The 461,373-nt window shown below is 58.3% G+C and carries 413 protein-coding genes, 1 tRNA gene, 17 pseudogenes and 2 riboswitches (2 of these 433 running past the window's edge); of the genes and pseudogenes, 197 read left to right on the top strand and 234 right to left on the bottom strand.

The annotated features are described in order from the left end of the window. Positions 1–260, top strand: partial view of a TetR/AcrR family transcriptional regulator gene (locus QOM08_RS16405; protein ID WP_316911816.1) — the final stretch only. The gene continues 382 nt to the left of window position 1, outside the view; the window shows 260 of its 642 coding nt (coding positions 383–642); the start codon falls outside the window, past its left edge; it ends in the stop codon at positions 258–260. Positions 261–504: 244 nt separating this feature from the next. On the opposite strand, the gene QOM08_RS16410 is transcribed toward QOM08_RS16405, so the two are convergent. The 8 genes from QOM08_RS16410 to QOM08_RS16445 form a co-directional block, all read right to left on the bottom strand. After that, positions 505–798 carry an antibiotic biosynthesis monooxygenase family protein gene (locus tag QOM08_RS16410; protein ID WP_047230142.1) on the bottom strand — a complete coding sequence of 98 codons (294 nt, stop codon included), beginning with the start codon at positions 796–798 and terminating at the stop codon, positions 505–507. Between the two features lie 40 nt (positions 799–838). Beyond that, on the bottom strand, positions 839–1,813 hold the full coding sequence (locus QOM08_RS16415; RefSeq protein WP_316911817.1) for a zinc-dependent alcohol dehydrogenase family protein: 975 nt from the start codon (positions 1,811–1,813) through the stop codon (positions 839–841). Between the two features lie 62 nt (positions 1,814–1,875). After that, entirely contained in the window at positions 1,876–2,178 is a 303-nt protein-coding gene (locus tag QOM08_RS16420; RefSeq protein ID WP_076384103.1) for an ArsR/SmtB family transcription factor, read from the bottom strand. 351 nt (positions 2,179–2,529) lie between these two features. After that, positions 2,530–4,929, bottom strand: coding sequence for a TonB-dependent receptor (locus QOM08_RS16425; protein ID WP_316911818.1), 2,400 nt, complete (start codon positions 4,927–4,929; stop codon positions 2,530–2,532). Positions 4,930–5,060: 131 nt separating this feature from the next. Beyond that, positions 5,061–5,987 (bottom strand): FecR family protein, encoded by a 927-nt coding sequence (locus QOM08_RS16430; protein WP_316911819.1) that lies wholly within the window; start codon positions 5,985–5,987, stop codon positions 5,061–5,063. Then, a complete protein-coding gene (locus tag QOM08_RS16435; RefSeq protein ID WP_076384100.1) occupies positions 5,984–6,490 on the bottom strand; it encodes an RNA polymerase sigma factor in 507 nt (168 codons plus the stop codon). The genes QOM08_RS16430 and QOM08_RS16435 overlap by 4 nt, the downstream gene beginning before the upstream one ends. Before the next feature lie 271 nt (positions 6,491–6,761). Beyond that, positions 6,762–7,061 (bottom strand): hypothetical protein, encoded by a 300-nt coding sequence (locus tag QOM08_RS16440; RefSeq protein WP_188251093.1) that lies wholly within the window; start codon positions 7,059–7,061, stop codon positions 6,762–6,764. A gap of 486 nt (positions 7,062–7,547) precedes the next feature. Next, positions 7,548–7,895 (bottom strand): hypothetical protein, encoded by a 348-nt coding sequence (locus QOM08_RS16445; protein ID WP_188251092.1) that lies wholly within the window; start codon positions 7,893–7,895, stop codon positions 7,548–7,550. Between the two features lie 71 nt (positions 7,896–7,966). Here QOM08_RS16445 and QOM08_RS16450 point away from each other — a divergent pair. Continuing rightward, positions 7,967–8,266: pseudogene (locus QOM08_RS16450) on the top strand (hypothetical protein); the annotation flags it as partial. On the opposite strand, the gene QOM08_RS29140 reads toward QOM08_RS16450, so the two are convergent. Together QOM08_RS29140 and QOM08_RS29145 are read right to left on the bottom strand one after the other, a co-directional pair. After that, positions 8,235–8,600, bottom strand: a complete 366-nt coding sequence (locus QOM08_RS29140; RefSeq protein ID WP_410479146.1) for a MarR family winged helix-turn-helix transcriptional regulator — start codon at positions 8,598–8,600, stop codon at positions 8,235–8,237. The pseudogene QOM08_RS16450 and the gene QOM08_RS29140 sit on opposite strands and share 32 nt — an antisense overlap. 588 nt (positions 8,601–9,188) lie before the next feature. After that, positions 9,189–9,398, bottom strand: a pseudogene (locus QOM08_RS29145) (TetR/AcrR family transcriptional regulator); the annotation flags it as partial. 114 nt (positions 9,399–9,512) lie between these two features. Here QOM08_RS29145 and QOM08_RS16460 point away from each other — a divergent pair. Together QOM08_RS16460 and QOM08_RS16465 are read left to right on the top strand one after the other, a co-directional pair. Further along, entirely contained in the window at positions 9,513–10,724 is a 1,212-nt protein-coding gene (locus QOM08_RS16460; protein ID WP_305466191.1) for a multidrug effflux MFS transporter, read from the top strand. Between the two features lie 63 nt (positions 10,725–10,787). After that, positions 10,788–11,486: an SDR family oxidoreductase gene (locus tag QOM08_RS16465; protein ID WP_047229677.1), complete on the top strand. Its 699-nt coding sequence runs from the start codon at positions 10,788–10,790 to the stop codon at positions 11,484–11,486. A gap of 177 nt (positions 11,487–11,663) precedes the next feature. Here QOM08_RS16465 and QOM08_RS16470 read toward each other — a convergent pair whose 3' ends face one another. Genes QOM08_RS16470 through QOM08_RS16485 form a run of 4 tightly spaced genes read right to left on the bottom strand, consistent with a single transcriptional unit; the run spans position 11,664 to position 15,975 of the window. Continuing rightward, positions 11,664–13,205: an amino acid ABC transporter permease/ATP-binding protein gene (locus QOM08_RS16470; RefSeq protein WP_316911821.1), complete on the bottom strand. Its 1,542-nt coding sequence runs from the start codon at positions 13,203–13,205 to the stop codon at positions 11,664–11,666. A gap of 49 nt (positions 13,206–13,254) precedes the next feature. Continuing rightward, positions 13,255–14,052, bottom strand: coding sequence for a transporter substrate-binding domain-containing protein (locus tag QOM08_RS16475; protein WP_139049724.1), 798 nt, complete (start codon positions 14,050–14,052; stop codon positions 13,255–13,257). Positions 14,053–14,075: 23 nt separating this feature from the next. Then, positions 14,076–15,125, bottom strand: a complete 1,050-nt coding sequence (locus QOM08_RS16480) for an isopenicillin N synthase family dioxygenase (RefSeq protein WP_316911822.1) — start codon at positions 15,123–15,125, stop codon at positions 14,076–14,078. Beyond that, positions 15,118–15,975 (bottom strand): sugar phosphate isomerase/epimerase family protein, encoded by an 858-nt coding sequence (locus QOM08_RS16485; protein WP_316911823.1) that lies wholly within the window; start codon positions 15,973–15,975, stop codon positions 15,118–15,120. Before QOM08_RS16485 ends, QOM08_RS16480 begins: the two co-directional genes overlap by 8 nt. Before the next feature lie 427 nt (positions 15,976–16,402). Between QOM08_RS16485 and QOM08_RS16490 the strand changes: the two genes are divergently transcribed. Next, positions 16,403–17,155: a hypothetical protein gene (locus tag QOM08_RS16490; protein WP_188251088.1), complete on the top strand. Its 753-nt coding sequence runs from the start codon at positions 16,403–16,405 to the stop codon at positions 17,153–17,155. Positions 17,156–17,184: 29 nt separating this feature from the next. Beyond that, complete coding sequence (locus tag QOM08_RS16495; RefSeq protein ID WP_139049721.1) at positions 17,185–18,876, top strand: thiamine pyrophosphate-binding protein; 1,692 nt, start codon at positions 17,185–17,187, stop codon at positions 18,874–18,876. Here the strand turns inward: QOM08_RS16495 and QOM08_RS16500 are convergent. From QOM08_RS16500 to QOM08_RS16515, 4 genes are read right to left on the bottom strand one after another with little or no spacing between them, the layout of a single operon-like run. Further along, positions 18,859–19,725 carry a sugar phosphate isomerase/epimerase gene (locus QOM08_RS16500; RefSeq protein ID WP_316911824.1) on the bottom strand — a complete coding sequence of 289 codons (867 nt, stop codon included), beginning with the start codon at positions 19,723–19,725 and terminating at the stop codon, positions 18,859–18,861. The two genes, QOM08_RS16495 and QOM08_RS16500, sit on opposite strands and share 18 nt — an antisense overlap. Position 19,726: 1 nt before the next feature. After that, positions 19,727–20,959: an NAD(P)/FAD-dependent oxidoreductase gene (locus QOM08_RS16505; protein ID WP_076384094.1), complete on the bottom strand. Its 1,233-nt coding sequence runs from the start codon at positions 20,957–20,959 to the stop codon at positions 19,727–19,729. 18 nt (positions 20,960–20,977) lie between these two features. Beyond that, a complete protein-coding gene (locus QOM08_RS16510; protein WP_047229685.1) occupies positions 20,978–21,298 on the bottom strand; it encodes a MocE family 2Fe-2S type ferredoxin in 321 nt (106 codons plus the stop codon). 36 nt (positions 21,299–21,334) lie between these two features. Further along, complete coding sequence (locus QOM08_RS16515; RefSeq protein WP_047229686.1) at positions 21,335–22,423, bottom strand: fatty acid desaturase family protein; 1,089 nt, start codon at positions 22,421–22,423, stop codon at positions 21,335–21,337. A 162-nt stretch (positions 22,424–22,585) separates the two neighbouring features. Here QOM08_RS16515 and QOM08_RS16520 point away from each other — a divergent pair, with 162 nt between their 5' ends. Next, positions 22,586–23,635, top strand: coding sequence for a LacI family DNA-binding transcriptional regulator (locus tag QOM08_RS16520; protein WP_188251085.1), 1,050 nt, complete (start codon positions 22,586–22,588; stop codon positions 23,633–23,635). Positions 23,636–23,710: 75 nt separating this feature from the next. Here the strand turns inward: QOM08_RS16520 and QOM08_RS16525 are convergent, their stop codons facing one another. After that, the gene (locus QOM08_RS16525; RefSeq protein WP_047229688.1) at positions 23,711–24,487 is read right to left on the bottom strand and encodes an SDR family oxidoreductase; all 777 of its coding nucleotides are present in this window, start codon (positions 24,485–24,487) and stop codon (positions 23,711–23,713) included. Beyond that, positions 24,481–24,813, bottom strand: a complete 333-nt coding sequence (locus QOM08_RS16530; RefSeq protein WP_173406811.1) for a nuclear transport factor 2 family protein — start codon at positions 24,811–24,813, stop codon at positions 24,481–24,483. Before QOM08_RS16530 ends, QOM08_RS16525 begins: the two co-directional genes overlap by 7 nt. A gap of 106 nt (positions 24,814–24,919) precedes the next feature. Here QOM08_RS16530 and QOM08_RS16535 point away from each other — a divergent pair, with 106 nt between their 5' ends. Continuing rightward, on the top strand, positions 24,920–25,837 hold the full coding sequence (locus tag QOM08_RS16535) for a LysR family transcriptional regulator (RefSeq protein ID WP_173406810.1): 918 nt from the start codon (positions 24,920–24,922) through the stop codon (positions 25,835–25,837). Positions 25,838–25,858: 21 nt separating this feature from the next. On the opposite strand, the gene QOM08_RS16540 is transcribed toward QOM08_RS16535, so the two are convergent. Continuing rightward, the gene (locus tag QOM08_RS16540; protein WP_173407536.1) at positions 25,859–27,298 is read right to left on the bottom strand and encodes an HD domain-containing phosphohydrolase; all 1,440 of its coding nucleotides are present in this window, start codon (positions 27,296–27,298) and stop codon (positions 25,859–25,861) included. An 88-nt stretch (positions 27,299–27,386) separates the two neighbouring features. On the opposite strand from QOM08_RS16540, the pseudogene QOM08_RS16545 reads away from it, so the two are divergent. Both QOM08_RS16545 and QOM08_RS16550 read left to right on the top strand, forming a co-directional pair. Further along, a pseudogene (locus QOM08_RS16545) lies at positions 27,387–27,807 on the top strand (esterase/lipase family protein); the annotation flags it as partial. Further along, positions 27,798–28,022, top strand: a pseudogene (locus QOM08_RS16550) (GMC oxidoreductase); the annotation flags it as partial. The pseudogenes QOM08_RS16545 and QOM08_RS16550, both read left to right, overlap by 10 nt. Here the strand turns inward: QOM08_RS16550 and QOM08_RS16555 are convergent. The 14 genes from QOM08_RS16555 to QOM08_RS16620 form a co-directional block, all read right to left on the bottom strand. Beyond that, entirely contained in the window at positions 27,938–30,892 is a 2,955-nt protein-coding gene (locus QOM08_RS16555; protein ID WP_173406809.1) for a type III effector HrpK domain-containing protein, read from the bottom strand. The pseudogene QOM08_RS16550 and the gene QOM08_RS16555 overlap by 85 nt on opposite strands. Before the next feature lie 215 nt (positions 30,893–31,107). Continuing rightward, positions 31,108–32,154, bottom strand: a complete 1,047-nt coding sequence (locus QOM08_RS16560) for an EscU/YscU/HrcU family type III secretion system export apparatus switch protein (protein WP_173406808.1) — start codon at positions 32,152–32,154, stop codon at positions 31,108–31,110. A 25-nt stretch (positions 32,155–32,179) separates the two neighbouring features. After that, the gene (gene sctT, locus QOM08_RS16565) at positions 32,180–32,992 is read right to left on the bottom strand and encodes a type III secretion system export apparatus subunit SctT (protein WP_047229722.1); all 813 of its coding nucleotides are present in this window, start codon (positions 32,990–32,992) and stop codon (positions 32,180–32,182) included. Between the two features lie 5 nt (positions 32,993–32,997). Next, entirely contained in the window at positions 32,998–33,267 is a 270-nt protein-coding gene (gene sctS / locus QOM08_RS16570; RefSeq protein ID WP_047229693.1) for a type III secretion system export apparatus subunit SctS, read from the bottom strand. Further along, positions 33,267–33,926 (bottom strand): type III secretion system export apparatus subunit SctR, encoded by a 660-nt coding sequence (gene sctR / locus QOM08_RS16575; protein WP_047229694.1) that lies wholly within the window; start codon positions 33,924–33,926, stop codon positions 33,267–33,269. The genes sctS and sctR overlap by 1 nt, the downstream gene beginning before the upstream one ends. Further along, the gene (gene sctQ, locus QOM08_RS16580) at positions 33,923–34,981 is read right to left on the bottom strand and encodes a type III secretion system cytoplasmic ring protein SctQ (protein ID WP_052915348.1); all 1,059 of its coding nucleotides are present in this window, start codon (positions 34,979–34,981) and stop codon (positions 33,923–33,925) included. The genes sctR and sctQ overlap by 4 nt, the downstream gene beginning before the upstream one ends. After that, positions 34,978–35,454, bottom strand: a complete 477-nt coding sequence (locus tag QOM08_RS16585; protein ID WP_107322709.1) for a hypothetical protein — start codon at positions 35,452–35,454, stop codon at positions 34,978–34,980. The genes sctQ and QOM08_RS16585 overlap by 4 nt, the downstream gene beginning before the upstream one ends. A 16-nt stretch (positions 35,455–35,470) precedes the next feature. Then, the gene (locus QOM08_RS16590; protein WP_047229696.1) at positions 35,471–36,793 is read right to left on the bottom strand and encodes a FliI/YscN family ATPase; all 1,323 of its coding nucleotides are present in this window, start codon (positions 36,791–36,793) and stop codon (positions 35,471–35,473) included. Beyond that, positions 36,790–37,383: a type III secretion system stator protein SctL gene (gene sctL, locus QOM08_RS16595; RefSeq protein ID WP_107322707.1), complete on the bottom strand. Its 594-nt coding sequence runs from the start codon at positions 37,381–37,383 to the stop codon at positions 36,790–36,792. The genes QOM08_RS16590 and sctL overlap by 4 nt, the downstream gene beginning before the upstream one ends. Next, positions 37,380–38,018: a hypothetical protein gene (locus tag QOM08_RS16600; protein ID WP_047229698.1), complete on the bottom strand. Its 639-nt coding sequence runs from the start codon at positions 38,016–38,018 to the stop codon at positions 37,380–37,382. The genes sctL and QOM08_RS16600 overlap by 4 nt, the downstream gene beginning before the upstream one ends. After that, positions 38,015–38,797: a type III secretion system inner membrane ring lipoprotein SctJ gene (sctJ, locus tag QOM08_RS16605; protein ID WP_047229699.1), complete on the bottom strand. Its 783-nt coding sequence runs from the start codon at positions 38,795–38,797 to the stop codon at positions 38,015–38,017. The genes QOM08_RS16600 and sctJ overlap by 4 nt, the downstream gene beginning before the upstream one ends. 4 nt (positions 38,798–38,801) lie before the next feature. Further along, positions 38,802–39,158, bottom strand: coding sequence for a hypothetical protein (locus QOM08_RS16610; protein ID WP_410479147.1), 357 nt, complete (start codon positions 39,156–39,158; stop codon positions 38,802–38,804). A 102-nt stretch (positions 39,159–39,260) separates the two neighbouring features. Next, positions 39,261–39,473 (bottom strand): hypothetical protein, encoded by a 213-nt coding sequence (locus QOM08_RS16615; RefSeq protein WP_047229701.1) that lies wholly within the window; start codon positions 39,471–39,473, stop codon positions 39,261–39,263. 65 nt (positions 39,474–39,538) lie between these two features. Next, positions 39,539–40,141, bottom strand: a complete 603-nt coding sequence (locus tag QOM08_RS16620; protein WP_410479078.1) for a type III secretion protein — start codon at positions 40,139–40,141, stop codon at positions 39,539–39,541. A gap of 166 nt (positions 40,142–40,307) precedes the next feature. Between QOM08_RS16620 and QOM08_RS16625 the strand changes: the two genes are divergently transcribed. Next, positions 40,308–41,087 (top strand): tetratricopeptide repeat protein, encoded by a 780-nt coding sequence (locus QOM08_RS16625; RefSeq protein WP_305466210.1) that lies wholly within the window; start codon positions 40,308–40,310, stop codon positions 41,085–41,087. A gap of 11 nt (positions 41,088–41,098) precedes the next feature. Here the strand turns inward: QOM08_RS16625 and QOM08_RS16630 are convergent, their stop codons facing one another. The 10 genes from QOM08_RS16630 to QOM08_RS16675 form a co-directional block, all read right to left on the bottom strand. Then, positions 41,099–41,524, bottom strand: a complete 426-nt coding sequence (locus QOM08_RS16630) for a hypothetical protein (protein ID WP_047229703.1) — start codon at positions 41,522–41,524, stop codon at positions 41,099–41,101. Positions 41,525–41,537: 13 nt separating this feature from the next. Next, positions 41,538–42,872 carry a type II and III secretion system protein family protein gene (locus tag QOM08_RS16635; protein WP_410479079.1) on the bottom strand — a complete coding sequence of 445 codons (1,335 nt, stop codon included), beginning with the start codon at positions 42,870–42,872 and terminating at the stop codon, positions 41,538–41,540. Then, positions 42,872–45,010 (bottom strand): type III secretion system export apparatus subunit SctV, encoded by a 2,139-nt coding sequence (gene sctV / locus QOM08_RS16640; RefSeq protein WP_410479148.1) that lies wholly within the window; start codon positions 45,008–45,010, stop codon positions 42,872–42,874. The genes QOM08_RS16635 and sctV overlap by 1 nt, the downstream gene beginning before the upstream one ends. Beyond that, a complete protein-coding gene (locus QOM08_RS16645; RefSeq protein WP_047229706.1) occupies positions 45,007–45,342 on the bottom strand; it encodes a tetratricopeptide repeat protein in 336 nt (111 codons plus the stop codon). The genes sctV and QOM08_RS16645 overlap by 4 nt, the downstream gene beginning before the upstream one ends. Continuing rightward, positions 45,339–45,701, bottom strand: coding sequence for a hypothetical protein (locus tag QOM08_RS16650; RefSeq protein WP_047229707.1), 363 nt, complete (start codon positions 45,699–45,701; stop codon positions 45,339–45,341). Before QOM08_RS16650 ends, QOM08_RS16645 begins: the two co-directional genes overlap by 4 nt. Continuing rightward, positions 45,698–46,642 carry an FHA domain-containing protein gene (locus QOM08_RS16655; RefSeq protein WP_316911827.1) on the bottom strand — a complete coding sequence of 315 codons (945 nt, stop codon included), beginning with the start codon at positions 46,640–46,642 and terminating at the stop codon, positions 45,698–45,700. Before QOM08_RS16655 ends, QOM08_RS16650 begins: the two co-directional genes overlap by 4 nt. Positions 46,643–46,768: 126 nt before the next feature. Further along, the gene (locus tag QOM08_RS16660) at positions 46,769–46,930 is read right to left on the bottom strand and encodes a hypothetical protein (RefSeq protein ID WP_163006721.1); all 162 of its coding nucleotides are present in this window, start codon (positions 46,928–46,930) and stop codon (positions 46,769–46,771) included. 593 nt (positions 46,931–47,523) lie between these two features. Further along, entirely contained in the window at positions 47,524–50,880 is a 3,357-nt protein-coding gene (locus QOM08_RS16665) for a type III effector HrpK domain-containing protein (protein WP_316911828.1), read from the bottom strand. Positions 50,881–51,686: 806 nt separating this feature from the next. After that, entirely contained in the window at positions 51,687–51,881 is a 195-nt protein-coding gene (locus QOM08_RS16670; RefSeq protein WP_047229710.1) for a hypothetical protein, read from the bottom strand. 47 nt (positions 51,882–51,928) lie between these two features. Next, on the bottom strand, positions 51,929–53,179 hold the full coding sequence (locus tag QOM08_RS16675; RefSeq protein WP_316911829.1) for an MFS transporter: 1,251 nt from the start codon (positions 53,177–53,179) through the stop codon (positions 51,929–51,931). 101 nt (positions 53,180–53,280) lie between these two features. Here QOM08_RS16675 and QOM08_RS16680 point away from each other — a divergent pair, with 101 nt between their 5' ends. From QOM08_RS16680 to QOM08_RS16705, 6 genes and pseudogenes are all read left to right on the top strand, one after another. Beyond that, positions 53,281–54,249: an AraC family transcriptional regulator gene (locus tag QOM08_RS16680; protein ID WP_316911830.1), complete on the top strand. Its 969-nt coding sequence runs from the start codon at positions 53,281–53,283 to the stop codon at positions 54,247–54,249. A 232-nt stretch (positions 54,250–54,481) separates the two neighbouring features. Next, positions 54,482–54,997, top strand: coding sequence for a sigma-70 family RNA polymerase sigma factor (locus QOM08_RS16685; protein WP_107323288.1), 516 nt, complete (start codon positions 54,482–54,484; stop codon positions 54,995–54,997). Next, positions 54,984–55,964: a FecR domain-containing protein gene (locus tag QOM08_RS16690; RefSeq protein WP_047229713.1), complete on the top strand. Its 981-nt coding sequence runs from the start codon at positions 54,984–54,986 to the stop codon at positions 55,962–55,964. The genes QOM08_RS16685 and QOM08_RS16690 overlap by 14 nt, the downstream gene beginning before the upstream one ends. Before the next feature lie 118 nt (positions 55,965–56,082). Continuing rightward, the gene (locus tag QOM08_RS16695; protein ID WP_160894218.1) at positions 56,083–58,473 is read left to right on the top strand and encodes a TonB-dependent siderophore receptor; all 2,391 of its coding nucleotides are present in this window, start codon (positions 56,083–56,085) and stop codon (positions 58,471–58,473) included. A 256-nt stretch (positions 58,474–58,729) separates the two neighbouring features. Next, a pseudogene (locus tag QOM08_RS16700) lies at positions 58,730–59,016 on the top strand (transposase); the annotation flags it as partial. 97 nt (positions 59,017–59,113) lie between these two features. Next, positions 59,114–59,929, top strand: a complete 816-nt coding sequence (locus tag QOM08_RS16705) for an alpha/beta hydrolase family protein (protein WP_316911831.1) — start codon at positions 59,114–59,116, stop codon at positions 59,927–59,929. Positions 59,930–60,228: 299 nt separating this feature from the next. Here the strand turns inward: QOM08_RS16705 and QOM08_RS16710 are convergent, their stop codons facing one another. Beyond that, positions 60,229–60,573, bottom strand: coding sequence for a CHAD domain-containing protein (locus QOM08_RS16710; RefSeq protein WP_316911832.1), 345 nt, complete (start codon positions 60,571–60,573; stop codon positions 60,229–60,231). A 418-nt stretch (positions 60,574–60,991) separates the two neighbouring features. Here QOM08_RS16710 and QOM08_RS16715 point away from each other — a divergent pair, with 418 nt between their 5' ends. Then, on the top strand, positions 60,992–61,681 hold the full coding sequence (locus QOM08_RS16715) for a hypothetical protein (RefSeq protein WP_316911833.1): 690 nt from the start codon (positions 60,992–60,994) through the stop codon (positions 61,679–61,681). Between the two features lie 111 nt (positions 61,682–61,792). Next, a complete protein-coding gene (locus QOM08_RS16720; protein ID WP_316911834.1) occupies positions 61,793–62,104 on the top strand; it encodes a hypothetical protein in 312 nt (103 codons plus the stop codon). A 42-nt stretch (positions 62,105–62,146) separates the two neighbouring features. On the opposite strand, the gene QOM08_RS16725 is transcribed toward QOM08_RS16720, so the two are convergent. Then, positions 62,147–62,959, bottom strand: coding sequence for a helix-turn-helix transcriptional regulator (locus QOM08_RS16725; RefSeq protein ID WP_316911835.1), 813 nt, complete (start codon positions 62,957–62,959; stop codon positions 62,147–62,149). Between the two features lie 397 nt (positions 62,960–63,356). Between QOM08_RS16725 and QOM08_RS16730 the strand changes: the two genes are divergently transcribed. The 36 genes from QOM08_RS16730 to QOM08_RS16905 all read left to right on the top strand — a co-directional run bounded on the left by QOM08_RS16730 (position 63,357) and on the right by QOM08_RS16905 (position 96,953). Then, the gene (locus tag QOM08_RS16730) at positions 63,357–64,259 is read left to right on the top strand and encodes a LysR family transcriptional regulator (protein ID WP_316911836.1); all 903 of its coding nucleotides are present in this window, start codon (positions 63,357–63,359) and stop codon (positions 64,257–64,259) included. 255 nt (positions 64,260–64,514) lie between these two features. Further along, on the top strand, positions 64,515–65,219 hold the full coding sequence (locus QOM08_RS16735; protein WP_316911837.1) for a hypothetical protein: 705 nt from the start codon (positions 64,515–64,517) through the stop codon (positions 65,217–65,219). Between the two features lie 109 nt (positions 65,220–65,328). Continuing rightward, the gene (locus QOM08_RS16740) at positions 65,329–65,550 is read left to right on the top strand and encodes an AlpA family transcriptional regulator (RefSeq protein ID WP_316911838.1); all 222 of its coding nucleotides are present in this window, start codon (positions 65,329–65,331) and stop codon (positions 65,548–65,550) included. A gap of 12 nt (positions 65,551–65,562) precedes the next feature. Then, positions 65,563–65,745 carry a hypothetical protein gene (locus QOM08_RS16745; protein ID WP_316911839.1) on the top strand — a complete coding sequence of 61 codons (183 nt, stop codon included), beginning with the start codon at positions 65,563–65,565 and terminating at the stop codon, positions 65,743–65,745. Continuing rightward, positions 65,742–67,286, top strand: coding sequence for a ParB family protein (locus tag QOM08_RS16750; protein ID WP_316911840.1), 1,545 nt, complete (start codon positions 65,742–65,744; stop codon positions 67,284–67,286). Before QOM08_RS16745 ends, QOM08_RS16750 begins: the two co-directional genes overlap by 4 nt. An 11-nt stretch (positions 67,287–67,297) precedes the next feature. After that, entirely contained in the window at positions 67,298–67,858 is a 561-nt protein-coding gene (locus tag QOM08_RS16755) for a DUF2857 domain-containing protein (RefSeq protein WP_316911841.1), read from the top strand. Between the two features lie 4 nt (positions 67,859–67,862). Beyond that, the gene (locus QOM08_RS16760) at positions 67,863–69,008 is read left to right on the top strand and encodes an STY4528 family pathogenicity island replication protein (protein WP_316911842.1); all 1,146 of its coding nucleotides are present in this window, start codon (positions 67,863–67,865) and stop codon (positions 69,006–69,008) included. Positions 69,009–69,168: 160 nt separating this feature from the next. Continuing rightward, the gene (locus QOM08_RS16765; RefSeq protein WP_316911843.1) at positions 69,169–69,960 is read left to right on the top strand and encodes a PFL_4669 family integrating conjugative element protein; all 792 of its coding nucleotides are present in this window, start codon (positions 69,169–69,171) and stop codon (positions 69,958–69,960) included. After that, positions 69,960–70,475: a DUF3158 family protein gene (locus tag QOM08_RS16770; RefSeq protein WP_316911844.1), complete on the top strand. Its 516-nt coding sequence runs from the start codon at positions 69,960–69,962 to the stop codon at positions 70,473–70,475. Before QOM08_RS16765 ends, QOM08_RS16770 begins: the two co-directional genes overlap by 1 nt. Next, positions 70,472–70,882, top strand: coding sequence for a single-stranded DNA-binding protein (locus QOM08_RS16775; RefSeq protein WP_316911845.1), 411 nt, complete (start codon positions 70,472–70,474; stop codon positions 70,880–70,882). Before QOM08_RS16770 ends, QOM08_RS16775 begins: the two co-directional genes overlap by 4 nt. Positions 70,883–71,155: 273 nt before the next feature. Next, positions 71,156–73,171 (top strand): DNA topoisomerase III, encoded by a 2,016-nt coding sequence (locus QOM08_RS16780; RefSeq protein WP_316911846.1) that lies wholly within the window; start codon positions 71,156–71,158, stop codon positions 73,169–73,171. A gap of 457 nt (positions 73,172–73,628) precedes the next feature. Next, complete coding sequence (locus QOM08_RS16785; protein WP_316911847.1) at positions 73,629–74,840, top strand: DNA cytosine methyltransferase; 1,212 nt, start codon at positions 73,629–73,631, stop codon at positions 74,838–74,840. A 271-nt stretch (positions 74,841–75,111) separates the two neighbouring features. Next, positions 75,112–75,519: a hypothetical protein gene (locus tag QOM08_RS16790; protein ID WP_316911848.1), complete on the top strand. Its 408-nt coding sequence runs from the start codon at positions 75,112–75,114 to the stop codon at positions 75,517–75,519. A gap of 133 nt (positions 75,520–75,652) precedes the next feature. Further along, positions 75,653–76,138: an STY4534 family ICE replication protein gene (locus tag QOM08_RS16795; RefSeq protein WP_316911849.1), complete on the top strand. Its 486-nt coding sequence runs from the start codon at positions 75,653–75,655 to the stop codon at positions 76,136–76,138. Positions 76,139–76,272: 134 nt separating this feature from the next. Next, positions 76,273–76,575 (top strand): hypothetical protein, encoded by a 303-nt coding sequence (locus QOM08_RS16800; protein ID WP_316911850.1) that lies wholly within the window; start codon positions 76,273–76,275, stop codon positions 76,573–76,575. A 169-nt stretch (positions 76,576–76,744) separates the two neighbouring features. Beyond that, entirely contained in the window at positions 76,745–77,272 is a 528-nt protein-coding gene (locus QOM08_RS16805) for a PilL N-terminal domain-containing protein (protein WP_316911851.1), read from the top strand. After that, entirely contained in the window at positions 77,269–77,913 is a 645-nt protein-coding gene (locus tag QOM08_RS16810) for a hypothetical protein (RefSeq protein ID WP_316911852.1), read from the top strand. The genes QOM08_RS16805 and QOM08_RS16810 overlap by 4 nt, the downstream gene beginning before the upstream one ends. A gap of 8 nt (positions 77,914–77,921) precedes the next feature. Further along, the gene (locus QOM08_RS16815; RefSeq protein ID WP_316911853.1) at positions 77,922–78,641 is read left to right on the top strand and encodes a TIGR03759 family integrating conjugative element protein; all 720 of its coding nucleotides are present in this window, start codon (positions 77,922–77,924) and stop codon (positions 78,639–78,641) included. A 91-nt stretch (positions 78,642–78,732) separates the two neighbouring features. Further along, positions 78,733–79,161, top strand: a complete 429-nt coding sequence (locus QOM08_RS16820; protein ID WP_316911854.1) for an integrating conjugative element protein — start codon at positions 78,733–78,735, stop codon at positions 79,159–79,161. A gap of 2 nt (positions 79,162–79,163) precedes the next feature. After that, entirely contained in the window at positions 79,164–81,293 is a 2,130-nt protein-coding gene (gene traD, locus QOM08_RS16825) for a type IV conjugative transfer system coupling protein TraD (RefSeq protein WP_316911855.1), read from the top strand. Further along, positions 81,290–82,039 carry a TIGR03747 family integrating conjugative element membrane protein gene (locus QOM08_RS16830; protein ID WP_316911856.1) on the top strand — a complete coding sequence of 250 codons (750 nt, stop codon included), beginning with the start codon at positions 81,290–81,292 and terminating at the stop codon, positions 82,037–82,039. The genes traD and QOM08_RS16830 overlap by 4 nt, the downstream gene beginning before the upstream one ends. Before the next feature lie 89 nt (positions 82,040–82,128). Continuing rightward, positions 82,129–82,614 carry a hypothetical protein gene (locus QOM08_RS16835; RefSeq protein ID WP_316911857.1) on the top strand — a complete coding sequence of 162 codons (486 nt, stop codon included), beginning with the start codon at positions 82,129–82,131 and terminating at the stop codon, positions 82,612–82,614. A 279-nt stretch (positions 82,615–82,893) separates the two neighbouring features. Continuing rightward, the gene (locus tag QOM08_RS16840) at positions 82,894–83,232 is read left to right on the top strand and encodes an RAQPRD family integrative conjugative element protein (RefSeq protein ID WP_316911858.1); all 339 of its coding nucleotides are present in this window, start codon (positions 82,894–82,896) and stop codon (positions 83,230–83,232) included. Then, a complete protein-coding gene (locus QOM08_RS16845; protein WP_316911859.1) occupies positions 83,229–83,462 on the top strand; it encodes a TIGR03758 family integrating conjugative element protein in 234 nt (77 codons plus the stop codon). Before QOM08_RS16840 ends, QOM08_RS16845 begins: the two co-directional genes overlap by 4 nt. A gap of 16 nt (positions 83,463–83,478) precedes the next feature. Next, positions 83,479–83,838 carry a TIGR03745 family integrating conjugative element membrane protein gene (locus QOM08_RS16850; protein WP_316911860.1) on the top strand — a complete coding sequence of 120 codons (360 nt, stop codon included), beginning with the start codon at positions 83,479–83,481 and terminating at the stop codon, positions 83,836–83,838. A 12-nt stretch (positions 83,839–83,850) separates the two neighbouring features. Next, entirely contained in the window at positions 83,851–84,249 is a 399-nt protein-coding gene (locus tag QOM08_RS16855; protein WP_316911861.1) for a TIGR03750 family conjugal transfer protein, read from the top strand. Next, the gene (locus QOM08_RS16860) at positions 84,246–84,929 is read left to right on the top strand and encodes a PFL_4703 family integrating conjugative element protein (protein ID WP_410479080.1); all 684 of its coding nucleotides are present in this window, start codon (positions 84,246–84,248) and stop codon (positions 84,927–84,929) included. Before QOM08_RS16855 ends, QOM08_RS16860 begins: the two co-directional genes overlap by 4 nt. Then, complete coding sequence (locus QOM08_RS16865) at positions 84,926–85,813, top strand: TIGR03749 family integrating conjugative element protein (protein WP_316911862.1); 888 nt, start codon at positions 84,926–84,928, stop codon at positions 85,811–85,813. The genes QOM08_RS16860 and QOM08_RS16865 overlap by 4 nt, the downstream gene beginning before the upstream one ends. After that, entirely contained in the window at positions 85,803–87,230 is a 1,428-nt protein-coding gene (locus QOM08_RS16870) for a TIGR03752 family integrating conjugative element protein (RefSeq protein WP_316911863.1), read from the top strand. Before QOM08_RS16865 ends, QOM08_RS16870 begins: the two co-directional genes overlap by 11 nt. Then, positions 87,208–87,633: a TIGR03751 family conjugal transfer lipoprotein gene (locus QOM08_RS16875; RefSeq protein ID WP_316911864.1), complete on the top strand. Its 426-nt coding sequence runs from the start codon at positions 87,208–87,210 to the stop codon at positions 87,631–87,633. The genes QOM08_RS16870 and QOM08_RS16875 overlap by 23 nt, the downstream gene beginning before the upstream one ends. Continuing rightward, complete coding sequence (locus QOM08_RS16880; protein WP_316911865.1) at positions 87,633–90,500, top strand: conjugative transfer ATPase; 2,868 nt, start codon at positions 87,633–87,635, stop codon at positions 90,498–90,500. The genes QOM08_RS16875 and QOM08_RS16880 overlap by 1 nt, the downstream gene beginning before the upstream one ends. A gap of 110 nt (positions 90,501–90,610) precedes the next feature. Continuing rightward, entirely contained in the window at positions 90,611–91,603 is a 993-nt protein-coding gene (locus tag QOM08_RS16885) for a hypothetical protein (protein ID WP_316911866.1), read from the top strand. A gap of 480 nt (positions 91,604–92,083) precedes the next feature. Then, positions 92,084–92,578 carry a RadC family protein gene (gene radC / locus QOM08_RS16890; protein WP_316911867.1) on the top strand — a complete coding sequence of 165 codons (495 nt, stop codon included), beginning with the start codon at positions 92,084–92,086 and terminating at the stop codon, positions 92,576–92,578. A gap of 166 nt (positions 92,579–92,744) precedes the next feature. Then, positions 92,745–93,695: a TIGR03756 family integrating conjugative element protein gene (locus QOM08_RS16895; protein ID WP_316911868.1), complete on the top strand. Its 951-nt coding sequence runs from the start codon at positions 92,745–92,747 to the stop codon at positions 93,693–93,695. Continuing rightward, positions 93,692–95,101, top strand: coding sequence for an integrating conjugative element protein (locus QOM08_RS16900; protein ID WP_316911869.1), 1,410 nt, complete (start codon positions 93,692–93,694; stop codon positions 95,099–95,101). The genes QOM08_RS16895 and QOM08_RS16900 overlap by 4 nt, the downstream gene beginning before the upstream one ends. 346 nt (positions 95,102–95,447) lie before the next feature. After that, positions 95,448–96,953, top strand: coding sequence for a conjugal transfer protein TraG N-terminal domain-containing protein (locus QOM08_RS16905; RefSeq protein WP_316911870.1), 1,506 nt, complete (start codon positions 95,448–95,450; stop codon positions 96,951–96,953). A gap of 2 nt (positions 96,954–96,955) precedes the next feature. Here QOM08_RS16905 and QOM08_RS29150 read toward each other — a convergent pair whose 3' ends face one another. Next, on the bottom strand, positions 96,956–97,327 hold the full coding sequence (locus tag QOM08_RS29150) for a DUF3742 family protein (protein WP_410479081.1): 372 nt from the start codon (positions 97,325–97,327) through the stop codon (positions 96,956–96,958). A 203-nt stretch (positions 97,328–97,530) separates the two neighbouring features. Between QOM08_RS29150 and mobH (QOM08_RS16910) the strand changes: the two genes are divergently transcribed. Both mobH (QOM08_RS16910) and QOM08_RS16915 read left to right on the top strand, forming a co-directional pair. Continuing rightward, the gene (mobH, locus tag QOM08_RS16910; protein WP_316911871.1) at positions 97,531–99,354 is read left to right on the top strand and encodes a MobH family relaxase; all 1,824 of its coding nucleotides are present in this window, start codon (positions 97,531–97,533) and stop codon (positions 99,352–99,354) included. 247 nt (positions 99,355–99,601) lie between these two features. Then, positions 99,602–99,862, top strand: a complete 261-nt coding sequence (locus tag QOM08_RS16915; RefSeq protein WP_316911872.1) for a hypothetical protein — start codon at positions 99,602–99,604, stop codon at positions 99,860–99,862. Between the two features lie 69 nt (positions 99,863–99,931). Here QOM08_RS16915 and QOM08_RS16920 read toward each other — a convergent pair whose 3' ends face one another. The 3 genes from QOM08_RS16920 to QOM08_RS16930 form a co-directional block, all read right to left on the bottom strand. Continuing rightward, on the bottom strand, positions 99,932–100,798 hold the full coding sequence (locus QOM08_RS16920; RefSeq protein ID WP_316911873.1) for a DNA/RNA non-specific endonuclease: 867 nt from the start codon (positions 100,796–100,798) through the stop codon (positions 99,932–99,934). A gap of 335 nt (positions 100,799–101,133) precedes the next feature. Next, complete coding sequence (locus QOM08_RS16925) at positions 101,134–101,517, bottom strand: hypothetical protein (protein ID WP_316911874.1); 384 nt, start codon at positions 101,515–101,517, stop codon at positions 101,134–101,136. Continuing rightward, positions 101,514–102,452: an NADP-dependent oxidoreductase gene (locus QOM08_RS16930; protein WP_316911875.1), complete on the bottom strand. Its 939-nt coding sequence runs from the start codon at positions 102,450–102,452 to the stop codon at positions 101,514–101,516. The genes QOM08_RS16925 and QOM08_RS16930 overlap by 4 nt, the downstream gene beginning before the upstream one ends. Before the next feature lie 103 nt (positions 102,453–102,555). Between QOM08_RS16930 and QOM08_RS16935 the strand changes: the two genes are divergently transcribed. Then, positions 102,556–102,969, top strand: coding sequence for a helix-turn-helix domain-containing protein (locus tag QOM08_RS16935; RefSeq protein WP_316911876.1), 414 nt, complete (start codon positions 102,556–102,558; stop codon positions 102,967–102,969). 57 nt (positions 102,970–103,026) lie between these two features. Here the strand turns inward: QOM08_RS16935 and QOM08_RS16940 are convergent. After that, positions 103,027–103,353: pseudogene (locus QOM08_RS16940) on the bottom strand (VOC family protein); the annotation flags it as partial. A gap of 37 nt (positions 103,354–103,390) precedes the next feature. Further along, the gene (locus QOM08_RS16945) at positions 103,391–104,134 is read right to left on the bottom strand and encodes an SDR family NAD(P)-dependent oxidoreductase (RefSeq protein WP_316911877.1); all 744 of its coding nucleotides are present in this window, start codon (positions 104,132–104,134) and stop codon (positions 103,391–103,393) included. Positions 104,135–104,271: 137 nt separating this feature from the next. On the opposite strand from QOM08_RS16945, the gene QOM08_RS16950 reads away from it, so the two are divergent. Next, entirely contained in the window at positions 104,272–105,156 is an 885-nt protein-coding gene (locus QOM08_RS16950; RefSeq protein WP_316911878.1) for an AraC family transcriptional regulator, read from the top strand. Positions 105,157–105,161: 5 nt separating this feature from the next. Here the strand turns inward: QOM08_RS16950 and QOM08_RS16955 are convergent, their stop codons facing one another. Then, positions 105,162–105,911 (bottom strand): SDR family oxidoreductase, encoded by a 750-nt coding sequence (locus QOM08_RS16955; protein WP_316911879.1) that lies wholly within the window; start codon positions 105,909–105,911, stop codon positions 105,162–105,164. A 156-nt stretch (positions 105,912–106,067) separates the two neighbouring features. Here QOM08_RS16955 and QOM08_RS16960 point away from each other — a divergent pair, with 156 nt between their 5' ends. Beyond that, entirely contained in the window at positions 106,068–106,979 is a 912-nt protein-coding gene (locus QOM08_RS16960) for a LysR family transcriptional regulator (RefSeq protein WP_316911880.1), read from the top strand. 3 nt (positions 106,980–106,982) lie between these two features. On the opposite strand, the gene QOM08_RS16965 is transcribed toward QOM08_RS16960, so the two are convergent. The 4 genes from QOM08_RS16965 to QOM08_RS16980 all read right to left on the bottom strand — a co-directional run bounded on the left by QOM08_RS16965 (position 106,983) and on the right by QOM08_RS16980 (position 108,994). Then, entirely contained in the window at positions 106,983–107,204 is a 222-nt protein-coding gene (locus QOM08_RS16965) for a hypothetical protein (RefSeq protein ID WP_316911881.1), read from the bottom strand. 39 nt (positions 107,205–107,243) lie between these two features. Next, positions 107,244–107,612, bottom strand: coding sequence for a hypothetical protein (locus QOM08_RS16970; RefSeq protein ID WP_316911882.1), 369 nt, complete (start codon positions 107,610–107,612; stop codon positions 107,244–107,246). A gap of 33 nt (positions 107,613–107,645) precedes the next feature. Next, a complete protein-coding gene (locus QOM08_RS16975) occupies positions 107,646–108,182 on the bottom strand; it encodes an MFS transporter (RefSeq protein WP_316911883.1) in 537 nt (178 codons plus the stop codon). A gap of 62 nt (positions 108,183–108,244) precedes the next feature. Then, positions 108,245–108,994, bottom strand: coding sequence for a glucose 1-dehydrogenase (locus tag QOM08_RS16980; RefSeq protein WP_316911884.1), 750 nt, complete (start codon positions 108,992–108,994; stop codon positions 108,245–108,247). Positions 108,995–109,185: 191 nt separating this feature from the next. On the opposite strand from QOM08_RS16980, the gene QOM08_RS16985 reads away from it, so the two are divergent. Next, positions 109,186–110,097 (top strand): AraC family transcriptional regulator, encoded by a 912-nt coding sequence (locus QOM08_RS16985; RefSeq protein ID WP_316911885.1) that lies wholly within the window; start codon positions 109,186–109,188, stop codon positions 110,095–110,097. Positions 110,098–110,225: 128 nt separating this feature from the next. On the opposite strand, the gene QOM08_RS16990 is transcribed toward QOM08_RS16985, so the two are convergent. After that, positions 110,226–111,215: a toll/interleukin-1 receptor domain-containing protein gene (locus QOM08_RS16990; protein ID WP_316911886.1), complete on the bottom strand. Its 990-nt coding sequence runs from the start codon at positions 111,213–111,215 to the stop codon at positions 110,226–110,228. A gap of 151 nt (positions 111,216–111,366) precedes the next feature. Continuing rightward, the gene (locus tag QOM08_RS16995; RefSeq protein ID WP_316911887.1) at positions 111,367–114,249 is read right to left on the bottom strand and encodes a UvrD-helicase domain-containing protein; all 2,883 of its coding nucleotides are present in this window, start codon (positions 114,247–114,249) and stop codon (positions 111,367–111,369) included. Positions 114,250–114,585: 336 nt separating this feature from the next. Here QOM08_RS16995 and QOM08_RS17000 point away from each other — a divergent pair, with 336 nt between their 5' ends. Further along, positions 114,586–114,801, top strand: coding sequence for a hypothetical protein (locus QOM08_RS17000; RefSeq protein ID WP_316911888.1), 216 nt, complete (start codon positions 114,586–114,588; stop codon positions 114,799–114,801). Between the two features lie 24 nt (positions 114,802–114,825). On the opposite strand, the gene umuC is transcribed toward QOM08_RS17000, so the two are convergent. From umuC to QOM08_RS17025, 5 genes are all read right to left on the bottom strand, one after another. Next, positions 114,826–116,103, bottom strand: coding sequence for a translesion error-prone DNA polymerase V subunit UmuC (gene umuC, locus QOM08_RS17005; RefSeq protein ID WP_316911889.1), 1,278 nt, complete (start codon positions 116,101–116,103; stop codon positions 114,826–114,828). Beyond that, positions 116,096–116,521, bottom strand: a complete 426-nt coding sequence (locus QOM08_RS17010; RefSeq protein WP_316911890.1) for a S24 family peptidase — start codon at positions 116,519–116,521, stop codon at positions 116,096–116,098. Before QOM08_RS17010 ends, umuC begins: the two co-directional genes overlap by 8 nt. A 535-nt stretch (positions 116,522–117,056) precedes the next feature. Beyond that, the gene (locus tag QOM08_RS17015; RefSeq protein WP_316911891.1) at positions 117,057–117,515 is read right to left on the bottom strand and encodes an RES family NAD+ phosphorylase; all 459 of its coding nucleotides are present in this window, start codon (positions 117,513–117,515) and stop codon (positions 117,057–117,059) included. Continuing rightward, positions 117,515–117,991, bottom strand: a complete 477-nt coding sequence (locus QOM08_RS17020) for an antitoxin Xre/MbcA/ParS toxin-binding domain-containing protein (protein WP_316911892.1) — start codon at positions 117,989–117,991, stop codon at positions 117,515–117,517. Before QOM08_RS17020 ends, QOM08_RS17015 begins: the two co-directional genes overlap by 1 nt. Positions 117,992–118,078: 87 nt before the next feature. After that, complete coding sequence (locus QOM08_RS17025; RefSeq protein WP_316911893.1) at positions 118,079–118,237, bottom strand: hypothetical protein; 159 nt, start codon at positions 118,235–118,237, stop codon at positions 118,079–118,081. A gap of 621 nt (positions 118,238–118,858) precedes the next feature. On the opposite strand from QOM08_RS17025, the pseudogene QOM08_RS17030 reads away from it, so the two are divergent. Continuing rightward, a pseudogene (locus tag QOM08_RS17030) lies at positions 118,859–119,033 on the top strand (DNA primase); the annotation flags it as partial. A gap of 133 nt (positions 119,034–119,166) precedes the next feature. Here the strand turns inward: QOM08_RS17030 and QOM08_RS17035 are convergent. Beyond that, the gene (locus QOM08_RS17035; protein ID WP_244698811.1) at positions 119,167–119,361 is read right to left on the bottom strand and encodes a hypothetical protein; all 195 of its coding nucleotides are present in this window, start codon (positions 119,359–119,361) and stop codon (positions 119,167–119,169) included. A 231-nt stretch (positions 119,362–119,592) separates the two neighbouring features. Here QOM08_RS17035 and mobH (QOM08_RS17040) point away from each other — a divergent pair. The 3 genes and pseudogenes from mobH (QOM08_RS17040) to QOM08_RS17050 all read left to right on the top strand — a co-directional run bounded on the left by mobH (QOM08_RS17040) (position 119,593) and on the right by QOM08_RS17050 (position 123,459). Further along, positions 119,593–121,319 (top strand): annotated as a pseudogene (mobH, locus tag QOM08_RS17040) (MobH family relaxase). Between the two features lie 242 nt (positions 121,320–121,561). After that, entirely contained in the window at positions 121,562–122,314 is a 753-nt protein-coding gene (locus QOM08_RS17045; protein ID WP_316911894.1) for a hypothetical protein, read from the top strand. After that, complete coding sequence (locus QOM08_RS17050) at positions 122,311–123,459, top strand: hypothetical protein (protein WP_316911895.1); 1,149 nt, start codon at positions 122,311–122,313, stop codon at positions 123,457–123,459. Before QOM08_RS17045 ends, QOM08_RS17050 begins: the two co-directional genes overlap by 4 nt. Positions 123,460–123,557: 98 nt before the next feature. Here the strand turns inward: QOM08_RS17050 and QOM08_RS17055 are convergent, their stop codons facing one another. The 8 genes from QOM08_RS17055 to QOM08_RS17090 all read right to left on the bottom strand — a co-directional run bounded on the left by QOM08_RS17055 (position 123,558) and on the right by QOM08_RS17090 (position 135,983). After that, positions 123,558–124,253, bottom strand: coding sequence for a flagellar motor protein MotB (locus QOM08_RS17055; protein WP_316911896.1), 696 nt, complete (start codon positions 124,251–124,253; stop codon positions 123,558–123,560). Between the two features lie 6 nt (positions 124,254–124,259). Beyond that, positions 124,260–126,407, bottom strand: coding sequence for a hypothetical protein (locus QOM08_RS17060; protein ID WP_316911897.1), 2,148 nt, complete (start codon positions 126,405–126,407; stop codon positions 124,260–124,262). Then, positions 126,404–127,648, bottom strand: coding sequence for a hypothetical protein (locus tag QOM08_RS17065; protein ID WP_316911898.1), 1,245 nt, complete (start codon positions 127,646–127,648; stop codon positions 126,404–126,406). Before QOM08_RS17065 ends, QOM08_RS17060 begins: the two co-directional genes overlap by 4 nt. Beyond that, positions 127,648–128,712 carry an ATP-binding protein gene (locus tag QOM08_RS17070; RefSeq protein WP_316911899.1) on the bottom strand — a complete coding sequence of 355 codons (1,065 nt, stop codon included), beginning with the start codon at positions 128,710–128,712 and terminating at the stop codon, positions 127,648–127,650. Before QOM08_RS17070 ends, QOM08_RS17065 begins: the two co-directional genes overlap by 1 nt. Before the next feature lie 82 nt (positions 128,713–128,794). Beyond that, entirely contained in the window at positions 128,795–128,926 is a 132-nt protein-coding gene (locus tag QOM08_RS17075; RefSeq protein ID WP_279382068.1) for a hypothetical protein, read from the bottom strand. A gap of 115 nt (positions 128,927–129,041) precedes the next feature. Next, complete coding sequence (locus QOM08_RS17080; protein WP_316911900.1) at positions 129,042–132,794, bottom strand: DEAD/DEAH box helicase; 3,753 nt, start codon at positions 132,792–132,794, stop codon at positions 129,042–129,044. Beyond that, complete coding sequence (locus QOM08_RS17085; RefSeq protein ID WP_316911901.1) at positions 132,778–134,772, bottom strand: hypothetical protein; 1,995 nt, start codon at positions 134,770–134,772, stop codon at positions 132,778–132,780. The genes QOM08_RS17080 and QOM08_RS17085 overlap by 17 nt, the downstream gene beginning before the upstream one ends. After that, positions 134,772–135,983, bottom strand: coding sequence for a hypothetical protein (locus tag QOM08_RS17090; RefSeq protein ID WP_316911902.1), 1,212 nt, complete (start codon positions 135,981–135,983; stop codon positions 134,772–134,774). Before QOM08_RS17090 ends, QOM08_RS17085 begins: the two co-directional genes overlap by 1 nt. Positions 135,984–136,206: 223 nt before the next feature. On the opposite strand from QOM08_RS17090, the gene QOM08_RS17095 reads away from it, so the two are divergent. From QOM08_RS17095 to QOM08_RS17105, 3 genes are all read left to right on the top strand, one after another. Then, positions 136,207–138,294 carry an AAA family ATPase gene (locus QOM08_RS17095; protein ID WP_316911903.1) on the top strand — a complete coding sequence of 696 codons (2,088 nt, stop codon included), beginning with the start codon at positions 136,207–136,209 and terminating at the stop codon, positions 138,292–138,294. A 93-nt stretch (positions 138,295–138,387) separates the two neighbouring features. After that, entirely contained in the window at positions 138,388–139,410 is a 1,023-nt protein-coding gene (locus QOM08_RS17100; RefSeq protein WP_316911904.1) for a WYL domain-containing protein, read from the top strand. A gap of 34 nt (positions 139,411–139,444) precedes the next feature. Next, the gene (locus QOM08_RS17105; RefSeq protein WP_316911905.1) at positions 139,445–139,981 is read left to right on the top strand and encodes a GIY-YIG nuclease family protein; all 537 of its coding nucleotides are present in this window, start codon (positions 139,445–139,447) and stop codon (positions 139,979–139,981) included. A gap of 28 nt (positions 139,982–140,009) precedes the next feature. On the opposite strand, the gene QOM08_RS17110 is transcribed toward QOM08_RS17105, so the two are convergent. From QOM08_RS17110 to QOM08_RS17120, 3 genes are all read right to left on the bottom strand, one after another. Then, the gene (locus tag QOM08_RS17110) at positions 140,010–140,762 is read right to left on the bottom strand and encodes an NAD-dependent deacylase (RefSeq protein WP_316911906.1); all 753 of its coding nucleotides are present in this window, start codon (positions 140,760–140,762) and stop codon (positions 140,010–140,012) included. A gap of 236 nt (positions 140,763–140,998) precedes the next feature. Beyond that, on the bottom strand, positions 140,999–141,355 hold the full coding sequence (locus QOM08_RS17115; RefSeq protein ID WP_316911907.1) for a hypothetical protein: 357 nt from the start codon (positions 141,353–141,355) through the stop codon (positions 140,999–141,001). Then, the gene (locus tag QOM08_RS17120; RefSeq protein WP_316911908.1) at positions 141,333–141,863 is read right to left on the bottom strand and encodes a hypothetical protein; all 531 of its coding nucleotides are present in this window, start codon (positions 141,861–141,863) and stop codon (positions 141,333–141,335) included. Before QOM08_RS17120 ends, QOM08_RS17115 begins: the two co-directional genes overlap by 23 nt. 144 nt (positions 141,864–142,007) lie before the next feature. Here QOM08_RS17120 and QOM08_RS17125 point away from each other — a divergent pair, with 144 nt between their 5' ends. The 5 genes from QOM08_RS17125 to QOM08_RS17145 all read left to right on the top strand — a co-directional run bounded on the left by QOM08_RS17125 (position 142,008) and on the right by QOM08_RS17145 (position 149,533). Continuing rightward, positions 142,008–142,172 carry a hypothetical protein gene (locus QOM08_RS17125; protein ID WP_165933340.1) on the top strand — a complete coding sequence of 55 codons (165 nt, stop codon included), beginning with the start codon at positions 142,008–142,010 and terminating at the stop codon, positions 142,170–142,172. A 466-nt stretch (positions 142,173–142,638) separates the two neighbouring features. Further along, the gene (locus QOM08_RS17130) at positions 142,639–145,254 is read left to right on the top strand and encodes a PD-(D/E)XK nuclease family protein (protein ID WP_316913239.1); all 2,616 of its coding nucleotides are present in this window, start codon (positions 142,639–142,641) and stop codon (positions 145,252–145,254) included. A gap of 2 nt (positions 145,255–145,256) precedes the next feature. After that, positions 145,257–148,442 carry a UvrD-helicase domain-containing protein gene (locus QOM08_RS17135; RefSeq protein WP_316911909.1) on the top strand — a complete coding sequence of 1,062 codons (3,186 nt, stop codon included), beginning with the start codon at positions 145,257–145,259 and terminating at the stop codon, positions 148,440–148,442. Between the two features lie 84 nt (positions 148,443–148,526). Continuing rightward, positions 148,527–148,826, top strand: a complete 300-nt coding sequence (locus tag QOM08_RS17140) for a hypothetical protein (protein ID WP_316911910.1) — start codon at positions 148,527–148,529, stop codon at positions 148,824–148,826. Positions 148,827–148,912: 86 nt separating this feature from the next. Then, the gene (locus tag QOM08_RS17145) at positions 148,913–149,533 is read left to right on the top strand and encodes a hypothetical protein (protein WP_316911911.1); all 621 of its coding nucleotides are present in this window, start codon (positions 148,913–148,915) and stop codon (positions 149,531–149,533) included. Between the two features lie 353 nt (positions 149,534–149,886). Here the strand turns inward: QOM08_RS17145 and QOM08_RS17150 are convergent, their stop codons facing one another. The 5 genes from QOM08_RS17150 to QOM08_RS17170 form a co-directional block, all read right to left on the bottom strand. Beyond that, positions 149,887–150,456 carry an NADPH-dependent FMN reductase gene (locus tag QOM08_RS17150; RefSeq protein ID WP_239548659.1) on the bottom strand — a complete coding sequence of 190 codons (570 nt, stop codon included), beginning with the start codon at positions 150,454–150,456 and terminating at the stop codon, positions 149,887–149,889. A 9-nt stretch (positions 150,457–150,465) separates the two neighbouring features. Continuing rightward, positions 150,466–152,868 (bottom strand): efflux RND transporter permease subunit, encoded by a 2,403-nt coding sequence (locus QOM08_RS17155; RefSeq protein WP_041020402.1) that lies wholly within the window; start codon positions 152,866–152,868, stop codon positions 150,466–150,468. After that, positions 152,865–153,959 carry a WD40/YVTN/BNR-like repeat-containing protein gene (locus QOM08_RS17160; protein ID WP_041020401.1) on the bottom strand — a complete coding sequence of 365 codons (1,095 nt, stop codon included), beginning with the start codon at positions 153,957–153,959 and terminating at the stop codon, positions 152,865–152,867. The genes QOM08_RS17155 and QOM08_RS17160 overlap by 4 nt, the downstream gene beginning before the upstream one ends. 87 nt (positions 153,960–154,046) lie before the next feature. Beyond that, positions 154,047–155,399, bottom strand: a complete 1,353-nt coding sequence (locus QOM08_RS17165) for a DUF1329 domain-containing protein (RefSeq protein WP_041020400.1) — start codon at positions 155,397–155,399, stop codon at positions 154,047–154,049. A gap of 24 nt (positions 155,400–155,423) precedes the next feature. After that, entirely contained in the window at positions 155,424–157,076 is a 1,653-nt protein-coding gene (locus tag QOM08_RS17170; protein WP_163854295.1) for a DUF1302 domain-containing protein, read from the bottom strand. Positions 157,077–157,406: 330 nt separating this feature from the next. Here QOM08_RS17170 and QOM08_RS17175 point away from each other — a divergent pair, with 330 nt between their 5' ends. Then, positions 157,407–158,093 (top strand): GntR family transcriptional regulator, encoded by a 687-nt coding sequence (locus tag QOM08_RS17175; protein ID WP_041020398.1) that lies wholly within the window; start codon positions 157,407–157,409, stop codon positions 158,091–158,093. 78 nt (positions 158,094–158,171) lie between these two features. Here the strand turns inward: QOM08_RS17175 and QOM08_RS17180 are convergent, their stop codons facing one another. From QOM08_RS17180 to QOM08_RS17190, 3 genes are all read right to left on the bottom strand, one after another. After that, complete coding sequence (locus QOM08_RS17180) at positions 158,172–159,809, bottom strand: bifunctional 3-(3-hydroxy-phenyl)propionate/3-hydroxycinnamic acid hydroxylase (protein WP_163854298.1); 1,638 nt, start codon at positions 159,807–159,809, stop codon at positions 158,172–158,174. Between the two features lie 99 nt (positions 159,810–159,908). Next, complete coding sequence (locus QOM08_RS17185) at positions 159,909–160,469, bottom strand: VOC family protein (RefSeq protein ID WP_041020396.1); 561 nt, start codon at positions 160,467–160,469, stop codon at positions 159,909–159,911. A 40-nt stretch (positions 160,470–160,509) separates the two neighbouring features. Further along, entirely contained in the window at positions 160,510–161,361 is an 852-nt protein-coding gene (locus tag QOM08_RS17190; RefSeq protein ID WP_041020395.1) for a fumarylacetoacetate hydrolase family protein, read from the bottom strand. Between the two features lie 123 nt (positions 161,362–161,484). On the opposite strand from QOM08_RS17190, the gene QOM08_RS17195 reads away from it, so the two are divergent. The 5 genes from QOM08_RS17195 to QOM08_RS17215 all read left to right on the top strand — a co-directional run bounded on the left by QOM08_RS17195 (position 161,485) and on the right by QOM08_RS17215 (position 165,420). Next, entirely contained in the window at positions 161,485–162,066 is a 582-nt protein-coding gene (locus QOM08_RS17195; RefSeq protein ID WP_041020394.1) for an amino acid synthesis family protein, read from the top strand. A gap of 72 nt (positions 162,067–162,138) precedes the next feature. Beyond that, the gene (locus QOM08_RS17200) at positions 162,139–163,254 is read left to right on the top strand and encodes an alcohol dehydrogenase catalytic domain-containing protein (RefSeq protein WP_041020393.1); all 1,116 of its coding nucleotides are present in this window, start codon (positions 162,139–162,141) and stop codon (positions 163,252–163,254) included. A 70-nt stretch (positions 163,255–163,324) separates the two neighbouring features. After that, positions 163,325–163,861: a cupin domain-containing protein gene (locus QOM08_RS17205; protein ID WP_052435068.1), complete on the top strand. Its 537-nt coding sequence runs from the start codon at positions 163,325–163,327 to the stop codon at positions 163,859–163,861. Positions 163,862–163,898: 37 nt separating this feature from the next. Then, a complete protein-coding gene (locus tag QOM08_RS17210; protein WP_041020392.1) occupies positions 163,899–164,747 on the top strand; it encodes a 3-hydroxyacyl-CoA dehydrogenase NAD-binding domain-containing protein in 849 nt (282 codons plus the stop codon). After that, positions 164,734–165,420, top strand: coding sequence for a TetR/AcrR family transcriptional regulator (locus tag QOM08_RS17215; RefSeq protein WP_082343550.1), 687 nt, complete (start codon positions 164,734–164,736; stop codon positions 165,418–165,420). The genes QOM08_RS17210 and QOM08_RS17215 overlap by 14 nt, the downstream gene beginning before the upstream one ends. Here the strand turns inward: QOM08_RS17215 and QOM08_RS17220 are convergent. Continuing rightward, positions 165,317–165,706 (bottom strand): annotated as a pseudogene (locus QOM08_RS17220) (sugar phosphate isomerase/epimerase); the annotation flags it as partial. The gene QOM08_RS17215 and the pseudogene QOM08_RS17220 overlap by 104 nt on opposite strands. Positions 165,707–166,321: 615 nt before the next feature. On the opposite strand from QOM08_RS17220, the gene QOM08_RS17225 reads away from it, so the two are divergent. Further along, positions 166,322–166,537, top strand: a complete 216-nt coding sequence (locus QOM08_RS17225) for a hypothetical protein (RefSeq protein WP_041020391.1) — start codon at positions 166,322–166,324, stop codon at positions 166,535–166,537. Between the two features lie 338 nt (positions 166,538–166,875). Here QOM08_RS17225 and QOM08_RS17230 read toward each other — a convergent pair whose 3' ends face one another. The 5 genes from QOM08_RS17230 to QOM08_RS17250 all read right to left on the bottom strand — a co-directional run bounded on the left by QOM08_RS17230 (position 166,876) and on the right by QOM08_RS17250 (position 171,612). Next, positions 166,876–167,949, bottom strand: coding sequence for a polyamine ABC transporter substrate-binding protein (locus tag QOM08_RS17230; RefSeq protein ID WP_063680200.1), 1,074 nt, complete (start codon positions 167,947–167,949; stop codon positions 166,876–166,878). A gap of 44 nt (positions 167,950–167,993) precedes the next feature. Further along, positions 167,994–168,335 (bottom strand): cupin domain-containing protein, encoded by a 342-nt coding sequence (locus QOM08_RS17235; RefSeq protein WP_039011379.1) that lies wholly within the window; start codon positions 168,333–168,335, stop codon positions 167,994–167,996. Next, positions 168,332–169,756 carry an NAD(P)/FAD-dependent oxidoreductase gene (locus tag QOM08_RS17240; protein WP_163854300.1) on the bottom strand — a complete coding sequence of 475 codons (1,425 nt, stop codon included), beginning with the start codon at positions 169,754–169,756 and terminating at the stop codon, positions 168,332–168,334. The genes QOM08_RS17235 and QOM08_RS17240 overlap by 4 nt, the downstream gene beginning before the upstream one ends. A 57-nt stretch (positions 169,757–169,813) precedes the next feature. Continuing rightward, positions 169,814–170,614, bottom strand: coding sequence for a helix-turn-helix domain-containing protein (locus QOM08_RS17245; RefSeq protein WP_030141819.1), 801 nt, complete (start codon positions 170,612–170,614; stop codon positions 169,814–169,816). Positions 170,615–170,718: 104 nt separating this feature from the next. After that, entirely contained in the window at positions 170,719–171,612 is an 894-nt protein-coding gene (locus tag QOM08_RS17250) for a DMT family transporter (RefSeq protein ID WP_163854303.1), read from the bottom strand. A 192-nt stretch (positions 171,613–171,804) separates the two neighbouring features. On the opposite strand from QOM08_RS17250, the gene QOM08_RS17255 reads away from it, so the two are divergent. From QOM08_RS17255 to QOM08_RS17275, 5 genes are all read left to right on the top strand, one after another. Beyond that, positions 171,805–172,422 carry a TetR/AcrR family transcriptional regulator gene (locus tag QOM08_RS17255; RefSeq protein WP_163854305.1) on the top strand — a complete coding sequence of 206 codons (618 nt, stop codon included), beginning with the start codon at positions 171,805–171,807 and terminating at the stop codon, positions 172,420–172,422. Between the two features lie 185 nt (positions 172,423–172,607). Further along, entirely contained in the window at positions 172,608–173,915 is a 1,308-nt protein-coding gene (soxC, locus tag QOM08_RS17260; protein WP_239548662.1) for a sulfite dehydrogenase, read from the top strand. Next, a complete protein-coding gene (locus QOM08_RS17265) occupies positions 173,902–174,477 on the top strand; it encodes a c-type cytochrome (RefSeq protein WP_163854307.1) in 576 nt (191 codons plus the stop codon). The genes soxC and QOM08_RS17265 overlap by 14 nt, the downstream gene beginning before the upstream one ends. A 61-nt stretch (positions 174,478–174,538) precedes the next feature. Next, positions 174,539–174,928, top strand: coding sequence for a DUF2946 family protein (locus tag QOM08_RS17270; protein ID WP_081352505.1), 390 nt, complete (start codon positions 174,539–174,541; stop codon positions 174,926–174,928). Between the two features lie 71 nt (positions 174,929–174,999). Beyond that, positions 175,000–177,150: a TonB-dependent receptor gene (locus QOM08_RS17275; protein ID WP_163854309.1), complete on the top strand. Its 2,151-nt coding sequence runs from the start codon at positions 175,000–175,002 to the stop codon at positions 177,148–177,150. 210 nt (positions 177,151–177,360) lie between these two features. Here QOM08_RS17275 and QOM08_RS29155 read toward each other — a convergent pair whose 3' ends face one another. The 4 genes and pseudogenes from QOM08_RS29155 to QOM08_RS17290 all read right to left on the bottom strand — a co-directional run bounded on the left by QOM08_RS29155 (position 177,361) and on the right by QOM08_RS17290 (position 181,081). Then, a complete protein-coding gene (locus tag QOM08_RS29155; protein ID WP_405045663.1) occupies positions 177,361–178,215 on the bottom strand; it encodes a methyl-accepting chemotaxis protein in 855 nt (284 codons plus the stop codon). 9 nt (positions 178,216–178,224) lie between these two features. Next, a pseudogene (locus tag QOM08_RS29160) lies at positions 178,225–179,346 on the bottom strand (cache domain-containing protein); the annotation flags it as partial. A gap of 139 nt (positions 179,347–179,485) precedes the next feature. Continuing rightward, positions 179,486–180,721: an NAD(P)/FAD-dependent oxidoreductase gene (locus QOM08_RS17285; RefSeq protein WP_039011365.1), complete on the bottom strand. Its 1,236-nt coding sequence runs from the start codon at positions 180,719–180,721 to the stop codon at positions 179,486–179,488. 12 nt (positions 180,722–180,733) lie between these two features. Continuing rightward, positions 180,734–181,081 (bottom strand): RidA family protein, encoded by a 348-nt coding sequence (locus tag QOM08_RS17290; protein WP_041020384.1) that lies wholly within the window; start codon positions 181,079–181,081, stop codon positions 180,734–180,736. A 459-nt stretch (positions 181,082–181,540) separates the two neighbouring features. Between QOM08_RS17290 and QOM08_RS17295 the strand changes: the two genes are divergently transcribed. From QOM08_RS17295 to QOM08_RS17340, 10 genes are all read left to right on the top strand, one after another. Next, positions 181,541–181,747 (top strand): hypothetical protein, encoded by a 207-nt coding sequence (locus tag QOM08_RS17295; protein WP_039011362.1) that lies wholly within the window; start codon positions 181,541–181,543, stop codon positions 181,745–181,747. Continuing rightward, positions 181,744–182,880, top strand: coding sequence for an aminotransferase class I/II-fold pyridoxal phosphate-dependent enzyme (locus QOM08_RS17300; RefSeq protein WP_109756655.1), 1,137 nt, complete (start codon positions 181,744–181,746; stop codon positions 182,878–182,880). The genes QOM08_RS17295 and QOM08_RS17300 overlap by 4 nt, the downstream gene beginning before the upstream one ends. Continuing rightward, positions 182,880–183,617 carry a histidine utilization repressor gene (gene hutC / locus QOM08_RS17305; RefSeq protein WP_039011359.1) on the top strand — a complete coding sequence of 246 codons (738 nt, stop codon included), beginning with the start codon at positions 182,880–182,882 and terminating at the stop codon, positions 183,615–183,617. The genes QOM08_RS17300 and hutC overlap by 1 nt, the downstream gene beginning before the upstream one ends. Before the next feature lie 368 nt (positions 183,618–183,985). Further along, entirely contained in the window at positions 183,986–184,768 is a 783-nt protein-coding gene (locus tag QOM08_RS17310; protein ID WP_039011357.1) for a transporter substrate-binding domain-containing protein, read from the top strand. Between the two features lie 55 nt (positions 184,769–184,823). Then, positions 184,824–185,543 carry an ABC transporter permease gene (locus QOM08_RS17315; protein WP_025214430.1) on the top strand — a complete coding sequence of 240 codons (720 nt, stop codon included), beginning with the start codon at positions 184,824–184,826 and terminating at the stop codon, positions 185,541–185,543. After that, positions 185,540–186,250 (top strand): ABC transporter permease, encoded by a 711-nt coding sequence (locus tag QOM08_RS17320; protein WP_030141828.1) that lies wholly within the window; start codon positions 185,540–185,542, stop codon positions 186,248–186,250. The genes QOM08_RS17315 and QOM08_RS17320 overlap by 4 nt, the downstream gene beginning before the upstream one ends. Positions 186,251–186,266: 16 nt before the next feature. Continuing rightward, positions 186,267–187,031, top strand: coding sequence for an ABC transporter ATP-binding protein (locus QOM08_RS17325; RefSeq protein ID WP_025214432.1), 765 nt, complete (start codon positions 186,267–186,269; stop codon positions 187,029–187,031). Between the two features lie 371 nt (positions 187,032–187,402). Then, positions 187,403–189,094, top strand: a complete 1,692-nt coding sequence (gene hutU / locus QOM08_RS17330) for a urocanate hydratase (protein ID WP_265069141.1) — start codon at positions 187,403–187,405, stop codon at positions 189,092–189,094. Further along, the gene (gene hutH, locus QOM08_RS17335) at positions 189,091–190,623 is read left to right on the top strand and encodes a histidine ammonia-lyase (protein WP_041024387.1); all 1,533 of its coding nucleotides are present in this window, start codon (positions 189,091–189,093) and stop codon (positions 190,621–190,623) included. The genes hutU and hutH overlap by 4 nt, the downstream gene beginning before the upstream one ends. 473 nt (positions 190,624–191,096) lie before the next feature. Next, positions 191,097–191,429: a carboxymuconolactone decarboxylase family protein gene (locus QOM08_RS17340; protein WP_039011348.1), complete on the top strand. Its 333-nt coding sequence runs from the start codon at positions 191,097–191,099 to the stop codon at positions 191,427–191,429. 370 nt (positions 191,430–191,799) lie between these two features. On the opposite strand, the gene QOM08_RS17345 is transcribed toward QOM08_RS17340, so the two are convergent. From QOM08_RS17345 to QOM08_RS17365, 5 genes are all read right to left on the bottom strand, one after another. Continuing rightward, positions 191,800–192,129 (bottom strand): thioredoxin family protein, encoded by a 330-nt coding sequence (locus QOM08_RS17345; protein ID WP_039012784.1) that lies wholly within the window; start codon positions 192,127–192,129, stop codon positions 191,800–191,802. A gap of 71 nt (positions 192,130–192,200) precedes the next feature. After that, a complete protein-coding gene (locus QOM08_RS17350; protein ID WP_053121595.1) occupies positions 192,201–192,896 on the bottom strand; it encodes a DsbA family oxidoreductase in 696 nt (231 codons plus the stop codon). 173 nt (positions 192,897–193,069) lie between these two features. Next, positions 193,070–193,624: an OsmC family protein gene (locus QOM08_RS17355; protein WP_053121591.1), complete on the bottom strand. Its 555-nt coding sequence runs from the start codon at positions 193,622–193,624 to the stop codon at positions 193,070–193,072. A 389-nt stretch (positions 193,625–194,013) separates the two neighbouring features. Continuing rightward, positions 194,014–194,577 carry a TetR/AcrR family transcriptional regulator gene (locus QOM08_RS17360; protein WP_039011342.1) on the bottom strand — a complete coding sequence of 188 codons (564 nt, stop codon included), beginning with the start codon at positions 194,575–194,577 and terminating at the stop codon, positions 194,014–194,016. 107 nt (positions 194,578–194,684) lie between these two features. Continuing rightward, on the bottom strand, positions 194,685–196,169 hold the full coding sequence (locus tag QOM08_RS17365) for an amino acid permease (protein ID WP_053121574.1): 1,485 nt from the start codon (positions 196,167–196,169) through the stop codon (positions 194,685–194,687). Positions 196,170–196,547: 378 nt separating this feature from the next. On the opposite strand from QOM08_RS17365, the gene metC reads away from it, so the two are divergent. Continuing rightward, entirely contained in the window at positions 196,548–197,738 is a 1,191-nt protein-coding gene (gene metC / locus QOM08_RS17370) for a cystathionine beta-lyase (protein ID WP_053121572.1), read from the top strand. 298 nt (positions 197,739–198,036) lie between these two features. Here the strand turns inward: metC and QOM08_RS17375 are convergent, their stop codons facing one another. Next, entirely contained in the window at positions 198,037–198,963 is a 927-nt protein-coding gene (locus QOM08_RS17375; RefSeq protein WP_039011336.1) for an AEC family transporter, read from the bottom strand. 183 nt (positions 198,964–199,146) lie between these two features. Continuing rightward, complete coding sequence (locus tag QOM08_RS17380; protein WP_041020834.1) at positions 199,147–200,031, bottom strand: LysR family transcriptional regulator; 885 nt, start codon at positions 200,029–200,031, stop codon at positions 199,147–199,149. Positions 200,032–200,207: 176 nt separating this feature from the next. On the opposite strand from QOM08_RS17380, the gene QOM08_RS17385 reads away from it, so the two are divergent. Together QOM08_RS17385 and QOM08_RS17390 are read left to right on the top strand one after the other, a co-directional pair. Continuing rightward, positions 200,208–200,597: a DUF2946 domain-containing protein gene (locus tag QOM08_RS17385; protein WP_080766460.1), complete on the top strand. Its 390-nt coding sequence runs from the start codon at positions 200,208–200,210 to the stop codon at positions 200,595–200,597. Between the two features lie 187 nt (positions 200,598–200,784). Beyond that, positions 200,785–202,788 carry a TonB-dependent receptor gene (locus QOM08_RS17390; RefSeq protein WP_163858855.1) on the top strand — a complete coding sequence of 668 codons (2,004 nt, stop codon included), beginning with the start codon at positions 200,785–200,787 and terminating at the stop codon, positions 202,786–202,788. 35 nt (positions 202,789–202,823) lie between these two features. Here the strand turns inward: QOM08_RS17390 and QOM08_RS17395 are convergent, their stop codons facing one another. Beyond that, positions 202,824–203,834 carry a GlxA family transcriptional regulator gene (locus QOM08_RS17395; RefSeq protein ID WP_041020831.1) on the bottom strand — a complete coding sequence of 337 codons (1,011 nt, stop codon included), beginning with the start codon at positions 203,832–203,834 and terminating at the stop codon, positions 202,824–202,826. Between the two features lie 237 nt (positions 203,835–204,071). Here QOM08_RS17395 and QOM08_RS17400 point away from each other — a divergent pair, with 237 nt between their 5' ends. The 3 genes and pseudogenes from QOM08_RS17400 to QOM08_RS17410 form a co-directional block, all read left to right on the top strand. Further along, positions 204,072–204,962: an MBL fold metallo-hydrolase gene (locus QOM08_RS17400; protein ID WP_039012782.1), complete on the top strand. Its 891-nt coding sequence runs from the start codon at positions 204,072–204,074 to the stop codon at positions 204,960–204,962. 91 nt (positions 204,963–205,053) lie between these two features. Beyond that, entirely contained in the window at positions 205,054–205,596 is a 543-nt protein-coding gene (locus QOM08_RS17405; RefSeq protein WP_163854320.1) for a cysteine hydrolase family protein, read from the top strand. Between the two features lie 322 nt (positions 205,597–205,918). After that, positions 205,919–206,169: pseudogene (locus QOM08_RS17410) on the top strand (3-hydroxyacyl-CoA dehydrogenase family protein); the annotation flags it as partial. A gap of 165 nt (positions 206,170–206,334) precedes the next feature. Here the strand turns inward: QOM08_RS17410 and ccmI are convergent. The 11 genes and pseudogenes from ccmI to peaA all read right to left on the bottom strand — a co-directional run bounded on the left by ccmI (position 206,335) and on the right by peaA (position 217,931). After that, positions 206,335–207,326 (bottom strand): annotated as a pseudogene (gene ccmI / locus QOM08_RS17415) (c-type cytochrome biogenesis protein CcmI). 58 nt (positions 207,327–207,384) lie between these two features. Next, entirely contained in the window at positions 207,385–209,373 is a 1,989-nt protein-coding gene (locus QOM08_RS17420; protein WP_081352497.1) for a heme lyase CcmF/NrfE family subunit, read from the bottom strand. Positions 209,374–209,376: 3 nt separating this feature from the next. Then, complete coding sequence (gene ccmE / locus QOM08_RS17425; protein ID WP_081352496.1) at positions 209,377–209,832, bottom strand: cytochrome c maturation protein CcmE; 456 nt, start codon at positions 209,830–209,832, stop codon at positions 209,377–209,379. Continuing rightward, positions 209,829–210,005, bottom strand: coding sequence for a heme exporter protein CcmD (gene ccmD / locus QOM08_RS17430; protein ID WP_003199159.1), 177 nt, complete (start codon positions 210,003–210,005; stop codon positions 209,829–209,831). Before ccmD ends, ccmE begins: the two co-directional genes overlap by 4 nt. Further along, positions 210,002–210,757, bottom strand: coding sequence for a heme ABC transporter permease (locus QOM08_RS17435; protein ID WP_081352495.1), 756 nt, complete (start codon positions 210,755–210,757; stop codon positions 210,002–210,004). The genes ccmD and QOM08_RS17435 overlap by 4 nt, the downstream gene beginning before the upstream one ends. A gap of 165 nt (positions 210,758–210,922) precedes the next feature. Beyond that, the gene (locus tag QOM08_RS29165; protein ID WP_410479149.1) at positions 210,923–211,702 is read right to left on the bottom strand and encodes a methyl-accepting chemotaxis protein; all 780 of its coding nucleotides are present in this window, start codon (positions 211,700–211,702) and stop codon (positions 210,923–210,925) included. 150 nt (positions 211,703–211,852) lie between these two features. After that, a pseudogene (locus QOM08_RS29170) lies at positions 211,853–212,986 on the bottom strand (chemotaxis protein); the annotation flags it as partial. 384 nt (positions 212,987–213,370) lie between these two features. Continuing rightward, entirely contained in the window at positions 213,371–214,489 is a 1,119-nt protein-coding gene (gene peaD / locus QOM08_RS17445; protein ID WP_081352494.1) for a quinohemoprotein amine dehydrogenase subunit beta, read from the bottom strand. Between the two features lie 24 nt (positions 214,490–214,513). After that, entirely contained in the window at positions 214,514–214,837 is a 324-nt protein-coding gene (gene qhpC, locus QOM08_RS17450; RefSeq protein ID WP_081352493.1) for a quinohemoprotein amine dehydrogenase subunit gamma, read from the bottom strand. A 1-nt stretch (position 214,838) separates the two neighbouring features. Beyond that, a complete protein-coding gene (gene peaB / locus QOM08_RS17455; protein WP_081352492.1) occupies positions 214,839–216,269 on the bottom strand; it encodes a quinohemoprotein amine dehydrogenase maturation protein in 1,431 nt (476 codons plus the stop codon). 81 nt (positions 216,270–216,350) lie between these two features. Further along, the gene (peaA, locus tag QOM08_RS17460; protein WP_163854326.1) at positions 216,351–217,931 is read right to left on the bottom strand and encodes a quinohemoprotein amine dehydrogenase subunit alpha; all 1,581 of its coding nucleotides are present in this window, start codon (positions 217,929–217,931) and stop codon (positions 216,351–216,353) included. A 463-nt stretch (positions 217,932–218,394) separates the two neighbouring features. On the opposite strand from peaA, the gene QOM08_RS17465 reads away from it, so the two are divergent. Then, the gene (locus QOM08_RS17465; protein WP_081352490.1) at positions 218,395–219,885 is read left to right on the top strand and encodes an aldehyde dehydrogenase family protein; all 1,491 of its coding nucleotides are present in this window, start codon (positions 218,395–218,397) and stop codon (positions 219,883–219,885) included. 99 nt (positions 219,886–219,984) lie between these two features. Here the strand turns inward: QOM08_RS17465 and QOM08_RS17470 are convergent, their stop codons facing one another. From QOM08_RS17470 to QOM08_RS17525, 12 genes and pseudogenes are all read right to left on the bottom strand, one after another. Then, positions 219,985–221,274 carry an NAD(P)/FAD-dependent oxidoreductase gene (locus QOM08_RS17470; protein ID WP_163854328.1) on the bottom strand — a complete coding sequence of 430 codons (1,290 nt, stop codon included), beginning with the start codon at positions 221,272–221,274 and terminating at the stop codon, positions 219,985–219,987. Then, the gene (locus QOM08_RS17475) at positions 221,271–221,948 is read right to left on the bottom strand and encodes a S8 family serine peptidase (RefSeq protein WP_081352488.1); all 678 of its coding nucleotides are present in this window, start codon (positions 221,946–221,948) and stop codon (positions 221,271–221,273) included. Before QOM08_RS17475 ends, QOM08_RS17470 begins: the two co-directional genes overlap by 4 nt. Next, entirely contained in the window at positions 221,938–223,656 is a 1,719-nt protein-coding gene (locus QOM08_RS17480) for an ABC transporter ATP-binding protein (protein WP_081352487.1), read from the bottom strand. Before QOM08_RS17480 ends, QOM08_RS17475 begins: the two co-directional genes overlap by 11 nt. Beyond that, positions 223,656–225,563 (bottom strand): sigma-54-dependent Fis family transcriptional regulator, encoded by a 1,908-nt coding sequence (locus tag QOM08_RS17485; protein ID WP_316911912.1) that lies wholly within the window; start codon positions 225,561–225,563, stop codon positions 223,656–223,658. The genes QOM08_RS17480 and QOM08_RS17485 overlap by 1 nt, the downstream gene beginning before the upstream one ends. 360 nt (positions 225,564–225,923) lie before the next feature. Beyond that, positions 225,924–226,258 (bottom strand): annotated as a pseudogene (locus tag QOM08_RS17490) (quinohemoprotein amine dehydrogenase subunit beta); the annotation flags it as partial. A gap of 88 nt (positions 226,259–226,346) precedes the next feature. Then, positions 226,347–228,026, bottom strand: a complete 1,680-nt coding sequence (locus tag QOM08_RS17495) for a fatty acid--CoA ligase (protein ID WP_163854332.1) — start codon at positions 228,024–228,026, stop codon at positions 226,347–226,349. Positions 228,027–228,123: 97 nt separating this feature from the next. Then, positions 228,124–229,902 (bottom strand): acyl-CoA dehydrogenase C-terminal domain-containing protein, encoded by a 1,779-nt coding sequence (locus QOM08_RS17500; RefSeq protein WP_081352484.1) that lies wholly within the window; start codon positions 229,900–229,902, stop codon positions 228,124–228,126. Between the two features lie 83 nt (positions 229,903–229,985). Then, positions 229,986–230,615, bottom strand: a complete 630-nt coding sequence (locus QOM08_RS17505; RefSeq protein WP_081352483.1) for a TetR/AcrR family transcriptional regulator — start codon at positions 230,613–230,615, stop codon at positions 229,986–229,988. 14 nt (positions 230,616–230,629) lie between these two features. Continuing rightward, complete coding sequence (locus tag QOM08_RS17510) at positions 230,630–231,814, bottom strand: acetyl-CoA C-acyltransferase family protein (protein WP_081352482.1); 1,185 nt, start codon at positions 231,812–231,814, stop codon at positions 230,630–230,632. 358 nt (positions 231,815–232,172) lie between these two features. Continuing rightward, positions 232,173–232,952: an enoyl-CoA hydratase gene (locus QOM08_RS17515; protein WP_239548665.1), complete on the bottom strand. Its 780-nt coding sequence runs from the start codon at positions 232,950–232,952 to the stop codon at positions 232,173–232,175. A gap of 98 nt (positions 232,953–233,050) precedes the next feature. Beyond that, entirely contained in the window at positions 233,051–233,899 is an 849-nt protein-coding gene (locus QOM08_RS17520; protein ID WP_163854334.1) for a 3-hydroxybutyryl-CoA dehydrogenase, read from the bottom strand. 31 nt (positions 233,900–233,930) lie between these two features. Next, positions 233,931–234,509, bottom strand: coding sequence for an isochorismatase family protein (locus QOM08_RS17525; protein ID WP_163854336.1), 579 nt, complete (start codon positions 234,507–234,509; stop codon positions 233,931–233,933). Between the two features lie 413 nt (positions 234,510–234,922). On the opposite strand from QOM08_RS17525, the gene QOM08_RS17530 reads away from it, so the two are divergent. Then, positions 234,923–235,966 carry a helix-turn-helix domain-containing protein gene (locus tag QOM08_RS17530; RefSeq protein WP_316911913.1) on the top strand — a complete coding sequence of 348 codons (1,044 nt, stop codon included), beginning with the start codon at positions 234,923–234,925 and terminating at the stop codon, positions 235,964–235,966. Between the two features lie 360 nt (positions 235,967–236,326). Here the strand turns inward: QOM08_RS17530 and QOM08_RS17535 are convergent, their stop codons facing one another. The 4 genes from QOM08_RS17535 to QOM08_RS17550 all read right to left on the bottom strand — a co-directional run bounded on the left by QOM08_RS17535 (position 236,327) and on the right by QOM08_RS17550 (position 242,659). Then, a complete protein-coding gene (locus QOM08_RS17535; protein WP_163854337.1) occupies positions 236,327–237,739 on the bottom strand; it encodes an aspartate aminotransferase family protein in 1,413 nt (470 codons plus the stop codon). 62 nt (positions 237,740–237,801) lie between these two features. Continuing rightward, positions 237,802–239,202: an APC family permease gene (locus tag QOM08_RS17540; RefSeq protein ID WP_163854339.1), complete on the bottom strand. Its 1,401-nt coding sequence runs from the start codon at positions 239,200–239,202 to the stop codon at positions 237,802–237,804. Positions 239,203–240,103: 901 nt separating this feature from the next. Next, positions 240,104–241,546, bottom strand: a complete 1,443-nt coding sequence (locus QOM08_RS17545) for an aldehyde dehydrogenase family protein (protein WP_081352476.1) — start codon at positions 241,544–241,546, stop codon at positions 240,104–240,106. A gap of 90 nt (positions 241,547–241,636) precedes the next feature. Then, on the bottom strand, positions 241,637–242,659 hold the full coding sequence (locus QOM08_RS17550; protein ID WP_081352475.1) for an AraC family transcriptional regulator: 1,023 nt from the start codon (positions 242,657–242,659) through the stop codon (positions 241,637–241,639). 26 nt (positions 242,660–242,685) lie between these two features. Here QOM08_RS17550 and QOM08_RS17555 point away from each other — a divergent pair, with 26 nt between their 5' ends. Beyond that, positions 242,686–242,850 (top strand): hypothetical protein, encoded by a 165-nt coding sequence (locus QOM08_RS17555; protein ID WP_155767773.1) that lies wholly within the window; start codon positions 242,686–242,688, stop codon positions 242,848–242,850. Between the two features lie 225 nt (positions 242,851–243,075). Here QOM08_RS17555 and QOM08_RS17560 read toward each other — a convergent pair. From QOM08_RS17560 to QOM08_RS17580, 5 genes and pseudogenes are all read right to left on the bottom strand, one after another. Further along, positions 243,076–244,606: pseudogene (locus QOM08_RS17560) on the bottom strand (IS3 family transposase). A 238-nt stretch (positions 244,607–244,844) separates the two neighbouring features. After that, positions 244,845–245,606 (bottom strand): enoyl-CoA hydratase, encoded by a 762-nt coding sequence (locus tag QOM08_RS17565; RefSeq protein ID WP_163854341.1) that lies wholly within the window; start codon positions 245,604–245,606, stop codon positions 244,845–244,847. Positions 245,607–245,653: 47 nt separating this feature from the next. Continuing rightward, a complete protein-coding gene (locus QOM08_RS17570; RefSeq protein WP_081352473.1) occupies positions 245,654–246,109 on the bottom strand; it encodes an OsmC family protein in 456 nt (151 codons plus the stop codon). Between the two features lie 176 nt (positions 246,110–246,285). Next, complete coding sequence (locus QOM08_RS17575) at positions 246,286–248,592, bottom strand: molybdopterin-dependent oxidoreductase (protein ID WP_316911914.1); 2,307 nt, start codon at positions 248,590–248,592, stop codon at positions 246,286–246,288. Between the two features lie 556 nt (positions 248,593–249,148). Further along, a pseudogene (locus QOM08_RS17580) lies at positions 249,149–249,400 on the bottom strand (IS66 family transposase); the annotation flags it as partial. A 541-nt stretch (positions 249,401–249,941) separates the two neighbouring features. On the opposite strand from QOM08_RS17580, the gene QOM08_RS17585 reads away from it, so the two are divergent. The 4 genes from QOM08_RS17585 to QOM08_RS17600 all read left to right on the top strand — a co-directional run bounded on the left by QOM08_RS17585 (position 249,942) and on the right by QOM08_RS17600 (position 254,772). Continuing rightward, on the top strand, positions 249,942–250,055 hold the full coding sequence (locus tag QOM08_RS17585; RefSeq protein WP_145902449.1) for a LysR family transcriptional regulator: 114 nt from the start codon (positions 249,942–249,944) through the stop codon (positions 250,053–250,055). A 167-nt stretch (positions 250,056–250,222) separates the two neighbouring features. Further along, positions 250,223–251,185 (top strand): GlxA family transcriptional regulator, encoded by a 963-nt coding sequence (locus QOM08_RS17590; protein ID WP_163854345.1) that lies wholly within the window; start codon positions 250,223–250,225, stop codon positions 251,183–251,185. 1,085 nt (positions 251,186–252,270) lie between these two features. After that, positions 252,271–253,548 carry an O-acetylhomoserine aminocarboxypropyltransferase/cysteine synthase family protein gene (locus QOM08_RS17595; RefSeq protein ID WP_039011311.1) on the top strand — a complete coding sequence of 426 codons (1,278 nt, stop codon included), beginning with the start codon at positions 252,271–252,273 and terminating at the stop codon, positions 253,546–253,548. Positions 253,549–254,235: 687 nt separating this feature from the next. After that, a complete protein-coding gene (locus QOM08_RS17600; RefSeq protein WP_177345113.1) occupies positions 254,236–254,772 on the top strand; it encodes a hypothetical protein in 537 nt (178 codons plus the stop codon). Here QOM08_RS17600 and QOM08_RS17605 read toward each other — a convergent pair. The 6 genes and pseudogenes from QOM08_RS17605 to QOM08_RS17630 form a co-directional block, all read right to left on the bottom strand. Further along, positions 254,747–254,953 (bottom strand): annotated as a pseudogene (locus QOM08_RS17605) (Arm DNA-binding domain-containing protein); the annotation flags it as partial. The gene QOM08_RS17600 and the pseudogene QOM08_RS17605 sit on opposite strands and share 26 nt — an antisense overlap. A 222-nt stretch (positions 254,954–255,175) precedes the next feature. Continuing rightward, a tRNA-Gly gene (locus QOM08_RS17610) sits at positions 255,176–255,251 on the bottom strand. 63 nt (positions 255,252–255,314) lie between these two features. Then, positions 255,315–255,875, bottom strand: coding sequence for a CDP-diacylglycerol--glycerol-3-phosphate 3-phosphatidyltransferase (gene pgsA / locus QOM08_RS17615; RefSeq protein WP_047227859.1), 561 nt, complete (start codon positions 255,873–255,875; stop codon positions 255,315–255,317). A gap of 32 nt (positions 255,876–255,907) precedes the next feature. Further along, positions 255,908–257,731, bottom strand: a complete 1,824-nt coding sequence (uvrC, locus tag QOM08_RS17620; protein ID WP_188251064.1) for an excinuclease ABC subunit UvrC — start codon at positions 257,729–257,731, stop codon at positions 255,908–255,910. A 2-nt stretch (positions 257,732–257,733) separates the two neighbouring features. Continuing rightward, entirely contained in the window at positions 257,734–258,375 is a 642-nt protein-coding gene (gene uvrY / locus QOM08_RS17625; RefSeq protein WP_024781217.1) for a UvrY/SirA/GacA family response regulator transcription factor, read from the bottom strand. A 127-nt stretch (positions 258,376–258,502) separates the two neighbouring features. Further along, positions 258,503–258,937 carry a GNAT family N-acetyltransferase gene (locus QOM08_RS17630; RefSeq protein WP_047227856.1) on the bottom strand — a complete coding sequence of 145 codons (435 nt, stop codon included), beginning with the start codon at positions 258,935–258,937 and terminating at the stop codon, positions 258,503–258,505. A 692-nt stretch (positions 258,938–259,629) separates the two neighbouring features. On the opposite strand from QOM08_RS17630, the gene QOM08_RS17635 reads away from it, so the two are divergent. After that, positions 259,630–260,697: a 3-deoxy-7-phosphoheptulonate synthase gene (locus QOM08_RS17635; RefSeq protein ID WP_316911915.1), complete on the top strand. Its 1,068-nt coding sequence runs from the start codon at positions 259,630–259,632 to the stop codon at positions 260,695–260,697. A 31-nt stretch (positions 260,698–260,728) separates the two neighbouring features. On the opposite strand, the gene QOM08_RS17640 is transcribed toward QOM08_RS17635, so the two are convergent. After that, positions 260,729–261,790 carry a hypothetical protein gene (locus QOM08_RS17640; protein ID WP_316911916.1) on the bottom strand — a complete coding sequence of 354 codons (1,062 nt, stop codon included), beginning with the start codon at positions 261,788–261,790 and terminating at the stop codon, positions 260,729–260,731. A gap of 326 nt (positions 261,791–262,116) precedes the next feature. Between QOM08_RS17640 and QOM08_RS17645 the strand changes: the two genes are divergently transcribed. The 6 genes from QOM08_RS17645 (at position 262,117) to QOM08_RS17670 (ending at position 269,054) form a co-directional block, all read left to right on the top strand. Beyond that, positions 262,117–262,995 carry an esterase/lipase family protein gene (locus tag QOM08_RS17645; RefSeq protein WP_047227853.1) on the top strand — a complete coding sequence of 293 codons (879 nt, stop codon included), beginning with the start codon at positions 262,117–262,119 and terminating at the stop codon, positions 262,993–262,995. Positions 262,996–263,091: 96 nt separating this feature from the next. Further along, a complete protein-coding gene (locus QOM08_RS17650) occupies positions 263,092–263,373 on the top strand; it encodes a peptidylprolyl isomerase (protein ID WP_007898306.1) in 282 nt (93 codons plus the stop codon). A 130-nt stretch (positions 263,374–263,503) separates the two neighbouring features. Beyond that, positions 263,504–265,372: an extracellular solute-binding protein gene (locus QOM08_RS17655; protein WP_316911917.1), complete on the top strand. Its 1,869-nt coding sequence runs from the start codon at positions 263,504–263,506 to the stop codon at positions 265,370–265,372. Next, entirely contained in the window at positions 265,372–266,430 is a 1,059-nt protein-coding gene (locus tag QOM08_RS17660; RefSeq protein ID WP_047227851.1) for a microcin C ABC transporter permease YejB, read from the top strand. The genes QOM08_RS17655 and QOM08_RS17660 overlap by 1 nt, the downstream gene beginning before the upstream one ends. Further along, positions 266,430–267,452: an ABC transporter permease gene (locus QOM08_RS17665; RefSeq protein ID WP_047227850.1), complete on the top strand. Its 1,023-nt coding sequence runs from the start codon at positions 266,430–266,432 to the stop codon at positions 267,450–267,452. Before QOM08_RS17660 ends, QOM08_RS17665 begins: the two co-directional genes overlap by 1 nt. Before the next feature lie 27 nt (positions 267,453–267,479). Then, the gene (locus tag QOM08_RS17670; RefSeq protein ID WP_139049663.1) at positions 267,480–269,054 is read left to right on the top strand and encodes an ABC transporter ATP-binding protein; all 1,575 of its coding nucleotides are present in this window, start codon (positions 267,480–267,482) and stop codon (positions 269,052–269,054) included. Positions 269,055–269,066: 12 nt separating this feature from the next. On the opposite strand, the gene QOM08_RS17675 is transcribed toward QOM08_RS17670, so the two are convergent. Beyond that, positions 269,067–270,401, bottom strand: a complete 1,335-nt coding sequence (locus QOM08_RS17675; protein ID WP_139049662.1) for a methyl-accepting chemotaxis protein — start codon at positions 270,399–270,401, stop codon at positions 269,067–269,069. Positions 270,402–270,568: 167 nt separating this feature from the next. Beyond that, on the bottom strand, positions 270,569–270,784 hold the full coding sequence (locus tag QOM08_RS17680; RefSeq protein WP_139049661.1) for a TIGR02450 family Trp-rich protein: 216 nt from the start codon (positions 270,782–270,784) through the stop codon (positions 270,569–270,571). Between the two features lie 222 nt (positions 270,785–271,006). Here QOM08_RS17680 and QOM08_RS17685 point away from each other — a divergent pair, with 222 nt between their 5' ends. From QOM08_RS17685 to QOM08_RS17700, 4 genes are all read left to right on the top strand, one after another. After that, positions 271,007–272,422, top strand: coding sequence for a sigma-54 interaction domain-containing protein (locus tag QOM08_RS17685; RefSeq protein WP_139049660.1), 1,416 nt, complete (start codon positions 271,007–271,009; stop codon positions 272,420–272,422). 300 nt (positions 272,423–272,722) lie between these two features. Then, positions 272,723–274,114 (top strand): GntP family permease, encoded by a 1,392-nt coding sequence (locus QOM08_RS17690; protein ID WP_047227845.1) that lies wholly within the window; start codon positions 272,723–272,725, stop codon positions 274,112–274,114. 8 nt (positions 274,115–274,122) lie between these two features. Continuing rightward, positions 274,123–274,899 carry a 3-hydroxybutyrate dehydrogenase gene (gene hbdH / locus QOM08_RS17695; protein WP_076384048.1) on the top strand — a complete coding sequence of 259 codons (777 nt, stop codon included), beginning with the start codon at positions 274,123–274,125 and terminating at the stop codon, positions 274,897–274,899. 203 nt (positions 274,900–275,102) lie between these two features. After that, entirely contained in the window at positions 275,103–277,058 is a 1,956-nt protein-coding gene (locus QOM08_RS17700) for an acetoacetate--CoA ligase (protein ID WP_173406794.1), read from the top strand. 151 nt (positions 277,059–277,209) lie between these two features. On the opposite strand, the gene QOM08_RS17705 is transcribed toward QOM08_RS17700, so the two are convergent. Continuing rightward, a complete protein-coding gene (locus QOM08_RS17705) occupies positions 277,210–278,328 on the bottom strand; it encodes a PilT/PilU family type 4a pilus ATPase (protein WP_047227842.1) in 1,119 nt (372 codons plus the stop codon). Positions 278,329–278,462: 134 nt separating this feature from the next. Between QOM08_RS17705 and QOM08_RS17710 the strand changes: the two genes are divergently transcribed. Beyond that, the gene (locus QOM08_RS17710; RefSeq protein WP_316911918.1) at positions 278,463–281,000 is read left to right on the top strand and encodes a PAS domain-containing protein; all 2,538 of its coding nucleotides are present in this window, start codon (positions 278,463–278,465) and stop codon (positions 280,998–281,000) included. Between the two features lie 48 nt (positions 281,001–281,048). Beyond that, entirely contained in the window at positions 281,049–281,324 is a 276-nt protein-coding gene (locus tag QOM08_RS17715; RefSeq protein WP_019690952.1) for a peptidylprolyl isomerase, read from the top strand. Positions 281,325–281,361: 37 nt separating this feature from the next. On the opposite strand, the gene QOM08_RS17720 is transcribed toward QOM08_RS17715, so the two are convergent. The 8 genes from QOM08_RS17720 to QOM08_RS17755 form a co-directional block, all read right to left on the bottom strand. Then, positions 281,362–282,285, bottom strand: coding sequence for a sugar kinase (locus QOM08_RS17720; protein ID WP_316911919.1), 924 nt, complete (start codon positions 282,283–282,285; stop codon positions 281,362–281,364). Positions 282,286–282,438: 153 nt separating this feature from the next. Next, positions 282,439–283,656 (bottom strand): amino acid deaminase, encoded by a 1,218-nt coding sequence (locus QOM08_RS17725; RefSeq protein ID WP_139049657.1) that lies wholly within the window; start codon positions 283,654–283,656, stop codon positions 282,439–282,441. A gap of 29 nt (positions 283,657–283,685) precedes the next feature. Beyond that, a complete protein-coding gene (locus tag QOM08_RS17730) occupies positions 283,686–284,450 on the bottom strand; it encodes an IclR family transcriptional regulator (RefSeq protein ID WP_047227838.1) in 765 nt (254 codons plus the stop codon). A 145-nt stretch (positions 284,451–284,595) separates the two neighbouring features. Then, positions 284,596–284,985: a RidA family protein gene (locus QOM08_RS17735; protein WP_047227837.1), complete on the bottom strand. Its 390-nt coding sequence runs from the start codon at positions 284,983–284,985 to the stop codon at positions 284,596–284,598. Between the two features lie 42 nt (positions 284,986–285,027). Further along, the gene (locus QOM08_RS17740; protein ID WP_047227836.1) at positions 285,028–285,819 is read right to left on the bottom strand and encodes an amino acid ABC transporter ATP-binding protein; all 792 of its coding nucleotides are present in this window, start codon (positions 285,817–285,819) and stop codon (positions 285,028–285,030) included. Then, positions 285,816–286,478, bottom strand: a complete 663-nt coding sequence (locus QOM08_RS17745) for an amino acid ABC transporter permease (RefSeq protein ID WP_047227835.1) — start codon at positions 286,476–286,478, stop codon at positions 285,816–285,818. Before QOM08_RS17745 ends, QOM08_RS17740 begins: the two co-directional genes overlap by 4 nt. 9 nt (positions 286,479–286,487) lie before the next feature. After that, positions 286,488–287,150: an amino acid ABC transporter permease gene (locus tag QOM08_RS17750; RefSeq protein ID WP_047227888.1), complete on the bottom strand. Its 663-nt coding sequence runs from the start codon at positions 287,148–287,150 to the stop codon at positions 286,488–286,490. A gap of 54 nt (positions 287,151–287,204) precedes the next feature. Then, a complete protein-coding gene (locus QOM08_RS17755) occupies positions 287,205–288,053 on the bottom strand; it encodes a transporter substrate-binding domain-containing protein (RefSeq protein WP_047227834.1) in 849 nt (282 codons plus the stop codon). Between the two features lie 345 nt (positions 288,054–288,398). On the opposite strand from QOM08_RS17755, the gene QOM08_RS17760 reads away from it, so the two are divergent. Then, complete coding sequence (locus QOM08_RS17760; protein WP_139049656.1) at positions 288,399–288,872, top strand: thioredoxin family protein; 474 nt, start codon at positions 288,399–288,401, stop codon at positions 288,870–288,872. Here QOM08_RS17760 and QOM08_RS17765 read toward each other — a convergent pair. The 7 genes from QOM08_RS17765 to cobW all read right to left on the bottom strand — a co-directional run bounded on the left by QOM08_RS17765 (position 288,848) and on the right by cobW (position 297,836). Beyond that, on the bottom strand, positions 288,848–289,129 hold the full coding sequence (locus QOM08_RS17765) for a type II toxin-antitoxin system RelE family toxin (RefSeq protein ID WP_053121508.1): 282 nt from the start codon (positions 289,127–289,129) through the stop codon (positions 288,848–288,850). The two genes, QOM08_RS17760 and QOM08_RS17765, sit on opposite strands and share 25 nt — an antisense overlap. Next, entirely contained in the window at positions 289,119–289,367 is a 249-nt protein-coding gene (locus tag QOM08_RS17770) for a type II toxin-antitoxin system Phd/YefM family antitoxin (RefSeq protein WP_107322657.1), read from the bottom strand. The genes QOM08_RS17765 and QOM08_RS17770 overlap by 11 nt, the downstream gene beginning before the upstream one ends. A gap of 66 nt (positions 289,368–289,433) precedes the next feature. Continuing rightward, the gene (locus tag QOM08_RS17775) at positions 289,434–291,080 is read right to left on the bottom strand and encodes a phospholipase D-like domain-containing protein (protein WP_316911920.1); all 1,647 of its coding nucleotides are present in this window, start codon (positions 291,078–291,080) and stop codon (positions 289,434–289,436) included. 176 nt (positions 291,081–291,256) lie between these two features. Continuing rightward, a complete protein-coding gene (locus QOM08_RS17780; protein ID WP_410479150.1) occupies positions 291,257–291,880 on the bottom strand; it encodes a vWA domain-containing protein in 624 nt (207 codons plus the stop codon). A gap of 53 nt (positions 291,881–291,933) precedes the next feature. Beyond that, on the bottom strand, positions 291,934–292,935 hold the full coding sequence (locus QOM08_RS17785) for an ATP-binding protein (RefSeq protein ID WP_047227831.1): 1,002 nt from the start codon (positions 292,933–292,935) through the stop codon (positions 291,934–291,936). 71 nt (positions 292,936–293,006) lie between these two features. Continuing rightward, positions 293,007–296,768: a cobaltochelatase subunit CobN gene (gene cobN / locus QOM08_RS17790; RefSeq protein ID WP_316911922.1), complete on the bottom strand. Its 3,762-nt coding sequence runs from the start codon at positions 296,766–296,768 to the stop codon at positions 293,007–293,009. A 3-nt stretch (positions 296,769–296,771) separates the two neighbouring features. After that, entirely contained in the window at positions 296,772–297,836 is a 1,065-nt protein-coding gene (gene cobW / locus QOM08_RS17795; RefSeq protein ID WP_316911923.1) for a cobalamin biosynthesis protein CobW, read from the bottom strand. A gap of 98 nt (positions 297,837–297,934) precedes the next feature. Next, positions 297,935–298,149, bottom strand: a riboswitch (cobalamin riboswitch). A gap of 200 nt (positions 298,150–298,349) precedes the next feature. Then, a riboswitch (cobalamin riboswitch) is annotated at positions 298,350–298,573 on the top strand. A 101-nt stretch (positions 298,574–298,674) separates the two neighbouring features. On the opposite strand from cobW, the gene QOM08_RS17800 reads away from it, so the two are divergent. The 4 genes from QOM08_RS17800 (at position 298,675) to cobM (ending at position 300,793) form a co-directional block, all read left to right on the top strand. After that, positions 298,675–298,863, top strand: coding sequence for a CbtB domain-containing protein (locus QOM08_RS17800; protein ID WP_047227828.1), 189 nt, complete (start codon positions 298,675–298,677; stop codon positions 298,861–298,863). An 11-nt stretch (positions 298,864–298,874) separates the two neighbouring features. Further along, complete coding sequence (locus QOM08_RS17805) at positions 298,875–299,570, top strand: CbtA family protein (RefSeq protein ID WP_047227827.1); 696 nt, start codon at positions 298,875–298,877, stop codon at positions 299,568–299,570. Continuing rightward, positions 299,567–299,971, top strand: coding sequence for a cobalamin biosynthesis protein (locus tag QOM08_RS17810; RefSeq protein ID WP_047227826.1), 405 nt, complete (start codon positions 299,567–299,569; stop codon positions 299,969–299,971). The genes QOM08_RS17805 and QOM08_RS17810 overlap by 4 nt, the downstream gene beginning before the upstream one ends. Before the next feature lie 75 nt (positions 299,972–300,046). Then, positions 300,047–300,793 (top strand): precorrin-4 C(11)-methyltransferase, encoded by a 747-nt coding sequence (gene cobM / locus QOM08_RS17815; RefSeq protein ID WP_316911924.1) that lies wholly within the window; start codon positions 300,047–300,049, stop codon positions 300,791–300,793. A 191-nt stretch (positions 300,794–300,984) separates the two neighbouring features. Here cobM and nfuA read toward each other — a convergent pair whose 3' ends face one another. Both nfuA and QOM08_RS17825 read right to left on the bottom strand, forming a co-directional pair. Further along, complete coding sequence (gene nfuA / locus QOM08_RS17820) at positions 300,985–301,569, bottom strand: Fe-S biogenesis protein NfuA (protein WP_003182850.1); 585 nt, start codon at positions 301,567–301,569, stop codon at positions 300,985–300,987. 94 nt (positions 301,570–301,663) lie between these two features. After that, positions 301,664–303,955: a fatty acid cis/trans isomerase gene (locus QOM08_RS17825; protein WP_316911925.1), complete on the bottom strand. Its 2,292-nt coding sequence runs from the start codon at positions 303,953–303,955 to the stop codon at positions 301,664–301,666. Positions 303,956–304,109: 154 nt separating this feature from the next. On the opposite strand from QOM08_RS17825, the gene metH reads away from it, so the two are divergent. The 4 genes from metH to QOM08_RS17845 all read left to right on the top strand — a co-directional run bounded on the left by metH (position 304,110) and on the right by QOM08_RS17845 (position 310,827). Beyond that, positions 304,110–307,820, top strand: coding sequence for a methionine synthase (metH, locus tag QOM08_RS17830; RefSeq protein ID WP_316911926.1), 3,711 nt, complete (start codon positions 304,110–304,112; stop codon positions 307,818–307,820). 113 nt (positions 307,821–307,933) lie between these two features. Beyond that, positions 307,934–308,152 (top strand): DUF2970 domain-containing protein, encoded by a 219-nt coding sequence (locus tag QOM08_RS17835; protein WP_047227822.1) that lies wholly within the window; start codon positions 307,934–307,936, stop codon positions 308,150–308,152. A 538-nt stretch (positions 308,153–308,690) separates the two neighbouring features. After that, on the top strand, positions 308,691–310,349 hold the full coding sequence (locus QOM08_RS17840) for a nitrite/sulfite reductase (RefSeq protein WP_316911927.1): 1,659 nt from the start codon (positions 308,691–308,693) through the stop codon (positions 310,347–310,349). Continuing rightward, positions 310,333–310,827, top strand: coding sequence for a DUF934 domain-containing protein (locus tag QOM08_RS17845; RefSeq protein ID WP_092396049.1), 495 nt, complete (start codon positions 310,333–310,335; stop codon positions 310,825–310,827). Before QOM08_RS17840 ends, QOM08_RS17845 begins: the two co-directional genes overlap by 17 nt. Before the next feature lie 171 nt (positions 310,828–310,998). Here QOM08_RS17845 and sohB read toward each other — a convergent pair whose 3' ends face one another. Further along, the gene (sohB, locus tag QOM08_RS17850) at positions 310,999–312,030 is read right to left on the bottom strand and encodes a protease SohB (RefSeq protein WP_047227819.1); all 1,032 of its coding nucleotides are present in this window, start codon (positions 312,028–312,030) and stop codon (positions 310,999–311,001) included. A gap of 229 nt (positions 312,031–312,259) precedes the next feature. Between sohB and QOM08_RS17855 the strand changes: the two genes are divergently transcribed. The 3 genes from QOM08_RS17855 (at position 312,260) to QOM08_RS17865 (ending at position 314,477) form a co-directional block, all read left to right on the top strand. Next, complete coding sequence (locus tag QOM08_RS17855) at positions 312,260–312,970, top strand: histidine phosphatase family protein (protein ID WP_316911928.1); 711 nt, start codon at positions 312,260–312,262, stop codon at positions 312,968–312,970. 51 nt (positions 312,971–313,021) lie between these two features. Beyond that, the gene (locus QOM08_RS17860; RefSeq protein WP_076384034.1) at positions 313,022–313,339 is read left to right on the top strand and encodes an SCP2 sterol-binding domain-containing protein; all 318 of its coding nucleotides are present in this window, start codon (positions 313,022–313,024) and stop codon (positions 313,337–313,339) included. A 274-nt stretch (positions 313,340–313,613) separates the two neighbouring features. After that, complete coding sequence (locus QOM08_RS17865; RefSeq protein WP_047227886.1) at positions 313,614–314,477, top strand: LysR family transcriptional regulator; 864 nt, start codon at positions 313,614–313,616, stop codon at positions 314,475–314,477. A gap of 64 nt (positions 314,478–314,541) precedes the next feature. On the opposite strand, the gene QOM08_RS17870 is transcribed toward QOM08_RS17865, so the two are convergent. Beyond that, complete coding sequence (locus QOM08_RS17870; protein WP_047227816.1) at positions 314,542–314,778, bottom strand: YdcH family protein; 237 nt, start codon at positions 314,776–314,778, stop codon at positions 314,542–314,544. A gap of 217 nt (positions 314,779–314,995) precedes the next feature. On the opposite strand from QOM08_RS17870, the gene QOM08_RS17875 reads away from it, so the two are divergent. After that, positions 314,996–315,517, top strand: coding sequence for a DUF4142 domain-containing protein (locus tag QOM08_RS17875; RefSeq protein ID WP_047227815.1), 522 nt, complete (start codon positions 314,996–314,998; stop codon positions 315,515–315,517). Positions 315,518–315,762: 245 nt separating this feature from the next. On the opposite strand, the gene QOM08_RS17880 is transcribed toward QOM08_RS17875, so the two are convergent. Next, positions 315,763–316,083: a hypothetical protein gene (locus tag QOM08_RS17880; RefSeq protein WP_257220682.1), complete on the bottom strand. Its 321-nt coding sequence runs from the start codon at positions 316,081–316,083 to the stop codon at positions 315,763–315,765. A 1,053-nt stretch (positions 316,084–317,136) separates the two neighbouring features. On the opposite strand from QOM08_RS17880, the gene QOM08_RS17885 reads away from it, so the two are divergent. Then, entirely contained in the window at positions 317,137–318,297 is a 1,161-nt protein-coding gene (locus QOM08_RS17885) for a hypothetical protein (RefSeq protein ID WP_173406788.1), read from the top strand. A gap of 71 nt (positions 318,298–318,368) precedes the next feature. On the opposite strand, the gene QOM08_RS17890 is transcribed toward QOM08_RS17885, so the two are convergent. From QOM08_RS17890 to QOM08_RS17920, 7 genes are all read right to left on the bottom strand, one after another. Continuing rightward, positions 318,369–318,650: a hypothetical protein gene (locus QOM08_RS17890; protein WP_316911929.1), complete on the bottom strand. Its 282-nt coding sequence runs from the start codon at positions 318,648–318,650 to the stop codon at positions 318,369–318,371. A 95-nt stretch (positions 318,651–318,745) separates the two neighbouring features. Further along, a complete protein-coding gene (locus QOM08_RS17895; protein ID WP_107322648.1) occupies positions 318,746–320,857 on the bottom strand; it encodes a PAS domain-containing sensor histidine kinase in 2,112 nt (703 codons plus the stop codon). A 159-nt stretch (positions 320,858–321,016) separates the two neighbouring features. After that, positions 321,017–324,094 (bottom strand): error-prone DNA polymerase, encoded by a 3,078-nt coding sequence (locus QOM08_RS17900; RefSeq protein ID WP_188251050.1) that lies wholly within the window; start codon positions 324,092–324,094, stop codon positions 321,017–321,019. Then, positions 324,091–325,512, bottom strand: coding sequence for a Y-family DNA polymerase (locus QOM08_RS17905; protein ID WP_139049648.1), 1,422 nt, complete (start codon positions 325,510–325,512; stop codon positions 324,091–324,093). The genes QOM08_RS17900 and QOM08_RS17905 overlap by 4 nt, the downstream gene beginning before the upstream one ends. Before the next feature lie 7 nt (positions 325,513–325,519). Next, complete coding sequence (gene imuA / locus QOM08_RS17910) at positions 325,520–326,152, bottom strand: translesion DNA synthesis-associated protein ImuA (protein WP_047227809.1); 633 nt, start codon at positions 326,150–326,152, stop codon at positions 325,520–325,522. Further along, a complete protein-coding gene (gene lexA / locus QOM08_RS17915) occupies positions 326,152–326,769 on the bottom strand; it encodes a transcriptional repressor LexA (protein ID WP_047227808.1) in 618 nt (205 codons plus the stop codon). The genes imuA and lexA overlap by 1 nt, the downstream gene beginning before the upstream one ends. 76 nt (positions 326,770–326,845) lie before the next feature. Further along, the gene (locus QOM08_RS17920; protein WP_047227807.1) at positions 326,846–327,886 is read right to left on the bottom strand and encodes an AraC family transcriptional regulator; all 1,041 of its coding nucleotides are present in this window, start codon (positions 327,884–327,886) and stop codon (positions 326,846–326,848) included. A gap of 206 nt (positions 327,887–328,092) precedes the next feature. On the opposite strand from QOM08_RS17920, the gene QOM08_RS17925 reads away from it, so the two are divergent. Beyond that, positions 328,093–329,031 carry a transporter gene (locus QOM08_RS17925; protein WP_047227806.1) on the top strand — a complete coding sequence of 313 codons (939 nt, stop codon included), beginning with the start codon at positions 328,093–328,095 and terminating at the stop codon, positions 329,029–329,031. A gap of 139 nt (positions 329,032–329,170) precedes the next feature. On the opposite strand, the gene QOM08_RS17930 is transcribed toward QOM08_RS17925, so the two are convergent. The 4 genes from QOM08_RS17930 to QOM08_RS17945 all read right to left on the bottom strand — a co-directional run bounded on the left by QOM08_RS17930 (position 329,171) and on the right by QOM08_RS17945 (position 333,283). Then, a complete protein-coding gene (locus QOM08_RS17930; protein WP_188251113.1) occupies positions 329,171–330,379 on the bottom strand; it encodes a DSD1 family PLP-dependent enzyme in 1,209 nt (402 codons plus the stop codon). 74 nt (positions 330,380–330,453) lie between these two features. Next, positions 330,454–331,752, bottom strand: a complete 1,299-nt coding sequence (locus QOM08_RS17935; RefSeq protein ID WP_177513953.1) for a D-arabinono-1,4-lactone oxidase — start codon at positions 331,750–331,752, stop codon at positions 330,454–330,456. A 115-nt stretch (positions 331,753–331,867) separates the two neighbouring features. Continuing rightward, entirely contained in the window at positions 331,868–332,239 is a 372-nt protein-coding gene (locus tag QOM08_RS17940) for a c-type cytochrome (protein ID WP_047227803.1), read from the bottom strand. Positions 332,240–332,398: 159 nt separating this feature from the next. Beyond that, on the bottom strand, positions 332,399–333,283 hold the full coding sequence (locus QOM08_RS17945; protein ID WP_107322642.1) for a LysR family transcriptional regulator: 885 nt from the start codon (positions 333,281–333,283) through the stop codon (positions 332,399–332,401). 129 nt (positions 333,284–333,412) lie between these two features. On the opposite strand from QOM08_RS17945, the gene QOM08_RS17950 reads away from it, so the two are divergent. Both QOM08_RS17950 and QOM08_RS17955 read left to right on the top strand, forming a co-directional pair. Then, on the top strand, positions 333,413–335,056 hold the full coding sequence (locus QOM08_RS17950; protein ID WP_316911930.1) for a GMC family oxidoreductase: 1,644 nt from the start codon (positions 333,413–333,415) through the stop codon (positions 335,054–335,056). A 207-nt stretch (positions 335,057–335,263) separates the two neighbouring features. After that, entirely contained in the window at positions 335,264–336,886 is a 1,623-nt protein-coding gene (locus QOM08_RS17955; RefSeq protein ID WP_047227800.1) for an MFS transporter, read from the top strand. 42 nt (positions 336,887–336,928) lie between these two features. On the opposite strand, the gene QOM08_RS17960 is transcribed toward QOM08_RS17955, so the two are convergent. The 4 genes from QOM08_RS17960 to QOM08_RS17975 all read right to left on the bottom strand — a co-directional run bounded on the left by QOM08_RS17960 (position 336,929) and on the right by QOM08_RS17975 (position 341,503). After that, complete coding sequence (locus QOM08_RS17960; RefSeq protein WP_316911931.1) at positions 336,929–339,403, bottom strand: TonB-dependent siderophore receptor; 2,475 nt, start codon at positions 339,401–339,403, stop codon at positions 336,929–336,931. 101 nt (positions 339,404–339,504) lie between these two features. Next, positions 339,505–340,464, bottom strand: a complete 960-nt coding sequence (locus QOM08_RS17965) for a FecR domain-containing protein (RefSeq protein WP_316911932.1) — start codon at positions 340,462–340,464, stop codon at positions 339,505–339,507. Beyond that, entirely contained in the window at positions 340,461–340,982 is a 522-nt protein-coding gene (locus tag QOM08_RS17970; protein WP_047227797.1) for a sigma-70 family RNA polymerase sigma factor, read from the bottom strand. Before QOM08_RS17970 ends, QOM08_RS17965 begins: the two co-directional genes overlap by 4 nt. 113 nt (positions 340,983–341,095) lie before the next feature. Then, positions 341,096–341,503, bottom strand: coding sequence for a response regulator (locus QOM08_RS17975; RefSeq protein ID WP_047227796.1), 408 nt, complete (start codon positions 341,501–341,503; stop codon positions 341,096–341,098). A 241-nt stretch (positions 341,504–341,744) separates the two neighbouring features. On the opposite strand from QOM08_RS17975, the gene QOM08_RS17980 reads away from it, so the two are divergent. Beyond that, positions 341,745–343,691, top strand: a complete 1,947-nt coding sequence (locus QOM08_RS17980) for a DNA topoisomerase III (protein WP_316911933.1) — start codon at positions 341,745–341,747, stop codon at positions 343,689–343,691. A gap of 649 nt (positions 343,692–344,340) precedes the next feature. Further along, complete coding sequence (locus QOM08_RS17985) at positions 344,341–344,670, top strand: hypothetical protein (protein ID WP_047227794.1); 330 nt, start codon at positions 344,341–344,343, stop codon at positions 344,668–344,670. A 55-nt stretch (positions 344,671–344,725) separates the two neighbouring features. Here QOM08_RS17985 and glsB read toward each other — a convergent pair whose 3' ends face one another. Beyond that, the gene (gene glsB, locus QOM08_RS17990; RefSeq protein ID WP_047227793.1) at positions 344,726–345,634 is read right to left on the bottom strand and encodes a glutaminase B; all 909 of its coding nucleotides are present in this window, start codon (positions 345,632–345,634) and stop codon (positions 344,726–344,728) included. 279 nt (positions 345,635–345,913) lie between these two features. On the opposite strand from glsB, the gene QOM08_RS17995 reads away from it, so the two are divergent. Beyond that, positions 345,914–346,108, top strand: a complete 195-nt coding sequence (locus QOM08_RS17995) for a hypothetical protein (protein ID WP_047227792.1) — start codon at positions 345,914–345,916, stop codon at positions 346,106–346,108. An 8-nt stretch (positions 346,109–346,116) separates the two neighbouring features. Here the strand turns inward: QOM08_RS17995 and QOM08_RS18000 are convergent, their stop codons facing one another. The 5 genes from QOM08_RS18000 to QOM08_RS18020 form a co-directional block, all read right to left on the bottom strand. After that, positions 346,117–347,136: a hypothetical protein gene (locus tag QOM08_RS18000; protein WP_316911934.1), complete on the bottom strand. Its 1,020-nt coding sequence runs from the start codon at positions 347,134–347,136 to the stop codon at positions 346,117–346,119. A gap of 194 nt (positions 347,137–347,330) precedes the next feature. Beyond that, a complete protein-coding gene (locus QOM08_RS18005) occupies positions 347,331–347,978 on the bottom strand; it encodes an amino acid ABC transporter permease (RefSeq protein WP_316911935.1) in 648 nt (215 codons plus the stop codon). A 1-nt stretch (position 347,979) separates the two neighbouring features. Then, entirely contained in the window at positions 347,980–348,660 is a 681-nt protein-coding gene (locus tag QOM08_RS18010; protein WP_310662829.1) for an amino acid ABC transporter permease, read from the bottom strand. A 3-nt stretch (positions 348,661–348,663) separates the two neighbouring features. Beyond that, positions 348,664–349,440 carry an amino acid ABC transporter ATP-binding protein gene (locus tag QOM08_RS18015; RefSeq protein WP_223194371.1) on the bottom strand — a complete coding sequence of 259 codons (777 nt, stop codon included), beginning with the start codon at positions 349,438–349,440 and terminating at the stop codon, positions 348,664–348,666. A gap of 54 nt (positions 349,441–349,494) precedes the next feature. Next, a complete protein-coding gene (locus tag QOM08_RS18020; protein WP_188251041.1) occupies positions 349,495–350,460 on the bottom strand; it encodes a substrate-binding periplasmic protein in 966 nt (321 codons plus the stop codon). A gap of 294 nt (positions 350,461–350,754) precedes the next feature. Between QOM08_RS18020 and QOM08_RS18025 the strand changes: the two genes are divergently transcribed. Both QOM08_RS18025 and QOM08_RS18030 read left to right on the top strand, forming a co-directional pair. After that, positions 350,755–352,173, top strand: a complete 1,419-nt coding sequence (locus tag QOM08_RS18025) for a PLP-dependent aminotransferase family protein (protein ID WP_316911936.1) — start codon at positions 350,755–350,757, stop codon at positions 352,171–352,173. Positions 352,174–352,179: 6 nt separating this feature from the next. After that, positions 352,180–353,424: an NAD(P)/FAD-dependent oxidoreductase gene (locus QOM08_RS18030; protein ID WP_188251039.1), complete on the top strand. Its 1,245-nt coding sequence runs from the start codon at positions 352,180–352,182 to the stop codon at positions 353,422–353,424. Positions 353,425–353,498: 74 nt separating this feature from the next. On the opposite strand, the gene QOM08_RS18035 is transcribed toward QOM08_RS18030, so the two are convergent. From QOM08_RS18035 to QOM08_RS18080, 10 genes are all read right to left on the bottom strand, one after another. Beyond that, positions 353,499–354,905, bottom strand: a complete 1,407-nt coding sequence (locus QOM08_RS18035; protein WP_316911937.1) for a saccharopine dehydrogenase C-terminal domain-containing protein — start codon at positions 354,903–354,905, stop codon at positions 353,499–353,501. 126 nt (positions 354,906–355,031) lie between these two features. Next, on the bottom strand, positions 355,032–355,832 hold the full coding sequence (locus QOM08_RS18040; RefSeq protein WP_316911938.1) for a DUF3618 domain-containing protein: 801 nt from the start codon (positions 355,830–355,832) through the stop codon (positions 355,032–355,034). Beyond that, complete coding sequence (locus QOM08_RS18045) at positions 355,829–356,260, bottom strand: phage holin family protein (RefSeq protein WP_076384020.1); 432 nt, start codon at positions 356,258–356,260, stop codon at positions 355,829–355,831. The genes QOM08_RS18040 and QOM08_RS18045 overlap by 4 nt, the downstream gene beginning before the upstream one ends. Beyond that, positions 356,257–356,913, bottom strand: coding sequence for a hypothetical protein (locus tag QOM08_RS18050; RefSeq protein ID WP_316911939.1), 657 nt, complete (start codon positions 356,911–356,913; stop codon positions 356,257–356,259). The genes QOM08_RS18045 and QOM08_RS18050 overlap by 4 nt, the downstream gene beginning before the upstream one ends. Before the next feature lie 249 nt (positions 356,914–357,162). Then, positions 357,163–358,092 carry a ZIP family metal transporter gene (locus tag QOM08_RS18055; protein ID WP_047227786.1) on the bottom strand — a complete coding sequence of 310 codons (930 nt, stop codon included), beginning with the start codon at positions 358,090–358,092 and terminating at the stop codon, positions 357,163–357,165. Positions 358,093–358,201: 109 nt separating this feature from the next. Further along, complete coding sequence (locus tag QOM08_RS18060) at positions 358,202–359,083, bottom strand: manganese catalase family protein (RefSeq protein ID WP_047227785.1); 882 nt, start codon at positions 359,081–359,083, stop codon at positions 358,202–358,204. Positions 359,084–359,414: 331 nt separating this feature from the next. After that, positions 359,415–359,729, bottom strand: a complete 315-nt coding sequence (locus QOM08_RS18065) for a general stress protein (RefSeq protein ID WP_047227784.1) — start codon at positions 359,727–359,729, stop codon at positions 359,415–359,417. Between the two features lie 291 nt (positions 359,730–360,020). Continuing rightward, positions 360,021–360,215: a metallothionein gene (locus QOM08_RS18070; RefSeq protein WP_316911940.1), complete on the bottom strand. Its 195-nt coding sequence runs from the start codon at positions 360,213–360,215 to the stop codon at positions 360,021–360,023. Positions 360,216–360,256: 41 nt separating this feature from the next. Beyond that, complete coding sequence (locus QOM08_RS18075) at positions 360,257–360,520, bottom strand: hypothetical protein (RefSeq protein ID WP_047227782.1); 264 nt, start codon at positions 360,518–360,520, stop codon at positions 360,257–360,259. A gap of 61 nt (positions 360,521–360,581) precedes the next feature. Beyond that, positions 360,582–361,091 (bottom strand): ferritin-like domain-containing protein, encoded by a 510-nt coding sequence (locus tag QOM08_RS18080; protein WP_139049636.1) that lies wholly within the window; start codon positions 361,089–361,091, stop codon positions 360,582–360,584. Between the two features lie 192 nt (positions 361,092–361,283). Here QOM08_RS18080 and QOM08_RS18085 point away from each other — a divergent pair, with 192 nt between their 5' ends. After that, positions 361,284–362,123: an NAD-dependent protein deacetylase gene (locus QOM08_RS18085; RefSeq protein WP_288915198.1), complete on the top strand. Its 840-nt coding sequence runs from the start codon at positions 361,284–361,286 to the stop codon at positions 362,121–362,123. Positions 362,124–362,244: 121 nt separating this feature from the next. On the opposite strand, the gene QOM08_RS18090 is transcribed toward QOM08_RS18085, so the two are convergent. Beyond that, a complete protein-coding gene (locus tag QOM08_RS18090; RefSeq protein WP_076384016.1) occupies positions 362,245–363,147 on the bottom strand; it encodes a LysR family transcriptional regulator in 903 nt (300 codons plus the stop codon). Positions 363,148–363,314: 167 nt separating this feature from the next. Between QOM08_RS18090 and QOM08_RS18095 the strand changes: the two genes are divergently transcribed. The 3 genes from QOM08_RS18095 to QOM08_RS18105 are packed head-to-tail and all read left to right on the top strand — an operon-like array spanning position 363,315 to position 365,907. Continuing rightward, positions 363,315–364,013: a CoA transferase subunit A gene (locus QOM08_RS18095; RefSeq protein WP_047227779.1), complete on the top strand. Its 699-nt coding sequence runs from the start codon at positions 363,315–363,317 to the stop codon at positions 364,011–364,013. Positions 364,014–364,048: 35 nt separating this feature from the next. Continuing rightward, entirely contained in the window at positions 364,049–364,714 is a 666-nt protein-coding gene (locus tag QOM08_RS18100) for a CoA transferase subunit B (protein ID WP_003180355.1), read from the top strand. A gap of 11 nt (positions 364,715–364,725) precedes the next feature. Further along, positions 364,726–365,907, top strand: a complete 1,182-nt coding sequence (locus QOM08_RS18105; RefSeq protein ID WP_047227778.1) for an acetyl-CoA C-acetyltransferase — start codon at positions 364,726–364,728, stop codon at positions 365,905–365,907. A 298-nt stretch (positions 365,908–366,205) separates the two neighbouring features. Here the strand turns inward: QOM08_RS18105 and QOM08_RS18110 are convergent, their stop codons facing one another. Then, positions 366,206–366,919, bottom strand: a complete 714-nt coding sequence (locus QOM08_RS18110; protein ID WP_047227777.1) for a FadR/GntR family transcriptional regulator — start codon at positions 366,917–366,919, stop codon at positions 366,206–366,208. Between the two features lie 303 nt (positions 366,920–367,222). Here QOM08_RS18110 and gudD point away from each other — a divergent pair, with 303 nt between their 5' ends. Further along, positions 367,223–368,566, top strand: a complete 1,344-nt coding sequence (gene gudD / locus QOM08_RS18115; protein WP_139049631.1) for a glucarate dehydratase — start codon at positions 367,223–367,225, stop codon at positions 368,564–368,566. Positions 368,567–368,697: 131 nt separating this feature from the next. Here the strand turns inward: gudD and glgB are convergent, their stop codons facing one another. The 3 genes from glgB to QOM08_RS18130 form a co-directional block, all read right to left on the bottom strand. Beyond that, entirely contained in the window at positions 368,698–370,932 is a 2,235-nt protein-coding gene (glgB, locus tag QOM08_RS18120) for a 1,4-alpha-glucan branching protein GlgB (protein WP_316911941.1), read from the bottom strand. An 11-nt stretch (positions 370,933–370,943) separates the two neighbouring features. Then, entirely contained in the window at positions 370,944–374,288 is a 3,345-nt protein-coding gene (treS, locus tag QOM08_RS18125) for a maltose alpha-D-glucosyltransferase (protein ID WP_076384012.1), read from the bottom strand. A gap of 190 nt (positions 374,289–374,478) precedes the next feature. After that, positions 374,479–376,479 carry an alpha-1,4-glucan--maltose-1-phosphate maltosyltransferase gene (locus QOM08_RS18130; protein ID WP_316911942.1) on the bottom strand — a complete coding sequence of 667 codons (2,001 nt, stop codon included), beginning with the start codon at positions 376,477–376,479 and terminating at the stop codon, positions 374,479–374,481. Between the two features lie 221 nt (positions 376,480–376,700). Here QOM08_RS18130 and QOM08_RS18135 point away from each other — a divergent pair, with 221 nt between their 5' ends. Continuing rightward, on the top strand, positions 376,701–376,862 hold the full coding sequence (locus tag QOM08_RS18135) for a hypothetical protein (protein WP_172833790.1): 162 nt from the start codon (positions 376,701–376,703) through the stop codon (positions 376,860–376,862). An 83-nt stretch (positions 376,863–376,945) separates the two neighbouring features. On the opposite strand, the gene QOM08_RS18140 is transcribed toward QOM08_RS18135, so the two are convergent. Then, complete coding sequence (locus tag QOM08_RS18140) at positions 376,946–377,446, bottom strand: MgtC/SapB family protein (protein ID WP_076384010.1); 501 nt, start codon at positions 377,444–377,446, stop codon at positions 376,946–376,948. Positions 377,447–377,582: 136 nt separating this feature from the next. On the opposite strand from QOM08_RS18140, the gene QOM08_RS18145 reads away from it, so the two are divergent. From QOM08_RS18145 to mapR, 3 genes are all read left to right on the top strand, one after another. After that, positions 377,583–377,819 carry a DUF3203 family protein gene (locus QOM08_RS18145; protein WP_316911943.1) on the top strand — a complete coding sequence of 79 codons (237 nt, stop codon included), beginning with the start codon at positions 377,583–377,585 and terminating at the stop codon, positions 377,817–377,819. Positions 377,820–378,065: 246 nt separating this feature from the next. Continuing rightward, positions 378,066–379,478 carry a cytochrome c oxidase accessory protein CcoG gene (ccoG, locus tag QOM08_RS18150; RefSeq protein ID WP_047227770.1) on the top strand — a complete coding sequence of 471 codons (1,413 nt, stop codon included), beginning with the start codon at positions 378,066–378,068 and terminating at the stop codon, positions 379,476–379,478. A gap of 164 nt (positions 379,479–379,642) precedes the next feature. Continuing rightward, entirely contained in the window at positions 379,643–381,052 is a 1,410-nt protein-coding gene (mapR, locus tag QOM08_RS18155) for a GntR family transcriptional regulator MpaR (RefSeq protein ID WP_076384008.1), read from the top strand. Positions 381,053–381,202: 150 nt separating this feature from the next. Here mapR and QOM08_RS18160 read toward each other — a convergent pair whose 3' ends face one another. Next, positions 381,203–381,949 carry an SDR family oxidoreductase gene (locus tag QOM08_RS18160; RefSeq protein WP_076384007.1) on the bottom strand — a complete coding sequence of 249 codons (747 nt, stop codon included), beginning with the start codon at positions 381,947–381,949 and terminating at the stop codon, positions 381,203–381,205. A gap of 90 nt (positions 381,950–382,039) precedes the next feature. Continuing rightward, positions 382,040–382,918: a Dyp-type peroxidase gene (locus QOM08_RS18165; protein ID WP_139049627.1), complete on the bottom strand. Its 879-nt coding sequence runs from the start codon at positions 382,916–382,918 to the stop codon at positions 382,040–382,042. A 252-nt stretch (positions 382,919–383,170) separates the two neighbouring features. Between QOM08_RS18165 and ampC the strand changes: the two genes are divergently transcribed. Then, the gene (ampC, locus tag QOM08_RS18170) at positions 383,171–384,319 is read left to right on the top strand and encodes a class C beta-lactamase (protein ID WP_316911944.1); all 1,149 of its coding nucleotides are present in this window, start codon (positions 383,171–383,173) and stop codon (positions 384,317–384,319) included. Between the two features lie 67 nt (positions 384,320–384,386). Here the strand turns inward: ampC and QOM08_RS18175 are convergent, their stop codons facing one another. The 3 genes from QOM08_RS18175 to QOM08_RS18185 form a co-directional block, all read right to left on the bottom strand. Continuing rightward, positions 384,387–384,935: a DUF4174 domain-containing protein gene (locus QOM08_RS18175; protein WP_076384005.1), complete on the bottom strand. Its 549-nt coding sequence runs from the start codon at positions 384,933–384,935 to the stop codon at positions 384,387–384,389. A 280-nt stretch (positions 384,936–385,215) separates the two neighbouring features. Continuing rightward, positions 385,216–386,001, bottom strand: coding sequence for a sulfite exporter TauE/SafE family protein (locus QOM08_RS18180; protein WP_047227884.1), 786 nt, complete (start codon positions 385,999–386,001; stop codon positions 385,216–385,218). Between the two features lie 102 nt (positions 386,002–386,103). After that, positions 386,104–386,853 (bottom strand): hypothetical protein, encoded by a 750-nt coding sequence (locus QOM08_RS18185; RefSeq protein ID WP_047227764.1) that lies wholly within the window; start codon positions 386,851–386,853, stop codon positions 386,104–386,106. A gap of 295 nt (positions 386,854–387,148) precedes the next feature. Here QOM08_RS18185 and QOM08_RS18190 point away from each other — a divergent pair, with 295 nt between their 5' ends. Both QOM08_RS18190 and QOM08_RS18195 read left to right on the top strand, forming a co-directional pair. Further along, positions 387,149–388,300, top strand: a complete 1,152-nt coding sequence (locus tag QOM08_RS18190) for an aldose epimerase family protein (protein WP_316911945.1) — start codon at positions 387,149–387,151, stop codon at positions 388,298–388,300. A 108-nt stretch (positions 388,301–388,408) separates the two neighbouring features. Beyond that, entirely contained in the window at positions 388,409–389,230 is an 822-nt protein-coding gene (locus tag QOM08_RS18195; RefSeq protein WP_047227762.1) for an aldo/keto reductase, read from the top strand. 144 nt (positions 389,231–389,374) lie between these two features. On the opposite strand, the gene QOM08_RS18200 is transcribed toward QOM08_RS18195, so the two are convergent. Continuing rightward, entirely contained in the window at positions 389,375–391,738 is a 2,364-nt protein-coding gene (locus QOM08_RS18200; protein WP_076384003.1) for a DNA polymerase II, read from the bottom strand. A 247-nt stretch (positions 391,739–391,985) separates the two neighbouring features. Between QOM08_RS18200 and QOM08_RS18205 the strand changes: the two genes are divergently transcribed. From QOM08_RS18205 to QOM08_RS18225, 5 genes are all read left to right on the top strand, one after another. Then, positions 391,986–392,426 (top strand): CBS domain-containing protein, encoded by a 441-nt coding sequence (locus tag QOM08_RS18205; protein WP_047227760.1) that lies wholly within the window; start codon positions 391,986–391,988, stop codon positions 392,424–392,426. A gap of 69 nt (positions 392,427–392,495) precedes the next feature. Next, the gene (locus QOM08_RS18210) at positions 392,496–393,092 is read left to right on the top strand and encodes a paraquat-inducible protein A (protein WP_047227759.1); all 597 of its coding nucleotides are present in this window, start codon (positions 392,496–392,498) and stop codon (positions 393,090–393,092) included. After that, on the top strand, positions 393,089–393,748 hold the full coding sequence (locus QOM08_RS18215; RefSeq protein WP_047227758.1) for a paraquat-inducible protein A: 660 nt from the start codon (positions 393,089–393,091) through the stop codon (positions 393,746–393,748). Before QOM08_RS18210 ends, QOM08_RS18215 begins: the two co-directional genes overlap by 4 nt. Beyond that, positions 393,729–395,387: an intermembrane transport protein PqiB gene (locus QOM08_RS18220; RefSeq protein WP_107322626.1), complete on the top strand. Its 1,659-nt coding sequence runs from the start codon at positions 393,729–393,731 to the stop codon at positions 395,385–395,387. Before QOM08_RS18215 ends, QOM08_RS18220 begins: the two co-directional genes overlap by 20 nt. A 17-nt stretch (positions 395,388–395,404) precedes the next feature. Further along, positions 395,405–395,941 carry a PqiC family protein gene (locus QOM08_RS18225; RefSeq protein ID WP_316911946.1) on the top strand — a complete coding sequence of 179 codons (537 nt, stop codon included), beginning with the start codon at positions 395,405–395,407 and terminating at the stop codon, positions 395,939–395,941. A 104-nt stretch (positions 395,942–396,045) separates the two neighbouring features. Here QOM08_RS18225 and QOM08_RS18230 read toward each other — a convergent pair whose 3' ends face one another. After that, the gene (locus QOM08_RS18230; protein WP_316911947.1) at positions 396,046–396,675 is read right to left on the bottom strand and encodes a glutathione S-transferase family protein; all 630 of its coding nucleotides are present in this window, start codon (positions 396,673–396,675) and stop codon (positions 396,046–396,048) included. 263 nt (positions 396,676–396,938) lie between these two features. Here QOM08_RS18230 and QOM08_RS18235 point away from each other — a divergent pair, with 263 nt between their 5' ends. Continuing rightward, complete coding sequence (locus QOM08_RS18235) at positions 396,939–397,529, top strand: phage infection protein (RefSeq protein WP_281460019.1); 591 nt, start codon at positions 396,939–396,941, stop codon at positions 397,527–397,529. A gap of 149 nt (positions 397,530–397,678) precedes the next feature. Here the strand turns inward: QOM08_RS18235 and QOM08_RS18240 are convergent, their stop codons facing one another. From QOM08_RS18240 to QOM08_RS18265, 6 genes are all read right to left on the bottom strand, one after another. Next, the gene (locus QOM08_RS18240; protein WP_188251024.1) at positions 397,679–398,773 is read right to left on the bottom strand and encodes a DUF1615 domain-containing protein; all 1,095 of its coding nucleotides are present in this window, start codon (positions 398,771–398,773) and stop codon (positions 397,679–397,681) included. 398 nt (positions 398,774–399,171) lie between these two features. Continuing rightward, complete coding sequence (gene hemB / locus QOM08_RS18245) at positions 399,172–400,146, bottom strand: porphobilinogen synthase (protein ID WP_047230550.1); 975 nt, start codon at positions 400,144–400,146, stop codon at positions 399,172–399,174. Positions 400,147–400,259: 113 nt separating this feature from the next. Further along, positions 400,260–401,105, bottom strand: coding sequence for a PhzF family phenazine biosynthesis protein (locus QOM08_RS18250; RefSeq protein ID WP_316911948.1), 846 nt, complete (start codon positions 401,103–401,105; stop codon positions 400,260–400,262). Positions 401,106–401,113: 8 nt separating this feature from the next. Then, a complete protein-coding gene (locus tag QOM08_RS18255) occupies positions 401,114–401,812 on the bottom strand; it encodes a glutathione binding-like protein (protein WP_076383995.1) in 699 nt (232 codons plus the stop codon). Positions 401,813–401,960: 148 nt separating this feature from the next. Then, positions 401,961–402,356: a hypothetical protein gene (locus tag QOM08_RS18260; protein ID WP_316911949.1), complete on the bottom strand. Its 396-nt coding sequence runs from the start codon at positions 402,354–402,356 to the stop codon at positions 401,961–401,963. Then, entirely contained in the window at positions 402,346–407,211 is a 4,866-nt protein-coding gene (locus QOM08_RS18265) for an RHS repeat-associated core domain-containing protein (protein ID WP_316911950.1), read from the bottom strand. Before QOM08_RS18265 ends, QOM08_RS18260 begins: the two co-directional genes overlap by 11 nt. Positions 407,212–407,579: 368 nt before the next feature. Between QOM08_RS18265 and QOM08_RS18270 the strand changes: the two genes are divergently transcribed. After that, on the top strand, positions 407,580–408,254 hold the full coding sequence (locus QOM08_RS18270; RefSeq protein ID WP_047228439.1) for a hypothetical protein: 675 nt from the start codon (positions 407,580–407,582) through the stop codon (positions 408,252–408,254). A 104-nt stretch (positions 408,255–408,358) separates the two neighbouring features. Here the strand turns inward: QOM08_RS18270 and mnmH are convergent, their stop codons facing one another. Then, positions 408,359–409,462, bottom strand: coding sequence for a tRNA 2-selenouridine(34) synthase MnmH (gene mnmH / locus QOM08_RS18275; protein ID WP_316911951.1), 1,104 nt, complete (start codon positions 409,460–409,462; stop codon positions 408,359–408,361). Then, complete coding sequence (selD, locus tag QOM08_RS18280) at positions 409,462–410,496, bottom strand: selenide, water dikinase SelD (RefSeq protein WP_188251310.1); 1,035 nt, start codon at positions 410,494–410,496, stop codon at positions 409,462–409,464. Before selD ends, mnmH begins: the two co-directional genes overlap by 1 nt. Before the next feature lie 139 nt (positions 410,497–410,635). On the opposite strand from selD, the gene QOM08_RS18285 reads away from it, so the two are divergent. Then, entirely contained in the window at positions 410,636–410,920 is a 285-nt protein-coding gene (locus tag QOM08_RS18285) for a hypothetical protein (protein ID WP_107322294.1), read from the top strand. 5 nt (positions 410,921–410,925) lie between these two features. On the opposite strand, the gene QOM08_RS18290 is transcribed toward QOM08_RS18285, so the two are convergent. Both QOM08_RS18290 and QOM08_RS18295 read right to left on the bottom strand, forming a co-directional pair. Next, complete coding sequence (locus tag QOM08_RS18290) at positions 410,926–411,378, bottom strand: DMT family transporter (protein ID WP_139049622.1); 453 nt, start codon at positions 411,376–411,378, stop codon at positions 410,926–410,928. Between the two features lie 2 nt (positions 411,379–411,380). Then, on the bottom strand, positions 411,381–411,875 hold the full coding sequence (locus tag QOM08_RS18295) for a DMT family transporter (protein WP_139049621.1): 495 nt from the start codon (positions 411,873–411,875) through the stop codon (positions 411,381–411,383). 111 nt (positions 411,876–411,986) lie between these two features. Between QOM08_RS18295 and QOM08_RS18300 the strand changes: the two genes are divergently transcribed. The 3 genes from QOM08_RS18300 (at position 411,987) to QOM08_RS18310 (ending at position 414,416) form a co-directional block, all read left to right on the top strand. Beyond that, the gene (locus QOM08_RS18300; protein ID WP_047228445.1) at positions 411,987–412,919 is read left to right on the top strand and encodes a LysR family transcriptional regulator; all 933 of its coding nucleotides are present in this window, start codon (positions 411,987–411,989) and stop codon (positions 412,917–412,919) included. A gap of 53 nt (positions 412,920–412,972) precedes the next feature. Continuing rightward, positions 412,973–413,758: a hypothetical protein gene (locus QOM08_RS18305; protein WP_160891364.1), complete on the top strand. Its 786-nt coding sequence runs from the start codon at positions 412,973–412,975 to the stop codon at positions 413,756–413,758. Between the two features lie 70 nt (positions 413,759–413,828). Beyond that, on the top strand, positions 413,829–414,416 hold the full coding sequence (locus QOM08_RS18310; RefSeq protein ID WP_316911952.1) for a hypothetical protein: 588 nt from the start codon (positions 413,829–413,831) through the stop codon (positions 414,414–414,416). Between the two features lie 214 nt (positions 414,417–414,630). Here QOM08_RS18310 and QOM08_RS18315 read toward each other — a convergent pair whose 3' ends face one another. The 4 genes from QOM08_RS18315 to QOM08_RS18330 form a co-directional block, all read right to left on the bottom strand. Further along, positions 414,631–415,347: an alpha/beta hydrolase gene (locus QOM08_RS18315; protein ID WP_107322292.1), complete on the bottom strand. Its 717-nt coding sequence runs from the start codon at positions 415,345–415,347 to the stop codon at positions 414,631–414,633. 64 nt (positions 415,348–415,411) lie between these two features. Continuing rightward, positions 415,412–416,524: a M14 family metallopeptidase gene (locus QOM08_RS18320; protein WP_047228449.1), complete on the bottom strand. Its 1,113-nt coding sequence runs from the start codon at positions 416,522–416,524 to the stop codon at positions 415,412–415,414. 104 nt (positions 416,525–416,628) lie between these two features. Then, positions 416,629–417,408, bottom strand: coding sequence for an ABC transporter substrate-binding protein (locus QOM08_RS18325; RefSeq protein ID WP_107322290.1), 780 nt, complete (start codon positions 417,406–417,408; stop codon positions 416,629–416,631). A gap of 187 nt (positions 417,409–417,595) precedes the next feature. Next, entirely contained in the window at positions 417,596–418,030 is a 435-nt protein-coding gene (locus QOM08_RS18330) for a rhodanese-like domain-containing protein (protein ID WP_047228451.1), read from the bottom strand. A gap of 103 nt (positions 418,031–418,133) precedes the next feature. Between QOM08_RS18330 and ftrA the strand changes: the two genes are divergently transcribed. Continuing rightward, positions 418,134–419,108 carry a transcriptional regulator FtrA gene (ftrA, locus tag QOM08_RS18335; protein ID WP_076383987.1) on the top strand — a complete coding sequence of 325 codons (975 nt, stop codon included), beginning with the start codon at positions 418,134–418,136 and terminating at the stop codon, positions 419,106–419,108. Between the two features lie 48 nt (positions 419,109–419,156). Here the strand turns inward: ftrA and cobF are convergent, their stop codons facing one another. Continuing rightward, on the bottom strand, positions 419,157–419,912 hold the full coding sequence (gene cobF, locus QOM08_RS18340) for a precorrin-6A synthase (deacetylating) (protein WP_047228453.1): 756 nt from the start codon (positions 419,910–419,912) through the stop codon (positions 419,157–419,159). Continuing rightward, positions 419,909–420,487, bottom strand: a complete 579-nt coding sequence (locus tag QOM08_RS18345) for a histidine phosphatase family protein (RefSeq protein WP_047228454.1) — start codon at positions 420,485–420,487, stop codon at positions 419,909–419,911. Before QOM08_RS18345 ends, cobF begins: the two co-directional genes overlap by 4 nt. 299 nt (positions 420,488–420,786) lie before the next feature. Between QOM08_RS18345 and QOM08_RS18350 the strand changes: the two genes are divergently transcribed. The 8 genes from QOM08_RS18350 (at position 420,787) to QOM08_RS18385 (ending at position 429,125) form a co-directional block, all read left to right on the top strand. Continuing rightward, complete coding sequence (locus tag QOM08_RS18350) at positions 420,787–421,641, top strand: MurR/RpiR family transcriptional regulator (RefSeq protein WP_047228455.1); 855 nt, start codon at positions 420,787–420,789, stop codon at positions 421,639–421,641. Between the two features lie 2 nt (positions 421,642–421,643). Beyond that, positions 421,644–422,288 (top strand): isochorismatase family cysteine hydrolase, encoded by a 645-nt coding sequence (locus QOM08_RS18355; protein WP_076383986.1) that lies wholly within the window; start codon positions 421,644–421,646, stop codon positions 422,286–422,288. Further along, complete coding sequence (locus tag QOM08_RS18360) at positions 422,285–423,637, top strand: glutamine synthetase family protein (RefSeq protein WP_316911953.1); 1,353 nt, start codon at positions 422,285–422,287, stop codon at positions 423,635–423,637. Before QOM08_RS18355 ends, QOM08_RS18360 begins: the two co-directional genes overlap by 4 nt. After that, positions 423,621–424,373 (top strand): N-formylglutamate amidohydrolase, encoded by a 753-nt coding sequence (locus tag QOM08_RS18365; protein ID WP_047228458.1) that lies wholly within the window; start codon positions 423,621–423,623, stop codon positions 424,371–424,373. Before QOM08_RS18360 ends, QOM08_RS18365 begins: the two co-directional genes overlap by 17 nt. A 74-nt stretch (positions 424,374–424,447) precedes the next feature. Next, complete coding sequence (locus QOM08_RS18370) at positions 424,448–425,797, top strand: APC family permease (protein WP_316911954.1); 1,350 nt, start codon at positions 424,448–424,450, stop codon at positions 425,795–425,797. Between the two features lie 111 nt (positions 425,798–425,908). Beyond that, on the top strand, positions 425,909–426,925 hold the full coding sequence (locus QOM08_RS18375) for an arginine N-succinyltransferase (protein WP_047228460.1): 1,017 nt from the start codon (positions 425,909–425,911) through the stop codon (positions 426,923–426,925). Between the two features lie 61 nt (positions 426,926–426,986). After that, positions 426,987–428,021 carry an arginine N-succinyltransferase gene (astA, locus tag QOM08_RS18380; RefSeq protein ID WP_316911955.1) on the top strand — a complete coding sequence of 345 codons (1,035 nt, stop codon included), beginning with the start codon at positions 426,987–426,989 and terminating at the stop codon, positions 428,019–428,021. Between the two features lie 234 nt (positions 428,022–428,255). After that, on the top strand, positions 428,256–429,125 hold the full coding sequence (locus tag QOM08_RS18385; protein WP_316911956.1) for an oxaloacetate decarboxylase: 870 nt from the start codon (positions 428,256–428,258) through the stop codon (positions 429,123–429,125). A gap of 71 nt (positions 429,126–429,196) precedes the next feature. Here the strand turns inward: QOM08_RS18385 and QOM08_RS18390 are convergent, their stop codons facing one another. Further along, positions 429,197–430,426 (bottom strand): acyl-CoA dehydrogenase, encoded by a 1,230-nt coding sequence (locus QOM08_RS18390; RefSeq protein ID WP_047228463.1) that lies wholly within the window; start codon positions 430,424–430,426, stop codon positions 429,197–429,199. A gap of 178 nt (positions 430,427–430,604) precedes the next feature. On the opposite strand from QOM08_RS18390, the gene QOM08_RS18395 reads away from it, so the two are divergent. The 3 genes from QOM08_RS18395 to QOM08_RS18405 all read left to right on the top strand — a co-directional run bounded on the left by QOM08_RS18395 (position 430,605) and on the right by QOM08_RS18405 (position 433,075). Next, positions 430,605–431,534 (top strand): LysR family transcriptional regulator, encoded by a 930-nt coding sequence (locus QOM08_RS18395; protein WP_047228464.1) that lies wholly within the window; start codon positions 430,605–430,607, stop codon positions 431,532–431,534. A gap of 192 nt (positions 431,535–431,726) precedes the next feature. Then, positions 431,727–432,128 (top strand): MerR family transcriptional regulator, encoded by a 402-nt coding sequence (locus tag QOM08_RS18400; protein WP_047228465.1) that lies wholly within the window; start codon positions 431,727–431,729, stop codon positions 432,126–432,128. A gap of 47 nt (positions 432,129–432,175) precedes the next feature. Further along, positions 432,176–433,075, top strand: coding sequence for a hydroxymethylglutaryl-CoA lyase (locus tag QOM08_RS18405; protein WP_316911957.1), 900 nt, complete (start codon positions 432,176–432,178; stop codon positions 433,073–433,075). Positions 433,076–433,703: 628 nt separating this feature from the next. Here the strand turns inward: QOM08_RS18405 and QOM08_RS18410 are convergent. Continuing rightward, complete coding sequence (locus QOM08_RS18410) at positions 433,704–435,401, bottom strand: AMP-binding protein (protein ID WP_076383982.1); 1,698 nt, start codon at positions 435,399–435,401, stop codon at positions 433,704–433,706. A gap of 187 nt (positions 435,402–435,588) precedes the next feature. Here QOM08_RS18410 and QOM08_RS18415 point away from each other — a divergent pair, with 187 nt between their 5' ends. From QOM08_RS18415 to QOM08_RS18430, 4 genes are read left to right on the top strand one after another with little or no spacing between them, the layout of a single operon-like run. Next, complete coding sequence (locus QOM08_RS18415) at positions 435,589–436,752, top strand: isovaleryl-CoA dehydrogenase (RefSeq protein WP_316911958.1); 1,164 nt, start codon at positions 435,589–435,591, stop codon at positions 436,750–436,752. A gap of 12 nt (positions 436,753–436,764) precedes the next feature. Beyond that, positions 436,765–438,372 (top strand): carboxyl transferase domain-containing protein, encoded by a 1,608-nt coding sequence (locus tag QOM08_RS18420; protein ID WP_076383981.1) that lies wholly within the window; start codon positions 436,765–436,767, stop codon positions 438,370–438,372. Positions 438,373–438,385: 13 nt separating this feature from the next. Then, entirely contained in the window at positions 438,386–439,201 is an 816-nt protein-coding gene (locus QOM08_RS18425; RefSeq protein WP_316911959.1) for a gamma-carboxygeranoyl-CoA hydratase, read from the top strand. Further along, positions 439,201–441,150: an acetyl/propionyl/methylcrotonyl-CoA carboxylase subunit alpha gene (locus QOM08_RS18430; RefSeq protein ID WP_076383980.1), complete on the top strand. Its 1,950-nt coding sequence runs from the start codon at positions 439,201–439,203 to the stop codon at positions 441,148–441,150. The genes QOM08_RS18425 and QOM08_RS18430 overlap by 1 nt, the downstream gene beginning before the upstream one ends. Positions 441,151–441,180: 30 nt before the next feature. On the opposite strand, the gene QOM08_RS18435 is transcribed toward QOM08_RS18430, so the two are convergent. Next, the gene (locus tag QOM08_RS18435) at positions 441,181–441,828 is read right to left on the bottom strand and encodes a LexA family protein (protein ID WP_107322285.1); all 648 of its coding nucleotides are present in this window, start codon (positions 441,826–441,828) and stop codon (positions 441,181–441,183) included. A gap of 129 nt (positions 441,829–441,957) precedes the next feature. Between QOM08_RS18435 and QOM08_RS18440 the strand changes: the two genes are divergently transcribed. Continuing rightward, positions 441,958–442,299 (top strand): DUF6124 family protein, encoded by a 342-nt coding sequence (locus QOM08_RS18440; protein ID WP_316911960.1) that lies wholly within the window; start codon positions 441,958–441,960, stop codon positions 442,297–442,299. A 491-nt stretch (positions 442,300–442,790) separates the two neighbouring features. Next, the gene (locus QOM08_RS18445; protein ID WP_047228474.1) at positions 442,791–443,942 is read left to right on the top strand and encodes a M14-type cytosolic carboxypeptidase; all 1,152 of its coding nucleotides are present in this window, start codon (positions 442,791–442,793) and stop codon (positions 443,940–443,942) included. 98 nt (positions 443,943–444,040) lie between these two features. On the opposite strand, the gene QOM08_RS18450 is transcribed toward QOM08_RS18445, so the two are convergent. Both QOM08_RS18450 and QOM08_RS18455 read right to left on the bottom strand, forming a co-directional pair. Beyond that, entirely contained in the window at positions 444,041–444,577 is a 537-nt protein-coding gene (locus tag QOM08_RS18450) for a cytochrome b (protein WP_047228475.1), read from the bottom strand. Continuing rightward, complete coding sequence (locus QOM08_RS18455) at positions 444,574–445,656, bottom strand: catalase family peroxidase (protein ID WP_047228476.1); 1,083 nt, start codon at positions 445,654–445,656, stop codon at positions 444,574–444,576. The genes QOM08_RS18450 and QOM08_RS18455 overlap by 4 nt, the downstream gene beginning before the upstream one ends. A 164-nt stretch (positions 445,657–445,820) precedes the next feature. On the opposite strand from QOM08_RS18455, the gene QOM08_RS18460 reads away from it, so the two are divergent. After that, on the top strand, positions 445,821–446,327 hold the full coding sequence (locus QOM08_RS18460; protein WP_047228477.1) for a sigma-70 family RNA polymerase sigma factor: 507 nt from the start codon (positions 445,821–445,823) through the stop codon (positions 446,325–446,327). Continuing rightward, positions 446,324–447,076, top strand: a complete 753-nt coding sequence (locus tag QOM08_RS18465; protein WP_139049604.1) for an anti-sigma factor family protein — start codon at positions 446,324–446,326, stop codon at positions 447,074–447,076. Before QOM08_RS18460 ends, QOM08_RS18465 begins: the two co-directional genes overlap by 4 nt. Before the next feature lie 40 nt (positions 447,077–447,116). Here QOM08_RS18465 and QOM08_RS18470 read toward each other — a convergent pair whose 3' ends face one another. Further along, complete coding sequence (locus tag QOM08_RS18470; RefSeq protein ID WP_107322284.1) at positions 447,117–447,953, bottom strand: IclR family transcriptional regulator; 837 nt, start codon at positions 447,951–447,953, stop codon at positions 447,117–447,119. A gap of 246 nt (positions 447,954–448,199) precedes the next feature. Between QOM08_RS18470 and QOM08_RS18475 the strand changes: the two genes are divergently transcribed. The 8 genes from QOM08_RS18475 (at position 448,200) to QOM08_RS18510 (ending at position 456,399) form a co-directional block, all read left to right on the top strand. After that, positions 448,200–449,225 (top strand): ABC transporter ATP-binding protein, encoded by a 1,026-nt coding sequence (locus QOM08_RS18475; RefSeq protein WP_316911961.1) that lies wholly within the window; start codon positions 448,200–448,202, stop codon positions 449,223–449,225. Further along, positions 449,222–450,091 (top strand): ABC transporter permease, encoded by an 870-nt coding sequence (locus tag QOM08_RS18480; protein WP_047228481.1) that lies wholly within the window; start codon positions 449,222–449,224, stop codon positions 450,089–450,091. Before QOM08_RS18475 ends, QOM08_RS18480 begins: the two co-directional genes overlap by 4 nt. A 6-nt stretch (positions 450,092–450,097) precedes the next feature. Further along, on the top strand, positions 450,098–450,892 hold the full coding sequence (locus tag QOM08_RS18485) for an ABC transporter permease (RefSeq protein ID WP_047228482.1): 795 nt from the start codon (positions 450,098–450,100) through the stop codon (positions 450,890–450,892). 7 nt (positions 450,893–450,899) lie between these two features. Further along, positions 450,900–451,190: a (2Fe-2S)-binding protein gene (locus tag QOM08_RS18490; RefSeq protein ID WP_047228483.1), complete on the top strand. Its 291-nt coding sequence runs from the start codon at positions 450,900–450,902 to the stop codon at positions 451,188–451,190. A gap of 154 nt (positions 451,191–451,344) precedes the next feature. Then, positions 451,345–452,700 (top strand): FAD/NAD(P)-binding oxidoreductase, encoded by a 1,356-nt coding sequence (locus QOM08_RS18495; RefSeq protein ID WP_316911962.1) that lies wholly within the window; start codon positions 451,345–451,347, stop codon positions 452,698–452,700. Then, positions 452,697–453,812 (top strand): FAD-dependent oxidoreductase, encoded by a 1,116-nt coding sequence (locus QOM08_RS18500; RefSeq protein ID WP_316911963.1) that lies wholly within the window; start codon positions 452,697–452,699, stop codon positions 453,810–453,812. The genes QOM08_RS18495 and QOM08_RS18500 overlap by 4 nt, the downstream gene beginning before the upstream one ends. 18 nt (positions 453,813–453,830) lie before the next feature. Next, complete coding sequence (locus QOM08_RS18505) at positions 453,831–454,892, top strand: ABC transporter substrate-binding protein (RefSeq protein WP_047228486.1); 1,062 nt, start codon at positions 453,831–453,833, stop codon at positions 454,890–454,892. Between the two features lie 151 nt (positions 454,893–455,043). Beyond that, the gene (locus tag QOM08_RS18510) at positions 455,044–456,399 is read left to right on the top strand and encodes a leucine-rich repeat-containing protein kinase family protein (protein ID WP_316911964.1); all 1,356 of its coding nucleotides are present in this window, start codon (positions 455,044–455,046) and stop codon (positions 456,397–456,399) included. Here QOM08_RS18510 and QOM08_RS18515 read toward each other — a convergent pair. After that, positions 456,396–457,100, bottom strand: a complete 705-nt coding sequence (locus tag QOM08_RS18515) for a YebC/PmpR family DNA-binding transcriptional regulator (protein ID WP_316911965.1) — start codon at positions 457,098–457,100, stop codon at positions 456,396–456,398. The genes QOM08_RS18510 and QOM08_RS18515 overlap by 4 nt on opposite strands. Before the next feature lie 220 nt (positions 457,101–457,320). On the opposite strand from QOM08_RS18515, the gene QOM08_RS18520 reads away from it, so the two are divergent. Beyond that, the gene (locus tag QOM08_RS18520) at positions 457,321–458,727 is read left to right on the top strand and encodes a type VI secretion system Vgr family protein (protein ID WP_316911966.1); all 1,407 of its coding nucleotides are present in this window, start codon (positions 457,321–457,323) and stop codon (positions 458,725–458,727) included. A 189-nt stretch (positions 458,728–458,916) separates the two neighbouring features. Next, on the top strand, positions 458,917–459,465 hold the full coding sequence (locus QOM08_RS18525; RefSeq protein ID WP_139049596.1) for a cytochrome b: 549 nt from the start codon (positions 458,917–458,919) through the stop codon (positions 459,463–459,465). 6 nt (positions 459,466–459,471) lie between these two features. On the opposite strand, the gene QOM08_RS18530 is transcribed toward QOM08_RS18525, so the two are convergent. After that, positions 459,472–460,380: a 1-aminocyclopropane-1-carboxylate deaminase/D-cysteine desulfhydrase gene (locus tag QOM08_RS18530; protein WP_139049595.1), complete on the bottom strand. Its 909-nt coding sequence runs from the start codon at positions 460,378–460,380 to the stop codon at positions 459,472–459,474. Between the two features lie 198 nt (positions 460,381–460,578). Further along, on the bottom strand, positions 460,579–461,373 hold the 3' portion of the coding sequence (locus QOM08_RS18535; RefSeq protein ID WP_316911967.1) for an NADPH-dependent 2,4-dienoyl-CoA reductase. 1,245 nt of this gene lie beyond the right edge of the window; 795 of the gene's 2,040 nt are visible here — the last part of the coding sequence; the start codon falls outside the window, past its right edge; it ends in the stop codon at positions 460,579–460,581.

The following is a 461,373-nucleotide window of genomic DNA, read 5'->3' on the forward strand; positions in this document are numbered from 1 at the left end:
AGCCGCTGGCTGACGCCAGATCCTTGAACCGTGCCAGGATGGTGGAGTGTGTCGAACGCGCTATCGCATCCGGGGAGCTGCCAACCACGGTCGTGCCCGAGGCATTGGCTACGGTGTTTGACAGCTTTCTGTTGGGGATTTCGGTACTGGCTCGCGACGGTGTGCCCCTCAAACAGATAGATGACGCGGTGACGCAAATAATGACGTTATGGGATGCATCGTGTATCGGTCGTCCGGCTATTGGTTCAGGCAATCCCTAAACAGCAGTAAACAGCGAAACCTCGTTCCCAGCAAAGGCATCGGTATCGAGCCGATCAGACTGAAAGGCGCTCTGGGGCTGTTGATGAGCGTGTTGTGCCTGAAGAATGTCCGCTTTGGGTCGAGAGTTGCCGGTCATGAACGTCTGCTTCCAACAACGGCTATTTGCTTCAAGGCCACAAGCCCCTCAAGGCGCCGGCAGCATCCATGCCGACGGTATTGTTGGAAGCATCATGTTCGTCAGTCCTAAAAGCTCCCCCCCTCAATATGGTAGACCGTCGGCTCTTCCGAAAAATATTCCTCCAAGCCCATCATGAACAGCCGATGGTCTTCACTCGCTTCGAAGCCCGGCGTGTGATCCTCAAGTGAAGCCCAGCGCACGATCAGGTTGAATTGCTGGGGGGTTTCAATCCCTTGCGCTAGCAAGTGGCCGCCGTAACCCTTTGCGCGGGTGAGCAAAGGGGCGACCTCGGCAAATGCGTGTCTGAACGCTTCAATGCGTTCTTTGTGAACGGGGAGCAGAGCGATTTCATAAATCATGGCATTCCTCCAACAAGCTCAGTTGATTGAAAGTACGCACTCACGAGATGAGCGATGGCTCGACTGCAATCGCGATTTTTCCCTGAAGGCCGTTGTTGGGGCTCTCCAGTCGAGCGTGGGCAAGCCCAATGTCGGCCAGCGAATAGACCGCGCCAACGTGCGGGCGCAGTTGACCGCGCTCTACCAATGCGCTCAGCTCATCAAGTTTGCCGCGGTTTTGTCGGGTAAAAACGAAGTGATAACTCGCGTTCTTGCCCCACGCCTGAACAAGGTTTTGCGGCTGGGCAATGTCCACAATCGAGACTAGGCGGCCGAGTTGGGCGAGCACGTCGGGGCTACGCGTCAGTGTGTTGCCGCCGATGGTGTCGAACACCACATCCACGCCGTGACCACCGGTTTCGCGCATGATGGCGTCGACGTAATCCTCCTTTTCGTAGTCGATGAGCACATCGGCACCCAGGCTGCGTGCGAACTCAAAGTTTGCTTCGCGCACGGTCGTGAAGACCCGCGCTCCAATGGCTTTTGCCACCTGGATCGCGACATGCCCTACGCCTCCCGCGCCGCCGTGTATCAGAATGCTCTCCCCCACTCTGAGCGCCGCTCGCACGGTCAGTGCTTCCCACACCGTCCCGCCAACCAGGGTCAGACTTGCTGCCTCAAGGTGGCTCAGTGATTGCGGCTTACGCCCGATGATGCCTTCGGCCGCAACGTGGTACTCGGCATAACTGCCTGGGCCGTCGAAAATTTGCGGGGTGTACCAGACTTCGTCTCCTGGAGCGAAGCTCGTCACACCCGGCCCGACTTCTTCGACAACGCCCGATACGTCGTGTCCGGTAATGGCCGGCAGTGGCACCAGGTCGGCATAGTCGCCACGTCGAACCTGATAATCCAACGGGTTGATCGAGGTTGCGTGTACCCGGACCAGGACCTGTCCCGCGCCCGGCGCGGGCTTGGGCACGTCGCGGAGTTCGAACGACTCAGGACCGCCAAATGACTTCAGTATCATCGCTTTCATGGTAAATCCTCGCATCTATAAAATTGAATATCGAGATATCTCGATATGTTACGGTAAAAAAATTACAAATCTTTCCCTATGATCTCGGCAAGCGCGCTGATAGTTGCTTCATTGCGCTTGTAGTAGGTCCACTGACCGATACGCCTGACTTCGACCAGGCCCACTCGCTGCAACGTGGCAAGATAACCAGACACCGTTGACTGCGACAGCCCGATACCCTCTTGAATACTACTGACGCAGACGCCGACCGTGAGAACGTCACCCTCATCCTGCGGAGGGAAGTTCTTTACGGGATCCTTCAAACCTTTCAGGATTTGAAGACGCGTAGGGTTCGAGAGGGCTTTGAATATTTCGATGAGTTCCATGCGCTCAGGATATCGAGATTTACCGATATGTCAATACGAGAGATTAGAATAATTCTGGGGTTCGAATTGCCAGCGGTTTCACAGGCTGGAGCGAGTGCCTGCTTCTAGCCGAAAGCAGCCTGTGGCCATGAGTGAAGGCTTTTCTGAAAAAAACCACGATAACGGGCCAAGCAGGTCAAAAGCGTCAAGGGCGAATTCACCGCCCTCTTTGACGCTACCCATGACTGGTTCTGGTGCGATCGCAGCAACGACGACAGAGGCCGCGAATGCAGCCTCTCGGAGCGTCAGGTGAAATCGCCTTTAGCGTATTCACACAGCTTGCAAACGGCGCCCTCCTTATCGAGGGTAACTTCAGAAATCAACGGTGGCCGACACTTTGAGCGTGCGCGGCGCACCTTGAGTCAGGTAGCCACCGTTGGCAGAGGCCCAGTAGTTCTCGTCGGCGACGTTCTCCAGCATCGCATTGAAGGTCAGTGCGCGGCCTTCCAGTTGCGTCCGATAGCGCGCGCCGAGATCGACACGGGTCCAGGCAGGGATGCTGTATTCGTTGGCGCTGTCGACGAACTGACCGCCGGTGCGCAGCAGCAGGCCGTTCAGGCTCAACCCGGACAAGCCGGGCACATCCCAGTCGGCGCCCAGATTGAATTGGAACTGCGGCACACCCACCGCCTGGTTGCCATCGTCGCGGCCGCCGGCTGTGCCGCGCAGCTCGGCTTTGGTCCAGGTGGCGCCGCTCAGCAGGCGCAGGCCGTCCAGCGGCTCGCCGAACAGACTCAGCTCCACGCCGCGATTACGCTGCTCGGCATCCACCCGGTAATAGCCGTCGCCGCCGAGCACGCCCTGCGGCTGTTCGATGCGGAACAGGCTGAGACTGCCGCCGAAGGTGCCCCAGTCGAGCTTGGCGCCCATCTCGATCTGCTTGGAGCGATAGGGCGCGAACATCTCGCCGCTGTTGAGCGCGGCGCCCGGCGCGGTCGGCCCCTGCTGCAGGGACTCGACGCGGTTGGCATAGAGCGACAGGAACTCGGTGGGCTTGATCACAAGCCCATAGGCCGGCGTGGTGATACTTTCCTGATAGTTTGAGGTGCGGGCACCGCTGGCCGCGCTCCAGGCATCGGAGCTGATGGATTGGCGACGCACGCCCAGGGTCAGCAGCACGCGGTCGTCGAGCAAGCCCAGGGTGTCGGACACCGCCAGGCTGCGGTTCTGCACCTTGGCGGTGGTGTCCGGGTCGTGAATATCGCCGGAGACGCTGGTAGCCGGCGGCTCGGCGATGGGCTGGCCCTCATACAGATTGCCGAAGCCGCGACTGCCCGCCACGGTGGACTCGAACGCGTTGCGCTTCTCCTGCCAGATGCCGTTGCCGGCCAGGTTGATGCGGTGACTGACCGGCCCGGTGGTGAGTTCGCCGCGCAGCCCCGTGACGGCGCTCAGGGTCTCCTGGTCCAGCGGCGAATAGAGGCGACCGATACGTGCGTCGCCGTTCGCGCCGTAGACATAGTTGGAGGCGTAGATACCGTTCTCCCGCGTGTATTTGCCGCCTGCACTTAGGTATGCCGTCCAAGTGGGCGACAGGTCGTACTCGGCGCTGAACATGCCATAGGTGTCTTCGAGTTGCGACCAGCTCCAGGGTTGCGCGTAGTTGTGGTCGGAGTCGGGTGCCGACGGCGTCTTGCCGTTGAGAGTGCTGGTAGGCCCCGTCGTGGTCAGATAGACCACCGAGCGCCCCTCGTTGACCCGTTGCTTCTGGTAACCGAGATCCGCAGACAGTCGCAGACGGTCGCCGCGGTAGTCCAGGCCGAGGGTGGCGAGACTGAAGCGCGAGTGCTCCTCGTCCACCGCTGTCTCGCCCTCGCGCTGGGCCAGGTTCACCCGTACGCCGAAACGGTTTTCCTCGCCGAAGCGCTGGCCCAGGTCGAGGTGCCCACCCACTCGGTTGTCGCTGGCATAGTCCAAGGTGGCGCGGCGCGTGGGGCTGTCCTCGGCACGCTTGGAGACCACGTTGATCGCCCCGCCGACACCGCTGCCCGACGGCGACACGCCATTCACAAAGGCGTTAGCCCCCTTGAACACCTCAACCCGCTCGACCGACTCGGTGGAGATGATCTGTCGCGGCAGAACACCGTACAGCCCGTTGAAGGCAATATCGTCGCTGAACAGCTGGAACCCGCGCACGACGAACACCTGGGAGAAGTTGCCGAAGCCGAACGACTGACGCACGCCCGGATCGCTGGCCAGCACCTCGGCCAGGGTCTGCGCCTGGCGCGTCTCAATCAGCTCGGAGGTGTAACTGGAAAAGGCGAAGGGCACATCTTGCATGTCCTGGTTGCCCAGCACGCCGATGCGGGCACCCCGCGCCGTCTGCCCACCGGCGTACTCGGCCGGCAGATCGACACGGCCGTCGGCGATCCCGCTAATGGTGGTGGAGCCCAGCTCCAACACACCTTGCTCGGGCAGCGGCACCAGAGTGATGGTGCCGTCCTTGCCAGTCTGGAAGCTCAGGCCACTGCCCTCCAACAACCGCTGCAGGCCGTCGACCACCGAATAGTCGCCCTTGAGCGCCTGCGCCACACCACTGCCACGGGTCAGGCCGGCCTCATAGAGCAGACGCACGTCGGCCTGCTCGGCGAAGTCGATGAGCGCCGCGTCGAGTCGCTGGGCGGGCACGTCGAGCTGTACGGCTTGCGCCTGTGCGGCAGCCATGGCCAGGGGGAGTACGGCTAGCGCCGCGAGGAAGGGGGTCGACCGCATGCTGATGTCCTTGGCTATCAATGCGAAGAAGTCGCATTTGCAGGAACAGAAGACGAAGGGGCCGATGATTTCTGAACCATCGCCGCCTAAATATTTTCTGTTTTCTTGAAGGCCCGGGCGCGGCGCGAGTCTCAGCGGCGTGACGCGACCAGAATCAACCCCGGCAAGCGCACCAGACGCACAGGCAAGGTGGTTTCAACAGCACTTAACACCGCCTGTGGATCGTCAAGGGCGAACACGCCGGTCACCTGTACCCTGCGAGCGGCTTCGTCGACAAACAGCACGCGCGCAGACTGGCTGCGCTCAAGTTCGGCGAACACTTGCTCCAGTGGCCGGTCGCGGAATATCAGCTTGCCGCGCTGCCAGCCCAAGCGCTGGCGCGCATCCAATGCCTGCGGCACCTGCAACTCCCCGTCGCGCCACTGCACCTGCTGCCCGCCGACCACCGTCAGCGGCTCGCGCCCCTCGCTGGAGGCCAGCACTCGGCCCTCACTTATCGCGAGGTCGACACCGCCCTCCTCCAGACGCACATCAAAGCGCGTGCCGGTGACGCGTATACGCGCCTCGCCGGCAGTGACAGTGAACGGCCGAGCCGGGTCATGGGCTACCTGGAAATCCGCCTCGCCGCGGTACAGCCTGACCTCGCGGCGACCGTCGACAAACTGCCAGTCCAGCGCCGAATCACCGTTGAGGGTCAACAGCGAACCATCTGCCAGACGCAACTCGCGCACCTCCCCCGGCTGAGTGCTGATATCGGCATACAGGCCAATCCAGGTGCCACGCGGTAGCCACAGGGCGAGCAACAGCATCGCGGCGCAGGCCAGTGGAGTCGCCCAACGTCGATGGCGACGCATCACGCGCACCTGAGGCTGCTCGGCCGGACGTTCTATCTGGCCGAGCAACGACCACAGCCCTTCCACCTCACGAAATGCGTGCTCGTGCTCGGGCGCCGCCTGGCGCCAGGCCTGCGCGGCCTCGCGATCGGCAGCGGTGGCGCGACCAGAATGCAGCAACACCTGCCATTGCCGGGCCTGATCGAGAAGCGAAGGATGAATCACGGCTGCGGGTCCATCTGCTGCTGGCAGTGTTCGAGGGCCTTCAAAATATAACGTCCGGCCATGCTTTCCGAGACACCCAGGCGCTCGCCGATCTCACGCTGGGTCAGCCCGTCCAGGCGATTCCACAACAACGCCTGACGCAGATGCGGTGGCAAATCCTGGACCACGCGCTGCAATAGCTCCAGGCGCTGGGCGTCGCTTGCCGCTCGCTCCGGACCAGGCTGGGCACTGACCAATTCGACGGATATCTCCTCTTCGACAGGGCGCGATTTTTGCTGACGGCGGTAGTCAATGATCAGGTTGCGCGCGATGCGATAGAGGAAAGCACGAAGATTGCCGATCTCCTTCCCGGACTCGCGCCGACGAAAGCGCAACCAAGTCTCCTGGCGCAGGTCGGCCGCCAGTTCTGCGCACTTCACCTGCCGCGTGAGGAAGCGCAGCAGTTCGCTCGAATGGCTCTCGAACTCGCCGTCAGCGGAATGAGGATCAGGTGGCCAGGACACGCAAGCGACTCAAGCGAGGAAGAACCGCGAGAATATCTCAAATGATAATGACTTTCAATTAATGAGGCGTTTGCGATATTTCGTTGGTTATGACCAACAGTGGAACAATCAGGGGCAAACAATCGGGAGACAACGATAGGGATCGTTGTTGAGAGGCCACACTCTAGGCCAGAAGCGATGGTCGCTGGGGCAGTAGCCACTAAATCATGTGACGTACTGAGACCCTCATGACTAGCCGGTATTCCTTTTTTTTATCAGAACTGCAGAGCGACTATTGATGGGTGTCCGCCTCCTCAGCCGGATAAAACTCGCCTTCCTTCCCCATCTTTTTCAGCCGTTCGCGCGCAATCAGCTCAACGCTGGCCACTGCGGCCTGATCGTCAGGGTTGACCAACTGCAAGCACAGGCGTCGGACATTCTGATCGTGAGTGCCTTCGCTGAGCATTTCGTGAGTGAAGACTTGGGCGCCACGCCACAGGCATAGCTGGGTATGAGTCCCGCCGAGCCATATCTCATTGAATGATCCAAGGTCAGTGGTAGCCAGTTGATCCACGGTGATTGTCTTATCCATTGCGCTGTACCTTACCAATGAGTAGATACAGGTAGACTTACAAGCACAGGGGGTCGTTCCCCAGCAGAATCGAGACAAGGGGATGCGCTGGTTCGTCTGGACAATTGCGCCCCGCGCGCTCACCACGGTTCGATCTGCATCAGCTAGCGGCGAGCCGCCGATAGATCGCGCACGTGCCCCAAGACAGCATCACTGCTGGGATCGAAAGCAAAATGCAATACAAAATGCCAACTGCCAGTAGCGGCCCCGCTCCAGATGTCATCATCACACACGGAATCTGCCCGAACATTACGATAGGGCCTGCCAGCCATCCGCGTTTTTGAAACAGCAGACCAAGCGTCAATGTCAGCGCCAGGGACGCAGGATATAGAACAGCCCAATAACATTGCGCGTCCCAAGGCTCATTCACTCCGGCCAACCATGACGCCGCCAGCCAAAAGCTCACACTGATGACGCAAGCAACGATCGTCGCCAGCCACATACTTTTCAATGTAACCGTCCGGGCATCCCACCTTGCGCTGAGGGACTAACGATTTGCTGATCATTGCGATCCAACGATCCACCGCAATTACTTACCAAAAAATCAGCTAAGTCCTCAGCAGCTTCCTCCGCCAGTAAGCCGACAACGACTGTAATGCCTGCATCTCGTAGCATTCTTATGCCCGCTCCCGAGTTTCTTGGATCGGGATCAAGCAATCCAACAAAAACTTTATCGACCCCGCTGTTTACCAGCACGCAACCTACTGGCGGGTTTGGAAGGCAGTCAGGTAAGGCTAAGCGCCCTTGGGCAAGGGCAAGCTGCATGAAATCGGCATTGGAGGTCAGGCTAGGCATATTCGATGGGTACTCATCCTTGGTGGCCGAATCTTGACACATTGAATTAGGTATCGCGTTACCCGCGAAACGATGAGCTTACCGCAGCCGAAGCCCTGACTCGCAGCCAACGAGAAGCAAGCCTTCGGGTGCTGACTCAATCCATGGGGCTGCCCGAAGCCGTGATCGCTCGTTACGTGGATAATCGGCAGCCGTCACCGGTACTGCCCATGGATGAAAAAATCATCGAAGCGCAGCAGGCCACAGCAGATCTGTTTTATGCCAACAAGCTGTTGCCTAAACGGTTGGACGTGAAGGATGCACTTGCCGCATCGACGCCTATCTTCGGGAGGGCTGCCCTCATTCGCCAGCGGGACGCGCAAAAGCCTTAAGCGTGCCGCGAAGAGCTTCCAACCCATCCTCAGTCAGTTGACAGGCGGTCTTGATCTTGTCCGTGACGGCCCAAAGCTCTTCGCGCAGGCCTTCCCCAGCGTCGGTAAGCGCAATCAGCACGCGGCGTTCGTCGCTTTTGTCGCGGGCTCGAGTCACCATGCCCGACGCTTCAAGACGCTTGAGCAAGGGCGTGATCGTCCCGGTATCCATCCCAAGTGCAGCGCCCAGATCGCCCACGGTCCTGGGCGCGTCCGTGAACAGTTCCAGCATGACCAGGTACTGGGGGAACGTCAGCCCAAGGGGCTCCAGCAAGGGTTTGTGCAGGCGAATCATCCGATTGGCGGCACCGTACAGAGCAAAGGACAGTTGGGTTCCGACTTCCCGTTGCACTGCAGCCTTTTTGGCAGGAACTCGCTTTTGTAGCTCAACATTATCTAGCTCACTAGATATTTTCCGGGCTACGGGTCGGCTGATGTCGGGGATATTGTCCAAAGCCTGTGCTGCTGCTGCCCCAGCCTGCTCACCCGCAAGCAGTTCGTCACGTGTCGCTTGAAGAATGCGGTCGGACAGCGGTTGATCGTCGACCGCTCGGGCGAGCACCATGGCGCCGACTATCGCCGACATGAAACCGATCGCCTGGTCTTCCCTGGATCGGTCACGCCGCCAGGGAAGACTGGCGCTGAACGACTCGATCATTCCGGCGACCCGGCTCGTGAACGAACGCCGCATCCCCGGTTCGCGTGCGACATCAATGGCCAACGCAGGCATTGCGCAGCCTGCTTCCGGGTGGTCGCGGTGACCCTGACTTAGGTACCTGTCCAGAAAGGCTTGCTTGGGTGTATCGCTGCTGGAGACAGTGTCGCGCAACCGTAGCGCCAACTGGTCCATCGCATGCTCAAGGCTGGCACAAGCCAGCGCATCCTTCGAATCGAAGTGCGCATAAAACGCGCCATGAGTCAGGCCCGATGCCTTCATGACCTGCGCAATGCTCGCCCCTGCGATGCCCTTGCCGCGAAACAACCGGGAGGCCTCCTCAAGGATTTTCTCGCGCCGTTCTGCAGTCTGGCTTGCAGGATATCTCATCGGTGGACCTCGATATTTATGCTTGACGAATAACATGATGATCATCATGCTTGGCTGAAAATATGACAACCATCATACGCCGTAGCCAGAGTGCGGGCCGACTTCCGCCTGACGGCCAATTCCACGACTACCGCTTCCATAAGCGCCAAGGGATGTAAATCCATGACGACAACTTTTGTGAATGCCCCCGTCCAGGCCATCCAGCCATTGACCGGAAAAATCGTGGCACTGCTCGCTGGCCTGGCTGCTATCGGTATGCTCTCCACCAACATCATCCTCCCGGCATTCCCCGTCATCGGTGAAGACCTGGGAGTGGACGCCCGCGCGCTTGGCCTGACGCTATCCAGCTTCTTCATCACCTTCGCACTGGGCCAGTTGGTGGTCGGGCCACTGGCTGACCGCTATGGGCGCCAGAAGCTGGTGTTGGGCGGACTCGCGATCTTCGTGGTGGGCACCGTCATCGCAGGCCTTGCCAACACCCTCGATACGCTGATTGCAGGACGCGTCATCCAGGCATTGGGCGTGTGTGCCGCCTCAGTGCTGTCGCGCGCAATTGCACGGGATCTATTTGAGGGAGAGGCACTCGCTCGCGCGTTGTCGCTGACCATGATTGCCACCGCCGCTGCACCAGGTTTTTCACCACTGGCGGGTAGCCTGCTGTCGGTCACGCTTGGATGGCGGGCGATTTTTATCCTGGTAGGGCTGGCCGCCGTTGCGCTCGCCTTCTTCTACGTTCGCGGCCTTGGCGAGACCCATCCCGCCGACCGCCGCGCGCCGCATTCAGCCAAGAGCGTGGTGCTCGCGTATCGGCGGTTGACGCTGGACAAGCGCTTCATCCTGCCAGCCCTTTCGATGAGCCTGCTGATGAGCGGACTGTTCGCATCGTTCGCCGCCGCCCCCGCTATTCTGATGAAAGGGATCGGCCTGACGTCGCTGCAAACGGGCCTGTACTTCGCCTGCACGGTATTCGTTGTGTTCGCAGCCGGCATGGCGGCCCCGCGCCTGGCGCACCGTTACGGCCCGAGACTCATTACCACGCTGGGCATTGCCTGTGCCATGGCGGGCGGAGGGCTCCTGCTCGCAGGTCCGGCCGATCCGAGCCTTGGGTGGTATGCCCTTTCAATGGTCACGTTTCTCTGGGGCATGGGCCTGGCCAATCCGCTGGGCACGGCCATCACCATGGGACCTTTTGGTAAGGAAGCCGGGATGGCTTCCGCCCTGCTGGGCTTTGTTTCCATGGGGGCGGCTGCCCTGACAACCTGGCTGGTCTCGGTGCTGACGCTTGCACCGGTTACAGCACTGGGCGGTGTCCAGACGACAGCCTGTCTGATCGCGCTGGCGCTGTTCCTTCTAAGGGGCAGTCTCGCGAAATAAACACGCTAAAGCGCTGAGGCGTCGTTTCTTGTTTGCGTCATGACCAACAACTGGAGAATCAACATGCAGATCAAAGGTAGCGTGGCGCTGGTGACCGGCGCCAACCGTGGGTTGGGCAAGGCCTTCGTGCAAGCACTGCTCGCGGCGGGTGCCGCGAAGGTCTATGCCGCGGCACGTGACCCCGCCACTCTCGAAGCCCAGGCCAACGTGGTGCCAATCAAACTCGACGTGACCCGTCCCGAGGATATCGCGGCGGCGACTGAACAGGCGCACGACCTCACGCTGCTAATCAACAACGCCGGCATCAGCGGCGAAGCACATGACAGCATCAGCCTGGAAACCCTTCGCCACGAGTTCGAGACCAACGCGGTCGCCCCGCTCGCCATCAGCCTGGCTTTCGCACCGATCCTGGCCGCCAACGGCGGTGGTGCAATCGTCAACATGCACTCGGCCCTGAGCTGGATCAACCTGCCCACCACCGTTACCTATTCGGCAAGCAAAGCGGCGGCCTGGTCGCTTACCAATGGCCTGCGCCTGCGATTGGCAAGTCAGGGCACCCTGGTCGTGGGCGTGCATGTTGCATTCGTGGACACCGACATGACGCGCGGTATCGAAGGCGTGCCAAAGGCAAACCCTCACGATGTGGTCCAGCGCGCACTGGATGGCGTTGCCAACGACCAGCCGGAAGTGTTGGCGGACGAGACGAGCCAGCAGCTCAAGCAAAATCTGAGCAACGGTATCTACCTGCGACCGATATCGTAAAACCGAGTGACCCAAAAGAGCCGGCAGCTTTCATCGCCGGCTCATCTGGGCTTTGCAATCTCCTTATCGCATTGGCAGCCACGACCGCAATGAACTTGCACCGGCAGGCCAAACACCCCCATGGGACGGTCAAAAGCCCACGGCATAAAGCGGATCATGCGACCAAACGCGCTCAATTCAGCTCATCAACAGGCAACGCTCCTCCTCTGATTCTTCCAACCCGATAAACCGTCGCACCCGTTGGGCGCCATGCCCTTCGCGGATTGCCTGTGGCGAGGCATCCAGCTGCACGTTGCCGTTTTCCATGAAAATCACCCGGTCAGAGATCGACAGGGCAAACTCCATTTCGTGAGTGACAATCAGCAGGGTCATGCCTTCGCGAGCCAGGTCGGCGATCACCGTAAGTACCTCGCCGACCAGTTCCGGGTCCAGCGCCGAGGTCGGTTCGTCAAACAGCAGGATGTCCGGGTCCATGGCCATGGCCCGGGCGATCGCCACACGTTGTTGCTGGCCGCCAGACAGTTGATGCGGATATTTGTGAACGTGGGCCAGCAGGCCGACCTTGTCGAGCAGCTGGCAGGCCCGTTGCTCGCTCAGTGTGCGGCTGACGCCATGATAACGAGGGGCGAGGCTGATGTTGTCCAACAGTGTCCGGTGCGGAAACAGGTTGAAGTTCTGGAACACCATGCCGATGCGCTGCACGCCCTGACGAACCCGAGAGTCATCCGATTTGTCCTCGGCATTAATGAAGCCCTCCCCGAACAACAGGATTTCACCCTGATCGATGCGTTCCAGGCCATTAATGGTGCGGATCAACGAGGTCTTGCCGGAGCCGGACGGGCCGATGATGGAAATCACCTGGCCGCTTTGCACCTTCAGGTCGATACCTTTGAGTACATGATGATCGCCGTAGCGTTTGTGCACGTCCTGCAGGTGCAGGGCCGGGGCCGCACCTTTGGCTGGGAGGCTGACCTTGCTCGATACCCTAGGTGCCAGACTGTCACGCAGCACTTGTGTCGAGGCGCTCTCCAGGGTTTGCGGTGTACGCAGGTTCAGGTCCAGGTAACGTTCCAGACGCTGCAAGGCAAAGCCAAACACTGTAACGATCAGCACGTAGTACACGCCCACAGCCGCCAGGGTCTCCATAACCAGGAAGTTCTGGGCATACAGGCGCTGGCCGACAGTCAGCAGTTCGGTCAGTGAAATCACCGAGATCAACGAGGTCAGTTTGACCACCGTGATGTATTCGTTAATCAACGTCGGCAGTGAGATACGAAACGCTTGAGGAATAACGATCAGCCGCTGCACGCCAAGCAGCCCGAGTCCCAGGGCACGGCCCGCTTCCTTCTGGCCCTTGGCGATCGAAATCAGCCCGCCACGATGAATTTCTGCCATGTAGGCGGCCTCAGTGACCACCAGCGCCAACAGGCCGGAATAAAATGGCACCGACAGCACCGGCCCGGCACCGGGCAGCAACTGCGGCAGGTTGTAGACGAAGACCACCAGCACCAGCAGCGGAATGCTGCGAAAGAACCAGATGTAGAGTGATGCGGGTATGCGCAGCCAGCGCACGCTCGACAGTTTGGCCGATGCCAGGACGAAACCCAGCAGCATGCCCAGAAACCAGGCCAGGGTGCTCAGTTCGATGACGGTCAGGCTCGCCGCCCAGAAGTCAGCCATGGAGAACAGCGAAAAAAAGTAAGCCCAATCGAATTGCATAGACACCTCGCGCAAGCCGCGCCCCCGATCGAGGGCGCGGTTTCAGGCATTACTCAGAGACTGGTTCCAGGTCATACGCCTTGAGAATGGCGGCGTACTCGCCGTTGGCCTTGCTCTCAGCCAACGCCTTGACCAGCGCCTGATAGGTCGCGTCGGCGTCTTTCTTGACGTAGATGCCCAAAGTTTGCGGGTAAACCAACTTCTGCGAGCTGACGATCACACGGCCGTTGGTACGCTGAGCGATCATGTGCGCGGCGCCGGCAATTTCCACTTGAGCCTGGATGTTCTTTGACAGCAGCGCCTGCGTCACCTCGGGTGCCGAGGGAAACTCACTGACGGTGATGGCACCCTTGTTGTTCGGGACGCAGTAGTCGCTGGACAACTGACGGAACTTGCCGACCCAGGTGGTGCCCTGCTCCAGCCCGACTTTCAGGCCACACAGGTCTTCGGGAACCTGCGGGTTCAACTCACTGCCCTTGGGCACCATGATCGCCGCGCCGGTGTTGGCATAAGCAATGGTCCGGGCCTGGGCCTGGCGCTCCGGGGTGATGTACATGCCGGAGATGATTGCGTCGTAGTGCCCGGCGTTGAGGCCATTGAGCAGATTGGGAAACTTGGTATCGACGAAGTTGGCCTTGACGCCCATTGCCTTGGCCAGGGAATGGGCCAACTCCGGGTCGGAGCCGACCACATTCTTGTTCGCGTCATAGGACTCGAACGGTGGGTAGGTGATTTCCATACCGACCTTCAATACACCCGGGGTCGCGGTGCTGGCGAAGGCGGCACTGGCACAGAACAGACTAGCGGCGAGCAGACTCAGTCGGGTCAAGGCGTAGGGGGTTTTCATGTTGGGAAGCTCCGTTGGTTTTTTTAGGAATGAGTGGCAGTGTTTTTCAAGCGACCGAAGCTCGATGGCTTGCGGGCTCGGGACGGCAGTTCAAGCTCGCCGTTCTCGACGCGTTTGCGCAGGTATTGATAGGTCTGCAGGGCTTGACTCCACATGCGTTCACCAATCGTCAACGCCTCGTAGACCTGAGCGTCATTGATGAATGCCGGCAACGGCTTGATCAGCGTGTGGTAGTCGCAGGCGTAAAACAGCGGGAAGCTATAGCGCTCCTGAGCCACCTTGCGCACTCGGTGAGCGGTGGCCACAAAGGTCCCAGCGGTCATGACTTCCAGCATGTCGCCGATGTTCACCACAAACGCATCGGGCATTGGCGGTGCATCGATCCACTGATCCTGGTCGTTTAACACCTCCAACCCCGGCTGATCGGCGTGCAGGATGGTGAAGCACTCGTAGTCGGTATGCGCGCCGATGCCGGGAGCATCCACAGCAGTGGCGTCGAAGGGGTAATGGATCAGCCGCAGCTTGGAAGGCGGCCGGGTGACCAGTGCGTCGAAGTAGCCCTCTTCCAGGCCCAGGGCCAGGGCGAAGCCATCGAACAGTCGGCGGCCCAGGGCAAACACGGCCTGATAGTAATTTTGTACTGCAGCCTGAAAACCCGGCACGTCGGGCCAGTGGTTCGGGCCCAGCAGCGGCGTTCGACTCAGGAATAGCGGATCGTCCACCGGCACTTCGAAACCGATGTCGAAGGCCTCTTTGTGGTCCGGCTTGCCCTTGGAGTACACCTCCTCACCTTCGGGCACGAAGCCCTTGTGGCTTTCCGAGGCACCAATGTAATGGCGCATCTTGGTCTCCAGGGGCTGCGCGAAATAATCCTCGCTCGCCTGGCGCAGGCCCTCGATCAGTGCCGGATCAATACCGTGTCCGGTGATGTACAGAAACCCCACATCGCTGGCGGCACGACCCAGTTGCTCGGCCACGGCAAGGCGATGCTCCAGTTCGATACTGAAGAGGCCGGCGATGTTCACCACCGGAATGCGATTGAAGTTGGCCTGGGTCAGCGAAGTCTTATTCATGGTGGGCTCCTTCACAGGTAAAACGGTTGAAGTGTTCGCGCTCGGTTCGCGCCATCCACTGGTTCAAGGTCCAGAGATCGGCCACTGGCATGTTGGTGAAGGGCAAGTGATGCAGATACCCGTCGGCACCGAACTCCGGGGTCAGGGTGCTGACTGCATAGCCGCGCTGAAATTGAGAAGCCCAGACGGCCTCCCAGTGGCGCTGGTGAAACACCAGTTCACGGGCATATTCCGGGGCGGCGGGATGGGGAACTTGCGGGCCCTGGTCATAACCGACCCGAGCTTGAATGTGATGAACGCGCTCGACGAAGGACGACAGATCGTCGGCCGGGTCGTCCAGTAACCGCTCACAGCACACCACCCAATGGCTGATGTCACTGGTGAAACGCAGTTCCGGCAGTTGGCGAATCAGTTCCAGAGTCACCCAAGGGCTATACAGGGAGCGGGCGCGGTGAGTCTCGAAACTGCAGAACACCCCATGCCTGGCGGCCAGCTCCAGGGCCTGACCGAAGAACTCGACCTGCTGCGCCAGAAGCCAGCGATCATTGCCTGCAAGCAGATTGACGAAACGGGGTGTCAGCTCCGAGGCCCAGCCGAGCTTACGATCGATGTCGACCAAGTGCTGGGCAGGCGTGGCGCGCTGATCAGGCAAGACATCGTAAGCACTGAACAGGGTGCAAATGTAGGGGACGTGATTGCTACGCAGGAAAGCGCCGAACTCGCCACGCTCATTGGCCGGCAGTGGCAGGCGTGCTTCGATCCCATCAAAACCGGCGGCGAGCAGTTCATCCAGGGCGGATGAATGGCCGGCGGTATAGCCCCATAAAGTACGGAAAATCTCTAGCTTCATGCATTCCTCTCGACTGCGTCGGGCCACTGGCGGATTGGGCTGGTGGCGTTGCTGGGCAGTCGAAAAGGGGCTGCTGCGGGCCGCTGCTCTGATGGCGGCGGTCCCATGTGGAGGATCCTAAGGCCATCGTGACAAATGATTGAATAGGCTGTAGCAAATAGTTAGTTCAGAAATCCATGAACTAACATCGACCTGGTGCGTGAACCCGGGACGCCGGTGCACGTCTATCGTGCGTTTCCTAACGACGCCTGGACCAAAGCCGACCAGCCCAACGCCTGACATGTTCCTGTCAGCCTCCGGTCACTCTGACGTCAGATCCTTGCCCCTAAAGTACCCCCAATGACTGCCCTACGGTGCCAGCGTTACAGGCACCAAGGACACATCGCTTTAGCTGGACCTCTTGCCATCCGCCGGAAGGAGAAACGCAATGAGCCATCCTGATGCGCACGCTAGTGCTCTTGATCCATTTACTTGGCAATCGACGCTCGACAGCAATCTGGACAGAAAAGGCCAGTTGCTCCGCCTGTTCGCCGAACAGCGATTCATGGCCGCGCAGGTGCGAACCTGCAAGCTGGATCACAGGGACTATCTGCTTTCGCTGATTGATCCGGCATCGACGGTGAACGATGGCACTCGGCACTCATCAAGCGTCGACGGCCATCGAATGCGGAGCGTTATAACCGAAGCGGCAAAGAAAGCTCATTGGGGCAAGCCCCCAAGACAGGGTCGGGCGCAAGGCATCGCTGCCCACTATGACGCGCAGACCTGCATGGCGGTCGTTCTCGATATCGAAGTGAGCGACGAAGGCCGCTTGATCATTCATGACGCGGTCGTTGTCGCGGACTTGGGTTTTTTGAAAAATCCTGGTCGCGTGCGCTCGCAGCTCGAAGGCGCTTGCCTGATAGGGATAGCGTTCGTGACATCCTGCGATTTTGAGCCGACCCTCGGAGATACCCGGGCTAAACCTGCCTATCGCACCCGTTGGCCACTCGTCTCATGGCTGCCAGGACAGATCGCGGTGCACCTGATCAATCCCACCGGGGCTCCCGAAGCCGGCCAGCCCAGCCAGACCAGTTACGCACCTGTCGCCCGGGCCTTGTGCAATGCGATTTTGAAGGCCACGGGTAACGGTTCGGTCCGGAGCCAGCTAACCGTCGCCACAGCAAGCCAGCTAAATTAAAGCTTCCAGATCAGATGAGGTTCTGCGCCATGCCTTCAGGATCCAATGTTTTTTTCAACAGCCGCGGGCAACGCGGCGCGGACCTGTTCGTAGAAGTGCTTCGCAGCGAGGGGGTACGTTACGTCTTCGGCAATCCGGGAACAACCGAACTGCCTTTGCTCGACGCCCTCTCAGGCGCCTCAGACATCCAATACATCCTCGGCCTCCAAGAGGCCTCAGTCGTAGCGATGGCCGACGGTTATGCGCAGGCATCCGGTCGCCCCGGCTTCGTCAACCTCCATACGGCCGGTGGACTCGGCAATGCAATGGGCGCAATTCTCAACGCGAAGATGGCGAATACGCCGCTTGTCGTCACGGCGGGCCAACAAGATACGCGACATGGCGTGACCGACCCGCTGCTCCACGGAGACCTCGTCGCTCTCGCCCGACCGAGCGTCAAATGGGCGGAAGAAATTCATCATCCCGAACACATCCCGATGCTGCTGCGTCGTGCGTTTCAGGACTGTCGCACAGGGCCGGCCGGTCCGGTTTTCCTTTCCCTGCCGATAAACGTGATGGAGCAACACACGGATGTAACGGCCGGCCCGCCATCGCGAATCGAGCGCGGTGCCGTGACCGGGGCGATTGAGGAATTGGCCGCTGCCTTAGCGGCAATTACCCCCGGTTGTCTGGCGATTATCGTTGGAGAGGAAGTGTTCCAGTCGAGCGCGGAAGTTGAAGCCGTGAAGCTCGCCGAAGCACTCGGCGCGCCGGTCTACGGGCCATCCTGGCCCGGGCATATTCCGTTTCCGACGGCTCATCCGCAGTGGCGGGGAACGCTGCCTGCGAAGGCTTCCGATATCAGAGAGACGTTCTCTGACTTCGACGCAGTCTTCCTGCTCGGCGGCCATTCGTTGATCAGCTATCAATATTCCCAGGGCCCCGCTATTCCCTCTCACTGTCGCCTTATCCAATTGACCGGCGATGGACACCAATTAGGCAGAGTCCACGAGACAGCGCTAGGGCTGATCGGAGATTTAAGACTCTCCTTGCAAACGCTGTTGCCGATATTGGACAAGAAATTGGTCCCACACAGCGAGGCAATCGCAACGCTGCGAAACGTCGCAGGCCAAGAACGCGATACACGTCGTGCCGACGTCGTCGCTCGCGTCAGTCGCGAATTCAACACGCCGGTGACAACGCCTTTCGTGGCTGCCCACGAGGCTATCCGGGCAATCGGGCCGGACGTCTGGATCGTCGACGAAGCACCTGCCACGATTCCTCATGTCCGTGCCTGCCTGGACTCCCATTCGGCCCGCCAGTATCTTTTTACCCGCAGCGCCATCCTGGGCTGGGGCATGCCGGCGGCTGTCGGTACGTCGCTTGGCCTGGACCGCAGCCCGGTAGTCTGTCTGGTCGGTGATGGCTCGGCAATGTACTCACCGCAAGCACTCTGGACGGCGGCGCATGAACGGCTGCCGATCACGTTCGTTGTCATGAACAACGGCGAATACAATATTTTGAAGAGTTACGCTCGTAGCCAGGCGCACTATCTGAGTGCAAGCACTCACCAGTTCATCGGCATGGACCTCTGCGACCCGGCGATCGATTTCCTGGCCCTCGCCTCTTCCATGGGGATCCCTTCCCGCAGGATCGAGCGCGCCAGCGATATTGCAGGAGCTGTCGAAGAAGGTATTCGCTCAGGCTGCCCGAATCTCATTGAACTACCGATCATGCCCTGAAGGAATGGGCGCACCTTGTCCCTGCTGACACTCATCCCAAACACCCCGCACCAGTTCCTTCAGCAGCAGCGCCTCGCCCCAGCGATCCGTTATGTCGCGCCCATCACTCCCTGTGATCGCATAGGGTGGCGGGCCAAGTTCACAGGTGAAGGACAGGCTCGCGGGGGTGTTCGGTCGCGCGAGCCAATCCTTGATTCCGTAGCGCCACCAGCCCAGAAACCGGTCCAACCAGGGGCGATGCTGGGTAAAGGTCAAGGGCACCTGGACCTGCTCACTATTAGCGACCCGCCCGTGAAAACCCCAACTGTGTCGCAAGATGGTGTGAATCTGTTCGTCGTCTTCGGCCGCGGCCGACTCAGGCAATTCGCGGCCCACGACGTAATGGGACAAGTCAGCCAATAACTTGAGGTCGGGCATCTGCGCGAGCAAGTCGAGGGTGAACAACAGGTCACTGGTGAGACGATAGCGGTGGGTTTCCAGCAGGATCGGAAAGTCCACCTGCTCGGCCAGACGCTGCCAGCCTTCGATCAGAGTGATCGCCTGTGCCAGCGTGCGCGGCCGGACGTCGGCTTGCAGCGTGAGGTGGTGGCAGCCGTAACGGGAGGCCACCTCAAGTGCTTGCGCCAAGTCATTCACGGTGCGGGGGAACAGTTGACCTTCGATTTGCAGGCCTTGCGCCTTGGCAGCGGCATGCAGACGTTCGGCCTGTGGCGCGACCCAGAAATGGTCGGTGACCCCATCGAAGCCAGCAGCGGCAATCTTCTCCACCTGCGCCTCCAGGCAAAGATCGCATTGACCACGGTGATCTTGCATGGCCCACAGGGACTGAAATACCAGGAATTCACGCATGTCAGGGCCTTAGCAGATGTTTGAGCGAGACATCGGCGTCGGCCAATGCGTCCACAGAGAGTGGAGTCAGGTTGGCAATCAGCCGTTCACACAACTTGATGTCCTTGGCAACGCTGTTGCCCTGCCCCCAGCCGCAAGCGCCTTGCAGACGTTGCTCGGTGTCCAGGTAGAACAGCAGCAGACCACCGCCTGCCAAGGTGCGAACAGCCGAAGGTGGCGTCGGTGGGATCACGCCCACCGTCTGTAAGCCCCAGTCGTACTGATCAGACCAGAAGCCGGGAACACCCTCGAACGGCAGCTCGCCGCCCAACAGATTCAATGCCGCGTGACGGCCCTGGGTCTCGGCATTGCGCCAGGTTTCCTGGCGCTGGAATAACGCATCGGCGTGCAGGCGAAACTCACACACATCGCCGGCAGCAAAGATGTCTGGTGCACTGGTGCGCAACTGGGCATCGACTCGAATCCCCTGGCCCACTTCCAGCCCCGCCGCCGCGGCCAATTCGATGTTGGGTTGCATGCCGATACCGACTACCACCCAGTCACAGGGCAACACCTGGCCGTCCACCAGTTGCACCGCCTCAGCGCGTTCGATGCCTTGTACCCTTTCAAGCGCTACGTTCAGCCGCACGTCTACGCCCTGTTGCCGATGCAATTCCAACAAGGCCTGGGACACAGCTTCAGGCAAGACTCGCCCGGCCAGTCGTGGCCCGGCTTCCAGCAACGTCACCTGACAGCCTAAGGTTCGGGCCGTTGCCGCGACTTCGAGGCCGATAAAGCCACCGCCGATGATCACCAGGCGCGTGCCGGGGATCAATGCGCTGCGCAGGGCCAGGGCTTCGTCATGGGTGCGCAGGTAAAGCACGTTGGCCAGAGGTTCAGGCACCAGGGACAAGCGACGCGCTCTGCCCCCGGTCGCCAACAGTAATCGGCTGTAGGGCAACCAACGTCCGTCGGTCAATTGCAGGCGGTGGTGCTGCGGATCCAGGCTTTTTACCGGGTTGCCCGCCAGGTGTTCGATGTTCAGTTCAGTGAGCCGGCTATCCCTCCACAGGCGGCAATCGTCCAGGTCCATCGTGCCCTGCAGCAAGCCCTTGGACAGCGGAGGACGCTCGTACGGCAAATGGAGTTCATCGCCGATCAGGATCAGCCGACCGGTATAACCCTGCTCGCGCAAGGTCAGCGCCGCGCGGCCACCGGCATGGCCGGCGCCGACGATAATCAGTGGAGCATTCATGGCGTGCACTCCTGGCGGTCAAGCTGAAATGGCGAGCAGAACCCGCCCCGCGTCGACCCGTACCGGAAAGGTCTTGAGGTTGACGCACACTGGCGCCCCCAAGGCTTTGCCGGTGCGATAGTCAAAGCGCCCGTTGTGCTTGGGGCACTCGATGACGTGGTCCATCACCAGGCCGTCAGCCAGGTGGATCGACTCGTGAGTACACAGGCCAGCAGTGGCAAAAAACTCGTTATCAGCAGAGCGGTAGATGGCATAGGTATGCGGACCGTGGTCGAAGCGAATGACATCTTCTTCATTGATTTCGCCCACGGCGCATACATCGATCCATTGATCGTTCATGGCGTTTTCTCTTGTTCGGGGTACAGCCGGAAGGTGTCAGCCCAGGGTGGCTTCAGCCTGTGGATGAGCTTCGGTGGCAGGCCTTGAGCTACCGACGGGGCGTCGCACGAAATACGTCGGGTCCTTGCGCTGCTTCAAGAGGGTCGGAATGATTTCCTTGAAGGCCTCACCTATGTTGGCGTAAGGCGGCGGGCAGTCGTGGCGGATCTCTTCATGGAGTTGCGCCAGGGCGTGGTACGGCACCATCGGGTACATGTGGTGCTCAAGGTGATAATTCATGTTCATGTACAGAAAGCGCAGTACCCGGTTCATATAGATGGTGCGGCAGTTGCTGCGGTGGTCCAGCACGTCTTCCGCCAGGCCTACATGTTGGGTGAGGCCAAACAGGTAGGACAACCAGCCGCCATACAGGATGGGCAGGCCGATATACATCAGCGGCAACCAGCTGTGCAGGTAAAGCGCCGCGCCAAAGATAACGGCGTAAATCACGAGCCAGATACGGGCCGCCAGGAACACCTTGGGCCATTCGGACTCAGGGATGAACGTCTGTTCCTGGGCATCCATTTTGCCAACCGCGTGCCGGCACACGCCCCCCATCGTCTTCAGCAGCAACGGGATCTGGAACAGGCTCAGCAGCATCATGAACAAGCTCGGTGGACGCGGTTCGACGATTTCCGGATCGCGGCCGACGACGATGGTGTCGGTATGGTGCCGGGCATGGCTCCAGCGCCACACATGGGGCTCGAACATGCACATGAAGCTCGCCACCTGGTAGAGCGCATCATTCATCCAGCGAGTCTTGAAAGCTGTGCCGTGGCCGGTTTCATGCCAGCGCGGGTTGGAGGCGGTGGCGTACAGAACGCCATACGCAAGAAAAAACGGCACACAAGCCCAAGTGCCCCAGAACCAGTAGCCGCCGAAGCCGGTGATCAGCAGGGCCAGCAGCCAGATGGCGGTGTCGAGCAAGGCCGGACCGTCGCGGCGCTGCATCAGTTGCTTCATGCGTTGACGGGAGATGGGCGACTGGTACCAACTGGCCGATACAAGGCCTTTTTCAGCCGCGCGTGCGGCTTCAGGGCCGGTCAGGCGATAGTCCCGAGTAGAGGCGGTGTTGTCTTGAGACATTGTTATTGTTCTCCGCAAGCGTGAGATGTCAGGTGCTTTGCGTAAGAAAATATAGAGAGCGTGGAAGACCCCCTCAAGGGCTTGAATACATTCCCTATCAAGCTATCATCCAGCTCCTGCGGGGCTTGATAGTTTTCTATCAAGACGCTTTGAAGGTTCATCATGAATAACAATAAACGCCCCACCATCGCCACGGTCGCCGAACACGCAGGCTTAAGTGTCGCCACCGTCGACCGCGTGCTCAACGCTCGCGCCCCGGTTAATCCAGCCACTGCCGAACAGGTGCTTCAGGCCGCCGAAGCCGTGGGTTATTTTGCCGCGCGGCTGATCGGCCAACGCATTCTCGAACGTCGCCCCACGTACCGTTTCGGCATCCTGCTGCTGGGCACCGCCCAGGCGTTCTACGCCAACCTGGCCCAAGCCATCACTGAGGCCGCGCAGCGCCAGGCCGGAGCCAACCTGACCTGCCAATTCGAATACGTTTTTGATCGCACCCCCAGCGCCATCATTGCCCAGATCGAACAGTTGGCAGTGCAATGCGACGGCCTGGCGGTGGTCAGCTTCGCCCACCCGCTGATCAACGCCGCCCTTGCCCAGATTCGCGGGGCCGGAGTGCCCGTGGTGGCACTGCTGTCGGGCATTCATGAGGCGGCGGCCGAGCCCTATGTCGGCCAGGACAATCAAGTAGTCGGGCGCACGATGGGGTGGCTGCTGGCCCGCACCTGTGGCGCGCGCAAAGGCAGCATCGGCATTCTGCTCGGTGGCCATCGCTTTCTTGGCCACCAGGAGCGGGTCGAAGGCTTGCACAGTTACTTGGCCGAACACGCACCTGGGTTGCGTCCGCTGGAGCCGCTGATCAATCTGGATAACTGCGACATCACCGAAGAAGCAACCCTCGACCTGCTGGTTCGGCATAACGATTTGCGCGGGTTATGCGTGGTAGGCGGCGGTGGCGACGGGATCATCAACGCGTTGGCGCAACTGCCCAAGCGCCCGACGCTGTGCTGCATTTTGCAGGAGTCCACCGAGCTGTCACGCCAAGCCCTGGCTCAGGGTTTGGTCGACGTGGTGATCGACTCTCAGCCGCGCCAGAGCGCAACGGCGCTGGTGAATCTGTTGGTGGAATTGCAGACTGCGCAGCAGTTCGATCCTGTGCGTCACCGGGTGCATATTCCGCTGCAGATTGTGACATCGGAAAATACCCAAAGCTGATGGGCTGGCGGTACAACCTGCTCGGCCTTTGATGGCACGGCCTTCCTGCTTATGCCTGTCGGATCTACCTCCGGGCTAAACCGTTGGTACTGTTCCGCCGTCGATCACAAACTCACTTCCCGTGATAGATGCCGCTCGCGGCGAAGCCAGGAAACCGATCAGGTCAGCAACTTCGCAAGGCGTCGATGGGCGGCCGAGCGGGATACCCCCAAGTGCTTTCATGATGATCTCTTTGCCACCTTGGTAGTCAGTACCTGCCTCCTGCGCGAGTCGCTCGGCCAATGCGACCGACGCTTCGGTTTCAACCCAGCCCGGCGAAACCCGAACCACGCGGACGCCTCTGGGCGAAACCTCTTTCGATAAACTTTTGCTGTACGTCGAAAGCGCGGCCTTGGCCGCCGCGTAAGCTGTTGTAGCCTCCGGCAGTGGCAGCCGACTCTGGATGGAGGTGACGTGGATGACGACCCCTTCCCTGCGCTCCAGCATCCCCGGGAGCAAAGCGCGATCGAGGCGCACCGCCGGCAACAGGTTCAAGCTGAGCTCTCGTTGCCACTGTTCCTCGTCCAGCGCAGCAAAACCGCCGCCGGGTGCCGACGAACCACCCAGGACGTGGATCATGATGTCCACGCCACCCAGCCGCTGTTGGATCGCGGCGATCAGTACATCACAACCTTCCCGGGTCGAAAGATCAGCCGCAATCAGAAGAGCGCCCGGCATTTCCACGTCCACCTGCCTGGCCGAGGTAATGACCTTCGCACCCTCGGCCAGTAACAACTCGACGACAGCCTTGCCGATGCCTTTGGTGCCACCGGTGACGAGGACCCGCTTGCCAGTCAAACCTAGATTCAGCATGGCGTGATCTCCAGGGAACGGATTAGACCGCCTTCCAGTGTGAAGAGGTAACTCAGTTGAACCGGGCTACCGGGGAAATTCCCAACAAGGCGCGCAATGACCGTCAGCTCGCCCTGCCCTTGCAGGGCTTGCAGTGGTTGGACCTGATAGATGAAGGCTCTGCGGGCCTCCTGTTGCCAGGCTTCGATGGCAGCCTTTCCTTCGTACGTTTTTCTTTCATCGCAAACCGTGGCGTCAGAGCGGAAGCAGCTCGCAAGTTGCGCTGTATCGCCACCATTGCTGATTGCAAAGTACGTCTGCACGACGTCGGGAAGCTGAAGGGTCATTTGCCGATCTCCTGGATGAATGTCCTGGAGCGATCTTGCTGCCTGACGGATAGTTTGTTCAACTGGGACAAACCTTTATGACCAATCCCGAAATTCAGGACAATCCATGCCACAAGATCGTTTAGGCCTCAGTGAGCTGGACGCTGTTATAGCGGTCGCACGCAGGGGCTCGTTTCGGCAAGCCGCTATCGATCTCGACGTCTCCACCACCGCGCTGAGCAACACCATCGCGCAACTGGAAACCCGCCTCGAATCGCGGCTGTTCAATCGCACGACCCGTAGCGTGGCCATCACCGAAGCCGGCAGGATATTTCTGGAGCAGGTGGGGCCAGCCTTGCAGGATCTGCGTGCTGCACTCGATGCAGTGCGATCGCATAACGCCGGGCCCTCGGGTACGCTGCGTATCAATGCGTTCGCCAGCGCTGCCCGATCGGCGCTCCTGCCACTGGTGATGGAGTTCCTGCAGCAGCATCCAAAAGTACACATCGACCTCGTCACCGAAGGCCGTCTGGTGGATATCGTGGCTGACGGCTTCGATTTCGGCGTGCGCTCAGCAAGCCTCGTTCCGAACGACGTGATTGTCGTCCCGCTCGGCCCTCCGCAACGGTACGCGGTGGTCGGTTCGCCGGCGTACTTCGAAAAACACGGTAAACCGCGAGCGCCATCCGAGCTGCTCCAGCATCGCTGCATCCGCGTTCGACTACCGAATGGAGCGATTTTCCCGTGGCATTTCGAGCGGGACGGGGAAGTGACTCGCCTCGATGTGAACGGGCCGCTTACGCTGGATGAATCCAGCGTGGTCAAGGTGGCGGTGCAGGAAGGCATGGGGCTCGGTTTTTTCATGGAGCAGGACGTTCACAACGAAATCCGCACCGGACAGTTCGTGCGGACTCTCGAAGACTGGACACCGCCCAGAGACAAGCTGTGCCTGTACTACCCGAACCGCCGCAACCCCAGCGCGGCAGCCAAGGCATTCATCGACCTGGCACGCGCCAGTCAAGCCGGTCAGGACGGGCTCGCCTGATTCAAGCCAACCCGACCTGGCTCAGGCAATCAACCCCAGTGTCAGTCCCTTCAAGGTAGCGGCTGCCCGGGTCGAGCATTCCAGTTTGCGAAAGATGCTTTCCATGTGCGTGCGAACCGTGCTCGGACTGATGTCCAGCAGCCGCGCCACCTCCTTGTTGCTGGCGCCACGGCTGATCTCCAGCAGGATGCGGCACTCCCGAGTCGTGAGTAACGAAGCCTTCGGTTGCCGCATCCGCCGCTCGCCACCTGCGGCGGCAATGACTGCTTCGCAAACATCGTTGTCGAACAAGCCATTGCCAGCATCCTGTTTGAGCAGCCTGGCTGCATCCGCTTCGCCGTAAGCCGATCGCCATGGCCTGGCTTCCCTTAGCGCGACCCAGGCTACCGATGTGGCGAACAGGCGATGCTCGGCACTCAGCGCATCACCCGCCACGCCTCGAAAATAGCCACTGCCGTTGAGCCGTTCATAGGCATGGGCTGCAATCTCTGCGGGCACAGCCAGTTCAGTGATAGGTCTAAGCGCCTGTTGCGTCCAGTAAGGGACAAGGCGCACCCGCTCCGCAGCGCTGTATGGCAGCGTTCCTGCGGTATTCCACAGGTGGTTCGAAACGGCTGCCCGGCCGAGACCGTAGATGAGCGCGGACTTGCCAATGTCTGTCAAAGTCGGTTCACGCAGCCCCCACAGGCGTGCAGCTTCCACGGCGACATGCGCGACCTGCCGCGAATGCCCTGCCAACCACGGCAGCTTCAAGTCGATTATGTCTCCCACCAACGTCAGTGAGACGCAACGCTGCTCATGCCCGTGGTCAACGGTTTTCCACAGCGTTTCCAGATCCGCCAGCCAGTCCTTTGCGTTGTCCAGAAGCAACGATACCAGCGACGCTGGATAGCGCCGATCCGACTGTTCTCTGATCCAGCGTAGCGCCGCATCCAGACCGTGTGCACGACTGAGAATATCCAGATCACCTGCAAGTACTACCTGATAGGCGACCTCCGGAATGTGCTCATGGGTCAGACCCAGCGGCCGGCCAGTGCCGTCGTAGGTTTCGAACACGCGACACAGGCCCGCCTCGACGGTGGCACCGAGCTGGAGGGTTTTGGCAATGGCTCCAGACACCTCACAGTGCACAACGGCAAGCGGGGTTGCCTGATGCACCGCGTTCATTTGCTCATTGCCCAGCGTCAAATCGAGCATCGCGCGGCGGCCATCGACGTCGTCGCCCAGCAGATCCGCAAAGCCTTCGGCATTGGCGGTGCAACCGGACCAGCGCAGCAAGGCAACCTGTTCCGCTACCCTCAGGTGCTCACCGTCGCCGTGCTGGGCCTGCGCAAGCATCCGCGCCAGTGCGGCAACGCGCCGGGAATGACCGAGAGGTTGTCCCATGCTGAGGTCACCGACCTGGGCGATCGTCGCCAGTGCCCCACCCAGGGAGATGTCCAGTTGCAACTCACTATCCATGAAAAATGTCCCGGGGTCGGCTAATTGACCGATGCCCACATCGCAGGCCGGTCAGCGGAATTTGAACTCCCGAACAGGAGCTCATCCAATGAAAACAATCAAATCGAAAATCGCTACCGTCGCTTTTGCCCTGGCCGGTACCTTCACCGCAAGCGCCAGTCACGCGCAGGATACAACGCCCTCCGTGGTGATCGTACACGGCACGTTCGCCGACGGCTCCGATTGGGCCAAAGCGGTGCCACTGCTCCAAGCCCAAGGGGGTGGCCGTTACGGTTGTGCAAAACCCGCTCACCTCGCTTGCCGACGATATTGCCGCGACGCGCCGCGCCTTGAACAACCAGCAGGGCAAGGTGGTTCTAGTCGGGCACTCTTGGGATGGCACCGTGATTACCGAGGCCGGTAGCGATCCGAAGGTCAGCGCGCTGGTGTATGTCGCCGCCTTCGCGCCAGAGACCGGGCAAACCAGCGGCGAACAAGGTAAAGGCGCGCCCACGCCCCCTGGCACCAGTCCTGCTCCGCGAAAATGGGCCGAGACACGATATCGGTGGTCGACCATCAACTGCGCGTATATGGCATCGATAAACTGCGCATCGCTGATGCCTCGATCATGCCGCGAATTACCGCAAGCCAGCACAGCCCTCAATCGGTTTGCGGCCAGTCCTCGTCGGGAACGTCACTGAAATCACCGCCCTCCACGCCATCGATTTCGTACTGTGTCAGATAGTCGCCAAGCAGGTCGCCGAAGTGGTCTTGCTGAGTCTGCCGTTTGCCCTCCGCAATAAGGCCCGGAAGCAACAGGGCAACCGCGCCGACGCCTGCCGCCACGGTGCCTAGGACTCCAGCCAGCGGGGCCATCGCCGCCCTGACTGCCAGATGGCCAAAAAGGCCTGCGCCGCCCTCAATCGCTGATGCCAGGCCTGACAATGACGCCAGTGCGCCTGAAGTGATGCTGATACCACCACTGACGGGGTCGCCCTTGCGAATCGACTGAACGCCATCAAAGATTCCGTACGCACCCGCAACCATGCCGGCCAAACCGCCGATACCCTTGGCACCGCTTTCAAACTTGTCGGCAGTGCCAGTGAGAGATTTTATGGGGTCGTCGAAAAAGGCTCTGATTTTCGGATCAAGATCAATGTTTCCTTTGTTTTTCAGGTAGCTTTTCAGGTTCTTGGCACCACCCTCGGTGAGCAGGGTCGTCGTCATGACCGATCCGGTGGTGATGTCTATGATGTTTCGTTCGGTCAGGTTTGCGCCATTCTGAGCGCCTTTGGCGATCGTCACGCCAGCCATGAAGATGCCGCTAACGCCATGCAGTCCCCCTTTGTCAGACAAGTTCTTGAGGTCGGGGTTGAGCCAGGACGACTTCAATTCCGCAAGCGACTTTGTGCCTTGGCGCAGGATGTCCCAATTCGAACGGACACCCGCGACGATCTGATCAGCCGTTGCGACGGTGCCATCCGGATTGGTCACGAGTTCTGGATTGGACTGGATAAGCGTCTCGGCCATCGTCCTGACTTTTGCCTCGTCAAGCTCGTCACCGCCATTGATACCCAGGGCTTGCTTGACATCCTCGAAAGTGCCGTCTTTCATGGCGTTGTCGCGCCCGATCCGGCTGAAATTGTCGTTCAACTGCGGGTCTAAACCTGCGGTGACGCTGGGATCCAGCGCCGCGTTGTAGAGCGCGACCTCCGCGGAGAAGGTGCCGACCGCTTCTTCGAAGGTGCCCGTTTTCATCAGTTCTTCCAGTCGCGTCCCGGAAGCAAGCGACTGCTCGTAATAATCCTGGAACGCCTGGGCATGCTGAGAGGCAGCGAGCCCCTTCTGAATTTCTGCCCGATCATTGATGCCGAGCGCTTCCTGATAAAGCGTTGCCGTCGAGAAGTATTCGGCCAGCACCGCCTGTTGGTCGGTGCTGCCGTCTTTCGTATGCTTTTCCCATAGCGCATCAAGAGCTGCACCGGACTTGATGTCATCGTAGTTTTTTTGCACCGAGTCCTTTAACCCAGGAACTGCCTCAAATAGATTGGCCATCTGCGTCGAGGTGGTTTCATTAAGAAATTTGACCACCTCGGGATCACTTTGTAGCTGCTCAATGTGGCTGTTGACATCGGCAAGCAGCTTGTTGGGATCTGGATGGCTGCGCACAGCGTTGGCGATGGACACCTTACCGTAGTCATCACTCCACAGACCGGCAGCCGCACCGTCGATGATCAACTGTCGCGCCTTGAGCAGATCCTGTAACACCGCAGCCCGCTGTTCGGCGGAATAGTTGCCAGGGTTTTCAAAGACGTCCTTGCCCAGGTCACCGGTATCAATGCCGGAGACCCCACTGGCATTCGCTACCTGGTTGATGAACAGCAGAGCGTCTCCAGCGGTTTTGGGGCTGGAGGCCTTCAACCAATTCTGGATGTCGCGCTTGTCGAGCGCGCCATCGGGTTTGCTCTCCAATGGTTTCCCACTGGTTTCAAGCGTTTCGAACGCCCCCGTCTGCGACCAAAAAGTCAGGGCTTGCTTCAAGTCATCGCTGATGTTCGGGTTTTCATCCAGGTACTTCTGCAAGGACTCACGCGTCAGGTATTTACCGCTCTCCGTCCGATCGCTGATCTCGTCGAAGTTCTCCAGCAGCAGCGCCGAATGCTTCGCAAGTTCCAGGGAGGTCGCGTCAGCATTCGGGGAGGCTTTCAGAAAGTCGTTATAGGCGCCGATGTCTTCGGCTTTGACAGCAACAGGTCGTAGCCATGCATTCAGGTCGTTACTGCTGATTTTGCCGTCGGCCTTGTTGTTGTGTGCCTTGGTATCAAGCAGGTCAAAAAATCCTTTGTTATCGAGCAGGAACTGCGCCGCCTCGCGATCTTCTGCGCTTCGATTTTCATCGGCAGCGTACTTCCTCAAATCCTTGTCACTGACAATGCTGTCGGAGGCGTTCCAGTCGTCCCATCGATCACGGATCGTGTCGATGATCTCGCTGTTCTGCTCGTAAAACTTGCTCTGGTAGCCTTCCTGTTTCCAGACCACCTGGTTGTAGAGGTCGGGCGTCACGTCCTTCGAGACATGGATCTTTTCGCCATTGATCGTCAGGCGGATAAAGCCTGTGTGTTCATCCGGGGGCAAAATTTCTGCGCTCGCCAGTGTTTCTGCTGATAGAAGTGCGCCATCTGCGCGCAACAAAAAGCCTTCGTCGTTACCTTTTTGCAACGCATCAACCTTGGCGAAGTAATCAGGCGTCGCCTCTTTGCTGATGGTGAATTCATTGCCCCCTTCGTCTCGCGCGGAGTACGCCGTCACCTCGCCATCCACCCACCACCCCATGAAAATCTCGAGATCCTGGAGCGGTACGGTTTCGTCGTTGCGTAACGTACGTCCATCTGACTGCTTCAGCGTTTCTGCGATGGCGCCGCCCGCTTCTCGCAACGCCAAGAGCACGCTCTCAGGCAGGGACGGCAAAACTTCTTTGTCTGCCGCACCGCGTGGGTCAGGCTTTTTATCGCTGATTTGCATGCGGGCCGCGCCAAGCATTTTCTCAAAGCGCTGACCCGCTTCAAAATCAGGGGATTGGCTATCTGTGGGGCGGGCATTGCTGTCGATTCGCAAGGGGACGTCCTCCTGACAATGGCGCCGATAGCGCTAGAGGAATCAACTTTGACCATTGAACATTGCAGGGGAATGACTCGGCTCGAATCGCAACCTTAAACGCGCAAAAGACCCGATAGATCGGGAGAGCAGTTGGACGACCAAACGTCATGCCGGTTTACAGGGACTTTCAAACTCGCTCCGTCCATTTGTGAGGCACTCACCAGCAGGTACGCTCAAATCAACCGAGCGGCCACCAGGATATCCGCCACTGCCTGGAAGGTGTTATCCGGCACAGGGTCCCCCGGCACTGCCCGTCGGGCGATGTCCTTGGCCAGGACGGTATCGAGGCTATGGGCAATCCCCAGGCCCCGGGCCTGCGCAAGCAACTGCGCCGCGTCCTCGCGCTCGGCCTTGCACACCACCACCGGTACCGGAGTTTCGCCGCGTACATAACGTATACCCACCACCCAACCAGGGTCGGAGCCGACCATCAACGATGCACGCCCCACGCCCAGCTTGGTGGCCAGGGCTTGCATTTCCCGACGTTGGCGCTGGCGCTCCTGCTTGATCACCGGATCGCCGTCACTGTCCTTGCGCTCACGCTTCTGTTCGCTGCGGGTCATTTTCATGTCACGGCCAAACAGCCAGCGCTGCATCATCACGTCTGCCGCCCCGACCAGCAGAAAGGCAGCCAGCACGGTGAACACCAGAGGCTTGAGTACCAGGTAGAAAGTTGATTCGATGCAGCCGGCGCCGCAGCGCGACGACTCCATCAGCGCCTGCAACGCCCCACGCCCGATCACGTAGAACGCCAGCCCCAGCAGTACGACCTTGATCACGCCCTTGAGAAATTCAACGAAACTGCGCATCGAAAAAATGCGCTTGAAGCCATCGATCGGATTGATACGTTTGATGTCCGGTTTGAGGGGTTCGACCGAGAACACCACGCCGCGCATGCTGATGATGTTGGTCAGGATCACCGCCCCCACCGTCACGGCCACCACCGGCAGGGTGAGGTTGATGAGCAACTGCCCGGCGATGTCCAGCACCCGTGGCCAGGCGGTGTGAAAAGGTTCGATGTAGATCAGCGCGATCAGGTCCAGCAACGCGGTGATCTGTGCCTGGGCCTTGGGCACCATGATCGAGATACAGAGCGTGCAAAACAGGATGACCATGCCGGAGACCAGGTCCTGACTCTTGGACACCTGGCCTTTCTTGCGCGCCTCGCTGAGCTTCTTGCTGGTGGCCGGCTGTGATTTCTCTTCGCTGCTATCGCTCATGGACGCTTCGCCCGAAACAGGGAAGTCATACCGAATCGGCCAGCGTCTTCAGGAGCTCCACCGTACCGCGGAATTCGCCGAGTTGCTCGATCATCACCGGAATCAGGAAGCTGATGTAGACCACCATCAATACAGTGAAGAACATATTTTTCACCGGCAGCGACAGATCGAAAATGTGCAGGTTGGGCGCCATGCGCGACAGGTAAGCGAGCATCAGGTCAGTGACCAGCATGCAGATGATCAGCGGCCCGACCATGATCACGCCGATGCGGGTCACCTGGTCGAGAATCCGCAACACCGCCATCAACGCCGAACTGGCAAACAACGGTGTGAACTCGGTCACCGGCCATAACAGGTAGCTGTGGTAATAGCCGTCGACCATCATGATGAACCCGCTGGACATGAAGAACAGGGCGATCAACATCACCGTCAGCAAGGTGGCCATGACACTGGACTCGCCCGATGACAAGGGATCCACCAACTGGGCCATGGTCGAACCGCGTTGCAGATCGACCAACTCGCCGGCCACTTCCGCCGCCCAGAACGGGATGCCGAACAGCAGTCCGATGAGGATACCGATCAGGAATTCCTTGATCAGTAGGCCGGCCAGGAAGAACCCACCATGTTCTGGCAGTGCAGTGAAAGCGCCATACACCGGAACAAACATGGGGATGGCAATGGACACCGCGACGCAACTGCGGATCATGCCGGTCAGGCCCAGGCGGTTGAAGGCTGGGGTAATCACCACCACGCCCATGGCGCGGCTGGCGGACAGTGCCGCCGAGCTGATGACCGGATAGGCGACTTCGATGAACTGGTTGGCAAGCTCGATATTCATGCCATTCAGCGCGTCCACAACGGGAAGTTGTCCAGCACCTGATTACCCAGTTCCACCACCTGGCTCGCCAGCAACGGCCCCACGAACACGATCGTCAGCAGCACCGCCACCAGCTTGACCGCCTGCGGCAGGGTCTGGTCCTGGATCTGGGTGAGTGCCTGCAGCAACCCCACTCCCAGGCCGACGATGATCGCAACAGCCAGTGCCGGGGCGGACAACAGCAGCACCGTCATCAGCGCCTGATTCATCAACGAAAGAAATACATCCTGGCCCATCAGGTGCCCCCATAGCTAAGAATCAGGCCATGCATCAAGCGCGACCAGCCGCTCAAGGCGACGAACAGAAAGAGCTTCAGCGGTATGGAAATCAGCGTAGGTGAAACCATGGACATGCCCATGGCCATCAATACGTTCGCCACCAGCAAATCCACCACCAGAAAGGGAACGTACAGCAGAAAACCGATTTCGAACGCCCGGGTCAGTTCGGAGCTGACGAACGCCGGCACCAGCACCACCAAGTCATCGTCGCGCAGATCGGCCCGGGCTTCAGGAGACCAGATGGTCTCCGTGGCCTGGATGAAAAAACCACGCTCGCTTTCGTTGGCGAAACGCGAAAGGTGCGCCTGCAATGGCGGCCTCAGTGCGTCCCCGAAGGCAGTAAGTTGCTCGATGCTCTCGATGTTGAGATCACGGCCCTGCACCTGCCGGTACATGTCGCCCAGCAACGGCGTGGTGACGTAGACCGACAGGATCAGGGCGATGCCGTACAGCACCATGTTAGGCGGTGTCTGTTGCACGCCCAGGGCGTTGCGAATCAGGAACAGCACCACGGAGATTTTCATGAAACCGGTCAGGGTCACCACTGCCAGCGGAATAAGACCGATGGTGGCGACGACCACAATGATTTCAATCAGGTTGGGCTGGTAGCCATTCATGACGCGGCGATGCTCAACACGCGCACGCCCAGGCCTGGACCGATCCTGACCAATTGCCCCTGGCCGACGCGACGCCCGTTTATCATCAGGTCGACGCTGTCCTGGCGTTGCTCGGTGAACGACAGCAGGCTGCCCTCCCCCAGTTCGCGCAGCTGCGCCAGGGTCAACTCGACACTGCCGGCCTGGCAAACCATTTTCAGTGGCAGTTCGTCCAAGCGCGAATCCAGGTTTCGCCCGTCAGCGGTTTCACTCATGGTGGGTGCTTCGTTCACAGAAAATTCCTTGGAAAGATTGATGCTCATCGGTGTTTCAAGCAGTGTCAGCCTGGTGCCGTCCTGGCCGGCCCGGGCGTGCAGACGATGGTTCACCACCAGCCGCACCTGGCCCATGGGCCAAGGATCGAGCATCACCACATCGCCCGGATTGAGGCTGCGCAGCTCGCCGACACTCAGCTCGGCTTCGCCGGCCTCGACCGCCAGCCACAGGAGCAGGTCTGTTAGCGCATGGGGAGCCGGCGGTGCATACCGATCGAGCCACTGCGCGACCTGCTCGCCAGCGTTGGCACTCAAGTGCAGCACAACGAGCATGGACGAGCCGTCGAGCTGGACTTGGGTGACCAGGCGCAACGGGCAAGGTTGCGCGGCCAGGGCGGCGTGAACCGGGTCGGCGTGGTCAATGAAACGCATCGATTGCCCGGTCAGGCGCTCCAACGGTTCGATCAGACTCAGCAGGGCCAGCTCCAGCAGCATCGCGCCAGGCAAGGTTTGAAAGTCCAGGGCAACGGGCACACCCAGGGCGTGCAGCGCCTGCGCTGGCAGGTGCAGCCTGATGGCCGACGCGTCGCCCTCCTCGCCCAGCCCCAGCAACAGCTCAACTGCCGTGACGTCAGGTTCGGCAACGGAGCCCCAGCGCACGCCAATCACCTGGCCTGCGCATTCTCCCTTCCAGGTTTCGCGGCTACGATGCAGGCGATTGTGCAGGTCCACCCATTGGGGGTCGACAGGCGTCAATTGTTCGGCAAAGGGTGTCCAGAGTGGGTCCTGGTGACAGCTCACGCACGGCCTCCGATAGCAGCGCGAGGAATTTCGTCGGCCTCCAAACGGTGTTCGTCGACAAGGCGCTCGACGCGCTCGCGGCCTTCGAGCAAGGTGTCGCAGGCTTGCGCCTGGCGCTGTCGAGCCACATGGGCAACCCGAAACACTTCGCGCTCGTGCTCGTGGATTTCCAGGGTGCGCGCCACTTCACTGACGCTCACTTCCAGCTTTCGCTGTCCGCCCTCGTACAGCTCCTCCAGATGCTCCTGGGCCATACGCCAGTCGCTGATCGACATGCCTTCGCTGATCGAGCCGTAGATGCGCTCGGCTTCACGGGCCAGGGCCTCACGATGCAGGCGCAGGTTTTCCTTGGCGTCATCCAGCGCCACGTTGGTCTGCCGGCAGCGTCGCTGCTGAGCGACCAGTTGGCTGGACGCACGTTGCTCACGCAACTTGCGCAACGCTTGAAGGCTACGCATGTCACTGGTTTTCATAAGACCTCCATGGTTGTCATGCCATCACCCTGCGCATGTGTTGCAGGGTTTCGTTGGGGTTGCTTGGCTCGTTGGCCCCTTGGCGCAAGAACGCTTCAATGGCGTCATGCCGCTCAATCGCCTCGTCGGCCAGTGGGTCGCTCCCGGCGGCGTATTCGCCGACCCGGATGAGCATTTCGATCTCGTTGCGCCGCGCCATCAGCTCGCGCATGCGCATGGCCAGGTGGCGTTGCTCGTCGCCACACACCTGGTCCATCAACCGGCTACGGCTTTGCAGCACATCCACCGCCGGGAAAAAGTTGCGTTGCGCAAGTTCGGCGCTGAGCACGATGTGCCCGTCGAGGATTGAGCGGGTTTCTTCAGCCACCGGGTCCATCGAGGCATCGCCTTCTGTGAGCACGGTATACAACCCGGTGATGCTGCCGGTCTCGCCGGGGCCGGCGCGTTCAAGCAGGCGCGGCAAGGCGGAGAAAAAGGAGGGTGGGTAACCGCGACGGGTTGGCGGCTCGCCCACCGCCAGGCCGATTTCACGCTGGGCCCGGGCAAAGCGGGTCAGGCTATCCATCAACAGCAGCACGTTGCGGCCCTGGTCGCGGTGATATTCGGCCAGCGCAGTGGCAACAAAGGCGGCGCGTACCCGCTCGGCAGCCGGACGGTCGGAGGTGGCGACCACGGCCACGGTACGCGCCCGGGCCTCGGCGCCCAACTGCACATCGAGCAGCTCGCGCACTTCACGGCCGCGCTCACCGATCAGGGCGATCACGATGACATCGGCACTGGTATTGCGCACGATGCTCGCCAGCAGCGAAGACTTACCCACCCCCGGTTCACCGAAGATGCCCATGCGCTGGCCCTGGGCCAAGGTCAGCAGGCCGTCGATGCTGCGCACCCCCAAGGACATCGGGTGGGCAATCAGTTGGCGGCTGAACGGCGCTGGAGGCTCGGCATGCAAGGGGTAACGCTGCAACACGCCCAGCGGCGGGCTGCCATCGAGAAATTCGCCCATGGGGCTGATCACCCGGCCCAGCTGCGCATCGCCGACGCTTACCCCCAGGGTCTCGCCGGTGGCGATGATTTCGGTGCGGGTCGACAGGCCGTCCATCGAACCGATGGGCGAAAGGATCGCTTCGTCATCTTCAAAACCAATGACTTCGGCAGCCAGGCTGCGGCCGCTGCCGGGTTCGCGCAACTGGCACAGTTCACCGATGTGCACACCGGCGACGCTAGCGCGCAGCAGCACTCCGCGGATACTGCGGATGGTGCCCTTCATGGGGCGCGGTCGGGCATTGGCCAGACGTTCGGTCAGGCGCGGCAGCAGGTCGTGGGGGATCGTGATCATGGCTGTGCCTCGTCGGCAAACGGCAGCAGGTTGCGGCGCAGGTTGAGCAACTGGGCTTCAAGCCCCAGCTCCACTGAACCCACCGGACTGCTCAGCCGTGCCTGACCACCTTGCAACCGATCGTCCGGTTCCACGGCAATCGTCGGCAAGCCGTCCTCTTGCAGTTTGAATTGCTGACGCACCGCTTCGGCGTCCTGACGGGAGACGAACAGGGTCAGGGCCTGATCCTGGCGGAACGCCCCCAATGCCTTGCGGGCGCAACGCATCACGCGCTCGGCATCGTCCATGTCATCGAGTATTTCGCGCACAATGCCCAGCGCCAGATCGGCCAGGGACGTTTCCAGCCCGGCCAGCCAGGCATCGATCCTCAACGACGTTTCGCCCAGCAGTGCGCTGACCTGTTCGGCACCCTCCCGGCGCCCGCTTTCAAAGCCTTCGGCATGGGCTTGTTGCAGCCACTGCTCACTGTCTTGCCTGATGGCCTCAGCCTCGTCACGGGCAGCCTGCAGGAAGGCGTAGCCGTCTATCCACAGGTCTGCCTGTTCGGCACGCAGAATACGGGCGGCAGGACGGGTCGGGAGCTCGCTCATCGGGTCCCCTGCTCCTCAAGCTGTGGAAGGTTCGAGGCGGCGCTGCGCACGATGGCCAAAGCATTGGCCACAGGTGTGGCACTTACCGGTCCGCTCTCAACTGGCAGCTCGGCAAAACGCAGGCGCAGCCAGGGCCGAAGTGGCGCTGGCTGGGCGCTCAGCCAAGCGGTGATGCAGCGGGCGCCATCATGGTCGATGGCTTCAAGCAGTTCGACCGGCTGGCGCAGCAAGTCGGCACCGCTGCCCAGGGCACGGTTTGCCAGGGCCAGGGCAAACACATCACTGCCCAGCAAATAGCGCAACTGGTTGACCACATCGCCACGGATCTCGCGACTCAGGGTGGTGCTATGCAAAATCGCGCCACACAGACGCGGCAGGCGCTTGAAGGCCTCGGGAGGCAGCATCAGAACCGGTAGATCGTCGACATCGGGCAGTGGCAGGCTACCGGGAGCCTGCAGCTCATGACGGCTGAGCAACAAGCGTATCAATCGCGCCTGGAAGCGCGGCTGTTTGCGCAATGCGCTTAGCGCACTGCCGGAGGTCTCGGGGAAGCACGCCGCAAGAGGCTGCGTGCCGACGAAATCCAGCGGCTGCTCGAGCAGGTTTTGCCACTGCGGCAAAGCGGCGGCACTCATTTCACGTCCTCCAGCTCATACAAGGCGCGGGAGGCGCGTCGTTGCCAGTACTGCCAGCCCAACACACCGACCATCGACAGCGCGGCCAGCAGCAGGACGCCGAACAGCATCCGGGCACGGGGCAGGTTGTCTTCGAGCATCCATATGCCCAGGAAGCTGGCCAGGCGCGGCTGTGCGTTGGCCCGGCCGCTGCCGGTGGCGGCCTTGATTACCGTGACCGACACCCCTTCGTAGCTCAAGCCGGAGATGCCGTTGGCCACCAGGGTTTTGATCTGCGGGATCAGGGGGTTGATGTCGGTATTGGGGTCGTAGCGCACCAGCACTGAAGCCGACGACGGGGAAATCACCCGTTTGAGCAGGTCATTGTCGGGCAGCACCACATGTACCCGGGCAGAAACCACACCGTCGATCAGCGAGACGCTGTGCGAGAGTTCTTCACTGAGCGCGTAGACCATCTGGGCTCTTTCCTGCACGGGAGAAGACACCAGGCCACCACTCTTGAACACGGCGCCCATGTTGGAAAAGGTTTGGCCCGGCAAGCCAGCTTCGTCGAGCAGGCTCATGGCCTCGGCAAAGCGTTTTTCGTCCACCACCACGGTGAGTTGGCCGTTTTCCTGGACCTTGCGCGAGGCCGGCACACCCTCACGCAGCAGCACTGCAACCATGGCATTGGCCTCACGCTCGCTGAGGTTGGTGTACAGGTCGATATCGCAGCCCTGCAGCATGCAGGCAAAGGCGAGGACAATCATCAGGCGCACGGCATGGCAACGGCGGAACATGGCTTTATTGACCTTTCAAGAGCGTGTTGGCTGCGCCGGAAATCTGCGTCGCGCCACGAACGACCATCTGAGTTTCAATGGAGTAATCGAACATGCGGCCCAACGATTGGACGATCTGGTCGACCTGCTGATCGCCGAGCTTTTTCCCCGACTCGCCCGCCGCCCCCTCAGGAAGTGACGCGAGCGATTGCGTGCCGGGAGGAGCCACAACGTTGCCAGCCGTCGGCCCATTGGTCAGCGCATCGGCACGCTTGGCGAAGTTTTGCGAACGGTCGATGAAACCGTTCAGGCGCTCCATCAAGCCTTCGCCAATCTGGTGCGGACTGGCGCCGGCAGGCATGCCCTTGGCGCTGTTTGTCATGTGTTCGAACAAGTTCTGGGAGGCCTGCAAATCGACCTGCCCTCCTGACGGCGGCAGCGCCGCCGTGGCTGTTGTTCCGAGACTTACAGTCATGGCGTGGGCCTATTCGTCATCATCCGACTGGGCTTCATTCAGGATTTCCTGGGCACGAGGCATGATGATGAACTGGCCACCAATCGTGACGGCCTGAGTGATCAGGGCCTCAGTGAGTTCTTCATCGCTCAGCTCGCTCTTGGCGTTGTCCACCGCTGCATTGAACTGCGCTTCGGAGTGAGCAGTGACAGCGGTATTTTCGCTGATGGGGGTAACTGACATGGTGGTTCTCCTTGACGGGGTTGATGACAGATCGATCGGTTAATGGAGCCTACAGGCGAGTGCTTTCACTCTTGTGTCACTGCACCGCCCCTGAACACACGCACGCCGCGCTCGCGAGTCGTCGTCGCCATCGGCGTCGGCGTAAGCTGCTGGTCGAAGTGTTGCTCAATCATGGCCAGCCAGGCCGGCGGCCCGGAAACGAACAACTCATCGCCATCGGGTCCGGTGCGCACCGACATATGCGTGCCGTAGACATCCCGGCTGGTGACGTAATCCTGCAACTGCTCCAACTGCCGGCCCTGGGCTTTGAAGAGTCGCGTATCGGTTTCGGAGTCGGCGGAGAGGTAAAGCACATTGCCGTCGAAGTACCACGTCAAACCGTTGAAGTCGCACAGCGCCGTCAGGAAGTCGCCGGCGGTCTCGGCACGTATCCGGCTGCGCGATTTGCCGCGTACCTTGTCCGACATGACGACGCTCAGGCCCATGTTTTGGCCAAACTCTTGCAGCGCGGCGCGTACGTCCTGCTCGACCAGCACATAGGCATAGGGCCGAACGAACCAGTCCGGCTGCGGGTTGGCATCGTCGACTTGCGTTTGATTGGCGGCCAGCAGGTTAAGCGCGATCACCATCAGCGCCACGCCGATCGCCGCCCGCGACACCTTATGCATGAAATCGCCCTCCGCCGCCGGCCTGAAGACACGCCCCGAACAAAAAACGGGCACTCTTATGGATGATGTCAAGAAGATGACTTAAACGTCGGTCAACCTGTCCGGTCTGAGTGGTCAACACTCCTTGGTTTTGCCCACTGCAAAATTCGCCGAAAGAGCTCTGTTCATGCCAAATCGTTTTGCCTGCACATCGTTGTTGTTTGCCAGCATCACCCTTGCTTCCTGCGCCCACCAACCGGCCTCCGATGGCAGCTACCAGCGCTACATGCAACTGGCCGGCGACCTGCAAAAGCGTGGTGATGCGGGATCTGCCGCAACGTTGTACGAAAAAGCCACCCAGGAACCGGACGCCCGGATCGACGCTTGGTTGAAACTGGGCGAAGCGCGCCTGGCCAGCGGCGATGCGCGGGCCGCCGAGCGCGCCTACCAGCAAGCGCTGGAACGCCAGTCCGACAATGCCGCGGCATTGCTCGGTGTGGGCACTGCCCAACTGCACCAGGGCAAACTGGATCGAGCGGTGACTTCCCTGACCCAGGCCAGCGCGGGCAACCACCCCGAAGCGTTCAATCGCCAGGGTGTGGCGCAGATGCTGCGGGGTGAGCCAGCAGCGGCCCAGGTGGCATTCAGCCAAAGTCTGGTCCTGGCGCCCACCAACCTGGACACTCAATGCAACCTGGCACTGGCCTACGCTTTGGGCGGCCAGTCGCAACAGGCGCTGCAAACCATCAAGGAGGTTCGCGACTCGCCCCGCGCCCAAGCCAGTCACCAACGCAACGCCCTGCTGGTCATGGTGCTGGCCGGCCGCGAAGAGGACCTCAAGACTCAAAACCTGGAAGACATCACGCCCAAGCAATACGCCCGGTTGCTGACAGAGGCCCGACGCATCAAGGCCATTCGGGACCCTGCGATGCAGGCCCGGGAGCTGGGGTTGGTCGGCAGTCGCTGAGCCAAAAGGTTTCATTGGCCCTCCTGCTTGTCGGCCTTGGCCTGCTGTTCGGCCAGCCGGCGACGCAGCTCCTCACGGTCATAACCTTCGATGTAAACCTGGGCCGCCCGGCCCACCGGCGCGGCCATCGTTGGGCCGGTTGCCCGGCCCTCGATCACATCCGAGCGCTGCTCCACCATCTGCAGCAGCGTCCGGTTATTCGCACAACCGGGCGGCAGCCGGCGCACGTAACGCGCATCATCGGTATAGAAGTTGTCTTCGACCGGCGGCTCTAAGCAAGCCACCGGCACCCACTCAATCCGCCCATCGGCGTGGGTGAACGCCTGGTAGTTCGGTGAATAACTCACCGGTTCAAGCTGGGTGTTGCATGCGGTCAACAGCACGAGCGCGCCGAACGCCACAGCGACCAGGGACAGATGGGACGATTTAGGGTTCATGCTCGCTCCTGGCTCAATTGATGTAGAAACCGAACATGTCACTGCTGCGCGGCCCACCAGACGCATGGGTCGCGCCCTCGGGCTGAGCATCGAGCGGCGTGGCCACGCTGCGGGTGCGAACCGGTTCCACCAGGTACGGCGTGATCAGAATCACCAGTTCGGTTTCGTTGCGCTGGAAGCGCTTGGAGCGAAACAGATTGCCCAGGATGGGCATCTCGCCCAGCATCGGCACTTTCTCGATGTCCTGGGTGCTCTCGCGCTGAAACAACCCGGCAATGGCGAAGGTCTGGCCGCTGCCAACCTCGACGCGGGTATCGGCACGCCGCACGCGGAACGAGGGCACCTGGTAGCCGCTCACGTCCACAGTGCTGGAGCCCATCAGACTGCTGACTTCCGGGCGCACTTGCAGGGCGATGCGCCCGTTGGGTAGCAGGGTCGGGTTGAACAGCAGCGAAACACCATAGGGTTTGTATTCGATCCCGACAGTGTCGCGGTTGACCGGAACAGGCACCGCGACCTCGCCTCCGGCCAGGAAGCTGGCTGTCTGGCCGGTCATGGCGGTGATGTTGGGTTCGGCGAGGATTTCCAGAATGCCGTTACTTTGCAATGCTTCAAGCATCGCATCGATGTTGACATTGCCCGAGGTCAGCCCGGCGCTAACCACATTGGAGGCACCAGACGTCGCACTGGAGGCCAGGGCACCGCCCGTCAACAGGCCAAAGGAAAAGGTACCGTTGTTGAAAAGGGCATTCCAATTCACGCCGTAGCGCAGCAACTCCGAGCGCGAGACTTCGGCGAAGCGCACCCGCAGGTTCACCTGGGCCGAGCCCACGTAGGAGGCCGTGTTGAGGGCCGAGCCCAAGCCCTGGCCTTCGGTGTTGAGCAGACTGTTGAGGTCGGTGGCTTCACCGACACTCTGGACCATTCCCTTGGCCACCATGCGATTGCCGGCACCGCTCACCTGGACATTGCTTGCGGGGTGCAGGTCTTTCATGGACCGCGTCACGGCCTGGGTGCCGCTGTTGATCGCCAGGCTCAGGCTGGCCAGTTCCTCACCCTCGGCGCTCAAGGCAATCAGGTTGGTTTGTCCGGGCGCCTTGCCGAACACGTAGATCACGCCAGGCGAAACCACCCGAAGATCGGCGATGCCAGGGTCTGCGACCAGCACCGACTCGACCGGATCCTGGAAATGCAGGATCCGCCCTTCGCCCTGGGCCAGGTCCAGCGTGGCCCGGCTGCCCGGAGCGATGGACTGTGCGCTGGCCTGTTGCGCCAGCAGTACAAATGACGCGGCAGCGATCCAGAAGCCGACATAGACAGGGACGCGAAACAGCGCAAAACACATCATCAAGCAGTCGCCATTGAAGTAAGGGAAGCGCCGTCGGCTGTCCGGCGGCCGGTCGTTTCAGTCAGGCTGATGGAACCGATGGCCTGCAGGTTGTATTCGCCGGCCAGCTCACGGAATGACAGCACCGCCAGCTCCAGCTCGCCCCGCACCACCAGTCGACGCAGGCTGCGACGTAACTCGGGATGCACCAACAGGACGGTGCGATCCCCCTCGGCCAAGTCCTTGCAAACGGCACGCAACTGGATCAGCAATGAACGGCTGGCATGCTCATTGAGCAACTCGCGAGGGTTATCGGCACGGCGCAGGTAAGCACGCAATTGTTCTTCCACCGCGGGGGTCAGCACGAAGGCGGTGATGACCCGGTTGCGGTCGGCGTACTGATGGCTGATCTGCCGCGCCAGACTGGCGCGCAAGTGGTCGGCCAGGCGCGCCGCATCCGGCTCGCGGGCGCCCCACTCGACCATGGCTTCGAGCAAGGCGCGCTGGTTGCGAATCGATACACCCTCGGCGACCAACAAACGCAGGGTTTCAGCCAGACGCTGCAAGGGCACGCTGCGCGCGACTTCCTTGACCAACTCGTCATAGCTGGCTTCCATGCGCTCCAGCATCCTGCGGGTTTCCTGAATGCCCAGAAAGGTCGCGGCATTGCGGCGCAGGCTGCGCTCGAGGATGGCCCGCAGGACTTCAGCGGCGCTGAGAAAACCGATACCGGCCTCCTCCAGCAGCGGCTGGTGAGTGCGTTCAATCCATTGCGCCGGGCGACTGTGCAACGGCGACGGTGCCTCCAACGCATGAATCTCCAACAGTTGAACGTGCACCAGATCGTCCTTGAGCATCAGGCAATCAACCGGTATCTCGCCCTCGCTGATGGGCACGCCTTCGAGTTCGACCGAAAAGCCGTTGGCGGGCAGGCTGCGGTCGATGTAGATGTCCGGCACCGGCACGTCGATCCCCAGGTCGCCGCGAATCTCATGGCACAAGGCTTCGATGCGCTGGCGCAACGGCAGTTCTGGCGCAGCCTGGGCCAGCGCCAAGCCAATGCTCAGCAGCACGCGGCTGTCCAGTGGCTTAGCCAGGGTTTCGTATTGTTCGAGCGGTTCGTCTTCGAGCGCCGCGACTTCGCTGGCGCCTTCGACCACCTCTTCCCGGGGCGCTTTGTCGCGGCGGTAGATCATGAACGCGGCAACGCCCAGCAAGGCCGACAGCCCGATAAACACGATGACCGGAAAGCCCGGCAACAACGCCACGCCCAGCAGGATAAACGCGGTCAAACCCAACGCGTGGGGGCTGTATCCCAACTGATGGAAGATCTCGTTGCCTAGGTTGCCTTCGGTCGTGCCACTGTTGACCCGGGTCACCACCATACCGGCCGCGACCGAGATCAACAGCGCCGGGATCTGCGCGATCAGGCCGTCACCGACGGTCAGAAGCGAATAGGTGTGCGCCGCATCGGCAAACGACATATTGCGCTCGACCATGCCGATCATCATGCCACCCAGCAGGTTGACCGCCAGAATAACGAGGCTGGCAATCGCATCGCCCTTGACGAATTTCATAGCGCCATCCATTGCGCCGAACATCTGGCTTTCCCGCTCCAGACGCGAGCGTCGTCGGCGGGCTTCATGCTGATCGATATCACCGTTGCGCAAGTCGTTGTCGATGCTCATCTGCTTGCCTGGCATCGCATCCAGAGTGAAGCGCGCCGCGACCTCGGCCACGCGCTCGGCACCTTTGGTGATAACTACAAACTGGGCCACGGTGATGATCAGAAATACCACCAGACCGACCACGACCTGGCCGGCGATGACGAAATCGCCGAACGCCTTGACTATGTGACCGGCGTTGCCATCGAGCAGAATCAGGCGCGTGGTGGTGATCGACAGGGACAGGCGAAACAAGGTGCTTAGCAAAATCAACGGCGGCAACGCCGAGAATTCCACCGAGTGCTTGATGTAAAAGGCGACGATGAGGATCAGGATGCTCAGCGAGATGTTCAGGCCGATTAGCGTATCCACCAACCAGGTGGGCAGTGGAATGATCATCATCACGATGGCCATCAGCATGAAGGCGACAACGATCACGTCACTGCGCTGGGCGGCCATGCGGGCCAATGCATTGAGGCGGTCGAGGAACATTATTGCGCGGCTCTGCGGGCGGTCAGATAACGTTTGAAACACTGACGCGCCTCATCTTTGCGGCCACCGCTCCACAGCGCACGACTGCGCAACAGCAACAGGCCGCTGGACTCGCCTTCCAGTTCGAGCAGGCGATCCAGCGCCGACAGGGCACGCTCGGCCTGGCCGCTGTCGGTAAAGGCCATGACCAGATTGCGCAGCAGCGCAGTGTCGGCGGGCGTCATCTGGACGGCGATCAACAGCAGCACCAAGGCACGCTGCGACTGGCCACTACGGCGATAGAGCTCACCCATGCCCTTGAGCAGATCGACGCAGTCCTGCTCTTGGCGATTCATGACTCGATCACCTGGGCACGTTGTTCTTCGAGTAAACGACGCAGGTCGATTTCTTCGCTGATGAGCTCATGGGCCAACGCTTTGATCTCGGGCTCCGCATCGAGGGTGGGGATCACGTTGTCCAAGACGTATTCGAGAATCTCCATCGAGCGGCGACTGCCGAACAACTCTGCGGTCATGCCCTCAACGATGCCCGACTGTTCAATGTCGGCACGCAGCGAACGACGTGCCGACACCGCGCGCTTGCCCAGCACCGCATCGAAGCGTCCATCTTGGCGCGCCTTGGCCGGCTGAAGGCTTTCTACCGCAGGGGTTCTTTCGGCGGTTGCCGGTAAGGGAGCACCAGGATCAATTCTCATAAGGTTAACGTGAACCTTTCTTCACCGCGGGCGAGAACCACCTCATGGTTCTCGATGCGTTCGAGCATCCAGTTATCGGTCAGGGCGGCCCCCGGATACAGGCGTTCACCGTTGTCGTTGATCACGTAAGGGTTATCGCCGAACCACACCGCTTGAAAACGCACGCGAGGCTTGGCGATTTCTTTACGTGCCACCACCTCGGGGAGCAACATTACCTTCTGGCCAAAGCGGCTATCGAAGGCTTGCTGCAGACCCAGCCACTGGCTCTTCTGGGTCGGGCCATAAAAACCATGGGCACTGAGCTGACCATCGATTTCGCCGACCTTGATGTGGCGCAGGCCCAACGTGCCAAGCTGCTGCTCGAGCCAAGCCCTGGCCTGCGCGACGGTGTTCGTCGATTCAGGGTGCACGGTCGGTAGAGCGACCTTGTCGGCGGTGCTCAACGCCAACGGCGAAACCGACTCGTCCCGAAAAGCAAAAGCGCCCACGCACAGGAACATCAGCAGCAACGCGATGAACCACCGTGTCTTGTGCTGGGGGGGCGATGTGATCGCAGCCGCTATCGGCTCCAGGCTCGCGGTGCCGTGGCTGAGGGTCAGGCGGGCCTTGCCGATGCGGATATCCACGGGCAAGTGCGCTCGATGCCCCTTGCCTATGGGAATCAGAATTTCCCGGGCATAGGGACCACGCACGAACACATCGCCGCCCATTGCCTCAACGGCCACCTGGCCGTCGGTGAAACGTAGCGCCACATGACGCTCGACAATGCCTGCGTCGCTGAGCAGCAGATCAGCACTGGCGGCGCTGCCAAGCAGGTAGGCGGGCTTCTCCAGGGACAGGCAAACCCCCTGATGTAAACCGTGGGTGATACTCAGCACTGGCAGAGCCTTGTCCGTGGCCGCGACGACTGGAGTCGTGGCGAAAAAAGTCAGGGCTGTCATGGTGTATTACCGGAATAAGGCATGCGGAGAGGCACCCGTGAGGCACAGGTGAAGCTGTCGTTTTCCAGATTTAGCACCGCAACCAACAAGCATGCAGGCAGCCGTCGGGCTGCCTGCATGACGGCATCAGTTCTGAGGCCGTTGTTTGGTAGCGTCGAGCTCAGCTTTCTTGGCCGTGGACAGCTCGGTGATCTTGGCCGATTTCTCGATCGCCATGTTGAAGGTGGCTTCCATCTTAGCGATAGCCGAGTCAGCATTGCCGGAACTTACTGGGGGAGTTGTGCTCATGTTGTTTCTCCTAACGTAAGAAATATTTGAGCCGCCAAGCGGCCAACTAATGTTGCCAAGCGAAGAGTAAGGGCCAAACATTACAGTTCAACGTCTAACACGTGTTTTAATCTCAGCCCCCCCTCACTATATTGGCCGAATGAAAAACAAGAACTGCATCACACTTGGGGAATATTTTGCTTGGCAGAGGAAAGTTAAATCACGGCGTGCAGAGACTGTCGCAAGCCCTGCATTAATTAGGCTAAACCGCACCACCGCTCAAATCAGTACGCCACCTGACACCTCTGGCGAACAACTACTTACAGGCTTTGCGCAGACGGCATAAACAGCGCTTACACCGACATTCAAAGCTCGAGATAAAATAAAATAAATATCTACGGAACTTTTTCCGAGTAAACACCACGCAACTCAGCATTGATGGCCAGTTGCAATCAACTTCACACAAATTCAGTTACGTTTTACTGCCCGGACAGCACCGGTCTTTTACACGCGCACACTCGCCAGTGCCCTGATTGCCCCGAGCGATGCCTTGAGGCAATCGCCCGGGGGTTATTCCACACGCCATGCCGCATCAGCGGTCGACTGGCCCGGCGTCATGAAGCGATGGTGCTATCTTCGCCCGGCCACTCCTCGTAAGGGATATCCCAGATATCGCCTTGCGGCACACCGTCGATTTCGTACTGGGTCAGGTAATCGCTCAAGGCATCCGAGAATTTGCCCACCCGGGTCTCCTGCTTGCCTTCCTCGATCAAGCCCGGGACGAGCAGTGCCAGCGCGGCCACACCCGCCGCCGCGAAGCCCAGGCCACCGGCTATCATCGAGATACGCGAAGCGGCAATCGCCGAAACGCTCATCGCACTGGCGCCCACCTCAGCCACCGAAGCCAAGCCCGCCATGATCCCCAGCGAACCGGCCGTGATATTCATGCCACCGGATACCGTATCGCCTTTCCTGAGCGCCTTGACGCCATCGAAGATGCCGTAGGCACCGGCAGTGATAGCGGCAATGCCACCGATCCCCTTAGCCGCGTTTTCCATACCCTTGAGGTTGGCAGTCACGCTTTTGAGCGGATCGTCCAGCTTTTTGCCCAGATCGCCGAGCCGATCACCTGTCAGCTTGCCTTTCACATCCTTGAGGTAATCCTGATAGTTTTTCAGGCCCCCTTCAGCCAGAAGCGTGGCGGCCTGCACTGAGCCGGTGGCAATGTCGACGATCTGCCGCTCGGTCAGCTTACCGGCGTTGTTGGCGCCTTTGGCGATGGTAACGCCGGCCATGAACAGCCCACTCACACCGTGTAGGACGCCTTTGTTGGCAGCGTCCTTGATCGAGGAGTCTTTGCTGAATACATCCAACGCATCCAGGGTCTTGGTGCCTTGGCGAAGCAGGTCCCAGTCGCCCCTGAAGTTAGCAAGGATCTGGTCTGGCGTGGCGACGGTGCCGTCGGCATTGACCAGCATCTGCGGGTTTTCCTTGCTGATCTGCTCAATGATTTTCTTGACCTTCTCCTCGTCCAGCTCACTTCCGCCATTGACGCCGAAGGCCGCCTTCATGTCGTCGAAGGACGCATCCTTGAAGGCATTGTCCTTGGCGATCCTAGTGAAGTTATCGTTGAGCTGTGTGTCGAACTTGCCGGTGAACTCGGGGTCCAGCGCCGAGTTGTAAAGCGCGACTTCAAGGCTGAAGGCACTCATGGCTTCGTCAGGGGTATGCTCCTTGAGCAACTCATTCAGGCGATCGCCTGAAGCCAGCGACTTCTCGTAAAAGCTTTCCAACTCCGCATTCGCCTTGGAGCCTTTGACGGCGGCCTGGATCTCACCGGCATTATTGATGCCCAGCGCGCCCTGGAGGGTCTGCGCGGTACCGAAGAACTCGGCAAGAATTTCCGTGTGAGTCGTCTTGCCATCCTTGGACTTGGTCTCCCACAGGGTATCGAGTGACTTGCCGGACTTGATTTCGTCATCGTAGGTTTTTTGCAGGGACTCCTTGAGCCCCTTGTTATCGTCCACCAGCTTGGTCAGCTCACTGGAGCCGTGCTCGCTCATGTATTGACTGACCGCAGGGTCACTTTCCAAGATACTAATGTGCTTGTTGACATCGTCCAACAGCTTCTGGGCATCGGGATGGCTGCGCACCTTATTGGCAATCGTGACCTGCGACTTGTCATCCCTCCACATCCCGGCGGCGCTGCCCTGGATGATCAACTGCTGGGCGGCCTTGAGATCCTGAAGAACAGCGGCTTTTTCCTCTGCCGAGTATTTCTCCGGGTGATCGAACACGTCCTTGTTCAAGCCTGCGGTATCGACCCTGGCCAAGGCATTGTTGCCAGCGATACCAGAAAGCAGTGCGGTCACGGAGGTCGCATCCTTGGGCACGTTGGCACTCTTGAGCCAACCCTGGACATCACCCCTGCTCAGTTCACCATCAGGATTCTTGTCCAGTGGGTTCTTGGCGTTATCGATGACCTTGAACGCACCTGGCTGAGACCAGAAATCCAGTGCCTGCTTGGTCTCCTCGCTCAGCTGTGAATTCTGGTTCCTGTACTCCTTGATGTCGTCAGCAGTCAGGTACTTGCCCGCACCGGTCTTGCCCTTGATCGCCTCAAAGTTTTCATCGAGGATCGCTGCGTACTTGGCGATCTGCTGCGACGCCGGATCGGCATCTTTGTTGGTCTTGAGGTAATCCTTGTAGCTGGCGATATCATCGGTTTTCTTGAGTTCCGGCAGAGTCGAAAAGCCTCCCTTGCCGAAGTCCTGCAGCCGCCCCGCCTCGGTGCCGTGCTTGGCTTCGCCACTTTTGGTGAAACCGTCCACGCTGCTGTTGAACACATCACCACCGGACTGGGCATTGCCCTTGTCATCGAACATCGTGATGCGATCCAAGACCTGCGCAGCCCGGTAGGCGGCGTCGGCGTCGTTCTCGTAATCGCCGACCTGGTCCTTGAGCATGTCCTTGACGCCACTCTGGTTGCCTAGGTTCTTGAGCAGCGGGTTGTCTTCAATGATGTCTTGGGCCGAGCGCTTATCCTCTTCCGGACGCTTCCAGACGATGCCAACCTTTTCCGCCTGCTCGCGGGCTTCCTTGTTGTCGCCGGCCGACGACGAATCCTTGATTTCACCCTTGAGGGCAGAAAACCCCATCTTGCCGAAGTCCTGCAGGCGACCGGCTTCGGTGTCATGCTTCGCTTCACCGCTCTTGGTGAAACCATCGACACGACCGTTGCCTACGTCCTTGCCAGCAATCTTGCCTCCTTCGCCATTGAGGGTCTCGATGTGCTCGAGCACCTGGATCGCCCGATAAGCGGCGTCCGGATCATTTTCGAAATCGCCGACCTGCTCCTTGAGCATGTCCCTGACACTGCTCTGATTGCCGAGGTTCTTGAGCAAGGCATTGCCATCGATGATGTCCTGCGCGGAGCGATCATCGCCTTCAGGGCGCTCCCACTTGATGCCCAAGGCCTCGGCTTGTTCGCGTACCTTGGGATCATCGCCGGGCTTGGACAGATCCTTGAGCTCGCCTTTGAGGTGCGAGAACCCTTGCCGGCCAAAGTCCTGCAGGCGACCCGCCTCAGTGCCATGCTTGGCGTCGCCGCCCTTTGTGAAGCCGTCGACCCGGCCGTTATCGATGTCCTTGCTGGCGATCCGTTCACCACCTTCATCATATTTTTCCACGTGCTCCAGCACCTGCTTGGCACGGTAGGCCGCATCGGGGTCAGTCTCAAAATCGCCGACACGGTCCTTGAGGTTATCCTTCACATCGCTCTGGTTACCCAGGTTCTTGAGCACCGGCGTGTCGTTAATGATGTCCTGGGCCGAGCGGTCGTCGCCTTTTGGCCGCTCCCATTCAATGCCCGCGTCCTTGGCCTGCTTGATCGCCTGGTCCCAGGCTTCGGCAAGTTTAGGGTCTTGCGGCTTAGAAGTTATGCCTACAAAACTGACATCTTGAACGGACATGAAAGACTCCTTTTTCTAGGGTATGGACAAGCGCAGAGGCTGAACAACTGCAGCAGATCAGCCAGCAAAAATACGCCTGCTTAGAGGTGCCATTAGTTTGGTATTAACTGGATGATTAGCTCTGCATACGCCAGCATCATCAAAGGAGTATCACGGGAGAGTGTTACAGCATGAAAAAACGCTCACATTAAGTTTACATGACGCTTTCACTGCACTTTTAAATTGATATCAATATGCCGCCTCGGCACACCACTATCTTATAATTATTGGCTCCCCCCTACTTAAGATCAGTTATTCAGCGTTCGCATTGAACTTATAAGCCCCTGCCCTCGCACTCATCCAGATGCAATGCCGCCAATATCCTGCGTGTATCTTGCAATGTAATACTTGCCTGAAGACCAGACTTCGTTACGTATAACCTTGACTTAGCACTGACATAAACCGCCATTGATGGTGTTCCAATAGAGCGTGCGCCCCCATCCTTTGCAGGGCTGTTGGTCAGGGCAGGATGCGCTCGAAAGGGAGGCGGACGGTAGGCAGGGGATCAGCCAGCAGGGGCCAGGCTGACCGATAGCATTTAATCAGTTCTGCGGACGCTGCTTAGACGAATCCAACTCGGTCTTGGCAACGGTGGTCAGCTCAGTGATTTGAGCCGACTTCACTTCGCTGCTGGACGCGTTCACGCCGTACTACGCCGCCTAACCAAGTGCCAAGCATGCTTGGTGATGCACGGAGAAATCCTAGAGCATCGCAGCTTGACGTTATTCCAAAGCATCAACCGCCTATCATGGACATCGGCGAACCTTCTACGTATTGCGCAAGAAACGATCGAGCACGTTTTTTGTGATCATCACGGTGTAAATGTCTGCCTGCATAAGCCCATGTACCCATTCGCACGTGGCGGTTGCGTACAGCGTCCAGTCGAACCACTCGAGCGCATTGCCTATACCTGCCGCGCGCAAGGATTTCAGGCGTCCTTGGTGAGACGTCGTATTGTTCATGTCTATCTCCGGGTTACGGATGGAATCGGGGCGGCTGGGGAGCCGGATCAAAGGTGCAGCGCTTGCCCGGCCTGGGCACTGCCATGGGCAGAAGGGACCCGGACACGCAACGCAATCAGCAACGCGGCCAGCAGCATCAGCACGGCCGCCGCTACGAATACGCCTGCGCTGCCACCGAGGCTGAACATCGCACCGCCAGCGGCTGCGCCCGTTGCGATGGCCGACTGCACAGAAGCCACCACCATGCCCCCGGCGCTTTCCGCCTGATCAGGTATTGCGCTGGCGACCCAGTTCGACCACGCCACCGGCACACCGCCAAAAGCCAGGCCCCAGATCGCCAGCAGCACCGCCTGCCCCGGCACCGAGGCCGGCAACAGCACCAACGCCAGTGCTGCAACGCCCACCAGTGCGGGCATCAACACCAGAGTGGCCAGCGGGTGACGCTCAAGCAGCCACCCGGCCAACAGCGTGCCGCCGAAGTTTGCCACACCGAAACCCAGCAGCATCAGCGACAGCCCTTGCGGACCGATGCCGGTGGTACCCTCAAGGAATGGCCGAACATAGGTGAACATCGCGAAGTGACCGCTGTGCACCAGCACACAACCGAACATCCCCATGGCGATGCCCGGGCGCTGCAACACCTCAAGTACGGTGCGCAGGCGTGCCGGCGTGCGCGGCGCAAGGCGCGGCAGCGTGCACGACTGGAAAGCCAGGGTCACCAGACCTACCGCCGCCGCTGCAAAGAACGCGCTGCGCCAGCCATATAGGCCGCCTAAGTAGCTGCCCAGCGGGACCGCAACCACCGTCCCGACGGCAATGCCGCTGAAAATGATCGAGAGCGCTCGGGGCAACAAAGCCCCCGGTACCAAGCGCATCGCCACCGCTGCCGCCATGCTCCAGAACCCGCCAAGGGCAATGCCCAGCAAGATACGCATTACCAATAGCACCGCAAAACTGGAGGAAACGGCGACCAAAAGATTGGATGCGATCATCAGCGTGGAAAAACCCAGCAGCACCCAGCGGCGGTCGATACCGCGGGTCAGGCCTGGCACCAACAAGCCAGCGAACAGTGCCACCACCGCTGTCACCGTTACCGCCTGGCCAGCCAGCGCTTCGGACACCCCCAGATCGGTAGCCATCGGCGTCAGCAGGCTGGCCGGCAGGTACTCAGCGGTGAGCAATCCAAACACGCCCATTGCCAACGAGAAGACTGCCATCCACGCAGGGGCCGCAGGTTCCATATCCAGCGCGGCGCCGGGACGGTTGTTGGATATGGCATTACAAACACAGTCATTCATTGCACGGATCTCCCAATCTTCATTGCGACCCGCAGTCTAGGCGCGAGAAGCTGGATGATCTATGATCGAAAACCTCGTTTTTTTGACTAAAACACCGAACAATGCCTACCGATCAGTTTGCCCTCTCCTCGGATCTCATCAACGAACTGTTGCGCGGCATGCGCCTGCGTGGCGTCGAGTACCGGCGTATCCAAGCCGGTCCAGCCTTTGGCCTGAGCTTCGCCGACAAACCTGGGCATGCCTGGTTTCACTTCCTGGCGATCGGCAATGCGGTGCTGCGGATGGAGGGCGGGACAACCTACGCGCTGTCTGCCGGCAACGCCGTATTCATCTCCCATGGCGCAGCCCATCAACTGCTTTCCCATACGGACGTGCCTGTTCAGGACATCGACCGTTTAGACGGCGCCCCCCTCGGTGATACGGTCAGCGCGGTGGATACCGGAACCGATGCCAGCGCCACGCCGACCACCATTTTGTTCAGTGGCTGCATGGAGTTTGAACTGGGCAGTATTCATGGCCTTGGCAGGCTGATGCCGGGCCTGATGCTGATTGATGCCGGCGGCCAGCGTTACCCCGGTCTCGTGCCTATCCTGACCACCATGGAACGCGAGGTCAGCGCCGCCCGTGTCGGCTTCGCCGGTATCCTCGCGCGTTTGGCCGATGTGGTGGCCGCCATGGTCGTTCGCGGTTGGGTGGAGTGCGCCTGCGGTAATGCCTCTGGCCTGGTCGCTGCATTACGCGACCCACGCTTGGCAAGCGCGCTTCTCGCGCTCCATCAACAACCGGGACGCGACTGGACCGTTGCGCAGTTGGCGGAGCAATGCAATACCTCTCGCTCGGTCTTCGCAGACCGTTTCCAGGCGACTATTGGCATGGCCCCACTGCGCTACGTGACTGAGTTGCGGATGCGGCTTGCGAGCCAGTGGTTGACGCTCGAAAGGCTGCCGATTGAAGAGGTGGCGCAGCGCTTGGGTTATACCTCTCAGGCCGCGTTCAGTCGCGCATTCAAGCGCATTACGGGCAAGACGCCTGGGTTAAGTCGTCAGTCGAGGCGGTCTGCTGTTTCCTGAAGCCGAGCGGGAGTCGTGGAGGAGCCGGCGGAATAAAAGCACTTTGAAATTCAAAAGTGCTCGGTGGCTAGCGTTCAAATCTTCCAAACGCTGGATGCATTCTTTCACTCGCAGCCTCTACAGAGTGATGGCGTTCGCCCAGAAGCGGACAGTGAGCACCACGTATTTGCCTAGGGCCTATCGCGTGAGTAGAATGCGATTAATTATCAATCATGTATTTGCCGGGATTCCGATGCGTAGCGATGAAACACTAGGTACTGCAGATCTAGGGCTGCTCTATCGAACCCACCACTCGTGGTTACACGGCTGGCTAATCCGACGCATTGGATGTCGCGACAACGCTGCAGATTTGGTGCAGGACACCTTCGTACGTCTGCTCAAATCCCGTCAGTCCAGCCCCTTGCGCGAACCACGCGCCTATTTGAGCAGTATCGCCCGCGGACTGATGATTGATCAGTATCGTCGTCGCGAACTCGAACGTGCGTACTTGGAAAGCATCACGTTGCTGCCTCAACATGAGGTTCCCTCGGAAGAAAGCCGGCTGATGATTCTTGATGCGCTTGAGCGCATAGACCGCATGCTCGGTATGCTTAAACCAAGAGTTCGCCAGGCATTTTTATTTGCCCGACTCGACGGTCTAACCTGCGCGCAAATAGCCGAAAAGCTGGGTGTTTCCCGCGCGACGGTGGAACGCGACCTGGCCACGGCCCTGCAACACTGCTATCGCTTGCGTTATGTCGAGGCGTGAGCCGCAGGCGCTCAATCCGGCCATTGTTGAGCAGGCAATCCAATGGCTGGTGCGCCTTCGCTTCAATCAAGCCGATGAACAGACACAGCGCACTTTTGAGCACTGGCTGCAGCAGCACCCGGAGCATGTGGTGGCGTGGCAGCGTGTGGAAACGCTTGGGGATGAATTCGCAGGCGTGCCAACTCAATTGGCCCGACAAACCCTTAATGGCACCAATCATGGAATGCGGCGGCGGGAAAGCCTGAAGCTACTGGGCATATTGGCGACTGTTAGCGCTGCAGCCTGGCTCGGCCGGGACTATACACCCGTACCCGCCATGCTTGCGCAGCAGCGCAGCAGTACCGGCGAGCAACGACGCTTCCAACTCGATGATGGCAGCCTTATCCAGCTCAACAGCGATAGCGCCGTCGACAGCGATTTCGACGCCCAGCGACGCCTGATAATCCTGCGACGTGGGGAAATCATCGTGAATGTCGGCGCGGATCAACACTCGCCTCGAGCACGACCGTTCTGGGTGCAATCACGTGACGGGCTCATCCGCGCTCAGAGTTCCCGCTTTCTGGCACGCGAGCTGGACGATGGCACTCTGGTCGCGGCTCAGGAAGGATCAGTCACGGTTTTCCCCGGCTCCGATCAAACTCCTGCGAGCCGCAGCGTCCAGGCAGGAAATCACCTGCTGTTCACATCAAGTGGCGCCCGAATGTTCAGGGACAACGGCCTTGATCTATGGAGCTGGGGTGACGGGGTGATCAGTGCGCGCAATATGCGCCTCAATGATTTCATCGCGGAGTTGTCGCGTTATCGCCCCGGGGTACTGCGCTGCGCCGAAGAGGTCGCTGATCGTCGCGTTTCCGGCACCTTCCAGCTCGCCGACAACGATCAGGTCCTGGCATTGATCGCGCAGTCACTGCACTTGCACATTGATTATCGGACCCGTTATTGGGTGACCGTGACCGCTGCCACCTGAGCCCATCAGAACTTTGTGCTACCTGAAAAATAATGAGGTAGCTTCTCATTCTCGTTCGACCTTTAAGGAAGGCCGGAATACAGGCCAGTCTGCCGATGTCCTTTCTTGGAGCGAGAAAATGAGTTCGTCCCCTGTTTCACAGCGCCATCCATTAAATCGTGCCTTGCACGGTGCGATTTTGGGTTTGATCGTAAGCAGCTACGCATTGCCATCGCTGGCGCAAACGTCGAGCACTGACCACAGCAATCAAGTGAAACAGTGGAACATCGCTGCCGGCCCACTGGCGCCGGCGCTTGACCGCTTTGCGCGCGAGGCTGGCATCAGTCTTTCCTTCGACGCATCGAGTGTAGTGAACCGCACCACTGCTGGCGTGAATGGCACGCTCGATACGTCGGCAGCGCTGTCATCGTTGCTGCAGGGGAGCGAATTGCAAATCGAACAGCAAGGTCCGAATGCCTATCTACTGTTCCCTCAACCAAAGCCCGCCGGCCCGCTGGAGCTCGACGCAACAGACGTCGAGGACTACCGCCTTGCCCCCCTCATCATCAATGCCAAGGTCAGGGTCAGTGCCGACGACGACGCCAACTCGGTCGTCGCCAAGGAGCTCTGGGTTGGCGGCAAGGTGGCAACCAGCATTCTCAATACACCGGCCTCGGTGTCGGTTGTTACCAACAAGGAAATGGAGCAACGCAGCGTCAGTACCACGGAAGAGGCGCTGCAATACACGCCGGGCGTGGTCAGTGACTTCTATGGTACGGATGACCGCAACGACTATTTCCAGATCCGGGGCTTCCAGGCTACTACCTACCGTGACGGCTTGACCCTGAGTTCGATGCGCGGCGTACGCGAAGATCCATTCGCCTATGAACGCATAGAGATTCTGCGTGGCGCCAACTCCACGCTGTTTGGCCCAGCGGACCCGGGCGGTTCGGTGAATTTCGTGACCAAACAGCCGCGCTTCGAGCAGTTTGGCCAAGGCTATGTGACCTACGGTTCGTTTGACCATGTCGAGACAGGCATCGATGTGGGGGATGCGCTGAACGACGAGAAAACCTTGGCTGGCCGCTTTACTGCCAAAGGCCAAAACAGCGACCGCGAGTACGATCACTCACAGGACGACAACCGGTTGGTGATGGGTGGCCTCACCTGGGCGCCCACGGATTACACGTCTGCCACCGTGATTCTGGACTATCTGAAAACTGAAAGTTCGCCCAACAGTGGCGGCTATCCGCTGGACAAGGAATACGACCGCAGCAAGTTTTATGGTGAACCCAGCTACAACTTTCACGATGTCGAGCGCACCAGCCTCAGCGGTAACGTCACCCATGACTTCGACAACGGCTTCGTACTGCGCAGCAACCTGCGTTACAGCAAATTGACCGATGATTTTGGCTACGTTTACATCAGCGACAGCGCCGCACGTGTCGGTACTAGCGTTGACCGGTATCTGTTTGGAACGGACAGTGAGGCCGACCAGTTCAACGGCAATCTGATGCTGCAATACGATGCCCGCTTCGAGAACATCGACAGCAGTAGCCTGGTGGGCGTGGAGTACCTCGATTCGACCACCAAGGAAAGCTCGGTCTACGCCCTGACGACCCCGATTGACATTGCAAATCCCGTGTTTACTGGCGTTCCACGCTCAATCACGCCGTATGCCGTCAACAAGCGAGACGCGACCACCAAGGCCGTGTTCCTCCAGCAGAACCTATCGTTCTACGAGCGTTTCATCGTCACCGCGGGTATGCGCAACGACTCGATGGACCTTACCAGCAAAGGCTTGCAATCCACTGAGAAAGACAACTTCTCCGAAACCTCCTACCGAGGTGCGTTGACCTATATCGTCAACGATGAGGTGTCCACCTATGTGAGCATGGTGGAATCCGTCTCGCCGCCTCAGGTTGGCGTAACACCGCAGACGGGCAGGCAGTACGAAGTGGGCGTGAAGTATGCGCCGATGGGAATGGACGCACTGTTCTCCGCAGCCGTTTATGACTTGACCCAGGAAAACGTCACCATCGCCGTGGTGCTGCCGAGCGGCATCATTGAGCAACAGACGGTGGGCGAATCGCGGGCGCGTGGCCTCGACCTGGAGGCCAAGGCGCAGGTGACGCGGAACCTCAGCCTGATTGGTGGCTACTCCTATATGGAGTCCGAGGTACTGCGCGGTTCGTTGTACGACGGCAGCTCCCTGAAGGGTAATGAGTTCACCACGGCACCCAAGCATTCCGCTTCGCTCTGGAGTTATTACGACGTGCCTGGCACTGATGTCAGCGTTGGCTTGGGTGCGCGCTACGTCGGCTCTTATTACTTCGATGCAGCCAACTCCGGCAAAAGCGATGGCACCACGCTGTTCGACGCCGCCTTCAACTACGAGATCGCCAAGGGCACCGACCTTGCGGTGAACGTCAGCAACCTGCTGGATGAGCAGCACGTGGTCGGTTCCGGCACAGCGAACTTCTACAACCCAGGTCGCGAGATTACCGCCAAAGTGAGTTACAGCTGGTAAGCAGGCGTTTAAGCCTTTTCCCCATGTAGGAAGCGGTGCCCGCTATACCGCGGGCACCGTCAACTTGGCCATCATTCTGCGAAATGAAAAGCAAGGGCGTTCGACTTTCATCGTTACGCGCCAGCTGTTAACTACGCGCCAGTAGCGCGAGATAACATCAACCTGTTTCGAGCATCTGCTTTCGGCCCAGAGTGGGTAAAAACGCTTTCGCAAACCCTTGCTATGACTTCTGAGGATTTCATCGCAGGGACCGCTCATGAAGCGCTTTATCCAAGGTGAACATCGAGGCCAAGGTACCTTCCTTCCGGAGAGCCTCGACGATTACGTCAGCGATCCAATCCGGTGCGCGTAGTCGACGTCTTTGTCGACGAACTCGACCTGGTCAAACTGGGTTTCGAGGGCGCCATACCGGCTGATACTGGCCGGCCAGCTTACCATCCCGCAATCCTGCTGAAGCTCCACATCTACGGTTATCTAAACCGCACTCCATCGAGCCGGGGTCTTGAACCAGAAGCCCAACGCAACGTCGAGCTGATGTGGCTACCAATAGCGGCCCTTCGGACTTGCCCCAAAAGCCCGCCTGCTGACCGGTCAATACAGATAACGAAAACTATGCATGTTAGTCGGAGTATCGGCTTTAATGTCGGTGCAGACTCAACTGCTCACGGCGCAGGATTTCTACAATCAGAACTGGTTGGCGAGTGCATTGGCCCATAAAGGTTACATTGTCGCAGCGGTCAACCACCCCGGCACCACGACCCATTTTCGAAGCCCGCAAGCGGCCGCACAGTTATGGCAGCGGCCCATTGACCTGCATCGGGCCATTGAGGCGGTCACCACTCAACCTGAAAAATTTGGCGTGGTCACAAAGCATCAAATTGCTGTAGTAGGCCATTCACTAGGCGGCTGGACTACAATGGAGATCGCCGGCGCTCGTTTCGACCCAGCCCTATTTGCCCATGACTGCAAACTCCATCCGCAGTTGTCCAGTTGCACCATTTATCAAAAGATCAACCCTCAGGGTACTCCGGTATTAAAGGCTGGTCTGGCCGGCGATTTGCGCGATCAACGGGTCTACGCTGTGGTTTCTTTGGACCTGGGAATCTCGCGCGGGATGACTGATGAGAGCATCGCGGCACTGCCGGTGCCGGTGCTAGTTATCGCTGCCGGTGCACCATCGGTGGAACTGCCTGCTCAGTTGGAGTCCGCCAACCTGGCCACACGCCTGCCCCAAGCGTCCAGCCGCTATGTCGAGATCAGTGACGCCAGCCATTTCAGCTTCTTGCCGATTTGCAAACCAGGTGCAGTGGCATTGCTCGAAGAGGACATTCCTGGCGATGGGATCATTTGCGGGGATGGCGACAATGCTCGCCCGCCCGAGGTAATCCAACAGCAGGTTACGTCACTGATCACCGAGTTTTTGACGCAGTCCGCGAACAACAAAGTGGAGCTCTAGGATTACTGGCACTCGGCAACTCAGCAGACCTGAAATTTACGTAGGAGCCAATTTTTGTGTCGAATCCAGCCACCTATTACGAGCAAAACGTTTCTACACAGCCTCGGCCAAAAGCAGACTCTCAGCGTGCGTATCAAGAAAGCTATCAAACACGGTTCAAGCCAGGACGAGATACCTGAAGCAGGATAGGACTCGATTCTGGAATTGTTTTCAGCTGGTATCAAAAGCGAAATAAACGAACCCTTATGCGAGTTGAGTGTGGCCCGCCTCTACACGGCACTTCGTCGCAAATTACTTACTCATACGGTCGACTGTGATTGATCAGAGCAGCGCTTGGCGGGTAGCAATCGAATACAAGCAGCCTGCTTGGTGAGGGCTTTCTCGATCCGATTCTCCAATCCACCTGGCGTGTTTGCCAATAAAGATTCACGTAATGCGGACGGCCACTCGTCCAATTTGGCAAATAGCTCATTCATTTCGTTTGAGGTCAGGATGTCGTCATACCCCGGACGGAGCCTCCTTCGCCGCCGCTCTGCCTCAGCGTCCATACCCCTTTCGGTGAGTTCGTGAATCATGACATCAAGGTCTCGCGCGGGGGTCGTCAGGCGACCGACATCAGCGGCAGCGGCTCGCAATGGCGCCATGCTGGCAATATCCGAACCGGTGCCAGAAGGCTACGGATGCGTCGTACCGAAATCCTCAGGGCATGCAACGCATCTGCGTCAGTGTCTGCTTCCAATCGAGCTCGGGCTTGGTAGAGGGAAACGTGTAGCTTCAGAATTTCACCGACGTACCTGTTAACAAAAGCATGGGGCATCTTCCTGTCATCAATGCTCGCTAAAGACTAGCAACAAACGGCGCTAAGAATGCTTTCGTATTATTTCGGCTGGATACAAGAATTTAGCTGTTGAACAACAGTACCAAAATCCCCAGCCGTCAGAGCACTCAATGTCTGTGGTCCCAGGAGATAAGCCTCAGGCTCATTCATCTCAACGCCACCAATCGATGTAAAGCTGGTCTCAACCAAAATGCCAGGGCGCTGCGAACGCCCAAGGACTACTAATGAGACTTGCCACGTACAACGTCGAAAACCTCTTCAATCGCGCAGCAGTAATGAGCCTTGAGGTATGGGCAGAAGGTAAACCGACATTGGAGCGCTTCGCAAAACTTAATGGATTACTGGGACAAGAAACCTATTCAGCAGCGGATAAGCGACTCATGGTGCGTTTGCTAGGCGAGCTAGGACTTAGCCGCTCAGACCGGGGCCCCTTCACCCTGCTTCGGCAAAATCGCGGCAGCTTGGTCAAACGATCCCGCAACGCGGAAATAACAATTATCGCCAATGGGCGATCCGATTGGGTCGGCTCGCTGGAGTTGGTTCAGGCGACTGTTGACGAGGAAGCCATGCGCAACACTGCCAGGGTCATGATTGATCTGAAAGCCGATGTACTCGCGGTGGTGGAAGCTGAAAGCAGACCAGCGCTACGCGACTTCAACACCGAGATCATCGGTGGGTTGGGCGGTGATACGTTCAGCCACGTGATGCTGATTGACGGCAATGACGAGCGCGGTATTGATGTCGGCGTGGCCGCACGCGCAGGCTTTCCAATCGGAACCATGCGCAGCCATGTGGATGATCGTGTGGACGCCGGCCCCCTGATTTTCTCGAGGGATTGCCCAGAGTTTTATCTAACAATGCCATCCGGCCTCCGGTTGGTATTGTTAGTCAATCACTTCAAAAGCAAAGGCTAGGGCAGCCTTTCTGACTCGGCCAAAAGAAGATTTGCCCAAGCCAGTCGAGTAAAAGAGATCTATGACTCGCTGATTGGACAAGGCGAACAGTATGTCGCCATTGTGGGTGACTTGAATGACACGCCGGGCAGCGACGCATTGAAGCCGCTCCTTGGAGATACGACGCTGAAGGATGCATTCACTCACAAGCGTTTCGATGACGGCGGTTATCCTGGAACATACGGCTCCTGCACAGCCGCCAACAAAATTGATTATCTACTGCTGTCGCCGGAGCTCTTTCTGAAGGTTAAAGCTGGTGGGGTTTACCGCAAGGGCATGTGGCCAGGTACAAGACCGGTACGCTGGGAGACCTACCCGCAAATCATCAAGAAAGAAAATGCGGGATCCGACCATGCTGCTGTGTGGGTAGATCTAGATATCTGAGCCTTTCTAGCTATCGGTTCACCTTCGCTCCACATCTCGCCCTCACGCAAGTCGAAACAAACCATCGACTATCTGTGTCTGACTGAGCCTCCCCTTCAAATCATCATCAATATCTTCAGCTTCAGTCCGATAAAGACGAACTCGTCGATAGGCGCTATCACGTTCGATGTCGTTTCCTAAGAAATCCCATACGACACGCGAGCAAACAGGCGCACGGCAATCACACGTGGACACTCCCATTTTCAATCCATTTAGACGCGTAATCCGGCTCTTGTAACTGGGGATCAGTATAGTTTGGCTGATCTCGTTTGAAGTGAGTGTCTCGTAATCGATCAGAAATAGCCTATCCTGCAAATAATACGCAACCCCTTGGTATCGATAGCATTCAAAATCCTCTACTCCTGGAATATTGGATTGCAAACGTTCATTTCGCTCATAGATAAAGTAACCATCCCGTTCATGAATATGCACAAGCGAGCACAAAATGTGCCCTGGATTCGACTTCGCGTAGCAATACTCGTGGTAGTACCCCGTCAACAGTCGTGTTTGCGGTGAGGAGCATTGTTGTAGGTGTTCCATAGCTCGCTGGGGAGCGGCCATCAGTATCGACGACGCCGTTTGCCTTGCTCGTCCCCCGATGAGACTGATGAACTGGTCCGTCGGCAGGACGATCTCATACTCTTCCACCCCGAAGAAATCACAAATGCGTTTCAGATTGAATGCAGCCGGAAAGCTCTGCCCACTCAAATATTTGTTGAATTGACCACGATTGATACTCAGCTTACGACAGACCTCGGCAATAGAACGGTAGTAGCGGCAAAGCTGTTGCAAATTGGCAGGAAAAAACTCACGCATTTTAATCACTACTTATTGCGAAGACACAGGACGACGTAAAGGTAGCAGCAACTCGCATCACTTTCGAACAACGAGAGCAATTGCGCCGAGCCAGATAATGTCCAAACATTACAGGCAGACGGGTCGATTTCCAGTTTCCTCTCTACGGGACAGATCATAACCACAAGACAAGGTAACTAATACTACAAGACGAATCGCACTTCTCTTCCGGAGTAAGCGATCGAATCACACGAAGCCAATGAACATTCCAATATCCGCATTAGCTATTCACGCTTGGCAAAAACTTTTCACTCGGGGAGTTGAACGCACTCAAAACCGCTCACCAACAATAGCCAAAAAACATCGGAAACAGACAACCATAAACCCCAATACCATCTGTTAAAGCTAAGGAAAGCACTTGGAACTTCGTCATTTGCGTAGCTTCGTCGCGGTTGCGGAGGAGCTGCACTTTGCACGCGCCGCTGAACGACTGCACATAGAGCAATCTCCACTGTCCAGAACCATTAAGGAACTCGAATCAGACATAGGCGCGCAATTGTTTGATAGAAACTCGCGAGGCACTCGGTTAACTGTCCCCGGCCAGGTCCTGGTTGAAGCGGTCCAACGAATTTTCCAAGCCGTAGAACAGGCAAGGCACAGCGTGCAGGCCGCGGCGGCCGGTTACCGAGGGTCCCTGCGGATTGCACTGTCTGATGGAGTACTGCCTCAACGTTTGAGCGCTGTTTTAGCGCGTTGCCGAGAGGAAGAGCCAGAGGTGGAGATACGGCTTTTTGAGGTCTCGCTGTCTGAGCAACTAAGGGGCTTACGCGAGGACCTCTTCGACGCGGGTTTTGCTCGCTCTGAGAATGTCGGACAAGGCTTGACGGCACGGGCCGTATGGCAAACACCTTTGACCGTTGCCGTGCCTGCGCGTCATCCCCTTTTGGCCTTTCAACAAATTCCACTGGCAGAAGCACTGAGGTATCCACTGGTGTTGTTTGATCCGCAAACGCATAGCGGACTCCACCAGCAAATTGACAGGCTCTTACGACAGATTCCGATACAGGCAACCGTTATCGAACACGTTTCCAGCCACGAAGTGATGCTGACGCTTGTCGCGGCGGGGTACGGGCTTGGGCTGACCTGTGAAGCGCAGATGACGCTATGTCAAAGCGCCGAGGTCGTGAGCCGCCCTTTGGCGGGCAACACACCACTGCTAACCAACTACTTACTAGTTCCCTCAAGAGCCCCTGGTGAACAGTTGAGCCGATTCATTGCCAGAGCGAAAAATACAGACTTGGTTATTTGCTCTGGCGACTAAAACGAAACGGCCTGATGGATTTGGACATGTGTCAGACCTCAGGTACATCACGGCATTCGCTTTAGCGATCCAAGAGCCCCCTAAAACGCCTCTGCGGACAGTGCTTGGCTTCCCAGAGGCGAGCCCTAGGACCGAGACTCCACAAGTCATGGCTGCTGCCATCAACAAACCGGTATCACCCGAGACGCATTTCGTCTTTCTCTCTAATCAGGTTGACGCTTCTATGAAGGGACATAGCGAGCCACGGAGCGACGTATGAATCGATATCCTCATCAACAAGGCATCAAGGTGCACTACAGCCCCCTCGAAGCAGCGATCCGCTGGAGTAACCTGCTGGAGCAAGAAATCAACATACTTGTAGCAACTGCACAGATGGCCGACGTGTGCGCAGATACCCTGCCCCTCTGGCCTGTGGTGGGATTGAACCTCGAACGTCTGTATGACGCGATGCGAAACGGCGACTTACCTTACGGAAATGCCGGGATCACGACCAAAGATCCGACATTGCTCGATGCTCCTGGGCTCACCATCAGGCATGTGGACTTGAAGCAGTGGATGGCGAAAACTTATCCCGATCAGAAACCGGGCTTTTTATTTGACGAGTTCGAGCGTCAGCTACACCCAGCCATCAATCTGGATACTGTTCAGGCATTGCTGCTGCAAATCAAAACGCTCGAAACTCAACTGAGCAACCGCGCCCAACATCGCCAGCCAAGGCCAGTAGACTGTAGCCCGAACCTCCCTCCTAGAGCTGAAACAACTTACCTGAATATCGTTGGCGGCCTGCTCACGTTACTGCTGGGACAATCCCCCAGTGGTGTGCGCTATTCATCCTTCAACACCCTAGCGTCCGTTATCAGCGCCTTGATCGCCCATCACAACGGCCGCCCAGGCATCACGGAGCGCACCTTATGGGCAAAATTTGCTGAGGCCAAACGCCAGCTCTCAGCCCCGTCATAGCGCAATAGCTGCAGTGGCTGATTCTGCAATTGCAGTGTTTTCAGCTACCCAAACTCATTCAATACCCTACTTCCCACCAGGCGCTATGGAGCGTCAAGGAGTGTTCATCATGCCTCAACAGAACAACGATGCATCATTGTTGGTTAAGGAGCATCGAATTTTACGACGCTCAGACGTCGAGCAAAAAACCGGTATCAAACGCGCCCATATCTACAAACTGATGAGCCAGGGGAAATTTCCAAAATCAATACGATTGGGCGTTCGAGCCGTGGGCTGGGACGCGGCCGAAGTGGACCAATGGATCGCTGGTCGTTTGCAGGACCGCACCTGAGGAGCCGCACCGATGCAAATGGTTGCAGACTTATTGACCAAACTCAGCGGTTCAGCGATCAACACAGACACCGGCGCCTTGTTCATGACTCAGCACGCCAGCCTCATCCGGCAGAGTATTTTTGAATTTGATGAAGGGACGCCGACAGGCGTCCTTGCAAGACCAGATTCATCGCCCAAAAGGTCGAAGCAATGAACGACAGACCATTTGAGACCTCAGGAAGTCATTTGTTGGCCATAGACTCTGACCGAACAGCGTTGTCCAAGGAAGCGCTGGATGACCCGGTCGTTGATACTCCCATGATCGTGACCTTGGATCGATTGAAACCATACGATCTGGATCCACGGGTGACCCGTAACCCTCGATACGATGAGATCAAGGAATCAATTCGTCATCGAGGGCTGGATGCCCCTCCAGCCATTACAAGGCGCCCAGGAGAAACTCACTTTCGAATTCGTAACGGCGGTAACACCCGGTTGTCCATCTTGCGCGAACTGTGGTCGGCAACCAAAGATGAGAAATTCTTTCGCGTGGCGTGCCTATTTCGCCCCTGGCCGCCCCGAGGTGAGATCGTCGCATTGACCGGACACCTGGCCGAGAACGAATTGCGCGGCGGACTGACTTTCATTGAACGAGCCCTGGGTGTCGAGAAAGCCAGAGAACTTTATGAGCGAGAGTGCGGTGGTGTCCTTTCCCAATCGGAACTGTCCAGACGCCTGAGTGCTGATGGCTATCCCATCCATCAGTCACATATCAGCCGTATGCACGATGCGGTGCAGTACTTGCTGCCAGTCATCCCCAACGTACTGTATAGCGGTTTGGGGCGGCATCAAGTTGAACGCCTGGCCGTTATGCGCCGATCGGCAGAACGTATCTGGCATGAGCACACTAAAGACAAGGCCCTGAGCCTCGACTTTGCCACCTTGTTTCAGGAAACGTTGATGATGTTTGATGGAGAGGCTGCTGCGTTTTCGTTGGCACGAGTCCAGGACGAACTGATCGGTCAAATGGCGCAATGGCTCGGCGTTGACTACGACACCTTGACGTTGGAGTCGGAGAGCGGCGAAAGACGTCAGCGTGCACTGAGCGATGAACCACAGTCGCGTCCGAAGTCAGAATCGTCGGCGCTCACACCATCTCCTGTACTTCACGCAGTGTCCCCTAAGGCAGCCTGCTTCACAGGCCAGAAAGCTGCCGCCATTCAGGGTAATCACGCCACCAAATCCAGCTTCACAGATCGACTGCAGTCTATTCAGCAAATGGTGGCCGAGCATGTCGGAGACGAACTTCCGATGAACTCCGACCACCTTCCTCCTTCACAGGGCACGCTTTTCCCGATCATGGACATCTGGAACATTGAGCCAGGCCTGGACGCACCAGAACGACTACGAATCCACATCAGCCAGTTCGCCCGAGAAATAGCACAGGATGCCGCCCAGGCTGACCTCATAACGGCAGTTGATGAAGGCATTGGGTTTCGTTGCAACACCGAACCCACCTCCGAGAGTCAACCTCCATCGACGTTGCTGGCATTGCTGCAAACGCTAACGGCAAGCACGCCCCAAACAAACGTGCCGGTACCGATGGGGTCATTGCTGCTGGGTTCTCCCGGATCTTGCAGAAACACCGAACGTATGAGCGACGCCAGTCTGGTCAAGCTGTTTCGATTAATTCGGCTGGCCCGCCGCCTGATCGACCTCAAATCCGACTTTCAACCAGACAACGTCACGCGATGATGGGAGCCTCCATGACCGTACAACACCCGCTAAATCAAGCGGTAATTTCACAAGCCCTGCACGATCTGCGCAACGGCCAACTGCGGCGCTGCAAGACGATGGGGTTCGGTGACCAAGACCTGGCGGCACTCAAGGAACCTGCCTTAGTCAGTATTTTGCTCAACGCCCGAGTACCTTGGTGCACCGTGCAGATCAATCGTGAGGTGCTGCAAAGAGTTTTACACCAGGTCGATGACGTGGAGCAGGAAATTGCGACTGTAGACCGAATGCTACGCCTGGGAGCCAGCACCGAGATGGTCAGCAAATTCTATGGTCTGACACACCAGGAAGTTGCGCTACGACGCGACATTCTGGGCCTGCCTAAACGAAAAGGTCGGCATCCGGCGCTCAGCGAGGAACAAGACATCCTGTTGTGGAACAGGTGGCACCCAGAGTTCAAGGCGCGAGGGGTAGTGCTAGACGATGATAGAGCCATGTTGTCGCTCACACTGGATATGGCAGAGGAGCTCGTGCTTCCAGTGTCGGTAATCTGGTCAACGCTGCACAACTGGATCGATCAGGGACTGGTCTGATCCCATGAGTCGCACAGCTCCTGCTTCGTTGTCCTCATTGTTGGATGATGCATTAGAGCGCCTGCAGCCACAGGGTAAGCAGCCCAGCGGGGATGGCTTTCTCTTCAGTGGTAATCGCCACCAGACGGTGCCCAGGGCGCTCCTGCTTGATCCTCGCCTGACCCCTCTGGAGCGCAATGCCTGGCAAGTGTTTCTGCTTCTGCTCAATGATGATGGGGTCAGCGCTTTTCCAACCTACGACCAACTGCGCCGCTACTTGACCTCGGTTCCCTGCGGCAAGGTAGCGTCCCATGAAACCGTCGCCAAAGCCCTGACGATGCTGCGTCTGACACGCTGGCTTAGCCTGGTCAGGCGTCGACGCGACAAGAGCACAGGACGAGTGCTTGGCAACCTCTATGTTCTTCATGACACTCCTCTGAGCCCTTTTGAAGCCATGCAGCTGGATCCGACCTACATGGGGTTGGTCAGCACAACGTTGGAGCACGCCAATAAGGGCATCCAGGCAGTCGCTTTGGCAGTGCTGGAGGAAATGAGTCAGGACCCGCATGTGCAGACGCAGTTACTCCCCAGTCGGCTCCAGGTGCTGACCCAACGTTTACTTGAACCACAAAGCGTGAGTGATGAACCGTTTGTTTCATCCGAAGAGCTCTACAACACCACTCTTCGGAACCAAAAAACACCGGCTTCGGAATCCGAACCAGGCGTCAAACCCAATGATCACTACGGCCTTCGAAATCCGAAGGCTGCGAGTATTTTAAGTACAAAAGCGTTAAAAGAAGTACGTACGGAGTCGCGGTCGGGTGGAGCGTGTGAATTGAAACTCCCAACTCAATTCAACTCGTTAACAAAGGCCCAACAAGCAGGTGCCAGAGTCGCCTTGCTTCAACTCGATTGCCAACTGCGTCAGGCAGTGCTCGACGAGTGGGCGACCCGCTGTCGAAAAACACACGTTCGTAATCCTGCTGGTTACTTGTTTGGCATCATCCAAAAAGCCATGAACGGACACTTTACCGCTTGGGCTGCAAAACTAAACTCACACGAACCTGTACAGCCCAGTGCAATGCCCAAGCAAGAAACAAAGACTGAGCGAGACCCTGCCGTTGCGCTGGCCTGCCTCGCCGAACTGAAAGGCATGTTTCGTCTTCGCTGAATCACTTGCAGCCAATTTTCTTATCCCCTGGGGATAGCGCCAAGAACCTGTGAGCGGCAGCTGAAATCAGGCGATCGAGAGCTGCGCTTTGTTCACTGACAGTGGTCACCCTCTGCCCCAATGCTCACCACTCATTTTTCTGTTTATGAGTGCGCTCCCTATGGCAAACGAACTGCAACTGAATCTGGGCACGTTACGCAGCACCATGCAACTGACCTTGCACACCCATCACGCTTCCCGCATCTGGCACGGCCGAACCTCCTCAGAAGAACGGGCCGCCATCATTGGCTTGAACGGCTTTGTCTCGATCATGAACAAGATGAAACGCGGAGCAGAGCAGGACGACCCCTACTCTGATGTCTGGATGCTTCGTATTGAAGACAAGTTGAACGACACCAAGGAAAGTTTGAGAGCACTGCGTGAACAGGTTGACCGAGTGCTTTTGCAGATCCCACCTGCATTAAGTCTGGGTGAGAACCTCAACGTACAGCCGGTCAATTTGCCTCTATTCATCAATGCTCAACTCGGCTTCATGGCGGTATATCTACTGGCAGATTACGACGATTTGGCCCGCCGATTAATCTTGGCCCATCACACCGCCCTGATCGACCGTAGCACCCTGGAGCGCTGGCTCAAGGAAGGAGCTCATGCCCTACGCAGCCTGTTCAGCCTCGCCCAGCAATACAAGTACTCAGGCGTGCAACGCGGCGATTACTCAGCCAATACCGCTGCTGCACTCAAGGCCAGAGAACGGTTCGGAGATGTTCCGCAAGATGTCCTGGAGGGAACACGACGCTCGCGCTTTGCTCCACCCATGATGCGCAGATCAACAATCCAGGATCCGCAAGCAGATGAGGACGCCGCCGTCGATGCGGCTATTGATAGCGACAGTCCAGAGGAAGGTGACGAGGCATCCCCCGGGTCCATCCCCCCAGAAGAGGAGGAACGCTGATGGGCCTGCATTACTTCACGCCGCTGGATCAAAACGATTTTGAGCAGTTGGCACACACCGCCTACCTAAAAGGCCTTTTCCAGCCTTTTAAAGGTAAGGGGTGTTTAACAACCTGGGCCAGCCAATGTACTGAGCTTCGCGATGAGTTGATTGGTCTAGCGCAACAGCGACTACTCACGCAGACCCGTCGCTATCCTTTCAATCTGCTTCCAGCACAACTGGCTCAGCAACCAACTGGGGCAGGGACAAATCTTCTGCGCTGGCGCAACCCTGATCGTTCATCCATGGGAGTCGCACTCTGGGAGCGGTGCATGGAAAGCGACGCGACACCTAGCCTGCTGTTGGATGATCTGTTCGCTTTGGAGCAGCAGCGAATCGTGCTGAATATGCAGATCAGCTTAAGCCACACCCTCGCCCGCCAAGGCAATGACTGCGCCATCAAGTTGGCACAGGCCGAAGCGGTCTATCAACGCTGTGTCGCAAGACGCGCCATCAATCCAGAGAGCACCTCATGAGTACCCATTTTTTTGGTGAAGGCAACATTGGCTCGATACCTGAGTTTCGAGAGTTCAATAATCGCAACGAAGAGCCACGCCGCCTGCTGCGACTCAATGTCTACTTCGACAACCCAGTGCCAATCAAAGACGGTTATGAAGATCGAGGTGGCTTTTGGGCACCTGTTGAAATCTGGCACCGCGACGCTGAACGCTGGAGCACGCTCTATCAGAAAGGTATGCGGGTGCTGGTCGAGGGCCGATCGGTGAAAGACGAATGGGAGGACGCCGATGAAAACACCCGGGTGACTTTCAAGATCGAAGCACGTCGGGTAGGCATTCTACCTTTCCGAATCGAAGCCGTAATGCTTGGTGGCAAATCATCCTCAATGGATAACGACCATCCACAGTCACCGTCATTCAAGTGAGCGGCTGATTCAATCGTTTACCGCTCCATTGGTCCAATACAGGTGACCAGCGCGAGTGCTCTGGTTACCTGTCCAGTGACGTCCACCCTGTTCCAGCCTGCGGCACAAGACGAATCTGCTGAGGCAAAAACCGCTGACTGCTGACCAACTTATTACTCGATCGAACCGGGGGGGCGCTCAATAAGCCACTCGCAGAATCGCTTTGAATCTCGCAGCCCCCCCAGTCCCAGGGCATCGTCAAGCGCATCTAAGTTCCTGATCAAGGTTTATTACATGCGACTTTTCCTCTGTGAAAAACCCTCCCAGGGTAAAGACATCGCCCGGGTACTGGGCGCCCTCCAACGGGGGAACGGTTGTTACACCGGCTCTGGTATCAGCGTGACCTGGTGCATAGGGCATCTGGTTGAGGCAGCGCCTCCCGAAGCCTACGACGAACGTTTCAAGCGCTGGTCACTGGACCAACTGCCCATCATTCCGGTCAAGTGGCGAGTGGACGTAAAGGCGAACACCGCAGCCCAGTATAAGGTCGTCAAACAGTTGCTGGCCCAGACGAGTGATCTGGTGATCGCAACCGATGCTGATCGTGAGGGCGAAATGATTGCCCGCGAATTACTGGACCTGTGTCATTACCAAGGCTCGATTCGGCGACTGTGGCTGTCAGCACTCAACGAGGCATCGATTCGTAAAGCACTCGTTAATTTGCGAGCGGCCGATGAAACCGAGCGACTTTATCACTCCGCCCTCGCCCGCTCCCGTGCGGACTGGTTGGTCGGGATGAACATGAGCCGGTTATTTACACTCTTGGGGCAACGAAGCGGCCATCATGGCGTGCTCTCGGTAGGACGCGTACAAACGCCGACGTTACGACTGGTCGTTGATCGCGATCGCGAAATTGAGCGTTTTGTACCGGTGCATTACTGGGGCATCGATGTGCATCTGTCACATCAAGAGCAGTTGCTGTTGGCTCAGTGGGTGGCACCGGAGAATGCCACCGATGATGCCGGTCATTGCATTCGACAGGCGGTGGCGCACCAGGCACTTCAAAGCCTTAAGCAAGCAAAGGACGCGCAGGTGATTGATCTGGAGACACAGCGCGTACGAGAGGTGCCACCTCTGCCCTTCGATCTGGGAACCCTTCAAGAGACTTGCTCGCGGCGATTGGGACTTGGTGTACAGCAGACGCTGGACATTGCGCAATCACTGTACGAAACCCACAAGGCAACCACCTATCCCCGCTCTGATTCAGGTTACCTACCCGAAAGTATGTTGGCTGAGGCAACTACGGTTCTAGACGCGTTGGGTGCCAGCGATCCAAACGTGCAAGCGCTGGTTCAGTCAGTTGATCGACATCAGCGCTCACGTGCTTGGAATGACAGCAAGGTCAGTGCTCACCACGGCATCATTCCTACGCTGGAGCCTTTCAGGATAGAGGCCTTGAGTGAGAGCGAACGGGCCGTTTATGAACTGATCCGGGCCCACTACCTTGCCCAATTCATGCCGCACCACGAATACGACCGCACTTGCGCTCTGTTCACCTGCGGAGGACAAACGCTGCGAGCCCAGGGCAAATGCGTCAGGGAGTCAGGCTGGCATCAAGTATTAGCGCCGGATCCTGCAATAAGCGGGGACGAATCGGCCCTACGAAGCCAGGTCCTTCCCCCGCTCGGCTCCGGCAGCGAGTGCAATGTGCGCCAGGTGGAGTTGAGGGCGCTTAAGACGCAGGCGCCTAAGGCGCTCACCCAGGGCGAACTGATCAACGCCATGAAGGGCGTAGCCAAACTTGTCGATGACCCTCGGCTCAAGCGAACACTCAAACACACCACAGGGATTGGTACTGAAGCAACACGAGCCAACATCATCAGCGGGCTGTTGAACCGAGGTTACCTGTACATGAAGGGACGTTCAGTCCGAGCGTCTGAGGCAGCTTTTACCTTGATCGATGCCGTTCCCGCCGCCATCGCCGATCCCGCGACCACCGCAATATGGGAACAGGCTTTCGACATGATCGAGACAGGCCAAATGACGCTGGACTGCTTTATTGCCAAGCAAACAGCCTGGATCACCCAATTGGTCGAACATTATCGGACGACCACGCTGCAGATCCATACTCCTGGCGGCCCGACCTGCCCCTTGTGCGGTGCATCGATGCGTCAACGTCAAGGTAAGCACGGTACATTCTGGTCATGTATCCGGTATCCGGACTGTAAAGGCACACTTCCCGTCGCCGCTAAAACAGGTCATGCGTCAAACCACAGAAAGCCACGTCGCTCAAAACCCAAAGGGGATTGAGCGATCTTGCCCAAGCACCTATCGCCTCCTGAGACAGTGTGCGCGTCTAGCCAGATCAACTGAGCGGTGACGAGGGGGAAATACGTTATCACTGCCGCGAATGCGACTTTTGTAAATGTTCCATCGGATCTGACCTGAAGGATCCCCTGAGCGCCTTGATTGAGGGCGATCAGGAGACCCTTCAGGGTAGATGTAATCTGTGCCGGCGCCCGCCGGCCCAACAACGGGTTCCTTTTGTACGCGGATGTGTGCCTCACGATAACGACCCACGCCACGATAAGGGTCGAGTGAGCGCTGTCTCGGCGCTTGGAAATGACGACCACCAAACGCCGCACAGCCCACTGGTGGCTTCTCCCTCTCAGCCGAAGGTCAGACCTTCGGCATCTCTGTCCCTTCCCAACAACAGAGCCTCACCAGGTACAACAACCTGGCGATTGAGGCCGCCTTCGAGAAGGACATGCCCATGAATGAACCCTGCAACCATCTTCAATTCGCCAGTGTTTGTAGCGGCATAGAAGCCGTCAGCGTCGCTTGGAAACCGCTTGGATTTATGCCTGTCTGGTTTTCCGAAATTGAGCCATTTCCTTGTGCGGTATTGGCGCATCACTACCCTGAAACGCCGAATCTGGGTGATATGACCCTGCTAGACAGTCAGGTGCTCAATGACTGCGTGCCGGCTCCGCCCATCCTGATTGGAGGAACCCCCTGTCAGGCCTTCAGCATCGCCGGGTTTCGCGCAGGTTTGGCAGACCCACGCGGAGGACTCACGCTTAAATATGTGGAGCTCGCCAATGCCATCGACCAAGTTAGACGGCGCAGAAATGAACCCGAAACCATCGTCGTCTGGGAAAACGTGCCCGGCGTACTCAGCGACAAGGGCAACGCTTTTGGCTGCTTTCTCGCGGCCCTGTCTGGCGAAGAAAGCGAACTTTACCCGCCAAGGAAGACGTGGTCGCACGCGGGTATTGTGTTTGGTCCCCAAAGAACAATCGCTTGGCGCATCCTGGATGCCCAATATTTCGGCGTGGCCCAACGACGCCGTCGTGTGTTCCTTGTCGCAAGTGCTCGTACAGGGTTCGATCCCGCCGCGCTACTTTTTGAGTTTGACAGCCCGCGCCGGGATATTGCGCCGGACCGCACGTTGCAAACGAATACTGCCTGCGCTGCTCAGGCAAGCTCTCCAGCAACAAACAGATTAGAGCGCGCCGTTGCGTTCAATAACTCCTACGGCATGGCAAACGGCCAAGGAGGCGCAGAAGCAGCGCTGGAATGCTGCCCTACTCTGACCTGCAATCACGACGCTGCGATCGTTGTGAGCGCGACAGTGGGCAACTCCGTTTGCAGTAACAAGACGCGGGCGGGGGTCTGCAACTTGGACCAGAACCCTGAGGCGTCGATCAATCGTTGCATTCGTCAGAGAGCCAGACGTCTGCTTCCTATCGAATACGAACGCTTACAAGGATTACCAGATGACTACACCCGGATCCCTCGACACCAATACGCAACCAGACGCATCAGCCGTAACCGCCCTTCGGACCTTTGGGAAGCCACTGAAAGCGGCTGGGTGCTGATGGCTGCTGACGGGCCTCGCTACAAGGCCATCGGCAACACAATAGCCGTGCCTTGCCTTACTTGGCTCGGGAAACGATTGCTCAATACGCTTTCTTAAAATCCGGGGAAGTCGAGCAAGGTATTGATCGCTGACAGCCAGGTTCAAAAAAACCAATCTTGGATCACGCACCACTGATCAAGGATCAGTGCATGCCCAGGCAGCCAAGGGTCTTCAAAGCTGCGTCGTGAAAGCTCATTTCACGCTGATCCTGCCAGTCCGCTCAGCATCAACCCCGCGGACGAGCGCCTCAAATGGCGTGGATGCCTGTCTCTCACCGTGCGAGTTCATTCGAATCTCACACATACCCCTGATCCAAGGAGTCAATACGATGAAAAACTCTACCGTTACTCAGTTTTCCTCCCTGTCCCAGGCTTCGCCTGTTGACTATCTTCCTGCCGATACCAGTAACACTGCGGCAGCTTTCTTCTTCGCTTGGAAACAAGGCGTTGCTTTAGCAGGCTACAACTACTTTGGCGATGGTTCTAAAGCCGGTTTCAACAAGGCAAATTGCAGATGGGATTTGCGTCCCATCCTGCGAATGATCGACAAGAACTTTGAAGTCCTGAGCACTCATGAGCGGATTTTTCTAGCCGCGCTGGTAAGTTTCCACGACACCGGTAAAGGGGCCGATCTGCTCAAACAGTCAGGTGTTAAAGGTCTGGCTGATTTGGGGCTTCTAGAGCCTGAGCAGCGAGACGTTATAGCTTCGCTGATCATGCATTACCACGGCTGGTAAACAGCTTTCTCTGTCCATTGGGGCATCGCATTTGTTCCCCCAGCGCGTCATCTGAATCACTCACCTATCGGGGGCAATCGTCCCCTTTGGGGTGACGAACCTCCACCTGCTTTCTCTAGCCTGGAGGCATGTCATGAGCAATGCGTTTTCTGACGAGACTTACTTCGATCTTCATATCACTGGACTGGGTTACCTCAACCGCATACGCGAGGTAAACCTCAAGAAAGGCGAATCGTTTTTAGCCTGCGACATCGTAGCGCTCAATGGTCCTACCGATGGCCCGGAGTATCGACGCTTCGATGTACGTGTGACAGGCGAAGAGGCAAAAGACCTGGTTCGTCGTTGCGCTAAAGCTGTTGAATCAGAGCGCAAAGTGCTGGTCGGTTTTCGCCTGGGAGATCCTTGGGTGGACACCTTTACTTACTCCAAAGGCCTCAATAAGGGGCAGTTCGGTGTGAGCTTCAAGGCCCGGCTACTGCTGTTGAACTGGATCAAGATCGATGGTGTTGTGGTGCACAAACATGAACCCGCAACTCCAGAAAATCCCAGTCAAGAGAAGTTGACGCAACCAGCGTGCTTGGCAACTGAGCCAGAGGTCCAAGCGCAAACCGCAGTCTAATTTCAGATCCGGAAACGGGTCTTGGTTGTTCCTACACGTCGTCACTCAACGTCGACGCTGACTTTCCCCTCCTCCCTCGTGGGCCATAACGCCCGAGGGGGTGTCATGGCTCAATTTTGAATAGGAAGTAGACCATGATTGTTTTCAAATTTGGCTCTTCAGCCATACCTATATCCGAGCACGGCGCCTTGGTTATGACACCTGGTATCGACGCATTAATGAGAGCAAAGCGATTAGATCCGTTTCACTACTTCGCCCGCCATATTTTTGGGGACTGGGGAGACATCTGCGATGAAGATCGTCGGTTCAACGAAGCTGCGCTGATAGAGGGCTATCGATTGATGTCCTCTTACGATGTTGAACCAGGGTTGAAGTTGTGGATCATCACCGAAGCTGATCGCAGCGTGACCACCATTCTTCTACCTGAAGAATACTGAAGCCTGCGGCCAGGCATCAGTAGACCTTCAACTGCTGTTCTAAACGGCCTCCTCGGAGGCCGTTTTCTTTTTGAGACACACAATCGGGTGAATCCTCGCACCTGATTCCAGGCTGTCATCGGCACACCAGCTTGAGATGTTCTGCGCTTCACATTCAGGAATTCGGTGTATGCCACAACTCAAGAATTGCCTCATCTTTCTCCTATTGCTCAATGCTCTGATGCTAGCGGGCTGTCGATCCATCGAAATACCGGCCGCTGCCCCGGACCTTGAACAAATTGCTACCCAACCTCCAGAACACTTCGTTCCCGTTCAACGATACGACCGCTACACGCTGGTGGAACTGACGCCTGAAGCGGCAAAGCAGAATCTTCTGCTGCAAATCATCGATATCGATCTTCCCAGCACTTGGTCCGTCTCTGTTGGGGACGCCCTGCGCTACGTTCTGTTGCGCTCGGGCTACCAACTCTGTGACAGCACGCCCGAAAACAATGCCCTGTTCGCACTCCCGCTTCCGGCAGCGCACCTGAAGCTCGGCCCCATGGTGCTGCGCGATGTCTTGCAAATGCTCGCAGGACCTGCCTGGTTGTTGCAAACCGATGAACGTCTGCGCCGGGTCTGCTTTCTCCCATCGGCCGGGAGCGCACCTGCCGGGAATTTCCTGCCCACCACTGTCGCCTCCGAGACAATCCAATGATTTATTCAACCTCCTCCAATTCAGCACTTGGCACACGATTTCTGCGCTGGGCTCCGACCGTGGTGTTGTCAGCTGCTTGCTGCACGCTTATCTCCCACCAAATGGCGTTATCAAAATTGGCACAACGTCTTGTGGAGCAGGCTGATTCCACAGAGCTTCAATACCTTGAAGATCGAGTCATGGAACTGGAGCAGTCCATCCTCAATACCCAGCCAGATCGAAACACAGCCACCCGTACTGAACTGTCCGACTTGTATGCGCAGCTCAGCGGACGTATTACCGATATTGAACACTCGGTGATTAGCATTGGTCCTCAGACGGATTGGCAAGCATTGGGGCAGCGAGTGCAGCAAATCGAGTCCCGTCAGAAGCAACTGGCGCAGTCATCCATTCCCAGCAAGCACACCTCTTCTGCGCGTAAACCGAAAAAACTGCTCGAGCCTCCTTTTCAGGTTTTCGGTCGAGAGTTACGCGGCGGTGAACGCTTCCTATCCATTGGGCCAGTGGGGAGCCGATCACTGGACCAAAGCCGACTCATAAGGATCGGTGAGTCCTACTCGGGTTGGAGATTTGAGGGCTTCGACGATCTATTTGCGGTGTTTGTAGCTGACGGCGTGACACACCGTTTGAATATTCCATAGGAGCTCTCATGAACCGTTTGCAGCTAATGCCACCGCTGCTCATGTTGCTGTTTTCCAGCCCCCATGCGCAGGAACCGAGTACAAAAATCTCACTGAATACCCATAGCAACCTTCGTCCCAGCACAGCGCTGTCCGACAACAAAGCCGTCCTGGCCCAGCAATGGGGCTTGCAAGAAGAGGAATTTGATCGTTTTCAATCGCTGATGCAGGGCCCATTGGGTACCTACTCCCCGAACCTTGATCCACTGAGCGCTCTTGGAATTGAGGCGCGTACGGATGTGGAACGTCAGCGTTATGCACGACTTCAAGTGGATGCTGAAGCAAGACGTGTCGAAAAGTTGTTGGCGTATCAGCAAGCCTATGACCAAGCGTGGAAAGACCGCCACCCAGCAATGCCCTTGGTCAACCCGCCCCCCATGAGCAGCCCCCTAATGATCAAGACAACTGGGAGAAAGGTCGTCTTCGTCCAATACGACTGTCCCGAATGCGAGCATCGTGTCAGACGGTTGCAGGCTTCTGGAGCGGCGTTCGATCTCTATTTAATTGACAGTAAGCAGAACGACAATCGCATCCGCCAGTGGGCTCAGAAAGTCGGCATAAAGCCTGCGAAAATTCGTGACGGGACCATCACAATCAATCACGACAACGGGCGATGGGTATCAATCGGCGATGAAGGTGATTTACCGGCGGTCATGCATGAGGTGAATGGCGAATGGCAGCGGCAATGAATTCGCGTAGGACTGGGCTTCGCGACATAGCGCGTGAAGCGCTGGAGCAACCCCTGAAGCATCGGTTAGCAGACGCAGGGAGGTACCGGTCATGAAGTCGGCCTGTGCATGGGCGTTGGCTTTCTGGGTATTGAACTGTCACGGAGTTAATGCTGAGGATTTGAGCCCCTCCTTCGCGGAGGCGCGCTACAGTGAAGAAGACATGCTGCCGGTCCGCTCGCCGGCTTTGTCACCTGGTGTTGTTCAACGACGCACGTTAGACGCAACAGGCCTACCAGCATTCTTCCTGGTCGGTGATGACGCTCGCTCACGAGTCTGGTTGAAACAACGTCGACTGTTGCTCACCAAACTGAAAGCTGCGGGATTGGTAGTCAATGTTGAGTCAAAGACCTCACTTGAGGACCTTCGTCGAATAGGCCAAGGACTGACACTCTTTCCGGTCTCAGCAGATGACTTGGCCCATCGCTTGAACCTTCGTCATTACCCAGTGCTGATCACAGCCAGCAGCGTTGAGCAGTAACGTTGACGCAACTACATTCCGTCGAAACCCTTCTGCGGCCGGCCGTGGAGCTGTACAGCGTTGCCGTGTGTGGTTCCGCAGCCGCTTTATGCCTCACAGCCCCTTGGTCACTGGCACTCTCCCCGTCCATAGGGACGGGGGCAGCGCTCGCATGTGCGGTCCTTGGGGCGGTTCGCCTGAAGCAGGCTTGCATTGTTCTGCGTTATCGCCGGCAAATGAGACGTCTACCGCGCTATGTGATGACCAGCCGTGAGATACCGGTCAGTCATCAACGCTTGTTTGTCGGCAAAGGGTTTCGTTGGGATCAGCGTCACACCCATCGGCTGATGCAGACTTACCGACCAGAATTCCGAAAGTATGTAGAGCCTTCAATGCTCTACCAACAGGCACGCCGGTTGGAAGCGAGACTCGAGTTTTCGTCTTTCCCACTGAACCATCTGCCTCGACTCACAGGACTGGATCACCCACTCAACCCGGTCAGGCCACTGCCCCCAGTGGGTGGTCTGCCCAGGTTACATGCTGTCGAACCTCAAGAGGTCGACGTCACCCTGCCCTTGGCCGAGCGAGTGGGCCATACCCTGGTGCTGGGAACGACGCGGGTAGGCAAAACTCGACTGGCTGAGTTGTTTATCACCCAAGACATCCGTCGCAACGAGGTCTGCATCGTTTTTGACCCCAAGGGTGATGCTGAGCTACTCAAACGTATGTACGTCGAGGCCAAGCGCGCAGGCCGCGATGGCGAGTTTTATGTATTTCATTTGGGTCAACCGTCGATTTCAGCTCGCTACAACGCAATCGGTCGTTTCGGAAGAATCACCGAAGTAGCGTCCCGAATCGCCGGACAACTGTCGGGCGAAGGCAACTCCGCAGCATTCAGGGAGTTTGCTTGGCGTTTCGTCAATATCATTGCCCGGGCTTTGGTAGAACTGGGTCAGCGACCTGATTACCTGCTGATCCAACGTCACGTGATCAACATCGACGCCCTGTTCATTGAATACGCCGCTTACTTCTTCGCCGAGAACGAGCCAAAAGCATGGGATGTCATCGTCCAAATCGAGGCCAAGCTAAACGAGAAGAATATTCCACGACACATGATGGGTCGCGAGAAACGCGTGGTGGCAATCGAGCAATACCTGTCCCAGGCGCGGTTGTATGACCCTGTGCTTGATGGCCTTCGTTCCGCTGTTCGCTATGACCGGACCTATTTCGACAAAATCGTCGCATCGCTTCTGCCGTTGCTTGAGAAACTCACCACTGGCGACATCGCTCAGCTATTGGCGCCTGACTACGTGGATCTGGAAGATCCGCGGCCGATCTTTGATTGGATGCAGATCATCCGCAAACGAGCCGTGGTCTATGTCGGTCTTGATGCGCTGTCCGATTCAGAAGTCGCCTCTGCCGTCGGCAACTCAATGTTTGCTGACCTGGTGTCTGTCGCAGGTCATATCTACAAATTCGGGGTTGATTATGGTCTGCCTGGAGCATCTGCCGACAAAAAAATCCCCATCAACGTCCATGCCGACGAATTCAACGAACTGATGGGAGACGAGTTTATCCCGATGATCAACAAAGGCGGGGGTGCCGGCATTCAGGTCACGGCCTACACCCAGACCCTTAGCGATATTGAGGCGCGGATCGGTAATCGCGCAAAAGCGGGCCAGGTCATTGGTAACTTCAACAACCTCTTCATGCTGCGCGTTCGTGAAACTGTGACTGCAGAACTGCTCACCAAGCAATTGCCAAACGTCGAGGTCTACTCGACGTCGGTGATGAGCGCAGCCACTGACAGTTCAGATCCTCATGGAAATACCGCCTTCATCTCAAATACTCAGGATCGGATCACGGCGACTAGCGTTCCAATGATTGAACCTGCACATGTGGTGGCCCTACCCAAAGGGCAAGCTTTTGGGCTGATTGAAGGGGGCCAGCTTTGGAAGATCCGTATGCCCCTTCCCGCGCCGGACCCCGACGAGGTCATGCCCAGGGATCTGCAAGCGATGGCCGGATATATGCGTAAACGGTACGTCCCGGCGAATGAATGGTGGAGTACGACGGTGACTCAGGATCAGGAGGCCCCGCTCCCCGTAGATCTGCTCGTAGACTCCCATGACACCGAGCAACAAAGCATATGAGCGATCCCGCTGCCGCAGCTCAACATCAGCAAGTGCGGCAGCAAGGGATGTTTATCAGCCTGATGATGTTGCCGTTTCGATTGATCGGTGTGCTGTGCGGCTCGCTGATGCTCAGCATTGTGATCGAGTGCATCGGTATGTACCTGATCTGGCCTGAGGAACGCTGGCACCATTCGCAACAGATGTTCGAATTTGAACTGGACCAGTTGGCCAAGGATTTCACCCAGAGTGCGCTAATCCAAGAACCGGGTCGAACCGCTCAAAAAATCGTTCTTGCGGCATATGACGCGGTGTTTATCCGAACCGGGATCGCTGAGTCACTGCACAACACATCGAAAAAAGCACGGAGCGCTCATAATGATAGCGAGCGCACTGTCCGTTATTACGTGGGGACAATCTACACACACCTTGAAAACGGCCTGATCGCGGCGGCATATACCGTGCTGGTGTTCACTGTTCGGCTACTGGTGCTGTCTCTAACGCTGCCGCTTTTCGTGATGGCTGCATTTGTTGGGCTGGTTGACGGGCTAGTTCAAAGGGACATACGACGTTTCGGTGCGGGACGCGAGTCAGGTTACATCTACCATCGTGCTAAAGCCTGTGTGATGCCGCTCATCACGTGGCCTTGGGTTCTCTATCTGGCACTACCGGTGAGCCTGGACGCAGTTTTGATCCTAGTGCCCAGCGCGACCCTTCTGGGAATGGTGGTGGCCCTCACGATAAGTAGATTCAAAAAATATTTATGAATATCGTGTAATCACTACTCTCTGACCCTGGGGCACGGGTTTATCGACAATCGTCCCGTCCCTTCCCTTCCAAACCATAGGCACGCTCCGTGAATCTTTCCGACTACTTCACAACCAACGATGGATCGCTCCCCGAGATCGTGGTGACGTATTCAGATGCGTCGCTTGTACCGAAGGCATTTGAATATCTGTTCGATCATGGTGCAAAAAATGTCACTGGTGACGGCGGCTATCTTTGGATCAAGGCATCCCAAAGCGAAAAGCCATTCTCCGGTCCTCAGGATGCGTTGCTCGTAAGCTCAGGATCGTCAGAGGCATTCCACGTGGTTCTGGGTGGACTATGTGGCACCCGGGGTCAGATACCTGACCTTGGCATTTACGTTTCCTCTGACAGCCTCATATTGGACTACCGGATGGGTGCTCATTGGGGGCGAGATCAAATCTACTCTTTGTTGGAACTACTACGACAACTAGGAGACATCGGCGGGGTTGTATCCATCCCATGGTGGGGCGTTGAAGGAGAACATGAGTTCCTTGCGGCCCTGGAGAGTCCCGAAAAAATTATTAATCCCTAAATTCACGGTGTGAGCTGACTGGCACTGCGTTAGACGACACAAGTCGTGATTCTCAACCGGCTGGACCGCTAATGTGCGATCCGAGCCCGAAGGGGATCTCTGCCAGTTTACTGTGAACGGTAGTCGACGTACTCCGTATGCTTCTTCGCATAGAGATTTCGATCGGTCGTAGCACACGGCGGTTGTCAATCGGGTGACTACCAATGCCTGATTGATCGCAACATCAGTACCTCCCTCCCCTCAGTATCGAGCCGTCTGACTGAACAGAATGAGCTCACCATGACTACCCACCCACGCCCAAAACACCTCAAGGCAGCTGTGTTGCTATTCGCACTTGTAGAAGACATCCCTGCGATAGCCACCGAAATCGCTGATGAACATACCCGCTTAGCAACGGTCCTGCGCGAGCTGCGCGCAATTGAAAGGCTCACCTACACAGAGGATCTCATCAGGAGCCCAGAACCGACGCGCTATCACTTCAGTTACGTCGACCTGCGTGCGGACATACATCGCGTCAGTAAGGGAATCAGAGACTACCTATACCCCCAGCGCGCAGCACCACGCGACGTAGTAGCTCTGCGTGGCAGCTACGTCGATGAAGCGGTGCCTGATCAATGAATGCTGCTCAGATTGCGGCATTCCAGGCAAATGGCGGTTTCACCCCCTCAATCACGGCCTCGGTGCTGATCGCAGCTGTTTTTGCGACGTTATTGCTCTGGGGCACCTGGGCCATACGGACTGCTTATTCCGGCTGGTCTGAACAGCGACTGAACCAGCGACAGTTTCTGGGCGTGATGATCCGATTCACCGCGATGTACCTGGCACTGACGTTCGTCCTTCTTTCTTGAGCTAATGGAATACACCATGAACAGGAACGCTCTGCGCTTCAAACGGTTCCCCCTGAGCATTGCTTTTTACTGCGTAACGCTACCATCTCCTGCCTTGGCCAAAGGCAAGTTGCCCACCATGGAAGACCCAACCCGTGGTGCCGGCAAAGGCATCATGGATACGATGCAAAACTACGGCTATGACATCGTCATGTTGGTGGCCTTACTGGTTGTTGCCTCAATGTTTATCGGTGTTTGCTACCACGCTTACACACGGTACTCAGAGATTCATACGGGACGTTCAACCTGGGGGCAATTTGGTCTGAGCATAGCCGTCGGCGCCGTCATGCTGGTGGTGGGCATCTGGCTGTTGACCAAAGCCACTGGGGTTCTGTGAGGACAACACATCATGGAATCCCTTTTTCAAAATGCACCAGACGGCACCATCACTTTTCTTCCCCACCGTTTGAACCGTCAGCCTGTCGTTGTTCGTGGCCTGACTGCCGATGAACTCTGGATTTGCTCAGGATTGTCTGCGAGCGCAGGACTGGTCTTGGGTATCCCTGCGGCTTGGTTGGCAACGAGTATCGCAGTGGTACCCACCGCTATTGTGTTTGCAATTGCGGCGGGCCTGTTCATCGGTGGCAGCTTGCTGCGCCGGAAAAAAAGAGGACGGCCTGAGACGTGGCTTTATCGACAGATTCAATGGTGGTTGGCCATTCACAACCCCGGACTGGCGTGTCAGCTAGGTGCACATGAACTGATCACTCGATCCGGTTTCTGGACAGCACGTCGAGGTGGTGCATGAGCCGATTCAAAAACGAGGTCTTGCACCTACAGTCTCACGTTAAAACGCTACGCCTATGTTCTGGGGCTCTCCTTCTCATGGTACTGGGGACGGGTGTGGGCTGGTGGACGGCCCCACGTGATCTAACAATTCATGTTCCACCCGATCTGCGCTCTGGTAGTACCCGAAAATGGTGGGAGGTCCCTCCAGAATCCGTTTACGCATTCACTTTCTACATATTCCAGCAACTCAACCGCTGGCCCACCGATGGTGAGGAAGACTACAGCCGAAACCTGCAATCTCTGACAGCGTACCTCACGCCAGAATGTCGCTCATTTTTCCAACATGACTACGACCAGCGGCGACGGTCAGGGGAGCTGCGAAAACGAGTACGTGGCTTATACGAAATTCCCGGACGTGGTTATGGGGATGATCCTGAGACGCGCGTGAAAGTGGTCTCCGAGCGCGATTGGGTTGTCACCCTAGACGTCAACGCTGACGAATATTACGGCGCCGAGCAGATTAAACGCGCTCTGGTTCGCTATCCCATCAAGGTTGTGCGCCTGGACATCGATCCAGAGCTCAATCCGTTCGGTCTTGCACTGGACTGCTACGACGGTGCGCCTCAACGCATCGTGATGCCCACAACCTTGTCGCCTGGCTCCCGAAATCAGAACCATCCACTAGGAGACGCCTCATGAAGGGACGGCTGCTGTCTGCTTCTCTGGTACTCGCAATCAACCTGGACGTCGCATCAACCCAAGCAGTGGAAGTCATGCGTTGGGAGCGTCTGCCTTTGACTGTTCCCTTGCTTGTAGGCCAGGAGCGCGTGGTGTTTGTAGAGCGTAATGTACGTGTTGGGGTACCCACCTCGCTTGGCGGCAGACTACGTGTGCAAAGCGCGGCAGGAACGGTCTACCTAAGGGCGAACGAACCAATCGAGCCGACCCGTCTGCAACTCCAAGATGCGCTCACTGGCGAACTGATCCTATTGGACATCGTCGCAGAGCCTGCTCAAGACGGGCAGTCGCAACTAGAAGCCATCCAAATCGTTGAACAGTCGACCGGACAACAGCGCGCGGAAGCAGATAACTCTGCCCCTACGGCGTTGGACAACGGAACAACCCTACGTACGCCGGTCCCCATGGTTCTGACACGTTATGCCGCACAAAATCTGTACGCACCGTTACGCACTGTAGAACCTTTGGCAGGCGTGCGACGGGTCAATATATCCCCCGACCTATCGCTCGATTTGCTGATGCCGAGCTTACCTGTTGAGGCCAGGGCCCTGGCCGCGTGGCGTCTGGATGATTACTGGGTGACGGCTATCCGGCTGACCAATCAAACCGAGCACTCCATCCACCTTGATCCTCGTATGTTGCTGGGAGATTTTGCGACAGCCACCTTCCAGCACCATCACCTTGGCGCAAAGGGCACCCCAGTAGACACCACAGTGCTTTACCTGACGACCCGCGGACATGGCCTTGCACAGTCTTTGATGCCAGCCATTAGCCCTGTAAACGCAGCTCTCAACCTGCCCAATACCGCATCGGCAAGAACCCTGGAGGCAAACCATGAGAAGTAATGGATTGCTTAAGTGGTTGATGATCCCGATAGCGCTACTGCTGTTGCTGGTGCTGCTGAAGCTACTACCCAGCAATAAAACCTCGCCATCCAACCCAGCCGAAGCTGAAAGCCAACTTACTGCTGAAGAGATGAAAGCGCTTGGCCTTGAGGGAGATACGCCAAGAGATACGGTGGCCACGTTGGTGGCACAGGTCAGGCAACTGCGGGGGGAACTCAAGCAATCACTGAGCGAAAATGAGCGCAATGACGCAGGCTCGGACCAGCTGCGACAATTTGAGGACACTTTGCAAGAACGCATACAACTCGCCCTGGAGAAAGAACGACTGCGTATGCAGGAGGAGCAAAACGCTTCTGGCAGCGACGAATCAGATATCCAAGGGTTGCTGCAGAGTCTTCAGTGGCAACTGGATAACCTGACGCAAAGAGACGGCAATTTGGACGTGCCGGTGGGCATGGCTCTACAGGAAGGTGGTTCTCAGGACGGCATACGCTGGGTTGAGCCAGACGATACGAAACCAAAAGACGCTGCAGGATCCTCGGTGGAGCCGAGCTTTAGTTTTCCTACCCGTTTTGGTCCTGCGCAAAAAACACTGGGTGACATTGCTGGTTCAATATCAGCTACTGCTACCACAGATGTTGAAGTCCCCACCGCTAAACAGACCTACACCGTCCCTGCCAATGCAACGCTGATGGGGTCTGTCGCAATGACAGCGCTTATCGGTCGTGTGCCCATCGACGGCACCGTCAACGACCCCTACCCCTTCAAAGTTCTCATCGGGCCGGACAACTTAACAGCCAATGGCATTGATCTACCTGAGGTGGCGGGCGCTGTGATCAGTGGTACTGCCTCAGGAGATTGGACGCTGTCCTGCGTTCGCGGACAGATCCGCTCCATCACGTTTGTTTTCCAGGACGGCACCATCCGAAGCTTGCCCGCAGACAATCACAAAGATTCGCGAGGTGACTCGCAGAACGCCTCCAACAGCGGTGCTACTCAGGAAGGCCTAGGGTGGATCAGCGATCGACACGGTATTCCCTGCGTCGCCGGCAAACGTCGAAGCAACGCTCAGCAATATCTGGGCTCCCAAACATTGATTACCGCGGCCGGGGTCGGGGTCGCCTCTCTGATCAAGTCCGACGGTAATACCATCTACGCAGGAAACAACGGTGGCTCATTGAGCACCGTTGGCATCTCTGGAAGTGAAGCCATGAATCGGTTACTGGCCAGCGGCGTGCAAGACATCTCGCAGTGGGTCAATAAGCTTTACGGCCAGGCCTTTGCAGCCATTTACGTCGAACCTGGTGCCCAGGTATCCGTGCACATCGAACAGCCCCTTATCCTCGACTATGACGCCAAGGGGCGCAAAGTCGATCACACCCTTGGAGGTCGCCATGTCGCCACGGACTTGGATTGAAATGATAACGGTCGTGCTGATCGCATCGGCAGTGACTGGCTGCGCGACAGACACCGAAGAGCTACTCAGCCATGACGGCAGCACCATGATGGATGTCTGGAACCAACAAACCAGTGGTTCCAGAAGCGGTCAAGCCGCTCAACAGTTACTGGACGCAAGACAGGCGTTAAGACGGCCGCTGACTGAACCGCTGGTGCCATCTTCAACCACGCCCTATACACGCACCGCTCAGACCGAGATCCACCAACAATTTCATCGTCTGCCCAACCCGGACTTGGTGATGTACGTCTTTCCTCATTGGGCCGGAACAGAGTCCGTGCCAGTGCCCGGTTACAGCACCGTTTTTCCGCTGCATCAACGCGTGCAATACGCAATGCCCGGCGAACGTCTGGAGGACTACTGATGACCTGGTTTTCTCAATGGAAACGCAACGAACATTCGCAGCCGTCTCCTGGGCCAGGCGCATGGGACAACCATATAGCTAAGCTTGCCGAGAACGGGTTGCCCGAACCTGAGTCACGGCATAGAAAACCGTCAACTGACGTCGATGACCGCGCGTCATATGACTTCGCACCGTCTTTTGTAGATCGTCTGCCTTGGGTTGAGTACCTACCGCTGACGCAGTGCATGCTGTTGGAGGATGGGCTGTCCGTCGCGGCATTCTTCGAGCTAACGCCACTGGGCACAGAAGGCCGGGAAAGCGCCTGGCTGCTGCAAGCCCGGGACACGTTAGAAAATGTTCTACAGGACAGCTTCGATGAGTTGGACAACAATCCATGGGTTGTACAGCTCTACGCACAGGACGAGACCAGTTGGGACTGTTATCTAAAATCCCTGGGGCAGTATCTGCAACCACGGGCCTGCGGCAGTGCCTTCAGCGAGTTTTATTTACGCTTTTTTGCACACCATCTTGATGCGATCGCCAAGCCTGGCGGGCTCTTTGAAGACACCACTCTCACTCGACTCCCTTGGCGCGGGCAGACTCGACGGGTGCGGATGGTTGTCTACAGACAAGTACCGAAGTCATCTGCCTCGCGCCGGGAACACTCCCCAGAACAATCGTTGAACGTAGTCTGCGATCGTTTGACCGCTGGGCTAACAAGCGCCGGCATCAAGAGTCAGCGAATAGGAGCTGACAAAATCCACGACTGGTTACTGCGCTGGTTCAACCCCAATCCGACACATCTGGGTTCCACTGCGGAGGCTCGCGAACGCTTCTATCAATTGACTGCTTACCCTGAGGAAACTGAAGAAGGCGAAATCGAGCTGGCCAGCGGCACTGACTTCTCCCAGCGTTTGTTCTTCAGTCAACCGCGATCTGACGCTGCTCAAGGCGTTTGGTACTTCAATGACATGCCCCACCGGGTCATGCTGATGGACCGACTGCGCACTCCTCCTCACACCGGGCATCTGACAGGCGAAACGCGTAAAGGAGACGCGATAAATACCTACTTCGATCAAATGCCTGAGGACATCATCATGTGCCTCACACTGGTCGCCACACCTCAGGACGTACTGGAGGCCCACCTCAACCATCTGAGCAGAAAGTCGGTCGGCGACACCCTTGCTTCGGAACAGACACGCCAGGATGTCCACCAAGCCAGATCTATTATTGGCAGCTCCCACAAGCTCTACCGTGGATCACTGGCCTTCTACTTGCGCGGCAGAGACATAGCGGAGTTGGATGCGCGAGGTATGCAACTGGCCAATGTCATGCTTAATGCGGGGTTGCAGCCGGTGCGCGAGGATGACGAAGTTGCACCGCTCAACAGCTACATGCGTTGGCTGCCTTGTGTCTTCGATCCGGCCAAGGACAAACGCCACTGGTACAGCCAACTCATGTTCGCGCAGCACGCCGCGAACCTTGCGCCGGTATGGGGGCGCAGTCAGGGCACGGGACATCCGGGGATCACGTTCTTCAATCGTGGTGGTGGCACCCTCTCGTTCGATCCCCTGAACCGCCTTGATCGCCAGATGAATGCACACCTGTTCCTGTTCGGTCCCACAGGCTCGGGCAAGTCTGCCACTCTCAACAACATCCTGAACCAAATCACAGCTATCTACCGGCCGCGGCTGATCATCGTCGAGGCTGGCAATTCCTTCGGGCTCTTCGCCGAGTTTGCCAAGCGCCTCGATCTGACCGTACACCACGTCAAGCTGTCTCCGGGTGCTGGCGTAAGTCTGGCCCCTTTCGCAGACGCCCGTCGTTTGGTGGAAACACCGGATGAAATTCAAACGCTAGATGCGGACCGTTTGGATGAGACAGCCTCGCCCTATGAATGCGATGAGCAACGTGATGTGTTGGGCGAGCTGGAAATCACTGCCCGACTGATGATTACCGGCGGTGAGGAGAAGGAAGAAGCACGTCTCACCCGGGCAGATCGCAGCCTCATTCGCCAGAGCATTTTGAATGCGGCACAACGGTGCACCAGTGAACATCGAACCGTGCTTACCCAGGATGTTCGTGATGCGCTACGTGAACTAGGTGCAGACAAAGGTCTACCAGAGGGCCGCCGCGTGCGCCTTCTGGAAATGGCCGAGGCTATGGATCTTTTCTGTCAGGGGCTGGATGGAGAATTGTTCAATCGTCCAGGGACCCCTTGGCCGGAAGCCGACATTACCATCGTCGACCTGGCTACGTTCGCTCGTGAAGGCTACAACGCTCAACTCTCGATCGCGTATTTGTCGCTGCTTAACACCGTCAACAACATCGCCGAACGTGACCAGTTTCTAGGGCGTCCGATCATCAATGTCACTGATGAAGGACACATCATCACCAAAAATCCACTGCTCGCTCCCTACGTTGTCAAGATCACCAAGATGTGGCGAAAACTGGGGGCGTGGTTCTGGCTGGCAACCCAGAATCTCGATGACCTGCCCAAAGCCGCAGAACCAATGCTGAACATGATCGAGTGGTGGATCTGCCTGAGCATGCCGCCTGATGAGGTGGAGAAGATCGCCAGGTTTCGGGAGCTCAGCCCTGCTCAGAAAGCCCTGATGATGTCGGCTCGTAAAGAGGCTGGGAAATATTGCGAAGGTGTCGTGCTTTCAAAGTCGATGGATGCGTTGTTTCGCGCAGTTCCACCCAGCCTCTACTTGGCCATGGCCATGACCGAACCAGAAGAGAAAGCAGCACGTTTCAAAATCAGGCAGGAACACAAGATCAATGAACTGGATGCTGCTATCAGAATGGCAGCAGACATCGATCGAGCTAGAGGAATCGAACCGTTACAACTCAACCTTCGTGAGCTCGAGCAGTACACTCGCTAGGGCGGACAAATCGCAAGCATGTAGAAAACAGCGCCGCTTTGCTTTTTTATAGTTTCAAGCTAGTGTCTTTTTGAGCCCCAGCCTGCAATCGCGAGCGTCAAGGAGACTGCATGAAAGGATACGACAAACAAATATACGTCACGTTTTGCGGAACTGAAAGCTCTAGGCAAGAGATGCGAGCCAATCACATGTACCTCTCTTCAAAGTACGCCGAGGTGCCAAATGAACTATTAAATTGGAGTGAATACAACAACGCCATCGTGCTTGCCACCAAATTTGCAGAGATGTGTGGAGAACATGACCTTGACTTTCACCAAGAGAACAGTAACGAAGTAGCTCAAATCATCCCGAAGACATTTGGTATATACGTTGCAGTCCATGGCGCGATAGGAAGCTCGGTGATAGATGTTGAAATTGTGGGAGAAGCAATAGCCCTACTCTGCACCCATGCCGGTTATACTCCCCAAAAAATATGTATAGATAGCTGCCACTCTGCCGACGCTCCAAAAGTTGTAAAGCAAGTAGAGGACCCGAACACCTCTGAAAACTCGATAGCACAGAAGCTCGGATATTCATTATTTAGGAAGATGAATGAACTTGGCACAGCAAATAATCTAATTAACTGCGTACTCGCTGGATATCGTGACGTGGTGGTTAAATATGAATATGGAAGTAGGGAGCTTGATAGCCTGGGCATGGTTTTTCCAGGCGCCTCTGAAGGTGTTCATACGTACTATAAAGATGGCGGCCCAAAAGGCGCCATACGACATACTCGGTTGCGGCCTGCCCCGATAGTCGTCAATGACACCTACATCGAAGGGCTCCAGCCACAATTCGCAAAAAAGCTCCTCCTACAGAAGGATAAAAAGAAATATCTCACACTAAAGGACAATACAAATCCAGCATTCAGAAAATACATAGAGGCACTGAATAGATACTTGCAAAAAAAGAAGGCTTGGAAATTCACAAACAGCATGACCTGGGCACCTATACAATTAGACGAATACTCCAGTTCAGATATCTTCAAATTTCTAGAAATAACCGACAGCACTGTAACCGGAATTCTGAACCCAGGAACTGTTTCGACCAATAGCAAAAAATAACGACTTATAACTTCAAACTTGATGACGGGTCTCATCATTTAAAGATCTGCACCAGTGACCCTTTGGATCAATTTACACACCACGCACTCTGTTTTCTTAAAATTTTGTGCGACGGTAACCTGCTGCACAGCCATGTGTCCTTAAGGGATTCGTCCTCCGTAGCTTAAAGCGGGAGGGCTCCAATGCGGTTTTAATCCAACCGACATCGTCCATATGTTGGACACTGATATGGTGAATCGCTGGTTATCTGCGAACCCAACCAGCAACGCGCCCATGTAGCCTCGGTCCGAAAGGCTACGGCGCAGCCTGACTGCGTAGACCGAAATCACATTCGCTTCGCATCCGTTCAGCGAATAGCCATCGCTCACTCGATGGTGGATGCCACTGTTCTTCGGTTTTGATCGAGCCTACACACATCACCAATCCCTTGGGGCTTCCTCCCCTAGGGCGGGAGCCTCGTTTTCGTCAGCGGAGACTCCCATGACAATGATTTTCCCAGCGACCATATCTTCAGTTAATGAGGACAGCCCCAAATATCAAGAGGACCATCTGATCAAGAAGGCCATCTCGATTCTGGAGCAGCGTATGTTCAAACGTGGCCCTTACCTCGAAAGACCACAGGATGTTCGCCAGTATTTACGACTCCAGCTTGCTGGAGAAACCCAAGAGGTATTTTCAGCACTGTTCCTAGACGCTCGTCATCGTGTAGTGGCCTACGAGCCGCTGTTCTACGGCACCATCGATTCTGTGAGCGTGTATCCGAGACGGATTCTGCAACGTGCGCTAGAGCATCAGTGTGTGGCGATCATCGTCGCCCATAACCATCCCTCAGGTGATAAAAATCCGAGCCAAGGCGACAAGGAGATCACCAAGGTACTGAACGATCTATTGCCGAAGCTGAATGTCCGTCTTTTGGACCACTTCATTATCGGAGAAGGTGAGCCCTACTCTTTCGCTGAAGCCGGTTTGATCTGACAATCCAAAGCTATCAGCCCCCTTGTTCCGAAGCGCCTTCCCAGGCGCTTTTTTTCTGTGTAAGAAAAATGCCGATCAATAGGGCACAGAGCTGAACCCGTTTCTGACAGGACGGGGTGCCCTACCCCTGATTCACTGCGCACCTCCATCCTGCGTAGAAAAAAACATGCCCCGTCGTCACTCCAGACCATTTCGCTTTATCGCCGCTACCGCAATAGGCCTTCCCCTATCCGCGTCAGCCCTCAACACCGCGACAATTACCACCTCCAGCGTATCTGCTGATTGCCTCGCCTATCGCGTCGTTGGTATCTGCTACTGGCTTTACTGCACCAACTTCGGGTGCAAAGTAAAAACCTCCCCCAAGGTTCATCACTACGTGCCTGACGCGGTGGTTTCTAGCTACAGCAACACCGGAGAAAATCCCTGGTCGGAAGTACGATCCATGAGTTCGACCAACTTCTCTGCAAAAGGTGGAGGCGACGGCAGCACGGGTATCAGTCATGAAAATGACCTGGCCAAATTCAAGAATGCCGATGTTATCGGTCACCCCGGCGGCGCGACATTCAGCCAATTCGCCGGTCAATCAGGCTACACATGCTCTGGTGCAGGCAAGATCCTGATGCCCTACTTTCTGAGTACTCTGGACAGCCTGGCGTGGCGCTACAACGTGCCTGAAATGATTTTCCCCGAAGCTCTCACACCCGGCGCGCGAGAGATTGGCAGTCGCACCAGTGCAAACCTATGGGGAGCGATCTATCCCCGCGGTGGATTTCTTCATGGCGTCGACGATTATAAAAGCGCCGCTGTTGTAGCCCAAAGAGCCGGCGATATCGTCACCCGTCGCGGCCAGATACATGTTTACCAGCCGTTACTGGCCAACCCACAGGATGGGTATTGGCCCGCGGGACCTCTCCAAGAAAACGTTGCCAGCACCGGGAAATGGCAAGAGCTCACGCCTGACCAATCTAAAACCTGCGCCGTATTTCCCAACAATCTCCCCCATGTTCAATCCCCACGAGGCGACTACGCCTGGGCGCTCTGGCGGCCGTATAGCTGCTGCGAACGCAAGGGGCAAATCTTCCTCGGGAGTACAGACTTTGCGGGAGATAACGAATGAAAGCTGCCTACCAGCGCGTTTCAATACCGCCTCTTTCTACAATATCTCGAATCCTGATCAGTGCCCTGCTCCTCTCAGCTACCACCACACATGCAGCCCAAACCGAATTGAACAAGGACGGCATCAATCACAGCGGCTCTATCGGTGACGATGTGCTCTACAGCATCGGTGGTGGGCGAGCTGTGTCCATGGGCGGCTCTGCTTCCATGGACAGCATTTCGGTTGGCGCAGGTTGGGATACCAACCTGATTTGTGGCGACATGAGCCTGGACACGACCCTGCGAAACCAACTTAACGGTGCCACAGGCGGCTTCCGATCGATCATGAGCAACATCATCCAGAACGCTACCAGCGCCGTTGCGTCGCTTCCTGCACTGATCATCCAGCGTGCCGACCCGGGTCTGTACAACCTGCTCACCAACGGCATCTTGCAAGCCCGACTCGACTTCGACCGATCCAAATCTACCTGCCGGGCGGTGGCCGAACGCATGGCCGATGTTGCAGGTGGCCAGCTCGGCTGGGGCGAACTGGCTGAAGGTATGGCGCTCAGCAACACAGTCAAAAACCATGATGCTGTAGCAGCGGTCGAACAGGCGGAACAACACCGAGGTAATAACGGTGTTCCGTGGGTCGGTGGCAACGCGGCAGGAGGCAAAAGACAGCCCTCCATCAAGGTGGTTTCCGATGTTACTCGCGCAGGGTTTAACCTCCTCAATGGCCGTGAAGTTGGTAACCGCTCCCCCATTCCCAAAAACAGCTGCGGCAACCGTCTGAGCTGTCAGACCTGGTCGTCACCACAAGAGGCTGAAGCTTGGGCAACCAGAGTTCTAGGAGAGCGGGAACACCAAACGTGCGATCACTGCACCAAAACTCAAACCAAACCTGGCGTGGGTCTTACCCCACTAATTCAAGAAGAGTACGACGCCAAACTTCAAGTCCTTGAAGCGCTGCTTAAGGGCAGCAAGCCCACCTCAGCTGAAAATCTGATGGAAGCCAGCAGCCAATCGCTGCCCATCACTCGCGGCGTAATCGAAGCACTGCGCGACGAACCTGACCAAGATTTACTGGCGAGACGACTGGCTTCCGAAGTGGCGCTTTCCAGCGTCCTGGAAAAAGCTCTTCTGCTGCAACGCACCCTAATGACCGGACGCAAGGAGCCGAACGTCGCTGCCAATCAACTGGCTCAGCAAGCCATTGCCGACGAAAGCGAAGCCCTGACTCAGGAAATCAACAGCCTCAAAACCGAACTTGAGCTTCGCCGAACGCTCGCGGGCAATTCACCCATGATGTTGATCCAGCGCCAAAACAGTCGCGCCGCCGGTTCCCGGGGGGTCTACCAGGGAGACCCCATACGCAATCGTCTGGACCTGATCCAGCAGGCAGTTCCGGAGGGGCACCCACGATGATGCGTCCATCAAAAACCAGACTCTTGATTGCTCACTTAATTCTGTGGAGCGTCATTCTAGGTCTGGTGATCACCATCGCAGGATTGCTGAGTCTTGAGGCCTCCAAAGCCCCCAGGGACTGGAACACATGGTTAGACACAAACAAGACAGCCCTGCTGCTCTGGCGAATTGCCCTCTACAGCGCAACCGCAGTCGCTTGGTACCGAATGCGCAGACGCCTAGCAAGCCGAGGGCTCACTCCTCATCAACATCAACGCCTCCTGTGTGCCGAGGTTGCCGCTATTGGCGTATTAACACTTCTTGAACTGTCGGCGTTCGACGCAGATATCCAAGCACGGCCTCTTCCATGACGCTCTACACCAACGACTACCTGGAGTACTACCTGACTCTGGTCGGGTGGATCGTTAACAACGGCATCTGGGAGCTGCTGGTGGCCAGTGGCGTGTTCGCCTTACCCTTCCTGGCGATCATCCTCCAGGAATGGCTCAGGGCAAGAAGCGAAGGCGCCGATGAGGGTAACAAGGGCGTGCTGTCCTCGTTACGCATCGAGAACCGAGTGTGGATGGCCATCGTTGTAATTATGTTTGCGGGCATTCCGTTCTTCCAGGTGGACCTGAACACCATCGAATTCGACAGCACTCGCTCTGCACAATGTCAGGTGAGCGTTGCATCGCCGCAAGAGACCCGCTGGTCCAGTACATTCACCACCCTCAACAACCAAAGCGCGAAGGTGCCCGTGTGGTGGTTCTTCATGCACTCACTGTCTAAGGCCGTCACCGGAGGGTCCATTGCGGCAATCCCGTGTGGAACGGATCTGCGGCAGATGCGTATGGACATTGATGCAACCAGGATCGAAGACCCGATACTGGCTCAGGAAGTGGCTGACTTCAGCCAGGACTGCTACGGCCCTGCACGTGCGCGGATGTTCATGACTCGTCCCAACCTCAGCGAAGAGCAGATGGACGATATCAACTGGATTGGATCAAACCAGTTGGTCAAAGCCAGTGGTTACTACGATCGTTATCACTCGAAAACACCTCGCAGCCAATGGCCTTTCAACACAACACGGGATGCCGGACTTGCTCAGGTTCCCGGTGGTGGCGGTTACCCTACATGCCAACAATGGTGGTCAGATGCACGAGTTGGACTGCGCGCAAGACTTGTGCAACAGATTGATCCCAGCCTGCTAACTCGCCTGAGCAACTGGGCACGCTTTCTGAGCAAAACCGAGTCCGACGACGCAGTGATCCGCTCCGTTGTATCCCCTCGTCAACAAGCATTGAACCAAGGCCAGGTCTACGCCAGTTACGGGGGAAAAATTGACATGTCTGCGTCGAACATCCTGGCTCGCGGAGCTTCAGACCTAGGCCTAACTGTCGGCTCGGTAGCCTTCTTCCCAGGGATGGACGTAGTGCGCCAAGCCCTTCCCATGCTGCTCTCTTTCTTGAAGATGGCACTTATCATCTGCATCCCGTTGATCCTTGTCATCGGCACCTATGAACTCAAGACTCTAGTGACTATCAGCTGCGTGCAGTTCGCCCTCTTTTTCGTAGACTTCTGGTTTCAACTCGCTCGCTGGATCGACAGTACGATCCTCAACGCCCTATACGGTTGGAACTCTCCCCAAAGCAATCTCAACGTGCTTATGGGCATCAACAACTCCTTCGGAGACATGCTGCTGAACTACGTCATGGCAACTATGTTTTTAATCCTCCCCACATTGTGGATTTCCGCATTGTCTTGGGTCGGAATGCGAGCAGGAGGAGTAGTTCAAGGCTTGAGCCAAGGTGGTTCAGATGCTCAAGCAGCAGGGGCCAGAGGTACTGACATCGCTAGAAGAATGATCATGTAAGCCTATGGCATTTCATCCGGATCATATGGATCGATTCGGATGCCTCTTTCATCATATAGCCCGAAACCAGATAGCCCATCCCGCCATTGCGGGTGTTTATCAGTCATATCAATACTCGAATTGGAATAGATAACACTGCAGGCTCCTGCGGTTATGAATATGACAAATAGGGTGATCCAGAAAGCAACGTACAGCAGAGCAACGATGATTACGACCTTGAGTATCCAACACAGTATCTTCGAGATCGGCATGGGTACTCCCGTGCGTTGCAGCCACATTAAAACCCTCTCTTCAAATCGAAGAAATCCTAGCCATCGGCGTCCAAGCCATTGACCAAACTGCATCGCTCTAGTCGTCCCGCCCGTCCCCGTCATCGTGCATCCTCCTTGTCCGTAAACCTTTCCCTAAAAGGGGTGAGCGTTAACCGATTCACCCTGGCGACATCTCATAAAAATGCGCAGCCTCAAAAGGGTAAAGGCAAAAAAGGGAATGGGCCAAGGGAATGGAGCACAAGGGGAAAGGCCCTACTCCAAAAACAGAAAAGGCTCTCAAATCGACCAAGCGGACAGGAAAAATCATGCTCTCGCTGTTTCGTCGCAAGCAACAGTCAACTCAACTTCAGCGCGCTGCGCCTGAGCAGATTTCCTCACAAGGACTGACCGTTCCTCAGTCAGCTCAAGCGCTGCTCGCAGTACCACGTCGACAAAAGCTGCTAGACCATATCTGGCAACGAACAGCCCTCTCCCGCGCCCAATTCAATAAGCTGTATCTGGACCCGATCACACGCTATGCCGAGTTGGTACAGCTTCTCCCCGCGTCTGAGAGCCACCACCACGCATACCCTGGTGGGATGCTGGACCACGGCCTTGAAGTCGTCGCTTACGCCCTGAAGCTTCGCCAGTCCCATCTGCTCCCATCAGGCGCTCAACCCGAAATTCAGATCGCTCAAGCTGAGGCCTGGAGCGCCGGTATTGCCTATGGAGCTCTCGCTCATGATCTCGGAAAAATCGGAGTTGATCTTCACGTCGAATACGCCGACAACACGGTCTGGCATCCCTGGCACGGACCACTCGACCGCCCTTACCGCCTGCGCTATCGAAAGGATCGGCAATACCGCCTACACGGTGCAGCTGCTGGCATGCTCATCTGCCAGTTGCTGAATCGGGACATTCTGGATTGGCTCTGCACATTCCCTGAGCTCTGGGCATCACTTCTCTACAACCTGGCGGGCCAGTACGAGCACGCAGGAGAGCTTGGCTCACTCGTCATGCAAGCTGACCAAGCTTCAGTAGCCCAAGCGCTAGGAGGTGATCCGAGCAAAGCCCTGACGGCCCCCAAACACGCGCTACAGAGAAAACTGTTGGAGGGCTTACGCTATCTGCTCAGCGAAGAACTCAAAATCAACCAACCTCAAGCTTCTGACGGTTGGCTCACACATGACGCCCTATGGCTGGTCAGCAAGACAGTTTCGGATAAATTGCGCGCTCACCTGCTCTCCCAAGGTATCGACGGCATTCCGGAAAAAAACACAGCCGTCTTCAATGTACTGCAGGACCATGGAATCGCTCAGCCTAGCGCTGATGGCAAAGCCATCTGGAAAGCCACCGTCACCAGCGAGAACGGCTGGTCCCACAGCTTTACCTTCCTGAAACTGTCTCCCGCCTTGATCTGGGAGACAGGAGCACGACCAGCAGCATTCAGCGGCACGATCATCGTTGATGTTGCCGACCCATCAGGCACCTCCATGGAAAAAGCCGAAACAGCCCTAGCTGCGCCGCCAGTTGCTAGAACAAAAAACCACCCAGATTACTCGTTAACACCCACACCTCCATCTCCACCATCACCGCCCGACTCAGTCGATTTGCTAATGGACCTATTCGGTCCTCCTCCTGCCTATCTGGATGAGCCTGGTTTCATCGATGAGGCTGAACCGCCCAATGTGGAGACACAAGTATCCCCCACGGTAACTGAACATTCTGGCGCGCACTTCATGGAGTGGGTCACCCAGGGGGTACGATCTCACCGCATAATTATTAATGACTCCAAAGCGCTGGTGCATACCGTCAATGACACCCTTTATCTGGTTACTCCAGGGATCTTTCAGCGTTACGGCCAGGAGCACCCTCACCTGGCACGTATCGCTAAGAAGGAAAAGCAGTACGATTGGGAATGGATTCAGAAACGGTTCGAGGAAATGAAGCTGCACCGCAAACAGCCTAATGGGCTGAACATCTGGACTTGTGAAGTCAGTGGTGCTCGCAGAACCCGACTTCTACACGGTTACCTGCTCAAATCTCACGGGGGTCTTATGAACGACTTGGCCCTGAATAACCCATACCTCAAGGTCGTGGAAGCAGAGCCGGAAAAGCCTCGGCGGCCCACTATAGGAAATACTCGGTAACCGGTTTCTGGGTTGACAGCAAGCAGCCAGGAAAGCAATTTATACGCGTGTCTTGCTGACGTGCTCAGCTACATGCCAGCCGCCAGGATCTTCTAGACGGCGCTGCGGTTCACCGCAGGATCCATCCAATGACCGCATAGCTTCCGGTAGCGCGGTCAGTCGACTAAGTCGATGGAAGCATAATTTTTCTCACCCACGACGGGCCTCCCCCGTCGTGGGGTAGGCCTTTATATTTTTTGGAGGCCTTATGAAAATGGAACTGGCTCTATACCAAGCGTTGATCGCCATCAACGTCCCAGAGCTGAAAGCCCATGCAGTTATCGAAGCATTGGAGTCGGATATGCAAACTTTTCTAGCGACCAAGAGTGATATCGCTCAAGTGCGCACAGAAATCTCTCAGGTCCGTTCAGAGATCGCACACCTCGATGTGAAGCTAACAATTCGCATGGGTGTAATGCTGTCGGCGACCATCGGCATCTTGATCACTGCAATGAAGTTCATCCACTAATCGATCTGTAATTTCCAGATCCGACTCAAAACCACCTGCCTCACGACAGGTGGTTTTTTTATGCCTGGGTCAGTTGGCGACGACAGCCTCTGAAGCACATCCAATTTTGGGCGCCAGTTGTCCGCGCTTAGCTTTCAGATGTGCTTGAACGTCGTAGGGCAAACTGGTCCAGAAGGTCAGCCCCGAACGTTCTTCTATCTCATCTACTGTCACTTGGAAGTCACAGAAGCTCGCTGAGCGTGGAGTGCTTTGCCCCATGATGAAAGCAGCGTACAGGCCCCCTGCGGGACTGCTACCAGTGAATATCACCTTCCAGTACCCACTGGGGATCGTATGGACTTTGTTTGTACCTGGTAACGAGCCAATATTCTGTTCGTAGAGAGGACCTGTAGCCACATAAACGACATCGACGTCAGGTGTCTTGCTCAGTTTGCGCTCCTGGTCCTCCAAACGTGCCCATGCGCCCTGGTTCAAGTCAGATTTTTGCGGGGTGATGTTGGTGAGATAGTTGAGCGTTTGCCAATCAGTAATGCCTCCCATGGAAGCAAGGTTTGCCTGGTGGCCTCGGTCTATCTTCAAGGCGACACTGGCTCCATTGTAATCGACCGGGTTGAGCGTTTCGCCGGCCGGAACGTCAGGGTCAGTCTTCCAGTTTCTCGGACGCCCGCTGGCTGGGGTTTCCTTTGTGATTTTGTAAGCAACCCAGTTAGCGAATTTGGTGGAGCCGTTGTTATTCAGCGTGTAAGCCTGACGGTTGAGCGTGACCTCACTACCACCGGATGGGCAGCCTACTGAGCAGTTATCGACAGTCACTGACTGAGTCAGCGTGAGCTGCTTGGATGTCTCGGAAACGTCTGTTGACCGGGGAGTGGTGCAAGCACCCAACATCGGAATTATGAAAAGTGAAACCAGTTTTGCTTTCTGCATTCCTTGCATCGGTGTCTCTCCTAGAAAAATGACGTCCTAGCATAGAGGTCATCCTTTAGCTGTACTACACCCTCATCTTTTCGAAACAAGTCTGAAAAATACAGATTCCTCATCAGGTTACGCACCATCCGCGAGCCTTTGCTGAGGCCTCTGTGTGCAAGAAAGCTATGGAACCCAGTTCGAGTCATACCAGGTTCCATCTGGAACCAGCGCCTCGTCGCGATACTTTTCGCTTACCATTTTTTTTAGAACCGGTCTGGTACCGCGATGCGTTAGGACAGGCAGAAACCGGCCAATAGCTGCCATTTAAAATGTCTAAGGGACCTAGTCAGAACAACAGATGCTCAGGACAGGAAATAGCTCGCGCCTAGTTCCGTAGCCAAGATATCTTTCAGAGCCGAAGACAGTTTGTTCACCGCGCTCAAGGGGCCATGGTGAACACCAACAGCAATGATTTCGCCCACCGTACTTCTGGTAAGTGTCACTACACCGTGTACGGCAACGCCTCCGAACGCTAGAGCATCATATTCGAACAGTTCCCGGTCCCCGAAGCTGGCACTGAACACAACCGCGTGTGCTTCATACAGCCCGCCCGCGGCCTGTATGACTTTGACGATCGCTTCTCTCCCTACGACCGTACGTTCGAGTACTGACGAAATCATGATCGCATCCGCTGCCAACTGGTTTAACCACGACGGAGTTAGCGACGGTGTGGATGGCGCGTTCATGGTGTGATTCTCAGCACGACCTTACCTAAGGTACTTCCCTGCTCCACGAGCGCATGTGCCTGTGCGCCTTCACTGAGTGGCAGTTCGTGGCTGACATGTGGCATCAACTGGCCCGACTCCACCCACGCCGCCAGCTGTTGCAGACCCGCGCCATCCGGCTCGACAGCAACGCTGGAGAAGCGAAATCCAGAAGCAGCCGCCAGCGCTGGCATGTGAGCATGACTGAGACCCATTGACGTCACCACGATGCCGTTCGGCTTGAGCACAGACAACGAGCGCTCGGCATAGCCATTAGCAACGGTATCGAACACCACATCGATGTTGCTGAGCACTTCGGTGAAATCGGTGGTTCTGTAATCGACGATCTCATCGGCTCCAAGGCTCAATACGAAGTCGCGCTTACCCGAACTGGCCGTTGCAATGACGTATGCCCCAAGCGCTTTAGCAATCTGTACCGCGACGTGACCGACACCTCCACCGCCACCATGGATCAGCACGCGCTGACCTGGCTGCACTTGCGCAATTTCGCTCAGAGCTTGTAACGCCGTCAGCCCAACCATTGGCAAGGCTGCGGCCTGCGCATGACTCAGTCGTGCCGGCTTCAACCACAATTGGCGCGAGGGTACAGCGACGTATTCGGCATAGGCGTTGGCGGCACGGGGAAACAGTGGCATACCAAACACTTCGTCGCCGATTTTGAAGCGCGTCGAGCCAATCTCAACTTCCTCGACCACACCGGACACGTCCCAGCCCGGTGTAAACGGCGCAGCGCCTAATAGCGGGAAGTAGCCTGCGCGCACGAGCAAATCGACTGGATTAATGGAGGCGGCATGAACCCGCAGAAGCACTTCGGTAAAATTGCGCACGGGTTTGGGCGCGTCGGTCAACTCCAGAACCTCAGGGCCGCCAACACGTCGCTGGATTAAGCTTTTCATGTGTTCACTTTCTCAAATAAAGGCCCTAAGCAGCCGGTGTCGACATACTCGGCGATGTGATTTATTTTGTAAATTAGGCACCTTTATGTGCTATAGGTACCTAATGGATACTACCTTCAATCATATTCCTCGTTCCAAAATCGCTAAGCTGCGGGCAGGAGACGTTTACGACGTCACTTGTCCGTCGCGTAGCGTGATTAAGATGCTGGCGGATAAATGGACCATGCTGGTGGTTGAGTCGCTGTCGTCAGGACCGATTCGTTTCGGCGAGCTGCGTCGACAAGTAGGCGATGTGACGCAAAAGATGCTGACCCAAACTCTGCGCTCACTGGAACGCGATGGCCTCGTTCTGCGCGTGGTGTATCCAAGCTCGCCGCCTAGCGTTGAATACTCGCTGACGCCACTCGGAGTGAGCATTACCGCGATTACCGGACAAATGTGTCGCTGGGCAGAGGACAACATGAAACCGGTACTGGTCGCGCGACTCGATTACGACACCCGTGTGGCGCGCGAGTAGCATTCGAAGTCCAGCGCAACGACACCACGCGGCTAGCAAGGCTCCTAGCAACTTTTAGTACTCGGGGTCGTAGTGCAGACGGGCACCTGGTGGGCCGATGTCTGTGGCGCCGGCCTGGATAGCGGCGGCGTAAGCGGCATCTACCTCATCGCGGCTATTGGCGACAAAGCCGATGTGCGCCGCGCGGCCTTCGACAACGCCTTCGCGCAACCAGAAAAATACTCGCCCGTTTGCCCCAAAACCTTTGAGATCGGGATGGCCGGGAGGGCCATCCTTACCGTCGTAGTCAAGACGGCTGGTGATGCCCAACGGCGGCAGTGCAGCGCTGTAAAACGCGATGGAGCGTTCTAGGTCTGCGACAGAAATAAAGACATAGTCGAGCATGGTGTTTTCCTCGCTTAAAGGTGGTGTGTGGAGGGTTCTAAACCATGTAACCGCCAGCAACCTCAATGGTTTGGGCGTTGATCCAGGCACTCTCTGCCGACAACAACGTGGCGATCACAAGGCCCACATCTTCTGGCTCGCCTACCCGGCCCAACGCGGTTTGCCCGGCGAGCAACGCTTCGAACTCATCGCTCAGGCCGCCACCCAGCTCTGTACGAATGGCCCCTGGCGAGACGGCGTTGGCGCGAATGCGGCGTTCACCAAACTCCTTGGCCATGTAACGGGTCAGCACTTCCAGGCCGCCTTTGAGTGCGGCGTACGGGGCAACGCCCGCCGTGGCCACACGGGTCGTGGCGCTGGTGACGTTGACGATGCTGGCGCCATCGGCCAGCAACGGCAGCAGTGTCTGGGTCAGAAAAAACGGGCCTTTGAGGTGAACGTTAAAGAGCCCATCGAATTGCGCTTCACTGACCGTCACGATTGGATTGAACAGCCCGTAGCCGGCGTTATTGACGACACCGTCGAGGTGCGCCACATCCCATACTTGCTGCAAGACCTGCCGAACCGATTCAGCAAAGGCGCCAAAGCTGCCGACGTTGGCTACATCCAACTTCAGCGCGACGGCTTTGCCCCCGTCTGCCTGAATCTGCTCGACCACTGCCTGTGCTGCTGTCGGGTTGTTGTTATAGGTCAGAACTACGCCCATGCCTCGCTTGGCGCAGAGGGTGGCGGTACTGGCGCCGATGCCACGGCTGCCGCCGGTGATCAGAATGACGCTCATGGTGTGCTCCGGTATCGATTAGATGAGTTGCCACAGTAGCGATCACCCTGAGCGACCACGCAGCCATTCCTGCTCGAAACCTGCCTGTTTCTGCTTTTTGCTTGCGTTGCCCACAGCTCTGGCGTCAGATGATCACTATGGATAATCAACTGAACGAACTCAGGGCACTGGCCGCCAACGCCGAAAATCGGCGCACGGAAACCGGTATTCCCCGTGTAGCCATGGTGCAGGGCGAGGTGCCTGAACATTTGTTGGCCGCTGTGTATGACCCAATGATCAACCTGATTTTGCAGGGCAGTAAGTCGATGACCGTTGGCGACCGCACGTTGCGTTACGACCCGGCGACCTATTTTGTTATGTCCATCGAGTTGCCGGCTGTTGGCAAGGTTCACCCCGCCGCCACGGGCGAGCCTTATCTGGCTGTCAGCCTGACGCTGGATCCCACGATTCTCGCCACGCTGCTGGCGGATCTGCCCAAACCAGCCGAGCGGGTTGGACAGGAAAACGGCTTTTCCGTAGCAGCTGTTACGCCCGAACTGATGGATGCGTGGGTGCGTATGTTGCGACTGATGGAACGTCCGCAAGACATCACCGCACTGGCGCCGGTGTATGAGCGGGAAATTCTCTACCGTGTCTTGCAGGGCCCGCAGGGCTGGATGCTGCGTGAAATCGCAGCGCCAGACACCGCCATGGCCCGTGTAAGTCTGGCCATTCAATGGATTCGTCGCGACTTCGCCGAGCCCATTCGTGTCGATGACTTGGCTGAGAAAGCAGCGATGAGTGTGTCGGCCTTCCACCGCCATTTCAAAGCGGTGACCAACTTGAGCCCGTTGCAGTATCAGAAGCGTGTTCGGCTGCTCCAGGCCCGCACGCTGTTGGTGGCCAGCGCCAAGAGCGTCACCACGGCGGCCTTTGAAGTGGGCTATGAAAGCCCCACCCAGTTCAGCCGCGACTACGCCCGTGTTTTTGGCTTGCCACCGGCGCGGGATGCCGCGCGAATTTTGGCGGACACACGGGCTTAAGCCGTTTAGCTGTTTTGGCCACCATCTACATTCAAGGTGGCGCCGGTGATATACCCAGCATCAGGCCCCACCAAGAACGCCACGGCACCCGCCACTTCGTCCGGCTGGCCGTAGCGACCCAATGCCGTCATCTGCTTAACCATGGAAGCCACGTCGCTGGTTTCGGGGTTCATCTGGGTATTAATCGGGCCCGGCTGCACGGTATTGACGGTGATATGACGCCCGCCTAAATCGCGCGCCCAACCACGGCTATAGGCAGCAACCGCCGCCTTGCTCGCGGCGTAATCGGCGATACCTGGGAAAGGCGCACGACTGGCAAACATGGTGCCGATGGAAACAATTCGTCCACCGTCAGCCAACAGCGGCACCGCCGCACGAACAGCCGCGACAACACCACCAACATTGACGGCCTGCTGGCGCTCCAGCTCGGCAATATCGGCCTGCGGATCGCCGATTACGCCGGTGACAAACACCCCGGCGCTGTTCACCAGAATATCCAGACGACCAAAATGCGCGTGTACCTGGTTGACCATCGCAGCGACGGCATTGGCGTCCGCCTGATCGGCAACCAGGGCCAACGCCTGCATACCCAGTGATTCGATGTGGTGGACCACCGTACGGGCATGCTCCGCTGATGTGGCGTAGCTGAACGCCACATCAGCACCTTCGGCGGCCAGACGTTTGGCGATAGCGGCACCAATGCCACGTGAGCCACCGGTAACCAATGCAACTTTACCTGCCAGGGATTTGCTCATGATTTTCTTCCTGTGTAGTGAGGGGCCGGTCGCGAATGACGAACCGTGCGGCCACACTAACCACCCCCCCAGATGGGATAAACTGACTAAGCCGGTATGTGCTATCACTGCTTTGGTGATAAACGTACTTCTTCAGATCCCTCAAACGGTGTTCGCGTGGATTACTTTCTTGCCGTACAAGCGTTCAACCGCATTGTTGAAACCGGCAGCTTCGTCAAAGCGGCAACGCAAATGGAGCTGCACCCAAATGCCGTTACCAAGCTGGTGCAAGCGCTGGAAGCACACCTGCGGGTAAAGCTGCTCAACCGCACCACGCGGCGGGTCACGCTGACCAACGAGGGGAGCCTCTATTACGAGCAAATGAGCCGAGTGCTTGACCGATGGCTGGAGGTTGAAGCGGAAATTGCGGTTACCCAGTCGGCTCCGAAAGGCAAAGTTAGGGTTGATATGGGCACCACCATCGCAACGCTATTGGTGATACCGGCACTGCCGGATTTTCACGCCCGCTACCCGCAGGTGCAAATTGATATCGGAGCGAGTGACCGCACAGCAGACCTGGCCAGCGAAAACATCGACTGTGTGATTCGAGGGGGCATTCTTCAAGACTCCTCGCTGATTGCGCGACGCCTGGGCAGCCTGCCATTTGTAACCTGCGCAACGCCCGCTTACCTGGCCGCTCACGGTGTGCCCAGCCACCCGAGTGAACTGGAAAACGGGCATGCGCTGGTGCGCTACTTTTTCCCAGGCTCGGGAAGGCAGAACAGCCTTGAGTTCACCAATGGCGATGAGTACGTCGCCGTGCAAGGCCGTTATGTAGTGGCAGTCAACGACAGCAACGCTTACCTCGCCGCAGGCCTTGCCGGATTAGGGGTGATTCATACGTTACGGTTTATGGCGCAGCCGCATATCGACGCAGGCACCTTTGTGCCGGTGTTGCAGGAGTGGCAGACCGAGCCCACCCCGCTGTCGGTCGTGTACATGCCCAACCGACACCTGAGCGTTCGCGTGCGCGCATTTGTCGATTGGCTGGTGGACCATTTCGCTGCCCACCCACATGTGTTGCCCTGAGGGCTACCGGGGGAAGCGCGCGACAATCCACAATGTGGCGCCCAACGTACCCGCCACTCCCACCCCGATGGCCATCTGAACGCCGAAGTGATCAACCACCACACCGCCGATCAGTGCGCCGACCCCCATCGCCAACTGACCGGTAGCAACGAATAGCGCTGCCACAACCTCAAGTCGATCTGGCGCGGCCTTGAATATCCAGCTCTGGATGGCGATGGGCAGCATGCCAAAACCAACGCCCCAGGCGACGACCGCTGTTGCCGCCTACCCGGAACTCGTGCCCCAAACGGCCAGAGACAACATTGCACCACCCAAGAACATCGATGTGGCCAGCACCGCTCTGCGTACATTGCGCTCGACAAACCAACCGCAGAAAAGGTTGCCAAAGACCCCCGCTACACCATAGGCAAGTAACAAAGCGCTCAGGGAGCCGGAGTCGATGCCGCTAATTTGCTTTAGAAACGGTGCGATATAGGTGTAGGCGGCGAACTGCCCTATAAAGATGAGCACAACCGCCACCAGCCCTGCCTGCACGGTGTTCATCCTCATCACCACGGGTACTTGGTTGAAGCCCAGGGATTTTTCAGGTGGAATGCGCGGCAGCAGCACCACTAACGCCACCACCACCAGCACAACCAGCGCCGCGAATGCAGCAAACGTTAATCGCTACCCCAGTAACTCGCCAAGTAATGTCCCTGCTGGTACGCCGGCTACGGTGCCCACTGTCACCCCGGAAAAAATGACGGACGTTGCCCGGCCAATGGCGTCGGGCCTCAGCCTGGGCCCCAGAGAAACCCCGATGGTCCAGAATCCACCCACCGCGACACCAAGAAGCATCCGAGCCGCAACAAGAACAGCCAGGCTATTGGCGCAGGCGACCAGCGCATTGGAAATGACCAACAGACTGAGCAAGGCCAACAACGCGTGCTGGCGCTGAATATGCTTGCCCACGCTAATGGTTAACAACGCCGCGCATGCGGCCACCATGCCGGGGGCGGTAACCATAAGGCCGGCCTGCCCCTCACTGATCGCAAGGTCCTGGGCAATTTGCGGCAATAGCCCCACGGGTAAAAATTCTGCGGTCACCAGCATGAAGGCCCCCACGCCAATAGCGACAACTGCACTCCAGGAGGCCGGTGCGGTTTGGGTGTTTGGAGTAGTTGATAACGTCAAAGGAGATACTGCTTTTAAACTGTCCGTCATTGTCGAAACCTGAAGGCATACAGGCGTACGTTGCTGAACGCCTGAAGGTTGTTCGGCAGACGTTAGTAGCCTACGCCGCGCACACCACCGGATGCCCGGATGGATTCACCTGTCACCCAGTGGGCATCTTCGGACGCTAAGAACACGGCGAGCGGCGCGATGTCTTCAGGCTCGCCGAAGCGTCGCAACGGCGTACCTGCGATAAGTTGCTCGCCAAATTCACCGGCGAAATTGCCGTCTGTGGCCGGCGTGTTGGTATGGCCTGGAAGGATGGAGTTAACCCGAATACCCCGTGGCCCAAGCTCTCTGGCCAGGGCTAAAGTCAGCGTATCGACTGCGCCTTTGGTGGCTGAGTAAACACTGGACGCGAGGTACGGGTCGGTGCTGAGGATCGAACTGATATTGATGATGCTGCCGGAGGTGCCCAGCAGTTTCACAGCCTCCCGCGCCGCCAGCAGATAGCCGAGCACATTGAGGTTGAACTGCTTGTGGAAGGCCTCTTCGGTGAGGTCTTCAATCATTTGAAACATCGCGACGCCGGCATTGTTCACCAGAATATCCAGCGTCCCGTAGTCAGCAGCCACGGTTGCGAACAGTCGCTTCACGTCAGCGCCGTTGCTCATGTCCGCTTGTATGGCAACGGCATTCGCGCCTTGTGCTTGGATATGTGCAACCACCGAATCCGCGTCGTCTTTGCTGGATGAATAATTGACGATGACGGTGGCGCCGGCTGCGCCCAGTGCTTTGGCAATCCCAGCACCGATGCCTTTGGAAGCGCCCGTTACTACCGCGATTTTTCCTTCAAGTTTCATAGGAGACCTTTCTAAAGTGGCAAGTGACGCAGCGTCCGTTATTGGCCTCCCATCAGTCTCGAAGGCCTAACGCTGCTTGCCATCAGTATTGGGTCGGCGCCGCGTAAAGCCGTTGCCGGTTCTTCTCGCACCCTTGCCTATTCTTCTCACCTGCATTGCTTTACTCGTCGGTCTACGCCATCGTCTCTCACATGAACGACGCTATAAGTGAATTGCGCAGCATTGTGATGCGCGCTGAAAGCCAGTGGACGGAAACCGGATTGCCACGCGTGGCGATGGTCCACGCCGAAGCCTGTGCCAGCCAGGTTTACCAGCCGATGTTGCACCTCGTACTGCAAGGCTCGAAAACCTTGTCCATTGGCGACCAGGTGATGAGTTACGGGGCGGCCACGTATTTTGTGGTGCCTATTGATGTACCGGCGACCGGGGAGATTTACCCAGGCGGGCCGGACGAGCCCTATCTCGCCATCAGCTTGACCCTGGACCCCAGCATCATCGCGTCGCTGCTGGCGGACAGACCAAAAACGGAAAGTCAGCCTCACCCCTGTTGCTTCGCGCCTGTTGCGGCGCCCACTGAAATGCTTGATGCCTGGTTGCGCATGCTGCGTCTGATTGACCATCCCGATGAGGCGCCGGTGCTTGCCCCGATGGTCGAACGCGAGATTTTGTTTCGTGCGCTTCAAGGGCCCTTTGGGGAGATGTTGCGCGAGATAGCTCGCCCGGATAGCCGACTTTCACAGGTCCGCCGAGCCACCCAATGGATACGCGAGCACTACACCGAGCCTTTTCGAGTGGAGCCTTTGGCGGCCATGACCGACATGAGCGTCGCGGCGTTCTATCGACATTTCAAAGCCATTACCGCGATGACACCGATCCAATACCAAAAACGTCTGCGCTTACTCAGAGCGCGATGGCTCTTGTTATTCGAAACGCACAACGCCGCCGCCATCGCATTCACAGTCGGCTACGAAAGTGCCTCGCAATTTAGCCGAGAGTACGCACGCTTGTTCGGGTTGCCGCCTGCCCGAGACGCCGCAAGGTTTAAAACGCCTGCGGATGCCGGCGACCCAGACAAGATGAATGTGGCGGCATTAGGGGGTTAACGAAGCATTCGAGGACTGCCAATCCAAGTTGCCAGATGAGGAGCGCGTCCAAAGTTCTGGCCGAGCGGAGAGTCCACTATTGGCCGCAAGCCGCCTGTCGCAGGGCCCTATGCTCCGCTCCATCCTGACTATGAAAGGACTTGGTTGACAGGCCCAGTATCTACCGCCTCTAACAACTGCTCCAATACCCCATACCCTTTGTAATCGACGATCAGGGAGGTGACCAAGTCATCCACGTTGAAAGTAAAGGCTTCCATGACATCCACCTGCGTGAAAAATTTTTCTGCCAACACAACCCCACCAGCATTCAATGCACTCTGTGCAACCTCGCCGAGCCAATGCGGAAAAAACACCGATAAAGCTGCAGTACCTAACGCTCGCATTCCCCGTGAAGGACTAAAACGATCCCAATGCCATCGTCCTTTCGTTGGGCAAAAGGTTGGATTGTCATCACTTAGCATGAAGCCCCATTCATTGCTGTCCCACATCCATTGAGGCGCCAGCAGTAAGTATGGTCGCTTATCGTCCGAACATACCGTGACCTCGTGAGTGCGCCCGTTTCCCCATAGCGTCAGGGGCTGCTTTTGCAGATAACTGAGGACACGTTTGCGCAATTGATGCCTCGCCACATCCGCAGCAATCCTTTTTTGTACCTGCGCCTGGCTGACTCCATCAACCACATCCAGCAACGCCGCTCCTAGGTCGAGTCCATGCTGAAGCAACGGCTGCAGATCCAGATACAGACGACCAGCTAATGGTTTAGGCAAATGCTCGGCGCATCTTTCCCCAAACATCAATGGCACGATCCTTACACTTGGCTCATCAGCTATTCGCTGGAGTATCTGCAACTCGCGGTGTAAACCCGAACCGATTCGCTGGGCAGCCTCCAGATAATCCTCATCACACAGACATAGCACCAGGATCGGACGCTCGGACAGCGCCAGTCCGATAGCAGTGTCAATCGACTCGCCAAAACCGATGCTGTCACGATCCCAGAACACCGCGTACTGCCACTCCAAGGCAGCGACAATGCTCTCTCTCACCCACTCCTTTTTCTCCAGCCCGCCACCCCAGGCATAGGAAATAAAGATGCTGCTATGGGTATTCTCATCACTCATATTTTTCAGTCCATTGATTGGTTCTGCGTTGCATCATAGGTCCTATGAATCCGACAACCCTCTGTCGAGCAAGTGGATAGCTCGCCACCGACACCTTGCAGCCTCACCATGGACCGCACTCAACGCCTAGCCACACAATCCATTGAGCGTTTCAAGTCAGCACCCGGGCCTTACACCCCTTTGGCGGCGCAATCCTTGTCTCCGTATGAGAGCAAGAATCCGCATCATCCCGACGATAATCTGAACACCCCCAGAATTTCTTACCAGCCCCACGCGACACCATCCTGCCCCCAGTCAACGGACACAACGCAACCCAACCGCCACAGCTCTCTTTACAGATCAGATACCGCCCTTCCTTACGCATCAAAGACTGACAATCCGGACAGGCCGTCTCGGTATGGCCACAGCGCGGGGAAAGGGAACAAAAGAAAAACGCCCCCGTGCCGTTCTTCTTCGTCCGCAACATCAATTCCCCTGCCTGACACGCAGGGCAAGTCGGCCCCGGTGCAGCCCCCGCTGCGGACTCTCCGAACTCATTGAGTTCCACGTCATACTGATCATCAAGCAGTTCCTTGATGAAGCTAGACGCCTTCCCTTTACCAACCACCAAATAAACACGCCGCTTGGCCCTGGTCAGGGCCACATAAAACAGACGCCGCTCCTCAGCATGAACGAACGCCTCACGTGGCGGCAGAAGCGCCTCCAACAGAGGATGGCTCGTTTTCTGAGGAGGCATTCCAAACTTACCCGTCTTATTGCCGAGCACCACAATGTAGTCCGCCTCCTGCCCTTTGGAGGTATGAATGCTGTAGGTTTTGATCGTCAAATGCGGGTAGCTGCTATTGAGCTGCTTGAGATTTGCTGGATCCGGCAGCAGGAAATTGAACCGAGCCAATATGTAGACGACCGATCCCGGCTTGGCCCGCGCAGCAATCTGCGTCAGGACATGAGGTAACGCCTCATCATCGCCTAGCTCCGTCCTGAACAGCGAAACCGCCGGTGACGCTTCTTGCGTATGGGTATGAATATCCTTCTTCAACTGCGCCGGATTGCGCATCACAAACCGGCTGGCCACGGCGTTGATTCTGTCGTTAAAGCGAAAGGTCTTATCCAGGGCACTGATAGCGGTCGCACCAAAGAACGCCTCAAATTGCGAAGTCAGACGAATATCACTGCCCGCGAATCGATAAATCGATTGCCAATCATCCCCTACACAAAACAACGATCCATCGGGTTGCGACCGCCGAAGCGCTTTGACCAAACGTGCCCGCGGCTCAGAGATGTCCTGGTACTCGTCTACCAGCACAAAACGCCACGGAGCCTTGAAGTCCCCCTGCTCCGCCAGGCGCACAGCCTTCACAATCATGTCGTCAAAATCTATCTGCTCTTTGCCTTTCAGTTCATCCTGATAGCGATGATAAATAGGCATCAGCAACTCAAGCGCCGCCCGCATCTGATCCGGAGACGGTGCGGCGTTAATACGCGCCTCTAGATCGACCTTGGCTAAATCCGCAGCCTTGTAACCAGTCAGCAGCTTCTCAAGCAGCTCGGCAAATTCGGTGACAACACCAAACTCACGAAGCGTTTCCAACATCGCTTCATCAGGCAGAGGATTGAAGGTCACACCGGCAGACAGCAGGCGCTTCTCCAGCAATGGAAGCAACTGACCTTCCTGCTGTTCGAAGTGGAACGTTTCGATCAAACGAGACTGGTGTTTCTTGTGTAAATCACGCTTCCAGGCCATGTCTTGGTGGTAGGCTTTGCGGTCAACGTAGGGCGCTGTATTGCCATGGCGGTCCGTGCCGAAATGTTCGATGTAGATATCGAACGTTGGCAGGTAAAAGTCTGGATGGTAGTCCCGGCGCTCAGCCGTTCGGGTAGACACCTTGTAGCGCGGTTCGTATTGATACTCCACGCCCATCTTGAACAGGAAGTTGGCAATGCGGCACTCAGCCATACTTTTGACCAACTCACCTCTGAGTGTCCGGACCTCATGCTCTGCCAAGTAGGCGAAGTACTCGCCCAGGGACGCAAAATCGAATGGGTTCTTGATCGGAAACAGGTAGTTCTCGAAGTACTGCAGTAGGCGCTTGCGATAGCCTGGCTCTGACTGAAAATCCTCGAAGGCCAGTTGGATAAATCGCTTACGGGAAGCCTTATCCTCAGCCATTGGCGTAAGGGACGGTTGACCCAGCATATCTTTGCCAAGGGAGTGGAAGGTCGAGGCCTTAATGCCCTTGATACCCACACGCGCTTCCAACCGCTCGCGCATCTCCTCGGCAGCGTCACTGCCGTAGGCCAGTAACAAGATATCCTCAGGTTGCGCTTGTCCACTGCGGACCAGGAATGCGACACGCCCCATTGTCGTACTGGTCTTGCCGGTACCCGCCCCGGCCAGTACCAGGTTGTTGTCCTCGTCCACGATGCAGGCTAGGCGTTGGTTGAGCGTCAGGGGCATGGATTCGATCGTATCGAACAATTCAGCATGCTTGGCGAGACTGAGCTTCACATAGTGTTTACGCCATCGGCGTAGACATCTTTCGCCGTCATGAACCCACGCCCAGGCCCGGGTCAATATCTTGCGTTCGAGTCCTGATAGAACACCCAATCCCCTGGCAGGTAGTGCTGGCCATTGTTTGGAAAGCTGGACAAGACGTGCGTGCAACACTGTCCATTGAGAACGACGGCAGTAACCGCGGGCTTGAACATTCTTGTAGAAGGCATTCAGTGTCTGAGCAATGGACAACACGCGGTTGCCATACCATTCACGCAACGCCGCACGCCAAATATCATCTGCTCTTCTGACGCCCCATCCAATGGCCTTTAATTGGCCGGAGGGCAAGGTCAGCGTTAAACAAGAAAAACCAAACCAGTGGTGAAGTTGTGGAGGCTTGGGCATGTCGGCAACCAGAACCTTCGCCGTCTGCCCAGTCCAATCAACCGCTATCAGTCCGTTAGTGGCAATGTCCAACGACGCACAGGTGGAGCCCAACCATTTCGCCAAGCGAAAACTACGAAAAGCGCCCTGAGTCATTGAGCCTTCCCGCTATACCAGCACTGCAAAGAAGCAGATGCTGCCTTCGTCCATGTCATGCAGATTCAGTCCTTGTACCGATCCTAATCCAGGCACGAACCCGTGCCACTACAGAGCCAGTATCGCATACAGCATGCGATCTCTGTCAGAACGGGGTCGTTATCAAGGTCACCGGGCGACAAGAGGTCAGCTCTATCGGGCGAGAACGAACCGGCTTACGCACATCATCACTTTGCCGTGAGCGGCCCATCAATCGACTAGATTTTCTGCCAGAAGACTAGCTAACATCCACCTTATGAAGGCTAAACTTGGAATTTTCAGAGGAAGCGGAAGCAAATGCGTGGGGAGTATTCGCTGACGGATGTACTGGAAAGAATCTACCGAAATCAGGTTGCGCTTGAGGCTGCGATAATGGAGCTAACGCTCCATATCGAAAAGCAAGATTCGAATCAGGTTGGAAGCAACGTCCGCGGGGCTTTGCAAACGATCGAGGAGAATGCTGGCTATATCAAACAGGGTCTAGCAAGACTCAAAAAACAGGATGCCGATTGATCTGTCACTTTCGCATCCACTGCCCTATTTACAAGCAACCACCCACAATTGATCCAGCTTCGTTGTAAAACTGCGGCTCATCATATCCCGCCGCATGCCCCAGCTTGGATTGACCGGAACGCTCGCAGACCGGAGCGTTCCCCTACCCCACCGCCCATTGATCTCATCCAGCACCGTCATCAGCTTCGTGGCATCAGCCGGTTGCGAAACTGCAAATAGATCATCGGTGTATTCCCCCGGCTGACAGAGATTCATCAGCAACACCTCCGCTTTGCTGTAGTTGAACCCCGACCGGAACACTCGATCAAGCGCATCCACTGCGGCCTTCGTCAGCAGCCGCACATCGTCAGTCGGATAAGGCAGATCGATCAACACGCCGTTGGCGTACTTCGCCTCCTCCGGGTTGAACATGCCGGTGCGAATGCTGACCCGAATTTTCTTGCACAACGATTTCTGTGCCCTGAGCTTTTCCGAAGCTCGCATCACGTACGTGGCCACCGCCTCCTTGATGGGGGCCAGCTCCGTGAGCCGTTTACCGAACATACGGCTACAGCAAATCTCCTGCTTGGGCGGATCCTGCTCATCCAGCTCCAAGCACGATGTGCCTGCAAGCTCCCGAGCTGTCTTCTCGATCACTACACTGAATTTCTTGCGCAGGGTCCGGGGATCAGCCCTGGCCAGATCCATCGCCGTCTTGATGCCCATGGCCTCCAAGTGAAGTTTCATCTTGCGACCGACACCCCAGACTTCACACACCTCAGTGTTGCGCAACACCCAGTCGCGCTTGAACGGGTCACAAATATCCACCACACCACCCGTCTCCATCTGCAAACGCTTGGCTGTGTGGTTAGCTAGCTTCGCCAAGGTTTTGGTATGCGCAATCCCCACCCCGACAGGAATACCGGTGCAGCGCAGCACATGACTGCGGATCTTGCGACCGAGGGTATCCCGCCCCTCTATACCCGTTAGATCGACGAAAGCTTCGTCGATGCTATAGATCTCAACGGCCGGTACCATCGACTCTATGAGCGTCATGACGCGCTCGCTCATGTCGCCGTACAGTGCATAGTTGGAGGAGAACGCAACGATGCCGTGCCGATGCAGCGTGTCTTTGATCTGAAAATACGGCGCGCCCATCTTCACGTAGGGCTTGGCGTCGTAGCTGCGAGCAATCACGCAGCCGTCGTTGTTGCTCAGCACCACGATGGGCACCCGGGCCAGATCCGGACGGAATACGCGCTCGCAACTGGCGTAGAAGCTATTGCAGTCAATCAGGGCGAATACCGGCTGGGCTTTAGACATGACTGCGCACACTGCAGGTGATGACGCCCCAAATGATCAGCTCATCGCCCTCGAGCACATACCTCGGTGGAAACTTTGGGTTCTCCGAAAGGAGGATTACCTCCCTTCCACGAATGCACAGCCGTTTGCACACAGGTTCGTTATTCAGCAGCGCAACGACGATGTGCCCATGAGCAGGCTCCATGGCACGGTCCACCACCGCCAGATCGCCCTCGAAGATACCTGCGCCCTGCATGCTCTCCCCGGCAATCGAGACCAGATACACATGCGGGGCACGAATATTCAGAACCTCATCCAATGAGATATGCGCTTCGATGTGATCCGCCGCCGGGGATGGAAATCCGGCAGGTACACGAAACGAACATAAGGGCAGCTTCAAGCCACCCTCGGCGATAGGACCGAGAATTGAAAAGCTCATGACGCACGACTTCCAAAAAACTGTACGAATATACAGTTAATCTTGTACAAGTTTTCCGGTCAATTTGTATAGGAATAATCTGACAGGCGGAGGCCGGAACGAGCAGCCCCATCCGAAGAGTGCTGGAGGCTAACGAGCAGTGGCGATTGCAATTTTTGCGGCCTGTTCAGCGGATAGCTTGGAAATGGTCAATGATGGGCCCTTGCAGAGAGGGCTTATGAGGTAAGGTTTGCATGATTTCCACGCTCCAGCTTTGAGCGGAGCGAGCGGCCCCTGCGCACCGAAACTGAGGGTGGATCGATGTGCTCGCAGAGAGGTTGAGTACCGATCGTGAGGAGCGGTCATGCATCTTGGTTAAGACTCCAAGGTGACAAGATGTGTTTGGCGAAGACTTACCTCATGCAAAAGCACGGAATCAGTGAACTGGATGCAGCAATTCGAATGGGAGAAGACATCGACCAAGCTCATGCAGAGGGCCGATGTCGAAGGAGGACGTTGCGTGCTCACAGACGAGTTGACCGGTGCAGCTACCGGCTTACTTGAACATTCGGGAGTCATACATGAAGTCGAACACCTCAATCACCTTGATCATGCTCACTGCCGGATGAAGGGGATTAATTACGATGTTGCGCTCCAGAGCCAAAACGGCAGAAGGCACTATCAATCCCAAGTGAGTGCTCGCCTTTAGCCAGGTGGTACCGAAATCCATGCTCGGACGGTCAGCGGGGAGACTCTCCCAGCCGTCCGGCAAAGTCTTTGGGTCGGGCTCCAGATAAAGCGTCGTATCCGCAGGCAGTTCAAAACAGGTGATTTTCATCGGAAAGCCGGGCTCACCTCCCGCATGCACGAAGGTTTCCAGACAACAAATCGCCGGAGTTAGCCCCATGTAGACGGCTGGTACATCTTGATCATTCCAACGACCGCCTTCGATAGCGGCACCCGTACCCGATAAGTCAGTTGCACGTTTCGCCTTCGCGATTCGCCATGCCCGCATCAGGCAGCTCCTCCCCACTCCAGAGCCTGAAGGACACGACGAACCTGTTTGGCACCTATCTCAGTTTCGCAAAGCATGATCGGCGCCACCCCACCGAGTGCTTTATTGGGCGTAGACATCCAGTGGGTCGCACTTTCCTGATTCTCAAAAACTTCCTCAGCCAAATGGCTGACCGAGGCAATTCGGTCCAATCGTTCGGAGGCGACAGGATCAAGATTTTTTTGCTCACGCCGACGTCTCTCAAGCGTCGAGATTGATGCATTGAGCAATGTTTCCAGGTTGCGCTCTTGAAGATCAAAGGTCAGACGGAAAGCCTGAGCGAGTTGGGCGGGGAACCCAATCTTGATCTGACGGAGTCTCTCCGAATCCTTGAGTAGATCTCGATCAGCACTGAAACGCCAGAAAGCGGCAATTCCCGCCTCACGAGAATTGTCACTCTTTTTAGGCGCTAACCTAGCGGCTGTTGGGGAGACCATGAACAACCCTCCAAATGAATATTTTTTCCCGTCAAATGAATATTACGCTACCTGACCTCCCTGCGGTAGCGCCATTAGGCAGCTATTTCAGTTCGGAACACGGAAGAATGACTGGAACGGGTTCTTGATCGGGAACCGATAATTCTCGAAGTATTGCAGTAGACGCTCGCGATAGCCGGGCTCCGACTGAAAGCCTTCAAAGGCCAATTGGACAAACCGCTTGCGAGCGGGCTCATCATCAGCCATTGGCTCATGCATGTCCTTGGCAGCATCCCTGCCATACGCCAGACAAGATGCCCTCAGACTGCGCTAGCCCGCAGCGCACCAAAAACGCGAGCCACCCATCGTTGTACGGGTCTTACCAGTACCAGATCGTTCTCCTCATCCACGAGAACGCTTCGCCGTCCCTTGCGGCGCAGATGACCGTACTGTGGTCGGAGGTCTTCGAGGCAAGCTTCCACTCCAATGTCACCTCTAATCCTTTTGATAGCTGGGCCACTGTGATTGAAGACCAGTTTCGGTGTTATCCAAGCATCCATAGCTCCCAGGCGGAGCACTTCTGACTTACATCGAGCGCCTGGGCGCAGATGACCCGCTTGCTTACCCTCGCTATCACAGCACCTGGCACAGCAGGGCTAGATCTACGCAAAATTAACGAGGACGACAGCCTGCAAATATAGATGGAGAATCGCATCACCACGTACCTCGCATAGAGCCTGTAATTTGAATTACGGCAACTCCAGCTCAGCTGCGCAGCTATTGGCACAACAGACGCCATCAGCGGGTGTCCTAAGATCGCCTGGGCCTCGCCAGTGTGCGTAAAACGGCGCTGCAATACACCACAAAATGGGCGCCGATTTTTTTATGTTGCGCCACGAGAGCTACATCGACTCCTGGCTCGGCCTGCTCAAGGCTGACAACCGCGCGGTTTTTCCGCGCCAGTGGCCAGGCCCGATGCGCTTCGGAGTATGTGCTCAACCTGGAGCAGCAACGGAAGCAGATGGTAATGGATGACTCGCGATGCATGAACGATGCCGCTTGATCGTCACCTCACCGCTGCAAACGCTTCATAGGGTCCAACACGAGTTGGACCCTTTTTCTATGCCCAGAAAAATCCCCGCACTACGGAGCTCTGACGCAAAGAACATGATGTATCCCGTAACAGCAGTACGCCGTTACGTATCCAGATTCTGCGCCAGGTAATCCACCAGCTCGAGTGGACTTCGGCTGTCGATCACCTTGTAGATCAGATCGCGTTTGCTGCGCGGAAGCTTCTTGACCACGCTTTTCGCCGAGGCCCTGACGGCTTCGTCTGTTCCATGGATACGTGCCGCGAGCAGCAGCACGAGCGTGGCGTCAGTGAGGTTCATGGCAAGACCCAATAAAATTCGCACCGCAGTGTACCGACACTTTCCTTTTTCGTAACAGCATGCGCATCCAACAAAACGGCACCAGGACAAATCGATATTCCGATTGCCGCACAAAGGGACGCACGACAAAAGGACGGGCAAGGGTTGGAGGGGGTCTGGGGACTTAAGGGTAAGAGCCCTATCCGAACAGCTAAAAGACCATTGACTCTGCCATTCCCTGGGAGAGCCACAATGCTCATTCTGTTTCGCCGCAAAAGGCAAAAGCCCCCTCCGCCACCAATCGTAAGCGTTGCCGAAGGTTACCTGCCCATCGAGTCATCTCAGAGCTTGTTAGAGCCGAGCACCGTCGCCAATTGCTCGATCGCATTTGGCAGTACACCGCCCTCTCCCATCCGCAGTTCAGCCAGCTCTATTTAAATCCGATCCATCGCTACGCGGAGTTGGTCAAGCTGCTTCCAGCCAGCGAGACGCACCACCATGCTTATCTTGGCGGCATGCTCGACCATGGGTTGGAATTGGTCGCTTGTAGTCTGAAACTGCGTCAGTCGTATCTGCTTCCCACTGGCGCTGCTCCTGAAGACCAAGCCGCCCAGACCGATGCCTGGTCGGCCGTCATCGCCTATGGCGCCCTGCTGCATGACATCGGCAAAATTGCCGTGGACTTGCAGGTGGAACGCCAGGATGGCCGTGTTTGGCATCATCCTTGGCAGGACTCCCTGGATCAGCCCTACCGTTTTCGTTATATCAAGGGTCGGGACTACCACCTGCACGGCGCCGCCGCAGGCTTGCTCTACACCCAAATTCTCGACCGCCCAATCCTCGATTGGCTCAGTGGATTTCCGCCGCTGTGGGCCAGCCTGCTGTATGTCCTGGCGGGCCAGTACGAGCGTGCCGGCGTGCTCGGTGAGTTGGTGATGCAGGCCGACCGTATTTCCACCGCACAGAACATCGGTGGTAACCCGAGCAAGGCGCTGCAAGCACCGACTCATTCGCTGCAACATCACTTGATCAGCGGACTGCGTCATCTGGTTCAGCACGAACTGAAACTCAACCAGCCAGGTGCCGCGGGATGGCTGACCCAGGACGCACTCTGGCTGGTCAGCAAGACGGTCACGGACAAGCTACGAGCCAATCTGTTGTCGCAATCGATTGAGGGCATTCCCTCGTCCAACCTCGCGGTGTTCGATGAGCTGCAATCACATGGATTGGTTGAGTCCACGCCGGAAGGCAAAGCCATCTGGACCGCGCTTGTCGCGCAAGGCAACTGGCAGCAGAGTTTCACCTTTCTGCGCCTTCAACCGACGCTGATTTGGGGGAACGAAGACCGGCCCGAGGCTTTCAGCGGAACGGTGAGCATTGCAGCCCATGACTACTCAACTGACCCCCAGATACCAACACCAGCGCCTGAGACAGCCAGTGCAGGATCAGCTCAAAGCCAACCGCAGCCGGATCCCATGGTACTAGAGGATGTCGATTACCTCGGCTCGCTGCTGGACATGTTCGAGTTGGAAAAGCCTGAGGCCAGTGACGCACTGTCAGAAAGTGCTATCGAAACTTCAACGCTTCAATCGGATAACCCAGGCCAGGCATTCCTGAATTGGGTCAAGGAAGGCATTCTGAGCCACAAACTGATCATCAACGACAGCAAGGCCAAAATCCACACGGTGGATGGCAGCGTATTTCTGGTCACGCCTGGTCTCTTCCAACGCTATGCGCAGGAGTTTCCGGGCGTTTCGCAGGGTTCAGATCAGGAGGTTGAGGCATGGCGCTGGGTGCAAAAGCAGTTCGAGAAGCTGAGGGTTCATAGGAAGCGAGACAATGGTCTGAACATCTGGACATGCCAAGTGCAGGGCCCTAGGAAGAGAACCACCTTGAAGGGGTATTTGATTGGAGAACCGAAGCAATTTTTTGAATTGATACCAGCCGACAATCCTTTTCTTAAAATCGAAAAAGATTAATTTCCGAATTGCCCCACCACCATTGCCGAACCTATAGAAGCCTGGAACAAGCAGAAGTTGGCGGGGCATTTGTGAGCACAGACCTGCAGTTATTCGGATCAACAGGACACCGGTAGAGTGTCTCGAGTGAATGCCGATTCATCTGTGGACGCAAGCATCGGTGAGCTGATGCTGGGCTTTGGAATTGGGCACCGATAACGTCAGAAGTGGTTTACGATGTATTCTTTACTAGGGGGAAGTCGATGTCTGAAATAGATATTGCCGGAGACGAGCCGTTGCTTGCGCTGCTGCTAGCAGCCGAACCGGATGACGTTTGTTTATTGGTCGATTACATCACGGACGCAGGGAAAGGCCGGATCTCGCTTGCCGGCACAGTAAAGGAATTTCTGCACCAGGCTCGTGAGGACAAGTCCTTTAACAAAGATGTACTGGCATTGCTGGTTCACGAGCTCCGCATGTTTGGCGGTAACAGTATTACCAATCTGTTCCGTAGTGGAGGCGTGACGTATAAAGAGATCGCCACCGACGTGCTTACTCAGGTAGGTGGAAAGAAGACCGATTCAGACGATCTCGCCACGATTGAGCTCAAAGTGTTGCAACGCTTACTGGGCAAGGCCTGGGACAAGATGTCCAAGGAAGCTCGTGCGCAATTTGCAGAGAAGTTTGGCGAGTCTGATGCCGCCAATCCTTTTTCATTCACCCACTTCTTGAACCGTATGGGCTTTGGGCATGCGGCAACACTGGATGTGACCTCATTTGTTTCCGCCTCCCTGGGAACCAACCTTCTCGGTGCAGGTGCTGTGTTGGGAGCGGAGATGCTCATGGGCAGGTTGGCAGGCTTGGCCCTGGGTCCAATTGGAGTCGCTATGGGTGCAGGTCTGGCAGGCTATTCTCTAGCGTCCCCTGCATTTCGAATCACCTTGCCTTGCGTGGTTCAAATCGCCTACATCCGACAGAAGGGCATGCAGCCTCGTTTACCTGGAGGTAAACCATGACTGGTGAGATTACTCGCATCAAAGGGCTCGCCAAACGGGACGACGATGAGCAATGGCTGGTTGGCTCGAGCGAAAATGCTCCTGTGCTCTCGGTAAAGGCACTCTCGCTGCCAACTGCATCTGATCACGGTGACAGCCACCAGGTAGCGCAACTGGGTTTGAGCCGACTATCGCCCCTTCTCCAGTCCATACCCAACTTGATCACTACGGGCGTTGCAAACTCGAATCAGTATTTTCGAGTGGAGATCAATGGCCCATTGGCAGCGGCGAAGGATGGCAACGGTCTGCGTGCCTTCTCCAGATCTGCCGACGGCAAATTTACTGAACACGCCAGACTGTTTCAGGACAATAACCTGACAAGCCTGGTCAATTCGGCTGCGTTATTTCAGATTGCCTCTGCCGTCGTCGCCCAACAGCACCTGGCAGACATCAGCGCTAAGTTGAGTGACATCCTCGCCGGGGTAGAGCGCATCGAGCAGTTTCAGCAAAACAAGCGAGAAGGCCAGATCACCGGCAGCATTGATTATCTGCGTCAAATCGCACCCGCGCTTTTGAACGGGAAACTTAATGACTCAGTCCCTGCTCAGCTTGAAGCTCAGGAAGTGCAACTTGGGCAAATCCAGAAGCATCTGGAACTCGAACTCGACAACATCACCAACGGTATTCGCACACTGAATGTTTCCACCACCTTCGGCACCAGCAAGTTGAAAGCGGCGCTGGAAAAAGAGCTGGAAAGGTTCAGTCATTCACTCGAACAATCACAGCTCTGCCTAGCTGCCCGAATGGTCGCGTGCCGCTTGCTCGATACCTTTCCGGGGCAAATGGAGTGGGTGCAAGTGCGCCTTGACGCCCTCACCAGCGTCGCCGAAAGGTTCGAGGGTAAACACGGCGCCGTCGAAAAATTTCGCGATGCTTACAAGGAAAGAGCCAACAAGTTGTCCGCCCTTACCGAGTCCAGCGCGGAGCTCAATGCGCGACGGCAGTCCTTGTTGAAGGCCCAAGACAAACGCCTGCTGAAACTCACGACAGACAGCACCGGACGCTTACGTGAAATCAGCCAGGCCGTGCTGGATACGCGCAAGGTCATCCTTGAACTGAAAATGCAGGGTAATGAATGCGTGGGGGTTGCTAAATTGGCGAATTGAGCGTTCGCATCCCGGTTGCCGACCCTAAACAGCAGGCTGTCGGCAACCATTCTGTTCACGAGGCACGTTACCTGCGTGACGTGCCTTTCAGACAAAGATCAGCGCCCGTCGAGCGAGCGATCCTCCTGAGACACCACCAACTGAACTTCAACGCGCCGATTTTCTGCGCTTGCCGGATTCAGGCCGGGTTTTGGTCTGGAATCACCGTAACCCGCCACAATCACTCGCAGTGATTGCTGCCCGTCCAGGGCCAACACCAACAACTTGCGCGCCTCCCGTGCCCGAGCAGCGGAGAGCGTGTAGTTATCGTCATAGACCGTGCAATACCGCGCATAATCAGTGACCGGTCGGCTTACCGGCACATTGTCGGTATGCCCCTCGACCAATACCTGGCCTTGGCCGTAATCGTGAATGAAGGTAGCGACGCGAACGCTCAGTTGCGTGAGCGCCTGCCTGGCCTCATCGGTAATACAGGCGCTGCCACGGCCAAAGGCGTTGTCAGGCAAAGTCAGCCGGCGGTTCTTGATATCGACATCGATAAGTCCACCTTCACCGCCATGCGCAAGATCCGCCTGCATCGCTTCAAGCAAAGCACTCAGGCGTGTTTGTTGAGTTGTCGCACCTTGGGCCTTTTCTGCCTGACGCGCCGCTTCCATCTGTTGCTTCTCGACTCGCATCGCCGCTTCAGCCGCCTTGTTCTGCAACACCGAAACCACAAGCATGAGCATCACGACCGCCATGACACCCGCCATGAGGTCCGAGATGGAAATCCATTCGCTGGGTTTTTCTTTCATGGTCGATTACGCCAGCTGAGCTTTATCGGTCTGCAAACCACTCGCAGGCGCAGGCTCATAGTCCGCCGTGAGTCGGCCCAGCAACGTCACCGTCGACTGTGCAGCCTCGCTGAGTACCTGGATGCGATTGGCAAACTGCTTGTCGATATTGGCCGCCAACTGTTCAGGCAGAGCGTTCATGGTTTGCTGGCCTTGACGATGCGACTCTGCAATTGCCTTCACGTCCTGAATAACCAGGGGTAGCTGACGCGCCGAATCACATAATTGCTCAAGCAGTTTGACGCCTGCACTTAAAGGGGTCAGCCCTGCCGGCAAGGCTTCCAGTGCCTCCTGGGTTTTAGCACCCTGGTCAGTCATGGTTTTGAATTGCACGTTGAGCGCAGTGAACTGCTCGGCGAGTTGCGGGAAGGTCACCAGCTTTTTCGCCACCGCATCCATCTTCTGCCCTGCCTCGGACGCCTCCTTCAGGCCCTGCGAAATACTCTTACCGAGCTCATCCATATTGGAGCTCATGACTTCAATCGCTTCGTTGAGCGTGGCGCTGGTGAGGGAGAACTGGGAGCTGGTTTTCTTCTGCATGTCCTTGGCGCTTTCAGTGGTCACCTTGACTTCGTTGACCACGGTGCCGACGTGCTCTGACAACTGATGGACCGCAGTGGAAATATTGTCGGTCGCCCCTTTCAAGTTGGCTGCCATGTCCTGGGTGTTCTGGGTAAAATCACGGCTCATTGTGCTAATGGTGCCGGTCAGGCTCTCTTCGATAGTCTCCATGACGGTGCCCAGCCGAGTGATGTTGCCATCCATGCTCACCTTCATTTCTACCAAGTGCCCGGCGAAATCCTCATTCAGAGAGTGAATCGCGCCGCTGAGTTTTTCCTGCATGACCTGCACACCGCCTTTAAGCAGCCCAGCCGAATCAGCCAGTAGCGTGGCGGACTCACCCATCAACTGTACCGCGGCCTCCTGACGTAGCAAGTTGTCGGTTTTGGCCTCCACGTAACCTTGCAGACTTTCGCGCGACGCCCTGGTGCTGTCCGCCACTTCGCCCAATTGCATCTCGAGCGTCTGCAGGCCCTTGAGGCTCTCTTCGATCTCAACCAAGCGGCTGAGCAGAGTACTCATCTCGGCGATTTGTGGAAGGTTTTCACTGAGTCTGGCGATCTCGCCGAGCTGTTGATGATGGTCGGCAAGGCGGGTATCCAGCGCATTGAAATGGCTCTCGGCCTGTTTACCATTCTGGAATTCAACCGCCTTGAGCTGTTTGAGCTCGGTCGACAGCTGCAGACCCTGGGCGTTGAATGCCTCAATCAGCCGCGTACCGACGTTTTCCAGTGCGGCCCGATTCACCTGCTCACTTTCCGTGCGCAGCGCCTGCGAGGCTTTACGGCCGAGTTCATTTTCGACTGCCAGACTGGCAAGCCTTTCACCCAGCGCAGTCAACTGGCTTTCGGATTGTTTACCGTTCTGTAACTCGACTGCCTTTATCTGCTTGAGCTCGGAGGCCACCAGCAGGCCTTGGGCATTGAACGCCTCTACCAGACGAGTACCAACCGTCTCGAGGGCCATCAGGTTCACTTGATCACGTTCGGCATGCAGTGCTAGCGCGACTTTGCGACTCAGATCAATCTCAGCTTTCATGTGCCCCAAGCACCAGTCAGTGCGCTTGCTTTCCGCTGACCACGGTGCGGCTTCCCACAGTTTGATCATAATGAAGGCAATGATCCCCCAGGTGGAGGTTTTGAATTTGGTGCCAAGGTCTTTCATCATACCGGTGAGCTGGGTCAAGGAACCACTCATGGCGTTGAGCGAGTCGTCATGTCCTTGAAGGATGGTCGATGCCTTGTCCAACGCCAGGCCCAGCCCCAGAAACGTGCCCAGAAGCCCGATGATCAGCAGCAATCCCGGCATATTGGAAGCAAAGCGCTCCCAACCGGAGGCGACAGCGTGGCTCAACTCACCGATGGATCCGTGCTCAATGTCCAGCGCGTTGATGCGAGCCCCGCCGCGCCAGTTTTTTTCCCATTTCGCCGGCTGACCGAAAACCTGTGAAGTAATCAGCGACGACAACAGACCGAACAGGATGATGCTGAAAAAAAACACTTCCAGCGGATTGCTCAGCGAAGGGGTCAAGAACTGCAGGATCTCGCCAATCATGCCGCAACCTCAATCACTCTGAAGGCATCAGTACGCTTCTTGCAGTCGGTCTCGAAAATATTGGCGAAGCTGACAATCAGCGACTGCTCCTCTGGGCTCAGGCGTTCCCATTTCTCGCCGTTTTGAGCGCAACGCACCAGAATCTCGCCAACCCTGCCACCGTGGTCGATCAAATACTCCTGATCATCGGCCACTAGCTGGTCCTCGCTTTTCTCAAGCAGTTGCAGAAAGCCTTCCGCGGCGAACACATAATTACGCTTGGCGCGGGTCTCGTTGCCCAGCGCTTCAAGTTGAGCTTCGTCACGCGGCAACAGAATGCGCAGATCGTCCAGCATCCGCGCCTCTTCTGCTTCCAGTGGTTCCAGTTCCGCCTCCATCTCCAGGCGGCGCTTGAGCACTCGGTCCTTGACCACTCGTTTATTCAGCTCTTCCCAGGTTTTTTGAGCATTTTGCAAATCCAGGCCCCACACCAGGATCATCTCCTCGAACACAAACGGAATCACTGCCTTGTCAAAGTGCTTGACGGTCAGTTCATCCAGACGCTGCACGTCAGCATCGTTCAACTCTGCCCGCGCTTCGATCAGTTGAGCGGCGACATCGATAATGAACAGCGGCTCCTGGCTCAGGGAGCCGATGTCTTCAAGCTGGGTCATTTGTTCTTCGTAAACCTGCAGCAGCTTCTGCACAGCGCGAACGCGCAGGTAGTGGTCGAAATCCACGAACGCCTCCGTTTCGATCAGACGATTGGTCAATGCCTTGACCAAGTGATAACGGTTGGTCAGTGCAATCGCCTGAAGTGCTTCGCGCTCTGGGCCTTGGGTTTTGGCCATGGCAGCATTCAGATCCCGCTCCCGCGCCTGCGCTTCAGCGATTTCTTGCTCATCCAGCAACTTTTTCTGCCATTCACGGGCACGAGCGATCACCCAATCGATGGCCTGCTGCACCTTGGCGGCCAGCGGGTGGGTGTCCAGGTGCTCCAGTACAGCCAAGGCACGCTCCAGACCCAGACTCAAGGCTTTGACCCACGGCCAGGGCACATGGATCGCCAGGGTCCGAAGCCCTACGCGCATGCTGGAAATGTAAGGCTTGGCTGCCTGGTATAGCCGTTTGACTTCTCCGACAAAGGTTTCTGCTTCGTCGGCAAGCCATTTGACGGCTTTGCTTACTGTTTGTTTGACAGCACGAAACGCCGACGACACGGCATTTGAAACCGTACTTACGAGAGAATCAAACCAGCCCATTAACTATCGCTCCTTTGATGAATGCCCAATGCTTTACGTGTCGCCGCGACAGTGCCGAGATCAACCTCGGGTCGCGAAGTGTGAATGTCTTGACGCGCAGCCAGAAGCTGAGCGAGTGCTTCTTGAAGATGTGCCAATTGCAGAACTCCGGCGCCATTGGCCAGCAAAGGCTTGGGCAAAGCCAGTCGTAAGCAGGTGCGAATTTCACGGCCAGACAGCCCCTCAGAAGCTGCTGCGACGACGTCAAGCACCCCTTCCCGCTCCTCGGCCAGAGGGATTCCCGCTACCAGCATGCGTGCCCAGAGCGCACGTCGCTCACTTTCGCCAGGCAGTTCGAAACGAATGTGCTGAGAAATACGGCTGACAAAGGCGCTGTCATAGTTGCGCGCAAAATTGGTGGCAAAAATCACTACGCCGGTGTGCTTCTCCAACTCGATAAGCAGCGTGGAGCGCATGGCATTGACCTCGTTATCAATGCCCTGGGTGACCGACGACAAGCGTTTACCCAGCAAGGTATCGGCCTCGTCGAGGAACAACACGGCGTCCTCAGCACGCGCCGACTCGAACAACTGCGCAATATTCTTTGACGTATCGCCCATGAACTTGCTTTCTAGGTCGGCAATGCTGGCGCTGATAAGCCGTTTGCCGATACTCCCGGAAAATGCCTCGGCCGTAAGCGTCTTTCCCGTACCCGGCGCGCCATGAAAGTTCAGGATCGTGCCGCTGCCACAAGGGTCGACCTCAGCGAAGCCCCAGGTGACGTAGATGGTGTGATGGTGGTGAATTTTCACCAAGGCTTCATCGAGCTGTTGCTTGACCTGCGGCGAAAGCACTACGTCCCGCTCCAGTGTGAAGCGAGGCAATGTGCTTCGCGATGCGGGCGCAGTCTTGGCGGGAGGTTCTTCGGTGGCCAACAGCTCAGGCCGTAACTTCTGATAGAGATAGTCTCTGGAGGACACTGTAATCACCAGTCCATTGATTTGAGCTCTTGGGCTTTGCAGCCTTGCAAGAGAAGCTTGCGGAAGTCCGAAGGCAGTGTCTTCATTGAGCCGCTGGAAACCCATCGGCGCATCAGAAAGCTATCGGACAGCAGACATCGAACTTGAAGATTTTTAGGATCAATTAAAAAGCCAGGCAATTAGCGCATCACTCCCCGCCGGAGGCCGACTTGCGCCAGGTATCATTCTCTCGCTCCATCTGTTTATACTTCAGATACAGATCAAAGCTCGCTTTGAGCACCACGGCCAAACCGACGGTAGCCAGCACGTTCTTCAGCATTTCGCATCCCTCTCTTGTGGTCTGTGCTCAGCCTACGAGCCGGTCGCGACAGATTGTGTCGGGGCCGAATCGCAGATTCCCAAGGCACGAAAAATACTCACCCTGGAGGTGATACTCAGTCGTCGTCCCCGATTTCCCCTTCCCGCCCCATCAATACGTGCTCCAGCCTGTCTGCCTGAGATGCGACCTGATGGGCGATGTGCATCAACTCTTCATCATTCAGATGTTGCACTGGATGACACGCCCGCACGCTCAGCTCCTCGTCCTGGTCGACATGGAAGTCCACCAGATCGAACCGGCAGTTGCGTCCAAGCGTGTGCTCCATCAGCGGTGACTGGCTGAACTGTTTGAACATCGCCAATTTTCTGGTCCATTTGTGATCGACAACCTTGGAGGTGAACACCACGTACTGGTCCTTGAACCCCCACCGGACCAATTGGTATCGCCCCTCCAGTTTGAAATGGAACTCAAGCCTCCACGTCGATAGCCGCCTGACGCTCATGCGCTCAGTGTCGTGTACGAGTCTGTCTACCATCCCGTGGATGCGCGCGACCGTTTCCTCGGTGCGTTTGCTGGATGTAGAACTCGAGCCTAAGACACGCCGATAGACGTCGAGAATTTCGTCACCGACTAGAGCACCATCGCTGCCCGCGTAATTTTCGGCGTTGTACTGCAAAGCGAATCGCTTGGTTTTTTCGGCTGTCGGCGCCAGCAACACCCGTCTGAACGGGTCTGCTTGCAGGGTCTTGAGGAAGCGGACGCGGCCGATGGGGCTGAGGATGTCGCCTGGTTCGTCGATATCGCGGGGTATCGTCGCGGCTACCAACAATTCAGCCATGCCAACAGCGCTGCGCACGGTAACGCTCGGCGTGTCGTAATCCGCCGTCGACAAATGCCAGCCGTCTCCGGCGTCCCTCACGAAAGCCTGCGGATCGCCAGTCAGATCTCTGAGCGTGGTCTCCAATTGGGTTTTGACATGAGCCCGACGCCGCGTCATGACACTGGCCTGATTGCTTATCGCCTCACTGCGGTCATCGCCCTGAAGGTCTTCGTCAGTGATTTCATAATGGCTGGTGAGAAAGTCGAGGATCTGCGGCTTCACGGGCGCCTGGTCCACCAACTCCTCATGCAGCTCCACTTCGCGCTTGAACCGGGGTCCCTGGTGGCCCACGGCATGCAGCGTTTGAATGAATGCGTTCATGTTGGCCGCAGCCTGGCGTACCTGATAAAACTCCATGCTTTGACGGATGTGCGGAAAGCCCACCTGAATGAAATGCTCGGCATAATCGGTGCCGGCCGAGAGCATGCGCCGATGTGCCAGTGACCCGACCCGATCAACACGGCCGACCTTTTGCTCCAGAGCGATGGGGCTGGAGGAAATACCGTAATGCACGACACTGTCGCAGAAGGTATGCAGGTCTTCCCCTTCTTGAAAGACATCGGTGGATATCAGCACACGTGGATAGCCAGGCATGCGGAAGAGCGTGGCAATTGCTGTACGGCTGGCGCTGTTCTCGCCGGTAGCTCCGCGAATGGGTGAAGTGGAACGGACCTGGGTGGCCAGGTACTTGGTAAGGCTGCTGACCGACCGGGAGTAAATCTCCGGAAAGTTGAGTTTGATCAACAAATCCAGGTTCACGACGGTATCGCGCAGTATCTGATAACTGCTGAACGGGGTGTGTTTCACGCATTGAACGCCCAACAGCTCGACCAGTGCCTCTATGAACAGGCCGTCGGCGTCACCGTCCTTTTCCCTGCGAACGTTCCTGAGCGAATACAGATCAATGAAAGGATGATCCACACGGCACAGGGCACCCAGCAGCTCCTGATGGGTACTCAGTCTGCGTAACAGCCGATCAACAGCACCATTGTTCAAAGTGGCAAGTTGGGTGAATACCTCTGGGCTCCATTGGGGTGCAAGTACGGCAAGTTCATCATGGCACCGCAGGCTATCCCAGAGTGTTGAACGCTCCAGCTCACGGGCAAGAACTGAAGGTTCAGCCAAGTCACAAGTGGCCTGAAACCCTTCGAACAACACATTCAACACGCACTTGGCGACTGTCGCGGCTGCATCGTCACGCGTTGCGACTGCCCGCAGATACGCATATTGAGCCAATCGATAACGTTGGCCGGGGCTGGCGACAGACTCGCTCTTGCCGATCACGCTCCAATCGACTTTCAAAGACGTCATGGCGGGCATACCCGGCAAAGATAACCAGTTAGCCTCGAACAATCGGCTCTGCAACAGCTTGCTACGGAAGTTGTGGGGCAACTGCCCCAGGCCCTTGATGCTGGCCAGCTCCGGATTCTGGCCACGATAGAACCAGGTAAAGAAATTGTCGCTGCTTGCCGATGCCTCGAACACGTCGGAGACATCGCTTTCAATGAGGGAGTGGCTACGTTCGACCGTGCGCGTTCGGTATAGCTGGTAACTCCTGGCAACAGCACTGTCGCCGACGATGTAGTCACCAATCCAATCGTCGTAGGCTTCTTCCAGCTTGAACTTCAGCTCGGAAACGCTGCGCACACGGCGGACGAAAATCAACTGTTTCTTGCCTTCGACAAATGCCAGGTGATGCGTCTGTTGACTCACACTGTCCATTTTCGGATGCGGTGGTCTGCGTTTGAAGGCGCTCTCGTAATCTTCCACCAGATATTCAACGACGCTGCGGTCTGCCGCATCCCGCAACGAGTCGCCGTCGTCCGCTGCTTCATGACCATCGAACTCTACCGGCCGGTTTTTTTCGCCAGGCAGGTAACTCTCGAACGACGCCAGCATACCCAGCTCAAAACGATTAGAGCAGTTCTCCTGCAAGTGCTCGCTCACCTTCTTTTGCAGCAGAGCGGCGAACAATTTTTGCGCTACGGTCATCTTCACTTCCGCAGCCTCGCCGTTGCGATGCTCACGACGATACATGTTGCGGGTGTGAGCCACCTGATCAAGCGTGAGCGTGTTCAGGCGACGTACGAACAAGCGACTGAGCGCCGCGTGCATGTCGGGGTCGGCCGGATTCCCACCCTCCGGCAGTGCCGCATACCCCTGGAAGCCGAACAACGCGAGTTGGTTGCGCAACTGTTCAAGATGGCGGTCGTAGGGTGTTGCCGACATTAGCAAAAGGCGCTTGATACGCCTGTTGTCGCCCAGCAAGGTCGCCAACAAGCGATTACGGTCGCTGCTTTCACGGCCAGCGCGCAGGTTGTGCGCTTCGTCCACTACCACCAGATCGAAGCGGGGCAACATCTCGCCCAACGCCTTCACCCAGACATCCTTGACCTGCCGCTTGAGTCCCCCTGGATTGCTTCTGCCGTCCATAGTGTTCAACTGCCTGACGATCTTCTCCAGAAGCTTTCGATGTTGAGGCATCAACTCCTCAAATCGCTGTGTCCAACGCAGCATGTCGGCTACGGTATTTCCCATTGCAAAGCTGAAGGCTGAGGTGCAGATAAATAGATCGCGCTCGTTGCCACTCGCCACTGTCTGAACTACCTCAGACAAATTGTGACAGGCTCTGAACGGAGTGACCGGCTCCCCACCCAGGCCTTTGACCGCCATATCCTCAAGCCGGTAGTTGCTATGTACAAACGCCCGATAGTCCTTGATCCATTTGTCGCGAACATTGTTTTTTGGCAACAGATACAGGACACGCAAACCGGGGTTGAAATGCCGCATCAATGCAACGACACCGAGGCCGATGTAAGTCTTGCCCATCCCCACTTCATCGGCGAGGTACGCCACCTGATGGTCCGCGAGCTTGTTGTACAGGGCGACCGCGCCCAACAGTTGCTGCTCAGCCAATCCCTTGAGTTCAGGGTTGCCACCTGAAAAATCGATGACGGTCCCGGCCGTGGCTTTATTGATCCGCTGCATGAGAGACATCCTTCTTCCGTGAATTTGCAGGGGTCAAGGGACGCTGAAATTGAGTCCTGAACCATTCGAGAAAACGCGTACCTTCGGCCTCGTCGAGATGACACAACAGCTCGTCATTTTCCAGTTCAGCGATGAGTGCCTGTACGCGCCTGGTCAGGGTCGCGCAGCTGTGCTGCGGATATCGGGCCAACAAGCCTTGCATGCTGACCAGCGTCAAATAGCGCACAACCACCGTTTCCTCATCACCGCCCCCCGCTTCCACGCTCTCCAGCATGGCCTTCAAAGAGTCGGGCTGACAGCCAGCGAGGTAGTACGCGAGTTTTTTTGAGCTGTTCTCGTCTGCCGCCAGTGCAAGGGTGCGTTCCAATTGCCAGAACGCGCCATTGACCTGCGAGAACTCCGCGAAGAAGCTTTTGGCTTCACTCGCGTCCATCATTTCCGGCAGTTGTTCATCCGTCGCACCCAGTGCGGCACGGAGGTTAAGCATCTGTTGAGCCAGCTCACCGAACTGGCTGATTTTTTTGGTAAGGCGCATCTCGATGAACAAACGCAATAGACTTTGCAAGTCCATCGCCGGCAACTGGCTGGGACGACAGTAAATGTTGCGCTGCGTCACCATCAGGTAACGCTCCACGCACTCGGCACCTGACTGCCAGCGCACCCTGACCAGAGAAGAGCGTTCCAGATGGTGACGCAATGCAGGCAGAAACGCATTGCCCGAAGTTGTCTGTGCGAAAACAATTGAGCCAAGGCTTGGCGTTGGGTTGTCCAGCAATGTCAGCTCACCGCTGATCGAATCCTGTGCTATCACTTCCAGCCATTGACTGTCCCAGTCGTATGCAAGGCGCAAAACCGGCATTGCCAGTCCTTCCGAAGCTTCAGCGCTATGCAAATCCGAGTCCGGGGCAAACCCCAAAGGCAGGGTCGTCAAAGGCTCCAGCAACGACGGGAAATCGCCTCCTTGTAGAAGAAAACCAGCCTCGACATTTTCCCGGAATGCCTTGTGGCTGAAATTCACTGACCCCACAAACTGCCACGACCGCTTGCCGCGCCCCTGGAATATCTTTGCATGTACCCGGCGAAAGGGGGCTCCGATGACCTGGTGGCTATCGTTCCAGGCAGAGGCCCAGCCGCACCATTGATCGGTATGAAATGCGTCAAATACCCCAGGATCGACAAGTGCCCGCTCCTCCTCATCCCGAGGCAGCAGCAAACGGACTGTCGAGAACAGGCTCATCAGTTTCTGAGTATCGCCACTGTCCGGTTTCTCGCCGAAGAAAGGACTGACGATTTCCAGCGTGGCTGCATCCTTGGCAGCGGGCAACGTATGTGGGCACTGGCCAATGAAGTCGAGGAAAGCCAAACGGTTAGAAGCAGCCCCGGAGAAATAGAAGCTGCAATCGGGATCATCGGCGCTCGCCAACCAGCCGGCCTGCACATTCACGATTTCATCCAGGACAGGGGTGGGCGCGGCTGCCTGAAAAAATCGCAGTGCACGGCGCATGGGTTCAAGAATATTGGCAGGCGCACAAGTCGCTTGCAGCTCGACAAAATGACCAACCTCGATGTTGTCCCACCACCCCGCCTTGGTCAGGTTGAACGACCCTGCCACCAGCAGAATCGTCGGTATCTGATCGCCCTTTTCCTGCAAAACCAATATTGCCATCTTGGCGTGTTGACACCCCCCGCCGACCCGCACGGGCAAATAATCGACTTCGAGGCGACTGCCTGCAGTGGGGTTGAATACATCCACGTCATGTACCACGGCAAAGCGCCTGCCCTTGTCCTGCATCAATGCCTGCAGCTGGACCGAGCGAATATCGCTCTGGCTTGAAAGCGCCTGATCGCCCAGTAGCAGCGGGATGACCTCAAGCTCGAAGAAGTCTGGCTCGAAGCTGTAGGTTGTGAAAAAAGCCGAGGTCACTTCGCGCTCACCAATACAGGCCCGGAACGCATCACTGATGGTGTGTGCTTTCATTATTGGCCTGCCTTGGCAATGGTCAGGAAGGAATGAAGAAAGAAGCTGTATTCCCAGGTTTTTCCACAATGACCGCAAAGATCCTCAGGCAACCAGGCGCGATCTACGGGAACCCGAACCCTGAGTTTGTCTGCCTCCCAGTGAAGCCACGCGGCTCCACCTCTCTGGCCCATCACTAGGCTGTTCTGGATGACAATCTGCTCGATTACCGAAGCGGCATCGCCGCCGTTGGCAGCCTCCACGAGGCTCTGCAGGAACGATAAATGCGGCAGCCCCGGCCTGCCCCAGCCCAACGGTAGAAATGGCGCCGTGAGCCGTGGACTCAAGTCGTCGATCAAATCGCTGCGGCTGCGGCCTTTCTGGCTTTGCAACCAGCCAACAAGCGTATTGGCAAACACCAGCACTGGTTGCAGCAGCAAAATTTGCTTTAGAACATCCTGCAATTGGGAGTCGACGCTCTGCTCGGTCAGTGCCCACTGAATGAAATCGCGCACTGAAGATTTATCGCCAGGCAAAAGGAGCCACACGTTAACCGCCTCGAACAACGCGACTTGCAGGGGGCCAGCCCCTTGGTAATTCAGCAGCGCAAGGACGATGTGCTTGCGTACGCTTTTGTCATTGAGCAGCGCGGCAAAGTCGGGCGCCAGCAGGGACAGTTGCGCCCGGGTCACATTGTTCCGGCCGGCAAAATCCTCGAAGCGTTGCCACCGAGAGTCACCAAACACCTGCAACATAAGATCCGTGAGCGCCACACCTCGGTCAGTCAGTCGTCTTTCACTGCCTTTGATAAGACCCGCTGCCTGTAGTGCGGAGGAATACAGCCCCCACAGCCCATAGCTGAGTTGATTGCTGAGGATTTGCGCCTTCTTGTGTATGCCCAATTCCATCGAGTCGCGCTTGAGATTGGCGATAGCAAGCTGGCTTCCCAGTGGCCCTGCTTTAACAGAGTCATGAAGTCGCAGATAAGCTGACAGTTGCTCGGCGCGTGCGTACCGCTGCTGGACATCTTCAAGAGGACGAGATTTCGTGCCTGTATGGGCATATCGGCAGGCCAGCAACGCGACCATGAAATGGCTCATGCGGCTGGTGACCGTTGTCAGGTTACCCACCGCCTTTCGCCCCACCGAGCTCCAGATGGACTCGATGGCCAAGGGATCTCGTGATCCTTTAGGACGTAGCCTGTTATCCAGCAGAGATAGAACGGTAAGCATGAAAACTCGATCCTTGAGAAGGCTGACGCCGGACTGAACAAGGTGTTCAAACCAGCAATATCACCAGGCACCGACAAGATGTGTCGTCTGCAGTGATCTGGCATCCAGTGGGTCGCCGAGAGCGGCAGGCAATATGACATCACTCAATACGCACGACAACCACGACACATCCTGACCACTACTCGTCCTACCCTGCCGCCTCCACAGCATCAGGAGATCTAGCATGGGAACCCGATTAAACCCTTTCGCACACGGCAGCCGCCGCGCCGTTGACACCTGTGCGCTATCGCTGAAGTGGAGTTTCCAACTGCTGCTGGATCTGGGGGGACATCGCACCTTTATCAGCCGACACGGCCTCAATGATGAGGATCTGGCGCATGAACTGGGTCTGGCCAAATGGATAAACGGCGATAATTACAGTCCCGCACTTGCCTTGGCGACACTGCGCAAAGGCGCTCATAGCTTCAACGCCGATCCCCTGTATGCGCCCTACCCGGACAGCCTGGCGACCAATCTTGAGGCATTGGGAGAATTGTTGGGTTTGGCCAACGCAGAGCTCCAGGTGCTCGGTTTTTGCGTGCTGATGCACACCGATCCGACACTCAGTGATGCTACAGATCAGTTGGGGATGCTGGGACTCAACCGTGCAATAAAAGTGCTGTCAGTACTATTGGGCCTGCCGCTGCCGGAGGTCGAGGCCTGCCTAGCGCATAACAGCCCACTGATGCGCACCGGACTGCTGGAAATAAGCAACAACCACCGTTCCGTCATGGCGTTGAGTTCTATGTTGTCGGTTAGCAACCCGGATCTGCCTGGCCTCCTGCGCTTCAGCAAAGGCACGCCACTGGAGCTGTTCGCCTATGCGTTCCGTTTGAGTCCACCCGGCAGCTTGAGCTGGGAGCATTACAGTCATGTCAGACAGCCGCTGATGATCGCCGAACGCTACCTGAGCAAATCCTTGGCCGAAGGGCGTCAAGGTGTGAACATTCTGCTGTATGGCCCGCCTGGTACTGGCAAGACTCAACTCAGTCGTCTGATCGCTCACCGCCTGGGCAGCGCTCTTTATGAAGTCGCCTGCACTGACAGCCAAGGTGACCCGGTGTCCGCCAAGCAACGTCTGTGTTCCCTGCGCGCGGCCAACAGTGTGCTGCATTCTCAACGCGCCTTGCTCGTACTTGACGAGATCGAAGACATCTTCCAGACCGCCAGCGCAGACGCCAATAGTCGCTCGCAGAAAGGCTGGATCAATCGCATGCTGGAAGAAAATACGCTGCCGTGTTTCTGGCTGAGCAACAGCATAGAGGCTATCGACGCCGCCCATATACGACGTTTCGATATGGTGATCGAGGTGCCCAACCCGCCACTGGCACAACGCAAGCGGATGCTGCGCGAGTGTGGCGGTGGCAAATTGAGCGATCAGTTGATCGAACACCTCAGTGCACACGAGCGAATGACGCCTGCCGTGCTGGAGCGGGCAGTGCGCGTAGGACGCAGCGTGTCGCAGCGCGCCAGCAAGGCGCTGGATAACTCTATTCGCTGCATTGTCGACGGCACGCTGAAAGCTCAAGGCTTCGAAAAACTTCAGCACACCGACGGCGCTTTGCCAGCGCTTTATTCTCCGAAGTGGATCAACGCCGACCTCCCACTGGACGGACTGGTTGACGGTTTGCGCTCTCATCCACAGGCACGGTTGTGTTTCTACGGGCCACCCGGCACTGGCAAAACCGCATTTGGCCACTGGCTGGCGCAGGAGCTGGGTAAGCCGCTGATGGTCAAGCGAGTCTCCGACCTCGTATCCCCTTACGTGGGAATGACTGAGCAGAACCTGGCGGGCGCCTTCGAGCTCGCGCAACGAGAAGACGCCGTACTCCTGCTAGATGAGGTCGACAGTTTTTTGCAGGACCGGCGCAAGGCGCGGCAAAGCTGGGAGGTCACTGCAGTCAATGAAATGCTCACGCAAATGGAAAGCTACCGAGGGCTGTTCATTGCCTCCACAAACCTGATCCTCGATCTGGATCAAGCCTCTCTGCGGCGCTTCGACCTTAAGGTGCATTTCGGTTACCTGGCAACCGCTCAGGCTCAGACATTGTTTGCCGCACATCTGAAGGCTTTGGCGCTCAAGGACCCACAAAACAGTGCTGCGACTCGCTTGCGCGGCGAGACATACCTGACTCCCGGTGACTTCGCGGCGGTCGCGCGCCGGGGGCGCTTCAAGCCATTCGCCAGCGCGGATGAATTGGCAGGCGCACTGCTTGCCGAGTGTCGATTGAAGTCCACTGGGCAGCAGCGCCCTATCGGTTTCATACATTAAACGGACTAAAGGTTGCCGGATTGTCGCCGATAGGCAGACAACCGGCTTATTCGCCCGCCAAAAGCCAGCTTCAACACCACAAGGATGATTCTCTTGCCTTCAGCCAAGACCCATAGCGCTTTGAGTCGTCAATGGGAGCTGTTGCAACAGCTGCCCAAACGCTCACCCGGTATCACAGTGAGTGAATTGCTGACTCGCCTGACGGCCACTGGCTACTCCATCAGCCGCCGCAGCATCGAGCGCGACCTGCGTGACCTGTCCCTGGTGTTTCCATTGCAGTGCAACGATGGTGGTACGCCCTTCGGTTGGTACTGGAAACCGGGCGTGAGCGTCGAGTTGCAGGGCATTACTCTGACTGAAGCCGTAAGTCTTGCGTTGGTCGAAGATGCAATCCGCCCACTGCTCCCTGGCAGCATGTTGAGCGTTCTGGAACCACGCTTCGAGCATGCCCGGCAAAAACTCAAAGGCCTCGAAGACGGCAACCCCGCCGCACGCTGGCCCGACAAAGTTGCGAGCGTTCGGCCGGATTTCAATCTTCGAGCTCCGGAAATCCAGGCAGAAACCTTGGAGTCACTGCAGCACGCCCTGATCAGCGAGCAGCAGGTGCATTGCCAATACTATTCAGCGCACAACGACAAAATCAGTGAGCTAACCCTCAACCCGCTGGCAATTGTCCAGCGTGGGCTGATTACCTACCTCATTGCTACTGCCGCGCCCTACACCGATGTCCGACAGTTCGCCGTGCATCGTTTTCGTGAAGCAACCGTACTCGATACTCCATGCCAAGGCCTGGAATCGTTTGAATTGAAAACTTACCTGGATACAGATGCGTTGCAGTTCGGAAAGCCGGAAAAAATCCTCTTCAAGGCTTGGGTGAGTGAACACCAGGCGCGGTTGATTCGAGAGACACCATTAAGTAAAGACATGGCACTTGAAGCTCTGTCTGACGGTTACCAGGTGCAGGCTACTGTTAACAACACGTGGCAACTGCATTGGTGGATTTTGTCGTTGGGCGACTCTTTAATCGTGCAGGAGCCGGCAGTACTGCGCCAACAGGTAGGCGATACATTACGCCGCGCCGCTGCGGCGTATGGGCCAGAAAACTGTCTGCTGTAAGCCGCCGACTCGAACACTAAAAAGGGAGACGCATATGCTCACACCATCGACCCTGACCGACATCGCCAGCAATCTCCGGAATCTGGCCAAAATCGTCGAAGGCACAACTATTGATTGCCACCATGACGTATGCATTCCTTTCAGCGAGATCCGCAAGGACTATCCCGCACAAACGCTGAAATCCCTGACGAACTGGTGCAGCGCTGATGCACGCCACATCTACCAGTTTTCAGTTGAAAACAATGTGTACGAAGAGTTCTACGGCGCCTTTAAAGAGGCCAAGTTGAATCGGAAAAACGGTCGGGCGTACTGCCGTCTTAATCCCGCCTCGGCGCTGCTGTATGTCGGGAGTTCCTCAGACCTGGTTTCGCGGATCAAACAACATCTGGGCTTCGGCAATAAAGGTACCTACGCCATGCAGCTCTGCCACTGGCTGCCAGAACTTGAGGGAATGTTGCGCATTCAAGCCTGGCGTTTCAGCAAAGAGATCGACGGTGCCGTCGTCCAGGCGATAGAAGATGGCATGTGGGCCTCGAACAGACCCATGTTCGGCAGACAGGGCGCTCGTTAAGCAATTCGCTGACCGTTGAAGGCGTCCGCTATTTGTTTGCCTGAGTAAGCAACCGCGGCAGTATTTCTGCCGCTTTGCCGATGAGACTGAACTCCCTTTCTCCATGGACCGATTCTCGCTGCAGGTTGACATGCACTACTACAGCGCCATGTTCCCTGGCGATCCGGGGAATTTCCGCCGCTGGCTGTACCAGCCCCGAAGTCCCCACCGAAAGCAGCAGATCGCAATCTCTGACAGCCGCCAACGCTTCGCGCCATGCATGCTCCGGTAGCGACTCACCGAACCAGACCACGCCCGGCCGGACCTTGCCGTTACAATGCCGACAGCGTGGCGGTTCGATCCTGCGTCCGTCTTCATGATCATTCAACTGATCAGTGGCCCCCTCAAAAGGCCGGGCACACGCAAAACAGCGCGGCGAATGGAGGCTGCCGTGCAAATGAATCACTCCATGACAACCCGCACGCTCGTGCAGATCATCGACATTCTGAGTAATGACCGTCAGCCTGGTGACTAACCGAGCTAGTTCGGCAATAGCCAAATGGGCGGAGTTTGGTTTGGCGGCAAGTACCTTTGAGCGTCGCCATTCATACCATCCCCACACCAATGCCGGGTCTTTGCGAAATGCGTCAGCGGTGGCCAATACAGCTGGATCGAAACGCTCCCACAAGCCAGTCAAGGCGTCGCGAAACGTCGGGATGCCACTCTCGGCAGAAACGCCCGCGCCAGTAAATACGACCACATGGGAAGCATCACGCAAACGCTGCCCCTGGAATTCGACCATGAGTTCGTCCTATCTACGTAACCGGGCAAACCATTCAGCCAACGTGCGATCAATCATATTGGCCTGTTGTCGGGTCAACGCTTCGTTTCCACATTTCTCACATCGATCGCACCAATCCCTCGGTTCAAGGGCATCGCTAAGTGGCACGACCGTTTTCTTCCAGCCACATTTGCCACAGACAAATGTGAAGGGTCTTGGTCTTATGGGCATGTCATTACTCCTCTGTTACGCTCGCTTTACGCCACAGGCAGCAAGGCCAGCAGAATTTCCACCTTGCGCTGTAGCTGTTCCACATGAGCCTTTTCCGCTCGCAACGCCGATCTGAGCTCGCGCTTTTCCTCGGCATGCCAATTCGCGCGAGTTCGACGTTCCTGCGTAGTGACATACCAATCGCTGAGTAAACGCCAGGTTTTGCCGCATCGCGTGTACAGCGCAACCAGCACTGAAGGGATCAGCCCCAGCATCGCCATCGATGCCCAACTCTCAAAACCCATAGAATTTTTCTCCTGACACAAACGCAGCTCCGGCAGCCAGCCGGTACCAGTGCGTAGCCTTGGCAAAGTCTGGCGCCTAGCCATCCAGTCCTTTTTCATGCAAACGCCCCAACGCCTGCGCCGCACACGTGATGCCGCGCTCATAGGCCTGCTCGTAGTAACTGGTCGCAAGGTCTTGGTTAACGCACATGCCTCGGCCGTACCAGGCTTGCTCGCCAAGATTGAATGCCGCCTCACCCGATCCCAACACATACGCGAGTTTGAACAACCGTCGAGCGAGGACGCTATCGAAAGGGACGCGACGACCGTTGATCCATAGCCAGCCAAGATCATTGAGCGCATCCGGGTCTGAGGCGAGCGCGTCATCGCGCAGCGAACGATACAGAATGCGCAGTAACGCGGGATCGACCATGGTGACCAGGGGGCTCGCGACCTTGATCGTGAGGTAGGCAAGATTGCCGTCGGCAGGCGCTTTCAACACTCTCAAGGACGGCATGCCAATGTCTGCATCCGCAACGCATGGCGACCGCGACTCGACAAACCGCATGCTCTCGGCATCGGGCAACTGGGCATCCAGAAACTGGAATACTTTTTCATCAGGGCTCATTCGGACAGCCTTCCGGTTGATCATTCGATAGGGCTCATTATCGAAATGACAACGACATTTTGTGTCGTACACGCATCACGACACATCCTGTCGCGGCTGATCACAACAATGAAGACTCGTCAATACAACCCAGAGCCAGCACTCATGAAAACCTACAGCGCCTTCATGCAACGCTCCATCGCCACTGCCGGTCCGCAAGCCAATTTCACCATCACCGTACAAGCAGTGAGCTCGGCCATGGCCAAGGTCACTGCCGAAGCCCAGTATCCCGGTTACAAGTGTTTCAACGCTCCCACTCAGGTTCGCTGACGTTTCTCCACCTGTGGATCCCTCCCCTCAACAAGTGATAGCTTATCGCCACACTGCGCGAGAATGCGCTGGACTGAGTATCCCCGAATGCTCAAGCCTGAGCCTAATCCGCCGATACAGCCTCGATAACCAAGGCCAAGCGGACATCCTCTGCCCCAAGGAAACTCCTGGAATGGATTACCAGTCGCTCAAGACTCGCCACCACAACGAACGCAACGCCCACCACCCCAACCTCGCCTTACGTGTTCATCGAGCCCTGAGTTGGCTCAATCCTGGATAAGTCGCAAATATGGCGAGAACAGCGTCTTCGCTGACAAACGTGTCGACCACGACGCAATCCGTCGCACCTCGTTCGTAAGGTAGCCGCCAGCCGCTAAATGTGTTTCGTCTTTCGGTCGTTACAACAACTCACCGATAGCGGTGTGTTGAACCCTCAACGTTCACAAGGAGCGTCAACGTGTCTGAAATGCTCATCACGTTCGGTATGCAACTCGATGGTCAACGGGCAACCCGGGCGAGCAATGAGCTGGGCGCTTTGACGGTCGGGCCACAAGGATTTCTGGATATTCTGGAAACCCAACTGGGCCTGACAGCACGCCAGCCTTGCGCGGCGCAGCGTACAGCGGCGTATCGGGATTGCCTGGCACACTGCAACAACGCACAGCGTTTCTACAACGCCAGTTTTTCCGCTGATGAGCTGGGTGTGTCCGCAGCATTGCTGGCTTGGCGAGATGACTTGTATCTGTACGGTTGGGATGGGCGCGTGGAGGCAGATGCCAGCCAACGCCTGAAGGACCTTACCGAGGTAGAGATGAAAGCCCGCGAGGTAGTCGCGCCATCGATTGGGCAACGCCTGCACAATGTTGCCGCGGCTCTGGCTGTGCGGCGACCACCGATCAAGAATGTGCTGCTGGCTGACGATTGGGAGGTGTACCCACTTGGTTGGCACGCGGTGCTGCATCAACTCCCACACGAGCGCCTTGAGGTGCCCGTGGGCACGGCGCAAGGCTTCCTAGGCCAGTTGCAGACGCAACTGCGCAAGAGCATTGCCGGTGAGCGCGTGACACCGATGCCGTGGCAAGAGGACGGCACGGTAAAGGTAGTTCAGGCACAGACTCGAGTGTTGGCGGCGAGCTGGTTGAGCCGCTCGCTGGATGAAAGCGTGCAGACCTTGCTGGTGGCCGATGCCGAAGGCGGCTGCCTTGATGGTCATTTAGTCGGTGCAAACCAAGCTCGCCATGGCCTGAATGGCAGCAGCGATTTGCGGCCAGCCCTGCAGGTATTGCCTTTGGCAATGGAGTTGCTTTGGGCGCCACTGAATTACCCGGCGCTATTACAGTTTCTGACCCATCCGATATGCCCGATTCGGCTGTTTGCCCGTCGACAGTTGGCGACCAAGGTATCGAGTATGCCGGGTATTGTCGGAGCCGAATGGGAAGCAGTCCTGGAGCGGATCGCAGAACACTACGGTGCCGAAGCGCCTCGTGTTCGGACATCCATTGGCCACTGGCTCGAAGCTCCCACGTTCAGTGTTGATGAAGGCGCGCCGCTGAGCGAAGTGCTGCTGCGTGTCCAGCGCTTGCTGGCGTTCTTTCAGCCGCGCCTGGGCCATGAAGAACCCGCACACAGCCTAGCTGCTCGGGCGGGTTATGCGCAGTGCGAAGCTGCTTTGGAAACACTAGAGACGCTTCAACTTCAAGGCGTCGAGCGGTTGCGTCCACGGCAGTTGCAGCAGGTGATCGAACAGGCCACTGCGAGTGGCACGGATAATCCGTTACTGGCCGCCCAGGTCGGCGCTCATTCAACCGTTTCCCGCCCGGGGGCCGCCATTGAGAGCTCGGACACGGTGGTGTGGTGGAATCTGGCCATGCCGGCACTGCCCACCATTTCGCCGTGGTCCAAGGCGGAACTGCTGCAACTCGCAAATGCAGGAGTGGCGCTGCCCGGCGGTGGAACGCTGATGGCTCAAGCGGCCCAGGACTGGCTACGGCCTTTGCTGGCCGCGAACCGCAATCTAACGCTGGTGCTGGCGCCGCCACATGAGGAAAGTCATCCACTTTGGCAGATGATCGAAGCGGTTGTGCAGCACCCGAAGGTACACGTGCTAGAGGACCTTCTGCTTGCGCCAAGCCCACTCTGCCCTCCCCGGCTGTCGAGCCCCCTACCGGTGCGCAAGCGCTGGTGGAAACTGCCCGCAGACGTGCCACTGACTCTACCTGAAAAAGCCTCTTTCTCGAGTCTCAACCTGCTGCTGTTCAACCCTTATCAGTGGTTGCTGCAATACGGAGCCAAGATTCAGGCATCCAAGAGCCTCAGCCTGAGCGACAGTTTTCTTCTGAACGGTTCACTTGCTCACCGTTTAGCTGAGCACTTTTTCAGCCGAGCCGACGCGTTGACCATGGACGCGGCAGCCTTCGCCGCGTGGTTCTCGACTCATTTCCCGCGTGTGGTGCTTGAAGAAGGGGCAGTGCTGTTGATGGAGGGGCGCGGTGCTGATCTGTCGACCCTGCGCCACCGAGTGTTGCGTGCAATGACCCAGCTGCGAGCACACTTTGCCAATGCCAATGTCCGCGTTGTAACCGCAGAGCAGGCGTTGGACGGGCAATTCGCTGGAGGCGCTCTGGCGGGTTCTGCCGACCTGGTACTGACTACAGAAGACGGGCATCGAGCCATCGTCGATATGAAGTGGGCCGGCGGCAAAAAATATCCCGAACAACTCAAGGCGAACCGCCATTTGCAACTGGCGATTTACGCCGAGTTGCTGCGTCAGGAGACCAATTCGTTGCCGTCCGTGGCGTATTTCATTCTGGAGTCCGCCCGCCTGCTGACACCGGATGACCGCGTATTTGCCGATTCGGAACGGGTGCCCGCCAATCCGCCAAGCACCACGCCCGAACTCTGGCAGAGCTTTACCGAGGCCTGGAAATGGCGTCAGGTGCAAATCACTGCGGGCGTCTTTGAAGTGGCACTGGAAAGCATTGAAGAGGACGAGGCTTCAACACCGCCCGAGAAAGCGATGCCAATGGAATACCTCAAGGAAGCCTACAACGACTACCTGGCCCTGGCCGGATGGGAGCAATGACAATGCCTAAGAACGCGCACATCACTTTTATCAGCGCAGGCGCCGGCAGCGGAAAAACTCACCGGCTCACAGAGATTCTGCACCAGGAATTGCTCAGTCAGCAGGTCCAACCTGCAGGCGTTATTGCCACCACCTTCACACGAAAAGCGGCCGCCGAACTTCGTGAGCGAGTACGCAGCCATCTACTCAAAAAAGGTGAGATTGGCTTGGCGACCTCTATGGGGCAGGCCCGAATAGGCACCGTCAACAGCGTTTGCGGCCAATTGCTTGAGCGCTTCGCATTTGAAGCAGGCATGCCACCACAACAGCGAGTCCTGGAAGAGAATCAGGCGAAAGTGCTGCTCAATCAGGCAGTAGATCGGGTCCTGCATGGTGAAAGCATGGACACCTTCCTTGCCATCGCACGCCGTCTTGGCCTGGAGGTCACCCATCAACAGGGCGACTATGCGAGCAACAACTGGCTCGATGAACTGCGCAGACTGTTGGATCAATTACGCACCAACGACATCGACCTCGATCTGGCTCGTGGCTTTGCTGTCCGCAATGCCGAGGACATGCTTGAGCATTTCCCCACTGCGACCAAAACCGACTTGAGTGGTGAGCTCCTAGGCATTATTCCCGATGCGCTCGCTCAACTGGTCGCCGCTGATAGCGACAAAAAAGTAACGGCTGACTATGTATCCCTGCTCATGGATTTCCACCGTGAGTTGCTGCAAGGCAACGCGCGCTGGAGTGCCTGGGCAAAGTTGGCCAAATCGGCCCCGGAAGCCAAGCTCAAGCCTTTGGTTGCAAGCCTGACCGAAACGGTCGAGCGCTACGCCGAACACACGGACTTGCATCGCGATATCACGGTGTATCTGGAACAAGTGTTCACCTTGGCCATCGACGCATTGCACGTGTACGGCCAGAGCAAACTTGAGCTCGGCGTGCTGGACTTTGCCGACCAGGAACACGCATTGCTGAAACTGCTAGACAACCCCGCCGTGATTCAGGTGCTGGAGCAAGAACTTGATCTGGTCATGGTTGACGAGTTCCAGGACACCAGCCCGATGCAGTTGGCGGTCTTCCTGAAGCTTTCTCGCTTTGCCAAACGGGTTTACTGGGTAGGCGATATCAAGCAAGCCATCTATGGCTTCCGTGGCAGCGATTGTGCATTGATGCAGGCCATCCTAAACACGTTACCCGAAATGGGCGGTGAGAAACAGGTGTTGCGTAACTCGTGGCGCTCACGACCGGAGCTGGTCGAGCTGGCGAACGAAGTGTTTGGCCCCGCGTTCTCCAGCAGCTTGCCGCCCGACGAAGTTCAGCTGATACCTACTCGAGCGGACCAACTGCCCGGGCCCGCCTTCGCCAATTGGTTACTCGATGGCAGCAATGCCGAGGAGCAGGTGAGTGCGTTGGCCGAAGGCATTGGCCAGCTGGTGAAAAACCGGCATCAGGTATTCGATAAAACCAGCAAGGAAATCCGTGACGTCCAGCTGGGCGATATCACCGTACTTTGCTACTCCCACAGCAACGTCGCCAAAGTGGCCGCCGCCCTCGTAGCAGCGGGAATGCCCTGCTCCACTGCGCAGCCCGGTTTGCTGGCTACCGCAGAAGCAACCCTGGCGCTGGCGTGCTTGCGTCGCTTGAATGATCCCTTCGATACCCTGGCTACCGCGCAGATTGTTTCGCTGGCTGAGGCAGAAGAGCCGGAGAGCTGGGTTGCGGAACGCCTGCGTTATTTGCATGCGGGTCATCCAAAAGCGCTGTGGCGCGAACAAGACGTCGACGATTATCGGGCACACCCCCTGGTTGCGGCAGTGGCGCGGCTGCGTGCGGACCTTCCATTGCTGACGCCTGTGGAAGCGTTGCAACGCTTAATCGCTGAGTGTGACTTACCTTCACGCGTCACGAGTTGGTCAACCTCGCCAGCACAGGCTCAAAAGCGCATGGCCAACCTCGACGCAATAATCGACTTGGCGCAGCAATATGAGGACCTATGCCGAAATGGGCTGGGGGCTGCATCTATCTCCGGGCTGGTGCTCTGGTTGGGCGAAACGGCCAGCGCTAACAATGATGCATTGGCCACACCGGCGTTGGACGCCGTTCAGGTGATGACCCACCACGCCAGCAAAGGTCTGGAATGGCCGGTTGTCATCCTGATGGATTTGGCTCGCGATATTGGCGACCGTCTATGGTCCGTTTCTTCGCGCTCCAATAGCGCGTTCGATCCGCACAAACCATTGCACGACCGCTTCATCCGCTACTGGCCTTGGCCTCTAGGCAAACAGCAGAAGGTCCCACTGGCCGAGAAGTTCGAGCAGACCAGCCTGGCCCAAACGTGCCGAGAGGAAGCTGTTGAAGAATCAAAACGCCTGCTCTACGTGAGCATGACCCGCGCCCGCGATCTGCTGGTGATTGCACGTTCCGGCAGAAAAACAACCGGGCAGTGGCTCGACTGCGTCCAGGCTCCGTGGCTGATGACAACTCCAGGCGAGCAGGTCCTACGTTTACCTAACGGAAAAACGCTGCCGGCCGACTGTCAAACACTTACCGCCGGCCATACGCCAGAACCTATCCCATTTGCCATGCAAAATCTGCATTGGTTTGCACCACTGGTAGCTGCCGAGCCCCGCATGCAACTGAGCTTTCAACCGTCCAGTAGCGTCATCCGATCGGTGACTGGCGCCGGCGAAAAATGCCAAATCGGTACCCGCATTGCCTTGCAGGGCATCCCGGAAATGAGTGCATTGGGGACCGCGATTCACGCCAGTCTGTGCCTCTCGTTCACCGATCCAAGCCGTCCCGTCGTCCTGGACGAAGTGCAGCGCCTGCTGCTGAACCATGAAGTACATGAGCATGTGAGCGCCAGCCAGGTCATCAATCAGCTATCTGCCTTGCATGCGTGGATCGAGTCCCGGTGGCCGCAGGCTAAAGCCATGGCCGAGTACCCGGTGCAACAGTTGCTCACCTCAGGGCAGGTACTGAATGGACGCATCGACCTGCTGCTGGATACAAAAGAGGGGTGGGTACTCATTGACCATAAATCCAATCCATCTCCCGAGGCACAGTGGGAGCGGCTGGCCCAGGAACATGCCGGCCAACTCAACGCGTATGCCCAAGCGATTGAGGCTGCTTCCGGCAAACCTGTGACAGAGGCCTGGCTCTTCCTGCCTATAGCGGCCGGTGCGGTTCGCGTTTTTTAACAATGGGCGTGTTTCACCCGCGCATTGACGATCAATCCCGGCGGCCAGGATTCCTTCTGACCGCCTGACTCTAAGGGAAAAAGCATGACGTTGTATGAATCCATTCTGCTGGAAATACGTAATGGTGCCCTGAACGACCCTTTCGAGGTTCAGGAGCTGACCTCGGAGCGACGCCGGGTAATGTGCCCCGAGGGTAAGGAGCTGGTGGAAAAATATCGGATTGGTTTCGAGTTCTTCAAGAAGTCGGCGATTGGGACCACCGTCGCCAACAACGCACAAGATGGAAAGACCGGTGCGGATGGATTCAGTGTTGGTAAAGGTGCCAAAGTACAGTACGTGCGGGTAAAGCCCGGCGTATACACGGTAATGGGCATCGAAGAATAACGACCTGGCAGGTTTTTCGTTATCTGAATCACGGCCACTTTCCAGACCACCGCCCTACTCTTAGGCAGTCCAAACGAGCCTTACCTATGACTATCAAACAAGCGAACGAAATAGATTCTGCTTACGAAAAACAATACGACGAGTTCAACAAGCAGCACGATTTTCTGAAAACGGTATTCGGCCGTACTCCACTAGGAGACGACCTGGACACTCTGATGGATAAAGTCAGTGATGCGCGATGGTTGAACGTCAAAGCCGGATGGTTATCGGACACCTCCGATAAATTCGATCGCCTCGATTACTTCGTTGCCCGACTCAAGCAGGACTATCGTGGGAAGCTCATAAAAAGCCTGGCCGATGTACCCGATGACTTGAGGGAGGAACTCCCCGACGACGAAGCCGAGTTCCAAGCATTCATGGCCGAGGAGCGCGAGACCTGTTACAGCGCCTACGATGAAATGACTTGCTTGCGATCGGATGCAGAGGAGGAGCTGGTGGCTAGCGATTACTTCGACACGATTGGCTCACAGCCGAGCGACTTCGAGCTCAGCCCCTACGAAGAAAAATGCTTGCTGCCGCTGGTAGAAAATCTTGAAAGACTTTGGAACAAGCATAAGGCCGTGGGGTTTGGCTTGATGTGTATGGCTAGCCATTTGGGTGATACGGATTATGATCTTAGTTTGACGCGGGCATTGATGTTCGATTGAAGCGGTGCCTCAGGAGGCATGAGCCAAAGCACTCGAGTTCAATGAAATAGACCGGCATCGCATTTTTCTCGATAGAGGTGAGTCGGGACGAAGGGGCTGAAGAAATCCGCTGGCTCACCCTACTGAACCTAAGGGTATATCTTGCAGGTGACATCAAGCTTACGATGCATCAGCGATACCATCGTGAGAATGTCGAGGGCATCTTGCTCGGACATAGGCCAATCTATCTTTTTTCTGAATCTTGGAGCGGGAAACGAGACTCGTATCTAGCGTCCGACCCATTGAAATCTAAGGGGTTTCCGTTATTCCTGAAGCAGGAATGGACTTAATTCTGGACTCGTTTCCAGCAGGCATCAAGAGCAACGTGAACGTCCCCTCATAGGCGCGTTAGCGATCTGCGTGATCAACGCGCCAACGCCATCCAATAAAAAAGCCCGAGCTGATTCGTCCCGTAGCTGCCCCTGATCTATTTTGCTGGTCACGTTGCCGATCACGATCTGCGGATAGACAACCTGCACCGCCTGGATCGCCCAGAGCGTTTCATTGAGCTGTTGATGCGCGCGCACCCCACCCGTGAACGCCGGCGAGGCAGTGAAACTCAATACCGGACAGCCCTGCAGCACCGATTTCCCATGAGGACGGGACAACCAGTCCAACGCATTTTTCAACACGCCGGACATACCGTGGTTGTACTCCGGCGAGCCGATCAATACCCCATCGGCCGCCGCCACGGCGGCGCGCAAGGCAATCACGGCCTGTGGCGCATGAGCGCCATCATCATCCTCGTTATATGGGGGAATACTGTCCAATCCATGGAGCGTCAACCGGACATGCTCAGGCAATCGATCGGCCACAGTACGCAGGATCGCTGTATGTGCCGACTGCCGACGCAGGCTGCCGGACAAGCCCAGGATATTTATCATTACAGTCATTTAAACACTCACAGTTTGTGGCTTGGGCTTGAGGAGAAAATGCGCGAGCGCGGGCACCAGGATCAACGCCCCCACCATGTTCCAGACGAACATGAAGCCCAGCAAAATGCCCATGTCGGCCTGGAACTTGATCGGCGACAGTACCCAGGTGGTCACGGCCACGCCCAAGGTAATCCCGGTCATCACCACCACCTTGCCAGTGGACAACAGTGCCAGGTAATAGGCATCCGACAGGCTGGAACCATTGCGCAGGTTGGCAAGCGTCACGCTGAGGATGTAGAGCGCGTAATCCACACCGATTCCCACCCCCAGCGCAATCACCGGAAGGGTCGCCACCTTCACACCTATATTGAGCCCCACCATCAAGGCCTCGCACAACACAGAGGTCAGCATCAACGGCAACACCGTGCAGACCACCGCACGCCAAGAGCGGAAGGTGATAAAGCACAGGGCGATGACCGCCGCGTACACCATGAACAGCATCTGGATGTTGGAACGCTTCACGACGATATTGGTAGCGGCCTCGATACCCGCGTTGCCCGCCGCGTTCAAGAATTGGATCTGGTCGCTGTCATGGCCTGCCGCGAACTGCTCGACCGTCTGCACCACGCGGGTGAGCGTGTCAGCCTTGTGGTCGGTGAGGTACACGTACACGGTCAACAAGTCGCAGTTCTGGTTGAACAACTCACGGGGGGCGCGGGTGATGATTGCATTCAGGAGCCCCTGGTTACGGGGAATTTCATACCAGGTCATGCTGCCCTCGTTCATGCCGGCGGCGGCCTGCTTGCTCAGCGCCGCCAGCGAGGTGGTGGACACCACGCCCGGCAGCTGCTGCAGTTGCGCCTCCAGGGCGTCCACTGTTACCAACGTCTGATAATTGGCGCAGAAATACTGCGGGGTCTTAACCATCACCACGTACTTGTCGCTGCTAGCGGAGAAGTTGCTGACCATGAAGCGGTTGTCGGTGTTGTAGCGCGACTCGGGACGCAGCTCCGGTGCGCCGGGATTCAAGTCGCCAATCTTGACGTGAAGACTGATGGCAAAGCCCACCGCCCCCAGCACCCCTCCGATGAGGATCGCGCCGGTGGCCCATTTGCGTTCGGTGAAGCGATCCAGGAAAGCCCAGAGCGGATGCCGTGCGTGATGGGCGTCCAACTGGGAAAAACGGTCGTTGGCGGCTTCCCGTTGCGCCGCCACTTTGCTCACGCCGGTGTATGACAGCAAGATCGGCAGCAGGATCAGATTGGTAAAGATCAGTGTCAGCACACCCAGGGTCGCGGTAACCGCCAGGTCTTGGATCACCGGGATCTTGATGATCATCAACACCGCAAATCCCACGGCGTCCGCCACCAGCGCCATCAGCCCGGTCAAGAACAGCCGGCGAAAGGTGAAGCGCGCCGCCACCAGCTTGTCGGCACCGCGGCCGATGTCTTGCATGATGCCGTTCATTTTCTGGGCGCCATGGCTCAAGCCAATGGCAAACACCAGGAACGGCACCAGGATGGAATACGGATCCAGGTCGAAGCCCAGGGTCGGCAGCAAACCCAGCAGCCAGACCACCGCGATGATCGAGCACAGCAGCACCAGCACTGTGCTGCGCACACAACGGGTGTACCAGAACAACACGAGCCCGCAGATCACCAGGGTCGCGGCGAAGAACAACTGCATTTGCCGCATGCCGTCCATCAGGTCTCCCACCACCTTGGCGAAACCAGTGATGTGAATCTGGATGTCCTGGTTTTCATACTTGGCCCGAATCTGTTCGAGTCGGTTTGACAGTGCGTTGTAGTCCAGCGGAGTACCGTTATCCGAGGTGCTTTCCTGAAGCGGCAGGAGCACGATGCTGGACTTGAAATCGGAGGCCACGAGCTGCCCCACCTCGCCCGAACGCTCGATGTTCTGCTGCACCTGTTCCAGGCTTTTGGCCGAGCCGTCGTAATCGTCCGGGATGACTGGCCCGCCGTCGAAGCCTTCCTCGGTCACGCCAATCCAGCGCGTGGCCGGCGTCCAGAGGGACTTCATGTAGGACCGATCGACACCGGGGAGCAAGAACACTTCGTCATTGATCTTCTTGACCGTTTCCAGGTATGCGGCGCTTAAAATATTGCCCTGCCTGGCCTCGATCGCAATCCGCAAGGTATTGCCGCCCTCTCCCAGCTGGCTGCGGTTTTGCAGATAGTTCTGCACATAGGGGTGATCAGTGGGGATCATTTTTTCAAAGGCGGCATTGAGCTTCAGGCTCAGCGCCTGATAGCCGAGCACCAGGCTGAGCAGCACACAGATGCCCAGCACAATGCTGCGATGATTGAACAGCAATCGCTCGACCAAGGTCCCGGAAGCAGGATCAAACGTCGATGATGCAAGTGCAGGCGAGTGTTCGGCAGAGTGCGTAAAACTGTTCATCGTGACGGCTCCGACGATTCCACTTTCAGGGCGGACGACAGCATGCCCCGCGTGCTGCTGATGATCAGGTCACCGTTCGCCGCTTGCGTCATGCCCGTGAAGTAACGAGGTTGAGATATCTGAAGGGCGGTGGCTTGTGTATCGCCATCGGCAAAACGCAGCACCCGGCCCGATTCGTCTGCCAGCAGGACCGAACCGTCATCAAGACGCAGGCCGCTGGTCAACGTCACCGGCTGCAAGGTGTCGAGGCGCTTCCAGGTCTCGCCGCGATCCCGCGACTCGAAGGCTTTACCACGCAGTCCGAACGCCAGGATCGAATGGTTGTCGGTGACTGCTAGACCGAAGATCGTTCCTTCATAAGGGGGCGGCAGTGCCTCGAAGGACTGGCCCGTGTCGCTGGAACGCAGCAACGTCCCCTGCTCGCCCGTCATGAAGACATCGGTCCCTACCTGCGCGATACCGTAGAGATGCAAACCGTTTGGATTCTCGACGCGGGAGCGAATGGATTGCCAACTGAGCCCGCCGTCATGAGTGACGAAAGCAAGACCATAGGCCCCCACCACCCAACCGTTTCGTGCATCGAGGAAAAGCACGTCGAGCAACGGCTTATCCGGCCCTTCATCCATTAACTGTTGAGCCAGGGACAGACGCTCCGGAGCCTGCCCGTCGGTGTCGCGCCTGGCTTGTTCCAGTTCAATTTCGGCAGCCTGGATGCCGTCGAGCTGTTTCGCCCAGGTCATTCCACCATCCGTGCTGTGCAGGACGATCCCCGCATGCCCGACCGCCCAGCCCTGGTTGTGATCGATGAAACGCACCTTGACCAGCGTCACGCTGACCGGCGAACCGACTTGCCGCCAGGTCGCCCCGTTGTCATCCGAGACGATAATGAAACCTCGCTCGCCCACGGCCACCAACCGCTGCCCTGCCCGGGCCACACTGAGCATGACCGACTGAGTTGCCATCGTGCTGTGGATGGCCGGTTGCTGCGGCAATCCAGTCGTTTGCGCTAAAGCCGCCGAGCCATAAACCATCGTCGCCATCCAAAGACTGGCCAAGAAGGCCTTGATGTGACGCGAATACAAAATAGGCATGTCAGAACCCCGATGATGCCGCTCTCTGGAAGCGATGGGCGTGCACCACCTACAGAGAGCCAACGTTTTAGCCGATTGTCGCGAGGCTTAGCGAACCGACCCGGATGCCACCGACGTTCCGGTGAAGAAGTTTTCGGGTTTGCGCGGTATCACGCTGTAGGTTTCCCCATTCAGGCCCTGGACGACGCTGTAGGTCTTGGCCTGCAGGTTGTAGATCACCACAGGCTTGACCACCACCGCCGGGATGGACGGCACCACGAATGGCAACACCTGGGAAACACGCCACAATTTGCCCTCGGCGTCGTAGCCATCCACCAGTGAGATGGTCCAGCTGTCTTCATCGATGAAGAATCGACGCTTGGGCACGGCGTGGCGTTTGCCCGGCGCAACCGTGGCCTCAAGCTCCCAGACACGGTGGAGTTCCCAGCGCACTTTATTCGCATTCAGGTGGTTGGCGGTAAAGGCATCGTCGCGTTTTTCAGCATGGAATTTGTTGTCGTTGTAGGGGATGAACAGTTCTTTCTTGCCCACCAGTTTCCAGTCGTAGCGATCCGGATGGCCAATGAAGCCGTGCACCTCATCGAAATAGTTGGCGCCTGAAGCGACGAAGTCCGGCGTGTCATAGCCCACGGTTGGCGCACGCCGCACGCGACGTTGGCCGACCAGGTACTGCCAGGCCTCCCGGGGTTGCTGGGCATTGATACTGTCATGGGTTACCAGCGATTCCCCGGCCTTGAACGGTGGCTCGCTGGTCAGGAACCGCAGCAGCGCATACTGCCCGGACCATTTATCCGCAGCACCGTCTTTGTAGTAATACGGGTATTGCCAGTTTTCCACGCCACGACTGGCCAACGTCCGCGTCCCGTCGGCGTTACCGATGACATTGGCGTAGCCCATCTGTATCGATTCGGCTTCGACCCGCAGGAGGAAATTCCAGATCACCTCGTTGCCGTTTTTCGGAATCGGGAACGGGATCCCGCCGTAGCACCCTTCTACTGACAGACCATTGCTGGTGGTCTTGCAATTGGTGGCATTGGCGAAGGTGTTTTGATAGACGCTGTCCGGCGCCGCAGCGCTGCGGTGAGTCGGGTAGACATCAAGGTGGAAGGTGTCGGGGAATTTGGCCAACAGGGCTTTGGTTCCTTCACTCAACTTGTCGGCGTACTGCGCAGCGTTCTTGGCGGTGATCTGCAACAGCGGTTTTTCGCCGGGAAACGGATCGGCAGGCACATCGCCGAACTTGGCCCCGGCGACATCCTTGGTCAAGCCGCCGGTCCAGGCCGGGATCGAGCCATCGGCGTTGCCAGCTTTTTCGGCGCCCATGGGCGTCAGCGTGGTCTTGAGCTTCGCCGCCTCGTCAGGACTGACCGCTGCCAGCGCGGTACCGACAGAGAGGGAGATCGACAGAGTGGACAGCAACAGCAGTTTAATTTTTATCATTATCAGGGCCCGCCTGTTCTTTGCTTAAAAGGTTCGCTGGACCGAAAACGCCACGAAATCCCGGTCTTTCATGTTTTGCTGATAGGTGAACGAATTGGCTGAATTGATGACGGGCCCGGCCTCACCAAAGAAGTTGGTGTAGCTCAGCGAGGCGTACCACTGCTTCTTGTAATCGGCCTTGAGACCCAGGGTCAGGTCGCCGCCATGTTCCGGGCCAAATGCCTGGGGCGTGACGGAAGAACGCCCGGACGGGTTATAGCCAAGGGTGATCGGCGCTTGGACGTCGATGCCAGGAAAAACCTGGAAGTATTGCGGTTCAAACGTGAAGCGCATGGCGAACGCATCGCGCGTGGTGTTGGGGTCCAGTTGATCGGCGTTCTTGGTCACGCTCAGCCGTCGGTTGAACGCCAGTTCACCCACCAGGGAAGCGCCGTCCCACAACGCGGATCCGCCGTAGACATTGATCATCGATACCTGGGCATGCCACGACCGACCAATGGGATACGCGGGGTTGGAATCGTTGTCGGCGTCCATGCCAGTGACGATGGTGCCGCCGACACCCGCCAGGGGCGTATCGAGCCTGATCGATGTTTCACCGGCAATATTGGCCTCGCCCACCAGCGTACTGAAGCTGGCACCAAAGACCTTCACGTCCTCGGGATAGACGTTGATAAACGAGTCGTCGGCCCCCGGCACCAGCGCGGCCGGGCGGAAGTAGAACACCGGTGTTTTTTCGTGATACTTCGCGGCGTAGAGCCCGAACTCCCAGTCCTCCACCGCGAATTTCAATTGTGCGCCGAACTGCCCGGAGTCCCTCGCCTCCTTGTCTTTGCCATGACGCAACTCACCCGTGGGGAAGAACACCCGCTCCCCGCCTTCACCCACAAAGTCCGCACCGCTGAAGTAGCTACCTGCGGCGGGCAGACGGGTCTTGTTCCATTCAAATTGGTAGTAAGCCCCCACGCTCACGGTGTCGTTCAGTTGCCAGTTGCCAGACACCTGCTTGGTGGGCATCAGGATTTCTTTGAATTGGGAACCGGGGACTGATTGAAGCTTCACCAGGTCCACGGTGGACTGGGCGTTGGCAATGCCGTTGGCGCCGAAGAACAGGCTTTCACCGTAAATCTGGGTGAACTGCCCGAGCCGCCCGGACAACGAGGTCGTGCCGATTTCCGTCGAACCATAGACAAACGCGTCGAGGATTTCAGTCCGTTGGCCATGGATACGGCGGGTGTCGCTGGTGAATTCATCGTGGTCGACACTCACCGAGTTGGCGGTGCCCGGCGAATCGTTGTCATTGTCCTGACTGTAGACGTTGTCGTACCAGGACGCCGCACTGAGGCGTGCACCGACGTCTTTGTACTTGATGTCGAATTCGGAAAGGATGTCCAGACGATTGGAAATCAGACCGCGATCGAAATTTCGATCGCCGTCGTCCAGGTTGGGATTGCTGTTGGAGGTCCCAGGGCCCACCGCCACCTTGTGATCGAGTTTGTTCACGCGCCAGGCGTTGCTGTACTTGATGGTGTTGTCCCAGGTCGCCGAAAGGTCGGGATTACCGGTATCGATCTGGAACGCTTGCGCCTGGGTTGAAAGGCCCAGCAGTACCGTTGCGCTGACTGCGCAAGCAAGGCTGGAGACCGGCAACGGGCAGAACCGCTGGTTGGCTGTTTTCATGAAGATGTTCCTGTTTTTTTGTTTTTGTAAAAGGTCATCCACTCGCAGCATTGGCCGCGAATACCGCTGGCGTCGCCACAATGCGTAAAAATGCTTTTATTGCACTCAGTATCACTTTGTGCACAAAAAACTATCCCTGCGCAAAATCAAAGTCAAGCGGATTCAGGCGGGCACCGCGCGTTGAGGGTTGAGAGAAGGAGGGACAGCAGGCAGTGGCCCGAAAGACCTGGCAGAAAACCCCATCGACAGCAGGCGCTTAATCAGTCTTTGCACTAAACTTTGTTTTGCGCATAAAATGCGTTTAGTGCAAATTTAAGGACGACTCCGACCATGATTCACTCTCCCAGCGTTCCGCTGATCGATGTCGCGTTGACGAAGATGAAAAAAGCGATCGTCTGTTGTGAGCTGGCCCCCGGTGAAAAGCTCAAGGTCGCAGAGTTGTCCAAGACCTACGGACTCAGCAGCTCGCCGATTCGTGAAGCCCTCAATCGACTGACCCAGGACGGTGTGGTTGAGGCCAGCGATAACAAAGGCTTCAGAGTTGCCCCGATTTCCGTCACTGATTTTCGCGACATCACGCGCATGCGCTGCCTGTTGGAATGCGAGGCGTTGGCCGATGCCATCCAACAGGGCGACGACGCCTGGGAAGCCGATGTGCTCGGGGCATTTCATCGCCTGAATCTGGTCGAGAAAAAACTCGGCAGCGGTGTGCTGGTACTCGATGATGAATGGTCGACCCGACACAAGGCCTTTCACTTCGCCTTGTTTGCGGCGTGTCCATCGCCCCTGCTGTTGAAGATGATCGACTCGCTGTTTGATCGGGCCGAACGCTACCGACGCTTTTCCGCCCAGCAGCGCATTACCCAGCGGCACAAGGGCAACGAGCATCAGAAGTTGATGGAAGCGGCGCTGGCTCGCGACTCCGAGAAAGCCGTCACCTTACTGCGCAATCACATCCAGGAAACCCTGGGCCGGATCGTAGAAGCCATAGAGCGCCGACAAGCCACGCTTCAATAAGCCTCATGTAAAAAAACCCTTCGCCTGGCACTGTTTTCGTGGACAGTGCCAGGCGAAGGGCGTGTTGCCTTTCAGGCGTTAAGCCTGTGCGAACCTGATCGTCTTATCGCAAACACCGCCTTGGGCCGGCGCGGGCTTCTGCGGCGGCTTGCACCACAGCGCAAGCTCCATGCCCTCGAGCAATGCCATCGCCCAGGCCACCGTGACCGCCCCGCCATACACGTAGTGATCGGGCCGCACGATCACCACATTACAGCCTCGCTGTTCCAGCCATTGCGCTAGCAACCCATCGACTTCCTGGTACTCATCGACAGCACGAGCCCCTGATTGCTCAGGGTTAACCAACCGTACGACGTGGATAGGCAAGCCTTTAAGCGACTGGCTGCTACGCAGGCACCTCAACAATGCACTGGCATCGAAACCGGGGGCAACGACCACGCGAAACGCCTGACCGGTAAATTCATCGAGCAAGGCCTGCTTGCCGGCATGGTTGATCACCATTGGCTGGGGAAACAGCTCTCCGGCTGGAGACACCTGCGCGATAAACCCTTGGGACAGACCGGGGATCAGCGATTGCCGGATGGTCCCGCCCGGGTTCTCCTTCATATGTTCGATCAGCCGTGCGTCCCGCTTCGCGGCCCTTTCACTGTCGCGCTCGCAGATCACACCACCGAACTCCTTGGCCGCCAGGGTAGTCTGGCGCACATGAGGGATCCGCTCGGTCTGATACGTCTCCAGAAAATCCGGAGCGGCCAGTCCCTCTTTCACCAGAGCGATTTTCCAGACCAGATTCAAGGCATCGCGAATCCCCTGGCACATGCCTTGTGCCAGGAATGGCGGCGTCATATGGGCCGCGTCTCCAAGGAAGAACACCCGGTCGGCTTTCCACTGCTCGAGGATCAATGCATGGAATCGGTATGCCGAAGCCCGCCATAACTGATAGTCCTGCTCCGGCAGCCAACGGGCAATCAGCTTCTTGATCGTTTCAGGCTGTGAGATTTCCGAAGGTTGCTCGTCCGGATTGATCATGAATTCCCAGCGACGATGTCGCCCGGGGCCGACCACAAAAGTGCACGGCCTGGCCAATTCGCAGAACTGTACGTTGGTCTTCGGCAGATCCTCCCCCGCCCCTTCGTTGAGGATCACATCGACCACCAGCCACGGCTCGTCGAATGCGAGGTCGTCCATCTTCAACCCCAGTCCGGTGCGGATCGGGCTGGTGCCACCATCACACGCCAGCACATGGGCGGCAGTGACCGTGCGCTCGGTCCCATCCTTCGCCTGGATACGGACATTCGCCTGGGACTCAGCAGAGTTGACCGACAACACCTCAGCGCCAAGCTCAACGGTTACCGAATTAAAACTGGTGATTTTTTCACGAAGTGCGCGCTCCACCGGCGGCTGGGAAAACACATAGTTCGGCGCCCAACCCAGTGGAAAAGGCGGCTGGGCAGCGTCAATGCGCTTGATCAACTGTGAACCGGTCGTGCGGTATTCCGAAGGGCGGTAAGGCATGACATGTTCGGCAATGTTCTCAGCCAGGCCGATATTGCCGAAGACGCGCATCACTTCATGGTCAAAGCCCATGGCCCGAGGGTTGGCATAGACCGTTTCGGACTTGTCCACCACCAGGGCATTGAGCCCCCACAGACCGGCCAGATTGGCACACAAGGCACCCACCGGTCCCATTCCAACAATGATGACATCGTAGTCCATCGTCTACTCCGCTTCTTGTAGTTGTCGATTGCGAATGCTGGTTGATGCAATCACGACGCCTGTTCATCAACCAGATATCGTCTTTACCGAACAGAACGATCAGGCGATTCGGACCCGCTGCTCCTCAATCTTTGTGCGAATGGAGTCCATCCATTGCGCGCGCGTCTGGAACTCTGGACGGCGCCTGCACATTGCCTCGGTCTGGGCCAGAATGACCTCGGTCGGTAGCTCGAGATCCAGAGGTTCCTTGCACGGCTGAGCGGTATAGAACGGTGTATCGACATACATCTCGACGGGGTTGCCTTCAGGGTCCTTGAAATAAATCGACCAGGCATTCCCGTGGTCCACTTGGGCGATGCCCTCAATGCCGCTTTTTTTAGCGAATTGATAGTACGCCTTCAGGTCATCTAACGAATTGAGCAGGAACGACAATTGATTGATCGGGTTGAAGGGCAAATCAACGGGCTTGCCGTCAAAGAGCACGACCTGATGGTGCAGTTCGGGATTCTGTGTCATGAAGAACAGACGATGCCCGGTCGAGGCCACGCCTTTGTCGCTGACGATGAAACCCAGGATGCGGCAGTAGAAATCGACCATCCGATCCAGGTCTGAGCAGAACACGCCGGAATGGGTGAAATTGATGGTAGGTAATGCGGGCATGTGGAACCTCCAGTTTTTATGATTGTGTAGAGGACAACGCTCAGGCTTCGTCAATAACGCCGTTCGAAAGGGTCCCGATTTCAGTGATGACCACTTCGAAGACATCGCCGGGTTTCAGGAAAATCGGCGGTTTACGCTTGAAGCCAATCCCGCTCGGGGTACCGGTTGCCAAGATGTCGCCCGGGTTCCACGGCAGTGCCTTGGACACGTAGGAAATCAAATGAGGAATGTCGAAAGCCAACTCCGAAAGGCTGCCTTCCTGCAGTTGTTCGCCGTTGAGAACCCCCCGCACCACCAGCTTACGGTAATCGGAAATTTCCGACGCTGGAATGATCCAGGGGCCCAGTGCGCCAGTTTTTCTGAATGTCTTACCCATGCCGTACTGGTGCGTATGGAACTGCCAATCCCGCACGCTGGCATCGTTGAAACAGGTATAGCCCGCCACATGGTCCATGGCATCGGCCGGATCGATGTGCGCGCCACCCTTTCCAATGACGACGGCCAGTTCCGCTTCGAAGTCGAACTGCTCCGACACTTTTGGCCTGACCAGAGGTTCGCCGTGGGGCAATAGCGTTTCGGCAAATCGCTGGAATATCACCGGAAACTCCCCGACCTTCCTGCCGGCCTCTTCGGCGTGAGCCACATAGTTGATGCCCACGCAGATCACCTTGCCGGGATTAGGGATGACGGCCTCCAGTTGAATGCTGGAAAACGAATAATCGGCCTGGGCGGTCTCGACGATCTTGTGTGCCTCCTGTACCAGCAATCGATTGGCCAGAAAGGAGGCGAGGTCCGGAACCTGCGCAAAACGACGGGTCAGCTCGATCACCCCGTCACCTGACACGGCGCCAAAATGGGCCTTCCCTTCTTTGCGGTACGAAATCAGCTTCATATTCCTCTCCTATTTTTATGCACAAAAACTAATTTCTTGCACCATACATCATTAAATGCATAATGCAAAAGGTCGCGAAAAAAAATAATGAGTCCGATAAGGCTCTTGGTTCTGGAGGCAAGCATGTCGCTGGTGATGGTTCGTAAGATCAAACTGGACGTTGAAGAAATCTTTCACGAGGGAGGCCCGCGTGCGTCAGCTCCGTTGCGCATTGCGGTTGCCACCGCCGTGGTCGCCAATCCCTACGCCGGCAGGTATGAAGATGATCTGCTGCCCTTCATGCAGGAGCTCAGGGGGTTAGGCGCACAACTGTCGGAGCAGTTGATCCAGGCGTTGGGCGGTGCTTCGCAGGTTCAGGCTTATGGCAAGGGTGCAATTGTTGGTGAAGACGGCGAACTGGAGCACGGTGCGGTCTGGCACGAAGCCGGCGGCTGGGCGATGCGTGAAGCATTGGGCAATCCCAAGGCAATCGTTCCAGCGGGCAAGACTATCGGTGGCCTTGGTTGCCGGGTGATGATTCCGCTGGGGCATATCCAGGCAGCTTATGTCCGCAGTCATTTCGGTGTGGCGGAAATGACCGTGTGGGATGGTCCTCGCCGTGGCGAAATCGCTTTTGGCCTGGCCATGGCCACCGGCGGCAGGATTCATGCGCGGCTGGGCGGCCTGAGTGCTGCCGAAGTGAAGGGCGAAGACGGGTTACGTTGATGCCAGGGTTTTGAAGCGTCGCTCCACGGATTACGTACTACGACAAAAATAATATGAGTATCGGAGAACATCATGACTGCAAAAACGATGCGCGCCGCACGCCTGTATGAAGGCGGCAAACCCATGGTCATCGAGCAGTTGCCCGTACCGGGCATTCGTCCAACTGAAGTGCTCGTCAAGATCAAGGCCTGCGGAATCGTCCCCAACCTCCATAACATCCTGACCAACTGGGTTAAATGGTTCCCCCAAAATCCTCTGCCGAAACTGCCGGCGACCTTCGGCCTTGACCCAACGGGAGTCATCGAGGCAGTAGGCGAACAGGTCTACGACTTCAAGGTTGGTGACCGGGTCTACGTCAATCCGGGCCGCCATTGTGGTTCCTGCCGAGCCTGTCGTGCGGGCAATACCATCGCTTGCACTGCCTATACCTTCAATGGCTATTTCGGTTTCACGCCAAAAAGCCAGCGCATGTTCGAAGACTATCCATACGGTGGTCTTTGCGAGTACATCCCTGCTCCGCAATACAGCCTGGTGAAACTGCCCGATAACCTCAGCTTCGAGACGGCCGCGCGACTGGGCTACCTGGGTACCGCCTACAAGGCAATGCTCAAGGCCAATGTCGGGCCTGGCACCACCCTGTTGATCAATGGCATCAGCGGCACGCTCGGCCTGGGCGCCGTCGCCCTGGCGCTGGCGATGGGCGTTCGCAAGATCCTCGGCACGGCCCGCAACCAGGAGCTCTTCCAACGGGTGAAAGATCTCGCCACGCCAGGCCGGATTGAAATCCACACCCTGGGCACGCTGCCAACCCATGAGTGGGTCAATGAAGTTACGCACGGTGAAGGTGTCGATGTGGTGATCGATGCTCTGGGCCCAGGCGCACCCCACGAGACCCTGACCCAAGCCCTCAAATCCATTCACCGCGGCGGTCATCTGGTCAATATTGGTGCTATCGCAGGTGAGGTCCCCATCGATCTGCACTGGATCATGGACAACGACATCCAGATCAGCGGTTCCGCCTGGTTCACTACTGGGCAAGGACAAGCCATGGCGGACATGGTGGAGTCCGGAACGCTGGATCTTTCATTCTTCGAAAACACGGCCTTCAGCCTGGAGAAGGTGAACGACGCGATTACCGGTATCGAAAATCGCCACGGTGGCTTCAGTAACTACGTCATTTGCCCCTGACATTAACGACACCTGCTCACCACAACGGCGGGGCTACGTGATGCCCGCCCAACAACACCAGGGGAATGCCATGAAAATCCGAAGAGTCGTCACCGGTCTGGATGCCACAGGCCAATCCGTATTCATCAGCGATGACGCTGCCCCGCGGTCTTGTGTCTTTGAGTCCATTCCCGGCCATGCCATGGCGCACCTTTGGTCCACCGGCTCAACAGTCGGAACGGCCGGCGCTCAGCAGGACCCCACCCTGAGGCACCCTTCCCTGGTGCCCGGTCCGGGCGAAACCAGCCTGGCAATCTATGATTTTCCCCCGGACACCGTGATGCAGAACCCGACGGATGTCGGACAGATGATCGAGGAATTGGGGGGTGCCCTGCCCGGCTTGTTCGAATGCTTTGAACCGGACCACCCGGGCATGCACACGACCCCGACCATTGACTACGGCATCCTGCTCCAGGGTGAACTCTGGCTGGAACTGGACAATGGCGAACAAAAGCTGATCCGGCCCGGAGAGATTGTCATCCAGCGTGGAACCCGACATGCCTGGCGTAACAAGAGCGATCAAATCGCCCGCGCGCTATTCGTGATGATCGGCATGAAACGTGACTAGTCGACACACACTTTCCCCCGAACCTTAGGTGCTCAACATGACCCTGCAGCACATTGCAGTGATTGGCGCCGGCACGATGGGCAGTGGAATTGCCCAAACCTGCGCGGCAGCCGGCCATACGTTATTGCTCATCGATATCAATGAACAGGCGCTCGGCCGGGGCCTGCAAATCGTGCAAAAAAACCTGGACCGGCAAGTTGAAAAAGGGACACTCCTCCCCGCGCAAGCCATCGAGACCCTGCAACGTATCCATACCTCGACCCATTACACCGACTTGGATGAAATGGACGTAGTGATCGAAGCGGCCACGGAGGACTTGATACTCAAGCGCAAGATCTTGCAGCAAGTTGACACCCATGCTCGCCTGGATTGCCTGATCGCCAGCAACACTTCATCGCTATCGATTACGGAATTGGCGGCGAGCATCGAGCACCCGGAACGCTTCATGGGGATTCACTTCTTCAACCCTGTGCCGATCATGGGCCTGGTGGAGCTGATCCGTGGCTTACAAACCAGCGACGCGACCTGCTCCACCGCCGGGGCACTGGTCGAACAGTTGGGCAAGACCGCAATCCACACCCAGAATCGCCCGGGCTTCATCGTCAACCGAATCCTCATTCCGATGATCAATGAAGCGATCTTCGTCCTTCAGGAAAACGGCGATGCCCAGGCAATCGACGCCAGCATGCGCCTGGGCTGCAACCAACCGATCGGACCGCTCGCATTGGCTGACCTAATTGGCCTGGATACCGTGCTGGGAATTCTGGACAACCTGCAAATAGGTTTTGGCGATCCGAAATACAGGCCCGCCCCGCTGCTCAAAGAGATGGTCGCTGCAGGATTGCTAGGCAAAAAATCAGGACGTGGCTTTCATGTCTATAGCTGAAACTCGCGGTGGGTATGACACGATCCGGGAACGGGCCCTGGAGCTTTTCGTCAGCAAGGGATTCGGACAGGTCAGCATGCGCGAACTGGCTCGCCACGTGGGTATCGCCCCTGGCTCGCTGTACAACCATTTCCCCAGCAAACAAGCCCTGTTGTTCGATCTGATCGAAGAGTTCTACGAAGAACTCCTCATGCTGGTTCAGCCCGTGCGGCAACGAACGGCTGGCGCCCACCCACTGTTGGACCTGATTGCCGCCCACTTACAGCTGCACCGTGAGCGGCCCCTGCATTTTCGACTGGCATTACAGGGTTTTGCCTACCTCGACACCGCTCAGAAGCAACGCATCACCCTCAAACGCGTCAGCTATGAACACGCGTTTCTGCGCGCGGTATTCAGCGATACCTTAAGTGCACAAGAAACAGCTGCAGCGGTCGGGCATGTCATCACGCGTTTTCTCAACTGCCTGCCGGGTTGGCTCGAGGGACACCCGCTGGCTGATGAGGTTAATACCCACCTGATCGAGCGGCTGATCAAAGGGGCTGTGCAAGAATGCTCGGCACAGCCTCAGATCAGCGCCCCGCCTGACACTCATCCCAAACACCACGCATCAGTTCCTTCAGCATCAGCGCCTCGCCCCAGCGATCCGTTATATCGCGCCCATCATGCCTCGTGATCGCATAGGGTGGCGGGCCAAGCTCGCAGGTGAAGGAGAGGATCGCGGGTGTGTTCGGTCGCGCCTGCCAATCCTTGATTCCGTAACGCCACCAGCCTAGAAACCGGTCCAGCCAGGGGCGATGCTGGGCGAAGGTCAACGGCACTTGGAGCTGCTCACTATTAGCGACCCGCCCGTGAAAAACCCAACTGTGTCGCAAGGTGGTGTGAATCTGTTCGTCGTCTTCGGCAGTGGCCGACTCAGGCAGTTCGTGGCCCACGACGTAATGGGAACCAGTGCCCAATATCGTCTCGGATTGATTTACGCGATGCTATCTTCGAGCGAAGTGATAAAAGAGAAAGCTTGCCCTTTGTTCGAACGAAGCCTCGCCCAAGGCTTCGCTCCGCCAGCACTTGAAATTGCCTCTTGGTGCTTGGCGTTACCGATACACCCGAGTACCAAAAAGCCTTGCAGGCCATAGAAACCACCATGCCGCTCTACGAAAAATATTGTCCACAGCCTGTTGTTCGGCTTGAGTGCAAGCCTGAGGAACCCGTGGGCTTCGCCATGCAGTGGGGCAACGGTCGTGATTATCAAGCTTAAATCTAACGACTACAGGGTGATAGCAATCGTGCGCGGCGCTTAGAGTATTACCAGAAGGTCATCGATACCAATGACTGTTACAAGGCCAAACGACGCATGGAATATCTTAAATAGCCCCCGCCTAGTACTGGCTCCAATGCATGACGGTTGCTTCAGAGACAAAGACGTTATCGGGCTTCGGCTGCAGGAAACCGGCTCGGCTCCAGGCATCATTCTTCATCATTAATGCGATTGCTCCCAGCCTTCATATCGATTCGGGGTGGCCATCATCTGTTTTCTGAGTGCTAAGCTGGAAATTTTCAGAGGAAGGCGAAAACAAATGCGTGAAGCGTATTCGCTGACGAATGTACTAGAAAGAATCTACCGGAACCAGGTCAAGCTAGAAGCAGCGATAATGGAGCTTACGCTCCATATCGAAAAGCGAGACGAAGAAGAGGTCGGACGCAATGTCCGTAGAGCTTTGCAAACGATCAAGGAAAAAGCCGGCTTCATCAAACAGGGTTTAGCTCGATTCAAGAAACGGGAAGCCGATTAAGTGATGCTCCTACCGTTTCGAGCGCATCAGCAACTGGGCAAGCGGAAACAACACAGACGATCGTCACACAATCACTGACACTGGGAAATTCCAGACACAAAAAGAGCCACTGATCTGAGCGGCTCTTTTTGAATCTTTGAACGAGAAACGAGACTCGTATCTGGTGTCCGACTCGTTGAAGTCCAAGGATTTTATTTTCTTGCCGGAGCAGGAAAACACTTAATTTTGGACCTGCCTCCAGAGTACATCAAGCGGTCATGGTGCCTGTGTGAGGCATTGCTTTCTTACCGCTGACCTGCCGCCGATGACCCGATTGCCCGCATTATCGGCGATTGGCTTTATTGTCCGTTTTTTATCCGGCTCCAGACACGCGTGCGCAGTCGGTCGGTCTCTAGCGGCATCGCTTCCAGCACAAAGAGTTTCTTCATCACGCTTTCAGGCGGGTACACCATCGGGTCGTTGAGAATGGCCTTGTCGACCATGCCCTCAGCGGCAGCGTTGCCGTTGGCATAGTGCACGTAGTTGCTGATGTCAGCCATGACGCTGGGGTCCAGCAGGTAGTTCAGAAACGCGTAACCGGCCGCTTCATTCGGAGCATCGGCAGGCATGGCGACCATGTCGAACCACATCGGTGAGCCTTCCTTGGGAATGGCGTAGGCAATCTGCTGGCCATTGCCGGCCTCATTGGCTCTTGCTGCCGCCTGCATCACGTCGCCGGAAAACCCTACGACCAGGCAAACGTCACCCGTTGCAAGATCACTGGTGTATTTGGAGTTGTGGAAATAACTCACATAGGGCCGCACGTTGAGCAGCAGGGCCTGGGCCTTCTCGTAGTCGGCCTTGTCCTTGCTGTGATGCTCAAGCCCCAGGTAGTTCAAGGCGATGGGAAGGATCTCGGGGCCGTTGTCGAGCATGGCTACGCCGCATCGGGCGAGTTTTTTCATGTTCTCCGGCTTGAACACGATGTCCCATGAGTCTATCGGTACATCGCCCAGGACTGCCTTGACCTTGGCGACGTTGTAGCCGATGCCGGTGCTGCCCCACAGGTACGGGAAACCGTATCGGTTGCCCGGATCGTTGGCCTCCAGAACTTTCATCAGCGTCGGGTTGAGGTTCTGCCAGTTCGGCAGCTTGCTACGGTCCAGCGGTTTCAGCGCACCGGCCTTGATCTGCCGGGCCATGAAGTGGTTGGAGGGAAACACCACGTCATACCCGGAACGGCCGGCCATCAGTTTGGCGTCGAGGACCTCGTTGCTGTCGTACACGTCATACTGAGTCGGGTGCCCGGTATGGCTGGTAAAGTTTTGCAGGGTATCTGGGGCAATGTAACTGCTCCAGTTGTAGATCCTGACGGTGTCTGCCGCCTGAGCGGTGGACGCGATCAACAGTAGCGGAACGATCGACTTCAACATACGAGACCTCAACCTTTGTTCTTTACGTTATGGGTGAAGGCAGTTCAGAAAATCAGCACGTAGCTTTTGCGAACGGTTTCTTGTATATCCCAGACTCCCGTGGTGTTCGCAGGCAACATCAATGCGTCGCCGGCCTGGATATGAAGGACCTCACCGCCATCCGGGGTGAAGGTGCAGCGCCCCTGGATGAAATGGCAGAACTCCTGTTGCACGATCTGGCGCCGCCAGCGGCCGGGGGTGCATTCCCACACGCCGGCTTCGACGCCGTCATCGCGTTCAACGCTTGTCGTGGCAACCTGTGAAACCGGCTCACCCAGCGGTACGCCAACAGCGCTCGATTCCCCGAGAGGCAAGTGTGGGGTGTCGCGAAAATGATCGATCTTCATGCGAACGGCTCCTTGGACTTCATCAATCGTTCCATGCAACCCGCCAGACCCTCGGCCATCCGGCGACGCCAGCGCGGTACATGGAGGTTGGCCAATATCCGATCCTCGTGAACAAAGCTCTGGATAATGGCGTTGTAACCCAGCCAGCGCAGGGGCTCTGGCTCCCAGCGTGGCAACGAAGCCAGCGGACGGTCGGCCCACACCCAAGGCTGGCGTGTCAGTTCGTTGTCCTGACCAAGAATCAGCGCGGCCACGGTACGGCCACCCAGGTTGCTGGCGCCTACGCCTTCACCGCCATAGCCACCGGCGAGTGCGATCTTCTGGCGACGGTCGGCCAGCATGTGCGGGTGAAAATGCCGGGCGACACCCAGGTTGCCGCCCCAGGCGTGAGTCAGGCGAACATTGCGCAACATCGGAAATAGCTCGCTGAACAGGTACTGGCGCAACTCACGTTCGGCCTGACTGAGGTTGAAGTCACTGCGCAGGCGACCTCCAAAGCGATAGCCACCGCGGGCACCAAATACCAAGCGGTCATCGCGGCTGCGCTGACCGTAGGTGACTTGTCGGCTGTTTTCGCTGAAAGCCTGGCCACGGTTGAGTCCGATTTGGGCCCATACGTCGGCCGAGAGCGGCTCAGTCGCAACGATCAGGCTCTGCGCGGCCAGTTGATATTTGTTCAGCGGGGGCAAGGCACTGGCATACCCCTCGACGGCCGGCACCACCCAATCGGCGCTCACCCGACCGTGCTCGGTTCGAACTTGGCCTGCCGTCCAGTCGAGCACAGCGCTTTGCTCGAAAATACGCACCCCCATGCGCTCCACGACTTTGGCTAGCCCCCGTACCAACCGGGCAGGTTGAAGGGTCGCGCAGTGAGGTGAATACAGGGCGCCGTACGCCTGGGCCACATTCAATTGTTCGCGCAAAGCCTGAGGGCTCAGCCAGCGATAATCGTCTTCACCCAGGCCTTGCGCACGGGCGGCAGCGAGTTGTTCGCGCAGGCGCCGTTCTTGCTCGGGATACCGCGCCGCGCAGTACAGCACGCCACCTTTACGCAGTTCGCAATCGATGCTTTCGACGTGGCACACCCGCGCCACTTCATCGGGGATTCCGTGCAGCAGTTGATATCCTGCATGACGTTGGGCGGCGGGCAAGGGCCCCAGGAGTCGGTCTTCGCCGAGCAGATTCCCCATCAACCAGCCGCCATTGCGGCCGGAGGCGCCGAAACCGGCAATCTGTGCTTCAACTATGACGATGTCCAGGTGCGGTGCTTGCTGCTTGAGGTAATAGGCCGTCCAAAGGCCGCTGTAGCCGGCACCAATGATCACCACATCGGCTCGCAGATCCTGATGCAACGCCGGACGCGGCGTCAGCACCTCATCGACTTGCTCCATCCACAAACTCACACCACCCCAACCAGCCATTACCTGCTCCATCGTTTGATTGCCGACAGAGCTTAATGCGCAGCGAAGGGGCCTGTGTTATCTGCGGGTACGCGCGCAATTGGCCTTCAACCAGGCTTTTGGTGTGCAGCCGGTATGGCTGCGGAAAGCCTTGTAGAACGCCGAGGTGGAATTGAATCCGGCAGCCACTGCGAGGGCATCGATGGGTGCGTTTTCGTCGTAACTGGCGAGGCGTTCAAGGAGGTAGGCCAAGCGAGCCTGAGTCACGTAGCGATAGAAGCTTTGCCCGAGCACTTGATTCAATAGGTAAGACAACTGATTACGGCTGTACCCGGTGGCGCTGGCGATCCGAGCAAGATCCAGGTCAGGATCCAGGAATGGCTGTTGGCGGGTAAAGTAATCGGCCAAGTCTCGCGCCATGAAACTCAACTGGCGCGCCGAGAGCCCTAGCTTACTGATGGCGGGGGCGCGACGCCCGGCGTGGGGCTCGCCGTCGCGCACGAGTGACGCGTATTCGTTGACACGCAGGATCTGACCCTCACATACGGTGATTGCTTCGCTGGTGCGAAAAACCACCCGCTCGCCACTGCCCTTCAGAGCGGTCTGGTACTGGATGAATGCCGTGCAGCCGTCAGCGCGGATGCGGTCATTGTGCTCAAGATATTCATCGGGATGGCGCGGCAACGTGCCGGTGATGTAGGCGCGCAGCTCGGTCAGGCCCATGCTGCGGTTCTGGAAAAAATCGTTGTATTGCACTTGCGGGTGATAGAGCGCGAGTATCGCCTCCAGGTCGCGGTGCTTCCAGGCCATGTGATAGCGCAGCACCACCTCAAGGGTGAGTTTTGTCTGTTCGGCGGTATCTGACGGGACGAGAAGCATGGGTTGACGGGCCTTATGACTGGGCGGCACCAGTCTAGTCCTTGAGTGGTTGAGCGAACAAATTCAGGCACGCGCAGGCGCACATGATTGAGCGAGCGGAGCCTCTAGCTGCCTGTGGCTCTGCCATGCTTGCCACCCAGCACCAACGCAACGCCGCCCAGTACAGCAATGGATGCCAACACCATCCTTACGCTCAGGCTTTCCCCCAGAAAAACGATGCCCGCCAGCGAAGCCAGGATGGGCACGCTCAACTGCACCGTCGCGGCTTGAAACGCTGCCAGATGACGCACCGCGACGTACCAGACCGCGTAGCCGACGCCTGACGCTAGCGCGCCGGAAAGAACCGCATAAAGTATCCCCTGCGGATCCCAACGCAACGCTGAGAGAAACGGCACGCTTGCCATCAAGACCAGGGGAATCGAGCGCAGGAAATTGCCGGTTGTGGTTGCCAAGGGATCGGCGACAGTTTTGCCAAGCAGTGAGTAGATCCCCCATGCCACCCCCGATAACAGCATCGTGAGTGCGCTAACGGGGTCAGGTGCTGCGGCACCTGGAACCAGCAGGCTAACCAAGCCAACAATCGCCAGCACAAACCCAACGACTGCCAACGTGTGCATCCGCTCGCCTTTGAACATGCCGTACAGAACCATGCTCAGCTGAACCGCGCCAAACAGCAGCAATGCCCCCGTCCCGGTCTCCAAATGACGGTACGCGAAGGAAAAAGCGAAGACGTAAACGAACAAGGCAGCGGCCCCCTGCCAACTGCCTTTGCCTATGGTTGAGGTCCGCCTCAAGGCACACAACAGCCATAACACCAAGGCCCCGCTGGCCAGCCGGACAACGCTGAAACTCGCAGCATCAATGTCGGTGTGCTTAAGCGCCAGGCGGCACAGCAAGGAGTTCGCGGCAAAGGCGAGCATGGCGAAACAGATCATCGCGATCAATCTTGCCGAGGCTGACGAGCTGGACGCCTTCGTTACGGGGTTGCTTATTTTCATGGTCGATCCCAATGCCTAGGCAGGCTCTCAGAACTCTTGACGCCACCGCGCCCTTAAAAACACGTTAAACGTCTCTGTACCGATCGGTCAATACAACTATCTTCCTGCAACCATGGGATGAGCTTCGCCCGTCTGTATCCTTCACCGCGCACGCATGGGTATGATTGGCGCTCAACCGGTTGGAATTGACCCATGGGAAAAAAGAACGCCGTCGTCGCCGCCGAACCTGCTGAAACAAGCACTAAGGAGCGGATACTGAAGATCGCTGCGCAGCTGTTCTCGACGCGCGGGTTTCACGCAACCGGCATGGCTGAGTTGGAAAAAGCCACTGGCCTGGCTCGAGGCGCGCTGTATTACCACATCGGCAGCAAGGAAGAATTGCTGTTTGAAATCACCAGCCGGTATTTGCGGGTGCTCATCGCAGAAGGTACGCCCCTGTGCGAGAGCGACCAGCCTGCAGAAGATAAATTTCGCCAATTCTCGGCCATCGTGATGCGCACGATTGTCACCCACCTGGCCGAAATGACGGTGTGTTTTCGAGAAGTGTATTCGGTCATTGGCGAGCGCCAGACTGAATTGCTCGACCTGCACCGGCAGTATGAAAAGCTCTGGTCGAATATCCTCAAGGCTGGCGTGAGCGAGGGGACCTTCCACACATCTGACTCGTTAGCCGTGAAGGCTATTCTTGGTATCCACCACTACAGCTACTTGTGGATCAAGCCCGGTGGCCCGCGCTCTCCGGAATCCATCGCGACGTTCTTTTGCGACACCCTCCTGCCCGGACTGAAGGTTGAGCCGCGCCCGGCTTGACTGTCATCAGCGGCGCTTCAAGTGCGCCGCTTTCCTCGCTCCCCTCATTCACGTGCCATCACCGATGGTCGTCCTTGCGACTGGACCACGCGCGTTTTTCGTTCTAGGCTTACCTACAGACCGACCGATCGGTCTATAGACTCGCCGTTGGGTCCAGCCCGACAAAGGAATCAGAGGGAACAACAATGACAAAAAAATCCATGGTCCCCGCCAAGCAAGACATGCCTCAAACATCTTTGGCTCGCAGGGATTTCTTGATTAAAAGCGGGGCCGTTATCGGTACTGCTGCCTTTGCTCTGGGCGATAGCGACTTGGTCAGCGCAGAGACGACCAACGTCGCCCCTCTTGATCCGAACCTGCCCCTTGAAGTCCCGCAATGGACCCGTAGCCTTGGCGCTCCCACTGCAAGCCCTTATGGCAAACCTTCAACGTTCGAAACCAAAGCCGTCAGGAATCTATATCCCGGCCTGAAGGACACGATGTCCGCCTACAGCACCTCCCCACTTCAAGAGCTGGACGGCATCATTACACCGAACGGCCTGTTCTATGAGCGCCACCACGCAGGTGTCCCGCAAATCGATCCGGCGCAACACCGGCTGGTGATCCATGGCCTCACCGAAAACGCCTTGATCTTTACCGTGGACGAGATACGCCAGTTCCCCGCCGTGTCACGCGTGCACTTCATGGAGTGTTCGGGCAACCCATCGTTTCTTCCTCCCTGGGGTAAAACCGCAGCGGAAGTGAGCGGCCTGGTGAGTTGCGCTGAATGGACTGGCGTTACCCTGAAGACCCTGCTGGATGAAGCCGGGCTCAAGCCCCAAGCCAAGTGGATCATTGCCGAAGGGGCAGACGGCGCCGCAATGACGCGCAGCATTCCCATCGAGAAATGCCTGGACGATGTGATGGTCGTCTACAGCCAGAACGGCGAGCGTCTAAGGCCGGAACAGGGCTACCCGCTGCGCCTGTTTGTCCCCGGCTACGAGGGCAACACCCACATCAAATGGCTGCGCCGACTTCATGTCACCGATGCGCCCGCCTACAGCCGGGAAGAAACCGCCAAATACACCGACTTGATGGCGGACGGCAAAGCTCGGAAGTTTTCCTTCGTCATGGAGTGCAAATCGCTGGTGACCTACCCTTCCGGCACCCAGAAATTGACACGCAAGGGCCTGCATGAGATGCGTGGCATCGCCTGGAGCGGCCACGGCAAAATCACCCGTGTCGATGTCTCCGTCGATGGCGGCAATACCTGGACGCAAGCCAGGCTACAGGAGCCCATTCTGACCAAGGCGCTGACCGCCTTCAGGGCGCCTTTCGAATGGAACGGCCAAGAGTTGATGATCATGAGCCGCGCCATCGACGAGACCGGATATGTTCAGCCGATGCTGGAACAGCTGATCGATGAACGCGGCAAGGTCTCTTTCTACCACAACAACTCGGTGCAACCGTGGCGCGTGTCCAGCAGTGGGGAGGTGACCAATGGACGGGCTTAAAGGTGGTTCGTTATTCATAGGTTTGCTGTGCGCCTGTGCGCTGACTCATGCCTCGGCACAATCCCAATACGGTTTGGGCACCAAGGCTACCGAAGCGCAGATCGCCAGTTGGAACATCGACGTGGCGCCCGACGGCAAGGCTTTGCCTCCAGGGCGCGCAACGGTGGCGGACGGGGAAAAGGTCTACATGAACAGTTGCGTCAGCTGTCATGGGGTGAAACTCGAGGGCGGCGTCGGTCCTGCGTTGGCGGGCGGCGAAGGAACGCTGACGACTGACAAACCGCTCAAGACAGTTGGCAGCTATTGGCCCTATGCAACGACGCTTTTCGACTACATCCGCAGAGCCATGCCCTTCCAGGCGCCACAGTCATTGTCCAACGAACAAGTCTATGCGGTGACCGGCTACATCCTGCACATGAACAAGCTGCTGGACGCCAACGCGACCGTGGATGCATCGACCTTGGCGGATGTAAAGATGCCGAATCGAGACGGTTTTTATACCGACGACAGACCAGACAGCAAGGCGGTTGCTTGTATGTCGAACTGTTTAAAAGCTCACTGACGGATCAAAAAATGTAAAATCCGCTCGCCGATAAACCGTTCCTTCTCAACGAGCTTTGCTGATGAAGCTGGCCAGCCGCGAAAAATCGATGATTGCCTGGGTGCTGTACTTCAGCATCCTGTTCGGTTCGTTGCTGTGCGCGATGGGCCATGGACAAATGGCCGGCTTGCGATTGAGCGGTTTGGACGGCGGACTGTTTTGCTCTACTGACGGCGGGGCAATATTCGAGGGCCTGCAGGATGTGCCCGCCCCTTCGCTGCCCGTCGTCGGTGATTGCGTCATTGCAAGCCTGTTCGGTGCGATCCTGCTGGCAGCGTTTTTCGGGCTGCTCGCCCTGCTTGCCAGCGAGCCAGCCTGGCCCTTGCCCGCACAACCGACCCGTTGCCTACCCAGGCAGCGCTGGCCCCTGATCAATCCTCGCGCCTCCCCCGCCCCGCTTCCCGCGCTCTGACCTCTTCACCACCCGCCGCTGCATGACGCGCGGCCGGTGTGTGCTCATTGAATTAAGCCAGGAAGCTCTTCATGTTTCGCTTGACTACTTTGGCGCTGCTCGCGGGCAGCACCTGCGCGTGGGCGCAAGACACTGCCCTGAACTTACCCAACAGCTACATCAACGCCTCGGCCGACCAGCCGAAACCGGCCACCCGCCTGGACCTGGATACTCCCATCGAAAGCGGCTCGCGCCTGAATCTCAGTGCCCGGGAAAATCCCGCCTCTGTAAGCGTGGCCGATCGCAAGACGATGGAACGTATCGGCGCACGCAACTTTCAAGACGCGGCGAACGCCCTGCCTGGGGTTAACGCTTCTGCGCCACCCGGCTGGGGAGGCTATGTGTCGTACCGTGGTTTCAACGGTGCCCAGATCAGCCAGCTGTTCAACGGCATCAATCTGCAATACGGTGGCGCGGCCCGTCCGGTCGGCGCCTGGATTTATGACCGGGTGGAGTTGCTCGGCGGCCCTTCCTCGTTCCTCAACGGCAGCGGTGCCGTGGGGGGCAGCCTGAACGTGATCACCAAGCTTGCCAACCGTGAGGAAGATACCTTCGAGGGCCGAATGAGCTACGGTCGCTACGACACCTGGGAAACCGCGGTCGGCTTCAATAAAGCGCTCAACAGCGGCGATGCCCCGCGCCACTATGCGCGCCTCGACTACAGCCGCACCAGCAGCAACGGCTACGTAGATCGCCAGGAGAACGGTGCGGGCAACCTGGCCTTCTCGCTGCTCAGCGACATCAACGACCGACTCTCCCATACGCTGGCGATCGAATACCTGGAAGAGAAGGAAGACAGTCCTTACTGGGGCACGCCGGTACTGCAACCGCTGACCGGCAAGCTGCAGATCGACAAGCACAACCGCTTCAACAACTACAACGTCGAGGACGGTCGCTACGAGCAGCGCACCCGCTGGATACGCTCGATCACGGACTACCAGCTGGACGACAATGCCCAGTTGCGCAATACCTTCTACCACTACGATGGCCAGCGCGATTACCGCAACCTTGAGGTCTACCGCTACAACAGCGACAACAGCGCCATCGCCCGCTCCGGCGGTTACCGCCAGCGGCACGACCAGGAGGTCAACGGTGACCGAATCGAGTTGACTCACCAGGCTCAGCTGTTCGGCCTGGCCAGCGATTGGGCGCTGGGCGTGGATTACAACACCAACCAGCAAACCAACTACCCGTTGTCCAAAGGCGCCTTCGACACCATCGATCCAGATGGCTTCGAGCCGGGCCACTTCCTGGACATTCCGGGGATGGATGCACCGCGCAGTAAAGGTCGCAGCACTTGGACTGATACTTCTTCGGCGTTCGTCGAGAACCGCACGCGCCTGACCGAGCAACTGGCGCTGATCACTGCGCTGCGTTATGACCATATCGATTTCGAGGTGGTCGATCATGCGGCGCAGGCCAGGCTCGACAAGCGTTGGGATGCAATCACGGGACGCCTGGGCCTGGTGTACGACCTGACGTCGAATGTCAGCCTTTATACCCAATACAGTACCTCGGCCGAGCCGCCGGGAGGGACGCTTACCAGCGCCTCCATTGCCCAGGTGAGCGACTTCGACTTGAGCACCGGTCGCCAATTCGAGGTGGGCAGCAAGTTCGATTTTCTTGACGGTCGCGGCTCGGCCACCGCCGCGGCCTACCGCATCGTGCGCAAGAACATCTCCGTCCCCTCCTCGACGGTGCCCAACACCACCGAACAAGCGGGTCAACAAACCTCCACCGGCATAGAGCTGGCCGCTTCATTCAAGATCACGCCCAAGCTATTGGCGGCCGGTAACTTCAGTTGGGTAAGGGCTGAGTACGACGAGTTCAATGAAACCATCGCCGGTGTTGTGTTCTCGCGCAAAGGCAAGAATCCGGTGAATATTCCCGACCGCGTAGCCAATCTCTGGCTGACCTATGACGTGGCTCCTGACTGGCAGCTCGGGGCTGACGTGCGCTATGTGTCGTCGGTCTACGCCAACACCGCCAATACGACCTGGGTGCCCTCGTACACTGTCTATGGTTTGTCCATGACCCACGATCTGGACAAACACGTACAGGTCAGCGCGCGCCTGCGCAACCTGACCGACGAGGTCTATGCCCGTTTCATCCACCAGAGCAACACCCAGTATTACGTGGGCGAGCCGCGCAGTCTGGAAGTCGCTGTGCAGTGGAAGTACTGACGACCCCGAACGGAATGCAGCACACGGTCTGGCGACCTGACAGGTCTAATCATGATTCGGAGCGCAGGCCTTCCCGCGTTGATCAGCCTGTTTGAATGGCCCGCTGGACGGGACCGCCAGGGACGGCGGCTTTCACTGTTTTTTCTCTGGGCTCAACGCTCATGGGGCTTACCCTCTAACCGGCAATTGAGCGTCCATTGTTCGTACGGACTAAAACTTGAAGCGCCCGACCAATCCTTGAAGCTGGCCAGAAATGGCCGTCATTCGCCCCGATCCGGCATGGGCTGAATGCGCGAACTCCTCTACCATCTGCGCATCGGCGTGGATCTGTGCGATGTGCCGATTGATCTCCTCCGCCACTTGATGCTGCTCCTCTGCCGCCGTGGCGATCTGGGTGTTCTGGTCGCGAATCGAGTCCACTGAAGCGCGGATCTTGTCGAAGCTGTCGCGGGCCCGCTGGATCCGCTGCACGCTAGCCTGGGACGCTTGCAGGCTGCCTTGCATCTGCTGGGTGACTTCCTGGGTGCGGCGAGCGAGGTTACCCAGTAGGCTGTCTATTTCGCCGGTAGAGTCGGAGGTGCGACGAGCCAGGGCGCGAACTTCATCCGCGACCACTGCAAAGCCACGCCCTTGATCACCCGCACGGGCGGCTTCGATGGCGGCGTTGAGCGCCAGCAAGTTGGTCTGCTCGGCAATCGAGCGAATAGTGTCGAGAATCGCATTGATGTTATTGCTGTCTTGCTCGAGCAGATGCATGGTCTGGGTCGATACCTGCAGCTCCTCACTGAGCTTGAGCACGCTGCCGGTGGCTTCGCTGATTTGCTTCTGGCCATCGTGCACGTCGCGGTAGCCTTCATCAGCACTCGACGCCGCGGCACTGCAGGAATGTGCGACCTCATTGGCAGTGGCGAGCATTTCATTGAAAGCGGTGCTTACCAATTCCACCGCCTCACGTTGGCGGCCGGCAGCCAGGTTCATGTTATTGGCGACTTCGTTGGTGTCAGCGGCAGCGACTTGCAGATCGGACGACGCATTGCCAATACGCTTCACCAACTGAGCGATCATGCTTAGAAACTGATTGAACCAACCGGCCAGGTTGGCAGTTTCGTCCTTGCCCCGTACCTGGAGTTGACGTGTAAGGTCACCTTCACCTTCGGCAATCTCTTGCAACCCATCAGCCACGCCACGAATCGGGCGCACGATCATGCTGGCAAAACCAGCACCAACGATGGCGAACACCACCGCCAATGCAACAGCGATGGCTGCAATCAACCAGGTCAGGCTCATGGCGTCGGCCATCACTTCATCACGCTTGATCAGGCCAATGAAACGCCATCCCAGGCCATCGGAACTCAGGACGTTGACCATGTATGGCACACCATCGATCTCGACTTGAGTCACCCCATCAGCGCTTTTGGCCAATTCGGCATAGCCGGGTCCTAGCTCACCTAACGGCTTGAAATTGTTTTTGGCATTTGCGGGATCGACCAAGACATTGCCATTGGCCTCGACCAACATCAGGTAACCACTCTTGCCCAACTTGATGGCTTTGACCAATTCAGTCAGTTGCTTGAGCGATACGTCCACGCCAACGACGCCCACCGGGGCGCCGCTCGCGTCATTGATCGTGCGGACCGTGCTGACCAGCACCATGTCATCGGGTGCCCAGTAATACGCGCCCGTCCGTACGGTTGAGCCTCGTGCGGCTTCCATGGCCGCCTTGTACCAAGGTCGCACCCGTGGGTCGTAGCTGGCCATTGTCTGGTCATCGGGCCAACCTGCAAAACCTCCGTCATTGAGTCCAAGGGAAATGGAAGCCGTGGTTGGGTGGGTTTCTGCGAAACTGTCGAATACCACCTGGATCTGTCGATCGACCTTCGTCACAGGCGTTTTCGGGGCGTCAGCGGCCGTATAGTTCTTCAATCCCTGAACGTTGGCGATCCGAGGGTCTTTGGCAAGGTATTCGACGTTTTGGCGGATGCTGTCGAAAAACTGCCGCATCCCGCGGTCAATCTGCCTGATTTCGCGGCCACTGCTATCCAGGAAACTGGCTTGCGCTGCGCTACGCAAGTTCAGTACGACAACCATTGCGACCAATATGACTGGCGCGCAGGCGATAGCGGCAAACGCCCACGTGAGTTTCTGTTTGATGTTCATGAGTACTCCTGGGCAGGCAGATGGAACGTGGGCGCCCATGGGTAAAAGCGCCCGCGGCGAGTGCCGTAAACGTTGCTCACACGACGTGGAAACGAGACAACTCGGTCGTCATTTTTCTTTCAGATAATGCCTGCCCTCCTCTCAAGAGGAGGGACGAGAAGGCCGACGCATCGTCAATTCAGAAACGCCCAGGAGCGAAGGGTGCCGGCTCGACCACTGGTGTTTCTCCCATCATTAATTCCGCAAGCAGCCGGCCACTGACCGGACCTAGCGTAAATCCTTGATGAGCATGGCCGAAGTTGAACCAGAGCCCCTTATGCGACGGCGCGGCACCAATGACCGGTTTCATGTCAACGGTACAAGGTCGCGCACCGCTCCATGGCGTCCGCTCAACCTGAGATCCCAATGCCAAGAGTTGTCGGGCCGCGCTTTCGGCCTTCCCTAGCTGCACTGGGGTCAGAGGCGCATCGAGACGGGCGAATTCGGCCCCCGTTGATAGACGCACACCACGCTTCATCGGCGCCAACATGTAGCCTTGCTCGGTATCAAGCACCGGGCGACTCAAGTTTGCCCCGTCGGCGAAATGGGCGTGATAACCACGCTTGATAAACAACGGGATGCGGTAACCCATGGGCCTCAGCAACTCTTGGGCCCAAGGACCAAGCGCCACGACGACCTGTGATGCTTCGACCGGCCCGGACTCGGTGGAGACTCGCCAGCCAGCTCCCGCTTGGCGCAATGAACGGGCATCGCCGCGTTCAAGCTGTCCGCCCTCACGCAAGAAGAGCTCGGCATAGCGTTGCACCAGCTCTCCCGGATCAACACAGGTCCAAGGTTGAAGCCAGTGAATCCCCCCAACGAGAGCTTCACCCAAAGCGGGTTCTGCGAGCCTGAGCCCGGCGCCGTCCAACGCTTGCGACAATACACCGTGCGCACTCACACGCTGGGCGCTCTCCATCGCCTTTTCATATTTTTCCGGGGTTCGAAAAGCTTGAATCCAACCTTTGCGCACGATCAGGTGTTGGGCCTCGCTTTGCTCGATCAACTCGGAGTGCTCGCTGATTGAATGCTCGACCAAGGTCCGAAAGGCGTCCGCAATAGCTCGGTAATGCCTTGGCGCTGAGTTGGCCCAATACCTGGTCAGCGTAGGCATGTACTCCGGCAGCGCACGCAGATGATAATTGACGCCGATATCGCGCTTGGTCACCACTCTCATCAGGCTCGCCAGGTCCCTTGGGAACCCGTACGGTTCAACGGCCTCGCGCTGGATGATCCCGGCATTACCGTATGACGTCTCGCGCCCGGGCGGCCCCTTGTCTACCAAGGTCACCGCACAGCCCCGGCGTTGCAGATGCAGGGCCGTGCTTATACCGACGATGCCGGCGCCCAGTACTACTACTTGTTTGTCGTTCACGCTGCCTCCAACTCAAGCACGCTGCTGCGCGATGACACTGATTTCAACCAACGCATCCACCACGAGGCCGGCACAGACGGTAGCGCGAACAGGCAAATTGGCCGTGAAAAACGAAGCATAAATCCGGTTGAACTCGGCGAAGTTACTCCGCTCGGTCAAGTACACCGTGACGCTCACCACGTCATCCAACGACAGTGACTCAGCTTCCAATGTTTGAGCAATGCGCATCAACGTCAGGCGCGTTTGTGCCTCGATACCCGCCGGGAAGCTGCCGTCCTCATTGAACGGCAGTTCACCGGATAAAAACACTAGGCCTTGGCTGTGGCGGACTTTTGAAAAGGGCAAATTGCTAACCGTCATGGGGGACTCTCTCTAAGCGGATTATGAAAGCGCCTATAGCAGGCGCCACTTTTAGCCATCGACTCGACCGAGCGTGTCACAGCAGATCGGAAATCGGTCTACAAGCCTGATCGATGAGACTGTATATACAGGACTAAGCATTTACCGTGCCTGTTAGACAAGGATCCCCTTCAGACCCCTGATCCGAAGTGGATCGAGCACTGCTTCTGTCCAAAATACTGTCCGCAGAAAGGCCTACCATGCGCTTCCTTTCGACTCATCAATGAGACAGCGGAAACACTACGATGCAACCTTCAGTTACACCTGAACAAATATTCATGTGAGCCCCCCCTGGCCTGGAAGGCGTTTACGAGCAGCGATCAACAGAAAAGATAAGGCTTGGCCTGAACATTGCGTTACCTATATATACAGGATCATACAGAAACACTTCCTTGTGGCCCTGCACCTAAGAGGTAATCAATGAAAAAACTGCACCCGATGACTGCCGCGACTACCGAAGGGATGAGCCTCGCAGGCCGGATCGCCGAATTGGCGACACTCTTCCGCTACAGCCTCCCGCACGAAATCCGTCAAAGCGCTGAACAGCCGAGCCCGCAGCGCCCCCTACGGAACCATCCAGATCGCAATACCTTCCAGCAAAATTCCCGAGAGGTTAGCCTTGTATGAACGCCAACGACCTGACCTTGCTTGCTCGCGCTGAAGTGCGCGAATTGGCCAGTTACAACGCCGGCCTCGCCGCTGATGCAGTGCGCAAACGCTTCGGTCTGACACGCGTCGCTAAATTGGGCAGCAATGAAAACCCAATGGGCACCGCCCCCGCTGTCAACGCCGCGACCACCCAAGCCTGCCATGAGATTGCGCTGTACCCCGACTCAGGCTGCCAGGCACTACGCTCCGCACTCTCGGAAAAACTTGATGTTCCGGAAGATCGCTTCGTGTTCGGCAACGGTTCTGAGGATTTGCTGAGTGTCATCAGTCGAGTGTTTCTGGACCATGATGATGAAGTGGTTACCGTGGTGCCCTCCTTCGGCTTGCATTTCATTTTTCCAGTGGCAGCCGGCGCTCGGGTAATCGGTGTCCCCATGACCGACCAAGGCACTTTTGACGTGGCGGCGATGATTTCCGCCCTTACACCGCATACCCATGTGCTGATGTTTTCCTGCCCCTCCAATCCGGTTGGCTGCACCTTGAGCGCAATCGAATTGAAGCAATTGCTCGATGCATTACCTCCCAAGTGCTTGCTGGTGTTTGACGAAGCCTATTACGAATACGCCCGATGGGAGCCTGAGTACCCAGACTGCCTCGGCTTGATCCAGGCCAGCGGCAAGCCGTTCATTTTGCTTCGAACCTTCTCCAAGGCCTATTCATTGGCAGGTTTACGCATCGGCTATGGCATTGTCAGCGACCCGCTACTGGCCGATTTAATCAATCGCCTGCGCACCCCCTTCAACGTCAACCGAGTGGCCCAAGCCGCTGCAGTTGCGGCTCTGGCCGATGAGAATCATTTGAATGCCGGCCTCTCCCACGTCGCCAGCGAACGCCGACGACTGGAGATCGCACTGCGAGAGCAAGGCATCACAACCGCCCCCTCCATGGCCAACTTCCTCTTTTTCAGCACCCCTTATCCTGCCGAAATCATCAACCAGGCATTACTGCGCAAAGGGGTCATCATCAAGCCTTGGCGCGAAGCGGGATATACTCAGTACTTGCGGGTATCCATAGGAAGCTGTGAGGATAACGATCTTTTCCTTCATTCCTTGGCAAGAGTCCTTGCCGCACAAGAGACACGGACCGACTGATGATCAAAAATGCACCACAAGCGCTCTACCGACGCGCGAAGGATTTTGTGCTGGACCAACTTCGAGCGGGCGTTTGGAAACCTGGCGACCTGATCTACTCAGAGAACCAGTTGGTGCAAGAGCTGGGCATCTCGCGCATGACCGTCAATCGAGCCCTGCGCGAGCTGACCGAAGAAGGTCTATTGGTGCGGATTTCAGGTGTTGGAACATTCGTAGCCGAAAGCAAGCCGCAATCGAACCTGTTGCGCATCACCAACATCGCTGACGAGATTCTCGCTCGGGGTCATAGTTACGGCTGTCGCGTCCTGCACCTGGGACGCGAATCCGCATCGATGTCAGTCGCTTCCGCCCTGGGCCTGCCCACGGGCTCTTCGGTTTTTCATCTGGTTTGTGCGCACAGCGAAGAAGACGTGCCAGTGCAGCTTGAGGATCGTTACGTCAATCCCGAGCTGGTGCCAGAGTTCCTGAAACAAAAATTCGGCGAACACCTGCAACCGGCCAAATACCTTCTGCAAGTGATCAAGCCCGACGAAATGGAACATATCGTAGAGGCCTGCCACCCCAGCGCCGAGGAAAGTAAGCATCTGCAAATTGATGCAACCGAACCTTGCCTGGCCCTCATACGCCGGACTTGGAGCCAAAACAAAATTGTCACCTTTGTGCGGCTCGTCCACCCCTCCTCCCGCTATCGCTTGGGTAGCCGCCTACCCATGAACGCAGCGCACAGAGACGTCTGACTCTTCGACACATCTGCCGTAAAGCTTGACCAGCGCCGCTTCCAAAGGGCGTCGGTCGCTTTCTGATTCATACATCACAATAGACCCAGGCCCTACGCCCGTAGTGACCGGAAAAAACGAAACTGATCACCCCCTCCCCTCAGCGTTTCCAGCCCTTCTTCCACCCATGCACATCCGAGCAGATAAATGGTTGCTTGATTGGCTATGCCTGTATGTACAAGTATGTATTTACGCGGTAAAGTCGATCCGTCACCTAGACACGCTTAAACCAAAAAATGGGCTCTGTGTACCACTCCCATAGCGACACACACGAGCTCCGTACCGCATCCGTGCGCTCAAGCGCTCTTTGGTCCTTAGGAATAAAAACAATGAAAAAATCTATTTTGACCCTCTCTGTACTGGCGTTGTGTGTGGCTGGCAGCTTTGCCTCGGCCAAGGAGTACAAGGAGTTGCGGTTCGGCGTTGACCCCTCTTACGCCCCTTTCGAGTCCAAAGCTGCCGACGGTAGCCTGGTGGGCTTCGATATCGACTTAGGCAATGCGATTTGTGCGGAATTGAAAGTGAAGTGCAAATGGGTCGAGAGTGATTTTGACGGCATGATTCCCGGCCTGAAAGCCAACAAATTCGACGGCGTGATCTCCGCCATGACCGTGACATCCTCGCGAGAAAAAGTCATCGATTTCTCCGATGAACTGTTCTCCGTTCCTACCTCCTTCGTTTTCAAGAAAGGCTCCGGCCTGACCGAAGATATCAGGACGCTCGTCGGCAAGACGGTTGGTTATGAGCAAGGCACCACCGAGGAAGCTTATGCAAAAGCCGTACTGAACAAGGCCGGGGTCAAAACCCAAGCCTATGCCAACCAGGATCAGGTCTATTCGGACTTGGTGACCGGCCGTCTCGATGCCTCGATCCAGAATATGTTGCAAGCCGAAATGGGCTTCTTGAAGTCGCCGCAAGGGGCGAATTTTGAGGTAAGTAAAGCAGTCGAGCATGAACTGTTGCCCGCGAAAACCGCGGTAGGTCTCGCCCAAGGCAACGCCGATCTCAAGGCCCTGATAAACAAAGGCATCAAGGCACTGCATGAGGATGGCAGCTATGTAGCCATCCAGAAAAAACACTTTGGTGATCAGAATATCTACAGCGGTAAATAACACGCTGCGCCCATTTTCGGATGGGCGTTTTTCTTGATTGACGAAGGGCTGTCCAATGCTAGAAAACCTATTGCAGACTCTAGGCTTCAGCCTAAAGGGTTTCGGCCCGCTGTTGCTGCAAGGCTCCTGGATGACTGTCAAATTATCCGCACTGTGCTTGTTGCTGAGCGTGGGCCTGGGATTGATCGGTGCCAGCGCGAAACTCTCGAAGTCAGCCTTGCTACGCATCCCTGCGCAAGCCTACACCACGCTTATCCGCGGCGTGCCCGACCTGGTCTTGATGCTGCTGATCTTCTATAGCCTTCAGACGTGGCTGACGAATCTGACCGATGCCTTTGGCTGGGAATATATCGAAATCAATCCGTTCAGCGCAGGGGTCATCACCCTGGGCTTCATCTACGGTGCGTATTTCACCGAAACCTTCCGCGGAGCGATTCTCGCCGTTCCAAAGGGGCAATTAGAAGCAGCCACGGCCTATGGCCTGACCCGCGCCCAACGATTCCGCCTGGTGCTTTTCCCGCAAATGATGCGCTTTGCATTACCGGGCATTGGCAACAACTGGATGGTGATCCTGAAAGCGACCGCACTGGTCTCGATCATTGGTCTGGCTGACTTGGTCAAGGTTGCCCAGGATGCAGGAAAGAGTTCCTATCAACTGTTCTTCTTCTTGGTCCTTGCAGCGTTGATCTATTTGGTTATCACCACCGCATCAAACTATGTCTTGCGCAGGCTGGAAAGTTTTTACGCCGCAGGAACTCGGGAGGCCGTGCGATGATCGAGCTATTGCAAGAATATTGGAAACCCTTCCTGTACCACGATGGTTATCACATCACGGGCTTGGCGATGACACTATGGCTGCTCAGTGCCTCGCTCTTCTTCGGCTTCTTGATGGCGGTCCCGCTGTCGATTGCCAGGGTATCAAGCAACCTTTTCGTGCGCTGGCCCGTGCAGTTCTATACCTATTTGTTCCGTGGCACGCCTCTGTATATACAGCTACTGATCTGCTACACCGGCATCTACAGCCTCGCTGCGGTGCGCTCCCAACCGCTGCTTGATGCATTCTTTCGCGATGCATTGAACTGCACCATCCTGGCCTTTGCCTTGAACACTTGCGCCTACACCACAGAGATCTTCTCCGGGGCGATTCGCAACATGAATCATGGTGAAGTCGAAGCAGCGAAGGCCTTTGGGCTTCGAGGATGGAAGCTTTACACCTACATCATCATGCCGTCTGCATTGCGCCGCTCACTGCCGAACTACAGCAACGAAGTGATACTGATGCTGCATTCCACCACGGTCGCTTTCACCGCCACGGTACCGGACATCCTCAAGGTTGCCAGAGATGCCAATTCAGCAACATTTCTGACCTTCCAATCGTTCGGCATCGCCGCAGCGATTTACCTCGCTATCACTTTCTCTCTGGTCGGTCTGTTCCGTCTGGCTGAGCGCCGTTGGCTGTCGTTCCTCGGCCCAGCTCATTAATTCAGGGTGCTTGAATATGTACAAACTGACCGTAGAAAACCTGCATAAAAGCTATGGCGACCACGAAGTCCTCAAGGGTGTTTCGCTGAACGCAAAGGCCGGCGACGTCATTAGCCTGATCGGTGCCAGCGGGTCGGGCAAAAGCACCTTTTTGCGCTGTATCAACTTTCTGGAAATCCCTAGCAACGGCGCCATGAGCCTCGACAATCAGCCGATACGCATGATCCATGACCACCACGGCATGCGCGTTGCAAACGCAGACGAACTGCAGCGGCTGCGCACGCGACTGGCGATGGTATTCCAGCATTTCAATCTGTGGAGCCACATGACCGTGCTCGACAACATCACAATGGCCCCTCGCCGAGTGTTGGGGGTCAGCAAGAAGGATGCAGAGGAGCTGGCTCGGCGTTACCTGGACAAGGTTGGTTTACCATCGCGAGTTGCCGATCAATACCCGGCCTTTCTCTCGGGCGGCCAGCAGCAGCGCGTCGCGATAGCCCGGGCGCTGGCCATGGAACCGGAAATCATGCTGTTCGACGAACCGACGTCTGCCCTGGACCCTGAACTAGTAGGAGAAGTGCTGAAGGTCATTCAGGGCCTCGCCGAAGAAGGCCGAACCATGATCATGGTGACGCACGAAATGAGCTTCGCTCGTAAGGTATCGAACCAGGTGTTGTTCTTGCACCAAGGGCTCGTAGAAGAGCAAGGGCCGCCTGAGGAAGTGCTGGGGAACCCCAAGAGCGAGCGTTTGCAGCAATTTCTCAGCGGCAATCTGAAATAACCGAAGTGCCTTAAGCCGGCTGGTCGCTTACCGCGCCTGAAAAATGTTCTCAGGCGCGGTTGAGGCCGAAATGGTTCGCCGTTCTGTTGACTAGAAAAGCCCTGTACGAGAGCAATCCCAGCGTCTTTCCTATGGCTCAGCTCATGATCCCTGGCTGAAACTGTCACAGCGCGCCCAGTGCGCAAAGCTTGATGGCAAAACCTGCATCAATGCCATTCGAACGAAAAAACTAATCACGTGAAGATATTCATGCCGACAACATTAGCGGTCAAAAATCTGCTTGATTAAGCTTGTATATACATGATTATATTTACTCGCCCGATGTAGCGAAAACCAACAATAAGCTGCAAGTCATCTCGAGAGGATTACCGGTGAGCAAACCACTCCATTTCCGCAATGTCGAAATCCGCGCCCCTCGCGGTAACACGCTGACCGCCAAGAGCTGGCTGACCGAAGCGCCGCTGCGCATGCTGATGAACAACCTCGACCCGGAAGTGGCCGAGAACCCCAAGGAGCTGGTGGTCTACGGTGGCATCGGCCGCGCGGCACGCAACTGGGAGTGCTACGACAAGATCGTCGAAAGCCTCACCCACCTGAATGACGACGAAACCCTGCTGGTGCAATCCGGCAAGCCGGTGGGCGTGTTCAAGACCCACAGCAACGCCCCCCGCGTACTGATCGCCAACTCCAACCTGGTGCCGCACTGGGCCAGTTGGGAGCACTTCAACGAACTCGACGCCAAGGGCCTGGCCATGTACGGCCAGATGACCGCCGGCAGTTGGATCTACATCGGCAGCCAGGGCATCGTGCAAGGCACCTATGAAACCTTCGTCGAGGCTGGTCGCCAGCATTACGATTCCAACCTCAAGGGCCGTTGGGTGCTGACCGCCGGCCTGGGCGGCATGGGCGGTGCGCAACCGTTGGCCGCGACGTTGGCCGGTGCATGCTCGCTGAACATCGAGTGCCAGCAGGTGAGCATCGATTTCCGCCTGAAAACCCGCTACGTCGACGAGCAAGCCAAAGACCTTGACGACGCCTTGGCGCGCATCGAGAAATACACCGCCGAAGGCAAGGCGATTTCCATTGCACTGTGTGGGAACGCGGCGGAAATCCTGCCGGAAATGGTCCGTCGTGGTGTGCGTCCGGACATGGTCACCGACCAGACCAGCGCCCACGATCCCCTCAACGGCTACCTGCCGGCCGGCTGGACCTGGGACGAATACCGTGCCCGCGCCAAGACCGAGCCCGCCGCCGTGGTGAAGGCCGCCAAGCAATCGATGGCCGTCCACGTCAAAGCCATGTTGGCCTTCCAGAAAATGGGTGTGCCGACCTTCGACTACGGCAACAACATCCGCCAGATGGCCCAGGAAGAGGGCGTCGAAAATGCCTTCGACTTCCCGGGTTTCGTCCCGGCCTACATCCGTCCGCTGTTCTGCCGTGGCATCGGTCCGTTCCGCTGGGCGGCGCTGTCGGGTGACCCGCAGGACATCTACAAGACCGACGCCAAGGTCAAGGAACTGATCCCCGACGACGCCCACCTGCACAACTGGCTGGACATGGCCCGCGAGCGCATCAGTTTCCAGGGCTTGCCGGCACGGATCTGCTGGGTTGGCCTGGGCCAGCGCGCCAAGTTGGGCCTGGCGTTCAACGAGATGGTGCGCAGCGGTGAGCTGTCGGCGCCGATCGTCATCGGCCGTGACCACCTCGACTCCGGTTCCGTGGCCAGCCCGAACCGTGAAACAGAATCCATGCAGGACGGCTCCGACGCCGTTTCCGACTGGCCGCTGCTCAATGCCCTGCTCAACACCGCCAGTGGCGCGACCTGGGTGTCGCTGCACCACGGTGGCGGCGTCGGCATGGGCTTTTCCCAGCACTCGGGCATGGTGATCGTCTGCGACGGTACTGACGAAGCGGCCGAACGGATTGCCCGTGTACTGCACAACGACCCGGCGACCGGCGTGATGCGCCATGCCGATGCCGGTTACCAGATCGCCATTGATTGCGCGAATGAGCAAGGCTTGAACCTGCCAATGATCACTCTTGTTAAAGGAGCCAAAGCATGAAAACACTTAACGTTATCCCAGGCCAATTGAGCCTTGCCCAACTGCGTGCCGTTTACCAGCACCCAGTAAAAATCACCCTCGACCACAGTGCCTCTGCGCAAATTGAAGCCAGTGTCGCTTGCGTGGAGCAGATCCTCGCCGAGAATCGCACCGCCTACGGTATCAATACCGGTTTCGGCCTGCTGGCCTCGACCCGTATCGCCAGTGAAGATCTGGAAAATCTGCAACGTTCGCTAGTACTGTCCCACGCCGCTGGTGTGGGTGAGCCGATCAGCGATGCGCTGGTGCGGTTGATCATGGTGCTCAAGGTCAATAGCCTCAGCCGTGGTTTCTCCGGCATACGCCGCGTGGTGATCGATGCTCTGATAGCATTGATCAACGCCGAGGTGTATCCGCATATTCCGTTAAAAGGTTCGGTCGGCGCATCTGGTGACTTGGCACCTTTGGCGCACATGTCCCTCGTGCTGCTGGGAGAAGGCAAAGCCCGTTATAAGGGCGAATGGCTGGAAGCCACCGAAGCCCTGAAGGTGGCCGGTTTGGCGCCGTTGACGCTGGCTGCCAAAGAGGGCTTGGCGTTGCTCAACGGTACCCAGGTCTCCACTGCTTATGCTCTGCGCGGTTTGTTCGAGGGCGAAGACCTGTTTGCGGGCGCCTTGGCCATTGGTGCTTTGACGGTCGAAGCTGTCTTGGGCTCCCGCTCGCCGTTTGACGCACGCATCCATGCCGCACGCGGCCAGAGGGCTCAGATTGATACTGCTACTGCCTATCGCGACCTGCTGGGCCAAAGCAGTGAGGTCGCCGATTCGCACAAGGACTGCGGCAAGGTCCAAGACCCCTACTCTCTACGCTGCCAACCTCAAGTCATGGGCGCATGCCTGACCCAGCTCCGTCAGGCCGCGGAAGTATTAGTCGTCGAAGCCAATGCCGTATCCGATAACCCGCTGGTGTTTGCCGTTGAAGGTGACGTGATCTCTGGCGGCAACTTCCATGCCGAGCCAGTGGCCATGGCCGCAGACAATATGGCATTGGCCATTGCTGAAATCGGCTCCCTGAGCGAGCGCCGCATTTCGTTGATGATGGATAAACACATGTCACAACTGCCGCCGTTCTTGGTAGCCAATGGCGGCGTGAACTCGGGTTTCATGATTTCTCAAGTAACAGCAGCAGCGCTGGCCAGTGAAAACAAGGCGCTGGCTCACCCCCATTCCGTAGACAGCCTGCCCACGTCCGCGAACCAGGAAGATCACGTATCGATGGCACCTGCGGCTGGCAAGCGATTGTGGGAAATGGCTGAAAACACCCGTGGAATCCTGGCTGTGGAGTGGCTAGCGGCCTGTCAGGGCCTGGACTTGCGTGACGGCTTGAAGACGTCGCCCAAGCTGGAACTGGCCCGGAACAGTCTGCGAAGCAAAGTGGCCTATTACGAGAAGGATCGCTTCTTCGCGCCGGATATCAATGCGGCCAGTGAGTTATTGGCTTCCGGCTGCCTGAACGACTTGGTATTGAATAAGTTGTTGCCCAGCATCTGATAGATGATATCCACCATGAACACGTGAGTTATTCTGGCTGATATCCCGTATACGTTAAATGTCCAGGCAGTTTTTTGCTCCACAGCTATGACGATAGATTCTCGTTTTGGCTGTGGAGCTTTTTATTGCTTCCCAGTAATAGCCTTATGTAAGTGCGCGGGAAAATTAGCTTGACAACAGCATTACATCCCTAAGGCTCCTTATGCGCTCAAAATTCTGATACCAGCAGCATTCCCTGATCACGCGAACTCCGCTCAAGTATCTCCTGATTCTGAGCCGGGAGAGCTCATCACTACAAGTAAGGCATTAACGCCAATGCCCTCTCACCACACCAGCTCACCCCTTCTACGTCGACCGCACGATCAAGCCATTTGTAGGACACACTTGCATACCTACCAACTGGATGGTATGTTTCGATCAGTTTCACACCTCCCCTACACCTACAGGGCACCGCGCCCAAAGTGGAATATCCCATGCAAGATTGGAAGCAAACTCGAAAAGACGTCAGCGCCCGCCTAGTGCAACTGAATGGCCTATCCCCAGAGACCATGAAAGGTATGGCTTCTTTAGGGAGCGCCGGCGAAAGAACAAACCACCTCGACGCTAAGACTCGTGAACTGATCTCACTCGCAGTTGCCGTCACCACCCGTTGCGACGGCTGCATCGCTTTCCACGCAGCTGAGGCCAAAAAGCTCGGCGTAACGACTGAAGAGGTCTCAGAAGCTTTGGGCGTTGCGATTAATATGAACGCTGGCGCTGCATTGGTTTACAGCACTCACGTTTTGGATGCATTCGATAAATCTTGATACCCAGCAGTGCGGAAGGATCAATAATAGTAGAGGCTTAGCTACCCCCGTCGCCAATTAAATCTGAGAAGTCGCTAAAGCCCTATAAGCTGTTCTGCATGCCATTAGCCAACCACGTCGTTGTGCTGATGGCCTGCCGATGAAATCAAAGTCTTTACATTATCCGAACTTCGTTATCGCTGATACTCCGGCTGAAGCGTAACTGTGTTCAAGCAAAGGCTACGCTGGGCTAAACATGGCCTGGCCGGTCGTAAAGCGGAGCTTAGCTTGCCTATACGCCAGTCGGACACTTAGCCCAGCAACATCCTGACGCGCTTCCTACACTCATTCGGACAGTCAATTTGAGAGCGCATTGCAATTTTAGACCGACCTACAGAACATCCTTTAAGTCAGCTAAGATTGCTTTCTTCAACGCGGCAGCCGATCGAGAGCCGGCCAAAACCAAACGTAATCGCCCTTCGTGGAAAATCGCCAAGGATGGAACCGACCGGATACCATACATCTGGGAGATCGTGGGCGAAACAGCCACATCAATCTTCCCGAATGCGGCGCACGACTGCAGCTTTTCTGCCAGTTCATTAAAAACCGGTTTCATTTCTTGACAGGGCTTGCACCAGGACGCCGAAAACAGCACAGCGCAGCTACCTTTTGCAACGAATCGGGCGAACTCTCCGGCTTTCACGTCTACAATACGGCTCATCTGCACTTCACCCACAACATCATTCCAAACCCAGGAATTGCGGCACCAACAGTGCCGAAGCATCTCTGGTACTAATTACATCCATCAAGCCCGCAAACTTGACTGCTGGACGACTCATGTCCGTCATTTGGTTCGAAATACATTTGATTGAGTGCTTGGGAAAATATCTCTTGAGGCTGAGCCCCTGAAATAGAAAATGAACTATTGAAAACAAAAAACGGGACGCCCGAGTGAAATTGGCCCATAGCACGCTCGTCTTCCTGCATCCGGTGAAACAATTCATTAGATGACCACGCGAGTCGAATCAACTCATCAGAAACACCTACAGATTTTGCAATCGACTCTAAACTACCTCGGTCAAATAGTGACTTACCCTGGGTAGTACTTTGCTCATAGAGCGCCTCCATCAAGTGCGTCTTCAATACTTCATCGTCAATCGCTTTGACGAGGACATGCGCATCCGCGGTGTCACCAAACATCATGGTTTCGAAACGGTAATCAAGCCCTGAAGATTGGCCATATTGCTTTACCGTACTCATCATATTCAAAGCAGCGATTGAACTACCTAATTTGACTTTAAGGGCTCTCACCATAGGCTCAGCAGCATGGTTAGGGGCAAGACGATACGCTCTCACGTTTACCTGAACATCGTCTTTGTACGGAAAGTCCTCAAGCGCATTCTCAAAACGACGCTTGGCGACCCAACACCAAGGACAGACGAAATCAGACCAAACATCTACTACAAACTTTTTCGAAATAGTGCTCATACACCCCTCTATACTGAAATAAATAAAAAACGCTGCTACCCCAATGAGCAAAGTTAAAAAACCGTTTAAAAACAAAAAGCAACGAGCTCAATTACAATAGCAAAGGTAGCAACGCCAGTAGGCCTTACCTACTGGCGCTCTCAAGGTTGTAAAGATGTAAGATCTGATGATTATCAGTCCTCACGAACCTCGAGGGTTGGCACCATGCGGATGGTTTTGGAGAAATTCGCGTAATTAACTGATGTTTTAATTACATTTTCGTGCAGTTCTTCTACACGCTCACGAGGCGCATCGGTGTGAAGACGGATTACGACCCGCACTTGGTCGTACCCTGGGTTTACGCTCTCGTCGATGCCCAGAAAACCACGCAAATCAAGAGTGCCGTCGGTCTCAATTTCCAGACTGTGGATTTTAATGCCCATCATGGCTGCGTTAGCTGCGTAACCTACCGCCATACAGGCGTTCAGCGCGGCCATCAGCAGCTCTTGAGGATTTGGCGCCGAGTCCTGACCTAACAGTTCAATTGGCTCATCGGCGACGATTTCGAAATCACGCGAATAGGTTTCACCGGCTAAGCTGTAACGGCTGACTTTCGCCACAGAGCGCGTCTGGCCTTTCCACTGGGTATTGACGTTGAAGCTCGCGTGACGCTTATTCGCATCCTCCGCAACACCTTGAGCAAACTGCTGCAGAGCTACGACATCAATACCATTCAGATTAGTTGTCATTAAAAAACCCTCTATTGAACGCATTTTTTGGCTGGATAAATGTTACGCACAGCAATCCTACCTATTAGTAGGTTTGCTAGCAATAAAATTCTTTGACCTGGTACCCCACCTCCCACGTGCTAACAGTGCGATCAGCTCCTATCCCTGATTAAACGTAGCTCATGGCGAAGTACCGCCTGTCCGATCTGACAGGCGGAGAAACGCTTGGAAGGTGTGCGCGAACCGAAATCCTATTTGTGGGATTAGATCAGCTGTAGCGGTGGACTGAAAAAAAAAGGGGGGGGGGGGGGGGGGGGGGGGGGGAGAAATATGAAGCCCACCTAATAAGATGGGCAAACACAACGTGAAAGGCTTCCTACTGATTTTGGCAACCTGATTCTCAGTTTATATTACGAAACGACAATATTATTCAATATCAAATCAAACCCAGACTGATCAACAACTGTATCATTGAGCGCCCAAGATACAAAACTGCTACCCTCAAGCAAGCTCAATATCGCCCGTGAAACTGTTCTGGGATTGAGATCCGCCTTTATAACCTTTTCAGATTGACCCAATGCGAGATTATTTTCCAACCAAGCAATATGGATTTCAAAAAACCTCCTAGTCAAATCCTTAAGACTGTCCGGCAGAGCAGAAAGTTCGGCAGCGAGCGCACCACATAAGGGTAGCATTCCATTTTTTGAGCTATCAATAAACAGCTTAGAAAATTCCCTCAACCGAACGATCGTGTCGGAACTCTCTTCATTTATCAATTCTAGACTCTTCACAAACCTAAAAAGATAGCTATCAATAACGGCAATTCCAAGCCCTTCCTTTGTAGGAAAGTGATGATGAATACTCGCCTTTTTTATACCAATTTCGTCAGCCAAATCGGCATAGCTAAATGCAGCGTACCCTTTGGTACGCAGCAACAGCTCGGCAGTGGTTAAAAGGTCAGAACGAGTACTCATAAATCTTACCTTGCATTATTGACATACGCATATTAACTGCTTTACAGCAACGATTCAACTTAAAGCGATGAAAGCACGTCATAAACCGCGCTCTCATCGGCATTAAGCTATACTCCTACATGGCTCGAACTGCCCTCTATTTTTTCCGAGCGTACAGCTTTGGAACGGACGGCCTTTGCCCAACCCAGCATTAGAGCTCCAGCGACTAACGGTATAGATAAAACAGTATATGTTCCATTAGGATAATCGAAACCCAATAGCACCAGCACTACGAGCAAGAAACCCAGGGTCAGCCAAGAGGTAAACGGAGCACCAGGCATTCTAAACGAGACCATCTCGGCTTCACCTCTCTTCACCGCACGACGGTACATTATTTGAGAAAGTACAATGAATGCCCAAGTGGAAAGGATCCCCAGAGAAACTAGATTAAGCAGCAGCTCAAATAGCTGGGACGGAATTAGAAAATTCAATAGCACGCCAAATACATTGATCCCCATTGTCACTAAGATCCCCATATAAGGAACCCCTTGGGTGCTCATACGTTTAAACATCTTTGGGGCAGATCCTCCCATGGCTAGCGATCTCAGTACCCGCCCCGTTGCGTACAAGCCTGAGTTCAGACTAGAGAGTGCGGCAGTCATTACAACGATATTCATAACGGAGCCAATTCCAGGAATGCCGAGCGCTTCAAAGAACGTCACGAAAGGGCTGACATTAGCGCTGTAGGCCGTCCACGGCAATACAGTGACTAACAAGAATACCGAGCCTACGTAAAAAAGGCCTATTCTCCAAACCACGCCATTGATTGCTTTAGGGATGACCCTTTTAGCATCTGCCGTCTCACCAGCAGCGGTTCCCACCAATTCTATACTCGCATAAGCAAAAATTACGCCTTGCACGATAATAATCGCCGGCAGAAAGCCATGGGGAAAAACACCTCCATTATCCGAGATCAAATGCAGACCCGGGATGTGCCCCGCCACCTCGTGGCCAGTTGCAAAAAAGAACGAGCCGACAATCAAAAAAATGCTGATAGCTGCCACCTTAATAACAGCAAACCAAAACTCCATTTCACCAAACCATTTGACACCAACCATGTTCATCAATGTCACAACGCCCAAGGCGCTAAGCGCGAATATCCACTGTGGGACGTCCGAAAAAACGCTCCAGTATTTCATGTATATCGCAATCGCTGTTATGTCAACTACACCCGTTAGTGCCCAAACCAAGAAGTACATCCAGCCCGCTACAAAGGAGGCGCGCTCCCCCATAAACTCTCTAGTATAAGATACAAAACTCCCGCTGCTGGGGCGGTGCATAACCAGTTCACCCAATGCTCTTAGTATGAAAAAGGCGAAAACCCCACACACTAAATACACCACCGCAAGTGCAGGCCCGGCAATTTGAAGCCTGGCCCCTGCTCCCAAGAACAACCCAGTGCCGATAGCTCCGCCGAGTGCCATCATCTGCACATGGCGTTTTTTTAGGTGTTTTGAGTAGCCACTTTCATGAGAGTCAAGCCAGTTTGATCTGTCTCTCAATTCGTTTTCACACTGAACGGCTGGAACGGGCTGTACGTTTTTCTTTTTCATGTGTCACCCAAACAATTAATTTGCAGTTATTTTTCTTATCCCTTGCAAACTTAAGTCTTTCCTCCCCAGCTTCAAAGAGAAGAAAGAGAGCGCACCGCGCCTTCACCATTACGGTTATTAGGCCTCGCTCTAGAAATGTCCTAGCGCGCCATAAGCATCACATTTCGGTCGCAAAAGGCCGAAACCATCAGGCACTAAAAACCTACCATCTACTCGGTAGCCACGCAACATATTTTATAATCTAAGGATAACTATCTGTTTTTAAAGGCGTTTTTACTAAACGCAAACCAAATGGTAGACATTTAATAAATTTAGTACTTTAATCTCAGCGACACGCGCAACGACACGCCCCCCACTACTCAAGAAATGGCAGCCTGTATGAAAAAATATAAAACCGTGCAAACCCTGCTCGCCCATGCTTCTATCAACCCCAATCAGCATCATGGTTTCGTGAATACACCGGTTTACCGGGGCTCCACCGTAGCTTTTCCTACATCGGAATCGATGCGCGAGGGTCGCCAAAAATATTCGTATGGCCGGTGGAATAACCCTTCGACAGAGGCATTGACTCAGGCCCTCCAGCAGTTGGAGGGAGCGGAAGGCACGGTTCTTTGTCCTTCAGGGCTCTCGGCATGCACGACTGCCATACTGTCTGTCGTGGGAACTGGGGATCATCTGCTAGTTGCCGACAATGTGTATTCGCCGATAAGGGCTTTTTGTGAGCAGGTGGGTCAACGGCTGGGGATTGAGGTCTCGTTTTACGACCCGACAATAGGAGCCGGAATCGTTGACTTGCTCAAGCCGAACACTAAGGCGATCTATACCGAATCTCCTGGCTCCTTGACTTTGGAAATACAAGACCTCCCTGCTATAGTCCAGGTTGCACATGATCATGACATCCTAGTTATTGCAGACAACACTTGGGGCACCCCGCTTTACTTTCCTTCATTGGAACTTGGTGTTGATCTGTCCATCATGGCAGCTACGAAATATATCGTCGGTCACTCCGATGCGGTTCTTGGCACCGTATCAGCCTCCAAGCGCGCGTGGGACAGCCTCAAACGATTCCATTTCAGCATGGGCTTATTTGCGAGTCCAGATGACGTGACGCTGGCGCTCCGGGGCATGAGAACACTTGATGTGCGACTGGAGCGTCATTACAGAAACGCTACGATTGTCGCCAAGTGGTTGGAGACACGCGAGGAGGTGAAAGCGGTTTATTATCCTGCATTAGAATCTCACCCTCAGCACCAGTTATGGAAGAGGGATTTTAAAGGAGCGTCCGGTTTACTCTCCTTCGTGACCAAACCTTCAACACAAGTCGCGGCAGATGCACTTTTGGATAGCCTATCGTTGTTTTCAATTGGTTACTCTTGGGGTGGTTTTGAAAGCTTGGCGATGATTGCCGACCCCAAACCCGTCAGAAGTGCGACCTCTTGGGAAGTCGACGGGCACCTGGTGCGGCTTCATATCGGTCTTGAAGATCCATCTGATCTTATCTCCGATCTCGAAGAAGGCTTTGCGAGGTTCAATATGTTACGTAGCCAGCAGATTATCGAATACTCATGAAACTGTGTTAGGCACAGCGCATTATGGGCTGTGCCTAACGCGTGAAGGCGATCAACCCGAAGGGTTTGGCCGCCCGGCACCAACTCATGTTCTCGCTTCATAACTCGACCCGGTGTCGCGGCAGCAAAAGTCGTTTTCCAAACAGGAATACGGTGTTCGAGGGAGGGCAGATGCAAAGTTTCCTGAAGTGGTCAGCTCATTTCTCGTTTGTCAATGAGTAACACCTGACACACTCGAACGAACCAGAGGCGCTTTCTTGTCGGTCTTACTTTACTCAATGTTTGTAAATACTTGACACTCAAACCCACTGGGCCATCACGAGGATAACCGCTGGAAGTGCTAATCCTGCCAGCATGGTCTGGCAAGCGATGATCCCAGCCATAAGGGGGGCGTCTCCCCCTAATTGCCTTGCCATGATGTAGGAGGATGAGGCTGTGGGCAGTGCCTGGAATAGAAGTGCTGCAACCGCGGCCTTTCCTTCAAGTTCGAATAGGTGGCACGCCAAAAGCGTAACCAGTGGCATGATTAAAAACTTGGTCAGCGACGAGTAACCCACCGGGCGAAACCATTGCTTTATGCTTCCGAACTCAAGCGCAGCACCAACACAGAGCAATCCGAGCGGCAGTGACGCTTGTCCCAAGGCCTTGAGCATCGGCTCAATACCGACAGGCAGTCCCCAGCCCGAGACCTGGACCAATCCGCCGGCGAAGCACGCGAGTATCAGTGGGTTCAATGCCAACTGCTTTAGGACTTTGCTAAATGGCATCCTGCCGGCTGACCCGTACTTCGCGAATACCATTACGCACAGAATGTTCACGCTGGGCACTATGGCCGCGTTCGCGACCGCTGCCAGGGCTATACCCTGCACACCGAACAAGCCCGCGGCTGCCGACACGCCTACGTAATTATTGAAACGTATCCCCCCCTGAAAAACCGAAGTGAACGCAGCATCGTCGATGGTGATCAGCGACTTCGCGCCCAACAGCATCAACGATACCACCGCAGTCGAGAATACGAGCACCGAAACCATGCTTTGAAAGGGCACGCCATCAAGGTTGGCGGTCGCCAATCCGTGAAAGAAAAGAGAAGGCAGCAACACGTAATACGCCAAGCGCTCTGCCTGCGCCCAAAAAGTATCCGTCAGAAATTGCCGACGCTTGAGCCACGCACCCAGCACGATCAGTAGCGCGATGGGCAGCAAGGCAGTCAACAAGGAAAGGGTCATACGCGTGCCTTGGTTTTTTGTACCGACGGTTCACATCTCACAATCGGCCGGCTCATCAGCGGCATGTCTACGGCAGGTCCAGTGATCATGGGGCCCTCAAGAACTCACTTGAATGAGGGCCACAATAAGAGGTCGGACTCCAAAATAAAAACGTTTTAAACTTCAGCAATCAACAAGTATTTCTCATGGTTTATCGTGCAAGACATGCGCTTTCAACGCGTTCGCCAGGGCTGCCGCCAGTCGCCCAAGCGGACGATCTTCGCGCTCCAGCAATACCACGCGCCTGGTTTTTTGAGGCATGCCGAACGGCTCGACGGCCAGTGTCGTCATGCTTACGACTTGATGTTCGGAAAGCGGAATGATGGATACGCCCAGTCCGCTTGAGACCATCTGGATAATCGCATCCTGGCTATCCAGTTCCATGCTGGTCTGCACACGCAGCCGCATAGCGCGAAGCTCTCGCTCAATGGTACGACCTGCCCAGGCGCGACGATCAAATCGAATGAACGGCTGGCTTTTGAGTAGAAGCTTCAAGTCCTCATGCGCATGAGACACCGGCGCGATGATCCAGAACCCTTCCTCGTAAAGTACCGTGCTTGCCAGGCCATAAGGGTGTGGCTTCACCGGCTCCGTGGTGATCGCAACGTCAAGCTCGCCCGCCTCCACGCGCGTGGCCAACTCAGCGGACATTCCCGACGCAACAGTGATGCGCAGGTGAGGATGCTCAGCACGCATTGCCGACAACGCGAGGGGCAAGACGCTCGCCAGCGCTGTATGAATGGCACCGATTCTGAGCCTGCCGCGCAACTCAGTGTCGCCTCCAATCTCGGAGGAGATCCCGTCGTATAAGGCTAGAATTTCTCGCGCGCGCTCAACGGCAATATGGCCTGCATCCGTCAGCACCGGCAACCGTCGTGAGCGGTCAAACAGGCGTGTATTGAAATCCTCCTCCAAAGACCGAACATGAAGGCTGACAGCTGATTGGGTGAGATGCACCGCGTCCGCTGCTCTGACGAAAGAACCGTGTTGGGCAATGGCAAGCAGTGTTCGAAGTGCGCGTAGAGACATAGCCATCATCCAACAAGTTGATGAGCGAGTTTACCAGTTGGTGCAGGCGTCTTGTTTGGACGCAGACATCTCCCCTGCAATCCAATATGACCTGTGGCGAAATAGCGCACCCAGGAAAAATTTACTTCACTCTATAAAGCGGGCTAAATAGCCGCCCCTTCGCGGCGATTTCAGTTATGAGTTCGTTGAAACACATCCGTCCCTGGATTGCATGCCTGGCCGTCTTGCTGAACATGTTCGCCATGCCGCTGAGCCGTGCGATGCAGACGCCAGACGTGAACCTGATGCTTTGGGGCGGGTTCTGTTCGGGCGGGAACTCGAGTGCCGTTCCTAAAGATCTTGGCAAGGTGATTGATGCCTTGCAGTCACCCCAATCGAAACCTGTCATGCAACACGGCGACTGCTGCTGTGGGCATGCAGGATTGGCAGCATTACCCTCTGACTACTATCGCCATTTCCTACCGCAATACACACCCGATACCGCCCTCGAAAATTCTGAACTACCGACGCTGCATCCAAGGATTCGTTGGCCCAGTCTAAGTCCACGCGCCTCTCCTTTCGCCTGATCACAACACCGCTTAAAACCTGCGGTGCTGCCCTCTTTAAATTCTTTTAGCGACCTGCGACGGACGCTGAACGCCCTAAAAGTTTCTTGATCATCAGGAAGTGCGTGCTATGCCTGCTTCAACTACTTTGCGCCCAGCAAAGGCCTTGTCTGTGTCTCGTCCCCTATGGCCCCTGTTTTCAATAGGCATGCTGGCGTTGAGCCCGCTGTCAGTGGCATTAGCTGAAGCCAGCAAGATCGAAAATTCAACCCTGACCCTGGGTGCGGTCAGCATTCAGGGCTCGGCAAGCGACCCTTTAAGCACAAGTGGTGTACTTAGCTCAGTTGATATTCTGGGTGCTGACATCCTTGAAAAGATGCCGGTCAACTACAGTTGGGAGCTGTTCAGCCGCGCACCAGGAGTGATGCTGACTGAGTTCAACCAAGGCACAACCTCGGGCAAAATCTCGTTCCGCGGCTTCAACGGCGAAGGCGAAGTGAATGCGGTCAAATTGCTGATCGACGGCATCCCGAGCAACAGCAATGACGGCAACATGCCGTACATGGACATGATTTTTCCCATGGAATTGGACGCCATCGAGGTGGTGCGTGGCACCAGCGATGCGCGTTATGGCCTGAACAACATTGCTGGCAACGTCAATATGATCACCCGCACCGGGGGTGATTACACCAAAGCGCGACTGCGGTATGGCAGCTTCAATACTCAGGAAACACAACTCGCCAAAGGCATCGAAGGTAGCAACTGGACGCAGAACTATTTCTTCGCTTATCAGAAAGCCGATGGCTACCGCAAACACGCCGAGGCCGACAAATTTTCGATGTCGGGCAAATGGTTCTACACGCCGGATGATGACAGCTACCGTATCGGCCTTATTGCTCGTCACTACGAAACAGAGGCTCAGGAGCCAGGTTATCTAGCTGAAGAAGATGCACGTCATCATCCGGAAATGACCAACAGCTTCAACGCTACTGACAAGGGTACGCGTCGTATGAACCAGGTCAGTCTGCATTTCGATACAGACTTGGCTGATACCCTCGCCTGGTCAGCGAAGGCCTACGTCAACACCTTCGATGACAGGCGCTGGACGCAATACTGGAGTACAAGCGCTCAGCAGGAACGCGACGCCTACGAGACGCAATATGGCGCACTCACCTCCCTGACCTGGCGACCTGAAGTCAGCTGGCTCTACGATTTCGCCCTCGAAGGTGGTGCAGACGTACAGCAGCAGCAAAACAAAAGTGAGCGATATCGCACCAGAGACCGCTCACGTCTAGCTACCACCCGCGACCAGCAGTTCGACTTCGACACCTACGGCGCTTACATCCAGGCCGAAATCAAACCTTTCGAATCACTTAAGATCGTACCGGCGTATCGGGTCGACAAGATCCAGGGCGACTTCACTAACGAAATGACCGGCACAGACTACGACATCAACGACTACGGGCTGATCAAGCAGCCAAAGTTCAGCGTTGCCTATTCTCCGTGGGACGTTGCCAGCTTCTATGCGAACTGGGGGCGTACCTTTCAAGTGGGCACCGGGGCGGCGGCTTACAAGATTCCACCCAGAGATACTGACCTAGCCCCTTCGATCAACGAGGGCTGGGAAACAGGCATAAAGTTCACCCCGGCTGACTGGGTGGATGGACGCGTCGCCTATTGGCAGCAAGAGGCCTCGGGGGAAGTCAGTCGCCGGCTGAACGACCCCAGTGGCGAGTCAGACAACGTCGGTGAAACTCGGCGGTGGGGTTATGACTCGCAGATGAACCTGCACCCGAACGATCGTACCGAAATATGGATGGCGTACTCCTGGCAGTATTCGAAAATCCTCCAGCCGAGCGCCACTCTGCCTAATAGCAAAGGTCAGGAAATCGACCATATCCCACATCACCTGTACAACGCCGGCATCAGCTATGACGCGACACCTGCATTACAGCTGACTGCCTGGATGAACGGTCAGACTAACTACTACCTTGAACGGGAAAACACGAAGGGAACTTATGGCGGCTACGTGCTGATGAACCTTGGCGCAACCTACAAGGTAACGCGGTCAGTGAGCGTCGATCTGCAACTGAAGAACCTCACAAACCGATATTACGAATACGTCTGGTACGACCCGGACGGTGCTCAGGCATCCCTGCACTCGCCAGGTGATGGTCGCGCGTTTTATACCGGAGTGACCGTGGATTTCTAGGGGCGATAATGACTGAAGCTTTTCGGTTTCAGTCATTAGCTAGACAGTTCGGCAGTGTGCTCACTGTCGCTCGTCTTTCGGACCGGGCTCATTTCACGAAAAAACATTCGCCTGTACTCAGAAGGCGAGGTGCCGAGCTGAGCGCCAAATTGTTGCCTCAAGGATAAGGGGGTGCCAAAACCTGCTTCACCCGCTACACACTCAATGGGTAGGTCAGTCGTTTCCAACAGCTCCTGCGCTCTGACAACGCGCTGGGCATTCAACCATTTAGAGACGGTGCTGCCAGTAGCCTCCCTGAAGCGTCGTGTGAAAGTGCGCCGACTCATCTTCGCCATGTCTGCCAACACGTCGAGCGTCAGATCATTGGAGAGATTCATCCGAGCCCACTCCAGTACATCAGACAAATGCGTCTCTCTAGATAGATGCGGCACAGGATATTCTATGTATTGAGCTTGCCCCCCCTGCCTATGTGGCGGAGTGACCAGCATTTTCGCGGTGCGATTCGCGGCCTCGGCTCCAAGTCGTTCGCGTACCAAATGAAGGCAACAATCGATTGCCGCCACGGTTCCTGCTGACGTCACGATATTCTCAGCGCTGACATAGAGCACCTCTGGCCTGAAACGAACATTTGGGAAACGTCGCGCAAACTCGTCTCGGGCGGTCCAATGAGTGGTTGCTTCCTTGCCATCAAGTAGCCCGGCATCTCCGAGCACAAATGCGCCTAGACACAACCCAACGATGAGCTTTCCTTCGGAATTGGCGAGTTGAAGCGCTGCCACCAGTTCGGTAGATGCAAAAACCGATTGATCCCCCCACGCCGGGATGATGATCAGGTCAGATGCCGCCATCAATTCCAGGCCCTGAGTGACCTCTAAACCGAGGCCTTGATCGCTTGCCACCATTCCCGGCGTCTCTGCGCAGTATTTGATCTCGTAATGAGGTTCGCCAGGCGCGGACTGAGTTGCCCCCAACACCATCCCGGGTACAGAAAGATGGAACAGGCTTACGCCATCAAAAGCCAAGACAGCAACACGTATGGAATGCATCAGGTAGCCTCGGTTTGGCCCAATGGGCTTGTCGTTACGCTCGCAGGTATCTGGGCGCGCGCCCTCGGTTAAATGCTTGGCAGAGGCTGAATTGAGCTGTCGCCTCCCCCTCTTTCCGTTCTGGAAACGAAAAACTGATTGGCCCGATTATATCGAAATATGTCATTCAGGCCACTGTCAGTCTTGAAAGCATTCAGCAAGAATGAAGCCTTGAGGTACCAACTGGAGACTGAATTCATGAGTTTTAAAACGCTTCGCTTTGCACTAAGCATGGCTTGCGCAGCCGCGACCACGTCGGCATTCGCGGGCACAAATGCCCCAACGGCACCTGACGCGTCCCCTAAAATGGATCTACAGCAAGTTCGTAACGCGACGTCCAAAATCACCTACGGTGAAACGACATTCCTGATCGATCCGATGCTCGCCAAAAAGGGCGCTTACCCAGGATTTGAAAATACCTACCGCAGTAACCTTCGAAATCCATTGGTTGATCTGACCGAGTCACCTTCTGAGGTTATCGCCGGCGTCGACGCAGTGATCGTCACTCACACGCACCTTGATCACTGGGACGACGCCGCGCAAAAAGCCCTACCTAAAGACATCCCTTTATTCACTCAACATGAGGACGATGCGAAGCTGATTCGTTCACAAGGCTTCAAGAATGTGCGCGTCCTGGAAGGCGACGCTGAATTCGGCGGCGTCAGAATTACGAAAACCGGTGGTCAACATGGCACAGATGAAATGTATGCCGTGCCAGCCCTGGCAAAGCCGTTAGGTGAAGCCATGGGGGTGGTCTTTCAAGCGCCAGGCTACAAGACCCTTTACCTTGCCGGTGACACGGTCTGGCGTAAAGAGGTAGACCAGACCATTGAGAAGTATCACCCCGAAGTGATCGTACTGAATGCAGGCAAGGCAATGATGACCGGATATGAGGGGTCGATCATCATGGGTGAGGAAGATGTTCTACGCGCCGCTCAGGCTGCGAAATACGCGAAGATCGTCGCCGTACACATGGATGCAATCAATCACATGTCCCTGACTCGTGAAGAACTGCGCACCTATGTCAAAAAGCACGGTATTGAGAACCGTGTAGCGATTCCGGAAGACGGCGCTTCACTGGAGTTCTGATTTATTGGGCCGCCATTGACGCTGATTGACTCACGCAAACAGCTCGGCCCAAGAAACATCATCACGTTGTTCATTTGACTGGAGATCGTTCATGAACCGAGGTCTTGTAGTAGTTGATCTACAAAACGAATACCTGCCCACTGGCAAATTGCCTCTAACCGACATCGAACACGCTGCCGCAAATGCGCTGCGGGTTATCACCCACGCGCGGGATGCAGGTATTCCAATTTTTCACGTACGGCATGAATCAGTCGAAGGCGCTCCAATTTTTGCTAAAGGAACCGCCGGTGCGAAAATTCAATCCGCTGTTGCTCCTGTCGGTGACGAACCTGTCATCGTCAAGAAGCACATTAACGCCTTCCGGGAAACTGATCTCAAGCAGCAATTGGATGCCCTTGATATTCAAGAAATCGTGGTCATCGGTGCGATGAGCCACATGTGCATCGACGCGCTGGTCCGTGCAGCAGTGGACATGGGCTATGCAGTTACTGTGCTGCATGATGCCTGCGCCACGCTGGATCTCACGTTTGGCGGGGTAAGTGTTCCTGCCGCTCAAGCGCATGCAACGATAATGGCAGCGTTTGAGTTCGGCTATGCCACCGTCAAACCGGTAGACGAATATCTATCGGCCTAGCGGGTGTCGACTTGACTCTGGGGCCCCTTCGGGGCCCTGGCTTTCAACATCATGCACAAACAATCTGATGGCGCCGGCGTCGTACCAAGCATCCATCGTCTCAGATTGAATGGGGTATTACCCATTAACCTTGGTTGTGCGCTAGCTGATTATGCTAATTTTTTAAACAAGCCTGATTTGCAGCGCACGATAAGCTGGATACCGGCAGGCCTCGAGAAAATAACCGTTTCTTGAACCGCCTCGCTCAGCTTACGCAGCCAAGGCCGAACAACAGTCATGCGGTCGACATGTGCATTCGCGACAAGCCTCAACAATCCCGCCAATATTTATATTTCAGGAGGGTCGCACCAGCGCCGAAGACATGGACGCGGGTATGCGCTTGGGCTGTAACCAGCCGATTGGCCCGCTGGCATTGGCGGACCTGATCGGCCTGGACACTGTGCTGGCCATCCTTGAGACTTTGTGTGAAGGCTTCAACCACAGTAAATACCGGCCTGCTCCGTTGCTAAAAGAAATGGTCGCTGCTGGCTATCTAGGACGCAAACAGGACCTGGTTTTCACCTTTACACATGAGCATTATCAGCGGCTAAAACCAAATCTATGCGCCAGTTCAGAGGAAGATCATTGCTCAAACTCAATGAAAAGCTATTAGATGGTTGAAGTCGTGAGGCCAGACGTGACGAGGAGTCGAGACAGGAGTGCCTCGTTTCTTTCCAAGTGTTCATACGCTCATCCCGCCTATTGCCGTTCCGACGTGTCAATAGTCAGCTTTTGCAACCTGCCAGTGCCGCTTTGCAACGGTGCACTAAGGCCGATCCACTCACCCACGATCGGCTGGCCGGCTCGGGATACGCGCGCCATCAATTGGACTTCGGGGAAGTTCGATGGTTTCAACTGCGGCCGCCACTGGCTTGCAGCTTCTCGGTGGCCCGGGTGATGCCGCCCTGCAGCGCCTCACGGGATTTTTCACCTTCCGGCAGCTGCGCGAGAAGACGCCTCCAGTAGTCGATCGCCTCCTGATAGCGCTCGCCTTCAAACGCGACGATGCCCAACAGGCCGAGGCTGGTGACCTCCTTGGGATCGAGCTTGAGCGCTTCGTCAGTCAAGGCCTGGACCTTATCCGACCATTTCTTGCCATCGGCAAAATACTGCGCCTGGGCCCACTGGCTCAACAGCTCCGGCTGACGGCCCGCGACCGCCACGGTTCGCTCGAAAATCCTTGCCGCGTCCGCCGGGCGATCCTCGGCCATATAGGTCCGACCTAGGAAATATAGGCCCTTGGCAGAATCCGGTTTTGCCGTGACCGCGCGCTCCAGACGCAAGGTCATTTCTTCCATGGACTGTGGCGCCTGGGCAAACTCGCGGGTCAATTCGACTTTGTCGCTGGCGCCGAAATGCAGGTACAGCGCCAGGCCCAACACCGGCACCAATACGGCGGCGAGCAACGGCAACGGTTTGCCTGGCCGGGATTCGCGCGGCGCATCGGCGCCCTTGGTGTCGGCGAGCAGTTCACGAGCGGCTTCGGCGCGACCGGTGTCCAGTTGCGCGGCGTTCAGCACGCCCTTCTCTCGCTCGGCCTGTAGTTCGGCCACTCGCTCCTGATACAGAGCCACGTTGAGCGCGGTACGGTCTTCTTCCAATTGGGCGCGACGGCCACGCAACAGGGGGTTCAACAGGAAACTCAAGGCAACTAGGAGAAGCAGACCTGCGGCGAGCCAGAAATTAATCATGCATGGTTTTATCCAAGAGCAGATCGAGATGCTGGCTGCAATACCATCAACCAACGTTTCATGCAGTGGCTCCCGTCACGCCCAGGGCTTCACGCACCCGGGTTCTCACCTTGACTCGATAACGCCGATCCAGCGCCGCCAGCACCCCGCCCAGGCCGGTGAGCAAGCCACCGAACCAGATCCAGCGCACGAACGGCTTGACATGAACGCGCACCGCCCACGCGCCGTCGCCCAGGGACTCGCCCAGGGCCACGTAGAGATCGCGAGTGAACCCGGCATCGATCCCGGCTTCGGTCATGACCGAGTTCTGCACGGTGTAGAGGCGTTTTTCCGGGTGCAGCACGGTGATTTCCTGGCCGTTGCGAATGACCCGCACAGTGCCTTTGTCAGAGGTGAAGTTCGGCCCTTCGAAATGCTTGGCGCCTTCGAACACGAACTGATAACCCCCCAGGTCCATCGACTCCCCCGGCGCCAGGCGCAGGTCGCGCTCGGCACTGTTCTGGCTGGACAGCACCACGCCCAAGGCGCAGACGGCGATACCCAGGTGGGCAATCTGCATGCCCCAATAACTGCGGGTCAGGGATGGCAGGCCTTTGATCAGGCCTTTGTGGCGGGTCTTGTCGAAGATGTCCCGGACACCGGCCAGCAACACCCAGGCCGCCAGTACAAACGTCGCCAGCACCGCCCAGTTGAAATCGCCGTAGGCCACGCCGGCCACCACGGCCAGGGCGGCCGTGCCCAGCAGCACCGGGGTCAACATGCCCAGTAGCCACTTGACCGGGGTGTCTTTCCAGCGCACCAGCATGCCGATGGCCATCACCACCATCAGGATCGCCATCAGCGGGATGAACAACGCGTTGAAGTACGGCGGCCCCACCGACAGCTTGGCGCCGGACAGTGCATCGAGCACCAGCGGGTACAACGTCCCCAGCAGGATCATCGACGCCGCCACCACTAACACGAGGTTGTTGCCCAGCAGCAGGGTTTCCCGCGACCAGAGGTTGAAGCCGACCTGGCTCTTGACCACCGGCGCCCGCAGGGCGAACAGCGTCAGCGAACCGCCAACGACGAACAGCAGGAACATCAGGATGAACACACCGCGCTCAGGGTCCGAGGCAAAGGCATGCACCGACGTCAGCACGCCGGAACGCACCAGGAACGTGCCCAACAGGCTCAACGAGAACGCCGCGATGGCCAGCAGCACGGTCCAGCTCTTGAACACACCGCGCTTTTCCGTGACGGCGAGGGAGTGAATCAGCGCGGTACCTACCAGCCAAGGCATGAAGGATGCGTTTTCCACCGGATCCCAGAACCACCAGCCGCCCCAGCCCAGTTCGTAGTAGGCCCACCAGGAGCCCAACGTGATACCGACACCGAGGAAGGCCCAGGCGACGATGGTCCACGGGCGCGACCAGCGTGCCCACGCGGCGTCGAGGCGCCCGCCGAGCAACGCGGCAATGGCGAAGGCGAAGGCCACGGAAAAACCGACGTAGCCCATGTAGAGCATCGGCGGGTGAACGATCAGGCCGATGTCTTGCAGCAATGGATTGAGGTCGCGGCCATCCATCGGCATCTGCGGCAGGATGCGCTCGAACGGGTTGGACGTGACGATCAGGAACAGCAGGAAACCGGTGCTGATCATGCCCATGATCGCCAGTACGCGGGCGAGCATCACGCGTGGCAGTTGCCGAGAGAACACCGAGACGGCGAAGGTCCAGCCCGCGAGAATCAATGCCCACAACAACAGCGACCCTTCGTGGGCGCCCCACACCGCGCTGAACTTGTAATACCAGGGCAAGGCGCTGTTGGAGTTGCTGGCGACGTACTCCACGGAAAAATCGTCAGCCATGAACGCGTAGGTCAGGCAACCGAAGGCGAACAGCATGAACGTGAACTGCCCCCATGCCGCCGGCTGTGCCAGGCTCATCCACAACCGGTCGCCACGCCAGGCGCCGAGCAAGGGCACCACGGCCTGTACCAGGGAGAAACACAGGGCCAGGATCATCGCCAGGTGGCCCAACTCGGGAATAAAGATACCAGCCGTCATCGGTCAGCCCTCCTTCACAGGCGCGGGTGCCGACTGGCCGCTGTCTTTCAGGGCCTTGGTCACTTCCGGCGGCATGTATTTCTCATCGTGCTTGGCCAGCACTTCATCGGCGACCACTACGCCGTCAGCGTTGAGCTTGCCCAGGGCGACGATGCCCTGCCCTTCGCGGAACAGGTCCGGGAGAATGCCGCGATAGGCGATGGTCACGGTCTTGTTAAAATCGGTGACATTGAATTTCACGTCCAGCGAATCCCCGGAACGCACCAGCGAGCCCTGCTCCACCATGCCGCCGGCGCGGATGCGTGTGTCTTTCGGCGCTTCGCCATTGGCGATCTGGGTCGGGGTGTAGAACAGGTTGATGTTCTGCTGCAAGGCGCTGAGAGCCAGGCCGACCGCGGCACCGACACCCACCAGGATCGCCAGAATGATGACAAGACGTTTTTTGCGCAGCGGATTCACTGACCGTTCTCCCGGCGCAGACGACGCGCCTCTTGTTGCAGATACCGCTTGCGGGCCAGGATCGGCACCGCCACGTTGAGGGCCAGCACCACCAGGCAAATGCCATAGGCTGACCAGACATACAGGCCATGATGGCCCATGGCGAGGAAATCGCCGAATGAAGCGAAACTCATCGAGCGGCCTCCAGGCTGTTCTGTACTTCGGCCTTCACCCAACTGGCCCGGGACTCGCGCTTGAGCACTTCCAGGCGCATGCGCAGCAACAGCACCGCGCCAAAGAAACAGTAGAAGCCCAGTACCGTCAGCAACAGCGGCAGCCACATTTCGACGGGCATCGCCGGTTTTTCGGTCAGGGTGAAGGTCGCGCCCTGGTGCAGGGTGTTCCACCACTCCACCGAATATTTGATGATCGGGATGTTGATCACGCCGACAATCGCCAGCACCGCACAGGCCTTGGCCGCGCTGTCACGATTGCTGATGGCGTTGCCCAGCGCAATAAGACCGAAGTACAGGAACAGCAGGATCAGCATCGACGTCAGCCGCGCATCCCAGACCCACCACGAACCCCAGGTCGGCTTGCCCCAGATGGCCCCGGTGACCAGCGCCACGGCGGTCATCCAGGCGCCGATGGGGGCGGCACATTGCAGGGCGACGTCGGCCAGTTTCATCTTCCACACCAGCCCGACCACACCGCACACCGCCAGCATCACATAGATGGACTGGGCCAGCAGGGCCGTGGGCACGTGGATATAAATGATGCGAAAGCTGTTGCCCTGCTGGTAGTCCGGCGGGGCGAAGGCCAGGCCCCACACCACGCCAGAACCCATCAATAGCAGCGCGAAGAGACTCAACCAAGGGAGCAGTTTGCCGCTGATGCCGTAGAACCACTTGGGTGAGCCGAGCTTATGAAACCAGGTCCAGTTCATTGCTGTTTTCATATCTACTGGATACGCCTCGCATAGACATCGTCGAAGAATCCCGACGGCTACCTCATCGAGTTGATTGCTATCTCCTCTGGATACTCGCTGATGCCGCTGGCGCTCAGACATAAGCAAGCCAAACCGAGCCTAAGTGAAAAAAAGAGTCAAAAATCACCGACTATCGGAGGTCCCTGAAATCACCACGAACTGATCCATTAGTGCCTGTTGATGGTTTGCAAGGCCGTTCAGGGTGTTACTGATTTTGGCGGACTCCTGTGCCCGAGTAGAAAGCGACTCGGTAACATCGCGAATCGTAGCGACGTTTCGGTTAATTTCTTCAACTACAGCGCTTTGCTCCTCAGCAGCGCTAGCTATTTGTAAATTCATGTTAGTTATGATGGACACTGCGTCACCAATGCGCCGCAAAGCGACCACTGCCAATGCCACCTGTCCGACGCTGATTTGAGCCTTGCTATAGCTGCTATCCATAGAGCTGACAACATCCTTGGTACGCTTCTGCAGTCCCTCAATCACTAAGCGAACTTCTTGAACAGAGCTCTGAGTGCGTCGGGCCAAGTTTCGTACCTCATCTGCGACTACTGCAAAACCCCGTCCCGCATCGCCAGCTCGCGCCGCCTCAATGGCGGCATTTAGTGCGAGCAGATTGGTTTGTTCGGCTATGGCACGGATCACATCCAGCACTGAGCTGATCTGATCGCTCCGGCTAGTCAAATCTCGTATTTCTTCCATAGACACACTCATCTCGTTTGCCAAATGCTCGATGGCAGTTGTCGTATTACTTATAACGTCGAGGCCCTCGAGGGTGGCCAAGTCGGCTCCTTGAGCTGCATCGGCAGCTTGGGCAGCACTGTGCGCAACCTCATGGGCAGACGCGGTCATTTCTTGCGACGCGGTCGCAACCTGATCCACCTCTTTATATTGCTGCTGCATACCCAAGCTGGTTTGATTAGCAATGATGGTGGACTGATCAGCGGTATTGCGAGTTTCTTGCACCGAGCGTTTTACTTCGCTGATCACAGGTTGAAGTTTATCTAGGAAGCGATTGAACCACCCCACCAGTTCGCCTAGTTCATCCTGACGCGTATAAACCAGACGGCGTGTAAGGTCTCCTTCGCCGACAGCAATGTCCTTGAGCAAGGCAGCTACACGTGAGATCGGCCGGGTCACACCCAAAGCCGTTAGCCAAACCAATATCAAGCCGATAGTTGCTGCAGCGACGCCGAGCGACAATTCCAACAATGCACGTTTTTCATTGCGGCTATCTAAGTCTTGCTGCAACGACAAGGCCGGGGCCAGAAGAGACGACATAGGAACATCGAGCAATAAAGCCCAAGGCTCACTATTCGGAATGGGCACCATTGGCGCAACCAACCGTAAATTATCCTGAGCCTGCTGCTCTCGAGCTATCCCAAGACGCTGCGACTCCAATAGGGCGTTGGCGTCATCCGGATAAGCCCTCGCTAGATTTTGGCCGAGTAGGCTCGCATCACTACTGTGTGCAGCGAGCAGACCAGCGGAGCTAACAATGCTAACGGAACCCAAACCGTGATACAGATCTTGGCTGCCAGCAGCAGCGAGTTGTTGAAGGTTATCTAGGCTAATGTCCATACCGACAACCGCTAGGATCTTACCATCATCTATTACAGGAAAAGCCAAGGTTGTGATTAGCATCCGTTGGCCTGAACTCTCATCGAAATATGGATTGAGAAGGCAAGGCTTAAGATTTTTCTTTGGACAATTAAACCAAGTATTAAAAGGAGAACCATCTAGCATAGGCGTGGTATCTGAAATTAACGCTTCAGATGCGACTTGAACACTCATTTTACCTGCTCGCTGTACCCAATAGGGAGCGAAGCGACCAGTCTCGTTACTGCCTAGCTCACCACGATTGATGAAGTGATCGTCGCTGGCATCGATAGCGTTTGACTCGAACACTACATAAAGACTAAGCAGCTGAGGGTTGGCCTCCAGTGTCTGCTTAACTTGATGATAGAGATTTTCTCGCAGGGTCTGCGCACTCAGTCGCAGGGTCTGCGCCTGGCGCCGCTGCTGCAGGACTTGTCGAGAGAAAACTAAGCCTTCCTGATAAGAAGACATCAAATAGCCTTTGAGCATAAGAGCTTGTACTTCAGCTTCTTTTTTCATGCGCTCCCGAGCTGCAGCTTCTAGCATTTGTGCCACGCTAGCCTTTACTAGTGATGTGTCTGCGCTCATCCGATAAAGCGCATGCCCCACTAATAAAGCAACGACCGCCAGAAGGCACAGACCGGTCAACAACGTAATTTTCCATAGAATAGGAAGTCGATTAGGGAACAAGGGCAACAGTCCTCTTTAGGAAAGCGAAGCATCACGGCCGACACACAACTAATTGCATTAGCCCAGCCGGAGTAAGAATCAAATCAGTGCGATCCAAGACCACCCGCATACGTTGAGCCATCTCAGTCGAATGCCGAACCGATGATCATCGCTTATAACGGCTCTGTCTGCGGCACACCCCTGTAGCTTGGAAGGCTCATATTAAAAACTTTTTATATATCAAGACGACTGTTGCGATTGCAACGCAACAGCGCCTTGCCCTTTATTATTTACGGGGATCTTCTAACGAATGAACACCTGCGAAGTAACCAACGCCATATCCCCTCCAGGCAATTTGATATTGCCGATCTGTTTCATGCTGTCGGCATCGAAAATAGCGATATCATTGAGCGTGCCCGACAAGTAAATTTTGCTGCCGTCCTTATTAAGGGAAATACAGTAAAAGGAATGATCCAGCGTCGCGGCCTGCAGTAATTTTTTCTCCTTGATGTCGTACTTTGCCAAGCGATTCAGCACACCGAACATCAGGTTCGAATCCTTCGGCGAGCGCATCCCGGTGAAGTAGATCTCTGTCAGAGGACCGAAATCAGTGGTTTCGGCCTTACCGGTTTTCAAGTCAACACTAAATAGCCCATACACATACTCAGCGGTGGCGGGGTCCTGCTTTTTATCCTTGTACTTCGCCGCTGTGTATAGCACAGAAAAGTCTCGACGATACGTTTGATGGGGCCAACCGTAAAGTACGTCCGCTGCGCTGTAATTGGCTCTTTTCCAATTGCGGCTGGGAATCAGCACGTCGAACTTGCCGGTCTGAACATTGACCTTATAGATGTCCGCACCCGCGACATAGAGCGTGCCGTCGTCGCCGCTCTGCATAACGGACAACTGTCGGGGCGCCGGAAAACTGCGCACGGGTTTGGCGTCCATCCCGGCGTCGGTGGCATAAACATCAAGTCGAGGTTGCTGTACTACGTAGCGGTCGTTGAGCATCAACGTCGGATTGGCAACAGTGAAGAGTTCCTTGCCGTCATGACTAACCGTAAAGGCCCACAACGACTTCGCTTTTTCACCAGGCCGTTGGCTGATGCTGGCGTGGAATACCTGCTTGCAGCTGTCCAGGTCGACGCCGTAGATATCCGCATAGTGGTTGTTCAGCACGTAGGCGATCTTGCGATCCGGCGACAACTGCACGGTGCCCGGACCGAAGGCGTCTGGCATCTTGCAGGTCTTGAACAGGGTATCGGTGGCCAGGTCGATGACGTGCAGGTTATTAGGGTAATTGGGGGTCACCATGTACTCGTGACCAATTTTAAGTGCGGTGTTTTCATCGGCCAGAACGTTGAACGAACAGACGCTCAGGACGACAAACACGGCCAGGCCGCAGGCTTTGATGCTGTGCATGCTGGAATCCTTCTCTCTGTCCGATTATTTGTCTTTTGGAAAGACAGTCCCGAGGTTGCGCCAGCTCTCGTTCGAGGCCTGCGCGTCCTTGTTCCAGTCCGGGTACGTGCTCATCATGTCGGGCACCTGGGCCGGCCACCAGCAAGGGTCAGAACAACCATAAAGGTCAGCTTCCATCGGCTGGCACAGCGACGACACCCCCCCAAACGCATCGATTTCCCAACCCGGGTCGGTGGTCGAGGCACAGCCCGCAACAGAGCTCATCGCCACCACTTCTTCGATGCGGTTTTCGGCCGCGGCTTCATCTAGTTTCAACGCTTTATTATTGATTGCCTTGAGATGTTTCATATCAGTGAGCCTTGCGCGGAGTGATATAACTGCTGATAAACGCAGGGTTGTGAGCCATGATCCGAGTGTAGACTTCGATGCCGAAGTCGACCCAGTCACGCATCAGTTCGCAGTAGTGATAGGTCGGGTGGGTCGGGTCGCCGTAACGGGCGTAGCTCTCGTGGTAGCAGCCGCCGGAGCAGAGGTTGCGGATCTGGCAGTCCTCGCAACCGGTATTACTGCGGTCAAGGCGCTGGGACAGGAAGTCGTTCAGCTCAACCTGTTTCACCCCGCCGTGCACGTTGCCGAAGGTCGGCAGCGACGAGCCGGTAAAGCGGTGGCACAGGTTCAGTTCGCCCTTGTGATCCACCGCCAGCATCTTCAGGCCCGCGCCGCACGGCAGGGCTTTTTTGTGGCCTTCGTGGATGTCGGTGATCAACTGATGCAGGTTGGAGAAGCCGATGTTGCGGTGCTCAAGTGCCGCCTCCAGATAACGCCGGCCCAGCCTCTTCATGCTGGCGAAAACTTCGATCAGCTCGTCGCTGGTCAGGTTGAAGGTGCTGATATCGCCGGAGGTCACCGGAGCGAAACCGACTTCGGCAAACCCCAGCTCGTTGAACAGGTGATCCCAGATGGTTTCGACGTCGGTGACGCCGGTGGTCAGGGTCACTCGCGCACCGACCGGGCGGCTGTTGTAGCGGGACAGCAGCATCTCAGCCTTGCGCCGCACCACGTCATACGTGCCCTGCCCGCCCACGGTGATGCGGTTGCGGTCGTGCACGGTTTTCGGTCCGTCGATACTGACCGAGAGCCCGAAACGGTGGGCGTTCAGATAGTCCACGGTCTCTTCGGTGAGCAGCGTGGCGTTGGTGGTCATGACAAACTCGACGAACTTGCCCGCCTCGCGGAAACGCTTCTCGCAATAATCGACCATGTATTCGATCAGCTTGCGGTTGCTCAGCGGTTCGCCACCAAAAAACACCACGGTAAAGCGTTCCTCATCCGGGGATTCACGCAGCAGCATTTCCACTGACGCAATAGCCGTTTCGACATCCATTTTCTTGCCGGCCGACGGCTTGTCGAGGTCTTCCTTGTAGCAGTAGGTGCAGCTAAGGTTGCAGCCGGTGTTGACGTTGAGCACCACGGTATTGATCGCGGTGCGCTCGACCCGTTTGGTGCCAATATCCGGGGTCAGCGGCGAGCCGTCGCTGACCAGCTCCAGGGACATCAACTCACGCAAGGTCTCGGTGATTTCTTCGCCGTTGAAGCGTGAAGACAAACGCTGGATCAGGTCGTCCGACGAACAGCCGGGACCGCGCAAGGTATCGATGATAGTGCCGGTCAGCTCATCGCTGGCGAACAGCGAACTGCTGGGGATGTGAAACAGCATGCGGTCGGCATCGACGTGCACTTCGTGCAGGTTCCGCTCGACCAGATTCAAAATAGCGCCCATTGCAACCTCCTGTGCAAACCCCGTACTACGGGGCCTGCGATCATTCCGAAAAAGTGTCTGAAATCCTACGAATCAGCCAACTCATGGAATGGGTGGATTGTTCCAGCGTTGCACGGTGACGATCATGTGGCCTTCGCCGGTCAGGGATTTCCCTGCGTCGTCGACGGCGGCGATCACCTTGAGGTTGCCGGCATTGTTGGTGGACATTTTACGCTGCGGGTTTGGCCCGGCATCGCCCGGTGTGAACACGCCGCTGTCAGCCTGCATGGTGCCGGCGAACTTGACGTCCTCGTCTTCCTTGGCGCGATCGTCGAAGGCCTCGACCGACCACTGCGCCGGGAACACGCCGATACGATACGGCTTGCCGTCCACGCCCTTGCCCCAGGCTTCGGCGTCAAAACGGCCCTGGACTTTCGGTGTCGAACCACCGCCGTCGCCGATCCTCGCTACTGAGAACTCGGGCACGACTTTGACTTCGGCGATTGTGCTGTAGACCGACAGGGTCGGGCCTTTCAGCGTGCCGACGGTGACGGTGCGCAGACCCGGTTGAGCATTGGCAGCGGCCTTGAGTTTGACCTTGATGCGCTCAGGGCTCTGCTCGACGACTTCGACCACTTCCACGCCTTTGCCGAAGTTCGGTTTACCGGTGAGACCGCTGCCGACAAGGGTCACTTCAGTTTCGCCGCCAACCTTCATGTAACCCGGCTGCACCGCCAGCAAACGGCTGCTGCCTTGCTTGGCGGCGATGAAGTCCAGACCTCGTTCATCGTGCTCCGCCTCGAACATCCGCCCCTGCATGGCGTTGCCCTGGGCGGCGAACACCTGGCGCATGGTCACTCCGTCGATGGTCACGTTGCCGCGCCATTCGTAACCGGTGTAGAGAATCGCGCTGCCATCGCCATTGAACGGGCTGCCGTCGGCGTATTGGCCTTTGACGCTGACCTTGAACGTGTCGCGGCCATCGGCCATGACGCTCATCACACCGGACAATTCCCCCTTGCCCGGCAAGTGGCCGCTGAAGCTCCAGTCACCGACCAGCGCTTCGGTCTTCGGCGCACTGCTCAGCCATTTTTTCCAGGCCGGGTTGTCCAGCGGATAACGCTTGGCCAACAGCGGCACCATATCTTTGCGGGCAATGTCGAACCACTCTCGATCCCGCGCAAAAAGCTGGTATTCAAGCGATGGCCACTGTCCAAGATGGAAGTTCACCAGATGCTCCCATTCCTGGGCCGGACGACGTTGTAGCGCGACCCGCGCACCCGAGTGGCAGCGGGTACACATCTGGCTGGTTTGATCGTCGAATTTTTCTACCGTATTGAGGCGGCCTTCTAACGCGTAACGCACGCCTTCCGTTTCGCTTGGCGCCAAGCCTTGGGTATCGGCTAAATATTTAACCAGGGTGCGGCGGTCTTCATCACTGATCTGCACGCTATGCATGACCTGCATCCTTGCGATTGTCATAAGCCAGCCTTCCGGTGTTTTACGCTGATGGCTGATACGACTCAGGGCATCATTACCTTCAGGTGTGTGACAACCTCGACAGGTTTCGCTGAGGATAGTCTTGGCGTCGCGAGCAGCCAGGCTGGATGGTGAATGCAGCGCCACACACGCGGCTATACATACCAGACTAGTACTCAGGCCCAATCGGAGTTTTTTCTTCATCAAGGTCAAACCTCGCACGGTGCGTTCTTATTTTTTTACTTTCACGTTTAAGTTTTTTTGTTTCGGCGGTCTTGGGCAGGTCGAAACAAAGCACGCCTACGATGATGAATACACAGAACGTGCCAACTTTGGATACTTAGCGAAATACGCGGTATATCGGTAACGGCGAGGTTATTTTTCAACACTACCTTCACTGCCATCTGTTTTACTTCGCGACAACTGTTTCACTCTGAGATATGTACGTTGCTTGTTAGCGTGAACACCTGCCGACCACCACGTTATGGCGCTGTATCAGGAGTATTACCTAGATGTCTCACGTCGTCTCAAAATACGACATTCGGTTAAACCAGGAGCACCAGATGAATTGCTCTCAGCCCCGCAAAATCGAGCCTTTCCCCATTAAAAAAGTAACTGGCACAACCATTGCGACAGACCTCTTCACACCAACAAAAGAGGTTTAATTATGTCGCTTACCTGTCTACTTCCTGATACTACGGCTTTCATCCAGCGTGCCCCGCGCATGCTGATCGGCAGTGACTGGGTCGAGGCCGCCGACGGCCAGACCATGCCCCTGCACAACCCGGCCACCGGCGAAGTGCTGTGCGTGGTGCCACGGGCAACGCCTGCGGATGTCGACCGCGCGGTGCTTGCCGCCCGCCAGGCGTTCGACGATTCGGCCTGGACCCGCACCCGCCCCCGGGAGCGGCAGAATTTGTTATGGAAACTCGCCGACCTGATGCAGCGCGACGCCGAGCTGCTGGCGCAACTGGAATGCCTGAACAACGGTAAAAGCGCGGTGGTGGCCCAGGTGATGGACGTGCAACTGGCCATCGACTTCCTGCGCTACATGGCCGGTTGGGCGACCAAGATCGAAGGTTCCACTGTTGACGTGTCGGTACCGCTGATGCCCAACGACCAGTTCCACAGCTTCATCCGTCGTGAAGCGGTGGGCGTGGTCGGCGCCATCGTCGCCTGGAACTTCCCGCTGCTGCTAGCCTGCTGGAAACTCGGCCCGGCCCTGGCCACCGGCTGCACCGTAGTGCTCAAACCCGCCGACGAAACCCCGCTGACCGCGCTGAAACTCGCCGAGCTGGTACTGGAGGCCGGGTATCCCGAAGGCGTGTTCAACGTGGTCACCGGCACCGGCATCACTGCCGGTTCGGCGCTGACTCACAACCCGCTGGTGGACAAGCTGACGTTCACCGGTTCCACCGCCGTGGGCAAGCAGATCGGCAAGATCGCCATGGACTCCATGACCCGGGTCACCCTGGAACTGGGCGGTAAATCGCCGACCATCGTCATGGCCGACGCCGACCTGAAAACCGCTGCGGCCGGGGCGGCCAGCGCGATTTTCTTCAATCAGGGCCAGGTCTGCTGCGCAGGTTCCAGGCTGTATGTACAGCGCAAGCATTTCGACAATGTGGTGGCGGACATCAGCGACATCGCCAACGCCATGAAGCTGGGCAACGGTCTGGATCCGAGCGTCGAAATGGGCCCGTTGATTTCGGCCCGCCAGCAGGAGCGCGTCTACGGCTACATCGAAAAGGGCCGGGAAAGCGGTGCGACCATCGCCTGTGGTGGTGAGCAGTTCGGGCCGGGGTTCTTCGTCAAGCCGACGGTGATCGTCGATGTCGATCAGAAGCACTCACTGGTGCAGGAAGAAATCTTCGGCCCGGTGCTGGTGGCCATCCCGTTCGATGATGAAGCCGATGCGTTGCGTATGGCCAATGACAGCCCTTATGGATTGGGCGCAAGCATCTGGTCGAATGATCTTGCAGCGGTACACCGGATGATTCCGCGGATCAAATCGGGCTCGGTGTGGGTCAACTGCCACAGCGCGCTAGACCCGGCTCTGCCATTTGGTGGGTACAAGATGTCCGGGGTAGGACGGGAAATGGGATTTGCGGCGATTGAACACTACACCGAGCTGAAATCGGTGTTGATCAAGTTATAAGGGCACGATTGAGCGAAGTTCGCTTGATTGATTCGCAACGACTTTTTGAATCGGCAGACAATCTTGACGGGGAAATGTATTCCCCCGTCAAGATTAACCTCAGGGTTTAAAGCCCTGAGCCAACAACCATCCTTTGATCATCCTGCCCTGTTCTACCGTCAACCCTGCCATTACCTGCTTCACGGGTTCCGAGCGTAAACGCCGTATCAACGGCGCCAGCTCAATTCCGTGAACATGCCAGACCCCCAAGGGTTGATCTGCCGTAACCACCACTTCAGCCTCACTGACAAAACCATCGTCCAGTACGGGCGCACGCTTAATGCTGAGGGCACTGAAATCCGCCTCGGCATGGGCAAGTTCGATGTCAGGCCATTGTCGGCGGGCTTGCCAGAATGGCAACTGCGGCCATCTCTGCTCATCAATGTAAAAATCCCGGCCAATTCGTGCAAATCGTAAAAACAGTTGCTCCACTCGCCGCTGATGAAACCGCTGTGCCAACGCCGCCCGCTCAGGTTTACGCAACAATGTATTAATCACGGCTGGCGCTTGCAACGCGGAAGACAGCGATTGAAATATCCCGTTGCCTGACAATGGGTCTACCGCCATCGCTGCGTCCCCCACCCGTATCCAATGATCGCCGCACACCCGCGGGCTCAAAATTGCCGTGCTGCTGCGGGCGTGTACCTGCACATCGGTTGACGGCTCAGTACCAAAAAATGCCTGCGCCAACACCGAATTTCGGCGCTGATGACGACAGTAATCCAGCAGCTTCGCTTTGCCGGGCAAGTCAGTGCTGGCGACATCCACCGTCCATTGCCAGTAGCACTGACCATCGGCATGTCGTGCCATCCATGCCCAGCCGCCGGCCAGGCTTTCTACCGCACTGGCCGTAGCGCCCGGCACGCCTTGCCAACGATTCAGCAGGCTGATCGTTTCCGGTCCGCGCAGGCCTTTGCCGAGCGCCGGCGCCTGACGCCCACGAGCCTCCACTAAAAAGTCCACTCGTAGCGTTTCACGGCCCTCGATTTCGACCAGGTGTTCGGTCGCCGTGGTTCGAACGCCTAACACGCGCCCCTCAATCAATTGGACTCCAGCCAAACGCAGATCCTCACGCAAACCTCGGTCGAAGCTCGGACGATCCAATAGAAATTCGATATTCTGCGCGTGCTGCTGCCCGTTCCACAGCACCTGACGCTGAGACGGCAAGGCCGAAGATGCCAGCGCTTGGTGTAGACCAGCACTGCGCAAGGCGTCCAGTACGCGCACTGAAACACCCTCCAGCGCCGCAAATCGGCGCCAATCACTGACCAATGTTACCTGATAGCCGAGGCGCTGCAGCCCCAAGGCAACCGTAGCACCTGCCGGGCCCGCACCGAGAACTAAAATCATGCTCCCACTCGCCATTCAGGGCCGTAATAGCTGGCGTTTTCCCGCAGCCAGCCAATGACTTGATCATTGTTCGCATCAGGCTGTGCAATGAGAAATCCGGCTATATGACCGCTTAACGCTGCGCAGCCAAGACTGGCTCCAGATTGGGCGGGATTGCCTCCGCGACAACACGCTGCAAAATCCGCCTGAGGGCTGTTAAGGCACGACCACTCCCGTTCGGCGCAACGAGCATCGCCCGTCACCCGCAGCACCCCCGGATAATTCGCCGGGAAGACGCCTTCACCCTGCGCGGGACTTGAGGCACACAGCAGAATGCCACGCGCCACCGCTGCTGCGCACGCATTGCGCAACAGCTCGCGGTCCTGGCGCAAGCCAAGACTCAGATTAATCAGACGCACGTTTTGAGCCACCAGCCAGTCAATCGCCTTAGCTATCTGCAAGGCACTTGTGACACCTCGCCGATCAAACACCTGAGCCACGCAAAAAAGTGCTGAAGGCGCACTTCGACTGAGGGCTTCGATTACCGCACTGCCGTGGCCGAGCGCGTCGTCGAGCGCATCGCTTTCGTCGACTGCATCAGCCAACAACGAGAAACGACGCGCGGAAATCACCTGCACTCGCTGTGTTGCCGAATGCCCGCTATCCACCACACCGATACGCAGCTCAGGCTTCATGTAACACCGTTTTAGACGTGAGCACGCCATCAAGTAATTCGAAACGCAAATCCGCATCGGCCAAGGTAGAGGGACGATGACTGATCAAGATCCGCGTGCGGCCGACAAACAGTTGATCAATGGCCTCGATAACTTCGCGCTCGGTGGTTTCGTCCACCGCCGACGTCGCTTCGTCCATCACCAGAATCAGCGGATCCTGCAACAACGCCCGGGCAATAGCTATGCGCTGTTTCTGTCCACCGGACAACTGCTGACCGCTCTCGCCCAACGGGCTGTCGAGGCCTTCAGGCAGAGAGGCAATTAAGCTGTCGAGTTGCGCCAGCCGCGCCACTTCGGCTATGGCTTCGCGACTGGCGTCAGGAACCGCGTAGGCCAGGTTGTCCGCGAGGCTGCCACGAAACAGGACAATATCTTGGCTGACCACGGCAATCCGCCGCCGCAGTTCAAGCAGGTCCAGCTCTCGCAGGTCAACATCGCCCAGCAATACCCGGCCCGATTGCGGATCATGATGCCGTTGCAACAGATCGATCAACGTCGACTTACCGACGCCGGAGCCACCGCTCAGAGCGACTTTCAAGCCATAAGGGATTCGCGCATCAATACCTCGCAACGTGCTCTGACGACCGGGATGGCTAAAGTGAACGTCGTCGAAACGCAGATCACCGAGGGTCGGTATCGGTTTCGCCATGACGGGGCTGACAACTGTGGGCTCTTCACCACGTAGCTCCATGACTCTCCCGAGACTGACCGTCATCCGCTGAATCGCTACGTACAGGCCGAGCAGGCTCTGGACCGGCCCGACCGCCATGCCCAAATAGGTCGAAAACGCGATCAGCGCCCCCAATTGCCACGTCCCCTGCACCACCCAATAACCGCCGATCAGAAATGCACAGGCCCGGGACAATGAGGTCAGCGTGCCGGGAACCGCCTGGGTGAAAAACTCGGTGACTTGCAAGCGCAACAACTGGCTCATGTAGCCCTGCCCGAGCGTCTCCAGTCGGCGTGACTCCCGTTGCTGCTGTCCAGCGGACTGAATGAACTTCATCACCGGCAGGGTCTCGACCATGAACGACGACATGTCCGCCGAACGCTCGCGCAACTGCCGTACATCGCGTTCGACCTTACGACGCATCCATCGCAGCCAGAGTACATCGAGAGGGATCAGCACCACTACCAACAGCGAGAGTTTCCATGACAGCGTCAGCAACATGGCGATGGCGCAGACAAGACCCACCACACTCGATACCGCTGAAAACAGTGAGTCAACGGCGAAGCGCTGAATCTCGGCGACATCACCGTCGAGTCGCGACATCAAATCGCCGATCCGCCGCTGCCCGTAGAAGCTCGGCGACAGGGTTTGCAGGTGTCGGTAGACGTCGTCACGCAACGAGAACAGAATCCGCCCGGAAAGTCGCGTATGCAGGTAACGATTGATGCCTGACAACACCGTTCCGAGTAGCCCCGCGACGATCATCAACCCCGCGATCAGCACCAGCATGGAAAAGTCGCGCGCCAGCAACCCATCATCGATCAGCAGTTTAGTCAGCCATGGTTGAACCAGCACCAGCATTGAGGCACAGATCGACAAGCCAAGCAGACCGATGATTGCCAACCTGTGAGGCCGGACAAAACTGTAGAGCCAGCTCAGCGCCGCTTGCAGAGCTTCAGGGTTTTGGCTGTCAATCAGCCGCACGATCAGGCGCTGCATCAAGAACGCAATTGCTTGAGTTTACGATACAGCGTCGCTCGGCTGATTCCCAAGGTGTCGGCAGCAGCCGAGACATTCCCGTGGTGGGTGTCGAGGGACTGGCGAATCAGCTCCAGCTCATTCATACGGATACTGCCGGACGGCGGCCGTTCGCTGGCGTTAAGTTCATCCAGCATGCTGTCGGGCAAATGTTCTAAAGTCAAAATGCTCTCGCCCGGCTCGCGCATGGCCAGCGCTGTACGTAAAACTGTCTCTAATTGCCGGAAGTTGCCTGGCCAATGATAGTCCAGCAGCAAACGATTCAGATCCTCGTCTAAAAATACATTCGGTGCATCAAGTCTGACCAACAACTGAGTCAACAGCAACGCAACATCGTCACGCTCGCGCAGGGTCGGGAGCATGACGCAGATGCCGTTAACTCTGTAAAACAAGTCTTCGCGAAACTGTTTGTCTTCCACTTGGCGTTTAAGGTCGCGGTGAGTGGCACAAATCAGCGCTATGTCGATGCTCTGCTCTTCGCCGGCACCTAGCGGGGCCACTATGCGATCCTGCAAAACACGTAAGAGTCGCGCTTGCAAGGCCAGCGGCATGTCGCCGATTTCGTCCAGAAACAAGGTACCGCCATGGGCCTGTTGCAAACGCCCCACCATACCGCCACGGCGAGAGCCAGTGAAGGCACCCTCCCGGTACCCAAACAGCTCCGACTCGATCAGTCCTTCCGGAATTGCCGCGCAGTTCACTGCCACGAAAGGCTTTTCGCAGCGGCTACCAGCCATGTGCAACGCGCGGGCGATAACCTCTTTGCCGGTGCCGGTTTCGCCCAACAGTAAAACTGGCAATTCATTAGCCAAGCCTTGACGGGCCATCCGCAAAGCGCGGGCATAACGGGTATTAGTACCGGCCATAGATTCAAGTAGAGGTGGTGTTTTGGTGCCTTTAACGGTGCTGTGCGACGGGATGCTTATGGTGTTGGAGCGCTGCGGCGAACGCAGAATTTTGTAAAAGAATTCACCTTTCGCGGTCTGCAGACTACCGACTCTACCCTGAGGCAACCTTGATAACAGCTGCACGCCATCAACGCCCAGAAACTCTTCACAACGCCTACCGATTAACATCGAACGTTCAGTATTGAGCAGTTGACACGCCTGGGTGCTGACCGCAAGAATTTGCCCTCCCAAGCTTACCGCCATCAGCCCCTGCCAGGATGATTCGAGATATTGGCGGCGGCAGTGAAACGCCAGGACTATTTCCTCTGGGTAGCTGCGGTTGAATACTCGACCTTCGATCTGACTGACGGCCATAGTCAGCAGTGCAGTGCTCTCTTGAACGCGTCCAAGCGGCCCCTCGCGGGTCAAATCGAGCACGCCAAGGAGATTGCCTTGAGGACAGTAAATCGGGACGGAAGAGCAGGATATTCCGTTTAGGCGGTCAAGAAAATGCTCGCCGCAATCAATCGTCATCGGACGGGCTTCGACTAGTGCGGTGCCCAGTGCGTTGGTACCGCGAACGGCTTCACTCCAGCACGCGCCGAGGGTGATGTCCTCCACGCTCATGCCTATACTCTCGAGGCGATCGACGCGACCTTCGACAGTCAGGATGGTCGCATCTGCATTGGCAAGGACAATCAGCCCTGTCTTGCCCTGACGCTCGGCCAGGTAGTCGATTACTGGCAGCGCGGCGTCAATCAGCACGCAGTTGGTAGCATTTAAATCCTCGACACTCGAACGGGATTGCTGCTCCAGTTCGTATCCATCATTGAAGGACACGCCATGTTCCACGCTACGTCGCCATGAGGCATCAATTTCAGCACGCAACAATCCATTGGGAATGACCCCATCGTGATGAAGCTTTTCGCGGGCCAAGTGGACTTCGGGCCGAAGATTATTTATTATTGTTTTCTTGAGCATTCTGGTGAGCTCCGAGCTAATTCTTTCACCGTTCTGCGTCTGCTGACGCGGCACTTTTGTCTAAACATCGCGTTAACACTAGCTCGATTACAATGAAGTTGTTCATTTGCCGACCTTTTTGAACCGCCCGATCCGATCAAATGAATATTGCATGCTTAGCTTGCACCTCAGCTGCCAGGCATTCAAGCATTTCCACCCCGGACGCAGCTCGGCCCCTCACTCACCAGGCAATGGGCGCGCACTGAATACTGGTGTCAGCCTGGTTTTCTGACCGAGACAGCTGCCGGGGCTTGCTAAGCCCCGGCAACAAGGAACTCAGTGCACCACCATCTCAGGCCAATTTATTACTAGTGGGCCTTTCTAACGAATGAATATCTGCGAAGTAACCAACGCCATGCCCCCTCTTGGCAAGCTTATATGCCTATCTGCTTCATGCTCACGGTATCGAAAATGGCGATGTCGTTTAGTGCGCCTGACAAACAATTTTTGCTGCCGTTCTTATTAAACTAAATACAATAAAAAATCATCTAGGGTAGCCGCCTGCAGTAATTTTTTCTGCTTGATGTCGTACTTTGCCAAGCGATTTAGCACGTCAAACATCAGGTTCAGATCTTTAGGTGAACGCACTCTGCTGAAATAGAGTTCTATCCGATGGCCGACGTCGGTAGCTTAAGTCTTCCGTTTTTCAAGTCAACGCCAAGTGGCAACATCATACTCCCGGCCAAAGCCGCCTAACCAAGGCCGGGTACAAGACTACTTCCTGCCACCGCCCACTGACTTTTATTACTGTTCAATATGCCGTATAGACTCACTTGGCAAATCCGCGGATTCATTTTCCCGAATCTTTTTTTTGTCTACTTTGCCAACGCTTGTCTTGGGTATGTCGTCGACAAATACAAATTTTTTCGGTATCGCCCATTTAGTAATGCGACCGTTGTCGACGAATTGCAACAAATGCTGCTCAAGATCCGCCTGAGTGAGCTGGGATAATGGTGCACAAACGATCATGGCCATTGGTCGCTCACCCCACTGAATATCTGGAATTCCAACCACCGCAACCGACATGATGGCAGGATGCTCACTGATCAGACTTTCTAACTCTAAGGAACTGATCCACTCGCCGCCAGTCTTGATCACATCTTTAATACGATCCTTAATCTCCAAAACGCCGTGCGCATCGATAGAGCCGATATCACCGGTGTGCAGCCAGCCCCCCTCCCAAAGTTCTGCACCCTTTTCAGGGTCGTGCAAGTAGCCTTGAGTTAGCCAAGGCGCCCGCACCACAATCTCACCTACCGACTCTCCGTTATGCGGCACGATTTGACCGTTGGAGTCGATTACCCTCATATCCACCATGGCCATGGGCACTCCGGTCTTAATTCGAAGTGGAAGTTGCTCGTCCATCGGCAGGGCAAGTTCGTGAGGCCGTAGATAAGTACTGCTTAGCAACGGACAGGTTTCAGACATGCCATAGCCGGAGTGTACAAGCATGCCACGTTCGGCCGCTTGACTGGCTGCCCCAAGTGCTAACGCGCTGCCACCCAAGAGCAATTTCCAGCCACTAAAGTCAGTCTGGGCTGCTTCTGGGCAAGTCAGGATCATCTGTAGAACAGTTGGCACGCAGTGGCTGAAGGTGACCTTCTCCTCTCTATAGAGGCGCACAAGGGCATTGGGTTCATACCGACCGGGGTAAACTTGTTTAACGCCCATCAATGTTGCCACATATGGCACCCCCCAGGCGTGCACATGGAACATTGGAGTAATTGGCATATAGACATCGTCAGAGCGAAGTATCGGTAGTCCTCGGTAGGCGCCAAGGGTGCCGACCGCGGCCAAGGTATGCAGGACTAGCTGGCGATGGCTAAAGTACACTCCCTTCGGTTTACCTGTTGTCCCTGTGGTGTAAAATACTGTAGCAACGGAGTTTTCATCAAATTCGGGAAAGTCGTAATCCACAAGGGATTGGGACAGCAACTGCTCGTACTCGCCCAATACTGGCAAACTCGTGACCTTGGCAGCGCCTTCGCTTAGCTGGATATAACCTTTTACGGAGCTCAATCCGCCATGTATCTGCTCGAGCAGCGGCAGAAAGTCATCATGTACCAGGACTAAATCATCTTCCGCGTGGTTCATCGTATACAGCACCTGCTCCGGAGACAGGCGAATATTCACCATATGCAGCACGGCGCCGATCATCGGCACCGCGAAAAAACACTCCAGATAGCGATGACTGTCCCAATCCAGCATCGCCACCGTGTCCCCAGCCTTTACTCCTGCGGCGGTCAACACGTTGGCCATTTGCCGAATACGTTTATTGAGCGTGCGATAGCTGTAGCGCAGCTTATCGGCGTAGACGATCTCCTGTTCTGCTTCATAGCGCTGCCCTGAGAGCAATAGGCTCTTGATAAGCAATGGATAGCTATATGCGCCTTGCGCAGGGGAAATTATTTTTGTTTTAACCATGATCGCATCTCCAGGATGGAATCCATTGAGTTTCAATAAGGACTTTACTAGCCCTAGCACAATGCCATGGACTTATATCGGCCAGCACCCGGAACGTTCAGAATTGGGCGGCGTCGAGTAAGTAAAGCGATTCACTACCGGCCTTTACTGCGGCGCTCAACGAATGGATACGTGGTAACAGACGAGCAAAATAGAAGCGCGCAGTCCCAACTTTGCTGGCATAAAAGTCCTCGTGCTCTTGCTTGTCCAAGGCCGTGCGCGCCATCAGCGCCCACATGTAGGCGTAGGCGGTGTAACCAAACACCTGGAGGTACTCCACCGAGGCGGCGCCGATTTCATTGGGATTGGCCTTAGCCTGCACGATGATCCAGGCTGTCAACGCATCGAGGGTGTCGATGGCTGCTTGCAGCGGTACGGTGAACTCATCCAGGCAGGCATCGGCTGAGCTGATAAAATCCTTCACTTCGATACTGAAATGCTTGTAAAAAATCCCACCGCAGCCCACCACCTTGCGCCCCATCAGATCGAGCGCCTGGACACCATTAGTGCCTTCGTAAATCTGGGTGATGCGGCAGTCTCGGATCAACTGCTCTTGGCCCCACTCACGAATGAAGCCATGCCCACCAAAGATCTGTTGACCATGCACTGTAGTCTCTAATCCCATATCGGTGATGAAAGCTTTCGCCACGGGGGTCAACAAGGCAACCATTTCTTCAGCACGCGCTCGCGTCGTGGCATCTTCGCTGTACTTGGCAATGTCCAGTTGTATTGCCACGTAGCTGTAGAAAGCACGCCCCCCCTCGTTCAGAGCTTTCATCGTCAACAACATGCGGCGGACGTCCGGGTGCACTATGATGGGGTCGGCGACTTTGTCTGTGGCCTGGGGCCCGGTCGGCGCACGACTTTGGAGGCGCTCCCGCGCGTATTCGACCGCGCTCTGGAAAGACCGCTCGCCCAACGCCAGACCTTGGATACCAACGCCCAAACGCTCGTAGTTCATCATCGTGAACATCGCCGCCAGCCCCTTGTTTGGCGCATCGATGATCCAGCCGGTGGCGCCATCGAAGTTCATCACACAGGTGGCTGCGCCCTTTATGCCCATCTTATGCTCGATCGAACCGCAATGAACTGCATTGCGTTCACCCACAGAGCCATCTGTGTTGACCATAAGTTTAGGCACTAAAAAAAGCGAGATACCCTTAGGGCCGGCAGGAGCGTCCGGGAGCCTGGCAAGTACCAGATGGATGATGTTCTCGGTCAGATCCTGCTCTCCACCGGTGATGAATATCTTCGTACCGACGATTTTGTAACTACCGTCGGCTTGAGGCTCGGCCTTGGTGCGGATAATCCCAAGGTCGGTGCCGGCATGCGGCTCAGTCAAGCACATCGATCCGGCCCAACGGCCTTCGTACATATTGGGCAGGTATTTTGCCTTCAGTTTCTCGCTGGCGTGGTTCAGAATCGACAGGCATGCCCCGGCGGTCAACATCGGGTATAGGGCGAACGACATGTTTGCCGAGTTGACCATTTCTTCAACCTGAGCGCCGATCAACTTAGGCATGCCCATCCCGCCAAACTCCGGCGCACCGCAGACACCCACCCATCCACCTTCTGCATAAGTCTGGTAAGCCCGGGGGAAACCTGCAGGAGTCTTCACCGCGCCTTCACGCCAAGAGCATCCCTCTTCGTCGCCGCTTCGATTGAGCGGAGCGATCACTTCACCAGTAACTTTTCCGGCCTCTTCAAGGATGGCCATAGCAGTGTCTTCATCTGCCACCTCGGCCAAGGCCGGCAGTTGAGCCCATAACTTGGAAACCTCGAACACTTCATTGAGGACAAAACGCATATCGCGCAACGGAGCTTTGTAATCTGCCATAACAGAGTCTCGTAGTATTATATGCATGGGTATGCAGTGGTTGATGTGAAGCCACCTTCACCTGCGAGCAATACGCTTCTGGGTCACGCAACATTCAAAAGTGTGGTGTGTGCCGACGACGGCAGAACGCTGGAAAGCGATCCAAGCACAATTGCACTCAGTATTGCGGGCCTTTCCGACGCTTTCAGTCCGGACTGTTCCAGGCAACTTGGCAGGTTGTTTAACCAGGCCATTACTGCGTGCACGGTTGCCGCTAGCACCGGCGAGGGTGCGCTCGCCCCAGCCTCGCGCAGCAGGACCAAAAAGCGATTTTCATAATCTTGTCGCATTTTGCAAATGTGTTGCTGGTGGTCCAGCGAAAGACAGTGGAACTCGCGCTCAGCAATTAGAAAATGCATTGCGCGTCGCTCGTGCAAGTCAATATGCGCTTGTACGAACGCCTGTAGGCACGCAAGAGAGCAACCCTTCTTGCGACGCCGCGCCAACGCGAGTAAGTCGGTAAAGAGTTCCTCGATCAATTCGAACAACAGTTGTTCTTTGTTTTCAAAATGGCAATAAAAAGAACCGGGGCCCATCCCCAACTGCTGCGCCAGTTCGCGTACGCTTACCCGAGCAAAACCTCGCTGGGCGAAAAGCTGCAATGCGCTTTTGCGCAATGGTTGCAGCCGTGAAGGCGTAACTTTCTCAGCGCGCGGATCACATACTTGATTCATTCAGCGACGTCCCTTTAGACACGCTCAAAGATCGCAGCGATGCCCTGACCACCACCGATGCACATGGTCGCCAGTGCATAACGCCCCTGGACACGATGCAGTTCATGGATGGCCTTGGTGACGATGATTGCTCCGGTGGCACCGACTGGGTGGCCGAGGGAAATACCCGAGCCGTTCGGGTTTACCTTAGCAGGATCGAAGTCGAGCTCACGAGCCACTGCACAAGCCTGGGAAGCAAAAGCTTCGTTGGATTCGATCACATCCAGATCTGCGACCGTGAGACCAGCGCGCTTCAGAGCAAGACGAGTAGCAGGAATCGGCCCCAATCCCATCAGCTCCGGTTCAACCCCGGAACATGCATAGCTGACCAAACGTGCAAGCGGGCGCAGGTTCTCGCTTTTAAGCGCCGTGCTACTAGCCAACAACAACGCAGCGGCGCCGTCGTTCAGACCGGATGCGTTGCCAGCGGTTACCGTCCCGTCCGCTTTGAACGCCGCTTTCATCGCTGCTAACTGGTCAAGAGTTACATCACCGCGCACGTGTTCATCAACCTCGAACTGCTGTATACCTTTACGCGTTTTCACCTCAACCGGTACGATCTGCCCAGCGAAGCGCCCCTCGGCGATAGCGCGCACCGCACGCTTCTGGCTTTCCAGCGCCAGCGCATCCTGCTCGGCTCGACTGATACCACAGCGCTCGGCGATATTCTCCGCGGTAATGCCCATGTGAATGCGGTGAAAGGGGTCATGCAAAATACCCAGCATGTAGTCCACAGCCTGCATGTCGCCCAGACGCCCACCCCATCGCGCGCTCGGAAGTATGTAGGGCCCACGACTCATACACTCGGCACCGCCGGCAACTGCGACTTCGTTTTCCCCCAGAAACAGGCCCTGCGCAGCCGAAATAATCGCCTGCAAACCAGAACCGCACAGGCGATTGACGTTGAACGCTGGAGTCTCATTCGGAATACCGGCCTGGATGGCGGCAACCCGTGAGAGATAGGCATCGCGCGGATCGGTCGGAATAACAGTGCCCAACACAACACTACCAACACGGTCCGGCGCGCAACCGCTGCGTTGCAGAACCGCTTGTACCGCTGTCGTTGCCAACTGCGACAGCGAGATATCTTTCAGTGTGCCACCAAAGGAGCCGATTGCAGTTCGTGCTGCGCTGACGATAAACACTTCAGATGTAGACATGGAAACTCCATTAAGTTTGTTATTGAGTTGCACGTTCTCTTCAGCCTACTCGACAATACAGCCTCGTCGACTTTTGCCAGAACTAATCTACGGCTGACCAGGCACAGCGTCCTATTTCACTTATTCAAGTAGACAGCATGTACGCAGAAAACGATAATTAAAATAATAACAACAAAAAGCACCGCCTCACCCATTTAACACGATACTCAATTTTGAAGGGGAAGGCTTGCTGCTGGATGACATAGCAATTGACATCTGATGACAATCGACAACTCGCAGCGTGACAACCCACCGACAGATATAGCGCCATTGAGAAAGCGTCGTTGGAACTAGCTATGGTACGGTTTACGATTCGATACTAGCGGTGTTTAAAAATGGGTTTCCTTTTGTCAAGAAACGCGCCCATCCCCTCTTTTTGATCCTCCAAAGCGAAGGAAGAGTGAAAGAGGCGACGCTCAAACAACAAACCTTCCGACAGACTGGTTTCGAACGCACGATTAACGGACTCTTTAATCATCATTGTGACAGGCAATGAAAATCTGGCAATTGTCTGTGCAGCACTCAGTGCTTCATCCAGAAGGCGCTCGACAGGTACGACTCGTGCCACAAGTCCAGATTTTTCGGCTTCAAAAGCATCCATCGTCCGAGCAGTTAGACACAAGTCCATCGCTTTTGCCTTACCAACGGCCCGAGTTAATCTCTGAGTACCTCCTGCGCCAGGCAATACGCCTAGCCGCACTTCGGGCTGCCCGAATTGCGCGTTCTCAGCGGCGAAGATCATGTCGCACATCATCGCAAGCTCACAACCGCCACCCAACGCATAGCCCGCAACGGCGCCAATTACGGGTTTACGGGACTTCCCAAGTCGCTCCCAATTACGAGTCACAAAATCAGTTTTATAGACATGCATATAATCAAATGACTTCATAAATCCAACGTCAGCGCCAGCCGCAAAGGCTTTATCGCTTCCAGTGATAACGATGCAACCTATCTCTTCATCCGATTCAAACAAATCAACAGCATCAGAAATCCCCTTAACCACCTTGTCATTCAACGCGTTGAGAACGTCGGGCCGATTTATTTTAATCAAACCCACACGACCGTGAACCTCTACGATGATCGAGCCTTGACTGTCCAAATTCATCTTCCTCAAAAATACAGAGCCGAGCTTGAATAAAAACCAAATAAAGCTTGAAGAGACCTTGCTCCACAACTTGATAGCAGGACTGCTCCATATTAATACCTGTAGAAACCACGACCTGTCTTACGTCCAAGGTAGCCGGCTTCAACCATCTCAACAAGCAGAGGCGCAGGGCGATATTTTGAATCTTTGTAAGATTCGAACAATACCTGCATCACGGCCAATTGAACGTCCAGACCAATCATATCGCACAGTGCCAGTGGACCAATGGGATGATTCGCACCCAGTTTCATTGCTTCATCAATCTCTGATGCGGTCGCAAGATTTTCGCTCAACGCGAACACTGCTTCATTAAGCATTGGGCAAAGCAACCGGTTTACGACAAACCCGGGGCTATTTTTAACTTTGACCGGTGTCTTCCCTACTTCCTTAGCCAACGCATCCATAGAAGACGATGCAGCTTCGCTTGTCTGAAGTCCGGAAATAACCTCAACGAGAGCCATTAGTGGAACCGGATTAAAAAAATGTAGACCCACGACTCTTTCAGGTCGTGACGTTGCCGAAGCCAGTCGCGTAATGGAAATAGATGATGTGTTGGTTGCCAAAATCGCTTCAGGCCGGACAATAGCATCTAATTGAGCCATTAACGCCAACTTCAGCTCGAGGTCTTCGGTCGCAGCTTCAATAACAACGTCGCAATCAGCCAAGCTGGCGAGATCTTGACCTATTTTGATTTTTGAAAGAGCGTCATTTTTCTGCTGAGCGGTAATTTTTTCTTTACTGAGCAACCGGTCCAAACTCTTTTCGACAGTGTTAATAGCCCGCTCGAGCGCAGCTGCTGAGATATCAATGAGCGCGACGTCGAACCCATTTACCGCAAAAACTTGGCTGATGCCGCTGCCCATAGTACCAGCGCCAAGAATACCGATTTTCTGCTTAGTCATTTAAACCCCGTAGACAGTTATGAACCAGAACTTACTTCAAGTATTTTTTGCTACATGCTTTAAAATCTTCTGTCCCTGCACAGCGCAGTAATTCGAACAACACCATTTCCCGCGTAACCAGGATCACACCTAATTGTTGCAATCGGGACAAGGCCACCGACCTATCAACTTCAGATCGTGATCCAACAGCGTCGACCACTACGAAAACCTGCCTCCCCGCAAGAGCAAGGTCCATGGCAGTAAGCATAACGCACGCATGTGTTTCTATACCGCACAGGATCCATTGCTCTTGCGACCCAACCACTTCGGCCGTTTCGCCGCCCTCCTCCACGCAGGAAAAGTAGCATTTATTTACGATCACGGGTTGTTCGGCACAAACTAATAGTTCTTCCGATATAGAGCCCAGACCCTTTTGATAGTGCGCAGAAAATCGAACTACAACGTCAAGGTCCTCACACAAGCCAACTAGCCACTGACAGTTCTGAAGGATTTCCTGATGGTTAGGTATCAATCGTAATACTTTAGGTTGCATGTCGATGACTAGCAACGCCGCCTTAGCTCTATTTATTTTCAAAGCTACTTCTTCCTTTTTATTTTTTAAAGCTTGCATCGCCTCGACGTAGTGACAACGACCATTTACTGGAAACTGACAAACTAATCCCGTGGGGCAACCCGAACCAGCGCTAACTTAGCTATCCTTCCAATTTAGCCATGGATCCAAGCACTGGCTCGGTGATAGCACACACATTTGCACCTCGCGCCATGAAGCGATGAGTCGTCGACTCCTCCGGCTATCAAGTGAAAACCACTCAGGTTTGGCCTCGCAAAATGAAGACGCGCAGTGCAAAAGGACCTCTACCCTCAACAACCAAGCGTTACCTTTGATCCATTCGAAGAGAGGTGAAGTCTAATGTAGGGCAATTCAGATTTTTTTTTTTGCATTGCGGGCCATAATTTATGCAGAATACGCCAGAATGACGAGGACGTTGATGGGCACACTGGTCGCGCAAGAGGATGTCAGCAATGCACGTACATTTTTCAAATCGATCCATACCTCCCGAGCCGGCATTCACAATTTCCGGACATTTTTTAGAGGGTCTGGTAAGAAAAACCAAGACTGCTCACGGTGACGCTGCCGTCCTGAACATTTTTCAAAAAGCCAATATTCCAGATGTATGTTTTTATCAGCCGGAGCTAAGAATAAGCCGCGCCCAATTTATGGCAGCTTATAAAGCAAATATAGTTTTATTGGACGACGAGATGCATGGACTGTGGTCCCGACCGATTCGCAGCGGGACCTTTAAATACATGATGTTAAATTTGCTGGATGCGGCCAATATTGCGATCGCACTCAACCGATTGACGCGCTTTTGGAATCTGCTGCTCGATGACTACCAACTGACACTCATGAGCGAACACGCTAGAATTGGTATCACGCTCAAACCGAGGGTGTCTGATGCCGAGGTTAATATTCTCGGCCACGAGCTGATGATTAAACTTATCCATGGCATTGTTAGCTGGTTGCTTAATAGTAAAATAGAATTGCAGCTTGTTCAGTTTGCGTTCCCAAAACCTGATCACTTTTCCGACTACGCATTCCTATATCCTGGCCCCATAAATTTTGACGCCGAGCACAGCGCCATATGGATTGATTCAAAATTCCGGCTTACGAATTACCGCCGTACCCGTGTGGAACTTTGGGCCTTCTTACGACGCGCCCCGGAAGACTGGGCATTCACCACCATAAACGCGGGATTGTTTAGCACCAAAGTCAGGCAACACCTTGCCGCGATGGAAATCCCATCAGATGACATCAATAAAGTATCTTGTGCACTAGGACTTTCTACTCGTACTCTGACGCGCAAGTTACAAGCGGAGGGTACGAGTTTCAGAGTTGTACGAGATGATCTACGCCGCGATCTCGCGGTTCAGCTATTAACACAGTCTAGGATTTCGATAGATGGAGTTGCAGCCCTGGTGGGCTTTGAAAACACAGCTGCATTTTGCCGCGCATTTCGGGGTTGGATGCAGGTAACGCCCGGAGCATATAGAAACCGAAATATCTAGCCATACTCCGTTAAGAAGATTTATTAAGAAGCGCCCAACCCACTTCGACGGCATTGATCGCCAACACCTACGCCGCCCACGAGCATTCGAAAACGACGTTGTGGCTGGAGAAACACAACGTTTTCAGTAGCCTTTCACGCCTACATCCAATTCGCGTATGAATACGGCCGAACGCCTTTCCGCGACATCACTGTGAATCTGCTCGGTGGCAGTTTGAGCTCGGTACGCATTGGAGGCGTGGTTCTAGATTTCATAAATACGGCAAACGCAGATCGTTCGACGCGTGCGCCACTAAGGCGCACGGTCGAGTACTACAAAGCGCATAACCCATTCGACAAAGGGTCAGCGCGACCACAGCTGTCAATCGAAGCCGATTTCGATTTGTTGGCCCAGCACGACATCCAGTCGCGCAACCAGCCAGTCAATCTCTTCGAGCGAAAGAATCAACGGTGGGGACACCTGAATTAGCGGCGTTCCCTCATGGTCAACCGCGGCACGACACAGCAATCCGGACTTGAACAGGGCCGGTGCAAGGCGGGTGGCAACAAACTCCGTGGAAGGTACGGCGGATGTCCAGCTGCGGTTGGCTTTATCGGTGACCAGCTCGAGCGAGTAATGGTAACCGTCACCGCGCACGTCTCCAACAATGGCGTGTGCTTTTAATTCTTCGAGCTTGGCACGGAAGTAGGCCTGATTGCGCCGCACGTTATTGAGCACACCCTCACGCTCCATGATCTCAATATTGGCTAGCGCCGCAGCGCATGCGGCCGGATGGCCACCATAAGTCAGCCCATGCAAAAACATCTGCTGCGGGCCGTTGAGGATGGGCTCCATCACCGCATCGCTGGTAATCATTCCGCCCAGGGGGATATAACCTGACGCGATGCCTTTGGCGAACGTAATGATGTCAGGCTTGATGCCATAGCGGATCGAACCAAACCACTCGCCGAGGCGGCCAAAACCGCAAATCACCTCATCGGCGACCAACAGTACGCCGTATTTATCGCACAAGTGGCGTATGCCATCGGCATAGCCGGCGGGCGGCGTCAGGCTGCCGCCGGCATTTTGCAAGGGCTCGATGAATAACCCGGCAACCGTGTCCGGGCCTTCTTGGATGATCAGTGATTCGATTTCATTGAGCAGAAACGCTGTGAATTGCGCTTCGCTTTCGTCTTGCGGACGCTTGTAGCGCTTGGTGTTGGAAACATGCCGAACACCGGGAATCAAGGGTTCGAAGATGTTACGGATATTGGTCATACCATTAAGTGAAAGCGCGCCAAAACTGGTGCCATGATAGGACACGCGTCGGGCGATAAACTTGGTTTTGGCATGATCACCCCGAGCCAGGTGGTATTGCCGGATCAATTTCATAGCCGACTCATTAGATTCCGAGCCGCTTGAGGTGAAAAATACCCGGTTCATCGACGGCGGTGCCAGTGACGCCACTTTCGCCGCCAGGCGAATGGACGGTTCGTGGGCAAAACTCCAGTTACTGAAATATGGCAGCTTGCACATTTGAGCTTTTATCGCTTCGCCAATTTCTTCTCCATGACTATAGCCGACATTTACGCAATACAGGCCCGCCAATCCGTCGAGATAACGGTTGCCAAATTCGTCCCAAACCCAGCAGCCTTCGCCACGGCTCATGATCGTGAGCGGAGCGCTCTCGTAATACGTGGCACTGGTGAAGTGCATAAGCAAATGCTTCTTCGCTAACGCCTGAAGTTCATCAGTTTTGCTGATTGGAACGATATCTTTTTCTACGATAGTCATGGTGCGAGCCTCTATGCGGATTTGTGAAGCGCCTGGGCATGGGTGCCGTCATTGAAAGTGTGTTAGTCGTCGTGCTGATGTAATTGCGGCGTAGGGCGACGGAAACCCCTGGTCAACCAGAGCAGGTAGAACAGACCGCCGCCGAGCCAGGCCAGGCCGACTTCGAAAGTGGTCGAAGAAAGCCTGGTCCACAGCCACAGGGTCAGGATCAGGCCGACCAGCGGGATAAAGCCGTAGCACAGAATGGCCCGGGGCCCTTGCACCCCTTTGTCCCAGAGGAAGTGTTTGATAACGGAGAGATTGACGAAAGAGAAGGCAGTCAGAGCACCGAAGCTGATCATAGTCGAGGCCAGGTCCAGACTGATCAACAGTGCAGTCAGCGATATCAGACTCACTAGAACAGTGGTTGAAACAGGTGTACCGAATCGTTTGCTGGTCACGCCAAAGACGCGCTTTGATAGGACGCCATTACGGCCCATGGCAAAGAGGATCCGCGAGACACTGGCTTGTGCAGTCATCGCGCAGGCGAAACACCCAGCGACATAGATGGCTGTGAAAAAAGCCGACAGCAGTTGCCCGCCCACATGCTGTATCACCTGTAAACTCGCTGAGTCGACGTCCTGAAACGCACGCCAATCCGGGTAAGCTAGGTGGCCGGTGTAGGCAATCAGTATGAATAGAAAGCCGCTGAGCAAGGTGCACAGCATGATGGCGCGTGGAAGGTTGCGCGCTGGGTCCCGTGTTTCTTCGGACAACGTCGACACCGCATCGAAACCCAGAAAGGACAGGCACAGCGTGGCAGCACCGCTGAGCAGCCCTTGAAAGTTGATATCTGGACTGAAAAAGGGTGCGGAGAAGGAAACCGGAGGAGCATCGCTGATGGAAACAATGGAGGCGGCGATGAATACGACGATGAACACGATCTGGACACCGATCAGAGCGAAGTTGACCTTGGCCAACAATTTAATGCCCAGAACATTCAGCACCAGTACACCGAGAATGCTGCCACAGATCCATACCGACATTGGCACGGCGGGAAAGTACTGGGCCATGTAAATGCCGATAACCAGATAGCAGATCATCGGTATGAACAGGTAATCCAGCAGCAATACCCAACCGACCATGAAGCCGATCTTGCCGCCGAATGTAGAACTGGCATAGGCGTACGCCGATCCGGCATAGGGTAGCGAAGCGGCCATCCGCCCATAGCTGTAAGCGGTGAATAACATGGTAATCAGGGTAACGACGTAAGCGGCGGGCAGATGCCCGGAAGTGGCCTGGGTGACCAGCCCATAGGTGGTGAAGACCGTCAACGGCACCATATAGGCTAGTCCAAATAGGACAAGCGACGGCAACCCCAGGACGCGTTCCATGCGACGCGCCGAATTCGTACTAGGTTGGCGCGAGCCGATGGTTCTGGATAAATCGTCGAGAGCTGTGCCCTCTGCGGCTACATCATTCATGCGTATTATTCCTGTACGTAGTTAGTGTTGGTCAGCGCAGCAGGCTGGTGTAACAAAAACGGTAGGAAAATAGATGTTATTGTTTTTAGCGCAAACATACACGACAAGCCTAAATGCAAAGGCTGCATTCATATGATACAAGAGTCGCAACAGCTACATTATTCGTACACAGTGCCTATCTTTCTATACAGACACACATTGGCAACTGGAAGTTTACTGATCCTACAGACAATAGTTTCCTACTCACCAAGCGCCTAACATAATCGACTCCGAAGATATTGGCTTGCTACGCCACGACAGAATGATTGGCATTCCATGCCAATCTAACAAAACCAAACCAATTTAGAACTAACTAGTAAGTATGGTGCAAAATAAAATAATCGGCAGGCGAGATAACTTTGCCACACATTACCTCTGAAAAACTCTGAGAACCATAATTCCGAAAATGTAGCGTCACTCTCTCAAAAATTTGCAAGCGAGCGGTTGACGAACAAAGAGCGCTCACATTGCAATGGCTTTAATTAACGTCACGAAAATAATCAGCATACGCCCCAGCGAAAGGGAACAGGTCGTGATCTGAAGCAGGTTGCCGGAGCTCATCGACTCCCAAACAAGACTCGAAAGACTGGGCATTTATTTTATAAACTCGGTTTTTTATTACCCAAATTAGGCAGAATATTACCGCATCGAAAATACCTTCAGCGTCGCTCAGCCATTAACGCAACCAGGGATTTCGATAGATGGAATTGCTGGCGACTTTGAATACACAGCCGCGTTTCGCCACGTATTTCGGAGATGAATCAGGTAACTCCTTAGGCATGCAGAGCTAGAAGTATCTAGCCACATCCCGAGAGAAACAAATGGTGACTCCTCAAATAGTAGAGAAGAATCACCAAGCTAACTAAAGCGCGCCCATTATCGACTTAGTTTCTAAAAACTCTTCAAATCCAGCTGCGCCCCACTCCCGACCATTACCTGACTGTTTATAGCCACCGAAGGGTGCATTGATATCAATCGCGGCACCGCAAAGATGGACCATCCCGGTGCGCATGCGCTTTGCTACCGCACTTGCGTGTGACAGGCTCGAGGAGTGAACATACCCAGCAAGCCCATATATTGAATCATTAGCGATAGCGATGGCCTCCTCCTCGCTATCATATCCAATTACAACCAGTACAGGCCCGAAAATTTCTTCCCGCGCAATCTTCATGTTATTATCAACATTCGTGAATACAGTCGGATAAATATAAAACCCTTCAGTTGATCGAGCCAGCTCCTCCTCATTACCAACTAATAGTTTTGCTCCTTCCTTTATTCCCACGCCAATAAACTCCTTAACAAGATGGTATTGCCGTGCGTTAGCCATAGGACCCATTGTTGTTTCAGGATCCATAGGGTCACCCACCTTGATCTCAGAACATACCTTGACGATTATTTGCTCTATCTGCTCCAGGTGAGTTCGTGGCACCAGCATCCTGGAGGGCGCCGTACAGGACTGACCGGAGTTGGACATCATATGTAAAACACCATGCCGAACGGCTTGTTCTAAATCCGCATCAGACAAAATAATATTTGCAGATTTCCCACCCAGCTCCAAGGACATTCTTTTTACGGTCTCAGCACCGGCAACCGTCAAGCTCGCTCCTGCCTGGGTAGATCCTGTCAAAGAGACCATATCCACTAGCGGGTGGGAAGCTAGTAGTTCTCCGAGTTGTCTCCCCTGCCCATTAATCATATTAAATACACCGACTGGAACGCCTGCCTCTTCCATTATTTCTGCGAAAATGATCGCTGAGTACGGAGAATTTTGACTTGGCTTAAGTACCATCGTACAGCCTACAGCCAATGCAGGGGCAACTTTACATGCAACCTGATTCATCGGCCAGTTCCAAGGTGTGATAAGTGAGCACACACCAATAGGCTCTTTGATGACGATTGTTGAACCATACTTACTTTCGAAACTGTACTGCTTGAGCGTTTCCAAAGCAGATTGGAAATGCCAGAGCCCAATAGCAGCTTGAAGGGGGCGTGAAAGTTTATGTAGAGGCGCCCCCATTTCAAGCGTAATCGCTTCAGCTAGTTCATCTAAACGCCTCTCGTAGACCGCACAGATTCGCTCTAATAGGGCTACGCGAAATTCGACAGGCGTATTCGAATACTCAGGAAAAGCATCGAACGCGGCTTGTATAGCAATGTTTACATCGATCGCCGATCCGAACGAAATCGATCCGGACACACGCCCGTTAGCAGGATTGATGACATCATGACACGACTGCTCGCCACTTGGAGCAATCCAAGCGCCATTAATAAAAAAACTTTTATGATTTTTACTTTGCTGAAACATCTTCTCTCTCCAATATAGGACCTGACTCAGGTGCAAAGCTACCTAAAGCACTTGACGTGGTCTTGTCTGTTCATGCCTTAAGAACTGACATCAGGCGCCATTTAGTAACGGCTTCGCCAGTACCTGCTGCCTATATTGTTGAGGAGTAAGCTGCATCCATCGCCGAAATGCACGGCTGAAAGAGCTGGCCTCGGTATAGCCAAGCAACAGTGCAATATCGGTTATGCTATGGTTTGAGCACGACACATAATTTTCTGCCAGGGACCGACGCACCACTTCCACAAGGTGGCTGAAGTCTAGATTATGATCGGCCAAACGGCGCTGTAGCGTCCTTACCCCCATATTCATGGCGGCGGCCACCTGATCAATGTTGGGACATCCGCCACCCAAGCTATCCGCGATATGACGCAAAAGCCCATTAAGTAAATCATTAGGTCCAGTTCTCATTACGCGTCGCTGCTCAAGGAACGCTTCTAATACCTGGAACAAACGGATATCGGCGGTGCACACAGGCATTTCCAGCAAGCTTCTAGCGTAATACAGCCGATTGTCGGGCCGATTAAAAAATACTGGACAGTTAAAAATTTCCTTATATACGCTCAAATCCCTCGGCGCACTATGTTCGAACTCTACACACGTCGGCGAAAGATCAACACGACCGGTAATTTCACGAATCAAACTCAGCTCTGCGGCAATTGAAAATTCTGCATCCTGCCTGCGCTGAATTATAAGAGGGTCAATTATCTGATAGCCAACACTGACTGAGCTATCGGTCATGATTACGTCGAGCTTAACTCCTTGAGTCAGAACCTCAATAAAATGGCTCAAGCAATGTAATGCCAACTGCATTGTCGGCGCACTCTTTACAGCGTGCCCCCAAACCCCCCATTCATGACAGCTAGTTCGTATTCCGACCTCAAGCCCTATGCTTTGAGATACTTCCCTCCCCAAAAGCTCCCACAAAGCGACATATTTAGATAACGGAATCTCATAGCCAGGTGAATGTAAAGCTTCTCCACTGAGCCCAACTGAGTTCAAATAAGGCGAAAACAACTGTGCGTGCTGTGTGAAAAAACTTTCGGCGTATATGGTATGGCAATTATGTAAAGTCATATATGCCTCACTCGTGCGTAGTGTAAATGATTGATTTACCTGCCAGCGCTCAGGCAAACCTCACTTTTTATTCGAGTCTCAATCTTAGGACCACCCAGCACCATTTTTTTGCTAAAGAAGCCAGTGATTATGCAGGACACGCCAAGCTGCCAAATGTGCTTGGCCTTGGCAACGCAGATTATTTCACCTAAGCAGACATTTGACTCATGTTTTTACAGCATAAAACAGGCCAAATATGAAGTTAGTAACAATGGCCAACTATCAGCACTTAATATAAAAATACCATAGCAAAATGATTAGGACGATGTTGATTAATTGCCTAGACCATACAAATAAGCGCGCCCTACATAAACTTGAACCAAGCTACTTTACCCATAGCGGCGTTTTTCAACGTAGTTGTCACGTCAACCGTCTAACTATGCCGCTCTTTTCTCGACGTGCTGCTCCCGATCCGGGTTCAACAGCACGGTGCCGATCGGCTTCCAGTTACGTGTTCGACGCGACCAGCGTTCCGGCTTTTTCTCCTTGGCTCGTTCGTACAGCTCATGTCGCCGGGCCAAGACCTGATGGTCCACTCCTCAATGCCGCTCACCCGGGGTGAAGAACCGGATACGGCTATGCCGGTGCTCGTTGTTGTACCAACGCATGAACCCCCTCCCCACGCTCGTGCGGCGTCCAGACCGGCAAAAACATCCTGCGACCATTGCGGGCAGTATTTCAGGGTTCTAAACAGCGACTCGGAGTAAGAATTGTCGTTGCTGACACGGGGTCGTCCCCGCGAGGGCGTGATGCCTAGCTCATACATCTTGCTCAACAGCGTCACCGATTTCATCGGCGCTCCATTGTCCGAGTGCAGCACCAGCGGTCCGCGTAAACACTGTTCGCCGATCACGCTGCGTTGCAGCAGCGCGGCGGTTTTTTCGCCGCTTTCCGCATCATAGACCTCCCAACCCACGGCCTTGCGGCTGTAAATATCCTCGTCAGATAGAGGTAGTAATACTGGCCGCGTATCGGCGACGGCAGATACGTGATGTCCCACAACCACACCTGATTCAGCCCTTTGGCGGCATGCGTCGTCGGTGCGCCGTACCGCCTGGGGGCTGACTACAACCTCAATGCTGCTGTTGACCCGTCGCTCGCAGGACGCGATAAAACGTCGCCTCCGAAGCCAGGTAGCGCCCTTGATCGGCCAGACGCGGCACGATCTGGCTCGGCGGCAAATAGGCATACTCCGGCCTATTGCACAACGCCACGATCGCTTGCCGCTCGCGCGGTGCAGGTAGTACGGTGGTCGTTCGGGCATCGGCCTTGATAACGCCTGCTCCAGTCCACCGTTACAAGGTCCCCAGCGATAAACCGATTCCCGGCAGACTCTGATTTTTCTGGCACCCGCAGCGGACGCTTCGCTCAGCCAGTCAACAAATAACCGCCGTTCTGGCAAAGACGTGAGTTGTCCACGTTGTCAGCCCCCCAGTTGTCATTGAGCTTTTTCGCAGCACCAACAACGCGGCTGTTTCAGCGAGCGCCTTGTCTTTGCGGCGCAGCTCGGGCTCAAGTTCCTGGATGCGTTTCTTATCTTTGCGAGACTGCTCCCGATCTTCTTTTTTACTGGGCCTTTTCCGATTTCTGGCCGGTCATGAAGGCTTGTCGCCAGGCCGTGATCTGTTCGGGGTAAAGGCCTTTGCGGCGCCAATATTCGCCCTGGTCGATCTCGGACAAATCGGCGGCTTCAAGCACGACAGCAAACTTGGTTTCGGCTGACCAGTTCTCGGTCAACGGCTTGTTTTCGGACACTGCACTTCCTTCAGAACTGAGCTGCATGCGCCAGTTGGACAAAGGCATTTCGCTGACCTCTTCGCGTCTGGAGACCTCGGCCATCGACAGGTTCAGCGGGGGAAGCAGCATCTTGAGTAATGCGGCTCTACGTTCAGGTGAATAGTACGGCACGACCAGTCTCTTTCCACCCCCGAGATTAAAACCGGGGAGGTAACAACTATCCTGACACCGGGGGATAGTGACGAGCTATTTCTTTTAGGCGGGCAGGGAACAACAGAGTCATGGATTTACCACTATGCCCCTCAAAAAATAGACGCCACAACTACAATAGAAGCCGAACGCCCGCACGGTAAGTATTCAATTCAATCACCTCAACCTCGCAAGGCATAAACGGCACTTTGTTTAAAAATTATTTACTTAAGAAAGCGTTAATTCCGTTGATAGCATCATCTTCCATGGCATTACATGCCATTACTTTAGCTGCATACGAATAAGCATCCTCTATACACATCGAACGCTGGCGATAAATCATTGCCTTCCCGTGTCGAATGGCAGCAGCGCTCTTGGCTGCGATGGCGGAAGTCAGAACGTCAACAGCACTATCAATGTCTTTATTGTCTACCGCTTGATTGACTAACCCCCAGGATACTGCCGCATCAGCGTCAATAAACTTCCCAGTGAACAACATCTCAAAGGCATGTTTATTCGTTATGCTCCGGGTCAATGCGACAGACGGTGTGGAGCAGAACAAACCCAAGTTTATTCCTGAAACCCCAAAACGAGCACCCACTACTGCAACAGCTAAGTCGCAACTCGCGACTAATTGACAGCCTGCTGCAGTGGCGACACCTTGCACGCGCGCAATGACAGGAACAGGAAATGAGTGGATTTTCATCATCACTTCACTGCACAAGCTAAATAGTTGCTGATAATATGAAAGATCAGTATTCTGCTGCATTTCGCGTAGGTCATGCCCTGCGCAAAACGCTTTGCCTTTCGCTGCCAGGATCAAACAACGAATAGTTGTATCGCCCGCGTGCACATCTAGCTGTTCTTTCAGCGCATTAAGCATGTCTTCTGACAGTGCGTTATACTGTTGCGGCCGGTTCAGCCACAACGTCACAACATCGTTCCGCCGTTCATAAAGTATAACAGATTCTATATTTTCCATACAATTTCACCCTCACGCCCGCGCATTACTGCGCGGGCCCCTTAACGTTACTCTGAATAATCACAGACCGTAATGGTGGCTTTAATTGAATTACCAATAAAACACCGCTTGTGTGCTCCAGAATGCATCCGGTTAATAGCATCCGCGTCCGGCCTCTTCTCTCCGGAAAAAACAATCTTCGGATAAAGCTCAATTCGCGTAATCTCCAACCCACCGCCGTCCGCCTTTTCCAAATATCCCACAGGCATATCACAATAGGACTCAGGTAGAAACCCTAGTTGTTCAGCGATTGCTAAAAAAAACAGCATATGACAGCTTGCTGCAGCACTCACTAGCAATTGTTCTGGATCAGCACACAAAGCGTCGCCTTTGTATTCAACTGAAGCAGATACATTTAATTTTTGCTTCCCGTCAAAGTGACTCACATGGTTACGTGAGTAAGTGGAGGCATCATCGGCATGGGCATTTTTTTCCCATTTTATTTCAGCAACATGTTCAGACATAAACCACCCTCATTCCAGTCAATATAGTCAACTAAGCGCCATACAACTAACACAACCCCTACTCTATCAATCTAGATCGGGACCAAACATACGATTTAGCTTGTCAGAGGCAACATCTCCTCACCAGGATTAACCATCATTCATCGCGGCAGCAAGCTGTCGAGATATTACATATCTCAGGCAACCACCTTACTATCGACAAGATTTTTATAATACTCCATTGCATCTGGTGCCAATTCATTATAAGGGGCAATATTTACTAAGCACGTGTGTGCTACACAACCCTGACCAAACTTGGATGAACCAATATCCAGCGTTAAGGTATTGGGATTGCCTGCGAAATCCAAACTATTTTGTGCCGTTGTAGTCAGCCAAGCGCCGGTTGGAAGAACAACCACACCCAAGCTAACCGTATCGACAATTGTAGCTGTCGCTAGACAAGCCCCTCGTGCACTCCACAATTTTACAATGTCACCATCATTTATACTCAAACGACGAGCATCTCCTGCATTTATTTTTGCTTGCTCTCTACCGTTACGCTTCATCTGCAGGCTTGCTTGGCCTGTTTCTAATTGACTATGCAATCGACCGGCAGGTTGGTTGGATATCAGGTGCAATTGTGTAGCATCAGCGTTACCCAACCATTCAGCAGGTGCCAGCCAAGCGGGATGAGACAAACAATCATCATATTGTAATTTGGCTAAGACAGAGCTATTGAGGACTATCTTTCCACTTTCGGTTTTAAGCTGGTGTAATTCAGGTGATTCACGAAATTCGCGCAGGTAAGTATGATGACTTCGCATTGGGCATTCGGCATAGCCCTGCTTCCAAAACTGATCGAAATCGACCATCTCAAAACCGAGACGATCAAACGCATCAGTTCGAGTCTCATTATACATATGCCTTAACCAATCTATTTCGTTACGACCCTCATTAAACTCATCATGCACGCCTAATTTTTTTGCAACAGCATCAAAAATATCAAAATCCGACTTGGATTCACCTACTGTATCTATTGCGCGATGCATGGCCAACACATAATCAGATCGCTTACTGGCGGCAATATCATTTCGCTCAATAGAAGTATTGGCTGGCAGCAAGATATCCGCACGCAAAGCAGTAGGTGTAAACATTGGATCTTGCACAATTATAGTTTCTGGCTTCTTCCATGCCACATCCAATCGATTTAGATCTTGATGATGATGAAACGGGTTACCCCCTGCCCAATACACAAGCCGTATGTCTGGATAAACCTGCTGTTTTCCATCATAAGTGAAATCAGCTCCTGGATTTAACAGCATATCACTGATTCTTGCCACAGGAATGAAGCTTGAAATCCGTCTTTTAAACTGCGAAATAGAAGGAGATTTACTTAGGCTTATCGGAGCGCCGACCCCGCCGAGCGACGCATATCCATAGCCAACCCCTCCTCCGGGCAACCCTATTTGTCCAACCATCGCAGCAAGCGCTAATCCTGCCCAATAGGGCTGCTCACCATGGTGAGCGCGCTGTAAGCTCCAACTGAGCGTGAGCATCGAGCGGCTACTTACAAGTAGCTTCGCTAGGTCACGAATACTTTGTTGCTCTATGCCAGTGATTGATGATGCCCAGGCGGCATCTTTGTACTGGCAGTCTTTTTTACCAGCCAGATAGTTAATAAAGTCATCCGAACCGCTGGTACAGCGGTCGAGGAAGGCTTTGTCATGCGAGTCTGATTTTAAGATTTCACCTGCCAGCCCCAGCATGAGCGCAGTGTCGGTGTTCGGGCGAATTGGCCACCAATCTGCCCCTACCCATTCAGGCAGATCATCTCTTAATGGAGAAACTAAAATAACTTTAATATTCTTAGCAGCAATTTTTCTTAGATTGCTTTCAAGAGAATGTTTGGCAATACTCCCGGCCTCGTTCTGTGCTGTTCGGGGAGATAAGCCGCCAAAGACTATAAGCGTCTCAGTGTGCTCGACAACCGTATCTAAAGTACTGGACCCGCCCGTACAGGCTGCGTCATCTCCAAGGACATGCCTAAGTATTGTGGGTCCTGCTGCAATTGAGTAGGTATCCACATGGCCGGTGTAGCCCCCTACCAGGTTCAGCATACGCTTGAGCAAAGACGGGGCATGATGAAGCCGGCCACAACTTGTCCACCCATAGGAACCGGCAAAAATTGCTTCGTTACCATAGTTTGAGGACACCCGATTAATTTCATCGGCCACTAAATTGGTGACTTCTTCCCAAGTCACCGGTATGAACTGGTCTTCACCCCGCCTGGATCGATCACTTTTTTCCCGGCTCTGAAGCCAACCAGAACGGACCATAGGTTGCGTGATACGTCGATCTGAACGTGCCCATTCGCGAACGGAGTCGATAATCGGCGAAGGCGCAGGATCATGTTCAAATGGCTCGATCCCAACAATTTCGTTATTTTGGACGAGAATTGAGTAGGCTCCCCAATGGCTGCAATGGGCGTAACGTTCAACCTTCATACTTGAGCCTCCAGTTTTTTGTTCTAATGACCTGTAGATACCCGTGCTTTCGCCGAGTACCAGCTCAAGCCGCTACTGATTGCCGAGCAACGCGCAGGACTCAATGCAATGTGCAAGCTCTTAATTGGGGGCTACTAGTCATAAGAATGACCGTCATAGCCGCCCGGGCAGGAAATAGCTCAGTTCTGACTGTAGCCATCAACGCGACTTCTCTGATGCCGTTCTTTTTCGATCTGCTTGTTAGGCCTGGATTTGGCAGAGATCTCCTACCTCGCAACCCGAGCCTCCTAGCAAGCAAAGTAATCAGTGACGAAGCCCGCGGCTTGTCAGTGGATGACAGAATCGTTGACATCTGATGCCAATCGACTTTCATCCAAAATATGAAAGCAGGAGTATTGGGAAAGCCTGGGCCATTCGCCCACGATACACTGCTCGAACAGCTTGTTTGAGCGGTTCCCAGTCCGGCAGTACGCCAAGATAGGTTTGTTCAGCAGGCTAACCATCTCATGAAAAGCAGGGGCGACAGAGCCAATACAATCGGCTGCCAGGGAGATATTCAACCTTCATACACAATCGTGCGGCACTGTCCCTGACGTCCGAGTGCATTGGCGAATCGACAGCAACGTCGTACAGCGATTGCCACTTGGGTTCTGTTTTTTGACCGCGCAGTTGTTGCTGATGTTTTGTGTCGAGTTCCCCGGCCGCGCCCTTTAATCTCGTAAAGCTCGGCGATCCCTCGCAAGGCCTCAGCGGCCACCCGGCTCTGATTGGTCATATGCAGATCGAAGAACTTGCGCCGTGCGTGGGCCATGTCTCGGAACCGTCCGCCCAACACTCTATCCTGACAGCCCTCTAAATTAGCCAAGATAGGGGACACCATTTTTTAGTGGATACTATCTTGAATACAGTTGCCCCAGCTCGTCGAACCGGTCGCCGCCCCAACTTCCCGCTCGACTTTAAACGCCGAGTCGTCGAAGCCACCTTCCAGCCCGGCGCCTCCGTGTTGTTGCTCGCTGTGAGTGCTGGAGCATCGAAACAAGATGTAGCTGAGGTAATTATGGTAGCAACAGCCCTTCGCGCTGGCGGCGGCGGTACGCATGGTTGGCAAGCGATGAGGCACATCGCTGAAACGAAGGAAGTAGAGGCCAAAGAGCTTTGATCAGACCATGAAACCTAACGGTTGAGGTCAAGCTGCTTCGGTATCAGAGAGGTCGGGTACGAGCTTATAGGTGAGCCCACACCTGCGACTCAGCCGCTGCTCGTTACAATGATCTCTCTTTCCCTAAGTAATGACGCCCTGCCAAGCCGCACCGACTAGCAATGCGGTGTAATCCCCAGGACCTTATGCGTTGCGAACTCTCCAAGCCGTAGCACGATGTCGAAGCTTTTCTGCAGCCGTTGCCGAGCTAAATGTCACACCTATCGCCGCCGGGCAGCAACTTCTCAATCTGCATTCAAGGTAGGTCAACTCCTTGTTTTAGCGCTCAGGCAGATCCGTCCATCAAAAGCTCATGACGATTTTTCGAAAAGATGTATAGATATCTATTGCGAGGGGACGGTCTAGTACTCAAAATTACTCAGTAAGTCGTCAGTAAACGTGTCCAGACGTTGCCTCTTGGAGTAGCTGTTTATGCGCCCTAAATCCATACAGTTCATCACCTACCCGAACATAAGTTTGCTTGACTTGGCGGGGCCTCTCGACGTGTTCACGGCAGCCAACCGCTTCTCCCGCGCCGATCACCAACCGTATACGATTTCTATTTTAGCGTTAAATCCAACCACTGAGATATGCTCAAATTTCTCAATAAACACTGAAATTCTGCAAGCAGAAACCTCTTCGCCACACACCTTAATTATACCCGGTGGACCAGGCATACATGATTTCTGTAAAGACCCGAAATTTGTCACGCACTTTATAAACCATGCAGACAAAGCCGAGCGCCTGATTTCTGTTTGCACTGGCATATTCGCACTAGCCTGTGCCGGAAAACTTGACGGACGAAGAGCAACCACTCACTGGTCGGCGTACGACGAACTGGAGAGAAACTTTCCATCAATAATAATTAAACGAGGCCCAATATTTATTAATGATGAGCACATATGGACATCAGCAGGTGTTACATCAGGAATTGATCTAGCATTATCGATCGTCGAGAAAGATTTGGGACACTCCGTTGCGCTGGAGGTTGCTCGACACCTGGTAATGTTTCTCAAACGCCCTGGAGATCAGAATCAATTCAGCTCTTCCCTAACCTTGCAATCGAAGAGCAGTCAGTTCTCAGATTTGCATGCATGGATTAATGAAAACCTAAGCACCGACTTAACAGTACCAGTGCTCGCAAACTTCATGAACATGAGCGAAAGAACCTTCGTACGTAAATACTCGGAATCAATGGAAAAATCACCAAGCAAAATGGTGGAACTGCTCCGACTAGACGCGGCCCGCGATATGCTTACAAATTCAAATAACCCACTCAAAACCATCGCCCAGCGCTGCGGGCTGGGCAGTGAATCAACCCTCATCAGAAGGTTTGTGAAGAATTTTGGCATCACCCCCAAGGAGCATCGCGCACGCTTCAAATCGACCAAATAACATTGCCAACGCCCACAACGCAGCGATGTTTTTTGGCAAAAACGCCTTCCCCAATCCTGAGCGTCATCTCACCTATGAACAGCAAAAAGCTAAATGGCTTGATCGCCTTGAAGCGATATTCACCAAAATCTGGCGGACATGATCAATATTTTGTCATTTTCTCATGATAAATCTTCTTTAAATTAATCCCACCTCAAAATAGCCTTTCAGGGTGACAGGGACTAAGACTTGGAGATAAAACTCAGCATCTACCCCGTATAGTTAACACGCTTGAATACCCCCCTTCATGTTCAGCGTCAGAGACTTCGCCCATGTCCAAACTGGCAATCAATACAATCGAGCTGCAAGCAAAAATGGATAACAACCTGCACATGGAGATCTTATCCTTACTAAAAAATATTAAAAGGGTTTCGCCACAATGCGTTGAGTACGCTCTCACACAAAGTACAAACCTCAACGTCTGGATCATAAAATTCACCTGGATTGACGCAGCCTCAATGCATAATCACTTTTCCTCTGAATCATTGCAGTCCCTTCTAACATTATTAGCCTCCAGATGTTCGAAACTTTACTTTGAAAAAACCTTTAGCACTGAAGGGTAAGACTGCTCCGGGGCTCTGAGAAGGCAATGTCACAAAACAAAATCCAAAGCCTTCCGAATTGCGCCTGTACTCACGGGTCGTACGTGGCCCCAGATTTGATATGCACTCACGCATGAATCCAAGACGATCCTTAAACATTCGCAGAAACCAACCCATCGGCACCTTCCGGCAAAGTCATGATGACGACTTGATAGCACTGAAATTGGCTATTAGGTTCGCCATCTTGCGGCCCTTCTTCGATAATAGGGTCGCGTCTGGAGATTGCTTGCTGTCTGATCTGCGTTTAATGTCATGTCGCGAACGCGTGATCACCAGTAATGGCGGAACGCCTTCACATATATTCTGCGCGCAGCGTTTGGGGGGCAACCCCCCTCGGCAAATTTGGACTTACCAGGTCACAGAGCTCGAAGATCGGCATAATGGACTTCGACAAAATCTTCGTGCCGCAAAATCCGGAATAATTTAAAGGGATCAAAACCAATCATGAAAGACGCCACCATCGCGCTGCACCATGGCTTCAAGTCAGACCCGACTACCAAGGCTGTCGCAGTGCCTATCTATCAGAATGTTGCCTTCGAATTCGATAACGCCCAACACGGTGCCGACCTTTTCAACCTGGACGTGCCGGGCAACATTTACACCAGAATCATGAACCCCACCAATGATGTGCTGGAACAAAGGATTGCCGCCCTCGAAGGTGGCGTGGCAGGGCTGGCCGTATCGGCCGGCAGCGCGGCAATCCATTATGCGATCCAAACGTTAACCCGCGCAGGTGACAATATCGTCACTACCCCACAACTCTATGGTGGCACCTACACTCTCTTCGCCCACCTGTTGCCAAGCTTTGGCGTGAAGGTGCGTTTTGCCCGAGATGACTCTGCCGAGGCTATCGCCGAACTGATCGACGACAACACCAAACTGGTGTACTGCGAAAGCATCGGCAACCCGGCGGGTAACATCATTGATCTCGAAGCCCTGGCTAAAGCTGCTCACACCCGCGGCGTACCGCTGATGGTCGACAACACGGTGGCTACGCCTATCCTCTGCAAGCCGATTCAGTTTGGGGCCGATATCGTTGTGCATTCCGTGACCAAGTACGTCGGCGGACACGGCAACTCCCTGGGCGGTGTGATCATCGACAGCGGCAATTTTCCTTGGACCCAATACCCGGAAAAATTCCCCAGCCTCAACCAGCCCGAGCCGGCGTACCATGACGTGATTTATACCGAGAAGTTCGGGCCCGCCGCCTTCATCGCGCGCGCGCGCACAGTGCCATTGCGCAACACCGGCGCGGCACTGGCACCCATGAACGCGTTCCTGCTGCTGCAAGGCCTGGAAACGCTCGCGCTGCGCATGGAGCGTCACACCGACAACGCCCTGAAAGTTGCGCAATTCCTGCAGAGCCATGCTGAAGTGGAATGGGTCAGCTACGCCGGTCTCCCGGACCATCCTCATCACGCACTGGCACAAAAATACATGCAGGGTAAACCGTCGGCGATCCTATCGTTTGGTTTGAAGGGCGGCTATGACGCAGGCGTGCGCTTCTATGATGCTCTGCAAATCTTCAAGCGACTGGTCAACATCGGTGACGCCAAGTCTCTTGCCTGCCATCCGGCTTCCACTACCCATCGGCAAATGAACCAGCAGGAACAAGCAAAGGCTGGCGTGAAGCCCGAAATGATTCGTCTGTCGGTAGGCATCGAGGCGATTGAAGACCTTATCGACGATCTGAGCCAGGCGCTGGGCTCGTCTCAAATGTGAGGCGAGAAGGTCGGCTAGGGCGTTATATCCTATCCGCATTGCTCATTCAGTAGGCGGCCATAGGTTCTGCGAAGCCGCAGATGTACTGTGTGGTGATGCCCTTTGCTTGACTACAATCGCCGTATATTCACTGTTCTAAATTTTTCGCGAACGTCGCCAAGTCCCGGAGAAACAGTTCGGGCACCTGGCGCCGTCGCCCTCCTCTGATACCATCGACCCAATCCTAATAATGGCGAGCCCGAAGTCCAATATGGCGTAAAAAATCAAAAATTTGACATTTTTGCGAGAAGCGAACGTAGCATCATGATAAAAATAGAAATTTTATTTTATAAATTGCATCTATTGATAATAATATCAGATAAATCTGACCCATAAGAACATTATACAAAAAAATAACCTCGCGGTTTAAAACTTGCAACCCCGTCAACGCCGCGGACCTCAACCCCCTGTTTTTTTCTGCCAAGCTCAAGAGAACTCACACGACGAACAACACTCCCACAAACACACCAATAAATCACCTCTTCTATAATCATACAAAATATAAATACACCATTACGAAACGATCATCATATATCTCAACCGTGGCGACAACCCCCTCTCTTTAAGACTCGGGATTCGCAGCACACCAAATAACTATACGTTCACTTGCAAGCTAAGGAGCAAAAAATCTCAATGGAGTGATTCGTTATGTACGCAAACCAAAGCTGTAACCTTTATGCAAAACTCTTTTACAGACCCGTTGATGCAGCCTTGCGCTGGTGCAACTTGACCACCTATGAAAGAGAAATACTCGAAGTGGCTCAGCACTGTCCAAGCAGGCTCAAAACTAATTTCCCGCAGTGGCCCTGCCTGCATGTAAACACGGAAAAAATTCTCGATGCCATTCAACATGGGGAGCTCGCTTATGGATGTTTCGGCGTACCGGTGGCCATTGGCACGCCCGTTAATTACGACCACATAACCGTCCGTCACACTGATCTAAAATGTTGGATGTCGCGATATTATCCTGATCAACGACCAGAGTTTCTCTTTGGGGAGCCCCTCCATCAAAAAAATGGCATTAGCATTGAAACATACTTAGAATTGCAAGCGGATCGAGAAGCATTGCAAGTAAAACTAAAGGCTTTGGAGGCAGCTCATGAGCAATTACTTAGCGATCTAGAAGCCATTGGACTAGAAAGAAAGAACATACATCACTGTCACGTCGTGTACGCGCTTCTTTGAGGGAGATTTGTGGGTAACAACCCAAGGACATGCGCTTCTGCTTGCCTGCCCAGTAGTAGCGGAAGAGCCAGACTTTTCCGCCGCTGGCCGTCACATTGAGTGTGAGACCATCACTGTCGCCGAGGGTGTAGTCGTTACCGGTGATTCGGGCATGCCGAACTGTCATTTCTGAGAGTGCCATCGCTAGCTCCTGAACAGAGTCAGGGCCAGATGCTCATCTCGCTACACAATCTGCTCCAGCATTAAACCGATTCAGTGCTCGTCAGAATCCTGGACTCAATTCTGGACTTACACGCACCGGATAGTGCTGGATTTCGGTGGTTCCCGCTGGAACGAAAAAAGGGCCTAAAGGCCCTGATTTCAATCACTTACAGAATTCAGTGGAACTCTGTAGCGCAATATTTGGAGCGGGAAACGAGACTCGAACTCGCGACCCCGACCTTGGCAAGGTCGTGCTCTACCAACTGAGCTATTCCCGCGTCTTGGTGTGGCGCATTCTATAGATTCAGATTACGCCGTCAACCCTTTGATTCAAAAAACTTTTATTTCGGGTCTACGTCAGTGCGCAGATGCGGCCAGGCGGCGCGCAGGTACTGAACCATCGACCACAATGTCAGGCCTGCGGAGATCAGCAGCAGTGCATAGCCCAACAGCACCCAGAAATTGAAGTTGGCCGGGTTGCCCAGCAGGATCACCAGCGCCAGCATTTGCGCGGCGGTTTTCCATTTGCCCAGGTTCGATACCGCCACTTGGGCACGGGCGCCCAGTTCGGCCATCCATTCGCGCAGTGCCGATACGACGATCTCGCGGCCGATGATCACCGCTGCCGGCAGGGTCAGCCAGAGGTTGCCGTGCTCCTGCACCAGCAGTACCAGGGCGACCGCGACCATCAGCTTGTCGGCCACAGGGTCCAGGAAGGCGCCGAAAGGCGTGCTCTGCTCCAGGCGTCGGGCCAGGTAGCCGTCCAGCCAGTCGGTGGCGGCGGCGAAGGCAAAGACCGAGGCGGAGGCCACATAGCTCCAGTGGTACGGCAAATAGAACAGCAAAATGAAGATCGGGATGAGCAGGACGCGAAGTACGGTAATCAGATTTGGGATATTCATCGGCACAACTGGCTGCGAGGTTGACGGGCATTCTACTCGCTATGCAGGCTTGCATAAATCGACTCAGCGAGCTTTTTACTGATACCGGGAGCTTTGGCTATCTCTTCGATGCTGGCACGAGACAGCTCCTGCAATCCACCAAAATGTTTCAATAGATCGCGACGTCGCGTCGGGCCAACCCCTGCGACGCCTTCCAGCGTCGATGTACGACGGGTCTTACCCCGGCGGGCACGGTGTCCGGTAATGGCGAAACGGTGTGCTTCGTCGCGGATCTGCTGGATCAGGTGCAACGCCGGCGAGTCCCCTTTCAGGGTGAACTCATGGGCCGCATCGTTCAGGTACAGGGTCTCGAAGCCAGCCTTGCGGGTGGCGCCCTTGGCCACGCCCAGCAGGATCAGGTCGGGGACCATCAGCTCGTTCAATACGTCGCGAGCCATGGACAGCTGGCCTTTGCCGCCGTCCACCAGCAGGATGTCCGGCAGCTTGCCCTCCCCGTCCTTGAGCTTGCCGAACCGGCGCATCAGCGCCTGATGCATCGCCGCGTAATCATCGCCCGGGGTAACACCTTCAATGTTGTAGCGCCGGTAATCGGACTTGATCGGGCCCTCCGGACCAAACACCACACAAGATGCCACGGTCGCTTCGCCACTGGAGTGACTGATGTCGTAGCACTCCAGCCGCTGCGGCGGCTCGTCCAGGTTAAGGACGTCGGCCAAGGCATCGAACCGTGCCGCCACATGCTGGCGGTTGGCCAAGCGTGCGCCAAGGGCCTGTTCGGCGTTGGTCACGGCCAGTTGCTGCCAGCGCGCTCGGGTGCCACGCACGCGATGACTGATGCTCAGTTCGCGACCGCGAAGCTTGTCAATGGCCTCGACCAGGGCTGGGAAGTCTTCGTGGACCACATTGACGATCAACTCGGCAGGCAGGTCGCGCTCCGGGCTGCTGATGTAGTACTGGCCCAAAAACGCCGCCATGACTTCGGCCACGTCTTCCTCGATACCCACCTGGGGAAAGAAGTTCTTGCTACCCAGCACCCGACCGCCGCGCACGCTGATCAGGTGAACGCAGGCGCCACCCGGGTTGATGAACGCGGCGATCACGTCAACGTCGCCGCTGCCACCTTCCATGCTCTGCTGATCCTGCACGCGGCGCAGCAGCCCGATCTGGTCACGCAGCTCGGCAGCCCGCTCAAACTCAAGATTGACCGCCGCGTCCTCCATCGCCGCCGACAGTTCGTCGGTCAACGCATTGCTGCGACCTTCAAGAAACATCACCGAGTGGCGCACGTCTTCGGCGTAGACCTGGGGTTCGACGAACCCGACGCAAGGCGCTTTGCAGCGTTTGATCTGATATTGCAGGCATGGTCGGGTACGGTTCTTGTAATAGCTGTCTTCGCATTGGCGAACGAAGAAGGTCTTCTGCAGCAGACTCAGGCTTTCACGGATCGCCCCGGCGCTGGGGTAAGGGCCGAAATACCGGCCTTTGGCCTTCTTGGCCCCGCGGTGAATGCTCAGGCGCGGAAATGCCCCGTCGGACAGGAACACGTACGGGTAGGACTTATCGTCACGCAGCAGAATATTGTACGGCGGCCGCCATTCCTTGATCAGCGTCTGCTCGAGCAGCAAGGCCTCGGTTTCATTGGCGGTGATGGTGGTTTCGACTTGCGCGATGCGCCCCACCAGGGCGGCGGTCTTTGGCGCGAGGCCGGTTTTACGAAAGTAGCTGGCCAGACGCTTCTTGAGGTTCTTGGCCTTACCGACGTAAAGCAGACGCGCATCGCTGTCGAACATGCGATAGACGCCTGGGCGACCGCTGCATGTGGACAGAAAAGCACTTGGATCAAACAGTTCAGTCATTATCAGGCGCTGGCATCGACCATGCCGTGGCGCACCGCCAGCAGCGTCAACTCGACATCGCTGCTGATCGACAGCTTCTCGAAGATTCGGTAACGGTAGGTGTTGACGGTTTTAGGCGACAAGCACAGCTTATCGGAGATGATCTGCACCTTTTGGCAACCGACAATCATCAGGGCAATCTGGATTTCCCGCTCCGACAGCGCATCGAAGGGCGATTCATTGGTCGGCTGGAACGACTTGATTGCCAGCTGCTGGGCAATTTGCGGGCTGATGTAACGCTGACCGGCAAATACCAGGCGAATGGCCTGGACCATCTCGTTCAAGCCGGCGCCCTTGGTGAGGTAACCCGCAGCACCCGCCTGCAACAACCGGGTCGGGAACGGATCTTCTTCACACACGGTCACCGCGACCACCTTGATGTCCGGGTGGCTGCGCAGCAGTTTACGCGTGGCTTCAAGACCGCCGATGCCTGGCATCTTGACGTCCATCAGTACCACGTCGGGTTTCAGTTCACGCGCCTTGATAAGGGACTCTTCCCCGGATTCAGCCTGACCAACCACCTGCAGACCGTCGATATCAGCCAGCATTCGTGTAATGCCCGTACGGACGAGATCATGGTCGTCGACCACTAACACCCTAATCAAGCAGACACCTCACGATTTGGTCTTATTTGGGTTGCCCAACACCTTAGCAAAAACCATCCGGCAGACCTAGCGCAAAGGGACATATAAAAGTTACAGCGCGTCTTTCACAGGCACGCAATCCGAGGCCTCAAGCCCTGGCGGCCCGCTCCATCCTCAGGAAACATTCATCCTCGCCGACCACCTGCAGCCCCATGCGCTCGTAGAGCACCCTGGCCGGATTGTTCTTGAAAACCGTCAAGCGTAACGCCGGGCGACGCTCCTGCATCACCATGTCCCAAACCTGACCGATCGCCCAGGTGCCGGCGCCCTGCCCCCGAAACGCCTCGGCAATCTGTAGCTCCCGGATATACAACGCCCGGGCATCACGACTCAGGCTGACAAAACCCAACGCTTGCCCCTCGCGGCAGATGATCCAGTTCTGACGAATGATCCAGGCCAGATCGAATGCTTCGTCCTGCCATAACAAATCATGGTGCAAGTAATAGGGAAGCATGTTGATGCACGTCAGTTGCCGGGCAAAGGCGATGTCCTCGGCCGTTGCCGCACGCCACTGGAAACTCATGTGTACCTCTTCAAAGAATGGTCACCCATACGACTGGGCCCGATAACCGTCGGGCATCACAACTCGCTCAGGCCGAAAGCCAGATCGAGAGAAGGTGCAAACCCAAAGTTTGTCATAAAGCCCGCCGGACTCAAGCCAGGATGAACAATCACATACCCACGATAGAATTTTCTGATTGAACCGGCCCACCCTGCTCTAGTAAGCTCAGGTTCATTCATCGGAGACAGACCATGTTCAACGCACTCGCATCGCTTCAAACCGCCAGCGCCCAGCGCTCGGTTGCGGCTGCCTGGGCGAACAGTGTTCAGACTCCGGTCAGCTTTTATTTTGGGTATTGGTTTAGCCACTGGCGCGCCTGATACCCAACCGGCGCCCAATTTAAACGGGTCGCCTTCCAGAGTTTTCTAACCCCCGGTCGGCCTCCCGACCGGGGGTTTTGTTTTTTCAGCCCCACACATTTTTGCGACACCAGACAAACTTGAGGATTGAGCCATGAACTACGCCACTTATTACCGTTACGACAGTTTTTCCGCCTGGCGATTTACCAGCCACCGCTCGGGACAGCCTGCCGCCTCCGATCGGTCACCTACCGGTGGCAAGCCTCAGTTGCGGGCCAATACGGCCAATTGTCGAACACCCCAATAGGGCCGGCGCGCGGGAATGAACCCGCTGCCCGCCCAGGAAACCAGATCATGAATTCGTCCGTCTCTGCTTTGCCGCTGTCCACGCTCAACCCCGCCAATGAAGCCCTGACCCTGCGTCTGCCCAGCTCATTGCAGCTCAAGCAACAATTGCCCCTCAGCTCGGCGCTGAGCCAACAGGTCAATGCCCATCGTCAGGCAATCCGCGCGATCCTCGACGGTGAGGACTCCCGCCTGCTGGTCATTGTCGGCCCCTGCTCCATCCACGACCCGAAATCGGCCCTCGAATACGCTGCCAACCTGGCGCGCGTAGCCCATGAAGTCAGCGACAGCATGCTGCTGGTGATGCGCGCCTACGTGGAAAAACCCCGCACGACGGTAGGCTGGAAAGGCCTGGCTTACGACCCCGGCCTGGATGGCTGCGACGACATGGCCGCAGGCCTGACGCTGTCCCGGGAACTGATGCGCGAAATGCTCCAGTTGGGCCTGCCTGTGGCCACCGAACTGCTGCAACCCATGGCCGCCAACTACTTCGATGACCTGCTCAGTTGGGTCGCCATCGGCGCGCGTACCACCGAATCGCAGATCCACCGGGAAATGGCCAGCGGCCTGGGCATGCCGGTCGGTTTCAAGAACGGCACAGACGGCGGTGTTGGCATCGCCTGCGATGCCATGCGCTCGGCAGCCCATCCTCATCGGCATTTCGGCGTCGACAGCCAGGGGCATCCGGCGATCATCCAGACCCAGGGCAACCCCGACACTCATCTGGTGCTGCGCGGCGGCCATCGCGGGCCGAACTATGACCGCCAGAGCGTCACACAGATACACAATGACCTGACCCGCCTGAAAATACCGGCCCGGATCATGGTGGATTGCAGCCACGCCAACAGCGGCAAAGATCCGTTGCGCCAGCCTCAGGTGTTCAACGATGTCCTGGAACAGCGCCTGCAAGGAAACCACTCCCTCATCGGCATGATGCTGGAAAGCCACCTGTTCGAAGGTTGCCAATCGTTGGGCCCGTCGCTGCGTTACGGCGTATCGGTGACCGATGGTTGCCTGGGTTGGGCATCCACCGAGCAACTGCTGAGTCAGGCCCATCGTCAACTGGTGTCGGCCTGAATCCTGAAAGCGCCCTCCCCAGCGAGGGCGCTTAGCTTTTCGCCGCGGAACGAACCTGGACGGTGACCCACTCCGAATGCTGGCTCACATCGTCCAGGCGCTCGACCTGATAAAACAAGTGCACCGACCTGCCGCGCTGGTCCTGCCAGAACGCCGCAGGCACTACAAAGGTCAGCGCTTGACCTGCCGTCGCCGCGGTGATTTCGCGCTCGGCGACATGCGCGTAACTGCCGTTGCACTGCAGCCAGACCAGCTCGCCAGCCTCAAGCCCGGCATCGTCGATGACGACACTCACCCCTTCCTGTAACCCGTCGACATCCAGCCCGCCCGCGTTCAATCCCGCAATCCGCGGCGCTTTCAGAGCAGGACGTCGCAAAGGCCCCAGGTGCAACGACAGGGGCTCGGCGCGACGCACCGAATGTCCGCGCCGGACGACATAGGTCAGGCTCAGGCTTTGACCCTCATGAGGGGCAATCAGCGAATGATCGATCCAGAACGCTACCTCGCGGCCGACGGCATGAGCCTCGATATCCAGCACATCGCGCCAAACGGCCTTGGAGTCGTTGCTGGCAATCAGGATCAACCGGTCGCCGACGGCCATTCTGGAATAGGGTTTGATGGTCACGCACGTTCCTTCGGGCACCCGCGCCGGGTCCAGGCTGCCGCCCACGGCATCGTTGGCAACGGCGGCCGGCAGTTGCAAGGAAACATCGCCGATATCCAGTTGCAAAGGCTGGGAGACCAGCGTGGCCGGCAGCCGTTTGCTCGTCACTTGGTAGCTGATCTCCAGCGAGCCGCCGTCCAGCTCGGCGATATGCGGCTCGCGCACAACAAAAACGACATCTCGCCCCACATGTCGCTCAGTGATGAACCTTCGCACTTCATGCCGATAGGGTTCGGCGTCTGAATTGAGTCCGTGCCAGAACAGCAGCACCTCATCTCCGCACGTCATCATTGGATATGGCTTGACGGTGATGACGACCTTGCGCCAAGCGGGGTTGATCACCCCTGCCGTGGCCGCTGCCAGAAACGGGACCGGCAATTTCGTCAGGGGTGCGAGCCGGGCTCGCGGGGCAGATGGGTAAGTGGTCATACATAGGCTCCAGTCCTTGGATAAAGGCACCGCGTTCATATCGCGGCACCCGATGAAGCCATTAAACCTCGACCGTCCCAAACCCACAGTCAGACAAGACGACCACGGGAGTGGCCTGGTGCCGGTGAAGTTGTAGCCGCAAGCGCCAAGGGCAATCGGAAGTATCCCGATACGCTCAGATCCGTCCGGCTCCAGTCCGACCCTTCCCACTTCTTCTATTCCGTTTTCAGCAGAGCACTGCGGTTTCTTCCTACACCGTCCAGCACAAGCCTGCATTAGAGTGACGTCGCGAATTCAACAGGAACCTCTTCGAAAAAGGTACGAACATGCAACGGAATGCAACCACTCAATTTCCCATCCTGCTGGTCCATGGGTTGTTCGGGTTTGACAGGGTCGGCGGCTTCGAACTCTTCCACGGGATCAAACAGGCATTACGCGCCGCCGGTGCCCGGGTGTTCATCCCCTATTTGTCAGCGACACATTCCAATGAAGCCCGTGGTGAACAACTGCTGGCACAGATCGATCGGATCCTGAGCGGCACCGGCGCCACCAGGGTCAACCTGATCGGTCACAGCCAGGGCGCGCTGGCCGCCCGATACGCCGGCGCTGTTGCCCCCGACAGGGTGGCCTCGGTGACCTCGGTCAGCGGCCCGAATCATGGCTCCGAACTGATTGATTTCCTCTACAAAGCCCTGACCCCGGGGCGCCTGCCAGAGCATGTGGCGGATAAAGTCGCCACGCTTTTTGCTGACTTCATCTCGCTGCTGGGCGGCCAGGCGCAACTGCCACACGCGGCCATCGCAGCACTGGCGGCGCTGACCACCGAAGGCGTAGGCGCGTTCAATGACAAATACCCCCAAGGCCTGCCCAAACACTGGGGCGGCAACGGAGCACAAAGGGTCAACGGGGTGCGCTACTACTCATGGAGCGGCACGTTGCCGGACTCCGAGAACGGAGCGTGCAATGCGATGGACCCACTGCAGGGTTTCTGCCGGGCCTTTTCCGAGTATTTCATCACCGAAGCCGGGCAGAACGACGGCCTGGTGGGACGCTTCAGCTCGCACCTGGGCAAGGTCATTCGCTCTGACTATCCACTGGACCACATGGACGCCATCAACCAGACAGCCGGTTGCAGCCGCAAGGGTACAGACCCGGTGGAGCTTTACGTGCGCCACGCCGAACGCCTGCGCAAAGCCGGCCTTTGATCGACAGACTCAAGGTTTTGACGCATTTTTGACAACAACCGGTCAGTGATTCCGGTAGGCTCAACACCTTTAAAGCTATTGAAAGGAATTTTACCCATGGCCAAAGCCACTGCCCGCCACATCCTGGTTTCCAGCGAAGAGAAGTGCAACGAACTCAAGGCTCAGATCGAAGCCGGCGCCGATTTCGCTGAAGTTGCCAAAGCCAACTCCTCGTGCCCGTCCAGCCGTCAGGGCGGCGATCTGGGTTCGTTCGGTCCAGGCCAGATGGTCAAGGAATTCGACACCGTGGTATTCAGCGCCCCGATCAATGTGGTGCAGGGTCCGGTCAAGACCCAGTTCGGCTATCACCTGCTGGAAGTGACCAGCCGCCAGGACTGATCCCGGCTTATCGACATAACGGCCCGCCCTTCGGTGGGCCGTTGTGTTTGTGTCAGGCCAAGGGGCTAGCGATCAAGGCGTAGCTCGCGTACAAATCGTGGTCATCTATCACCCGGCTTTAAGGCTGACAATGCGACTGGCGTTCCCTTCACTGCTGTTCACTGCCGTGGTCCTGCTGACAGGTGCCGCCGGTGTGGATGCCACACCGCAACATGCCCTGACGGTGTATGGCGAACCGGCCAAGTACCCCCAGGGCTTCAGCCACTTCGCCTATACCAATCCCCAGGCCCCCAAAGGCGGCACCATGCGCCGCTCGGCCATCGAGATCGGCCATTTCGACCACGTCCTGCCCTACATCGACAAAGGCATCGGCGTCAGCCAGATCGACGGAATGCTGTATTCGCCGCTCGCTCAGCGCTCGCTGGACGAGCCCTACACCGTCTATGGCCTGGTGGCGCAGAAGATGGAACGCGCCGACGATGGCCTGTCCTTGCGCTTCTACCTCAATCCCAAGGCCCGGTTTGCCGATGGCAAGCTCATCACCGCCGAAGACGTGCGCTACACCTTCGAGCTGTTGATGACCCAGGGCAGCCTGCGGTATCGCACCCAGTTCGCCGCCGTCAAAGGCGTCGAAGTGGAATCCGAGCGCACCGTTCGCTTCGACTTCAAGAACAACGAAAACCGTACCCTGCCTCTGGACATCGCCACACTGCCGGTCTTTCCCGAGCACTGGTGGAAAACCCGCGACTTTGCCAGTGGAGGTGGCTACGAAGCCCCGCTGGGCAGTGGCCCCTATCGGGTGGGCCGGATCGACTCGGGACGCAGCATCACCTTCGAGCGCAACCCCGACTGGTGGGGCAAGGACCTGCCGGTCAGTCGCGGGCTCTACAATTTCGACCATTTCAGCATCGAGTATTTCGGCGATACCGATGTGGCGCGGCAGGTCTTGCGTGGCGGCGCTTATGACTACAATCGCGAGTTCTCCGCCACCGGTTATTCCATCGGCTATGACAGCCCGGCCCTGCATGACGGTCGCCTGCAAAAGGCCCACCTGGCCACCGAGGCTCCCCAAACGGCCCAAGGCTTCGTGTTCAACCTGCAAAAACCGCAGTTCCAGGATCGGCGTGTCCGCCAAGCCCTGGCCATGCTCTGGGATTTCGAGTGGAGCAACCGCCAGATGATGCGCAACCTCTATGTGCGCCAGCAGAGTTTTTTCTCCAACACCGACCTGGCCGCCCGGCAACTGCCCGATGCCGACGAACTGGCGATTCTCGAGCCGTTGCGCGGCAAAGTCCCAGAGGAAGTCTTCAGCCAGGTCTTCCACGCACCGAAAACCGACGGCAGCGGCGTGATCCGTGACAAACAACTGCAAGCCCTGGCGCTGCTGCAACAGGCCGGCTGGAAACCCGACGGCGACCGCCTGGTCAATGCCGAGGGGGAAGCGCTGAGCTTCACGTTCCTGATCAGCCAGAACGGCCTCGACCGGCTGTTGCTGCCCTACAAGCGCACCCTGGCACAGATCGGCATCGACATGAGCATCCGGCGCATCGACGCCTCCCAATACGTCAATCGCCTGATGAGTCGCGACTACGACATGATCATCACCGGCTATCCCGTCAGCACTTCGCCGGGCATGGAGCTCTACAACTATTTCGGCTCGGCGGCGGCCAACGATCCGGGCGCCAACAATTACATGGCCTTGCAGAATCCGGCCGTCGATGCCCTGATCGACGGGCTGGTCAAAGCCACCACCCAGCGCGACATGCTCCGCCATGCCCACGCCCTCGACCGGGTGCTGCAATGGAATTACTACTGGATCCCCAACTACTACCCGCCGGGCAGTTCGACCGTCTGGTGGAACCGCTTTGGCAGACCCAAAGTGCAGGCCAGCAATGACGAAGCCATCGAGAGCTGGTGGGAAATGAGCACCACACCGCTGACCAACGAGCAAATGGCCGCCGAACGCCTCAAACGCGGCTCCCCTGGAGGGCGGCATTGATGTGGGCCTATATCGCGCGGCGCTTGCTGCTGATCATTCCGACGCTGGTCATCATCCTGTTGGTGAACTTCGTCATCGTGCAGGCCGCTCCGGGCGGGCCGGTGGAACAGGCCATCGCCCAACTGCAAGGCATCGGCGGCGCCAGCGTCGGCAGTTCGGGCACTGCCATGACCGGCAGTTCGCGAGCCAGTCGCGGCCTCGATCCACAGCTGATCAAGGACATCGAAAAACAATACGGCTTCGACAAACCGGCCCATGAGCGTTTGTGGTTGATGCTCAGCAGCTACGCCCGACTGGACTTCGGCAAGAGTTTCTTTCGCGGCGCCACGGTGACCGACCTGATCCTGGAGAAGATGCCGGTGACCATTTCCCTCGGGCTCTGGGCCACGCTGATCACCTACCTGGTGTCGATTCCCCTGGGCATCCGCAAGGCGGTGCGCCATGGCTCGGCCTTCGATGTGTGGAGCAGCACGGCGATCATCATCGGCTACGCCATGCCGGCATTTCTGTTCGCCATGTTCCTGATCGTGATGTTTGCCGGCGGCACGTCGTTGAACTGGTTTCCGGTGCGCGGGCTGGTGTCTGACAACTTCGAGTCGCTGTCGACACTGGGCAAGATCACCGATTATTTCTGGCACCTAGTCCTGCCGGTCACTTCGCTGGTGATTGGCGGTTTCGCCACCTTGACGATCCTGACCAAGAACTCGTTCCTCAACGAAATCACCCGCCAGTACGTGGTCACCGCGCGAGCCAAGGGTATGAGCGAACGACGCGTGCTGTATGGCCATGTGTTCCGCAATGCGATGCTGCTGGTGGTGTCAGGGATTCCCCAGGCGTTCATCAGCGTGTTTTTCGCCGGCTCCTTGCTGATCGAGGTGATCTTCTCCCTCGATGGCCTGGGACGCATGAGCTATGAAGCCGCGGTGTCCCGGGACTATCCGGTGGTGTTCGGTTCGCTGTTCATCTTCACGCTGTTCGGCTTGCTGATCAAACTCATCGGCGACCTGTGCTACACCCTGGTGGACCCGCGTATCGACTTCGCCGCGAGGAACGCCTGATGTTCAAGTTGTCACCCTTGGGCCGCCGGCGTTTTGAGCGTTTCAAGAAGAATCGCCGGGGTTGGTGGTCGCTGTGGCTGTTCATCGGCCTGTTCATGCTGACCCTGGGCGGCGAATTGATCGCCAACGACAAGCCGTTGCTGGTGAGTTACCAGGGGTCGCTGTATTTCCCAGTGTTCAAGCGCTACACCGAACAGGAGTTTGGCGGGCAGTTGCCGTTCCAGGCCGATTACCGCAGCAGCTACGTGCAGGATCTGATCCACAAGGACGGCGGCTGGCTGTTGTTCCCGCCGATCCCGTTCAGCGACGACACACCCAACTACGACCTGAACCAGCCGACCCCAAGCCCGCCCTCGTCGGTGAACTGGCTGGGCACCGATGATCAGGCCCGGGACGTGCTGGCCCGGGTGATCTTCGGGGCACGGGTGTCGATTCTGTTCGCCCTGGCCCTGACGGCCATCAGCGCGCTGATCGGTATCAGCGCCGGTGCCTTGCAGGGGTATTACGGCGGCTGGGTGGACCTGCTGGGGCAACGCCTGCTGGAAGTCTGGTCCGGGCTGCCGGTGCTCTATCTGCTGATCATTCTGTCCGGCTTTGTCGAGCCGAATTTCTGGTGGCTGCTGGGAATCATGGCACTGTTTTCCTGGCTGGCCCTGGTGGATGTGGTGCGCGCCGAGTTCCTGCGCGGACGCAACCTTGAATACGTCAAAGCCGCCAGAGCCCTGGGCCTGTCCGACCGCAAGGTGATTGTGCGGCATATCCTGCCCAACGCGATGAACGCCACCCTGAGTTATCTGCCGTTCATCCTCACCGGGGCGATTTCCACCCTCACCGCCCTGGACTTCCTCGGCTTCGGCATGCCGGCGGGCAGCGCGTCGCTGGGCGAGTTGATCGGCCAGGGCAAACAGAACCTGCAAGCGCCGTGGCTGGGCCTGACGGCGTTCTTCACCCTGGCGCTGATTCTTTCTCTGCTGGTGTTCATTGGCGAGGCGTTGCGCGATGCATTCGACCCCCGATCCTGATCCACGGCCATGAAGCGGAACCCTGAGATGAGCGACAACCTGATCGAAATCCGCGACTTGAGCGTGGCCTTCAACGACCAAACCGTGGTGCGCAACCTGTGCCTGGATATCCGCCCCGGTGAATGCCTGGCCCTGGTGGGCGAGTCAGGCTCCGGCAAGTCGGTAACGGCCCATTCGATCCTGCAACTGCTGCCGCAAACCGGCAGCCGTACCACCGGCAGCATTCGCTATCGCGGCCAGGAACTGGTGGACGCCGAGGCCAGGGTCCTGCGCGAACTGCGCGGGGACCGGATCGCGATGATCTTCCAGGAGCCCATGACCTCGCTGAACCCGCTGCACAGCGTCGAAAAGCAGATTGGCGAAACCCTCATGCTGCACAAGGGCCTGGGCGGCAAGGCCGCGCGCCAGCGCATTCTGGAGTTGCTGGCCCTGGTGGGCATCCAGAAACCCACCGAACGCCTCAAGGCCTACCCGCATCAACTCTCCGGCGGCCAACGACAGCGGGTGATGATTGCCATGGCCCTGGCCTGCGAACCGGAACTGTTGATTGCCGACGAACCGACCACCGCGCTCGACGTGACGGTGCAGCGCAAGATTCTGCTGCTGCTCAAGTCCCTGCAGCAACGACTCGGCATGTCACTGCTGCTGATCAGCCACGACCTGAACCTGGTGCGCAGCATCGCGCAACGGGTGTGCGTGATGAAGGCCGGGGAAATCGTCGAACAGGCGCCGTGCGAAACGCTCTTCAGCGCGCCGAAGCATCCCTACAGCTGCGAGTTGCTGCACGCCGAACCGGAAGGCGAAGCCCTGCCCCGTGACGAACGCGAAGACGTCTTGCAAGTGCAGGATCTGCGCGTCAGCTTTGCCCTGGGCGGCGGGCTGTTCCGGCGCAAGGAATACCTGCGCGCCGTGGACGGCATCAGCTTGACGATCCAGCGCGGCAAGACCCTGGGCATCGTCGGTGAATCCGGTTCCGGCAAATCCACCCTCGGCCAGGCGATCCTGCGATTGATCGAATCCGAAGGCAGCATCCACTTCCAGGGACAAGCCCTCGATCATCTGTCGCAGAAAGACCTGCGACCGTGGCGCAAGCAGATGCAGGTGGTGTTCCAGGACCCGTTCGGCAGCCTCAGCCCTCGCATGTCGGTGCAGCAGATCATCAGTGAAGGCCTTGAGGTCCACAGCTCGTCCAGTTCCGAGCAGTGTGAAGCGCAGGTGATCCAGGCGCTGCAGGAAGTCGGCCTCGACCCGCAGAGCCGCCACCGCTACCCCCACGAATTCTCCGGTGGCCAGCGCCAACGCATCGCCATCGCCCGGGCATTGGTGCTCAAGCCGGCCCTGATTCTGCTGGACGAACCGACCTCAGCCCTGGACCGCACCGTGCAAAAGCAAGTGGTCGCCCTGCTCCGCCAGCTTCAGGAAAAGCATGGCCTGACTTACCTGTTCATCAGCCATGATCTGGCAGTGGTCCGCGCCCTGGCCCACGACATGATCGTGATCAAGGACGGTAAAGTGGTGGAGCACGGCGCCAGCCATGAGGTGTTCGACTCGCCCCAGCATCCCTACACCAAGGAGCTGTTGGCGGCGGCTCAACCGCAGTAATCCCGGGCTCGCTCAGGCACCACGTCGTTGATCCAGCGCTTGAGCGAATTCACCCATCACCTCCACCACCTGCTGCGCGCCTCGATGAATATCCAGAATGACAGTGCCGGCCTGGTTAGCCAGTTTCACCCCCTGCTCTGCCTTGAGCGTGCTCGATTGCATGCTGCTCACCGCTTGCCTGGCCAATTCACGGTTCTTGGCGACGACCTGAGTAATGGCCACGGTTGACTGACTTGTACGTCGCGCCAGATTGCGCACCTCATCGGCCACCACCGCGAAGCCGCGTCCCTGCTCCCCGGCGCGAGCCGCTTCGATGGCGGCATTGAGGGCAAGCAGATTGGTCTGTTCGGCAATGCCCCGGATGGCATCGACGATGCTGCCGATTTCCTCTGACTGCGCGCTAAGGGCACCTATCCCGGCTGACACCTGCTGAAGCTCATCGGCGATACTTTGCACAACCGTAACGGTTTGCTGAACCACACACGTGCCGAGCCGGGTTTGCTCATCGGTCTGCCGGGACGTCTCGAAAGCAAGTCCGGCCGCTTTTGATTCACTTTGGCGCTGCTCGACTTCGCGAGTGCTGTCAGTGGCGAACTTGACCACGCCATACAAGCGCCCCCGTGCATCGTAGAGAGGGTTGTAGGTAGCCTGCAGCCAGACAGTCGCGCCTCGATTGTCGACGCGCTCGAAAAGGCCGGTCCTGTATTCACCGCGATTGAGCCCGGCCCAGAAGCCACGATAAGCCTCACTCTGGACCTCGCTGGGTTTGCAGAAAATCCGGTGATGCTGGCCCCGAATTTCTTGCAGGCGGTACCCCATGACGTTCATGAAATTCTCGTTGGCATTCACGACCTGACCGCTCAGATCAAATTCGATAACCGCCATGGAGCGGTCGATCGCTTGCATGAAGCTGGTTTCGGCCTGGGCGCGCAACACCCGCTCGTTGATATCGCGAACGATCAAGATGATGCGCTGCACCTTTGCATGGTGATCCAGCACAGGAACGTAGTTTGCTTGCACCCACAACCAGCTTCCATCACGCCGCAAATGCAGGAATTGGCTGTCGGCAGAAGAGCCCTGCCCCAACTGCCGCCATAACGCTGAGCACTCGGCGCTGCGTGAATAGGCAGGCTCACAAAACATCGAATGATGCTGACCGAGGGTTTCGCTGAGTGAATACCCCATCATTTTCAAAAAAGCCGGGCTGACGTCGAGCACCTCGCCCGTCGGGGTGAACTCGATGATCGCCATGCATTGCTGCAAGGCCGTCCGTTCGGCTTCGAGAAAAGCCTGCCTGGCCTGGATTTCGTGCAAGGCGTCCTGATGCTTGCGAGTACGAATGAACATGGGTGGCGCTCCCGGAGGCGTGAATGCGTGGCTGTAGCCACACGAAGGCAGAGATGCCATCGCTAGATAGCTGCATTAAGCCACTATCGCAGGAAAACTTGTACAACTTTATGATTATGTATAATTATCAGAAGTCATACGGATCTCTATGGCACAGCCCAAGACATTCAGCACCAGCCCATTTTCCAATGCTTGCTGTCGCGCAACTCGCGCCAGTCGAGCAACGTCACACGAGCGCTGTATACAGCCTCAAGCTCAATCTGAATGGGTATCCCCTCCTCATCACAGAGCAGCTTGGTGACGAGAAAATGCTTTTCCCGATCAGTCGGCGCACAGGCCGTCCATTTGGAGAGCTGCAGCTTGCGAGGGTTGAATTTATTCATGAGCGCTCTCAGAAAAATGTACATATTAGTGAAAACTGTACAAGTTTATCAGACTGCCCACCACTGAGCAGATCCACTAAGGCTTAGGGCTTGCCATTGATATGCCACGGCAAAGAATGCGGGCGAAGTAGTGCTCGGCCGGCCCCTCCCGGCATAATGCCGCTCTTTGGCAACCCCTTTGATCGGAGGATGCCGGCAAATCCCACCTTCTGGAAATGCCCGATGAACCCCACCGAAAGCCTCAAGGATTACAAGCGCGTGCGCACGCTGGCGATCCGTTCGTTGTTCGAGATCATCGAACAGTCCAGCGAAGGCACGGTGATTGTCGACCGTGACGCAAACATCGTCTGGATGAACGAACGCTACGCCCGGCGCTTCGGCCTGAACTCAGCGCAAGAAGCCATCGGCCGGGCGTGCGAGAGCGTGATCCCCAGCAGCCTGCTGCGCGAAGTGGTACGTACTGGCCGACCGATTCTGTTGGACATGCAGGACACGCCCAAGGAGCCGCTGGTGGTGATGCGCCTGCCGATCCACGACAGCGCGGGCGCGGTGATCGGCGCCATCGGTTTTGCCCTGTTCGATGAATTGCGCAGTCTGTCGCCGATGCTCAAGCGCTACCTGAGCATGCAGGAGGAACTGGCCTCCACCCGCTCGCTGTTGCGGGCACGGCAGACTCGGTACAACTTCGCCCACTTCATCGGCACCAGCAGCGCCAGCCTGGAGGTCAAGCGTCGTGCCCGGCGCAGCGCCAGCGCCGATTCGCCGGTGCTGTTGCTCGGCGAAACCGGGACCGGCAAGGAACTGCTGGCCCAGGCAATCCACGGTGCTTCGCCGAGGGCGCACAAGGCGTTCGTCAGCATCAACAGCGCGGCGATCCCGGAGGCCCTGCTGGAAGCCGAGTTTTTCGGCACCGCCCCGGGAGCCTTCACCGGCGCCGACCGCAAAGGCCGCGCCGGCAAGCTGCAGATCGCCCAGGGCGGCACACTCTTCCTGGACGAAATCGGCGACATGCCACTGCCGCTGCAAAGCAAACTGCTGCGGGTCTTGCAGGAAAAAGAATACGAACCCGTGGGCTCCAACGAGGTGCTGCAAAGCGACGTGCGGATCATCGCTGCCACGTCCATGGATCTGGAAGCGGCGATCAAACGCGGAGAATTTCGCGCCGACCTGTATTACCGCCTCAATGTGTTGCCGATCCAGGTCCCGCCGCTGCGCGAACGCCTGGATGATTTGCCGGCCCTGAGCGAGGCGATCCTCGAAGAACTGCGCAGCCAGCACGAACTGGACCGCGACGCACTCGACCTGCTGGGGCAACACGCTTGGCCGGGCAACATCCGGGAGTTGCGCAATGTGCTGGAACGAACCGCGCTGCTCAGCGACGACCTGCTGCTCACTGCCGCCGATATTCGAGCGGCCATTGGGACTTTCACGCCGGTCACCCGGGCGTTGAATCCACATCAGGAACCGCTGCCGCAAGAAACCTTCAGCCAGGCCCGGGCACGATTCGACCGCCACTTGATCGAAACCACTCTCGCGCAATGCGGCGGCAAGGTAGTTGAAGCGGCTGAGCGGTTGGGGCTGGGGAGGTCGACCTTGTATAAGAAAATGGTGGCACTGGGGATTGCCGAGTCTCAATAAAGAGACGCATATCTCTAGATATAGACAGCTCCTTTTGAGCGCTTCGCGCTCATCGTGAGCAGGCTCGCTCCCACAGTGGCCGTACTTTCCTGACGAACTCGGTCAACCTGTGGGAGCGAGCCTGCTCACGATGAGGCCAGCACAGCCCCTGAAAATCTCAAAAAAGAGACAAAACCCTCGAACCATCCCCACCAAAAACAATAATTTCCTTATATTTCAATAAATTACATATCTGGCACAAATCTCGCTAAAGCCCTCCCCACCGCTTCACCACAAAAATAACAATCCAGGAGACACACCATGAGTGTGATCATTGCCTTGGCAGCCCTCACGCTGCTGATGGTGGCCGCCTACCGTGGCTACAGCGTTATCCTTTTTGCCCCCATCGCCGCCCTCGGCGCCGTCCTGCTCACTGACCCTTCCGCCGTCGCGCCTGCTTTCACCGGGGTGTTCATGGAGAAGATGGTCGGCTTCATCAAACTGTATTTCCCGGTGTTCCTGCTCGGCGCGGTGTTCGGCAAACTGATCGAGCTGTCGGGTTTCTCCCGCTCTATCGTCGCGGCGGCGATTCGCCTGCTGGGCACGCGCCAGGCCATGTTGGTGATCGTGCTGGTCTGCGCCTTGCTGACCTATGGCGGCGTGTCGCTGTTCGTCGTGGTGTTCGCGGTGTATCCGTTCGCCGCCGAGATGTTCCGCCAGAGCAATATTCCCAAGCGGCTGATCCCGGCCACCATTGCCCTTGGCGCGTTCTCGTTCACCATGGACGCTCTGCCCGGCACGCCGCAGATCCAGAACATCATCCCCAGCACCTTCTTCAACACCACCGCCTGGGCCGCGCCCTGGCTGGGTGTGATCGGCACGATCTTCGTGTTCAGCTTCGGCATGCTGTTCCTGCAACGCCAGCGCAACAAGGCCCAGCGCCTAGGCGAAGGCTACGGCACCGAACTGCGCAACGAGCCGGAGACTGCCGAAGACATCAAACTGCCCAATCCCTGGCTCGCCATTTCGCCGCTGTTGGCGGTCGGGATCATGAACCTGCTGTTCACCCAGTGGATTCCGCAGTGGTATGGCAAGACCCACAGCCTGGCGCTGCCGGGCATGACCACACCAGTGACCAGCGACATCGCCAAGCTCACCGCGATCTGGGCCGTGCAGGCCGCGTTGCTGGTGGGCATTGTCCTGGTGCTGCTGTTCGCCTTCAGCACCATTCGCAGCAAGCTGGCCGAAGGCAGCAAGAGCGCGGTGGGCGGTGCGCTGCTGGCGGCAATGAACACCGCTTCGGAATACGGTTTTGGCGCGGTCATCGCGTCCTTGCCGGGTTTTCTGGTGCTGGCCGACTGGCTCAAAAACATCCCCAATCCACTGGTCAATGAAGCCGTGACCGTGACGCTGCTGGCGGGCATCACCGGTTCAGCCTCGGGCGGCATGAGCATCGCCCTGGCGGCGATGTCCGAAACGTTCATCAGCGCCGCCAACGCCGCCAACATTCCTCTGGAAGTGCTGCACCGGGTCGCGTCCATGGCCAGCGGCGGCATGGACACCCTGCCCCACAACGGCGCGGTGATCACCCTGCTGGCGGTGACCGGTCTGACCCACCGTGAAGCCTACAAAGACATTTTCTGCATTACGCTGATCAAGACCCTCGCGGTGTTCTTCGTGATCGCTGTGTTCTACGCCACTGGCATTGTGTGAGGCTCCCCATGACAACCCCTCTTTCGGGCAAGACCGCCCTGGTCACCGGCTCTACCAGCGGCATCGGCCTGGGCATCGCCCTGAGCCTTGCCAAGGCCGGCGCCAACCTGATCCTCAACGGCTTCGGCGATGCCTCGACGGTGATCGCCGAGGTGAAACAGTTCGGCGGCAAGGTCGGCCATCATCCGGCCGATGTCAGTGATCCGGCGCAGATCGCCGACATGCTCGCTTACGCCGAACGGGAGTTCGGCGGCGTGGACATTCTGGTGAACAACGCCGGTATCCAGCATGTGGCCGCCGTGGAAGATTTTCCGGTGGAGCGCTGGGACTCGATCATCGCCATCAACCTGTCCTCGGTGTTCCATGCCACGCGCTTGAGCCTGCCGGGCATGCGCGCCAAGGGCTGGGGGCGGATCATCAACATTGCCTCGGTGCACGGCCAGGTCGGCTCGGTGGGCAAGGCCGCCTACGTCGCAGCCAAACACGGGGTGATCGGTCTGACCAAAGTGGTCGGCCTGGAAACCGCCACCAGTAACGTGACGTGCAACGCCATCTGCCCTGGCTGGGTGCTGACACCGCTGGTGCAGAAACAGATCGACGACCGCATTGCCACGGGCATCGACCCGCAACAGGCACAGCATGACCTGCTGGCCGAAAAACAGCCTTCCCTGGAATTCGTCACCCCGCCGCAACTGGGGGAACTGGTGCTGTTTCTGTGCAGCGAAGCCGGCAGCCAGGTACGTGGCGCGGCGTGGAATATTGATGGTGGGTGGCTGGCTCAGTAAATTTCTTGCGATCCCTTGTGGCGAGGGGATTTATCTGTGGGAGCAAGGCTTGCCCGCGATGGCCGCACCGCGGTTTAACAGCTAAACCGCGTTTTCGTTCATCGCGGGCAAGCCTTGCTCCCACAAGTCGGGGATAAATCCCCTCGCCACAAGATTGGGTCGCTCTATAGTTTGTGTGTACATAAAAGAAAAAGAGGCACCCCATGTCCGACATCCTCTGGCAACCCACCCCCGATCGCATCGCCCAGTCACGCATGGACGCCTTTCGCCGGTTCATCAACGAACGGCATCAGCTGCAACTGAGCGATTATCCGGCGCTGCACGCCTGGAGCATCGACCAGCGTGAAGCCTTCTGGCAGGCCATCGTCGACTTCTTCGAGATCCGTTTTCACCAGGCGCCCAGCGATGTGCTGGTCGAAGGTGAGCAAATGCCCAGCGCCCGGTGGTTTCCCGGGGCGACACTGAATTTTGCCGAACACCTGCTGCGCCGGCGCGATGACGCCGTGGCCGTGGTTGCCCTCGACGAAAGTGGCGGGCAAGAACAACTGACTTGGGCCGAACTTGCCGCCCACGTCGCTGGCCTGCAAAAAAGCCTGCAAGCGGCAGGTGTGAGCAAGGGCGACCGGGTAGCCGCGTGCATGCCCAACACCTGGCAGACCCTGGTGGGCATGCTCGCCACCACCAGCCTGGGGGCGATCTGGTCGTGCTCCTCGCCTGACTTCGGCACCCACGGGGTCATCGACCGGTTCGGCCAGATCGAGCCTAAGGTGCTGATTACCTGCGCCGGTTACCGCTACGCCGGCAAGGTCATCGACCAGCGAGCCAAGGTCAACGAAATCCTCGAGCGCCTGCCTTCGCTGCAGCAATTGATCATCCTGCCCTATGCATGCCCTGACGCCCGCGTCGAAGACTTCAAGACAACGGCCAGCGTCGCGTTGTGGAGCGACTTCTACCGCTGTGGCGGCGAACCGGCGTTCGTTGACGTGCCGTTCGATCATCCGCTGTACATCCTCTATTCCAGTGGCACCACCGGCGTGCCGAAGTGCATCGTCCACAGCACCGGCGGCGTGTTGCTGCAACACCTCAAGGAACATGGCCTGCATGTGGACCTTGGCCCCGAAGATCGCCTGTTCTACTACACCACGTGTGGCTGGATGATGTGGAACTGGCTGGTGTCGGCCCTCGCCGTCGGCAGTGCGGTGGTGCTCTACGACGGCTCGCCCTTTCACCCTGGCCCCGAGCGCCTGCTGGACCTGATCGACCAGCAGCGCATCAGCGTATTCGGCACCAGCCCCAAATACCTGGCGGCCCTGGAAAGCCAGGGTTTGAAACCGCGACAGACCCATGACCTGGGCAGCCTGAAAACCATCCTGTCCACCGGCTCGGCCCTGGCGCCCCATAGCTACGACTACGTGTATCGCGACTTCAAGCCCCAGGTGTGCCTGGCCTCGATGTCCGGTGGCACCGACATTGTGTCGTGCTTCGTCAATGGCAATCCGTTGTCCGCCGTTCGCCGTGGCGAGATGCAGGGCAAGAGTCTGGGCATGGCGGTGCAGGTCTGGAACGAGGCAGGCCAGGCGGTCATCGGTGAGAAAGGTGAACTGGTCTGCACCCGGCACTTCCCGGCCATGCCCATTGGCCTGTGGAATGATCCGCAGCAGGAAAAGCTAAGGGCCTCCTACTTCAGCCAGTTCCCCGGTGTGTGGGCCCAGGGGGACTACGCCGAGGAACTGCCTCACGGCGGTTTCTTGATCCACGGGCGTTCGGATGCAGTGCTCAACCCCGGTGGCGTGCGCATCGGCACGGCGGAAATCTATCGGCAGGTGGAAAAGGTCGAGCAGGTGCTGGACAGCGTTGCTATCGGCCAGCAATGGCAGGGTGATGTGCGCGTGGTACTGTTTGTGCGCCTGCGCGACGGCGTGACCCTGGATGAGGCCCTGGAGCAACAGATCCGCCAGGTGATCCGCGCCAATACCACACCGCGTCATGTGCCGGCGAAGATCCTGGCAGTCAGCGACATCCCGCGGACCATCAGCGGCAAGGTGGTGGAACTGGCGGTGCGCAACGTGGTGCATGGGCAGGTGGTGAAAAACACCGATGCCCTGGCCAATCCCGAGGCGCTGGAGCAGTTCAGGGATCGGCTGGAACTGACCACCTGAGGTTAAAGCCGTATGGGCCATCTGGCCTCATCGCGAGCGGGCTCGCTCCCACATTGGTCGGTGGTGAACACAGGATTGGCAATCACCATCGATTCCCTGTGGGAGCGAGCCTGCTCGCGATGAACGACAACGCGGTATGCCTGTGGAACCATCAATCCATCAACCCCCACTCCCCCGCCGCCGGATCGGCCGGGGGCACCGCTGCCCCCGACTCGGCATGCAACTTCAGGCGCAACCGCAGGTTGTTTGCCGAATCGGCGTTTTTCAGGGCTTCCTCCTCATCGATAGCACCCTCCACCACCAGGTTGTACAGGGCGTGATCGAAGGTTTGCATCCCGAGTTCTTCTGACTTTTCCATGATGCCCTTGAGCTCGCCGAACTCATTGCGGCGGATCAGGTCGGCCACCGTGGGCGAGCCCAGCATGACCTCCACCGCGGCCCGGCGCTGGCCGGTGCGAGTGCGCACCAGGCGTTGCGACACGAACGCCTTGAGGTTGTTGCCCAGATCATTGAGCAGCTGCGGCCGGCGTTCTTCCGGGAAGAAATTGATCACCCGGTCCAGCGCCTGGTTGGCATTGTGAGCATGCAGGGTGGAAATCACCAGGTGCCCGGTGTCGGCGAAGGCCAGGGCATGTTCCATGGTTTCGCGATCACGAATTTCGCCGATCAGTACCACGTCTGGTGCCTGGCGCAAGGTGTTCTTCAGGGCGGCATGAAAGCTGCGGGTGTCGACACCGACTTCCCGTTGATTGATGATCGATTTCTTGTGTCGATGGATATACTCCACCGGGTCTTCGATGGTGATGATATGGCCGCTGCTGTTGCGATTACGGTAATCGATCAGCGCCGCCAGGGAAGTCGACTTGCCCGACCCTGTCGCGCCGACGAACAGCATCAGCCCCTGTTTCTGCATGATGGTGTCCAGCAACACATTTGGCAGTTTCAGGTCCTCGAACCGCGGGATGTCGAGCTTGACGTTGCGGATCACCATGGACACGTCATTGCGCTGCTTGAAGATATTGACGCGAAACCGCCCGACCCCAGCCAGGGAGATAGCCAGGTTCATTTCCAGTTCTCGATCGAACTCAAGCCGCTGTTCGGCGTCCATCAAAGACTCGGCGAGCCCGGCGATGTCGCCCACCTTGAAGGGCTGGTTGCTCAAGGGTTTGAGCACCCCCTCGAAACGCGCGCACGGCGGCGCACCGGTGGACATATAGAGGTCGGAGCCATCCTGGCTCGCCAGAATGCGTAACAAGGGATCGATTTCCATGGCCTGATTGACTTCCGCGAGACTTCAATGAAACAAGCTGACCCGATGAGCAAACCTTTCAGACCAACCCGCGCTTACCTTCTTCAGAGGATAGTAGACACCGTGACTGCGACACGATTTGCAGGGCTAGCGTGATGAACGCAACACCCGCCGGCATTGACGTACAGAGCCTGTTGGCCCGACGTGACTGGGCCAACAGCCCGCTGGGCACTGCCCAAACCTGGCCCCAGAGCCTGCGTACCGCCCTGGACATCGTGCTCCACTCGCCGCTGCCGATGTCCGTGCTGTGGGGGCCACAGCTGATTCATTTCTACAACGACGCCTTTACCCGCCTGACGGGCGACAAACACCCCCAGGCGTTCGGCCAGCCGACCCATTCAGCATGGCCCGAACTCGAAGATCTGAGCGGGCCGATTTATCACCGCGTGTTGCAAGGCCACATGCACACCTGTCGCGATCAGCAATGGCGAGTGCCCTTCGCCGGCCGCCTCTGCGATGTCTGGCTGGACCTGACCTACAGCCCCGTGCGCGATGAAGACGGCGCCGTGGCCGGTATTCTGGTCACAGCCATCGAGACCGGTGAACGACGACGCCTGGCCCTGGAGTTCGAGCGACGCTCAGAAGCCAGCCTCAAGGCCCAGCAGGAAAGCGAGGAACGCCTGCAACTGGCCCTGGCCGCTGCCGATACGCTAGGCACCTGGGATTGGGACATCAGCGAAGACCGCTTTGTTGCCGACGAGCACTTCGCGGTGCTGCATGGCGTCGACCCGAACCTGTCGCGCCAGTTGCCCATCAGCGCTTACCTTGAAGGCGTGCATCCCCAGGACCGGGCCATGGTCACCCGCAGCATCAAGCATTGCATCACCCACAGCACTGAATACGCCGAGGAGTACCGTCTCCTGCGGCCTGACGGCGAACTGCGCTGGGTGTTCGTGCGCGGTCGCTGCTACAAGGATCGCCATGGCCGGCCCAAACGCTTTCTCGGCGCGGCCCTGGACCTGACCGAGCGCAAGCGTACCGAGCAGGCCCTGCGCCAGAGCCAGACCGAACTGCAACTGATCATCAACGCCATGCCGATCCTTATCAGCTATGTGGACCGGGAAGAACGTTTTCGCCTCAACAACAGCGCCTATCTGGATTGGTATGGCCTGACGCCCCAAGAGCTATATGGCAAGACAATTCGCGAAGTGCTCGGCGATTCAGCCTACGCCGCCCGCGCCGAGCAGATCGCCGACGCCCTGGCAGGCAAGCCGTGCAGCTTCACCGTGCAATCGGATCACCGCGACGGCCGTCCCCGCCATGCCTTGATCAACTACCTGCCGCGCCGTGGGGCCGATGGTGCGGTGAACGGTTTCTACATCTTTGTGATCGACGAGACCGAGCGCAAGAAAACCGAAGAGGCCCTGCGCAACCTCAACGAGACGCTCGAAGAACGCGTCATCGCCCGCACCCAGCAACTGGCCGAAGCCAACCACCGCCTGCAAAACGAGATGTTCGAACGCGAACGTGCCGAGGAGGCGCTGCGCCACGCCCAGAAGATGGAGGCCGTGGGTCAGCTCACCGGCGGCATTGCCCATGACTTCAACAACATGCTCACCGGCATTCTCGGCAGTCTCGACTTGATGCAGCGCTACATTGCCAGCGGTCGCACCGCCGAGATCGGTCGTTTCACCGAAGCGGCCGTGTCCTCGGCCAATCGTGCGGCGGCCCTGACCCACCGCCTGCTGGCGTTTTCCCGACGCCAGTCGCTGGACCGCAAACCGCTGGACCCCAATGACCTGGTGCGTTCACTTGAAGACTTGCTGAGCCGAACCACCGGCGATCACATCGTGCTGCGCCTGCAGTTGGCCGATGAACTGTGGCCGGTCAGCACCGATGCCAGCCAGCTGGAAAACGCCCTGCTCAACCTGGTGATCAACGCTCGGGACGCCATGCCTGAGGGTGGCGAATTGACCATCGAAACCGCCAACGTCTACCTCGACGGGAATGACCTCAGTGCCCTGGAACCGGTCAAGGCCGGTGACTACGTGATGATTGCCGTCAGCGACAATGGCAGCGGCATGACCCCATCCGTGCTGGCCAAGGCCTTTGATCCGTTCTTCACCACCAAACCCATCGGCCAGGGCACCGGTTTGGGCTTGTCGATGATCTACGGGTTTGCCCAACAGTCGGGTGGCCTGCTGAGCCTGGACAGTGTGCCGGACCAGGGCACGCGGGTGCAGTTGTACCTGCCGCGGCTGTACGTCGCGTCTGTCCAGCAGACTGCGGCGCCGGTAGCGCTGGATGCACCGGCCGCCGTCGCCGGTGAAACCGTGTTGCTGGTCGAAGACGAACCGGCCGTGCGCATGCTGGTGCTCGATCTGCTCGACGCCCTGGGTTACACCACCCTTCAAGCCCAGGACGCCAAGGCTGCCCTTGGGCTACTGGAGTCCAGCCAGCGCATCGACTTGCTGGTGACCGATGTCGGCCTGCCAGGCATGAATGGCCGGCAACTGGCGGAAATCGCCCGTCAGCATCGGCCCGATCTGAAGGTGCTGTTCATGACCGGTTATGCGCAGAAGGCCACCGAGCGCCAGGGCTTTCTCGAGCAGGGCATGGATATGGTTGCCAAGCCCTTCAGCCTCGATCTGCTGGCGAACAAGATTCGGACGATGATCAACCATGGCGCCTGACTTGAGGCATAATCGCCGCCCCGTCGCACCGTTCAGGTCACTGCTGCAATGAAAGCCCAAGCCCGCCATATCCTGGTGAAAACCGCCGAAGAAGCCGAACAGCTCAAGCAACGCATCGCCAAAGGCGAAGCCTTCGATGTACTGGCCAAGAAATACTCCACCTGTCCCTCGGGCAAACGCGGCGGTGATCTGGGTGAAGTGCGGCCCGGGCAGATGGTCGGTGCGATCGACGCGGTGATCTTCAAAAAGCCCCTGCGGGTGGTGCATGGGCCGATCAAGAGCAAGTTCGGCTATCACCTGGTGCAGGTGTTCTACCGGGACTAATGATCGAGCCCGCTCCCACAGGTACTTCGCGGCCCCTTCAGTCCTTGGGCATCAACGCCCCCGGCACCTGGATGACCCGGCTCGCCAACAGATGTCCAGCCTCGGCGGCCTCCACCGGGCCGCCACCGAGCAGGCGGCTTGCCAGGTAAGCAGCACTGAATGAATCCCCCGCCGCCGTCGTGTCCACCACCCGCTCCACTCGCTGGGCCGGAATCTCGAAAGACTCACCATCACAACAGATCAGACAGGGCTCAGCACCGCGCTTGAGCACCACTTCCGAAGTGCCCAACTGCGCGTACGCGGCGAACACCTCAGCGCTGTCGGCATAACCGAACAGCGCCTGCTCGTCGTCCACCGTCAGCAGCGCCAGCTCCACGTAAGGCAATACACTGCGATAGGCCGCACGGGCTGCATCCACTGATGCCCAGAGCCTTGGCCGGTAGTTATTGTCGAACACCACCTCGGCCCCGCGCCGGCGGGCCTGGATCAGGGTTTCGATGAGCTTGCCACGACCTTGCTCACCGAGCACGGCCAGGGTGATGCCGCTGAAGTACAGCACGTCGTAATCCGGCAGCGCCGCCAGAATCGGTGCGGCGGCCGGGGTGGTGAAGCAATCACGCACCGCCGCCTCGTTGCGCCAGTACAAAAACCGCCGCTCACCCGCCGCGTCGGTCTGGATGCAATACAAACCCGGCAAACGACCGGGCAGGCGCTGGACCCGATCCAGGCCGATATTTTCGGCGGCCCAGCTCTGGCACATGGCATCGCTGAAACTGTCGTCGCCCAAGGCGGTAACGTAATCCACCGCGCCCTTGTCACCCAGGGCGCGGGACAGGTACACAGCGGTGTTCAGGGTGTCTCCACCGAAGCTTTGTTGCAGACTGCCATCGGCGCGTTGCTGCAGTTCGATCATGCACTCGCCGATCAGGGCGATGCGGGGTTTTGGGTTGGGGTAGCTCATGGGCGATCCTGATATTTCGATAGTGTCTGCCAGGCCGCTATCGCGAGCAGGCTCGCTCCCACAGGGGACACTGGGTGAACACAAATCCTCTGTTCACAACCGCCCCACTGTGGGAGCGAGCCTGCTGGCGACAGCCGCGACTCGGTTTCAAGGCTAGAAACAAGTCTCCATGCTCTCGACCACCCGCAACTGCTCATCCACCAGGCACGCCACCCGCCACTTGTCGAAAGTCAGGCACGGATGCGACGTACCGAACGAGATGATGTCGCCTACCCGCAGTTCCACCCCGGTCGCCACCGTCATGAACGCATGCTGGTCCATCACCGCCGTGACCTTGCAGCCGGCCAGGTCCTGCCCCGCTATGGAGTCGGAGCCGGGTTGGTAACGCTTGAGCGGCACCGGCAGCCCGGCGTCATAGGCCACGTCGCGTTTACCCAGGGCGATCACCGCAAAGCCGGGTTCAGGCAGCGATTGCACGTGGGCCCAGACTTCCAGGGCCGGGCGCAGACCTTCGTGCAGGTCGCTACGCCGTTCCAGCACGCAGCACTGGGCCTCTTTGTAGATGCCATGGTCATGGGCCACGTAACTGCCAGGACGCAGCACACTGAGGAAACGTCCGTGGGCGTTCCGAGCCTCGAAAGACTCGGCAATCAGGTCGTACCAGGCTGAACCCGAGGCGGTGATGATCGGCTTGTCGATGGCGAACGCACCGTTGTCCTGCAGTTGCACCGCCAGCCCCACCAGGGATGCGGCAAACGCACGGATGCCACTGATGGCGTGGTCACCATGGATCACGCCTTCGTAGCCTTCGATACCGGTCAGCGCCAGCGCCGGTTGCGCCCCGATCGCCTCGGCCAGGGCCAGCACCTCGGCCTCGGTCCGGCAGCCACACCGACCACCCACCACACCGTATTCGATCATCACGTTCAACTTCGCGCCGCGAGAGGCAAAGAACGCGCCCAGCTCGGCAACGTTGTCGGGATGGTCGACCATGCAATGGAATTCGAACGCGGGATCTGCCAGCAGATCCGCGATCAGCGCCATGTTTGGCGTGCCCACCAGTTGGTTGGCCATCAGCACCCGGCGCACGCCATGGGCGTAAGCGGCACGGGTCTGCACTGCCGTGGCCAGGGTCAGTCCCCAGGCGCCGGCCTCGAGTTGGCGGCGAAACAGCGCCGGGGTCATGCTGGTCTTGCCGTGGGGCGCCAGTTCGGCACCACTGTCCGTGACGAATTTTTGCATCCAGCCAATGTTGTGCTCCAACGCTTGGCGATGCAAAACCAGCGCCGGCAGGCTGATGTCGCGCAGCAGGTGATCGCCCGCTTGGGCGGCCCCCTTCTCCACGGCAGCGTTATGAATGGCAGAAGACATGTTCACACTCCTCACACAGCCGCGGCTGTCTATTCATTGATGCGACGGGCCAGGTTGTTGGCGCTTTCGATCAGCACCCGGCGGTAGTCGGCGTAGTTGTTCTTGGCGTCGGCCCGTGGGGCGACGATGCACAGGGTCGCGATGGCCACGCCATTGGCGTCTTTGACCGGCGCGGCGAAGCAGTGGGTGAAGGTGTCGGCCACACTGTCGAAGGAGAAAAATCCATCGAGCCCGGCCTGGCGGATCTCCGCGAGAAACCGCTCCAGGGGCAGGCGCTCGCCGTCCGGCAGGATGAAGTCGTCGGGGTCGATCAGGTCGACGATCTGCTGGTCACTCAGATGCGCCAGCAGCAGGCGTCCGGATGCGGTCCAGGGAATCGGCGCGTTCTCGCCGATGTCCGAGGAAATGCGAAAATGCCGCTCCCCCTCCTTCATCAGTGCCACCGTGTATTTGCGCCCGTTGAGCAGGCACATCTGGGCGGTTTCCCGGGTCTGGCTGACGATTTCCTGCAAGGCGTGATCGGCCTCGCGACTCAGGTCGAAATGCCGCAGGTGCGCTTGCCCGAGAAAGTACAACTGGCGGCCCAGGTAGACGTGGCCGTCCTTGCCCACCGGCTCCAGGATGCGTCGCTCCAGCAGCGACGCCACCAGTTCGTAGACCGTGGACTTGGGGCTGCCGATGCCGCTGGCGATGTCATTGGGGCGCAACGGCTGGCCGATTTCCTTGAGGAAATCGAGGATATCGAACGCCCGGTCCAACCCTCGGGCCCGGCGTTTGATGGTGTCTTCGGTCATGTCTTGGGTTCCCATTCAATTGGCCGGGAGTTTAACCAGAGTGCTGCACCGCCTGATAGATTGCTATCGCAGGCAAGCCTTGCTCCCACAGGAGTTTGCATTGCCTTGTGGGAGCAAGGCGTGCCCGCGATGAGTCCTCAGTGACTCAAGCCTTTTTCTTGTAGGCGATGCAATCAATCTCAACCTTGCAATCAACCATCATGTTCGCTTGCACACAAGCCCTGGCAGGGGCATGTTCGGGGCTGAAGTATTCACCAAATACTTTGTTGAAACTCCAGAAATCCCGCGGATCTTCCAGCCATACGCCGCAGCGCACCACATCTTCAAGGCCGTATCCAGCTTCTTCAAGAATCGCGATCAGATTCTTCATCGTCTGGTGGGTCTGCTCGACGATCCCGCCGACAATAATCTCGCCGTTGACCGCCGGCACCTGACCGGACACGTGCAGCCAGCCGTCGGCCTCAACGGCTCGGGCGAAGGGCCGTGGCTGACCGCCGCCTGCGGTGCTGCCGGTGCCGTAGCGCGTAATGCTCATGGGTGTTTCTCCTTGCCTGTATCAATCAGAGGTTCAATAAAATTAAAAACGGGTGTTCTTGAGAAACTCAGCCAGTCGTGGCGACTGTGGCCGTTCGAACAGTTCTTTCGGTGGGCCCTGTTCTTCGATGCGGCCCTGGTTCATGAACACGATCTTGTCGGACACCTCGAAGGCAAAACGCATTTCGTGGGTCACCAGCAGCATGGTCATGCCGTCTTCGGCCAGTCCCTTGATCACGTTCAGCACCTCACCCACCAATTCCGGGTCCAGGGCCGAGGTCACTTCATCGAACAGCATCAGGCTGGGGTTCATGGCAATCGCCCGAGCGATCGCCACACGCTGCTGCTGACCGCCGGACAACTGACCGGGAAAATGATTGCGCCGTTCCAGCAAGCCGACCCGCTCCAGCCATTTCTCGGCCAGGGCCACGGCTTCGTCCTTGGGTAGCTTTTTCACCTTGAGCAGGCCCAGGGTGACGTTCTGCAACGCCGTCAAATGCGGGAACAGGTTGAATTGCTGGAAGGCCATGCCGGTCATGGCCCGGTGCCGGGCGATGACTTTTTCCGGGTGGCGCACGCGCTTGCCGCCCACCTCGTCATAGCCGATGGCCTCGCCATCGAGCACGATCTGCCCGCCCTGGAACTCCTCAAGCATGTTCACGCAACGCAGCAACGTGGTTTTGCCCGAGCCGCTGGAGCCGATCAGGGTGACGACATTGCCGCGCTGCATGCTCAGGTCCACGCCCTTGAGCACTTCCACCGGGCCGTATTGTTTGCGCAGACCGCGAATGTCCAGCAGCGGTTGAGCATTGGTAGAGGTCGAAACATCAGTCATGGCAAGGCCACCCGCTTTTCAATGTGCCGCCCGAGCAATTCGATGGCGTAGTTGATGATGAAAAAGAGAAAACCGGCGAACAGGTAAAACTCCAGGGTCATGAAGGTCCGGGCGATGATCTGCTGAGTGCTGAGCAGCAGTTCGGCAACGCCGATCACCGACAACAGGGTCGAAGCCTTGACGATTTCGGTGGAGGAATTGACCCAGGTCGGCAAGATCTGCCGCAGTGCCTGGGGCAACAGCACGTAACCCAGCGCCTGGAAAAACGTCAGGCCGATGGCCTGGCTTGCCTCCATCTGCCCACGGGGCAAGGCCTGCAAGGCCCCGCGCACGATCTCGGCCACATGGGAGCCGCAAAACAGTGTCAGGCCCAAGGCACCAGCCTCGAATGCGCCGATTTGCCAGCCCAGGGCCGGGGCCATGTAGAAACAGGCCAGCACCAACACAAACACCGGAGTGCCGCGAATCACGTCGACGTAGAAACGAAACGGCGCGCGCATCCAGAAGCGACCGTAAGTCAGCACCAGCCCGGCGAACAGGCCGATCAGCGTGCCTAACAAAATCGCCAGTACCGAGCACTGCACGCTGGTCAGGAACCCGGCCCACAGCGTCTCCCGGGCGACCCACAACTCATGCAACCAACTGGGGGATTCGTACATGGAACACTCCTAACGGCGGATCGCCAGACGCTGCTCGAAATAACGCAGCAGCATGGCAATGAGGTAACAGGCCGCGACATACAGGGCCGTGGTCACCAGCCAGGTTTCGATCACCCGGTAGCTCTCCACGTTGATCTTGCGGGCGTAATAAGTCAGCTCCGGCACAGCGATCGCTGCCGCCAGTGAGGTGTCCTTGAACAGCGAAATGAAGTTGTTCGACAACGCCGGCAACACGTTGCGCAGCATCACCGGCACGGTGACGTAGGCCTTCACTTGCCACTCGCCCAAACCGATGGCCAGCCCCGCTTCACGCTGGCCCTTGTGAATGCTCAGCAGCCCGCCGCGGAACACTTCGGTCAGGTAGGCCCCGGCGTACAGCGAGAGCGTGATGACGAACGAGGGAATTTTGTCCAGGCGAATACCCAGGCTTGGCAAGGCGAAGTAGATCAGCAGGATCAGCACCAGGATCGGCGTATTGCGGATCACCGTGACATACACTGAGGCCAGCACCCGCAACACGCGGTGCTTGCTCAGCAGCGCGAACGCCATCAACAGGCCGATCACGCAACCGATGGCGATCGACACCAGCGCCAGGGAAAGCCCCAGGCCGAGCCCCGCCAGCAAGGTGTCGAAATCGCGCCAGACGGCGGCAAAGTTCAACTGATAATTCATGGTCGGCAGTACCTTCAACGGGGCGCCTTCAAGCGGCGCCCCGGGCTCACGGGATCATTTGAATTCGACGGGGAAACCGATGGCCGGCGACGGCAGCTCGACGCCGAACCATTGCTTGAACGATGCCGCATAGGTGGGGAATTCCACGCCGGTCATGGCTTCATGCAAGGTGGTGTTGACGAAGTTCAGCCAGTCCTGGTCGCCGCGCTTGACCGCGCAGGCATAGGTTTGCGGGCTCCAGGCGTAGGCCGGGCTGCGATAGCGACCAGGGTTCTGCACCATCAGGTACTTGACCGAAGACTGGTCGGTGGCAGCGGCATCGGCACGGCCGGAGTTCACCGCCTGATACATCAGATCAACACTGTCGTACTGGTCGACCTTGGCCTTGGGCAGCGCCTGGTGCACCAATTCCTCGGCGTAGACGTTCTGCAGCACAGCCACGGTGACGTCATCGCCGGCGGCCTTGAGGTCTTCGATTTCCTTGTACTTGCTGTTGGCCGGCAGCAGCAGGCCCACGCCTTCGCGGTAATACGGCAGGGTGAACGCCACTTGCTGGGCACGACTGGCGGTGACGGTGATGAACTGGCAGCTCATGTCGACCTTGTCGGTCAACAGGTTCGGAATGCGTGCATCGGACGACTGCACCACAAACTCGACTTTCTCCGGGTCATTGAACAGACCCTTGGCCACCATCCGTGCGATGTCGATATCAAAACCCTGCAACTTGCCATCCGCTCCCTGGAAGTGCCACGGCGCATTGGTGCTGCCCGTGCCCACGATCAATTTCCCGCGCTGCAGCACGCTATCGAGCTTGCTGTCCGCCGCCTGAGCGACACCCATGGCAGCCGTCGTGGCCGCGAAGATAAAAACACACGCTTTGAACAAGGAAGGTCGGCGATGCATGGCAAGCACTCCTGAGTCAGTTTATTCCGCTATACCGGAACTTAGTATGTAACAACGGAATAGACAGCAGAAAGTGTGCCACAGGCATGCGGTGTATGGATAAGGAAAATGGAAAACCAATGAAATCAAAAGGATGGCACGCCCAGACGTTTCAATAGGAACGCGGGCATCTGCGCAGGGACTGCTACTGTTGGCTACAGCTTCGGGTAGCAAGGCCCCAGACAGGGAGCAAGTGAGGCTTTTGCGCACCAAAAGGGAGCCGTTCAACTGTCAACTCTGACAGTAGCGATGCCCGGCCGTGTTGCTTATGGTTGCAAACACCCTATCGATGAAGGGAAACCCGCCATGAGTTCGTTCATCACCCACATCGCCTCATCAAAGGACTACCGCACGGCTCTCAAGACCTGGCGCCCGGTAGTCTTCTATTTCGGCCACCCCTACTGCTACGCCTGTAGCTGGGCCGAGCCGCTGTTTTGCAGCGTTGCCGAGACATTCAAGGATCGGGCGGTGATCTACAAATTGAGTACCAGCGAATCGCCCCGACACCCGGACGTTACCGGGACACCCACGGTGCTGTTTTATAAGGATGGGAAGTTACGCCGCAAGCTCAAGGGCGTCGGTGATCAGGCCTCGCTGACCCAGAACTTTGCCGAACACATCGGCCGAACCAAACCCAGACGGCCGCGTCGTTCGCCTCGCCGTGACTTGCACTGGTTGCACGAGCAACTGCGAACCTTGTGCCTGGTCTCTCGGGCACGGGGACTCCAAAGGTTGCGGCGAGGAAAGCCGGGCGCCTACCGCTTGGCCGCCTCGTCATAAACCTGACCGCGCTCGCGCTTACCAACCGCAATCACTGTAACAACTAGCAAATCATCTACCACTCGGTAAACCAATCGATAGCCGGCGCTACGTAACTTGATTTTATAGGCGTTGCCCAGCCCATGCAGACGGTCTGCCTGGACATGCGGATTCACCAGTCGCTCCTCGAGCTTTTTCTTGAATTGCTCTTTGAGTGTTGCACCCAGTTTTTGCCATTCCTTCCAGGCTTTATCAGAAAATTCCAACTCATAGGTCATCAAGAGAAACCTTTATCGTTGGATCATTTTCACGCTCGCGGCAAAGAGCAACCAGCTCCAGATCTTCAAGCCGATCCATCATGGCTTCATATTCTCGAGCGGGGACGCAATAAAATGCCGGCTCATTGCGGTTGAGGATTGCTACGGATAATCCTCCACCGGCAGCAACAGTGCCCATCGGATTTTTCTTGAGTTCGGAAATGCTGGCTACAACTTGAGAAAGCACAATATGTGTCATGAGGTGAGTCCTTGAGCACTCTTAATGGCGCTAAAAATAGCACTCTAAAACACCTCTTACCACAGTTCAGCGTCCGCAAAACCTCACTCTGGACAACATCCGCAAATCCCCGTCGCGGTAATAATCGTCCGTCCAGCTGTCATCCACCGCCAGCGGCTTGACCTGCTTGAGCGCCAGTTTTTTCGCGAAATAGCGAAAGCGGTAATGCTCGTAGAAGCGCAGCAGCTCAAGCCCGTAGCGGTCGGCCAGGTCGGTGTCGCCCTGAATGATCAGGTAGTTCTCGTCGTTGCCGCTGCTGGCCGCGGCACTCAGGTTGTGGCTGCCGCTGATGATGGTCGGCGTGTCGCTGGTGAAGTCGGTGACGACGGCTTTGGTGTGCACCAGCAGATTGCCTTTCTGGCCTTTCATGTTTTCCCTGAGCCAGCCCTCCAGGCCGGTATTGAGCAGCGCGGTGGCGGCGAATTCGGCGGTGCGGTCGGCATGAAAGCCAGTGATGCGGCTGGTGGTGTTCTGCAGGCCGTAACGCAGCACGTCGTCGTTGGGTTGACCGAGCAAGGCATCGAGGATCCGGTCGGGCAAGGCGAAGGCCGTGACGAACAGCAGGTCCTTGCGAGCGCCATTGATGATATCGACGAAACGATCCAGGTCGCCCTCTCCCGTACGCGGCGAGAACCCGGTGAACAATGGCTCCTCGGGTACCATGGGGTTGTTCCGGTTGATCCACTGCCGCGTGGCCCCGACGTCCTCGGGTGCGGCCCAGATCTGCTCGAACACCTGCCGATAGCTGTCGCTGACCCGCGCGTCGTCCAGCACATGAATAACGTTGGCCTGGCGGTAGACGCCGTTGGCAGTGAAATTGGTGCTGCCGCACAGCACGGCCTCGGGGTGAAATGAACCGGTGTCGTCGACCTTGCTCAGCACGATGAACTTGTCGTGGAAAATATTGTGCGTGACGCGCCCGCGCTTGTTGGCCGCCGGCAATGTTGCCAGGCTGGCTTCGTTGCGCAGTGTGCCGTCGTCTCCCGGCTCAGCGTGGTACAGCACCCGTACCCGCGCCCCCCGTGCGAAAGCGGCGTTCACAGCCTCGACGATCACCGGCAGTTCATATTCATAGATGGCGACGTCCAAGGCCCAACTGGCGTTCAGGGCCCGGTCGATAAAACCGGTCAAGCGCCCTAGCAAACCGTTTTCCAGCCAGCGGCGCGGCGCGTCGGGCCAAGCATCGATGGACAGGTTTTTGTTGGCGTCGATCAGCGCATCCAGCTCGGGAAATTTGCGCTGGAAGGCCTGGCTCGCGGCCACGGCACGATTGAAGATGACCCCCTGGTTGCTTGGCTGACCATCGTCACTGGTCACTGACACCTCAAGTGATTCCCCCAGTTGCGGCGCGTCAGGGCTGCCATAGGCCAGGTGCACGCGGTAGTGAATTGCCACGCCTGGGTTGATGGCGTAGTCGGCCCAGCGAAATTTCTGCAACGGTGCTTTATCGCTCGGCGTAGCGCGAAATTGCGGGAACGTGTGCACCTTGTCGGGGAAGGTCAGGCTGTTGAACAGGAACAGCCAGGGCTTGGCGCCGTGCTGCTTCTCGATGGCAAAGCCGAGCAAGCCCTTGCGCCGGGGTTCGGCCAGGTCCATGGCGAGCAATACACCGTTGGTGCCAGCGTAGGCCTTGACCCGAAAATCGTCCTGGGCGTTGGTGACGAGTACGCGCATGGTTCACTCCTGTGAGGTCTGGCTGAGCATAGAACAGCGATGCTTATTGAGCGTGCGGATCTGACACCGGGGCGATGCTATCGCGAGTAGGCTCGCTCCCACAGGGGATTCATCGATCGGGTGTTCACCACAGAACAAATGTGGGAGCGAGCCTGCTCGCGATGAGGCCCTGTCAGTCAGCGAACATCCGAGCCCGGTAGCCCTTCATCAATATGCCGATACTGCGCCCCCAACTGCCCCGCCAATTGCCGGGCCCGGCCCAGGCGAATCGGTCCGCGTTCGATGTCGATCAACAGGCTTGGGCAATCAAGGGGCGGCAGTGTCAGCTGCTGTTTGACTCGCCCGTCGGTCATCAGCAACACCCGCTGTTGCTCGGTCGGGTAGCGCTTGCGCCGGGCCGTCAACCAGCGTCCGGCCTCGTTCAGCGCCGCCAGCAACGGCGTGCCGCCGCCGGCGCCCAGGCCGTCGAGCCAGTCCCGTAGCCCGGCCGAGGCCTTGAGCCCTTGCACCTGCCAGGCTGGTGCGCTGCCGCTGGCCGTCAGCAAGGCCAGCCGGGCGCGCTGGCGGTAGGCGTCATCGAACAGTTGCGCCAGCAGGCCTTTGCCATCGCTCAAGGCTTGATGACGACGAGTCGAGGCCGAGGCGTCGACGATGACCAGCCACAGTTCATGGGGCGAACGATGGCGTTGCTGAAAACGCAGGTCTTCACGCAGGCGTGGACGGCCAGCGAGCAAGGTGCCTGGCCAGTTCACCGCCCCGCTGACCGCCGCTTTGCTGCGGCCCTGGCGCCCCAGGTCCAACCGTCCCGCACGGGGTCTGGCATTCACCCCCGCGGGCGAACGGGGGCGAATGCCTAGGGCTTTTTTGGCCAGCTCGGCACGTCACGCCGAGTGCCGGTGGGCAATGCCCGGGCCGGCAGGTCACCCCACTGGCCCTGGCCTTCGTCAGGCCTGGCGGTTTGATCGGCGGTGGCTGGCGGCGCCTGGGACGGCGCAGGGGCCGAAGGCTCGCGCCTGCGATGACGCAATGCAAACTCGGCGACCGCATCAATGTCCTCAACGGCAATGGCATCCGCCCCGCGCCACGCAGCATGGGCGCGGGCGGCCCGCAGCCAGACCAGGTCCGCGCGCAAGCCATCGACCCCAGCGGCAAAACAACGCTCGGTGATCTGCGCCAGCGCCTGGTCATCCAGAGGAATCTGCATCAACCGGTCGCGAGCCTGTTGGCAGCGTTCGCGCAACTGCTGCTGGGTCGGTTCCCACTCTGCGCAGAACGCCGCCGGATCGCTGTCGAAATCCAGCCGCCGACGAATAATCTGCCCGCGCTCAAGCGGTGCGGTGTGGCCGTCCAGGGCCACGTTCAGGCCGAAACGGTCGAGCAACTGCGGACGCAATTCACCCTCTTCCGGGTTCATGGTACCGATCAATACAAAACGTGCCGGATGCCGGTGTGAGATGCCGTCACGCTCGATCAGGTTGGTGCCGCTGGCAGCCACGTCCAGCAACAGGTCCACCAGGTGGTCGGGCAGCAGGTTCACTTCATCGACATACAACACCCCGGCGTCGGCCTTGGCCAAAACGCCGGGAGAGAACTGCGCGCGCCCCTCCCCCAGGGCCGCGTCCAGATCCAGGGTGCCCACCAGCCGCTCTTCAGTGGCGCCCAAAGGCAAGGTGACGAACTGACCGCTGGCCAACAGGTCCGCCAGCCCCCGGGCCAGCGTAGACTTCGCCATGCCCCGTGGGCCTTCGATGAGCACACCGCCGATTTTCGGATCGATCGCAGCCAGGCACAGGGCCAGTTTCAGGTCATCGGCCCCGACCACGGCGCAGAGCGGGAAATGAGGGGTGTCGGTCATGTTGAATGTCTCATGCATGTTCGAAGGTCCAAACATGGACCTGTGGCGAGGGCGCGTCTGGCGTCCTCATTTCAGCTGTCTTCTTCTATGTCCAACAACAAGTTCTCCAGCGCCTCTCGATACTCCCCGGGCTCCTGCCACATTCCGCGCTGCTGCGCTTCGAGCATGCGCTCGGTCATGTCGCGCAAGGCATCGGGGTTGTGCTGGCGAACGAAATCGCGGGTATCGGGGTCGAGCAGATAAGCCTCGGCCAGCAAGGCGTACTGGTGATCGTCGATCAACTGCGTGGTGGCGTCGAAGGCGAACAGGTTGTCCACCGTCGCCGCCAGTTCAAACGCACCTTTATAGCCGTGGCGCTTGATCCCGTCGATCCACTTCGGATTGGCCGCCCGGGAACGAATGACGCGGTTGAGCTCTTCTTTCAACGTGCGGATCTTGGGCAAGTCCGGCTGGCTGTGGTCGCCGTGGTAACTGGCCGCCGTTGCGCCGCCAAGCGTCTCCACCGCCGCCAGCATGCCGCCCTGGAATTGGTAGTAATCGTTGGAATCGAGCAGGTCGTGTTCGCGGTTGTCCTGGTTCTGCAACACCGCCTGCACCTGGCTAAGGCGCCGGGAGAACTGCTCCCGGGCGGCAGTGCCTTCATCGCCGGCGCCGTAGGCGTAGCCACCCCAATTCAGGTAGACCTGCGCCAGGTCTTCGCGGCTCTGCCACAGGCGGCCGTCGATGGCGCCCTGCACACCCGCGCCGTAGGCGCCAGGCTTGGCGCCGAAGATCCGCCACCCGGCCTGACGGGCCGCGACCTCGGGTTCAAGGCCCGATTCCAACAGGGCCTGGCGCTCGCTGCGCACCTTCGCCGCCAAGGGGTTCATGTCGTCCGGTTCGTCGAGGGCGGCGACGGCCTGCACCGCTGCATCGAACAGGCGGATCAGATTGGCAAAGGCGTCCCGGAAGAACCCGGAGACCCGCAGCGTGACATCGACCCGAGGCCGGTCCAGCAGACTCAATGGCAGGATCTCGAAATCGTCGACTCGTTGGCTGCCCGTGGCCCACACCGGACGCACGCCCATCAACGCCATGGCCTGGGCAATGTCGTCACCGCCAGTGCGCATGGTGGCGGTGCCCCACACCGAAAGCCCCAATTGACGCAGGTGATCGCCGTGGTCCTGCAAGTGCCGCTCAAGGATCAGGGACGCCGACTGAAAACCGATGCGCCACGCGGTGGTGGTGGGCAGGTTGCGCACGTCCACCGAGAAGAAGTTGCGCCCGGTGGGCAGCACATCCAGGCGGCCGCGACTGGGCGCACCGCTGGGGCCGGCCGGCACGAAGCGCCCGCTCAAGGCATCGAGCAAACCGCGCATTTCCGCCGGGCCGCACGCGTCCAGACGCGGAGCCACGACGCCGCGCAGGTTTTCAATAATGCTGTTCACCGTTTCCCAACCCGGCACCTCAAGTTGCGCGACCACGCCCTCCAGGGCCTGCTCGATCAATTGCCCGGCGAACAATTCCAAACGTTCACGAGTATCGCCAGCGGTCCGCCAAGGTTCGGCGCTGAGCCGACCCAAGGCTTCGGGACACGCGCCGGTCCAGGGTTCGGCCAGCGCACAATCCAGCGGATCGAAACCCAGTGCAAAGGCCTTGGCCAGCGCCCGCAGCAAACTCGACTGCGCGCCCTTGCCATCCCCCCGGGGAATGCGCAGCAACGCCAGCAAGGTGTCGATGCGCAACCGTTGTGTGGGCGACTCGCCAAAAATGTGCAGGCCGTCACGGATCTGCGACTCCTTCAGATCGCACAGGTAAGTGTCCAGGCGCGGCAGCCAGATTGCCACGTCAGCGTCGCCGTCCAGTTGCAACTCGCGGTCGATGTGGGTTTCGCGCACCAGATTCAGAATGTCTCGCTGCAGTTCCCGGGCGCGGCGTGGGTCGAGCAGTTGCGCTTCGTAGTATTCGTCAGCCAACAGCTCAAGGTTACGCAGCGGCCCATAGGTTTCGGCCCGGGTCAGCGGCGGCATCAAGTGATCGATAATCACGGCCTGGGTGCGACGCTTGGCCTGGGCGCCCTCGCCCGGGTCATTGACGATGAACGGATAGATGTTCGGCAACGGTCCCAGCAGCGCATCCGGCCAGCAGTTTTCCGACAGCCCGACGCCCTTGCCCGGCAGCCATTCGAGATTGCCGTGCTTGCCGACATGAATCAGGGCGTGGATCCCGTAGGTGTTGCGCAGCCAGAAATAAAACGCCAGGTAGCCGTGGGGCGGCACCAGGTCCGGGTCGTGGTACACGGCGCTCGGATCGACCTGATAGCCTCGAGCCGGCTGGATGCCGACGAACGTCAGGCCCAGGCGCACGCCAGCAATCATCAGCCGGCCATCGCGGAACATCGGGTCCTGTTCGGGCGCGCCCCAGCGCTCCAGCACCGCCTGGCGATTGGCCTCGGGCAATGCGTCGAACATGGCCCGGTAAGCATCCAGCGCCAGGCTCTGGTGACAGGGCCGTTGGTCAAGACTGTCCAGGTCGTTGCTTACCCCGCCGAGCAACTGCTGGATCAGCGCGGTGCCGCTCGCAGGCAGTTCAGCCGGCAGCGGATAGCCCTCGGCCTGCAAGGCCCGCAGGATATTCACTGCCGCCGCCGGGGTGTCCAGGCCGACGCCGTTACCGATGCGCCCATCCCGGGTCGGGTAATTGGCGAGGATCAGCGCCACACGCTTTTGCGAGTTGGGCAGGCACGCCAGGGTAGTCCAGCGCCACGCCAGCTCAGCGACAAAATCCATGCGCTCGGGCACGGCCCGGTAGCAGACCACATCGCTCTGGCTGCGCTCGCTGCGCCAGGCCAGGTCCTTGAAACTGATGGGGCGACTGATGATCCGCCCGTCCAGTTCCGGCAGGGCAATGTGCATCGCCAGGTCCCGCGGGCCCAGACCCTGCTCACTGGCGCGCCAGCCAGGCTCGTTGTCCTGGGCGCAGATCGCCTGAATCACCGGGATGTTGCGGCGAAATGGTCGCAAGTGCGGCGCTTCGGGGCTCGATTGGGCGAAACCGGTGGTGTTGAGGATCACTCCCGCCGCCACCTCATCCATCCAGTCTTCAACCAAGGCCAGGCAAGCGGGCTCCTTGAGGCTCGCCACGGCAATGGGCAAGGGATTGAGCCCCGCCGCTTGCAGACGCTGGCAAAACACGTCGATGAACGCCGTGTTCGCTGCTTGCAGGTGGGAGCGATAAAACAGCACCGCCGCCACCGGCTGCCCGGCCCGCCAGTCGCTTTGCCAATCACTCAGGCTGGCGTTGGTTCGTTCCGGATGGTAGATCGCCGTGCGCGGCAGGGTTTGCGGTTCGCCCCAAGGATAGTCGCGACCGAACCATTGGCTGGCCAGGTTATGGAACAGGTCCAGGGCATTGCCCAAACCGCCTTGGCGCAGGAACTGCCAGAGCCGGTCCCGATCCTCATTGGGCACGTTGCTCAGGTCGCTGAGTTCCGGGTCGGGTCGATCGTCCCCCGGCACCAGGATCAGCTTCACCCCGCGCTCGGCCAGTTCCATAAGACGTTCAATGCCGTAGCGCCAATAACCGATGCCGCCATGCAGGGAAAGCAGGATGACCTTGGCGTGACGCAACACGTCGTCGAAATACAGATCCACCGAGGCGTGGTTTTGCACCTGCATCGGGTTGGCGAGGCGAAACTGCGGATAGTCGTCCGGCAACTGCCGCGCCGCTTCGGCCAGCAACGCCAGGCTGGAGTCGCCGCTGCACAGGATCACCAGCTCGGCGGGGGTTTGTCCGAGATCGGCAATGTTGTCGTCCGACACGAAACCGCCGGGCTGGGTCCTGAGCAGGTGCATGGCTTAGACGCTGAGGGCGGCGCGCAATTGCGCTTCGAGCAGCCCGGCATCCAGCGCCTGGCCGATCAGCACCAGACGGGTCACCCGCGCTTCATCGGCACCCCACTGCCGGTCGAAATGTTTGTCGAAGCGCGTGCCCACGCCCTGGATCAGCAAACGCATCGGCTTGCCAGGAATGGCCGCGAACCCCTTGACCCGCAGCACGCCGTGCTGGACCACCAGTTGGGTCAGCGCGTCCAGCAGCAGGCTTTCGTCGGCCTGGGGCAGTTCGATGGAAATGGAGTCGAACGCGTCATGATCATGATCATCATCGTCGCCGTCATGGTGATGATCGTGATGGCTGTGGCGGCTGTCGATGTGCTCCTCGGAGCCGGCGCCCAGGCCGATCAACACTTCCAAAGGCAAGCGGCCGCTACTGGCTTCGATGACCTTGACCGCCGTCGGTAGCTCTTCGGCCACTTCCAGGCGCACCTTGGCCAGGTCTTCAGGGCTGATCAGGTCAGCTTTGTTGAGGATCACCAGGTCGGCGCTCGCCAGTTGATCGGCGAACAGCTCGTGCAGCGGTGATTCGTGATCCAGGTTGGGGTCAAGTTTGCGCTGGGCATCGACCTGGTCCGGGAACGCGGCGAACGTGCCGGCGGCCACGGCCGGGCTGTCGACCACGGTGATGACCGCATCGACGGTGCAGGCGCTGCGGATTTCCGGCCACTGGAAAGCCTGGACCAGCGGTTTGGGCAGGGCGAGGCCGGAGGTTTCGATAAGGATGTGATCGAGGTCACCGCGCCGCGCCACCAACTCGCGCATCACCGGGAAAAACTCTTCCTGCACGGTGCAGCACAGGCAACCGTTGGCCAGTTCATAGACGCGACCGTTGGCTTCTTCTTCGGTGCAGCCGATCGAGCACTGCTTGAGGATCTCGCCGTCGATACCCAGCTCGCCGAACTCATTGACGATCACGGCGATGCGGCGGCCCTGGGCGTTGTCGAGCATGTGCCGCAGCAAGGTGGTTTTACCCGAGCCGAGGAAGCCGGTGACGATGGTGACAGGGAGTTTGGCCAGTGTTTTCATCGGATGCCCTTTGGCAAGGTGGCGGGCAAACGGGACGACAACCCGCACGCATGGGCGCACGCGGAAGATTTCGCCACCGGATCACCCCGCCCGGTTGTAGTGAGAATCTGTGTCGAGGCAGGTCTCCTGGCTGACGGCGGGCCAGTCATTCGACTGGCAGTTACTGCGCCTTCCCGTGCACCCTTGGTCAAGAGCATGCACAGTGGCCTTGCAGAAACATCACCGTTCACAGTTGCGGGGGCAGCCGCGGCTTGGACCGCGTTCCCTTCTTAGCTTCGGCCGATGCCGAAGAACCTCGAAGGCGCAAGGCTACGCAGGGTGTGGGGGCGGGTCAATGTCCGCAGGTGAGTTCTGTGGTGTCTTGCGGGCCCTATCGCGAGCAGGCTCGCTCCCACAGTAAATTTCGCCGATCACAAAACTCATGTTCAACAAAGCTCAACTGTGGGAGCGAGCCTGCTTGCGATGGGCGCAACGGGTATCAGCCAATTGACGCCCCGCCCCCGCCCATGCTCTCCTGTGCGCCTAGTTACGGGTGCCCTTCACAGGGTGAAACGGGAAACCGGTGAATCGTGTGCTTTACTTCAAGGCCACGTCAGTCCGGTGCTGCCCCCGCAACGGTAAGCGAGAGAAGCGTCAGATCCACTGTGCCTCACGGCATGGGAAGGTGACGCTTGTCGGCCAGGCACAAGCCCTGCCCCTCGCGAGCCCGGAGACCGGCCCATGACTCATGCATCAACAAACCCGCGGTGGGCGGGCGCTGTTCGAACCTTGGCGGGCCTGCGCCCGGGGTTTCATTGCGCTCGCTTCACCCGATGACAAGAGACCATAGGGAAGCGCCATGTCGACCATCAGCAGCACCGCCCGTACCGCCAGCAGCTCCACGACCCTGAGCCAGCGCCTGAGCGCGGCGATTTTCGCCTCGATCCTCGGTGCAGGCCTGGTCTATTTCGCCGGTTTCTCCCACATCGAAGCGGTGCACAACGCGGCCCACGACACCCGCCACAGCGCCGCATTCCCGTGCCATTGAGACCTGACGACATGATCAAGCGTATCGCGCAAACCGCCGGTTTCAGCGGGTTGCTGGCCGCCCTGCTGCTGACCCTCCTCCAGAGTTTCTGGGTATCGCCGCTGATTCTGCAGGCCGAAACCTACGAAAGCGCACCGGCTACCGAGCACCATGAGCACGCCGCTGGGGCCGTTCACTCCCATGATGCCCAAGCGTGGGAGCCGGAAGACGGTTGGCAACGACTGCTCTCCACCACCGGCGGCAATCTGGTGGTCGCAGTGGGTTTCGCCCTGATGTTGGCGGGCTTGTACACGCTGCGGGCGCCGACCCGCACGTCCCAGGGATTGCTTTGGGGTTTGGCCGGTTATGCCACGTTTGTCCTGGCCCCCACCCTCGGCCTGCCACCGGAGCTGCCCGGCACGGCGGCGGCCGATCTGGCCCAGCGGCAGATGTGGTGGATCGGCACGGCGGCCTCCACTGCGGTAGGTATCGCCCTGATTGTCTTCGGCAGGCATTGGTTGCTCAAACTGTTGGGCGTGGCGACCTTGCTGGTGCCCCATGTCATCGGTGCGCCGCAGCCTGAGGTCCACTCGATGCTGGCGCCCGAAGCACTTGAAAGCCAGTTCAAGCTCGCCTCGCAAGTGACCAACGTTGCGTTCTGGCTGGCCTTGGGCCTGGTCAGCGCATGGTTGTTCCGGCGTGGCGACCAGGCTCAGCACGACGCATGAGCACCGGGCCGATCCTGGTGGTCGGCCTGGGCTGTCAACGCGGCTGCCCGGCCAGCACGCTGCGAGAACTGCTTGATCAGACTTTGCGGGCACACGGCATCGAGCTCTCTGAGGTTCGCGCCTTGGCCAGTATCGACCTCAAGCGTGACGAGCCGGGCCTGCTAGAGCTGGCCGAGCAACTGGAGTTGCCGCTGACCTGTTTCAATGCCGGGCAGTTGTCGAGCTACCAGCAGCGGCTCAGTCACCGCTCCGAGATCGCTTTTGAACGCACCGGTTGCTATGGCATCGCCGAAAGCGCTGCCCTGGCCCTGGCCGACCGGTTGGGCGCGACACCTGCGACGCTGTTGATTCCTCGCCAAAAGACCCCAAGCGCCACACTGGCATTGGCGGTGACGTCGTAAAACCCGATAATTCGCGCCCTGGATCATGAGCGATCTTCATTCAAAGGGTCGCCGACTCACCTTTAGGAACCGGTCATGACCGTATATTTCATTGGCGCCGGCCCTGGCGACCCGGAACTGATCACTGTCAAAGGCCAGCGACTGATCCGCAGCTGTGCGCTGATCATCTACGCCGGCTCCCTGGTGCCCACAGCCGTGCTGGAAGGCCACAGCGCCGAACAGGTGGTCAACAGCGCCGAGCTGCACCTGGAGCAGATTATCGAGTTGGTCAAGGCCGCTCACTTCAAGGGCCAGGACGTGGCCAGGGTACACTCCGGCGACCCGAGCCTGTACGGTGCCATTGGCGAGCAGATTCGGTGCCTGCGGGAACTGGACATCCCGTTCGAGATCATCCCCGGCGTGACCGCGACCTCCGCCTGCGCCGCCCTGCTGGGCGCCGAACTGACCTTGCCGGACGTGTCCCAAAGCCTGATCCTCACCCGCTACGCAGACAAAACCGCGATGCCCGCCGGCGAAGAACTGGGCAGCCTGGCGCAGCACGGGGCGAGCATGGCGATTCACTTGGGCGTCAATCATCTGGAAAAAATCGTCAGCGAACTGCTGCCCCACTACGGCGCGGATTGCCCGATTGCCGTGATTCACCGGGCGACATGGCCGGATCAGGATTGGGTGGTGGGTACGCTGGCTGATATTGCCGAAAAGGTCCAGGCCAAGGGCTTTCGACGCACGGCGCTGATTCTGGTGGGACGCGTACTGGGTAATGATGTGTTCAGTGAGTCGTCGCTCTACCGCGCCGGGCACGCGCATCTCTACAGGCCCTGAAAATACAACTTTAAGAGCGAGCTTGCTCCCACAGGGATTTGCGGCGATTAAAAAATCGAACATCACCGCCGCCCCAATGTGGGAGCGGGCTTGCTCGCGAAAGCGGTGGATCAGCTTGCGCGGATGTCGGATCCACCCATAAAAAAACGGCGCTCACGGGCGCCGTTTTTTATATCCGCAGCGAACACCTATCAGTAGTAGGCGTTTTCTTTCTGCGTGTGGTCGGTCACGTCGCGCACGCCCTTGAGTTCCGGGATACGCTCGAGCAAGGTGCGCTCGATGCCTTCCTTCAAGGTCACGTCGGCCTGGCCGCAGCCCTGGCAACCGCCGCCGAACTGGAGCACGGCGATGCCGTCTTCCACCACGTCGATCAGCGATACCTGGCCGCCGTGGCTGGCCAGCCCCGGGTTGATTTCGGTTTGCAGGTAATAATTGATGCGCTCGTTGACCGGGCTGTCGGCATTGACCATCGGCACCTTGGCGTTCGGCGCCTTGATGGTCAACTGGCCGCCCATGCGGTCGGTGGCATAGTCGACCACCGCGTCGTCCAGGAACGCTTCGCTGAACGAGTCGATGTATGCGGTGAAGCTCTTGAGCCCCAGCGCGGTGTCTTCAGGTTTCTCTTCCCCCGGCTTGCAGTAGGCAATGCAGGTTTCAGCGTACTGGGTGCCGGGCTGGGTGATGAAGATGCGGATCCCGATACCTGGGGTGTTCTGCTTGGACAGCAGGTCGGCCAGGTAATCGTGGGCGGCATCGGTAATGGTAATGGCGGTCATGGAAACTCCTCGCAGGCTTGTCGGCAGTTTACGCCAATCATCGCGCCGGACAAAGTCCTAGTATTTTTGTCAGGAAAGCGCCCGGATATCCTGGTCAGAGGTTCTGGTAGCGATTCATGTCCAGCACCCCACTTTCCAGCGGCGCCGTCTCCTGCAGGTAGTGGCTCAGGTCATGGAAGTACTGCCAGAACTGCGGGTGACTGCGCCGAATGCCCCAGCGCTCGACAATCCGCTCGAACGCCTGCCCGTCCCGGGCGCCCTCCATGGCGTCGACAAAGGCCGGCACTTGCTCGGCGGGGATGTTGAAGATGAAGTTCGGATAGCTGCTCAGCACGCCCGGATAGACCGTCAAGGTGTCCAGCCCCGGCTGGTATCGCAGCGCCTCGCCGAGCAAAAACGCCACGTTACTGTGAGCGCGGTTGCGCAGCAGACTGTAGACCTCACGGCGACCGCTGACGGTTTCGACGCGCAACATGGTCGCTTCCGGCAACTGGTTGATGACGCTCAGCCCCGCCGCCGGTCTGGAAGCCAGGCGACTGAGGGCCTGTTCGGCGTTCTGTAAGGCCGGATCAATGTTCGGACGCGAGCAATAGGCGCCATTACACCGGTTGATCGGATCGGGCCGCGCGTTCAAGTCGCCATAACGAACCAGCAATTGCTGGACGAAATCGCGCTTGGGGTCATCTTCGTCAAGCTTGAGAGCGGTGGGTTTATCGTCGTCGATAGCCTCGTAATCGAGCCACATCTTGAATTTTCCGCCCGACTGATACCAATCGTTGAGGTAGTCCTCGCGGGAATCGGCTGGCATCAGGCGCAGGAAGTTCTGCTCCGCACCGTTGCGAATCAGGTCGAAATACAGTCGCGTCTGGGCCTGGTGGGACACGTTGCCGAACACGTCGAAGTTCACCGCCAACTGATAATAAGTGCGCTCCAGCAATGGAAAGTCGAACAGCCACATCGTCTGTGGCACCTCGCCAATCAGGCCCTTGGTGACCGAAGCACTGTCGAAATGCCGGAAAATGCTCAGCAAGGCATTGTCGTTGCCGGCCCACAGCGTCGACCAACTGGGCGCAGGCAGGTCGGCGTAGTTGTCGCGACGCAAGGCTTCGTACTCGTTGCGCTTGTCCCGGTAGTCCAGCCACAGACTCAGGACGCTGCCCACGTCGTCATTCTGCCCCGGCATCGCCAGCAACGGCGTGGCCTGGCCGCGGTAATTGGGGTCGGTGATGTACAGATCATGTTCCGGGGCCTGGAACAACGCCCAGAAGTTGTCGCGAATCACGTCCGTGGCGATCTGGCCCCGGCAAACCGGGCCGCGGATAAATGTGCGCACGAAATACTCGGCGTTATCGAGCATGAACTGATAGCGGGCCTGGGCCGGGATCGCCTCGAAGGTGGAAAACGGGTTGGCCCGCCGCTCCGGGCCGTACCCTGGCAACGCAGTGACCTGCCATCTGCCGCTGTAGAACAGGCTCTTGATCCGCGCCATTTTTGCCGCGCTCAACCCGTAGGTGATGTGGGTCTTGTGCACGATCACCCCTTGTACCGGCCAGAGCCGGTAATACACACGGGTGCCAGGGTCATCGTTCGGGCGGCGGGTGTTGATCAGATCGATTGGCTGGCCGGTAGGCGTGCGCGAACGTACCCACTGGAAGAAATGCCCCGGCTCGCCATCCTTGAAATAGATGTGCGCCAGAAACCAGTGCTCGAACAACCACCGGCCCACCAGGCTTTCCCGGGCGCCAGGGGCGTTGAGCAGGTTTTCCCACTGCACCACCTGCAAGGCTTCGGCGGCGCTCGGCGCCAGCGCTTGCTGATCGATGGGTGCACCCGCGGCCAGCCAGCGCTGCAAGGTCTGATATTGCTGGTCGGTCAGGCCAGTGACCGCCAGAGGCATGCCTTCCTTGGGATGCGCAGCGGCGTACTCATCGAATTGCCCCGGCATCGGGCAGCTGTTGTCACGCTCAAGCCCAAGCACGACGTCCTGGGGCAGCTTGGCGTTGGGCTGCAACGGTGTGTTGTGGCCCAGTTCGAGCATCTGCGCCATCAGCGCGGCCTGACTGCCTTGAGCATCCAGCACGGAATAGAAGCCTTTGCGCTGCCAGGCCCGCTGGCCGGAGGCGTCATAGAACAAACGGGTGGGTTCGGCAGCCTGGTGTCGTTCACCGTCATAGACCGGCAGCTTGCTCGCGCCCCGGGACACGCCTTCGCCACTGCCCAGGTTCAATTGGCACGCAGAGTCATAGCAGGCGTGGCAGGCGACGCATTTTTCCGTGAAGATCGGCTGGATATCGCGAGTGTAGGAAATCGCCGGGGCGGGATCCTTTGCCACTGAGTAAAAAGACAACAGCAGCAACAGACTGCCGAATAAGACGCGGTACGGCATGTCTCGGGTCCCTAAGAGATAATCCGGCGATTCTACCGGGCCGCCATCGCGATGCAAACATGAGCAGGATTCATGCAAAAGCCACCCATGATCAAATCCTGTACAGGTTTGCTATCATCCCCGCCTTCGTAATGGTCTTTTTCCAGGTAGTCCTATGTCCGATCGCAGCGCTCGCCTTTATCTTCTCCAGCAGGCCCTCAAGGAACGCATTCTGATCCTCGACGGCGGCATGGGTACGATGATCCAGAGCTACAAGCTTGAGGAACAGGACTATCGTGGCAAGCGTTTCGCCGACTGGCCGAGCGACGTCAAGGGCAACAATGATTTGTTGGTCCTGAGCCGTCCGGATGTGATCGGCGCCATCGAAAAAGCCTACCTGGATGCCGGTGCCGACATTCTGGAAACCAACACCTTCAACGCCACCCAGGTGTCCCAGGCCGACTACGGCATGCAGGGCCTGGCCTACGAACTGAACCTGGAAGGCGCGCGCCTGGCCCGCAAGGTCGCCGACGCCAAGACCCTGGAAACACCGGACAAGCCGCGCTTCGTAGCCGGCGTGCTGGGCCCGACCAGCCGCACCTGCTCGCTGTCGCCAGACGTGAACAACCCCGGCTACCGCAACGTGACCTTCGACGAGCTGGTGGAGAATTACACCGAGGCCACCAAGGGCCTGATCGAAGGCGGCGCCGACCTGATCCTCATCGAAACCATTTTCGACACGCTTAATGCCAAGGCAGCGATTTTCGCCGTGCAAGGGGTGTATGAGGAATTAGGCGTCGAACTGCCGATCATGATCTCCGGCACCATCACCGACGCGTCCGGCCGCACACTGTCCGGCCAGACCACCGAAGCCTTCTGGAACTCCGTCGCCCACGCCAAGCCGATCTCCGTTGGGTTGAACTGCGCCCTCGGTGCCAGCGAACTGCGCCCGTACCTCGAAGAACTGTCGAATAAGGCCAGCACCCACGTATCGGCGCACCCGAACGCCGGTCTGCCCAATGAATTCGGTGAATACGACGAACTGCCGGTGGACACCGCCAAAGTCATCGAAGAGTTTGCCCAAAGCGGCTTCCTGAACATCGTCGGCGGCTGCTGTGGCACCACCCCGGCGCACATCGAAGCCATCGCCAAGGCCGTGGCCGGCTACGCACCGCGCCAGATTCCGGAGATCCCGCGGGCTTGCCGCCTGTCGGGCCTGGAACCGTTCACGATTGATCGCAACTCGCTGTTCGTCAACGTCGGCGAGCGGACCAACATCACCGGTTCGGCCAAGTTCGCCCGGCTGATCCGCGAGGACAACTACACCGAAGCCCTGGAAGTGGCCCTGCAACAGGTCGAGGCCGGTGCGCAGGTGATCGACATCAACATGGACGAGGGCATGCTCGATTCGAAGAAGGCCATGGTGACCTTCCTCAATCTGATTGCCGGTGAACCGGACATTTCCCGGGTGCCGATCATGATCGACTCCTCGAAATGGGAAGTGATCGAGGCCGGCCTCAAGTGCATCCAGGGCAAGGGCATCGTCAACTCCATCAGCATGAAGGAAGGCGTCGAGCAGTTCATCCATCACGCCAAGTTGTGCAAACGCTACGGCGCCGCCGTGGTGGTGATGGCCTTCGACGAAGCCGGCCAGGCCGATACCGAAGCGCGCAAGAAGGAAATCTGCAAGCGCTCCTACGACATCCTGGTCAATGAAGTCGGCTTCCCGCCGGAAGACATCATCTTTGACCCGAACATCTTCGCCGTCGCCACCGGTATCGAAGAGCACAACAACTATGCCGTGGATTTCATCAACGCCTGCGCCTACATCCGCGATGAACTGCCTTATGCGCTGACCTCGGGTGGCGTGTCCAACGTGTCCTTCTCGTTCCGGGGCAACAACCCGGTGCGCGAGGCGATTCATTCGGTGTTCCTGCTCTATGCAATCCGCTCGGGCCTGACCATGGGCATCGTCAACGCCGGACAGCTGGAGATCTACGACCAGATCCCGGTGGAACTGCGCGACGCGGTGGAAGACGTGATCCTCAACCGCACGCCTGAAGGCACCGACGCCCTGCTCGCCATCGCCGACAAGTACAAGGGCGACGGCAGCGTCAAGGAAGCGGAAACCGAAGAGTGGCGTGGCTGGGAAGTGAACAAGCGCCTGGAACACGCGCTGGTCAAGGGCATTACCACGCACATCGTCGAAGACACTGAGGAATCGCGGCTGTCGTTCGCCCGGCCGATCGAAGTCATCGAAGGCCCGTTGATGGCCGGCATGAACATCGTCGGCGACCTGTTCGGCGCCGGCAAAATGTTCCTGCCCCAGGTGGTGAAGTCCGCCCGGGTGATGAAGCAGGCCGTGGCCCACCTGATTCCATTCATCGAGGCGGAAAAAGGCGACAAGCCGGAAGCCAAGGGCAAGATCCTCATGGCCACGGTCAAGGGCGACGTCCACGACATCGGCAAGAATATCGTCGGCGTGGTGCTCGGTTGCAACGGCTATGACGTGGTCGACCTGGGCGTGATGGTGCCGGCAGAGAAGATCCTGCAGGTGGCCAAGGAGCAGAAGTGCGACATCATCGGGCTGTCCGGCCTGATCACTCCGTCCCTGGACGAGATGGTGCATGTGGCCCGCGAGATGCAGCGCCAGGATTTCCACCTGCCCCTGATGATCGGTGGCGCCACGACCTCCAAGGCCCACACGGCAGTGAAAATCGAACCCAAGTACAGCAACGACGCGGTGATCTACGTCACCGACGCCTCGCGCGCCGTGGGCGTGGCCACCCAGTTGCTGTCCAAGGAACTCAAGCCGGCATTCGTCGAGAAAACCCGCCTGGAGTACATCGACGTTCGCGAGCGCACCGCCAACCGCAGCGCCCGTACCGAACGCTTGAGCTACCCGGCCGCCGTGGCGAAGAAGCCGCAGTTCGACTGGAGCAGCTACCAGCCGGTCAAGCCGACCTTTACCGGCGCCAAGGTGCTGGACAACATTGACCTCAACGTCCTGGCCGAATACATCGACTGGACGCCGTTCTTCATTTCCTGGGACCTGGCCGGCAAGTACCCGCGCATCCTGACCGACGAAGTGGTCGGAGAAGCGGCTACTGCCCTGTACGCCGATGCCCGGGCGATGCTGCGCAAGCTCATCGACGAGAAACTCATCAGCGCCCGCGCCGTGTTCGGCTTCTGGCCGGCCAACCAGGTGCATGACGACGATCTGGAAGTCTATGGCGAGGATGGCAAGCCACTGGCCCGCCTACATCACCTGCGCCAGCAGATCATCAAGACCGATGGCAAGCCGAACTTCTCCCTGGCCGACTTCGTCGCGCCCAAGGACAGCGGTGTGACCGACTACGTGGGCGGCTTCATCACCACCGCCGGCATCGGCGCCGAAGAAGTCGCCAAGGCCTACCAGGAAGCCGGCGACGACTACAACTCGATCATGGTCAAGGCCCTGGCCGACCGCTTGGCCGAGGCCTGCGCCGAATGGCTGCACCAGCAGGTGCGCAAGGAACATTGGGGTTACGCCAAGGACGAAAGCCTGGACAACGACGCCCTGATCAAAGAGCAATACACCGGCATCCGCCCTGCCCCCGGCTACCCGGCCTGCCCGGATCATACCGAAAAGGCCACCTTGTTCCGCCTGCTCGACCCCGAGGCCAGCGAACTGAAGGCTGGACGCAGCGGCGTATTCCTCACCGAGCATTACGCCATGTTCCCGGCGGCAGCCGTCAGCGGCTGGTATTTCGCCCATCCCCATGCGCAATACTTCGCCGTGGGCAAGATCGACAAGGATCAGGTCCAGAGCTATACCGCGCGCAAAGGCCAGGACTTGAGCGTGACTGAGCGCTGGTTGGCGCCGAATTTGGGTTACGACAACTAAGAGCCTTAAAGGATCGCAGGCTCCTACAGGGTTTTGTGTATTGCTGTAGGGGCTGCCGCAGGTTGCGATCTTTTGTCTATGCTTGTTCCAAACCCATGGCAGACGAGGGATTTATGGACGATCCGATCGACAACAAGCCGCCGACCCTGTGGCAGATGGTGCACAGCGTGCTGGCTGCCGCCTTCGGCGTGCAGAGCGGCAAGAATCGCGCCCGTGACTTCACCCACGGCAAGCCGAGTCACTTCGTGGTATTGGGCATCGCCTTCACGGTGATCTTCGCCCTGACACTGTTTGGCATCGTCAAGCTGGTGGTGCATCTGGCGGGGTTGTAAATCTGTCTACGACACACGTAACCCCCCTGTGGGAGCGAGCCTGCTCGCGATAGCGGTTTGTCAGTCACTTCATGATTGACTGAACCACCACTATCGCGAGCAGGCTCGCTCCCACCGTTTTTTCACCACCGCTCTATTGGTGACTGACCCAGAACACCGCAGTGCCCACCACCAGGATAATCAGGAACAAAATGGCCCAGGCATCAACAGTACTGTCGCTTTTCCTTGCTTTGGTCGGATTGCTCATTGCATCGCCTCTTGTCGGTTTTGTAGGTGATTGCATAGGGACTCGACCACAGTTAAGACGATGATTGCCCGCACGACAAATGTGGGTTAGGCAATAATCAATCCCATTAGTCGATTTGGTTCTTTACATATACTCAAACATCACTTTTGCGCATAACTCAAAACAGGTATCTTGCACCGGCTCCTGTAGGAGTGCGCGGCCGTGCGCGCAGAATTGCCGAGGCAGAATCCGATTCCAGCGAGCCAACACGCAGCTGTTTCTGATCGGCCCAAGCCTGAGAACGAGACTTATATGTACGTATATGACGAGTACGATCAGCGGATCATCGAGGACCGCGTCAAGCAGTTCCGTGATCAGACCCGACGCTATCTGGCAGGCGAGCTGAGCGAAGAAGAATTCCGCCCTCTGCGTTTGCAGAATGGCCTGTATATCCAGCGCTTCGCCCCGATGCTGCGCGTAGCGGTGCCCTATGGCCAACTGACCTCGCGTCAGGTGCGCATGCTGGCCAAGATTGCCCGCGACTACGACAAAGGCTATGCCCACATCAGTACCCGCCAGAACGTCCAGTACAACTGGCCGGCCCTGGAAGATGTGCCCCAGATCCTGGCTGAACTGGCCACCGTGCAGATGCACGCGATCCAGACCAGCGGCAACTGCCTGCGCAACGTCACCACCGACCAGTTCGCCGGTGTCGCGGCCGATGAGTTGATCGACCCGCGCCCCTGGTGCGAGATCGTTCGCCAGTGGACCACCTTCCACCCGGAATTCGCCTACCTGCCGCGCAAGTTCAAGATCGCCATCAATGGCTCGACCTCGGACCGTGCGGCCATTGAAGTCCACGACATCGGCCTGGAGACGGTCTACAACGCCGCCGGCGAGCTGGGCTTCCGTGTGCTGGTGGGCGGCGGCCTGGGCCGTACGCCGGTGGTCGGCGCGTTCATCAACGAGTTCTTGCCATGGCAAGACCTGCTGAGCTACCTAGACGCCATCCTGCGGGTGTACAACCGCTACGGCCGTCGTGACAACAAGTACAAGGCGCGGATCAAGATCCTGGTCAAGGCCCTTACGCCAGAAGTGTTCGCCGAAAAGGTCGAGGCCGAAATGGCTCACCTGCGCGGCGACCAGACCACCCTGACCGAAGCCGAAGTCCATCGCGTAGCCAAGCATTTCGTCGACCCGGACTATAAGGCCCTGAGCAACCAGGACGCCGAGCTGGCCGCGCTCGACAAAGAACATCCGGGCTTCGCCCGCTGGCGCACCCGCAACACCCTGGCCCACAAGAAGCCTGGCTACGTCGCGGTGACCCTGTCCCTGAAGCCGACCGGCGTCGCGCCGGGCGACATCACCGACAAGCAGCTGGACGCCGTGGCCGACCTGGCTGAGCGCTACAGCTTCGGTCAACTGCGCACCTCCCACGAACAGAACATCATCCTGGCGGACGTTGAACAGAGCCAGTTGTTCACCCTGTGGGGCGAGTTGCGCGAGCAAGGGTTCGCCACGCCGAACATCGGCCTGCTGACCGACATAATCTGCTGCCCGGGCGGCGATTTCTGCTCCCTGGCCAACGCCAAGTCGATCCCTATCGCCGAGTCGATCCAGCGTCGTTTCGACGACCTGGACTACCTGTTCGACATCGGCGAGCTGGACCTGAACATTTCCGGTTGCATGAACGCCTGTGGTCACCACCACGTCGGCCACATCGGCATCCTGGGCGTAGACAAAAAAGGCGAGGAGTTCTACCAGGTCTCCCTGGGCGGCAGCGGTAGCCGCGACGCCAGCCTGGGCAAGATCCTTGGCCCGTCGTTTGCCCAGGACGACATGCCTGACGTGATCGAGAAGCTGATCGACGTGTACATCGAACAACGTACCGAAGACGAGCGTTTCATCGACACTTATCAACGTATCGGCATCGACCTCTTCAAGGAACGCGTCTATGCAGCGAATAATTAAGAACGACGAGGTTATCGACGAAACCTGGCACCTGTTGCCCAAGGACGCGACCCTCGATGGTATTTCCAACTGCGACGACCTGATCGTGCCCCTGGCCCTGTGGCGCGATCATGCTCACGCCCTCAAGGCTCGCGATGGCGGCCTGGGTGTGTGGCTGGACGCCGACGAAGAGGCGGAGGAAATCGGTGATGACGCCAATCAGTTCCAGGTCATCGCCCTGAACTTCCCGGCCTTCACCGACGGTCGCAGCTACTCCAACGCTCGCCTGCTGCGTGACCGCTATGGCTTCAAGGGCGAATTGCGGGCGATTGGCGATGTGCTGCGCGACCAACTGTTCTACATGCGCCGTTGCGGTTTCGACGCCTTTGCCTTGCGCGCCGACAAGGACCCCTTTGAAGCCCTCGAAAGCCTCAAGGATTTCTCGGTGACCTACCAGGCCGCTACTGACGAACCGTTGCCGTTGTTTCGTCGTCGCTGAAACCTGATACAAAAAAAGCCCTGATCCGGGTGTTCCGGTTCAGGGCTTTTTTATGGATGGATGATTGGTGCGGAACCTGATCTTCAGCCCACCCTGAACCCAATGTGGGAGCGAGCCTGCTCGCGATAGCGGCTCGCGTGAGCAGGTGATGCTGGATGTGCGGGTTAGCCGTTACCAGAACCGCTGCTGGGTCAGGCGGCTCCACCAACTGAGCAGCACCCGGTCCACCGAACCACTGGCCGCCATGCCAATACGCTCCTGCAAACTTTTGCGCTCGGCGTAGTGCAAGTGGTACAGCTCGGCACTCTTGGCTCGTTCGGCCAGGTATTCATCGCTGGTTTTCAGCTCGTCCACCAGGCGCTTGTCCAATGCTGCGACGCCCAGCCAGACTTCGCCAGTCGCCACTTCATCAATGGCCAGTTGCGGACGGTAGTTGGACACGAAGTTCTTGAACAACTCATGGGTGATGTCCAGGTCTTCCTGGAACTTCTCCCGACCCTTCTCGGTGTTTTCGCCAAACACCGTCAACGTGCGCTTGTATTCACCGGCCGTCAGCACTTCAAAATCGATGTCGTGCTTCTTCAGGAGACGGTTGACGTTTGGCAACTGGGCCACGACGCCGATGGAGCCAAGAATGGCAAAAGGCGCGCTGATGATCTTCTCGCCGATGCACGCCATCATGTAGCCGCCACTGGCCGCGACCTTGTCGATGCACACCGTCAGCGGCACGCCGGCCTGACGGATCCGGGCCAGTTGCGAGGAGGCCAGACCGTAGCTGTGGACCATGCCGCCACCGCTTTCCAGGCGCAACACCACTTCATCCTTCGGGGTCGCCAGGGTCAGCAATGCGGTGATTTCATGACGAAGGCTCTCGGTGGCCGAGGCTTTGATGTCACCGTCAAAATCCAGCACGAATACCCGAGGCTTGGCCGCCGGCTTGTCCTTGTGTTTCTTGGCGGCCTTTTCAGCCTTGCCTTCGGTCTTGCGCAGGGCCTTGAGCTGGTCTTTATCCAGCAGCGTCTGCTCCAGGCGCTCACGCAGTCCCTTGTAGAAGTCGTTGAGTTTGCTCACCTGCAACTGGCCGGCAGACTTGCGCCGGCCCTTGCTGCGCAGGGCAGCAAAACTGGCCAGCACCACCAGGATGGCGATCACCAGCGTCACGGTCTTGGCCAGGAAACTGGCGTATTCGATGAAAAACTCCACGATGGCTCCTAATAAATTCAAAACGCCGCTCAAGGGCGGGCACTCAACACGTTCAGCATACCCATGCGCCTGCGCCACGACCAGCCGTGAAACCTGTGGTTACCTTAACGGGAGCGCAGCTGGACAAGGCTGTAACGGGCATTTCAAACAAGCGTATGTTTTTTCATTGACAGCTCACCGCCATCCTCATAACCTCGCCAAACCTTCAACGTACCGGGATGACGCGGACGTGGGCAGTATCTATCTGATTCGACATGGCCAGGCCTCCTTTGGTGCGGACGACTACGATGTCCTTTCGCCAAACGGTGTACGCCAGGCGCAAGTGCTGGGCAGCCACCTGGCCGAACTGGGTGTCGTGTTCGATCGCTGCCTCTCGGGCGACCTGCGTCGTCAGCAGGATACCGCCACCGGTGCGCTGGGCCAGATGTCCGCCGCGGGGCTGCCGGTTCCCGGGCTGGAGATCGATTCGGCGTTCAATGAGTTCGACGCCGACGCGGTGATCCGCGCCCTGTTGCCGGACATGCTGCCCCAGGAACCCGAAGCCCTGTACATCCTGCGCAATGCCGCACAGAACCGCGCCGAGTTCCAGCGCATCTTCGCGTTGATCATCGAGCGCTGGCTCAGCGGCCAGTACGACCCGCCCGAACTGGAAAGCTGGTTGGGTTTCGTCGAACGCGTGCAGGCCGGCCTGCAGCGCATTCTGGAGCAGGCCGACAATTCCCAGAAAATCGCCGTGTTCACTTCCGGCGGGACCATCACCGCCCTGCTCCACCTGATCACCCAGATGCCTGCGCGGCAGGCCTTCGAACTGAACTGGCAAATCGTCAACACCTCGCTCAACCACCTGAAATTCAGGGGCCGCGAGGTGGCCCTGGCTTCCTTCAACAGTCATGCCCACCTGCAACTGCTGAAGGCCCCGGACCTCATCACCTTTCGCTGAGTCCGGATCACTGTAGACCCTTGCTGTATAACCCAAATAAGGATCGAAACCATGACCTCCGTAGCCGACGCCGTACAAGCCATGAAAGCCAAGTTCAACCCTGCCGCCGCTGCCGGCCTGGACCTGGTATTTGGTTTCAACATCACCGACGAAGACAAGCAATACGCCCTGATCGTCAAGGATGGCACCTGTGAGCTGCAAGAAGGCGAAAATGAGAACGCCAACTGCACGCTGATCATGGACAGCGAAACCCTCAAGGGCATCGTCAGCGGCGATACCGACGGCATGCAAGCGTTCATGGGCGGCAAGCTGCGCGTCGAAGGCGACATGATGCTGTCGATGAAGCTGTCCGAATTGTTCCCGGCCTGAGTCTGCTTGCCCTTTCTACGGGCGCCCTGGCTGCAAACGAATCCCGCCTCTGTGGCGGGATTTGTGTTTTTACTTGAGCATTTCCACTGGCCGATCCATCGCTATCGCGAGCAGGCTCGCTCCCACAGGGGATCTGGAGCGACGCTCAATCCTCATCACCCGGAGCAATTGTGGGAGCGAGCCTGCTCGCGATAGCGCCGGTACATTCAGCAAAGGACCCTGCGGCAGTTCGCAGGTGTCGTACAATCCCCGCTTTCCCCGTATCGGCCTGACCATGGACATCGACCTCGCCCGCACCTTTCTGGAAATCGTCCGCCACGGCAGCCTCGCCGCCGCGGCCGACAAGCTGCACGTCACCCAGACGGCTATCACGGCGCGAGTCCAGAAGCTTGAAAGCCAGCTTGGCTGCGTGCTGTTTGTGCGCAACCGTGCCGGCGCGCGCCTGACTGCCGACGGTGAAACCTTCGTGGTGTATGCCAATCAACTGGTGCAGACCTGGGAAGCGGCCCGCCGAGACCTGCCCTTGCCCGAAGGCTTTCGCAACGTTTTGCACCTCGGTGGCGAGGTCAGTCTATGCAACCCCTTGATGCTCGCCTGGGCCGAGGAACTGCGCCATAAAATCCCCGGCCATGCCCTGCGCATGGACATCCGCGATGGCGAAAAACTGCTGCAACAACTGGAACTGGGCCTGCTGGATGCCGCCGTGGTGTATCAGCCCGAATACTGGCCGAGGCTGCAAGTGGAACAGTTACTGGAAGAGAAACTGATCCTGGTGCGCCTGGCGACCCGTCCCGAGCCCTACGTGTACATCGACTGGAGTGCCGACTTCCGTCGTCAACACGACACTGCGCTGCCGGACAAGGCCAAGGCGGCCGTGACGTTCAACCTCGGCCCCCTGGCCCTGCAGTACATTCTGGAGAACGGCGGCAGCGGCTACTTCCGGACCCGAGTGGTGCAGAGCTATCTGGACAGCGGCATCCTGGAGCGGGTGCCCAAGGCGCCGGAATTCAACTACCCGACTTACCTCGTGTACTCCAGGGATCGGGATTCGGCGGCGTTGCAGCAAGCGTTCGAAGTGCTGCGCCAGATCGTCACGACCGGCAGCGACTGGTCCCAGCGCTGGGACCCGCTGACCTGACGAGTCTGCCGAAAAAAGCCCTCCTGCAAGCAGAGGGCTCCTCACCGACAGCCCGGCCCTAGGACTATCCCTGCAAGTACTGCGCGATTTCGTCCTTGACCTGCAAACGTTTCTCCTTGAGCGTCTTCAGGGCAACATCGGACAGTGCCGCGGAGGACGGTTTCTCGGCGTCGACCACTTCGGCATCTATTTGGGAATACTTGAGAAGTAACGAGTCGAGCCTGGGATTCTCGCTGCGCTTTTGCTGGATGTCGTCTTTTGTGCAGTTGAGATCCTGGCACAAATCGTGGATCACCGGCATGGAACACCTCCTTTGGTAGAACGATGGCTAACGCCTTCTACGGCGCTCGTCGACTATCAGAATGGCCTCGCCGACGGGGTTCTGTCGACCGCCAATCCGACCAGCGGTGACCGTTCGTCGTACCGCACCGCTTTGCAATCAAACCTTTGTCCGCCCGCCGCTCTCCATTGAACAGGACGACACAAGTCCCTTGTACAACCTGTGTGGAGACTTACCTATGGACGGATTCAACCTGCGTCAACTCGGCCTGGCAGTTGCCTTGAGCACCAGTATGGGAATGGCTTGGGCCGCGACTTCCAGCGACTTCGTCGACAACGCGGCGGCCGGTGGTATCGCGGAAATCGAAACCAGCAAACTGGCCCTGGAAAAAAGCAGTTCGGCGGACGTCAAGGAATTCGCCAACATGATGATTTCCGACCACACCAAAGCCAACGAGGAGTTGATCTCGCTGGCGAAAAAACACGATATCGAAGTGCCGGACGAAACCACGCTGGTGAAAAAGGCCAAGGCCAAGATTCTCGATATGCGCGAGGAATCGTTTGATGCGGCCTACGCCAACAACCAGGTGATGGCCCACGAAGAAACCATTGCCCTGTTCAAGAAAGAAGCCGAGACCGTCACTGACGACAAGAAGCCCGGCAACACCGAGCTGAAGGCGTTCGCGCAAAAAATGCTTCCAGACTTGGAAAAACATCTGGAAATGGCCAAGAAACTCCAGGCCGCTCATCCAAGTAAATAGCAGAGAATGTAAAAAAAGCCCGATCATAACGTAGGGTTTAACGAGATCATCAGCCTGACCGAGAAGCCCTGCTGGTTTAATCTGGCAGGGCATTCTTGGTTTCAAACGTGAGGACCTCTCAGCATACCGAAATGCCTCTGAGCAACTTCGAGAAGCGCCCCCTTGATATTTTACTTCACCAAAAAGAGAGCATTAGTCCTGCCCCAGTGAGGAGTTGCTCTCTTTGCCATACGCCGTTATTAAGGTTATTGAGTTATGGGGCTGACATTGGCCGCTGGGCTAAGAAAATCAATGTGATAACCACTAGAGCCATCTCCGATAGCCAAGTGAACACCGCCGACACCCTCATTCAATTGCGAGTTCATCTTGTAATCTATAAGAGGCGCTATTTCATCGTTGACACCGATGGCGAATTCGGTTAATTCGAGACCTCGAGTTCCTGCGGCCATTTTCAAGACTTCTATATATTCACCATTACCAGTTCGTAGAGACGTTACCTTATTCTCCACGACAGTCAGCAATCCTCCGTTCTCAGAAAGGGTATCAGATAGCTGCTGAAGTTTCATTTTCATATCTTCGGGCAACATCGGATTAGGCTTTCTCAGGACAGTCAGAATTCCAGAAATATTTAGCTCCCCACTAAAAAAAATGGGCAGGGTTCTTGAGGCTTCATTTGAGCATAATGAACTTCGAAAAATTCGGCGACGGAATGTATGAAATCGCCAGAGACATCCTCGGCAATCAGCGCATAAGGCTCTGCCTTGGGCAATAGAGTAACGCGCCCGCAAGAACCGTTGCCTGTAACTGAAAACAAATCATAAGAATTAAGCATATTTAATACGGCGCGCTGTTTTTTCAGCGCCTTCTTGAAATCGCTATTTAGCAACAAATTCAGACTATAACTTGCACAACTCAGGGAGAGCTCGAAAACTTGTGCAGCACAAAAAACACTTCTCTTTCTGGGTGTGGCTTGCGCAATCTCTAATGTGAGTTTGGCGGCACTGTTGCTGAAGGAGAAAATTATGCTATTGCGAGGCAGAGCTTCGACCTTGGTGATATGCGCAGTTTTTAGCCCTTAATTAGAACACTTGTTAAGAAATTGCTCTGAATCGGCGACAACCCAGAATTCCTCAGCGCCAAAAAGTGTATGGATATTTGTCATGGACGACATAAAGTAGCTCCTTATGAAAAAGGGTGGCTGATCCATGCCACCCTTCTGAATCAAACGATATCAATCACCCATATAGGCCCAAGCCAATGGAGCCCACCCAAAATTTTCTGGACCTGAGGTAATACGATTAAGTTTTTCCTGAATTACTTTCTGCTTCTTCATGATTTCACCTTTACCTTATTTTCCCCCTTGCGGCTCAACGGGGGGTGGTCGTATTAGCTCAAATTCCATGCTGATTTTTAAATGATTTTTTGATCGCTTTTTAGAACCAATACTTCTACTGAAAATAGCAGACAATAAAAATAGATTATTTATGTAGGAAGCATCTGTAGCTGAGTTCTGAAAACACTAAAATCCGCCTTATTAAGTTGTTTGTTTGGTCTAGTGTTGATAGGTTTTTCCTCCGACTGTTCAAGCCGTAGCAAACACTGATTCAAAGGGGCCAATAATGGGTGTTACCAAGAAATACCTGACTGACGTCGCGCTTCAGCAGGCGTTATCCATTACAGATCTGACTGAGGCGCACTCGCCCGCACATGCAGTCCGCCTGATCATGAACGAAATAATTGAAGGGCTGGTCAGTGCTGGGTGGCCGCAGGCTCTAATACAGACCGGCCCACGAATCGTATCCGCCGAAGAGAACTACGGACTGCTCGGTTATGACCCGGCAGAAATCACTCTAGGCAGCGAACACACCCGGTGGATAGACGAACATTCACTGTTGCGTACACAAACCACTAGCCAGATTCCAATTGTGCTGCAACGTTCGGCTCAGGAACGCAAGCCTGGAGAGGTCATTTTGCTGGCCGCTCCGGGCATCACGTTCCGCCGCGACAGTCGTGATCGTTGGCACTGCGCCGAGCCACATCAGATGGACATATGGGTGCTGGGTGAACCCGAGCTCTCGGCGCGCGGACACCTTTTGCGCTTGGTCGGCGATATCCTTGGGGTCGCCGTCCCCGATAAACCTTGGGTTTACAGCGACAGTCCGCATCATTACACCGAAGGTGGCATTGAGGTGAATGTGATAAACGATGGTTCTGCTGTCGAAGTGCTGGAGTGTGGGCTTATTGCCACTTCGTTATTGCAACGGCTGGGAATCGATGCGCAGCGTCATGGCGGTCTGGCGTTGGGGATGGGGCTGGACCGGTTGACTATGCTACGAAAGGGAATCCCGGATATTCGCCTGTTGCGTGACCCTAATGAGCGAGTTCAGGCCCAGATGCAAGATTTACGTCCTTGGAGTACGGTTTCGCGTTTGCCTTCAATTACTCGGGACATTTCAGTGGCCGTGACTCCGGGTTTGAGTGAGGAAGTACTGACTGAGAAAATGCTCCAGGCGGCTGGCGACTGCTCTGGTTGGATTGAGGAGATGCAAGTCAAAGGTCGTTGGACTTCGTCTGAATTACCACCACAAGCCATCGAGCGACTCGGGCTGTTACCCGGCCAGGAAAATGCTCTGTTGCGCGTCGTATTGCGGGATTGCTCGCGGTCAATCACGACTGCCGAGGCCAATGCATTGTATGAAAAAATCCAGTCGGCATTACATGAAGGCAAGCCGGGGGCTGGGTATCGAATGGACCTGTCGCCTCACTCATCCACTCAATAGATGCGCCAGCCACCCAACGGCGTCGTGAAATCCGAAAGCCCAGCTTCAAGAAAAGAAGCAGGGCTCATTGGCTAACCGCCATCCGTATCGATATCGGCATCAGTGCTCTCACCGGATTCCGGGCGGTCCGGGTCAGGCTTGAAGCCAGGGCTGAAGGTGTTGTCGTTGTCCTGGTGGTGATTTTTTTGATCGACTTCGCTGTCGGCGCTTTGGGCCTTGCCTGCCCCAGCCGGGCTGACAGGCTGGGTGCCCGCGGGCTCGGTCGGAACCTGAGGATCGATAGCCGGATCATTGCGCGGTGACGGGGCCTGCGTCTGGCCTTGTTGCTGGGTGTTTGCAGGATCTTGGTTCATAGGCACCTCATTCATGACAGGCCGGATTGATGACCGGTCATGGTCATTTGAAGGTGGCATGGCGGCTTCGGTTCCATTTGTTTAGCGCGCCGCGATCAACTGCCCAACACAGTCCTCACCATGGTGATCAAGGCATCCGGGCCGTAAGGTTTGCTCAGCAGATGGGTATCGGGGCTCAATTGGTGGTTGCGGGAAATGATGTCCCGAGTGTGGCCCGAGGTGAACAGTATGGGCATAGGCGGAGTCTGTACCCTGGCCCAGGCCGCCAGGTCAGAGCTCTTGATCAGGCCAGGCATGACCACATCGGTAAAAATCAGATCCACCGAGGCACCTTCGAGCAAAAGCGCCATGGCCGCATCAGCGTTGGCGGCCGTGAGGGTCCGATAACCGGACTGTTCCAGCAGCTCCACCGACGCGCTGCGCACCTCTTCGTTATCCTCCACCACCAGAATCGTCTCTTGCCCACCGGTCAGAAGCGGGCTGTGTGGGGCCTCTTCACCTGTTTCAGGTTGCCGACTGCGGGGGAAATACATCTGCGCTCGCGTGCCCTCTCCCACGTCACTGGTAATCTCGATATGCCCGCCACTTTGCTTGACGAACCCGAACACCATGCTCAACCCAAGCCCGGTGCCCTGGCCGTCAGTCTTGGTGGTGAAAAACGGCTCGAACACATGGTCCAGGACATCGGGAGGCATGCCCGCGCCGCGGTCGATCACCGACAGGCGCACATAGTCACCGGCCGGAATGTCTTTACCGGCGCAGGACGATTCGTCGAGCACGATGTTTTCGCCGATCAGGCCGATGGTGCCCTCTCCACACATGGCATCGCGGGCATTGATCGCCAGGTTCAGCAAAGCGTTTTCAAGCTGATTGCGATCGACGTGGATGCACCAGGGCTCGGCGGGCAAGGTCACTTCGATCTGGATGGTTTCGCCCAAGGCCCGCTGCAACAATTCGCCCAGACCGTCGAAGATTCGTCGTGGGTTGTAGACCGCCGGTGACAACGGTTGGCGGCGGGCAAACGCCAGCAATTGCGAGGACAGTTTGGCGCCCCGTTCCACCGCTTCGATGGAGGCACTGACCCGCCGCTGCACATTGGCGTTGTGCGGTTCGTGGCGAGCCAACAGGTGCAGGTTGCCGGCGATCACCTGCAGCAAGTTGTTGAAGTCATGAGCCACACCGCCGGTGAGTCCGCCAATGGCTTCGAGTTTCTGCGACTGGCGCAACTGCTCTTCGGCCGTCAACCGCGCATGCACTTCCTCGGCGACACGCTGCTCCAGATCACGGGTGAACTTGAGCAGCGATGCTTCAGCCGCCTTGCGTTCGTTGATATCAATCAGCACACCGGGGAAACGCAACGGCCGGCCCAACGTATCGAATTCACATCGGCCGCTGGCCAGCACCCACAGGTAATCACCGCCGAGTCGACGCACCCGATACTCAGCGTTGTAGGGTGTTCCGGTGCGCAAGGTCAGTTCGACCCGCCGGTTCACCTCCTCCAGGTCATCGGGGTGGATGTTCTGGCGGGCAATCTCGACAGGCAGTGCATCCAGAGGCGTGTCTGGCGGGTAATTGAACGTGCGGGAAAAACGCTCATCGCCGGAAAGTGTGTCGTTCTGGATGTCCCAGACAAACGACCCCAGCAGTGGCCCGGCCGAGAGGGCCAACTGAATGCGCTCGTTGACGGCGCGGTAGCTGCGTTCGGCCTCCTGGCGGGCACGCTCGGTCAGCACAAGCTCGGTGGTTTCCACGACGATCGCCAACACGCCGCCCGGAGACTGATCATCGTCGGGCACCGGGCTGTAATAAAGGTCCATCCAGACATCTTCGGGCTTGCCATTGCGTAGCAGTACCAGCTCTTTGCTGCGATAGGACAAGGTGCCACCAGCCAGGCAGACATCCAGTACGTGCCGATTGAATTCGGCCACTTCCGGCCAGCCCAACTCTACCGCGCAGCCCAGCAGGTACGGATGGCGCCCGCCGGCGAACTCGGCATAAGCATCGTTGTAGATCATGAAGCCCTGACGGCCCCACAACATGACCATCGGCAAAGGCGACGCCAGCAGCACCTGGACTGCGCTGCGCAGACTGGCGGACCAGTGCTCGATGGCACCCAGTTCGGTCTGGCTCCAATCGAACGACCGGATACGCCCGGCCATTTCACCGCCCCAACCGGGGCATCCATGATTCTGGGATAAGAACTGCATGAGTCGATTCTGAACCTCGAAAATGCCAGCAGGGAATCGGCATACCACAAGTCCCTTGTGCTCAGAGCTTCGAGCGCTGCGCTGGCGTTTGGTTTCATGGGCAGGTCATGATGCAAACCTGTCCGGGCTGGCGACATGCTTGCTGTGTGGCAGCCGGGTTCAGCGGAAATCGCGGCTATGCACCTGGATACCCGCCAGCAACTCGGTCAGGTCGCTCAGGCGGCCGGCGATCAGGTGACGAACCTCACCGACACTTTCCCAACGCCCGTCGACCCTGAGCAATTGCGAACCCACCAACGCTTTGCGTTGGCGCTCGGCCAGATCGCGCCAGACCACCACGTTGAGGTTGCCAAACTCATCCTCCAGGGTGACAAAAGTCACGCCGCTGGCCGTACCTGGCCGTTGGCGGCCGGTGACCAGCCCGGCGACGCTGACGTTGCGGCCATGCTCCACATCCTGCAGCTCCCGCGAGCTGCGACAGCGCCGGGCGCGCAGTTCGGGGCGCAGCAAAGCCAGTGGATGGGGGCCCAGTGTCGTACCGACGCTGGCGTAATCGGCGAACAGATTCTCCCCCACCGTAGGTTTTGGCAGGTCCACGGGCGGTTCTTCCTGGCTGGGCAAACCGGCGAACAAGCCCAGCTGTTTCTGTACCCCGGCCACCTCCCAGCGAGCGCGATGACGATCACCGGCCAAGCCCCGCAAGGCACCGGCGTCGGCCAGTTGCGCCTGGGCCCGGGCATCGAGTTGCGCGCGCTCGCCAAGGTCGGCCACGTCACTGAAGGGCCGATGCCGGCGGGCCGCTTCGATACGATGGGCATCCTCTTGGCGAAAGCCCTTGATCATGCGCAAACCCAGGCGAAGCGCCGGTTGTCGGCCTTCCATGGGTTCGAGGCTGCAATCCCAGTCACTGGCGCGCACGTCCACCGGGCGGATCTGCAACTGATGCCGGCGGGCATCCTGCAGAATCTGGTCCGGGCTGTAGAACCCCATGGGCCAGCTGTTGATCAGGGCACAGGCGAACGCCGCCGGTTCATGGCATTTGAGCCAACTGCTGGCGTAGGTCAGCAAGGCGAAGCTGGCGGCATGGGACTCGGGAAAACCGTAATTGCCGAACCCCTTGATCTGTTCAAAGATCTGCGCGGCGAATTCGGCGGTGTAGCCGTTTTTCGCCATCCCCGCCGCCAGGCGTTCCCGATGCGGTTCCAGGCCGCCGTGACGTTTCCAGGCAGCCATGGAACGACGCAGCTGGTCAGCTTCGCCGGGGCTGTAATCCGCCGCAACGATGGCGATCTGCATGACCTGCTCCTGAAACAGGGGCACGCCCAAGGTGCGCTTGAGCACTTCTTCCAACGCTTTGGAGGGGTAAGTCACCGCTTCTTCCTTGTTTTTACGCCGCAGATACGGGTGCACCATCCCGCCTTGGATCGGCCCCGGTCGCACGATGGCCACTTCAATAACCAGGTCATAAAAGGACTCGGGTTTGAGCCGAGGCAACATCGCCATCTGTGCGCGCGACTCGATCTGGAACACGCCAATGGTGTCGGCGCGGGTGATCATCTCGTAAGTGGCCGCGTCGTCCTTGGGCAACGTCGCCAAGGTGTAGTGCTGGCCGCGGTACTGCGCGATCAGATCAAAACATCGACGAATTGCGCTGAGCATGCCCAAGGCCAGGATATCCACCTTGAGCAACCCGACCGCGTCCAGGTCGTCCTTGTCCCACTGGATGATGGTGCGCTCGGCCATAGCGGCGTTCTCCACCGGCACCAGAGTGTCCAGAGGCTGTTCGGAGATCACGAAGCCGCCAGGGTGCTGGGACAGATGCCGGGGAAAACCGATCAGTTGTTGGGTCAGGCTCAGGACCCGGCGCAACACCGGGCTGTCCGGGTCGAAGCCACCTTCGCGCAGGCGATCCACTGGCGGTGCCTCGTCACTCCAGCGCCCACAACAGTCGGCCAGCGCGTTGACCTGATCCGGCGGCAAGCCCAAGGCCTTGGCGACGTCCCGCACCGCGCCGGCACCGTGGTAGCTGCTGACCACCGCCGTCAATGCCGCACGATGGCGGCCATAGCGCTGGAACACGTACTGCAGCACTTCTTCGCGACGCTCGTGTTCAAAATCGACGTCGATGTCCGGCGGCTCGTTGCGCTCCCGGGACAGGAATCGCTCGAACAGCATGCTGGTCTGGCTCGGGTCGATTTCGGTGATACCCAAGGCGTAGCACACCGCCGAGTTGGCCGCCGAGCCGCGCCCCTGGCAAAGAATATTGCGGCTGCGGGCGAAGCTGACGATGTCCTGCACGGTGAGGAAATAGCTGTCGTAGCCCAGATCGGCGATCAGAGTCAGTTCTTTATCGATTTGTACCCGTACTTTGTCTTCCACACCCTTGGCCCATCGCTCGCGCATACCGCGTTCGGTCAATTCCCGCAGCCAGGACGCTGGATCATGCCCCTCAGGCACCAGTTCACGGGGGTATTGATAACGCAGTTGGCCAAGGTCGAACGTACAGCGCCGGGCGATGTTCAACGTTTCGTCGAGCAAGGCGCGCGGGTAGATTTCGGCCAGAGCCTGGAGACTGCGCAGGTGGCGCTCGCCGTTGGGGTGCAGGCGCTGGCCGGCCTCGGCCACCGTGACGTGGTGCCGGATGGCGGTCATGGTGTCCTGCAGGGCGCGCCGGCCGCGCACATGCATGTGCACGTCTCCCGTGGCCACGGCCGGAAGGTCCAAACGCTCGGCCAGCGCCAGCAAATCCGCCAGCCGACGCCGGTCGTCCTGCCCGCAATGCAACTGGACCGACAGCCACAAGCGCTCGGCGAATATCTTCCGCAACCAGCGCCCCTGCTCTTCGGGATCGCTGTCACCGGGCACCCACAACACCAGCAACCCCGGCAAGGGCTCGTCGAAGTCTTCCCGCACGATGCGATAGCGACCTTTCTCGCTGCGGCGGCGGGCGCGGGTGATCAGCCGGCACAAGGCTTGATAGCCTTGCAGATTCTCCACCAACAGCACCAGTTTCGGACCGTTCTCGATCTGGATCTCACTGCCGACGATCAAGTGCAGGTCCAGCTCCCGGGCAGCCTGCCAGGCCCGGACAATCCCGGCCAGGGTGCACTCATCGGTGATTGCCAGGGCCTTGTAACCTTGTTGTTGCGCACGACGGCACAGCTCCAGGGCGCTGGAGGCACCGCGCTGGAAACTGAAGTTCGACAGGCAATGCAGCTCGGCATATTCGATGTTCATGCGAACCAGCCCTGCAGCCACAGCGGGCCACCCTCGCCCACCGGTCGATAGGCCCAGCCCCGTTGGCCAGCGCGGGTTTCGATCAGATAGTAATCCCGGCGCACGTCGGCGCCGTCCCACCAGCCGGACTCGATGCGCTCCGGGCCCATGAGGATTCGCGCCTGGCTCTCCTGCAAGGCCTGGGGTTCGTCCAGCAGCCAGCCGGGACGCCGGACGCCCTCGCGCACCGGACATGCCAGGGCCTGGCGTTGAGAGGTCATCTGCCAGGCACATTCAGGCCGATGGTCATCGCGAAACCCCAGGCCCTGCACTGCGTCGTCCCCCAGCCGGGCCCGCAGCCGCTCGCGCAATTGCTCCCAAGGCAAGGACTGCTGGGGGCGCTCGTCGAACAGCTCCAGGCGTTGGGGCACGAAACTGGGCAGGTCTTCAGCACACAAGCGAAAGCCACGTACCGGTGCCTCGACCTGCACCTGTTCCAGCCGACCACGAGCCAGTTCGAAAAGCATCGCAGGATCCCGCTCGGCGCTGAGCAAGCCGACCTTGATCAGCGTGTCCGGCAACCCGGCGTGTTCCAGGTGCAGGTCAAAGCGTTGCACGCCGCTGTCGCGACCGCACAGGAAAGCCGAGAGATCACCGGTCAACCGGCGCAACGGAAACAACAACGCCTGGTGGGATTGCACGTCGTAATTGAGCTCGATGCGCACATCGAAACGGTCCGGCGGCAGGTAAAACGACAGCGCCAGGGTGCGGCTGCCCGTCAGCGCGTCAAGATGCTTGAGCACCTGGGCCTCAAAACGCCGCGCCAGGGTGTGTCGGGGCAAGGCCTGGACCTGGCTCAACTGGCGCAGCCCCATGCGTGACAGTGCCGTGGCGACGTCGGGTTCCAGGCCGATACGCTCCACCGGCATCTGCCCCAGGCAGGCTTGCAGGGTTTCAATATCGGGCACCACCAGGGCGTCGTAGGCATTGGCCAACACCCGCGCCGCCACCGGGTTGGGGGCGGCGACAATGCGATGCCGGAATCCCAGTTGCGTCAGCTCGGCCCGCAGGCGCTTCTCGAACACCGGCCAGGGGCCGAACAGGCCCAGGCTCGACTCGATCTCGAACACCACCGTGCGCGGGTAATGCACGCTGACCTGGGAGCTGAAACGGTAGGCCCAGGCCGCCAGGAACTGTTGCCAGTGTTCGATCTGCGCCGCATCGTATTCGGCCGTGGCAAAGCCTTTGCTCAGGGCCTGGGCGGCCGTCATGGTCTGGCCGGGGCGCAAACCCAGGGCCCGTGCCGGGTCATTGACCGCTTGCAGGACCCGGCGCTGGGCCGGACCGGTCAACAGCGCCAAGGGCTCGTCGGGATCGGGACGCTGACGCAGCGCGGCGTCCAGCGCCAGTTGCGGGAAGAGTATGCAGACCCAGCGCATCGCAACCTCAATGCTCGGTCGGTGTGCTGAGCGTGGCGAAGGCAATCGGCGTCGAACGGGCCAGCCCGCCCCGGCACTTGAGCACTCGCAATTGCCCTGGCCGGCCATCGATGGCGATGCGCAGGGCCGCCGGCGAGGGGTTGATGGCTTCCTGAATCGAGCGCCAGGCGAACGCCAGGGTCTGGCCGGTTTCCGCCGCCACTTGCAAGCGGCGCAGGGCGCGATCATCAGCCTGGCGGGGCCAGCACAGCACCGCGCCACAACTGCCCGAACGCAGGCATTGTTCGGCGGCCCACAAGGCATCGCGCTCATCGGCCCGGATCACTGACAACTGGCGCAGGTCCACCCCAGCGTTCTGCCAGGCCTGCGGATAGGGCACGAATGGCGGCGCCACCAGCACGATCCGCTCCCCCGCCGCCGTCAGTCGCGCCAAGGTTGGCCAGACCAGTTGCAACTCGCCCACGCCCGGCGCGGCGACCAGCAGTTCCGTCAACGCCGCTTCCGGCCAGCCACCGCTGGGCAACGCCGCGTCCAGGGCCGCATGACCGGTGGGCTGCGGGCTGGCAGCCGGGGGCGCGGGCCGGCCCTTCCAGACCTGGCCACCGTTGAACAGCGTGTCCAGCGCAACGACAGCGCCCATCAGCCTTGCCTCAGCAAGCCACAGAACACGCCTTCGATGGCCAAGTCCTGGTCGGCTTCGACAATGATCGGCTGGTAGGCCGGGTTGCGCGGCAGCAAACGTATCCGCTCGCCGATTCGCTCGAAGCGCTTGATGGTGACTTCACCGTCCAGGCGCGCCACGACGATCTGGCCGTTGGAGGCCTGGGGCGTACGCTGCACGCCCACCAGGTCGCCGTCGAGAATGCCATCCTCGATCATCGAGTCCCCCTGGACCCGTAGCAGGTAATCCGGCGCCTTGGTGAACATCGCCGGGTCGAGCATCAGGCGACTGTGGACCTCGGCATCCGCACCGATCGGCAGGCCGGCGGCCACCCGCCCCAGCACCGGTACGTCCAGCAGCTCGGGACGCGGCGGCTGGTTCAGCAAGCGGATACCCCGGGCCTGGTGCGGATTGACTTCGATGAAACCGGCTTCGGTCAACGCCAGCACATGCTTGCGCGCCACGCTGCGGGAGGCGAAACCGAACGCCTCGCTGATTTCAGCGAGGCTGGGGGGCTGGCCCTGCTCGGCGATGCGTTCGCGGATGAAGGTCAGGATGGCGGTACGGCGGGGGGTGAGAGTCGTCATGGAGTACATTTGTACTCTTGTCGGTTTTTTCTGACAAGCACCGCCAGTCAGTCAACCACAGGGAGCCGACCATTGACCGTCCCGGCTAAGCCGGTGTCGACCCCTCGGTCCGAAACGCGCTCGGGCTCATCCCGGTCCAGCGCCGGAACGCCCGGCGGAAACTGCGCACATCGCTGTAGCCGACCTCTTCGGTGATGCGCTCGATGGACCAGTCGGGGTTGGCCAGCAGGTTCAGGGTCCGGCCACGACGCACCTGTTCAAGCAAGGCTTCGAAGGTCAGGTTGTGCTCGGTCAAGCGTCGGCGCAGGGTGCGGCTGCTCATGTTGAGGTCGCTGGCGATTTTCTCGATGTGGCTGCCACGGGTCAGGTCCCGGGCAATCGCCCGCTCCACCGCCTGGATCAGATCGATCTTGCGATGGACCTCAGTGGCCTCCTGTTCCAGCAAGGCCAGGGCCTGACGCAAGGCCAGCGGGTGATGGTTGGGCAGGCGTACGCCGAGCCAGCAGGCATCGATCAGCATGCGATTGTGACGACAACCGAAACGCACATCCGGCCCCAGGACCCGTTGGTATTCCTGGGCATAAGACGGCGCAGCGTGCATGAACTCCACGGCCTGGGGCCTGAAGTCAGGCCCTGCCAACGCCCTGCCGTACACCATCAGGCTGGCGAAAAACTCTTCGACCGCAAAGACCTGGACCTCGGCAAAAGGCAGGCGGCAAGTCGCCTCGACCATGATCCGGTCACTGGCCTCTTCAACACTCGAGACTGCGATACCGCCGGTGGTGTGTTGATACCGAATCCCCAGGGCAAAGACATCGCGCAGGGTTTCGCACAGCGACAACACGTGGCCCAGCAGGCCCAGGGTACCCAATACATTGCGATCGCCAACCCACAAGCCCAGGCCCCGATCAGGCAACAGCTTGAGCGCCCGCTGGATCATGACCACGGCCTGGCGATAGGAAATCCGCTGGGCAGGATCCTGCAGATCGTCGAGCCCGAAACCAAGGCCGCGACACAGGCTGGCGGCATCGAAACCCTGGTCTGCCACCACGTCGGCCAAGGTTTGCAAAAGAAACGGCGACACCAGCGCCAGTTCATAGGTCGGGTCGATGACTTTCATCTGCATGGGCGGGTTCCGGGGTACGTTAGGCGGCGTCTTTGTAACCGGTTGTTTCATAAACGTTAGCATGACCCAGCGTATAGAGGGGCACAAAAATCTGGCCGCCCATGTCCCCTGTGTGGCCGCCAATACCCTGCCCTGTCGGCGGCGAACGGCTTATTTGTATGGCTCGGACCTTTGGTGCATTTCCAACAATAATAATGAGCCCCCGCATGAACCCGACCCGCACGACATTCGCCTTGCAACTGACCCTCGGCCTGGCCTGTGCCCTGCCGGCCCTGGCCACCGAAACCGGAGTCGATAACATCGGCACCGGCACCGACGGTTTCTTCGTGTTGCCGCTGGACGTCGACAACCTTCCTGACCACATGTTTGCGTTCAACCTCTACTACAACCATTACAAGGCCAGGAAATTCAACATCAGTTCGTTGGGCGGCGAAGTCCCGGATGTCGAAATCGAATCCACGGCGGTGGTCCCCCGGATCGATTATCTGAGCCCTTTGCGGGTGGCCGGTGGACGCCTGGGTATCTACGTTGGCCAGCCCTGGATCAAACAGGAAATCTCGGTGTTCGGCCTGCAGGACACTCGCGAAGGCATGGGCGATACCACCATTTCGCCCATCGTGCTGTGGGACATGGGCAAAAACCTGACCCTGGCCGCCGCACTGGAAATCACCGTGCCGACCGGCGAATACAGCACCGACCGCCTGGCCAACACCAGCACCAATTTCTACACCTACAAGCCGCTGTTTTCCTTCACCTGGTTGCCCACGGAAAACACCGAGGTGTCGATGAAAAGCACTTACAGTTTCAATCGCGAGAACAAGGACACCGACTACCGCTCAGGGCAGATTTTTCACTTCGATTACTCCGCCAGTTACCGGCTGACGGACAACGTGATGCTGGGGCTCAACGGTTACTACCTCAAGCAGACCACCGACGACAAACAATACGGCCGCACCGTGCAGTTCGCCGGTCAGGACGTGGATGACGGCGTGCGCGGCCAGGTGTTCGCCATCGGTCCGGCGCTGCACCTGACCTTTCTCAAATACGCCAGCGCCGAGATCCGCTGGGCCAAGGAGTTCAACGTAGAGAACCGCCCCGAAGGCGAAATGCTCTGGGCCAAGATCAGTATTCCGTTTGCGTTGTGAACGCTCTATTCGATTCCGGCAGGCTCACCAGCAATTCCTTGTGGGAGCGAGCCTGCTCGCGATAGCCGTGGATCGGCCTACATTGATGCTGAATGTACCGCCGTCATCGCGAGCAGGCTCGCTCCCACAAGATCCGTGGTCAGCTATAGACCGGCCACATCTCGACTATCCGCCCTCCGCGCACGGCCAGCAGATCACCGAACTGCAACAGCACCGACTCGCTCTGGGTCGGTCGCAGGAACACCTGGTCCTCCACCGCCAGACCCACCGTTTCAGAACCGTTGACCATTTCCTGATTGGAGCTGCGACCGTAGAGGTCGTTGTGCTTCAAGCCCGGGGGGGATTCGAGATCGGCCATCCAGTTGCCGCCGTAGATGAAAAAAGTCTCGCGCTGGTTCACGTCCCACCAGGAAAAAATCCGCGACTTGTCGTCCAGCGCGGGGATGTTGACCGGGCCGGTGCGCTTCAAGACCGGCGTGGCGATGTAGGCCGCCGGAACGTGCTCGCTCAACGATGGCAGGTCGTAGTGGCTGGGTTTGAGCATGGCCGTGCCCACCGAGACTTCACTGCTCAGTTTCTCCCGTTCGTGCAAGCGATAGCTGGGGCTGCCGGCGGTGTTGAGGGTCAGGCCAGGATGCCAGAGGTCGGGGTAGCGCAGACGCACGAAATCCACCCGTGCGGTGTAGATCGCCATGACCCGCGCCAGCAGCTCCTGAGGGGTTGCCAGCAGCTCGGGCACGCCCATGCCCACGAACGGGTCGTAGCCCATGAACCCGGCAAATTCCAAGTGCGTCGGGTTCGCCCGGATCAGCTTGAGCATCGCCTCCAGCGTGGCATCGTCGGCTACTCCGCCCCGGTGCAGGCCTACATCCAGTTCGATATTGATCCGCAAGCGAGTACCAAGCCCCTGGGCCAGGGCCCGGTATTGCTCAAGCCGTTCAGGTGTGTCCAGCAGCCACTGCAACTGGCGTGACGGATCGAAGGGTCCTTTGTGAAGCTCATAGAACAACGCGGCGCTGCGCACTGGGAGAGGTTTGCCCAGCAAAATATCAGCCGTGGGAAACTGCAACGCATCGTGGTTGAGAAACGGTTGGTGGAACGACATCAACCGTCGAGTCTCGGCTCGCTGGCCAATGTAGTTCAACAGCCCCGGCGATGGCAGGGACTTCTCCACCAAGCGCAGCTGTTTGCCGGCGCGCCGGACCGAGGCCATTACCACGTCGATGTTGTGATCGAGTCGGTCCAGGTCAATCAGCATCACCGGTCGCATGGGACCGTGGGCCTTGAGTTCCCGGTTCAACTGGCGGAAATAATCGCTGTACGGCCCGCCCTGGTCCCGCGGTCGCAGCCAGGCACCGACGCCGGTCAGCAACAGTCCGGCGCCCACCGTCCCAGCCAGGAACCCTCGACGATTGAAACCCATCAGCTCGCTCCCAGAATCGTTGAAAGATGCCCGTTGAGGAATTTTCCGCCAGGGTCCAGGGCCTGGCGCACCTGGGCAAACTCATTCCAGCGTGGGTAGAGCGCCTGGAGCGTCCTGGCGTTCAAGGAATGCAGTTTTCCCCAATGCGGGCGCCCCTGGTATTTCCAGAAGACCGGCTCGATGGCGGCGAAGAAATTGTGATGGTCCATCTGGTAATGCTGGTGCACGGAGATCGAGCAACTGTCGCGGCCTTCGAACATGCTCAGGGCGATGTCATCGGCCTTCACGTAGCGGTACTCAATGGGAAACCAGGTGCGCAGGTCTTTGTCGCGGATCAGCTTGAGGATTTCCCGCAGGCACGCCGGACCGTGTTCAGCCGGCACTGAATACTCCATCTCGTTGAAGCGCACGGTGCGCGCATTGGCGTAGATGTCGTGGGAATCGCCAACCCGATCCTCGAAGTCGGCCACCAGCCGCAGGCTGTTGAGCAACGTGCGCCGGATCGTCGGAAAGTCGCTGCCATACTTGTCGAGCTTTTCGATCAGGGTGACGAATTCGTTGCCACCCTCCTCCTCGGGGCTCACCGGTGCAGTGGCCGGATCGGTGGTTTCGTTCAAGGCAATCGACAACGCATAGTCGGAATGGGTGACCACCTGCATTTCCCAATGCTGGTTGTCCCGAGTGTTGGTGTCCAGGTCCTCGAGCAACTCTTCGGTTTTCGCCACCCACTGGCGCTCGCGCAGCCGATAAGCAGGACGGTTCTGCAAACGCACACGGGTCACCAGCCCCAGCGCACCCAGTGACACCCGCCCGGCCTTGAACACTTCGGGATGGCGGTTGGCATCGCAATCAAGCACCTCGCCGCCGGCCGTCACCAGTTGCAGCCCGACCACCTGCGCCGAATACGAACCGAATGCCTTGCCAGTGCCGTGGGTCGAGGTGGCGATGGCCCCGGCCAGGGTCTGGTAATCCACGTCGGCCATGTTCGGTAGCGCCTGACCGATGGCCTTGAGTGCCGGGCCCATGCGCGACATGGGCGTGCCGCCACCGAACTCGGCCTGCAGGCTGACGACATCGTGATCCAGCAGACCGCTGAAAAAACTCAGCGACAGCAAAGTCCCGTCCGTGGGCACCAGGGCGCTGAAGGAATGGCCTGAACCCACCGGACGAATCCGCCCTTCGGCGCGGGCCACGATTTGCACCAGTTCATCCAGATTCTTGGGAGCCAGACGCGCTGCCGGCAGGCAACTTTGCGCACCGGACCAATTGCGCCACGGAATCAGTCGCGGGGCGCGCATCAACTCGGCCAGGGCACCCTGGCTGCCCAGCGCCGTGAAGGCCGCGACAGCGGCGGCCCGTTGCAGCCACTGGCGCCGTGAATAGTCCATCGTCATGCCGTCGTTCCCCTGTTGGTCATTGCAATGGCTGGCCGGACATGAAGCCGATCAGGGCCAGGAACTGCTCTTCGGAACAGTGCATGCACAGCCCCATCGGCGGCATGCCGTTGTAGCCGTTGATCGTGTGATCAAGCAGGGTGTCGCTGCCCTGGGCCACTCGCGGCGCCCAGGCGTTGGCGTCGCCGGTCAGGGGCGCTCCGGCGCCGGGGTTGGCGTGGCAGAGCTTGCAACTGCTGTCGTAGATTTGTGCCAGCGCTCCGTCGGCGGGCACACTCGTTAAGGCCCTGGGCGGGCTCGTTTTGGCCTCTTCGCCGCAACCGGCGAGCAATACGCCAAGCGAAAGAATCGCCGCGGCGTGAGTCCAGGCTGAAGACGTTGGTACCGACATGGGGCCCCTCTTGGTGGCGCAATGAGCACGCCTTTATTGTGTTGGGTCAGACAGACTCACACTAAGGCACGCCCGCGCGTTGGCTTGAGGTCATTGGGGGCCATAAAAGGGGACTTGCGCGGCCAGCGCTGGATGATCGATGGCCAGGGACATTGGCGATCAGGGCAGCAGCAGCCCCTGCTCGCGCTCGCACAACTGCACCACATAATCCCAGAGCACCCGCAGGCGCACGGATTTGTGTAGTTCGCGGCGGGTGCTGATCCAGTAGCTGCGGCGGATGGTTTCATCGGGCAGTAAAGGGACCAGGGCCGGGTCGCTGCTGGCCATGTAGCAAGGCAGTACGGCAATCCCCAATCCCGAGCGTGCAGCCTGTTGCTGGGCGATGACGCTGGTACTGTGGAACACCACCCGAGGGTTGCGGCAAAAGCTGTTGAGAAACATCAGTTCCTGGCTGAACAGCAGGTCGTCGACATACCCGATCCAGGCATGGCGGGCCAGGTCTTCGCGACTGCGCAACGGTGGCGAGCGGTCCAGGTAGGCCTGGCTGGCGTAGAGCGCCAGACTGTAGTCGGTGAGCTTGCGGGTCACCAGCAGGTCGGCCACCGGGCGTTCGAGGTGAATGCTGATTTCCACTTCGCGGTTGAGGATGCTGACAAAACGCGGCACCGCCACCAACTCCACCTCCAGCCCCGGATAGCGCTGGAACAGACCCTCCATGCGGCTGGCTAAAAACATGATGCCCAGCCCTTCCGTCACCCCCACGCGGATCTTGCCCAAGGGCGCGCTGGACTGGGTGATGTCCTCCTGAGCCAGTAGCGCCACGTTTTCCATGGCTTCGGCGTGCTTGAGCAACGATTCGCCCGCGGGGGTCAGTTCATAACCCTGGGCATGCTGGACAAACAACGCGGTGCCCAGGCTTTTCTCGATGGCTTCGATGTGCCGGGCCACAGTGGCATGGGTGGTGTTCAGGCGTCGTGCGGCCGTGAGCAAACGGCCGCTGCGTTGCAGTTCCAGAAAGTAGCGCAGGTCATTCCAGTCGAACATGGGCCATCCTTGAACACGCCTGAAGGCAGGACTGTTTAAAAACGCACAGCGGTTGCGCAAAAACTAACATTCTTTTGACGAAACCTAACAACTAGGATGCATCCCACAAGAACAAAAATGAGGTCGCGAATGCAACCTGTCGTCGATGAATACGATTACGTGATCGTGGGCGCCGGCCCTGCCGGATGCCTGCTGGCCAACCGGCTTAGCGCCAACGCGCAGCACCGGGTGTTGTTGCTTGAAGCGGGCGGGCGCGACAACTATCCGTGGATTCACATCCCGGTCGGCTACCTGTTCTGCATCGGCAACCCGCGCACCGACTGGTGCTTCAAGACCGAGGCGCAAGCGGGTTTGCAAGGGCGCGCACTGAGTTACCCACGGGGCAAGGTGCTGGGTGGCTGCTCCTCCATCAACGGCATGATCTACATGCGCGGCCAGGCCGCGGATTACGATAGCTGGGCCGCCGAGGGCAACCCTGGCTGGGCCTGGAAAGACGTGCTGCCGTTGTTCAGACAGAGCGAAAACCACTTTGCCGGAGACTCCGAGCTCCATGGCGCCGCCGGGGAATGGCGGGTCGAACGCCAGCGCCTGTCATGGCCGATTCTCGATGCGTTTCGCACCGCCGCCGAGCAGAGCGGTATCCCCAGCGTCGACGACTTCAACGGCGGCGACAACGAAGGCTGCGGCTATTTCCAGGTCAACCAGAAAGCCGGGGTGCGCTGGAACGCGGCCAAGGCCTTCCTCAAACCGGTTCGCCAGCGCCCCAACCTCACGGTAATGACCGATGTCGAAGTCGACCGCGTGCTGTTGCGTGACAACCGGGCCCACGCCGTCAGCGCCCGTTGGCAAGGCAAAAGCATGACGTTCAAGGCGCGCAAGGAAATCGTGCTGTGCGCCGGAGCCGTCGGCTCGCCGGGTATTTTGCAGCGCTCGGGAATCGGTCCGCGCAACCTGTTGCAACGCCTGGGCATTGGCGTGGTTCATGAGCTGCCCGGCGTGGGCGGCAACTTGCAGGACCACTTGCAACTGCGGCTGATCTACCAGTTGGAAAACGCCCGTACCCTGAACCAGATCGCCGGCACTTTATGGGGCAAGATGGGCATGGGGCTGCGCTACCTCTATGATCGCAGCGGCCCGCTGTCCATGGCCCCCAGCCAACTCGGCGCGTTCGCCCGCTCGGGGCCGGAACAGACCTCGGCCAACCTCGAATACCACGTACAGCCCTTGTCGCTGGAACGCTTTGGCGAACCACTGCACAGTTTCCCGGCGTTCACTGCGTCGGTCTGTGACCTGCGTCCGCAAAGCCGCGGCCGGGTGGACATTCGCTCGGCCGACCCGCACGAGGCACCGCTGATCCAGCCCAACTACCTGAGCCATCCCGAAGACTTGCGGGTCGCCGCCGACGCCATCCGCCTGACCCGACGCATCGTCGCCGCCCCGGCGTTGAGCGCCTTCAAGCCGGTGGAATACCTGCCGGGACCAAGCCTGCAAACCGAGGAAGAACTGCACCAGGCCGCCGCCCGTATAGGCACGACGATTTTCCACCCGGTGGGCACCTGCCGCATGGGCCAGGACCGCGACGCGGTGGTGGATGCGCAACTGCGGGTTCACGGCATCAACGGCCTGCGCATCGCCGACGCCTCGATCATGCCGCGCATCACCTCGGGCAACACCTGCTCGCCCACGCTGATGATTGCCGAGAAGGCGGCGCAGATGATCCTCGAGGCGGACATCCGCAGCACCACGCCCCAAAAGGAACCTGCCACGGTCTGAAGAACAACAGAATCCCCCTGTGGGAGCGAGCCTGCTCGCGAAGGCGGTGTATCAGCTCACGATGATGTCGACCGGCATACCGCTTTCGCGAGCAGGCTCGCTCCCACAAGGAGAACCCTTTGAATTCAAGGTATGCAGCAAAACAGGAGACGCTGTACCGGCGTCGACAGTGGAACAACAAAAACAATCACTGTGAGGGATACCCAAATGTCTGAACATGTTCAGTCCCTGGAAGCCACGCGCAGCGCCGGCACCAGCCAGGAAACCCAGAAAGTCATCTTCGCCTCGTCCTTGGGGACGGTGTTCGAGTGGTATGACTTTTTCCTCTATGGCGCCCTGGCGGCGGTGATCAGCAAGCAGTTCTTTGCCGGGGTCAACGACACCACGGCATTCATCTTCGCCCTGATGGCATTCGCCGCCGGTTTCATCGTGCGGCCTTTCGGCGCACTGGTGTTCGGACGGCTGGGAGACATGATCGGACGCAAATACACCTTCCTGGCCACCATCGTACTCATGGGCCTGGCGACGTTCTGCGTCGGCCTGTTGCCCAACTACGCCAGCATCGGCATTGCCGCGCCCATCATCCTCGTGGTGCTGCGCATGCTCCAGGGCCTGGCCTTGGGCGGTGAGTACGGCGGTGCTGCCACCTACGTCGCCGAACACGCGCCGATGGGCAAGCGCGGTTTCCACACCAGCTGGATTCAGTCCACCGCCACCCTCGGGCTGCTGCTCTCGCTGCTGGTGGTACTGGGCTGTCGTTATTTCACGGGCGATCAGTTCGAAGTCTGGGGCTGGCGCATTCCATTTTTGCTGTCGATCGTGTTGCTGGGCATCTCCACCTGGATTCGCCTGAGCCTGCATGAATCGCCGTCCTTCTTGAAAATGAAAGAAGAAGGCAAGTGCTGCAAGGCGCCGATCCGCGAATCCTTTGGCAAATGGGAAAATCTCAAGGTGGTGCTGATCGCGCTGTTCAGCATCAACGCCGGGCAAGCGGTGACCTTCTACGCCGCGCAGTTCTATGTGCTGTTTTTCCTCACCCAGTTCCTGAAGATGGATCCGGCCCTGGCCAACAGCCTGCTGATCGTCAGCGTGGTCATCGGCGCACCGTTCTTCATCTTTTTTGGCTGGCTGTCGGACAAGGTCGGGCGCAAACCGGTACTGATGATTGGCCTGTTGCTGGCGACGGCGTTGTACTTTCCGATCTTCAAGACACTGGCCCACTACGCCAACCCGGCCATTGACCTGGCGAGCCGTCAGGCACCAATCACCGTGATCGCCGATCCGGCCACGTGCACCTTCCAGTTCGACCCGGTGGGCAAGGCGCGCTTTGACAGCCCATGCGACAAGGTCAAGACCTTCCTGGTCAAGCAAGGCCTGCCCTACAGCAGTGTCGCGGCGCCGGCCGGCAGTGATGTGCAGGTCAGCGTCGGTGATGTGAAGCTTGAAGGCTACGACGAAGCCGCCCTGCGCGGCGCGGTGACCCTGGCGGGCTACCCACAACAGGCCGATGCCCAGCAGATCAACCGGCCGATGATCGTGGCACTGATCGTGGCGCTGATCATCATTTCAGCCATGTGCTACGGCCCACTGGCGGCGCTGATGGTCGAACTGTTTCCCACTCGGATCCGCTACACCTCCATGTCCCTGCCCTACCACATCGGCAACGGCTGGTTCGGCGGTTTCCTGCCCACCGTGTCGTTTGCCCTGGTGGTCTACACCGGGGACATTTTCTACGGGCTGTGGTACCCGGTGATGATCACCGGGGTGAGCCTGGTGGTGGGCATGATTTGCCTGCGGGAAACCCGGAACGTGGACCTGGATAAAAACTGAGGGCAAAACCGTGGCGAGGGCGTTTGTTCCCTCGCCAGCGGATCAGAAGTGCGCCTTCAGGGTCATGGTGAAGTTGCGCGGCTCACCGTAATAGTTACCGAAACTCTCGGTCCCGATGGTGCTGTAGTAGCGCTTGTCGAACAGGTTGTTGCCGTTGAGGGCCAGCGACCAGGTGTCATCGATGCGGTAGCCGACGCGACCATTCCACACGGCATAACCGGCCTGGGTGATCTTCTCCCCCGTCGCCGGCGATACCCGGAAATTGTCGCTTTGGGCATTGACCCCCGCACCGACGCTGAACCGTTCGAACGCCCCACCCAGGGCATAATCGCCCCACAGACGCAGCACATGACGCGGCACATAGCTGTTGAACGAGCCGCCGTTGAGGCTGGTATCAATGTCGTTCAGGGTCTTGGTCTGGGTGTAGGTGTAACCGGCAAGCAGTTGCAGGCGCTCGATGACTTCACCGCTGATCTCGGCTTCGAAACCCTGGGCGCAAACCTTGCCGGCGTTCTCGTAGCAGTAACCGTCCGAGGACGCACAGCTTGAGTTGTAGTCGGTCTGGGCCTGGTCTTTCTGCAACGTGCGGAACAGGTTGAAGGCGCTGTTCAGGCGTCCCTCGAACCATTCGCCCTTGATCCCCAGCTCATAGCTTTCACCCACCAGGGGCTTGAGTGCCGAACCGCTTTCGGAACGGTAGTTGCCTTGGGGCGTGAAAATGTCCGAGTAACTGGCGTAGGCCGTCAGGTGTTCGTTGAGGTCCAGCAACACAGCGGCAAACGGGGTGACCTGGCCTGTCTCCGTGCTCTTGGCGTGTTCCGAACCGCCGGTGAGGAACACCGAGTCGGTCTTGGAGTTGTACCAACTCACCCGGCTGCCCACGACAAACGTCAACGGGTCCGCCAGTTTCAGGCGCAGGGTCGAATACAGGCCTTGTTGCCGGGTGACGGTTTTCACCGGGCCACCGCGCGTTGAGTTCTCGATGAAGTAACTGTCATCCGGTTCCGGAATGTGTCGATCCGGATCGAATACGTTCTGTTGCTGCGGCAGGAAGGCGACCGAGAAAAAATCGTCCTTGTCCGAACGGCTGGCGTTGAAGCCGACGATCAACTCATGCTGCTGCCCGAGGGCGTCGAACTTGCCGTCCAGATAGGCGTCGAGGCCGTAATCGACCTGGTCATAGTCGTACATGCTGCCCAGCACATTGGTGGTCGAGACACCCGGCGTCACCGAGCCGGATGCAAAGGCGTATTTGATGTCCTGGGTGTTTTTCGTATAGACACCGGCCACCTTCACGGCCCAGTCGTCATTGAGTTGATGCTTGAGATCGCTGAACACCGTGGTCCGCTGGCTACGCCAAGTGTTCCACGACGGATCCAGGCAAGAGCGACTGAGTTTCAAATCGCTGCCATCCCTGTAGCGCGGCTGCCCGCCCCAGCAAGGACTCGCATCGACGTCCTCATAGGCCAGGCCCAGGCCGAGGGTGGTGTCGGGCGTCAGGTCGAAGTCCAGGGCACCGTAGTAAATCTGGTCCTTGCGCCGAGCATCGTCGTAGAAATAATGCCGGCTCTGTTCGGCGATCACCGCCCTGCCCCGCAGGGTGCCGGAATCATTCAGCGGGCCACCGGTATCGACCTGCCCGCGGTAGTTGTCCCAGGTGCCACCCGAGAGGCTGAGTTCGGTCTGGGCCGTGGCCTGGCCGCGTTTACGGACGAAATTGACGCCACCGGACGTGCCGCCGGCGCCCTTCATCATCCCGGCGGCACCGCGCAGGACTTCGACCCGATCGTAATACGCCATGTCACTGCTGAAACTGTCGGCCTGGACATAGCTGTTGCCCATGTCCAGCGGAACACCGTCGTATTGATACTGACCGGACATCCGGAACCCACGGGAGTAGAAATATTTGCCGCCCATGGTCGAGTCGTAGACGGTAATGCCGGGCGTTTTTTCCATCACTTGATCGATGGTGTTCAGGTTCTGGTCATCGAGCATCTTGCGAGTGATCACTGTCACCGACTGCGGCGTCTCGCGCAGGGAGTGCTCGCCTTTGCCGATCGTGACCGCCCCCGTCGTGTAGGAGCCACTGTTCTCGGTGGTCGCTCCGAGCATCTGCGCCTCGATGGTGGTTGCTCCCAGTTGCATGGCCGAACCGTTGGCCGGCACGGGGCGCAGCACGTACGTGCCGTTGGCCTGGCGGTCGGCTTGCAGGCCGCTACCGCCAAGAATGCGGGCAAACCCATCGCCCACGCCGAACGAACCTCTCAGGCCGGGCGATTGCAGGCCCTGGAGTTGCCGGGCATCAAACGAAATGGCGACACCGGCGGCGCTGGAGAACCGGGTCAGAACATCCACCAGGCTGCCCGCCCCGATATCGTAGGCCTGCACCGAACGCTGCTGCGCCGAGGCACCTGGAGCCGGACTGGCATTCACGACCCCGACGCTGCCGGTCACGGCTGCCAGCAAGCCGATTTTCACTGCAAACACCAGACGACCTGGCGCGCTTACCCAAGACATGCTTCCCCTCCCCCAAACGGTCGATAAAAACTCACTGAGGAAGAGCCGAACGATGGAGATAAAAAGTGCAGGACAGTGTTCTTTTTTATCGCGCCACCACGTCAGCGCTGATCGCCGCTCGATACCCGGACCCAAAATCGGCTGTAGCGGGTCACCCGTAACGAAAAGCCACTCTCCAGCGCCGCCAGGGCGAGATCGGTGTTATCGACGGGAAACACGCCGGAAACCTTCAAGTCGGCAATGGCCGGATCACAACGCAACACGCCGTTGCGGTAACGCGACAGTTCATCCAGCAGCGCCGCCAGAGGACGGTCAATGGCGATGATGCTTCCCTTCTGCCAGGCACCGACCGACACATCGTTGCCGCGCAGCGTACCCAGCGACCGGTCATTGAAATCCAGGCGCTGGCCGGCTTCGACGCGCATCCTCGAGCCAATCGTCGGGAGACTCACCTCGACCGCTTTTTCAAGCACCGCCACCTCACCGCCCCGCGCCTGGCCTCGGACGATAAAACGCGTGCCCAGCGCAAGCACTTCGACATGACCGGTGATGACCTTGAAAGGCCGCTGCAAGGGATCGATCGCCGTCGTGACGAGGATCTCCCCCCACAACAGCTCCAGTAGCCGCTGGCGCCCATCGAAACGAACATTGACCGAGGTGTGGGTGTTGAGCAGCACGGTGCTGCCGTCCGCCAGCTGAAACTCGCGGCGCTCGCCCACTGCGGTGCGGTAATCGCAAAGCAGGTTCTGCGTAGCCTGGCTGCGCCAGCCCAACCAACCCAGGCCGCTGGCGGACGTCAGTAACAAGACGCTGCGCAATACCTGGCGACGGGATCGATTGTGGCGTTCACTCAAGGTCGGTGCCGCCAGGGCGCCCGGCACACTCGCCATCTGTTCAGCCACCGCTGTCATTCGTTGCCAGGCCTGGCTATGCAGCGGGTCTGCGCTCAGCCAGGCATTCCACCCGGCTCGATCCGCGTCGGTCGTGATGCCGGAGTGAAGCCGGGCGTACCACTGCGCCGCCACACGGATGGCTTGCAACTCTTCGGCTGGCAGGTTCATGAAAGTTGCAATTGAATCTGCATCAGGCAGCAATGTTCCATGGCCTTGGCCATGTGGTTATTCACCGTACGTACGCTGACGCCCAGGCGCTCGGCAATTTGCGGGTAAGTCAGGCCGTCGAACTGCGACAGGATGAACGCCTGCCTGACACGCGGCCCCAACCCCAGCAGCAAGCGGTCGATCTCCATCAGGGCCTGGAGCAGGATGGCCTGTTCTTCCAGCGACGGGTGCTGCTCTTGCGGCATGGCGGCCAAGGCTTCGAGGTAGGACTGTTCCAACGAACGGCGGCGAAACAGATCGATCAACAGCCCCTTGGCGATCATCGACAGGTACGGTCGCGGCTCACGAATATCCAACGCGGAGCGAGCCTTGATGACGCGCACGAAGGTATCCTGGGTCAGGTCCGCGGCATCGAAAGCATTGCCCAAACGCTTGCGCAGCCAGCCTTGGAGCCAACTGTGATGATCACTGTACAGAACGTCGACGGCACTGCGTAAGGACAGATCGTTGGCGGGCATGGCAATGGAATAATTCGCGACTGATAATGACTCGCATTGTCATGGAGCGCATCGCCGCTTGCAACCCAAACATGCACAGTCCCAGGCCTGCCACCTCACCCTCTTGGCATTGCTCAATGCACAGAGTGATTTTTCACCGTGCTCTCCACCAGATCCAGCATCTGCCCCAGCGCCCAGGGCTTGGCGATGAACGAGGCGTGATGCTTGATCCCGGCGCTTTCCGGGGTTTCGAAACCGGACATGATCAACAAGGGTATCTGTGGCCACCGGTCGCCGGTCAAATTGGCCAGGTCCGCGCCGTTCAGTTTGCCGGGCATGGTGATATCGGTGAGTAACAAGTCCACATCGTCAGCGCTCTGCTTGAGGAATTCCAGCGCCGCGTCGGCGCTTTCCCGGGGCTCCACGGCAAAGCCCTCATCTTGCAGGATCTCACACAGGAACTCCAGAATGGTCTGATCATCTTCAACGACGAGAATCAAACGCGCGGCCGCCTGTCCGTTGCCCTTTGGCATCGAATTCATGTAAGTGACTCTCCTTGACCCCATAAACGTTCTTTGCGGTTTCAACCGCTCTGCAAGTTATGAGCGATGCCCTTGCGAGAAATTCATTCTGCGTGCAAATACACCGCCAAACGTTGCGATAACCGCCCTGGAGCAACGCATCGCAACGCTTTATCTGTATATCCATACAGATAAAACTTGCTCCGACGCCCATCCATGACCATGCTACAGCCCCATGAAATCTGCTTAGGAAAAGGGCGCTATGCAGCTGTACCTGTGTGAAAAACCGTCCCAGGCCAAAGACATCGCTGCCGTGCTTGGTGCCACGCGCCGCGGTGACGGTTGCTGGCTGGGCGCGAACATCACAGTCACCTGGTGCATCGGCCATCTGCTGGAGACCGCCCCGCCCGACGCCTACGATGCCCGCTACAAGCGCTGGGTACTGGCAGACCTGCCTATCGTGCCGACGCAGTGGAAAATGACGGTCAAGCCGAAAACCGCGGGCCAGTACAAGGCGGTCAAGCGCCTGTTGGGGGAAGCCAAGACGCTGGTCATCGCCACCGACGCCGACCGTGAAGGCGAAATGATTGCCCGGGAACTGGTGGAGCATTGCCGCTACCGTGGACCGATCCAGCGTCTGTGGCTGTCGGCCCTGGACGAAGCGTCGATCCGCAAGGCCCTGGCCGCACTCAAGCCGGGCGCCGAAACCTTCAACCTCTACCATTCGGCCCTCGGCCGCTCCCGGGCCGACTGGCTGATCGGCATGAACATGAGCCGCCTGTTCACGCTGCTGGGGCGTCAGTCCGGTTATCAGGGCGTGCTGCCGGTGGGCCGCGTGCAGACCCCCACCCTGCGCCTGGTGGTGGATCGCGACCGCAGCATTGCGGATTTCGTACCGGTCGCCTATTGGGCCATCGACGTGCAACTGCGCCACGACGGCACTGTGTTCACCGCCCAGTGGCGCGCCGACCCGGATGCCTGCGACGATCAGGAACGTTGTTTGAACCAGGCCCTCGCCCAGGACGCCGCCCAAGCCATGGGCAACGCTGCCACCGCCCGGGTGATGAAAGTGCGCACCGAGCGCTTGCGCGAAGCGGCGCCGTTGCCGTTCGACCTGGGCACCCTGCAGGAAGTCTGCTCGAAGAAACTCGGCCTCGGCGCCCAGGAAACCCTGGACATTGCCCAGTCGCTCTATGAGACCTACAAGCTCATTACCTATCCGCGCAGCGATTGCGGTTTCCTGCCTTTGAGCCAGCACAGCGAAGCTGCGGCCATCCTCGCCGCCCTCGCCCAGGCCGACCCGGGTCTGGCGCCGCTGCGCGAGCACTTGCAGCCCCAACGCAAATCCCGGGCCTGGAACGACGCCAAGGTCAGCGCCCACCACGGCATCATCCCTACCGCTGCGGCGAAGAACCTCGACAAGCTCGCCGGCAAGCAGCGGGCCGTCTATACGCTGATACGGGCGCGGTATCTGGCGCAGTTCCTGCCCAACCACGAATACGACCGGACCCAGGCCGACTTCGACTGCGCCGCCCAGGCATTGCGGGCCGTTGGCAAGCAAATCGTCGAACCCGGCTGGAAACGCGCCCTGCCCGAAGCGCTGGCTCCGGCACGAGGCCGTGAAGCACCGGCACCACAAACCTTGCCGGCCCTGGTCGAAGGTCGCGACTGCGCCGTGGACGAGGTCAAACTCAAGGACCTGTGGACCCAGCCCCCCAAACCGTTCACCGAGGGCGACCTGATCAAGGCGTTGAAGAACGTTGCCCGGCTGGTGGAGGATCCGCTGCTCAAGCAAAAGCTCAAGGACACCACCGGCATCGGCACCGAAGCGACCCGGGCCTCGATCATCCAGGGCCTGCTCGACCGGGGTTACCTGGTGAAAAACGGCAAGGCCCTGTCCGCCACACCGGCGGCCTTCAGCCTGATCGATGCGGTGCCCCGCGCCATCGCCGATCCAGGCACTACCGCCATCTGGGAGCAGGCGCTGGACATGGTGCAAAGCGGAGAGATGAGCCTGGAAGAGTTCGTGACCCGCCAGGCCGCCTGGATGAGCAAACACATCGCCCGCTGCCAGGGCATGAGCCTGACCATCAACGGCCCGGCCAGCCCTGCCGGCCGAGGGGCCACCCCATGGAAAAGCAAACGCAAGCCGGCCAAGCGCAAGGCCAGCGGTACACCTCGCAAGGCGAGCAAAGCCAAGACGACCTGATAAATACATGTTCGACGCGTCGCCCTGTGGGAGCGAGCCTGCTCGCGATAGCGTTATGTTAGTCACCATGGATACCGACTGATACACCGCCATCGCGAGCAGGCTCGCTCCCACAGGGATATCTGCCCTGATCCAGAATTTTCATAACAAAACCATTTTGTCCGACAATATGTAGTGACCAAAAATAATCACTACAAAACCGTTGACGCCTCCGATTTGGCCTTGCATGATGCAGACGTCTCCCCGATCGGGAGTACAGGTAAATGCTTGAGCAAGCTCGTCTGACCGCCGAGCTGTTTTTTGGATAAGGGACTGCCCACAAGGCAGATTGAAGGTGCTGACCTGGCATGACCGTCCGGTGACAAGGACGAGAAACGTCGGCGACGATCCTCATGACGCGCGTGGTCGACCCTCGAAAGTTGACAATGCCTGAAGGTTCTTCGCTGTTTCTCTTCGTTGTAGCGCATTTGCGTAGCAGCCCTTCGATAACACTACACAACCGATGCACGACCCCGTCGAAGTCAGACGGCCGGGTGCTGACGGCCTGGTTTCGGTGCTAGCCATGCAGCACTGGACAGGCACTTACCGAAAGAAGCGAAGTTTTTGCGAACCACCAGACAGATCAACCAAATGGTCAAGGGGCTTACACATGAATCTGAATAATCAACCATCTATTGATGAACTGGCTCGCATGTTCGCAGCACACAAAGACACCCTGGACAGCCATATCCTGTGGATCAGCAAGAATGGCCAGGTCCATATGGACTGCCTGTCGCCGTTCACCCAGGAAGACGAATTCGAGAAGAATCAGCAGGACCTGTGTGCCCGGTTGAAGATGTACCGTCGTGGCCAGGGCTACGTCGGCAAGAAGGCCGCGGCCGACAAAGACTTCATGGGTCGCGTGCTGCAAACGCTGACCCAGGCGTGGCAGTCGATGCAGAACACCTCTGAAGTTCGGGTCATCGACCGCCTCTGCTGATCGCGCTTAAAACAAAGGGCCCGTTCCTGATTGGAATGGGCCCTTTTTTTGGGCGTTAGAACACCGACCAGCCGATTCGTTGGCTGAGCAATTCCAGCGCCGCCATGCCTGCTAGGGAATTGCCCGCGACATTGAGTTCCGGCGACCAGACGCACACCGTGAAACGCCCCGGCACCACGGCAACAATCCCGCCGCCCACCCCGCTCTTGCCCGGCAGGCCAACGCGATAGGCAAAATTGCCGGCTTCATCGTACAGCCCGCTGGTGGCCATGATGGAGTTGACCTGCTGGGTCTGGCGGGCGCTCAGGATCTGTTCGCCACTGTGCTTGCAGAAGCCGTCGTTGGCCAGGAAGCAGAACGCCCGGGCCAGATCGATGCAGCTCATGCGCAACGCGCAGTGACTGAAATAGCTGCGCAGCACCGCTTCCACGTCGTTATGAAAATTACCGAAGGACTGCATCAGGTAGGCCATCGCCGCATTGCGGGCGCGGTGCTGGTATTCCGACTCAGCGACCTTGCCGTCCACCATGACTTGTGGATTGCCCGACAGGCGCCGTACGAAATCACGCATCGAAAGCGCTGGCGCGGCAAAACGCGACTGATTGATGTCGCAGATCACCAAGGCGCCGGCGTTGATGAACGGGTTGCGCGGCCGACCGCGTTCAAATTCCAGCTGCACCAGAGAATTGAAGGGCTGGCCGGAGGGCTCATGGCCCAAACGCTCCCAGATTGCCTCGCCGGAATGGCCGATGGCCTGCACCAGGCTGAAAACCTTGGAAATACTCTGCACCGAAAACGGCGTTTCAGCGTCACCTGAGCAATACATTTCGCCATCGTTGCCGTAGACGGCAATGCCCAACTGGTTGGCCGCAACGGTGCCAAGGGCGGGAATGTAGTCGGCCACCTTGCCCTGACCGATCAGGGGGCGAACCGCATCGAGGATCTCGTTCAACAATGCTTGCATATGCGCATGGGTCCAATCATTCCCCGTTCGAGTGCGGGGATACAGACGCTAGACGCTGATGGGTGCGATCAGAGCACACTCAATAGACCAGCAACATCTGTTGCGAGGCGATCCGTGGGAGCAAAGCTTGCTCGCGATCAAGCTCACGCGGTCTGTCTGTAACCGAATCGCCTGCTTCGCGGGCAAGCCTTGCTCCCACAGAATTCAAGAGATTTCATGGGCGCTTGTCATCCAATCGAGCGGTCTATAGTTGAAGGGATAAATCGGCAGGAGACATCGATGCGACAGATCATGCAGAAGGAACCCTGGTGGGCCTCGCCCCCCAGACCCGGTCAAGATGAAAGTGAGCTGGAATGGGGCTGGCTGGTGATCTACAGCGAAGGAGAGCCGCGCTTCGAATTCATCAAGGAGCGGCCCTCGGACGAACAGATCCGTCATCGCAAGGGTTGCCGCGTCACCCTCGGGGCAGAATGAACCGTCCGTCACGGTTTGATGGCTGGCAAATCCACCGCGCGATTGGCCAGGTCCGCCGCCACCAGGCTGCCTTCGATTTCCTCGGCCAGGTAGTACACCGGTGCCATCACCCCGCTGAGGGGATGCTTGAGCGACTGGAACCAGGCTTCGTCGAACGCTGCGCTGAGGCTCTTGCGGATTTGAGTCTCCATTTCCGGGCGCTCGCCCTCATGAATGATCGCGCGAATCCCCGCCACGCCAACTGAAATCAACGCCCCCGCCGCTTTCCCGGCCACGGCTGCCGCCGCACCGGCCGCACCTCGCGTGGCGAATTGCGCTTCGATTTTTTCACTGGTGCGTTGTGCCACCGTGGCGATCACCGCATCCGATGGCCCCGAACCTGTGACGGCGGCTTTGTTGACGTGGTCGATCAGCGCGGCGTACGCCGGCAATGTATTGAGGGGCTCGGTATGCGCCATCTCATACAACGAGGCGTTACGCGCCGCTGGCGGCCCCAGGCTGATGGCAGGAATGCCGTGCAGGCGCCGACTCATCAGCTCCGGCGGGATTTGGTGCTGGCGAGCAATCACTTGGACCTGTTGATTGAGCAGGCGCACGTAGTAGCCCGTCGCGTTGGCCCTGATCGCCTCGGGGTCGATTTCCACCGCCACAGGTGCCAGCACCTGCTCGCGGTACTGCTCTTGCAGATAAACCGCCAGACGTCTGGCCGCGGAGTCCTCTTCGCCTTCGGCACTGGCGGCATACCAACTGACCTTCACCGCCAGCCATTCCTGGGTCCAGTAGCTGCTGAACCAGGGGATGAATTGAATCTCGGTCCGTTCATACACGAGCCGGCGCCAATGCTCCATCGAGCCGCGCGCGTAGAGCCCGGCCTGTTCGATAGCGCTTTTCGACGCGGCGACGATCTGCCGGTCAACCTGCCGCCAGGTGTCCTGGGAAACCGCCACGGTGGCGACCTGCTGCTCGCGCGGCGACGTGGCGCACCCCGCCAGAACCAACAAAACGGCCAGCATCAGTGAACGCAGCACGATTGCGCCATCCCGAGGTCAAGTCATCCACGGGGTTGAGTATAGGTCGCGAGGAACACGGGCCTGGAGGAAAAACACAAACCAATGTGGGAGCGAGCCTGCTCGCGAAAGCGGTGTATCAGCAACAGGGATATCGACTGATACGCCGCCATCGCGAGCAGGCTCGCTCCCACAAGGATCTGCGTGAAGGGTGATCAGTATTTACGCCGCCGCTCCAACCTGCGCACAACCATCGACAGCGGATAACACATGGCAAAATACATCGCCCCCACCAACACGTAGGTCTCCAGCGGCATGAAATACACAGAACTCAGATCCTGCGCCCGTAGCATCAGGTCCGGCGCGGCGATCAGCGAGGCCACGGAGGTATCCTTGAGCAAGGAGATCGCCACATTGCCAATGGGCGCCAGCACAATGCGAATCGCCTGGGGCAACACGACCCAACGCAGCACCTGAAGCCGCGGCATGCCGATGGCCTTCGCCGCCTCGACCTGGCCCTTGGGCACAGCCTCCAGGCCCGAGCGATAGATCTCCGACAGGTACGCCGCTGCATTGAGCCCCAAGCCGATCATCGCCGCCTGGAACGAGCTGAACTGCACGCCTACCGCCGTCAGGCTGAAATAAACGATAAACAGCTGCACCAACGCCGGCGTCCCACGAAAGATCTCGATGTAGAACAGTGCGCATCGGCGCAACGCCCTTGAGCCGGACAATCGCGCCAAAGCCACCAGCAAACCGACCGCCAGGCCGATCACCAGCGCGCCAAAGGCCAGCCGCAACGTGGCCCAGGCCGCTTGCAGCAATTCGACGTGGGTGGCTTCCCACAACTCGCCATAGCCCATCTCAGCGCTCCTTGATCACAGTGAGGCGCCGCTCGGTGCGCGCCGCCCAGTGGGACAGCACCAGGCTCAACACCAGGTAAATGATGGCCAGCAGGAAATAAATCAGGTTGGTCTGGTAGGTCTCGCTCACCAGCATCTTGGCCTTGAACGTCAGCTCCGGCACGGCAGCGGCCGAAGCCAGCGAGGTGTCCTTGAGCAGGCCGATGGCGAAGTTCGCCATGCCTGGAATCGAGACTTTCAAGGCCTGGGGCAACACGATCATGCGCATCGCCAGGGCCCGGGTCATGCCGATGGAGAACGCCGCTTCGCTTTGCCCGCGATCAACGTTGAGGATGCTGGAACGGAACACCTCCGAGAGCATCGCTGCCCCATTGAGACCGAACCCGATGATCGCCGCACCGATGGCCGGCAAGGTGATGCCGATGTACGTCAGGCCGAAATAGAGGATGAAGAGCTGGGTCAGGATCGGGATATTGCGGAACACCTCCAGATAAACGCTGGCCACCCACTGCAGGACTCGGTTGCGCGACAGGCGCATCAACGCCAGGCCGAACCCCAGCAGCGCCGCGACGATAAAGGACGCTGCCGTCAGGCCCAGGGTGGTCAGTGCGCCGATGCCCAGCACTTCGAGAAAATAAGGCAGCAGGTCGAGGGACTTGCTCAGCTCGCTTGAATCGAACATCGATCAATGCTCCTGAACAGCGCTGATAAAGGCGCGCGTACGCTCCACCTGGCTTTCCCGGAATATCTGGCGGGGCGGTCCCTGCTCGACGATATTGCCGTCGGCCATGAAAATCACCTGATCGGACACGCTTTCGGCAAAGCGCATTTCGTGGGTCACGATGATCATGGTCATGCCCTCCTCGGCCAGCTTGCGCATCACCGTCAACACTTCACCCACCAGCTCCGGGTCGAGCGCCGAAGTGGCCTCGTCGAACAGCATCAGCTTGGGGCGCATCGCCAGGGCGCGGGCGATGGCGATGCGTTGTTGCTGGCCGCCGGAGAGCTGGTCCGGGTAAGCGTCGCGCTTGGCAAACATGCCGACCTTGTTCAACAGGTCCTCGGCCAGTTCCACCGCTTCCTGGCGGTTGCGTTGCTGTACCTTCAACGGCCCGAGGATGATGTTGTCCAGCACGCTGAGGTGCGGGAACAGATTGAAACGCTGGAACACCATGCCGATGTTGGCGCGCATCCGGGCCAGGTCCCTGTCACCCATGGGCACCGTGCGTTCACCCACTTTGCGCTGGCCAATCAGCGCATTGTCGATGTAGATGCTGCCCCGGGTCGGTTCTTCCAGGTAGTTGATACAGCGCAACAGCGTGGTCTTGCCCGAACCGCTGGGCCCGATCAGAGAGATTTTCTGCCCCTGTTGCACCTGCAGGTCGATGCCTTTCAAGACGTCCAGCCGGCCGAAGGACTTGTGAAGACCCTCGACCCGCACCAGTGGATGAGATTCAGCCATGAGCAATGTCCGCAAGTAGATGACACAAAACGTGAGCGCAGCCGCCAAGGTGTATCAGGCAAAAACCTGGCTGAAATCCCGAGGCGTGTGCTTGAACGGGCCGATGAGGTTGCCCTGTTCGTCGCGGTCCACGCCGACGCGCTGGTCCTTGGGCAGCGGCACCAGATAGTCGGGATTCTTGATGCCATACCGGGCCAGGACCGGGCCGATCTGACCGGTGTCGCGCAACCAGCGCAGCCCTTGGTTCACGCCATCGAACAGGTCCTGATTCTGCGGATGAATACCCCAGATCGCCTCGAACTTGGCGGTCAGGCTGGGGAATTTTTCATCGTAGGCCATGGGCACTTGCTTGAGCTTGAGGCTGGGGTCCTGCAGGATCATGTAGTCGATGGTGGGGGCGTCGAGCACGGCAAAATCCAGCCGTCCGGCGCGCACGTCGCGCAGGCAGGCGTCGGTGTTGTCGTAGAGCTTCACCTCTTTCACGCCATCGATTCGCTTCATATCGGGGATGGTGAAATAACCGGTGTTGCTGCCCACCGTGCGGCCCTTCATGTCATTGACACTGATGCTGCTCTGGAACGGCTCGCTGTCACGCATGATCACGTACGCGCCGGTGTAGAACACCGCGTCGGTGAGCAGCAGGATCTTGGAACGCATCGGGTTCCAGGCGAAGTTGCCGCCGAACCAGTCGGCGCGCCCCGAACGCACGGCTTCGATCACTGCCGGGAAGCCCATGGTGAGCACGTCGAGCTTGAGTTCAAGACGGTCGGCGATGATCTTCAGCAACTCCAGGTCAGTGCCCACCGGCACACCGTCGCGCAGAGCCCCCAAGGGCATGTCCCCCAGGCAGGCGGCGGTCAGGTAGCCGGGGCGAATGGTCTTGATCGGTTGCCCGGCCGCGAAGGCGAACGGCACCGGCCCCAGGGCCGAACCGGCAATGGCAGCGAGTGAACCGTAGCCAGCGACTTTGAGCACCGAACGCCGGGAAATACCAGGGACATCGAATTTGGAATCGGACATAGCTTCACCTATTGGCAACTGATTGTTTTTGACCGGTACAAGCCATACACACTCAACCACGACCTTGCTCTGTCCCTGAGCCCCTCCCTGCCTCGACGTCCATGCAGCGCTGGTGCAGATCAACGGTTTGAAGAATGGATCATCCACTTGTCATGCTTAGTTGCATGACAAGCATTACAATTCACACACTAATCACGCTATTTTGGCTTGTCAATGGCCTTTTTATCGGATAAAAAGCATGACAAGTCAGCTTTAAGGCGCACAACAAAGCATGACAACCAGGATTAAGGGCCCATGAGTCAATTTGAAAAACTGCTGAAGGAACTGAAAAACCACGCCAGCCTGCATCGGGAAAAGTCCGAGACGCTGTACGCGCAACTGGCCGACTCGCTGACCCATGCAATCCTTCACGGTCAGTTGAAACCGGGTGATCGGCTGCCACCCCATCGTGAATTCGCCAGCGCCTTGGGGGTGAACATCACCACGGTGACCCGAGCCATGGCGGTGCTGCAGCAAAAGGGCCTGGTGGAAAGCCGGCCCGGCCGCGGCACGCAAGTGGCGCAAGGCCGTCATCCGGCGGCGCAGTTCCAGTCCGCTCCCAGCAACGATCCCGGCACCGCCGACTTGAGCGTCAACCGCCCTGCCACGGACGGCTACAACCGGGTACTCTCCCAGTTGTTGCCGCGCCTGGCCGACGACCCGCGCTTTGTCGACATGAAGGATTACCATCCCAGCGAGGGACCGCTCTGGGCCCGGCAGGCCATTGCGCAATGGTTGCAGCACACCGGCGTCCAGGCCCAGGCTGAACACATACTGATCGCCGAGGGCGCGCAACACGGCATTGCCCACACCCTGCGCAGCCTCACCAGCAGTGGCGACACGGTGCTGGCCGACAACATCACCTACCAGGGCATTAACGGGTTGTGCCGTACCCTCGGCCTGAATCTGTTGGGGGTCGATGCCGATGAGCGAGGCATGTGTCCCGAAGCCTTGCGCCAGGCCTGCGCCGAGCATCAGCCGCGGTTGCTGTTTCTGATACCGTCGATTCACAACCCCACGGCAATCACCCTCGACGCCGAGCGTCGCGAAGCCCTGGCGGCCGTCATCCGCCAGACCGATGTGCTGGTGATCGAGGATGATGTCTACAGGCCGTTGCTGGAGCAGTCGCCCCTGCCCTTCGCTGCCTTGCTGCCCGAACAAACGATTTATATCAGCGCCTTGTCCAAATGCATCGCCCCCGGCTTGCGCATGGGCTTTGTCATGGCCCCGCCTGCGCTGCTGCAAGGCATCGCGGCCATGCAACGCATCGACTGCTGGAGCAACTCGCCGCTGACCGCGCTGATCGCCACACGACTGATCGAGGAAGGCCTGGCCGAGCAACTGGTCTCGGAACAGCGCGAAGAACTGCGCATTCGCCAGGCCTTGCTGGCCACGCATCTGCAAGGCCTGGCGTTTCAGCACAGCGCCACCGGCACCCACGCCTGGCTGCTGCTGCCCGAACCCTGGAACAGCTCACGCTTCGCCCGCCTCTGCCAGGAGCAGGGCGTGGTGCTGCTGCCGGGCGGGGCATTTACCCTCAGCCCGGAACTGTCACCACAAGCGGTGCGCATCAACATCTCGGCGGCATTGTCCCGTGAGCAACTGGTCAAGGCCCTGACCGTGATCAGCCAATTGGCGCGCCAGGGTCACCTTCACATGCACAACCGGATCTGAGCCCTGATGACACAGCCCATTCATTGCGAAATCGCCGTTATCGGTGCCGGTGTGGTTGGCGTGGCCACGGCGCTCTGGTTACGCCGCCAGGGTTATCGAGTGGTGGTGCTGGAGCGCGACGGCATTGCCGCCGGCGCCTCGTATGGCAACGCCGGGACGTTGGCGCCGTACGGGGTGATGCCAATCGCCCAGCCTGCGTTGCTGCGAGCCATTCCATCCCTGCTGTTTTCCAGTGATTCGCCCTTCGTAATCAACTGGGCCCGACTGCCGCGCCTGATGCCGTGGCTGCTGCGCTTTCTCAATGAATGTCGGGTCTCGCGCTGCACCGCAAACACCCAGGCGCTGGCGACGATCCTGCAACGTACTTACAGCGGGTATGAGCCATTGCTGGCTGACACGCCGCTCGCCAGGCAAGGCTTGCAGCACCGGGGCTGCCTGTATACCTACGGCACCCGTCAAGGGTTCGCCGCCGCGCAAGCTGCCATCGAACTGCGGCGTTCGCTGGGCATTGCCCAGCAGGTGTTGAGCGTCGCTGAAATCGAACAACTCGAACCGGCGCTGGCGGGCCAGTCAGTGGCCGGGCTCTTGTTTCCCGAATCATCCCACATGGACGATCCGAAGCGGTTTATCGAAACTCTGGCCGCGCCGCTGGTGGCCGAGGGAGCGCTGCGCAAGGCGACGATTACCGGAATAAAACGCAAAGCCAACGGGCTTCATCTGCACAGCGCCGAGGGCCAGCACTACCAGGCCGACCGGGTGGTACTGTGCGCTGGGGCCTGGTCCGGTGCACTGGCGGCACAGATGGGCGATCGCATTCCACTGGACACCGAACGGGGCTATCACATCGAATTCGATCTACCAGACACCCTGCTCAATCGCCCTTGCTGCCCGGTGGAAAGTGCTTTCTACATGACGCCCATGGCCGGACGCCTGCGCGTAGCCGGCACGGTGGAACTGGGTTCGATCCACGACCCGGCCAATCCTCGCCGCTTCGATTATCTGGAGCAGCATGTGCGCCGCGTGCTTGGCCTTAAGGAACCGGTTGCCCGCCGCTGGCTGGGTTTTCGTCCATCGCTACCCGACTCGCTGCCAGTCATCGGTCCCTCACCACACGAGCCCCGACTGATCTACGCCTTCGGCCATCAACACCTGGGCCTGACCCTTGCCGGAGCGACCGGACAACTGGTCACCGAGTGCATCGCCGGCACCGCCCCCGACTGGCTCGAGCGGTTTTCCGTGCAACGCTTCTGAAGCCTGCCGTTTTGTGTAGCGAGGACGATGCCGATTTTGTGCTTAGGCGGCTGCGTTCGCGGTTGGCGGCTCGCTCAAAACCGCGTGAAATGCTCGAACTGCCAATCATCCGCCGCCCCGTCCAGGGAACACGTGTGCACCGCGCCGGTCGGTCTCCAGTCGGTCTGCTTGCCCACCAAGGTACCGAGGTAAGGCCTGGCCACTTCCAGCACACGTTCGTAGTCCATGTGCTCTGGCTCGACGATGCCGCGATCCGGGTTTTCCACCGCCCAGACAATCCCCGACAAAACCCCCGCCGCCACTTGCAAACTGGTGGCATTGTTGAAGGGCAAGAGCGCCCGGGCTTCATCGATGGTCAATACCGAGCCGAACCAGTAGGCATTGAGTTCATGCCCCATCAGCAAGACGCCCAGCGCATCGGCTCCGATGCTGTCGATTTCTCCATTGAGAATCCGTTGCTGCTGTTGGCTCTGCCAGCCTCGACCGATCAACTCATGGATCGACAGCAAGGCATCGTTGCACGGGTGATAGGCGTAATGCAGTGTGGGGCGATAGATCAGTTTCTGCTGGTCCTTGAGTGTTAGCAGATCCGCTGTAGAGGCGGTTTCGTGATGGGTGATCATCAGCCCCAGGCACGGCCCGCCCAACGGTGTCCAGGTCTTGACCGGCACAGTGGCGCTCGGGCGCTCGAGGTAGATGGCATTGCGACTGCCGAAGCGGTGGCGCCTGGCAGACGTTGGCCAGGTGCGCTCGTGGGTGCCCCAGCCCAACTCGGCCGGTTGGTGGCCCTCGCTGATCAAGCCTTCCACCGACCACGTATTGACGAACTCATCGTCCTGCTTGAGGCGGCTGGAGCGCTGAGTGTCGCGCTCGGCAAAATGAATCACCTTGATGCCTGTTTCCATGCACAGCTTGGCCCAGTCCACGCCTTCGCGGTTCTGTGGCAAGCGATGGTTCAATTGCACGGCCAGTTCCACCAGGCCAGCCTTGAGCAGATGAGTGATCAAACCGGGGTTGGCGCCATGGGCCACGACGGCGGTCGGGCCATTGCCCAGTTTTTTGCGCAGGCCCAGCATCTGGTAGCGCAACGCGTAATTGGTGCGATGCGATAAATCCAATGAAGGGTCATCGTAGCCACCGGCCCAAGGCTCAATGCAGGTATCCAGGTACAGCGCGCCCTTGCCGAAGGCATAAGTCATCAGGGCCAGCGAACTGACTTCCACCGACAGGTTGACGACGAAGTCGCCGGGTTTGATGAAGCGGTCCAGAGTCTGCGTGAAGGTGTGTTCAGTCAGCGCTTTGCGGACAAAGCAAATCCCCCGCTCCTTGAACCAGATATTTTTCTCGATCACGGGCGCAATGACCGTGATCTGATTGACCGGGACGTGATCCTGCCGCAACAGCAGCGGCAGCGTGGCCCGGGTAATGGAGCCAAACCCAATGAAGATCAGATGGCCCGAAAACCTGACCCGGTGCTTCATGTGCAGTCTCCCCGGAACGTTGACGATGGAGCCATGAAATACCGGTCACCGGACTTTGGCTACTGTCAGGCTCGACAGGCACCCGGCGCAGGCGTTAGTGGCCCTGCGCCGCGGACCGCGCTCAACTTAAGACGTGCCCAGCCCCTCAGACAGGTCCGTACCGGAACGCGCCTGAGCGCGCGGTGAAGCCTCGTCACGATGCTCGGTGGTCTTGCTCACGCTATCGCGCACCGTTGCATACCCCTCGCGTGCCGCTTGCCTGGCCTTGTCGGCCAGATCGGCGCTGGTCTTGCCCATCACCCGCTGCTCAGTGGCAGTACTGGGCAGTGCGGCGCCGAGCATGGCGCCCAGCGCGATTCCCGCGGCCGCCATCATCAACGGTTGCTCCTTGAGCAGACGGCTGAATTGATCACCCAGGTCCTGCGAGCCATGGGCCACGCGCTCACCCGTCTCGTGAGCTTTGCTCCGGGCATGGCTGGCGCTGGCGCCCAAACCGTCGGCCAGATGCGAAGCCTTGTCCTTGAGATGATGAAACCCGTCGCGCAACGAGTCGGTGGTGCTGTGCAGATGCTCCTTGGCACGGTCCAGGCCACCGGCAAGCCCTTCGCTCCAGCCGCTGGCATCCTGGTCCGGCCCGACGCGATAACCGACCCGTGGCGGACGGTTCTGACCCAGCATCAGCCAGCACAGCCCCACGGTGGTCAGCACGGTGGGCACCGGGTTGTTGCGCACGGTGGTGCCCAGGTTGCCAAAAAACTGCGACCCGTTGCCTTTGGCCAGGGTCAGCGCCTGGTCGAGCATCTGCCCCGGCGTGAACTTGCTGCCCAGGGCATCGACGATATGGCTGATGTGGGCCCGTTGCTCGTCGATCTCGCGCTCGATGGTTTCCGGGCTCTTCTGGGATTCGGTTGTGAATTCATCCTTCATGAGACTTTCCTCCGCAGGGCTTCCTGGTCTTTGTTCAACGCATCGAGCGTTCGCTCAGGCTTGAAGTGGGACGGTTCGAATTGCTTCTTGCCCGACTGCACCATGATGAAACCAATGATCATGACCACTGCGCCGACGATCAACGCCGCGAGCCAGGGCTGCATGATCGTGCTCAAGCCATAGACCACCGCCATCAGCAAGATGATAAAACCGGCCAGCAGCACCATCGCGCCACCGGCTACCCCGGCGATACCCGCTTTCAAAGTGTTCAGGCTCGCTTGGAATTCGGCCTTGGCCAGCGCCAGCTCCTTGGTAAAGAGCGATGGGACTTCATGGGTCAATTGCTTTAACAGCCCCATCACTGACGCATCGTTATCGGGCACCGACGTCCCGACGGGACGCTGAATATCTGGGTCTGGTCGGTTCATTGCAATTCTCCTCGGGTATTGGCCGAACCGGGCAACGAGCCGGTAGTGGCATCACTGGGCTGGTCCTGGGTGCCGGACGCAGCGGGAGTGCTGGCGGTGGCGTGGCCGCCGGCAGAATTGACGCCCGGTGCGATAGGATCCGGGTTCGGATCAAAGGGTCCACGGGCGGCAAATCCTCCGCTTGGCGGGCTTGAGTGGCCGGCGGCGGGGTTGACTACTTCGGCCGGGACAGGCGAGCTGCCGGCCTTCAGAAACCGCGACAGACCAAACCCCACCGCTACGCTGCCGACCAGGAACAGACCCGGGTTTTCCCGAGCCAGTCGAGAACCATCGTGCAGCAATTGCTCGGCGCTCATGTGGCGTAATTTGCTGGACAGGCCGCTCATCGAATCGGCCATGTCTGCCAAATAGTGGGACAGGCCCAGGGTGTCGTTGGCTTCGATCTCCGATACGGCTGACTTGGCACCACGCGCCAGTGCATCGATCTGATCCGCTGCCGTATCGCGGTATTGGCCGAAATGCGCATCGGCCTGCTCACGAGCGCTGCCTATGGCCTCGCTCACGTCCTCCTTGATGTGGTTCAGGTGATCCTCGGGTCGGGCCTGGCCCGACGTGCCGTTTTCTCGCTCGGGGTTGTTGTCCGGGATAGTCATGTCTGCCCATCGCCTCCGTGATGAATACTCGATACCGGGAAGCCCCGAGGGGTGCCCGACTACGTGCCTCTCAGTACAGATGACGGAGCAGGTTGAGGCGTAGTTCAAACGAGTTTCACTGCGGGACGCCGTGCGGTATCACAGGCCGCTGGTTTGTCTGCGGGCACAAAAAAATCGGGCGCTGGCGCATTCGCCAGGCCCGATTTCGATCCTGCTGATACCCTTCGTGGTTCAGTGCTCGACGGCCTGCTAACCCAGTGCCGTGTCGAGGAACATCATCACCGCAAACCCCATCATCAACCCCAGCGTGGCTGGCGTTTCGTGGCCGTTGCGGTGGGTTTCCGGAATCACTTCGTGGGACACCACGAAGATCATGGCCCCCGCCGCCAGCCCCAGGCTAATGGGATACGCCACGGCCACGCCCGAAGACATGCCCAGCCCGATCACCGCGCCCAGTGGCTCCATCAGCCCCGAGCCCACCGCGATCAGCGCGGCACGCAGCGCACTGATCCCGGTGACTCGCAGCGCCATGGCGATGGCAAGCCCTTCGGGGATGTCCTGGATCGCAATGGCAGTGGTCAGGGGCATGCCGACCCGCAGATCACCGTTAGCAAAACTGACGCCGATGGCCATGCCCTCGGGCAAATTGTGCAAGGTGATGGCCAGCACGAACAACCAGACACGGTTGATGCGTTCCGATTGCGGACCGCGCCGGCCACTCACTTCATGTTCGTGGGGCACGAAACGGTCAAGGCCGATCATCAGGAGCACGCCCAGACCCAGGCCGACCACAACGACAAACGCGGCGAGCAGTTGATTGCCCACGATACTTTGTGCCGCTTCGATACCCGGCAGGATCAGCGAAAACGAACTGGCGGCGAGCATCATGCCCGCGGCAAAACCGAGCATGATGTCCTGGGTCCGCGAGGAGATATCACGCAGCACTACCGCCATCAACGCGCCCAGCGCCGTGGCGGCGAAACCGGCGGTGCCGCCCAGAACGGCGTAGCCCAGGTTGTGCCGGTCGGCCCCCACCAATGCGTTGTAACCGCTGTAGAGCAACAGCGCGGCGATCACCGCCAGCCCCAGCCAGAAGCTTACCCCCAGCAGCAGGTTGTTTTGCACAGGATCCAGCCAGGTACGCCAGGGCGATCGGATCCGGGAGGTGGGCTGGTCCATCGAATATCCTTACTGGTTTTGCGCCAGGTCATGTCTGATCGTTCCCCCAACGAGGGGTCCGCTCAAACGCAATTTTCAGGCGAAGGAGCCAGGCCCCCTCGCCGGTTTCCTACAGTTTGTCACCTTGCATCCCTGAACCCAAGTCGGCACCTGTCATGGGGTCGCTTTCCGGGTTGGACATGGTCCGCGCCTTCATGTCCATCAGCAGCGCTTCGTCTTTCTTGCTCAGTTGCACACTCGCCAGACCATCGCCGCCATCCACCGCCGGCGTTGGGTTCTCGACGAATTCCCACTCATCGCCCTGGTTCCATGGGCCACGCACCGAAGGCTCGCCTTGGGACATGTTGAAGTACACGTTGGTGAACTCTGGCATGCCTGGCAGTTTACCTTGAGGGAAATTCGGCTGGATCGAGTGCAGGGCTTTCTCGAAGGACATCTGGTGCGCGATTTCACGGGTCATCAAAAAGCCCAGCGCTTCTTTTACCCCAGGATCATCGGTGAGATTCATCAGGCGCTCATAAATGATTTTCGCCCGTGCCTCGGCGGCGATGTTGGACCGCATGTCCGCTGTCGGCTCACCTATGGTGTCGACGTAAGCGGCTGTCCAAGGTACACCGGCCGAATTGGTCAGCGGGGAACCGGCGCCATAAAGCAGGCTGGTGATGTGAGAGTCGTTGCCGGCACCGTTGATGTCCCGGTACAGCTGGCCTTCCTTTTCCACACCCTCGGCCATTCGGCCCTTGGCGCCTTTATTGAGCATCACGATGATCGAGCCGATCACCTCCAGATGACTGAGCTCTTCGGTGGCAATGTCCATCAACAAATCCTTGCGGCCGGGATCATCCTCGGACAGGGCCTGGGTGAAGTAGCGCGACGCCGCCGCCAACTCGCCCTGGGCACCGCCGAACTGTTCAAGCAACAGATTAGCCAGCCCTGGGTTAGGCTCGGCGACACGTACGGTGTACTGCAGTCTTTTGTTATGTAAGAACATGATGAAACTCCTCGTTCAGGACACAAGCCAAAGGGACACTGCCGGGGGCAGGCCCACAGAAAATCTGAAGAAGTTAAACAGTTAAAATTTATCTTTTATTTAATAAACGAGACGAACGGTAATCGGTAAGGCGCACTTGCAGAAATGCCAGGCAACTGAACAACTTACACTCCCCTCACGCTTGAAGACATTCCTTGCCGCGATCCCGTTGTATATAAATCCGACAGGCCCCATGCGATTAACACAGGGCCCGTAACGTCATTGAGTATTCAGAGTTGCGCCCATGATCCTGGCTGTTTCCAGGGCCTTTTTGACTTGTTTCGAAAACTGTCTAGCGGTCGCTGGTAACGTTGTCGCCGGATGCCTGACCGCCCTTTCGACCGGCCTCGGAGGCCCGCTCAGGGTCTTTGGCAAAATTGCCACCCGAGGCTTGGCCACCTTTTCGGCCGGCGGCGGCGGCTCGTTCCGGGTCATTGGCAAAATTGCCGCCCGAAGCTTGCCCCCCCTTGCGCCCGGCCTCGGATGCGCGCTGCGGATCATTCGCGAAGTTACCACCTGACACGTGGCCGCCCTTCTTCCCCGCTTGCGATGCCTTTTCACGATCGTTAGCGAAATTGCCAGGATTCTTATTTCCTGTGTTAGCCATTTCATTCACCTCGTTAGTTGATGTTGCGAACCTGCTGACTCCTAACAATCTGAAAGTCTGGCGCCGACAAGGTTTTAAACACATCTTGAAAACAGCGACGAACGGCTCATGCAATCCCACACGCTCACTGCGGCGTCGAGTTACAACGGCCTTTCAAACAAATGACGCCCAATAATGAATTCAACTACTCAACTTGAGCGATGCCCATCGTTAGCGGGCCGCAATCTCGGTTTATATTCAGGATGAAATGGGATCGCTGGTCGTAAACGTTTCCTCCAACGCGTCATCCCGTTAATTGCCATTCCCATCTGGCCCGCCGATCTTGCCGCTGCGTTCGCAATGGCAATCCGGTGCCGGACAAGGTTCACCGTTTGGATGTTGGTCGGCGCAGGCTTGACTGCAATAGGCCTCGCCATCGCGATTGAACACCTGTTGCGGGTCCACATCGCATTGGCAATCGGGGCAACCGCACTTTAACTCGCTCATGTTCGTTCTCCTGGGTTCCGGTTTTAAAGCTGTCGTCAGGATCACACCAGCAATTGAACCTCAAGGTTCGCCGCCGCAACGCCATGGTTCGCCACATAGACCTCGGCGGTCCAGCCTTTGGTCAGGTTGCGATAAGACTGGGTGCCCAAGGCCTTGCCACTGTCCCACTCCATGACGTCACCAATATCGATGTCGTTGGCGGAATCGAGCTCAAGGACTGTGTGGTTGTCTTCTTCCTCGACGTACACACCGACCATTGCTCTCTGTCGATTGATGGCCCGTACTTCACCGGTGGTCTGTTTCATACGCCTCCTCTCTCGGCGCGTTAAAAGCGACCGACACACCTCGCCGGCCGCTTTCTCACGCTCAGCGTTTGGCTTCGGTGTGCGGGTTGGCCGAACGCTCCAGAAACGCTTGGGTGATCTGCGGCAGGTGCTCGCGCAGCCATTCGGCCATGGCGACTTCCTGCGGCAGGATCTGTTCGCAAGCCCTCTGTGTTTCCATATCGCCGGCCACTTTTGCTGCTTCAATGAGTACCGTGTAGGAGGCGATTTCAAGGTTCTCGAACACGTAGCCGCTCATGGCCCCTTTCACCACTTCATCGCTCATCGTCATACCGCCCACCGCCTGACCGAAGGCCATGAGTTTGCCGGCCATGTCCTTGAGCATCGAAGTGCTGCCACCCAGGCGCTGGATGCATTGTTCCACCAGTTTTTGTTGCCCGAGGGTCTCCTGCAGGTGCTCCTCAATCCGGGCCTTGAGCTGCGGATAGTGTTCCAGGCGCTCGGCCTGGGCCTTGAGCATTTTTTCCGCCTGCTGTTCCATGGCATGGGCGTCGTTGAGCCAATCCAACAGGTTCTCTTTAGGCGTAGCCATTTGCTTCTCCTTAGCCAGGGTCGTCACTGCCTTGCAGCGCGACAGTTTTGAAGTGCCGTCAAGAGGTGGATGTCGCGCAACCGGGGAAAGTTTGAAGAAACAACAACGCAGTGCGACGAAAGGCATTCCCACCGCCCTCTCGACGAACCACGGTGCTAACCTCAACGACTCCAGGCCAGCGGAGCGACCTCTATGCCCGACGACTTTCACCGTCAACCGATCGATCAATTGCTGGAGCATATGGCCGGGCGCCGTTTTCTGGTGCTCACCGGTGCCGGCATCAGCACCCCGTCGGGCATTCCCGACTACCGGGACAGCGAGGGTGTGCGACGGGGTCGGCAACCCATGATGTACCAGGAGTTTCTCGCCAAACCCGAAGCACGGCGGCGCTACTGGGCGCGGGCGATGCTGGGCTGGCCGCGGGTCCGTCAGGCCCGGCCGAACGTGGCCCACGAGGCGTTGGCGATGTTGCAGGCGCACCAACGCATCAGCGGCCTGATCACCCAGAATGTCGACACCCTGCATGACCAGGCTGGCAGCCACGACGTGATCGAACTTCACGGAAGCCTGCATCGGGTGTTGTGTCTGGATTGCGAGCAGCGCAGTGAGCGCCAGCAGATCCAGCTGTTGATGCAAGCGCAGAATCCTTACCTGGCCGGTGTCGACGCGGTTCAGGCGCCGGACGGCGATACCCTGCTGGATGCCGCGTTCGAGGCGCGCTTCCAGGTGCCCCGCTGCCCTCATTGCGACGGCGAGCTCTTGAAACCCGACGTGGTGTTTTTCGGCGAAAACGTCGCCGCCATCACCGCCGCTCGCGCCATGCAAGCCGTCGAACAGGCGGACGGCCTGCTGGTAGTGGGCTCGTCGCTGATGGCGTGGTCGGCGTTTCGCCTGTGCCGGGCGATCAAGGAACAGGGCAAGCCGCTGCTGGCGATCAACCGGGGCAAGACACGGGCCGATGAGTTGCTGGATCTCAAGCTTGAAGAGCCTTGTGAGCAACTGCTGCCGCTGCTGACTCAACGCCAGTTCTAACAGCACCGCAGCCCCCCCTGTGGGAGCGAGCCTGCTCGCGATTGCGGCGGCACATCCAGCATAAAGGCTAGCTGAACCACCGCTATCGCGAGCAGGCTCGCTCCCACAAGGGAACCGTGGTTTACCGCGTGGTCAACTGCGCACCGATGTCCTGATCCCTGAGCGTATCGAACAACGCCTGCGCCGCCGCCGACAGTTCATGCCCCGGCTTGGTCAGCACACCGATGGCCCGTTCTATCACTGGATCGCTGAGGGTGATGCAGCGGGCGCCCAGCTCATGCATCTGCCCGACACACAGCGCCGGGACCGCACTCACCCCCAACCCGCTGGCGACCATCCGTCCAACTGTCGCCAACTGATGGCTCTCGAATTCCACCGGCAGTTTCATGCCTCGGTTTTGCAAATGCTCCTCCAGCATCACCCGCACAGTGGAGGGCCTTTGCAGCGTGATAAACGGCTGCTCCAGCAGCGTCTGCCACTGGATCTCACGGCGCTGCGCCAGTGGCGAGTCCAGCGGCACCACCGCGACAAAGCGGTCCAGATACAACGGGGTAAAGGCCAGCGACGAGCTCTGCATCGGCTCGAACGCGACCCCCAGTTCAACGTGCCGATCACGAACCATTTCCAGCACCTGTTCGTTGATCACATCGTTGACCGTGACGTTGACATTCGGATAGCGGGCGCGGAAGGTCTTGAGGATCGGCGGCAGCAGGTTGCCGGCAAAGGACGGCATTGCCGCCAAGGTGACGCGGCCGCGTTGCAAGGTGAAGCGTTGGCGCATTTCATCCTCGGCGTTGTCCCAATCGGCAACCAGGCGCCGGGCCAGGGGCAGCAGCGATTCGCCTTCAGGCGTCAGCGCCACGTTGCGAGTATTGCGACTGAACAGACGCCCGCCCAAGCCTTCTTCCAAGGCCTTGATGGTCAGGCTCAGGGCCGACTGGGACAGGTGCAGCCGCTCGCAGGCCACGGCGAAGCTCAGGCTTTGGGCCACGGCGAGAAAAGCGCGGATTTGCTTGAGGGTCATGGGTCGCTGTGCTCCCGGCGGCAAGCGGTCAGTTTCAAGCCGCAAACGGATATCGGCAATTAGTGAGTTTTATCAATCAATCCAACCTAAAAATCAACTTAACAAATATATGACTTGGCGCAACACTGCGTTTCATTGCGACCCCATCAAGAATAAAAGAGGTGTCTATGGCAGGTTTCGACAAACGTGTGAGTAGCTACGAAGAAGCGCTGGAAGGCTTGCAAGACGGCATGACGGTGATCGCTGGCGGCTTCGGCCTCTGCGGCATCCCGGAGAACCTGATCGCCGAGATCAAGCGCAAGGGTATCCGCGACCTCACCGTGGTTTCCAATAACTGCGGCGTCGACGGTTTCGGTCTGGGTGTATTGCTGGAAGATCGGCAGATCCGCAAGGTGGTTGCCTCTTACGTCGGCGAAAACGCTCTTTTCGAAAAGCAGCTGCTGAGCGGCGAAATCGAAGTCGTGCTCACCCCGCAAGGCACCCTCGCCGAAAAAATGCGCGCCGGCGGCGCGGGCATTCCGGCCTTCTTCACCGCCACCGGGGTCGGCACGCCAGTGGCCGAAGGCAAGGAAGTGCGTGAATTCCATGGCCGCCAATACCTGATGGAAGAATCCATCACCGGCGACTTCGCCATCGTCAAAGGCTGGAAAGCCGACCATTTCGGCAACGTGGTCTATCGCCACACCGCCCAGAATTTCAACCCGTTGGCGGCCACGGCCGGCAAGATCACTGTGGTTGAAGTCGAAGAAATCGTCGAACCGGGCGAGCTGGACCCGACGCAGATCCATACCCCAGGCATCTACGTCGACCGGATCATTTGCGGCACGTTCGAAAAGCGCATCGAACAGCGCACCGTGCGTAAGTGATCCCCTGCCCCCGGCCCGAATGAAGGAATAACAACATGGCACTTTCCCGCGAACAAATGGCTCAACGCGTCGCCCGCGAAATGCAGGACGGCTACTACGTGAACCTGGGCATCGGCATTCCGACCCTGGTCGCCAACTACATCCCCGAAGGCATGGAAGTCATGCTGCAGTCGGAAAACGGCCTGCTCGGCATGGGCGCGTTCCCTACCGAAGCCGAGGTCGATGCCGACATGATCAACGCCGGCAAGCAGACCGTCACCGCGCGCATCGGTGCCTCGATCTTCTCTTCGGCCGAATCCTTTGCCATGATCCGTGGCGGGCACATCGACCTGACCGTGCTGGGCGCCTTCGAGGTAGACGTGGAAGGTAACATTGCCTCGTGGATGATCCCTGGCAAGCTGGTCAAGGGCATGGGCGGCGCGATGGACCTGGTGGCCGGTGCCGAGAACATCATCGTCACCATGACTCACGCGTCCAAGGACGGTGAGTCGAAACTGCTGCCCCGGTGCAGCCTGCCGCTGACCGGTGCCGGTTGCATCAAGCGCGTGCTGACTGACCTGGCCTACCTGGAAATCCAGGACGGCGCCTTCATTCTCAAAGAACGTGCCCCAGGCGTCAGCGTCGAGGAAATCGTCGCCAAGACTGCCGGCAAACTGATCGTGCCGGACCACGTGCCTGAAATGCAGTTCGCTGCCCAGTGAGGAGAGATTCGATGCAAGAAGTCGTGATTGTCGCCGCCACCCGTACCGCCATTGGCAGTTTCCAGGGCTCGCTGGCCTCCATTCCCGCACCGCAACTCGGTGCCGCGGTGATTCGTCGGTTGCTGGAACAGACCGGTTTGTCCGGCGAGCAGGTCGATGAAGTGATTCTTGGCCAAGTGCTGACCGCAGGTTCCGGACAAAATCCGGCGCGCCAGGCGTCGATCCTCGCCGGCCTACCCCACGCGGTGCCGGCGCTGACCCTGAACAAGGTCTGCGGCTCGGGGCTCAAGGCCTTGCACCTGGGTGCCCAGGCGATCCGCTGTGGCGATGCGGAGGTGATCATTGCCGGCGGCATGGAAAACATGAGCCTGGCTCCGTACGTACTGCCGGCTGCCCGCACTGGCCTGCGCATGGGCCATGCGCAGATGATCGATAGCATGATTACCGATGGTCTGTGGGATGCGTTCAACGATTACCACATGGGCATCACCGCCGAAAACCTGGTGGACAAGTACGAGATCAGCCGCGAGGAGCAGGACGCCTTTGCCGCCGCTTCCCAGCAGAAGGCCGTGGCGGCGATTGAAGGTGGCCGGTTTGCCGATGAGATCACGCCGATCCTGATTCCCCAGCGCAAAGGCGATCCTGTGGCCTTCGCCACCGACGAACAACCCCGGGCCGGCACCACCGCTGAATCCCTGGGCAAGCTCAAGCCGGCGTTCAAGAAGGACGGCAGCGTTACCGCCGGCAATGCCTCGTCGCTGAACGATGGCGCCGCCGCCGTGCTGCTGATGAGCGCGGAAAAAGCCAAGGCATTGGGCTTGCCGGTACTGGCGAAAATCAGCGCCTATGCCAATGCGGGGGTAGACCCGGCAATCATGGGCATCGGCCCGGTGTCGGCTACCCGCCGCTGCCTGGACAAGGCCGGCTGGTCTTTGGACCAACTGGACCTGATCGAAGCCAACGAAGCCTTCGCCGCCCAGTCACTGGCCGTGGCCAGAGAGCTGAAATGGGACATGGAGAAGGTCAACGTCAATGGCGGCGCCATCGCCCTGGGCCACCCGATCGGTGCCTCGGGTTGCCGAGTGCTGGTGTCGCTGCTCCATGAAATGATCAAGCGCGATGCCAAGAAAGGCCTCGCCACGCTGTGCATCGGCGGTGGTCAAGGCGTGGCCTTGGCGCTGGAACGAGCGTAACCGGCAAAGGGTTCAACAGTGGTTGAGCGGACCCACGAACATCCGCCCATCCACTGGCAACACAACCGGCGCAACCTGGGTTGCGCCGGTTTTTTTTGCCTGCTGGTTTTGAGCATGATCTGCCGGCCTCATCGCGAGCAGGCTCGCTCCCACAGGGATCTCGGGCGGTTGCAAGATTGGCGTCAACCACCGCTCCCACAGGGGGATTGGGTTTTAAACACAAAATCGAAGCACACCACCGATCCACTGTGGGAGCGAGCCTGCTCGCGATGGCGGTGGGTCAGGCGACGATGAGCCTTCAGGCCCCCGCGCCAAACCGGTCGCGACTGTTGGTCAGGTGCAGCCACATGGCGGCGCGGGCGGCGTCCGGGTCCTGGCGTTTGATGGCATTGAAAATGGCCTCGTGCTCCAAATTAGCCAACTGCGCCAGTTTCCCCAGGTCCGCTTGACCGCGTTCGACCACGTTCACCCGGGTTCGGGGAATCATCGCACTGCCCAGGTGCTGCATGATTTCGACAAAACAGGTGTTGTCCGTGGCTTCAGCGATGAGCAAATGAAAGCGCCGGTCGGCGTCGACGCAACTGTCGTTATTGCTGAGCAACCGCTGGTAATCATCCAGGGCCTGGCGCATCTGCTGCAGTTGGCGTTCGTTGCGCCGTAAGGCCGCCAGGGCCGCTGCCTGAGTTTCCAGGCCCAGGCGCAGCTCCAGAATCCCCCGCACACCTGCGGCGGTGTCGACATTGAGCCTCAGGCCCGGCTCACCGGTCTGCTCCAGCACAAAGGTGCCGATGCCGTGGCGAGTTTCCACCAGCCCCGAGGCCTGCAGTTTGGATATCGCCTCGCGCACTACCGTGCGGCTGACACCATGGGCCTGCACAATGGCACCTTCCGACGGCAGTTTTTCCCCCGGTTTCAACTGCCCCAGCAAAATGCTCTGGCTCAGCTTCGCCACCAGGTCATGGGCCAGGTTGTGGGTGCGTTTGCGCGGCGTTGCCTCGATGTCTGGGTGCATGGGCCGTGGGTCCTCGAAACGGAGCAGGCGGGTCGTGAGGTAAAAACTCCACGCCCCTTAGCTTGTATGACAAGTGCAATCATCTCAGTCATCGAACGGTTCCGCCAGCGCTAAACTGATCTTCCCCATGTTTCTTTTCCTTGCTAAAAAATCCAGCAAATAAAGGTGTTTCCGAGTTTTTTAAGGCAAACCATCCAAAAAACCGACCAGCCTCCCTTGTAAGATAAAAAAATCAAGTTGTATGATGTCTATCAACATCGCCTTCCTGCGATGCCCCGCATAAAAACAACGAGTGGGAAAAACATGCAGACCCAAGAAGCCACCAAAGCCCCCATCATCACCAGCATGCAGGTCGTGCCGGTGGCCGGTCATGACGGCATGCTGCTGAATCTCAGTGGCGCCCATGGCCCGTTCTTTACCCGCAACATCGTCATTCTCAAAGACAACGCCGGCCACACCGGCGTGGGCGAAGTGCCCGGCGGCGAGCGCATTCGCCAGACCCTCGAAGACGCCCGCTCGCTGGTGGTCGGCAGCCCCATCGGCACCTATCAGAAGATTCTCAACACCGTACGCCAAGCCTTCGCCGACCGGGATGCCGGTGGTCGTGGCTTGCAGACGTTCGACCTGCGCATCACCATTCACGCGGTCACCGGCCTGGAAGCGGCGTTGCTGGACCTGCTGGGCCAGCACCTGGATGTACCGGTAGCCGCCCTGCTCGGCGAAGGCCAGCAGCGTGATGAAGTGAAAATGCTCGGTTATCTGTTTTATGTGGGTGATCGCCAGCAAACTGACCTGCCCTACCGCAGCGAGCCGGACGCCGACAACGACTGGTTCCGCGTACGCCACGAAAAAGCCCTGGACGCCGACGCCGTGGTGCGCCTGGCCGAAGCCGCTCATTCGCGTTACGGCTTCCAGGACTTCAAGCTCAAGGGCGGCGTGCTCAAGGGCGACGAAGAAATCGAAGCCGTCACCGCCCTGGCCGAACGCTTCCCTCAGGCACGTATCACCCTGGACCCGAACGGCGCCTGGTCACTCAAGGAGGCCATCCGCCTCTGCCGGGACCAGCACAAGGTCCTGGCATACGCCGAAGATCCTTGCGGTGCCGAGAACGGTTATTCGGGCCGTGAGGTGATGGCCGAGTTCCGCCGCGCCACCGGTCTTAAAACCGCCACTAACATGATCGCCACCGATTGGCGCGAAATGGGCCATGCCATCACCTTGCAGTCGGTGGACATTCCCCTGGCCGACCCACACTTCTGGACCATGCAAGGTTCGGTTCGAGTGGCGCAGATGTGCAACGAATGGGGTCTGACCTGGGGCTCGCACTCCAACAACCACTTCGACATTTCCCTGGCGATGTTCACCCATGTAGCGGCGGCCGCACCGGGTGACATCACGGCGATCGACACGCACTGGATCTGGCAGGATGGGCAGCGGCTGACCAAGGCTCCGTTGCAGATCCAGGGTGGCTGCGTACAGGTGCCAAAAAAACCGGGACTGGGGATCGAGCTGGACACCGACCAATTGGCCAAGGCTCATGAACTGTACAAAGGGATGGGGCTTGGCGCACGTAATGATGCGGTCGCAATGCAGTATCTGATTCCGGGCTGGACGTTCAACAACAAGCAGCCGTGCCTGGTGCGCTGAACGAACCTTCTGGCCGAGCACCTATCCAGGTGGGAGCGAGCCTGCTCGCGATGAAGGCGGCACATCCAACATCGCAACCGCATCGCGAGCAGGCTCGCTCCCACAGGGTTAGGGCATGATAGGACCTGCTCCTAACCCTCCGGCCGCAGAATCAACACCGCCAATGGCGGCAAGTTGAGTTCCAGCGACAGCGCCTGGCCATGGCTGGGCACTTCTTCGGTGAAGGCACCGCCGCTGTTGCCGTAGTTGGAACCGGCATAGGTGTCGGCGTCACTGTTGAGCAATTCCACCCAGCGCCCGGCAAACGGCACGCCGATGCGGTATGCCGCGCGCGGCACAGGCGTGAAGTTGGCAACCACCAACACCGGTCGGCCTTCCTTGCTCCAGCGCAACCAGGCGTAGACGCTGTTCACCGCATCATCACCAATCAGCCACTGGAACCCCTGGGGCGCGTCGTCCTGATCGTGCAGCGCCGGCTCTTCGCGATAGAGACGGTTCAGGTCGCTCACCAGCTTCTGCACCCCACGGTGCTCCGGGTATTGCAACAGGTACCAGTCCAGTTGCTGGTCGTGGTTCCACTCGCGCCATTGGCCGAACTCGCAGCCCATGAACAGAAGCTTCTTGCCGGGATGGCCCCACATGAAACTCAGGTAGGCGCGCAAGTTGGCGAATTTCTGCCAGCGATCGCCCGGCATCTTGTCGATCAGCGAGCGTTTGCCATGCACCACTTCGTCATGGGAAATCGGCAGGACAAAGCGCTCGGACCATGCGTACATCAGGCCGAAACTCAGTTCGTTGTGATGGTGAGCGCGGTACACCGGGTCCTGCTGGATGTAATGCAGCGAATCGTGCATCCAGCCCATGTTCCACTTATAGGCGAAACCCAGGCCGCCCTGTTGCGTGCTCTGACTGACGCCGGGCCAGGCGGTGGACTCCTCGGCGATAACCAACGCACCGGGGGTTTCCAGCGCCACCACGTCATTGAGGTGCCGCAGGAAGTCGATGGCTTCCAGGTTCTCCCGTCCACCGTGGCGATTGGGCACCCATTCGCCGGCCTTGCGTGAATAGTCGCGATACAACATCGAGGCGACGGCATCCACACGCAGGCCGTCGATGTGGAAATGCTTTAACCAATGCAGCGCCGAAGCGAGCATGAAACCATGGACTTCGGTGCGCCCCAGGTTGTAGATCAGGGTGTCCCAATCCTGGTGAAAGCCTTCCAGCGGGTTGCCGTATTCGTACAGCGCGGTGCCGTCGAACTGGGCCAGACCGTGGGTATCGGTGGGGAAATGCGCCGGCACCCAATCGAGAATCACGCCGATGTCGGCCTGGTGACAGGCATTGACGAACGCCGCGAAATCGTCCGGCGAGCCGAAACGCGCCGTCGGGGCAAACTGTGAAAGCGGCTGGTAACCCCAGGAACCCCCGAACGGATGCTCCATGATCGGCATCAGCTCGATGTGGGTGAACCCCAGGTCCTTGACGTACGGAATCAGCCGTTCGGCCATTTCGTGCCAGGTGTATTGCCGGGCAACTTCTCCCGCCTCGTCGATTTCGCACTGCCAGGAGCCGGCGTGCAATTCGTAGATCGACAGCGGTGCGCCAGGCAACTGCCGCTCGCGACGATCTTGCATCCATTGCCCATCCTGCCACTCGATTTTCAGCGGCGCGGCGACCTTGGAAGCGGTATCCGGCGGCATTTGAGTGGCCAGCGCCACCGGGTCAGCCTTGAGCGGCAAAATGCCGTGGGCGCCGAGGATTTCATATTTATAACCCTCGCCCGCGCCAAGCCGCGGGATGAACAACTCCCATACCCCGGACGGATAACGGATGCGCATTGGATGCCGGCGACCGTCCCAGACGTTGAAATCGCCCACCACCGAGACTCGTCGCGCATTCGGTGCCCATACGGCAAAGCGCACGCCGTCGACGCCATCGACAGTGGTCAACTGCGCCCCCAGACAGGAACTGAGGTCGCGATGATTGCCTTCGGCAAACAGATATAGGTCCATTTCCCCCAGCAGTGGCCCGAAGCTGTAGGGGTCTTCGGCCACCTGCTCACCGCCGGCCCAGCGGGTGCGCAACAGGTAGGGCTGGGCGCGGTCGAAATGGCCGACGAACAGACCCGGGGTTTCGCTGAGCTGCAAATCGCCCAGGACTTCGTCGCCTTCGCGGGCCAACACTTGCACGCTCAAGGCGCCGGGCAGGTACGCCCGGATGAACTGTCCGCCGGCACCATCGCCGTGGGGACCAAGGATGGAAAACGGGTCCTGATGTTCTGCGCGCACCAGCGCGTCGATGTCATGGGGGGACGGCAGCAACGACTCTTTGGCCTGCCCCTGTGCTTCTTTGTTCGAGACACTCATGATTCTCTCCACTAAATCGGTCCGGCTATGTCGGAAAAGGGTTTCAGCCCGCTCAATAACCCGTACAGACCGTGCAATGGCACGGGCAGCCAGGCGGGGCGATTCTCGGCTTCATAGGCCACTTCATAGGCCGCCTTCTCCAGGCCGAACAACGCCAGTGCGGCGTCTTCGCCTTCAGCATCCTTCCACTCATGGGCAAGACTAGCTGCCGCCAGCCGATATGCCTCAACAAATGCCTGACGGGCCTCTTTCAAATAACGATCAGCCACCCGTTGCCGCGCCGCGTCGGCGTCGGCGGTGCTGTCAACGGTGTTCAGGTGAATCGCCATGGCGGCTGCGTAATCGAAGGAGCGCAGCACGCCGCTGACGTCCTTGTACGGGCTGTGCTTGCCGCGGCGCTCATGCAGTGGTCGTGCCGGCTCGCCCTCGAAGTCGATCAGGTAGGCGTCGCCCTTGATCACCAGTACCTGCCCCAGGTGCAGGTCGCCGTGGACGCGGATGCGCAAGCCACCGACAGCCTTGCCGGCCAGTTCCTGGATGTGCGCCAGAACGGTCTTCTTGTGTTCCAGCAAGCGGGCGACCAAGGCCTGGTCCGCCGGGTTCAATTGGCCCTGGTTCTGCTTGAGCAGGCGCAAGGCGTTCTCAACCTGCGCGGCCACATCCTTGCCGATGGCCTGGGCCTCCTTGGCGTTGGTGGCCTGGGGCGCGAAGTCCGGGTTATCGGTGGCCTGAGCCAGTACCTCGTGCATTTCCCCCAGGCGCTGGCCGAGCATGCCGGCGAAGTCCTTGAGTTCGCCCAAGGCGTTGTAGTGCTGTTCCTGCTCGGACACGGCATCGGCCAGCTCATCACGCAGGGCGCGTTCGAGGTTGTTCTGGGTCCATTCCCAGGCGTCGCCTTGATTGCTCAGGTAGCCTTGGGCGATCATCAGCAGCGCATCTTCGCCCTCGGTGTCACGGCGAATCACCGAACCGAGCAGCGGCGAAATATTGCTGAAACCTGCGGCTGTCAGGTAGGCACTCATTTCCAGCTCCGGGTGTACGCCCGACGCCACTTTGCGGATCAGTTTGAGCACCAGACTGCCGCCCACCACCACCGAACTGTTGGACTGCTCGGCGGACAGGTAACGCACCTCCGGCTCGTCTCCCAGGTTCAATGGGGCCAGGCCTTCGGTGGGTTCAAACCGCAGCTCGCCTTCGCTGCAAGGCAGCACCGTATTGGCCTGCATGCTTTGCAGAACCGCCCGCACGAAACTTTCCAGGCTGAACGCATCGGTGATCAAACCGACCTGACGGACCCGGCGAACCCGAGACAGCGCCAATTGCTGCGGCAACGCCGCGCCCACCTGGTCTTCGGCCAGCAGACCGAAGGGCAGTTGGTAACGCAGTGTCTGGCCAGCGCTGGTGACGTCGATTTCGCTGAGCAGCACCGGGTGCTGCGGATCGCCGAAACGCACGCCATAGACAATATTGACCTTCTCGATCGCGCTGTCTTTGCCGGCAAACCAGCGACGGTTCTGCAGCCAGCTCGGCAGGATGGTTTGCTCCAGCGTGGTGCGCGACGGTGCTTCAAGCAGTTCTTCCAGGCGTTTCTTCAGCACCAGGGTGGTGAAGTCCGGCAAGCTCTGGGCCGGCTCCACATGCCAGCTCGGCATCTGGTTTTCTGTTGCCAGGGCAAACCAGTAGAAGCCGTACGGCGGCAGGGTCAGCAGGAAATTCAGTTGGCCGATGGGCGGGAAGGCATTGCCCCCCAGCATTTCCACCGGGACCATCCCGGCATAGGCCGACAGGTCCAGTTCGGCGGCCTGGGCGCTACGAGACACGTTGGCCACGCACAGGATGATTTCGTGCTTGCCATCGGGGCCGGTGTATTCGCGGGTATAAGCCAGGATCCGGCGGTTGCTTGGCGAGAGCATCTTCAGCGTGCCACGACCAAAGGCCTTGGACTGCTTGCGCACCGCCAGCATCCGCCGGGTCCAGTTCAGCAATGAATGAGGATCGCCGGCCTGGGTCTCGACGTTGACCGACTGGTAACCGTATTGCGGGTCCATGATCGGCGGCAGTACCAGGCTGGCCGGGTCGGCGCGGGAGAAACCGCCGTTGCGGTCGATCGACCACTGCATCGGCGTGCGCACGCCGTCGCGGTCGCCCAGGTAGATGTTGTCGCCCATGCCGATTTCATCGCCGTAGTACAAGGTCGGCGTGCCGGGCATCGACAGCAGCAGGCTGTTGAGCAACTCGACACGGCGGCGGTCGCGCTCCATCAGCGGCGCCAGACGTCGACGAATCCCCAGGTTGATCCGCGCCCGACGGTCGGCCGCGTAGTAATTCCACAGGTAGTCGCGCTCCTTGTCGGTGACCATCTCCAGGGTCAACTCATCGTGGTTGCGCAGGAAAATCGCCCACTGGCAATTGGCCGGAATTTCCGGGGTCTGGCGGAGAATGTCGGTGATGGGGAAGCGGTCTTCCTGGGCCAGCGCCATGTACATGCGCGGCATCAGCGGGAAGTGGAATGCCATGTGGCATTCGTCACCGTTCAAACCCTGGGCGTCGACATCGCCGAAATACAGCTGGGTGTCTTCCGGCCACTGGTTGGCCTCGGCCAACAGCATACGGTCGGGGTAATTGGCATCGATCTCGGCACGGATCTGCTTGAGGACGTCGTGGGTCTCGGGCAGGTTCTCGTTGTTGGTGCCGTCGCGCTCGATCAGGTACGGGATCGCGTCCAGGCGCAGGCCGTCGATGCCCATGTCCAGCCAGTAGCGCATCACCGACAGTACGGCTTTGATCACTTGGGGGTTATCGAAGTTGAGGTCCGGCTGGTGGGAATAGAAACGGTGCCAGAAGTATTGGCCGGCTACCGGATCCCAAGTCCAGTTGGATTTCTCGGTGTCGAGGAAAATGATCCGCGTGCCATCGTACTTGTGGTCGTCGTCGGACCAGACGTAGAAATCCCGCGCCTTCGAACCCGGCTTGGCTTTGCGCGCGCGCTGGAACCATGGATGCTGGTCGGAGGTGTGGTTGATGACCAGCTCGGTGATCACCCGCAGATTACGCTTGTGGGCTTCGGCGATGAAACGCCGCGCATCGGCCATGGTGCCGTAGTCGGGGCTGACACCTCGGTACTCGGCGATGTCGTAGCCATCATCGCGCCTGGGCGAAGGATAGAACGGCAGCAGCCAGATCGTGTTGACGCCCAGATCGGCGATGTAGTCGAGCTTTTCGATCAATCCGGGAAAGTCACCGATCCCGTCGTTATTGGAATCGAAATAGGATTTGACGTGGACCTGATAAATCACCGCGTCCTTGTACCAGAGCGGGTCTTTGATAAAGGTGGCAGACCGGGGTTTCTTCGCCATTTGCAACTCCTGAGAAATTCTGTAAAGCCGCTGAAACAGGCTTGTGAGGTCTTTTTGTGTCGTGGGGCCTTTTTGTGGTGAGGAGATTTATCCTCACTTTGTGGGAGCAAAGCTTGCTCGCGATGCAGGCGCCTCGATTCCCCTGAAGAGCGCGTCAACTTCATCGCGGGCAAGCCTTGCTCCCACAGCCTTACGCCACGCTGATCCGCCATATCCCGAACGGTTGGTAGGCCGGGTCGATACGCATGAACTGGTACTTGCCATACCACGTCCAACGATGCCCGCTCATCAAATCCTCGCCCTGGGTCTGGGCATCGTCCGGCAGCCCCATCTCCCACAGCGGCAACTCGAAATTGGCTTCCTGCGGGGTATGCGGGTCGAGACTCACTGCCACCAGAATGAAATTGCTGCCATCGGCGGTGCGTTTGCCGAAGTACAGGATGTTGTCGTTCCAGGCGTTGTAGATCGTCAGGCCCAAGTGCGTATGCAGCGCCGGGTTTTGCCGGCGGATGCGGTTGAGCTGGGCGATTTCGGCAATGATGTTGCCCGGCGCGGTGAAGTCCCGGGGGCGGATCTCATACTTCTCCGAGTCGAGGTATTCCTCCTTGCCCGGCACTGGCGCCGATTCGCACAATTCAAACCCCGAGTACATGCCCCACAGGCCCGAGCCCATGGTCGCCAGGGCCGCGCGGATCAGAAACCCGGCGCGCCCCGACTCATGGAGAAACGCCGGGTTGATGTCCGGCGTGTTGACGAAAAAGTTCGGCCGGTAGCACTCGCGTAACGGAGATTCGTTGAGCTCGGTGAAATACGTCGCCAGTTCGGTCTTGGTATTGCGCCAGGTGAAATAGGTGTAGCTCTGGGAATAACCGACCTTGCCCAGGCGCGCCATCATGGCCGGCGTGGTGAAGGCTTCGGCGAGGAACATCACTTCAGGGTGCTGGGCCCGCACATCGGCAATCAACCACTGCCAGAACGGCAACGGCTTGGTGTGGGGATTGTCGACACGGAAGATCTTCACGCCTTCATTGACCCACCCCACTACCACGTCCCGCAGCTCCAGCCACAGGCTGGGAATCGCATCCGCGGCGTAGAAATCGACGTTGACGATGTCCTGGTATTTCTTCGGCGGGTTTTCCGCATATTTGATCGTGCCGTCCGGCCGCCAGCTGAACCAGCCCGGATGCTGCTTGAGCCACGGGTGGTCCTGGGAACACTGGATAGCAAAGTCCAACGCGATCTCCAGGCCATGGTCGGCCGCCGCGGCCACCAGACGCCGAAAATCCTCGCGCGAGCCCAACTGCGGGTGAATCGCTTCGTGACCGCCCTCCTCGCTCCCGATGGCATAAGGGCTGCCCGGATCGTCGGGACCGGCGGTGAGGGAGTTGTTCGGGCCCTTGCGAAAGCTGCGACCGATGGGGTGGATCGGCGGGAAGTACAGCACATCGAACCCCATGTCCTGGATCACCGCCAGACGCGAATGCACGTCATTGAAGGTGCCATGACGCTTGGGATCATCGGTGATCGAGCGGGGAAAAAGCTCGTACCAACTGGCGAACTCGGCCAACTTGCGTTCGACGTCCAGAGGGTATTGCGGGCTGATACTCAAATAGGGGCGATGATCGGCCTGGGACATGAGACCGGCACTGCGGGGTGCCAGGAACAATGCCACCTGCTCAGCTGGCAACAGGCCGGAAAGCTCATGGTGCAACGCGGTCAATTGCTCCCTCAGCTCACCTTCGCTGCGCTCGGCCGCCATCTGCACCTGATTGCGTCCTTCCTGCAATTCCAGGCTGATGGGCACGCCGGCCGCGAATTTTTTCTCCAGCTCGTAGCGGAAACTGGCGAACTGGTCGATCCAGGCCTCGATGCGGAACACATAGAAGCCCTGCTCGGGCACATTGAACTGGCCTAGCCAGCCGTTATTGCCCAGCTCGGTCATGACCGCGCTGTTCCACGACTCATCCTTCAGCTCCCGCCAAAGGATATGCACGGCCAATTTGTCATGACCGTCGGCGAAGACTTTGCTGGTCACCGTCACGTCCTGCCCGGCCACGGCCTTGGCGGCGAATTGCCCGCCTTCGATGACCGGCATGGTGCTTTCAATGGCGATACGCGGCAGTAACAGGGCCTGGGACAATGGCAAATGCGGGTTGTACGACAGGTCAGTCGGGTGTTGTTCAGCAGTCATCGAGCATCGCTCCTTTTACGCCCCATGGACGTTGTGGCGGTAAAGGCCCAGTAGTCCTTGAAAGGATGGATCCCTGAAAAAACTCACTTAAACTCCGAACCGAACCGACGGTTAAAAGTTCAGAGTGATTTGCCCCGATGGCAGCGGGATCAAACCAGGCGCAGGGTGGTCAACAAGGTTAAGCACGACTCAAGCCATGTGCGTCACGGAGACCCGTCCTGATGAATATTCCCATCCCGGCTGAAACACCCGACCCCAACATTGACGACCCCACCCTGCCGCCACCCGGCCCCGAGCCGGAACCGATCCCGGAAAAAGACCCGCCGCTTGATCCCCAGCCTCCTCTGGGCGACCCGCCGAGCGAGGCGCCGGAGCGGGTTTGAACCAACAGCCTAGTGGATAAAACCTGTGGGAGCGGGCTTGCTCGCTCCCACACAGGATTATGTGTTCTGGCTGGAGATCGCGGTCACGGCTTTTCCTCCTTCTCCAGCGCCCGGACAATCAGTGGCATTACGCTGAAGATCGCCAGCGCCAATACCGTACTGAGCACTGCCGTGGACTCGCGCCCCAGCCCGGCGGCGACGCCGATGGCGGCGGTCATCCACAGGCCGGCGGCAGTGGTCAGGCCTTTTACGTGGCTTTCGTCACTATCGTTGCCCTTGAGGATAGTGCCCGCGCCCAGGAAACCGATGCCGGCGATAACACCCTGCACCACACGGCTCATGGCGTCAGCCTCGGAGCCGGACATCTGCGGCACCAGCACAAACAGCGCCGCCCCCAAGGCCACCAGCATATGGGTCCGGACCCCGGCGGCCTTGCCCTTGTGTTCACGCTCAAAACCCAGGATGCCGCCCAACAACGCAGCCATCAGCAGGCGTACGGTTACCCGCGTCATCTGCTGCGCATCGGTGATATCGGCGAATTCCGATTGCAGGGTTATCCAGACTTCATGCCACCAGGCGTCCATGAACGGTCCTCTTTCCGGTCGATAAACGATGGACCGCAAGCCAGGCCAGAGGTGCGCTCGACCGCTGATCAGACGCAACGAACCGCGGCTGCGGGCCGACGCCTAACGTTCAGGACATCCAGAAGGAAACCTAACCATGAGTTTCAATATCGATAGAAACCACATCTGCACCTTCGACACCGAAGAGTTCAACGAACAGCGACCCGCCAGCGAGTTGACCGTTATCACTGATGCGGAAAAAGCCATGTCGGCGGTGGATCTCAACGGTGGCCGGGTGTACATCACCGAGGCGCAAGCCGATGCCCTGACCGTGGCCGGGGCGGTCGATGGGCGTGAGAACCTCAAGGCGACTGATAGCGATTCGGTGATCTGAATCCCTTTGTCCCTTTGATTGAAGAAAATCGTCCTCTGTGCAAAGAGGCTGCGTGGGAGCAAGCCTTGCTCCCACTGCGGTCTTCGCCAACGAGATCTGTTCGCCTGATCTGGATGCATCAAAGTGTCGCAGGGCCAGGGCCTCACGGCATCTGATCCGGTTTTTATCGTGATACCTGAGTCTGTTATGAAAACAGTTCGATGGTCATAGTGCGCCGGCCAGTTACAGGCTGAGGAGCGACCGACCATGAGCGAAAGAATCCCCGTCCAGTTGATACAGCACTTCGAACCCGCGCCGACGAAGATAAAGGCCCGGACCACCGATAACCTGATCCACACCCGCAGCTTCACCGGCTTATTCCGCACCTTGCGCATCAGCGGTGCAGGGCTTCTGTTTCTGCTGTTTTTCGGCACTGTATGGCTGAACTGGGGCGACCGCCAGGCGGTGCTCTGGGACCTCGCCGAAAGCAAATTCCACATTTTTGGCGCGACCTTCTGGCCCCAGGATTTCATCCTGCTGTCGGCACTGCTGATCATCGCCGCCTTCGGCCTGTTCGCGATCACCGTATTTGCCGGTCGGGTGTGGTGCGGCTACACCTGCCCGCAGAGTTCCTGGACCTGGATTTTCATGTGGTGCGAGAAAATCACCGAAGGCGAACGGCACCAGCGGATCAAGCTGCAGGCGGCGCCCTGGACCTTGAACAAGCTGCTGCGTCGCTCAGCCAAACATACGTTGTGGCTGGCAATCAGCCTGCTCACCGGCTTGACCTTTGTCGGTTATTTCACGCCGATCCGCCCGCTGGCCGAAGAACTTCTGACCCTGCAAATGGCCGGTGTCAGTCTGTTCTGGGTGCTGTTCTTTACCGGCGCCACCTACCTCAACGCCGGCTGGCTGCGTGAAGCGGTGTGCATGCACATGTGCCCCTATGCACGATTTCAGAGCGTGATGTTCGATAAGGACACCCTGACCATTTCCTATGACACCGCACGTGGCGAAATCCGGGGCCCGCGCAAGCGCGAAGTGAACCCGGCCAATGTGGGTTTGGGCGATTGCATCGATTGCCAGATGTGCGTGCAGGTCTGTCCCACCGGCATCGACATTCGCGACGGCCTGCAAATGGAGTGCATCGGGTGCGCCGCCTGCATCGATGCCTGCGATTCGATCATGGACAAGATGGGTTATGCCCGTGGCCTGATCAAGTACACCTCTGAACATCAGTTGCAAGGTGGCCGGACTCGCCTGCTGCGACCGCGGTTGATTGGCTATACCGCCGTGCTGCTGGTGATGATCGGGGCCTTGGCCGTGGCGCTGGCAGAACGCCCCATGGTGTCGCTGGACGTGACCAAGGACCGTGGGCTGTTCCGCGAAAACAGCCTGGGCCAGATCGAGAACATCTACAGCCTGAAAATCATCAACAAGACCCAGCAGCGCCAGGATTATCAGCTGTCCCTGGCGGACGCCGAAGGTTTTGTCCTGCAGGGCAAAACGCAACTGAGCCTGGCGCCGGGGGAAATCCTCGACGTACCGGTGTCGGTGGCAATGCTCAGCGAACGGCCCCGTAGCGGCTCCCGGGAAATGGTCTTCAAGGTGGCCGACAGTGACGAGCCTGGGACTTTCAGTGAGGCCACGAGCCGCTTTGTGGCGCCGATAAATCGTTGAGGCTTAAGATGCCGAACCTTTGTGGGAGCGAGCCTGCTCGCGATGGCGGACGGTCAAACAATATCAACATTGAATGTACCGGCCCCATCGCGAGCAGGCTCGCTCCCACAGGTAACTGCGCCAGCCGTGCGTTACCCCCTGAATTGTTCAAGAGCGGGCCTGCTATGAAACGCTACGAGAAATTCGCCGACGACATCGCTGAGCTGATCCGCTCCGGCGTGCTGGGCCCAGGGCAGCGTGTGCCATCGGTGCGTTATGCCAGCCAGACCTACGGCGTCAGCCCGTCCACGGTGTTCCAGGCCTACTACCTGCTGGAGCGTCGTGGCCTGATCCGGGCTCGTCCGCGCTCCGGCTACTTCGTCAACGCCCATGCACCGAATCCGTTCGCCGAGCCGGTGATCAGCACCCAGGTGCACGACAGCACCGAAGTCGACGTCAGCGAGCTGGTGTTTTCGGTGCTGGACTCGATCAAGGATCCAGCCACCGTACCGTTCGGCTCGGCGTTCCCCAGCCCGACCCTGTTTCCCCTGCAACGACTGTCCCGCTCGCTGTCCAGCGCAACGCGGGATATGGACCCCCGAATGGTGGTCACGGACATGTCGCCGGGCAATCCGCAATTGCGCCGACAGATCGCCCTGCGCTACATGGTCGGCGGGCTGATGCTGCCCATGGAAGAACTGCTGGTCACCAATGGCGCCCTGGAAGCCTTGAACCTGTGCCTGCAAGCCGTCACCGAGCCCGGCGACCTGGTGGCCATCGAGGCCCCGGCGTTCTACGCCAGCCTGCAAGTGCTGGAGCGGCTCAAGCTCAAGGCAGTGGAAATTCCGGTGCACCCACGCGACGGCATCGATCTGGATGTATTGGAGCAGACGCTGGAGCGCCACCCGATCAAAGCATGCTGGTGCATGACCAGTTTCCAGAACCCCATGGGCGCGACCATGCCCGAGGAAAGAAAACAGGCGTTGGTGGAGTTGCTACGCCGTCATCAGGTGCCGCTGATCGAGGACGACGTGTATGCAGAACTCTATTACGGCCAGCAGGCACCTAAGCCGGCCAAGGCGTTCGACACCGAAGGGCTGGTGATGCATTGCGGTTCGTTCGCCAAGAGCCTGGCGCCGGGCTATCGCATCGGCTGGGTCGCCGCCGGGCGTTACGCACAGAAGATCGAACGGCTCAAACTCATGACGTCACTGTGCGCCTCGATGCCGGCCCAGGCGGCCATCGCCGATTACCTGCAACACGGTGGTTATGATCGTCATCTGCGCAAACTGCGCTACGCCCTGGAAGAACAGCAAAGCGCCATGCTCGCCGCCATCGCCCGCTACTTCCCCGCACAGACCCGCGTCAGCCAGCCGGCGGGCGGGTATTTCCTGTGGCTGGAACTGCCGGAGCAGATGGACTCGCTGAAACTGTTCCAGATGGCCTTGGCCCAAGGCATCAGCATCGCTCCTGGGCCGATCTTTTCACCGACCCGGCGTTTCGGCAATTGCATCCGTTTGAACTACGGCAGCCCGTGGACCGAAGTGTCGGAGAAGGCCATGGAAACGTTGGGACGGATTATTCGGTCGTTTTGATATGGGGTTGTCTGTTATTGCCCCATCGCGAGCAGGCTCGCTCCCACATGAGATCTGCTGTGTAGCTGAGAGATTCGTCTCGCCGCAAACCCACTGTGGGAGCGAGCCTGCTCGCGATGGCGGCAGAACAGACAACTGATATTTCAAAGCTCAGCGCCCGCCCCCCAAATCCACAAACGTCCCGGTCGCATACGAAGCCTTGTCCGACAGCAACCAGATAATCGCTTCAGCCACTTCATCGGGACGGCCGCCACGGGCCATGGGGATTGCCGACTCCAGCTTGCTGACCCGGTCCGGGTCGCCGCTGAGGGCATGAAAATCGGTGTAGATATAACCTGGGCGAACCGCATTGACGCGGATACCTTCTCCAGCGACTTCCTTGGACAGGCCAATGGTGAACGTGTCCAGCGCGCCTTTGGAGGCCGCGTAGTCGACATACTCGCCCGGCGCGCCCAGGCGGGCGGCCACCGAGGAGACGTTCACAATACTGCCACCTTGCCCGCCATGCCTGGGCGACATGCGCAGCACCGCGTGCTTGGCGCAGAGGATTGGCCCCAGCACATTGGTCTTCATGATCTTGAGAATGCGGAACTCGGACATTTCGTCGAGTCGGGACTTGTGGGCGACCGTGCCGGCGTTGTTCACCAAAGCGGTGACGCGACCCAACTCAGCATCCACACGGTCGAACAGCGCGACCACTTCGTCTTCGATGCTGACATCCGCCCGCACGGCAATCGCCTGGGCGCCCTTGGCCCGGACCTGTCCGAGTACATCCTGCGCGGCGCCTTCATCAGACTGGTAATTGATGCAGATCCGATAGCCCAGGTCGGCAGCCAACAGCGCCGTAGCCGCCCCGATCCCGCGGCCGCCACCGGTGATGACGATGACTTTATCCACGTTTGCTCTCCCCATTGCACGGATAGACGTCCGGCCCAAGAATAGCGTTCACGCTGCGCTTTTGCACAAGCCGTTGTGCTTGCGCTTGGCTCAGCGAGCCAAAGCCCGCAGATCCAGACGTCCATCCAGCAACGGCGGGCACCAGTAGTAGCCCCCCGTGATCGGCCGGCTCATGCGATACAGGCCGTCGGTGATACCGTCCTCCAGGCCGCTCATGCGCCGCAGTTGAGCCTCGAAAGCGTCGAGGGAGAAACCGAACGCCAGGAACATCAGGCCTGCGCGATCCCCTTCAATCCACGGCATGGAACGGCGTACGACGAAGGCTTCCGGGGCGAAGCTTTCCTGGGCGGTGCGTTTGACGTGGGCCGACTCCGGGGCATCGTCGATTTCCTCGTTGTCGCTCAGGCGCCGGCCCATGATGTTGTCGCGCTCATGGGGTTGCATGGCGGCGAAACCATCCAGATCGTGTTGCCACTGCTGGATCGCCGCAAAACTGCCACCGCGCACTCCATCGACACCTTGAGCCAGGGCAGCGGCGATGGCCGCTTCATCGTGAGGGTTCTCAGTGCCGTCTTCATAACCGGTCAGGTCATGGCCAGTCATGTGACGGAAGGTTTCGTTCATCTGCACCAGGCGCAACGCCGGGGCCAGAGCGGCCTCGATGGCACGGCTGCGGTGCAGCAGCTCGCCCCGGTCTTCGCCGTGTAGCCAGCACCACAGCGCGTGCTGGGTCGAAGGGTTGTCCACGCCCACGCCGGCCAGCGCCGGAAACGCCCGCAGGCCTTCGACCTGCGCACCCAGCGCCTGGACCAGCGACTCGCCCAGGCCGATCACTACTCGATCATCGACTTGCAACAAAAGCTTATCGATCGCAGCCGGCAGCGCCTCGACCGATTCCAGGGCAAAAAACAAGTGACGGGCCTGAGGCGGAACAGGGGTGGCGAGAATGCCGGGCTGGTAGTAGCTCATGTGGACTCCTTTAGAAAGAGCGCAAGTTTACCCGGCGACCAGTGGTTTGTGTGGTTTGCCATGGGCTGTCGAAGGCCAGGACGCTAAAGATTTTCGTAGGAAGTCTCTTGCAACCCGGTCAGATGACTCGGAACCCGGTTCGAACTGCAAGGATCCCGATTGCCGGACATCGGAAAACTCCCTAGATTGGGTGCCCCCAAAGCTGCTGGCAGAGCGGCTGGCACCCTCAGGACTCATGGAGAACGGTCAGACATGCACATTGCCAAATCGATACTTACGGGCGCTTTTTTCATCGCCTGCGGCACAACAACGGGCTTTGCCCAGGAGCGCGTTGAAGACACCGTCAATGCCGTGATCCAGCCCTTGATGAAACAACAGGACATCGCCGGCATGGCCGTGGCAATCACTCACAATGGTGAACGTCATTACTTCAATTACGGGGTGGCCTCCAAGGACACGAAGCGGGCGGTGACCGACCAGACGCTGTTCGAAATCGGCTCGGTCAGCAAGACCTTCACCGCCACCCTCGGTGCCTACGCCCAGGCCCAAGGCAAGCTGTCGCTGTCGGACCCGGCCGGTCGCTTCGCCCCCGAGCTGAGCGGCAGCGCCCTGCAAGGCATCAGCCTGCTCAACCTTGCCACCTACACGCCGGGTGGCCTGCCGTTGCAGTTTCCTGGCGAAGCGGACCATCCGGACCGGATGTTCAGTTACTACAAGACCTGGAAACCACTCTATCCGGCCGGTACCCAGCGGCTCTATTCAAACCCGAGCATCGGCCTGTTCGGCTACCTGGTGGCCCGCAGCCTGGAACGACCGTTCGATGAGGTGATGGAACAGACACTGATGCCGGGATTAGGCCTCAAGCACAGTTATGTACGGGTGCCCAAGGATCAATTGAGCCGTTACGCCCAAGGCTACGCGAAGGACGGCAAGCCAGTGCGGGTCGGACCGGGAGCGCTGGACGCCGAGGCCTATGGCGTGAAAACCAGTTCATCGGACCTGATCCGCTTCATCGAGGCTAACCTGCGGCCTGAAAAGCTGGACGCCGATCTGCGACAGGCCATCGCTACGACGCATACCGGGTTCTACAAGGCCAATGGCATGACCCAGGGGTTGGGTTGGGAGTTCTACCCCTACCCCGTCACGCTTGACGCGCTATTGGCCGGCAATGCACCGCAGATGGCCCTGATGCCACAAAAAGTGGAGCCGCTCAACCCACCCCTGCCTGCGCCGGCCGACAGCTGGATCAACAAGACTGGCTCGACCGGTGGCTTTGGTGCCTATGCGGCGTTCGTTCCTGGAAAGGATATGGGGATTGTGATGCTGGCAAACAAAAACTACCCGATCGAGGAACGGGTGAAGGCCGCGCACAAGATCCTGACGGCGCTGGAGAAACAATAGGCTACGCAAATTACTGTGGCGAGGAAGCTTGCTCCCTCGCCACAAAGGGAGCTCATCGCCTGCCCGATCAATCCTCCAGCGGCTTTGGCGCAGTCACCGGTTTGCCCGTCTTGCCTGCCTTGGCACCCTTGCCTTCCTGGGCCGGCGCAGCTTCAGGCGCGGGAGTCGGGGCTGGCGCCGCCGCTTCCTTTTCTGCTGGGGGCAGTTTATCGACGGTGTCGAAGATGTCCTTCAGCTCAATCGCTCCCGAGTGCTCAAGCTTCTTTTCTCCGTCCTTGCCCACCAGGATGATCTTGGTCTGGGCACCGGCCCCCAACCTGAGTGACCGGATCAGCGCCATGGTGCTTTGCGGGTCCAGGTCTTTGCCATCGCGCTGCCCCATCGTGTTGAGCACGGTGTAAAGCACCAGGTTGCGCTCGGAAAAACCCTGTTTGCCGGCCGGTTCCTCCAATGCTTTTTTCAGGCTGACCCATGCAGGATCAACGGTGCTCGGCGCGATGACAATCAAGGGGCGGGATTTGCCCTTGTCCGCGGCCAAGGGTGAGTCGCCATCCGCGGCGAACAAGGGACCTGCAATGGCCAACAAGGTAGCGAAGGTCAACGACCGAATGAGCATGCGCCTCTCCTTTTGATATCTACGCTGTACTGATTGCGCATGGCGGCGATTGTTCCGCGACAGTCGCCCAATACCGCGCCTGCCTGCCTTGAAGCTTAGGCCAGAGGGGTCATTGCGCAACCGTGGCGTGGGAGATGAACAATTTCGTGACAGGAGTCGGGCACAACTTATGTGGGAGCGAGCCTGCTCGCGATGGCGCACAGTCAATCCAGCAGATGTTCTGCTGTACCGGCCTCATCGCGAGCAGGCTCGCTCCCACATTGATTGGTGCGCAGGTTAGTTAGAACGCCAACTTGAACCCGATCATCGCCAGCATCACTGCCAGGCATGGGCGCAGCACCTCATCGGAAATGCGGCCCGACAAGTGACTGCCCAGGTAGATGCCCGGCAACGAGCCGACCAGCAGGTAACCCAGGATGTGCCAGTCCATGTTGCCCATGCTGGCGTGGCCCAGGCCAGCGACCAGGGTCAGCGGTACGGCGTGGGCGATTTCAGTGCCCACCAGGCGCTTGGTGACCAGGAATGGATAGAGAATGAACAGTGCGACAGTGCCCAGTGCGCCAGCGCCAATGGAGGTCAGTGCGACCATGACGCCCAATATCAGGCCAGTGACGACGGTGAGTACATTGAGCCGCGAGCCGGTGGGATTGTAGTGGCCGCCCGCACGATCATGGGCAAATTGCAGGAGGCGTTTCTTGAACAGAATCGCCAGGGCGGTGGCGAACAGCACAAAACCCAGGGCTTGCTTGATGATCGCGTTCATGGCGTCGGGCGAACTGTGCAGACTGCTGAGAAACCACAGCGTCAATCCTACCGCCGGCACACTGCCCAAGGTCAGCCAGCCGGTGATGGCCCAATCGATGTTGCGGTTCTTGGCGTGAACCAATACACCGCCGGACTTGGTAATCGCCGCGTACAGCAGATCGGTACCCACTGCGGTTGCAGGGTTGATACCAAACCACAACAGAATGGGGGTCATCAGCGAACCGCCGCCCACGCCGGTCATCCCGACGATAAAGCCGACGACCAAGCCCGCTATGACTAAACCGACATTACCGAAATCCATTAAGCGCGACCGCATGAAATAAAATCTGGTCGCGAGCATAGCGATTTTTCTTATAACCACCTATACCAATGTGATCTATCTTTATTCCCTTTTCCTCTGACGTTACTGAACCGGCAGGAAGTTAAGAAAGAGCAGGCTCTGGGCATAGTTCAGACCGATCCGCCGGTAGCGCTCGTCCAGCATTTGGGTCAGCAGGTCCAGGCGCGCAACGATTTTTCCAAACTCCACGGCAAAGCTGAGATTGCTGCCCTCCTCCGAAATCTCATTGGAAAACAGCAGCGGTTTGCCGTCTTTGTCCAGTCGTTGGCTGAGTATCCAAGTGGCTTTTTCGATGTTGCGCGCCGCGTTGCTGACAAAGCGCGGGTCGATCGCGTCGGTCATGTAGAACTCGAGACGATTGCCATGGGCCGTGACCAGCATGCTGCCAATGGCGTAGATGAACGCCCCCACCCGATCCCCCAGGAACTCAGGGCTCATGGCATAGCTCAGGGCAGCCAGGTCCTTCTTGCCGCCCAGGGTCGGTAACGGCTGTTGCTGCTCGATGGCCAGGCGCACCTGCTTTTCCGCGGCACGGGCGTCGAGAAATCCGGACTTGCGCAACTCTTCGGGGTTGCGCAGATAAAGCTTGTTCATCAGCAGATAGAGGCTTTGCAGGTTGTCATGCATCGCCAGTGTGGCCATGCGGTCAACGCTGGTCTGCAGCAGTTCCTGAGGCCTGGTGTTGCTGAACTGCGTGACCATGTCTTGCCCCTGCTGATGACTGCAACCGCCGCCAAGCAACATCAACACGCCGGCCAACAGCGCTGAACAGCGACGTCGCGACACCATCACGAAATGAAAAACACCGGCCATCGAGTCTCGGTCTGGGCTTGGGGAGGCGGTGGGGGTCGCCGCTTCCTGGCCATGGATAGAGCGGCAAAAAACGTAAAAGTGCGATGGACGAGGGAAAACCACACAGATGGGAAAGATCCGCTCCGCTCAATTAGTATGACTTTTTAATTGATTAATCGCGATTAATGGCTATATATCCCTTCTAGTCTTTCAAATAGAAAGACTACTAACCGAATATACCTTCATCGCTGTCCGACTAAACACCGGACTCGACCCGCGTTCCAAACAACAACAAGACAGGAAGGAAGGTCACACCATGCTTGAATCCAGACATCTGCTCACGGCTCTCGGAGTGTCTCTGATGATCGCCACCTCTGCATCCCAGGCCGCCGGCCTGAGCAATGAACGCGCAGCGTTCGGCAAGACCAGCGACGGTACCGCGGTGGAAAAATTCGTCCTGCGCAACAGCCACGGCATGGAGGCTACTGTCATCACGTACGGCGGGATCCTCCAGTCACTGATCGTGCCGGACAAGAACGGTATGGCCGCCGATGTTGTGCTGGGCTTCGACGATGTGCAGGGTTACCAGAAGAACGGCAATGTGTATTTCGGCGCAACCATTGGCCGCTTCGGCAATCGCCTGGCTGGCGGCGCATTCGAGTTGGACGGCAAGCGCTACCAGGTGCCGCAGAACGACAAGAGCAACTCCCTGCACGGCGGACCGCAAGGTTTCGACAAGCGCGTCTGGAAGGCCGAACCCCATGACGACAAGGACTCGGTGGGCGTGACCCTGACCTACCTGTCGGCGGATGGCGAGATGGGTTTCCCAGGCGCACTGAAAACAGATGTCACCTACAGCCTCAATGAACAGAACGAATTACGTATCGAGTACCAGGCCACCACCGACAAACCCACGGTGCTGAACCTGACCAACCACAGCTATTTCAACCTCGCCGGTGCCGGTAACGGCGACATACTCAAACAGGTCGCGACCCTGCATGCCGCCCATTACACCCCGGTGACCGACAAGCTTATCCCCACCGGTGAGTTGGCCCCCGTGGCCGGTACGCCGATGGACTTCACCAAGCCCACCGCCATCGGCACCCATATCAAGGCCGATCACCCGCAGCTCAAATTCGCCGAACCCAAACAGGGCGGTTTCGATTTCAACTGGGCGCTTGACGCCAAGGGTGACGTGAGCAAACTGGCCGCTGATGTCTACGACCCACAGTCCGGACGGCGCTTGGAGCTCTACACCACCGAGCCTGGCGTGCAGTTCTATACCAGCAACTTCCTCGACGGCACGGTCAAGGGCAAGCACGGCAAGGTCTATCCGCATTGGGGCGCGTTCACTCTGGAAACCCAACACTACCCCGACTCGCCAAACCAGCCGAACTTCCCGTCGACCCGGCTTGACCCCGGCCAGACCTACACCCAGACCATGGTGTTGAAGTTCTCCGCACAATAAATCCTGCCCTTCGAAAAGATCGTTCCCACGGCGGTGGGGACGATCAACCTTGAACACCTGGTCTATCCTGCTGCCACACGTCTGATGTTCTGCAAACAGGAGGTAGACATGAGGACTCTGGAACTGGCTGGCGAGGCCGTACCGGTGATTGGCCAGGGCACCTGGCGCATGGGTGAAGAAGCGTCCCTTCACAAGAAGGAAGTGGCGGCCCTGCGCCTGGGCATTGAATTGGGCATGACGCTGATCGACACGGCGGAGATGTACGCCGAGGGCGGCGCCGAAGAGGTCGTTGGGGAAGCGATCACCGGCCTGCGGGACCAGGTTTTCCTGGTGAGCAAGGTGTATCCCCACAATGCCAGCCGCAAAGGCATTGCGCTTGCCTGCGAACGCAGTTTGCGCCGACTGGACACCGATTACATCGATCTCTATCTGCTGCATTGGCGCGGGCAATACCCGCTGGAAGAAACCGTCGAAGCGTTCGAACGCCTGCGCGAAGAAGGCAAGATCGGCCGCTGGGGCGTGTCGAATTTTGATGTCGCGGACCTTGAAGAACTGGCTTCACCGGCCTGCGCCACCAACCAGGTGCTGTACAACCTGCAGGAGCGTGGCATCGAATTCGACCTGCTGCCCTGGTGCCAACAGCAGCGCATGCCAGTCATGGCTTACTGCCCGGTCGGCCAGGGCGGGCAACTGCTCAAGGACCACACCTTGGGGCAGATCGCCGAACGCCATGGCGCAACCCCAGCGCAGATCGCCCTGGCCTGGCTGTTGCGCCAAGACAATGTCATTGCCATTCCCAAAGCCGTTCAGAGCGAACATGTGCGCTTGAACGCCGAAGCGGCCAACCTGAAGCTCGCACCCCAGGATCTGGCGGCGCTGGATTTGATATTCCCGCAGCCCGAAGGCAAGCAGCGCTTGGCGATGGTCTAGTTCTCACGAGCAAAGCGCTTTTGTGGCGAGGGAGCTTGCTCCCGCTGGGGCGCGTAGCGGCCGCTTCTGGCGGTTGCTGCGCAACCCAGCGGAAGCAAGCTCCCTCGCCACAAAAGCCTCCCGCCCGCAACACTGGCGCATCCGTCAGAACAAGCCCATCTGCCCCCCCACCAGGGTCGAGAAATCGTCATCCACAAACGGCAGAATCGCGTCCGCCACCGGTTGCAGCTGTTTGGTCACGTAATGGTCGTAATCGATCGGCGCGCTGCGGGTTTCCAGCGGCTCAGGGCCGGCGACAGTGATCACGTAGCTGATCCACCCGCCGTTCTGGTATTGCCGCGCACGGCCCTGGCGCTGGTTGAACTCGTCAGCCAGCCGCGCGGCGCGCACATGCGGCGGTACGTTGCGTTCATAGTCTTCCAGAGGCCGGCGCAAGCGCTTGCGGTAGACCAGCCGATCATCGAACGCTCCGGCCAGGGTCTGGTGCACATAATCGCGCACATAATCCTGGTAAGGCTTGCGGTGGAAGATCCGCCCATACAGCTCCTGCTGGAACTGCCGGGCCAGCGGCGACCAGTCGGTGCGCACGGTTTCCAGGCCCTTGTAGACGATCTCGTCGCTGCCGTCGGCGCGGGTGACCAGCCCGGCATAGCGCTTCTTGCTGCCCTCTTCCGCGCCACGAATGGTGGGCATCAGAAAACGTTTGAAATGGGTTTCGAACTGCAACTCCAGTGCGCTCTCCAGCCCGAACTCATCACGCACGTGTTCGCGCCACCACTGATTGACGTATGCCACCAGTTCCTGGCCGATGGACGCCGCCTCTTCCTGGCCGTGGGCCCGGCGCAACCAGACGAACGTGGAGTCGGTATCACCGTAAATCACCACATGCCCCCGGGCTTCGACCAACTGCCGGGTGCGCTGCATGATCTGGTGACCGCGCAGGGTGATGGAGGACGCCAGCCGCGGATCGAAGAAACGACAGCCACTGGAACCGAGTACGCCATAGAAGGCGTTCATGATGATTTTCAATGCCTGGGACAGCGGTGCATTGTGTTCCCGCTTGGCGGTTTCCCGGCCTTCGGCTACCCGCGCCACAATGGCCGGCAGGCAATGCCGCGTACGGGAGAAACGTGCCCCGCGAAAACCTGGCACCGACTGGCTTTCGTCCGGGTGGCGCAGGCCTTCGATCAGGCCTACCGGGTCGATCAGGAAGGTGCGGATGATCGACGGATACAGGCTCTTGTAGTCCAGCACCAGCACCGACTCGTAGAGCCCCGGCTGGGAATCCATGACAAAACCACCCGGGCTGGCCTCGGGCGGGCGCTGGCCAAGGTTCGGCGCAACGAAACCCTGGCGGTGCATCAGTGGCATGTACAAGTGTGTGAAGGCCGCCACCGAACCACCGCTGCGGTCCGCCGGCAGACCGGTGACACTGGCCCGCTCCAGCAGGAACTTGAGCAGCTCGGTCTTGGCGAAGATCCGCGTCACCAGCTCACAGTCCTTGAGGTTGTAACGGGCCAGGGCCGGTTTGTCCTCGGCAAACATGCGATTGATCTCGTCCATGCGCTGGTACGGGTTGTCGATGGACTTACCCTCTCCCAACAACGTCTGGGCGACATTTTCCAGGCTGAACGAAGGGAAACTCCAGGTCGCCGAACGCAGCGACTCAATGCCGTCGATGATCAGCCGGCCTGCCGCCGAGGCGAAAAAGTGATTGTTGCGCGCGCCATGCTCGCGCCACTGCATCTCCTCCCCGCCTCGCCCCAGGCGTAGCGGCACGGCCAGGCGCCGGGCGTGCTCATGCAGCACGCGCAAATCGAACTGCACCAGGTTCCAGCCAATGATCGCGTCAGGGTCGAAACGGGCGAACCAATCGTTGAGTTTCTTCAGCAGCAAAGTGCGCGATTCACAATATTCGAGCTGGAAATCCACGGCAGTATCGTCGCCATTGGGCGGGCCGAGCATATACACCTGACGCTCGCCGCAGCCTTCAAGGGCAATGGAGTACAAATCGCCCTGGGCGGTGGTTTCGATGTCCAGGGACACCAGACGCAAAGGCGGACGATACTCGGGCGCCGGTTTCATCTGGGCGTCCAGCAGCAGGCCCTCAGCGGCCTTTGTGCCACCGAACCAGACCGGCGCGGTGATGAAACGCTCCATCAGGTAGCGTTCCGGTGGACGGATGTCAGCTTCGAACACCTCCACGCCGGCACGGCGCAAGGTGGTGTCCAGGCGCATCAGTTGGGCATGTTGCCGGCAATACAGGCCCAGCACCGGTCGATGCTCGAAATCCAGCAGGTCCAGGGGTCGCAATTCAACGTCCTTCTCCCCTTGCAGCAAGGCTTCGACCTGACCGCGCTGAATCTGTGGCACGAATGCCACCGACGGCTGCACCGGCAAGCGCACGCGCCGGGGGCCGGTGTCGGTCGCCAGCCAGAATTCGACTTCGGTGCCGGCCGGGGTATCGCGCCAATGCCGGGTCAGGACGAAGCCCTGCTGTAGATCCACCGCTGCAACCTCGATTTTTTGCGTAAGCGACGATTCTACCTGTGGTGAGGGGATTTATCTGTGGGAGCAAGGCTTGCCCCCACAGTGGCGATAAATCCCTCGCCCCAACAGTGCATGGCCTCACTTCGGTGGTGAACTCACCGACAATGACGTTTTTGGACGACTGACTGCCGCTTTACCGCTTGCTCTGCGCCGTTGGGTCTACGATTCTTAAACCACCTGCAAAAACAACACCTGAGGCTTCCCCATGAAAACCGTCGCGCAGTTGCTCCGGATCAAAGACGAGAAAAACCAGCAAGTGCACACCATTTCACCGGACGACATGGTGCTGCAGGCCCTGATGCGCATGGCCGAGAAAAACGTCGGTGCCCTGCTGGTGGTGAAGAACGGCGAAGTACTGGGGATCATCAGTGAGCGCGACTACGCGCGCAAAATGGTCTTGCATGGCCGCTCCTCAGTAGGCACCAAAGTGAGCGATATCATGGTGTCACCCGTGATTACGATAGACCCCCACCAGAATGTCGAAACCTGCCTGAGCATCATGACCGAAAAACATTTGCGGCATTTGCCGGTGGTCGAAGACGGCAAACTCGTGGGTCTGCTGTCCATTGGTGACCTGGTCAAGGAAGCGATTGCCGAGCAGGCGGACCTGATCCGACAACTGGAGCAATACATTCGCGGCGAATGACCCGTTCGGGCGGGTTGCTCAATCCCAACCTCCTTCTATATTGAAGGAGTTGTCCTGCCGAGCATCCCGATGGCCGATACCGACCGACTGATCATTTGCGAACATTGTGATGCGGTGTACGAGCCGATGGTGCTCGCTGCGCATCAGAAAGCCTCGTGCGTGCGGTGTGGCGCGGTGATTCAGCGCTACAACGGCCTGACCATTGAACAGCGCCTGGCCTTGAGTGTGACGGCAGCGGTGTTGTGGGCTTTCGCCAACATCTATCCAGTGATGAGCATCCGTCTCCAGGGCCTGAGCAACAGCGCGACGCTGTGGGATTCCATCGTGGCCCTGAGCCAGGGCCCCATCACCTTCATCGCCCTGGTGGCCGCGGTGGCGATCATCATTGCCCCGGTCTTTCAGTTGGTATTGCTGATCTGGGTGCTGGCCTATGCCTACGCCAATCAACGGGCGCCGGGGTTCAGTCTGTGCATGCGCAGCCTGGAAGCACTGCGGCCGTGGAGCATGCTGGAGGTGTGCCTGTTGGGTGCGCTGGTGGCGGTGATCAAACTCGCCGGGCTGCTGGACGTACTGCCGGGCATCGGCCTGTTTGCCCTGGCCGCCCTGAGCCTGCTGATGATCCGCATCGCCGGACGCGATGTGCGCGATTTGTGGGACAACCTATGAACCGCGAACCGTTGCCTCCCCCGCCCTTGGCCCGCGACCTGAACCTGTGCCTGTGCCACAGCTGTGGCCTGGCCTGTGACATGAGCGACGAGCCCGAGACCTGCCCCCGCTGCGACGCCCCGTTGCACCGGCGCAAACCCGACACCCTCACCCGTACCTGGGCCTACATGCTGGCGGCATTGGTGTTCTACATTCCGGCCAACCTGCTGCCGGTGATGAATACCCAGATGCTCGGGGATGGCGCCGACAGCACCATCATCAGTGGCGTCATCGAATTCTGGCAGGGCGGCGCCTGGGACATCGCCCTGATCATTTTCATTGCCAGCATCGCGGTACCAGGCATCAAGTTCGTGGTACTGACCTTGCTGTTGGTCACCGTGCAGCGGCGCAGCACCTGGGCCCAGGTCCAGCGGGCGAAACTGTATCGGCTGGTGGAAGTCATCGGCTACTGGTCGATGCTCGACGTGCTGGTGGTGGCGCTGGTCGCGGCGCTGGTGAAATTCCAGGCACTGAGCGATATCGAACCGCGACCGGGCATCCTGTTTTTCGGTCTCGTGGTGCTGTTCACCATGCTGTCGGCCATGAGCTTCGACCCACGCCTGATCTGGGACACCCAACCATCCGAGGAGGCCATGGATGAAGTCGCAAGCCACTGACGGGCAGCAACCGGCACCAGGTCGCGCCCATGTCACCAGCCGCCGCTGGACGGTGTCGCTGGTATGGATAGTGCCGATCATCGCGGTGCTGGTAGGGTTGTCCCTGGTGGTCAACAACTGGCTGCAGGAAGGTCCGACCATCACGATCACCTTCAAGACCGGCCAGGGCTTGACCGCCAACAAGACACCGGTCAAATATCGCAACGTGGTCATCGGCCAGGTCACCGACGTGCAATTGAGCGACGACCAGAAGAACGTCACCGCCACGGTCAAGCTGGCCAAGACGGCGGAGACCTTCACGCACGAGGACTCGGTGTTCTGGGTCGTACGGCCGCGCATCGGAGCCGGCGGAATTTCCGGGATCGATACCCTGCTGTCAGGGGATTTCATCGGGGCCGACGCCGGTCAATCGAAGGTTCGTGCCAAGTCCTTTACCGGCCTGGAAGCCCCGCCACCGATCACCTACGGTGAACCGGGCAAGCGCTTCACCCTGCATTCTCAGGACCTCGGTTCACTGGACATCGGCTCGCCGGTGTACCTGCGCAAGATTCCGGTGGGCCAAGTGGTGTCCTATGCGCTGGATGCCGATGGCAAAGGGGTCAACATCGACGTATTCGTCAATGCGCCCAACGATGTCTACGTCACCGAAAACACCCGGTTCTGGAACGTCAGCGGCGTGGACGTGAACGTCGGCGCCAACGGCTTTGCGGTCAAGACCGAGTCACTCTCGGCGCTGCTGGTGGGCGGCATCGCGTTTCGGGCACCGGAATACAGCCCCAACGACAGCCCCGCTAGCGAGGACAAGACGTTCGAGCTGTTTGCCGACCAGCAGAGCGCCCTGGCCCCGCCGGATGGCAAGGCGCAATACCTGGCTTTACGCTTCGATCAGGCATTGCGCGGATTGCGGGTCGGAGCGCCGGTCGAATTCCTGGGCATCGAAGTGGGCAGGGTCGTCGCCATCAATCTGGATTTCGACGAGAAGCTGCGCAGCTTCCCGGTCAATGTCGGCGTGGTGTTCTACCCTCAGCGCCTGGGCAAAGCCCATGAAAAACTGCTCAAGGCGCTCAATCACAACCCGGATGACGAAGCGGCCGGCGCTCGCCTGATCGGCAGTTTCGTCGAACGCGGCCTGCGTGCCCAGGCCCGCAGCGGCAACCTGCTGACCGGGCAGTTGTACATCTCGCTGGACTTCTACCCCAAGGCCGAAAAAGTCACTTTCGACGCCAACGCCCGCCCGGTCCGTATACCGACCATCCCGGGCAGTCTCCAGCAACTGCAGGAACAACTGCAGGCGATGGTCGAGCGAATCAACAAGCTGCCCCTGGAAAGCGTTGCCAACAACCTGAACGGCAACCTGGTGGAATTGCGCAAAGGCCTGGCCCAGTTCAACAGCAAGACCCTGCCAAGCGTGCAAAACACGCTGCAGGACGTGAGCAAGACCCTGCAATCGGCCAACTCGACCCTGGCCGAAGATTCGCCGCAACGCGAACAACTGACGCAGACCCTGGACGATCTTGGGCGCATGTCGCGTTCGTTGCGCGAGCTGTCCGACTACCTGAGCCGCCATCCCGAATCACTGCTTCGCGGCCGTCCCAAGGATGCACCGGCGCAGAACCTCACATTGCCGGCGAACGAATGACCACAGGAGCACGCCCCATGCCGCTGATGCTGAAACTCCCCCTGGTTGCCTTGGTGCTGCTGCTTGCTGCCTGCCGCGGCGATCCGATCCAGTACCACACCCTGAGCCCGGCTCAACCTGCCGGCCAGCCACGCACGAACATGGACATCCAGCTCGAGCAGGTGAGCGTTCCGCCTCAGGTGGACCGCGCGCAAATGGTCATCCGCCAAGGCAACAGCGGGCTGGCGATCCTGGAAACGCAATGGTGGGGCGCCAGTCTGACCGATGAACTGCGCAGCAGCCTGGACGAACAACTGAGCAACCCAGGCGCAGCGAAGCTACTGCTGCGGGTGGATGTGCAGCGCTTCGATTCGATCCCCGGCCAATATGCCCGCATGGACGTGCAGTGGCGCCTGCGCGACCTGGGCAACGAAGCCCATACCCTGACCTGCCGTAACAGCCTGCAAACGCCGGCGGGGAGCAGCATCGATGAGCTGGTGACGGCCCATCAGCAGAATGTCCGGCAGTTTGTCGGCCTCGTCGAGCAAGCCGCCACCAAAATGAGATGCCCCTGACCCGTAGGCGCTGCCGAAGGCTCGGGCCGCGTTTGGACGATCTTTCGGTTTTAATCTTTCTTTGCTACTCGGAAAAACCACAGCCTCGCTGCGCTCGACAGCGCCTACAAGGGCCAGTGCAGCGACAGCACCGGCGCAATGCGCGGATGGCGGTCGATGCGTTCCAGTAGCTCGTAGAACGGCGGTCGGGCATTCAGCATGGCCTCCCGCGTGTCTTCCCACTTCGTGACCACGGCGGCCAGGATATCCAGCGCTCCCGGCTCGGCACCGCTGAGAAAAGGGCGGGCCGCAAACTGGTCGGCAAACAGCGCCCAGTTACGATATAGCCGCTGTCGGGTGCCCGACACCAATTGCTGCCGGGTCGCTTCATCCGCGTCGACCAGCCAGCGCTCTGGAAAATCGATGATGCCGATGGGCGTGTAGCAATTGGCGACGATATAGACCAGGCCCCGTATGGCTTGAGCACGTTGCGCCGGATCGTCCGGCAGCAACTTCGATTCAGGAAACACCAACCCGAGGTGGATCAAAATCGCCGCGGCTTCGGTCAGCACCGAACCGTCCGGCAATTGCAAGGTCGGGACCTGCTTCTGAGGGTTCAATGCCTGTAGCTCTTTCGCCGCCTCGTTGTCTTCGGTCGAATAGGCATCGACACGGCGATAAGGCACGCCACACAGGCACAGGGCGATCTCCACAGCCGAAGAGCCGGATTGCCGGTAGCCGAATAACTGATACATGAACTTGCCTCCTGCGCTTGGGGGGTAGCCGGTAGAACCCGCGGGCCCGCCAGTGTTCCACCCGGCAGACGACACGCACTCTCCATGGAAGCGAGCCTGCTCGCGATGTCGGCGGATCAGCCAACATCAATATTGCTTGCCAACCGCTCGGCGAGGTATCACCGCCGTCGATATTCACCATCAGGCCAATGAAGTTCTCTTGATTGTCGCTCCGGACAACAATGGCTCCACACCAACCCACTGCATCCCCGGAGCACACCATCATGAAACGCCAAATCATCCTCAGCCTCGCTTTCTCGGTACTGGCAGCCAACGCATTCGCCGCCTCCTCCCACCCGGTCGTTGCCGAAGGTGGTTCTGATCGACTGATCGAAAAACGTGTTGCCGAAGGCGGCTCCGATCGCCTGATCCAGAACCGCGTTGCCGAAGGTGGCTCTGATCGTCTGATCCAGAACCGCGTTGCTGAAGGTGGTTCCGATCGCCTGCAACAGAACCGCGTTGCTGAAGGTGGTTCCGATCGTCTGCAACAGAATCGCGTCGCTGAAGGTGGTTCCGATCGTCTGCAACAGAACCGCGTTGCCGAAGGTGGCTCCGATCGTCTGCAACAGAATCGCGTCGCTGAAGGTGGTTCCGATCGCCTGCAACAGAACCGCGTTGCTGAAGGTGGTTCCGATCGCCTGCAACAGAACCGCGTTGCTGAAGGTGGTTCCGATCGCCTGCAACAGAACCGCGTTGCTGAAGGTGGTTCCGATCGTCTGCAACAGAACCGCGTTGCTGAAGGTGGTTCCGATCGTCTGCAACAGAACCGCGTTGCCGAAGGTGGTTCCGATCGTCTGACCCAGAACCGTGTATGAGTTGTTCAATCCAAATGCGTGACGAAACCCAACTCAATGTGTGGCGAAGGAGCCCCCTCGCCACAATGCTTCAAACACCTCTGGAACCTAACGCATCACCATGAAAGCCCGGCCTTATCCGCCGGGCTTTTTCATTGCCCACCGATTGCCTAGCGTCCCGCAGCCCGCGTCATACAACGCCGGTAACGCTCATCCACTCGCTTGGCGAACCACGCCGTGGTCAGCTTGCGCGTGATTTTCGGGCTCTTGAGCACGATTCCCGGTAACACCGCCCGAGGTAATTGCTTACCCTCGGCCTTCTCAGCCAATTCGAAGACCCGCTTGTACAGTTTGCTGTCCTCGAACGCCAGGCTGTCGCCCTGCTCCAACTGGTCGCGAATGGTCGGGTTGCGCATCCCCAACGACCGGCCCAAGGTGCGCACCGCCAACTCGGTGCTGCCTGGCATGATGGAACCATGCAAGATCAAATCGCCGTCCAGAGCCAGGGGAATGCCTGAGGCACGACTCACTGCATGCTGGAATGCCGCGTTGCGGCTGGCGTACCATCCGGCATTGAAATCGGCGAAACGATACAGCGGTTCGGTGTAGCTCACCGGATACCCCAGCAGATGCGCAATACCGAAATACATCCCGCCGCGACGACTGAACACCTCCCGACGAATCGACCCATCCACCGCATAGGGATAATCCCGGGCATTGGCCTGGGCAAACGCGATGCTGACCTGCATCGGCCCGCCGGTGTGCACGGGGTTGAAGCTGCCGAACAGTGTCTTGCCCAAGGGCACCATGCCAATGAAGTCATCGAAAATCGCACTCAACTCCTTCTCGCTGCGCGCGGCATTGAGCCGATCACTGTAGCTTTTGCCATTGGGCGAACGCACCTGGAGGGCGCCGCTGATCAACAGACCCGGAATGTGCATCTTTGCCGCGCGACGATCGATTTCCTGCCGGGCGATCTTGCCCAACCCCGGTACCGCCGGATCAGCCTGGAACGTCGATTCCTGTTCGGTCACCGCCAGGACGGAACAGATATTCTGCGTCGTGGGTGAGATTTGCTGAGCGGCAAAAGCCACGTAGATATCCGTCGCCCAGCCCTCGCGATCCACAGTCTTGGCCGGCAACAACCGCACAATCTGCGCCTTGACCTCGGCAGGCTGGCGTTCAGGTTCCTGGGCCTGACGGCTGCCGCAACCGGCCAGGGTCAACAACGCGGTGAGGCTGATCATCAATCGATTGAGTTGCATGTTGCTCCATCAAGTCTGTTATTGCGCAGCAACCATACGATCAAAAGCCGGTACAGGCTATGTTCTGTTCATCAGAGCCAAAAGGGGTCTTGAGAGCAAAGAAGGCTCGACAGCAGCAAAAAGCTGACGTGAGAGGATGGGTGGCCTAACACCATCAGTGTGGGAGCAAGGCTTGCCCGCGATGACGGCGGCACATCCGACATTGATGCAAGCTGGCCTACCACTATCGCGAGCAAGCTCGCTCCCACAGGGTTGACCGCGGATGCTCACAGTTTCAGTCCACGCCACAAGTCCCATGTGGGAGCGAGCCTGCTCGCGATGACGGCGGCACATCCGACATTGATACCAGCTGGCCCCCCACTATCGCGAGCAGGCTCCCACAGGAAATCCAGCGTCGATCAGATCCCGCTCAGCGCCAGATCCATCGCAAAATAGGTGAAGATCAGGTCCGCCCCTGCTCGTTTTATCGCGCCGAGACTTTCTCGCACTACGCGGGCTTCGTCGATGGCGCCGGCCTGGGCGGCGAATTTGATCATCGCGTACTCGCCGCTGACCTGATAGGCCGACAGGGGCAGGTTCGAAGCCTGGCGAATATCGCGGATGATATCCAGGTACGCGCCGGCAGGTTTGACCATCAGTGCATCGGCCCCTTCCTGCTCATCGAGCAAGGATTCGCGCAGTGCTTCGCGGCGGTTCATCGGGTTCATCTGGTAGCTTTTGCGGTCGCCTTTCAAGGCACTGCCGCCCGCCTCGCGGAACGGACCGTAGAGCGCAGAGGCGAACTTGGTTGAATACGCCATGATTGCCGTCTGGCTGAAACCGGCTTCGTCCAGGGCTTTGCGAATGGCCTGGACCTGCCCGTCCATGGCGGCGGACGGCGCGATCACATCGGCCCCGGCACGGGCCGCCGCCACGGCCTGTTTACCCAGGTTGAGCAAGGTCCGGTCATTGTCCACTTCATGCCCGTGAAGCACCCCGCAATGGCCGTGATCGGTGTACTCACAAAAACAGGTGTCAGACATCACGATCATTTCCGGCACCGCGTCCTTGCAGATCCCGGCCATGCGCGACACCAGGCCGCGCTCGTTCCAGGTGTCGCTGCCATCGCTATCCAGGTGATGGGACACGCCAAAGGTCATCACTGACTTGATACCGGCACGAGCATACCGCTCGATCTCACCGGCCAGTTTCGATTCAGGAATGCGCGCCACGCCCGGCATACTCTTGATCGGTACAAAGTCATCGATTTCTTCTTCGACGAAAATCGGCAGCACCAGGTCGTTCAGGGTGAACTCGGTTTCCTGGAACAGACTGCGCAGGCTCGCATTGCGACGCAGACGGCGTGGACGTGCTTCGGGGAACTGACTGGACATGGGACTCCTGAAAAATGGGTGCTCGATCGCAGGGGACAAAGCTTATGCCCTCACCCGCCGGGGCACAAACGCCGACCGGAAAACAGAGTTTTACCGGCCGGGCAATAATCGGCTTACAAGGTCAGTGAGCCATTGACGCAGGTCACCACCGCACCACCAATCCAGACGTCCTCGCCCACCTGATCAACATGAATCCGCCCCGCTCGCCCCATGGTCAAGCCCTGGCTGACCACATAGCACGACGGTGCCAGCCCCTTGGCCAGCATCCACTGGGCCAGCCCGGCGTTCAGGCTGCCGGTGGCAGGATCCTCCGGCATGCCGTCACCGGCAATGAAACCGCGCACTTCAAATTGCGCCTCATCCCCATCCACGGCCGGTTCCCACGGCGCGATGACGCCCACGGCCAGATCCCGCAACTGCTGGTAATCGGGCTTGAGTGCCAACACTTGCTGGCGATTCTTGAGCATCAATGCCAGCCAGCCGGCACCATTATCAACCCACTGCGCCTCGACAATCGCCTCGGTCTGCAACCCCAGTCCCTTGCGCACCCGCTCCAGCACTTGAGCCTCCAGCGGGCCGGACTTGAGCAAGGGCGGCGCCTGAAAAGCCAACCCGAAATCGCTGCGGCGAATTCTTACCAGGCCAACGCCACATTCCTGCACGATCTGCGGCCCTTTCGGCACGCCTCCGGCCTCCAGCCAGGCATGACAGCTGCCCAAAGTCGGATGACCGGCAAACGGCAGTTCAGTCGAGGTGGTGAAAATGCGCACCCGGTAATCCGCCTCCGGATGCTGCGGCGCCAGCAGGAAAGTGGTTTCGCTGAGGTTGGTCCAGTTGGCAAAAGCGGCCATGCGCTCGTCACTGATCTCGTCCGCCCCGAGCACCACCGCCAGCGGATTCCCCTTGAGCGGTACTTCGCTGAACACGTCCAATTGCTTGAAATTGAAACAGCTCGTCATCAATCCACTCATTCCGGAATTTTCAACCCGCGTGCCACTGCCGGCCGCGCCAGGAAACGCTCCAACACCCGCGTTACATTCGGGAAATTCTGGATACCCACCAGATCCCCCGCTTCATAAAAACCGATCAAGTTGCGCACCCAGGGAAACGTGGCGATATCGGCGATGGTGTAGCGCTCGCCCATGATCCAGTCCCGGCCTTCAAGACGACCATCAAGCACCTTGAGTAGGCGCTTGCTTTCCTCGACGTAACGATCACGAGGTCGCTTGTCTTCATAGTCCTTGCCCGCAAACTTGTTGAAGAAACCCAACTGCCCGAACATCGGCCCGATCCCGCCCATCTGGAACATCAGCCATTGAATCGTCTCGTAGCGCGCCGCCGACTCCTGGGCCAGCAACTGCCCGCTCTTGTCCGCCAGATAAATCAGAATCGCCCCCGACTCGAACAACGCCAACGGCTGATCTCCCGGCCCATGAGGGTCGAGAATCGCCGGGATCTTGTTGTTGGGGTTCAAGGAGAGGAACTCCGGGGACAGCTGGTCATTGCTGCCGAAGTCCACTTTGTGGGGTTCGTAGGGCAGGCCGATTTCTTCCAGCATGATCGAGACTTTCACGCCGTTGGGGGTCGGCAGGGAGTAGAGCTGGATCCACTCCGGGAACTGGGCGGGCCATTTTTGGGTGATGGGGAATGGGGTTAGGTTGGGCATGGGAGCGGACTCCAGAGGGGGAAGAAAAAAGCGGAGCATAGTTCAGAATGATTGCTATCGCATCAGGTAAATCTGATCCGAGGTAGAGCACTTTGGCAAATCGCCTGCCGTGTACAACCCCACTCCTCTCGGCATCAAAAAATGCAAACTACCCCATACGAGACTCAATCCAGCCTTTATAAAAACGCTCTTGCTCAGCCGGATCATTAGTTAAATCCCGATCATCATATTCAAATATGTAAACTATATCATCGAGAGATGGGACAACCCCCATGTTCAGCTCATAGGCCTTTAGCCCAAGCGACATCTGCGCTGACATACCGGATGGATGAACATTTCTCTTAGACCCTTTGCAGAAAAAAGTCACATCCAGATTATCCTGCCGAAGACTCGCGAAACATTTGTAAAAATTGCTACCCATATAAACTTTATCAACCTCTCCTTTCCTGCGGAAGGTTATTGCGACTTTTTCGGAGTCACACACAAGATAAGCAGTCTCCTTATTTCCCCCCACGGACACGCAAACTTTCACCTCAGAAATCATTTCTCACCTTCCTATTGGGATTAAGTATGGAGTACCCAAACTCCTTACCATTATCAAGTATTAACGTTGCACCGAGCACATCTTCATTTTTTATACGATCCGGAATAGCAATTTCCTTTTCGCCTTCAAACAAATATGCGGCACCCAACTCCTTTTTTAGATCATGCCCAGGGATTTTCTGAAGCGTATACAAATAACCTATTTGCGTGAAGTCATTAGTGGCAAACCTCTTCCCCACCTCCCTCGAATAGGAGGTACTAATAAAATAACTAGGAGGCCAATCACTATCCATAGCGTGCAAAAATAGATCCTTACTTTTACCTTTACTTTTAAACCCATTCTCAAAAACATCTTCTGGATTTCGCTCATCACCGCGATACAGAAAATCATCTTCTCTTTTAGGGGCAGGTAGTTTGGGTTCTGCTTGACTAGCAGTCGTTTTAACCGCCGGACTTTCGACCCCAACCGCCGACCGGCACCCACCCTTCCCCGGACAATCCACCAACCCCAACGGATCCACCCACCCCGTCGGGTTCAGGGTGTAGCGATACCCGTTGAGGCCGCCCGCCAGTTTGCTCGGGTCAGGCGTCAGGTAGCGGCCGGTTTCCGGATTGTAGTAGCGGTGCCGGTTGTAGTGCAGGCCGCTTTCGGGGTCGAAGTATTGGCCCTGGAAACGCAACGGTTGTTCAAGTTGTTCGCCGCCGCCGTGGACCAGTTCGGTGGTTTTGCCGTAGCCGCTGTAGCGTGCTGACCAGACGATGGTGCCGCCGTAGTTGGTCAGTTCCTGGGGTGTGCCCAGGTGGTCGAGGTGGTAGTAGAACGGGCAGGCGTTCGGGCCTTTGCCGTCGAGCAGGGCCAGTGGGCGGAAGGTGCCCGGTTCGTAGACGTAGCTGCGGTGGTGGCGCGGGCTGCTTTCGGCGACGACCTGGTCGCCCTGCCAGAAAAATTCCGTGGTCAGGCCGTCCACGGTCTTGCTGAAGCGTCGGCCGAAGGCGTCGTATCGGTAGGACGTTTCGCGCCCGTGCGCCGTGGTGACGCCGATCAGTCGGTGTTGGCTGTCGTAGCGGTATTCGCTGACGAGGCACTGGGCCTTGCCCCGGCGTTCGCGGATCAGGTTGCCGAAGGCGTCGTAGTCGTAGTGGCGGTCGCCCTCCATCAGCAGGCGGTTGCCCTTGAGGGTCGTCGGGCCGGGGCGGTCCTGCATCAGCAGGTTGCCGGCCGGGTCGTGGGCGAAGTGTTCCGGCGGCTCGCTGTGGGAATAGTCGATGCCGATCAGGCGATCCAGCGGGTCGTATTGGTAATGGCGGCGGTTGCGCTTGTCGGAAATGGACTGCAGGTTGCCATTGGCGCTGTAGGCATAATCGCGCCAGAACAGTTGCTGCTGGTTCTGCCACACCGTCTGGGCCTTGAGCCGGCCCTGTTCGTCGTAGTCGTACTGGCTGAGCAGCAGGCCTTGGCGGCGCTGGCGTTCGCGCCCGCCACTGAGCTGGTGTTCGGTGAGGCGTGAGCCGTTCAGGTCGATGGCCGTCAGCGCGCCGCCCCGGGCGTGGTGGTAATCGAGCTGGCTGTTGTCCGGCAGACGCAGGTGGTTGAGGCGTCCGCAGGCGTCGTAGCGATAACGCAAGGTGCCCCAGCCCTGGTGTTCGCTGATCAGCCGGTCCTGGGCGTCGTATTCGAAGGCCAGCGGGTGATCGGTGCCGTCGTTGACGTGGACCAGCCGGCCCAGCCCGTCGTAGCGGTATTCGATGGCCTGGCCGTCGGGCAAGGTCTTGACCAGCAGCCGCCCGGCCCCGTCGCGCTGGTAGCGGGTGACCCATTGGGCGCCGTCCGCGCCGTGCTCGGTTTTCTCCAGCAGGTGGCCATTGAGGTCGTAGGCGTAGGCGGTGCGTTGGCCGTCAAAGCCGATCTGCTGTCGGATCAATCCGTTAGGCGTGTAGTCCAGCTGATATTTTTCGCCGGATTCGTTTTCGATTTCAGTCAGCAACAGCCGCGCCGAGTCGTAGCGATACTTCAGTTCGCTGCCGTCGGGGTTGAGGCGACGGCTGATCAGGTGCAGGTCGTCGGCGTATTCATAGCGGGTGGTCCGCCCCAGCTCATCGCGCTCGGCGGTGACCTTGCCGTAGGCGTTGTAGCGCCAGGCGCGGGTCGTACCACCTGGCAAGGTGGTTTCGAGCAGGCGGCCCACCGCGTCCCACTGGTAGTGCGTGAGGGCGCCGTGTTCGTCCTGGCGGGTCAGCAAACGCCCCAGGGCGTCGTAGGAAAAACACCGGTGCCCCGTGTCGGGCAGGGTTTCTTCAGTCAGTTGGCCCAGCTGATTGCGGGTAAACCGATGCTCGCTACCGTCGGGGTAACGGATCGCCAGCAACTGCCCCTGGGCGTCGTAGTCATAGCCGGTGCTCTGGCCGTGCGGATCGATGGCCTCGATCACATCGCCCTGGGCGTTGCGCCGGTATTGCCACACGGCCTTGCCGCGTGAGCGGGTGTGCAGGAAACCGTGGCGGTATTCGTAGGACGTCGGTTCCTCGTCCGGCGGAATCAGCGCCACCAGCCGTCCGGCTTCGTCGTAGCGGTATTCGGTGACGGCGCCCAGCGGGTCCTGTTCGGCGATCAGCCGGCCCTGGGGGTCATAGGCCTTGAGGTGCTCGCCGCCATCGGGCTCGACCTTGCGCACCAGCCGTGCCCGCTCGTCGTGGACGTACACTTCCTGACTGCCATCCAGGTGCTGGACCGTGACCTGCCCGTCCTCGCCCCAGGTGTAGCGGCTGTCCATCTGCGCAAACGAGGCCCAGTGCCGCACGCAGCGGGCTGCGCGGCCTGCCCCTTGCCACTCCCAGAAGAAACTCGCACCGCCGGCCAGTTGCCGCTGCAGGATGACGTGCTGGTCGTCGTAGTCGTAGCGTTCGCTTTCGCCGGCGGCGTTGGTGGCTTCGATCAGTCGCCAGCGGGCGTCGTAGCGGTAAGCCACCAGGGTCTGTTCGGTGCGCCAGGCGTCGTCCAGGGTCAGCGCCGGGTGAAAGCTCTGGTAGTCGATGGCGACCAGATGACGTTGCTCATAACGCAAGCGCAGGGCGCGTCCGGCGCCGTTGTCCAGGTGACTGATGTCGCCGTGGATGTTGCGCTTGATCGTCAGGCGGTTGGCGTAGCGGTCGCTGAGGGCGGTCAGATGGCCGTCGCGAAAGTGTAGGAAAGGCGCGTCTTCGCCCGGCTGGGCGATGATCAGTTCGTCCGGTTCCACTCCGAGGTAAATCGCCGCGCGGGCCAGGCTGTTGTGGATCGCCGGGCGTTGCTCGGTGGGCAGCGGAAACGTCGTACGGCGGTTTTCCTGGTCGATCCAGATGACCTGCTCGCCCTCAAGCAACAGGCGATGCGCCAGGGCATGGCTCCAGCCGCGGCCCAGGCCGATGTCCAGGTCCACCGCGCTGGTGCGGTACAAGCGGGTGAAGACAAACGGCAGTCGGCCATCGAGGGTGCCGTCGTCCAGGGTCAGCAGCTCCTCGCCGGTGACCATCGACACCGGGCAGCCGCTGGTCTGGGTCAGGGCCGCGGTGTCGGCACTGTCACCGTTGGGGTTTTTCGATTGGCTGGGGGCGTCGTCGTGGGCTTCGAACTGGCTCAGGCGCGTAGAACCCTGGGATTTTTCCCGCGCCACGGCGGCCGGATTGCTCACGGACACTGGCGCAGAATTCTCAGGGGTAATGTGCAAAGGTCCGACAGGGGTCGGTTTTAAAGGCGCACGCTGACTGACCACCAATGGTTTGAGCACATCGGCATGTTGATCGAGCCGGTCGGGGGTGAGTTGGCCCAATCTCAGGCTCGATGCCAGCAACCACTCCCGAGCCCGCTCCGAGCGGACCCGGCCCAGCACCTTACCGCTCATGCGCAGACCCAGGCCCAGCCCCCCGGTCAAACGCATCAGCAGGAAGTTGATCAGCACCGAGGCGCGCATCTCGCCCACGACTTCAGCGACGTGCTGGGGCGGCAACATCCGTAGCCAACTGGCGAAGGCCGCCATATGCACGAAGAGCAACGGCTCGTCGCCCAACACCATCAACCCTTTGGCGATTGCCTCGGAGGACGCCTTCAGTAGCTGCTCAAGCTCGGTTTGAGTCAGGTACTCCAACAACTTCTCGCTGTTAGCCTGCAGGTCCGCCAGCAGTTCGAAGACCTGTTTGACGTCGTCCCACAACTGATGCAGGGCGTTTGTGAACCCGCGCCAATCAGCTTGCTGCAATGCGCTGTAGCGCTCGAGAAATCCGCTGTCGGAAAACTCCAACCACAGCGGTTGAAATTCATCCCACTCCGCTTGCAGCCAACCTTCCAGTTGAGCAATCACGTCACGGTAGGACGCGTACAGCGCCTTGACATGCTCGGCCGTCACATGGGGAAAAAAGGTGATGCGATAACGCTGGCCCCGCCAGCAGTCGGGGACTTCCAGAATGCCGCTGGGGCCGATCACGTGATGAACCGGTTCGCCGAAGATTTCCTTCCCCGGCTCGCCCCCGGTGACCGGTTCCAGCATCACCGGTGTGTCGCCAATCGGCACGAAGCGCGCCGCCTGGAACATGTGCACCAGCGTCAGCGGCCCCTCCGCCGGACAAGCAACCACCGTGGCGCTGACAGGTTGATCAAGGTCCTTCGGGGCCGCCAGGGACACTTCGTTGCCGACCTTGAACACCTGCTCGATATCCAGCGCCCAGCCGGTCCAGAAACTTTCAGCCCAGAGGTCGTAGTCGTTCAGGCAAGTGCGGAAGTCCGCCAGCACCGCTTCGATGTCCGGCTGCTCGGGGTCCATGGCCGCAATCACCAGCGAGCCGATGACGTTGTTCAAAGCCAGGAGTTTGTCGGGGGCAAACATGCGGAAATCTCGCGGTGCGGGGACGGACGCGAGACTTTGCCGAGGACGGCAGGGAAAATAAGTCAGAGGAGGAGACGGCAGGCGTAAGGCGATTCTTTAAATACGAAACCCAAATGAACGCGTCACGAAACTCGCACGCTCCATTCTTAAATTCGCAACATCCTGTCGCTAACATTCGCCCTACCTCCTGGCAGGAGGCCTTACAGTGCACGGAATCGGTCGGTATCGAACCAAAGGGCGCCAGAAGACTCTGAGCAATGCCCCGAGAAATCGAAGCGGCGTCACGACAAGGAAAACACCGGAAGCCAAAAACTTCCTGGTGCCCGGGTTTGTCAGCCTGATTTGCGAGAGCCGAAGAATATTATTCAATGATGAACCCACTGAATTTCGCCAAACGCTTCAAGCGCCGACCGTGGCTGATGTTGCCTACGCTGCTTGTCGCTTGTGGCCTGGCGCTGTTGCTGGAGTCGAGCGTCAGTCGCGCCCAACCGGCCGACGGTATCCAGACCCTGGTGTTCCTGCGCCACGCCGAGAAACCCGCCGGCGGCCTGGGCCAGCTCAATTGCCAGGGGCTGAATCGCGCCATCGACCTGGCCACCCTGCTACCGGAGAAATTCGGCAAGGCCGACTATGTGTTCGCGGCCAACCCTACCCGCAACGTCGAAGAGGGCGAGCTGGACAATTCCTACAGCTACATCCGCCCACTGATGACCATAAGCCCCAGTGCCATCAAGCTCGGGCTGCCGGTGAACATCGAGTATTCAGCCAATGACACCAGTGACCTGGCTGACGAACTGCTGCACGACAAGTACCACAACTCGACCATCTACACCGCTTGGTCGCACGGCTACCTGCCGGAGCTGATCAACCAGGTCGCCAGCGACGCGATGGGCAAGAAGCAGACGATTACCGATGATTGGGAATCGGGGGATTTCGATTCGCTGTACGTGCTGACCCTGACCTGGCACAACGGCAAGGCCAGTCTCACCAGCCAGAACTACAAGCAAGGCCTGGACAACGGGCAGGAAACTTGTCCGACATAGGCTGCGGACATTACTTTCGACAATACCTCCTCAATCACCGCCACTGGTCCCCACCGTTATCGCGAGCAGGCTCGCTCCCACAGGGGATTGGCGGTGGGTAGCGATCACCCTTTGCGGGCCGCTCGCTCACGCAGATACTCCAGCACCGCCACCTGCTCACCGGCGAATTCGATCCGCCCGCCCTTCTTCTCGCGCTGGAACACGTACATCGGGTCGTAATACTCACGCAACAGGCCTTCGATCCAGCCGCGATGCAAGTCGACGGCGCCGCTGGTCGCCTGCTCGGCCAGGGCCGCTTCCATGATTTGGAGCAAACGTCGATGGCGGTCGCCACCCAGGCGTTTATGGATGTTATTGAGACTTCCCAGCAATCGTTCGCAAAACAGCGAGAACCCTTCATCGCCATGGACTGCGACAAATTCGCCGCACAGGTTGATGACGTAATCGCGCAGGATCCGCTCGACCCGCCGCTCCAGGCTGTCCTCAAGCCAGACCATCGGAACCTGTTGCATGCGCTGGTACAAAGACAGCGGCAAGGCGCAACTGCCGACCATGCGGCTTTCATCTTCCAGCACGAACTGTTCGATACCAGCGGCACGTTTTTTCAGCACATCCACGGCCAGCAGGTTCTCGAAATCGATATTGGAAGGCTGCCCGGTGGCGCGCTTGCCGAAGCTCGAACCGCGATGGTTGGCGTAACCTTCCAGATCCAGGCTGTTGCCCAGTTGAGTCAGCACTTCTGTCTTGCCGGTGCCGGTCATGCCGCCCAGCAACACCAAGTCGCATTGAGCAACCGCCTGCTCGACGGTGTCGAGCAGGAATGTACGCATGGCCTTGTAGCCGCCGCCGACCCTGGGATAGTCGATGCCCGCCTCGTCCTTGAGCCACTGCTGGACGATCTGTGAGCGCAAGCCTCCCCTGAAGCAATACAACACACCATCAGGATGGGCCGTTGCGAACTCGGCCCAGGCCTGGATGCGTTGCGCCTTGGTGTCGCCGGACACCAATTGATGCCCCAGGACAATGGCCGCCTGTTGGCCCTGCTGCTTGTAGCAAGTACCGACCCGTTGCCGTTCGATGTCGGTCATCAACGGCAGATTGACCACGCCGGGGAATGCGCCCTTGAGAAATTCGACGGGGGCACGGGTGTCCATCATCGGTCGGTCATTGAGAAAAATGTCGCGGTAATCGGTGATGTCATGGGTCATCAAGACACCTCGACCGCGTAGGTCTGTCGCTCGACCAGTTCACCGATCGACTCCAGTGCAAACCCCAGTTCAGCGGCGACCGCCAGAAACGCTTCGTTGCCCTCGGGCGTGACGGCGATCAGCAGTCCGCCGCTGGTCTGCGGGTCGCACAGCACTCGCTTGTGCAGTTCCTGCACGCGCCCAACCTTGCTGGCGTAGCTGTCGTAGTTGCGCAACGTACCGCCCGGCACGCAGCCTTGGTCGAGGTAATACTCGACGCCCGGCAGACGCGGCACCGCGTCGTAGCGGATACGCGCCGTCAACTGGCTGCCATCGGCCATTTCCACCAAATGCCCGAGCAGGCCGAAACCGGTGACGTCGGTCATCGCCGCCACGCCGTCGAGCTTGCCGAAGCGGCTGCCCGGCTTGTTGAGGGTGCACATCCAGTCGCGGGCCAGGCCAACATCGGCGGCGCGCAGCTTGCCTTTCTTTTCCGCGGTGGTGAGGATGCCGATGCCCAAGGGCTTGGTCAGGTACAGGCGGCAACCGGCGGTGGCGGTGTCGTTGCGCTTCATATGACGCTTTTGCACCAGGCCCGTGACCGCCAGGCCGAAAATCGGCTCGGGCGCGTCGATCGAATGGCCGCCCGCCAGGGGAATGCCTGCTTCGTCACATACCGAACGACCGCCGCGAATCACTTCGCGAGCGATTTCCGGGGCCAGTACATTGACCGGCCAGCCGAGAATCGCAATCGCCATCAACGGATCACCGCCCATGGCGTAGATGTCGCTGATGGCATTGGTGGCGGCGATGCGACCGAAATCAAAAGGATCGTCGACAATCGGCATGAAGAAATCGGTGGTAGAGACCACCCCGCGCTCTTCGTCGATGGCATAAACCGCGGCGTCGTCCCGGGAGGCATTGCCAACCCACAACTTGGGGTCAAGGTTCTGCGCACCGCTGCCGGCCAGGATCACTTCCAGCACCTGTGGCGAAATCTTGCAGCCGCAACCGGCGCCGTGGCTGTACTGGGTCAGGCGAATCGGCTCGCTCATGGGCATACCTCTCGTAAGTCAAGGTGGGCGATTCTAGCAGCAACGCCGCCGGTTCAGTGCCGGCGCGAACCCATTGAATTTTCCCCCACCAGAGGAATCACTAGAAGACCAGTCGAGCATTCATCCCAGGAGACCGCCGATGTCCCTCGCCCCTGCTGCCGACGACAGCACCGACCTTAAGTATGGCCTCGACACGCTGTTTGGTCGCCAGACCCAAAGCATCGATTGCCGCTACGATGTCCAACGCCTGGATGACGGTGAACCGGTGTGGTTCGCCCTGCACGTTCAGCCACCGCTGCCGGATGATCTGGAAAAAGCCCAGATCGTGGTCTTCAGCACCGAAGGCCGGCACATTGGCGGTATTGTCCGGCTTGCCAAGCGTCTGGACGATGGCAGTCTGCGACTGGAAGTCGAGCCCGACTGAGGTTCTCAGGCCTGCCGTGCACTGCTGCGATACATGAATACCAGCGCCAGTGCCAGGCAGGCCATTGCCAGGACCCGACTCCCGGACAACTCAATAGCGGGGTTGCCCAACCAGCCGAAATTGTCGATCAGCATGCCCATGGCCAACTGCCCGAGGATCACCGCCACGGTCGCCACGGCGGTGCCGACCCTTGGCACCGCGCCGACCATGACCATCATGTACACCACACCAAACAAGGCACCGCCAAGTTGCCATTTCGGCACGTCCAGCAGGCTGACGGCGTGAGCGGGTTCAAAAAACACGATCAGTAACCCGGTGACCACCGTGCCCACCACGAATGTCAGCAAACTGCTGCGCAGCACACCGACCGTCTGGCCCAGACGACCGTTGATGGCCGCCTGCACGCTCAACACCGCACCGGCAACAACGACCAGCAGCAATAGCAAAAACAGATTCATATTCAACCTCGGGCAATCAGGACAAGGGCTATGACGATCAGCGCCAAGGCGAGCCAGCGCTCGCCGTTGACCCGCTTGCGGGTTGCACCGAACCAGCCGAAATGGTCGATCAGCACGCTTTTGCCCACTTGCCCGGAAAGGATTGCGACCATGGTCATGGCAATGCCGATGTGGGGCGTGGCAAGCGTCAGCACCACCACGTAGATCGGCCCCAGGAAACCGCCGATCAATTGCCAGCGCGGCAACTCATTCAAGGCGGGGCCTTGTTGCGGACCACTGAGCAGCAACAGCAGAAACAGAATCGCCGAACCGACGCCGAATATGCTCAGGGTTGCCCAGAGATGCCCCACTTGAACCCCCAGCGGCCCCAGCAGACCGGCCTCTACCGACAGGCCCATGCCAGCCAGGATCACCAGGGGCAGCAACAGCCAGCGCAAAAGCGCTCGTGGTTTGGAGGCAGCCGCCGGGGCGGCGGCGTTGAGTGAAGACGCTTGCATGATCAGAACCTCTGAGAAGAACAATGAGCGGGATTATCGGCTGGCGCAGCTGTGCGATAAATGGGAGCATCCAGACAACACTTTTGCGCAACTCGCACAGCGGAGCAGTCCATGCACGGTCTCAATGAACTCGGCTTCAAGGCCCTGCGGTTGTTTGTCGCCGTGCTCGACCACGGCAGCTTCTCGGAGGTGGCCCGGCGCGAAGGCCTGGCGCCGTCGTCGATTTCCCGGCAGATCCAGTTGATGGAACAGGCCCTCAACCAGCAGTTGTTGTATCGACACACCCGCGCTGTTTCGCCCACTGAAGCCGGCCGCCTGCTGGGTCATCATGCACGCCTGTTGCTGGTGCAACTCGAAGAAGCCGAACAGGCGCTGCAGGAACAACACAGTGAGCCGGCTGGACTGGTGCGGATCAATGCCCCGGTGGTGTTCGGCCAGCGCCATCTGACGCCGTGGCTGGGGTCATTGTGTGAGCGCTACCCGAAGCTGCAACTGGACATCCAGCAAACCGACAGCTACGTCGACCCGCTGCAGGAAGGCGCGGACCTGCTGTTTCGCATCGGCCCGCTGCACGATTCAGGCATGCAGGCGCGAATCCTCGCCCCGCACCGCTTTCAGATCGCCGCCAGCCCCGCGTACCTGGCGCGTTGCGGCACACCGCTCAAACCCCAGGATCTGGCGAACCATCAGTGTCTGGCCTACAAGGGCGTGGCCGGCCAGCAACGCTGGTTTTTCCGCCGTCCGGGTCAGGCCTGGACACCCTACAGCGTCAAAGGGCCGATCACCGGCAACCATGCCGACACCCTGACCCAGGCGGCCGAACAAGGCCTGGGGCTGGTGATGTTTCCGTCGTGGCTGATCGGCGAAGCCGTGCGCAACGGCACCCTGGTGCCGGTGTTGCGCGACTACGAAGCCTCCAACAGCCTAGAGCCCCAGCAGATCGCCATTCTCTGGCCGGGCAGCCGACGTCTGTCGGTGAAAGTGCGTACCGTGATCGACTTTTTTCTACAGTGTTTTGGCGAAGTACCTTACTGGGATCGCTGAAACTGCGAGGTCGGTGCTAACGTGTCGACCCGTCGCCTGACAAGGATAACCCCGTGCTGCTCCTCAAATTATTGGTGATTCCCGCTTTCCTGCTGCTGATTTCCCTGGCGGGCCGGCGTTGGGGACCGAGCGTGGCCGGTTGGCTGTCGGGGTTGCCGGTGGTGGTGGGTCCGATTCTGTTGTTCCTGGCCCTGGAACAGGGCGAGGCGTTTGCCGCTCAGTCGGCGACAGCGGCGCTGTCGGCCATGTTTGCAATGATTGCATTCTGTGTGGTGTACGCCCGGGTCGCCCAGCATCGTGACTGGCCTTGGGCGCTGGGTATCGCGTTGGGCGTCTGGGCGCTGGTGGCGATGGTGCTGTCCTGGTTGCCGGCCTCGCTGCCGCTGTCGAGCGTGATCGCCATTGTGGCATTGCTGGCCGCGCCCTATCTGTTCCCGACAGTTCGACCGGTGATGAGCGGCCCGGCTCCCAAATCCGACAAGCTGCTGCTACGCATGGTCGCCGGCGCGCTGTTGACCCTGGCGGTGACGCTGCTGGCCAGCACCGTGGGTGAACGCTGGAGCGGGCTACTGGCGGTGTTCCCGGTGCTGGGCAGCGTCATGGCAGTGTTCTCCCAGCAAACCCGTGGCGCGGCCTTCACCGCCGCGTTGCTGCGGGCCACGGCCACTGGCATGTATTGCTTCACCGCGTTCTGCCTGAGCCTGGCCCTCACCCTGCCGCTGCTCGGCATGCCGGCCTTTGTCGTGAGTGTCGCGGTGTCGGTGGTCATGCTGCTGGTGACCCGCCGCCTGCTGGTGCGCGCCTCTGCCCCACGGGCCAATGATGTGGCGCACTCGTGACCGACGCTGGAGCCGGTTGGACGCCCATGGGATGATCGCGCTCAAGCACACCCCTTTGTGGAGCGTTTCAATGTCATTGGTAAGTAAACAAGTCGCCGCCCTGGTGCTGACGGCCATCGCCAGTCTGGTGGTGGTGCCTGCTTATGCCGCCCAGCCCAAAACCGGCGGCGCAGCACCGGTACAAAAGGTTTCCCTGCTGGGAAGCAAGTTCAACTTCACCCTGCCCAAGGGCTTCACTGCGACACCGCTTCCGGCCGGCGATGCCGCTCAGGGCACGGCGGGGGCGAAGGGGACGATGTACAGCAATGCCACCAGCAAAACCGTGGTGATCACGGCTGAAAACACCATCATCGATGGCTCGAATGTGAAAGACGACGACAGCACATTCCTCGATGCCACCATGGCCGACTTCGCCGTCCAGAAAATCAAGGCCCTGCCGGATGCCAAGATCCTGAGCGAGAAAAGCCTGACCCAAAAAGGTACCGGCCTGGGTCTGCGCCAGCTCGATACCAAGGCGACCCAAGGCGGTGGGCCGACCCTCGATACCACGTTGCTGGGCGCTTCCGGCACGCGCATGGCAGTGGTACAGATCATTTCCCGGGCCAGCGACAAGGCCGGGCATGAGGCGCTGGTGAAGCAGATCGTCGCTGGTCAGTGACTTGATGGACCGGGTGGTTTTCATCGCGAGCAGGCTCGCTCCCACAGAGATTCTGGGGCGACATGAATCTTGATATCCAATCTGCTATTCATCGCAAGCAATCTTTGCCCCCACAGGACTGGAAGCAACCCCGTTTCTGGGAGCGACTCGGGAAAAAGGTGGGAGCGAGCCTGCTCGCGATGACGGCGGCACACTCAACCCCTCTGTCACTGAATCAGGGATTAAGCCGCTCCAGCCAGGCGCGCAGATCCCGCACCTGCATGGCACTGACGCTGTGGCCAACGCCCGGATAGGCATGGAATTCGGGCTCCAGGGCCAGGGTCTTGAGGAAGCTGTCCGCCTCGGTGCCGTCATGGTATGGGATCACCGAGTCCGCCGTGCCATGACCGATAAATACCGCCAGCGTCCGGCGCGACTCGTCGGGTGTCAGTTCGGCCCGCAGTACCGACAGCACCCGCCCGCCCAGCGCGGCAATGCCACCGACGGCCTCGGGATGGCGCAGGGCGACCTCGTAACTCATCATCGCGCCCTGGCTGAAACCGACCAGGTATACGTTGCTCGCATCGGTCGGGTACTTGACCCGGGCCTTCTCGATGAAATCCAACAGCATCTGGCCGCTGGCCTTCAGGTCCGCGGTATCACCGTCGTAGGCGCCCTCGCCCTTCTTGGCAAACCATTGATACTGGCCCCGCTCCACGGTCTTGGGCGCTCGTACCGATAGGTAGTTGTAGTCACTGGGCAACTCATCCTTGAGGTCGAACAGGTCTTGCTCGCTGCCGCCGGAGCCATGCAGGAAGATCACCAGCGGCCGGTTTCTGGCCTGCTCATCGGCATGGGCCAGGTAATTGAGGGGCAAATCGGTGTGCAGCGCAGGCTGAGCCTGCAAACCGCAAGACACTACCAACAGCAACAGGGCGAGCGCTTTGAACATCAGTCTTCCTCCATCATTCGATAGCCGCACGGCAACGCGCGTGCGCTGAGATAGACAGCAGTTATCAGTCGTTGATCAATTTCCCCGCGCGAATCGGCGCTCGCCCGGCCACTTTCGCCTGCCAGATTCCAGGCTGGGTATAGCGCCCACGGTCCAGCGCAAACAACACGCCGCTGGTGCCGGCCCGAACAGTAGTAACCCGATCGTTCAACGGATCGACCACTTCGAACAACGGATCGCCCTGCTCCACCCACTCACCGGCCTCGCGCAGGAAGCTCACCACCCCATGATGCGGCGCGAACAGGTACTCAGTGCCTTCGAACGGAAAACCTTCACAACAGTGCGCTGGCGCGGGCGGCCAGTCACCACCGATGAAACCCTGCTCGGCCAGGAACCCGAGAATGGCTTCGCAATTGGCCTGGGCCTGATCCACCCGGGTGTCGCCCATGCTGCCCAGTTCCAGCGTGGTCGCCAGGTTGGCCGGCGGGATCGCGGCCTCGGGGAAGGTCTTGGCCAGGCGCAACCAGGGCGAGGAACAGGACTCGTCGAACGAACTGCCGCCAGAGTCTTCGCACAGCAACGCCACGCCCGCCTTCAACCGCGCGGCCAGGGAGCGCCACTGCGGCCAGTGTTGCGGCAAGGCGTAGAGGTGAATCGCCGCCTCGAAGTCGCAATGCAGGTCCAGGGTGACATCGGCGTCGCAGGCATGGCGCAGCAGCAGGCGATGCAGGGCCTCGAGTTGTGAGGGCGGCGCCGGCAAATCGTCCAGCACCTGAACCATGGTCTGGCGGATCAGCGTGATATTGGCGGCCGGGTCGTCGCCCAAGCGATCACCGATACGTTGGGCCACCGGCGCGCTGAGTTCCACGAAAGACCGATTGAAGTTCTTGCCGCTGCCCAGTTCGAAACGCCCCAGGTGCGCGCTCTGCACATGTTGGTCCAGGCCGATGGGGTTGGCCACGGGCACCAGTTCAATCACGCCGTTGAGCAAGCCTTGGGTCTCAAGCTCGTTGAGTCGTTGTTTCAGCTCCCATGCCGTGCGCATGCCGGGCAATTCATCGGCGTGCAGGCTGGCCTGGATATACGCCTTGCGTGGACCGTGGCCGTAACGAAACACACTGAGCCGGCGCTCGGTGCCCAGGTGGCTCCATGGCAGGGTATGGTCGATGCGTTGCATGAGGAACTCCCAATAACGGTATTTCGACGGGCGCCGGGGTAAAACACTCGCCCATGAAAAAGGTGGCCGACCGGGTCAACGGCGGGCCACCTTGGTTTCAGCGATTAATGCCCGTAGACATCAAAAGCGAAGTACTTGTCCTGCACTTTCTTGTACGTGCCGTTGGCGCGGATTTGCGTGATGGCGTCGTTGAATTTCTCGGCCAGGGCCTTATCCCCCTTGCGCACCGCAATGCCGGCGCCGCCACCGAAGTATTTGGCATCTTCATAGGTCGGGCCCACGAAGGCAAAACCTTTTCCGGCGTCCGTTTTCAGGAAGCCGTCGTCGAGGTTGACCGAGTCGGCGAGCATGGCGTCGAGACGACCGGCGACCATGTCTAGGTTGGCTTCTTGCTGGGAGCTGTAACGCACCAGATTGATACCGGCGGGCACCAGCACCTCGGTGGCGAAACGGTCGTGGGTACTGGCACGCAGCACACCGACTTTCTTGCCCTTGAGTTCGGTCAGCGGGTCCTTGACGTCGCTGCCTTCCTTCATCACGAAACGCGCCGGGGTGTGGTAGTACTTGATGGTGAAGTCGACGTTTTTCTTACGATCATCGGTGATGGTCATGGACGACAGGATCGCGTCGATTTTCTTCACTTTCAGCGCTGGGATCAGGCCGTCAAATTCCTGCTCGACCCAAGTGCACTTGACCTTCATCTGTTTGCACAGCGCGTCGCCGATATCAACATCGAAACCCGTCAGCTTGCCGTCGGGGGTTTTCATCGAGAACGGCGGGTAACCGGCTTCGATTCCGAGGCGGATCGGCTTGGCGTCCTCGGCCACGGCCGACAAGGACAACACGGACAGTGCCAAGGCACCAAACATTGCTAGCTTGTTCATTTTTGCTCCTGAGTGCGCAGGTTTTTTATTAGCGGGTTATCGGCAGATTCTTAGGCAGCGTTCGGTCATTAAAAACCGAAGTGGCCGGCAGTCTAGAGGGGCACTCAGGAGGCGAATTGTGTTGAGGCGACAAATATTTATAGAAACAACCAAGCCACAGGGTTTGCACCCTGCTGGCTGGAAAGGATCAGCAGTCGCAGCCGACAGCCTGGTCCGCCGCGCATTGCACTGCGCCAGTCAGCCGGAAGCCTTCGTCCAGCCAGCCCATGACACCGCCAATCATTTCCTTGACCGGATAACCCAAGGTCGCCAGACGCACTGCCGCTTTGTTCGCGCCATTGCAATGCGGGCCCGCGCAATAGACCACAAACAGCGCGGTCTTGGGATAAGCCGCCAGCGCCTGGGCGGTCAGCGAGCGGGTTGGCAGGTTGATCGCCCCGGGCACATGCCCGCGCTCGAAAGCCAGTGGCCCGCGCACGTCCACCAGGACGAAATCGACTTCTCCAGCCTGTTGGCTGGCGTGAACGTCGGAGCAATCAGTTTCGAACGTCAGACGCCGGCTGAAATGTTGCAGGGCTAGGTCGGACGGGGCAGCAGGCACTTGGCGAACCAGGCTGGTCATGAGTGTGTACTCCACAGACAAATGAGGGGGTGAGCAGACTTTATCCGGCCGATGCTTACCGCTACAGTGGCGCACAAGACACTCTGTGGGAATTTTCCGCCATATGCAGCCCAATCCCGGTCTGGTCGCCATCCTCGCCTACGACGGCCTGTGCACCTTCGAATTCGGCATCGCCATCGAGATATTCGGCCTTGCCCGACCTGAGTTCGATTTCCCTTGGTACAAACATCGGATCGTTGCCGTCGATGACGGCCCGATGCGGGCCATGGGCGGCTTCCAGATCCTGGCCGATGGCGGCATGGAATTATTGCAAACGGCGCAAACCATCGTGGTGCCCGGCTGGCACAGTCGCGACGAACCACCGCCGCCGGCGCTGCTTGAGGCATTGCGCTGCGCCCATGCCCGGGGCGCGCGCCTGCTGTCAATCTGCTCCGGAGCTTTCGTGCTGGCCGCCGCCGGCTTGCTCGATGGGCTGGGCGCTACCACTCACTGGCGCTACACCGATGAACTGGCCAAAAGTTTTCCCGCCATCCTGGTAGACCCGGATGTGCTGTACGTGGATTCGGGGCAAGTCATTACTTCGGCCGGCAGCGCCGCGGGCATTGATGCCTGCCTGCACCTGGTGGCGCGGGATTTCGGCACCCAGGTTGCCAACGCCGTGGCGCGGCGACTGGTGATGTCACCACAACGCACGGGCGGCCAGGCGCAGTTCATTCCTTCACCGGTCAGCCGCACGCCACGCAGCGATTTGTCCGGCGTCATGCACTGGGCCCGCGAACGCCTGCACGAACCGCTCGGTGTGCGCGAACTGGCCAGCCAGGCGGCCATGAGCGAGCGAACCTTCCTGCGGCACTTCACCCAGGCCTGCGGCCTGTCGCCCAAGGCCTGGCTGCAACATGAGCGCCTGGCCCGGGCTCGCGAGTTGCTGGAAAGCACCGAAGACAACACCGACAACATCGCCCAGCTGTGCGGCTACCGCTCGGTGGAAAGCTTTCGCGTGGCATTTCGCAGTGTGGTGGGGCTGGCGCCGTCGGTGTACCGGGAGCGGTTTGGACGTGGGGCGAAGGCGGTCAGTTGACGTGGAAACTGTCGAACATTGGGGTCTGACGTATCAAGGTTTGAGTTATCAAGGTTTGCGCAACAAATAAGTATCCATGATCCATCCGTTCGCCTGCCGTGCGGCCTTGCGGGTGCGTTCGATGCTTTCAGCCACCTCCTCCAGCCGACCGGCGATCAGGATCTGATCCGGTGTGCCCACATAGGCCCCCCAGTAGATGTGCGTATCCGGATCGGATACCTGGCGATACGCATCTTCAGCATCGAGCATCACCACCACGCTTGCCGAGTCACCGACCTGCCCTGCCGCCAGCCGGCGGCCCGTGGTGATCTCCAGCGAACCGCCAATGCTGTTCAATGGCACCTTATGTTGCGCCGCGAGGGCCTGGACGCTGGTGATGCCCGCAATCACCTCGAATTCGAAGGCGCAGCGACCCGCGTCGAGAATCGACTGCAAGATACGCACGGTGCTGTCGTACAACGACGGATCGCCCCAGACCAGGAAACCGCCGCACTGCCCGTCAGACAACTGCTCTTCGATCAACCGCTCGAAGGTAGCCTGCTTCGCCCGGTTCAGATCTTCGACACTGGCGGCGTAGTCCACGTCGCCGCGTTGTCGCTCGGGGCTGTAGGCTTCGACGAAACGGTAGGTACGATCAACGATGTAGCGTTGGCAGATTTCCCGCCGCAGATCCACTAACGCCTGCTTGGCAGGCCCCTTGTCCATGAGAAAGAACACATCCACCCGATTCAAGGCTTTCACTGCCTGGATCGTCAGGTAATCCGGATCGCCGGCACCAATACCGATGACTGACAGTTTTTTCATTCGAGTGACTCCTGGCCGGGACCCTCGGTGCGCAATCGCCACACACCGTTGAAACGCAACTCGACAGTCGACAGCGGTTCGATGTCGAGACGGTTGAAGGCAGCTGCCGGACAGCCCAATACGGTCACCACGGCCGCGCGGATCACGAACGGATGAGTGACGGCCAACACATGCCCTGGCCGGCCTTCCAGGCTGGCCAACCAGTCGCTGACACGATGGTACAAGCGGGTGACGGATTCGCCGCCATGGGGAGCCGCATCGGGATCGTCGAGCCAGGCTTGCAGGGGTTGCGGTTCGACCTTGAGCAACTGGTCGATGGACAAGCCACGCCAGCGACCCAGATCGCAATCGGCCAGGTCAGCGACCACCTGGGCGTCGTCGCCGAACAGGGCGGCAGTCTGCCGGGTGCGCAACTCCGGCCCGCAGAGCAACTGCCGGACATTTCGGTAGCCGTGGCCCGGCTCCGGGCGTTTGCCCAGCCAGTCGGCATCCAGCGGTTCATCCAGGCCAAAACGCGCCTGCTTCTGGGCGACGGTGCGGGCATGGCAGATCAGGGTCAGGCGAGTGGCTTGCACACACGGTACTCAGACAGTCGAACGGGTTTCATGGAGGTGATACTCCGGCTTTTTCTTGTACAGCACCTTATATGAAATCAAATAACTGAGACAAAAAGGCGTTATGTCTTACACCGACAGAGGCATCAACTGACATATCGGATCTATGCGATCAAGTCCCCGTCCTACAAGGCTTTCGCACTACTTTCGTGCATTTTAAACAGAACGTAAAAACCACTGGACATGTAGTACCCGCTACATAAATACTATTTTCAGGAGTTATGAAAGAAATCCAACACCCATCCAGGCAAGGAGCACGGATGCCGCCTCTTCGAGACCTGATTACCGATCCGGGCTTGGTTTTGACGCCGTCGGAACGCAAGGTCGTACGGGCCCTGCTCGATCATTACCCGCGCAACGGCCTCGGGCCGATGTCGCGCCTGGCCGATCATGCCGGGGTCAGCGACCCGACTATCGTGCGGCTGGTGAAAAAACTCGGATTTGGCGGTTATGCCGAATTCCAGGATGCGCTGCTCAGTGACATGGACCATCGCCTGCGCTCCCCTCGCACCCTGTTGCAACCGCGGGCCAAATTGCAGCAAGGCGACACCTGGAGCCAGTACCTGGCAACCAGCCAGCGCATCCTCACCGACACCCAGGCCCTGACTCAACCCGAAGACGTGCGTATTCTCGTGCAATGGCTGCTCGACAGCCGGCATCAGGTGCATTGTTTTGGCGGGCGCTTCAGCAGCTTCCTCGCCCAATACCTGCTCAACCACTTGCGCTTGCTGCGTGCGGGTTGTTTTGCCCTGGAAGACAACGCCCAGTTACCCGACCGGTTGTTCGACGTGCAGCGCCAGGATGTGGTGCTGATCTTCGATTATCGTCGCTACCAGGCCCAGGCCCAACGCGTGGCCAGCGCGGCCAAGGAGCGCCACGCGCGGGTCGTACTGTTCAGCGACGTCTACACCTCACCGCTACGGGAACTGGCCGACCTGATCATCAGCGCTCCGGTGGAATCGATCTCGGCCTTCGACAGCCTGGTGCCGGCGCTGGCCCAGGTCGAAGCGCTTATCGCCTGCCTGACCTTGCAATGCCCTGATCTGGCCGAGCGCCTGGAAGGTATCGACACCTTGCGCACGGCGTTCAACACGCACCTGCTGGAGGAAAAATAAGGATGTTCTCGCTCCCTCACCACTCCCCTCGGGATTTGCCATTCACCTGCGACCATACCGCCTTGCTGCTGGTGGACATGCAACGCGCCTGGCTGGAACCGCAATTCGATGCCCACCTGGCCACGCCCGAGGCCGACTATTTCATCCGCCGTGCCCGCCAACAGGTGATCCCCAATCAGCAGCGCCTGCTCGAAGCGGTGCGGGCGGCGCAGCAAAACGTGTTGCACACCCACATCCAGAGCCTGACTGCCGATGGTCGCGATCGCTCGCTGGACCACAAGCTGTCGGACATGCACTTGCCCAAAGACAGCCCGCAAGCCCAGATCATCGCCGAGCTGGCGCCGCGGGAAAACGAGATCGTGCTGCCCAAGACGTCTTCGGGGGTCTTCAACTCCACCAACATCGACTACGTGCTGCGCAATCTGCAGACCCGTCATCTGATCATCGCCGGCATCGTCACCGACCAGTGTGTCGACATGGCCGTGCGTGACGCCGCCGACCGCGGCTACCTGGTCACGCTGGTGGAAGATGCCTGCGCCACTTACAGCGAACAACGTCATCTGGCCTGCCTGAACGCGATCAAAGGTTATTGCTGGATCACCGATACCGACACCGTGCTCGGTCGGTTGCAGGAGATGCAGCCGTGAGCCGTCTCGATACCGCAACGCCGCTGACCCCGCTGCCCGTGTCCACGCTGGTCTGCACCGACCTGATCGGCGTGACCCGCGGCCGCTCGTTCCCCAGTGATGAACTGCCCCACTACGTCGACGCCGGTTGTGGCTGGGTGCCGGCCAACAGTGCGCTGACGCCCCAGGACATCATTGCATCGGCCAACCCTTGGGGGGCTTATGGCGACCTGCGACTGATCCCGGACCTGGCCAGCCGGGTCACTGTCGACAATGGCCCGGATGCCCAGGCACCTGCCCTGGATTTCATTCATTGCGATGTGCGGGAAACCGATGGTCGGCCCTGGGCCGCTTGCCCTCGCACCTTGCTGCATGACGAAGTGCAACGTTATCGCGCCGAGTTGGGCTTGCAGGTGTTCGCCGCGTTCGAGCATGAATTCAGCCTCGATACCCCTCAACCCCAACCGGATCGCCTGGCCTTCAGCCTCCAGGCCCAGCGCCAGCAGGCCGGGTTCGCCGGATGGTTGCTCAGCGCATTGCGGGCAGGCGGCGTGGAACCGGAAATGTTCCTGCCGGAATACGGCAAGCATCAGTATGAAATCACCTGCCGCCCGACCCTGGGCGTGGCCGCCGCCGACCGTGCGGTGAACGTGCGGGAAATCACCCGGGAGATCGCCCGGCAGATGGGCCTGGATGTGAGTTTCGCCCCCAAGACTTCGGAACATGCCGTGTGCAACGGCGTGCATTTGCACATGAGCCTGCAAGACCTGGACGGCGTCCCCGTGCTGCATGATGTTGGCGGCGCCAACGGGCTGTCGGACCTGGGCCAGCACTGGGCCGCGGGGGTGCTGCACTATCTGCCCGCCCTGTGCGCAATCACCGCGCCGACACCGGTGTCCTATGAACGCCTGCAACCCCATCACTGGAGCGCGTCCTACGCCTGCCTGGGGCAACGTAACCGCGAAGCGGCGCTGCGCATCTGCCCGACGGTGAGCGTGAGCGGCAAACCGGTGGCGACCCAGTACAACCTGGAATTTCGCGCCATGGATGCCACCGCTTCGCCGCACCTGGCGCTGGCGGCGCTGTTGATCGCCGGGCGACTGGGCATCGAGCAACGGCTGGCGCTCACGGCGGTCACCCATGAAATACCCGATGAATTGAACGAAGAACACCGTCGTGCCCGTGGCATTATCGCCCTGCCGACGACCCTGGCCCAGGCGCTGGATTGCCTGCGCCACAGCGGGGCGCTGTTCGAAGCCCTGCCCGGCCCGCTGGTCGAAACCTATTTCGCCTTGAAGGCCCAGGAGCTGGCCTTGACCCAGGCGCTGTCACCTGCCGAGCTGTGTGAGCACTATGCGCGAATCTATTGAATGTGCTGAATCGGGCCTTTATACCGGGCCGGCTTATCGCCTGATCCGGGAAGACGCCGAACACCCGTTGATCCTGGTGTGTGAACACGCCGACCGCTTTATCCCCGCCGCGTTGAACGACCTTGGCCTGGATGAGACGGCGGCCCAGGAGCACATTGCCTGGGATATAGGTGCCCTGGCGCTGGCCGAACAACTGTCCGAAACCCTTGGAGCGACCTTGCTCGCGGCCAACTATTCACGGCTGCTGATCGACCTGAACCGTCCCCTTCACGTCGCCGACAGCATCCCGCACCAGAGCGAGATCTACCAGATTCCGGGCAACCAGTCCCTGGATGAGGCCACCCGTGAATATCGCCAGCGGTGCCTGTTCCATCCCTTCCATGATCGACTGCGAGCGTTGATCGACCAGCGCCTGGCCGACAACCGGACGGTGCGGGTGGTGGGCATCCACAGTTTTACGCCGGTGTTCTACGGCCAACCGCGCGCCCTGGAAGCGGGCGTGCTGTTCGGCGAGGCCAAGGACTATGCCCAGCGCATCGTCGACGGGCTAAGCCGGCACTCGCTGCGGGTAGCCGGCAACCAGCCGTACAAGATCAACCCTTCGACCGATATGACGGTTCCGGTACATGGCGATGGACGCGGCCTGGATTCGGTGTTGATCGAAGTGCGCAACGACCTGCTACGCAGCCCAACAGCGGTGCAGGCCTGGAGCGCTTACCTGGCGCCATTGTTGTAGGAAAGCAGCGGCAAGGTTCGAGCGGCAAGCGACAAGCAAGAGCACACCCACACAGCTGAGAAGGAGAACGGCTTATGAGTATCGAGGCATTTGGCTATAAACAGGAATTGAAGCGCAGCCTGTCGCTGACGGACCTGGTGGTATACGGGATGATTTTCATGATCCCCATCGCACCGTTCGGCGTGTATGGCTACGTTAACGCCGAGGCGCCGGGGATGGTGCCGTTGGCGTATATCATCGGCATGGTGGCGATGCTCTTCACGGCCTTGAGCTACGGCAGCATGGCCAAAGCTTTTCCGGTGGCCGGCTCCGTCTATTCCTATGCGCAACGGGGCCTTAACCCACACGTGGGCTTCATCGCCGGTTGGCTGATGCTGCTGGACTACCTGCTGATCCCGCCCCTGCTCTATGTCTACGCCGCCATGGCGCTGAACCATCTGTACCCGGACGTTCCCAAGGTCGGTTTCATTCTGGCATTCCTGGTCAGCGCGACCTTCGTCAACCTGCGGGGCATCACCTTCACCGCACGGATGAATATCATTTTCCTGCTGGCGCAACTGATGGTGCTGGCCATTTTCCTGTTCTACGCCTGGAATGCCTTGCAGGGGGGCGCCGGTAACGGCCAACTGACCCTGGCGCCGCTGTACAGCCCGGAACGTTTTGATTTCGCGCTGTTGATGCAGGCCGTGTCTATCGCCGTGTTGTCGTTCCTGGGCTTCGATGCCATTTCCACCCTGGCCGAAGAAATCAAGAATGATCCGGGGCGCAGCGTGGGCAAGGCAGCGTTGATCACGCTGCTGGTGATGGGGGTGATTTTCGTCGTGCAAACCTGGATTGCCACCGACCTGGCGGCCGGCATGGGCTTCAAGTCCGCCGATACCGCGTTTTATGAAATCGCCGAATTGGCGGCCGGCAGTTGGCTGGCCACTTTGACCGCCGTCGCCACGGCGCTGGCCTGGGGCGTGGCCGTGGCGATCACCTCGCAAGCGGCGGTGTCGCGCCTGTTGTTCGGCATGGCCCGGGACGGCAAGCTCCCCAAGGTGCTGGCCAAGGTCCATCCGAAACACAACACCCCATACTTGAGCATCTATCTGGTAGCAGTGCTGTCGCTGTTGATCTGCTACCTGTTCATCGATGCCGTGGACACCCTGACTTCCCTGGTCAATTTCGGCGCCTTGAGCGGCTTCATGTTGTTGCATATCACCGTGCTCAACCATCACTGGCGCCGCCAGCGGTCCGGCCAAGTGATTCGCCACCTGATCTGCCCTTTGATCGGCTTCGCCATCGTCGCGGCCATCATGTACAACATGGGCGTGGATGCGCAGAAGCTCGGCTTGATATGGATTGCCGCAGGCCTGGTCTATCTGGCCGTGCTCAATAAGTTCGGCACCGATACTGCCCTGCCTGACCCTGCGGGACAGTGAGGATCGGCGGTCGAAGGGGTTCGACCAGCCGTCGTCACAATGCGTGGACATCGACAGTGATCGTCAAGCCCGGTGCATGTCACCGGGCTCTTTGGAAAAGGAGTGCAATCCATGCTGGCCTTACGTCCAGTTCAATTAAGCGACCTGCCGCAATTGCAGCAACTGGCCCGTGACAGTCTGGTGGGCGTCACATCGCTTCCCGACGATACCGAACGCCTGAGGGACAAAATCCTCGATTCATGTGCCTCGTTCGAGACCGACGTGCAGAGCCCTGGCGCAGAGAATTATTTCTTCGTCCTGGAGGACCTGGCATCCGGGCAATTGACCGGCTGTTCCGAGATTCTCGCCAGCACCGGCTGCAATGAGCCGTTCTACAGCCTGCGGCATCGCCCGTTTACCAGCGAGTCCCGGGAACTGAACATCCAGCACGGCGTACCCGCGCTGTCGCTTTGCCAGGACCTCAATGGCCAGACGCTGCTGCGCGGTTTTCATATCGACGCCGGACGGGTACGCACGCCGGAATCGGAGTTGCTGTCCCGGGCGCGGCTGATGTTCATCGCCGCCCATCCGCAACGTTTTGCCGAATCAGTGATCACCGAGATCGTTGGTTTCAGCAGCGATGACGGTCAGTCGCCGTTCTGGGATGCCGTCGGCCAGCATTTTTTCGACCTGCCCTACGCCGAAGCCGAACGCTTGTGCGGTCTGCAGAGCCGCACCTTTCTCGCCGAACTGATGCCGCAATACCCGATTTATGTACCCATGCTGTCCCAGGCGGCCCAAGCCTGTATCGGCCGGGTGCATCCCGACGGCCAGGAAGCCTTCGACATCCTGGAGCGCGAGGGTTTCGAAACCAACAGCTACGTGGATATCTTCGACGGCGGGCCGACACTGCATGCTCGTGTGGCGAACATCCGCTCGATCACCCAAAGCCGTATAGCCACGGCCCGACAATGCTCAGACATTGACCTCGGCGGCCGCTTCCTGCTGAGCAACGACGGCCTGGAGAATTACCGGGCCATCGTGGCCGAGCTTGACGTCAGTGCCGAGGGCACCGTGTCCCTGACACCGCAGATGCTGGCAGCACTGGGTATCACCGACGGCGAGCGGGCCCGGGTGGTTGCGTTATGAACCTGACGCGATTCCTCACCTGGCATCAGCGCCCCGATTGGCACGATGAAGGAGCTGCATCATGATTGTGCGCCCGGTCGCTCTGACGGATCTGCCCGCCTTGCTGGACCTGGCCCATTGCGCGGGCCCCGGGTTCACCAGCCTGCCGGCCAACGAAGAACGCCTGGCCCATCGCGTGCGCTGGGCCCAGCGCACCTTTGCCGGACAAGTCGAACGCGCCGATGCCGATTACCTGTTCGTGCTCGAGGACGATGACCGGCAAGTGGTCGGTATCAGCGCCCTGACCGGTGCGGTCGGGCTGCGTGAGCCCTGGTACAACTATCGAGTCGGGGTCACCGTCAGCTCCGCGCCTGAACTGGGCATCCAGCGACAGATACCCACGCTGTTCCTCAACAATGAGATGACCGGGCAATCGGAGATCTGCTCCTTGTTTCTGCATCCCGAACAGCGCCGCGGCCATAACGGACGCCTGCTGTCACTGGCGCGCTTGCTGTTCGTGGCCGAGTTTTCCCAGCTGTTCGGTGAAAAACTGATCGCCGAGTTGCGAGGGCACGCCGACGAGCACGGCTGCTCACCGTTCTGGGACAGCTTGGGCCGGCACTTCTTCCAGAAAGACTTCAGCTACGCCGACCAATTGTCCGGCATGGGCAACAAATCCTTCATCGCCGAGCTGATGCCGCGCCAACCGCTGTACACCTGCCTGCTCACCGAACAGGCCCAGGCGGCTATCGGCAGGGCCCACCCGAATACCGAGCCGGCCCTGAAAATCCTCGGCGCCGAGGGTTTCACCCATAAAGGCTACATCGACATTTTCGATGGTGGCCCGGTGATCGAAGCGCCAGTGGCGAAAATCCGGACCGTGCGCGACAGCCAGTCGCTGACCCTGGCCATCGGCACACCGGACGAAAAGGCACCGGTCTGGCTGATCCATAACCGACGGCTGGCGAGTTGCCGCGTTACCAGTGCCCGAGCCCACCAGCACGGTCACAGCCTGCTGGTGGACCGTCTCACGGCCAAACGTCTGCAAATGCAACCAGGTGACACGGTGCGCGCCGTGGCGTTGCTTCAACAGGGGCGGCAAGCGGCGGCGGCATAGGCTGGGTTCGAGCACAAATACCTTACCCACTGACACGCATTAACCTCCGCCCCCTTTGCCTGCACCTTGGTCAGCTCGATCATCGCTGACAGCCTGTCGGGATCCTCTGCAATCCGGCACACACATAGCCCATGCACATTCGTCATCATCTTTAAGCCTTGCGCGTGATAGCCTTTGGATCTTTCGGCGTTGACACTTTTGCTCAAGCCTTTCCATTCCAATGGTGGAACTCATATGCCCAGGCTTTCCCATCAAGACTTGCGTCGCAACTTTCGCCAACTGCTGGCGAGCGAAACCTGCTACCACACCGCCTCGATGTTTGATCCGATGTCAGCGCGCATCGCCGCCGACCTGGGTTTTGAAGTAGGGATACTGGGAGGTTCAGTCGCGTCGCTGCAAGTGTTGGGGGCGCCGGACTTTGCCCTGATCACACTCAGCGAATTCGCCGAGCAGGCCACGCGCATTGGCCGCGTAGCCCAACTGCCGGTAATTGCCGACGCCGATCACGGCTATGGCAACGCCCTGAACGTGATGCGCACCATCATCGAACTCGAACGCGCCGGTGTGGCGGCCCTGACCATCGAAGACACGCTGCTGCCGGCCCAGTTCGGGCGCAAATCCACCGACCTGATCGGCGTCGCCGAAGGTGTCGGCAAGATTCGCGCAGCGCTGGAAGCCCGGGTCGACCCGGAAATGGCGATCATTGCCCGCACCAACGCCGGGATCCTACCGGTCCAGGAAATCATCAGTCGGACCCAGCAATACGAACGTGCCGGCGCCGACGGGATTTGCATGGTGGGTGTGCAGGACTTCGACCACCTGGCGCAGATCAGCGAAAACCTGAGCGTGCCGTTGATGCTCGTCACCTATGGCAATCCGTTGCTGCGTGACGACAAACGCCTGGCGGAACTCGGCGTGCGCGTCACCATCGATGGTCACGGTGCCTACTTCGCCGCGATCAAGGCCACCTATGACAGCCTGCGCGAACAGCGGCAGATCTTCACCCAGGCGTCAGACCTGAGCGCCACCGAGCTGACCCACACTTACACCCAGCCCGAGGATTACATCCGTTGGGCCGAGGAATATATGAGCGTCAAGGAGTAAGCGAGCTCCCCCCCACAAGATGAGCCTGTGGAAGCAAGCTTTGCTCCCACAGGCTCGTGGTGGGCTACTTCCTAGCGGCCGCTGCGCAACATCTCCTTGGGCACGTACTTGCCGATTTCGAACTTGCCGATGGCGGCGCGGTGTACTTCATCCGGGCCGTCGGCCAGGCGCAAGGTGCGTTGCATGGCGTACATGTAGGCCAGCGGGAAATCGTTGGAAACCCCTGCCCCGCCGTGGATCTGGATGGCCCGGTCGATAACCTTCAAGGCCACGTTCGGCGCAACGACCTTGATCTGGGCGATCTCACTCTTGGCGACCTTATTACCGACGGTGTCCATCATGTACGCCGCTTTCAGGGTCAGCAGGCGCGCCATGTCGATTTCCATCCGTGAATCGGCGATCTTGTCGACGTTGCCGCCCAGGCGCGCCAACGGCTGGCCGAAGGCGGTGCGGCTGACGGCACGTTTGCACATCAACTCCAATGCACGCTCGGCCATGCCAATGGAACGCATGCAGTGGTGGATCCGACCCGGGCCGAGGCGACCCTGGGCAATTTCAAAACCGCGCCCTTCGCCCAGCAAGACGTTTTCGTACGGCACCCGCACATTGTCGAACAGCACTTCGGCGTGGCCGTGGGGCGCATCGTCGTAGCCGAATACCGGCAGCGGACGTACGATTTTTACCCCAGGCGTGTCCACCGGCACCAGAATCATCGAGTGCTGGGCATGACGCGGCGCGTCGGGGTTGCTCAGGCCCATGAAGATCAGAATCTTGCAGCGCGGATCACAGGCCCCGGAGGTCCACCACTTCTTGCCGTTGATCACCCACTCGTCGCCATCGCGCTCGGCGCGGGCGGCCATGTTGGTGGCGTCCGAAGAAGCAACGTCCGGCTCGGTCATGGCGAAGGCCGAACGGATCTCGCCGCGCAGCAGCGGTTCCAGCCAGCGTTGTTTCTGTTCTTCATTGGCGTAACGCACCAGCACTTCCATGTTGCCCGTGTCCGGCGCCGAGCAGTTGAACGGCTCCGGCCCCAGCAACGAACGGCCCATGATCTCTGCCAACGGCGCGTATTCGAGGTTGGTCAGGCCAGCGCCCAGCTCAGACTCGGGCAGGAACAGATTCCACAGCCCCTCGGCTTTGGCCTTGGCCTTGAGCTCTTCCATGATGGCGGTGGGCTGCCAGCGGTCGCCTTCGGCCACTTGTCGTTCGAACACTGCTTCAGCCGGGTATACGTAGGCGTCCATGAACGCGGTGACACGTTCACGCAGTTCCTGAACCTTGGGGGAATACGCAAAATCCATGAGAAGCACCTTCTTGGCAGAGGTTGTTTTTAGGTCATGAAATCGATGCTAGTTCAGCTACGAAAATTTACCTAACCTATTCTCGGCGTGTATTAACATTCATCACCGATATATGGTTCACTGATTTGCATCGCCACCCGGCACCTCACAACAAGCCCAAGAACAAGAGTGCAGCGCCATGAATCTGAGCAAGGTCGACCTCAACCTTTTTATCGTTTTTGACGCGATCTACACCGAAGCCAACCTGACCCGCGCCGGACAGATCGTCGGCATCACTCAGCCGGCGGTGTCCAATGCCCTGGCGCGTTTGCGTGAGACCTTCAATGACCCGCTGTTCGTGCGCACGGCCCAGGGCATGGTGCCCACGCCCATGGCCCAGAACATCATTGGCCCGGTGCGCAATGCCTTATCGTTGCTGCGGGTGTCGGTGCAGGAAAGCCGGATTTTCAATCCGCTGCAGGCGGTCAAGACCTACCGCATCAGCATGACCGACCTCACCGAAGGCGTGATCCTGCCGCTGTTGTTCCAGCGCCTGCGACGCCTGGCGCCGACCGTGGCCATCGAGAGCTTCCTGTCCAAGCGCCGTGAAACCACCAAGGAACTGGCCGCCGGTCGCCTCGACTTCGCCGTCGACGCGCCACTCAATACCGACCCGCAAGTGCGCCACGTCAAGCTGATGGAAGACCGGTACGTGTGCGCCATGCGCAAGGGGCACCCACTGGCGGGCAAGGAAAAAATCAGCCTCGATGATTACCTGGCCCAGACTCATGTGCATATTTCCAGCCGCCGTAACGGTCTGGGTTATGTCGACCTGGCCCTGGGCAAGATGGGCATCCAGCGCAAGATCGCCCTGCGCTCCCAGCATTACTTGATGGCGTCCCAGGTGTTGCAACAGACTGACATGGTCATGACCGTCCCCGAGCGCTTTGCCCGTCGTCACGATCTGCATGCCTTCGTGTTGCCGGTCAACGATGTGCCCCCCGTGGAAACCCATCTCTACTGGCATGAAAGCACCGACCAGGACCCGGCCAATCGCTGGATGCGCGAACAGATGATCGAGCTGTGCCAGCAGGTGACGGCGCATGAGAAGAAGCTCGACAAGGTTTAGGCGATCAAAATTGTGGGAGCGAGCCTGCTCGCGATGGCGCCGGGTCAGTCAACATTAATGCTGACAGGTATACCGCTATCGCGAGCAGGCTCGCTCCCACAAGGGGTGTGTCTGCATTGGGATCTGATTGCTTGACGTGAACGTCAACCTGCCATTAGCTTAGCGCCAGCCCCTTTCGTTTCGAGCGCTTCCATGAGCAGCCAGACCTACAGCATCTCCGACCTCGCCCGCGAACTGGATATCACCACCCGGGCCATCCGCTTCTATGAAGAGCAAGGCCTGCTGAGCCCGGAACGACGTGGCCAGGAACGCATTTATTCGCCTCGGGACAAGGTCAGCCTGAAGCTGATCCTGCGGGGCAAGCGCATCGGTTTTTCCCTGGCCGAGTGCCGTGAACTGATCGAACTCTACGACCCCACCAGCGGCAATCAGAAACAACTGCACAGCATGCTGGCGAAGATCACCGAACGTCGGGAACAGCTCGAACAGCAACTGCTGGACATCGAACAGATGAAGCTGGAACTCGACACCGCCGAAGAACGCTGCATCCAGGCCCTGGAGCAGACGATCAAAGGTCAGGAAACCGTGCAGTAATCATCGTCATCCTCTTGATACTGGCAGCCCACTACAGGTCAATCCCCATGTCCCTTCCCTCCTTTGTACGCCTGATTGAAGTTGGCCCTCGCGACGGCCTGCAGAATGAAGCACAACCCATCAGTGTCGCCGACAAGGTGCACCTGGTGGATGCCCTGAGCGCCGCCGGCCTGGGTTATATCGAAGTCGGCAGTTTTGTCTCGCCCAAGTGGGTGCCGCAAATGGCCGGCTCCGCCGAGGTGTTCGCGCAGATACAGCGCAAACCCGGCGTCACCTATGGCGCCCTGGCACCGAACCTGCGGGGTTTTGAAGACGCGCTGGCAGCCGGCGTGAAAGAGGTCGCCGTGTTCGCCGCCGCGTCCGAGGCGTTCTCCCAGCGCAACATCAACTGTTCCATCAAGGAAAGCCTTGAGCGCTTTGCGCCGATCATGGAAGCCGCCCGGCAGAGCGGTGTCAGCGTGCGCGGTTACGTCTCCTGCGTGCTGGGCTGCCCGTACGAAGGCGCGGTCAAGCCCGAACAAGTGGCGTGGGTCGCCCGCGAACTGTACGCAATGGGCTGCTACGAGGTGTCCTTGGGGGACACCATCGGCACCGGCACCGCTGGCGCCACACGCAAGATGTTCGAGGTGGTTTCGGCTGAAGTGCCCAGGGACAAGCTCGCCGGGCACTTCCACGATACCTACGGCCAAGCCATGGCCAACGTCTACGCCAGTCTGCTGGAAGGCATCGCCGTGTTCGACAGTTCTGTCGCAGGCCTGGGCGGTTGCCCGTATGCCAAGGGCGCCAGCGGTAACGTTGCCACCGAAGACGTGTTGTACCTCCTCAATGGCCTGGGCATTGAAACTGGCGTCGACCTGGACGCACTGATGGCTGCCGGCCGGCAGATCTGTGACGTACTGGGTCGCCCTACCGGTTCGCGGGTAGCCAAGGCGCGCGCCGCACAGTGAGGTGTTACCGCTCCCGGTGTAACAGCTACGAAACGAGTAACACGGAAACAATTTGTCAGGTCTGGACGGGCGGATATTTCCGACAAAAAACCCAAGCCATTGATTTATAAAGCATTCATAAAAGTTGGCACGCACCCTGCTATACCTTTGGCATAACAAAAATAAAAAATGCGATACACCCAATAAAAACAAGACGAAACGACTCTGACATAACAAAAACAACACGACAGAGGCGCAGCTAACAGATTTTTTTGGAGAAGATGGGCTTTTCAGGGTGCTTTCAGGAGCAACCCGCAACCGGGCAGAGAACAATAAAACTACCTTCAGGTAGCCCCCGAATCGGTTGGATCGCGAAGCGAAAAAGCAGGTCAGCGCTCAAAAAAATACGTTTGCTCTTGATCCCGGATGGGGATCACCAAAACAGCGGTAAAGGGTCACGGCTACTAAAAACAACAACAGGCCGCCCCTCAATAATAAAAAAAGAGCACGTAACGACAAAATTAAAGGGGAGCTTCGGCTCCCCTTTGTGCTGTCTGGGATTTGGGTTTTCCGCGGCGATGTGTCAGCCATATCACCTCGGTTGACACACCGCATTCGCGAGCAAGCCCGCTCCCACAGGGGATTTTTCTCAGCTTTCCTTTTCGCGCAGTTCTTCAATGCTGATTTCGCGCATGCGGAACTTCTGGATCTTGCCGGTCACGGTCATCGGGAACTCCTCGACGAACTTGAAATGACGTGGCGTCTTGAAGTGGGCAATGCGCTCTTTGCACCAGGCCTGCAACGCTTGCTCGGTGGCGCTGTGGCCGGGATGGAACTTGATCCAGGCGACGATTTCTTCACCGTAGCGCGAGCACGGAATGCCGATCACTTGCACATCAGCCACTGCGGGGTGGGTGAAGAAAAATTCTTCCAGCTCACGCGGGTAAATGTTCTCACCGCCTCGGATGATCATGTCCTTGTTGCGTCCGACGATGCAGACATAACCCTGTTCGTTCATGGTCGCCAGGTCGCCGGTGTGCATCCAGCCGTCCTGATCGATGGCGTCAGCAGTGCCGCTGGGGTTGTCCCAGTAGCCGAGCATCACGCTGTAGCCACGGGTACACAACTCGCCGATGGTGCCACGGGCAACGATATTGCCGGCCTCGTCGACGATCTTGCTCTCCAACTGCGGCTGGGTACGGCCAACGGTGGTCACGCGCAATTCCAGTTCGTCTGAAGGACCGGTCTGCAACGACACAGGACTGGTTTCCGTCATGCCGTAGGCAATCTGCACTTCGGCCATGTGCATCTCGTTGATGACCCGGCGCATCACCTCAATAGGGCAAGTGGCCCCGGCCATGATTCCGGTGCGCAGGCTGGACAAATCAAAATCGCCTCGTTGCGGCTGGTCCAGCATGGCGATGAACATGGTGGGCACACCATACAGCGCCGTGGCTTTTTCTTCGGCCACGGTACGCAGGGTCAGCAACGGATCGAAGGCGTCGTTGGGGTAGATCATGGTGCTGCCGTGGGTCATGCAGCCCAGATTGCCCATGACCATGCCGAAACAATGGTAGAGCGGTACCGGGATCACCAGCCGGTCGCTCGCCGTCAGACCCAGGCTTTCGCCGACCATGTAACCATTGTTGAGGATGTTGTGATGGCTGAGGGTCGCGCCCTTGGGGAACCCGGTGGTGCCGGAGGTGTACTGGATATTCACCGGGTCATCATGATGCAGGCTGGCCTGGCGCTCGACCAGTTGCTCAGGCAAAACCGCAGCGCCAAGGGCTGCCAGTTGTGACCAGGGTAAAAAGCCTGACGGTGGTTGGGCGTCCAGACTGATCACGCCTCGTAGCAGCGGCAGACGCTCGCTGTGCAACTGGCCTATCGATTGCTCCGCCAGTTCAGGCGCGAGCGCTTGCACCATGGCGTGATAATCCGAGGTTTTGAACGCTGCGGCGCAGACCAGCCATTGGCAACCTGACTGCTTGAGCACGTATTCGAGTTCGGAACTGCGATACGCCGGGTTGATGTTGACCAGAATGACACCGATCTTCGCACTGGCGAACTGGCTGATGCACCACTGAGCACAGTTGGGGGCCCACACGCCAAGACGGTCGCCGGCTTTCAAGCCCAGCGCCAACAGGGCTCGGGCATGCAAGTCGACGGCTTCGGCCAGTTGCCGCCAGGTATAACGCAGCGATTGATGGCGAACCACCAACGCCTCGCCATCGGGATACCGGGCCACAGTCTGATCAAAGGCCTCGCCGATGGTGTGCGCCAGCAGAGTCTTGTCCTGGGAGCCGCGGGTGTAGCTGAGCTGCGATTGCGAACCGGGTTGATCCATGATGACCCCTCTTGTCTTTATTAGTGGGTATATCGGTGAACCTGCTGACTCAAGCGCACATACTTTGGCGTAAGTTGACGTTAACGTAAAGGGTGATTGACAGCCATTCGTCACAGGCTTACGTTAACGTAAAGGTGAGAGCCAATCCCCCCTCTCCACACCCGACAAAAAAGCCAAAAGGTGTCCCATGAGCTACCCATCCCTGAACTTTGCCCTCGGCGAAACCATCGACATGCTCCGTGATCAGGTGCAGGCCTTCGTCAAAGCCGAGCTAGCGCCACGGGCCGCCCAGATAGACATCGACAACCTGTTCCCTGCCGACATGTGGCGCAAATTCGGCGACATGGGCCTGCTGGGCATCACCGTCCCGGAAGAATATGGCGGCGCTGGCCTGGGTTATCTGGCCCACGTGGTGACAATGGAAGAAATCAGCCGCGGCTCGGCCTCGGTCGCCCTCTCCTACGGCGCCCACTCCAACCTCTGCGTCAACCAGATCAACCGCAACGGCAATCACCAACAGAAAACCAAGTACCTGCCCAAGCTGATCAGCGGCGAACACATCGGCGCACTGGCCATGAGCGAACCCAACGCCGGCTCTGACGTGGTGTCGATGAAGTTGCGGGCCGACAAGCGCGGCGACCACTACGTGCTCAACGGCAGCAAGACCTGGATCACCAACGGTCCCGACGCCAACACCTACGTGATCTACGCCAAGACTGACCTGGAAAAAGGCCCCCACGGTATTACTGCTTTCATCGTCGAGCGCGACTGGAAAGGCTTCAGTCGCAGCAACAAATTCGACAAGCTCGGCATGCGCGGCTCCAACACCTGCGAGTTGTTTTTCGATGACGTCGAAGTCCCGGAAGAAAACATCCTCGGGGTGCTCAACGGCGGCGTGAAAGTGTTGATGAGCGGCCTCGATTACGAGCGTGTCGTGCTGTCGGGCGGCCCTACCGGAATCATGCAGGCCTGCATGGACCTGATCGTGCCGTACATCCACGACCGCAAGCAGTTCGGCCAGAGCATCGGCGAATTCCAGTTGATCCAGGGCAAAGTCGCGGACATGTACACCCAGCTCAACGCCAGCCGAGCCTATCTCTATGCCGTGGCCCAAGCCTGCGAGCGCGGCGAAACCACCCGCAAGGACGCCGCCGGGGTCATCCTCTACAGCGCCGAACGCGCCACGCAGATGGCCCTCGACGCAATCCAGATTCTGGGGGGTAACGGCTACATCAATGAATTCCCCGCCGGTCGCCTGCTGCGTGACGCCAAGCTGTACGAAATCGGTGCTGGTACCAGTGAGATTCGTCGGATGTTGATCGGTCGTGAACTGTTCAACGAAACCCGCTAAACGGAGCTGTCCATGGCCACGCTGCATACCCAGCTCAATCCGCGCTCAGCGGAATTTATTGCCAACCGCGAGGCGATGCTCAAACAGGTCGACGCTTTGCACACCCTGCTCGCTCAGGTTCAACAAGGTGGCGGCCCCAAGGCGCAGGAGCGCCACACCTCGCGGGGCAAACTGCTGCCCCGTGAGCGCATCAATCGCTTGCTCGATCCGGGTTCGCCGTTTCTCGAGATCAGCCAATTGGCAGCTTACGAGGTGTATGGCGAAGACGTGCCGGCCGCTGGCGTGATTGCCGGGATCGGCCGGGTGGAAGGCGTCGAGTGCATGATTGTCGCCAACGATGCCACCGTAAAAGGTGGTTCGTATTACCCGCTGACCGTGAAAAAGCACCTGCGCGCCCAGACCATCGCTCAACAGAACCGTTTGCCGTGCATATACCTGGTGGACTCCGGCGGCGCCAACCTGCCGCGCCAGGACGAAGTGTTTCCCGACCGTGAGCACTTCGGGCGGATCTTCTTCAATCAGGCGAACATGAGCGCCATGGGCATTCCACAAATTGCCGTGGTCATGGGCTCCTGCACCGCCGGTGGCGCCTATGTGCCGGCGATGGCCGACGAAGCGATCATGGTTCGTCAGCAAGCCACGATCTTCCTGGCCGGCCCACCGCTGGTGAAAGCGGCCACCGGAGAGGTGGTCAGTGCTGAAGACCTGGGCGGTGCCGATGTGCACTGCAAGATCTCCGGCGTCGCCGACCACTACGCCGACAGCGATGAACACGCCCTGGCCATTGCCCGCCGCAGCATTGCCAACCTCAACTGGCACAAGCTCGGCGAAGTGCAGCAACGTGCCCCCATCGCCCCGCTGTATTCGAGCGACGAGCTGTACGGCGTGGTTTCAGCGGACGCCAAGCAGCCGTTTGACGTGCGTGAAGTGATTGCGCGGCTGGTGGACGGTTCGGTGTTCGATGAGTTCAAGGCGCTGTTCGGGACGACGCTGGTCTGCGGTTTTGCTCACTTGCACGGCTACCCGATCGCGATTCTCGCCAACAATGGCATCCTCTTCGCCGAAGCCGCGCAAAAAGGCGCGCACTTTATCGAGCTGGCCTGTCAACGCGGTATCCCGCTGCTGTTCCTGCAAAACATCACGGGGTTCATGGTCGGGCAGAAATACGAAGCCGGCGGCATCGCCAAGCACGGCGCGAAGCTGGTGACGGCGGTGGCCTGCGCCAAGGTGCCGAAATTCACGGTCATCATCGGCGGTAGCTTTGGTGCCGGCAACTATGGCATGTGCGGCCGCGCCTACGACCCACGGTTCCTGTGGATGTGGCCGAATGCGCGGATTGGCGTGATGGGTGCCGAACAGGCCGCCGGCGTACTGGTGCAGGTCAAGCGCGAACAGGCCGAACGTAGCGGCCATCCGTTCAGCGCCGCCCAGGAAGCTGAAATCAAACAACCGATTCTCGATCAGTACGAAGAGCAGGGCCACCCCTACTATTCCAGCGCGAGGCTGTGGGACGACGGGGTCATCGACCCCGCCCAGACCCGCGATGTACTGGGCCTGGCCTTGTCCGCGTCATTGAACGCGCCCATCGAACCGAGCCGCTTCGGCGTGTTCCGGATGTAAACGGGGAATGCACATGGATAACTTCAACACCCTCGAATTGCTCAGAGACCCCCGCGGCTTTGCGACCTTGTGGCTCAGCCGTGAGCAGAAAAACAACGCGTTCAACGCCGAAATGATCCGCGAGCTGATCCTTGCCCTGGACCATGTCAGCAGTGATCCGAACCTGCGTTTTCTGCTGATCCGTGGTCGCGGTAAACACTTCAGCGCCGGTGCCGACCTGGCCTGGATGCAGCAGTCGGCCGAACTCGATTACCACACCAACCTGGACGACGCCCGGGAACTGGCGGAGCTGATGTACAACCTCGCCAAGTTGAAAATTCCTACCGTGGCGGTGGTCCAGGGCGCAGCGTTTGGCGGCGCGCTGGGGTTGATCAGCGCCTGCGACATGGCCATTGGCGCTGATCAAGCGCAGTTCTGTCTGTCGGAAGTACGCATTGGCCTGGCGCCGGCGGTGATCAGCCCGTTCGTGGTGCAAGCCATCGGAGAGCGGGCCGCGCGGCGTTACGCCCTGACCGCGGAACGCTTCGACGGACAACGGGCAAAAGAAATCGGTCTGCTGTCGGAAAGTTACCCGGCCGAAACACTGGACCAACAGGTCGAACAATGGGTCGACAACCTGTTGCTCAACAGTCCGGCGGCCATGCGCGCCAGCAAGGAACTGTTGCGTGAAGTCGGCAACGGCGCCCTCACACCTGCATTGCGGCGCTACACCGAAAACGCCATCGCCCGCATCCGCGTCAGTGCGCAAGGCCAGGAAGGTTTACGAGCGTTCCTGCAAAAGCGCTCGCCCAGCTGGCAGGCCGAATCGAACAACAAGGAGCCGCGTTGATGAGCGCCCCCATCCTCACCACGTTGCTGGTGGCCAACCGTGGTGAAATCGCTTGTCGCGTGATGCGCACCGCCAAGGCCATGGGGCTGACCACAGTGGCCGTCCACAGCGCCACCGACCGCGATGCCCGTCACAGCCGTGAAGCCGATATCCGCGTTGACCTGGGCGGTAGCAAGGCCGCTGACAGCTATTTGCAAATCGACAAACTGATCGACGCGGCCAAGACCAGCGGCGCCCAGGCCATCCATCCCGGGTATGGTTTTCTTTCGGAAAATGCCGGATTCGCCCGGGCCATCGAAAACGCCGGCTTGATCTTCCTCGGCCCGCCCGCCTCGGCCATTGATGCCATGGGTAGCAAGTCCGCCGCCAAAGCCCTCATGGAAACCGCCGGAGTGCCTCTGGTGCCCGGTTATCACGGCGAAGCCCAGGACCTGGAGACCTTCCGCGACGCCTGCGAACGCATTGGCTATCCGGTACTGCTCAAGGCCACTGCCGGTGGCGGCGGCAAAGGCATGAAAGTGGTCGAGGACGTCAGCCAACTGGCCGAAGCCCTGGCTTCGGCCCAGCGTGAAGCGCAATCGTCGTTTGGCGATTCGCGGATGCTGGTGGAAAAATACCTGCTCAAGCCACGGCACGTGGAAATCCAGATTTTTGCCGATCAGCACGGCAACTGTCTGTACCTCAATGAGCGTGATTGCTCGATCCAGCGTCGGCATCAGAAAGTGGTGGAAGAAGCCCCTGCTCCCGGCCTCACCCCACAACTGCGGCGTGCCATGGGTGAAGCCGCCGTGCGCTCGGCTCAAGCCATCGGTTATGTCGGTGCCGGTACCGTGGAGTTTTTGCTGGATGCACGCGGTGAGTTCTTCTTCATGGAGATGAACACGCGCCTGCAAGTCGAACACCCGGTCACCGAAGCCATTACCGGCCTCGATCTGGTGGCATGGCAGATTCGCGTGGCACGTGGCGAGCGGCTTCCCATGACACAGGAGCAAGTGCCCCTGTTGGGCCACGCTATCGAAGTGCGCCTGTACGCCGAAGACCCGGCCAACGACTTCCTGCCGGCTACCGGGCGCCTGGCGTTGTATCGCGAGTCGAGTGCGGCACCGGGTCGTCGGGTCGACAGCGGCGTGGAGGAAGGCGATGAGATTTCACCGTTCTACGACCCGATGCTCGGCAAGCTGATTGCCTGGGGCGAGGATCGTGAACAGGCGCGGTTGCGGCTTTTGAGCATGCTCGATGAGTTTGCCATCGGCGGGCTGAAAACCAACATCGGATTTCTACGACGCATCGTGGCCCACCCCGCCTTTGCGGCGGCGGAGCTGGACACTGGATTTATCCCACGTTACCAGACGCAACTATTGCCAGAGCCCGGCGAATTGGATGACGACTTCTGGCTCGCGGCGGCCCATGGCTTCGCCTTGAGTCTGACGCCGCATGCACGATCCGATGACGCCAACTCACCTTGGGCCAACACCGCCGGACTGCGTCTGGGGCTGCCAAGACAGACCACTGTGCACCTTAGCTGTGAGGGCCAGGATCGAGCATTGACCCTGGACGTCACGGCTGGTCGTACAGAATTCCGGGGTGAGCAACTGGTGACCGAGCACAATGGCCTGCGGCGCAGGCATCGCGCCATTCGCCAGGGCGACAGCCTGTATCTGCAATGGGAAGGTGACCTGCACCGAGTCGACGTGTACGACCCGCTGGCCGCCGCCGAAGCCAGCCACAGCCACCAAGGCGGCCTGACCGCCCCCATGAACGGCAGTATCGTTCGGGTGCTGGTGAGCGCCGGTCAGACGGTGGAAGCCGGGGCGCAACTGGTGGTATTGGAGGCGATGAAAATGGAGCACAGCATTCGCGCGCCCCAAGCCGGTGTGATCAAGGCACTGTATTGCCAGGAAGGTGAAATGGTCAGCGAGGGCTGCGCGTTGGTGGAGTTCGAAGAGTAAGTATCGGCCCGCTCCCACGGGCCGACCCAGTCAGAACCTGATGGTGGCCTGCACGACCACACCGATGATGCGGCATTGCTCGGTGTACAGGGTTTTCGGGTAGGTGGGATTGAGCGGGACCAGGTAACGCTGCCCGCTCTCTTCAATCAACTTGCGAAAGGTGGCGTCACTGCTGTCAGGCAATTGGGCAACCACCAGTTTGCCTGGCACCGCGTCAATGGCCGGGTCCACCAGGATCGACATACCCTCGGGAATGCTCAACCCGCTGGGTGACGTCATCGCATCTCCCACCACCACGAGCCAGAATGCGTCCCCCTGAGCGTGATAGTCAGTCAGCTCATAGCGCGCCTGGCTGTAGGACGCCAGATCGCCTTCGCGAATCCCGCCTACCTCGCTCCAATCACTTACCGGGTAGCGGAAGTACGGATTGTACTTCTGCGCCAGGGCCATGCCTTCCTCGGTGGAGGTGTCCGGCTCGCGGATCACCATCGCCACTTCCAGAAACTCCAGCCCCAGCTCCCGCAGGACCCGGTTCATGTCGTCGACACTGGGTTGCCGGCGCTTGGTCAGCCAATGGCCGACGCCGCCCTGGGACATCCCCAAACGTTCTGCGAGCACCACTTGCGTGATGCGCAGCTCCTTCATCTTGGCCTTGACCAACTCTATCCATTTATCCATGAGCGGCACGATACTTGGCTGACTCCGACCATCAAAACACAAAATGTAGTATTTAAATTATCGTCACAATTACGATAGGTACTATTCTGGATTCAGGATTTCAGCCCCTACACGGAGAATCTAGACACCATGGACAGACTCAACAACGATGAGCCCACCCGCCCTTTCGACAGTACACTCACCTCGCTGAAGGACTGCCCGGCGGCCCAACGCGCTCTGGACTACTACTTGAAACCGGGTATGTCGCAAGCGCCTGCAGAACATCGCTTCTTCGACGTAAACCGCAACATCAGCGCAGAAGAGGCCTTGGTTCATGCTTGCGACCTGCTGCGCTGTGCGGCCGCCACCGCCCAAGAATCCGCCAGCCGACTACAAGGGTCGAGCCGCGACCTGGCTTTTTCAGTGGTGCATATGATTGATCTGGTCAAGGTGATGCTTGACCGGTCACTGGATGGCTACCCTACTCGCTAGGCGTAACACTTGGGAATGGCACCGCGAATGCGGGACCAGGAAAATATTTTCCAATAGGCAGGATAAAAACATTTGACTTGCAAATGATAATGATTATTATTGCATCAGCTGGTCGCGAGATCAGTCGATAGGCCAGAAGACCTTAGGTCGGACTTCTGGAATATCTCCTCATCAGGCTAATCACGGTTTTTGACCCGGCTTTTTGCCGGGTCTTTTTTTGCCGATTTTTCGGCTTATGGCTTCAGGCTAATGAAGTCTTTTGGGTGTCGCTCATTCGATGGCGGCGATGATAGCAAATGAATATCCCTTTTCAAGCACTCCACGCCATACCGACGAAAACTATCGACAGGCAGCACTTGAGAATCAATCGCGGACTCACTAAGCTCCAATAGCGTCCAGGGAGGACGCCCCCTCTTTTCTGTCACGCAAATCGTCCCGACATCCTCCTCCTTGCGTGTAAAGTAACGGTCATAAAATCCATCACAGGAATCGTGACCGTGGCTAAATCTTCCTTTGATATCAGCGCCAATTTCGACAGCGGCAACATCGAGATCGTCGACATCAGCAATCCTTTGCAATCACTGCTGAAGATCAGACCCGACACCCGTAGCGCCCACTTCCAGTGGTTCCACTTCAAGGCCAGTGGCTTGCATGTCGGTCAGGAATATTCCTTTCGTTTGCTCAATGCCAGTCAATCGTCCTACAACAAGGCATGGACGGGTTACCAGGCCGTTGCCTCTTATGATCACGTCAACTGGTTCCGTATTCCCACACAGTTCGAAGGCGACGCCCTGCGCTTTCACCTGGAAGCCGAACAGTCCCATGCCTGGTTTGCCTATTTCGAACCCTACAGCCGTGGTCGTCACGACTGGTTGATCGAGCAGGCGCTGCACAAGGCCGGGACCGAACTGCTGGCCGTCGGCAAAAGCGTGGAAGGCCGCGACATTCAACTACTGCGCAAGGGCAGCGGTGCCGAAGGTCGACGCAAAGTCTGGATCATCGCCCAGCAGCATCCCGGCGAGCACATGGCCGAGTGGTTCATGGAGGGCGTGATCGAACGCCTGCAGCATCAGGACGACACGCGCTTGAACCGACTGCTTGCCAAGGCCGATCTGTATCTGGTGCCCAACATGAATCCTGACGGTGCCTTCCACGGCCATCTGCGTACCAATGCCATGGGTCAGGATCTCAACCGCGCTTGGCAGAACGCCAGTCCGGAAATCAGTCCTGAGGTATTTTTCGTACAGCAGCAAATGGAAAAATACGGCGTAGATTTGTTCCTGGACGTTCACGGTGACGAGGAAATCCCTCACGTCTTCACTGCCGGTTGCGAAGGCAACCCCGGCTACACGCCACGCATTGCCGAACTCGAAGAGCGCTTTCGCAGCGATCTCAAGCACCAGACCAAAGACTTTCAGACCGCTCACGGCTACACCCGCGACGCACCGGGCCTGGCCAACATGACCCTGGCCTGTAACGCAGTCGGCCAGAAATACGACTGCCTGTCCCTGACCCTGGAGATGCCGTTCAAGGATCATGACGACCACCCGGATCCTCGCACCGGCTGGTCCGGCAAGCGTTCGATGCAACTGGGCAAGGATGTATTGAGCACCATAGCGGACATGGTCGACGAGCTGCGCTAACGCTCCATCATCCAACGCCCTCCCCGTGGTGGGCACTCGGTGGCGAGGGATTCATTCCCTCGCCACAAGTTATCGTTTGTCGACAGGTAGCGGGGACTTCAATCCCGTCCTCGCAACATACTGTCCAACACCTCATCCCGACGCACCCAACCATGAAACAATGCCGCCGCCAGATGCACCAGCACGGTCAGGAACAATAGATAAGCCAGGTAGCCGTGGGCCTTGCGCAACAGTGCGAAAGTCTGGGCATCCGCCGGTACGATGGAAGGCAATTGCAGGGAGCTGCTGAGCATCACCGGGTCTCCCGCCGCTGAAATCATGCCCCAGCCCAACAGGGGCAGAATCAACATCAAGGCATACAACAGAGCATGGGACGCCTTGGCCGCCAACGCCTGCCAGCCTGGCAGATCGGCCGGCAATGGTGGTTGGCGTGTCGTAAAGCGCACCACCAGGCGTACGATCACCAGCAGCAAAATCGCGATGCCCAAGGGTTTGTGCAACTGAAGCAGCCATTCATGGCGCTCGGACACCGAGGCCACCATGCCCGCGCCGATAAAGAGCATGGCAATGACCATCAATGCCATCAACCAGTGCAGCAGTCGAGCCAGCGGTGCGAAGTGTCGAGGGGCGCTCATGGGCGGGACTCCTGGTTGGCGGGCAATTGACTGACTTCGCTGGTGCGCCGCAAGTACGAACTGGCATACGCGGCAGAGCGCGCCGCCAAAAGCGGGTCATCTGAACCTTCGATGCCGCTCGGCAGAATCAGCGGGTCATAGTTGATGTCGCGGCATTCGCCGTCGTCCTGTGACTGGGTGCGCTCCAGCACCAGCGTACCGGCGTTGAGCACCGTTCGATCTTCGGGCCAGGCTTTGCTGGCATCGTTCACCGGATCGCCCGGATTGGCCAACGTGATATTCAGCTGCCAGCGCAACGGCCCCGCAGCCAGGCGCTTGACCAGATCCTGTTCCAGAAAGTCAGCGCCCTGGGGTGGCGTCACGTCCGTGCCATCCGAAGCCACTGGCACCACGCCCCACCGCACCGCCTGGCGTTGTCCCGCAGGATTGACCAGATAGAACGCATTGATGCCGTTGTAGGTTTCGGTGGCATAGCTGGCCGATGGCCTGGCCGTCTTGATCCATTGCAGGAACGGTTTGGCTTCCGGGTGCGCGGCAAAGAAGGCGGGTACGGCCGCAGGGTTGGGTTTGCCCGTGGCCGGATCCGGCGATTGTGCCTGTTGCAACTGATAGAACGCTTCGGGCGTGCCCACCGGAAACACCGGCATGCTGTTCATGCCGGTACGCCACTGCTGCCCGTTGGCTTGGGTGAAGCGCAGCGCCAGGCTGCGGATCGGCACGCTGTTGTCCGGCGCGTAGGGGTTGCCGCTGGGCAAGGCAAACCGCCCGACGACCGGCGTGCGCGCCTCCAGGAAGACTTGGGCACTGGAATAGGGGCGAGCCTCACCGCTGCTTTGGAAATAGCCCGCAACGCAAACCCCTTTGGAGTGATTGCGACGAAAGCCCGGGTGCACACCGTTGTTCTTTTCCAGCACGTTGACCAGCGCATTCGGTGTCAGGCGTTGTGGGTCAAGGGTTCCGTTGACGTAGGCAAATGTCCCGGCCAACGCGGCAACAATCACAGCAATGCCGGTCAGGCGCAGCGCCAGGCTGGCGGCACTCAACGGCGGCCGGCTCGGTTCAAAGGAAGGGTCAACCATGACGAAGCTCCAAGGCCCAAGGCCGTTTGTACTAAAGGACCCGTCAGACGAAAGCCAGAGGGTTTTATTCCCACACTTCGTATTTATTTTTCCCAGGCTGGAATAATCTCTTTCGCGAGTCGTCTTTCCACTCCCGGCGCAGTGACTGCCAAAGAAGCACAGCCATGAACGAACTCGACGAACAGTTGCGCACGCTCATCCCCCGACTACGGCGTTTTGCCGTGTCGTTGACGCGCAACCCCAGCAATGCTGACGACCTGGTGCAAGCGTGCCTGGAGCGGGCATTGTCAAAATGGAATGACAAACGGGCCGATGGTGACCTTCGGGCCTGGCTGTTTTCGATTCTTTATCGACAGTTTCTCGATAGCCATCGTCGTTCCCGACGCTATGCACGCATGCTGGAATTTTTCACCGGTCGCGATGATGCTCACCCTTCAGCCGAGCGCAGCGTGATCGCCCAATCGTCCCTCGAGGCTTTCGATCGACTGACGACCGAACAACGTGCGCTGTTGCTGTGGGTGTCGGTGGAAGGCTTGAGCTACCAACAAGTGGCCGACATCCTCGACGTGCCGACCGGCACCGTGATGTCGCGCCTATCCCGCGCCCGCCAGGCCCTGCGCCAACTCAGCGACGGCGAAATCACCCGCCCTGCCCTGCGGATACTCAAATGATCAGCATGCCCCCCAGCGACAACGACCTGCACGCCTTCGTCGATCGTCAACTGAGCGAAGCCGACCAGCGTCTGATGGAAAACTACCTGGCCAATCACCCGGAAGTCGCCGCCCGGGTCCAGGCCTGGCAACAGGACGCACAACACTTGCGCGCGGCCCTGAACGCAGGCCTGCAACACGCGCCTAATCCGGACCTCGACCCGACAGCGATCCGCCAACGCCTGAAACATCGGTTCCATCGCCATCTGGCCAGCGCGGCAGTGTTGGTGTTGGCCGTCAGTGTCGGCGGTTTGAGCGGCTGGAAGGCCCGGGAGATGACGCTCGTCAGCGCTATGCTGCCCATGAGCGACGCCTTGCAGGCGTATCGATTGTTTGCCCAGCAAGGCATCCTGCAGGCCGATTACCAAGGCGGCGATGAGAGCACCATGCAAGGCTGGCTCGACCGTTACTTCACCCGGGCCGACCGCCTGCCAGATCTGTCGGCTGCAGGTTTCAAACCGGTCAGCGGACGATTGCTGAGCACCGAGCAAGGGGCGGCGGCGATGGTGGTTTATCAGGACCCGAGCGGCCAGAAGATCAGCTTCTACGTGCGTCCGCCAGGCCCGAAAAATTTCCTGCTACCGCGCGGCAGCCGTCGTGACGGCGAGTTGCAAGCCGAGTATTGGTCCGGGCCGGGATACAACTATGCGATGGTCATACCCAGCGATACGCCAGCGGCGCAAAAGCTCAAGCAAACCCTGAATTTCTGAGCGCTGCAGCCCCCTGTGGGAGCGGGGATGCCCGTGAAATTCAACCCTGCCCAAACACCTGCGAAGGTCTGCGCAGCAGCGGGTCGAACGGGTTGACTCGCGGTCCGATCAGGGCGGCCTCGCGCTTGAGCATTTCCACCACCGTCGGCAGCCGGTCGGGCCCCAATCGATCACTCACGGTCGCCACGCTCAACGCCGCCACGGCGCGGCCCTCCCGGTCCAGGATTGGCACAGCCACCCCGGCCATGCCTTGCAACACCCCGGTGTTGCGTCCGGCGTAGCCCAGCGCGCGCACGCTCTCCACTTCCGTGCGCAGGAAGACTTCATCGTACAAATGAAAATCCTTGAGCCGTGGCAGGTTGTACTGGATCACCGTGTCGCGCTCTTCTTCCGGCAGGAATGCCAGGATCGCCAGGCTGCCCTGCCCCACGCCCAACGCCACGCGACCGCCTATGTCGCCGGTGAATGTGCGGATCGGGAAAGGACCTTCACTGCGGTCCAGACAGATCGCATCGAAACCACTGCGCGCCAGCAGAAACAACGAATCCCCCAGGGACGCCGACAGCCGCAACATGGCAGGGCGCGTCAACTCACGCAGGTTGCCGGTGTTCCCGGCACGCGCGGCCAAGGCAAAGAAGTCCAGGCTCAGGCGATAGCGTTTGCTGCGCGCGTCCTGCTCGACCATGCCCTCGTCCATCAGGCTGCGCAGCATGCGATGTGTGGTGGGTTGAGACAGACCGATGCGCTGAGCCAGTTGCGTGACCCGCTCCCCGCCCTCGACGGTGTCACCCAGGCTGCGCAACACGGCAAACAGTCGAGAGACCGCGCCGACCCCGACTTCGTTTTTTTCGATATTCCGATCAGTGGAATCAGACATGAAGTTTCTCGCTGGTTAAATTTACTCACTGAAGGAAAATGAAAATAGTCATCGTCTCAGTGAAATAGTCCATTGAGCCCATCCTATTCTTCGTCCTACTCTGCGTCCATACAGGGGCGATTCGAACAACAGCGGCAGCCGACTTGACGTCGAGCGCCAACGCACCCCGCAGCATCCCTTCGTATCTGCCCATACAAAAAAGCGCGCCTTGTGGCGACGCATAACAATCTCAGGTGGAGCGCAATCATGGCTTTTGTGCAACTTGAAGGACTTGGCAAACGTTACGGCGACATCGATGCCGTGGTGGACACCCATCTCTCGGTGGAAAAAGGCGAATTCGTCTCGCTGCTGGGCCCCTCCGGCTGCGGCAAAACCACCACTTTGCAAATGATCGCCGGCTTCGTCGAAGTCAGCAGTGGGCGCATCCTGCTGGACGGTCGCGATATCACCCATGCCAAGCCCGCCAGTCGGGGCCTGGGCGTCGTGTTCCAAAGCTACGCGCTGTTCCCCCACATGACCGTCAAGGACAACGTCGCTTTCGGCCTGCGCATGCGCAAAGTGCCCGGCGCCGAGCTGCAACAACGGGTGGATCGGGTGCTGAAGCTGGTGCGTCTGGACCAGCACGCCGAGCGCTACCCGCGGGAACTCTCGGGCGGCCAGCGCCAGCGCGTGGCACTGGCCCGGGCGCTGGTGATCGAACCGCCAGTGCTGCTGCTCGACGAACCGCTGTCCAATCTCGACGCCAACCTGCGCGAGGAGATGCAGTACGAAATCCGCCGCATTCAGCGGGAAGTCGGCATCACCACATTGATGGTGACCCACGACCAATCCGAAGCACTGTCCATCAGTGACCGAGTCGTGGTGATGCAGGCCGGGCGAATCACTCAGATCGACGCGCCGTACACCCTCTACGAACACCCGCGCACCGAATTCATTTCCGGCTTCGTCGGTAAAGCCAACCTGCTGCCCGGCGAGCGCGACGGCCAGGGCAATGTTCAAGCTTGCAGCCAGGGCCACGGCCCACTGGTCTTGAGCCTGCGTCCAGAGAAAATCGATCTGTGCCAAGCCGGCTCGGGTCGGTTGCAAGGCGTCATCGTCAGCCGCTTCTTTCTCGGCAGCCAATGGCTGTACGGCGTCTCGACCAACCTGGGCGAGCTCAGCGTGGTGCGCCGCAACGACGGCTGCGCGCCGATGACCGAAGGCACGGCGGTAGGTCTTGACTGGGATCCGGCGCTGCTGCGGGTGCTGAGCGTGGACGAGGTGCCGGCATGAAGCTGATCGATGCAATGCGCCGGGGAAGGCAAGGCTATCTGATGTCCGCGCCCGCCCTGGCCTGGTACCTGGGTCTGCTGGTCATTCCCTTGGGGCTGACGTTGGTGCTGTCGTTCAATGTCTTCGACTACGGCACGGGCATCGACGGGGACGCCTACACCCTCGACCACTACGCCAGCCTGCTGAGCGACCCGTACTATTACGAGATTTTCTTGCGCACATTCTGGATCAGCGCACTCACCACTATTTTGTGCGTGCTGATCGGCGTGCCCGAGGCTTATATCCTCAGCCGCATGGGCGCGCCGTGGCGCTCGATCTTCCTCATTCTGATTCTCACGCCGCTGCTGATTTCGGTGGTGGTGCGGGCCTTCGGCTGGAGCCTGCTGCTGGGTGCCGACGGGCTGGTCAACCAGACGCTGCAAGCCTTCGGCGGCTCACCGATGAAGCTGCTCTATACGCCGTTTGCCGTGGTCATCGCCCTGGTGCATGTGATGCTGCCATTCATGATCATCCCGGTCTGGACCTCGCTGCAAAAGCTCGATCCGGCCGCCGAACAGGCCGCGCTGTCCTTGGGCGCGAGCCAGTTGACGGTGATGCGCAAGGTCGTGCTGCCGCAGATCATGCCCGGCGTCTTGTCCGGCACCCTCATCGTGTTCGGCCTCGCCGCCAGTTCCTTCGCCATTCCCGGCCTGCTCGGTGGGCGCCGCCTGAAAATGGTCGCCACGCTGATCTACGACCAGTACCTGTCGGAGCTGAACTGGCCGATGGGCGCGGCCATTGCCGTCGCGCTGCTGCTGCTCAACCTGCTGATCATGCTGTCGTGGAACCGCATGATCGAAGGCCGCTACAAGAAGTCATTGGGGTAACTCGTCATGTCCAGGAACGGTCCTTTCGCCCTGTTGTTTCATGCCCTGGTGGTGGTGTTCATGATGGCGCCGCTGGTGGTGGTCTGTCTTGTTGCCTTCACCCCGGAAAATACCCTGAGCCTGCCGACCACGGCGTTTTCCCTGCGCTGGTTCCGTGCGGTGTTCGAACGCGCCGACTTTATCGATGCGTTCTACAACAGCCTGATCCTGGCATTCAGTGCGGCGTCGTTGGCGACGTTGATCGCGGTGCCGGCGGCGCTGGCGATCACACGGCTCGAATTCCCTGGCCGGGATTTTTTCAATGGCCTGTTCCTGTCGCCGATCATCATTCCACACCTGGTACTGGGTGTGGCGTTGCTGCGGCTGTTTGCGCTGATGGGCGTGAACGGCAGCTTCACCTGGCTGATCTTCGCCCATGTGCTGGTGATTACACCGTATGTACTGCGTCTGGTGCTGGCCTCGGCCATCGGCCTGGACCGCAGCGCCGAGCAGGCCGCGCAATCGCTAGGGGCCGGGCGCTTCACGCTGTTTCGGCAAATCACCTTGCCGATGATCCTGCCCGGGGTAGCAGGAGGCTGGTTGCTGGCGTTCATCAACAGCTTCGACGAGGTCACCTTGTCGATCTTCGTCACTTCACCGGCCACGCAAACCCTGCCGGTGCGCATGTATGTCTACGCCACCGAATCCATCGACCCGATGATGGCGGCGGTGTCGGCGCTGGTCATCGCGCTCACGGCGCTGACCATGATTCTGCTCGACCGGGTCTATGGCCTGGATCGAGTTCTGGTGGGCAAACAATGAGGGCGCCATGGCTCTGTTGAAACGACTGGCCGAAGGCGACCGCCCGGCATTGGACTTTATCCTCGACGGCAAACCGGCCATCGGTCTGCTGGGCGATACCCTGCTTACCGCTGTGCTGACCTGCAGTGAACACTTGCGCGGCAGCGACTTCAGCGCCGAGCCCCGGGCCGGTTTCTGCCTGATGGGCGCCTGCCAGGATTGCTGGGTCCGGCTGGGCGATGGCCGCCGCGTGCGCGCCTGCTCGACGCTACTTGAAGCCGGCCAGCAGATCACCCGCGAACCGGGGCGCCAGCCATGAACAATGCCGTCTGGAATGGCCCCATCGCGAACAGACTCGCTGCCACAGGGGACTTGCAGCAAGCATCACCACCGTCCCCCTGTGGCAGCGAACCTGCTCGCGATGGCGGCGGCGATAGCAGCATAAATCCCACAGCATCGCCTGCGAGGTGGCTATGAAACCGGTAGTCATCATCGGGGCCGGGCCGGCGGGTATCCGCGCCGCCCAGACCTTGGTCGCCCACGGCGTATACCCCGTCCTGCTGGATGAAGCCGCACGCGGTGGCGGACAGATCTATCGGCAACAACCGGCCAACTTCAAGCGCTCGCCGGCCAAGCTGTATGGCTTTGAGGCGCACAAAGCCAGCGCCCTGCACCAAACCTTCGACGCGTTGCGCGAACAGCTCGATTACCGGCCAGACACACTGGTGTGGAACGCCGAGTCGGGCCTGCTGGATACCTTGCATGAAGGCCGCGCCGCGCGCCTGGAGTACGCCAGCGTGATCGTCGCAACGGGCGCCACTGACCGAATCCTTCCCGCTCCGGGATGGACTCTGCCAGGTGTGTACAGCCTGGGCGCGGCGCAGATCGCCCTGAAGTTCCAGGGTTGCGCCATCGGCGAACGGGTGGTGTTCGCCGGCAGCGGCCCTTTGCTTTATCTGGTGGCTTATCAATACGCCAAGGCCGGCGCCAAGGTGGTCGCGGTACTCGACAGCTCGCCCTTGAGCGCCCAGGCCCGCGCCCTGCCCGGCCTACTGGCTCAACCGGCCACACTGGCCAAGGGGCTCTACTATCGCGCCTGGCTGAGCAGCCGGGGCATTGCTGTGCATCAGGGTGCGAGCCTGTCGCGTATCGACGGAGAACGGCGCGTCCAGTCATTGCAGTGGCGCAATGCAAAAGGCTTGCAATCGCTCGACTGCGACGCGGTGGCCTTCGCCCACGGCTTGCGCAGCGAAACCCAACTGGCTGACCTGCTGGGCTGCGAATTTTCCTGGAGCCCCCTAAACCGCGCCTGGCTGCCGCAGCGTGATCCTGCCGGTCGCAGCAGCGTGCCGGGGATCTACCTGGCAGGCGACGGGGCCGGAATCATGGGTGCCGACGCCGCGGAAATCGCCGGCGAACGTGCGGCCCTGGCCTTGCTCGAAGACCTCGGCTACCTGGTCGACCCGCAGCGTTGCGCCCAACTGGAACAATCCCTGGAACGCATCGGCCGTTTCCGACAGGGCCTGGAGCACGCCTTTGTCTTTCCCACGGATTGGGCCGCCCACGCCGCTGACGACCTGATGATCTGCCGCTGCGAAGAAGTCAGCGCAGGTGAGATCCGCCAGGTAGTAGGTGAAGGCCATTGGGAAATCAACCGGGTCAAGGCCCATTGCCGAGTCGGCATGGGGCGTTGCCAAGGGAGAATGTGCGGCGCGGCAGCGGCGGAAATCATTGCCAGCGAGAGCGGGCGTCCGGTCGGCGAAATCGGCCGGATGCGGGCACAGGCACCGGTCAAACCCGTACCGTTTGGCCTGGAGGTCGAGCCATGATCGAAGTGGATGTCGTGATCATTGGCGGCGGTATCGTCGGCGCCTCGGCCGCGCTGTTCCTGAGCAAGGCCGGACGCCGGGTGGCATTGCTGGAGCGAGACTTCTGCGGCTCGCACTCCAGCGGCGTCAACTACGGCGGCGTGCGGCGCCAGGGTCGACCGTTGTCACAACTGCCGCTGTCGCAACGGGCCCATGAAATCTGGAGCCAGTTGCCGCAGTTGATCGGCATCGACGGGGAGTACCAGCGCAGCGGTCACCTGAAATTGGCCCGCAGCCCCGACGACTTGCGAGCCCTGCACGACTATGCCGCCAACAGCCAGGGCTTCGGCCTTGATCTGCAACTGCTGGACCGTGACCAGTTGCGCGCCCGCTTCCCATGGGTCGGTGCAGTTGCAGTCGGAGCATCCCTCTGCCCGGACGACGGCCACGCCAATCCGCGACTGGTGTCCCCGGCATTTGCCCAGGCGGCCCGCAGGCATGGCGCACAGGTCTTTGAACAATGCGCAGTCAGCCATGTGGAGCATGACGGTCAGCACTTTAGTGTGCGTACCGAAACGGGCCTGGTGCTTCAGGCCCCCTGGCTGCTGAACTGCGCGGGCGCCTGGGCGAGCCATTTTGCCGCGCAATTTGGCGAAGCGGTGCCGATGCACGCCGGGCATCCAGCGATGCTGGTCACTGAGCCATTACCCTTGGTGATGGATGCCAGCACTGGCGTGGAGGGCGGCGGTATCTACGCCCGCCAGGTCGCCCGTGGCAATTGCGTGCTGGGGGGCGGCCAAGGTTTCGCCCTGGACAATGCCCGCGCCCGCCCCGGCCAGAACGCAGTGATCGACATCCTGCGCCAAGCCGTCGAGCTCTACCCTTTTTTGAAAGGTGCCCAGGCGATTCGCACCTGGAGCGGCACCGAAGGTTACCTGCCCGATCGCCAACCGGTGATCGGCCACAGCAGCACCCAACCCGGCCTGTTGCATGCGTTCGGCTTTGCCGGCGCAGGTTTTCAGATCGGTCCCGCGGTGGGCCAGGCGCTCACCGAGATCATCTGCTGCGGCGCGTCAAAAACGTCGCTGGATGCGTTTTCAATCACCCGGTTTCACTCCATCTCCGTTGCTTGATAGAGGAAGGTCGCGCCAATGAATAACGTCAAACGCAGTGCACTGTTCGGTTTCTGCTCGCTGGGTTTCTCCTGCCTGGGCGCCCTGCTCCCCGTCAGCCAGGCGATGGCCGAGCCGACGCTTTATCTGGGTATGAACGGTGGGACCATGGAGCGGCTTTACGCCGACAAGGTCTTGCCGGCCTTCGAAAAAGCCAACAACGTCAAAGTGGTGATCGTGCCCGGCACCTCCGCCGACATCCTGGCGAAAGTCCAGGCCAGTAAAGGCAACCCGCAAATGCACGTGATGTTCCTCGACGACGGCATCATGTACCGCGCCATCGCCATGGGGCTGTGCGACAAGCTCGAAGACAGCCCGCCCCTGGCCCAGATTCCGGCCAAGGGCCGCATCAAGGATCAAGCCGTGGCCGTCAGCCTCGGTGTCACGGGACTTGCCTACAACACACGGTTGTTCAAGGAAAATGGCTGGAGTGCGCCCACCTCCTGGATGGACATGGCCGATCCGCGCTTCAAGGACAAACTGGTGTTCCAGTCCCTGGCTTCCTCGACCTTCGGCCTGCACGGTTTTCTGATGTTCAACCGGATCCAGGGCGGCAGCGAAACTGACGTCGAACCGGGCTTCAAGGCCTGGCCAAACACCGTCGGACCCAACGTGCTGGAATACATCCCCAGCTCAGCGAAGATCTCCGAAATGCTGCAAACCGACGAAGCCGCGCTGTTCCCGTTGACGCCGACCCAAGTGACCGCGCTCAAACTCAAGGGCATGCCGGTCGAGTACGCGCAACCCAAAGAAGGCGCGGTGGTGCTCAATGTCGCTGAGTGCGCCATTGCCCAGAACACCCAGCCTGAATTGGCGCAAAAGCTCGCCGCCTTCCTGCTGACACCCGAAGCCCAGGCCATCGCCCTGGAAGAAGGCGACCAGATCCCGTCCAACCCCACCACACCGACCACTGACAAAACCCGCGGCCAGGTAGAGGCAATGAAGCAGTACCTGGAAACGGCGATTGCAGTGGATTGGGACCAGGTCAACGAGCAACGCCCGGCCTGGAACGCACGATGGAACCGCAGCGTCGAGCGCTAGACACCTTCGACGCTGGCGAGGGGACTTTGTGGGGGCAAGTCTTGCTCCCACAGATAAAACCTTCGCCACAGGGTGTTGTGTTGAACTGATTATTGGTTAACTGTGCGGCTTCGGGCTTGATGCCCGCCCCTTGATCAGCAGCGAACCTCTCATGCACACCCTCGCTCAACTGCGCGCCGGCCAGCTGTCGGGCATCAAACGGCTGGATCTGTCCTGCGGCCTGACACAGTTCCCCCGGGAAATCCTCGACCTGGCCGACTCGCTCGAAGTCCTCAATCTCAGCGGCAACCAATTGACTGCGCTGCCCGATGATCTGCATCGGTTGACCCACCTGCGGGTGTTGTTCTGCTCGGACAACCACTTCATTGAATTGCCCGAATGCCTGGGTCGCTGCGCGGCATTGACCATGGTCGGTTTCAAGGCCAACCGCATCGAACGCGTGCCCGGCGCTGCCCTCCCTCCGCTATTGCGCTGGCTGATCCTGACGGACAACCGCATCAGTCTGTTGCCGCAAGAGCTCGGCCAACGCCCGCACTTGCAAAAGCTCATGCTGGCCGGCAACCGATTGCGACAGTTGCCCACGAGCCTGAGGCAGTGCCATCGTCTCGAACTGCTGCGCATCGCCGCCAACCAATTGACCGAGCTGCCGCAATGGTTGCTCGAGTTGCCAAGCCTGAGTTGGCTGGCCTATGCCGGCAACCCGCTGGAAACCCAGGCCAACGCCGACCTCCTGGCGAGGACGACGCCCATCGACTGGTCGCAACTGAACGTGCATCAACAATTAGGCGAAGGCGCTTCGGGGGTGATTCATCAGGCGCTATGGCAACCACCGGGTCAGGTCGCGCGACACGTCGCGATCAAACTGTACAAAGGCCAGATGACCAGCGACGGCTCGCCATTGCATGAAATGCACGCCTGCATCACCGCAGGTCGTCATCCGAACCTTATCGACGTGCTGGGCCAGATCAACGGGCACCCCGAGCAACAGGCCGGACTGGTGATGGACCTGATCGCGCCCAGCTACCGCAACCTGGCGGGGCTGCCGAGCCTGGAGTCCTGCACCCGCGACGTGTATGCCGACGCACTGCGTTTCAGCGCTCCCGTGGCCTTGCGCATCGCCCTGGGCATCGCCTCGGTGGCGGCGCACCTGCACCGCCAGGGCATTACCCACGGCGATTTGTACGGGCACAATATTCTGTGCAATGACCAGGGCGACTGCCTGTTGGGCGACTTTGGCGCGGCGTCTTTCCACGCCACTGCCGACACAGTGCAAACCCGTGCGTTACAACGCATCGAAGTGCGAGCATTCGGGATTCTGTTGGGGGAATTGCTGGCGCGGATCGAACCGGGGCTCAATGCTGAGGAACTGGCAACGTTGCAGGATCTGCAGGCGCGCTGCTGTCAGCCGCAGGTGCTGGGGCGGCCGGGGTTTGAGGAGATTGAAGGCTTACTGCGCGACTGTGGCGAAGGAACTGGCTCCCTCGCCACAGGGGGTTGTGGTGCTTAACCGGCCAACCCGACAAACATGTCCTGCACGTCGTCGTGATTGTCCAGGACCTCAAGGAACGCCTCGACTTCGGCCATTTGCTCGTCCGTCAGGCCACTGACCGGGTTTTTCGGCTGGTAGCCGAGCTTGGCGGACAGCACGGTGAAACCTTGCTCCGGCAGCGCCTTCTGCACCGCATCCAGGTCGGAAGGATCAGTGAGGAACAGCGTCGCGCCGTCTTCGCCCGGTTCGAAATCCTGGGCGCCGGCCTCGATGGCGGCCATTTCCGGATCAGCGTCGGGGCTGTCCGGGGCGGCTTCGATCATGCCGACATGGTTGAAGTCCCACGCGACCGAACCCGAGGCGCCCAGTTGGCCCTTGCGAAACGCAACGCGAATCTCGGCGACGGTACGGTTGATGTTATCGGTCACGCATTCGACGATCAGCGGCACCTGATGCGGTGCGAAGCCTTCGTAGGTCACACGATGGTACTGCACGGTTTCGCCGAGCTGGCCGGAGCCTTTCTTGATCGCGCGCTCCAGGGTCTCGCGGGGCATCGAGGCCTTTTTCGCCTGCTCGACCACGAGTCGCAGATGCGCATTGGTGGCAGTGTCAGCGCCGTTGCGCGCGGCAATGGTGATTTCCTTCACCAGCTTGCCGAAGATCTTGCCCTTGGCGTTGGCAGCCGCTTCTTTGTGTTTAACCTTCCACTGTGCGCCCATTACTCACTCTCTTGTCTGTCGCGCCGAGACATCTGCTGGCCGGCGCTGTGGCGCAAGTTTATACGGCCTAAACCGGCTGATCGACCAAAAAATCACCGCCGATGAATCAACATTTCCCCGACGTGCTGTAGGGAGTTTCTGAAATGGCGATTTGGGGCCCCCTTTCCTCCTGCGGTTTCGTACTCTCGTGAACTTATCTCCCCAGCCAGTAAGAACCGCGATGCGCAACGAATCGGAAAGTCCTTTCAGCCTGACCCTTACGCAAAGCGATTTGCGCCTGCAAGTCCTGAGGTTTAACGGTCGCGAAGCGCTTAATCAGCCATACCGTTTCGACCTTGAATTGATCGGGCTGTCGCCGCCGATCAATCCCGACACGTTGCTGGACCAGCCTGCCTTCCTGCGCCTCGATGGCGAATCCGGCGTGCATGGCGTTGTGCACAGCGTCGGCGTGACGAGCCATGCCCCACAGCGCATCGGCTATCGCTTGACGCTGGTGCCGTATCTCCAGGGCCTGGAACAGGGCCCACGGCGACGGGTTTTCTACCGGCTCAGCGCTGTGCAGATCCTGCATCGACTGCTGGAAGACAATGCCCTGCCGGCCCACAGCTACCGCTTTGAACTGCCCCATGGGCAGTACCCGTGCCGCCCGTTCTGTATCCAGTACGAGGAGAGCGATCTGGAGTTGCTGCACCGGTTGTGTGAAGAAGAAGGCATTCATTACCACTTCGAACACACCGTTCATGGCCATGTCCTGGTATTCGCCGAAGACCCGAAAAGTTTTCCCGCCCGTCCGGTCGAACTGAACCTGCGCCCTGATCCCGGCCAGCAACCAGCCATCAGGCAGGTGTACCAGCGACACTGCGCAATGACCCATGGCCTGCCGGCCGGCTTCAGTGATCGCGACACAAGCCAAGCCGGGGACAGCGCGGCCAATCACGCCTTCGAAGGTGAAAATCACGAGACGATACGCAGCAGTCCGACGTTGGCTCATCGCTACCAGGCCGGCCGCCGCAGACTTGAGCGGCTGCGCTGTCGACAGCGGGAAATCCAGGGCCAGAGCCACCAGCCCTTTCTGCGCAGCGGCCATATCGTGCAGATCAGTGAACATCCGGAGTCCACTTTCAACGACCAGTGGCTGATCACCGATATCCAGCATCGCGGGCGGCAATTTTCCATCCTTGAAACCAATCTGTCGCCCACACCGGCGACCCGCGATTACCGTAACCGGTTTTCGGCCATCCCATGGTCCACCGTATTCAGGCCTGCCCTCAAGCATCCAAGACCCTGCATCCCCGGCTATCACCTCGCATACGTACTCGACCCTGGCGATCAGCCGACACGCCCCGATCACCGCGGCCGTGTCACTGTCAGCCTGTGGACCCCGGATAACGAAGGCATCACGCTGCCGGTGTCACGCCTGACGCTGAATGAGCGGCCCGCCCTGAGGACCGGCAGCGTAGTGCTGGTGAGCTTTCTCGATGGTGACCCCGACCGACCGGTGCTGTGCCTGGGGGTAGGCGATGTCGGCGGTGGGCAGCCCGCCATACAAACGAAACCGGTGCAGGGTCAAAATGACACAAGGCTGCTATTGGACTGGCTCCTGAATCCGCCAGACCTGACACCCTGACCTCCTTGCGTGACCAGGGCGCTTACTCCCGCGCGGCGGCGCAACAGCCGCCATCCTGTGAATGCATTGATCGGGGTTGTTCATACTGGCGAAACTGATCTGGCTCAAGCGAACCCGAAAAAACGGGCTTACAGTAGGAGCACTACGCCGCATAAGACGGTGCTCTACCTGATGACTGGAGATACCTGCATGCCCTGGAAAAGCTCGGAAAACCGCTACAGTACCGTCACGGTCGCCCTGCATTGGCTGATGCTGATTCTACTGGCCGTGGTTTATGCCTGCATCGAACTGCGAGGGATATTCCCCAAAGGCAGTGACGGCCGGACCCTGATCAAAGAAGCTCACTTCATGCTCGGCCTGACCGTGTTTGTGCTGGTCTGGCTACGCCTGTTCGCCCGCAGCATGGGGAAGGCTCCAGCCATCTTTCCCGCCTCGCCTGCCTGGCAGACCTTCCTTGCCCACCTGATGCACTGGGCGTTGTACCTGTTCATGATCGCCATGCCATTGCTGGGGTGGCTGATCACCAGTGCCGAAGGGCATCAGGTGATGTTCTATGGTTTCGACTTGCCGCTGCTGATCGATCAGGACAAAGACTTTGCCAAACAACTGGAGGGCTGGCATGAGTTGGGAGGCACCATCGGCTACTGGCTGATTGGCCTGCATGCCCTGGCGGGGCTGTACCACCACTACATCGTGCGCGATAACACCCTGCTGCGGATGATGCCCAAACGCGGCTGACGCTGGTTATTCAAACCCTCGGCGGCCTTGCAAGCCGCCGGTGTGAACGAAAATCAAGCGGGTGCCACGGGCAAACTGTCCGGCCTCGACCCGCGCCTTGAGCAGCATCAACGCCTTGCCGGTATACAGCGGCTCCAGTTCGATGGCGCCAGTGGCGTGGATGAAGGCGACGAGTTCGGCGTCGACCCGGGCGAAGCCGCCACGGCTGCCGTCGAACAACTCATAACGCGGGTTGCAGAGACCTGCTTGCCCCACGATGCTTTCGACCTGCTGCGCCACGCCGTGATCCGCAGGCACAGCCAACACGCCGTAGACCGGGTGCTCCCCCGCTTCAGCCAACACCAGCCCCGCCAGGGAGGTCCCGGTACCGCAGGCCAGCCACCAGCCGTGATAATCCACCCAGCCCAACGCCGCCAATTGTTCACGCGCCCCGGCCACCCAATCCATGCAACCCTGCGCGCCGGACAACCCTGAACCGCCCTCAGGCACCGGATGCAGGTGCGGGTATTGCGCCTGCCAGGGTTGCCAGAAATCCGCGGCGTGCCGCCCTCGGTATCCGCCATAACCCAGCCAGTGCAGATCCATGTCGAACGCTTTGAGGTCAAGGACCGTCGGCGTTTCCTGGGGATGGCCGCGCAGCAGCCCGACCGTTGGGAACCCGAAGCGCTTGCCAGCCGCCGCCAGCGCATGCAGATGGTTGGAATAGACACCGCCCAGGCTCATGATCCCCTTGGCACCGGCCCCATGGGCAGCGCGCACATGGTGAACCAGCTTGAACCACTTGTTGCCGCTGATCAGGGGGTCAATCTGGTCCAGACGCAGCACCGCCACTTCTATTCCGGCACGGGCGAGCCAGTCCAGATGAAGGAGCTCCAGGCGGGGTTGGGGGTGCCAGTCGAGGCAGGAAAGCAACATTGCAGCAGGCCGAATCGGGACGAGCCGCAAGTTTAACAGCTAGGTCGCGGATGACCTCAGTGCCTGTGTTCATTGCAACCCCTTGTGGGAGCGAGCCTGCTCGCGATGGCGGTGGGTCAACACTCATGCAACTGACTCATCGCTATCGCGAGCAGGCTCGCTCCCACAGTGGATCCAGGCGCCCACAGATTCGGTGTCTTACAACTGCGCCGCCAATCGCGAACCCTGATTGATCGCCCGCTTGGCATCCAGTTCTGCCGCTACGTCGGCACCGCCAATGAGGTGGACGGTTTGCCCTGCGGCTTCCAGGCCTTGCTGCAACTCACGCAACGGATCCTGGCCGGCGCAGATCACGATGTTATCCACGGCCAGCACCTGCGGCTCGCCGGTTTCACCGATGCGGATGTGCAAGCCTTCGTCATCGATTTTCAGGTACTCGACGCTGTTGAGCATCTGCACCTGCTTGTTCTTCAGGCCCGTGCGGTGAATCCAGCCGGTGGTCTTGCCCAGGCCGTCGCCCACCTTGGATTTCTTGCGCTGCAACAGGAACACTTGCCGCGCCGGGGCTTGGGGCTCGGCTTTGATACCCGCCACACCGCCGCGCGCCTGGAGCAGGGTATCGATCCCCCATTCTTTCCAGAACGCTTCACGGTCCTGGCTGGTGGCAACCCCTTGGTGGACCAGGAACTCCGACACGTCGAAGCCGATACCGCCGGCCCCGATCACCGCGACGCTGCGGCCCACTGGCTTGCGCTCCAGAATCACATCCAGGTAGCTGAGGACCTTGGCATGCTCCACCCCGGGAATCGCCGGCACTCGCGGTGCGATACCGGTGGCCAGGATGATCTCGTCAAAACCGCCCGCGACCAATTGCGCGACATCCACCCGCGTGTTGAGACACAGCTCGACGTGGCTGGTCTGCAACTTGCGCTTGAAATAACGCAGGGTTTCGAAGAACTCTTCCTTGCCCGGCACCCGCTTGGCGATATTGAA

It is taken from the genome of Pseudomonas sp. P105 (genome assembly GCF_032614175.1).
GTDB lineage: Bacteria > Pseudomonadota > Gammaproteobacteria > Pseudomonadales > Pseudomonadaceae > Aquipseudomonas > Aquipseudomonas rhizophila.

What these genes read in the sequence shown, in the direction of transcription:
- QOM08_RS16660 (WP_163006721.1), bottom strand. Translation starts at nt 46,930, where the DNA reads ATGAGCACAACTCCCCCAGTAAGTTCCGGCAATGCTGACTCGGCTATC.
- QOM08_RS17180 (WP_163854298.1), bottom strand. Translation starts at nt 159,809, where the DNA reads ATGGACTACGATGTCATCATTGTTGGAATGGGACCGGTGGGTGCCTTG.
- QOM08_RS18495 (WP_316911962.1), top strand. Translation starts at nt 451,345, where the DNA reads ATGAAACCGGTAGTCATCATCGGGGCCGGGCCGGCGGGTATCCGCGCC.
- mobH (WP_316911871.1), top strand. Translation starts at nt 97,531, where the DNA reads ATGCTCTCGCTGTTTCGTCGCAAGCAACAGTCAACTCAACTTCAGCGC.
- QOM08_RS16770 (WP_316911844.1), top strand. Translation starts at nt 69,960, where the DNA reads ATGGGCCTGCATTACTTCACGCCGCTGGATCAAAACGATTTTGAGCAG.
- QOM08_RS17675 (WP_139049662.1), bottom strand. Translation starts at nt 270,401, where the DNA reads ATGTTCATTCGTACTCGCAAGCATCAGGACGCCTTGCACGAAATCCAG.
- QOM08_RS17900 (WP_188251050.1), bottom strand. Translation starts at nt 324,094, where the DNA reads ATGAACATCGAATATGCCGAGCTGCATTGCCTGTCGAACTTCAGTTTC.
- QOM08_RS18080 (WP_139049636.1), bottom strand. Translation starts at nt 361,091, where the DNA reads ATGGCTACGCCTAAAGAGAACCTGTTGGATTGGCTCAACGACGCCCAT.
- QOM08_RS16590 (WP_047229696.1), bottom strand. Translation starts at nt 36,793, where the DNA reads ATGATCACGATCCCCCACGACCTGCTGCCGCGCCTGACCGAACGTCTG.
- QOM08_RS17540 (WP_163854339.1), bottom strand. Translation starts at nt 239,202, where the DNA reads ATGAATGATGTAGCCGCAGAGGGCACAGCTCTCGACGATTTATCCAGA.
- QOM08_RS16520 (WP_188251085.1), top strand. Translation starts at nt 22,586, where the DNA reads ATGAATAACAATAAACGCCCCACCATCGCCACGGTCGCCGAACACGCA.
- QOM08_RS17380 (WP_041020834.1), bottom strand. Translation starts at nt 200,031, where the DNA reads ATGTCTCTACGCGCACTTCGAACACTGCTTGCCATTGCCCAACACGGT.
- QOM08_RS17680 (WP_139049661.1), bottom strand. Translation starts at nt 270,784, where the DNA reads ATGAATAAATTCAACCCTCGCAAGCTGCAGCTCTCCAAATGGACGGCC.
- QOM08_RS18325 (WP_107322290.1), bottom strand. Translation starts at nt 417,408, where the DNA reads ATGAACAAGCTAGCAATGTTTGGTGCCTTGGCACTGTCCGTGTTGTCC.
- QOM08_RS17395 (WP_041020831.1), bottom strand. Translation starts at nt 203,834, where the DNA reads ATGCATTCCATACGTGTTGCTGTCTTGGCTTTTGATGGCGTAAGCCTG.
- QOM08_RS18015 (WP_223194371.1), bottom strand. Translation starts at nt 349,440, where the DNA reads ATGGCTGAATCTCATCCACTGGTGCGGGTCGAGGGTCTTCACAAGTCC.
- ccoG (WP_047227770.1), top strand. Translation starts at nt 378,066, where the DNA reads ATGAGCGAAAGAATCCCCGTCCAGTTGATACAGCACTTCGAACCCGCG.
- QOM08_RS18510 (WP_316911964.1), top strand. Translation starts at nt 455,044, where the DNA reads ATGCACACCCTCGCTCAACTGCGCGCCGGCCAGCTGTCGGGCATCAAA.
- QOM08_RS17295 (WP_039011362.1), top strand. Translation starts at nt 181,541, where the DNA reads ATGAAAAAACTGCACCCGATGACTGCCGCGACTACCGAAGGGATGAGC.
- QOM08_RS17060 (WP_316911897.1), bottom strand. Translation starts at nt 126,407, where the DNA reads ATGATTGGCGAGATCCTGCAGTTCTTGACCCCTTCGCTGAGCAATCCG.
- QOM08_RS17805 (WP_047227827.1), top strand. Translation starts at nt 298,875, where the DNA reads ATGATCAAGCGTATCGCGCAAACCGCCGGTTTCAGCGGGTTGCTGGCC.
- QOM08_RS17340 (WP_039011348.1), top strand. Translation starts at nt 191,097, where the DNA reads ATGCAAGATTGGAAGCAAACTCGAAAAGACGTCAGCGCCCGCCTAGTG.
- mapR (WP_076384008.1), top strand. Translation starts at nt 379,643, where the DNA reads ATGAAACGCTACGAGAAATTCGCCGACGACATCGCTGAGCTGATCCGC.
- QOM08_RS16810 (WP_316911852.1), top strand. Translation starts at nt 77,269, where the DNA reads ATGATTTATTCAACCTCCTCCAATTCAGCACTTGGCACACGATTTCTG.
- QOM08_RS17870 (WP_047227816.1), bottom strand. Translation starts at nt 314,778, where the DNA reads ATGCCGGTGATCCACGATTTGTGCCAGGATCTCAACTGCACAAAAGAC.
- QOM08_RS17650 (WP_007898306.1), top strand. Translation starts at nt 263,092, where the DNA reads ATGGCCAAAGCCACTGCCCGCCACATCCTGGTTTCCAGCGAAGAGAAG.
- QOM08_RS16760 (WP_316911842.1), top strand. Translation starts at nt 67,863, where the DNA reads ATGAGTCGCACAGCTCCTGCTTCGTTGTCCTCATTGTTGGATGATGCA.
- QOM08_RS17085 (WP_316911901.1), bottom strand. Translation starts at nt 134,772, where the DNA reads ATGAAAGCACACACCATCAGTGATGCGTTCCGGGCCTGTATTGGTGAG.
- QOM08_RS17115 (WP_316911907.1), bottom strand. Translation starts at nt 141,355, where the DNA reads ATGAAAAAGGACTGGATGGCTAGGCGCCAGACTTTGCCAAGGCTACGC.
- QOM08_RS18400 (WP_047228465.1), top strand. Translation starts at nt 431,727, where the DNA reads ATGAGCAGCCAGACCTACAGCATCTCCGACCTCGCCCGCGAACTGGAT.
- QOM08_RS18110 (WP_047227777.1), bottom strand. Translation starts at nt 366,919, where the DNA reads ATGCACCCAGACATCGAGGCAACGCCGCGCAAACGCACCCACAACCTG.
- imuA (WP_047227809.1), bottom strand. Translation starts at nt 326,152, where the DNA reads ATGGGCGCTGTCGTTGCGCTGGACACGCTGTTCAACGGTGGCCAGGTC.
- pgsA (WP_047227859.1), bottom strand. Translation starts at nt 255,875, where the DNA reads ATGAATATCCCAAATCTGATTACCGTACTTCGCGTCCTGCTCATCCCG.
- QOM08_RS17170 (WP_163854295.1), bottom strand. Translation starts at nt 157,076, where the DNA reads ATGAAAACAGCCAACCAGCGGTTCTGCCCGTTGCCGGTCTCCAGCCTT.
- QOM08_RS17965 (WP_316911932.1), bottom strand. Translation starts at nt 340,464, where the DNA reads ATGAACCTGCCAGCCGAAGAGTTGCAAGCCATCCGTGTGGCGGCGCAG.
- QOM08_RS16705 (WP_316911831.1), top strand. Translation starts at nt 59,114, where the DNA reads ATGTCGGTGCAGACTCAACTGCTCACGGCGCAGGATTTCTACAATCAG.
- QOM08_RS17575 (WP_316911914.1), bottom strand. Translation starts at nt 248,592, where the DNA reads ATGAAGGTTGAACGTTACGCCCATTGCAGCCATTGGGGAGCCTACTCA.
- QOM08_RS17120 (WP_316911908.1), bottom strand. Translation starts at nt 141,863, where the DNA reads ATGAGCCCTGATGAAAAAGTATTCCAGTTTCTGGATGCCCAGTTGCCC.
- QOM08_RS18355 (WP_076383986.1), top strand. Translation starts at nt 421,644, where the DNA reads ATGTTCTCGCTCCCTCACCACTCCCCTCGGGATTTGCCATTCACCTGC.
- QOM08_RS18045 (WP_076384020.1), bottom strand. Translation starts at nt 356,260, where the DNA reads ATGAACCGACCAGACCCAGATATTCAGCGTCCCGTCGGGACGTCGGTG.
- QOM08_RS16445 (WP_188251092.1), bottom strand. Translation starts at nt 7,895, where the DNA reads ATGCCTAGCCTGACCTCCAATGCCGATTTCATGCAGCTTGCCCTTGCC.
- QOM08_RS18095 (WP_047227779.1), top strand. Translation starts at nt 363,315, where the DNA reads ATGGCAGGTTTCGACAAACGTGTGAGTAGCTACGAAGAAGCGCTGGAA.
- QOM08_RS18395 (WP_047228464.1), top strand. Translation starts at nt 430,605, where the DNA reads ATGAATCTGAGCAAGGTCGACCTCAACCTTTTTATCGTTTTTGACGCG.
- ftrA (WP_076383987.1), top strand. Translation starts at nt 418,134, where the DNA reads ATGCAGCCCAATCCCGGTCTGGTCGCCATCCTCGCCTACGACGGCCTG.
- QOM08_RS17800 (WP_047227828.1), top strand. Translation starts at nt 298,675, where the DNA reads ATGTCGACCATCAGCAGCACCGCCCGTACCGCCAGCAGCTCCACGACC.
- peaD (WP_081352494.1), bottom strand. Translation starts at nt 214,489, where the DNA reads ATGCACAGCATCAAAGCCTGCGGCCTGGCCGTGTTTGTCGTCCTGAGC.
- QOM08_RS16510 (WP_047229685.1), bottom strand. Translation starts at nt 21,298, where the DNA reads ATGAACGATCAATGGATCGATGTATGCGCCGTGGGCGAAATCAATGAA.
- QOM08_RS18300 (WP_047228445.1), top strand. Translation starts at nt 411,987, where the DNA reads ATGCACGGTCTCAATGAACTCGGCTTCAAGGCCCTGCGGTTGTTTGTC.
- QOM08_RS17350 (WP_053121595.1), bottom strand. Translation starts at nt 192,896, where the DNA reads ATGAGCACTATTTCGAAAAAGTTTGTAGTAGATGTTTGGTCTGATTTC.
- QOM08_RS18480 (WP_047228481.1), top strand. Translation starts at nt 449,222, where the DNA reads ATGAAGCTGATCGATGCAATGCGCCGGGGAAGGCAAGGCTATCTGATG.
- QOM08_RS16530 (WP_173406811.1), bottom strand. Translation starts at nt 24,813, where the DNA reads ATGACCCTTCAGCTTCCCGACGTCGTGCAGACGTACTTTGCAATCAGC.
- QOM08_RS17205 (WP_052435068.1), top strand. Translation starts at nt 163,325, where the DNA reads ATGAAAATCCGAAGAGTCGTCACCGGTCTGGATGCCACAGGCCAATCC.
- QOM08_RS17210 (WP_041020392.1), top strand. Translation starts at nt 163,899, where the DNA reads ATGACCCTGCAGCACATTGCAGTGATTGGCGCCGGCACGATGGGCAGT.
- QOM08_RS17235 (WP_039011379.1), bottom strand. Translation starts at nt 168,335, where the DNA reads ATGAAGATCGATCATTTTCGCGACACCCCACACTTGCCTCTCGGGGAA.
- QOM08_RS18025 (WP_316911936.1), top strand. Translation starts at nt 350,755, where the DNA reads ATGAGTCAATTTGAAAAACTGCTGAAGGAACTGAAAAACCACGCCAGC.
- QOM08_RS17270 (WP_081352505.1), top strand. Translation starts at nt 174,539, where the DNA reads ATGAAGCTGGCCAGCCGCGAAAAATCGATGATTGCCTGGGTGCTGTAC.
- QOM08_RS17095 (WP_316911903.1), top strand. Translation starts at nt 136,207, where the DNA reads ATGGGAACCCGATTAAACCCTTTCGCACACGGCAGCCGCCGCGCCGTT.
- QOM08_RS18235 (WP_281460019.1), top strand. Translation starts at nt 396,939, where the DNA reads ATGAAACGCCAAATCATCCTCAGCCTCGCTTTCTCGGTACTGGCAGCC.
- QOM08_RS17885 (WP_173406788.1), top strand. Translation starts at nt 317,137, where the DNA reads ATGGGTGTTACCAAGAAATACCTGACTGACGTCGCGCTTCAGCAGGCG.
- QOM08_RS17725 (WP_139049657.1), bottom strand. Translation starts at nt 283,656, where the DNA reads ATGTCTTCTGCCATTCATAACGCTGCCGTGGAGAAGGGGGCCGCCCAA.
- QOM08_RS18195 (WP_047227762.1), top strand. Translation starts at nt 388,409, where the DNA reads ATGAGGACTCTGGAACTGGCTGGCGAGGCCGTACCGGTGATTGGCCAG.
- QOM08_RS17825 (WP_316911925.1), bottom strand. Translation starts at nt 303,955, where the DNA reads ATGCCGTACCGCGTCTTATTCGGCAGTCTGTTGCTGCTGTTGTCTTTT.
- QOM08_RS18260 (WP_316911949.1), bottom strand. Translation starts at nt 402,356, where the DNA reads ATGATTTCTGAGGTGAAAGTTTGCGTGTCCGTGGGGGGAAATAAGGAG.
- QOM08_RS18465 (WP_139049604.1), top strand. Translation starts at nt 446,324, where the DNA reads ATGATCAGCATGCCCCCCAGCGACAACGACCTGCACGCCTTCGTCGAT.
- QOM08_RS17545 (WP_081352476.1), bottom strand. Translation starts at nt 241,546, where the DNA reads ATGTTTCAGCAAAGTAAAAATCATAAAAGTTTTTTTATTAATGGCGCT.
- QOM08_RS17750 (WP_047227888.1), bottom strand. Translation starts at nt 287,150, where the DNA reads ATGAATTATCAGTTGAACTTTGCCGCCGTCTGGCGCGATTTCGACACC.
- QOM08_RS17535 (WP_163854337.1), bottom strand. Translation starts at nt 237,739, where the DNA reads ATGACTATCGTAGAAAAAGATATCGTTCCAATCAGCAAAACTGATGAA.
- QOM08_RS17110 (WP_316911906.1), bottom strand. Translation starts at nt 140,762, where the DNA reads ATGGTCGAATTCCAGGGGCAGCGTTTGCGTGATGCTTCCCATGTGGTC.
- sctL (WP_107322707.1), bottom strand. Translation starts at nt 37,383, where the DNA reads ATGAGCGAGCTCCCGACCCGTCCTGCCGCCCGTATTCTGCGTGCCGAA.
- metH (WP_316911926.1), top strand. Translation starts at nt 304,110, where the DNA reads ATGTCCGATCGCAGCGCTCGCCTTTATCTTCTCCAGCAGGCCCTCAAG.
- QOM08_RS17215 (WP_082343550.1), top strand. Translation starts at nt 164,734, where the DNA reads ATGTCTATAGCTGAAACTCGCGGTGGGTATGACACGATCCGGGAACGG.
- QOM08_RS17765 (WP_053121508.1), bottom strand. Translation starts at nt 289,129, where the DNA reads ATGACCTATGAGTTGGAATTTTCTGATAAAGCCTGGAAGGAATGGCAA.
- QOM08_RS17600 (WP_177345113.1), top strand. Translation starts at nt 254,236, where the DNA reads ATGTACGCAAACCAAAGCTGTAACCTTTATGCAAAACTCTTTTACAGA.
- QOM08_RS17130 (WP_316913239.1), top strand. Translation starts at nt 142,639, where the DNA reads ATGCTCATCACGTTCGGTATGCAACTCGATGGTCAACGGGCAACCCGG.
- QOM08_RS17760 (WP_139049656.1), top strand. Translation starts at nt 288,399, where the DNA reads ATGAGTTCGTTCATCACCCACATCGCCTCATCAAAGGACTACCGCACG.
- QOM08_RS17265 (WP_163854307.1), top strand. Translation starts at nt 173,902, where the DNA reads ATGGACGGGCTTAAAGGTGGTTCGTTATTCATAGGTTTGCTGTGCGCC.
- QOM08_RS29165 (WP_410479149.1), bottom strand. Translation starts at nt 211,702, where the DNA reads ATGCAGCAGCAATATAAAGAGGTGGATCAGGTTGCGACCGCGTCGCAA.
- QOM08_RS17595 (WP_039011311.1), top strand. Translation starts at nt 252,271, where the DNA reads ATGAAAGACGCCACCATCGCGCTGCACCATGGCTTCAAGTCAGACCCG.
- QOM08_RS17325 (WP_025214432.1), top strand. Translation starts at nt 186,267, where the DNA reads ATGTACAAACTGACCGTAGAAAACCTGCATAAAAGCTATGGCGACCAC.
- lexA (WP_047227808.1), bottom strand. Translation starts at nt 326,769, where the DNA reads ATGTACTCCATGACGACTCTCACCCCCCGCCGTACCGCCATCCTGACC.
- QOM08_RS16670 (WP_047229710.1), bottom strand. Translation starts at nt 51,881, where the DNA reads ATGAACAATACGACGTCTCACCAAGGACGCCTGAAATCCTTGCGCGCG.
- QOM08_RS18240 (WP_188251024.1), bottom strand. Translation starts at nt 398,773, where the DNA reads ATGCAACTCAATCGATTGATGATCAGCCTCACCGCGTTGTTGACCCTG.
- QOM08_RS17080 (WP_316911900.1), bottom strand. Translation starts at nt 132,794, where the DNA reads ATGCAGCGGATCAATAAAGCCACGGCCGGGACCGTCATCGATTTTTCA.
- QOM08_RS16740 (WP_316911838.1), top strand. Translation starts at nt 65,329, where the DNA reads ATGCCTCAACAGAACAACGATGCATCATTGTTGGTTAAGGAGCATCGA.
- QOM08_RS17685 (WP_139049660.1), top strand. Translation starts at nt 271,007, where the DNA reads ATGAACCCCACCGAAAGCCTCAAGGATTACAAGCGCGTGCGCACGCTG.
- QOM08_RS18490 (WP_047228483.1), top strand. Translation starts at nt 450,900, where the DNA reads ATGGCTCTGTTGAAACGACTGGCCGAAGGCGACCGCCCGGCATTGGAC.
- QOM08_RS16490 (WP_188251088.1), top strand. Translation starts at nt 16,403, where the DNA reads ATGAGCCATCCTGATGCGCACGCTAGTGCTCTTGATCCATTTACTTGG.
- QOM08_RS17835 (WP_047227822.1), top strand. Translation starts at nt 307,934, where the DNA reads ATGGACGATCCGATCGACAACAAGCCGCCGACCCTGTGGCAGATGGTG.
- QOM08_RS17275 (WP_163854309.1), top strand. Translation starts at nt 175,000, where the DNA reads ATGTTTCGCTTGACTACTTTGGCGCTGCTCGCGGGCAGCACCTGCGCG.
- QOM08_RS18470 (WP_107322284.1), bottom strand. Translation starts at nt 447,953, where the DNA reads ATGTCTGATTCCACTGATCGGAATATCGAAAAAAACGAAGTCGGGGTC.
- QOM08_RS16815 (WP_316911853.1), top strand. Translation starts at nt 77,922, where the DNA reads ATGAACCGTTTGCAGCTAATGCCACCGCTGCTCATGTTGCTGTTTTCC.
- QOM08_RS17390 (WP_163858855.1), top strand. Translation starts at nt 200,785, where the DNA reads ATGCTGGCGTTGAGCCCGCTGTCAGTGGCATTAGCTGAAGCCAGCAAG.
- QOM08_RS18065 (WP_047227784.1), bottom strand. Translation starts at nt 359,729, where the DNA reads ATGGCTAACACAGGAAATAAGAATCCTGGCAATTTCGCTAACGATCGT.
- QOM08_RS17895 (WP_107322648.1), bottom strand. Translation starts at nt 320,857, where the DNA reads ATGCAGTTCTTATCCCAGAATCATGGATGCCCCGGTTGGGGCGGTGAA.
- QOM08_RS18090 (WP_076384016.1), bottom strand. Translation starts at nt 363,147, where the DNA reads ATGACCCTCAAGCAAATCCGCGCTTTTCTCGCCGTGGCCCAAAGCCTG.
- QOM08_RS16805 (WP_316911851.1), top strand. Translation starts at nt 76,745, where the DNA reads ATGCCACAACTCAAGAATTGCCTCATCTTTCTCCTATTGCTCAATGCT.
- QOM08_RS18435 (WP_107322285.1), bottom strand. Translation starts at nt 441,828, where the DNA reads ATGGATAAATGGATAGAGTTGGTCAAGGCCAAGATGAAGGAGCTGCGC.
- QOM08_RS17700 (WP_173406794.1), top strand. Translation starts at nt 275,103, where the DNA reads ATGTCCGACATCCTCTGGCAACCCACCCCCGATCGCATCGCCCAGTCA.
- peaB (WP_081352492.1), bottom strand. Translation starts at nt 216,269, where the DNA reads ATGGGCGCTATTTTGAATCTGGTCGAGCGGAACCTGCACGAAGTGCAC.
- QOM08_RS17875 (WP_047227815.1), top strand. Translation starts at nt 314,996, where the DNA reads ATGGACGGATTCAACCTGCGTCAACTCGGCCTGGCAGTTGCCTTGAGC.
- QOM08_RS16880 (WP_316911865.1), top strand. Translation starts at nt 87,633, where the DNA reads ATGACCTGGTTTTCTCAATGGAAACGCAACGAACATTCGCAGCCGTCT.
- QOM08_RS16415 (WP_316911817.1), bottom strand. Translation starts at nt 1,813, where the DNA reads ATGAAAGCGATGATACTGAAGTCATTTGGCGGTCCTGAGTCGTTCGAA.
- QOM08_RS16850 (WP_316911860.1), top strand. Translation starts at nt 83,479, where the DNA reads ATGAACAGGAACGCTCTGCGCTTCAAACGGTTCCCCCTGAGCATTGCT.
- QOM08_RS16745 (WP_316911839.1), top strand. Translation starts at nt 65,563, where the DNA reads ATGCAAATGGTTGCAGACTTATTGACCAAACTCAGCGGTTCAGCGATC.
- QOM08_RS17135 (WP_316911909.1), top strand. Translation starts at nt 145,257, where the DNA reads ATGCCTAAGAACGCGCACATCACTTTTATCAGCGCAGGCGCCGGCAGC.
- QOM08_RS18530 (WP_139049595.1), bottom strand. Translation starts at nt 460,380, where the DNA reads ATGTTGCTTTCCTGCCTCGACTGGCACCCCCAACCCCGCCTGGAGCTC.
- QOM08_RS16665 (WP_316911828.1), bottom strand. Translation starts at nt 50,880, where the DNA reads ATGTCCGTTCAAGATGTCAGTTTTGTAGGCATAACTTCTAAGCCGCAA.
- QOM08_RS17635 (WP_316911915.1), top strand. Translation starts at nt 259,630, where the DNA reads ATGAATTCGTCCGTCTCTGCTTTGCCGCTGTCCACGCTCAACCCCGCC.
- QOM08_RS18515 (WP_316911965.1), bottom strand. Translation starts at nt 457,100, where the DNA reads ATGGGCGCACAGTGGAAGGTTAAACACAAAGAAGCGGCTGCCAACGCC.
- QOM08_RS18265 (WP_316911950.1), bottom strand. Translation starts at nt 407,211, where the DNA reads ATGTTTGCCCCCGACAAACTCCTGGCTTTGAACAACGTCATCGGCTCG.
- QOM08_RS17405 (WP_163854320.1), top strand. Translation starts at nt 205,054, where the DNA reads ATGAACCGAGGTCTTGTAGTAGTTGATCTACAAAACGAATACCTGCCC.
- QOM08_RS18375 (WP_047228460.1), top strand. Translation starts at nt 425,909, where the DNA reads ATGCTGGCCTTACGTCCAGTTCAATTAAGCGACCTGCCGCAATTGCAG.
- QOM08_RS16930 (WP_316911875.1), bottom strand. Translation starts at nt 102,452, where the DNA reads ATGAAAAGCTTAATCCAGCGACGTGTTGGCGGCCCTGAGGTTCTGGAG.
- QOM08_RS17015 (WP_316911891.1), bottom strand. Translation starts at nt 117,515, where the DNA reads ATGCGGGCATGGCGAATCGCGAAGGCGAAACGTGCAACTGACTTATCG.
- QOM08_RS17730 (WP_047227838.1), bottom strand. Translation starts at nt 284,450, where the DNA reads ATGACCGAAGACACCATCAAACGCCGGGCCCGAGGGTTGGACCGGGCG.
- QOM08_RS16495 (WP_139049721.1), top strand. Translation starts at nt 17,185, where the DNA reads ATGCCTTCAGGATCCAATGTTTTTTTCAACAGCCGCGGGCAACGCGGC.
- QOM08_RS16800 (WP_316911850.1), top strand. Translation starts at nt 76,273, where the DNA reads ATGATTGTTTTCAAATTTGGCTCTTCAGCCATACCTATATCCGAGCAC.
- QOM08_RS16630 (WP_047229703.1), bottom strand. Translation starts at nt 41,524, where the DNA reads ATGAACCCTAAATCGTCCCATCTGTCCCTGGTCGCTGTGGCGTTCGGC.
- QOM08_RS17470 (WP_163854328.1), bottom strand. Translation starts at nt 221,274, where the DNA reads ATGATTTTAGTTCTCGGTGCGGGCCCGGCAGGTGCTACGGTTGCCTTG.
- QOM08_RS17495 (WP_163854332.1), bottom strand. Translation starts at nt 228,026, where the DNA reads ATGGTTAAAACAAAAATAATTTCCCCTGCGCAAGGCGCATATAGCTAT.
- QOM08_RS18290 (WP_139049622.1), bottom strand. Translation starts at nt 411,378, where the DNA reads ATGAATCTGTTTTTGCTATTGCTGCTGGTCGTTGTTGCCGGTGCGGTG.
- QOM08_RS17890 (WP_316911929.1), bottom strand. Translation starts at nt 318,650, where the DNA reads ATGAACCAAGATCCTGCAAACACCCAGCAACAAGGCCAGACGCAGGCC.
- QOM08_RS16895 (WP_316911868.1), top strand. Translation starts at nt 92,745, where the DNA reads ATGCCCCGTCGTCACTCCAGACCATTTCGCTTTATCGCCGCTACCGCA.
- QOM08_RS18455 (WP_047228476.1), bottom strand. Translation starts at nt 445,656, where the DNA reads ATGGTTGACCCTTCCTTTGAACCGAGCCGGCCGCCGTTGAGTGCCGCC.
- cobN (WP_316911922.1), bottom strand. Translation starts at nt 296,768, where the DNA reads ATGCACCTGCTCAGGACCCAGCCCGGCGGTTTCGTGTCGGACGACAAC.
- sctT (WP_047229722.1), bottom strand. Translation starts at nt 32,992, where the DNA reads ATGAATATCGAGCTTGCCAACCAGTTCATCGAAGTCGCCTATCCGGTC.
- QOM08_RS16950 (WP_316911878.1), top strand. Translation starts at nt 104,272, where the DNA reads ATGGATAATCAACTGAACGAACTCAGGGCACTGGCCGCCAACGCCGAA.
- QOM08_RS17720 (WP_316911919.1), bottom strand. Translation starts at nt 282,285, where the DNA reads ATGAGCTACCCCAACCCAAAACCCCGCATCGCCCTGATCGGCGAGTGC.
- QOM08_RS17960 (WP_316911931.1), bottom strand. Translation starts at nt 339,403, where the DNA reads ATGTCTTGGGTAAGCGCGCCAGGTCGTCTGGTGTTTGCAGTGAAAATC.
- QOM08_RS18205 (WP_047227760.1), top strand. Translation starts at nt 391,986, where the DNA reads ATGAAAACCGTCGCGCAGTTGCTCCGGATCAAAGACGAGAAAAACCAG.
- QOM08_RS17000 (WP_316911888.1), top strand. Translation starts at nt 114,586, where the DNA reads ATGCGTGGGGAGTATTCGCTGACGGATGTACTGGAAAGAATCTACCGA.
- QOM08_RS17475 (WP_081352488.1), bottom strand. Translation starts at nt 221,948, where the DNA reads ATGAAGCCTGAGCTGCGTATCGGTGTGGTGGATAGCGGGCATTCGGCA.
- QOM08_RS17125 (WP_165933340.1), top strand. Translation starts at nt 142,008, where the DNA reads ATGAAAACCTACAGCGCCTTCATGCAACGCTCCATCGCCACTGCCGGT.
- QOM08_RS16925 (WP_316911874.1), bottom strand. Translation starts at nt 101,517, where the DNA reads ATGAACGCGCCATCCACACCGTCGCTAACTCCGTCGTGGTTAAACCAG.
- QOM08_RS16735 (WP_316911837.1), top strand. Translation starts at nt 64,515, where the DNA reads ATGAATCGATATCCTCATCAACAAGGCATCAAGGTGCACTACAGCCCC.
- QOM08_RS17025 (WP_316911893.1), bottom strand. Translation starts at nt 118,237, where the DNA reads ATGGCTGATGATGAGCCCGCTCGCAAGCGGTTTGTCCAATTGGCCTTT.
- QOM08_RS18020 (WP_188251041.1), bottom strand. Translation starts at nt 350,460, where the DNA reads ATGTCCGATTCCAAATTCGATGTCCCTGGTATTTCCCGGCGTTCGGTG.
- QOM08_RS16945 (WP_316911877.1), bottom strand. Translation starts at nt 104,134, where the DNA reads ATGAGCGTCATTCTGATCACCGGCGGCAGCCGTGGCATCGGCGCCAGT.
- QOM08_RS16795 (WP_316911849.1), top strand. Translation starts at nt 75,653, where the DNA reads ATGAGCAATGCGTTTTCTGACGAGACTTACTTCGATCTTCATATCACT.
- QOM08_RS29155 (WP_405045663.1), bottom strand. Translation starts at nt 178,215, where the DNA reads ATGATCGCTCAGTTGGTGAAGCGTATTGGCAATGCGTCGTCCGATCTG.
- QOM08_RS17230 (WP_063680200.1), bottom strand. Translation starts at nt 167,949, where the DNA reads ATGTTGAAGTCGATCGTTCCGCTACTGTTGATCGCGTCCACCGCTCAG.
- QOM08_RS18175 (WP_076384005.1), bottom strand. Translation starts at nt 384,935, where the DNA reads ATGCTCATTCGGTCGTTGACCTTCGCTACCTTGTTGGCCATTGCAGGT.
- QOM08_RS16990 (WP_316911886.1), bottom strand. Translation starts at nt 111,215, where the DNA reads ATGAGTGATGAGAATACCCATAGCAGCATCTTTATTTCCTATGCCTGG.
- glgB (WP_316911941.1), bottom strand. Translation starts at nt 370,932, where the DNA reads ATGAGTGTCTCGAACAAAGAAGCACAGGGGCAGGCCAAAGAGTCGTTG.
- QOM08_RS18230 (WP_316911947.1), bottom strand. Translation starts at nt 396,675, where the DNA reads ATGTATCAGTTATTCGGCTACCGGCAATCCGGCTCTTCGGCTGTGGAG.
- QOM08_RS16710 (WP_316911832.1), bottom strand. Translation starts at nt 60,573, where the DNA reads ATGGCGCCATTGCGAGCCGCTGCCGCTGATGTCGGTCGCCTGACGACC.
- QOM08_RS16900 (WP_316911869.1), top strand. Translation starts at nt 93,692, where the DNA reads ATGAAAGCTGCCTACCAGCGCGTTTCAATACCGCCTCTTTCTACAATA.
- QOM08_RS18365 (WP_047228458.1), top strand. Translation starts at nt 423,621, where the DNA reads ATGCGCGAATCTATTGAATGTGCTGAATCGGGCCTTTATACCGGGCCG.
- QOM08_RS16410 (WP_047230142.1), bottom strand. Translation starts at nt 798, where the DNA reads ATGATTTATGAAATCGCTCTGCTCCCCGTTCACAAAGAACGCATTGAA.
- QOM08_RS16585 (WP_107322709.1), bottom strand. Translation starts at nt 35,454, where the DNA reads ATGAAAACCAGTGACATGCGTAGCCTTCAAGCGTTGCGCAAGTTGCGT.
- QOM08_RS16475 (WP_139049724.1), bottom strand. Translation starts at nt 14,052, where the DNA reads ATGAAAACCCCCTACGCCTTGACCCGACTGAGTCTGCTCGCCGCTAGT.
- QOM08_RS16870 (WP_316911863.1), top strand. Translation starts at nt 85,803, where the DNA reads ATGAGAAGTAATGGATTGCTTAAGTGGTTGATGATCCCGATAGCGCTA.
- QOM08_RS18500 (WP_316911963.1), top strand. Translation starts at nt 452,697, where the DNA reads ATGATCGAAGTGGATGTCGTGATCATTGGCGGCGGTATCGTCGGCGCC.
- QOM08_RS16965 (WP_316911881.1), bottom strand. Translation starts at nt 107,204, where the DNA reads ATGCTGCCCATCGCCATCCAGAGCTGGATATTCAAGGCCGCGCCAGAT.
- QOM08_RS18330 (WP_047228451.1), bottom strand. Translation starts at nt 418,030, where the DNA reads ATGACCAGCCTGGTTCGCCAAGTGCCTGCTGCCCCGTCCGACCTAGCC.
- QOM08_RS16905 (WP_316911870.1), top strand. Translation starts at nt 95,448, where the DNA reads ATGACGCTCTACACCAACGACTACCTGGAGTACTACCTGACTCTGGTC.
- QOM08_RS16790 (WP_316911848.1), top strand. Translation starts at nt 75,112, where the DNA reads ATGAAAAACTCTACCGTTACTCAGTTTTCCTCCCTGTCCCAGGCTTCG.
- QOM08_RS16540 (WP_173407536.1), bottom strand. Translation starts at nt 27,298, where the DNA reads ATGGATAGTGAGTTGCAACTGGACATCTCCCTGGGTGGGGCACTGGCG.
- glsB (WP_047227793.1), bottom strand. Translation starts at nt 345,634, where the DNA reads ATGCAAGCATTGTTGAACGAGATCCTCGATGCGGTTCGCCCCCTGATC.
- radC (WP_316911867.1), top strand. Translation starts at nt 92,084, where the DNA reads ATGACAATGATTTTCCCAGCGACCATATCTTCAGTTAATGAGGACAGC.
- QOM08_RS17860 (WP_076384034.1), top strand. Translation starts at nt 313,022, where the DNA reads ATGACCTCCGTAGCCGACGCCGTACAAGCCATGAAAGCCAAGTTCAAC.
- QOM08_RS18140 (WP_076384010.1), bottom strand. Translation starts at nt 377,446, where the DNA reads ATGGACGCCTGGTGGCATGAAGTCTGGATAACCCTGCAATCGGAATTC.
- QOM08_RS17995 (WP_047227792.1), top strand. Translation starts at nt 345,914, where the DNA reads ATGCGACAGATCATGCAGAAGGAACCCTGGTGGGCCTCGCCCCCCAGA.
- QOM08_RS18320 (WP_047228449.1), bottom strand. Translation starts at nt 416,524, where the DNA reads ATGCAACGCATCGACCATACCCTGCCATGGAGCCACCTGGGCACCGAG.
- QOM08_RS18315 (WP_107322292.1), bottom strand. Translation starts at nt 415,347, where the DNA reads ATGTTCAAAGCGCTCGCCCTGTTGCTGTTGGTAGTGTCTTGCGGTTTG.
- hbdH (WP_076384048.1), top strand. Translation starts at nt 274,123, where the DNA reads ATGACAACCCCTCTTTCGGGCAAGACCGCCCTGGTCACCGGCTCTACC.
- QOM08_RS16980 (WP_316911884.1), bottom strand. Translation starts at nt 108,994, where the DNA reads ATGAAACTTGAAGGAAAAATCGCGGTAGTAACGGGCGCTTCCAAAGGC.
- QOM08_RS16885 (WP_316911866.1), top strand. Translation starts at nt 90,611, where the DNA reads ATGAAAGGATACGACAAACAAATATACGTCACGTTTTGCGGAACTGAA.
- hutC (WP_039011359.1), top strand. Translation starts at nt 182,880, where the DNA reads ATGATCAAAAATGCACCACAAGCGCTCTACCGACGCGCGAAGGATTTT.
- QOM08_RS17400 (WP_039012782.1), top strand. Translation starts at nt 204,072, where the DNA reads ATGAGTTTTAAAACGCTTCGCTTTGCACTAAGCATGGCTTGCGCAGCC.
- QOM08_RS17740 (WP_047227836.1), bottom strand. Translation starts at nt 285,819, where the DNA reads ATGACTGATGTTTCGACCTCTACCAATGCTCAACCGCTGCTGGACATT.
- QOM08_RS16995 (WP_316911887.1), bottom strand. Translation starts at nt 114,249, where the DNA reads ATGACTCAGGGCGCTTTTCGTAGTTTTCGCTTGGCGAAATGGTTGGGC.
- QOM08_RS17240 (WP_163854300.1), bottom strand. Translation starts at nt 169,756, where the DNA reads ATGGCTGGTTGGGGTGGTGTGAGTTTGTGGATGGAGCAAGTCGATGAG.
- sctJ (WP_047229699.1), bottom strand. Translation starts at nt 38,797, where the DNA reads ATGTTCCGCCGTTGCCATGCCGTGCGCCTGATGATTGTCCTCGCCTTT.
- QOM08_RS16655 (WP_316911827.1), bottom strand. Translation starts at nt 46,642, where the DNA reads ATGACAGCCCTGACTTTTTTCGCCACGACTCCAGTCGTCGCGGCCACG.
- QOM08_RS18370 (WP_316911954.1), top strand. Translation starts at nt 424,448, where the DNA reads ATGAGTATCGAGGCATTTGGCTATAAACAGGAATTGAAGCGCAGCCTG.
- QOM08_RS16755 (WP_316911841.1), top strand. Translation starts at nt 67,298, where the DNA reads ATGACCGTACAACACCCGCTAAATCAAGCGGTAATTTCACAAGCCCTG.
- QOM08_RS17670 (WP_139049663.1), top strand. Translation starts at nt 267,480, where the DNA reads ATGAGCGACAACCTGATCGAAATCCGCGACTTGAGCGTGGCCTTCAAC.
- QOM08_RS16935 (WP_316911876.1), top strand. Translation starts at nt 102,556, where the DNA reads ATGGATACTACCTTCAATCATATTCCTCGTTCCAAAATCGCTAAGCTG.
- ccmD (WP_003199159.1), bottom strand. Translation starts at nt 210,005, where the DNA reads ATGAGTTTCGCTTCATTCGGCGATTTCCTCGCCATGGGCCATCATGGC.
- QOM08_RS17050 (WP_316911895.1), top strand. Translation starts at nt 122,311, where the DNA reads ATGACTGGTGAGATTACTCGCATCAAAGGGCTCGCCAAACGGGACGAC.
- QOM08_RS17385 (WP_080766460.1), top strand. Translation starts at nt 200,208, where the DNA reads ATGAGTTCGTTGAAACACATCCGTCCCTGGATTGCATGCCTGGCCGTC.
- QOM08_RS17510 (WP_081352482.1), bottom strand. Translation starts at nt 231,814, where the DNA reads ATGTCTACATCTGAAGTGTTTATCGTCAGCGCAGCACGAACTGCAATC.
- QOM08_RS16615 (WP_047229701.1), bottom strand. Translation starts at nt 39,473, where the DNA reads ATGTCAGTTACCCCCATCAGCGAAAATACCGCTGTCACTGCTCACTCC.
- QOM08_RS17065 (WP_316911898.1), bottom strand. Translation starts at nt 127,648, where the DNA reads ATGGGCTGGTTTGATTCTCTCGTAAGTACGGTTTCAAATGCCGTGTCG.
- QOM08_RS17310 (WP_039011357.1), top strand. Translation starts at nt 183,986, where the DNA reads ATGAAAAAATCTATTTTGACCCTCTCTGTACTGGCGTTGTGTGTGGCT.
- QOM08_RS17155 (WP_041020402.1), bottom strand. Translation starts at nt 152,868, where the DNA reads ATGAACAGTTTTACGCACTCTGCCGAACACTCGCCTGCACTTGCATCA.
- QOM08_RS17485 (WP_316911912.1), bottom strand. Translation starts at nt 225,563, where the DNA reads ATGCTCAAGAAAACAATAATAAATAATCTTCGGCCCGAAGTCCACTTG.
- QOM08_RS17070 (WP_316911899.1), bottom strand. Translation starts at nt 128,712, where the DNA reads ATGGGTTTCCAGCGGCTCAATGAAGACACTGCCTTCGGACTTCCGCAA.
- QOM08_RS17010 (WP_316911890.1), bottom strand. Translation starts at nt 116,521, where the DNA reads ATGAGCTTTTCAATTCTCGGTCCTATCGCCGAGGGTGGCTTGAAGCTG.
- QOM08_RS17250 (WP_163854303.1), bottom strand. Translation starts at nt 171,612, where the DNA reads ATGAAAATAAGCAACCCCGTAACGAAGGCGTCCAGCTCGTCAGCCTCG.
- QOM08_RS18255 (WP_076383995.1), bottom strand. Translation starts at nt 401,812, where the DNA reads ATGCCCAACCTAACCCCATTCCCCATCACCCAAAAATGGCCCGCCCAG.
- QOM08_RS18165 (WP_139049627.1), bottom strand. Translation starts at nt 382,918, where the DNA reads ATGAGCTACTACCAGCCCGGCATTCTCGCCACCCCTGTTCCGCCTCAG.
- QOM08_RS29140 (WP_410479146.1), bottom strand. Translation starts at nt 8,600, where the DNA reads ATGATTCGCCTGCACAAACCCTTGCTGGAGCCCCTTGGGCTGACGTTC.
- QOM08_RS17840 (WP_316911927.1), top strand. Translation starts at nt 308,691, where the DNA reads ATGTACGTATATGACGAGTACGATCAGCGGATCATCGAGGACCGCGTC.
- QOM08_RS18485 (WP_047228482.1), top strand. Translation starts at nt 450,098, where the DNA reads ATGTCCAGGAACGGTCCTTTCGCCCTGTTGTTTCATGCCCTGGTGGTG.
- QOM08_RS16695 (WP_160894218.1), top strand. Translation starts at nt 56,083, where the DNA reads ATGAGTTCGTCCCCTGTTTCACAGCGCCATCCATTAAATCGTGCCTTG.
- QOM08_RS17810 (WP_047227826.1), top strand. Translation starts at nt 299,567, where the DNA reads ATGAGCACCGGGCCGATCCTGGTGGTCGGCCTGGGCTGTCAACGCGGC.
- QOM08_RS17055 (WP_316911896.1), bottom strand. Translation starts at nt 124,253, where the DNA reads ATGAAAGAAAAACCCAGCGAATGGATTTCCATCTCGGACCTCATGGCG.
- QOM08_RS17715 (WP_019690952.1), top strand. Translation starts at nt 281,049, where the DNA reads ATGAAAGCCCAAGCCCGCCATATCCTGGTGAAAACCGCCGAAGAAGCC.
- QOM08_RS17755 (WP_047227834.1), bottom strand. Translation starts at nt 288,053, where the DNA reads ATGCATCGCCGACCTTCCTTGTTCAAAGCGTGTGTTTTTATCTTCGCG.
- QOM08_RS17920 (WP_047227807.1), bottom strand. Translation starts at nt 327,886, where the DNA reads ATGCAGATGAAAGTCATCGACCCGACCTATGAACTGGCGCTGGTGTCG.
- QOM08_RS16855 (WP_316911861.1), top strand. Translation starts at nt 83,851, where the DNA reads ATGGAATCCCTTTTTCAAAATGCACCAGACGGCACCATCACTTTTCTT.
- QOM08_RS16785 (WP_316911847.1), top strand. Translation starts at nt 73,629, where the DNA reads ATGCCCATGAATGAACCCTGCAACCATCTTCAATTCGCCAGTGTTTGT.
- QOM08_RS16840 (WP_316911858.1), top strand. Translation starts at nt 82,894, where the DNA reads ATGACTACCCACCCACGCCCAAAACACCTCAAGGCAGCTGTGTTGCTA.
- QOM08_RS18425 (WP_316911959.1), top strand. Translation starts at nt 438,386, where the DNA reads ATGGATAACTTCAACACCCTCGAATTGCTCAGAGACCCCCGCGGCTTT.
- QOM08_RS17315 (WP_025214430.1), top strand. Translation starts at nt 184,824, where the DNA reads ATGCTAGAAAACCTATTGCAGACTCTAGGCTTCAGCCTAAAGGGTTTC.
- QOM08_RS18410 (WP_076383982.1), bottom strand. Translation starts at nt 435,401, where the DNA reads ATGGATCAACCCGGTTCGCAATCGCAGCTCAGCTACACCCGCGGCTCC.
- QOM08_RS16470 (WP_316911821.1), bottom strand. Translation starts at nt 13,205, where the DNA reads ATGCAATTCGATTGGGCTTACTTTTTTTCGCTGTTCTCCATGGCTGAC.
- QOM08_RS17525 (WP_163854336.1), bottom strand. Translation starts at nt 234,509, where the DNA reads ATGCAAGCTTTAAAAAATAAAAAGGAAGAAGTAGCTTTGAAAATAAAT.
- QOM08_RS18055 (WP_047227786.1), bottom strand. Translation starts at nt 358,092, where the DNA reads ATGGACCAGCCCACCTCCCGGATCCGATCGCCCTGGCGTACCTGGCTG.
- QOM08_RS17175 (WP_041020398.1), top strand. Translation starts at nt 157,407, where the DNA reads ATGATTCACTCTCCCAGCGTTCCGCTGATCGATGTCGCGTTGACGAAG.
- QOM08_RS18145 (WP_316911943.1), top strand. Translation starts at nt 377,583, where the DNA reads ATGAGTTTCAATATCGATAGAAACCACATCTGCACCTTCGACACCGAA.
- QOM08_RS16500 (WP_316911824.1), bottom strand. Translation starts at nt 19,725, where the DNA reads ATGCGTGAATTCCTGGTATTTCAGTCCCTGTGGGCCATGCAAGATCAC.
- QOM08_RS18050 (WP_316911939.1), bottom strand. Translation starts at nt 356,913, where the DNA reads ATGACTATCCCGGACAACAACCCCGAGCGAGAAAACGGCACGTCGGGC.
- QOM08_RS17745 (WP_047227835.1), bottom strand. Translation starts at nt 286,478, where the DNA reads ATGTACGAATCCCCCAGTTGGTTGCATGAGTTGTGGGTCGCCCGGGAG.
- QOM08_RS17660 (WP_047227851.1), top strand. Translation starts at nt 265,372, where the DNA reads ATGTGGGCCTATATCGCGCGGCGCTTGCTGCTGATCATTCCGACGCTG.
- QOM08_RS18415 (WP_316911958.1), top strand. Translation starts at nt 435,589, where the DNA reads ATGAGCTACCCATCCCTGAACTTTGCCCTCGGCGAAACCATCGACATG.
- QOM08_RS17570 (WP_081352473.1), bottom strand. Translation starts at nt 246,109, where the DNA reads ATGTCTGAACATGTTGCTGAAATAAAATGGGAAAAAAATGCCCATGCC.
- QOM08_RS16955 (WP_316911879.1), bottom strand. Translation starts at nt 105,911, where the DNA reads ATGAGCAAATCCCTGGCAGGTAAAGTTGCATTGGTTACCGGTGGCTCA.
- QOM08_RS18135 (WP_172833790.1), top strand. Translation starts at nt 376,701, where the DNA reads ATGAATATTCCCATCCCGGCTGAAACACCCGACCCCAACATTGACGAC.
- QOM08_RS18505 (WP_047228486.1), top strand. Translation starts at nt 453,831, where the DNA reads ATGAATAACGTCAAACGCAGTGCACTGTTCGGTTTCTGCTCGCTGGGT.
- QOM08_RS18285 (WP_107322294.1), top strand. Translation starts at nt 410,636, where the DNA reads ATGTCCCTCGCCCCTGCTGCCGACGACAGCACCGACCTTAAGTATGGC.
- QOM08_RS17035 (WP_244698811.1), bottom strand. Translation starts at nt 119,361, where the DNA reads ATGAACCTCACTGACGCCACGCTCGTGCTGCTGCTCGCGGCACGTATC.
- QOM08_RS18030 (WP_188251039.1), top strand. Translation starts at nt 352,180, where the DNA reads ATGACACAGCCCATTCATTGCGAAATCGCCGTTATCGGTGCCGGTGTG.
- QOM08_RS17255 (WP_163854305.1), top strand. Translation starts at nt 171,805, where the DNA reads ATGGGAAAAAAGAACGCCGTCGTCGCCGCCGAACCTGCTGAAACAAGC.
- QOM08_RS17555 (WP_155767773.1), top strand. Translation starts at nt 242,686, where the DNA reads ATGATTGATTTACCTGCCAGCGCTCAGGCAAACCTCACTTTTTATTCG.
- QOM08_RS16600 (WP_047229698.1), bottom strand. Translation starts at nt 38,018, where the DNA reads ATGAGTGCCGCCGCTTTGCCGCAGTGGCAAAACCTGCTCGAGCAGCCG.
- QOM08_RS16625 (WP_305466210.1), top strand. Translation starts at nt 40,308, where the DNA reads ATGCCAAATCGTTTTGCCTGCACATCGTTGTTGTTTGCCAGCATCACC.
- QOM08_RS17465 (WP_081352490.1), top strand. Translation starts at nt 218,395, where the DNA reads ATGTCGCTTACCTGTCTACTTCCTGATACTACGGCTTTCATCCAGCGT.
- QOM08_RS17880 (WP_257220682.1), bottom strand. Translation starts at nt 316,083, where the DNA reads ATGAAACTTCAGCAGCTATCTGATACCCTTTCTGAGAACGGAGGATTG.
- QOM08_RS18450 (WP_047228475.1), bottom strand. Translation starts at nt 444,577, where the DNA reads ATGAGCGCCCCTCGACACTTCGCACCGCTGGCTCGACTGCTGCACTGG.
- QOM08_RS17945 (WP_107322642.1), bottom strand. Translation starts at nt 333,283, where the DNA reads ATGTTCGACTGGAATGACCTGCGCTACTTTCTGGAACTGCAACGCAGC.
- QOM08_RS16765 (WP_316911843.1), top strand. Translation starts at nt 69,169, where the DNA reads ATGGCAAACGAACTGCAACTGAATCTGGGCACGTTACGCAGCACCATG.
- QOM08_RS18185 (WP_047227764.1), bottom strand. Translation starts at nt 386,853, where the DNA reads ATGGCCGGTGTTTTTCATTTCGTGATGGTGTCGCGACGTCGCTGTTCA.
- QOM08_RS17735 (WP_047227837.1), bottom strand. Translation starts at nt 284,985, where the DNA reads ATGAGCATTACGCGCTACGGCACCGGCAGCACCGCAGGCGGCGGTCAG.
- QOM08_RS16610 (WP_410479147.1), bottom strand. Translation starts at nt 39,158, where the DNA reads ATGACAAACAGCGCCAAGGGCATGCCTGCCGGCGCCAGTCCGCACCAG.
- QOM08_RS17775 (WP_316911920.1), bottom strand. Translation starts at nt 291,080, where the DNA reads ATGCGCGTACTCGTCACCAACGCCCAGGACGATTTTCGGGTCAAGGCC.
- QOM08_RS16465 (WP_047229677.1), top strand. Translation starts at nt 10,788, where the DNA reads ATGCAGATCAAAGGTAGCGTGGCGCTGGTGACCGGCGCCAACCGTGGG.
- QOM08_RS17225 (WP_041020391.1), top strand. Translation starts at nt 166,322, where the DNA reads ATGCGTGAAGCGTATTCGCTGACGAATGTACTAGAAAGAATCTACCGG.
- QOM08_RS17845 (WP_092396049.1), top strand. Translation starts at nt 310,333, where the DNA reads ATGCAGCGAATAATTAAGAACGACGAGGTTATCGACGAAACCTGGCAC.
- uvrC (WP_188251064.1), bottom strand. Translation starts at nt 257,731, where the DNA reads ATGACTGAACTGTTTGATCCAAGTGCTTTTCTGTCCACATGCAGCGGT.
- QOM08_RS16775 (WP_316911845.1), top strand. Translation starts at nt 70,472, where the DNA reads ATGAGTACCCATTTTTTTGGTGAAGGCAACATTGGCTCGATACCTGAG.
- QOM08_RS16920 (WP_316911873.1), bottom strand. Translation starts at nt 100,798, where the DNA reads ATGCAAGGAATGCAGAAAGCAAAACTGGTTTCACTTTTCATAATTCCG.
- QOM08_RS17320 (WP_030141828.1), top strand. Translation starts at nt 185,540, where the DNA reads ATGATCGAGCTATTGCAAGAATATTGGAAACCCTTCCTGTACCACGAT.
- QOM08_RS16525 (WP_047229688.1), bottom strand. Translation starts at nt 24,487, where the DNA reads ATGCTGAATCTAGGTTTGACTGGCAAGCGGGTCCTCGTCACCGGTGGC.
- QOM08_RS16830 (WP_316911856.1), top strand. Translation starts at nt 81,290, where the DNA reads ATGAGCGATCCCGCTGCCGCAGCTCAACATCAGCAAGTGCGGCAGCAA.
- QOM08_RS18005 (WP_316911935.1), bottom strand. Translation starts at nt 347,978, where the DNA reads ATGGGCTATGGCGAGTTGTGGGAAGCCACCCACGTCGAATTGCTGCAA.
- QOM08_RS18105 (WP_047227778.1), top strand. Translation starts at nt 364,726, where the DNA reads ATGCAAGAAGTCGTGATTGTCGCCGCCACCCGTACCGCCATTGGCAGT.
- QOM08_RS18250 (WP_316911948.1), bottom strand. Translation starts at nt 401,105, where the DNA reads ATGACGAGCTGTTTCAATTTCAAGCAATTGGACGTGTTCAGCGAAGTA.
- QOM08_RS16975 (WP_316911883.1), bottom strand. Translation starts at nt 108,182, where the DNA reads ATGACGGACAGTTTAAAAGCAGTATCTCCTTTGACGTTATCAACTACT.
- QOM08_RS16460 (WP_305466191.1), top strand. Translation starts at nt 9,513, where the DNA reads ATGACGACAACTTTTGTGAATGCCCCCGTCCAGGCCATCCAGCCATTG.
- sctS (WP_047229693.1), bottom strand. Translation starts at nt 33,267, where the DNA reads ATGGGCCAGGATGTATTTCTTTCGTTGATGAATCAGGCGCTGATGACG.
- QOM08_RS17290 (WP_041020384.1), bottom strand. Translation starts at nt 181,081, where the DNA reads ATGACGGTTAGCAATTTGCCCTTTTCAAAAGTCCGCCACAGCCAAGGC.
- QOM08_RS17645 (WP_047227853.1), top strand. Translation starts at nt 262,117, where the DNA reads ATGCAACGGAATGCAACCACTCAATTTCCCATCCTGCTGGTCCATGGG.
- QOM08_RS17480 (WP_081352487.1), bottom strand. Translation starts at nt 223,656, where the DNA reads ATGCAGCGCCTGATCGTGCGGCTGATTGACAGCCAAAACCCTGAAGCT.
- metC (WP_053121572.1), top strand. Translation starts at nt 196,548, where the DNA reads ATGAAAAAATATAAAACCGTGCAAACCCTGCTCGCCCATGCTTCTATC.
- QOM08_RS18460 (WP_047228477.1), top strand. Translation starts at nt 445,821, where the DNA reads ATGAACGAACTCGACGAACAGTTGCGCACGCTCATCCCCCGACTACGG.
- QOM08_RS17190 (WP_041020395.1), bottom strand. Translation starts at nt 161,361, where the DNA reads ATGAAGCTGATTTCGTACCGCAAAGAAGGGAAGGCCCATTTTGGCGCC.
- QOM08_RS18405 (WP_316911957.1), top strand. Translation starts at nt 432,176, where the DNA reads ATGTCCCTTCCCTCCTTTGTACGCCTGATTGAAGTTGGCCCTCGCGAC.
- QOM08_RS17935 (WP_177513953.1), bottom strand. Translation starts at nt 331,752, where the DNA reads ATGCGCGCCCCGCGACTGATTCCGTGGCGCAATTGGTCCGGTGCGCAA.
- QOM08_RS18070 (WP_316911940.1), bottom strand. Translation starts at nt 360,215, where the DNA reads ATGAGCGAGTTAAAGTGCGGTTGCCCCGATTGCCAATGCGATGTGGAC.
- QOM08_RS17770 (WP_107322657.1), bottom strand. Translation starts at nt 289,367, where the DNA reads ATGACACATATTGTGCTTTCTCAAGTTGTAGCCAGCATTTCCGAACTC.
- QOM08_RS18180 (WP_047227884.1), bottom strand. Translation starts at nt 386,001, where the DNA reads ATGGATTTCGGTAATGTCGGTTTAGTCATAGCGGGCTTGGTCGTCGGC.
- QOM08_RS18035 (WP_316911937.1), bottom strand. Translation starts at nt 354,905, where the DNA reads ATGAAGCACCGGGTCAGGTTTTCGGGCCATCTGATCTTCATTGGGTTT.
- QOM08_RS17300 (WP_109756655.1), top strand. Translation starts at nt 181,744, where the DNA reads ATGAACGCCAACGACCTGACCTTGCTTGCTCGCGCTGAAGTGCGCGAA.
- QOM08_RS17360 (WP_039011342.1), bottom strand. Translation starts at nt 194,577, where the DNA reads ATGAGTACTCGTTCTGACCTTTTAACCACTGCCGAGCTGTTGCTGCGT.
- QOM08_RS18350 (WP_047228455.1), top strand. Translation starts at nt 420,787, where the DNA reads ATGCCGCCTCTTCGAGACCTGATTACCGATCCGGGCTTGGTTTTGACG.
- QOM08_RS18310 (WP_316911952.1), top strand. Translation starts at nt 413,829, where the DNA reads ATGTCATTGGTAAGTAAACAAGTCGCCGCCCTGGTGCTGACGGCCATC.
- QOM08_RS17970 (WP_047227797.1), bottom strand. Translation starts at nt 340,982, where the DNA reads ATGCCCGCCAACGATCTGTCCTTACGCAGTGCCGTCGACGTTCTGTAC.
- QOM08_RS18210 (WP_047227759.1), top strand. Translation starts at nt 392,496, where the DNA reads ATGGCCGATACCGACCGACTGATCATTTGCGAACATTGTGATGCGGTG.
- QOM08_RS16780 (WP_316911846.1), top strand. Translation starts at nt 71,156, where the DNA reads ATGCGACTTTTCCTCTGTGAAAAACCCTCCCAGGGTAAAGACATCGCC.
- QOM08_RS16845 (WP_316911859.1), top strand. Translation starts at nt 83,229, where the DNA reads ATGAATGCTGCTCAGATTGCGGCATTCCAGGCAAATGGCGGTTTCACC.
- QOM08_RS17185 (WP_041020396.1), bottom strand. Translation starts at nt 160,469, where the DNA reads ATGCCCGCATTACCTACCATCAATTTCACCCATTCCGGCGTGTTCTGC.
- mnmH (WP_316911951.1), bottom strand. Translation starts at nt 409,462, where the DNA reads ATGACCCATGACATCACCGATTACCGCGACATTTTTCTCAATGACCGA.
- QOM08_RS17905 (WP_139049648.1), bottom strand. Translation starts at nt 325,512, where the DNA reads ATGCGCTGGGTCTGCATACTCTTCCCGCAACTGGCGCTGGACGCCGCG.
- QOM08_RS17975 (WP_047227796.1), bottom strand. Translation starts at nt 341,503, where the DNA reads ATGAATTCGATGCCAAAGGGCAACGGACAGGCGGCCGCGCGTTTGATT.
- QOM08_RS17365 (WP_053121574.1), bottom strand. Translation starts at nt 196,169, where the DNA reads ATGAAAAAGAAAAACGTACAGCCCGTTCCAGCCGTTCAGTGTGAAAAC.
- QOM08_RS17710 (WP_316911918.1), top strand. Translation starts at nt 278,463, where the DNA reads ATGAACGCAACACCCGCCGGCATTGACGTACAGAGCCTGTTGGCCCGA.
- QOM08_RS18440 (WP_316911960.1), top strand. Translation starts at nt 441,958, where the DNA reads ATGGACAGACTCAACAACGATGAGCCCACCCGCCCTTTCGACAGTACA.
- QOM08_RS17375 (WP_039011336.1), bottom strand. Translation starts at nt 198,963, where the DNA reads ATGACCCTTTCCTTGTTGACTGCCTTGCTGCCCATCGCGCTACTGATC.
- QOM08_RS17520 (WP_163854334.1), bottom strand. Translation starts at nt 233,899, where the DNA reads ATGACTAAGCAGAAAATCGGTATTCTTGGCGCTGGTACTATGGGCAGC.
- QOM08_RS16985 (WP_316911885.1), top strand. Translation starts at nt 109,186, where the DNA reads ATGAACGACGCTATAAGTGAATTGCGCAGCATTGTGATGCGCGCTGAA.
- QOM08_RS17950 (WP_316911930.1), top strand. Translation starts at nt 333,413, where the DNA reads ATGCAACCTGTCGTCGATGAATACGATTACGTGATCGTGGGCGCCGGC.
- QOM08_RS16865 (WP_316911862.1), top strand. Translation starts at nt 84,926, where the DNA reads ATGAAGGGACGGCTGCTGTCTGCTTCTCTGGTACTCGCAATCAACCTG.
- sctR (WP_047229694.1), bottom strand. Translation starts at nt 33,926, where the DNA reads ATGAATGGCTACCAGCCCAACCTGATTGAAATCATTGTGGTCGTCGCC.
- QOM08_RS17150 (WP_239548659.1), bottom strand. Translation starts at nt 150,456, where the DNA reads ATGATAAATATCCTGGGCTTGTCCGGCAGCCTGCGTCGGCAGTCGGCA.
- umuC (WP_316911889.1), bottom strand. Translation starts at nt 116,103, where the DNA reads ATGTCTAAAGCCCAGCCGGTATTCGCCCTGATTGACTGCAATAGCTTC.
- QOM08_RS17655 (WP_316911917.1), top strand. Translation starts at nt 263,504, where the DNA reads ATGCGACTGGCGTTCCCTTCACTGCTGTTCACTGCCGTGGTCCTGCTG.
- QOM08_RS18295 (WP_139049621.1), bottom strand. Translation starts at nt 411,875, where the DNA reads ATGCAAGCGTCTTCACTCAACGCCGCCGCCCCGGCGGCTGCCTCCAAA.
- QOM08_RS17925 (WP_047227806.1), top strand. Translation starts at nt 328,093, where the DNA reads ATGAACCCGACCCGCACGACATTCGCCTTGCAACTGACCCTCGGCCTG.
- QOM08_RS16915 (WP_316911872.1), top strand. Translation starts at nt 99,602, where the DNA reads ATGAAAATGGAACTGGCTCTATACCAAGCGTTGATCGCCATCAACGTC.
- cobM (WP_316911924.1), top strand. Translation starts at nt 300,047, where the DNA reads ATGACCGTATATTTCATTGGCGCCGGCCCTGGCGACCCGGAACTGATC.
- QOM08_RS18130 (WP_316911942.1), bottom strand. Translation starts at nt 376,479, where the DNA reads ATGACTGCTGAACAACACCCGACTGACCTGTCGTACAACCCGCATTTG.
- QOM08_RS17200 (WP_041020393.1), top strand. Translation starts at nt 162,139, where the DNA reads ATGACTGCAAAAACGATGCGCGCCGCACGCCTGTATGAAGGCGGCAAA.
- QOM08_RS17940 (WP_047227803.1), bottom strand. Translation starts at nt 332,239, where the DNA reads ATGTCGGTACCAACGTCTTCAGCCTGGACTCACGCCGCGGCGATTCTT.
- hemB (WP_047230550.1), bottom strand. Translation starts at nt 400,146, where the DNA reads ATGTCCAGTCAGTTCCCCGAAGCACGTCCACGCCGTCTGCGTCGCAAT.
- QOM08_RS17530 (WP_316911913.1), top strand. Translation starts at nt 234,923, where the DNA reads ATGCACGTACATTTTTCAAATCGATCCATACCTCCCGAGCCGGCATTC.
- QOM08_RS18430 (WP_076383980.1), top strand. Translation starts at nt 439,201, where the DNA reads ATGAGCGCCCCCATCCTCACCACGTTGCTGGTGGCCAACCGTGGTGAA.
- QOM08_RS16440 (WP_188251093.1), bottom strand. Translation starts at nt 7,061, where the DNA reads ATGGATAAGACAATCACCGTGGATCAACTGGCTACCACTGACCTTGGA.
- QOM08_RS16480 (WP_316911822.1), bottom strand. Translation starts at nt 15,125, where the DNA reads ATGAATAAGACTTCGCTGACCCAGGCCAACTTCAATCGCATTCCGGTG.
- nfuA (WP_003182850.1), bottom strand. Translation starts at nt 301,569, where the DNA reads ATGACCGCCATTACCATTACCGATGCCGCCCACGATTACCTGGCCGAC.
- QOM08_RS18075 (WP_047227782.1), bottom strand. Translation starts at nt 360,520, where the DNA reads ATGAAACAGACCACCGGTGAAGTACGGGCCATCAATCGACAGAGAGCA.
- QOM08_RS18475 (WP_316911961.1), top strand. Translation starts at nt 448,200, where the DNA reads ATGGCTTTTGTGCAACTTGAAGGACTTGGCAAACGTTACGGCGACATC.
- QOM08_RS16535 (WP_173406810.1), top strand. Translation starts at nt 24,920, where the DNA reads ATGCCACAAGATCGTTTAGGCCTCAGTGAGCTGGACGCTGTTATAGCG.
- QOM08_RS17985 (WP_047227794.1), top strand. Translation starts at nt 344,341, where the DNA reads ATGAATCTGAATAATCAACCATCTATTGATGAACTGGCTCGCATGTTC.
- QOM08_RS17630 (WP_047227856.1), bottom strand. Translation starts at nt 258,937, where the DNA reads ATGAGTTTCCAGTGGCGTGCGGCAACGGCCGAGGACATCGCCTTTGCC.
- QOM08_RS17020 (WP_316911892.1), bottom strand. Translation starts at nt 117,991, where the DNA reads ATGGTCTCCCCAACAGCCGCTAGGTTAGCGCCTAAAAAGAGTGACAAT.
- QOM08_RS17505 (WP_081352483.1), bottom strand. Translation starts at nt 230,615, where the DNA reads ATGAATCAAGTATGTGATCCGCGCGCTGAGAAAGTTACGCCTTCACGG.
- QOM08_RS17195 (WP_041020394.1), top strand. Translation starts at nt 161,485, where the DNA reads ATGTCGCTGGTGATGGTTCGTAAGATCAAACTGGACGTTGAAGAAATC.
- QOM08_RS18190 (WP_316911945.1), top strand. Translation starts at nt 387,149, where the DNA reads ATGCTTGAATCCAGACATCTGCTCACGGCTCTCGGAGTGTCTCTGATG.
- QOM08_RS18215 (WP_047227758.1), top strand. Translation starts at nt 393,089, where the DNA reads ATGAACCGCGAACCGTTGCCTCCCCCGCCCTTGGCCCGCGACCTGAAC.
- QOM08_RS18225 (WP_316911946.1), top strand. Translation starts at nt 395,405, where the DNA reads ATGCCGCTGATGCTGAAACTCCCCCTGGTTGCCTTGGTGCTGCTGCTT.
- QOM08_RS17590 (WP_163854345.1), top strand. Translation starts at nt 250,223, where the DNA reads ATGCGCCCTAAATCCATACAGTTCATCACCTACCCGAACATAAGTTTG.
- QOM08_RS17980 (WP_316911933.1), top strand. Translation starts at nt 341,745, where the DNA reads ATGCAGCTGTACCTGTGTGAAAAACCGTCCCAGGCCAAAGACATCGCT.
- qhpC (WP_081352493.1), bottom strand. Translation starts at nt 214,837, where the DNA reads ATGAAACATCTCAAGGCAATCAATAATAAAGCGTTGAAACTAGATGAA.
- QOM08_RS16635 (WP_410479079.1), bottom strand. Translation starts at nt 42,872, where the DNA reads ATGATGTGTTTTGCGCTGTTTCGCGTCCCTGTCTATGTCGGCTTCTGG.
- QOM08_RS17045 (WP_316911894.1), top strand. Translation starts at nt 121,562, where the DNA reads ATGTCTGAAATAGATATTGCCGGAGACGAGCCGTTGCTTGCGCTGCTG.
- QOM08_RS18010 (WP_310662829.1), bottom strand. Translation starts at nt 348,660, where the DNA reads ATGTTCGATTCAAGCGAGCTGAGCAAGTCCCTCGACCTGCTGCCTTAT.
- QOM08_RS17550 (WP_081352475.1), bottom strand. Translation starts at nt 242,659, where the DNA reads ATGACTTTACATAATTGCCATACCATATACGCCGAAAGTTTTTTCACA.
- treS (WP_076384012.1), bottom strand. Translation starts at nt 374,288, where the DNA reads ATGGCGAAGAAACCCCGGTCTGCCACCTTTATCAAAGACCCGCTCTGG.
- QOM08_RS16680 (WP_316911830.1), top strand. Translation starts at nt 53,281, where the DNA reads ATGCCTACCGATCAGTTTGCCCTCTCCTCGGATCTCATCAACGAACTG.
- selD (WP_188251310.1), bottom strand. Translation starts at nt 410,496, where the DNA reads ATGAGCGAGCCGATTCGCCTGACCCAGTACAGCCACGGCGCCGGTTGC.
- QOM08_RS16420 (WP_076384103.1), bottom strand. Translation starts at nt 2,178, where the DNA reads ATGGAACTCATCGAAATATTCAAAGCCCTCTCGAACCCTACGCGTCTT.
- QOM08_RS16560 (WP_173406808.1), bottom strand. Translation starts at nt 32,154, where the DNA reads ATGAGCGATAGCAGCGAAGAGAAATCACAGCCGGCCACCAGCAAGAAG.
- QOM08_RS16675 (WP_316911829.1), bottom strand. Translation starts at nt 53,179, where the DNA reads ATGAATGACTGTGTTTGTAATGCCATATCCAACAACCGTCCCGGCGCC.
- QOM08_RS16875 (WP_316911864.1), top strand. Translation starts at nt 87,208, where the DNA reads ATGTCGCCACGGACTTGGATTGAAATGATAACGGTCGTGCTGATCGCA.
- QOM08_RS17690 (WP_047227845.1), top strand. Translation starts at nt 272,723, where the DNA reads ATGAGTGTGATCATTGCCTTGGCAGCCCTCACGCTGCTGATGGTGGCC.
- QOM08_RS16685 (WP_107323288.1), top strand. Translation starts at nt 54,482, where the DNA reads ATGCGTAGCGATGAAACACTAGGTACTGCAGATCTAGGGCTGCTCTAT.
- QOM08_RS16425 (WP_316911818.1), bottom strand. Translation starts at nt 4,929, where the DNA reads ATGCGGTCGACCCCCTTCCTCGCGGCGCTAGCCGTACTCCCCCTGGCC.
- QOM08_RS18270 (WP_047228439.1), top strand. Translation starts at nt 407,580, where the DNA reads ATGATGAACCCACTGAATTTCGCCAAACGCTTCAAGCGCCGACCGTGG.
- QOM08_RS17075 (WP_279382068.1), bottom strand. Translation starts at nt 128,926, where the DNA reads ATGCTGAAGAACGTGCTGGCTACCGTCGGTTTGGCCGTGGTGCTCAAA.
- QOM08_RS17420 (WP_081352497.1), bottom strand. Translation starts at nt 209,373, where the DNA reads ATGACGGCTGGTATCTTTATTCCCGAGTTGGGCCACCTGGCGATGATC.
- astA (WP_316911955.1), top strand. Translation starts at nt 426,987, where the DNA reads ATGATTGTGCGCCCGGTCGCTCTGACGGATCTGCCCGCCTTGCTGGAC.
- QOM08_RS17245 (WP_030141819.1), bottom strand. Translation starts at nt 170,614, where the DNA reads ATGCTTCTCGTCCCGTCAGATACCGCCGAACAGACAAAACTCACCCTT.
- QOM08_RS18420 (WP_076383981.1), top strand. Translation starts at nt 436,765, where the DNA reads ATGGCCACGCTGCATACCCAGCTCAATCCGCGCTCAGCGGAATTTATT.
- QOM08_RS18220 (WP_107322626.1), top strand. Translation starts at nt 393,729, where the DNA reads ATGAAGTCGCAAGCCACTGACGGGCAGCAACCGGCACCAGGTCGCGCC.
- QOM08_RS17785 (WP_047227831.1), bottom strand. Translation starts at nt 292,935, where the DNA reads ATGACCGACACCCCTCATTTCCCGCTCTGCGCCGTGGTCGGGGCCGAT.
- QOM08_RS29150 (WP_410479081.1), bottom strand. Translation starts at nt 97,327, where the DNA reads ATGACGGGGACGGGCGGGACGACTAGAGCGATGCAGTTTGGTCAATGG.
- QOM08_RS17435 (WP_081352495.1), bottom strand. Translation starts at nt 210,757, where the DNA reads ATGAACTGGACCTGGTTTCATAAGCTCGGCTCACCCAAGTGGTTCTAC.
- QOM08_RS18520 (WP_316911966.1), top strand. Translation starts at nt 457,321, where the DNA reads ATGCGCAACGAATCGGAAAGTCCTTTCAGCCTGACCCTTACGCAAAGC.
- peaA (WP_163854326.1), bottom strand. Translation starts at nt 217,931, where the DNA reads ATGAAGAAAAAACTCCGATTGGGCCTGAGTACTAGTCTGGTATGTATA.
- QOM08_RS17165 (WP_041020400.1), bottom strand. Translation starts at nt 155,399, where the DNA reads ATGATAAAAATTAAACTGCTGTTGCTGTCCACTCTGTCGATCTCCCTC.
- QOM08_RS16650 (WP_047229707.1), bottom strand. Translation starts at nt 45,701, where the DNA reads ATGAGAATTGATCCTGGTGCTCCCTTACCGGCAACCGCCGAAAGAACC.
- QOM08_RS17955 (WP_047227800.1), top strand. Translation starts at nt 335,264, where the DNA reads ATGTCTGAACATGTTCAGTCCCTGGAAGCCACGCGCAGCGCCGGCACC.
- QOM08_RS17865 (WP_047227886.1), top strand. Translation starts at nt 313,614, where the DNA reads ATGGACATCGACCTCGCCCGCACCTTTCTGGAAATCGTCCGCCACGGC.
- QOM08_RS18040 (WP_316911938.1), bottom strand. Translation starts at nt 355,832, where the DNA reads ATGAAGGATGAATTCACAACCGAATCCCAGAAGAGCCCGGAAACCATC.
- QOM08_RS17355 (WP_053121591.1), bottom strand. Translation starts at nt 193,624, where the DNA reads ATGACAACTAATCTGAATGGTATTGATGTCGTAGCTCTGCAGCAGTTT.
- cobW (WP_316911923.1), bottom strand. Translation starts at nt 297,836, where the DNA reads ATGAAAACACTGGCCAAACTCCCTGTCACCATCGTCACCGGCTTCCTC.
- QOM08_RS16515 (WP_047229686.1), bottom strand. Translation starts at nt 22,423, where the DNA reads ATGTCTCAAGACAACACCGCCTCTACTCGGGACTATCGCCTGACCGGC.
- cobF (WP_047228453.1), bottom strand. Translation starts at nt 419,912, where the DNA reads ATGAAAAAACTGTCAGTCATCGGTATTGGTGCCGGCGATCCGGATTAC.
- QOM08_RS18060 (WP_047227785.1), bottom strand. Translation starts at nt 359,083, where the DNA reads ATGTTCTTACATAACAAAAGACTGCAGTACACCGTACGTGTCGCCGAG.
- QOM08_RS16645 (WP_047229706.1), bottom strand. Translation starts at nt 45,342, where the DNA reads ATGAATCGCCAAGAGCAGGACTGCGTCGATCTGCTCAAGGGCATGGGT.
- QOM08_RS17105 (WP_316911905.1), top strand. Translation starts at nt 139,445, where the DNA reads ATGCTCACACCATCGACCCTGACCGACATCGCCAGCAATCTCCGGAAT.
- QOM08_RS17345 (WP_039012784.1), bottom strand. Translation starts at nt 192,129, where the DNA reads ATGAGCCGTATTGTAGACGTGAAAGCCGGAGAGTTCGCCCGATTCGTT.
- QOM08_RS17145 (WP_316911911.1), top strand. Translation starts at nt 148,913, where the DNA reads ATGACTATCAAACAAGCGAACGAAATAGATTCTGCTTACGAAAAACAA.
- QOM08_RS16820 (WP_316911854.1), top strand. Translation starts at nt 78,733, where the DNA reads ATGAAGTCGGCCTGTGCATGGGCGTTGGCTTTCTGGGTATTGAACTGT.
- hutH (WP_041024387.1), top strand. Translation starts at nt 189,091, where the DNA reads ATGAAAACACTTAACGTTATCCCAGGCCAATTGAGCCTTGCCCAACTG.
- QOM08_RS18525 (WP_139049596.1), top strand. Translation starts at nt 458,917, where the DNA reads ATGCCCTGGAAAAGCTCGGAAAACCGCTACAGTACCGTCACGGTCGCC.
- QOM08_RS16620 (WP_410479078.1), bottom strand. Translation starts at nt 40,141, where the DNA reads ATGCATAAGGTGTCGCGGGCGGCGATCGGCGTGGCGCTGATGGTGATC.
- QOM08_RS16690 (WP_047229713.1), top strand. Translation starts at nt 54,984, where the DNA reads ATGTCGAGGCGTGAGCCGCAGGCGCTCAATCCGGCCATTGTTGAGCAG.
- QOM08_RS17140 (WP_316911910.1), top strand. Translation starts at nt 148,527, where the DNA reads ATGACGTTGTATGAATCCATTCTGCTGGAAATACGTAATGGTGCCCTG.
- QOM08_RS18385 (WP_316911956.1), top strand. Translation starts at nt 428,256, where the DNA reads ATGCCCAGGCTTTCCCATCAAGACTTGCGTCGCAACTTTCGCCAACTG.
- QOM08_RS16505 (WP_076384094.1), bottom strand. Translation starts at nt 20,959, where the DNA reads ATGAATGCTCCACTGATTATCGTCGGCGCCGGCCATGCCGGTGGCCGC.
- QOM08_RS17665 (WP_047227850.1), top strand. Translation starts at nt 266,430, where the DNA reads ATGTTCAAGTTGTCACCCTTGGGCCGCCGGCGTTTTGAGCGTTTCAAG.
- QOM08_RS17090 (WP_316911902.1), bottom strand. Translation starts at nt 135,983, where the DNA reads ATGCTTACCGTTCTATCTCTGCTGGATAACAGGCTACGTCCTAAAGGA.
- QOM08_RS17160 (WP_041020401.1), bottom strand. Translation starts at nt 153,959, where the DNA reads ATGCCTATTTTGTATTCGCGTCACATCAAGGCCTTCTTGGCCAGTCTT.
- QOM08_RS16860 (WP_410479080.1), top strand. Translation starts at nt 84,246, where the DNA reads ATGAGCCGATTCAAAAACGAGGTCTTGCACCTACAGTCTCACGTTAAA.
- QOM08_RS16750 (WP_316911840.1), top strand. Translation starts at nt 65,742, where the DNA reads ATGAACGACAGACCATTTGAGACCTCAGGAAGTCATTTGTTGGCCATA.
- QOM08_RS16485 (WP_316911823.1), bottom strand. Translation starts at nt 15,975, where the DNA reads ATGAAGCTAGAGATTTTCCGTACTTTATGGGGCTATACCGCCGGCCAT.
- QOM08_RS16715 (WP_316911833.1), top strand. Translation starts at nt 60,992, where the DNA reads ATGAGACTTGCCACGTACAACGTCGAAAACCTCTTCAATCGCGCAGCA.
- QOM08_RS17565 (WP_163854341.1), bottom strand. Translation starts at nt 245,606, where the DNA reads ATGGAAAATATAGAATCTGTTATACTTTATGAACGGCGGAACGATGTT.
- QOM08_RS18100 (WP_003180355.1), top strand. Translation starts at nt 364,049, where the DNA reads ATGGCACTTTCCCGCGAACAAATGGCTCAACGCGTCGCCCGCGAAATG.
- QOM08_RS16725 (WP_316911835.1), bottom strand. Translation starts at nt 62,959, where the DNA reads ATGCGTGAGTTTTTTCCTGCCAATTTGCAACAGCTTTGCCGCTACTAC.
- ampC (WP_316911944.1), top strand. Translation starts at nt 383,171, where the DNA reads ATGCACATTGCCAAATCGATACTTACGGGCGCTTTTTTCATCGCCTGC.
- QOM08_RS18085 (WP_288915198.1), top strand. Translation starts at nt 361,284, where the DNA reads ATGCCCGACGACTTTCACCGTCAACCGATCGATCAATTGCTGGAGCAT.
- QOM08_RS17500 (WP_081352484.1), bottom strand. Translation starts at nt 229,902, where the DNA reads ATGGCAGATTACAAAGCTCCGTTGCGCGATATGCGTTTTGTCCTCAAT.
- QOM08_RS17705 (WP_047227842.1), bottom strand. Translation starts at nt 278,328, where the DNA reads ATGGAAATCGATCCCTTGTTACGCATTCTGGCGAGCCAGGATGGCTCC.
- soxC (WP_239548662.1), top strand. Translation starts at nt 172,608, where the DNA reads ATGACAAAAAAATCCATGGTCCCCGCCAAGCAAGACATGCCTCAAACA.
- gudD (WP_139049631.1), top strand. Translation starts at nt 367,223, where the DNA reads ATGCAGACCCAAGAAGCCACCAAAGCCCCCATCATCACCAGCATGCAG.
- QOM08_RS18390 (WP_047228463.1), bottom strand. Translation starts at nt 430,426, where the DNA reads ATGGATTTTGCGTATTCCCCCAAGGTTCAGGAACTGCGTGAACGTGTC.
- QOM08_RS17640 (WP_316911916.1), bottom strand. Translation starts at nt 261,790, where the DNA reads ATGACCACTTACCCATCTGCCCCGCGAGCCCGGCTCGCACCCCTGACG.